The 449,649-nt window shown below is 65.6% G+C and carries 420 protein-coding genes, 10 tRNA genes, 5 pseudogenes and 1 riboswitch (2 of these 436 cut by a window edge); of the genes and pseudogenes, 265 read left to right on the top strand and 170 right to left on the bottom strand.

Features of this window, described 5'->3' with window-relative positions; all coding sequences use genetic code 11:
* The 7 genes from ybeY to ACYQOP_RS25065 form a co-directional block, all read right to left on the bottom strand.
* Nucleotides 1-205, bottom strand: partial view of an rRNA maturation RNase YbeY gene (gene ybeY, locus ACYQOP_RS25095; protein ID WP_461224808.1) — the beginning only. It extends 293 nt beyond the left edge of the window; 205 of the gene's 498 nt are visible here — the first part of the coding sequence; the start codon lies at nucleotides 203-205; the stop codon falls past the left edge of the window.
* Complete coding sequence (locus ACYQOP_RS25090) at nucleotides 205-1,314, bottom strand: PhoH family protein (protein ID WP_207410741.1); 1,110 nt, start codon at nucleotides 1,312-1,314, stop codon at nucleotides 205-207. Before ACYQOP_RS25090 ends, ybeY begins: the two co-directional genes overlap by 1 nt.
* Nucleotides 1,315-1,426: 112 nt before the next feature.
* Nucleotides 1,427-2,767 (bottom strand): tRNA (N6-isopentenyl adenosine(37)-C2)-methylthiotransferase MiaB, encoded by a 1,341-nt coding sequence (gene miaB, locus ACYQOP_RS25085; RefSeq protein ID WP_461224806.1) that lies wholly within the window; start codon nucleotides 2,765-2,767, stop codon nucleotides 1,427-1,429.
* A gap of 124 nt (nucleotides 2,768-2,891) precedes the next feature.
* The gene (locus ACYQOP_RS25080; protein WP_056453936.1) at nucleotides 2,892-3,764 is read right to left on the bottom strand and encodes a lysophospholipid acyltransferase family protein; all 873 of its coding nucleotides are present in this window, start codon (nucleotides 3,762-3,764) and stop codon (nucleotides 2,892-2,894) included.
* 27 nt (nucleotides 3,765-3,791) lie between these two features.
* Nucleotides 3,792-4,313, bottom strand: a complete 522-nt coding sequence (locus ACYQOP_RS25075; protein ID WP_056429952.1) for a GNAT family N-acetyltransferase — start codon at nucleotides 4,311-4,313, stop codon at nucleotides 3,792-3,794.
* The gene (gene tsaB / locus ACYQOP_RS25070; RefSeq protein ID WP_207410780.1) at nucleotides 4,310-4,990 is read right to left on the bottom strand and encodes a tRNA (adenosine(37)-N6)-threonylcarbamoyltransferase complex dimerization subunit type 1 TsaB; all 681 of its coding nucleotides are present in this window, start codon (nucleotides 4,988-4,990) and stop codon (nucleotides 4,310-4,312) included. Before tsaB ends, ACYQOP_RS25075 begins: the two co-directional genes overlap by 4 nt.
* 124 nt (nucleotides 4,991-5,114) lie before the next feature.
* Nucleotides 5,115-5,681, bottom strand: a complete 567-nt coding sequence (locus ACYQOP_RS25065) for a NifU family protein (protein ID WP_461224804.1) — start codon at nucleotides 5,679-5,681, stop codon at nucleotides 5,115-5,117.
* Nucleotides 5,682-5,958: 277 nt separating this feature from the next.
* Between ACYQOP_RS25065 and rplS the strand changes: the two genes are divergently transcribed.
* Nucleotides 5,959-6,414 carry a 50S ribosomal protein L19 gene (gene rplS / locus ACYQOP_RS25060; RefSeq protein WP_018042354.1) on the top strand — a complete coding sequence of 152 codons (456 nt, stop codon included), beginning with the start codon at nucleotides 5,959-5,961 and terminating at the stop codon, nucleotides 6,412-6,414.
* Nucleotides 6,415-6,558: 144 nt separating this feature from the next.
* On the opposite strand, the gene ACYQOP_RS25055 is transcribed toward rplS, so the two are convergent.
* The 3 genes from ACYQOP_RS25055 to leuD form a co-directional block, all read right to left on the bottom strand.
* Nucleotides 6,559-6,813: a hypothetical protein gene (locus ACYQOP_RS25055; protein ID WP_461224802.1), complete on the bottom strand. Its 255-nt coding sequence runs from the start codon at nucleotides 6,811-6,813 to the stop codon at nucleotides 6,559-6,561.
* Between the two features lie 499 nt (nucleotides 6,814-7,312).
* Nucleotides 7,313-8,503 carry a lytic murein transglycosylase gene (locus tag ACYQOP_RS25050; RefSeq protein WP_207410737.1) on the bottom strand — a complete coding sequence of 397 codons (1,191 nt, stop codon included), beginning with the start codon at nucleotides 8,501-8,503 and terminating at the stop codon, nucleotides 7,313-7,315.
* A gap of 80 nt (nucleotides 8,504-8,583) precedes the next feature.
* Entirely contained in the window at nucleotides 8,584-9,186 is a 603-nt protein-coding gene (leuD, locus tag ACYQOP_RS25045) for a 3-isopropylmalate dehydratase small subunit (RefSeq protein ID WP_419951519.1), read from the bottom strand.
* Nucleotides 9,187-9,378: 192 nt separating this feature from the next.
* On the opposite strand from leuD, the gene ACYQOP_RS25040 reads away from it, so the two are divergent.
* Nucleotides 9,379-9,552, top strand: a complete 174-nt coding sequence (locus ACYQOP_RS25040) for a hypothetical protein (RefSeq protein WP_200919143.1) — start codon at nucleotides 9,379-9,381, stop codon at nucleotides 9,550-9,552.
* 15 nt (nucleotides 9,553-9,567) lie between these two features.
* Here ACYQOP_RS25040 and ccrA read toward each other — a convergent pair whose 3' ends face one another.
* Nucleotides 9,568-10,848 carry a crotonyl-CoA carboxylase/reductase gene (gene ccrA, locus ACYQOP_RS25035; protein WP_027172596.1) on the bottom strand — a complete coding sequence of 427 codons (1,281 nt, stop codon included), beginning with the start codon at nucleotides 10,846-10,848 and terminating at the stop codon, nucleotides 9,568-9,570.
* Nucleotides 10,849-11,242: 394 nt separating this feature from the next.
* On the opposite strand from ccrA, the gene ACYQOP_RS25030 reads away from it, so the two are divergent.
* The 3 genes from ACYQOP_RS25030 (at nucleotide 11,243) to ACYQOP_RS25020 (ending at nucleotide 15,397) form a co-directional block, all read left to right on the top strand.
* A complete protein-coding gene (locus tag ACYQOP_RS25030) occupies nucleotides 11,243-13,306 on the top strand; it encodes a protein meaA (RefSeq protein WP_461224800.1) in 2,064 nt (687 codons plus the stop codon).
* 154 nt (nucleotides 13,307-13,460) lie between these two features.
* The gene (locus tag ACYQOP_RS25025) at nucleotides 13,461-14,471 is read left to right on the top strand and encodes an MraY family glycosyltransferase (protein WP_461224798.1); all 1,011 of its coding nucleotides are present in this window, start codon (nucleotides 13,461-13,463) and stop codon (nucleotides 14,469-14,471) included.
* The gene (locus ACYQOP_RS25020; protein ID WP_461224796.1) at nucleotides 14,468-15,397 is read left to right on the top strand and encodes an NAD-dependent epimerase/dehydratase family protein; all 930 of its coding nucleotides are present in this window, start codon (nucleotides 14,468-14,470) and stop codon (nucleotides 15,395-15,397) included. The genes ACYQOP_RS25025 and ACYQOP_RS25020 overlap by 4 nt, the downstream gene beginning before the upstream one ends.
* On the opposite strand, the gene ACYQOP_RS25015 is transcribed toward ACYQOP_RS25020, so the two are convergent.
* The 5 genes and pseudogenes from ACYQOP_RS25015 to ACYQOP_RS24995 form a co-directional block, all read right to left on the bottom strand.
* Nucleotides 15,394-17,361, bottom strand: coding sequence for an SDR family NAD(P)-dependent oxidoreductase (locus ACYQOP_RS25015; protein ID WP_461224794.1), 1,968 nt, complete (start codon nucleotides 17,359-17,361; stop codon nucleotides 15,394-15,396). The two genes, ACYQOP_RS25020 and ACYQOP_RS25015, sit on opposite strands and share 4 nt — an antisense overlap.
* 76 nt (nucleotides 17,362-17,437) lie before the next feature.
* Complete coding sequence (locus ACYQOP_RS25010; RefSeq protein WP_461225470.1) at nucleotides 17,438-18,277, bottom strand: DUF1206 domain-containing protein; 840 nt, start codon at nucleotides 18,275-18,277, stop codon at nucleotides 17,438-17,440.
* Nucleotides 18,278-18,411: 134 nt separating this feature from the next.
* Nucleotides 18,412-18,753 (bottom strand): hypothetical protein, encoded by a 342-nt coding sequence (locus ACYQOP_RS25005; RefSeq protein WP_056429987.1) that lies wholly within the window; start codon nucleotides 18,751-18,753, stop codon nucleotides 18,412-18,414.
* 35 nt (nucleotides 18,754-18,788) lie between these two features.
* A pseudogene (locus ACYQOP_RS25000) lies at nucleotides 18,789-19,354 on the bottom strand (Uma2 family endonuclease).
* 225 nt (nucleotides 19,355-19,579) lie between these two features.
* A complete protein-coding gene (locus ACYQOP_RS24995; RefSeq protein WP_461224792.1) occupies nucleotides 19,580-21,025 on the bottom strand; it encodes a homospermidine synthase in 1,446 nt (481 codons plus the stop codon).
* Nucleotides 21,026-21,353: 328 nt separating this feature from the next.
* Between ACYQOP_RS24995 and ACYQOP_RS24990 the strand changes: the two genes are divergently transcribed.
* Complete coding sequence (locus ACYQOP_RS24990) at nucleotides 21,354-21,521, top strand: hypothetical protein (protein ID WP_200919145.1); 168 nt, start codon at nucleotides 21,354-21,356, stop codon at nucleotides 21,519-21,521.
* A gap of 3 nt (nucleotides 21,522-21,524) precedes the next feature.
* Here ACYQOP_RS24990 and ACYQOP_RS24985 read toward each other — a convergent pair whose 3' ends face one another.
* Together ACYQOP_RS24985 and ACYQOP_RS24980 are read right to left on the bottom strand one after the other, a co-directional pair.
* Nucleotides 21,525-22,070: a GNAT family N-acetyltransferase gene (locus tag ACYQOP_RS24985; protein WP_056429998.1), complete on the bottom strand. Its 546-nt coding sequence runs from the start codon at nucleotides 22,068-22,070 to the stop codon at nucleotides 21,525-21,527.
* Between the two features lie 139 nt (nucleotides 22,071-22,209).
* On the bottom strand, nucleotides 22,210-23,376 hold the full coding sequence (locus ACYQOP_RS24980) for a type III PLP-dependent enzyme (RefSeq protein WP_311275361.1): 1,167 nt from the start codon (nucleotides 23,374-23,376) through the stop codon (nucleotides 22,210-22,212).
* Nucleotides 23,377-24,222: 846 nt separating this feature from the next.
* On the opposite strand from ACYQOP_RS24980, the gene ACYQOP_RS24975 reads away from it, so the two are divergent.
* Nucleotides 24,223-25,791, top strand: a complete 1,569-nt coding sequence (locus ACYQOP_RS24975) for a glucan biosynthesis protein G (protein ID WP_461224789.1) — start codon at nucleotides 24,223-24,225, stop codon at nucleotides 25,789-25,791.
* Nucleotides 25,788-26,276: a GNAT family N-acetyltransferase gene (locus tag ACYQOP_RS24970; RefSeq protein ID WP_461224787.1), complete on the top strand. Its 489-nt coding sequence runs from the start codon at nucleotides 25,788-25,790 to the stop codon at nucleotides 26,274-26,276. Before ACYQOP_RS24975 ends, ACYQOP_RS24970 begins: the two co-directional genes overlap by 4 nt.
* Before the next feature lie 40 nt (nucleotides 26,277-26,316).
* Here the strand turns inward: ACYQOP_RS24970 and ACYQOP_RS24965 are convergent, their stop codons facing one another.
* From ACYQOP_RS24965 to ACYQOP_RS24955, 3 genes are all read right to left on the bottom strand, one after another.
* Nucleotides 26,317-26,556, bottom strand: coding sequence for a hypothetical protein (locus ACYQOP_RS24965; protein ID WP_056430508.1), 240 nt, complete (start codon nucleotides 26,554-26,556; stop codon nucleotides 26,317-26,319).
* Between the two features lie 104 nt (nucleotides 26,557-26,660).
* Complete coding sequence (gene glyS / locus ACYQOP_RS24960; RefSeq protein WP_461224785.1) at nucleotides 26,661-28,838, bottom strand: glycine--tRNA ligase subunit beta; 2,178 nt, start codon at nucleotides 28,836-28,838, stop codon at nucleotides 26,661-26,663.
* Nucleotides 28,839-28,988: 150 nt separating this feature from the next.
* Nucleotides 28,989-29,936, bottom strand: coding sequence for a glycine--tRNA ligase subunit alpha (locus ACYQOP_RS24955; RefSeq protein WP_419951511.1), 948 nt, complete (start codon nucleotides 29,934-29,936; stop codon nucleotides 28,989-28,991).
* Between the two features lie 215 nt (nucleotides 29,937-30,151).
* Between ACYQOP_RS24955 and ACYQOP_RS24950 the strand changes: the two genes are divergently transcribed.
* Complete coding sequence (locus ACYQOP_RS24950) at nucleotides 30,152-30,406, top strand: hypothetical protein (RefSeq protein ID WP_207410723.1); 255 nt, start codon at nucleotides 30,152-30,154, stop codon at nucleotides 30,404-30,406.
* Between the two features lie 4 nt (nucleotides 30,407-30,410).
* On the opposite strand, the gene ACYQOP_RS24945 is transcribed toward ACYQOP_RS24950, so the two are convergent.
* Nucleotides 30,411-31,277, bottom strand: a complete 867-nt coding sequence (locus ACYQOP_RS24945; RefSeq protein WP_461224783.1) for a S49 family peptidase — start codon at nucleotides 31,275-31,277, stop codon at nucleotides 30,411-30,413.
* 200 nt (nucleotides 31,278-31,477) lie between these two features.
* On the opposite strand from ACYQOP_RS24945, the gene ACYQOP_RS24940 reads away from it, so the two are divergent.
* Nucleotides 31,478-31,861, top strand: coding sequence for a hypothetical protein (locus ACYQOP_RS24940; protein WP_082470383.1), 384 nt, complete (start codon nucleotides 31,478-31,480; stop codon nucleotides 31,859-31,861).
* Between the two features lie 62 nt (nucleotides 31,862-31,923).
* Here ACYQOP_RS24940 and ACYQOP_RS24935 read toward each other — a convergent pair whose 3' ends face one another.
* Nucleotides 31,924-32,694, bottom strand: a complete 771-nt coding sequence (locus ACYQOP_RS24935) for a tRNA1(Val) (adenine(37)-N6)-methyltransferase (RefSeq protein WP_461224781.1) — start codon at nucleotides 32,692-32,694, stop codon at nucleotides 31,924-31,926.
* Nucleotides 32,687-32,911, bottom strand: a complete 225-nt coding sequence (locus tag ACYQOP_RS24930; protein WP_207410779.1) for a putative signal transducing protein — start codon at nucleotides 32,909-32,911, stop codon at nucleotides 32,687-32,689. Before ACYQOP_RS24930 ends, ACYQOP_RS24935 begins: the two co-directional genes overlap by 8 nt.
* 206 nt (nucleotides 32,912-33,117) lie before the next feature.
* Between ACYQOP_RS24930 and ACYQOP_RS24925 the strand changes: the two genes are divergently transcribed.
* Nucleotides 33,118-34,140, top strand: a complete 1,023-nt coding sequence (locus ACYQOP_RS24925) for a polyprenyl synthetase family protein (RefSeq protein ID WP_056430030.1) — start codon at nucleotides 33,118-33,120, stop codon at nucleotides 34,138-34,140.
* A 55-nt stretch (nucleotides 34,141-34,195) separates the two neighbouring features.
* On the opposite strand, the gene ACYQOP_RS24920 is transcribed toward ACYQOP_RS24925, so the two are convergent.
* The 3 genes from ACYQOP_RS24920 to ACYQOP_RS24910 all read right to left on the bottom strand — a co-directional run bounded on the left by ACYQOP_RS24920 (nucleotide 34,196) and on the right by ACYQOP_RS24910 (nucleotide 38,796).
* Nucleotides 34,196-35,071, bottom strand: coding sequence for a 4-(cytidine 5'-diphospho)-2-C-methyl-D-erythritol kinase (locus tag ACYQOP_RS24920; RefSeq protein ID WP_461224779.1), 876 nt, complete (start codon nucleotides 35,069-35,071; stop codon nucleotides 34,196-34,198).
* An 89-nt stretch (nucleotides 35,072-35,160) separates the two neighbouring features.
* A complete protein-coding gene (locus tag ACYQOP_RS24915; RefSeq protein WP_056430037.1) occupies nucleotides 35,161-37,017 on the bottom strand; it encodes a tetratricopeptide repeat protein in 1,857 nt (618 codons plus the stop codon).
* 126 nt (nucleotides 37,018-37,143) lie between these two features.
* Nucleotides 37,144-38,796 carry an electron transfer flavoprotein-ubiquinone oxidoreductase gene (locus ACYQOP_RS24910; protein ID WP_056430040.1) on the bottom strand — a complete coding sequence of 551 codons (1,653 nt, stop codon included), beginning with the start codon at nucleotides 38,794-38,796 and terminating at the stop codon, nucleotides 37,144-37,146.
* A 220-nt stretch (nucleotides 38,797-39,016) separates the two neighbouring features.
* Here ACYQOP_RS24910 and ACYQOP_RS24905 point away from each other — a divergent pair, with 220 nt between their 5' ends.
* From ACYQOP_RS24905 to moaB, 3 genes are all read left to right on the top strand, one after another.
* Nucleotides 39,017-39,931 carry a uracil-DNA glycosylase gene (locus tag ACYQOP_RS24905; protein WP_461224777.1) on the top strand — a complete coding sequence of 305 codons (915 nt, stop codon included), beginning with the start codon at nucleotides 39,017-39,019 and terminating at the stop codon, nucleotides 39,929-39,931.
* Between the two features lie 130 nt (nucleotides 39,932-40,061).
* Entirely contained in the window at nucleotides 40,062-40,970 is a 909-nt protein-coding gene (gene ypfJ / locus ACYQOP_RS24900) for a KPN_02809 family neutral zinc metallopeptidase (protein ID WP_056430046.1), read from the top strand.
* A gap of 140 nt (nucleotides 40,971-41,110) precedes the next feature.
* Nucleotides 41,111-41,668: a molybdenum cofactor biosynthesis protein B gene (gene moaB, locus ACYQOP_RS24895; protein WP_461224775.1), complete on the top strand. Its 558-nt coding sequence runs from the start codon at nucleotides 41,111-41,113 to the stop codon at nucleotides 41,666-41,668.
* Here moaB and ACYQOP_RS24890 read toward each other — a convergent pair whose 3' ends face one another.
* Nucleotides 41,669-42,190 carry a hypothetical protein gene (locus ACYQOP_RS24890; protein ID WP_461224773.1) on the bottom strand — a complete coding sequence of 174 codons (522 nt, stop codon included), beginning with the start codon at nucleotides 42,188-42,190 and terminating at the stop codon, nucleotides 41,669-41,671. It abuts the gene before it with no gap.
* A gap of 216 nt (nucleotides 42,191-42,406) precedes the next feature.
* Between ACYQOP_RS24890 and ACYQOP_RS24885 the strand changes: the two genes are divergently transcribed.
* Both ACYQOP_RS24885 and ACYQOP_RS24880 read left to right on the top strand, forming a co-directional pair.
* Nucleotides 42,407-42,742, top strand: coding sequence for a VOC family protein (locus tag ACYQOP_RS24885; RefSeq protein WP_461224771.1), 336 nt, complete (start codon nucleotides 42,407-42,409; stop codon nucleotides 42,740-42,742).
* Nucleotides 42,739-43,872 (top strand): PA0069 family radical SAM protein, encoded by a 1,134-nt coding sequence (locus tag ACYQOP_RS24880; RefSeq protein ID WP_461225468.1) that lies wholly within the window; start codon nucleotides 42,739-42,741, stop codon nucleotides 43,870-43,872. The genes ACYQOP_RS24885 and ACYQOP_RS24880 overlap by 4 nt, the downstream gene beginning before the upstream one ends.
* On the opposite strand, the gene ACYQOP_RS24875 is transcribed toward ACYQOP_RS24880, so the two are convergent.
* The 3 genes from ACYQOP_RS24875 to ACYQOP_RS24865 all read right to left on the bottom strand — a co-directional run bounded on the left by ACYQOP_RS24875 (nucleotide 43,859) and on the right by ACYQOP_RS24865 (nucleotide 46,495).
* A complete protein-coding gene (locus tag ACYQOP_RS24875; protein WP_461224769.1) occupies nucleotides 43,859-44,485 on the bottom strand; it encodes a ribonuclease HII in 627 nt (208 codons plus the stop codon). The genes ACYQOP_RS24880 and ACYQOP_RS24875 overlap by 14 nt on opposite strands.
* A 115-nt stretch (nucleotides 44,486-44,600) precedes the next feature.
* Nucleotides 44,601-45,671: a glycosyltransferase gene (locus tag ACYQOP_RS24870; protein WP_207410709.1), complete on the bottom strand. Its 1,071-nt coding sequence runs from the start codon at nucleotides 45,669-45,671 to the stop codon at nucleotides 44,601-44,603.
* Entirely contained in the window at nucleotides 45,668-46,495 is an 828-nt protein-coding gene (locus ACYQOP_RS24865) for a UDP-2,3-diacylglucosamine diphosphatase (protein WP_056430064.1), read from the bottom strand. Before ACYQOP_RS24865 ends, ACYQOP_RS24870 begins: the two co-directional genes overlap by 4 nt.
* Before the next feature lie 339 nt (nucleotides 46,496-46,834).
* Between ACYQOP_RS24865 and ACYQOP_RS24860 the strand changes: the two genes are divergently transcribed.
* From ACYQOP_RS24860 to ACYQOP_RS24810, 11 genes are all read left to right on the top strand, one after another.
* Nucleotides 46,835-47,008, top strand: a complete 174-nt coding sequence (locus ACYQOP_RS24860; RefSeq protein ID WP_156467843.1) for a hypothetical protein — start codon at nucleotides 46,835-46,837, stop codon at nucleotides 47,006-47,008.
* Between the two features lie 109 nt (nucleotides 47,009-47,117).
* Nucleotides 47,118-48,326, top strand: a complete 1,209-nt coding sequence (locus ACYQOP_RS24855; protein ID WP_461224767.1) for an aminotransferase class V-fold PLP-dependent enzyme — start codon at nucleotides 47,118-47,120, stop codon at nucleotides 48,324-48,326.
* A gap of 108 nt (nucleotides 48,327-48,434) precedes the next feature.
* Nucleotides 48,435-49,379, top strand: coding sequence for a D-2-hydroxyacid dehydrogenase (locus tag ACYQOP_RS24850; protein WP_056430070.1), 945 nt, complete (start codon nucleotides 48,435-48,437; stop codon nucleotides 49,377-49,379).
* A 230-nt stretch (nucleotides 49,380-49,609) separates the two neighbouring features.
* Nucleotides 49,610-50,473, top strand: coding sequence for an NADP-dependent methylenetetrahydromethanopterin/methylenetetrahydrofolate dehydrogenase (locus ACYQOP_RS24845; RefSeq protein ID WP_056430072.1), 864 nt, complete (start codon nucleotides 49,610-49,612; stop codon nucleotides 50,471-50,473).
* A gap of 3 nt (nucleotides 50,474-50,476) precedes the next feature.
* Entirely contained in the window at nucleotides 50,477-51,118 is a 642-nt protein-coding gene (fchA, locus tag ACYQOP_RS24840) for a methenyltetrahydrofolate cyclohydrolase (protein ID WP_056430075.1), read from the top strand.
* A 180-nt stretch (nucleotides 51,119-51,298) separates the two neighbouring features.
* A complete protein-coding gene (locus ACYQOP_RS24835; protein ID WP_056430078.1) occupies nucleotides 51,299-52,477 on the top strand; it encodes a malate--CoA ligase subunit beta in 1,179 nt (392 codons plus the stop codon).
* A 19-nt stretch (nucleotides 52,478-52,496) separates the two neighbouring features.
* A complete protein-coding gene (gene sucD / locus ACYQOP_RS24830) occupies nucleotides 52,497-53,390 on the top strand; it encodes a succinate--CoA ligase subunit alpha (protein ID WP_056430080.1) in 894 nt (297 codons plus the stop codon).
* Between the two features lie 226 nt (nucleotides 53,391-53,616).
* Nucleotides 53,617-56,376, top strand: coding sequence for a phosphoenolpyruvate carboxylase (locus ACYQOP_RS24825; protein WP_461224764.1), 2,760 nt, complete (start codon nucleotides 53,617-53,619; stop codon nucleotides 56,374-56,376).
* 135 nt (nucleotides 56,377-56,511) lie between these two features.
* On the top strand, nucleotides 56,512-57,486 hold the full coding sequence (locus ACYQOP_RS24820; RefSeq protein ID WP_018042403.1) for an HpcH/HpaI aldolase/citrate lyase family protein: 975 nt from the start codon (nucleotides 56,512-56,514) through the stop codon (nucleotides 57,484-57,486).
* A 191-nt stretch (nucleotides 57,487-57,677) separates the two neighbouring features.
* Nucleotides 57,678-58,112: a GlcG/HbpS family heme-binding protein gene (locus ACYQOP_RS24815; protein WP_461224762.1), complete on the top strand. Its 435-nt coding sequence runs from the start codon at nucleotides 57,678-57,680 to the stop codon at nucleotides 58,110-58,112.
* A 111-nt stretch (nucleotides 58,113-58,223) separates the two neighbouring features.
* On the top strand, nucleotides 58,224-58,403 hold the full coding sequence (locus tag ACYQOP_RS24810) for a hypothetical protein (protein WP_056430086.1): 180 nt from the start codon (nucleotides 58,224-58,226) through the stop codon (nucleotides 58,401-58,403).
* A gap of 27 nt (nucleotides 58,404-58,430) precedes the next feature.
* On the opposite strand, the gene ACYQOP_RS24805 is transcribed toward ACYQOP_RS24810, so the two are convergent.
* From ACYQOP_RS24805 to ACYQOP_RS24795, 3 genes are all read right to left on the bottom strand, one after another.
* A complete protein-coding gene (locus ACYQOP_RS24805; protein WP_461224760.1) occupies nucleotides 58,431-58,946 on the bottom strand; it encodes a hypothetical protein in 516 nt (171 codons plus the stop codon).
* Nucleotides 58,947-59,101: 155 nt separating this feature from the next.
* Nucleotides 59,102-59,959, bottom strand: a complete 858-nt coding sequence (locus ACYQOP_RS24800) for a formate/nitrite transporter family protein (RefSeq protein WP_461224758.1) — start codon at nucleotides 59,957-59,959, stop codon at nucleotides 59,102-59,104.
* Between the two features lie 57 nt (nucleotides 59,960-60,016).
* Nucleotides 60,017-60,772 carry a competence/damage-inducible protein A gene (locus ACYQOP_RS24795; RefSeq protein ID WP_461224756.1) on the bottom strand — a complete coding sequence of 252 codons (756 nt, stop codon included), beginning with the start codon at nucleotides 60,770-60,772 and terminating at the stop codon, nucleotides 60,017-60,019.
* A gap of 156 nt (nucleotides 60,773-60,928) precedes the next feature.
* Between ACYQOP_RS24795 and sfsA the strand changes: the two genes are divergently transcribed.
* Nucleotides 60,929-61,654 (top strand): DNA/RNA nuclease SfsA, encoded by a 726-nt coding sequence (sfsA, locus tag ACYQOP_RS24790; protein ID WP_461224754.1) that lies wholly within the window; start codon nucleotides 60,929-60,931, stop codon nucleotides 61,652-61,654.
* Nucleotides 61,655-61,888: 234 nt separating this feature from the next.
* Here the strand turns inward: sfsA and ACYQOP_RS24785 are convergent, their stop codons facing one another.
* The 3 genes from ACYQOP_RS24785 to ACYQOP_RS24775 all read right to left on the bottom strand — a co-directional run bounded on the left by ACYQOP_RS24785 (nucleotide 61,889) and on the right by ACYQOP_RS24775 (nucleotide 64,913).
* Nucleotides 61,889-62,830: a metallophosphoesterase gene (locus ACYQOP_RS24785; protein ID WP_461224752.1), complete on the bottom strand. Its 942-nt coding sequence runs from the start codon at nucleotides 62,828-62,830 to the stop codon at nucleotides 61,889-61,891.
* Between the two features lie 160 nt (nucleotides 62,831-62,990).
* Nucleotides 62,991-63,206, bottom strand: coding sequence for a hypothetical protein (locus ACYQOP_RS24780; RefSeq protein ID WP_056453941.1), 216 nt, complete (start codon nucleotides 63,204-63,206; stop codon nucleotides 62,991-62,993).
* Between the two features lie 321 nt (nucleotides 63,207-63,527).
* Nucleotides 63,528-64,913: an aminotransferase gene (locus tag ACYQOP_RS24775; RefSeq protein ID WP_461224749.1), complete on the bottom strand. Its 1,386-nt coding sequence runs from the start codon at nucleotides 64,911-64,913 to the stop codon at nucleotides 63,528-63,530.
* A gap of 137 nt (nucleotides 64,914-65,050) precedes the next feature.
* Between ACYQOP_RS24775 and ACYQOP_RS24770 the strand changes: the two genes are divergently transcribed.
* The 3 genes from ACYQOP_RS24770 (at nucleotide 65,051) to ACYQOP_RS24760 (ending at nucleotide 66,616) form a co-directional block, all read left to right on the top strand.
* Nucleotides 65,051-65,578, top strand: a complete 528-nt coding sequence (locus ACYQOP_RS24770; RefSeq protein WP_461224747.1) for a hypothetical protein — start codon at nucleotides 65,051-65,053, stop codon at nucleotides 65,576-65,578.
* Nucleotides 65,575-66,348, top strand: coding sequence for an HAD family hydrolase (locus tag ACYQOP_RS24765; RefSeq protein WP_461224745.1), 774 nt, complete (start codon nucleotides 65,575-65,577; stop codon nucleotides 66,346-66,348). Before ACYQOP_RS24770 ends, ACYQOP_RS24765 begins: the two co-directional genes overlap by 4 nt.
* Before the next feature lie 70 nt (nucleotides 66,349-66,418).
* Nucleotides 66,419-66,616 carry an FAD-dependent oxidoreductase gene (locus ACYQOP_RS24760; RefSeq protein ID WP_461224743.1) on the top strand — a complete coding sequence of 66 codons (198 nt, stop codon included), beginning with the start codon at nucleotides 66,419-66,421 and terminating at the stop codon, nucleotides 66,614-66,616.
* Nucleotides 66,617-66,636: 20 nt separating this feature from the next.
* Here ACYQOP_RS24760 and ACYQOP_RS24755 read toward each other — a convergent pair whose 3' ends face one another.
* Nucleotides 66,637-67,116, bottom strand: coding sequence for a MarR family winged helix-turn-helix transcriptional regulator (locus ACYQOP_RS24755; RefSeq protein WP_461225466.1), 480 nt, complete (start codon nucleotides 67,114-67,116; stop codon nucleotides 66,637-66,639).
* Nucleotides 67,117-67,273: 157 nt separating this feature from the next.
* Between ACYQOP_RS24755 and ACYQOP_RS24750 the strand changes: the two genes are divergently transcribed.
* Nucleotides 67,274-68,053: a DUF1499 domain-containing protein gene (locus ACYQOP_RS24750; RefSeq protein WP_461224741.1), complete on the top strand. Its 780-nt coding sequence runs from the start codon at nucleotides 67,274-67,276 to the stop codon at nucleotides 68,051-68,053.
* 4 nt (nucleotides 68,054-68,057) lie between these two features.
* Here ACYQOP_RS24750 and ACYQOP_RS24745 read toward each other — a convergent pair whose 3' ends face one another.
* Nucleotides 68,058-68,993, bottom strand: a complete 936-nt coding sequence (locus ACYQOP_RS24745; protein ID WP_461224739.1) for an MBL fold metallo-hydrolase — start codon at nucleotides 68,991-68,993, stop codon at nucleotides 68,058-68,060.
* An 89-nt stretch (nucleotides 68,994-69,082) separates the two neighbouring features.
* Nucleotides 69,083-69,898, bottom strand: coding sequence for a DUF2865 domain-containing protein (locus ACYQOP_RS24740; RefSeq protein ID WP_461224737.1), 816 nt, complete (start codon nucleotides 69,896-69,898; stop codon nucleotides 69,083-69,085).
* Between the two features lie 515 nt (nucleotides 69,899-70,413).
* Here ACYQOP_RS24740 and ACYQOP_RS24735 point away from each other — a divergent pair.
* From ACYQOP_RS24735 to ACYQOP_RS24725, 3 genes are all read left to right on the top strand, one after another.
* On the top strand, nucleotides 70,414-71,760 hold the full coding sequence (locus ACYQOP_RS24735) for an Nramp family divalent metal transporter (protein WP_461224735.1): 1,347 nt from the start codon (nucleotides 70,414-70,416) through the stop codon (nucleotides 71,758-71,760).
* Nucleotides 71,761-71,938: 178 nt separating this feature from the next.
* Nucleotides 71,939-73,330, top strand: a complete 1,392-nt coding sequence (locus ACYQOP_RS24730; protein ID WP_461224733.1) for a carbohydrate porin — start codon at nucleotides 71,939-71,941, stop codon at nucleotides 73,328-73,330.
* A gap of 518 nt (nucleotides 73,331-73,848) precedes the next feature.
* Nucleotides 73,849-74,025, top strand: a complete 177-nt coding sequence (locus tag ACYQOP_RS24725) for a DUF1328 domain-containing protein (protein ID WP_003599466.1) — start codon at nucleotides 73,849-73,851, stop codon at nucleotides 74,023-74,025.
* 147 nt (nucleotides 74,026-74,172) lie between these two features.
* On the opposite strand, the gene ACYQOP_RS24720 is transcribed toward ACYQOP_RS24725, so the two are convergent.
* The gene (locus ACYQOP_RS24720; protein WP_461224731.1) at nucleotides 74,173-74,409 is read right to left on the bottom strand and encodes a NepR family anti-sigma factor; all 237 of its coding nucleotides are present in this window, start codon (nucleotides 74,407-74,409) and stop codon (nucleotides 74,173-74,175) included.
* 180 nt (nucleotides 74,410-74,589) lie between these two features.
* Here ACYQOP_RS24720 and ACYQOP_RS24715 point away from each other — a divergent pair, with 180 nt between their 5' ends.
* Entirely contained in the window at nucleotides 74,590-75,390 is an 801-nt protein-coding gene (locus ACYQOP_RS24715; RefSeq protein ID WP_056430130.1) for a response regulator, read from the top strand.
* Nucleotides 75,391-75,957: 567 nt separating this feature from the next.
* Here ACYQOP_RS24715 and ACYQOP_RS24710 read toward each other — a convergent pair.
* Entirely contained in the window at nucleotides 75,958-76,104 is a 147-nt protein-coding gene (locus ACYQOP_RS24710; RefSeq protein WP_207410686.1) for a hypothetical protein, read from the bottom strand.
* 250 nt (nucleotides 76,105-76,354) lie between these two features.
* Nucleotides 76,355-76,549 (bottom strand): con-10 family general stress protein, encoded by a 195-nt coding sequence (locus ACYQOP_RS24705; protein ID WP_082470393.1) that lies wholly within the window; start codon nucleotides 76,547-76,549, stop codon nucleotides 76,355-76,357.
* A 326-nt stretch (nucleotides 76,550-76,875) separates the two neighbouring features.
* Between ACYQOP_RS24705 and ACYQOP_RS24700 the strand changes: the two genes are divergently transcribed.
* Entirely contained in the window at nucleotides 76,876-77,319 is a 444-nt protein-coding gene (locus tag ACYQOP_RS24700) for a cyclic nucleotide-binding domain-containing protein (protein ID WP_207410685.1), read from the top strand.
* 10 nt (nucleotides 77,320-77,329) lie between these two features.
* Here ACYQOP_RS24700 and ACYQOP_RS24695 read toward each other — a convergent pair whose 3' ends face one another.
* Entirely contained in the window at nucleotides 77,330-77,773 is a 444-nt protein-coding gene (locus tag ACYQOP_RS24695; RefSeq protein ID WP_461224728.1) for a VOC family protein, read from the bottom strand.
* A 637-nt stretch (nucleotides 77,774-78,410) separates the two neighbouring features.
* Here ACYQOP_RS24695 and ACYQOP_RS24690 point away from each other — a divergent pair.
* From ACYQOP_RS24690 to greA, 7 genes are all read left to right on the top strand, one after another.
* Nucleotides 78,411-79,088 (top strand): L,D-transpeptidase, encoded by a 678-nt coding sequence (locus ACYQOP_RS24690; RefSeq protein WP_056430145.1) that lies wholly within the window; start codon nucleotides 78,411-78,413, stop codon nucleotides 79,086-79,088.
* A 354-nt stretch (nucleotides 79,089-79,442) separates the two neighbouring features.
* Nucleotides 79,443-82,121: a pyruvate, phosphate dikinase gene (gene ppdK / locus ACYQOP_RS24685; protein WP_461224726.1), complete on the top strand. Its 2,679-nt coding sequence runs from the start codon at nucleotides 79,443-79,445 to the stop codon at nucleotides 82,119-82,121.
* 209 nt (nucleotides 82,122-82,330) lie between these two features.
* Nucleotides 82,331-82,588 carry a hypothetical protein gene (locus ACYQOP_RS24680; protein WP_156467845.1) on the top strand — a complete coding sequence of 86 codons (258 nt, stop codon included), beginning with the start codon at nucleotides 82,331-82,333 and terminating at the stop codon, nucleotides 82,586-82,588.
* Nucleotides 82,589-82,811: 223 nt separating this feature from the next.
* Nucleotides 82,812-83,783, top strand: a complete 972-nt coding sequence (locus ACYQOP_RS24675) for a cell wall hydrolase (RefSeq protein WP_461225464.1) — start codon at nucleotides 82,812-82,814, stop codon at nucleotides 83,781-83,783.
* 207 nt (nucleotides 83,784-83,990) lie between these two features.
* Complete coding sequence (locus ACYQOP_RS24670; protein ID WP_056430154.1) at nucleotides 83,991-84,596, top strand: hypothetical protein; 606 nt, start codon at nucleotides 83,991-83,993, stop codon at nucleotides 84,594-84,596.
* A gap of 112 nt (nucleotides 84,597-84,708) precedes the next feature.
* Nucleotides 84,709-85,695: an acrylyl-CoA reductase (NADPH) gene (gene acuI, locus ACYQOP_RS24665; RefSeq protein WP_461224724.1), complete on the top strand. Its 987-nt coding sequence runs from the start codon at nucleotides 84,709-84,711 to the stop codon at nucleotides 85,693-85,695.
* A gap of 42 nt (nucleotides 85,696-85,737) precedes the next feature.
* Nucleotides 85,738-86,199: a transcription elongation factor GreA gene (gene greA / locus ACYQOP_RS24660; RefSeq protein ID WP_419951485.1), complete on the top strand. Its 462-nt coding sequence runs from the start codon at nucleotides 85,738-85,740 to the stop codon at nucleotides 86,197-86,199.
* 1 nt (nucleotide 86,200) lies between these two features.
* On the opposite strand, the gene ACYQOP_RS24655 is transcribed toward greA, so the two are convergent.
* Entirely contained in the window at nucleotides 86,201-87,073 is an 873-nt protein-coding gene (locus ACYQOP_RS24655) for a LysR family transcriptional regulator (protein WP_461224721.1), read from the bottom strand.
* A 144-nt stretch (nucleotides 87,074-87,217) separates the two neighbouring features.
* Here ACYQOP_RS24655 and wrbA point away from each other — a divergent pair, with 144 nt between their 5' ends.
* Nucleotides 87,218-87,817 (top strand): NAD(P)H:quinone oxidoreductase, encoded by a 600-nt coding sequence (gene wrbA / locus ACYQOP_RS24650; protein WP_461224719.1) that lies wholly within the window; start codon nucleotides 87,218-87,220, stop codon nucleotides 87,815-87,817.
* Nucleotides 87,818-88,009: 192 nt separating this feature from the next.
* Here wrbA and ACYQOP_RS24645 read toward each other — a convergent pair whose 3' ends face one another.
* Nucleotides 88,010-89,002, bottom strand: a complete 993-nt coding sequence (locus ACYQOP_RS24645) for an L-threonylcarbamoyladenylate synthase (protein WP_461224717.1) — start codon at nucleotides 89,000-89,002, stop codon at nucleotides 88,010-88,012.
* Between the two features lie 187 nt (nucleotides 89,003-89,189).
* Here ACYQOP_RS24645 and ACYQOP_RS24640 point away from each other — a divergent pair, with 187 nt between their 5' ends.
* From ACYQOP_RS24640 to ACYQOP_RS24615, 6 genes are all read left to right on the top strand, one after another.
* On the top strand, nucleotides 89,190-90,956 hold the full coding sequence (locus ACYQOP_RS24640; protein WP_461224715.1) for an acyl-CoA dehydrogenase: 1,767 nt from the start codon (nucleotides 89,190-89,192) through the stop codon (nucleotides 90,954-90,956).
* A gap of 181 nt (nucleotides 90,957-91,137) precedes the next feature.
* Nucleotides 91,138-91,896, top strand: coding sequence for an enoyl-CoA hydratase-related protein (locus ACYQOP_RS24635; RefSeq protein WP_461224713.1), 759 nt, complete (start codon nucleotides 91,138-91,140; stop codon nucleotides 91,894-91,896).
* A gap of 38 nt (nucleotides 91,897-91,934) precedes the next feature.
* Nucleotides 91,935-92,744, top strand: a complete 810-nt coding sequence (locus ACYQOP_RS24630) for an SDR family NAD(P)-dependent oxidoreductase (RefSeq protein WP_461225462.1) — start codon at nucleotides 91,935-91,937, stop codon at nucleotides 92,742-92,744.
* A gap of 10 nt (nucleotides 92,745-92,754) precedes the next feature.
* On the top strand, nucleotides 92,755-93,621 hold the full coding sequence (locus ACYQOP_RS24625; RefSeq protein WP_461224711.1) for an SDR family oxidoreductase: 867 nt from the start codon (nucleotides 92,755-92,757) through the stop codon (nucleotides 93,619-93,621).
* Nucleotides 93,622-93,631: 10 nt separating this feature from the next.
* The gene (locus ACYQOP_RS24620; RefSeq protein WP_056430177.1) at nucleotides 93,632-94,636 is read left to right on the top strand and encodes a magnesium transporter CorA family protein; all 1,005 of its coding nucleotides are present in this window, start codon (nucleotides 93,632-93,634) and stop codon (nucleotides 94,634-94,636) included.
* An 85-nt stretch (nucleotides 94,637-94,721) separates the two neighbouring features.
* Nucleotides 94,722-95,483: an SOS response-associated peptidase gene (locus ACYQOP_RS24615; protein ID WP_461224709.1), complete on the top strand. Its 762-nt coding sequence runs from the start codon at nucleotides 94,722-94,724 to the stop codon at nucleotides 95,481-95,483.
* A 17-nt stretch (nucleotides 95,484-95,500) separates the two neighbouring features.
* Here the strand turns inward: ACYQOP_RS24615 and ACYQOP_RS24610 are convergent, their stop codons facing one another.
* The 3 genes from ACYQOP_RS24610 to ACYQOP_RS24600 all read right to left on the bottom strand — a co-directional run bounded on the left by ACYQOP_RS24610 (nucleotide 95,501) and on the right by ACYQOP_RS24600 (nucleotide 97,853).
* Nucleotides 95,501-95,656 (bottom strand): hypothetical protein, encoded by a 156-nt coding sequence (locus tag ACYQOP_RS24610; RefSeq protein ID WP_311275329.1) that lies wholly within the window; start codon nucleotides 95,654-95,656, stop codon nucleotides 95,501-95,503.
* A gap of 173 nt (nucleotides 95,657-95,829) precedes the next feature.
* Entirely contained in the window at nucleotides 95,830-97,095 is a 1,266-nt protein-coding gene (locus ACYQOP_RS24605; protein WP_461224707.1) for a class I SAM-dependent RNA methyltransferase, read from the bottom strand.
* A gap of 11 nt (nucleotides 97,096-97,106) precedes the next feature.
* Nucleotides 97,107-97,853 carry a TlyA family RNA methyltransferase gene (locus ACYQOP_RS24600; protein ID WP_461224705.1) on the bottom strand — a complete coding sequence of 249 codons (747 nt, stop codon included), beginning with the start codon at nucleotides 97,851-97,853 and terminating at the stop codon, nucleotides 97,107-97,109.
* Between the two features lie 209 nt (nucleotides 97,854-98,062).
* Between ACYQOP_RS24600 and ACYQOP_RS24595 the strand changes: the two genes are divergently transcribed.
* Nucleotides 98,063-99,610 (top strand): CYTH and CHAD domain-containing protein, encoded by a 1,548-nt coding sequence (locus ACYQOP_RS24595; protein WP_461224703.1) that lies wholly within the window; start codon nucleotides 98,063-98,065, stop codon nucleotides 99,608-99,610.
* A 10-nt stretch (nucleotides 99,611-99,620) separates the two neighbouring features.
* Here ACYQOP_RS24595 and rlmB read toward each other — a convergent pair whose 3' ends face one another.
* Nucleotides 99,621-100,436: a 23S rRNA (guanosine(2251)-2'-O)-methyltransferase RlmB gene (gene rlmB, locus ACYQOP_RS24590; protein ID WP_056430189.1), complete on the bottom strand. Its 816-nt coding sequence runs from the start codon at nucleotides 100,434-100,436 to the stop codon at nucleotides 99,621-99,623.
* 155 nt (nucleotides 100,437-100,591) lie between these two features.
* Between rlmB and ACYQOP_RS24585 the strand changes: the two genes are divergently transcribed.
* A tRNA-Glu gene (locus ACYQOP_RS24585) sits at nucleotides 100,592-100,666 on the top strand.
* Nucleotides 100,667-100,814: 148 nt separating this feature from the next.
* Here ACYQOP_RS24585 and ACYQOP_RS24580 read toward each other — a convergent pair.
* From ACYQOP_RS24580 to ACYQOP_RS24570, 3 genes are all read right to left on the bottom strand, one after another.
* On the bottom strand, nucleotides 100,815-101,039 hold the full coding sequence (locus ACYQOP_RS24580; protein ID WP_056430194.1) for a hypothetical protein: 225 nt from the start codon (nucleotides 101,037-101,039) through the stop codon (nucleotides 100,815-100,817).
* Between the two features lie 212 nt (nucleotides 101,040-101,251).
* On the bottom strand, nucleotides 101,252-102,016 hold the full coding sequence (locus ACYQOP_RS24575) for a sigma-70 family RNA polymerase sigma factor (protein WP_461224701.1): 765 nt from the start codon (nucleotides 102,014-102,016) through the stop codon (nucleotides 101,252-101,254).
* A gap of 257 nt (nucleotides 102,017-102,273) precedes the next feature.
* Nucleotides 102,274-103,665 (bottom strand): aminotransferase-like domain-containing protein, encoded by a 1,392-nt coding sequence (locus ACYQOP_RS24570; RefSeq protein WP_461224699.1) that lies wholly within the window; start codon nucleotides 103,663-103,665, stop codon nucleotides 102,274-102,276.
* 186 nt (nucleotides 103,666-103,851) lie between these two features.
* On the opposite strand from ACYQOP_RS24570, the gene ACYQOP_RS24565 reads away from it, so the two are divergent.
* The 4 genes from ACYQOP_RS24565 (at nucleotide 103,852) to ACYQOP_RS24550 (ending at nucleotide 106,922) form a co-directional block, all read left to right on the top strand.
* Nucleotides 103,852-104,256: a DUF983 domain-containing protein gene (locus tag ACYQOP_RS24565; protein WP_056430199.1), complete on the top strand. Its 405-nt coding sequence runs from the start codon at nucleotides 103,852-103,854 to the stop codon at nucleotides 104,254-104,256.
* Nucleotides 104,257-104,348: 92 nt separating this feature from the next.
* Entirely contained in the window at nucleotides 104,349-105,767 is a 1,419-nt protein-coding gene (locus ACYQOP_RS24560) for a cytochrome ubiquinol oxidase subunit I (protein WP_419951472.1), read from the top strand.
* Nucleotides 105,768-105,777: 10 nt separating this feature from the next.
* On the top strand, nucleotides 105,778-106,785 hold the full coding sequence (gene cydB, locus ACYQOP_RS24555) for a cytochrome d ubiquinol oxidase subunit II (RefSeq protein ID WP_207410659.1): 1,008 nt from the start codon (nucleotides 105,778-105,780) through the stop codon (nucleotides 106,783-106,785).
* Nucleotides 106,785-106,922, top strand: coding sequence for a DUF2474 domain-containing protein (locus ACYQOP_RS24550; protein ID WP_082470398.1), 138 nt, complete (start codon nucleotides 106,785-106,787; stop codon nucleotides 106,920-106,922). The genes cydB and ACYQOP_RS24550 overlap by 1 nt, the downstream gene beginning before the upstream one ends.
* A 61-nt stretch (nucleotides 106,923-106,983) precedes the next feature.
* On the opposite strand, the gene ACYQOP_RS24545 is transcribed toward ACYQOP_RS24550, so the two are convergent.
* Complete coding sequence (locus ACYQOP_RS24545) at nucleotides 106,984-108,210, bottom strand: extracellular catalytic domain type 1 short-chain-length polyhydroxyalkanoate depolymerase (protein ID WP_461224696.1); 1,227 nt, start codon at nucleotides 108,208-108,210, stop codon at nucleotides 106,984-106,986.
* 62 nt (nucleotides 108,211-108,272) lie between these two features.
* Nucleotides 108,273-108,692 (bottom strand): CopG family transcriptional regulator, encoded by a 420-nt coding sequence (locus ACYQOP_RS24540; RefSeq protein WP_461224694.1) that lies wholly within the window; start codon nucleotides 108,690-108,692, stop codon nucleotides 108,273-108,275.
* Between the two features lie 332 nt (nucleotides 108,693-109,024).
* On the opposite strand from ACYQOP_RS24540, the gene ACYQOP_RS24535 reads away from it, so the two are divergent.
* Nucleotides 109,025-109,819 carry a bestrophin-like domain gene (locus ACYQOP_RS24535; RefSeq protein WP_461224692.1) on the top strand — a complete coding sequence of 265 codons (795 nt, stop codon included), beginning with the start codon at nucleotides 109,025-109,027 and terminating at the stop codon, nucleotides 109,817-109,819.
* Nucleotides 109,820-109,869: 50 nt separating this feature from the next.
* Here the strand turns inward: ACYQOP_RS24535 and ACYQOP_RS24530 are convergent, their stop codons facing one another.
* The 3 genes from ACYQOP_RS24530 to ACYQOP_RS24520 form a co-directional block, all read right to left on the bottom strand.
* Nucleotides 109,870-110,067, bottom strand: a complete 198-nt coding sequence (locus ACYQOP_RS24530) for a hypothetical protein (RefSeq protein ID WP_461224690.1) — start codon at nucleotides 110,065-110,067, stop codon at nucleotides 109,870-109,872.
* A gap of 268 nt (nucleotides 110,068-110,335) precedes the next feature.
* Nucleotides 110,336-111,325, bottom strand: a complete 990-nt coding sequence (locus ACYQOP_RS24525; protein WP_461224688.1) for an alpha/beta hydrolase fold domain-containing protein — start codon at nucleotides 111,323-111,325, stop codon at nucleotides 110,336-110,338.
* A 418-nt stretch (nucleotides 111,326-111,743) separates the two neighbouring features.
* Nucleotides 111,744-112,253 (bottom strand): MarR family winged helix-turn-helix transcriptional regulator, encoded by a 510-nt coding sequence (locus tag ACYQOP_RS24520; RefSeq protein WP_461224686.1) that lies wholly within the window; start codon nucleotides 112,251-112,253, stop codon nucleotides 111,744-111,746.
* A 96-nt stretch (nucleotides 112,254-112,349) separates the two neighbouring features.
* Between ACYQOP_RS24520 and ACYQOP_RS24515 the strand changes: the two genes are divergently transcribed.
* Nucleotides 112,350-113,516, top strand: coding sequence for an MFS transporter (locus ACYQOP_RS24515; RefSeq protein ID WP_461224684.1), 1,167 nt, complete (start codon nucleotides 112,350-112,352; stop codon nucleotides 113,514-113,516).
* Nucleotides 113,491-114,482: pseudogene (locus ACYQOP_RS24510) on the top strand (alpha/beta fold hydrolase). The gene ACYQOP_RS24515 and the pseudogene ACYQOP_RS24510 overlap by 26 nt, the downstream one beginning before the upstream one ends.
* A 1-nt stretch (nucleotide 114,483) precedes the next feature.
* Here ACYQOP_RS24510 and ACYQOP_RS24505 read toward each other — a convergent pair.
* From ACYQOP_RS24505 to ACYQOP_RS24480, 6 genes are all read right to left on the bottom strand, one after another.
* A tRNA-Ser gene (locus ACYQOP_RS24505) sits at nucleotides 114,484-114,575 on the bottom strand.
* 12 nt (nucleotides 114,576-114,587) lie between these two features.
* On the bottom strand, nucleotides 114,588-115,418 hold the full coding sequence (locus tag ACYQOP_RS24500; protein WP_461224682.1) for a glycosyltransferase family 2 protein: 831 nt from the start codon (nucleotides 115,416-115,418) through the stop codon (nucleotides 114,588-114,590).
* A gap of 99 nt (nucleotides 115,419-115,517) precedes the next feature.
* Complete coding sequence (locus tag ACYQOP_RS24495) at nucleotides 115,518-117,056, bottom strand: acyl-CoA synthetase (protein ID WP_461224680.1); 1,539 nt, start codon at nucleotides 117,054-117,056, stop codon at nucleotides 115,518-115,520.
* Nucleotides 117,057-117,179: 123 nt separating this feature from the next.
* The gene (locus tag ACYQOP_RS24490; RefSeq protein WP_461224678.1) at nucleotides 117,180-118,562 is read right to left on the bottom strand and encodes a methyl-accepting chemotaxis protein; all 1,383 of its coding nucleotides are present in this window, start codon (nucleotides 118,560-118,562) and stop codon (nucleotides 117,180-117,182) included.
* A 512-nt stretch (nucleotides 118,563-119,074) separates the two neighbouring features.
* Nucleotides 119,075-121,279, bottom strand: a complete 2,205-nt coding sequence (locus ACYQOP_RS24485; RefSeq protein WP_419951959.1) for a sensor histidine kinase — start codon at nucleotides 121,277-121,279, stop codon at nucleotides 119,075-119,077.
* A 65-nt stretch (nucleotides 121,280-121,344) separates the two neighbouring features.
* On the bottom strand, nucleotides 121,345-121,650 hold the full coding sequence (locus ACYQOP_RS24480) for an Rdx family protein (protein WP_056430561.1): 306 nt from the start codon (nucleotides 121,648-121,650) through the stop codon (nucleotides 121,345-121,347).
* 199 nt (nucleotides 121,651-121,849) lie between these two features.
* Between ACYQOP_RS24480 and ACYQOP_RS24475 the strand changes: the two genes are divergently transcribed.
* From ACYQOP_RS24475 to rpmG, 11 genes are all read left to right on the top strand, one after another.
* Nucleotides 121,850-122,503: a LemA family protein gene (locus tag ACYQOP_RS24475; protein ID WP_156467849.1), complete on the top strand. Its 654-nt coding sequence runs from the start codon at nucleotides 121,850-121,852 to the stop codon at nucleotides 122,501-122,503.
* A gap of 7 nt (nucleotides 122,504-122,510) precedes the next feature.
* Nucleotides 122,511-123,299 (top strand): TPM domain-containing protein, encoded by a 789-nt coding sequence (locus ACYQOP_RS24470; RefSeq protein ID WP_461224676.1) that lies wholly within the window; start codon nucleotides 122,511-122,513, stop codon nucleotides 123,297-123,299.
* 1 nt (nucleotide 123,300) lies between these two features.
* On the top strand, nucleotides 123,301-123,912 hold the full coding sequence (locus tag ACYQOP_RS24465; protein ID WP_207410641.1) for a TPM domain-containing protein: 612 nt from the start codon (nucleotides 123,301-123,303) through the stop codon (nucleotides 123,910-123,912).
* A 107-nt stretch (nucleotides 123,913-124,019) separates the two neighbouring features.
* Nucleotides 124,020-126,080 carry a carbon starvation CstA family protein gene (locus ACYQOP_RS24460; RefSeq protein ID WP_461224673.1) on the top strand — a complete coding sequence of 687 codons (2,061 nt, stop codon included), beginning with the start codon at nucleotides 124,020-124,022 and terminating at the stop codon, nucleotides 126,078-126,080.
* 5 nt (nucleotides 126,081-126,085) lie between these two features.
* Nucleotides 126,086-126,310, top strand: coding sequence for a YbdD/YjiX family protein (locus tag ACYQOP_RS24455; RefSeq protein ID WP_461224671.1), 225 nt, complete (start codon nucleotides 126,086-126,088; stop codon nucleotides 126,308-126,310).
* A gap of 249 nt (nucleotides 126,311-126,559) precedes the next feature.
* On the top strand, nucleotides 126,560-127,852 hold the full coding sequence (locus ACYQOP_RS24450) for a YjgN family protein (RefSeq protein WP_461224669.1): 1,293 nt from the start codon (nucleotides 126,560-126,562) through the stop codon (nucleotides 127,850-127,852).
* A complete protein-coding gene (locus tag ACYQOP_RS24445) occupies nucleotides 127,852-128,949 on the top strand; it encodes a M48 family metallopeptidase (RefSeq protein ID WP_461224667.1) in 1,098 nt (365 codons plus the stop codon). The genes ACYQOP_RS24450 and ACYQOP_RS24445 overlap by 1 nt, the downstream gene beginning before the upstream one ends.
* A gap of 159 nt (nucleotides 128,950-129,108) precedes the next feature.
* Nucleotides 129,109-132,336: an efflux RND transporter permease subunit gene (locus ACYQOP_RS24440; protein ID WP_461224665.1), complete on the top strand. Its 3,228-nt coding sequence runs from the start codon at nucleotides 129,109-129,111 to the stop codon at nucleotides 132,334-132,336.
* Nucleotides 132,333-133,664, top strand: a complete 1,332-nt coding sequence (locus ACYQOP_RS24435) for an efflux RND transporter periplasmic adaptor subunit (protein WP_461224663.1) — start codon at nucleotides 132,333-132,335, stop codon at nucleotides 133,662-133,664. The genes ACYQOP_RS24440 and ACYQOP_RS24435 overlap by 4 nt, the downstream gene beginning before the upstream one ends.
* Nucleotides 133,665-133,789: 125 nt before the next feature.
* Nucleotides 133,790-134,971 (top strand): MFS transporter, encoded by a 1,182-nt coding sequence (locus tag ACYQOP_RS24430; RefSeq protein WP_056430246.1) that lies wholly within the window; start codon nucleotides 133,790-133,792, stop codon nucleotides 134,969-134,971.
* Nucleotides 134,972-135,070: 99 nt separating this feature from the next.
* Nucleotides 135,071-135,238 carry a 50S ribosomal protein L33 gene (rpmG, locus tag ACYQOP_RS24425; protein WP_056255359.1) on the top strand — a complete coding sequence of 56 codons (168 nt, stop codon included), beginning with the start codon at nucleotides 135,071-135,073 and terminating at the stop codon, nucleotides 135,236-135,238.
* An 80-nt stretch (nucleotides 135,239-135,318) separates the two neighbouring features.
* Here rpmG and ACYQOP_RS24420 read toward each other — a convergent pair whose 3' ends face one another.
* Both ACYQOP_RS24420 and ACYQOP_RS24415 read right to left on the bottom strand, forming a co-directional pair.
* Complete coding sequence (locus ACYQOP_RS24420) at nucleotides 135,319-135,954, bottom strand: general stress protein (protein ID WP_461224660.1); 636 nt, start codon at nucleotides 135,952-135,954, stop codon at nucleotides 135,319-135,321.
* Between the two features lie 50 nt (nucleotides 135,955-136,004).
* A complete protein-coding gene (locus tag ACYQOP_RS24415; protein WP_056430254.1) occupies nucleotides 136,005-136,391 on the bottom strand; it encodes a hypothetical protein in 387 nt (128 codons plus the stop codon).
* A gap of 396 nt (nucleotides 136,392-136,787) precedes the next feature.
* Here ACYQOP_RS24415 and gor point away from each other — a divergent pair, with 396 nt between their 5' ends.
* From gor to ACYQOP_RS24395, 4 genes are all read left to right on the top strand, one after another.
* The gene (gene gor / locus ACYQOP_RS24410; RefSeq protein WP_461224658.1) at nucleotides 136,788-138,173 is read left to right on the top strand and encodes a glutathione-disulfide reductase; all 1,386 of its coding nucleotides are present in this window, start codon (nucleotides 136,788-136,790) and stop codon (nucleotides 138,171-138,173) included.
* 84 nt (nucleotides 138,174-138,257) lie between these two features.
* Nucleotides 138,258-140,555 carry an FdhF/YdeP family oxidoreductase gene (locus tag ACYQOP_RS24405; RefSeq protein ID WP_461225460.1) on the top strand — a complete coding sequence of 766 codons (2,298 nt, stop codon included), beginning with the start codon at nucleotides 138,258-138,260 and terminating at the stop codon, nucleotides 140,553-140,555.
* A gap of 82 nt (nucleotides 140,556-140,637) precedes the next feature.
* Nucleotides 140,638-140,937 (top strand): RNA polymerase sigma factor region1.1 domain-containing protein, encoded by a 300-nt coding sequence (locus ACYQOP_RS24400; RefSeq protein WP_056430260.1) that lies wholly within the window; start codon nucleotides 140,638-140,640, stop codon nucleotides 140,935-140,937.
* A 228-nt stretch (nucleotides 140,938-141,165) separates the two neighbouring features.
* Entirely contained in the window at nucleotides 141,166-142,566 is a 1,401-nt protein-coding gene (locus tag ACYQOP_RS24395) for a class II 3-deoxy-7-phosphoheptulonate synthase (protein WP_207410630.1), read from the top strand.
* 275 nt (nucleotides 142,567-142,841) lie between these two features.
* Here ACYQOP_RS24395 and ACYQOP_RS24390 read toward each other — a convergent pair whose 3' ends face one another.
* From ACYQOP_RS24390 to rpmI, 12 genes are all read right to left on the bottom strand, one after another.
* Complete coding sequence (locus tag ACYQOP_RS24390) at nucleotides 142,842-143,585, bottom strand: NUDIX hydrolase (protein ID WP_461224655.1); 744 nt, start codon at nucleotides 143,583-143,585, stop codon at nucleotides 142,842-142,844.
* Nucleotides 143,542-144,021, bottom strand: a complete 480-nt coding sequence (locus tag ACYQOP_RS24385; protein ID WP_056430270.1) for a DUF983 domain-containing protein — start codon at nucleotides 144,019-144,021, stop codon at nucleotides 143,542-143,544. The genes ACYQOP_RS24390 and ACYQOP_RS24385 overlap by 44 nt, the downstream gene beginning before the upstream one ends.
* 103 nt (nucleotides 144,022-144,124) lie before the next feature.
* On the bottom strand, nucleotides 144,125-146,437 hold the full coding sequence (gene rnr, locus ACYQOP_RS24380) for a ribonuclease R (protein WP_461224653.1): 2,313 nt from the start codon (nucleotides 146,435-146,437) through the stop codon (nucleotides 144,125-144,127).
* Nucleotides 146,438-146,575: 138 nt separating this feature from the next.
* The gene (locus ACYQOP_RS24375) at nucleotides 146,576-146,902 is read right to left on the bottom strand and encodes a hypothetical protein (RefSeq protein WP_461224651.1); all 327 of its coding nucleotides are present in this window, start codon (nucleotides 146,900-146,902) and stop codon (nucleotides 146,576-146,578) included.
* A 299-nt stretch (nucleotides 146,903-147,201) separates the two neighbouring features.
* On the bottom strand, nucleotides 147,202-147,780 hold the full coding sequence (locus ACYQOP_RS24370; RefSeq protein ID WP_420604571.1) for an NADPH-dependent FMN reductase: 579 nt from the start codon (nucleotides 147,778-147,780) through the stop codon (nucleotides 147,202-147,204).
* 121 nt (nucleotides 147,781-147,901) lie between these two features.
* Complete coding sequence (locus ACYQOP_RS24365; protein ID WP_461224649.1) at nucleotides 147,902-148,738, bottom strand: DUF1186 domain-containing protein; 837 nt, start codon at nucleotides 148,736-148,738, stop codon at nucleotides 147,902-147,904.
* Between the two features lie 38 nt (nucleotides 148,739-148,776).
* Nucleotides 148,777-151,200, bottom strand: coding sequence for a phenylalanine--tRNA ligase subunit beta (pheT, locus tag ACYQOP_RS24360; protein ID WP_461224647.1), 2,424 nt, complete (start codon nucleotides 151,198-151,200; stop codon nucleotides 148,777-148,779).
* A 17-nt stretch (nucleotides 151,201-151,217) separates the two neighbouring features.
* Nucleotides 151,218-151,703 (bottom strand): hypothetical protein, encoded by a 486-nt coding sequence (locus tag ACYQOP_RS24355; protein ID WP_056430285.1) that lies wholly within the window; start codon nucleotides 151,701-151,703, stop codon nucleotides 151,218-151,220.
* Nucleotides 151,703-152,011, bottom strand: a complete 309-nt coding sequence (locus ACYQOP_RS24350; RefSeq protein ID WP_461224645.1) for a hypothetical protein — start codon at nucleotides 152,009-152,011, stop codon at nucleotides 151,703-151,705. Before ACYQOP_RS24350 ends, ACYQOP_RS24355 begins: the two co-directional genes overlap by 1 nt.
* A 22-nt stretch (nucleotides 152,012-152,033) precedes the next feature.
* The gene (gene pheS, locus ACYQOP_RS24345) at nucleotides 152,034-153,116 is read right to left on the bottom strand and encodes a phenylalanine--tRNA ligase subunit alpha (RefSeq protein WP_056430288.1); all 1,083 of its coding nucleotides are present in this window, start codon (nucleotides 153,114-153,116) and stop codon (nucleotides 152,034-152,036) included.
* Between the two features lie 199 nt (nucleotides 153,117-153,315).
* Nucleotides 153,316-153,690, bottom strand: a complete 375-nt coding sequence (rplT, locus tag ACYQOP_RS24340) for a 50S ribosomal protein L20 (RefSeq protein WP_018044556.1) — start codon at nucleotides 153,688-153,690, stop codon at nucleotides 153,316-153,318.
* A gap of 46 nt (nucleotides 153,691-153,736) precedes the next feature.
* Nucleotides 153,737-153,940 (bottom strand): 50S ribosomal protein L35, encoded by a 204-nt coding sequence (gene rpmI, locus ACYQOP_RS24335; protein WP_018044555.1) that lies wholly within the window; start codon nucleotides 153,938-153,940, stop codon nucleotides 153,737-153,739.
* 318 nt (nucleotides 153,941-154,258) lie between these two features.
* On the opposite strand from rpmI, the gene ACYQOP_RS24330 reads away from it, so the two are divergent.
* The 4 genes from ACYQOP_RS24330 (at nucleotide 154,259) to ACYQOP_RS24315 (ending at nucleotide 155,506) form a co-directional block, all read left to right on the top strand.
* Nucleotides 154,259-154,335 (top strand) — tRNA-Asp (locus ACYQOP_RS24330).
* Between the two features lie 57 nt (nucleotides 154,336-154,392).
* A tRNA-Asp gene (locus ACYQOP_RS24325) sits at nucleotides 154,393-154,469 on the top strand.
* Between the two features lie 127 nt (nucleotides 154,470-154,596).
* Nucleotides 154,597-154,812 (top strand): hypothetical protein, encoded by a 216-nt coding sequence (locus tag ACYQOP_RS24320; RefSeq protein ID WP_056430291.1) that lies wholly within the window; start codon nucleotides 154,597-154,599, stop codon nucleotides 154,810-154,812.
* Between the two features lie 178 nt (nucleotides 154,813-154,990).
* Entirely contained in the window at nucleotides 154,991-155,506 is a 516-nt protein-coding gene (locus tag ACYQOP_RS24315) for a CAP domain-containing protein (RefSeq protein ID WP_461224641.1), read from the top strand.
* A 25-nt stretch (nucleotides 155,507-155,531) separates the two neighbouring features.
* Here the strand turns inward: ACYQOP_RS24315 and ACYQOP_RS24310 are convergent, their stop codons facing one another.
* The 7 genes from ACYQOP_RS24310 to ACYQOP_RS24280 all read right to left on the bottom strand — a co-directional run bounded on the left by ACYQOP_RS24310 (nucleotide 155,532) and on the right by ACYQOP_RS24280 (nucleotide 162,673).
* Nucleotides 155,532-155,786, bottom strand: coding sequence for a hypothetical protein (locus tag ACYQOP_RS24310; protein ID WP_207410612.1), 255 nt, complete (start codon nucleotides 155,784-155,786; stop codon nucleotides 155,532-155,534).
* 45 nt (nucleotides 155,787-155,831) lie between these two features.
* Nucleotides 155,832-155,907, bottom strand: a tRNA-Val gene (locus ACYQOP_RS24305).
* Between the two features lie 132 nt (nucleotides 155,908-156,039).
* Complete coding sequence (gene lon / locus ACYQOP_RS24300; protein WP_461224639.1) at nucleotides 156,040-158,469, bottom strand: endopeptidase La; 2,430 nt, start codon at nucleotides 158,467-158,469, stop codon at nucleotides 156,040-156,042.
* 254 nt (nucleotides 158,470-158,723) lie between these two features.
* Nucleotides 158,724-159,995, bottom strand: coding sequence for an ATP-dependent Clp protease ATP-binding subunit ClpX (clpX, locus tag ACYQOP_RS24295; protein WP_019904739.1), 1,272 nt, complete (start codon nucleotides 159,993-159,995; stop codon nucleotides 158,724-158,726).
* 223 nt (nucleotides 159,996-160,218) lie between these two features.
* Nucleotides 160,219-160,845 carry an ATP-dependent Clp protease proteolytic subunit gene (locus ACYQOP_RS24290; protein WP_026176059.1) on the bottom strand — a complete coding sequence of 209 codons (627 nt, stop codon included), beginning with the start codon at nucleotides 160,843-160,845 and terminating at the stop codon, nucleotides 160,219-160,221.
* Nucleotides 160,846-160,976: 131 nt separating this feature from the next.
* On the bottom strand, nucleotides 160,977-162,413 hold the full coding sequence (gene tig / locus ACYQOP_RS24285; RefSeq protein ID WP_056430576.1) for a trigger factor: 1,437 nt from the start codon (nucleotides 162,411-162,413) through the stop codon (nucleotides 160,977-160,979).
* Between the two features lie 175 nt (nucleotides 162,414-162,588).
* Nucleotides 162,589-162,673 (bottom strand) — tRNA-Leu (locus tag ACYQOP_RS24280).
* A gap of 196 nt (nucleotides 162,674-162,869) precedes the next feature.
* On the opposite strand from ACYQOP_RS24280, the gene ACYQOP_RS24275 reads away from it, so the two are divergent.
* On the top strand, nucleotides 162,870-164,399 hold the full coding sequence (locus ACYQOP_RS24275) for a multicopper oxidase family protein (protein ID WP_461224636.1): 1,530 nt from the start codon (nucleotides 162,870-162,872) through the stop codon (nucleotides 164,397-164,399).
* Here the strand turns inward: ACYQOP_RS24275 and ACYQOP_RS24270 are convergent.
* The gene (locus ACYQOP_RS24270) at nucleotides 164,392-165,885 is read right to left on the bottom strand and encodes an NAD(P)H-hydrate dehydratase (protein ID WP_461224635.1); all 1,494 of its coding nucleotides are present in this window, start codon (nucleotides 165,883-165,885) and stop codon (nucleotides 164,392-164,394) included. The two genes, ACYQOP_RS24275 and ACYQOP_RS24270, sit on opposite strands and share 8 nt — an antisense overlap.
* Before the next feature lie 215 nt (nucleotides 165,886-166,100).
* On the opposite strand from ACYQOP_RS24270, the gene ACYQOP_RS24265 reads away from it, so the two are divergent.
* From ACYQOP_RS24265 to ACYQOP_RS24250, 4 genes are all read left to right on the top strand, one after another.
* Nucleotides 166,101-166,439 (top strand): P-II family nitrogen regulator, encoded by a 339-nt coding sequence (locus ACYQOP_RS24265; protein WP_003600526.1) that lies wholly within the window; start codon nucleotides 166,101-166,103, stop codon nucleotides 166,437-166,439.
* Between the two features lie 234 nt (nucleotides 166,440-166,673).
* Nucleotides 166,674-168,086 carry a type I glutamate--ammonia ligase gene (gene glnA / locus ACYQOP_RS24260; RefSeq protein ID WP_207410606.1) on the top strand — a complete coding sequence of 471 codons (1,413 nt, stop codon included), beginning with the start codon at nucleotides 166,674-166,676 and terminating at the stop codon, nucleotides 168,084-168,086.
* Between the two features lie 164 nt (nucleotides 168,087-168,250).
* Nucleotides 168,251-168,904, top strand: a complete 654-nt coding sequence (locus ACYQOP_RS24255) for an RNase A-like domain-containing protein (protein WP_461224632.1) — start codon at nucleotides 168,251-168,253, stop codon at nucleotides 168,902-168,904.
* 1 nt (nucleotide 168,905) lies between these two features.
* Complete coding sequence (locus tag ACYQOP_RS24250) at nucleotides 168,906-169,178, top strand: hypothetical protein (protein ID WP_461224630.1); 273 nt, start codon at nucleotides 168,906-168,908, stop codon at nucleotides 169,176-169,178.
* Nucleotides 169,179-169,380: 202 nt separating this feature from the next.
* On the opposite strand, the gene rocF is transcribed toward ACYQOP_RS24250, so the two are convergent.
* Nucleotides 169,381-170,310 carry an arginase gene (rocF, locus tag ACYQOP_RS24245; RefSeq protein WP_461224628.1) on the bottom strand — a complete coding sequence of 310 codons (930 nt, stop codon included), beginning with the start codon at nucleotides 170,308-170,310 and terminating at the stop codon, nucleotides 169,381-169,383.
* A gap of 72 nt (nucleotides 170,311-170,382) precedes the next feature.
* Entirely contained in the window at nucleotides 170,383-171,450 is a 1,068-nt protein-coding gene (locus tag ACYQOP_RS24240; RefSeq protein WP_461224626.1) for an ornithine cyclodeaminase, read from the bottom strand.
* A 154-nt stretch (nucleotides 171,451-171,604) separates the two neighbouring features.
* Between ACYQOP_RS24240 and ACYQOP_RS24235 the strand changes: the two genes are divergently transcribed.
* Nucleotides 171,605-173,041: an amino acid permease gene (locus ACYQOP_RS24235; RefSeq protein ID WP_461224624.1), complete on the top strand. Its 1,437-nt coding sequence runs from the start codon at nucleotides 171,605-171,607 to the stop codon at nucleotides 173,039-173,041.
* 113 nt (nucleotides 173,042-173,154) lie between these two features.
* Nucleotides 173,155-173,415 (top strand): DUF6894 family protein, encoded by a 261-nt coding sequence (locus ACYQOP_RS24230; RefSeq protein WP_461224622.1) that lies wholly within the window; start codon nucleotides 173,155-173,157, stop codon nucleotides 173,413-173,415.
* Between the two features lie 208 nt (nucleotides 173,416-173,623).
* Here the strand turns inward: ACYQOP_RS24230 and ACYQOP_RS24225 are convergent, their stop codons facing one another.
* Together ACYQOP_RS24225 and ACYQOP_RS24220 are read right to left on the bottom strand one after the other, a co-directional pair.
* A complete protein-coding gene (locus tag ACYQOP_RS24225) occupies nucleotides 173,624-174,400 on the bottom strand; it encodes a serine protease (RefSeq protein ID WP_461225458.1) in 777 nt (258 codons plus the stop codon).
* A 203-nt stretch (nucleotides 174,401-174,603) separates the two neighbouring features.
* On the bottom strand, nucleotides 174,604-174,906 hold the full coding sequence (locus ACYQOP_RS24220; protein ID WP_461224620.1) for a hypothetical protein: 303 nt from the start codon (nucleotides 174,904-174,906) through the stop codon (nucleotides 174,604-174,606).
* A gap of 569 nt (nucleotides 174,907-175,475) precedes the next feature.
* On the opposite strand from ACYQOP_RS24220, the gene ACYQOP_RS24215 reads away from it, so the two are divergent.
* The 19 genes from ACYQOP_RS24215 (at nucleotide 175,476) to ACYQOP_RS24125 (ending at nucleotide 193,137) form a co-directional block, all read left to right on the top strand.
* Nucleotides 175,476-177,356 carry a methanol/ethanol family PQQ-dependent dehydrogenase gene (locus ACYQOP_RS24215; protein WP_056430328.1) on the top strand — a complete coding sequence of 627 codons (1,881 nt, stop codon included), beginning with the start codon at nucleotides 175,476-175,478 and terminating at the stop codon, nucleotides 177,354-177,356.
* Nucleotides 177,357-177,596: 240 nt separating this feature from the next.
* Nucleotides 177,597-178,445 carry a methanol oxidation system protein MoxJ gene (gene moxJ / locus ACYQOP_RS24210; RefSeq protein WP_311274746.1) on the top strand — a complete coding sequence of 283 codons (849 nt, stop codon included), beginning with the start codon at nucleotides 177,597-177,599 and terminating at the stop codon, nucleotides 178,443-178,445.
* An 88-nt stretch (nucleotides 178,446-178,533) separates the two neighbouring features.
* Complete coding sequence (moxG, locus tag ACYQOP_RS24205) at nucleotides 178,534-179,124, top strand: cytochrome c(L), periplasmic (RefSeq protein WP_056430336.1); 591 nt, start codon at nucleotides 178,534-178,536, stop codon at nucleotides 179,122-179,124.
* A 90-nt stretch (nucleotides 179,125-179,214) separates the two neighbouring features.
* Nucleotides 179,215-179,505: a methanol dehydrogenase [cytochrome c] subunit gene (locus ACYQOP_RS24200; protein ID WP_207410594.1), complete on the top strand. Its 291-nt coding sequence runs from the start codon at nucleotides 179,215-179,217 to the stop codon at nucleotides 179,503-179,505.
* Between the two features lie 110 nt (nucleotides 179,506-179,615).
* Complete coding sequence (locus ACYQOP_RS24195) at nucleotides 179,616-180,647, top strand: AAA family ATPase (protein ID WP_461224617.1); 1,032 nt, start codon at nucleotides 179,616-179,618, stop codon at nucleotides 180,645-180,647.
* Complete coding sequence (locus ACYQOP_RS24190) at nucleotides 180,644-181,516, top strand: DUF58 domain-containing protein (RefSeq protein ID WP_461224615.1); 873 nt, start codon at nucleotides 180,644-180,646, stop codon at nucleotides 181,514-181,516. The genes ACYQOP_RS24195 and ACYQOP_RS24190 overlap by 4 nt, the downstream gene beginning before the upstream one ends.
* Before the next feature lie 8 nt (nucleotides 181,517-181,524).
* Nucleotides 181,525-182,445, top strand: a complete 921-nt coding sequence (locus tag ACYQOP_RS24185) for a nonribosomal peptide synthetase MxaA (protein ID WP_461224613.1) — start codon at nucleotides 181,525-181,527, stop codon at nucleotides 182,443-182,445.
* A 57-nt stretch (nucleotides 182,446-182,502) separates the two neighbouring features.
* Nucleotides 182,503-183,543: a vWA domain-containing protein gene (locus tag ACYQOP_RS24180; protein ID WP_461224611.1), complete on the top strand. Its 1,041-nt coding sequence runs from the start codon at nucleotides 182,503-182,505 to the stop codon at nucleotides 183,541-183,543.
* Between the two features lie 194 nt (nucleotides 183,544-183,737).
* A complete protein-coding gene (locus ACYQOP_RS24175) occupies nucleotides 183,738-184,292 on the top strand; it encodes an MxaK protein (RefSeq protein ID WP_461225456.1) in 555 nt (184 codons plus the stop codon).
* Nucleotides 184,289-185,278 carry a vWA domain-containing protein gene (locus ACYQOP_RS24170; protein ID WP_461224609.1) on the top strand — a complete coding sequence of 330 codons (990 nt, stop codon included), beginning with the start codon at nucleotides 184,289-184,291 and terminating at the stop codon, nucleotides 185,276-185,278. The genes ACYQOP_RS24175 and ACYQOP_RS24170 overlap by 4 nt, the downstream gene beginning before the upstream one ends.
* 3 nt (nucleotides 185,279-185,281) lie before the next feature.
* Nucleotides 185,282-185,830, top strand: coding sequence for an SRPBCC family protein (locus tag ACYQOP_RS24165; RefSeq protein ID WP_461224607.1), 549 nt, complete (start codon nucleotides 185,282-185,284; stop codon nucleotides 185,828-185,830).
* Nucleotides 185,827-186,780 (top strand): YncE family protein, encoded by a 954-nt coding sequence (locus ACYQOP_RS24160; RefSeq protein ID WP_461224605.1) that lies wholly within the window; start codon nucleotides 185,827-185,829, stop codon nucleotides 186,778-186,780. The genes ACYQOP_RS24165 and ACYQOP_RS24160 overlap by 4 nt, the downstream gene beginning before the upstream one ends.
* Nucleotides 186,777-187,325, top strand: a complete 549-nt coding sequence (locus ACYQOP_RS24155) for a hypothetical protein (RefSeq protein WP_461224603.1) — start codon at nucleotides 186,777-186,779, stop codon at nucleotides 187,323-187,325. Before ACYQOP_RS24160 ends, ACYQOP_RS24155 begins: the two co-directional genes overlap by 4 nt.
* Nucleotides 187,322-187,957: a response regulator transcription factor gene (locus ACYQOP_RS24150; RefSeq protein WP_207410580.1), complete on the top strand. Its 636-nt coding sequence runs from the start codon at nucleotides 187,322-187,324 to the stop codon at nucleotides 187,955-187,957. The genes ACYQOP_RS24155 and ACYQOP_RS24150 overlap by 4 nt, the downstream gene beginning before the upstream one ends.
* Before the next feature lie 159 nt (nucleotides 187,958-188,116).
* Nucleotides 188,117-189,439 (top strand): SLC13 family permease, encoded by a 1,323-nt coding sequence (locus ACYQOP_RS24145; RefSeq protein WP_461224601.1) that lies wholly within the window; start codon nucleotides 188,117-188,119, stop codon nucleotides 189,437-189,439.
* 156 nt (nucleotides 189,440-189,595) lie between these two features.
* Nucleotides 189,596-189,997 carry a succinate dehydrogenase, cytochrome b556 subunit gene (sdhC, locus tag ACYQOP_RS24140; protein WP_461224599.1) on the top strand — a complete coding sequence of 134 codons (402 nt, stop codon included), beginning with the start codon at nucleotides 189,596-189,598 and terminating at the stop codon, nucleotides 189,995-189,997.
* A gap of 11 nt (nucleotides 189,998-190,008) precedes the next feature.
* A complete protein-coding gene (gene sdhD, locus ACYQOP_RS24135; protein WP_056430368.1) occupies nucleotides 190,009-190,422 on the top strand; it encodes a succinate dehydrogenase, hydrophobic membrane anchor protein in 414 nt (137 codons plus the stop codon).
* Nucleotides 190,423-190,450: 28 nt separating this feature from the next.
* Nucleotides 190,451-192,271, top strand: coding sequence for a succinate dehydrogenase flavoprotein subunit (gene sdhA / locus ACYQOP_RS24130; protein WP_056430371.1), 1,821 nt, complete (start codon nucleotides 190,451-190,453; stop codon nucleotides 192,269-192,271).
* Between the two features lie 62 nt (nucleotides 192,272-192,333).
* The gene (locus tag ACYQOP_RS24125) at nucleotides 192,334-193,137 is read left to right on the top strand and encodes a succinate dehydrogenase iron-sulfur subunit (RefSeq protein ID WP_056430374.1); all 804 of its coding nucleotides are present in this window, start codon (nucleotides 192,334-192,336) and stop codon (nucleotides 193,135-193,137) included.
* 73 nt (nucleotides 193,138-193,210) lie between these two features.
* Here ACYQOP_RS24125 and ACYQOP_RS24120 read toward each other — a convergent pair whose 3' ends face one another.
* Nucleotides 193,211-193,393 carry a hypothetical protein gene (locus tag ACYQOP_RS24120; protein ID WP_056430377.1) on the bottom strand — a complete coding sequence of 61 codons (183 nt, stop codon included), beginning with the start codon at nucleotides 193,391-193,393 and terminating at the stop codon, nucleotides 193,211-193,213.
* A gap of 216 nt (nucleotides 193,394-193,609) precedes the next feature.
* Here ACYQOP_RS24120 and ACYQOP_RS24115 point away from each other — a divergent pair, with 216 nt between their 5' ends.
* From ACYQOP_RS24115 to ACYQOP_RS24050, 14 genes are all read left to right on the top strand, one after another.
* Nucleotides 193,610-194,860: a glycosyltransferase gene (locus ACYQOP_RS24115; RefSeq protein ID WP_461224596.1), complete on the top strand. Its 1,251-nt coding sequence runs from the start codon at nucleotides 193,610-193,612 to the stop codon at nucleotides 194,858-194,860.
* A gap of 311 nt (nucleotides 194,861-195,171) precedes the next feature.
* Nucleotides 195,172-195,531 carry a phasin gene (locus ACYQOP_RS24110; protein WP_461224594.1) on the top strand — a complete coding sequence of 120 codons (360 nt, stop codon included), beginning with the start codon at nucleotides 195,172-195,174 and terminating at the stop codon, nucleotides 195,529-195,531.
* 153 nt (nucleotides 195,532-195,684) lie between these two features.
* Nucleotides 195,685-196,455 carry a hypothetical protein gene (locus tag ACYQOP_RS24105; RefSeq protein ID WP_461224592.1) on the top strand — a complete coding sequence of 257 codons (771 nt, stop codon included), beginning with the start codon at nucleotides 195,685-195,687 and terminating at the stop codon, nucleotides 196,453-196,455.
* A 73-nt stretch (nucleotides 196,456-196,528) separates the two neighbouring features.
* Nucleotides 196,529-197,980 carry a DegQ family serine endoprotease gene (locus ACYQOP_RS24100; protein ID WP_207410569.1) on the top strand — a complete coding sequence of 484 codons (1,452 nt, stop codon included), beginning with the start codon at nucleotides 196,529-196,531 and terminating at the stop codon, nucleotides 197,978-197,980.
* 258 nt (nucleotides 197,981-198,238) lie between these two features.
* Nucleotides 198,239-199,555: a replication-associated recombination protein A gene (locus ACYQOP_RS24095; protein ID WP_461225454.1), complete on the top strand. Its 1,317-nt coding sequence runs from the start codon at nucleotides 198,239-198,241 to the stop codon at nucleotides 199,553-199,555.
* A gap of 50 nt (nucleotides 199,556-199,605) precedes the next feature.
* Nucleotides 199,606-201,108 (top strand): carboxypeptidase M32, encoded by a 1,503-nt coding sequence (locus ACYQOP_RS24090; protein WP_461224590.1) that lies wholly within the window; start codon nucleotides 199,606-199,608, stop codon nucleotides 201,106-201,108.
* Between the two features lie 153 nt (nucleotides 201,109-201,261).
* Nucleotides 201,262-201,819, top strand: coding sequence for a tellurite resistance TerB family protein (locus tag ACYQOP_RS24085; RefSeq protein WP_461224588.1), 558 nt, complete (start codon nucleotides 201,262-201,264; stop codon nucleotides 201,817-201,819).
* 77 nt (nucleotides 201,820-201,896) lie between these two features.
* Nucleotides 201,897-203,144, top strand: a complete 1,248-nt coding sequence (locus tag ACYQOP_RS24080) for an Hsp70 family protein (protein ID WP_461224586.1) — start codon at nucleotides 201,897-201,899, stop codon at nucleotides 203,142-203,144.
* An 86-nt stretch (nucleotides 203,145-203,230) separates the two neighbouring features.
* Nucleotides 203,231-204,649 (top strand): RluA family pseudouridine synthase, encoded by a 1,419-nt coding sequence (locus ACYQOP_RS24075; protein WP_461224584.1) that lies wholly within the window; start codon nucleotides 203,231-203,233, stop codon nucleotides 204,647-204,649.
* A gap of 112 nt (nucleotides 204,650-204,761) precedes the next feature.
* The gene (locus ACYQOP_RS24070) at nucleotides 204,762-205,139 is read left to right on the top strand and encodes a hypothetical protein (RefSeq protein WP_405030573.1); all 378 of its coding nucleotides are present in this window, start codon (nucleotides 204,762-204,764) and stop codon (nucleotides 205,137-205,139) included.
* Between the two features lie 7 nt (nucleotides 205,140-205,146).
* Complete coding sequence (locus ACYQOP_RS24065) at nucleotides 205,147-205,860, top strand: HAD-IA family hydrolase (protein ID WP_207410563.1); 714 nt, start codon at nucleotides 205,147-205,149, stop codon at nucleotides 205,858-205,860.
* Between the two features lie 76 nt (nucleotides 205,861-205,936).
* Nucleotides 205,937-206,725 (top strand): ATP12 family chaperone protein, encoded by a 789-nt coding sequence (locus ACYQOP_RS24060; protein ID WP_461224581.1) that lies wholly within the window; start codon nucleotides 205,937-205,939, stop codon nucleotides 206,723-206,725.
* A gap of 116 nt (nucleotides 206,726-206,841) precedes the next feature.
* Nucleotides 206,842-208,374: an acyl-CoA carboxylase subunit beta gene (locus ACYQOP_RS24055; protein ID WP_056430411.1), complete on the top strand. Its 1,533-nt coding sequence runs from the start codon at nucleotides 206,842-206,844 to the stop codon at nucleotides 208,372-208,374.
* A gap of 749 nt (nucleotides 208,375-209,123) precedes the next feature.
* Nucleotides 209,124-210,305: a calcium-binding protein gene (locus ACYQOP_RS24050; RefSeq protein WP_056430413.1), complete on the top strand. Its 1,182-nt coding sequence runs from the start codon at nucleotides 209,124-209,126 to the stop codon at nucleotides 210,303-210,305.
* A 353-nt stretch (nucleotides 210,306-210,658) separates the two neighbouring features.
* On the opposite strand, the gene ACYQOP_RS24045 is transcribed toward ACYQOP_RS24050, so the two are convergent.
* A complete protein-coding gene (locus ACYQOP_RS24045) occupies nucleotides 210,659-211,507 on the bottom strand; it encodes an FkbM family methyltransferase (RefSeq protein WP_461224579.1) in 849 nt (282 codons plus the stop codon).
* Nucleotides 211,508-211,926: 419 nt separating this feature from the next.
* Here ACYQOP_RS24045 and ACYQOP_RS24040 point away from each other — a divergent pair, with 419 nt between their 5' ends.
* A complete protein-coding gene (locus ACYQOP_RS24040; RefSeq protein WP_461224577.1) occupies nucleotides 211,927-213,273 on the top strand; it encodes an MFS transporter in 1,347 nt (448 codons plus the stop codon).
* A gap of 81 nt (nucleotides 213,274-213,354) precedes the next feature.
* On the opposite strand, the gene ACYQOP_RS24035 is transcribed toward ACYQOP_RS24040, so the two are convergent.
* The gene (locus tag ACYQOP_RS24035; RefSeq protein ID WP_461224575.1) at nucleotides 213,355-213,801 is read right to left on the bottom strand and encodes an SRPBCC family protein; all 447 of its coding nucleotides are present in this window, start codon (nucleotides 213,799-213,801) and stop codon (nucleotides 213,355-213,357) included.
* 263 nt (nucleotides 213,802-214,064) lie between these two features.
* On the opposite strand from ACYQOP_RS24035, the gene ACYQOP_RS24030 reads away from it, so the two are divergent.
* Nucleotides 214,065-214,829: an alpha/beta fold hydrolase gene (locus tag ACYQOP_RS24030; RefSeq protein WP_461224573.1), complete on the top strand. Its 765-nt coding sequence runs from the start codon at nucleotides 214,065-214,067 to the stop codon at nucleotides 214,827-214,829.
* A gap of 6 nt (nucleotides 214,830-214,835) precedes the next feature.
* Here the strand turns inward: ACYQOP_RS24030 and ACYQOP_RS24025 are convergent, their stop codons facing one another.
* The 9 genes from ACYQOP_RS24025 to ACYQOP_RS23985 form a co-directional block, all read right to left on the bottom strand.
* A complete protein-coding gene (locus ACYQOP_RS24025) occupies nucleotides 214,836-215,597 on the bottom strand; it encodes an ABC transporter permease (RefSeq protein WP_207410766.1) in 762 nt (253 codons plus the stop codon).
* A 26-nt stretch (nucleotides 215,598-215,623) separates the two neighbouring features.
* On the bottom strand, nucleotides 215,624-216,550 hold the full coding sequence (locus ACYQOP_RS24020; protein ID WP_461224571.1) for an ABC transporter ATP-binding protein: 927 nt from the start codon (nucleotides 216,548-216,550) through the stop codon (nucleotides 215,624-215,626).
* A gap of 149 nt (nucleotides 216,551-216,699) precedes the next feature.
* Nucleotides 216,700-217,185: a F0F1 ATP synthase subunit B family protein gene (locus ACYQOP_RS24015; protein ID WP_207410765.1), complete on the bottom strand. Its 486-nt coding sequence runs from the start codon at nucleotides 217,183-217,185 to the stop codon at nucleotides 216,700-216,702.
* A gap of 72 nt (nucleotides 217,186-217,257) precedes the next feature.
* Nucleotides 217,258-217,821, bottom strand: coding sequence for a F0F1 ATP synthase subunit B family protein (locus ACYQOP_RS24010; protein ID WP_207410551.1), 564 nt, complete (start codon nucleotides 217,819-217,821; stop codon nucleotides 217,258-217,260).
* Nucleotides 217,822-217,927: 106 nt separating this feature from the next.
* The gene (locus ACYQOP_RS24005) at nucleotides 217,928-218,155 is read right to left on the bottom strand and encodes a F0F1 ATP synthase subunit C (protein ID WP_018044493.1); all 228 of its coding nucleotides are present in this window, start codon (nucleotides 218,153-218,155) and stop codon (nucleotides 217,928-217,930) included.
* Between the two features lie 90 nt (nucleotides 218,156-218,245).
* Nucleotides 218,246-219,001 (bottom strand): F0F1 ATP synthase subunit A, encoded by a 756-nt coding sequence (locus tag ACYQOP_RS24000; RefSeq protein WP_018044492.1) that lies wholly within the window; start codon nucleotides 218,999-219,001, stop codon nucleotides 218,246-218,248.
* A gap of 82 nt (nucleotides 219,002-219,083) precedes the next feature.
* On the bottom strand, nucleotides 219,084-219,479 hold the full coding sequence (locus tag ACYQOP_RS23995; protein ID WP_207410550.1) for an AtpZ/AtpI family protein: 396 nt from the start codon (nucleotides 219,477-219,479) through the stop codon (nucleotides 219,084-219,086).
* Nucleotides 219,480-219,683: 204 nt separating this feature from the next.
* Nucleotides 219,684-220,337 carry a DsbA family protein gene (locus tag ACYQOP_RS23990; protein ID WP_056430592.1) on the bottom strand — a complete coding sequence of 218 codons (654 nt, stop codon included), beginning with the start codon at nucleotides 220,335-220,337 and terminating at the stop codon, nucleotides 219,684-219,686.
* 130 nt (nucleotides 220,338-220,467) lie between these two features.
* Complete coding sequence (locus ACYQOP_RS23985) at nucleotides 220,468-220,959, bottom strand: DUF721 domain-containing protein (protein ID WP_056430444.1); 492 nt, start codon at nucleotides 220,957-220,959, stop codon at nucleotides 220,468-220,470.
* A 121-nt stretch (nucleotides 220,960-221,080) separates the two neighbouring features.
* On the opposite strand from ACYQOP_RS23985, the gene mutY reads away from it, so the two are divergent.
* Complete coding sequence (gene mutY / locus ACYQOP_RS23980) at nucleotides 221,081-222,421, top strand: A/G-specific adenine glycosylase (RefSeq protein WP_461224567.1); 1,341 nt, start codon at nucleotides 221,081-221,083, stop codon at nucleotides 222,419-222,421.
* A 67-nt stretch (nucleotides 222,422-222,488) separates the two neighbouring features.
* On the opposite strand, the gene ACYQOP_RS23975 is transcribed toward mutY, so the two are convergent.
* A complete protein-coding gene (locus ACYQOP_RS23975; protein ID WP_274534496.1) occupies nucleotides 222,489-223,682 on the bottom strand; it encodes a site-specific DNA-methyltransferase in 1,194 nt (397 codons plus the stop codon).
* 644 nt (nucleotides 223,683-224,326) lie between these two features.
* Here ACYQOP_RS23975 and ACYQOP_RS23970 point away from each other — a divergent pair.
* The 6 genes from ACYQOP_RS23970 to ACYQOP_RS23945 all read left to right on the top strand — a co-directional run bounded on the left by ACYQOP_RS23970 (nucleotide 224,327) and on the right by ACYQOP_RS23945 (nucleotide 230,687).
* Complete coding sequence (locus tag ACYQOP_RS23970) at nucleotides 224,327-224,632, top strand: septal ring lytic transglycosylase RlpA family protein (RefSeq protein WP_018044485.1); 306 nt, start codon at nucleotides 224,327-224,329, stop codon at nucleotides 224,630-224,632.
* Nucleotides 224,633-224,845: 213 nt separating this feature from the next.
* Nucleotides 224,846-225,163 carry a polyhydroxyalkanoic acid system family protein gene (locus ACYQOP_RS23965; RefSeq protein ID WP_027172816.1) on the top strand — a complete coding sequence of 106 codons (318 nt, stop codon included), beginning with the start codon at nucleotides 224,846-224,848 and terminating at the stop codon, nucleotides 225,161-225,163.
* A gap of 82 nt (nucleotides 225,164-225,245) precedes the next feature.
* Nucleotides 225,246-225,476, top strand: a complete 231-nt coding sequence (locus ACYQOP_RS23960; protein WP_461224564.1) for a hypothetical protein — start codon at nucleotides 225,246-225,248, stop codon at nucleotides 225,474-225,476.
* 57 nt (nucleotides 225,477-225,533) lie between these two features.
* A complete protein-coding gene (locus ACYQOP_RS23955) occupies nucleotides 225,534-227,348 on the top strand; it encodes an ABC-F family ATP-binding cassette domain-containing protein (protein WP_461224562.1) in 1,815 nt (604 codons plus the stop codon).
* A 936-nt stretch (nucleotides 227,349-228,284) separates the two neighbouring features.
* Complete coding sequence (locus tag ACYQOP_RS23950) at nucleotides 228,285-230,288, top strand: BON domain-containing protein (protein WP_461224560.1); 2,004 nt, start codon at nucleotides 228,285-228,287, stop codon at nucleotides 230,286-230,288.
* Nucleotides 230,289-230,300: 12 nt separating this feature from the next.
* Complete coding sequence (locus tag ACYQOP_RS23945) at nucleotides 230,301-230,687, top strand: hypothetical protein (protein ID WP_461224558.1); 387 nt, start codon at nucleotides 230,301-230,303, stop codon at nucleotides 230,685-230,687.
* A 28-nt stretch (nucleotides 230,688-230,715) separates the two neighbouring features.
* Here ACYQOP_RS23945 and ACYQOP_RS23940 read toward each other — a convergent pair whose 3' ends face one another.
* A complete protein-coding gene (locus tag ACYQOP_RS23940) occupies nucleotides 230,716-233,022 on the bottom strand; it encodes a lytic transglycosylase domain-containing protein (RefSeq protein WP_461224556.1) in 2,307 nt (768 codons plus the stop codon).
* Between the two features lie 185 nt (nucleotides 233,023-233,207).
* Between ACYQOP_RS23940 and dapA the strand changes: the two genes are divergently transcribed.
* Complete coding sequence (gene dapA, locus ACYQOP_RS23935; protein WP_056424428.1) at nucleotides 233,208-234,107, top strand: 4-hydroxy-tetrahydrodipicolinate synthase; 900 nt, start codon at nucleotides 233,208-233,210, stop codon at nucleotides 234,105-234,107.
* Between the two features lie 136 nt (nucleotides 234,108-234,243).
* Nucleotides 234,244-234,717, top strand: coding sequence for an SsrA-binding protein SmpB (smpB, locus tag ACYQOP_RS23930; protein WP_018044478.1), 474 nt, complete (start codon nucleotides 234,244-234,246; stop codon nucleotides 234,715-234,717).
* A gap of 223 nt (nucleotides 234,718-234,940) precedes the next feature.
* Here the strand turns inward: smpB and ACYQOP_RS23925 are convergent, their stop codons facing one another.
* Entirely contained in the window at nucleotides 234,941-235,114 is a 174-nt protein-coding gene (locus ACYQOP_RS23925; protein ID WP_156467672.1) for a hypothetical protein, read from the bottom strand.
* Between the two features lie 213 nt (nucleotides 235,115-235,327).
* Between ACYQOP_RS23925 and ACYQOP_RS23920 the strand changes: the two genes are divergently transcribed.
* A complete protein-coding gene (locus ACYQOP_RS23920) occupies nucleotides 235,328-235,951 on the top strand; it encodes a prephenate dehydrogenase/arogenate dehydrogenase family protein (RefSeq protein ID WP_461224553.1) in 624 nt (207 codons plus the stop codon).
* A 79-nt stretch (nucleotides 235,952-236,030) separates the two neighbouring features.
* On the opposite strand, the gene ACYQOP_RS23915 is transcribed toward ACYQOP_RS23920, so the two are convergent.
* The 4 genes from ACYQOP_RS23915 to rpoZ all read right to left on the bottom strand — a co-directional run bounded on the left by ACYQOP_RS23915 (nucleotide 236,031) and on the right by rpoZ (nucleotide 240,604).
* Nucleotides 236,031-236,729 carry a LabA-like NYN domain-containing protein gene (locus ACYQOP_RS23915; protein ID WP_056423758.1) on the bottom strand — a complete coding sequence of 233 codons (699 nt, stop codon included), beginning with the start codon at nucleotides 236,727-236,729 and terminating at the stop codon, nucleotides 236,031-236,033.
* 352 nt (nucleotides 236,730-237,081) lie between these two features.
* Nucleotides 237,082-237,672, bottom strand: coding sequence for an orotate phosphoribosyltransferase (gene pyrE / locus ACYQOP_RS23910; protein ID WP_056423759.1), 591 nt, complete (start codon nucleotides 237,670-237,672; stop codon nucleotides 237,082-237,084).
* 104 nt (nucleotides 237,673-237,776) lie between these two features.
* On the bottom strand, nucleotides 237,777-240,014 hold the full coding sequence (locus ACYQOP_RS23905) for a RelA/SpoT family protein (RefSeq protein WP_461225452.1): 2,238 nt from the start codon (nucleotides 240,012-240,014) through the stop codon (nucleotides 237,777-237,779).
* 179 nt (nucleotides 240,015-240,193) lie between these two features.
* Nucleotides 240,194-240,604 (bottom strand): DNA-directed RNA polymerase subunit omega, encoded by a 411-nt coding sequence (gene rpoZ / locus ACYQOP_RS23900; RefSeq protein WP_461224550.1) that lies wholly within the window; start codon nucleotides 240,602-240,604, stop codon nucleotides 240,194-240,196.
* A 255-nt stretch (nucleotides 240,605-240,859) separates the two neighbouring features.
* Between rpoZ and ACYQOP_RS23895 the strand changes: the two genes are divergently transcribed.
* The 10 genes from ACYQOP_RS23895 (at nucleotide 240,860) to ACYQOP_RS23850 (ending at nucleotide 250,461) form a co-directional block, all read left to right on the top strand.
* Nucleotides 240,860-241,582 (top strand): carbonic anhydrase, encoded by a 723-nt coding sequence (locus ACYQOP_RS23895; RefSeq protein WP_207410526.1) that lies wholly within the window; start codon nucleotides 240,860-240,862, stop codon nucleotides 241,580-241,582.
* Between the two features lie 241 nt (nucleotides 241,583-241,823).
* Nucleotides 241,824-242,765 (top strand): ACP S-malonyltransferase, encoded by a 942-nt coding sequence (gene fabD, locus ACYQOP_RS23890; RefSeq protein WP_461224548.1) that lies wholly within the window; start codon nucleotides 241,824-241,826, stop codon nucleotides 242,763-242,765.
* A 14-nt stretch (nucleotides 242,766-242,779) separates the two neighbouring features.
* A complete protein-coding gene (gene fabG, locus ACYQOP_RS23885) occupies nucleotides 242,780-243,520 on the top strand; it encodes a 3-oxoacyl-[acyl-carrier-protein] reductase (protein WP_056423767.1) in 741 nt (246 codons plus the stop codon).
* A 292-nt stretch (nucleotides 243,521-243,812) separates the two neighbouring features.
* Nucleotides 243,813-244,049: an acyl carrier protein gene (locus ACYQOP_RS23880; protein WP_018044468.1), complete on the top strand. Its 237-nt coding sequence runs from the start codon at nucleotides 243,813-243,815 to the stop codon at nucleotides 244,047-244,049.
* Nucleotides 244,050-244,142: 93 nt separating this feature from the next.
* The gene (gene fabF / locus ACYQOP_RS23875) at nucleotides 244,143-245,402 is read left to right on the top strand and encodes a beta-ketoacyl-ACP synthase II (RefSeq protein WP_056424431.1); all 1,260 of its coding nucleotides are present in this window, start codon (nucleotides 244,143-244,145) and stop codon (nucleotides 245,400-245,402) included.
* Between the two features lie 627 nt (nucleotides 245,403-246,029).
* Nucleotides 246,030-247,406, top strand: coding sequence for an endolytic transglycosylase MltG (gene mltG / locus ACYQOP_RS23870; protein WP_419952880.1), 1,377 nt, complete (start codon nucleotides 246,030-246,032; stop codon nucleotides 247,404-247,406).
* Nucleotides 247,407-247,564: 158 nt separating this feature from the next.
* Nucleotides 247,565-248,443, top strand: coding sequence for a YicC/YloC family endoribonuclease (locus ACYQOP_RS23865; RefSeq protein WP_461224547.1), 879 nt, complete (start codon nucleotides 247,565-247,567; stop codon nucleotides 248,441-248,443).
* Nucleotides 248,444-248,454: 11 nt separating this feature from the next.
* On the top strand, nucleotides 248,455-249,108 hold the full coding sequence (gene gmk, locus ACYQOP_RS23860; protein WP_056423771.1) for a guanylate kinase: 654 nt from the start codon (nucleotides 248,455-248,457) through the stop codon (nucleotides 249,106-249,108).
* Between the two features lie 13 nt (nucleotides 249,109-249,121).
* On the top strand, nucleotides 249,122-249,511 hold the full coding sequence (locus ACYQOP_RS23855; protein WP_461224546.1) for a glyoxalase superfamily protein: 390 nt from the start codon (nucleotides 249,122-249,124) through the stop codon (nucleotides 249,509-249,511).
* 143 nt (nucleotides 249,512-249,654) lie between these two features.
* On the top strand, nucleotides 249,655-250,461 hold the full coding sequence (locus ACYQOP_RS23850; protein ID WP_461224545.1) for an SDR family NAD(P)-dependent oxidoreductase: 807 nt from the start codon (nucleotides 249,655-249,657) through the stop codon (nucleotides 250,459-250,461).
* 7 nt (nucleotides 250,462-250,468) lie between these two features.
* Here the strand turns inward: ACYQOP_RS23850 and ACYQOP_RS23845 are convergent, their stop codons facing one another.
* The 10 genes from ACYQOP_RS23845 to ACYQOP_RS23800 all read right to left on the bottom strand — a co-directional run bounded on the left by ACYQOP_RS23845 (nucleotide 250,469) and on the right by ACYQOP_RS23800 (nucleotide 259,518).
* Complete coding sequence (locus ACYQOP_RS23845; protein ID WP_461224544.1) at nucleotides 250,469-251,545, bottom strand: lysylphosphatidylglycerol synthase domain-containing protein; 1,077 nt, start codon at nucleotides 251,543-251,545, stop codon at nucleotides 250,469-250,471.
* Between the two features lie 144 nt (nucleotides 251,546-251,689).
* The gene (locus ACYQOP_RS23840; protein WP_244478134.1) at nucleotides 251,690-251,989 is read right to left on the bottom strand and encodes a (2Fe-2S) ferredoxin domain-containing protein; all 300 of its coding nucleotides are present in this window, start codon (nucleotides 251,987-251,989) and stop codon (nucleotides 251,690-251,692) included.
* A gap of 145 nt (nucleotides 251,990-252,134) precedes the next feature.
* Complete coding sequence (gene flbD, locus ACYQOP_RS23835) at nucleotides 252,135-253,499, bottom strand: sigma-54-dependent transcriptional regulator FlbD (RefSeq protein WP_311274711.1); 1,365 nt, start codon at nucleotides 253,497-253,499, stop codon at nucleotides 252,135-252,137.
* Between the two features lie 52 nt (nucleotides 253,500-253,551).
* Nucleotides 253,552-253,896: a flagellar motor switch protein FliN gene (gene fliN, locus ACYQOP_RS23830; RefSeq protein ID WP_056423780.1), complete on the bottom strand. Its 345-nt coding sequence runs from the start codon at nucleotides 253,894-253,896 to the stop codon at nucleotides 253,552-253,554.
* A 45-nt stretch (nucleotides 253,897-253,941) separates the two neighbouring features.
* Nucleotides 253,942-254,535, bottom strand: a complete 594-nt coding sequence (locus ACYQOP_RS23825) for a FliH/SctL family protein (protein ID WP_056423783.1) — start codon at nucleotides 254,533-254,535, stop codon at nucleotides 253,942-253,944.
* Nucleotides 254,532-255,581, bottom strand: a complete 1,050-nt coding sequence (gene fliG, locus ACYQOP_RS23820) for a flagellar motor switch protein FliG (protein ID WP_461224542.1) — start codon at nucleotides 255,579-255,581, stop codon at nucleotides 254,532-254,534. The genes ACYQOP_RS23825 and fliG overlap by 4 nt, the downstream gene beginning before the upstream one ends.
* 55 nt (nucleotides 255,582-255,636) lie before the next feature.
* Nucleotides 255,637-257,250 (bottom strand): flagellar basal-body MS-ring/collar protein FliF, encoded by a 1,614-nt coding sequence (fliF, locus tag ACYQOP_RS23815; protein WP_461224540.1) that lies wholly within the window; start codon nucleotides 257,248-257,250, stop codon nucleotides 255,637-255,639.
* A 249-nt stretch (nucleotides 257,251-257,499) separates the two neighbouring features.
* Nucleotides 257,500-257,775, bottom strand: a complete 276-nt coding sequence (gene sciP, locus ACYQOP_RS23810) for a CtrA inhibitor SciP (RefSeq protein ID WP_018044452.1) — start codon at nucleotides 257,773-257,775, stop codon at nucleotides 257,500-257,502.
* Between the two features lie 104 nt (nucleotides 257,776-257,879).
* Nucleotides 257,880-258,560, bottom strand: a complete 681-nt coding sequence (locus ACYQOP_RS23805; protein ID WP_056423787.1) for a flagellar hook assembly protein FlgD — start codon at nucleotides 258,558-258,560, stop codon at nucleotides 257,880-257,882.
* 10 nt (nucleotides 258,561-258,570) lie between these two features.
* Entirely contained in the window at nucleotides 258,571-259,518 is a 948-nt protein-coding gene (locus tag ACYQOP_RS23800) for a flagellar hook-length control protein FliK (protein WP_461224537.1), read from the bottom strand.
* A 108-nt stretch (nucleotides 259,519-259,626) separates the two neighbouring features.
* Here ACYQOP_RS23800 and ACYQOP_RS23795 point away from each other — a divergent pair, with 108 nt between their 5' ends.
* From ACYQOP_RS23795 to ACYQOP_RS23770, 6 genes are all read left to right on the top strand, one after another.
* A complete protein-coding gene (locus ACYQOP_RS23795) occupies nucleotides 259,627-259,902 on the top strand; it encodes a hypothetical protein (RefSeq protein ID WP_461224535.1) in 276 nt (91 codons plus the stop codon).
* Nucleotides 259,903-260,128: 226 nt separating this feature from the next.
* The gene (locus ACYQOP_RS23790; protein WP_461224533.1) at nucleotides 260,129-260,266 is read left to right on the top strand and encodes a hypothetical protein; all 138 of its coding nucleotides are present in this window, start codon (nucleotides 260,129-260,131) and stop codon (nucleotides 260,264-260,266) included.
* Nucleotides 260,267-260,465: 199 nt separating this feature from the next.
* Nucleotides 260,466-261,623: a tRNA 2-thiouridine(34) synthase MnmA gene (mnmA, locus tag ACYQOP_RS23785; protein WP_056423793.1), complete on the top strand. Its 1,158-nt coding sequence runs from the start codon at nucleotides 260,466-260,468 to the stop codon at nucleotides 261,621-261,623.
* Between the two features lie 55 nt (nucleotides 261,624-261,678).
* Nucleotides 261,679-262,329 carry a class I SAM-dependent methyltransferase gene (locus tag ACYQOP_RS23780; RefSeq protein ID WP_461224531.1) on the top strand — a complete coding sequence of 217 codons (651 nt, stop codon included), beginning with the start codon at nucleotides 261,679-261,681 and terminating at the stop codon, nucleotides 262,327-262,329.
* 22 nt (nucleotides 262,330-262,351) lie between these two features.
* Nucleotides 262,352-263,134 (top strand): TVP38/TMEM64 family protein, encoded by a 783-nt coding sequence (locus ACYQOP_RS23775; protein WP_461224529.1) that lies wholly within the window; start codon nucleotides 262,352-262,354, stop codon nucleotides 263,132-263,134.
* A 193-nt stretch (nucleotides 263,135-263,327) separates the two neighbouring features.
* The gene (locus ACYQOP_RS23770) at nucleotides 263,328-264,812 is read left to right on the top strand and encodes a sensor histidine kinase (RefSeq protein WP_461224527.1); all 1,485 of its coding nucleotides are present in this window, start codon (nucleotides 263,328-263,330) and stop codon (nucleotides 264,810-264,812) included.
* Nucleotides 264,813-264,814: 2 nt separating this feature from the next.
* Here the strand turns inward: ACYQOP_RS23770 and bioB are convergent, their stop codons facing one another.
* The 3 genes from bioB to ACYQOP_RS23755 all read right to left on the bottom strand — a co-directional run bounded on the left by bioB (nucleotide 264,815) and on the right by ACYQOP_RS23755 (nucleotide 267,912).
* Nucleotides 264,815-265,834: a biotin synthase BioB gene (gene bioB, locus ACYQOP_RS23765; RefSeq protein ID WP_461224525.1), complete on the bottom strand. Its 1,020-nt coding sequence runs from the start codon at nucleotides 265,832-265,834 to the stop codon at nucleotides 264,815-264,817.
* A gap of 91 nt (nucleotides 265,835-265,925) precedes the next feature.
* On the bottom strand, nucleotides 265,926-266,918 hold the full coding sequence (locus ACYQOP_RS23760) for a DUF808 domain-containing protein (RefSeq protein WP_461224523.1): 993 nt from the start codon (nucleotides 266,916-266,918) through the stop codon (nucleotides 265,926-265,928).
* 109 nt (nucleotides 266,919-267,027) lie between these two features.
* Complete coding sequence (locus ACYQOP_RS23755; protein WP_461224521.1) at nucleotides 267,028-267,912, bottom strand: fumarylacetoacetate hydrolase family protein; 885 nt, start codon at nucleotides 267,910-267,912, stop codon at nucleotides 267,028-267,030.
* 390 nt (nucleotides 267,913-268,302) lie between these two features.
* On the opposite strand from ACYQOP_RS23755, the gene ACYQOP_RS23750 reads away from it, so the two are divergent.
* Nucleotides 268,303-269,625, top strand: a complete 1,323-nt coding sequence (locus ACYQOP_RS23750) for an OmpP1/FadL family transporter (RefSeq protein ID WP_461224519.1) — start codon at nucleotides 268,303-268,305, stop codon at nucleotides 269,623-269,625.
* 248 nt (nucleotides 269,626-269,873) lie between these two features.
* Here the strand turns inward: ACYQOP_RS23750 and ACYQOP_RS23745 are convergent, their stop codons facing one another.
* Entirely contained in the window at nucleotides 269,874-271,676 is a 1,803-nt protein-coding gene (locus tag ACYQOP_RS23745) for a PHA/PHB synthase family protein (protein ID WP_461224517.1), read from the bottom strand.
* A gap of 114 nt (nucleotides 271,677-271,790) precedes the next feature.
* Between ACYQOP_RS23745 and ACYQOP_RS23740 the strand changes: the two genes are divergently transcribed.
* The 3 genes from ACYQOP_RS23740 to ACYQOP_RS23730 all read left to right on the top strand — a co-directional run bounded on the left by ACYQOP_RS23740 (nucleotide 271,791) and on the right by ACYQOP_RS23730 (nucleotide 273,827).
* Nucleotides 271,791-272,162 carry a hypothetical protein gene (locus ACYQOP_RS23740; protein ID WP_056423807.1) on the top strand — a complete coding sequence of 124 codons (372 nt, stop codon included), beginning with the start codon at nucleotides 271,791-271,793 and terminating at the stop codon, nucleotides 272,160-272,162.
* Between the two features lie 107 nt (nucleotides 272,163-272,269).
* Nucleotides 272,270-273,487: an LL-diaminopimelate aminotransferase gene (locus ACYQOP_RS23735; protein ID WP_461224515.1), complete on the top strand. Its 1,218-nt coding sequence runs from the start codon at nucleotides 272,270-272,272 to the stop codon at nucleotides 273,485-273,487.
* A gap of 127 nt (nucleotides 273,488-273,614) precedes the next feature.
* Complete coding sequence (locus tag ACYQOP_RS23730) at nucleotides 273,615-273,827, top strand: hypothetical protein (protein ID WP_056423810.1); 213 nt, start codon at nucleotides 273,615-273,617, stop codon at nucleotides 273,825-273,827.
* Nucleotides 273,828-273,931: 104 nt separating this feature from the next.
* On the opposite strand, the gene ACYQOP_RS23725 is transcribed toward ACYQOP_RS23730, so the two are convergent.
* Nucleotides 273,932-274,225 carry a hypothetical protein gene (locus ACYQOP_RS23725; protein WP_461224513.1) on the bottom strand — a complete coding sequence of 98 codons (294 nt, stop codon included), beginning with the start codon at nucleotides 274,223-274,225 and terminating at the stop codon, nucleotides 273,932-273,934.
* 223 nt (nucleotides 274,226-274,448) lie between these two features.
* On the opposite strand from ACYQOP_RS23725, the gene ACYQOP_RS23720 reads away from it, so the two are divergent.
* Complete coding sequence (locus tag ACYQOP_RS23720) at nucleotides 274,449-274,769, top strand: hypothetical protein (RefSeq protein WP_461224511.1); 321 nt, start codon at nucleotides 274,449-274,451, stop codon at nucleotides 274,767-274,769.
* Nucleotides 274,770-274,772: 3 nt separating this feature from the next.
* Here the strand turns inward: ACYQOP_RS23720 and ACYQOP_RS23715 are convergent, their stop codons facing one another.
* Complete coding sequence (locus tag ACYQOP_RS23715; protein WP_461224509.1) at nucleotides 274,773-275,162, bottom strand: ribosomal maturation YjgA family protein; 390 nt, start codon at nucleotides 275,160-275,162, stop codon at nucleotides 274,773-274,775.
* Nucleotides 275,163-275,327: 165 nt separating this feature from the next.
* Here ACYQOP_RS23715 and prfB point away from each other — a divergent pair.
* Nucleotides 275,328-276,456, top strand: a protein-coding gene (gene prfB, locus ACYQOP_RS23710) for a peptide chain release factor 2 (RefSeq protein ID WP_156467674.1) whose coding sequence is annotated in 2 segments (ribosomal slippage) — nucleotides 275,328-275,396 and nucleotides 275,398-276,456 — 1,128 coding nt in all. Because the reading frame shifts where the segments join, the coding sequence is not laid out codon by codon here.
* Between the two features lie 27 nt (nucleotides 276,457-276,483).
* On the opposite strand, the gene ACYQOP_RS23705 is transcribed toward prfB, so the two are convergent.
* Both ACYQOP_RS23705 and ACYQOP_RS23700 read right to left on the bottom strand, forming a co-directional pair.
* Nucleotides 276,484-277,755 carry a M23 family metallopeptidase gene (locus ACYQOP_RS23705; protein WP_461224507.1) on the bottom strand — a complete coding sequence of 424 codons (1,272 nt, stop codon included), beginning with the start codon at nucleotides 277,753-277,755 and terminating at the stop codon, nucleotides 276,484-276,486.
* A 104-nt stretch (nucleotides 277,756-277,859) separates the two neighbouring features.
* Nucleotides 277,860-278,327 (bottom strand): peroxiredoxin, encoded by a 468-nt coding sequence (locus ACYQOP_RS23700; protein ID WP_461224505.1) that lies wholly within the window; start codon nucleotides 278,325-278,327, stop codon nucleotides 277,860-277,862.
* A 169-nt stretch (nucleotides 278,328-278,496) separates the two neighbouring features.
* On the opposite strand from ACYQOP_RS23700, the gene ACYQOP_RS23695 reads away from it, so the two are divergent.
* Nucleotides 278,497-281,952 (top strand): YhdP family protein, encoded by a 3,456-nt coding sequence (locus ACYQOP_RS23695; RefSeq protein WP_461224503.1) that lies wholly within the window; start codon nucleotides 278,497-278,499, stop codon nucleotides 281,950-281,952.
* A 367-nt stretch (nucleotides 281,953-282,319) separates the two neighbouring features.
* Here ACYQOP_RS23695 and tyrS read toward each other — a convergent pair whose 3' ends face one another.
* A complete protein-coding gene (gene tyrS / locus ACYQOP_RS23690) occupies nucleotides 282,320-283,609 on the bottom strand; it encodes a tyrosine--tRNA ligase (RefSeq protein WP_419952706.1) in 1,290 nt (429 codons plus the stop codon).
* Nucleotides 283,610-283,732: 123 nt separating this feature from the next.
* On the opposite strand from tyrS, the gene ACYQOP_RS23685 reads away from it, so the two are divergent.
* The 3 genes from ACYQOP_RS23685 to ribB all read left to right on the top strand — a co-directional run bounded on the left by ACYQOP_RS23685 (nucleotide 283,733) and on the right by ribB (nucleotide 287,269).
* Complete coding sequence (locus tag ACYQOP_RS23685) at nucleotides 283,733-284,872, top strand: anhydro-N-acetylmuramic acid kinase (protein WP_419952707.1); 1,140 nt, start codon at nucleotides 283,733-283,735, stop codon at nucleotides 284,870-284,872.
* A 168-nt stretch (nucleotides 284,873-285,040) separates the two neighbouring features.
* Nucleotides 285,041-286,144 (top strand): chorismate synthase, encoded by a 1,104-nt coding sequence (gene aroC, locus ACYQOP_RS23680; RefSeq protein WP_461224500.1) that lies wholly within the window; start codon nucleotides 285,041-285,043, stop codon nucleotides 286,142-286,144.
* 48 nt (nucleotides 286,145-286,192) lie between these two features.
* Complete coding sequence (gene ribB / locus ACYQOP_RS23675) at nucleotides 286,193-287,269, top strand: 3,4-dihydroxy-2-butanone-4-phosphate synthase (protein ID WP_207410470.1); 1,077 nt, start codon at nucleotides 286,193-286,195, stop codon at nucleotides 287,267-287,269.
* A 7-nt stretch (nucleotides 287,270-287,276) separates the two neighbouring features.
* Here ribB and ACYQOP_RS23670 read toward each other — a convergent pair whose 3' ends face one another.
* The gene (locus ACYQOP_RS23670; RefSeq protein WP_461224497.1) at nucleotides 287,277-288,212 is read right to left on the bottom strand and encodes a histone deacetylase family protein; all 936 of its coding nucleotides are present in this window, start codon (nucleotides 288,210-288,212) and stop codon (nucleotides 287,277-287,279) included.
* 184 nt (nucleotides 288,213-288,396) lie between these two features.
* On the opposite strand from ACYQOP_RS23670, the gene ACYQOP_RS23665 reads away from it, so the two are divergent.
* From ACYQOP_RS23665 to ACYQOP_RS23630, 8 genes are all read left to right on the top strand, one after another.
* Complete coding sequence (locus tag ACYQOP_RS23665; protein WP_461224495.1) at nucleotides 288,397-289,080, top strand: L,D-transpeptidase; 684 nt, start codon at nucleotides 288,397-288,399, stop codon at nucleotides 289,078-289,080.
* Nucleotides 289,081-289,284: 204 nt separating this feature from the next.
* Nucleotides 289,285-289,737, top strand: coding sequence for a hypothetical protein (locus tag ACYQOP_RS23660; RefSeq protein WP_461224493.1), 453 nt, complete (start codon nucleotides 289,285-289,287; stop codon nucleotides 289,735-289,737).
* Between the two features lie 319 nt (nucleotides 289,738-290,056).
* Nucleotides 290,057-290,329, top strand: coding sequence for a diguanylate cyclase domain-containing protein (locus ACYQOP_RS23655; RefSeq protein WP_461224491.1), 273 nt, complete (start codon nucleotides 290,057-290,059; stop codon nucleotides 290,327-290,329).
* 111 nt (nucleotides 290,330-290,440) lie between these two features.
* Nucleotides 290,441-292,444: an acetyl-CoA carboxylase biotin carboxylase subunit gene (locus ACYQOP_RS23650; protein WP_461224489.1), complete on the top strand. Its 2,004-nt coding sequence runs from the start codon at nucleotides 290,441-290,443 to the stop codon at nucleotides 292,442-292,444.
* 199 nt (nucleotides 292,445-292,643) lie between these two features.
* On the top strand, nucleotides 292,644-293,075 hold the full coding sequence (locus ACYQOP_RS23645) for a gamma-glutamylcyclotransferase family protein (RefSeq protein WP_056423837.1): 432 nt from the start codon (nucleotides 292,644-292,646) through the stop codon (nucleotides 293,073-293,075).
* A 37-nt stretch (nucleotides 293,076-293,112) separates the two neighbouring features.
* Nucleotides 293,113-293,394, top strand: coding sequence for an acylphosphatase (locus ACYQOP_RS23640; RefSeq protein ID WP_461224487.1), 282 nt, complete (start codon nucleotides 293,113-293,115; stop codon nucleotides 293,392-293,394).
* Nucleotides 293,395-293,563: 169 nt separating this feature from the next.
* Nucleotides 293,564-294,301, top strand: a complete 738-nt coding sequence (locus tag ACYQOP_RS23635; RefSeq protein ID WP_461224485.1) for a DUF599 domain-containing protein — start codon at nucleotides 293,564-293,566, stop codon at nucleotides 294,299-294,301.
* Nucleotides 294,298-294,594, top strand: coding sequence for a DUF3253 domain-containing protein (locus ACYQOP_RS23630; protein WP_461224483.1), 297 nt, complete (start codon nucleotides 294,298-294,300; stop codon nucleotides 294,592-294,594). Before ACYQOP_RS23635 ends, ACYQOP_RS23630 begins: the two co-directional genes overlap by 4 nt.
* 22 nt (nucleotides 294,595-294,616) lie before the next feature.
* On the opposite strand, the gene ACYQOP_RS23625 is transcribed toward ACYQOP_RS23630, so the two are convergent.
* The 3 genes from ACYQOP_RS23625 to epmA are packed head-to-tail and all read right to left on the bottom strand — an operon-like array spanning nucleotide 294,617 to nucleotide 297,632.
* Entirely contained in the window at nucleotides 294,617-295,429 is an 813-nt protein-coding gene (locus ACYQOP_RS23625; RefSeq protein WP_311274690.1) for a YdcF family protein, read from the bottom strand.
* Between the two features lie 47 nt (nucleotides 295,430-295,476).
* On the bottom strand, nucleotides 295,477-296,538 hold the full coding sequence (locus tag ACYQOP_RS23620) for a lysine-2,3-aminomutase-like protein (protein WP_461225449.1): 1,062 nt from the start codon (nucleotides 296,536-296,538) through the stop codon (nucleotides 295,477-295,479).
* Nucleotides 296,539-296,558: 20 nt separating this feature from the next.
* On the bottom strand, nucleotides 296,559-297,632 hold the full coding sequence (epmA, locus tag ACYQOP_RS23615; RefSeq protein ID WP_461224481.1) for an EF-P lysine aminoacylase EpmA: 1,074 nt from the start codon (nucleotides 297,630-297,632) through the stop codon (nucleotides 296,559-296,561).
* A gap of 160 nt (nucleotides 297,633-297,792) precedes the next feature.
* On the opposite strand from epmA, the gene efp reads away from it, so the two are divergent.
* Nucleotides 297,793-298,359 (top strand): elongation factor P, encoded by a 567-nt coding sequence (gene efp / locus ACYQOP_RS23610; protein ID WP_056423850.1) that lies wholly within the window; start codon nucleotides 297,793-297,795, stop codon nucleotides 298,357-298,359.
* 78 nt (nucleotides 298,360-298,437) lie between these two features.
* Here the strand turns inward: efp and ACYQOP_RS23605 are convergent, their stop codons facing one another.
* On the bottom strand, nucleotides 298,438-299,478 hold the full coding sequence (locus ACYQOP_RS23605; protein ID WP_461224479.1) for a DUF1624 domain-containing protein: 1,041 nt from the start codon (nucleotides 299,476-299,478) through the stop codon (nucleotides 298,438-298,440).
* Between the two features lie 483 nt (nucleotides 299,479-299,961).
* Here ACYQOP_RS23605 and ACYQOP_RS23600 point away from each other — a divergent pair, with 483 nt between their 5' ends.
* The 9 genes from ACYQOP_RS23600 to ACYQOP_RS23560 all read left to right on the top strand — a co-directional run bounded on the left by ACYQOP_RS23600 (nucleotide 299,962) and on the right by ACYQOP_RS23560 (nucleotide 306,001).
* A complete protein-coding gene (locus ACYQOP_RS23600) occupies nucleotides 299,962-300,537 on the top strand; it encodes a cold-shock protein (RefSeq protein ID WP_244478141.1) in 576 nt (191 codons plus the stop codon).
* 63 nt (nucleotides 300,538-300,600) lie between these two features.
* Nucleotides 300,601-301,035: a DUF192 domain-containing protein gene (locus ACYQOP_RS23595; protein WP_056424462.1), complete on the top strand. Its 435-nt coding sequence runs from the start codon at nucleotides 300,601-300,603 to the stop codon at nucleotides 301,033-301,035.
* Nucleotides 301,036-301,190: 155 nt separating this feature from the next.
* Nucleotides 301,191-301,652, top strand: coding sequence for a hypothetical protein (locus ACYQOP_RS23590; RefSeq protein WP_461224477.1), 462 nt, complete (start codon nucleotides 301,191-301,193; stop codon nucleotides 301,650-301,652).
* Between the two features lie 69 nt (nucleotides 301,653-301,721).
* Nucleotides 301,722-302,621 (top strand): dienelactone hydrolase family protein, encoded by a 900-nt coding sequence (locus ACYQOP_RS23585; RefSeq protein ID WP_461224475.1) that lies wholly within the window; start codon nucleotides 301,722-301,724, stop codon nucleotides 302,619-302,621.
* A gap of 238 nt (nucleotides 302,622-302,859) precedes the next feature.
* Nucleotides 302,860-303,294, top strand: a complete 435-nt coding sequence (locus ACYQOP_RS23580; RefSeq protein WP_056423856.1) for a response regulator — start codon at nucleotides 302,860-302,862, stop codon at nucleotides 303,292-303,294.
* A 110-nt stretch (nucleotides 303,295-303,404) separates the two neighbouring features.
* Nucleotides 303,405-303,614: a hypothetical protein gene (locus ACYQOP_RS23575; RefSeq protein ID WP_207410452.1), complete on the top strand. Its 210-nt coding sequence runs from the start codon at nucleotides 303,405-303,407 to the stop codon at nucleotides 303,612-303,614.
* A gap of 159 nt (nucleotides 303,615-303,773) precedes the next feature.
* A complete protein-coding gene (locus ACYQOP_RS23570; RefSeq protein WP_419952718.1) occupies nucleotides 303,774-304,958 on the top strand; it encodes an alpha/beta hydrolase in 1,185 nt (394 codons plus the stop codon).
* A 124-nt stretch (nucleotides 304,959-305,082) separates the two neighbouring features.
* On the top strand, nucleotides 305,083-305,694 hold the full coding sequence (locus ACYQOP_RS23565; protein ID WP_207410448.1) for a glutathione S-transferase family protein: 612 nt from the start codon (nucleotides 305,083-305,085) through the stop codon (nucleotides 305,692-305,694).
* A 73-nt stretch (nucleotides 305,695-305,767) separates the two neighbouring features.
* Nucleotides 305,768-306,001, top strand: coding sequence for a hypothetical protein (locus ACYQOP_RS23560; RefSeq protein WP_056423865.1), 234 nt, complete (start codon nucleotides 305,768-305,770; stop codon nucleotides 305,999-306,001).
* 43 nt (nucleotides 306,002-306,044) lie between these two features.
* On the opposite strand, the gene ACYQOP_RS23555 is transcribed toward ACYQOP_RS23560, so the two are convergent.
* Nucleotides 306,045-306,923, bottom strand: coding sequence for a MipA/OmpV family protein (locus tag ACYQOP_RS23555; protein ID WP_461225446.1), 879 nt, complete (start codon nucleotides 306,921-306,923; stop codon nucleotides 306,045-306,047).
* 130 nt (nucleotides 306,924-307,053) lie between these two features.
* The gene (locus ACYQOP_RS23550; RefSeq protein ID WP_056424469.1) at nucleotides 307,054-308,235 is read right to left on the bottom strand and encodes a hypothetical protein; all 1,182 of its coding nucleotides are present in this window, start codon (nucleotides 308,233-308,235) and stop codon (nucleotides 307,054-307,056) included.
* Nucleotides 308,236-308,446: 211 nt separating this feature from the next.
* On the opposite strand from ACYQOP_RS23550, the gene ACYQOP_RS23545 reads away from it, so the two are divergent.
* The 5 genes from ACYQOP_RS23545 (at nucleotide 308,447) to hpnK (ending at nucleotide 314,356) form a co-directional block, all read left to right on the top strand.
* Nucleotides 308,447-309,598, top strand: a complete 1,152-nt coding sequence (locus ACYQOP_RS23545) for an HpnL family protein (RefSeq protein WP_461224471.1) — start codon at nucleotides 308,447-308,449, stop codon at nucleotides 309,596-309,598.
* On the top strand, nucleotides 309,589-310,212 hold the full coding sequence (locus ACYQOP_RS23540; RefSeq protein WP_461224469.1) for an MlaC/ttg2D family ABC transporter substrate-binding protein: 624 nt from the start codon (nucleotides 309,589-309,591) through the stop codon (nucleotides 310,210-310,212). The genes ACYQOP_RS23545 and ACYQOP_RS23540 overlap by 10 nt, the downstream gene beginning before the upstream one ends.
* A gap of 106 nt (nucleotides 310,213-310,318) precedes the next feature.
* Nucleotides 310,319-311,533, top strand: a complete 1,215-nt coding sequence (gene hpnI, locus ACYQOP_RS23535; RefSeq protein WP_311274679.1) for a bacteriohopanetetrol glucosamine biosynthesis glycosyltransferase HpnI — start codon at nucleotides 310,319-310,321, stop codon at nucleotides 311,531-311,533.
* Nucleotides 311,534-311,590: 57 nt separating this feature from the next.
* On the top strand, nucleotides 311,591-313,027 hold the full coding sequence (gene hpnJ / locus ACYQOP_RS23530; protein ID WP_056423872.1) for a hopanoid biosynthesis associated radical SAM protein HpnJ: 1,437 nt from the start codon (nucleotides 311,591-311,593) through the stop codon (nucleotides 313,025-313,027).
* A gap of 489 nt (nucleotides 313,028-313,516) precedes the next feature.
* Nucleotides 313,517-314,356 (top strand): hopanoid biosynthesis-associated protein HpnK, encoded by an 840-nt coding sequence (hpnK, locus tag ACYQOP_RS23525; RefSeq protein WP_461225444.1) that lies wholly within the window; start codon nucleotides 313,517-313,519, stop codon nucleotides 314,354-314,356.
* A gap of 104 nt (nucleotides 314,357-314,460) precedes the next feature.
* Here hpnK and ACYQOP_RS23520 read toward each other — a convergent pair whose 3' ends face one another.
* Nucleotides 314,461-317,127, bottom strand: coding sequence for an MMPL family transporter (locus tag ACYQOP_RS23520; RefSeq protein WP_461224466.1), 2,667 nt, complete (start codon nucleotides 317,125-317,127; stop codon nucleotides 314,461-314,463).
* Between the two features lie 763 nt (nucleotides 317,128-317,890).
* Between ACYQOP_RS23520 and hpnH the strand changes: the two genes are divergently transcribed.
* Nucleotides 317,891-319,054: an adenosyl-hopene transferase HpnH gene (gene hpnH / locus ACYQOP_RS23515; protein ID WP_018044393.1), complete on the top strand. Its 1,164-nt coding sequence runs from the start codon at nucleotides 317,891-317,893 to the stop codon at nucleotides 319,052-319,054.
* A gap of 98 nt (nucleotides 319,055-319,152) precedes the next feature.
* Here hpnH and ACYQOP_RS23510 read toward each other — a convergent pair whose 3' ends face one another.
* The 7 genes from ACYQOP_RS23510 to dxs form a co-directional block, all read right to left on the bottom strand.
* A complete protein-coding gene (locus tag ACYQOP_RS23510) occupies nucleotides 319,153-319,860 on the bottom strand; it encodes a phosphorylase (RefSeq protein WP_311274677.1) in 708 nt (235 codons plus the stop codon).
* 155 nt (nucleotides 319,861-320,015) lie between these two features.
* Entirely contained in the window at nucleotides 320,016-322,013 is a 1,998-nt protein-coding gene (shc, locus tag ACYQOP_RS23505; RefSeq protein ID WP_207410755.1) for a squalene--hopene cyclase, read from the bottom strand.
* Nucleotides 322,014-322,050: 37 nt separating this feature from the next.
* Nucleotides 322,051-323,367, bottom strand: a complete 1,317-nt coding sequence (gene hpnE, locus ACYQOP_RS23500) for a hydroxysqualene dehydroxylase HpnE (RefSeq protein ID WP_461224464.1) — start codon at nucleotides 323,365-323,367, stop codon at nucleotides 322,051-322,053.
* Nucleotides 323,367-324,221 (bottom strand): presqualene diphosphate synthase HpnD, encoded by an 855-nt coding sequence (gene hpnD, locus ACYQOP_RS23495; RefSeq protein ID WP_461224462.1) that lies wholly within the window; start codon nucleotides 324,219-324,221, stop codon nucleotides 323,367-323,369. The genes hpnE and hpnD overlap by 1 nt, the downstream gene beginning before the upstream one ends.
* Nucleotides 324,218-325,132 (bottom strand): squalene synthase HpnC, encoded by a 915-nt coding sequence (gene hpnC / locus ACYQOP_RS23490; RefSeq protein WP_461224460.1) that lies wholly within the window; start codon nucleotides 325,130-325,132, stop codon nucleotides 324,218-324,220. The genes hpnD and hpnC overlap by 4 nt, the downstream gene beginning before the upstream one ends.
* Nucleotides 325,129-326,169, bottom strand: coding sequence for a hopanoid-associated sugar epimerase (gene hpnA, locus ACYQOP_RS23485; protein WP_461224458.1), 1,041 nt, complete (start codon nucleotides 326,167-326,169; stop codon nucleotides 325,129-325,131). Before hpnA ends, hpnC begins: the two co-directional genes overlap by 4 nt.
* A gap of 152 nt (nucleotides 326,170-326,321) precedes the next feature.
* Nucleotides 326,322-328,283 carry a 1-deoxy-D-xylulose-5-phosphate synthase gene (dxs, locus tag ACYQOP_RS23480; RefSeq protein ID WP_461224456.1) on the bottom strand — a complete coding sequence of 654 codons (1,962 nt, stop codon included), beginning with the start codon at nucleotides 328,281-328,283 and terminating at the stop codon, nucleotides 326,322-326,324.
* 377 nt (nucleotides 328,284-328,660) lie between these two features.
* On the opposite strand from dxs, the gene ACYQOP_RS23475 reads away from it, so the two are divergent.
* The 5 genes from ACYQOP_RS23475 (at nucleotide 328,661) to ACYQOP_RS23455 (ending at nucleotide 333,361) form a co-directional block, all read left to right on the top strand.
* Nucleotides 328,661-328,882, top strand: coding sequence for a hypothetical protein (locus tag ACYQOP_RS23475; protein WP_207412137.1), 222 nt, complete (start codon nucleotides 328,661-328,663; stop codon nucleotides 328,880-328,882).
* Nucleotides 328,883-328,962: 80 nt separating this feature from the next.
* Complete coding sequence (locus ACYQOP_RS23470) at nucleotides 328,963-329,814, top strand: DNA/RNA non-specific endonuclease (protein ID WP_461225442.1); 852 nt, start codon at nucleotides 328,963-328,965, stop codon at nucleotides 329,812-329,814.
* A 26-nt stretch (nucleotides 329,815-329,840) separates the two neighbouring features.
* Nucleotides 329,841-330,155, top strand: a complete 315-nt coding sequence (locus ACYQOP_RS23465; RefSeq protein WP_461224454.1) for a hypothetical protein — start codon at nucleotides 329,841-329,843, stop codon at nucleotides 330,153-330,155.
* Nucleotides 330,156-330,463: 308 nt separating this feature from the next.
* Nucleotides 330,464-332,116 (top strand): energy-dependent translational throttle protein EttA, encoded by a 1,653-nt coding sequence (gene ettA, locus ACYQOP_RS23460; RefSeq protein WP_056429151.1) that lies wholly within the window; start codon nucleotides 330,464-330,466, stop codon nucleotides 332,114-332,116.
* Between the two features lie 378 nt (nucleotides 332,117-332,494).
* Entirely contained in the window at nucleotides 332,495-333,361 is an 867-nt protein-coding gene (locus ACYQOP_RS23455) for an outer membrane protein (RefSeq protein WP_056429153.1), read from the top strand.
* Between the two features lie 130 nt (nucleotides 333,362-333,491).
* Here the strand turns inward: ACYQOP_RS23455 and ACYQOP_RS23450 are convergent, their stop codons facing one another.
* The 3 genes from ACYQOP_RS23450 to ACYQOP_RS23440 all read right to left on the bottom strand — a co-directional run bounded on the left by ACYQOP_RS23450 (nucleotide 333,492) and on the right by ACYQOP_RS23440 (nucleotide 336,538).
* Nucleotides 333,492-334,346, bottom strand: a complete 855-nt coding sequence (locus ACYQOP_RS23450; RefSeq protein WP_461224452.1) for a formyltransferase family protein — start codon at nucleotides 334,344-334,346, stop codon at nucleotides 333,492-333,494.
* Nucleotides 334,343-335,113: an SDR family NAD(P)-dependent oxidoreductase gene (locus ACYQOP_RS23445; RefSeq protein WP_461224450.1), complete on the bottom strand. Its 771-nt coding sequence runs from the start codon at nucleotides 335,111-335,113 to the stop codon at nucleotides 334,343-334,345. The genes ACYQOP_RS23450 and ACYQOP_RS23445 overlap by 4 nt, the downstream gene beginning before the upstream one ends.
* 117 nt (nucleotides 335,114-335,230) lie before the next feature.
* Nucleotides 335,231-336,538: a capsule biosynthesis protein gene (locus ACYQOP_RS23440; protein WP_207412133.1), complete on the bottom strand. Its 1,308-nt coding sequence runs from the start codon at nucleotides 336,536-336,538 to the stop codon at nucleotides 335,231-335,233.
* A gap of 274 nt (nucleotides 336,539-336,812) precedes the next feature.
* Between ACYQOP_RS23440 and ACYQOP_RS23435 the strand changes: the two genes are divergently transcribed.
* The 3 genes from ACYQOP_RS23435 (at nucleotide 336,813) to ACYQOP_RS23425 (ending at nucleotide 341,248) form a co-directional block, all read left to right on the top strand.
* Nucleotides 336,813-338,351, top strand: a complete 1,539-nt coding sequence (locus ACYQOP_RS23435) for a capsular polysaccharide export protein, LipB/KpsS family (RefSeq protein WP_461224448.1) — start codon at nucleotides 336,813-336,815, stop codon at nucleotides 338,349-338,351.
* A complete protein-coding gene (locus ACYQOP_RS23430) occupies nucleotides 338,351-339,844 on the top strand; it encodes an LTA synthase family protein (protein WP_461224446.1) in 1,494 nt (497 codons plus the stop codon). The genes ACYQOP_RS23435 and ACYQOP_RS23430 overlap by 1 nt, the downstream gene beginning before the upstream one ends.
* A gap of 234 nt (nucleotides 339,845-340,078) precedes the next feature.
* Complete coding sequence (locus ACYQOP_RS23425; protein ID WP_461224444.1) at nucleotides 340,079-341,248, top strand: polysaccharide biosynthesis/export family protein; 1,170 nt, start codon at nucleotides 340,079-340,081, stop codon at nucleotides 341,246-341,248.
* Nucleotides 341,249-341,424: 176 nt separating this feature from the next.
* Here ACYQOP_RS23425 and ACYQOP_RS23420 read toward each other — a convergent pair whose 3' ends face one another.
* Both ACYQOP_RS23420 and ACYQOP_RS23415 read right to left on the bottom strand, forming a co-directional pair.
* Nucleotides 341,425-342,798, bottom strand: a complete 1,374-nt coding sequence (locus ACYQOP_RS23420) for an aminotransferase class I/II-fold pyridoxal phosphate-dependent enzyme (protein WP_207412130.1) — start codon at nucleotides 342,796-342,798, stop codon at nucleotides 341,425-341,427.
* Between the two features lie 66 nt (nucleotides 342,799-342,864).
* Nucleotides 342,865-350,310: an SDR family NAD(P)-dependent oxidoreductase gene (locus ACYQOP_RS23415; RefSeq protein ID WP_461224442.1), complete on the bottom strand. Its 7,446-nt coding sequence runs from the start codon at nucleotides 350,308-350,310 to the stop codon at nucleotides 342,865-342,867.
* Between the two features lie 703 nt (nucleotides 350,311-351,013).
* On the opposite strand from ACYQOP_RS23415, the gene ACYQOP_RS23410 reads away from it, so the two are divergent.
* The 3 genes and pseudogenes from ACYQOP_RS23410 to ACYQOP_RS23400 all read left to right on the top strand — a co-directional run bounded on the left by ACYQOP_RS23410 (nucleotide 351,014) and on the right by ACYQOP_RS23400 (nucleotide 354,074).
* Nucleotides 351,014-351,088, top strand: a tRNA-Val gene (locus ACYQOP_RS23410).
* Nucleotides 351,089-351,371: 283 nt separating this feature from the next.
* A complete protein-coding gene (locus ACYQOP_RS23405) occupies nucleotides 351,372-352,595 on the top strand; it encodes a DUF1800 domain-containing protein (RefSeq protein ID WP_461224440.1) in 1,224 nt (407 codons plus the stop codon).
* A 244-nt stretch (nucleotides 352,596-352,839) separates the two neighbouring features.
* Nucleotides 352,840-354,074, top strand: a pseudogene (locus ACYQOP_RS23400) (DUF1501 domain-containing protein).
* 37 nt (nucleotides 354,075-354,111) lie between these two features.
* Here the strand turns inward: ACYQOP_RS23400 and ACYQOP_RS23395 are convergent.
* Nucleotides 354,112-354,531, bottom strand: a complete 420-nt coding sequence (locus ACYQOP_RS23395; protein WP_056429175.1) for a PilZ domain-containing protein — start codon at nucleotides 354,529-354,531, stop codon at nucleotides 354,112-354,114.
* A gap of 503 nt (nucleotides 354,532-355,034) precedes the next feature.
* Here ACYQOP_RS23395 and ACYQOP_RS23390 point away from each other — a divergent pair.
* The 5 genes from ACYQOP_RS23390 (at nucleotide 355,035) to ACYQOP_RS23370 (ending at nucleotide 360,167) form a co-directional block, all read left to right on the top strand.
* The gene (locus tag ACYQOP_RS23390) at nucleotides 355,035-356,717 is read left to right on the top strand and encodes a type I secretion system permease/ATPase (RefSeq protein ID WP_246747927.1); all 1,683 of its coding nucleotides are present in this window, start codon (nucleotides 355,035-355,037) and stop codon (nucleotides 356,715-356,717) included.
* Nucleotides 356,717-358,060: an HlyD family type I secretion periplasmic adaptor subunit gene (locus ACYQOP_RS23385; protein ID WP_461224437.1), complete on the top strand. Its 1,344-nt coding sequence runs from the start codon at nucleotides 356,717-356,719 to the stop codon at nucleotides 358,058-358,060. Before ACYQOP_RS23390 ends, ACYQOP_RS23385 begins: the two co-directional genes overlap by 1 nt.
* 232 nt (nucleotides 358,061-358,292) lie before the next feature.
* Nucleotides 358,293-358,418: a type B 50S ribosomal protein L36 gene (ykgO, locus tag ACYQOP_RS23380; protein WP_003601867.1), complete on the top strand. Its 126-nt coding sequence runs from the start codon at nucleotides 358,293-358,295 to the stop codon at nucleotides 358,416-358,418.
* Nucleotides 358,419-358,502: 84 nt separating this feature from the next.
* Nucleotides 358,503-359,147, top strand: a complete 645-nt coding sequence (locus ACYQOP_RS23375; protein WP_461224434.1) for a tetratricopeptide repeat protein — start codon at nucleotides 358,503-358,505, stop codon at nucleotides 359,145-359,147.
* A gap of 6 nt (nucleotides 359,148-359,153) precedes the next feature.
* On the top strand, nucleotides 359,154-360,167 hold the full coding sequence (locus ACYQOP_RS23370; RefSeq protein ID WP_461224432.1) for an alpha/beta fold hydrolase: 1,014 nt from the start codon (nucleotides 359,154-359,156) through the stop codon (nucleotides 360,165-360,167).
* Nucleotides 360,168-360,174: 7 nt separating this feature from the next.
* Here the strand turns inward: ACYQOP_RS23370 and pyk are convergent, their stop codons facing one another.
* Entirely contained in the window at nucleotides 360,175-361,611 is a 1,437-nt protein-coding gene (gene pyk, locus ACYQOP_RS23365) for a pyruvate kinase (protein ID WP_056429184.1), read from the bottom strand.
* Between the two features lie 192 nt (nucleotides 361,612-361,803).
* Between pyk and ACYQOP_RS23360 the strand changes: the two genes are divergently transcribed.
* Together ACYQOP_RS23360 and ACYQOP_RS23355 are read left to right on the top strand one after the other, a co-directional pair.
* Nucleotides 361,804-361,950, top strand: coding sequence for a hypothetical protein (locus tag ACYQOP_RS23360; RefSeq protein ID WP_461224430.1), 147 nt, complete (start codon nucleotides 361,804-361,806; stop codon nucleotides 361,948-361,950).
* 48 nt (nucleotides 361,951-361,998) lie between these two features.
* Nucleotides 361,999-362,768 (top strand): IS5 family transposase gene (locus tag ACYQOP_RS23355; RefSeq protein ID WP_461224428.1). Its coding sequence is split into 2 segments (ribosomal slippage): nucleotides 361,999-362,314 and nucleotides 362,314-362,768, totalling 771 coding nucleotides; the frame shifts between segments, so codons are not numbered across the junction.
* A gap of 231 nt (nucleotides 362,769-362,999) precedes the next feature.
* On the opposite strand, the pseudogene ACYQOP_RS23350 reads toward ACYQOP_RS23355, so the two are convergent.
* A pseudogene (locus ACYQOP_RS23350) lies at nucleotides 363,000-363,240 on the bottom strand (IS3 family transposase); the annotation flags it as partial.
* A 740-nt stretch (nucleotides 363,241-363,980) separates the two neighbouring features.
* On the opposite strand from ACYQOP_RS23350, the gene ACYQOP_RS23345 reads away from it, so the two are divergent.
* The 5 genes from ACYQOP_RS23345 (at nucleotide 363,981) to ACYQOP_RS23325 (ending at nucleotide 371,558) form a co-directional block, all read left to right on the top strand.
* The gene (locus ACYQOP_RS23345; RefSeq protein WP_461224427.1) at nucleotides 363,981-365,045 is read left to right on the top strand and encodes a tetratricopeptide repeat protein; all 1,065 of its coding nucleotides are present in this window, start codon (nucleotides 363,981-363,983) and stop codon (nucleotides 365,043-365,045) included.
* Nucleotides 365,046-365,148: 103 nt separating this feature from the next.
* A complete protein-coding gene (locus ACYQOP_RS23340) occupies nucleotides 365,149-367,176 on the top strand; it encodes a hypothetical protein (protein WP_461224425.1) in 2,028 nt (675 codons plus the stop codon).
* 40 nt (nucleotides 367,177-367,216) lie between these two features.
* On the top strand, nucleotides 367,217-368,755 hold the full coding sequence (locus tag ACYQOP_RS23335) for a DUF1800 domain-containing protein (protein ID WP_461224423.1): 1,539 nt from the start codon (nucleotides 367,217-367,219) through the stop codon (nucleotides 368,753-368,755).
* A gap of 4 nt (nucleotides 368,756-368,759) precedes the next feature.
* Nucleotides 368,760-369,983: a DUF1501 domain-containing protein gene (locus ACYQOP_RS23330; protein ID WP_461224421.1), complete on the top strand. Its 1,224-nt coding sequence runs from the start codon at nucleotides 368,760-368,762 to the stop codon at nucleotides 369,981-369,983.
* A gap of 240 nt (nucleotides 369,984-370,223) precedes the next feature.
* On the top strand, nucleotides 370,224-371,558 hold the full coding sequence (locus tag ACYQOP_RS23325; RefSeq protein WP_461224419.1) for an IS1182 family transposase: 1,335 nt from the start codon (nucleotides 370,224-370,226) through the stop codon (nucleotides 371,556-371,558).
* Nucleotides 371,559-371,650: 92 nt separating this feature from the next.
* On the opposite strand, the pseudogene ACYQOP_RS23320 reads toward ACYQOP_RS23325, so the two are convergent.
* The 3 genes and pseudogenes from ACYQOP_RS23320 to ACYQOP_RS23310 all read right to left on the bottom strand — a co-directional run bounded on the left by ACYQOP_RS23320 (nucleotide 371,651) and on the right by ACYQOP_RS23310 (nucleotide 374,259).
* Nucleotides 371,651-372,302: pseudogene (locus ACYQOP_RS23320) on the bottom strand (helix-turn-helix domain-containing protein).
* Between the two features lie 162 nt (nucleotides 372,303-372,464).
* Nucleotides 372,465-372,881 (bottom strand): DUF1036 domain-containing protein, encoded by a 417-nt coding sequence (locus ACYQOP_RS23315; RefSeq protein ID WP_461224417.1) that lies wholly within the window; start codon nucleotides 372,879-372,881, stop codon nucleotides 372,465-372,467.
* 49 nt (nucleotides 372,882-372,930) lie between these two features.
* On the bottom strand, nucleotides 372,931-374,259 hold the full coding sequence (locus ACYQOP_RS23310; protein ID WP_461224415.1) for a glycerate kinase type-2 family protein: 1,329 nt from the start codon (nucleotides 374,257-374,259) through the stop codon (nucleotides 372,931-372,933).
* Nucleotides 374,260-374,464: 205 nt separating this feature from the next.
* On the opposite strand from ACYQOP_RS23310, the gene ACYQOP_RS23305 reads away from it, so the two are divergent.
* Nucleotides 374,465-375,211, top strand: a complete 747-nt coding sequence (locus tag ACYQOP_RS23305) for an N-formylglutamate amidohydrolase (protein WP_461224413.1) — start codon at nucleotides 374,465-374,467, stop codon at nucleotides 375,209-375,211.
* An 84-nt stretch (nucleotides 375,212-375,295) separates the two neighbouring features.
* Here ACYQOP_RS23305 and ACYQOP_RS23300 read toward each other — a convergent pair whose 3' ends face one another.
* A complete protein-coding gene (locus ACYQOP_RS23300; RefSeq protein WP_056429196.1) occupies nucleotides 375,296-375,568 on the bottom strand; it encodes a hypothetical protein in 273 nt (90 codons plus the stop codon).
* 335 nt (nucleotides 375,569-375,903) lie between these two features.
* Between ACYQOP_RS23300 and ACYQOP_RS23295 the strand changes: the two genes are divergently transcribed.
* Both ACYQOP_RS23295 and ACYQOP_RS23290 read left to right on the top strand, forming a co-directional pair.
* Nucleotides 375,904-376,212, top strand: coding sequence for a DUF1244 domain-containing protein (locus tag ACYQOP_RS23295; RefSeq protein ID WP_056429233.1), 309 nt, complete (start codon nucleotides 375,904-375,906; stop codon nucleotides 376,210-376,212).
* A gap of 82 nt (nucleotides 376,213-376,294) precedes the next feature.
* On the top strand, nucleotides 376,295-376,561 hold the full coding sequence (locus ACYQOP_RS23290; protein WP_018044356.1) for a DUF2312 domain-containing protein: 267 nt from the start codon (nucleotides 376,295-376,297) through the stop codon (nucleotides 376,559-376,561).
* A gap of 227 nt (nucleotides 376,562-376,788) precedes the next feature.
* Here the strand turns inward: ACYQOP_RS23290 and ACYQOP_RS23285 are convergent, their stop codons facing one another.
* From ACYQOP_RS23285 to ACYQOP_RS23270, 4 genes are all read right to left on the bottom strand, one after another.
* The gene (locus ACYQOP_RS23285; protein WP_461224410.1) at nucleotides 376,789-378,129 is read right to left on the bottom strand and encodes a voltage-gated chloride channel family protein; all 1,341 of its coding nucleotides are present in this window, start codon (nucleotides 378,127-378,129) and stop codon (nucleotides 376,789-376,791) included.
* Nucleotides 378,130-378,153: 24 nt separating this feature from the next.
* Nucleotides 378,154-378,224: riboswitch (Fluoride riboswitch) on the bottom strand.
* 122 nt (nucleotides 378,225-378,346) lie between these two features.
* Complete coding sequence (locus ACYQOP_RS23280) at nucleotides 378,347-379,915, bottom strand: DUF882 domain-containing protein (RefSeq protein WP_461224408.1); 1,569 nt, start codon at nucleotides 379,913-379,915, stop codon at nucleotides 378,347-378,349.
* A 188-nt stretch (nucleotides 379,916-380,103) separates the two neighbouring features.
* Complete coding sequence (locus tag ACYQOP_RS23275) at nucleotides 380,104-382,212, bottom strand: L,D-transpeptidase family protein (protein ID WP_461224406.1); 2,109 nt, start codon at nucleotides 382,210-382,212, stop codon at nucleotides 380,104-380,106.
* A 181-nt stretch (nucleotides 382,213-382,393) separates the two neighbouring features.
* Nucleotides 382,394-383,887, bottom strand: coding sequence for a sigma-54-dependent transcriptional regulator (locus ACYQOP_RS23270; RefSeq protein ID WP_461224404.1), 1,494 nt, complete (start codon nucleotides 383,885-383,887; stop codon nucleotides 382,394-382,396).
* A gap of 340 nt (nucleotides 383,888-384,227) precedes the next feature.
* Between ACYQOP_RS23270 and ACYQOP_RS23265 the strand changes: the two genes are divergently transcribed.
* The 11 genes from ACYQOP_RS23265 (at nucleotide 384,228) to ACYQOP_RS23215 (ending at nucleotide 394,199) form a co-directional block, all read left to right on the top strand.
* Entirely contained in the window at nucleotides 384,228-386,069 is a 1,842-nt protein-coding gene (locus tag ACYQOP_RS23265; RefSeq protein ID WP_461225440.1) for a M3 family oligoendopeptidase, read from the top strand.
* 59 nt (nucleotides 386,070-386,128) lie between these two features.
* Nucleotides 386,129-386,353: an AbrB/MazE/SpoVT family DNA-binding domain-containing protein gene (locus tag ACYQOP_RS23260; RefSeq protein WP_056429206.1), complete on the top strand. Its 225-nt coding sequence runs from the start codon at nucleotides 386,129-386,131 to the stop codon at nucleotides 386,351-386,353.
* Nucleotides 386,350-386,736, top strand: a complete 387-nt coding sequence (locus tag ACYQOP_RS23255) for a type II toxin-antitoxin system death-on-curing family toxin (RefSeq protein WP_461224402.1) — start codon at nucleotides 386,350-386,352, stop codon at nucleotides 386,734-386,736. The genes ACYQOP_RS23260 and ACYQOP_RS23255 overlap by 4 nt, the downstream gene beginning before the upstream one ends.
* Nucleotides 386,737-386,843: 107 nt before the next feature.
* Nucleotides 386,844-388,208: an ABC1 kinase family protein gene (locus tag ACYQOP_RS23250; protein ID WP_461224400.1), complete on the top strand. Its 1,365-nt coding sequence runs from the start codon at nucleotides 386,844-386,846 to the stop codon at nucleotides 388,206-388,208.
* A 300-nt stretch (nucleotides 388,209-388,508) separates the two neighbouring features.
* Complete coding sequence (locus ACYQOP_RS23245; RefSeq protein WP_056429210.1) at nucleotides 388,509-388,802, top strand: aa3-type cytochrome c oxidase subunit IV; 294 nt, start codon at nucleotides 388,509-388,511, stop codon at nucleotides 388,800-388,802.
* Nucleotides 388,803-388,896: 94 nt separating this feature from the next.
* Nucleotides 388,897-390,039, top strand: a complete 1,143-nt coding sequence (locus ACYQOP_RS23240) for a Re/Si-specific NAD(P)(+) transhydrogenase subunit alpha (protein WP_207412112.1) — start codon at nucleotides 388,897-388,899, stop codon at nucleotides 390,037-390,039.
* 17 nt (nucleotides 390,040-390,056) lie between these two features.
* Nucleotides 390,057-390,497, top strand: coding sequence for a proton-translocating transhydrogenase family protein (locus tag ACYQOP_RS23235; protein WP_056429213.1), 441 nt, complete (start codon nucleotides 390,057-390,059; stop codon nucleotides 390,495-390,497).
* A 4-nt stretch (nucleotides 390,498-390,501) separates the two neighbouring features.
* Nucleotides 390,502-391,902: an NAD(P)(+) transhydrogenase (Re/Si-specific) subunit beta gene (locus tag ACYQOP_RS23230; RefSeq protein ID WP_056429217.1), complete on the top strand. Its 1,401-nt coding sequence runs from the start codon at nucleotides 390,502-390,504 to the stop codon at nucleotides 391,900-391,902.
* 229 nt (nucleotides 391,903-392,131) lie between these two features.
* Complete coding sequence (gene recJ / locus ACYQOP_RS23225) at nucleotides 392,132-393,871, top strand: single-stranded-DNA-specific exonuclease RecJ (RefSeq protein ID WP_461225438.1); 1,740 nt, start codon at nucleotides 392,132-392,134, stop codon at nucleotides 393,869-393,871.
* An 88-nt stretch (nucleotides 393,872-393,959) separates the two neighbouring features.
* A tRNA-Tyr gene (locus ACYQOP_RS23220) sits at nucleotides 393,960-394,043 on the top strand.
* 82 nt (nucleotides 394,044-394,125) lie between these two features.
* Nucleotides 394,126-394,199, top strand: a tRNA-Gly gene (locus tag ACYQOP_RS23215).
* Between the two features lie 209 nt (nucleotides 394,200-394,408).
* Here ACYQOP_RS23215 and ACYQOP_RS23210 read toward each other — a convergent pair.
* The 5 genes from ACYQOP_RS23210 to ACYQOP_RS23190 all read right to left on the bottom strand — a co-directional run bounded on the left by ACYQOP_RS23210 (nucleotide 394,409) and on the right by ACYQOP_RS23190 (nucleotide 399,760).
* A complete protein-coding gene (locus ACYQOP_RS23210) occupies nucleotides 394,409-395,776 on the bottom strand; it encodes a TAXI family TRAP transporter solute-binding subunit (protein WP_461224396.1) in 1,368 nt (455 codons plus the stop codon).
* 424 nt (nucleotides 395,777-396,200) lie between these two features.
* A complete protein-coding gene (locus ACYQOP_RS23205) occupies nucleotides 396,201-396,404 on the bottom strand; it encodes a CsbD family protein (RefSeq protein ID WP_056429224.1) in 204 nt (67 codons plus the stop codon).
* A gap of 78 nt (nucleotides 396,405-396,482) precedes the next feature.
* Nucleotides 396,483-397,400 carry a PhnA-like protein gene (locus tag ACYQOP_RS23200; RefSeq protein WP_461224394.1) on the bottom strand — a complete coding sequence of 306 codons (918 nt, stop codon included), beginning with the start codon at nucleotides 397,398-397,400 and terminating at the stop codon, nucleotides 396,483-396,485.
* A 90-nt stretch (nucleotides 397,401-397,490) separates the two neighbouring features.
* Nucleotides 397,491-397,967, bottom strand: a complete 477-nt coding sequence (locus ACYQOP_RS23195; RefSeq protein WP_461224392.1) for a CsbD family protein — start codon at nucleotides 397,965-397,967, stop codon at nucleotides 397,491-397,493.
* A 335-nt stretch (nucleotides 397,968-398,302) separates the two neighbouring features.
* Nucleotides 398,303-399,760, bottom strand: a complete 1,458-nt coding sequence (locus tag ACYQOP_RS23190) for a PAS domain S-box protein (RefSeq protein ID WP_419953934.1) — start codon at nucleotides 399,758-399,760, stop codon at nucleotides 398,303-398,305.
* Between the two features lie 689 nt (nucleotides 399,761-400,449).
* On the opposite strand from ACYQOP_RS23190, the gene ACYQOP_RS23185 reads away from it, so the two are divergent.
* The 9 genes from ACYQOP_RS23185 (at nucleotide 400,450) to rplA (ending at nucleotide 406,644) form a co-directional block, all read left to right on the top strand.
* Nucleotides 400,450-401,040 (top strand): RNA polymerase sigma factor, encoded by a 591-nt coding sequence (locus tag ACYQOP_RS23185; protein WP_461224390.1) that lies wholly within the window; start codon nucleotides 400,450-400,452, stop codon nucleotides 401,038-401,040.
* Nucleotides 401,033-401,725, top strand: a complete 693-nt coding sequence (locus tag ACYQOP_RS23180) for an NrsF family protein (RefSeq protein WP_461224389.1) — start codon at nucleotides 401,033-401,035, stop codon at nucleotides 401,723-401,725. The genes ACYQOP_RS23185 and ACYQOP_RS23180 overlap by 8 nt, the downstream gene beginning before the upstream one ends.
* A 413-nt stretch (nucleotides 401,726-402,138) precedes the next feature.
* A complete protein-coding gene (gene tuf, locus ACYQOP_RS23175; protein ID WP_207412100.1) occupies nucleotides 402,139-403,329 on the top strand; it encodes an elongation factor Tu in 1,191 nt (396 codons plus the stop codon).
* Between the two features lie 121 nt (nucleotides 403,330-403,450).
* Entirely contained in the window at nucleotides 403,451-403,993 is a 543-nt protein-coding gene (locus tag ACYQOP_RS23170; RefSeq protein ID WP_419953931.1) for an RNA 2'-phosphotransferase, read from the top strand.
* Between the two features lie 83 nt (nucleotides 403,994-404,076).
* A tRNA-Trp gene (locus tag ACYQOP_RS23165) sits at nucleotides 404,077-404,153 on the top strand.
* 227 nt (nucleotides 404,154-404,380) lie between these two features.
* Nucleotides 404,381-404,683: a preprotein translocase subunit SecE gene (gene secE, locus ACYQOP_RS23160; RefSeq protein ID WP_056429694.1), complete on the top strand. Its 303-nt coding sequence runs from the start codon at nucleotides 404,381-404,383 to the stop codon at nucleotides 404,681-404,683.
* A 67-nt stretch (nucleotides 404,684-404,750) separates the two neighbouring features.
* Nucleotides 404,751-405,284, top strand: coding sequence for a transcription termination/antitermination protein NusG (gene nusG, locus ACYQOP_RS23155; protein ID WP_056429674.1), 534 nt, complete (start codon nucleotides 404,751-404,753; stop codon nucleotides 405,282-405,284).
* A gap of 198 nt (nucleotides 405,285-405,482) precedes the next feature.
* Complete coding sequence (rplK, locus tag ACYQOP_RS23150; protein WP_018044245.1) at nucleotides 405,483-405,932, top strand: 50S ribosomal protein L11; 450 nt, start codon at nucleotides 405,483-405,485, stop codon at nucleotides 405,930-405,932.
* 13 nt (nucleotides 405,933-405,945) lie between these two features.
* Nucleotides 405,946-406,644 (top strand): 50S ribosomal protein L1, encoded by a 699-nt coding sequence (rplA, locus tag ACYQOP_RS23145; RefSeq protein ID WP_056429676.1) that lies wholly within the window; start codon nucleotides 405,946-405,948, stop codon nucleotides 406,642-406,644.
* A 62-nt stretch (nucleotides 406,645-406,706) separates the two neighbouring features.
* On the opposite strand, the gene ACYQOP_RS23140 is transcribed toward rplA, so the two are convergent.
* Nucleotides 406,707-407,864: a YeeE/YedE thiosulfate transporter family protein gene (locus tag ACYQOP_RS23140; protein ID WP_461225436.1), complete on the bottom strand. Its 1,158-nt coding sequence runs from the start codon at nucleotides 407,862-407,864 to the stop codon at nucleotides 406,707-406,709.
* A gap of 62 nt (nucleotides 407,865-407,926) precedes the next feature.
* The gene (locus tag ACYQOP_RS23135; protein WP_461224386.1) at nucleotides 407,927-408,883 is read right to left on the bottom strand and encodes a sulfurtransferase; all 957 of its coding nucleotides are present in this window, start codon (nucleotides 408,881-408,883) and stop codon (nucleotides 407,927-407,929) included.
* A gap of 738 nt (nucleotides 408,884-409,621) precedes the next feature.
* On the opposite strand from ACYQOP_RS23135, the gene ACYQOP_RS23130 reads away from it, so the two are divergent.
* The 38 genes from ACYQOP_RS23130 to rplQ all read left to right on the top strand — a co-directional run bounded on the left by ACYQOP_RS23130 (nucleotide 409,622) and on the right by rplQ (nucleotide 444,242).
* Nucleotides 409,622-410,956 (top strand): aminotransferase-like domain-containing protein, encoded by a 1,335-nt coding sequence (locus ACYQOP_RS23130; protein WP_461224384.1) that lies wholly within the window; start codon nucleotides 409,622-409,624, stop codon nucleotides 410,954-410,956.
* Nucleotides 410,957-411,162: 206 nt separating this feature from the next.
* Nucleotides 411,163-412,791 (top strand): B12-binding domain-containing radical SAM protein, encoded by a 1,629-nt coding sequence (locus ACYQOP_RS23125; RefSeq protein WP_056429685.1) that lies wholly within the window; start codon nucleotides 411,163-411,165, stop codon nucleotides 412,789-412,791.
* 558 nt (nucleotides 412,792-413,349) lie between these two features.
* Nucleotides 413,350-413,880: a 50S ribosomal protein L10 gene (gene rplJ / locus ACYQOP_RS23120; protein WP_056429688.1), complete on the top strand. Its 531-nt coding sequence runs from the start codon at nucleotides 413,350-413,352 to the stop codon at nucleotides 413,878-413,880.
* Nucleotides 413,881-413,937: 57 nt separating this feature from the next.
* Nucleotides 413,938-414,309, top strand: a complete 372-nt coding sequence (gene rplL / locus ACYQOP_RS23115; RefSeq protein ID WP_018044238.1) for a 50S ribosomal protein L7/L12 — start codon at nucleotides 413,938-413,940, stop codon at nucleotides 414,307-414,309.
* 247 nt (nucleotides 414,310-414,556) lie between these two features.
* A complete protein-coding gene (gene rpoB / locus ACYQOP_RS23110) occupies nucleotides 414,557-418,681 on the top strand; it encodes a DNA-directed RNA polymerase subunit beta (RefSeq protein ID WP_056429690.1) in 4,125 nt (1,374 codons plus the stop codon).
* A gap of 179 nt (nucleotides 418,682-418,860) precedes the next feature.
* Nucleotides 418,861-423,069, top strand: coding sequence for a DNA-directed RNA polymerase subunit beta' (gene rpoC, locus ACYQOP_RS23105; RefSeq protein ID WP_056429692.1), 4,209 nt, complete (start codon nucleotides 418,861-418,863; stop codon nucleotides 423,067-423,069).
* Nucleotides 423,070-423,719: 650 nt separating this feature from the next.
* Entirely contained in the window at nucleotides 423,720-424,091 is a 372-nt protein-coding gene (gene rpsL, locus ACYQOP_RS23100; RefSeq protein ID WP_018044234.1) for a 30S ribosomal protein S12, read from the top strand.
* Between the two features lie 99 nt (nucleotides 424,092-424,190).
* Nucleotides 424,191-424,661, top strand: coding sequence for a 30S ribosomal protein S7 (rpsG, locus tag ACYQOP_RS23095; protein WP_018044233.1), 471 nt, complete (start codon nucleotides 424,191-424,193; stop codon nucleotides 424,659-424,661).
* 30 nt (nucleotides 424,662-424,691) lie between these two features.
* Nucleotides 424,692-426,767 (top strand): elongation factor G, encoded by a 2,076-nt coding sequence (gene fusA, locus ACYQOP_RS23090; protein ID WP_018044232.1) that lies wholly within the window; start codon nucleotides 424,692-424,694, stop codon nucleotides 426,765-426,767.
* Between the two features lie 63 nt (nucleotides 426,768-426,830).
* Nucleotides 426,831-428,021, top strand: coding sequence for an elongation factor Tu (gene tuf, locus ACYQOP_RS23085; RefSeq protein WP_207412100.1), 1,191 nt, complete (start codon nucleotides 426,831-426,833; stop codon nucleotides 428,019-428,021).
* An 85-nt stretch (nucleotides 428,022-428,106) separates the two neighbouring features.
* Nucleotides 428,107-428,415, top strand: coding sequence for a 30S ribosomal protein S10 (rpsJ, locus tag ACYQOP_RS23080; protein WP_018044230.1), 309 nt, complete (start codon nucleotides 428,107-428,109; stop codon nucleotides 428,413-428,415).
* Between the two features lie 50 nt (nucleotides 428,416-428,465).
* Nucleotides 428,466-429,209 carry a 50S ribosomal protein L3 gene (gene rplC, locus ACYQOP_RS23075; protein ID WP_018044229.1) on the top strand — a complete coding sequence of 248 codons (744 nt, stop codon included), beginning with the start codon at nucleotides 428,466-428,468 and terminating at the stop codon, nucleotides 429,207-429,209.
* Nucleotides 429,209-429,829, top strand: coding sequence for a 50S ribosomal protein L4 (gene rplD, locus ACYQOP_RS23070; protein WP_027172970.1), 621 nt, complete (start codon nucleotides 429,209-429,211; stop codon nucleotides 429,827-429,829). The genes rplC and rplD overlap by 1 nt, the downstream gene beginning before the upstream one ends.
* On the top strand, nucleotides 429,826-430,122 hold the full coding sequence (locus tag ACYQOP_RS23065) for a 50S ribosomal protein L23 (RefSeq protein ID WP_018044227.1): 297 nt from the start codon (nucleotides 429,826-429,828) through the stop codon (nucleotides 430,120-430,122). The genes rplD and ACYQOP_RS23065 overlap by 4 nt, the downstream gene beginning before the upstream one ends.
* Nucleotides 430,123-430,147: 25 nt before the next feature.
* On the top strand, nucleotides 430,148-430,984 hold the full coding sequence (gene rplB / locus ACYQOP_RS23060; RefSeq protein ID WP_056427361.1) for a 50S ribosomal protein L2: 837 nt from the start codon (nucleotides 430,148-430,150) through the stop codon (nucleotides 430,982-430,984).
* 5 nt (nucleotides 430,985-430,989) lie between these two features.
* Entirely contained in the window at nucleotides 430,990-431,268 is a 279-nt protein-coding gene (gene rpsS, locus ACYQOP_RS23055) for a 30S ribosomal protein S19 (RefSeq protein WP_018044225.1), read from the top strand.
* 1 nt (nucleotide 431,269) lies between these two features.
* A complete protein-coding gene (rplV, locus tag ACYQOP_RS23050) occupies nucleotides 431,270-431,656 on the top strand; it encodes a 50S ribosomal protein L22 (protein WP_018044224.1) in 387 nt (128 codons plus the stop codon).
* Between the two features lie 10 nt (nucleotides 431,657-431,666).
* Nucleotides 431,667-432,407, top strand: coding sequence for a 30S ribosomal protein S3 (rpsC, locus tag ACYQOP_RS23045; protein ID WP_227435880.1), 741 nt, complete (start codon nucleotides 431,667-431,669; stop codon nucleotides 432,405-432,407).
* Between the two features lie 49 nt (nucleotides 432,408-432,456).
* Nucleotides 432,457-432,870: a 50S ribosomal protein L16 gene (gene rplP / locus ACYQOP_RS23040; protein WP_056251136.1), complete on the top strand. Its 414-nt coding sequence runs from the start codon at nucleotides 432,457-432,459 to the stop codon at nucleotides 432,868-432,870.
* A 12-nt stretch (nucleotides 432,871-432,882) separates the two neighbouring features.
* Complete coding sequence (rpmC, locus tag ACYQOP_RS23035; RefSeq protein WP_018044221.1) at nucleotides 432,883-433,098, top strand: 50S ribosomal protein L29; 216 nt, start codon at nucleotides 432,883-432,885, stop codon at nucleotides 433,096-433,098.
* Between the two features lie 10 nt (nucleotides 433,099-433,108).
* Complete coding sequence (gene rpsQ, locus ACYQOP_RS23030; RefSeq protein WP_056427364.1) at nucleotides 433,109-433,375, top strand: 30S ribosomal protein S17; 267 nt, start codon at nucleotides 433,109-433,111, stop codon at nucleotides 433,373-433,375.
* Between the two features lie 538 nt (nucleotides 433,376-433,913).
* The gene (gene rplN, locus ACYQOP_RS23025) at nucleotides 433,914-434,282 is read left to right on the top strand and encodes a 50S ribosomal protein L14 (RefSeq protein WP_018044219.1); all 369 of its coding nucleotides are present in this window, start codon (nucleotides 433,914-433,916) and stop codon (nucleotides 434,280-434,282) included.
* Nucleotides 434,282-434,599: a 50S ribosomal protein L24 gene (gene rplX / locus ACYQOP_RS23020; protein WP_018044218.1), complete on the top strand. Its 318-nt coding sequence runs from the start codon at nucleotides 434,282-434,284 to the stop codon at nucleotides 434,597-434,599. The genes rplN and rplX overlap by 1 nt, the downstream gene beginning before the upstream one ends.
* Nucleotides 434,592-435,158 (top strand): 50S ribosomal protein L5, encoded by a 567-nt coding sequence (gene rplE, locus ACYQOP_RS23015; protein WP_056427367.1) that lies wholly within the window; start codon nucleotides 434,592-434,594, stop codon nucleotides 435,156-435,158. The genes rplX and rplE overlap by 8 nt, the downstream gene beginning before the upstream one ends.
* A 39-nt stretch (nucleotides 435,159-435,197) precedes the next feature.
* Nucleotides 435,198-435,503, top strand: coding sequence for a 30S ribosomal protein S14 (rpsN, locus tag ACYQOP_RS23010; protein ID WP_207412099.1), 306 nt, complete (start codon nucleotides 435,198-435,200; stop codon nucleotides 435,501-435,503).
* Nucleotides 435,504-435,515: 12 nt separating this feature from the next.
* A complete protein-coding gene (rpsH, locus tag ACYQOP_RS23005; RefSeq protein WP_056427374.1) occupies nucleotides 435,516-435,911 on the top strand; it encodes a 30S ribosomal protein S8 in 396 nt (131 codons plus the stop codon).
* Between the two features lie 22 nt (nucleotides 435,912-435,933).
* Nucleotides 435,934-436,467, top strand: a complete 534-nt coding sequence (gene rplF / locus ACYQOP_RS23000) for a 50S ribosomal protein L6 (RefSeq protein ID WP_056427377.1) — start codon at nucleotides 435,934-435,936, stop codon at nucleotides 436,465-436,467.
* A 12-nt stretch (nucleotides 436,468-436,479) separates the two neighbouring features.
* Nucleotides 436,480-436,842 (top strand): 50S ribosomal protein L18, encoded by a 363-nt coding sequence (rplR, locus tag ACYQOP_RS22995; RefSeq protein ID WP_018044213.1) that lies wholly within the window; start codon nucleotides 436,480-436,482, stop codon nucleotides 436,840-436,842.
* A gap of 93 nt (nucleotides 436,843-436,935) precedes the next feature.
* Nucleotides 436,936-437,523: a 30S ribosomal protein S5 gene (gene rpsE / locus ACYQOP_RS22990; protein ID WP_018044212.1), complete on the top strand. Its 588-nt coding sequence runs from the start codon at nucleotides 436,936-436,938 to the stop codon at nucleotides 437,521-437,523.
* A 12-nt stretch (nucleotides 437,524-437,535) separates the two neighbouring features.
* Nucleotides 437,536-437,727 (top strand): 50S ribosomal protein L30, encoded by a 192-nt coding sequence (rpmD, locus tag ACYQOP_RS22985; protein WP_018044211.1) that lies wholly within the window; start codon nucleotides 437,536-437,538, stop codon nucleotides 437,725-437,727.
* An 11-nt stretch (nucleotides 437,728-437,738) separates the two neighbouring features.
* Entirely contained in the window at nucleotides 437,739-438,236 is a 498-nt protein-coding gene (gene rplO / locus ACYQOP_RS22980; RefSeq protein ID WP_207412098.1) for a 50S ribosomal protein L15, read from the top strand.
* A 149-nt stretch (nucleotides 438,237-438,385) separates the two neighbouring features.
* A complete protein-coding gene (secY, locus tag ACYQOP_RS22975) occupies nucleotides 438,386-439,723 on the top strand; it encodes a preprotein translocase subunit SecY (RefSeq protein WP_461224373.1) in 1,338 nt (445 codons plus the stop codon).
* A 117-nt stretch (nucleotides 439,724-439,840) separates the two neighbouring features.
* Nucleotides 439,841-440,443: an adenylate kinase gene (locus ACYQOP_RS22970; RefSeq protein ID WP_461225434.1), complete on the top strand. Its 603-nt coding sequence runs from the start codon at nucleotides 439,841-439,843 to the stop codon at nucleotides 440,441-440,443.
* Nucleotides 440,444-440,653: 210 nt separating this feature from the next.
* Nucleotides 440,654-441,022 (top strand): 30S ribosomal protein S13, encoded by a 369-nt coding sequence (gene rpsM / locus ACYQOP_RS22965; protein WP_018044207.1) that lies wholly within the window; start codon nucleotides 440,654-440,656, stop codon nucleotides 441,020-441,022.
* A 171-nt stretch (nucleotides 441,023-441,193) separates the two neighbouring features.
* A complete protein-coding gene (gene rpsK / locus ACYQOP_RS22960) occupies nucleotides 441,194-441,583 on the top strand; it encodes a 30S ribosomal protein S11 (protein WP_018044206.1) in 390 nt (129 codons plus the stop codon).
* 44 nt (nucleotides 441,584-441,627) lie between these two features.
* Nucleotides 441,628-442,503 carry an MBL fold metallo-hydrolase gene (locus ACYQOP_RS22955; RefSeq protein ID WP_311276717.1) on the top strand — a complete coding sequence of 292 codons (876 nt, stop codon included), beginning with the start codon at nucleotides 441,628-441,630 and terminating at the stop codon, nucleotides 442,501-442,503.
* Nucleotides 442,504-442,604: 101 nt separating this feature from the next.
* Nucleotides 442,605-443,642, top strand: coding sequence for a DNA-directed RNA polymerase subunit alpha (locus ACYQOP_RS22950; protein WP_200919091.1), 1,038 nt, complete (start codon nucleotides 442,605-442,607; stop codon nucleotides 443,640-443,642).
* Between the two features lie 189 nt (nucleotides 443,643-443,831).
* Nucleotides 443,832-444,242 (top strand): 50S ribosomal protein L17, encoded by a 411-nt coding sequence (gene rplQ / locus ACYQOP_RS22945; RefSeq protein WP_018044203.1) that lies wholly within the window; start codon nucleotides 443,832-443,834, stop codon nucleotides 444,240-444,242.
* 135 nt (nucleotides 444,243-444,377) lie between these two features.
* On the opposite strand, the gene ACYQOP_RS22940 is transcribed toward rplQ, so the two are convergent.
* The 4 genes from ACYQOP_RS22940 to ACYQOP_RS22925 all read right to left on the bottom strand — a co-directional run.
* Complete coding sequence (locus ACYQOP_RS22940; RefSeq protein ID WP_461224369.1) at nucleotides 444,378-446,243, bottom strand: response regulator; 1,866 nt, start codon at nucleotides 446,241-446,243, stop codon at nucleotides 444,378-444,380.
* Nucleotides 446,244-446,245: 2 nt separating this feature from the next.
* Nucleotides 446,246-447,982 carry a response regulator gene (locus ACYQOP_RS22935; RefSeq protein WP_461224367.1) on the bottom strand — a complete coding sequence of 579 codons (1,737 nt, stop codon included), beginning with the start codon at nucleotides 447,980-447,982 and terminating at the stop codon, nucleotides 446,246-446,248.
* Nucleotides 447,979-449,052 (bottom strand): chemotaxis-specific protein-glutamate methyltransferase CheB, encoded by a 1,074-nt coding sequence (gene cheB, locus ACYQOP_RS22930; protein WP_056427695.1) that lies wholly within the window; start codon nucleotides 449,050-449,052, stop codon nucleotides 447,979-447,981. The genes ACYQOP_RS22935 and cheB overlap by 4 nt, the downstream gene beginning before the upstream one ends.
* Nucleotides 449,053-449,117: 65 nt before the next feature.
* Nucleotides 449,118-449,649 carry the final stretch of a hybrid sensor histidine kinase/response regulator gene (locus tag ACYQOP_RS22925; protein ID WP_461224365.1) on the bottom strand. Its footprint extends 1,763 nt past the window's final position, so 532 of the gene's 2,295 nt are visible here — the last part of the coding sequence; the start codon falls outside the window, past its right edge — the gene reads right to left on this strand; the stop codon is at nucleotides 449,118-449,120.

Here is a 449,649-nt window from a genome sequence, read left to right as displayed (position 1 = left end):
GCCAGGTCCGGTTGAGGTCCTGGACCACCTCATCCGTGGTCAGCAGCACGCTCACCTCGATCGGATGGGCCGGCGTATCGGGCGCGATGGCAAGTCCTGCCTCTACCGCCCGGATGACGAAAGCCTCGAGGTCCGGCACCACGGTTTCCCAACGTGGGTCCTCCACGGCGACGTCGATCTCGGATTCGATCTCAGACCCCGGCATCACGAAAGCGGCCTGCGGCGGGACATGGGCGAGCGGTCCGCATCGCCCTCGCCATGGGCAGCCGTCTCGTAGGCGGTGACGATGCGGCGAACGAGGTCATGGCGCACCACGTCGACGTCCCGGAAGGTCACCCGGCCGATCCCCTCGACACCATCGAGGATGTTCACGGCCTCGACGAGCCCGGATTTCTGGCCGGGCGGGAGATCGACCTGACTCGGGTCTCCGGTGATGATCATCCGCGAGTTCTCGCCGAGACGGGTGAGAAACATCTTCATCTGCATCGAGGTGGTGTTCTGCGCCTCGTCGAGCAGGACCACGGCGTTGGTCAGGGTCCGCCCGCGCATGAACGCCAGCGGCGCGATCTCGATGACGCCGGTCTGCAGGCTGCGGTCCACGTGCCGCGCCTCCATGAAATCGTAGAGCGCGTCGTAGATCGGACGCAGGTAGGGGTCGACTTTCTCGCGCATGTCGCCGGGCAGGAAGCCGAGACGCTCGCCGGCCTCGACGGCGGGGCGCGACAGGATCAGCCGTTCCACATGGCCCTGTTCCAGCAGGGACACCGCGTAGCCCACCGCGAGCCAGGTCTTGCCGGTGCCGGCGGGGCCTTCAGCGAAGACGAGCTCATGGTTGCGAAGAAGCTTGATATAGGTGTCCTGGGCCGCGTTCCTGGCCCGCACGGCGCCGCGCTTGCGCGTGGCGATCTGGTCGAAATGCGGGCGATCCGGCTCGGCGCTCACCTCCGCGGAGGGGAAGAGGTTGCCCTGAAGCGTCGTCTCCTGGATCGCGCCGTCGACATCGCCGAGGGTGAGGGCGGTGCCGCTGGCCTTCACACGCGCATAGAGCCGTTCGAACACCTTGCGCGCCTTCTCGGCGGCATCCGGCGGTCCCTTCACCACGAGGTGGTTGCCCAGAGCCGTGGCAGTGACGGCCAGACGCCGTTCGATATGGGCGACGTTCTGGTCGTATTGACCGAAAACGAGGCTGGCGAGCCGGTTGTCATCGAAGGTCAGGGAGACGTCTACCGTCTCCACGATCTCTCCCACTCGCGCCGCCGGACCACGCCCACGAAGGGGCGCTCCCCGTCCACTCAGACCGTCAGATGCCGGCACGCAGAGGCTCCTTGCTGTGAGTATCGCTGAGCGTCACGAATGGGGTCGGGACGGCATGACGCGGCCATCCCATGTCCCGGGATGGAAATGCGGTTGCGTGGCGTCAGCGTCGTCAAGCGGCCGCCGCCTCGTCGGTAACGGCTTCGCCGAACAGGCTGTTCGAGCCGGCCCGGACTACCCGCACGGGCACGACCGTGCCGATGGTGGCGGCCGGAGCGTCGAATTGGACGGGCAGGAGATGCGGTGTCTTGCCGGCGACCTGCCCCGGATGACGTCCGGCCTTCTCCACCAGCACCTCGACGACATGGCCCACGGCGGACGCGTTGAAGGCGTGGCGCTGGTCATCGAGCAAGGCCTGGAGTGCTGCGAGGCGCTCGGACTTCACGGCCTCGGGCACGGCGTCCTCGCGCTCGGCGGCCGGCGTACCGGGGCGCGGGCTGTACTTGAACGAATAGGCCGACGCGAAGCCGATCTCGGCCACGAGGCGCATCGTCTCGTCGAACTCCACGTCGGTCTCGCCGGGGAACCCGACGATGAAGTCGGAGGACAGGGCGATATCCGGGCGCACCCGGCGCACGCGCTCGATGAGCCGGCGATAGGCATCGCCCGTATGCTTGCGGTTCATCGCCTGCAGCACGCGGGTGGAGCCCGACTGAACCGGCAGGTGCAAGTAAGGCATCAGCGGGGCGATTTCCCCATGCGCCCGGATCAGATCGTCAGCCATGTCGTTGGGGTGGCTCGTGGTGTAGCGCAGGCGCAGGAGGCCCGGTATCGCTTCGAGCGCGCGCATCACCGCGGGAAGCGTCACCGATGCGCCATCGGCGCCGACCCCGTGATAGGCGTTGACGTTCTGCCCAATCAGCGTGATCTCGCGAGCACCGCCCCGAACGAGTTTCTGCGCCTCATCCAGGATCGCCTCCACCGAGCGCGAGACCTCGGCCCCGCGCGTATAGGGAACGACGCAGAAGGCGCAGAACTTGTCGCAGCCTTCCTGCACGGTCAGGAACGAGGAGACCGCAGCCGTCCGCCTGATGGGCAGGTGGTCGAACTTGTCCTCGACGGGAAACTCCGTGTCGACGACACGCGCCGAGCCGGAACGAGCCAGAAGATCGGGCAGACGATGATAGTTCTGCGGGCCCACGACCACATCGACGGCGGGTGAACGCGCCAGGATCTCCTTGCCTTCAGCCTGTGCGACGCAGCCCGCGACCACGATCCGTGTGTCCAGCCCAGCCCCGGCACGAGCCGATTTCAGAACGCGCAGTCGGCCGAGTTCGGAATAGACCTTGTCGGCGGCCTTCTCGCGAATGTGGCAGGTATTGAGGATGACGACATCCGCGTCCTCGACGCTTTCCGTGGCGGCATAGCCCTGGCTACCGAGCAGGTCGGACATGCGACCCGCATCGTAGGCATTCATCTGACAGCCGTAGGATTTGACGTAGGCTTTCTTCAACGCGACCGTTCCAGCACCGGATAGACCTCGGGCGTCGCTCGGACGCCCCCTGCTGCCGGCGGTGCTAGCACGTTTCACCCGGCCCGTCGCTTCCTTGCGACATTACGAACACGGCCGAAGGGGTTCAGGCGGCGACATTCGAGGAGGGGAGCGTTGCGATGAGGGGCTCCGCGACGGGCAGCGCCACCGCCACGCCCTCCCACCGGCCCGTTACGGATGCCTGCATCGCCCTGCGCACCGAGGCTTCGGCCATGGCGGTGGCGCGCTTGCGGTCGGTGCCGGCCTCGAAGGCGATGGGATCGCCCCAGACGACATGAACGTCAATCGGCCCCTCCCGAAGGAACACCGCAAGATGCGGCGCCAGCTCCATGTCGCCGTACCAGGCGATGCCCGGCCGCTCGGACCGGATCACGGGCAGGCCGTTGCGGCGCGGATAGGTGAGGGCGAGCGGCTGGAGCCGAACACGGTCGCGGGTGCCGCCCTCGGAATCGATGGCGGCGCGGGCGGCTCCCACGAGGGACGAGCGGAACGGCAGCAGACGTGTCCCGTCACCCGTTGTACCTTCGGCGAAGAGGACGATGAGATCGCCATCGGTCAACCGGCTCGCCACCGTGGCGTTGACGCTGGCTGTCGCGGCACGGCGCGCTCTGTCGATGAAGACGGTGCGCTGGAGCCGGGCCAGGGTTCCCACGACGGGCCACCCGGAAATCTCCGATTTCGCCACGAAGGAGAGCGGCCGCAGGGATCCGAGGACGAGGATATCGAGCCAGGAGATGTGGTTGGACAGGACGAGGGCCGGCTCCCCCAGGGCAGGGGGCGTGCCGCTCTGGGTCACCCTCACGGAGAACAGCGCCAGGAAGATCCGGTGGAAGTAGGTCGGCGCATGGGCAGCGATCCGTCCGCGCCCGAATCTCAAGCTGAGGAGATGCGGACCGACCAGCACCCCGAAGGCCAGGACGCAGACGAGAAGCCGAAGGGCGGTGCCGAGACGCGTCATCGTCCGACGTCGATCAAGAAGCGCGGATCACGACAGGGTCGCCGTCATGGTGAAGGCGGTGGCGCGAGTGCCATCGGCGCGGGTGTAATACCCCGTGCGCTCGCCGACGCGCTGGAAGCCGTGCCGAGCATAGAGCTTCAATGCGGCCGCATTGCCCTCGTCCACTTCGAGATGGACATGTCGCACGCCGTTCAGCGCGAGATGTCCAAGATGCTCGCGTACGAGCTTGTGGCTCAGGCCACCGCCCCGTGCGGCAGGTGCCAGGACGACGGTGAGGATCTCGGCTTCGTCGGCGACGCGGCGCGAAAGGATGAAGCCCTGGATCGTGCCGGCGCGCCAGAGCGCGTGAGCCTCGGTGGAGCGCTCGCACAGCATCCGCTCGAATTCATGGGCATCCCAGGGCCGCGCGAAGGAGGTGGCGTGCAGGCGGGCAAGGGTGGAGGCGGAGGAAGAATCACGCAGAGGCGTCACGTAGGGCTCGCCGCCCCAGGCGTCCCACCAGGCCAGCCACCAATCGAGAGCCCAAAGCGGAGAGACGGGACGAATCATCGACGGGCCAGCCTCGCGTGATCCTGGGGAGTGGCGTCCGGTCCACGCAGGTAGAGCGGACGCGCCATGGCTTGGGCAGGGTCGGCCAGCATGCCGAGGGAGGCGATCCAGGCAATCTGCGGCGGGCCAGCATCACTGATAGATGCCGCGACGCCACGGGATCTCAGCAGGCTGCTCAGTGCGGGCGCGCCGGATCCAACCAGGGTGACGGGGCTACGCCCGACGTGATCGGCCGCTTCCTCGATCCGCAGGAGGCTTGGGGGCACGACGATGCCTTCCGCCATGTTCATGGCCTGAAAATACACCGAGCCGTGCCGGGCATCGATCGCTGCGGCAATCAGGCCCTGGCCGTTGGTGGCGAGCAAGGGCGCTAGGAGCGCGGACAATGTCGTGACGCCGACCACCGGGACCTGTGTCGCGAGGCCGACGGCGCGAGCGGCCGACAAGCCGACGCGAAGGCCGGTATAGCTCCCTGGACCGACGGTGACCGCGACCCGGTCGAGGCTCTCGAACCCGCCTTCGACACGCGCCATCACGCGTTCCAGCATGGGAAGCAACGCTTCGGCATGGCCACGGGCCAAGGTCATGGATTCTTCGGCGAGGAGATCGTCGGAGAGATCCGTCGCGATGCAGACGGAGCAGGCGTCCAGCGCCGTGTCGATAGCCAGGATACGCAACGTCACTCCAGATCGGGATGCCCGTCGGGCGCACGAGTTTACGATGAAAAAGGCCGCCCCGTCAGTGCGGGACGGCCCTTGGAAGCAACGAAGGACGCAGGGTGTTGCGCGCTTGCGACGGCAATCAGACCGCCTGGACCTCGCGCACTTCGGGAAGGAAGTGCTTGAACAGGTTCTGCACCCCATGCCGGAGCGTGGCGGTGGAGGAAGGGCAGCCGGAACAGGCACCCTTCATTTCGAGATAGACCACGCCCTCCTTGAAGCCACGGAACGTGATGTCGCCGCCATCGCTGGCAACCGCAGGGCGCACGCGGGTCTCGAGCAGGTCCTTAATGGTGACGACGGTGTCGTGATCCGCCGCATCGTAGAATTCCTCGGCATCGTCGCTACCGAGAACGACGCCCTCTGCCAGGACCGGGGCGCCCGACTGGAAATGCTCCATGATCGCACCGAGGATCGCCGGCTTCACCTGCGGCCAGCCGTGCTCGTTCTCGATCTTGGTCACGGAGATGAAGTCGTGGCCGAAATAAACGCCGGCGACGCCGGGTACGTCGAAGAGGCGCTGGGCCAGCGGCGAGCAAGCAGCGGCTTCGGCATCCCGAGCCTCGAAGGTCGATTCGGGAAGTACCACGCGCCCCGGCAGAAACTTCAGGGTGGCGGGATTAGGAGTAGCTTCGGTCTGGATGAACATGGCTGTGTCGTATCCTCGTCCGCTGCGCCGGTTCAAGGCCGGCCGGGAAGGGCGCAAGGAACGCCCCGCGCTTACCTATCCATGTGGACCGTATGCGGGATTTTCTCAACCTGCACGCACCGGGCGGTGGACAGGCCCGTTCGTGTTCTTCGACGGGGATGTCGACAAGCGCCGATGCTTCCTGTATGGCCCGCGGCAACTCAAAACAGGATGCCGAAATCCTGACGCACGCATTCCCCTCCTGGGATCGCGGGCGCGCACCGGCAGGAACTTGACCATGAACATCATCCAGCAGCTCGAGCAGGAGCAGATTGCTGCGCTCGGCAAGACGATTCCCGACTTCCAGCCCGGCGACACGGTGACCGTGAACGTGAAGGTGAAGGAAGGCGAGCGTACCCGCGTGCAGGCCTATGAAGGCGTATGCATCGCGCGCTCCGGTGGCGGCCTCAACGAGAGCTTCACCGTCCGCAAGATTTCCTACGGCGAGGGCGTCGAGCGCGTCTTCCCGGTCTATTCGCCGATGATCGATTCGATCGCCGTCGTGCGTCGCGGTAAGGTGCGTCGCGCCAAGCTGTACTACCTGCGCGACCGTCGCGGTAAGTCCGCCCGTATCGTCGAGCGCGCCGACCGCCCCGCCGAGAAGGCCGCCAAGGCCGATGCCTCGAAGGCCAACAAGGACGCCCGCAAGGCCGAGAAGGCCGCGAAGTCCGCTGCCAAGACCGCAGCCGAATAAGCTGTACGGCAAGCCTCGTTAGAATTGCGAAAGGCCGGGCATTGCCCGGCCTTTTTCGTTGGCGGATGGGCGCCGCACCGGCATCCATCCAAAGCAGTCTCGCATCCCGAGACATGCTCGCCCCCCCATCCTCGACTGCAACAACTACGAGGACGGATTGGCCGGCACGAGGATCATCTCCATCCGACCACCACGGGGGAAGGGGATCATTTTCATTTGCTGCTTCGGCGCAGGGCTCAATATACGCGACGGCTCATAGCGCTGGCCGATCGCATGGGTCGCGTCGATATCCTGGTGACGCTGTTGAACGCCGCGCTTCCCCGCAATCTGGGCAACTGCCGCCGAGGAAGCCGTCGCGAGAATGAGCACCGTGGCAATTGCTACATTTTTATACAGCATGATTTTCCTTAGTGCATGTTTCAGCTACATAAGGGTCAACGGACGGCCACCAATGCCTAATCCTGCGCCAATCAGCCCAGTCCGTGAACAGGGTGCGGCGTCACACGAGCCAAGAGGAAAGGCCTGACATTGTGTTCGGAGGCACGGATTGACCTCCTGACGCGATCCGAACGTGGTCTTGCCAAGGCAATATGAAGAAGGCCATCAGCAAGATGGCGGCACATAGCAAAATAAATAGAGATTTCACTTCTGAAATAGATCTCGATAAGTATCGATAGATATCTGCATCATCTTACAAAAGCGACCAGGCCGCTTGGGTCCAAGTGATGAGAGGATATCTTCGGAACCATTCCCTCAGGCCGGAGCCCCGGCCGTCATAGCCCGAGGCAGCGGCCGGCGCCGCCTCGGAGGACGGGTCAGCTTCATCAGCGTCCCGGAAAGGGCGGATTGGAGGTCGGGTCGGCTGATCGAATGAAGACGTGCCGACCCCTTCACACCACTATCCCCGACGCAGGGCCTCGAGCACCTTTCCACCCGGTCGCCCGGTCTGCGGCATGCCGAGCTTGCGCTCGATGGCCTTGATCGCGTCGCGGGTCTTGGCGCCGACTTTACCGTCCGGCTCGCCGACATCGTAGCCCTGGGCCGCCAATCTGGTCTGAAGATCGCGGCGCTCGGCGCGCGACAGGGGCGGATCATCGGTAGGCCATTCCGCCTGGACACCGGAGCGGCCGCGCAGGCGGTCGGACAGCACCGCGATGGCCAGGCCGTATGATTCGGCGGCGTTGTAGGAATAGAGCGCGTCGAAATTCCGGGTAACCAGGAAGGCCGGGCCGTTGATGCCGGCCGGGAGCAGGATGCCAGCGGGGCCGTCGCCGGAAAGCGGGCGTCCGTCGATCCGGGTGACACCCATGGAGGCCCAATGCGCCACGGCGTGCTTGTTCTTGCGCCCGGCGGCCCCGGCATTGAAGCCCTTCGGCACACGCACCTCGTAGCCCCATGGTTGGCCGTTCGACCATTTGGCCACGCGCAGGAAGTTGGCGGTGGAGGCCACCGCGTCGGGCACCGAATCCACGAGATCACGGCGCCCGTCGCCGTCGCCATCGACGGCGAGGCGCTGGTAGGTGGTGGGCATGAACTGGGTCTGGCCAAAGGCGCCGGCCCATGACCCCGTAAGGCGGGACGGGTCGATGTCGCCGCGCTCGATGATCTTCAGGGTCGCCATCAGCTCGCCCTTGAAGAAGCCCGCGCGGCGGTGGTTCGAGCAGATCAGAGTGGCAAAGGACTGAACCAGCGGCATCTTACCGAGGTTCTTGCCGAAATTCGATTCGACGCCCCAGACGGCGGCGATGGTGTAGCGGTCTACGCCATAGCGCGCCTCCGCATTGGCGAGGGCCTGGCCATGCTGCTTCATCGCCGCTTTGCCGTCGTCCACCCGCTCCTCGTCGACGAGGGCGGCCATGTAGTCCCAGATCGGCGTCTTGAATTCGGGCTGCGCCTGGGAGAGTTCGATGACCTTGTCGTCGAAGGCGATGCCGTCGGTCGCCGCGCGGAACGTCTGGGCCGAAATCCCTTGCGCCGCCGCCTCGCCCTGGAGGGAGGCGAGGCAGGAGCGGAAGTCGGCCTTGGCCGGAACGGACGCTGCCGCACTCGCGAGGCAGAGGAGGGCAGTCAGCTTCGCGCGCGACGTCATGGGCAGTCTCCCGGCGGTTTTCGGCGTTTCCCGACCTTTAAGCCGCGCGCATGGTAAACGAACCGTGATGATGTCGGCGCTCAGGCAAATCCGCGCGCGGCGAGCTTCTCCTCGTAGGCGTCGATCTTCGGCGCGCGCTTGAGGGTCAGGCCGATCTCGTCGAGCCCGTTGAGCAGGCTTTCTTTGCGCCCGGCATCAATGTCGAAATGCAGCGTGCCGCCATCAGGCCCCTTGATGGTCTGGCTCTCGAGATCGATCGTCAACGTGGCGTTGGAGCCGCGCTCGGCATCGTCGAACAGCTTCTCCAGATCCTCCGGCGAGACGATGATGGCGAGGATGCCGTTCTTGGCGCAGTTGTTGAAGAAGATATCGGCGAAGCTCGTGGAGATGATGCAGCGGATACCGAAATCGGCGAGCGCCCAGGGCGCGTGCTCCCGCGACGAGCCGCAGCCGAAATTGTCGCCGGCTACCAGCACTTTGGCATTACGGTAAGCCGGCTGGTTGAGGACGAAATCCGGGTTCTCGGAGCCATCGTCGTTGTAGCGCATCTCGGAGAACAGGCCCTTGCCGAGCCCGGTGCGCTTGATCGTCTTGAGATACTGCTTCGGGATGATCCGGTCGGTATCGACATTGGTGATGCGCATCGGCGCGGCAACGCCGGTGAGGGTGGTGAACTTTTCCATGATGCTTCGCCGTTCGTGAACCGGCCCGTCGCCCGCGCCTCTCCCGCGCTCGGGAGAAGAAGGGCAATCACCGGATGATCCTGTTTCCTTTCCTTACCAGTCGCCTTGGCATCTCGAAAGCAGGCGGTGCCATCTCGTAGCCGTCACGCAACTTGGCTATGCTTATCGTCGACGGACAACCGGGGCGACGCGATGAACGAGACGAGCAATCAGTTCAAGAAGGCGCCCAAGCGCAAAAAGGAAAAGGCCCGGAGCGTTTCCGTGTCACCGGAAATGCGCCAGGCCTATGCCGATCTCATCAAGGAGCGCGAAGAACGCGAGGCTTATGCCCAGCACCTGCCGGCCGAGGGCGGCGGCAAGCGCTGAGCACCATCCTCGATCTCAGCGCTTCGGGCCGGCCTCGATCACGTCTTCCAGCGTGCGGAGCCCAGCGCGGGGAGCGTTGACGAGACAGGCCATGTTGCCGGGCGGGTGCTGGTTCTTCCACATCTTCGTGTGCGCCTGGGGGATCTTATCCCACGGGAACACCTCGCTCATGCAGGGGTCGATGCGCTGGTCCAGCACGAACTGGTTGGCGGCCGAAGCCTGCTTCAGATGCGCGAAGTGCGAACCCTGAATACGCTTCTGGCGCATCCAGACGTAACGGGCATCGAAGGTGATGTTGAAGCCGGTGGTACCGGCGCAGAACACCACCATGCCGCCACGCTTCACGACGAGCGCGGAGACCGGGAAGGTCGCCTCACCGGGATGCTCGAAGACGATGTCGACATCGTTGCCCTTGCCGGTGATGTCCCAGATCGCCTTGCCGAACTTGCGCGCTTCCTTGGTCCAGGCGTGGAATTCCGGCGAGTTCACCTTGGGCAGCTGGCCCCAGCAATCGAAGTCCTTGCGGTTGATGACGCCCTTGGCGCCGAGGCTCATCACGTAGTCGCGCTTCGACTCGTCCGAGATGACCGCGATGGCGTTCGCACCGGAGGCGGCGCAGAGCTGGACACCGAACACGCCGAGACCGCCCGAGGCGCCCCAGATCAGCACGTTCTGGCCCGGCTTCACCGTGTGCGGAGCGTGGCCGAACAGCATCCGGTAGGCGGTGGCGAGGGTCAGCGTGTAGCAGGCACCTTCTTCCCAGGTGAGGTGCTGCGGCCGCTTCATCAGCTGGCGCGACTGGACCCGGCAGAACTGCGCGAACGAGCCGTCCGGCGTCTCGTAGCCCCAGATCCGCTGTGAAGGCGAGAACATCGGGTCACCGCCGTTACACTCCTCGTCGTCGCCGTCGTCGCGGTTACAATGCACGATGACTTCGTCGCCGACCTTCCAGCGCTTCACCTTGGCGCCCACGGCCCAGACGATGCCCGAGGCATCCGAACCGGCGATGTGGTAGTCGGCCTTGTGCACGTCGAAGGGAGAGATCGGCTCGCCGAGTCCGGCCCAGACACCATTGTAGTTGATGCCGGCCGCCATGACGTAGACCAGGACTTCGTCGTCGCCGATCTCCCAGGTCGGCACCACCTCGACCTGCATCGACTCCTCCGGCGGGCCATGGCGCTCGCGCCGGATCGCCCAGGCATACATCTTCGCCGGAACATGGCCGAGGGGCGGAATTTCACCCAGCTCGTAGAGGTCCTTGCCCTCGGTCGTATTCAAGGCAGCACTCGCCGACATCTTGGCTCTCCCATTATTCTTTCTGTGCGACCCTATATCCACGAACCTGGACTGCTCCAAGGCCCCCTAAAAGGCCAGGATCGGGTGCTGCGTCCTCGAGTGCGTGCGCTGACCCGTCGCCTATTGATGTATTCATAATAAAGTCTTTGATGCAGAACGGCTCGTTTTCGATATTCCGCATCGAGGTCAAGGATTTACAGGAAGCTCACCTCAGTTGCCGGACAAAGCGCTCTTCAATTCGCTTGATCCTGTCGTCTAGAATTTTTCGAAGCATTCTGGGCCGTCGACCGCCAAGTTGGACCATCGGCCAGATGACGTATGGCCGAGGCTTGGTTAGGGTGCCGCACAATAAGCGTGAGATCGCGCAGCCTTGGAATCGAGTGGAGTCAGTGGAATGAGCGCGAGTGCGACCGTCGCCGAGGTCAAGCGCGACAAGCCATGGATCATCCGGACGTATGCCGGCCATTCCAACGCCAAGGAATCGAACGAACTCTATCGAGGCAATCTGGCGAAGGGGCAGACCGGACTGTCGGTCGCCTTCGATCTGCCGACGCAGACCGGCTACGATCCCGACCACGAATTGGCACGCGGCGAGGTCGGCAAGGTCGGTGTCTCGATCGCACATCTCGGCGACATGCGGACTCTGTTCGATCAGATTCCGCTGCAGCAGATGAACACCTCGATGACGATCAACGCCACGGCACCGTGGCTGTTGTCGCTTTACCTCGCGGTCGCCGAGGAACAGGGCGCGCCGCTCAGCGGCCTCCAAGGTACGACGCAGAACGACATCATCAAGGAATACCTGTCGCGCGGCACCTACGTGTTCCCGCCGGCTCCATCCCTTCGCCTGACCAAGGACGTGATCCTGTTCACGACCAAGGAGGTGCCGAAGTGGAACCCGATGAACGTGTGTTCCTACCACCTGCAGGAGGCCGGGGCGACGCCGGTGCAGGAGCTCTCCTACGCGCTGGCCATCGCCATCGCGGTGCTCGACACGGTGCGCGACGACCCCGATTTCGACGAGGCGAGCTTCGCCGACGTGTTCAGCCGCATTTCCTTCTTCGTGAATGCCGGCATGCGGTTCGTCACCGAGATCTGCAAGATGCGGGCGTTCTCCGAACTCTGGGACGAGATCGCCCAGGAGCGCTACGGCATCACCGACCCGAAGAAGCGCATTTTTCGCTATGGCGTTCAGGTCAACAGCCTCGGACTGACGGAACAGCAGCCCGAGAACAACGTCCACCGCATCCTGATCGAGATGCTGGCCGTCACCCTGTCGAAACGCGCCCGCGCCCGTGCGGTGCAGTTGCCGGCCTGGAACGAGGCTCTGGGCCTGCCGCGCCCCTGGGACCAGCAATGGTCCATGCGGATGCAGCAGATCCTCGCCTTCGAGACCGACCTCCTCGAGTACGAGGACATCTTCGACGGTTCGAAGGTCATCGACGCCAAGGTCGAAGCTCTGAAGGAGGAGACCCGCAAGGCCCTCGAAGAGATCGGCGGCATCGGCGGCGCGGTGGCGGCGGTCGAGACTGGGGCACTGAAGCGCGCCCTCGTGGAATCCAACGCCAAGCGCATCTCGGCCATCGAGGCAGGCGATCAGGTCGTCGTCGGCGTCAACAAGTTTCAGGCCGGCGAGCCTTCGCCTCTCACGGCCGGGGAGGGCGCCATCTTTACGGTCTCCGAGACGGTGGAGATGGAAGCAGAGCAGCGCATCCGCGACTGGCGGGCCAAGCGCGACGGCAAGGCCGTCGAGAAGGCCCTCGACGAGCTCGAGGCCGCGGCGCGTTCGGGCGCCAACATCATGCCGGTCTCGATCGCGGCGGCGAAGGCCGGCGTCACCACCGGCGAATGGGGCACGCGCCTGCGCCAGGTCTTCGGTGAATACCGAGCCCCCACCGGCGTCAGCCTCGAGACGATCTCCTCGGGTGCGGCCGAGGACGCCAAGCTCCTCATCGCCGATCTCGGGGAGCGCCTGGGCGAGACGCCCAAGCTCGTCGTCGGCAAGCCCGGTCTCGACGGCCATTCGAATGGCGCCGAGCAGATCGCGCTCCGCGCCCGCGACGTCGGATTCGACGTGACCTATGACGGCATCCGCCAGACCCCGGCCGAGATCGTGGCGAAAGCCAAGGAGACCGGCGCCCATGTGGTCGGACTGTCGATCCTGTCCGGCAGCCACGTCCCACTGGTGCGCGACGTAAAGGCGAAGATGCGGGAGGCGGGCCTCGACCACGTCCCCCTCGTCGTCGGCGGGATCATCTCGCCGGACGACGAACTCGTCCTCAAGAATATGGGCGTCACGGCGGTCTACACGCCGAAGGACTACATCCTCGACACGATCATGGTCGGCATTGCCAAGGTGGTGGGCCGCGCCCTCGACAAGCGCGCCGCCGAGAAGGCGGATGCCGCAGCCGGAATCGGCGGATCCTCCGTCAGGGAGGGCGGCGAAAAGGTGTTCTGACGCTTCTACGTACCTTCCTCCCTCTTCGGGGGAAGGTGCCTATGCAACCGGCTCGGAGAGGCGGCCTCTCCGAAAGGTGCACTCTCCCCGCCAGCGGCAAAAACGGGTAGGCACTCCGCACGATCTCGCGACATCAGCGGACCCTCACACGACAATGCCTTTCGCGCCGCTCGTCGCCATACCGCTGGCCGCCTGCCTCAGCGCGGTCCTGATCGTGCTGCTCAAACCGATCCTTCAACGCTATGCGCTCGCCCGGCCGAACGCGCGGTCGAGCCACAGCGTGCCGACCCCCCAAGGGGCCGGTATCGCGATCGTCCTCGCCATCCTGGCGACCGGTGGGCTCCTGGCATCCCTGATGCAGCCTATGCCAGCGACGATGGAGGCGCTGGTCCTCGCTCATGCGACGCTGCTCCTCGCCATCGTGGGTGCTGTCGACGATATCAGGCCACTGCCGGCCACGTTGAGACTCGGTCTTCAGACTCTTGCGGTGACCGGCCTCGTCCTGTCGGTGGAGGGACGGCTCCTACCCGAGATTCCGCTCATTGCTGAGCGCGCGCTCGCCGTCCTGGCCGGCGTATGGTTCGTGAATCTGACGAACTTCATGGACGGGCTCGACTGGATGACGGTCTCGGCCATGGTGCCAGTCTCGGCCGCGCTGATGCTCGCCGGACTCGGCGGGGAATTACCGCCGCTGCCGACCCTCGTGGCCGCGTCCCTTCTCGGTGCGCTGATCGGCTTTGCACCCTTCAATCGCCCGGTGGCCCGCCTTTTCCTGGGGGATGTCGGCTCCCTGCCGATCGGCCTTCTGGTGGCGTGGCTGCTCTACCGCCTCGGCCTTCAGGACGGTCTGGCGGCAGCCATCCTTCTTCCGCTCTACTACATCGCCGATTCCACTCTGACGCTGCTGCGCCGCGCAGCCAAGGGCGAGCCGGTCTGGAAGGCGCATCGCAGCCATTACTACCAGCGCGCCACCTCGAACGGCTTCACGGTGACGGAAGTGGTCGGGCGGGTCTTCGTCCTCAACACTGCGCTGGCGGTCCTGGCGGGCGCCACCTTGCTTTGGCCGTCGCGGCTTGTCACGCTCGCGGCCCTTGCTGCAGGCGCGGCCCTGGTCGCCGCGACGCTGCGTCGGTTCTCGACCTTGCGAGAAGGAATCGCCGCTTGAGCGGAAACGTCATCGCGCTGACCGGTGCCACCGGCTTCATCGGCCGTCACCTGCTGCGCTCGCTCGCGAATCAGGGTTACCGGGTCCGGGTGCTGCTGCGACGCCCAGTGGAGTTGCCGCCCGGCGCCAGCGGCGCCGTGGTGGGCGACCTGAGCCGGCCCATGAACATGGCGGCGGCCCTTTCCGGCGTCGACGCCATCGTCCATTCCGCCGGCCTCGCCCATGCCATGTCCGGCACGCCGGAGGACGATTACCGCTCTTCGAACATCGAGGCGACGCGACGTCTCGCCGAAGCAGCGGCCAAGGCGCGGGTCGGGCGCTTCGTCTTCCTCTCATCGATCAGGGCGCAGACCGGCATCAGCGCGGCCGGAACCGTGACCGAAGACAACCATCCATATCCCACCGACGCCTATGGCCGCTCGAAACTCGCCGCCGAGGAAGCCTTGGCCGAGATCGGGATCGACTGGGTCGCCCTGCGCCCTGTCCTCGTCTATGGCGCTGGGGTGAAAGGCAACATGGCCGCGCTCCTGCGGCTCGCGCGAACGCCCTATCCCCTCCCACTCGCGAGCCTGACGGGGCGTCGGTCCCTGATTTCGGTGGAGAACCTCTCGGCAGCCATCGTCACGGTGCTTCGTCACGAAGGACCGCTTGGCCGGGCGCTGGTGGCGGCAGAGCCGGACGCCTTGACCTTGCCCGGCATGATCGCGGCCTTACGGGCCGGCCTCGACCGCCGCGCCGGTCTCGTACCCTGTCCGCCGAGCCTGTTCGGCCTCGCCTGCCGGATGACGGGTCGGCGGGAGATCTTCGAGCGCCTTTCGGGCGACCTCGTGGCGCACTCCAAGGGCCTGTCTGCGTTGGGTTGGTCCCCGCAATCGACCTCATTCCAGGGGCTTACAGCCCTGGCCCGCACGGAGGGTGCAGCCTAGGCGGGGATGGTCATTGGCGCAGGTTGTGACACGGGAACCGCTTTCGGCCGGTTGCGGTAATCCGGGATAGCGGTTTCGAACACCAGATCGGCGGCAGCCCTGTCGTGTGTGGCGACCGCCTGTTTCAGCGCGGCGATCCAACCCTCCAGCACGGTACGGTCGGCAAAGACGGGCTTGGCCGCCATGACGCCGTCGATCCCGTCGAGGGCGACACGCGGCTCCTCGCGGGCGAACAGGATCTCGTTCAAACGCTCCCCCGGCCGCGAGCCGGTGAAGACCACCTCGATGTCTTCGCCGGGCTCGAAACCAGCGAGCCGGATCATCCGCTCGGCGAGATCGAGAATGCGCACGGGCTGACCCATCTTCAAAACGTAGACTGCAGCCCGCTGGTCGGATTCGGGGGCGGTCAGAGACAGGCAGCGTCCCTCGCGGTCGCCATGCGAGGCTGCGGTCAGAACGAGGTCGGCGGCCTCGCGCACGGTCATGAAGTAGCGCACCATTTCCGAATCGGTGACCGTGACCGGGCCGCCTCGGGCGATCTGCGCCTTGAACACTGGCACCACCGAACCGACCGAGCCGAGCACGTTGCCGAACCGCACCGCGATCAGACGAGTCGGCTTCCCCTGCGACGCGGTCGCTTGCTCGGCATCGAGCGCCTGGGCCACCATCTCGGCGAAGCGCTTGGTGACGCCGAGTTGGGAGACGGGCTCGATCGCCTTGTCGGTGGAAATCATCACCATGGCGCGCGCACGAGCCGCTACCGTCGCATCCGCGACGTTGATGGAACCCAGGACGTTGGTCTTGATGCCCTCCGACCAGTCCCGCTCTAGATACGGCACCTGCTTCAGGGCTGCGGCGTGGAACACGTAATCCGGTCGGAAACCGGCGAAGACCTCGTGCAGACGTTCACGGTCGCGAATATCGCAGAGTGCACCGGTGACGTCGGCCGCTGCGATGGCGGGCTGGCTCAGGATGCCGTGTAGAGCAGGCTCTGAATTCTCCACGACAAGGACGGATGCTGCGCCGAAGGCCACGGCCCGGGCGACGATCTCGGAGCCGATGGAACCCCCGCCACCCGTGACGATGACGCGCGTCCCATTGAGGAAACGCTCGAGGCGCGGCCGGTCGATGGAGACGGTGGGTCGCAAGAGGAGATCCTCGATCTCCAGGGGCGCCAGTTCGGCATCGCGCATGCCCTCGCCGAGACTGGTGACCCGCGACAGCGGAAGGCCGAGTCGACGGGCGCGGGCGATCAAGTCGTCGGGCTCCGCCTCCGGTGTCAGGGCATTGGGAACGGCGACGAGGCGGCGTACCGGGGTACCCTCATTGGCCAGGTTAGCGACGACTCGCTCAAGGTCGGAGAAGGCCCCCAGGATGGGGACGCCGCGCATGATCTGGCCGGTCTCGTTTGCGCGTGGCGCAAGGATGCCCTTGGGGGACAGGCGCCGCACCGAGCCCGCTTCGATGGCGCGAAGCAGAAGTTCGATATCCCTGCCACGCCCGAGCAGCAGCGTCGGGGTCGTGGCGCTGCGAGCCTGGCTCTGCCGCGAACGCGTGTATTTCAGGTAGCGGAAGGCGAGCCGGGTGCCCCCCAACAGGAAGATCTGCAGCACCCAGTACAGGGCAATGGCGATCTTTCCGAAAAAGTAGAATCCATACATGTCCGCCGAAACGAGCACGTAGTCGACGACGAGGAGCGTGAGGGCGAGGACGCTCGCCGCCTTGACGATTCCGGCGAGGTCGGGGAGCGAGGCGAAGCGCCACTTTGTCCGGTAGAGCTTGAACCGACCGTAGACCAGCGCGGCGAAAGCCACGAACGGGGGCAGCAGAAGTGGAAGCGCGTCGAGGCGTTCGGCGAGCAACTCACCGTTGAAGCGGAAAACGAAGGTGAGTGTCACGGCTAGGACGGTCGCCACGCAATCGTGGACCACCATCACCGCTGTCTTGTAGATGCGCTGCTGCATGGGCTCCGGGCCGGCCGCGGTATCGGCGACGGAACGCCCCTCTGTCAACGCACCCCACGAACCACGGGGCTACACATCAGTTCAGATTGCGCACGGCACGCAGGACGGCATCGTCGGTTTCGTCGAGATCCGGTGCGTCGATGTGGCGGTACCAGGCTTGGATCAGGCCATACACGCCAAAGGCGAGATGCCCGGCGGCGACGATGCCAAGAAGGACGGAACCGTAGGGCTGAGCTCGCAAGGCGGAGAAAGCGCCCGCCAAACCCTTCACCTCCGAGGAGGCTTGGTACCACGCGGCGACCAGCACGAAGCCGCCGATGATCACGAACGCGACCCCACGCGCAGCGTAACCGAACTGACCCAACGGCTTGACCCATCGGCAATGGGCCTCGTCGAGAGAGAGCCGGTCGGTGACATCGCCCTTCCCGGCCTTCACCAGGAAGGCGATCCCTCCACCGATGATGCCAACGCCGATGAGGCCGACAAGCCATGGGCCGAATGGCTTGGCCAGCAGCCACGCGGTCCAATCCTGCAATCCTCCGCCGCCGCTGGCGCGTCTGCCGAGGCCGAGGGCAAGACTGGCCGCCGTGATGCCGAGGCCGACAGCCACGATGCCGCTGCCGAAATGCGCCAGCCGAACGACGAGCCCCTTCGCCGAGGTGCCGTGGCGGTCGGCGTCGGTGACGGATTCGACGAACCTCCAGGCGGCGAAACAAAACAGTCCCAGCGCTATGAGCCCGACGAGGATGGCCCCGAACGGTCCGAGGAAGACCCACCGGATCGCACTCTCGCTATCGCCCGCCCGACCGCCCTGGCCCAGAGCGGCGAGAAGCGCCAGCCCGCCGACGATGCAATATACGATGCCTCTCGCACCGAACCCCATGCGGGCGAGACGCTCGATCGTATTGCGGCCCATTCGCTTCACGAGGAGACTTTCACGATGACCTTTGGCGGAGACGAGCGGACGGACCGCGTTACCTCCAACGCCGTTCGGGCTCGGACCGCTCCGGCATGATCGTCATTTCTTTGCCGGCGCGAGACCGGAGCCTCCTAGTCGCCGGCGCGTGTCGCTTTGCCGGCGAGCGCGACGTAGAAGCCGAGGCCATCGCCCGCCGGAAGTGTCTGAAGTCGATCGACGATGCCCTTGCGCTTCGCGTCCAGCAACAGCCTGCCGACGGGCTGGAACAGGGTCTCTCCACCGCCTTCCGGCGGGGGATCGAAGCGGATCGCCACAGTCTTGCCTTTGCCGAAGCGGCTGCGCTCCAGCATGTCGTTCAAGGATGCTTCGGCCGTCGGACGGTTCGTCCCACGCAGGTCGAGAACGGATTCCGCATCGGTGACTCCCAGAGAACCGCGCAGCTTGTCGGCGTAGAAATCTTCAAAGTGGGGCAAGGGCGGGACCTGACGCGGCGAGGGCGATGGGAGGCTCAGAGGGGCAGTCCGGTATAGAGGGCGCCCACCGGAACGGCGCCACCGAGTTCGGGAAGGTCGAGGCTGTCGTCACGGTAAAGGGCCTCGACCGTCCAGCTCCCCGCCTCGGTCCGGCTCCAGGCCTCGACCCTGACCTCGTCCTGCGAAACGATGAGGAAGGTCCGCAGGCTCGGCACAGAGCGGTAGAAACGGTCTTGCGGCCACGAACGAGACTCATCGTACTCAGGGACAGGACCTCGGCCACCAGCAAAGGGGCGCTGGTATATCCATCCTGACCCAGTGGGCCGCAGGTCACGACGATGTCGGGGATCGGCGCGAAATCATCCATCGCTGCGCTGAGCACGCCGAGGCCGGGAAGCGCGTTGCAGCCCCGGCGTTCCGCGAGCTCGTCGAGGCGCCTGCCGAGATTCATCACAATGCGCTGGTGGCGCGAGGTGGGCGGCGACATCAGCAGGGCTATGCCGTCGATCAGTTCCCAGCGTTCCTCGTCGGGCCGGGGCTCGGCCCAGAGGCGGAACTCGGCGACGGTCATGCGGGTATCGCGGCGCGCGGCGACGGCCATGGCGGGGGCTCCCGATCGGATACGGGATGGTAGCATCCCGCCGAAACCCTGCAACATCCGTGCAGAGCAAGCCGCTATGCAGTCGTGATCGGGCGGGATCCCGGGCTCCACAGCGCGGCCTGGGAAAAGACGTGGCGTTGGTCCTCGCCCATCATGGTCTGGCCCTTGGCGCCAAGCAGAGGGCACGGAGCGCGGGGAGGACGATCCCGCGCTCCGTTCGTCCATTCAGCTCTGAACGAGGACGTTCCGGAACTGCCAGGGGTCGCTCTCGTCGATGTTCTCGGGGAACAGGCCGGGGCGCCCGCTCAGCGGGGTCCAGTCGGTGTACACGCCGACGACGGGACCGAGATACGGCATCTGGACTTCGAGGCAGCGGCGGAAATCCATCTCGTCGGCCTCGACGATGCCGGCTTCGGGGTTCTCCAGCGCCCAGACCATGCCCGCGAGCACCGCCGAGGTGACCTGAAGGCCGGTGGCGTTCTGGTACGGCGCGATCCGACGGGTCTCCTCGATGGAGAGCTGCGAACCGAACCAATAGGCGTTCTTCTCGTGGCCGTAGAGAAGCACGCCGAGTTCGTCGATCCCATCGACGATTTCGTTCTCGTCGAGGATGTGGTGCTTTTCCTGCACCTCCGCAGCCTTGCCAAACATCTCGTGGAGCGAGAGCACGGCGTCGTTGCAGGGGTGGTAGGCGTAGTGACAGGTCGGGCGGTAGGCAGCGCGCTCGCCCTCCATCACGGTGTAATAGTCGGAGATCGAAACCGCCTCGTTATGCGTCACGAGGAAGCCGAACTGGCTCTGGGCCGTCGGCGTCCACGAGCGCACGCGCGTGTCGGCACCGGGCTGGAGAAGGTAGATCGCGCAGCGCGAGCCTTTCTCCTGATCACGGGCATTGTCCGGGCGCCAGGTCTCGTGGGTTCCCCAGCCGAGTTCGGCCGGCTGGTTGCCCTCGGAAACGAAGCCTTCCACCGACCAGGTGTTGACGAAGACGCCCATGGGCTTCGGGCCCTTGGCGCGCTGGGTGTCGCGCTCGGCGATATGAATGCCCTTGACGCCGACCTCGCGCATGAGGGCGGCCCACTGGTCACGGGTCTTCGGCTCGGGCGTGGTCAGGCCGAGATCGGACGCGACGTTGAGGAGTCCCTGCTTCACGAACCACGAGACCATGCCCGGATTGGCGCCACAGCACGAGACGGCGGTGGTGCCACCAGGGCTCGCGGCGCGCGCGTCGAGGATGTCCTGGCGCAGGGCGTAGTTGGTGCGGTCGCCCTGGCCCTTGGACTTGTCGAAATAGAAGCCGGGCCAGGGCTCGGCGACGGTGTCGATGTAGAAGGCGCCGAGTTCACGGCACAATTCCATGATGGCGCGGGAATAGGTGTCCACGGACACGTTCACGCAGAAGCCCTGGCCGCCGCCCTCGGTGAGGAGGGGCGTGAGGATCTCGCGGTAATTGTCCTTGGTCAGCGCCACCTGCTCGAAGCGGAGGCCATGCTGATCGGCCAGGGCCTTATGCGCATCGGAGGGCTCGACGACGGTGAAGCGCGCCTTGTCGTACTCGAAATGACGCTCGATGAGCGGAAGGGTCCCGCGGCCGATCGAGCCGAAGCCGATCATCACGATGGGACCGCTGATGCGGCCGTGGACGGGCCAGGAGGTGGCGGCTTCGGTCATGCGGGCAATCCTTCTTCTCGGCCCCGCTCGAACTCACGAGCGAGGCACGTCCTTAGTCGGCGGAAATGACGGTCAGGCGACGGGCTAGTGGCCGGTTGAGGGCGTGCGGTCAACCACATCGCCGGCTTCAGCCTCGTGGACCACGAGTGGTCCACGAGGGAAGATCATTAACATGAAGTTACGTCGACGCATGATTCAGACGCGGGTCGCCTTCCCGTTGGGCACCGTTGCGAATGATCCGCGACACGCCGATATTGCAATGCAACAAACACGACATCGACACACCTACGGGACGGGAAACGCCAGAACGCCACATCACGGAGTTCCGATGTTATCCTTGTTTATCGCCAATACCCCCGCGCCGGCCGAAGAGCCGATCGATCGCGATCCTGGCGTCATCACCCTCGCGGCGGCTCTGATCCGTGCCGTTCGCCGCCAGCACGATGCAGCCTTCCGCCGCCGCTGCGAGCAGGCGACGACCACGACTGCCGTCTAGCGCTCACGCCGCCTGTCGTCGTGAATCCAATCCCTCCGGACAGGCAGCCTCATCCAGGATGCCTGAAGCGGAGAGGATGCCGGTCGCGCCGTCGAGCGCGCCCCTGCGCAGGTTGACCCCGAGCAACCGCGTCCTTTCGAACGGGCCCGGCATGGACAACCCACTCATGAGATCACCGGAAAAACCGAAGCGGGCGTAATACGGCGCATCGCCGACGAGGACGATGGCGCCGTGACCGAGGGCGCGTGCCCTACCGATCGAGGCCCACATCAAAGTGCTGCCGAGGCCATGGCCCTGGAGCGAGGGATCGACCGCGAGCGGCCCCAGAAGCAAGGCAGGCCGTCCACGTCCCGCTTCCACATGCCAGAGACGGACGGTGCCGACGATCCGGCCATTCAGTTCCGCGGTCAGTGACAATCCGTGAGCGGGAAGGCGCCCCTCGCGCAGCCGCTCGGACGTCTTGAGGAATCGCGCCGGGCCGAAGCAAGTATCGAGCAATTGCTCCCGAGCCGAAACATCGGTCGGCCGTTCGTCACGAATCTCGATCAAGGCCGTGCCCTTTCCCAGTCCTGGCTGGTCAACCCATCTGATGTGACGGCGCGGATCCCGCACCAGTCACATGCGATGGAACCGTCCTCGCCCGCTGCCGGGCGGCGGTTAAGCCGCCCGAGCTCCGATTATATGGCGGTCAGATGACGTATTGCTGAAGGGGGGGGAAGCCGTTGAACGCCACCGCCGCGTAGGTGGTGGTGTAGGCTCCGGCCCCTTCGATCAGCACCTTGTCGCCGATGGAAAGCGAGACGGGGAGCGGGTAGGGCACCTTCTCGTAGAGGACGTCGGCTGAATCACAGGTCGGTCCCGCGAGCACGCAGGGGGCCATGCGGTCCTCGTCATGCTCCGTCCGGATCGCGTAACGGATCGACTCGTCCATGGTTTCGGCCAGGCCGCCGAACTTTCCGATATCGAGATAGACCCAGCGGATCTCGTCCTCGGCATCGGACTTCTTCGAGACCAGGATCACCTCGGCTTCGATCATGCCGGCATTGCCGACCATGCCGCGACCGGGCTCGATGATCGTCTCCGGCAGCTGGTTGCCGAAATGCTTGGTGAGGGCGCGGAAGATCGCATCGCCGTAGGATTCCACGCCAGGCACCGCCTTCAGGTACTTGGTGGGGAAGCCGCCGCCGAGATTGACCATGGACAGGGTGATGCCCCGGTCGGCGCATTCACGGAAGATCGTGGAGGCCGAAGCGAGCGCCCCGTCCCAGGCTTCGGTGTTGCCCTGCTGCGAACCCACATGGAACGACACGCCGTAAGCATGCAGGCCCTGGCGGCAGGCATGCTCCAGAACATCGACGGCCATCTCCGGCACGCAGCCGAACTTGCGTGACAGGGGCCATTCGGCGCCAGCACCGTCGCAGAGAATGCGGCAGAACACCTGCACCGAGCCGAGTTCGACCTCGGCGGCCTCGGCAGCACGGGCGATCTTCTCGACCTCGACCTGACAATCGACGGCGAACAGGCGAACGCCGAGCTTGAGCGCACGGGTGATGCAGCGCTCTTTCTTGATGGTGTTGCCGAATGAGATCCGGTCGGCGGTGGCACCGCTGGCCAGAGCCATCTCCACCTCGACCACAGAGGCCGTGTCGAAGCAGGAGCCCATCTCGGCAAGCAGACGCAAGACTTCCGGCGCCGGATTCGCCTTCACGGCATAGAAGACGCGGGTATCGGGCAGCGCGCGGGCGAAGGCGGTGAAGTTGTCGCGCACGACATCGAGGTCGAGCACCATCACCGGGCCTTCGTCCTGGCCCATGTCACGGCGAGCGCGCAGAAAATCGCGGATACGATCGGTCATGGTCGTTCCAACCCACAGGTTCGCGAGCGCCCGTTCGTGGGGCGCGCTATCGAAATCTGGACGGCCATGAGCCGTCCGGCGTCTGGGGGCGACGCGACGCGATACGCGACGTGCTTTGGAGACACGTCGTCGACCGCGGGCGCATCAGCACCCGGAAGCTGCCGTGGATTGGAAGGGAGATCCCCACCGCACGCCGGGCAAAGAGAAACAAGCCTCTTCGGTGCCGGCCTTTGGAGGGCCGACGAGACCAAAAAAGCCCGTTCGTCGTTGCTTTAAGCTGCGTCCCCCGTGGAGAGCGGGGTTCGCCGGTTTCGCCTCCGGCTGCCGGTTGTTGTCGGGGTCCGGTGTTGCCACCTGGATGCCGGCCGGAGGGAATCCACCCTGTCGACCATCGATCCTTTAAGACCCCTGGCGGCTGTCCGGCAGTTGGCCGGATGCCCACCAACCGACACGCGGCCACAGGCACGTGCGAAATTGGGCAAGGCGCATATACGTTCGATGCGTCTCCGCGACAAGGAAAAACCGGTTTTCTCTCACCCGAAACCCGACCTTACCGCCTCAATGTGACCCAAAAAGCGCACCCGGGTCGGTAGGCCCTTTCCAAGGCGTCACGAACGGGTCATTGAGCAGGCGGTTTTCATGCTGATCGAACCAGTCCGATCCACCGCCTCATCCCGAGGTGCCAGAGCGTAGCGGAGGCCTCGAGGCAGGGCTCCATCACGCATTGCGACCTCTGGGAGGCTCCTAGGAGGCCCGCTCAGATGGGCACCTCGGGGTGAGGTGGGCTGGATGGGACCGTGCGGGGAAGCCCGATCGTCCCTCACCACCGACCAGAGCCGCAGGACCATGACCGAGCCCACCCGCCGCGCGCTTCTCACCGGTATCGCCGCCCTGTCCGTCGCCGGCACCGCGTCGACGGCGCAGGAGGGGCGCGCACCCAAATCCTTCGATTTCGAGGAGGTGGAGCGCCGCGCCGAGGAGCTCGCCAAGGTCGCTTACGATGCGCGGGTACCGCCCCTTCCGGCTCCCATCGCAAAGCTCGATTACGACGCCTGGCGTGACATTCGTTTCAAGCCCGACAAGGCCTTTCTCGGCGGAGAGAACAGCCCGTTCCGGCTGCAGCTCTTCCATGTCGGCTTTCTCTATAACCGGCCCGTCACCGTGAACCTCGTGCGTCGCGGCATCGCGACGCCGATCGCCTATCAGTCGAGCCTGTTCGACATGGGACGGACGAAGCTCGACAAGCCGCTGCCGGTCGATCTCGGCTTCGCTGGTCTCCGCTTCCACAGCTACCTCAACAAGCCGAACCTGCTAGACGAACTCATCGTGTTTCTCGGCGCCAGCTATTACCGCTTCCTTGGGCGCGATCAGCTGTATGGCCTATCCGCCCGTGGGCTCGCCCTCAACGTCGAGGGGGAGGGCGCTCCGGAGGAATTCCCGGTCTTCCGCGAATTCTGGGTGACGATGCCTGAGACCAACGCCGATTCGCTGCTGATTCATGCCCTTCTCGATAGCCCCTCGGTGACGGGTGCCTTCGCCTTCACGGTAAAGCCGGGCGACGAGACCAGCGTCGCCGTTCGCTCGACGCTTTTCCCGCGGGTCGCGCTCCCATCGGTGGGCGTCGCACCGCTCACCTCGATGTTCTTCATCGGCGAGAACGACCGGCACCATTCCGACGATTACCGGCCCGAGCTCCACGATTCCGATGGTCTTCAGATCGCGGCCGGATCGGGCGAATGGCTCTGGCGCCCCCTGGACAATCCGAAGGTGCGTCGCATCTCGTCCTTCGTCGATCGCGATCCGAAGGGGTTCGGACTGATGCAGCGGGACCGCGCCTTCGAATCCTACCAAGACCTCGAAGCCTCCTATGGTCGGAGGCCGAGCTACTTCGTCGAACCCGAGGGTGACTGGGGCGAGGGCGCCGTGACCTTGATGGAACTGCCGACCGACACCGAGGTCAACGATAACATCGTCGCCTATTGGCGTCCGAAGCAGCCTTATCCGGCCGGCGAACCGGTCCGCATGTCGTACCGCGTGCGCGCCAGGAGTTCGAACACCAGACTGCATCCGGGCGGATATGTGGCCAATACCTTCTTGGCCGCCACAAGCGCCAGCGGTGCCGCCAAGGGGGAGGAGGCGAAAGGGACGCTGAGCCGCCGCTTCCTCATCGATTTCGCCGGCGGCGAGCTGCCCTATTATCTCTCGGACCCGAGTAAGGTGGAGGTGGTAGCCGGAGCTTCACAGGGACGGATCACCGCCACTTCGCTCACTCCGAACCCGCATATCGGAGGATTGCGGGCAGCAATCGACATCACCCTCGACGCGGCGGACCAATCCACCGATCTCCGCGCCTTCCTGCGCGCCAGCGCTCGAGCATTGTCGGAAACCTGGGTCTATCCCTGGACCACAGCGTGAGCGCCCAAGCCCATAAACGGCATACGGTCACTCCGGTCACCATCCGTCCGGCGACATTGGGCGACCTCGACGCCCTGGTCGCCCTGGAACACGCGGCGTTTTCGGGAGACCGGGCGGAACGGCGGGCGATCCGCCATGCCATCGGCTCTCCGTCGATGTCGTTGCTGGTCGCTCTGGATGCCGAAGACCGCTCGATCCTGGTGGCGGCGGCCACGCTGGAGCGCCGCAAGGGAAGCCGCAGTTGCAGGCTCTCCTCCATCGCGGTGTCTCCCGCACGGGCGGGTCAGGGCCTTGGCGGCATCATGCTCGATGCCGCGGAAGACGACGCACGAGCGCATGGATGCACGAAGCTGCGACTCGAAGTGAGAGCCGATAACGGTGCCGGCATCCGACTCTACGAGCGCCACGGCTACGTGCGCTTCGCTGTCCTCGAAGAGTACTACGAGGACAGCATGGAAGCCTGGCGCTACGAGAAGCCTCTGTAGGCCGTTGCCCCCCCGGTATCGGGGAGGGAGCGGAAAGGGCTTAGTCGCAGTTCTCGCGGGTAACGGTCTTGCGGTCACCGACTTCGTTCTCGCGGGTGACTGACTTCACGCGGCAGCCGTCACGGGTCTCGCGCGTCTCCACGGTACGGGACTCAGATTCCGGCCGCTCGACGATGACGCGCTCGGGCGACTCGCGCTCGATGATCGTGGTCTGGGCCTGAACCGCCGAAACCCCGAAGAGCGTCAGCAGGGCAGCAGTGGCAAGCATAGAATGACGCATGGCAATCTCCTTCAAAACCATGCGCCCAACGGCGATGCGAGCTAGACCGTTCCCATTTCGCACCCCGACCTGCCAAATTCTCCTGTTGCAGGTAGGGTCGCGCACTATCCTTCTATCTTCGAGAAGTCTGCGACCTCCCGGGTCGCCGCCCGCAAGGCGTTGAGCAAGGCGAGGCGATTCTCACGCAGGGCCGGATCGTCGGCATTGACGATGACCTTCTCGAAGAAAGCATCAACGGGCGCGCGCAGGATCGACAAAGCGTGCATGGCCCCGGAGAAATCCTCGGCCGCCACGGCCGCCGACGCGGCTTCCCGGGCGGTCACCAGCGCCTCGGACAGAGCCTGCTCCTCCGGCTCGCCGGAGGCGGCGATGGCGACGCGGTCGGGCTCGGCCTCGTAGCTGCGCCCGTCCTTCTTCTCCTCGATCCGCAGGATGTTGGCCGCGCGCTTGTAGCCGGCGAGCAGGTTCCTACCGTCATCGGTCTCGAGGAACTTGCCCAGCGCCTCGACCCGACGCACGACCATCAGGAGGTCGTCCTGGCCGGGCAGGGCGAAGACGGCGTCGATCAGGTCGTGGCGGGCGCCTTGGTCGCGAAGATAGACCTTCAGGCGGTCGGCGAAGAAGTTGAGGAGATCGCCAGGCATGGGGTTGTCGAGGCTGCCGTGGTTCTCCAGCGCGGCCATATCGTGCTCGTCATTCCCCGAAAGAGATATGACGACGACGTGACGGTTCTTCTGAACATAAAAGGCGTCCTCCAGCACATCCTCTCGGAGGTTCAGACGTAATCCATTCTCAAGAATCAGCCGGACCACGCCAAGGGCTGCCCTACGAAGCGCGTAGGGATCCTTGCTGCCGGTGGGCCTTTCATCAATGGACCAGAAACCCGCAAGGGTGTCGAACTTATCGGCCAGGGCCACGGCGATCGAAACAGGATCGGTCGGTACTCGGTCGGATGGACCGACGGGCTTGTAATGCTCTTCCACCGCCGCGCAGACACTCGGATGTTCGCCTTGAAGCGCCGCATACTTGCGGCCCATGAGGCCCTGAAGCTCGGGAAACTCTCCAACCATCTCGGTCACGAGATCGGCCTTCGCAAGTTGAGCGCCGCGACTGGCGAGTTGTACATCCGCGCCGATATTGGGTGCTATCCCGCGCGCCAGCGACGCGATACGCGCCACCCGCTCACCCTGAGTCCCCAGCTTCTCGTGGAAGACGATGCTGTCGAGCTTCGGCAGACGGTCTTCCAGACTGATCGCCTTGTCGGTCTCCCAGAAGAACTTCGCGTCCGAGAGGCGGGCACGCACCACGCGCTCGTTGCCGCCGGTGATCGCGAGGCCGCCATCGCTGGCGATCAGGTTCGAGACCAGGATGAAGGCGGGAGCCAGCGTGTCGGTGCCCGTTTCACGCAGCACGAAGCACTTCTGGTTGGCGCGGATGGTGGCACGGATCGCCTCTGCCGGGATGTCGAGGAAGCTCGGATCGAAGGTGCCGAGCAGCACGACGGGCCATTCGACCAGGCCGGCGACCTCGTCGAGCAGGCCCTCGTCTTCCACGAGTTCGAGACCGCGCGCGAAGGCCAGGTCACGCGCATCGTGCAGGATGATGTCCTTGCGCCGATCCGGGTCGAGCACGACCTTGGCGCGCTCCAGCGCCTGGATGTAATCGTCGAACCGCCGCACCTCGATGGCCTCGGGCGCGAGGAACCGGTGTCCGTAGGTGGTGGTGCCGGCGGTGATTCCGTCCACCGAGAACGGTACGGTCTCGGGCGTCTCGGTCTCGGGGCCGAAGGTCGCCACGATGGATTGCAGCGGCCGCACCCAGCGCAGGCTCCCCGGCTGGGAAGACGCTGCGCCCCAGCGCATGGATTTCGGCCAGGGGAAGCTCTTGATGATGGCGGGCAGGATCTCGGCCAGCACGTCGAGCGTCTCGCGGCCGGCCCGCTCGATCACGGCGACATAGAATTCGCCCTTTTTCGGATCGGTGACGATGGTCGCCTGATCGAGACTCGCGAGACCGGCGCTCTTGAGAAATCCCTGAATTGCTCCGTCCGGCGCGCCGACGCGGGGCCCTTTGCGTTCCTCGCGGACGTCCTTCCCGCGTGGCGGGAGGCCTGCCACATGCAACGCCAGTCGGCGCGGGGTCGAGAAGGCCTTCGCTCCCTCGTAGAGGAAGCCGCGTTCCACCAATGCGTCGGTGACGAGCTTCTTCAGATCTTCCGCGGCACGCCGCTGCATGCGGGCAGGAATCTCTTCGGAGCGCAGTTCGAGGAGAAGATCAGGCATGGGGAGCGGGCGTCCGAGATGTTGTTCCAGGATGTCGTCGGCGCCAAGGGCGCGCCCGACGATCATCATGCGAAGGTAAGAGAATGACCGGGCATGTCACGAAGACGATGCCGGGCGCCTGAAGTCGTGCAAGGGCAGCAGTGCCGCGACTCAACCCGCTCCGCCGCCCGCCGTCTTCAGCCAGGCGGCCCCGCAGGCCTTGGCCAGTTCGCGCACGCGCAGGATATAGCTCTGGCGCTCGGTCACCGAGATGACGCCGCGAGCGTCGAGCAGATTGAAGACGTGGCTCGCCTTGATGCATTGGTCGTAGGCAGGCTGGACCATCCGGTGGGTTCCCGAATCTTCCGCCGGCGCGCCCGCATCCAGATAGGTGCGGCAGGCCTTCTCCGCGTCGGTGAACTGGCGGAACAACATCGCGGTATCCGCCGCCTCGAAATTGTGGCGCGAGTATTCCTGCTCGGCCTGGAGAAAGACATCACCGTAGGTGACCTTCTCGTCGCCCGCACCGCCATTGAAATTGAGGTCGTAGACGTTCTCGACGCCCTGCACATACATGGCCAGCCGCTCGAGCCCGTAGGTCAGTTCACCCGCCACCGGAGCGCATTCCACACCGGCGACCTGCTGGAAATAGGTGAACTGGCTCACCTCCATGCCGTCGCACCAGCACTCCCAGCCGAGGCCCCAGGCGCCCAATGTCGGGCTCTCCCAATCGTCCTCGACGAAGCGGATGTCGTGCAGCTTCAGGTCGACACCAATGGCGTCGAGGGAGGCGAGGTAGAGCTCCTGCAGGTTCGGCGGGTTGGGCTTCAGGATGACCTGGAACTGGTAATAATGCTGCAGCCGGTTGGGGTTCTCGCCGTAGCGCCCGTCCTTCGGCCGGCGGGACGGCTGGACATAGGCCGCCTTCCAAGGCTTCGGCCCGAGGGCGCGCAGGGTCGTCGCCGGATGAAACGTGCCGGCGCCCACCTCCATGTCGTAGGGCTGGAGGATCACGCAGCCCTGCGCCGCCCAGAAATTCTGCAGGGTGAGAATCAAGCCCTGGAAGGAGGTCTTGGGGGCAAGATCGACAGCGCTCGGCAGGGCTTGTGCGCTCGACATGGCTAGCTTCCGGTAAGCGGGAAAGCGGCCAGCGTTTAAGAGGCGTGCCCGCGCTGTCAAGCCGAAGCCCCGCACCCACGCGGGTGCGCGGCGGCACACATTTCCGCCACGATTGCCATTACGTCCGGAACTGTCTCGCTTGATCTAAGTTCTTAGCACAAATCAAGGGATCAGCCCGGTCGCAACCGACCGGCGAACATTGCGGAAACCGGACCATGCGCAAGTCGTTCACTGTCTTCGCGGCTCTCATTGCAGCTTCCCTGACCGCAACGCCCTTCGTCATGGGGGCATCGAATGCGCTGGCCACCACGGACAAGACCGATCTCGTCGCCATGCCCGCTCTGGTGACGCCGATCGAAGTCGCTAGCGTGCCGGCTCCTGCTTTGCCCGAGACCTGCACCCGCAAAGTGCGCGTGGTGTATTCCGGCTACGGCGCGCCGTCCTCGGCCTGCACCATCGCGACTCGCTGAGACCTCACAACCCGTAGCGAGCCCAGGCCGCCCGCTCTTCGACCGCCGCGAGGGCGTCGGCGGCAAGGCCGTCGACGACCGTGGAGCCCGGAACGGCCCGGCGCAGGAGCCTGCTCACGAACGAACCCTGCTTCTCGGCCACGACTTTCAGCACGACGTCGTCCCCGAACCGCGCCCGCAACGTCGAGCGGGCATCACCCAGGCCATCGATGAGGCCCAACGGCAGCGCCTGCCGCCCCGTCCAGACCGCGCCGGTGAACAGGTTGTCGCCGCTAGCGCGAACCGCGGGACGCCTCTCGGACACGAGCGTGGTGAACAGATCCTGTACATCCGCCTGGATCGCCTTCAAGCGGACGATGTCCTCCGGGTTCTCCGGGCGAAACGGGTCCAGCATCGCCTTGGCTTCGCCCTGAGTATGGACCCGGCGTTCGATGCCGATCCGTTCGATGAGCTTGTCGAAGCCGAACCCCGCCGAGACCACCCCAATCGAACCGATCAACGATGTCGGATCGGCGATGATCTCGTCCGCCGCGCAGGCGATCATGTAGCCGCCGGACGCAGCGACATCCTCCACGAAGGCGTAGACGGGCACTTTCTTCTCGATCGACAGCGCGCGGATGCGGCGGTGGATGAGATGGGACTGGGCCGGTGATCCTCCGGGCGAGTTGATGACCAGCGCCACCGCCGAGATGCCGGTCATTCCAAATCCGCTCTCAAGGCTCGAGGCCACGGTGGCCATGGAAAGGCCGGACCGCAACGGCGAGACGGCACCGATGACGCCGCTGAGACGGATGACCGCCACGGTCGGTTTGCGGCCACGCCACGCCTTGGGGAGGATCGGGTGGAGGAAGCGTGGCAGGGGAAGGGACATCAGTCTCGTCTCGCTGGAAAGTTCTGGGCCGCTCGGATCGGGGAACGAGCGACATCTCCCCACCCGGCAACAGTCACGAAATGGAGATGACCGAACCGATTTACAGGCTTCGCCGTTCTTCTCTGCCGGGGTTGCAGCACGGTGCCGCAGCGCGGAGGCCACCGGGCGACGCCCGGACAAGAGGAGGGAGACAGAGCATCATGCGTATCGCAACGTGGATGGTCGTTCTGATGGGGGTATTGGGCGGGGCCTATGGTTCCTTGAACCAGGCGCGCGCCGCTCCACTGCCCGTCACCGCCGTCGAGGGAGCTGCCGCAACGCCGCTTGTGGCGCAGGCCCATTGGCACCGTCACCGCTGGCATCGCCGCCATTACTGGCATCGTCGTCACGTCTGGCACCGGCCGCATTACGGCTACAGGCGGCATTATTGGCGGCCACATTTCTACCGCCCGGTCTACGGCTACCACCGTCCCGCCTATGGATGGCGCCGGCCCTACTGGCATCGCCGTCATCACTGGCATCGTCACCACTGGCACCGCCGGCATTGGCATCACCGCCACCACCATTGGCGCCGGTTCTACTGACGCTTCAGCGAACGTGCCGTATCGTCTGGCGGCGGGGGCCTATGCCCTCGCCGTCGCCTTGTTCAAGCCGGCCAGGGCTGCCCACGATGGATAGCGTCGGCCTCCGACGTGATCACGCCGTCCTCGCCATGCAGGACGAGCGGCGGCGCCAGGGAAAAAGGCGCGCGGCTTCCCTTGATGCCCGTGATCAGAACACGAATCGCGGGCCGCCCGGCTCGCGCATGGACCGGTCGAACCATGATCCCTCCGAAGCGCCTCCTCATGGCGGCGAGGCAGTCGGGGAGGGCATCGGCGCGATGGATCAGGCCAAGCGTCCCTCCGGGCTTCAGCACATCGAGGCAGGCCTTCAGCCAGGGTTCGAGCCCGCCCTCCGCGAAGGTATGGGCCGAGGCTTTCCCCGCGACGGGCGATGGCCTGTGACGCTCCACCTCGAAGAAGGGAGGGTTGGTGAGCACGATGTCGGCCATCTCGGGTCCGAGCCCGGCCGCCCGGCGGGCTTCGACCGAGAAGACGTCCGCGGCGATGACGACTGCCCGACCCTGAAGTCCGTTCTCCTCGATATTCCTGCGGGCGAGACGAGCGAGGTCCGCGTCTCTCTCCACCAGGACGATCCTGGCGCTCGGTTCCTCTAGCGCCGCCGCGAGACCCACCGCTCCGCTTGCCGCACCGACATCGACGATCGTGGAATCCGACTTCGGTCGCACCAACCGGCTCAGTAATGCCGCATCCGTACCCGCGCGGTGGGCGCCTCGCGGCGGCTGATACAGACGAAGACGTCCGCCGAGCCAGAGATTCGGCCCAGGCTCCGCCTGCTCGTCACCCGGTTCACGCATCGCGCAGTTCGTGCGCGAGGCCGGCATCCTCCAGCAGACGGCGCGCTTCGGTCGCATGGTCGTCGGGCACGAGAAGCCTTCGTGCGAAAGCGCCGATCGAACCTTCCAGCAGGCTCATGTGGATGTCTGCGACGAGGACCGGAATCTCCGCCCCCTGGAGGAGCGACTCGGCAAAGCCCATCAGGACGATGTCGTTGCTCCGGATGAGTTCTCTCATGCGTCCACCCGCCCCATCGGCGGCTCCCTGCCGCCACCCTTTGTATACAGCGAGAAACGCGGGATGTTGCAGCGCCTCGGCGCGCATGCGAAGGGGTGCCCGCGTGGATGTTGGTCACGGGAGATAGCCCGGCCGAGCGGATCGGTCCGAGCGGCTGGTGCGCCGCCGGGATCTGCCTGGTGTGAAAAGCTCGGGAGGCATCGAGTTTGGGTGTCGTCGTTTCCTTCGATGAGGGCCGCTCCGATCCGGAGTCGAGCCTGAACGATCTTGTGGCCCTGGTCGCCAAGGGGATGGAGCGCGTGAACGCGACCATCCTGTCGCGAACCGGATCCGATGTCGCGATGATTCCGGAGGTGGCCAACCATCTCATCGCGTCCGGGGGCAAGCGCCTTCGTCCTATCCTCACCCTCGCAACCGCCGATCTCTGCGGCTACGGGGCCGGGGAGGGGGCGGTGAAGCTCGCAGCCAGCGTCGAGTTCATGCACACCGCGACCCTGCTCCACGACGACGTGGTGGACGAAAGCGACATGCGGCGCGGCCGCGTCGCGGCGCGGATCAAGTGGGGCAACGAGGCGAGCGTGCTCGTCGGTGATTTCCTGCTCGGCCAGGCCTTCCGCATGATGGTGGAAGTCGGCTCTCTACGTGCTCTCGACATCCTCTCGGCCGCCGCGACCGTCATCGCCGAGGGCGAGGTGATGCAGCTCACCGCCGCCAAAAACACCGAGACCTCGGAGGACGAGTATCTCGCCGTCATCCGCGCGAAGACGGCGGAATTGTTCGCCGCCGCCTGCGAGGTCGGCCCGGTGATCGCCGACCGCCCAAGGGCGGAGCAGGCGGCGTGCCGCTCCTACGGCATGAATCTCGGGATCGCCTTCCAGTTGATCGACGACGTGCTCGATTACGGCGGCACCAGTGCTTCGATGGGCAAGAATGTCGGCGACGATTTCCGCGAGGGGAAGATCACCCTGCCAATCGTCCTTGCTTTCCGACGGGGCAGCGAGGAGGAGCGCACCTTCTGGCGTCGCACACTCCAGGACGGTCAGGTCGAAGAGTCCGATCTCGACACGGCGCTCGCCATCCTGCGGAAACATCGGGCTCTCGAAGACACGATCGACCGCGCTCGGCATTACGGCGCCATCGCCCGTGACGCCCTGGCGCTGTTCCCCAACGGGCCGATGAAATCGGCCCTGCTTCAGGTGGTGGATTTCTGCATCGCCCGGGCTCACTGAGCCGAAAGCGGCCAGCCGATCACGGCTCGTCACACGAGCCGTGCAGGGAAGGCCGTCACCGCAGCAAAGCGGCTCGGACCCACCAGGATGGCTGCATCGCGCGGATGGCGGCAGCCGCCCGAACCGCATCGGATCGGGTGGCGAACAAGCCGAACACCGTAGCACCGGAGCCGGACATGCGGGCGAGCCGGCATCCCGGCCGGTCGCGCAGGGCCGTGAGCGTATCTGCGATGACGGGGGCGACCGTGAGCGCCGGCGCCTCGAGATCGTTACGAGCCGGCGTCACCGCCGCCAGGATCTCGCCGAAGCCGAGACCTCGCGCGAGGAGCGGGTGGGCCTCGCCAGCGTGGCGCTGCCCCACCGTCAGCCCCAGCGCCTTGAAGACCGGTGCGGTGGCGACCGGCACGCCGGGATTGATCAGTACGGCCGGCAAAGGCGCGAAACCCAGCGCCGGTCCGACATCCTCTCCGGCACCCCTCATCATCCGACCGCGCGGATCGAGGCAGACGGGAACGTCCGCCCCAGTGGCGCGGGCGGCCTCGACAATGGCGGGGTGATCGAGGGGAAGGTCGTTGAGTCGCGCCAACAACCGCAGGGCGGCGGCGGCATCCGACGATCCACCACCGATCCCGGCCGCCACGGGCAGACGCTTGATGAGGTGGAAGCCACCGATACGAAGCCCTGGGATGGCCTTGGCCAGTCCTGTGGCGGCACGGATCACGAGGTTGTCGCCGAGGGGACCGGCCGGTCCGGCGGTGGGCCCGGACACATCCAGGGTGAGGCCGGCCCCGGGCACCAGTCTCAGCGTATCCCCCGATCCGGTAAAGGCCACGAGGCTGTCGAGCTCGTGGTAGCCGTCTCCCTCACGACGGCCAAGGACGTGAAGGGTCAGGTTGATCTTCGCCGGAGCGCGGGTGACGAGGATGGGCAAGGCTTGCTCTGTCGGAGAGGGGCGGATCTGTCGACCGCGGGAATGCGTGGCCGGTCTGGCCCCGCGATCCCCCGCCCGTCAAGCCGGTGTCAGCCGCCGGTCTTCTTGTCGGCCGCGCCGGGGGGCTCGCTCGGGGCCGGAGCGCCCTTCGGCAGATCGGGATTCACCTTCTCCGCCTCGGGAGGATTCTCGGCGGTGGCAGCGGGCTTTTCGAGTTCCGGCAGGCCGTCCTTGAGCTTCGCATTGATCTTCACGAGATCGTCCGGCTCCGGGTTCAGGTCCTTGGCGTGCTGCCACTGGAACTTGCCTTCGAGCCTCCGGCCCGAGCGCCAGTACGCATCGCCCAGATGGTCGTTGATCGTGGGGTCGCCGGGCTTGAGCTCGATGGCCTTCTCCAGCTCGCGCACGGCATCGTCGTAGCGCCCGAGGCGGAAATAGGCCCAGCCGAGGCTGTCGATGATCATGCCGTCGCGCGGGCTCGCATCGACGGCCTGCTTCAGCATGGTGAAGGCCTCGTCGATATTCATGTTCTGGTCGACCCAGGAATAGGCGAGGTAGTTGAGCACCTGCGCCCGCGCCGCCGGCTGGTTCGGCGGGACCAGTTCCAGGGCCTTCTTGAGGTCGGCCTCGGCCTTGGGCCATTGCTTGGCCCGCTCGTAGGCGGTGCCGCGGAAGTAGAAGGTCGTCCAGTAATTGGACGCCGGCTGCTTGCCGATGAGCTCGATGGCGCGGCTGTAGGTGGCCGCCGCCTCTTCGTACTTCTTGCGCGAGCGCTGGACGTTGCCGAGGGCGGTCACGACGTCGATGCTGTCGGGATGCTCCTTCATGGCGGCGTCGAGGAGTTGGGTCGCCTCCTCGCCCTTGCCCATCTGCTCCAGATTGAGGCCGATCTGGATATCGGCGTTGAGCTTCAGCGGCGAAGATGCCGGCATCTGCGCATAAGCATCGTTGGCGCGCTCGGTCTGCTTCATCCGGTCGAGCGTGTCGGCGAGGGTCAGGCGGGCGAGGGCGTGTTCGGGGGCGAGATAGAGGGCGAGGCGCAGATAGACCACGGCGGGCAACTCGTCGCCTTGGGTCGATCCGGCCGAGCCGAGCCCGTAGAGTACCTCGCCGGCGCCCTCCTGAGCGGTGTTGACGAGGCGGGTCAGGGGCTTGCCGGCCTTCAGCTTGTCGAGGGCGTCGCGCACGATCGGGTGGCGCGGCAGCAATTGATCGAAGGCGGTATAGGCCTGGATGGCGAGGTCCGTGCGGCCGGCCTGCGCTTCGAACCGGGCATAGGCATCGACGATGCGCAGGGTATTCTGGTCGGCGTCGTAGGCGGCCTTGAGCCGGCGCTCCGCTTCCGCCTGATCGCCGACGAGGTTGGCGATCAACCCGGCATGGAAGTCGCGGAAAGTGTTGTAAGAGCGCTCGCCCTTCAGCTTGTTCACCACTTCGAGGGCGCGCTTGCCATCATTGGCACCGGCATAGGCCCAGGCGGTCAGGAGAGTGCTGGTGAGATCGGCTGCAGCACCCCGTCCGCTGCGGGCGAAGTTCTGACGGGCCTGCGCGAACTGGCCGGCCTTGATCTGCCGAACCCCGAGGCTGAGCTGGGCGAGGCCGTTCGATCCATCGCGGGCGGTGAGGCGCTCGGCCGCGCGGAATGCGTCTGGCAGTGCTCCGTCCGCGAGAAGCGACACGAAGGCGCGCTCGAGCAGTTCCGCATTGCGCGGGTCCGCTTTCACGGCCTCGCGGTAGAAGCTTGCGGCGGCGGAGGTGTCCTTGGACGCGCCAGCAATATAGGCGGACAGGAAGTTGCCCTCCAGCGACTCGGCCGGCTCGTACTCCGTCACCGGAGCCGATTCCCGGGGCTGGGCGGCCAGGGCCGTGACCGACGTCGCCACGGAGGCGGCGAGGCACAGGGCGAGAGCCGAGAGGGTCCGGCGGGTCGCGGCGTTTCCGTTCATGGGCACCAGTCGCGTTTGTAGCGCATCGTCCGTCAGGGACCGATGCCGATCGGGCGGGGACACTGAACTCTTCCCGCCATCCTCGCAAGGCGAAAGGATGGCGGGCACTTAGGGTCCGGTGCGTCCTCACATGTTGGGATAGTTCGGCCCGCCCGGCCCCTCCGGCGTCACCCAATTGATGTTCTGGTTGGGGTCCTTGATATCGCAGGTCTTGCAGTGGACGCAGTTCTGCGCGTTGATCTGGTAGCGCACGCCATTGCCCTCCTGCACCCATTCGTAGACGCCCGCCGGGCAGTACCGCGCCGAGGGGCCGCCATAGACGTCGTGCTCCGAGGACTTCTGGAGCGCCGCGTCCTTGACGTTGAGATGCGGCGGCTGGTCCTCTTCGTGATTGGTGTTCGAAAGATAGACCGAGGAGAGCCGGTCGAAGGTCAATTTGCCGTCGGGCTTCGGATAGACGATCGGTGTCACCTCCGAGATCGGCTTCGTGGCGAGGTGATCGGGCTTGCCGTGTTTGAGTGTGCCGAAGGGCGAGGCGTCGAGGATCGTCTGCGACCACATGTCGAGGCCGCCGAGGCCTACGCCGACGAGCGTGCCGTATTTCGACCAGAGCGGCTTGACGTTGCGCACGCGCTTGAGGTCGCGGCCAATGTCGCTGTCGCGCCAGCCCGTCTCGTAATCGGTGAGTTCGTCGCCTTGCCGGCCGGCGGTGAGGGCGGCCGCGATGGCCTCGGCCGCCTGCATGCCGGAGAGCACGGCGTTGTGCGAACCCTTGATGCGCGGGACGTTGACGAAGCCGGCCGAGCAGCCGACGAGGCAGCCGCCGGGGAAGACGAGCTTCGGCACCGATTGCCAGCCGCCTTCCATGATCGCGCGGGCACCGTATCCGATGCGCTTGGCGCCCTCGAACACGTCGCGGATCATCGGGTGGGTCTTGAAGCGCTGGAACTCCTCGAACGGCGACAGGGTCGGGTTCTCGTAATTCAGATGCGTGACGAAGCCGACCGAGAGCAGGTGATCGTCGAAATGATAGAGCCAGGAGCCGCCGCCGGTCTTGTTCGAAAGCGGCCAGCCCATGGTGTGGCGCACGAGACCCGGCTCGAACGTCTCTGGCTTCAGCTGCCAGAGTTCCTTGACGCCGAGGCCATACTTCTGGTGATCGCTGTCCCGGTTGAGCTGGAAGCGGTCGATCAGCGTCTTGGTGAGCGAGCCGCGCGCGCCCTCGCCGAAGATCGTGTACTTGCCGCGCAGCTCCATACCGCGGGTGTAGTCGTCCCGCGGTTCGCCGGACCTGCCGATGCCGAGATCCCCGGTGGCCACGCCGATGACGGTACCGGCATCGTCGTAGAGCACTTCCGAGGCCGGGAAGCCTGGATAGATCTCGACGCCGAGTTCCTCGGCCTTGGCGCCGAGATACTTCGTCATGTTCGAGAGCGAGCCGACGAAATTACCGTGGTTCGACATGAATTTCGGGAAAGCGAAGTTCGGCAAGGCGATGCCGCTGTTCTTGGTGAGGAACAGGAACTCGTCACGCTCGACCTCGGTCTTGAGCGGCCGGGCCTCGTCCTGACGCCAATCGGGGAGCAGTCGGTCGAGCCCGAGCGGATCGATCACGGCGCCGGACAGGATATGCGCACCGACCTCGGACCCCTTCTCGACGACGACGACGGTGAGATCGGCGGCGATCTGCTTGAGGCGGATCGCGGCGGCAAGGCCAGCGGGCCCCGCACCGACGATCACAACGTCGAAATCCATACCCTCGCGCTCGGGCAACGCCATCCTATAAACTCCTCCTGCCGCGCGACCCGAAACCGATCGAGACCAGCCGTCGAATGCGCGATGTTATGATTGCGAACACTCTCAACCCATTCCAAGCTGGGAACGCAAGCCTGCGGATGGTCTCAGCTTTGTTCTGGCCGTCCCGCAGCCATGCAGACGATGGTAGATCCCGCCCCGCGAAGTGTTGTCCACAGGCTCCGCAAGAGCCACATCGAGAACCATGAGCCAAGGCCCCGACCACCAGCGCGACGTGATCGCTGAACTGGACTTCCATGTGGAATCCGGCGTCGATCTTTGTCTCGACGAACGCCCGCACGATCGCTTCTCCGAAACCGACGATCCCGCGCCCTGGCGCCCGGCGACGATACAGCGCGGATCGCCATCCCCCGTATCGTCGCAGCGGGCCGAGCTGTCTGGCGAGGGGCCGCAGGCCGATCCGGTGCCGCCTCGCCGCGAGTTGCCGGCGCGAGGGCAGGCGCCGTCGGCCCCGCCGGCTCGGACCTATGGACAATCCGCGGCAGCGAAACCCGGAGAGGCTGCGGGCGACGCTCGGGCGCGGGCTCGCGACGTCGCCTCCCTCGAAGAGCTTGAGGCACTGCTCGCCACATTCGATGGTTGCCCCCTCAAATTCACCGCCAAGAATCTCGTCTTCGCCGACGGAAACCCGGCGTCGAAACTCATGTTTATCGGTGAGGCCCCGGGAGCGGACGAGGACCGCGTCGGCAAGCCGTTCATGGGCCGCTCGGGTCAACTGCTCGACCGGATGATGGCGGCGATCGGTCTCGACCGGACGAAAGCTTACGTCACCAACATCGTGCCATGGCGACCACCGGGAAACCGCAACCCGACACCACAGGAGGTGTCGATCTGCAAACCCTTCATCGAACGCCAGATCGAACTCGCCGACCCGGACATCATCGTCTGCCTCGGCAGTCCGGCGACACAGGCGATCACCGGCACGAAAGACGGTATCCTGAAGGCGCGAGGACGGTTCTATCCCTATCGGGTGGGTGACCGGGAGGTGAAGGCTCTGGCGACCCTCCACCCGGCCTATCTCCTACGCCAGCCACTCCAAAAACGTCTCGCGTGGCGGGATTTTCGCCTGCTGAGGGCAACCCTCGACGGCAAAGCGTAGGGCGAAAGCCGGGGTGGAAGCGGAACCGTATCTTTCACCGCGGGATTAGTTCGGGCACACGGGACCGAAGACAGTGATGCGCGTGGCGACCGGGTTCCGGTAGGGCTACGCCACGAAGGGTGACGAGATCATGCGCTGGGAAGATTTCCGCTCTTCGGACAACGTCGAAGACCGCCGTGGCGAGGGCGGTGGAGGCGGCGGAGGCTTTCCGGGTGGCGGTGCCGGCGGGCTCGGCATCGGCACCATCGTCATCCTCTGCATCATCGGCTGGGTCACAGGCATCAATCCCGCGATCCTGATCGGTGGCGCCGAGCAGATGAGCGGCGGCGGACAACCGCGCCAGGAGCGTGTCGATCCGCAGACCCAGGCCCAGCGCAAGACAAAGCCGGCGGACGAGAGCGGACGTTTCGCGGCTGCGATCCTCGGTAATACCGAGGACGTCTGGAAGGAAATTCTCCCGAACCAGACCGGCAAGCAGTACCGCCCAACCGGCATGGTGCTTTACACCGGAGGCACGCGCAGCGGCTGTGGATCGGCGCAGGCCGCGATGGGGCCGTTCTATTGTCCGCTCGATAAGAAGGTCTACCTCGACACGTCGTTCTTCAAGGAAATGGAGCAGAAGTTCGGGGTCAAAGGCGATTTCGCCTATGCTTATGTGATCGCTCACGAAGTCGGCCACCACGTGCAGGACGAACTGGGCATTCTGGGCAAGGTCCAGGGTCGCCAGCAGGCGGCATCCAGCAAGGTCGAGTCTAACCAATTGTCGGTACGCGTGGAGTTGATGGCCGATTGCCTCGCCGGCGTCTGGGCCAAGAACTCAAACGACAAGTATAACTCCTTGGAGCCCGGTGACATCGAGGAAGCCATGCAGGCAGCCAGTGCCATCGGCGACGATAAGCTCCAGAAGCAGTCGCAGGGCTACGCCGTGCCGGATTCCTTCACGCACGGCTCGTCGGACCAGCGGATGCGGTGGTTCATGACAGGCTACAAGAGCGGCCAGACCAAGTCCTGCGATACGTTCCGCGCGGCGCGGAACTGAGGCGGCAGCTGCGACAAGAGCCGGGCACGGTATCGTGTCCGCCCCGGGGAGCGGCCGAGGACGCTCATATGTCGGGATCGACCATCGGGCCCATTCACGGGTAGAACGAAGCGTTATCGCCGAGCCGAGAGCAGCCAGCCATGGTCGCCGCAGACAAGACCCGTAGCTTCATCCCGCTTTCCATCGCGGTGCTGACCGTCTCCGACACACGTGTCGCCGAAGACGACCGCTCCGGCGACACGCTGTGTGAGCGACTCGTCGCGGCCGGCCACAGCCTCGCTGGCAGAGCCATCGTGCCCGACGAAGTAGCTGCGATCCGGGCACAAGTGGAATCCTGGACGCAGGATCCGTCGGTCGACGTCGTGATCACCACCGGCGGCACCGGTTTTACTGGACGCGACGTGACGCCGGAAGCGATCGAGCCGCTATTTGAGAAACGGATGGACGGCTTCTCGGCGGTCTTCCATCGTATCTCCTACGACAAAATTGGGACCTCCACTCTCCAGTCGCGGGCCACGGCAGGACTCGCGAACGCCACCTTCGTCTTCGTCCTGCCTGGTTCGCCGGGCGCCTGCCGCGACGCTTGGGACGGCATTCTCTCGGCCCAGCTCGACTATCGGCACCGGCCCTGCAACTTCGTCGAGATCATGCCACGCCTGGACGAACACCTTCGACGCGGCGCTTCGATCCCGGTCTGATCACCCTCGGTTGAGTCGCACATTCACCCGTCGCGGATGCAGGCGGGTCGAGAAGACGCCGCTTGCGATCAGGCGGTCGCGGCGCACGAGGTCCCCGGCGCGGGGCGCACGGACACCGATCACGGACTCACCCTGCGCCGCAAGACGCGACGGCAGCCCGGCATGCGGTCGGCGCAATCGCCCGAGGACCATTTCCGGCCGCGCCGTGCCGATGAACCGATCGATCGTGCGGATCCAGCCCTCGGCCGGAACGTCGCCTGCTTCGAGGCAGAGGACCCACTCCCGCCGCGCGGCCTTCGCGCCAGCCGACCAAGGGGGCGTACCACCCGAACGGACCACGAAGGTCGCGCCGGTTGCCTCGGCGACGGCATCGATCGCTGCGCTATGGGTTGGGGCGATGATCACCGCATCGCCGACGAGCCCGGCAGCAACGCCCTCGACGAGAGCCCCCAGGGTGTCGGCGAGCTGGTCGACCGCCAAGGGGTCGGCCGGCCTCGCCACATGGATCAGAGCCGAAATCATGCGCGCGCATAGCGTATTTTCAGCGTGGGAAAAGCCATGTGGCCACGAAAGCTCCGCAAGAAACCGTTCCGGGGCGTCATAAGCCGGCGATTGCATGAAATAAGGGCAGCGCTACCCGTCTTGTTCCTGATATGTTCGGCTCGCAAGGGCGGGGGGCGAAAGCGAAGGCTGGATTCGCTGTATGGTCTTGGCTTCAGGGTGAATTGGGGGTCACGGATGCGACAGGATGGTAAGATCGATTATCTCGAATTGCCGGGCGGCGATCTCGACCAAGTGAAAGCGTTCTACGGGACGGCTTTCGGGTGGAGCTTCGTCGATTACGGCCCTCGCTATGCCGCCTTCGAACAGGGCCTCGATGGCGGTTTCGATGCCGATGCACCGAGAGCGATGCCGTTGCCCGTGCTCTACGCCGAGGATCTCGAAGGCATGCAGGCCCGCATCGAGGCGGCAGGTGGCACGATCGTAGCGCCGATCTTCACCTTTCCCGGCGGCCGTCGCTTTCATTTCACGGACCCGGCCGGGACGGAACTCGCAGCGTGGTCCGAGCGGTGAAGGATGGTGGCGGCGAATGCGATGACCCATTCGCCGTCCCCGCTCGGCGGCTTGCGGGAAGCACCTTCCCCACAAGCGCACGCAAGGGACGTGGGGCGACGGCCAACCCCAGCGGTCGCTACGAGCCGGCGCGGCGCGAGACGTTCGACGACGGCTGGGCTTCGGATGACGCGGTCCGGCGCCTGCCGACGGAAGATCTTCCCGAGCGCGCACGCAGCATCCTGACACGGAATACTTCGCCGGACCTGCCGTTCGATCGCTCGATCAATCCCTATCGCGGCTGCGAGCACGGTTGCGTCTACTGCTTCGCCCGGCCCAACCATGCCTATGTGGGCCTTTCGCCGGGCATCGATTTCGAAACGAAGCTGTTCCACAAGGCGAACGCGGCCGAGTTGCTGGAGCGGGAGCTCTCGGTGCAGGGCTACGTGCCGGAGACGATCGCCCTCGGGACGGCAACGGACCCGTACCAACCCATCGAACGCGACCACGGCATCACCCGCGCTGTGCTCGGCGTGCTGGCGCGTTTCCGCCATCCCGTCGGTATCGTCACCAAATCGAATCTCGTCGCCCGCGATATCGATATTCTGGCGCCGATGGCCGAACTCGGACTCGTCAAAGTGGCGATGTCGGTGACCACTCTCGACCCGGTCCTCGCCCGGCGCATGGAGCCACGCGCCCCCCATCCGGCTCGGCGCCTCGATGCGATCCGCCAGCTGAGCCGCGCCGGCATCCCGGTCATGGTGATGATGGCACCGGTCATTCCGTCGCTGAACGACCATGAGATCGAGGCGGTGTTGGAGCGGGCGCGGGAATGCGGTGCCGTCGAGGCGCGGCATGTCCTTCTGCGGCTGCCTCTCGAACTCGACGACCTCGTGAACGATTGGTTCGCCGAACATTATCCTGGACGCCAGCGCCATGTGATGTCGCTCGTGCGAGAGGCCCGCGGCGGCAAAGCCTATGATGCGACTTTCGGCCGGCGAATGACCGGCAGCGGCGCCTATGCCGACCTCATCGCCCAACGCATGCGGCTCGCAAAGCAGCGAATCGGCTATGCAGATTCACGCATCACCCTGCGCACGGATCTCTTCGACCGCACGGTCTCCATTGGGGCTCAGCTCAGCCTGTTGTGACTGCCGCAGGTGATGAAGCAAAACGCTTGGTGAAGCTCACCCGGTGATGCGCCGAACGGCCCATTCTCTCCAGGCCGGCAAGGTGGGAAGCGGTCCCGTATCCGACATTTCGATCCCAGGCATAGGCCGGATGACGGGTGGCTAGGGCCCGCATGAGATCGTCCCGCAGGGTCTTGGCGACGATGGACGCCGCGGCGATCTGCGGTACGAGCCGGTCGCCACCGATCACCGCCCGGCACGGAAGAGCAAGACCGGGAATGCTGTCGCGGCCATCGACGGCCACGGGCGCATCCAGCCCGAGTTTCTCGACGGCTCTCTTCATGGCGTCGAGGGTCGCGGCGCGGACGTTGATCCGGTCCACGAGCGCGCGCGAGCCGGCGGCGACCGCGACCTCGGCACGTTCCCTGATCAGCGGAGTCAGGCGCTCCCGCGTCGCCCGGTCGAGCTTCTTGCTATCATCGAGGCAGGCGAGCACTGAGGCCGGGAACACGGCCGGATCGAACCACACCGCCGCCACGACCACGGGGCCGGATAGGGCGCCTCGCCCGACCTCGTCACAACCGATGAGAGCGGGGAGGGTGCGGGCGACGGAATCGGTGAACGGTCTGGGCATCAGGCCATCTGCCTACACCCGCCCCGTCCGACGGTCACGGGATGGACGGGCAGAAACGTGTGGGAGGCCGATCACCCCTACCAGCAGGATCGTGGAGACATCCCTCGCCGCCGGGTTACACGGCCGGTGCGGCACGGAACGATCGGCGCCGGGGGACGGGAAGGCCGGTGCCGTGCGCCAACGAGATGTTGGTGAAGAACTGGCGCGCGCTCTCGCTCCACGTGTAGCGCAGGGCTTCCGCACGGCAGCGTTCACGAGGAATTGACAGAGCGGCGAGCGCGGCCTCTCTCAGGTCGGGCCCGAGAATTCCGGCGCCGGTGCCACCGATGACGTCGAGTGGTCCGGTCACCGGATAGGCCGCCACCGGTACGCCACAGGCCAGGGCTTCGAGCAGCACGATGCCGAACGTGTCGGTCAGGCTCGGGAACACGAAGACGTCCGCCGCCGCATAGATCCGGGCGAGCGCCGCCCCGGTGAGGGTGCCGAGGAAGCACGCCTGCGGATACAGGCCGGCGAGACGCGCCCTGTCCGGTCCGTCTCCCACCACAACCTTCGTGCCCGGCAGGTCGAGATCGAGGAAGGCCGCGACGTTCTTCTCCACCGCCAGCCGGCCGACGAAAAGAAAGAACGGTCCGGGCAACCCGACCAGGGCATCCGGCAGGACGTCATCCGGCCCAGCGGGGCGAAAGAGGTCGGTATCGACTCCCCGCGTCCAGCGCATCAGGTTACCGAACCCACGGGAGGCGAGGTCACGCTCGAGGGATGGGGTCGATACCATCGTACCGCTCGCCGCGCCGTGGAAACGCCGCAGCCAGGCGTAGCTCCAACTCTCCGGAACGGGCGCGCGGGCGGCGAGATATTCGGGAAAGCGCGTGTGGTAGCTCGTGGTGAACGGGCGGCCATGCGAGAGGCAATAGCGGCGGGTCGCGTAACCGACGGTCCCCTCGGTCGCCACATGCACATGGGTCGGCGCAAGATCGGCCCAGAGGCGTGCGACCTTACCTTTCGTGGCGTAGGAAAGCCGTATCTCGGGATATCCCGGAAGCGGCACCGAAGCGAAATCCTGATGGGTCAGGAACACCGTCTCGAACCCGAGCTCGCGGCCGGCGCTCGCCATGTTCTCGAGCGAACGGACCACCCCGTTGACCTGCGGGTGCCAAGCATCGGTGGCGATCAGCAGCCTCACGCGACCGCCCTTGCCGGATTCGAGAGGACCGCGCCTCGTTCCGCCTCTTCGGCGGCAGCGCGTGCCCGCAGTACGCTCGGGTAATGCAGCACCTCCATGGTGCCATCGTAATGCTCGACGATGGCGGTGCAGGATTCCACCCAATCCCCGGTGTTCAGATAGGTCAGCCCGGCGATCTGGCGGTGAGCGGCATGGTGGATATGTCCGCAGATGACGCCGTCGGCGCCCACGCGCTTCGCCTCCGCGCTCAAAAGCTCCTCGAACTTTCCGATGAAATTGACGGCGTTCTTCACCTTCAGCTTCGCCCAGGCCGAGAGTGACCAGTAGGCGAGGCCGAGGCGGCGCCGGATCGTGTTCAGATGCGTGTTGATGAAGAGCGCGAACGTGTAGGCTCCGTCGCCCAGGAAGGCGATCCATTTGGCATGCCGAACGACCATGTCGAACTGGTCGCCGTGGATGACGAGGTAGCGCTTGCCGTCTGCCGCGACGTGGATCCGGTCGTCCACGACCTCGATCCCACCGAACGTCATGCCGAGATAATCTCTCAGGAATTCGTCGTGGTTGCCGGGGATGTAGATCAACGTCGAGCCTTTGCGCACTTTGCGCAACAGCTTCTGCACCACGTCGTTGTGGCTCTGCGGCCAGAACCAGCCCGATTTGAGCTGCCAGCCGTCGACGATATCGCCGACGAGGTAGATCTCATCGGCGTCGTAATCCCGCAGGAATTCCAGCAGTAACCCTGCCTGACAGCCCTTCGTGCCCAGATGCATATCGGACAGGAAGAGCGTCCTCACGCGGATCGTCTTCTCTGTATCTTCGCCCACGACCCACTCCGAATGGCTTCGGTGCGTTGAGCCAAACCGGATTCCCGTATCAGTTTGATGACGCGACCTCTGCTCGCTTCGCAGCGGACCCCTTTCAAGCAAGGCGCAGAGATGCTGCGTTGCGCCACAAATTTTTTGAGTGGCGACGAAGTTTTTTGCATTTTCCTTCGACCGCGAACCTCGGCATAGTCAGGTCCAAGGTGACCCACCGGATCGCGCTGGAAAGCGTGTGTCCGGAGCCCGCACGAGGCAAAATCAAGGTCGCCGACGAGGTGAGAAACGACGTCCACGGCCATGGGAGTGTGCGAACACCGCGCGCCCCGGCCAACGGAGAGAGGCTTGATTCAGTCGAAGGCGGTTGCGTCGAGCATTCCGGATCTCGCGGGCATCGAAGATGCCTCGGGGCTGGCCTCACGCCACCCGTCGATTGACGCGGACCATGCCATCGCATCCGGCCGGAAAAACGTGAGCCGGGCGTTCGGCAACGTTGTCGTATCCTCATCCAAAGCTTAGGAACCGCACTGGCGTCGACCCAAGCCGGATCGCGACCTTAGACCACCGTATTCGAACCCAGCGTCGTGCGCTGCGTGCACGCGAACCAAAGAAGAACCGGAGACACAACATGGCGGCAACGAGACGACCGGGTCGGAATCATCTGTTCGTTCCGGGCCCGACGAACATTCCTGACCGCGTTCAGCGGGCGATGATCGTCCCCTCGGAAGATCACCGTTCGGTCGACTTCCCGACGCTGACCAAGCCCCTGTTCGAAGAGACCAAGGCGGTCTTCGGCTCCACCGAAGGCACCATCTTCCTGTTCCCCGCGTCCGGCACCGGCATCTGGGAATCCGCGCTGACGAACACGCTGCACCGTGGCGACAAGGTTCTGACCTCGCGCTTCGGCCAGTTCAGCCACCTCTGGATCGACATGGCCCAGCGCCTCGGCCTGAACGTGATCGTTCAGGAAGAAGAGTGGGGCACGGGTGCGAACCCGCAGCGGATCGAGGAGGCGCTGCGCGCCGACACGAACCACGAGATCAAGGCCGTCATGACGGTCCATAACGAGACCGCCACCGGCGTCACCAGCGACATCGGTGCCGTGCGTAAGGCGATCGATGCGGCCGGCCACCCGGCGCTTCTCTTCGTCGATGGCGTGTCCTCGATCGGCTCGCTGCCGTTCTACGCCGACGAGTGGAAGGTCGATTGCGCCATTGCGGGCTCGCAGAAGGGCCTGATGCTCCCCGCCGGTCTCGGCGTGATCTGCGTCAGCCAGAAGGCCTTGAAGGCTGCCGAGTCGTCGTCGGGTCCGAACGACCGCCTCGCGCATGTCTATTTCGACTGGGCCGACCACCAGAAGCAGAACGGCGCCGGCTACTTCCCCTACACGCCCGCTTTGCCGCTTCTCTACGGCCTGCGCGAGGCACTCGCCTGCCTGCGGGAAGAAGGTCTGGAGAACGTCTACCATCGCCATGCCGTGCTCGGCGAGGCGACCCGCCAGGCCGTGGCGGCATGGGGTCTCAAGACCTGCGCCAAGGAAGCCAAGTGGAACTCGGACACGGTCACCGCGATCCTCGTCCCCGAGGGCATCGATGCCGCCGCGATCATCAAGCACGCCTTCGTGCGCTACAACCTCGCCCTCGGCGCTGGTCTGAGCCAGGTGGCCGGCAAGGTGTTCCGTATCGGCCACGTGGGTGACCTGAACGAGCTCTCGCTCCTCGGCGCCATCGCGGGCGCGGAAATGGCCATGCTCGACAACGGCGTGAAGGTGCAGCCGGGCTCCGGCGTCGCCGCCGCCTCCAGCTACCTGCGCGAAAACCCGCTCGCGAAGTCCTGATCACCGTGATTTCCCGGGGCCGGCCTCTCGCCGGCCTCGGGGCATCGTCTATAGAAGTGTGTATCGCGTAACGTCGCGCTTGGCGCGGAACGTCGCTTGAGGGTTCCAATGGCGCACAAAATCGTCTTCCTCGACCGTGAATCCCTCGATGCCAAGGTGCGTGAATTCAATTTCCCGCATGAATATACCGAATACGAGTCGACCTGGACGCCGGAAGAGATCGTCGAGCGCCTGAAGGGTGCCGAGATCGCGCTGATCAACAAGGTGCCGATGCGCGCCGACACGTTGAAGCAGCTGCCCGATCTCAAGCTCATCGCTGTCGCCGCCACTGGTACCGACGTCGTCGACAAGAAGGCCGCCAAGGAACTCGGCATCACTGTCGTCAACATCCGCAATTACGCTTTCAACACCGTCCCCGAGCACGTGATCGGCCTGATGTTCGCCCTGCGGCGCGCCATCGTGCCCTATGCGAATTCAGTGCGCCGGGGCGATTGGGCGAAGTCCACCCAGTTCTGCTACTTCGATTATCCGATCCACGACATCGCCGGCTCGACGCTGGGCATCGTCGGCTACGGGGCTCTGGGCAAGTCGATCGCCAAGCGCGCGGAAGCGCTCGGCATGAAGGTCATTGCCTACGATGTGTTCCCGCAGGAAGGCCTCGTGGATTTCGAGACGATCCTGACCGAATCCGACGTTATCACCCTGCATGCGCCGCTGACGCCGGAGACCCGGAACATGATCGGCGCCGAGCAGCTGGCCAAGATGAAGAAGCACGCCATCCTGATCAACACGGCGCGTGGCGGCCTCGTCGACGAGGAAGCTCTCGCCGAGGCGCTCAAGGCCGGAACGATCGGTGGCGCCGGATTCGACGTGGTGATGACCGAGCCGCCCAAGAACGGCAACATCCTGTGCGAGCTCGACCTGCCGAACCTCATCGTCACGCCGCACGTGGCCTGGGCGAGCAAGGAAGCGATGCAGATCCTGGCCGACCAGCTCGTGGATAATGTCGAGGCCTATGTTGCGGGCAAACCGCAGAACGTGGTCGAAGGCTGAACGCGACGACGGGTCGGCTCCCCGGAGCCGTAATCATTCGGGGGTCGCAAGGCGATACCCCGGACACCATGAATGCGGACGCCGATCGAGTCCGCACCGAGGGCGAGCCGGAATTACGGTCTCGCCGGCGGCGCCCCACGACGATGGGGACGGTCCATCGCGCGATCTGACGAGACGCGCCAATGACAACGATACGTCAGCCGCGCAGCGACGCGGGCAGAGGAAACGACATGACCAAGAAGCTGCTGTTCCAATTCGATACCGATACCGTTCCGAGCGTGTTCGACGTGGTCGTCGGCTACGATGGTGGCGCCGATCGCATCACCGGTTACGGCAACGTGACGCCCGACAATGTCGGCGCCTTGGTGGACGGGACCATCTACACCCGCGGCGGTTCCGAGAAGAAGTCCACGGCGATCTTCGTGGGCGGCGGCAGCATGGCGGCTGGCGAGGCCGTGTTCGAGGCGGTGAAGAAGCGCTTCTTCGGCCCCTTCCGCGTTTCGATCATGCTCGATTCGAACGGCTCGAACACCACGGCCGCCGCAGGCGTCGCTCTGGTTCAGAAGGCTGCCGGCTCGCTTCAGGGCAAGAAGGCCGTCGTTCTGGCCGGCACCGGTCCGGTGGGCATGCGCTCGGCCGCACTCCTGGCTCAGGAAGGCGCCACCGTGGTTCTCTGCGGTCGCTCTCTCGATAAGGCTCAGGCTGCCGCCGATTCGATCAACAAGCGCTTCAAGGTCCAGATCAGCGCCGCCGCCACGCCGGACGCCGCGTCTCGCGCCGCCATCGTCAAGGGCCAGAACCTGGTCTTCTCCGCCGGCGCCATCGGCCTCGAGCTTCTGGCCGAAGCCGATTGGAAGGACGAGGCCAGCATCGAGTTCATCGCCGATTACAACGCCCAGCCGCCCCTCGGTTTCGGCGGCATCGACGCCATGGACAAGGGCAAGGAGCGCCACGGCAAGAAGGTGTTCGGCGCCCTCGGCATCGGCGGATTGAAGCTGAAGCTTCACCGCGCCTGCGTCGGCCAGCTCTTCGACAGCGCCGAGAAGGTCTTCGACGCCGAGGAGATCTACGCCCTCGCCAAGACGATGGCCTGACCCATGAGCGAGAAGACCTCACCTGCCAACGAAACCATCCAGAGCTTCCTCGACGGGCTGGCAAGCTCGGCTCCGACTCCCGGAGGCGGCGGAGCCGCCGCCATCTCCGGTGCCATGGGTGCCGCGCTTCTCAGCATGGTGTGCAACCTCACCATCGGGAAGAAGAAATACGTCGAGGTCGAGGGCGAGCTGAAGGAGATCCTCGGCAAATCGGAGGCGCTCCGGGCCGAACTCACCGGCATGATCGCCGATGACGTCGAGGCTTTCGATGCCGTGATGGGGGCCTACGGCTTGCCCAAGGGCACCGACGAGGAGAAGGCGGCTCGCGCCGCAAGGATCCAGGAGGCCCTCAAGGTCGCCACCGACGTGCCGCTCGCCTGCTGCCGCGCCTGCCGCGAGGTCATCGACCTAGCCGAGGCCGTGGCTGAGAAAGGCAATCTCAACGTCATCTCCGATGCGGGGGTCGCGGTTCTCTCCGCTCATGCCGGCCTGCGCAGCGCCGCGCTCAACGTCTATGTCAACGCAAAGGGTCTGGACGATCGCGGATTTGCCGACGAGCGCCTGAAGCAACTCGAAGAATTGCTCGGGCCGGCAGGACCACTGAACGAAAAGATCTACGAGGTCGTAAAGGCCAAGGTGAACTAAGATCAACGACAGGCCGGCGAGAACAAACTCAGCCGGCCTTTTTGTCTACAAAATACATTCCAGCCGCCATTAAAGGCGGAGTGAACGAGAATGTAAAAAAATATTACAGCAGAAGCTCTTTCCGTGAAGTGAAATTTACGAGAGTGTCTGTCCCAGGGAAAAACGCCGAGGAGAACGCACATGGACGTGCATGAGTATCAAGCCAAGGAGCTGCTCGCCGGATTCGGCGTTGCGGTTCCGAAGGGCGCGGTGGCCTTCAGCCCCGACCAGGCAGTCTACGCCGCCACCGAACTCGGCGGCTCGTTCTGGGCGGTGAAGGCACAGATCCATGCCGGTGCGCGCGGCAAGGCCGGCGGTATCAAGCTGTGCCGGACCTACAACGAGGTCCGCGACGCGGCCAAGGATCTCCTCGGCAAGCGCCTCGTGACGCTCCAGACCGGCCCCGAGGGTAAGCCGGTTCAGCGCGTCTATATCGAGACCGCCGATCCGTTCGAGCGCGAACTTTATCTCGGTTACGTCCTCGACCGTAAGGCCGAGCGCGTCCGCGTCATCGCCTCGCAGCGCGGCGGCATGGATATCGAAGAGATCGCCGCCAACGAGCCCGAAGCCCTGATCCAGGTCGTGGTCGAGCCGGCCGTCGGTCTGCAGCAGTTCCAGGCCCGCGAGATCGCGTTCCAGCTCGGCCTGAACATCAAGCAGGTCTCGGCGGCCGTGAAGACGATCATGAACGCCTACCGGGCATTCCGCGATTGCGACGGCACCATGCTGGAGATCAACCCTCTCGTCGTCACCAAGGACGACCGCGTCCTGGCGCTCGACGCCAAGATGTCCTTCGACGACAACGCCATGTTCCGCCGGCGCAACATCGCCGACATGCACGATCCCTCGCAGGGCGATCCGCGTGAGGCCCAGGCCGCCGAGCACAACCTCAGCTATATCGGCCTCGAGGGCGAAATCGGCTGCATCGTCAACGGCGCCGGCCTCGCCATGGCGACCATGGACATGATCAAGCATGCGGGCGGCGAGCCGGCCAACTTCCTCGATGTCGGCGGCGGCGCCAGCCCCGACCGCGTGGCCACGGCCTTCCGCCTCGTTCTCTCGGACCGCAACGTCAAGGCGATCCTGGTGAACATCTTCGCCGGCATCAACCGCTGCGACTGGGTCGCCCAGGGCGTGATCCAGGCGGCGAAGGAAGTGAAGATCGACGTGCCGCTCATCGTCCGGCTCGCCGGCACGAATGTCGAGGCGGGCAAGAAGATCCTGGCCGAGAGCGGTCTCGACCTCATTACCGCCGACAGCCTGTCGGACGCCGCCACCAAGGCCGTCGCCGCCTGCGACGCCGCCAAGCGCAGCCACTGAGACGAGGGGAGGATACGTCATGAGCATTCTGATCGACGAGAAGACCCCGATCATCGTCCAGGGCATCACCGGCGATAAGGGTACATTCCACGCCAAGGAGATGTTGGATTACGGTTCCAACGTCGTCGGTGGCGTCACCCCGGGCAAGGGCGGCAAGACCCATCTCGGCGTGCCGGTGTTCAACACCGTCAAGGAGGCCGTAGAGGCCACTGGAGCCACAACCTCGATCACCTTCGTCGCCCCGCCCTTCGCGGCCGATGCCATCATGGAAGGGGCCGATGCAGGCCTGGCGCTGATCTGCTCGATCACCGACGGCATCCCGGCGCAGGACATGATGCGGGTGAAGCGGTATCTGCGCCGCTACCCCAAGGACAAGCGCACCATGGTGGTGGGCCCGAACTGCGCCGGCATCATCTCGCCGGGCAAGTCGATGCTCGGCATCATGCCCGGCCACATCTACCTCAAGGGCAATGTCGGCGTGATCTCGCGCTCCGGCACCCTCGGCTACGAGGCCGCCGCTCAGATGAAGGAGCGGGGCATCGGCATCACCACCTCGGTGGGTATCGGCGGTGACCCGATCAACGGCTCGTCCTTCCTCGACCATCTCGCCCTGTTCGAGCAGGACCCCGAGACCAAGGCCGTGCTGATGATCGGCGAGATCGGCGGTCCGCAGGAGGCCGAGGCCTCGGCCTGGATCAAGGAGAACATGACGAAGCCCGTCATCGGCTTCGTCGCCGGCCTCACCGCCCCGAAGGGTCGCCGCATGGGCCATGCCGGCGCGATCATCTCCGCCACCGGCGACAGCGCCGCCGAAAAGGCCGAGATCATGCGCTCCTACGGCCTGACCGTCGCCCCGAGCCCCGGCGATTTTGGTTCGACGGTCGAACAGGTGATGCGCAAGATCGCGGCGTGAGCCGACGAACCCTCCCCCTCAGCGGGGGAGGGTGGTGACTGAGCGAGCGGAAGTGAGGGGCAGCGCCGCCACTTCCGGTAGAGCGTTGCTCGCCTCGCCCAACCCGCTAGACCACCCCCTTGATCGCTCCGGCGCTGCGTTCCATGCTGCCGAAGCGGCTGCTCTTCACCGTTGCCCGCACGATGTCGGCGGCCATCGGCTCAACTCTGTTCGAGGTGGCCATCCGATGACCGATACTCTCCACGCCCCGGTCGGATCGCTCGACCACCCCTTCGCGCCGCCGGTCATCACCGGCACCTCGTCGAAGGAAGCGCTCGACATACTCTTCCACGCCCTGCTCGAAGTCGCCCGCCGCCACGAGCCGGAACTCGAAGCCGTCCTCCTCGGCACGGCCAACATCTCGGATTTCTCGCCAGAGCTTCTTGCCCGCGCGCTTCAGGTCCAGGGCATCTGGTTCCAGCTCCTCTCCATCGCCGAGCAGAATGCCGCCATGCGCCGGCGTCGCCATGTGGAGCGCAGCAAGGGGCGGGCGGAACTCTCCGGCAGCTTCAGCGCGGTCCTAGCGGATGCGGTCAAGAACGGCATAAAGGCGCCCGAGATCCACGCCCTCCTGAAGGACCTGCGCATTCGGCCGACCATCACGGCGCACCCCACGGAGGGAAAGCGCGTGACGGTGCTGGAGAAATTCCGCCGCATCTATCTCGTCCTGCGCGAGCTCGAACTGCCGCGCTGGACCGAGCGTGAGCGCAACGGCCTGATGAACGAGCTTCGGGACCAGATCGAGCTCGTCTGGATGACCGGCGAACTCCATTTGGAGAAGGCCACCGTCGAGCGCGAGGTGGCCTGGGGCCTGCACTTCTTCGACGAGACCCTGTTCGAGATGCTGCCGGAAGTCCTTTACTCGCTGGAGGAATCGCTGGCCGAGTATTACCCGGACGAGAAGTTCGAGGTGCCGGCCTTCTTCCAGTTCGGCTCCTGGATCGGCGGCGACCGCGACGGCAACCCCTACGTCACCTCGTCGGTGACGCGCGCCACACTTCAACGCAACGCGCTCGCCTCCCTTCGGCGCTATCGCGATGGCGTCACCGCACTCGGCCGCACTCTCTCCCTCACCGAGCGCTCGCTCCCCGTGCCGGCATCGTTCAAGTCGGAACTCGCCCAGTTGCTCACCGAAAGCGGCGACGGGCGCGCCATCGCCAGCCGCAACCCCGGCGAGGCCTATCGCCAGTTCCTCACCTGCATCCTGCGCAAGATCGAGGCGACGATCGCGCGCAACAAAGGCTTACGCTCGACCGGCCCGGATTATCCCAGCGCCGATGGGCTCATCAACGACCTGCGCCACCTCGAGGCCGGGCTCGCCGACGCCAATTGCCCGTCGCTGGCCACAGACCTCGTGCGCCCGGTGCGCCGCATGGTGGAAATCTTCCGATTCTCCACGGTGCGCCTCGACCTGCGTGAGAACACCACGCGCACCACGAAGACCCTGCACGCGCTCTGGCACCAGGCCAACGGCCAGAACAAGACGCCGCCCGCCCTCGATTCGGCGGAGTGGAAGAACTGGCTGCTGGCCGAGCTGGCGAGGCCTATGCACGGCGAGCGCTCGTTCGAGAGCCTGCCCGACGACGCCCGCGAGACGCTGGAGACTTTCGCCCTGGTCGGCGAGATGCGCGAGCAGCTCGACCGCGAGGCCTTCGGCTCCTTCATCCTGTCGATGACCCGTTCGGTCCCCGACATCCTCGGTGCGTATCTCCTCGCCAAGGAAGCCGGCAACTTCCTCGATGCCACCGGCACCGAGATCTGCTGCCTGCCGATCGTGCCACTGTTCGAGACCATCGACGATCTCCGCGCCGCGCCCTCGATCATGAAAGAGCTGTTCTCGATCCCGGTGGTCCGCCGCTCCACGCGCTGGCAGGGCGGCGTGCAGGAGGTGATGATCGGCTACTCGGATTCGAACAAGGATGGCGGCTTCGTCGCCTCGAATTGGGAACTCTACAAGGCGCAGGACAAGCTGACCCAACTCGGCAAGTCGTCCGGTGTGCCGATAGCGTTCTTCCACGGCCGCGGCGGTTCAGTGAGCCGAGGCGGTGCGCCGACGGCACGAGCCATCGCCGCCCAGCCGCCGGGCTCGATCAACGGGCGTTTCCGCACCACGGAACAGGGCGAAGTCGTCTCGTTCAAATACGCCAACCGGGGCACGGCGGCCTACCAGATGGAGCTTCTCGCGTCGTCGGTGTTCGACCACGCGCTGAAATCCGAGCGGGAAGCCATCAAGGTCCCGCGCAACGAGTTCGACGACTCGCTGGAAGCCCTGTCCGGCGCGTCGCGCGCGGCCTACGTCAACCTGATCCAGCATCCCGACCTCGTGACCTATTTCCAGGCCGCAAGCCCGCTGGACGAGATCGCGCTCCTTAATATCGGCTCACGCCCCGCGCGGCGGTTCGGCGCCCGGTCCCTGGCGGATCTGCGCGCGATCCCATGGGTCTTCGCATGGTCGCAGAACCGGCACGTCATCACTGGCTGGTACGGTGTCGGGTCCGGCCTGAAGAGCTTCCTCGACGTGCGTGGCGCGCAGGGCGAGGAACAGCTGAAGCGGCTTTTCGCCGAATCGAAGCCGTTCCGCCTCATCCTCGACGAGGTCGAGAAGACGCTGCTGATGGTCGATCTCGAGATCGCCCGCGACTATGCCGGTCTCGTAGCCGACGAGAAGGCTCGCGCCAGCATCTTCCCGCTGATCCAGGCCGAGTATGAGTTGACCCGCGAGATGGCGCTTCGCGTCAGCGGCGGCACCGAGCTCGCGGAACGCTTCCCCCTGTTCCGAGATCGCCTCAACGGCCGCCTGCCCACGATCAACCAGGTCAGCCGCGAACAGGTGGAGCTGCTTCGCCGCTTCCGCGCGGAAGAGGATGAGGACAAGCGCGAGGCGGTGAAATCCGCCCTGCTGCTCTCGATCAACTGCATCGCCGTCGGCTTCGGTGCGACGGGCTGACGGTTTTGTAAGGATACCGAGGGCCGGGCACGGCCCTGGGACAGGCGCGAAAGCGTATCCCGACCGGTATGGTGGACCGCGTTTTGCGGTCTCTCACCAACGACCAGAACACGAACCCAGAGGAAGGATTCCCCAATGAGCTTTACCCTGATCCAGCAGGCCACCCCGCGCCTGCACCGCTCGGAACTCGCCGTTCCCGGCTCCAACCCGACCTTCATGGAGAAGTCCGCTTCCTCCAAGGCCGACGTGATCTTCCTCGACCTCGAAGACGCCGTCGCCCCCGATGACAAGGAGCAGGCCCGCAAGAACATCATCCAGGCGCTCAACGACCTGGATTGGGGCACCAAGACCATGATGATCCGCATCAACGGTCTCGACACCCACTACATGTACCGCGACGTGGTCGACATCGTCGAAGCCTGTCCGCGCCTCGACATGATCCTGATCCCCAAGGTCGGCGTGCCGGCCGACGTCTACGCCATCGACGTGCTGACGACCCAGATCGAGCAGGCCAAGAAGCGCGAGAAGAAGATCGGCTTCGAGGTGCTGATCGAGACCGCTCTGGGCATGGCCAACGTGGAGGCGATCGCCACGTCGTCGAAGCGCCTGGAAGCCATGTCCTTCGGTGTCGCCGACTACGCCGCCTCGACCCGCGCCCGTTCCACCGTCATCGGCGGCGTCAACAAGGACTTCTCGGTGCTCACCGACAAGGACGAGGCCGGCAATCGCGAGACCCATTGGCAGGATCCCTGGCTGTTCGCCCAGAACCGCATGCTGATCGCCTGCCGCGCCTACGGCCTGCGTCCGATCGACGGCCCGTTCGGCGACTTCTCCGATCCGGATGGCTACACCTCCGCCGCGCGCCGCTGCGCCGCTCTCGGCTTCGAAGGCAAGTGGGCGATCCACCCCTCGCAGATCGATCTCGCCAACGAAGTGTTCACCCCCTCGGAAGCCGAAGTCACCAAGGCCCGCCGCATCCTCGAAGCCATGGAAGAGGCCGCCAAGGCCGGCAAGGGCGCCGTGTCGCTGGACGGCCGCCTCATCGACATCGCCTCGATCCGCATGGCCGAGGCACTGATCGAGAAGGCCAACGCGATGTCGGCCAGCTGATCGGGTCGCTTCGTAGACATCGCTAAGCAGGACGGCCGCTTCCGAAAGGGGCGGCCGTCCTCGCTTTAGGCCCGAAATGTCCTATCGTCCGCAGCGTATCGCCGGGAGAACAGGCGCCGGGGCTACGTCTTCCCCCTTGGGCAGGACAGCCAAACGGCTCCGATCTCGTCGATCGACAGGGAGAAACCACCATGCATGTGACCATCGAAGACGCTCACAAGGCCATCGAGGCCGCCCGCGCCAAGGCGGTGGAGCTCGACACCCAGATGTGTATCGCAGTCGTCGATTCCGGCGGCAACCTGAAGGCGTTCTACCGGATGGACGGGGCCTGGGTCGGCTCCATCGACATCGCCCAGAAGAAGGCCAAGACCTCGGTTTTCTTCGGCATGATGACCGGTCAGATCGGCCAGTTGTCACAGCCCGGCGGCCCGCTCTTCGGCATCGAGCATTCCAATGAAGGCCTGGTCACCTTCCCCGGCGGCATCCCGATCGTCGACAAGGACGGCGAGATGTCCGGCGCCATTGGCGTCAGCGGTTCGAGCGTCGAAAACGACCACGCGGTGGCTCTGGCCGGCGCCAGCGCCGTCGGCGCGACCGAGCTGCCCGCCCACCCCTGGCGGACCTGAACCGGCGAAACCGACGACGCGCATCGGGTGCAGCGCACGCGATGAATACCGTCGGTTAAGCATGCGCGCCCTATCACGGTCGCATCACCCCGAGCCGTGACAGGAGCGCCGATGACCCGGGACCAACTCGCCGCCGAACTGAAGCGCATGGCCAATGCGCAGGTCGCCGACATCGAGCGTGCGGTCAAGGACGGCCACCGGACCATCGCCCTCAACGAACTGGCGGATCTGAACCGCCAGTTGAAGGCCTTGGCCGCAGCCGTGAAGGCCCGGCCCGTCGTACGGGCCTGACACGATGGCGTCGGACGCGAGACCGCTTCAGTAGCGCGGATCGCGTCCACGTCCCTCCAAGGGCGGCTCTTCGGACAGTCGCTCCTCGCCGGCGAGCCCCTCCGCAGGGGGCTCGCCGCCGACGTAACCACCCTGATCCGGACGAGCCTCGTCGGCAAAGGGAACTTCCCGAGGTGGAATCGGAGGCCGCCGGTAAGGCCTCGGCTCACCGTATCCACCCTCCGGCTCGCGCTCCGGTCTGAAGCGGTCCGGGTGCTCCTCGCAAATCGTCACCCGCTTGATGATTTCCTCTCCCTCCGGCGTGATCCGGCGTCGGATGACGGTCCGGCACGGCTCCGCGAGGCGAGACGGTTCGCGCCCGGGGCGGTAATCCTCGACAGGGGGAGGGGGTAGCCGTTCTCTGGAGAACTCTCGAGGCGATCCATAGGGCTCTGGGAAATCGGCGGCGAGCGCAGGGACGCTGCAGAGCGCCAGGGCCAGGAGGCCGCTGAAGATAGGCGGCCTACGGCGCGTAGCGACGGACAGGAACGGGTTTGCAGCCACGGAACGTCTCCGGAGAGATGACCGCCCCCGCCATGGGTATGCGGCACAGGATCATCCTGCAGCCGAGCCGCTGAACCAGAGCAGACGCCACCACTCGGAAAGTATTCATCTGGACGCGCGCCGCGATGGCGCCAACGACCGGCTTGCCTCGACGCTCAACTTTCGCCGTCGGCGGCTTTCTGCTTCTCCACCTCGGGCGCGACCTGCCCGAAGTTGAGGACGGCGACCAGGGCGGTCCCGCCGAACACGTTGCCGAGAAGAGTCGGAATGAAGAAGCGCGAGACGTAATCGCCCATCGAGGCATGGCCGCTGAAGACGAGATAGAACGTGTCGATGGATCCGGCCACGATATGGGCGAGGCCGCACATCGACACGAGCCAGGTCATCAGGATGACGATGAACGGCGCCGCCGGGCCGGTGGCAGGCAGCATCCACACCATCAGGGCGATGAGCCAGCCCGCGAACACAGCCTTGATCAGAGTCGTCCAGAACGCCGACTCGATCGTATGGTGGCTGATCGCGGCGAAGGCGGTGTGGATCTCGGATGCGAACGCATCCGAATAGGCGAGGACCGCGGCGATGGCAGCGGTGGCGACCATGTTGCCGGCCAGAACGATGCTCCACAAGCGCAGGACGCGCATGAGGGTGGCGACGCTCCGGTCATGGAGCAGAGGCAGAATCGGCGTCAGCGTGTTTTCGGTGAAGAGTTGCTGGCGGCCAAGGACGACGATGAGGAAACCGGTCGCGTATCCCATGCTGGTGATGAGTCCGGCCCATTGAGCCTCCGGGAGATGAGCCTTCAGCACGCCGGGGACGATGAGCGAGAAGCCCATGGTCAATCCTGCGGCGAAAGCCGAGAGGAACAGCGCCCCGCCCGTGCGCCGAAGCTCCTCGTCACCCTCCCGGCGGATCACCTCGTGTAGGATGAAGGCGTCGGGCCGCAGGCCTTCCGCTACGGATTCCTCCCGCTCGACCGCCTCATCCCGCGTGGAGCCTTCGTCTCGCTGCCCCATTCGAGGGACCTCCTGAAAACGGGCTCTATTCCCGCCTTCGACAAGGAAGCCATGGACTCAGGCGACGGTTCCGTCCTTGAGCCGGGCGACGAGGGAATGGACATCTGCCTTCGCCCTCGCCACCGCTTCGGCATCTTTTCCGCGCACCACGATGCGATTGGCGAATCCCTGCTGCGTCATCGACGGATAGGAGCCGATGGATACGCTGTCATGGACCTTGGCGATCTCGGCCAGGGCCGAAGCGTAATTGCCTTCGGGCAGTTTGCCGGCCTCGATCGTCTCCGACAGCACGCGCGCGCCGGTCTCGAGGGTAGGGCCGATCTCGTCGAGCATGGCCTGCATGATCGCCGGCACGCCGGCCATGACGAAGACGTTTCCGATGCGAAAGCCCGGCGCCTTCGAAATCGGGTTGGCGATGAGATCGGCACCCGCCGGAATGCGCGCCATGCGTAGCCGGGCCTCGTTGAGATCTTCCGGCTTGTGGCGCTCCAGCAGCATTGCCTTCGCGCGCGGATCGACATCGATGGTCACGCCGAAGGCGGCGGCCACGCAATCGGCGGTGATGTCGTCATGGGTCGGGCCGATCCCGCCGGTGGTGAAGAGGTAGGTGTAGCGGGTCCGAAGGGCATTGACCGCCTCGACGATCTCTTCCGCCTCGTCCGGGACGATACGGACCTGCCGCAGGTCGATGCCGACGGCCGTACAATAGTCGGCAATGGTGCCGATATTCCGGTCTTTGGTGCGGCCGGACAGGATCTCGTCGCCGATCACCAGAATGGCGGCGGTGATGGTAGGGGAAGTGGGGGAAGTCATCGTGGTCCGTGGCGAGCGCGAGGCGGTGATACCCCTGACCTAGCGCGACGATGCCGAACTGACCATGGCGGGCTCCCTGGCCTGCGTCGGCGCCAGCTGATAGGCGCACGGCGTCGTAGCCGTTTCGCGTACCATTCCCGTCAGGAGTTCCTGTCGATGAGATTCCCCGGTCCGCTGATCGAGGGCCGGCTGGTCCGCCGTTACAAGCGTTTTCTCGCCGATATCGAAGTGGCGGATGGCAGCCTCCTCACGGCGCATTGCGCCAATCCCGGCGCGATGCTCGGCCTCAACCAACCCGGTTCGCGCGTCCTCCTTTCGGCTTCGACAAACCCGGCGCGTAAGCTCGGCTTTTCGTGGGAACTGGTGGAAGCCGACTTGCCCGGCGGCCTGCAATGGGTCGGCATCAATACGATGCGTCCGAACGCGCTGGTCGCGGAGGCCTTCGCCGAAGGTCGCCTCGCACCACTTACGGAATACGCTTCCCTGCGCCCCGAGGTGCGTTACGGACGCGCCAGCCGGGTCGATTTCTTGGCGACCGGGGAGGGCGTGCCACCCTGTCATGTGGAGGTGAAGAACTGCCACCTCCTGCGCCAACCGGGCCTCGCCGAATTTCCCGACTGCGTGGCCGCCCGCAGCGCGCGGCATATGGTCGATCTCACGGAGGTCGTCGCTCAGGGCGGGCGCGCGATGCTGATCGTCGTGGTGCAGATGCAGGCAGACCGGTTCGATGTGGCCCGCGATCTCGATCCGGCCTTCGACCGTGCCTTCACCGCTGCCATGGCGGGCGGAGTCGAAATCCATGCCTATCGCTGCCGGATCGACCCGACCGAGGTCACCATCGCGGAAGCGATTCCCGTGATTTCGCGGCTATCCGGCGGGTGATCGATCGGCGCGTCGGTGGGTCGCGCGATTTCATGGGGCCATCGGCGGATTTCGTGCCATGCTCCCAGCCCTACGACCCAAGGAGACGATGATGGCGACTGAGAAACCACGCGGTGGCCGCGAAGCGAAGAAGCCGAAGAAGCCCGTCGTCAAGACGATCGCCGCTGCCCCCTCCACCAAGGGCACCGTAAGCATCGGCGCCAAGAAGTAGGACCCACAGCCCCGTCAGGCCGGCTATACGCCGCCTGGCGTGGCTTTCGGGCCGGGATCTGGCAAGGTTCGGCCAAGTTCGAGAAGTACGATTTCCGGCGGCACCCCGATACGGATCGGGACGCGGCTCACGCCGAACCCGCCGGACACGATCATGTGTCGTCCCTCATCGACCACATGGCCGTAGGAAAGGTCCTTGCCACGCACGAAGGGTACGAGCGGCGAGGCACCGAAAAAACGGATCTGGCCACCATGGGTATGGCCGGCCAGGGTCAGGGAGACACGCTCGGGTACACGGGGGAAGATGTAGGGCTCGTGCGCCATCAGGATGACCGGCGCATCGTCCGTGACCTGAGCCAGCGTGCCGGGGAGATCGTCCCGTCCTCGGCGATCGCCGCGCAGTAGGAACGGCTCCTGGTCCCCGAGCCCTGCAATCCAGAACGGATAGCCATCCTTCTCCAGCCGTAGAGCATTGTTCTCCATGACCGGGATGCCGCGAGCTTCCAGCACGCGCTGAGATTCGACCGGCCCACGCCGCGTCGTTTGGACGATTGTGTCGTCCCACCAATCGTGATTTCCAAGAATAGCGTAAACGCCGAGCTGCGCCCGCAGGCCGTCGACGACGCGGGCGAACTCGACCAGCGGTACCTTGCGTGTCGTCACGCTGGGACCGGATGGATAATCGCCGAGCAGCAAGATGAGATCGGGTTCGAGCCGGTTCGTCGCATCGACGATCTCGGCGATCCGGTCGAGTGGCATGGTCGGCTCACCGACATGGAAATCGGAGAGGACAGCGACTTTCAGGCTCAACCCATGCGTCCAGCCAGGCAGAACCGGAGCGTATCGCGTCACGACGAGACGGTGGCGCGGCTCGATCACGAAGCCATAGGCGCCCGCCGAGGCCACCAGGGCCGTGCTCGCACCGATCCCGGTAAGGAGCTGCCGTCTTGTCGGCAGAATCAGCATGTCATCGTCCCCAGCGGCAGAGCCGATGCGGATCCATCGTCCCGGGGCGACTACACATCCAGGGCAGCCAAGTTCCGATGGTTCGACGTCGGCGACCAAGCCCGTGAAGGCTTGGTCGCAATGTTTGGCCGGACGGCGTTCGTCTTAAGAAGGATTGGCCTCAGACGAGGGGTGCATCCTCGTGCTGGAAGCGGGAGAGCTGCCGACGAGCGGCAATCTTCCGGGCCGCCTCTTTGGCAGCGGATGCCGAGACGTGAACCGCTGCGGCGAGGGCGGGTAGTGCCACGGGGCGGAAACCTTCGCGATCGGTTACCAGACCGGACGCACGGGGCGTCGACGAAATGGCTGCGCGCTGGTTCTGTTCGGGGCGGGACATGGGAACGGGTCCTGTTTCACGGTGTCGGAACGCCACCAGATCCTCGTTTGTCTGGTTGGCGATCACGCCGGTCTCTCGGGTACCCTCAAGAGGTTCGACCCGGACCGACGCTGTGCGGCACGAGATCCATATGCGGCGAAGGATCATGAACGGGAGCTTAAGGCTAGCCAGAGATGAGCAGGATAGAGTTGTCCAACATCGTCGCTGAGTGACTTTCGACACAGTCAAGGAATAGTGGAAATATAAAAAATTCAATTCCGCAGTGCAATCTAATCTCGCTCGCACTGCGAAAGATCTAGACTTTTCTGTGGCGAAGCCGCCCTAAACCACGGGCCTCAGACCTTCCGACGCGATCCAGGCCTCGGTTCGATCCAGGGCACGGGCGAGGCGGTCGAACAATGTGTCGATCTCCTCGTGCGAGATGACCAGGGGAGGGCAGACCGCGACCCGGTCACCGGCGAGGAATCTCACGATAAGGCCCTCGGCCTGCGCGAACGCGACGCAGCGGGCCGCGACTCCGGCCTTCGGCTCGTACTGACGCTTGGATGCCTTGTCGGCGACGATCTCCAGCCCACCGATGAGACCGATCCCTCGCGCTTCTCCGACGATGGGGTGGTCGGCCAAGGCCGAGAGCCGGGCCTGGAAATGAGGGGCCTTCTCGGCAACGCCTTCGACGATGCGGTCGCGTTTGTAGATTTCGATGGTCTTCAGCGCGACGGCGCAGGCGACGGGGTGACCGGAATAGGTGGTGCCATGGCCGAACGTGCCGAGCTTGGCGCTCTGCGTCACCAGCGCCTTGTAGAGCGGCTCGTCGATGCTGATGCCGCCGAGCGGCATGTAGCCCGAGGTCACCGCCTTGGCGAAAGACAGGCTGTCGGGGCGCATTCCCAGGGCTTCGGAACCGAACCAGGTGCCGAGCCGGCCGAAGCCGCAGATCACCTCGTCGGCGATGAAGCGCACGACGTAGCGGTCGAGCACGGCCTGGATCTTGGTGAAATAACCGGCGGGCGGGGCGATGGCGCCCCCCGCTCCCATCACCGGCTCGGCCACGAAGGCCGCGACGGTATCCGGCCCCTCGCGCAGGATCAGGGCTTCGAGTTCGTCGGCGAGGCGCTGCGAGAACGCCTCCTCGGTCTCACCGGCCTCGGCGAAACGATAGTGGTGCGGGCATCCCACATGCAGGAAGCCCGGCAGCGGCAGGTCCCAATCGGCATGGTTGGCGGTGAGGCCGGTCATGGAGGCGGTGGCGACCGTGACGCCGTGGTAGCCCTTGATCCGCGAGATGATCTTCTTCTTAGCCGGGCGGCCGAGGGCGTTGTTGAGATACCAGGTCAGCTTCACCTGGGTGTCGTTGGCCTCCGACCCGGACGAGGTGAAGAAGATCTTCGAGGTCGGGATCGGCATCAACTCCTTGAGCGTCTCCGCGAGCTCGATCGCCGGATCGTGGCTACGGCCCGAGAACAGATGGGTGAAGGGCAGGCGCGACATCTGCTCGCTCGCCGCTTCCACCAATTCCTCGTTCGAATAGCCGAGCGCCGTGCACCAGAGTCCGGCCATGCCTTCGAGATAGGGCCGACCGTCGCTGTCATAGACCCAGACACCGTGGCCGCGCTCCAGCACCAGCGGGCCGGTCTCGCGAAAGGTGGAAAGGTTGGTGTAGGGATGGATCAGCGTTTCGACGTCGCGGGTCGCGAGGTTCGAGAGCATGGGCCTGCCGTTACCTGTGGAAGCGGGCCGGTTCGGCCCCGTGTTCATGCGATGCCACACTAGCGACCCGGACCGTCGGTAGAAACCCGTCCGCACAACGCATCGCCGCCCCGTCTTTTGCACCGATTGTCCCGCGCATGCTCGATCCCGCTACTTTCGTGGCCCATCCGGCGCCAGGCCGCGTTTGCGGAACCTGCACCCTGTGCTGCAAGGTCTACGATGTTCCCGCCGTGGAGAGCGTCGCCGGCCAATGGTGCCGGCACACCAAGCAGGGCAGGGGCTGCGCCATCCATCCGACGCGGCCGGACCATTGCCGCGCCTTCCATTGCCTCTGGATGACCGAAGCCTGGCTCGGCGCCGAGTGGAAGCCGGAGAAGGCCAAGATGGTGCTGGCGCTCGATCCGGTGACGAAGAACATGAACGTACAGGTCGATCCCGGCCAACCGAACGCGTGGCGGCGCGAGCCGTATTACGGGCAGCTGCGGCGCTGGGCCGCCGCATCGCTGGCGCAGGACCGCCTCGTCCTCGTCCATCTCAACAAATCCACCACCGTCATCCTGCCGGACCGTGACGTAGCCTTGGGGGTGTTCGAGCCCGGCGACAGGATCGTGCGGCGAGATCGCGCCGGAACCTTCGACGTCGAGAAGGTGGGAGCCAGCGCGTGAGCGCGACGCGTCCACGCCGTCTCGCCGGCATCCTGTTCGACAAGGACGGCACGCTCATCGATTTCGACCGGACCTGGGGGCCAGCGGCCCATGCGGTCATGGATTGCCTGTCCGGGGGCGACCGTACCCGCTTGGAAGACCTGATGGCGGTGAGCCATTACATCGAGGAGGAGCGACGCTTCCTGCCGACCTCGCCCCTCATCGCCGGCTCGTCCGCCGCCTATGGGCCGCTTTGGGCGAAAGTTCTCGGCCGGCCTGCCGGACCTGATCTCTATGGAGAGATGGACCGGCTGTTTCGCCGCGAAGGGCTGGCGCATCTATGCCCGATCGGTGATCCGGCCGGGATGGCACGCTATCTCGTCGGTGCCGGCTACGCGCTCGGCATCGCCACCAACGATGCCGAAGCCTCGGCGCGGGCGCAGGCTGATGCCCTCGGCCTCACACCCCATCTCTCCTACGTCGCGGGCTACGATTCCGGGCATGGGTCCAAGCCGGAACCCGGCATGGTCAGCGCCTTCGCCGCGCAACTCGGCGTCGCCCCGTGCCGCATCGCCATGATCGGCGATTCGCCTTACGACCTCGTCGCCGGGCGCGCGGCCGGTGCCGTGACCGTCGCCGTTCTGAGCGGGCCCATGGGGGAGGCAGCCCGCGAGATCATGACGCCGCTCGCCGACCATGTGGTCGCCTCGATCCGCGATCTCGCCGACTTGCTCGCCAGGATCGCCGATCAGGAACGAGCGAGTGCAGACGGGTCGCAACCTGAACGGTAAGTGAGGCCTTCACCGATCCGGCCGTCCCGGATGGAAGGGGAATATTTACCCGGAAACGTCACATCTGCCCATGTCGCTTCCCGACGACAGGCCTGGCCTATCCGGCGACTTCGGCGAAGGCGGCAGGACGCTGTCTTTCGCCGGAGATTTCACCAGCCTGAAGACCGGCTGGGTCGAGGGGGCGATCGAAGCGGGCCTGCAAGCGGCCCGGCAGATCGACCCGCTGGTCCAGGCGGAAGGCCGCCCGGTGATCCGTCAGAGGCTCTGACGGAGGGACACCGAAGTAACTCAGCCGCTGGAATCGGCGCGGGCGACGTCGCGCCATTTCAACACGAGCTGCTCGAAAGCCGCGATATCGTCCGGAGGCAGCGTCCCGAGGGTACGGGCGACATAGGCTTTCTGCGCGGAAATCCCACGGGCTGCGATCTCCGTACCCGCCGGGGTAAGGTGGAGCGCATGCGAGCGCCGGTCACCCGGGATGGCGTGGCGCTCGACGAAACCGGCCTGGACGAGGCGGTCGATCAGGCCCGAGACATTGCCCTTGGTGACGTAGAGCCGCGCGGCGAGATCCTGCTGTGTCAGCCCCTCGCGTTCGGTGAGGGTCGAGAGGACGTCGAATTGCGGAATGGAGAGCCCGAGGCCGCGCAGCTCGGTCGCCATCGCGGCGGTCACCCTCCGGTTGAGGCGGATGAAGCGGAACCAGACCCGCAGCGGGTCGTCCGATCGAGCATCGGTCACGGGATTTTCGGTCGCTGCGGTAAAGTTCATGTCGACGCCGCTATAGCAGAAGCAGGCGGCATCGAAAGCACGACGTAACTCGCGGGTGGCGTCGCCATGCGAGGCCCGGTAAAGCTCATCGCTCAGGCGCGCGGGCACGACCTCCCTGCGGCGCGGCGATCTCCCGGACAGCGATTTCATCCGTATCATGCGTCGTTCGCTTATCGAGGAGCCCATCACCCGCGCCGGTCCGCTCTCGCGCGGCACGGCGATCCTGTCGGTCCTCGTCACCCTGTTCGCCCTCGTTCTGGTGCGTGATCCGCGGGCGGAAGAAGGGCCCGCGCTGGTCACGCTCGGGTCCGGCCTATTCCTGGCGGTCCTGGCAATCGGCTTTGCCCTCTTCGCCTTCGTCCGGGTGTGGCGCGAGGGTGCGCGCGGTTTGGGCGGAGCGATCGCGGGTCTCTTCCTCGCGGTGATACTCCTCGGATATCCGGGCTTCGTCGGGCTGCGCAGCCTGCGCCTTCCCGCCATCACCGACGTCACCACCGATACCGAGAACCCACCGGCCTTCTCGCGCTCGCATGCCGCCTTCGCCGCCCGCGAAGGGCATTACCCTCCCGATCCCGGGCCGGAAGCGCGAATGGCACAGCGCGCCACCTATCTGCAGGTCGCCCCACTTACCCTCGACCTCGACGCCAACGCCGCGTTCGAGCTGGCTCGCAAAGCAGCGGTGAACCGTAAATGGCAGATCGTCGAGGCGATCCGCCCCGGTGGCAGGATCGGCAATGGCCGGATCGAGGCCGTGACGCGCGGCCTCATCCTCAACCTTGCCAGCGACATCACGGTGAGAGTGCGGCCGCGGGCGGACGGAGCCCGGATCGACGTGCGCTCGGCGTCCCGCATCGGCGACCGCGATTTCGGCGCCAATGCCGACACCATCCGGGCCTATCTCGACGAGGTCGCGAACCTCGCCATCGCCGTCAAGTGAGTGGTCAGGCCGGCGCGTAGACGCCCTCCAGCCTAGCCGGACCATCGGTGACGATGAGCCCGCGCTCAACCAGGTCTTCCAGATGAGCGAAGACGGATAAAGCCGCGGCGCCCTGCAGGGCCGGGCTCAGGCCCTGATAGATCGTGCCGACGATGGAGCGGATGTCGCGGTCGCCCGCCTCGATCCGGCTGCGGATCGCATTTTCGCGCTGGCGCCGATGGGCGGCGAGGCCCCGGACGAAGCGCCGCGGATCGCGGACCGGACCGCCATGGCCGGGCCAATAGATCGTCTCGTCACGTCCGCGCAACGCCTCGAGCGACGCCATGTAGGCACGCATCGATCCATCGGGTGGCGCTACGATGGTGGTCGACCACGCCATGACGTGGTCGCCCGAGAACAAGGTCGCTTCCTCCGGCAGAGCGAAGGCGAGATGGTTCATGGTGTGGCCGGGCGTTTCGACCGCCTGAAGCGTCCAGCCCGGACCCTCGAGCGTATCGCCTTCTCCCATCTGACGGTCGGGTCGGTGGTTCCGGTCGGCGCTGGCGTCGAGATGCGGAAACTCGCCCTCCGCCAGATCCCTCGCGGCGCGATGGGGCCCGCAACCGACGATGGGCGCACCCGTCTCCGCTTGCAGCAGGCGCGCGCCGGGGGAGTGGTCGCGATGGGTATGGGTGACGACGATGGCAGTGAGCCGCTCCCCGGCGATGGAGGCGATCAGAGCCGCTACGTGACCGGAATCGGCCGGACCTGGATCGATGATCGCGACCTCGCCCCGTCCGACGATGTAGCTGCAGGTGCCGCTGGACGTGAACGGGCTGGCATTGGGACAGATCCGCCGGCGTACCAACGGCGAGAGGCTCACCGTCTCGCCGTTTGCCGGCGCGGCGCCGTCGAAACGCGGATCCGTTCCTGCCTCGCCGTCGTCACTGGTCTTGGTCATGCGGCACCCGGAACGATCACACTCTCGTCCGGCCCTACGCCATAGCGGACCGAGCCACAACGCACCCCGAGCCGTGCCCGAGGCCGGTCTCAGCGTGTGAAAGGCGAGGACACCACGACGCGGACGTCGGCGAAGCCCTCCGCGCGTTCCGGTCTTCGCTGGACTTCACCGAAGCCGCCTATCCCAGCCGTGGTACCCATCTGGGCCACCCGGACGCGCGGCGCGCCGTCAAACGCCCGCCCGGCCTGCCGAGTATCCCCATCGGAGGCGCGGGCATCCGCCTCGCGCCGGACGACGTCGATCTTGCGGCCGATCAGGCGACGCTCATGGCGGGACAGGATGCCCGCCTCGCGGAAATCCACCATCGTGAAGCCACCAGGCCGCGTGGAGACCACCACACGGGCGCTCGATGGGGTTGCGACCACGTCGCCCACCTGCGCAGTCAGATCGCGTTCGATCGGCAGCGGCGTCGCCGCCACGCCTTCGAGCTGGCAGGAGCATTGGTCGACGAGCTTCCTGCGGTAGAGAAGGGCGACCTTGAGAACTCGGTAGGGCTGCCCGTCGAGGCTGACGGCCCGGTCCAGTTCGTTCTGCCGGGCGCCGAGCGTGTAGAGGCTGGTTGCCGCGTTGGGGCAGGCCGCCGCACAGGCTGCCTCGTGAAGAGGAATGTCGGCGCGCGAGGCCAGTCGCCCGAGCGGAAACAGGTAGCCGTCGCAAGCCCGGACGCAGACCGTACGGGCCCCGAGCGCCGAGGCGACCAGGCCAGCCGATGACGAGCGGCTCTTCCGATCAGCGGATGGCCGGTCGATGCGCACCATGCGAGGCGTGTGACGAGGCGGGGCGGGCCTCGTGATACGGTTGGTATCGGGCAGGGACGCATAACGCGGACGCGCCGGGCGCGGCACGGGAACGGGTTCCGGCCGGAACCTTACGGCCGGTCCGCGGAAGATGTCCTCGAAGAAGCTGAAGATACCCCCCCTGCTCGGAGGCCCGAACGAGGCTCGATCCGGCGACGACACCGCCGATGCCGAGGATCAAGCCCGCCATAAGAGGGCCGACGACTCGCTGACGCGGCGCAATGGCCGTCCTCGCGACATGTGGGTATGCGACCCGCATCGCTTCCTCATCCTTCAGTAACCATCCGGTAGGACGTGCGTCCTGCCTAGGCTGGAGGAGAAGGGCTTCGCAACGGGGCAGACCACCGAGCCGCATGAAACCTTTGGTTGAGTTGACACCTCCCGGGTCGCGAAAAGACGTCCCGCGGCACGGCGTTTTGGAGCACGCCATGAACACACGCTGCCACACCGGTGGAGACGGAGACGCCCCTGTATCTTAGCCTTTGTTTTCCATTATAGCCGATGCTATATGCCCCGCAGGGTGCAGTGCGGCATTCGTGATTCGGCTCATCGGAAAACGCGGTATGGACAGGCTCAACGAGGATCGGGCGTGGCGCTTCAGCCGCGACACGCAGGAACAGCCGAGCCTCGGTCGCATGAACGGCAGCGTACCGGTTCTCACGAACGGGAGCTGGCTGCGACGCCTGATGGCCTTTCTCGGCCCCGGCTACATGATCTCCGTCGGCTACATGGATCCGGGAAATTGGGCCACCGACATCGCGGGCGGTTCGCAGTTCGGCTACACGCTTTTGGCCGTCATCCTGATCTCGAACTTGATGGCGATCGTACTGCAGGCCCTCTCGGCCCGTCTCGGCATCGCCACCGGCCGCGACCTCGCCCAGGCCTGCCGTGATCATTATCCACGGCCCGTCAGCTTCGTCCTATGGATCGCCTGCGAAGCCGCCATCGTCGCCTGCGACCTGGCCGAGGTCATCGGCACTGCCATCGCCCTCAAGCTGCTGTTCGGCATTCCTCTCGTCATCGGCGCGATCATCACCGCCCTGGACGTCTTTCTGATCCTACTCCTTATGCGTCGCGGGTTTCGCGCGCTCGAAGCGTTCGTCATCGCGCTGCTACTGGTGATCTTCGTATGCTTCGGCATACAGATCGCCCTGGCCGCGCCTCCGGTCCAGGCGGTGCTCGCGGGCTTCATCCCCTCGTCGCAGATCGTCACCAATCCGGCCGCGCTCTACATCGCCATCGGCATCATCGGCGCGACCGTGATGCCACATAATCTCTACCTGCACTCGTCCATCGTACAGACGCGAGCCTATCCACGTACCGAGGAGGGGCGTCGCGGCGCCCTGAGGTTCGCGGTCACGGATTCGACCATCGCGCTGATGCTGGCGCTCTTCGTCAATGCCGCGATCCTGATCATGGCCGCCTCGGTGTTTCATGCCACCGGGCGAACCGACGTGCAGGAGATCGAGCAGGCTTATGAGCTGCTGTCGCCGTTGCTGGGGGCCGGCATCGCCTCCACCTTGTTCGCCGTGGCGCTGCTCGCTTCGGGGCTCAACTCCACCGTCACCGCGACGCTGGCCGGCCAGATCATCATGGAAGGCTTCCTGCGCCTGCGGATTCCCGATTGGGCCCGCCGCCTGATCACGCGCGGCATCGCTATCGTGCCGGTCGTGATCGTGACGGGACTCTACGGGGAAGAGGGTACGGCCCGGTTGCTGGTGCTGAGCCAGGTCGTTCTGTCGATGCAATTGCCCTTCGCCGTCATCCCCCTGGTCCGCTTCGTATCGGACAAGCAGAAGATGGGTGCGCTCGTCATTCCCGCTTGGCTGAAAATCCTCGCCTGGGTGATCGCCGCGATCATCGTGGTTTTGAACATCAAGCTTCTGGTGGATACCGTCAGCGGCGCCTGAACCAAATCAGTCATCTCCGGTCTTCTTGAGCGAAGGGCGGAGTACAGCGTTTCCGACCGTTACCGACCGGGCCGCCCAGCGGACCCGGACGCAAAAACTTCATCTTACAACATAGCATAGGCTATACTATCGAGGTCAGGCGTCGATGATCAGCAGAAGGGCTCTTCGGAGGTGGCGGGTGGGATTGGTGGGCGCTTTCGCCGTGAACCTCGCTTACCCGATCGCCTCGCCCGCCTGGTCGGAACCCTCGGCGACAGGAGCCCTAGACGATCGCCCGGCGCAGTCCGCCGCTCTGGAGGACGACCGACCGCCCTCGATCCAATCCTCACTCGGTACATTCGGCGATCCCGGCGGGTTCCGCCGAATGCTGGCGCCGCGCGGCATCACCTACAACCTGCTTTATACGAACGAGGTTCTGGGCAACGTCAGCGGCGGGGTGAGGCAAGGGCCGATCCATGCCGGCAAGTTCGAAGCGGCGATCAGCGTCGATCTCGACCGGTTTGCCGGTTGGAGGGGCTGGAGCGCGTTCGCCAACGTCTTCCAGATCCACGACACGGGCGGCCTGCGTGATCGCAGCTTTCATCGCCTGATCACGGTGAGCAATATCGAAGCCTATCCCTCGACACGCCTTTCAGAACTCTGGCTGGAGCATGCCTCGGAGGACCAGCGCTTCAACTTTCGGATGGGGCAACTCGTGGCGGATGGCGAGTTCTTCGCCTCCGACACCGGAAAAATCTTCCTGAGCAACGATTGGCCGACCATCACCGGAGCGAACCTCCCGAGTGGCGGCCCTGCCTATCCCCTATCGACTCCCGGACTTCGGCTGCGCTGGACGCCCAATGCCTTAATGAGCGGGCTTATTGCGGTGTTCAACGGCGACCCCGGCGATCAGGCCAGCGTCAACCGGACCGGATTGAATTTTCGGCTGAACGATCCGCCGCTGCTGATGGGCGAGATCCAGCTTCGCGCAGTACCCGGCCCGAGCGGGCTCACTAGGAGCCTGAAGCTCGGAGGATATCAGCATTTCGGGCGTTTCGACGATTACCGCTACGACCGGAGCGGGCTTTCCCTGGCGAGCATCCATAGCAGCGGATCACCGCGCCGACATAGTGGAACGAGTGGCGCCTATGCGGTGATCGACGCGCAACTCTACCGACCGGAGGGCGCTGATCAGGCCGACGGCGTGGCCGTTTATGCCCGCCTATCCGGCAGCCCGTCGGACCGGAACCTCATCGGCCTTTGGGCGGATGGCGGCATCGTTTTCTCGGGGATAGTGCCCGGCCGGCCGGAAGACGCCTTCGGCCTCAGCTTCATCTACGCGCGTATCGGCGACCATGCCCAGCGCTACGATCGGGATCGATTGTCGTTCGACACCGACTTCCACCCGGTCCGCAGCTACGAAGCCTCGATCGAACTGACGTATCAAGCAGTGGTGGTGCCCGGTTGGACGATCCAACCGGATATCCAGGTCGTCATCAATCCCGGCGGGGGTATCGCAGACCCCACGCGCCCGAACCAGCGGGTCAAAGGTGGCGTGGTGCTCGGACTACGCTCCACACTCACCTATTGAGCGCACTGTATCAGCGCCGATCGTTGCGACGGACGCGGACCGGTACGGGCTGGGGAGCAGGCGACCCATTTTCGATCGCCTCTACGACTCCGCGAGCGGCCGCAGCGACCGCATCGAGAAGGCGTCGTGCAAGGGATGCGGCCAGCGACTCTCTCATCAGAATGTATCCGTGTTCGGGAACAGGTGACGAACGCTACATCGGACACCGGGTTCCACATCAGCGTCAACCACTATGTGGGTCGTCACTCCCGAAACCGACAAGAGTCTCGCCGATATGACGCATGCGAGCATTACGCTGGGCAACGGATCGTCTCGGCGCAATCCGGGCCAGGACGATGTTCGGATATTTTCCAGGGTGCGTCGGCGTGTCTGTCTGCGCTTCCGCGACCCGCTGGTTTCGCCTCGGTAACCAATCGTGACCGCTTTGTGTCAAAGTCAGGAACCGGTCGGATAACTTGGCGTTATTGATGTCATGAGGTCGCGGCACAGGTCGCACCAGCTTCACAAGGATCGAGACCATGCTTGGTTGGGCTGTAACATTTCTCGTCGTGGCCCTCGTGGCCGCTCTGCTTGGTTTTGGTGGTATTGCCGGCACCGCGATGGAAGCCGCAAAGCTCGTCTTCTTTGTCGCTATCGTTCTGTTCGCCATCTCGGCCGTCATTGGCCTGATGCGCGGCCGCTCGCCGACACTCTGACGATTGGACGTGTCGGTGCAGTCAGACCGACAACCCAGACACCAAGAAAGCCGCCGGATCGCTTCGGCGGCTTTTCTACAGAGCGAAGACAGTCACACACTCCACCCGTGCCGGTGCACACTTTAGCGCTGAGGCAGGTGAGTTAGATTATTTCTCATCGAAGGGCTGACCGGAGGCATCGTCCATCCGGGCGATGAGATCTCGAAAGCGATCCGGAACGGGTTGCTGGACAATCGTGTCGTACATGGCCCGCAGATGCATGCCGATTCGTTTCTGGGTGAGGTCACTCAGGCTGTGAGTTTCGGGGCTATGTAGTTTCGGCTCACGTGCTAGCTCCAATCGCGTCTCCGCCAGGGAGATGCGGACCGTTTCGTCCTCGTCCATTCGGTTATCCCCTTGATGCCACGCGGTGGCATCGCCGCGATTGTTTTGCGGCTTGACATAAGTCATGGCTGCACCTGCAACGCAGCGCGATACAAACGGTTCCGGGCTCGCGGAACACAGCCCATCGAACCGCGTTATGGCGGTGGCGACCATAAAGAACGGCAGTGCCAAGGGGATCTAATGTCGACAGCTCAACTCGTCGTGCAACATCTGCCGTATCTGCGCCGCTACGCGCGGGCACTGACCGGCAGCCAGGTCGCCGGCGATGCCTATGTGGCCGCCACGCTGGAAACGCTCGTCAACGAGCCGGACACGCTCGGACGCAGCACCAACGTCAAGGCGGACCTTTTCCGAGTCTACACCCGCATCTGGAATTCCCTCTCGGTCAACGGCCAGAGCGATCAGGTTCAGCATGATCTACCGGCTGAAGTTCGGCTGGGGCAGATCACCCCGCTGCCGCGCCAGGCGTTCCTGCTGTCGTGCCTCGAAGGCTTCTCCGAAGAGGACGCTGCGGTAATCCTCGAAGTCGACGTGACACAGGTGCGTGACCTCGTCGACGAAGCGGGACGCGAACTGGCGGCCGACATGGCCACGGAAATCCTCATCATCGAGGACGAGCCGCTCATTGCCATGGACCTGGAAGCCCTGGTCGAAGGGCTCGGCCACAACGTGATCGGCGTCGCCCGGACACGGACCGAAGCGATCAAGATCGCATCAGAGGGATCGCGTCCTGGTTTGATCCTCGCGGACATTCAGCTTGCCGATGGCTCTTCGGGGCTGGACGCGGTGAACGATCTGTTGAAGACGTTCGAGGTGCCGGTGATCTTCATCACCGCCTATCCCGAGCGCTTCCTCACCGGCGAGCGGCCCGAGCCCGCCTTCCTGATCGCCAAGCCGTTCCAGCCCGCCAACGTTTCGGCGGTGATCAGCCAAGCCCTGTTCTTCCAGCAGAGCGCCCGTCGCCGCGAGAAGACCGCCTGATCGTCCGACAGTCACAGACATCACCGGTGAATCAGAAAGCCCCGATCCTCGATCGGGGCTTTTCCGTTTTCGCTCGGTCAACCGATCAATAAAAACGGGCCGGACGAATGTCCGACCCGTGAAAAGTTTCCGGCCAATGCACAAGGGGAATGCGGGGGGAGGACCAGGCGGCCGGGTGATTTGGTAACGAACGTGATGCAACAGGGTTCCAAAAAATGCGGCTTCGGCCATTTTGGCCACGCGCGTGGTTTTTCCGCCACGCGCCTTAACGGGAGGTACCCTGGTCCCGGAAAAATGTTTGCAACAACGAGCCCGTCGTTTACTGGCCGTAAAGTTTTTAGACCAGTCAAGGAACTCGCGACGATCAGGTCGCGTTGTCCAGCATCCTGTCAAGCTCCGCTTGGAGATTACGACAATGCTTCGGTCTGGATTGATCCTGAGTGTCGGTGGACCGGCTGCCCTCCTGACGATGCTTGTCTTGCCGGTCGTTCAGCGCGAAGCAGACCGCTGGTCGCATCCCGCTGCGACGAGCCAGCAGGCCCCCGCGAGCTTGACGCCGGCCATCATTCACTCACCGGCGCAGATCGGTGGAAGCGACATCGCCGTGCTCCGTGTGACGACGGCGGTCTCGAATGAGCGCAGGGCACCGGCGTTCTCGTCGGACCAGGATACCGTCTCGACGGAAAAGCCCGTGCTGAAGCCTCGCAGAACCATGAGGGATGGCTGTGAGGGAGCAATCAGCTCTTTGGCCGGCCCGGAAGCACGCCGCATGATCCCAGGCCGCTGCATCGCATAAGCGACAGACCGACACTGAACTTCGAGACCCGCAAGCCCTTCGTTGATGACGGAGGGCTTTTTACTGTTGCGCCTAAAACGGCGGACGAACTCGATATTCGGTCGCCTCAAACAAGAAAGGCGCGCACCGAATCTCGGTACGCGCCTTGTCTCTTCCAACAAATGGAATTTAGTCTTCGCCGGACCGGCCGGGTGTGGTCGACTGACCGCCCTTGCGTCCCGCGGACGAAGCAAGCTCGCGATCCTGAGAAAACGATCGCTTTTCCGCCGGAACACTCCGTCCACCTTTGCTCGCGATCTCGCGTTGCCGCTCCAGATCCATCGATGCAAAACCTCGCTTTGAGGTAGAATTTCCTGATGCCATCAGCGCCTCCTCAGCATGTGGTTCTCGAAGATGACAACCTTCGCCAATATCGATGGTTCCTCGGCCAACCTTGCTGAAGACAAATGCCTGCCGCCATTTAATCCATGCCGGCTGGTCATTGCGAGAGAGCGCCTGGATACCGCGACAACCCGCCTCAGATGCAACGAATCATCGACGGTGACGTATGTCCGCGCGCGAGGCCGCCCCTCTTCGCCGTGAGAATGCGCGGGGCTGGACAATGCCTGGGCAAACCGCATGGATGCGCGGGATGAAGGCGCCCATCGGTCGGCGTCTTCCAGCGGAGCGCTCAGAATGGTCGTTTCATCATGACCCTCGACACCGAGGTCTCGTCACTCCGACAGGTGCCGCTCTTTCGCGGGGTAGAACCGTCCCGCCTGAAGCTTCTGGCTTTCACCAGTGAGCGGGTACATTTCGAAGCGGGGCAACAGCTCTTCGCCCGCGGCGATGTGGCGGATGCCGCTTATCTCATTCTCGACGGTTCAGCCGCCGTCACCATCGACGGGCCGTTCGGCCCATTCCGGCTCGCCCTTCTCGGGTCGAACGCGTTGGTCGGCGAAATGGGCATCCTGGCCGACCAGCCGCGCTCTGCCACCGTGCAGGCCGACACAGCGATCACCGCCTTGCGGATCGACAGGACGGTGTTCCTCGAATTGCTGGCTCAGTTTCCGCAAATCAGCATCGCGGTAATGCGTGAACTCGCCCTGCGTCTCGAACATACGAACCAGCAGCTGGCGGAACGGCGCAGCTGAGGCGGCACCGTCAATCCGTCGGATAGGTGATGAATTCCATCAACGAACCATCGGGGTCGCGAAAATAAACGCTGATCCCCGTACCGGCGGCGCCATTGCGCTCGATAGGACCGAGTTCGACCGGGACGCCCTGCGCCGCGAGATGCGTGAGCGCGTCGTCGATGGACCCTGACCACCGAAAGCAAAGATCACTGCCGCCCGGCATCACCGGGCGTTCGGCCAGCGGAGTCGGCGACAGGCCGGGGCCGTGGACGTTCAATTGAACGCCGCCGAACCGATAGGCGAAGCCCTTCCCGCGAGAGATCACCTCCGCGCCCAGCACGTCGCGATAGAACGCAGTCGAGCGCTCCCAATCGGAGACGTGGATGACGCAATGGTCGAGATGAATCGCCGGCGCGAGGTCGGCGAGGGGCTCGTCGACCTCGGTCGTGGTGAAGGTTTGCGTATCGGCCATCGCATCGTCTCGGTTTCCGGCGGCCCTGCCGCATCGGGGTCGAGCATGCCCCGCCCGGCCCGGCGGAGCAACGCAGCTTGCCTCAGCGCATCGACCGAACTCAACCTGAGATAAGTTATCGAGCTCGAGAAGGGCAACTCAACCGGGAACACCACTCCGTGGGATGGGAGCCCTAACCGAAAGTTCGGCTTCAGGCCGCACTGGAGATTACGATGCTTCACGTCCGCATGTACGGCGCCCCAGAGATCATCGTTCGTCAAGATATCAACGCAAGGTGAAGATGGGACAGCGGCCCAGCCTTCGACATTCCGTAGTTCCGCAGCCTCACCTTCGGTGCCGGGCCGATAGCGATGGGATCAGCCTGACGGTCGATGTCGCGAAAGACCCGAACCTGCGGGCCGAGCTCGGAACGACATTCCCAGTAGTCAGGCCTTCCTGCCCGCAAACCGCTTAAGACGATCGAGCGGGACGGAAAACGGCTCGGCGTCAGCGCGCCGAACGATCAAGATAAGCTGAGCCAGACGAGCTGAATCCGCGAGCACTGCCTCTCGTAAAGCGGAGATGGCGGGCATGTTCCCTCCCGCTGCGACGTGAAAGACACAACATCGTCGGCCATCGGACGGTAGTCATGAGGGCAATGATCCGCCCGACGACCACTTTCGTGGAGCCCTCGATGCATATCCGCCGTGTCCTTCTCAGCCTGCTCGTCATCGCTCCATTGGCCGCATGCAATTCTCGTGGGCCCATGACCGTGGCGCAGGATGATGAGGCCGCCTGGTATACGGGTTCGATGCCGGATAAGCCCTACGACGTGCCGCTGGTGGATACGTCGCGGCTCGATCCGAAATATCGTCGGCAGGTCGTTCGCTATACCGGGGCGGAAAAGCCGGGCACCATCGTCGTCGACATCGACAACCGCCAGCTCGCCCTGGTGCAGGAGGACGGCACGGCCCAGCAATACGGCATCGGCGTCGGAAAGCTCGGCTTCTCTTGGAAAGGCGAAGCGAAGGTCGGACGAAAGGGCGTGTGGCCGGATTGGAGCCCCACCACCACGATGGTCTCCCTCAACCCCGACCTGCCAAGAACCCGCAAGGGCGGGGTGGACAATCCGCTGGGGGCCCGCGCCCTCTATCTCTACCAGAACAATCGGGACATCCTGTTCCGCATCCATGGCACCAACGAACCCTGGAGCATCGGTGAGCAGATGTCCTCCGGCTGCGTTCGCATGTTGAACGAGGACATCGTCGATCTGTTCGAGCGCGTCCCCGTCGGCACGCGGGTGCTGGTCAAGCGCAACGGAAAATATCGCGCCTGAATGCCAAGCCAAGCCGTCGGCATGGCGGGTTCGACCCGCGTTCCTGGAGTTTTGGAATGCGGGTTGAGGCGAATGACGGGTGATGTTCACCGGGTCATTCGATGATGCCAACCGATCCCTTCGGGTTGCGTCAGCGAGCAGCCAAGAGCCGACAAATCGGCGAATCAGAATCCTGCTCGTCGACCATAGGAATGAAGAAGTCTTAACCCTGTGTCATGACCGCATGACAAATCCCGCTGCCCGTTACGCGTGATGACCGCCTAAGGGCCGTTCATCTTGCATTGCAGCATGCAATGGTTCAACGGGGCATCTAGGGGTATGACATCCCCGATTGTTGCAAGCGGATCATTGGCGATGGCGAAGTGGGTCTACTCGTTCGGCGACGGCAAGGCGGAGGGTCAATCCTCCATGCGCAACCTCCTCGGAGGCAAGGGCGCAAACCTCGCCGAGATGTCCAATCTCGGTCTCCCAGTGCCTCCGGGTTTCACCATCACGACTGAAGTCTGCACCTGGTATTACGACAACGATCGTCAGTACCCTGCGGAACTGAAGGCCGAGGTCCAGGCCGCGCTCGATGCTGTCGGAGCTCTAACCGGCCGCGGCTTCGGTGACCCGAAGAACCCGCTTCTCGTCTCGGTCCGCTCCGGTGCTCGCGCTTCCATGCCGGGCATGATGGACACGGTGCTGAATCTCGGCCTGAACGACACCACCGTAGAGGCGCTGGCCGAAGGCTCCGGCGATCCGCGCTTCGCCTACGATTCCTACCGCCGCTTCATCACCATGTACTCGAACGTGGTGCTCGATGTGGAGCACCACGCCTTCGAAGAGGCGCTGGAGCATTACAAGGAGACCAAGGGCTTCAGCCTCGATACCGAACTCGGTGCCGAGGACTGGAAGCACATGATCGGTCTCTACAAGAAGATCGTCCGCGACGAGCACGGCGCCGACTTCCCGCAGGGTGCCGAAGACCAGCTCTGGGGCGCCATCGGCGCGGTGTTCAGCTCGTGGATGATCCCGCGCGCCAAGAAGTACCGCGAGCTCAACAACATCCCCGAGAGCTGGGGCACGGCTGTCAACGTCCAGGCCATGGTGTTCGGCAATATGGGCGACACCTCGGCTACGGGCGTCGCCTTCACCCGCAACCCCTCCACCGGCGAGCGCGCGCTCTACGGCGAGTTCCTCATCAACGCCCAGGGCGAAGACGTGGTGGCGGGCATCCGCACCCCGCAGGACATCACCGAGAAGGCACGGATCGAGGCCAAGTCCGACAAGCCGTCGATGGAGCGGGCGATGCCCGAATCCTATGCCGAGCTGGTACGGATCTATGGGCTGCTCGAGACCCATTACCGCGACATGCAGGACATGGAGTTCACCATCGAGAGCGGAAAGCTCTGGATGCTCCAGACCCGCAACGGCAAGCGCACCGCCAAGGCGGCCCTGCGCATCGCCGTGGATCTCGCCGCCGAAGGCCTGATCACCGAGGAGGAGGCGATTGGCCGGGTCGAGCCCGCCGCCCTCGACCAGCTGCTCCACCCCACCATCGACCCGAAAGCCGAGCGCAAGATCATCGCGTCCGGCCTGCCTGCATCGCCCGGCGCGGCCACCGGCGAGATCGTGTTCAATTCCGAGGATGCCGAGGCCGCCCGCAAGGCCGAGCGCAAGTGTATTCTCGTGCGGATCGAGACGAGCCCCGAGGACATCCACGGGATGCACGCCTCCGAGGGTATCCTCACCACGCGCGGCGGCATGACCTCGCACGCCGCCGTGGTCGCCCGCGGCATGGGCAAGCCCTGCGTCTCGGGCGTCGGCACGATCCGCGTCGATTACAAGGCCGGCACCCTCACGGTGGCGGGCACGACGCTGAAGGCCGGCGACAAGATCACCATCGACGGCTCCACCGGCCAGGTCCTCCTCGGCGAAGTGAAGATGCTGGAGCCGTCGCTCTCCGGTGAATTCGCGACCCTGATGGGCTGGGCCGACAAGGTCCGCACCATGAAGGTGCGCACCAATGCCGACACGCCCACCGATGCCCGCGCCGCCCGCAACTTCGGGGCCGAGGGTATCGGCCTGTGCCGTACCGAGCACATGTTCTTCGAAGGGGACCGCATCGTCGCCGTTCGCGAGATGATCCTCGCCGACGACGTCGAAGGCCGCCGTTCGGCCCTGGCAAAGATCCTGCCCTATCAGCGCCAGGATTTCGTCGAGCTGTTCACGATCATGTCGGGCCTGCCGGTGACGATCCGCCTGCTCGATCCGCCGCTGCACGAGTTCCTGCCGCATACCGATGCGGAAGTTCAGGATGTGGCCAAGAGCACCGGCGTGTCCGAGGAGAAGCTCCGCCGCCGGATGACCGAGCTGCACGAGTTCAACCCGATGCTCGGCTTCCGTGGCTGCCGCCTCGCCATCGCCTTCCCGGAGATCGCGGAGATGCAGGCCCGCGCCATCTTCGAGGCCGCCGTCCAGGCCGCCAAGGAGACGGATGCCCCCGTCACCGCCGAGATCATGGTTCCGCTGGTCTTCACCCAGATGGAGTTCGACATCGTCAAGGCGCGCATCGACGCCATGGCGAAGGCCGTCACAGAGGAGACCGGCGCGACGCTGTCCTATCAGGTTGGCACCATGATCGAGTTGCCGCGTGCGGCCCTTCGCGCCGGGGACATCGCCAAGACCGCCGAGTTCTTCTCCTTCGGCACCAACGACCTGACACAGACCGCCCTCGGCATCTCACGCGATGATGCCGCGACGTTCCTCGGGGCCTATACCCAGAAGGGCATCCTGTCCGCCGATCCCTTCATCTCGATCGATCAGGAAGGCGTGGGCGAACTCGTTCGCATCGGCGTCGAGCGGGGCAGGGCGGTCCGTCCCGACATCAAGCTCGGCATCTGCGGCGAGCATGGCGGCGATCCGGCCTCGATCCATTTCTGCCAGGAGGTCGGGCTCGATTACGTCTCCTGCTCGCCCTATCGCGTGCCGATCGCGCGCCTTGCTGCGGCCCAGGCAGCCCTCGCGACGCGGGACAAGACTCGCGGCTGAGTGCCGGTCCTTCAGGACAGGAAGACCTGAAAGGGCGGCCGATGGCCGCCCTTTTTCGTCGCGCTGCGCCAGGAGAAATGTCGTTGAATAAATCTCCGAATACCCCTTGAACCGATGTCGCTTCGGCACGTTGAGTGCTAGTGCCAGACCAAAGCGCGACGACGCTCCCGGCTGGGTGGGATGGCTTTGAACGCGCGGGAACGCCGACCATGAGCGACTCGAGCCAACCCCCTGTTTTTCTCTCTGAAACCTCGCACGCCGTGCCGGTACCGCGGGTCGTCCAGCAGGCCTATTTCTGGGTCGTCTCGGCGCTCGGCGGCCTTGCGACCATCGCCCTTCTCGTCTTCGCGGTCGCGACCCAAAGCAATACTGATGCAGAGCGCATCGCCGAAACCAAGGGACGCTCCAGCATCAATGCTCTCGTAGGTGCCCTAGCGGTCACACACGGCCGGCCCGGAAGCCTTTAAGAGACGTGCTGCAGGTTTTCGTGGGGGCCGATCAAGGTCTTCGCGGCACGTGATCCCGCGCGTCTTCTTAAGACACTCGCAACCATAACGCCCGATAGTTTGGATCGTACCTTCTGCTCCCCCATGCGCGGCGACAGTGAGGTCAGGTCCTTAACCGGGTTGTTTGGTCGTGAGTACGAAACGCGTTCGCCGCCCTAGCCAACGGCCCTGGTTTCGCGCCTCGATGGTGCCCTGGACCCTCGCCCTCGGCTTCGTCGTCTCCTTCACGGCAAGCGCCGGAACCGACCCTTCCGCCTCCGGTCTGACGGGACAGGGCGTGGCCAGGATCGCCCTGCGGCTCCCCCACGATACGCCGGGAATCCGCCGCCGTGTCGATGCGAAGGCGACGGAGCGGCTCTACCCGAACCACGAGGCAGGCACCGGCCAGATTGGGAGAGCGCCCGTCGTCAACGTAAACCTTTCGGGCAGCGATGCGGGAATGCTGGTTCCCGGCTCCGCGATCTGGTCGCCAGACCTGGAGCCGAATTCCGGCTTCACCCTCCCGCAGGAAGCGGCCAGCGACGACGAAGGCGATGAGCCCTCGGACGGTGCTACACCCGCCATCCCGCGCGCCGTCGCCCTGTCGTCGACGACACCGGCCCCGGCTGATGCCACGCCCATCGAAGTCGCGGCGGCGAGCCTGATGATCCCCGGCTTCTCGCCAAGGAAAGACTTTGCACCGGGCATCGCCGACGCCACCCCCGAGGACGCCCGGCATCGCTATGCCGACCTGATCGGCCCCGATTCCATCGATCGGGAACAGCGCTGCCTCGCCGAGGCTGTTTATTTCGAAGCCCGGAGCGAGCCCGAGGACGGTCAGGCCGCCGTGGCCCAAGTGGTTCTGAACCGCGTCAAGAGCGGCCTCTACCCGTCGAATGTCTGCGGTGTCGTCTACCAGAACCGGCATCGCTATATGGGCTGCCAGTTCTCCTTCGCTTGCGAAGGCAAATCGCTGCGCATCACCGACGGCCCGTCCTGGCAGAGCGCCAGCCGCATCGCCAGCGCGGTCATCGAAGGGCGGACCTATCTCAGCGAGGTCGGTGGCGCCACGCATTATCACGCCGATTACGTAAAGCCGGGCTGGTCGAGGCGCCTGAAAAAGATGGACGTGATCGGCCGCCACATCTTCTACCAGCTCAAGCGCGGTCAGACCTGAATCCGGTTTAACGCCCCGTGAATCGACATCGCACGCTTTACTTAAGCAGAGTGAAAATTGCGTAGTCTTAAGCCAGGGTTAATTTTACCCTGATCTGCAATACAGCTTGCTCCGAGCGCAACTTGACCGCCTCTAATGCGTCGAGGGGTGCGTGCCGTCATGGGCCGCACGCCAACCACATCGCGTTTTAGAGTCGAGGATTTCATCATGACCGCGCCGGTCGCCCATTTCACGCTGTCCGCCTTCGCCCTTGCCGGCGCCTTGCTCGGTACCTCGATTCTCGCGACATCGGCCCAGGCCGGAGGCTGTGGCGGCGCCGAATGCTACCGTCACGTCACTACGCCGCCCGTCTACGACACCGTCTCCGAGCGCGTTCTCGTCCGCCCGGCGCGGACCGTCTACCGCTCCATTCCCCCGGTGTTCGAGACTGTCGCCGAACAGGTCCAGCTCTCCCCGGGCGGCCGCGTCTGGCAGACACGCCGGGACGCGTACGGCCAGATGATCGGCTGCTGGGTCGACGTTCCGCCGCGCTTCGCAACGCGCCATCGCCGGATCCTGGCTCAGCCCGGCCAGACGATCCCCGAGACGATCCCTGCGGAATATGCCAGCGTCCAGCGCACCGTCCTGGTCTCGCGCGGCCGGTCGGGCTGGGTGCCCGCTCATGGTGGCGGCTATCGGAGCGGCTATGCTGGCTCCCCCCGCGCTCCTCTGATCGGCTCCATTCCCGACGCGTTCGGCATCACCGGTGCGAGTTCGGCCGATGTCGGCGTCGGCCTCGGCTTCTCCACCGGCAGCATTTACGACGGATATTGATCTGATCCGACGCGACGTCGTCTCGGCCTCGGGCGTCTCACCGCCCGGGGCCGTCTTGATTCAGGGCGCCCTCGACACAGGTCACCGTCGAGGCGTGAGGAGACCGGCGGATATGGCGACGTTCAAGGCGTGGGTGATCGAAAAGGGCGAAGCGGGACAGAATCTCCGCTTCACGGATTTCGACGAAGCAGATCTCATGGACGGCGACGTCACCGTGCGGGTCACGCGTTCGACCCTCAACTACAAGGACGGATTGGCCATGACCGGCCGTTCGCCCGTCGTGCGACGTTTCCCGATGATCCCCGGCATCGACTTTTCCGGCATCGTGGAGACTTCGGACCATCCCGACTACAAGCCCGGCGACGCCGTGGTGCTCACCGGCTGGGGCGTCGGCGAGAGCCATCTCGGCGCCTATGCCGAGCGAGCGCGGGTGAAGGGCGACTGGCTCGTGCCGTTGCCGGATGGGCTGAAGCCCGAAGAGGCGATGGCGGTGGGGACCGCCGGCTATACCGCCATGCTCTGCGTCATGGCCCTCGATTCCCACGGCCTCACCCCTGCCGACGGCCCCGCCATCGTTACGGGTGCGTCCGGCGGTGTCGGATCAGTCGCCGTGGCGCTGCTAGCCAAGGCTGGATGGCGTGTCATCGCCGTGACTGGTCGTTCGGGCGAGGCGGATTACCTGACGTCGCTGGGCGCTGCCGAGATCATGGACCGGAGCGAGCTCGCGAATCCCGGAAAGCCTCTGGCGAAAGAGCGCTGGGCAGCGGGCATCGATGCCGTCGGCTCGACGACGCTCGCCAATCTCCTCGCGTCCACCAAGGCCGACGGTGCTATCGCGGCCTGCGGCCTCGCCGGAGGCATGGACCTGCCGACCTCGGTGGCACCCTTTATCCTGCGCGGCGTGACGCTGTTCGGCATCAACAGTGTCACCACCCCGTTGCCGAAGCGCAGGGAAGCCTGGGCGCGGATCGCGCGGGACCTCGACCGAAGCCTCCTCGCCAGAATGACGAGCACAGTGCCACTCTCGGAGGTGGGGACGCTCGCAGAGGAAATCCTCGAGGGGCGGACGCGTGGCCGCACCGTCGTCACCATCGGGTGACCCGGAGCGGAACCGTTATGATTGCGGAGCATTGCCGTTTTCATGAGCAGTGCATTTGTCAAAGAGCGTGAAGGCGGAGAAGCGTTCGAGGATCTTCCCGATCGCCCCATCTCGCCCCACACCAATTTCGTCACCCCCCAGGGTCTCGCCCAGATGGAAGCCGAAGTGGCTCGGCTGCAGTCGGAATTTTCCGCTCTGACGCCTGGCGCCAAGGCCGATGAGGCCCGCGTCACCCGTGAACTGGCCTATTGGACCGCGCGTCTCGGCTCGGCCGAACTCGTCGAGCCGATGGATGGTGAGACGGTCCATTTCGGGTCGACGGTCTCGATCCTGAAAGAGGACGGTACCAAGCAGAAGTTCCGCATCGTTGGCGAAGACGAGGCGGATCCGACCAAGGGCTCGATTTCCTATGTTTCGCCGATGGCGAAGGCTCTGACGGGGAAAAGCGTGGGCGATACCGTCGAGGTGAATGGCCACGAGATCGAAATCGAAGCCATTGGCTGAACTACGAATCGGTCCCTTCGATCAATGGCCGCATCGCCGCGATTTCGGTGGCGATGACATCCATGAGCGCTCTGACCCGTGGAGCATGACGCAGTTCGGCGTGGGTCAGAACCCAGAGCGAGGTCGCGAGTTCGGGTTCGTTCTCTGAAAGGCGGAACAGGTTTGGACGAGTATCCGCCTCCCAGCGCGGTAGCGGTCCGATACCGCACCCGGCCTCGATCGCCTCACGCAGGCCCAGCACCGTGTTGATCGAAATGGCGACGTTTCCCGCCGCGATGCGGGATTTCGCGAAGGCGGCGAATCGGCCGCCTGCCACGGCAGCCCTCGGATAGACCCATGGACTGTCGGCCATAGCGCGACCCACGTAATCCTGTGTCCCGTAGATGGCCCAGTTGCTGGTCGCTAAGCGTCGTCCGACAAGGTTGGGCGGTGGTCGATCACTAGCTCGGATCGCCACATCGGCATCCTTGCAGAGATTGAGGGATTCCTCGGCCAGAACGAGTTCGAGGCGGATACGCGGGTAGCGTCGTCGAAACCCCTCGAAGATCGGCATGAGGACTCCGGTTGCGAGGCCCGCCGGTGCGGTGATGCGCACATCACCGGCAGGCTCCGACGATTGGCCCGCGAGTTCACGGTTGAACTGCGCGACAGTGTCATCCATCCGATAGGCGGCGAGGATCATGGCGCGACCCGCCTCAGTGGGAACGTAGCCCGACCGGTGCCGCTCGAAGAGCCGTGCCCGGATCGACGACTCGATGGCAGAGAGGCGGCGGAACGCGGTCGAATGATTGATGCCGAGATGATCGGCGGCACGGGTCAGGCCACCCTGCTCGGCGATCGCGCGCACAAGGCGGAAACCGTCCCAATCGGCCACGCAGCACCCCATCGAACCGTTGCGACCTTGCATTGACGCAAGACGAATTTTGCAAAGTAGGGCATTTCCGCAAGGCCCGTCCTCACCGATATCGGCCATTGCACAAAGCTGCGTTGCGGCGTTTTTCGATCTGGAGTGAGAATGATGACGAAGGTTCTGGTCCTCTATTATTCGTCCTGGGGACATGTGGAGCAGATGGCGAACGCCGTCGCTGAGGGTGCCCGCGAAGCCGGGGCCGATGTCAGCGTGAAGCGTGTCCCGGAACTCGTTCCCGACGAGGTCGCCAAGCAGTTCCACTACAAGCTCGACCAGCAGGCCCCCATCGCCACCGTGGACGAACTGGCCGATTATGATGCGATCATCTTCGGTACGCCCACACGCTACGGCAACATGGCTGCCCAGATGAAGCAGTTCATCGATCAGACCGGCGGCCTCTGGGCGCAGGGTAAGCTGGTCGGCAAGGTCGGCTCGGTCTTCACATCCACGGCGTCACAGCATGGCGGCCAGGAGACGACACTCACCAGCTTCCACACCGTGCTCCTGCACCACGGCATGGTCATCGTGGGATTGCCCTATTCTTTCCCCGGCCAGAACGGTGTCGAGCAGGTGAAGGGGGGCACGCCCTATGGTGCCTCGACGATCGCCGATGGCGACGGAAGCCGTCAGCCGAGCGGTGTCGAACTCGATGGTGCCCGGTACCAGGGCAAGCATGTCGCCGGCATCGCCGCCAAGCTCGCCGTCTGAACGACGTCGGGTCAAGAACGAGCCTCGCACATGGTGCGAGGCTCGTTTGGTCATTCACCAATTGCACGCAAGAAAAAAGGCTCGGACGAATCCGAGCCTTGAAAGGGAGAAGGTCATTTGGGGGCTGAACTGACCTTCGTAATCGTTGAACGCCTTCGCGCCGACTCGGTTCCCTGAAACCGAAAAATAATTTCAGCGGGGCGCCGCCGCCCGGCGTAGCCTGTCATTGATCGCCTCGCCGAGGCCCGTCCGGGGGATCGGAGCGACCGCGATGGTCCCGGTGCCGGCGGCGTCCAGATGGCGTAGAGCGGAGAAAAGCGTGGACGCTGCCTCTTCGAGACTGCCAGTCTCACTGAGGTTGAGGCGCGCTTTCGCTGCGTCCGTACCGGGCGGTACATCTCGCCCGAACAGCAGAACCGCCTCATCCGGCTCGATCCGCAACGCGTCAAGTCGCACGGCCGCCCGAGGGGCGTAATGCGAAGCGAGGAGACCGGGGCCGATCGGTGCCTCGCCAGGATGGTCTCCGGTATCGAGGGCAAAGCCCAACACGGCTTCCGCCACCTCCCGCGTCACACCGCCGGGGCGGAGCAGGCGTGCCCGACCGTTGAGACAAGCGATGACGGTGGATTCCAGGCCGACCGAGGTGCTCCCGCCATCGAGGATCGCGGCGATACGACCGTCGAGATCGGCGAGGACATGCTCGGCTCGCGTCGGGCTCACACGTCCCGACCGGTTGGCAGAGGGCGCCACCACCGGTCGCCCGACCTTCTCCAGAAGGGAGAGGGCGACGGGGCTGGCCGGGACGCGCAGGGCGACGCTGGGAAGACCGGCGCGGCCGAGGTCACTGACCGTCCCCCCCGGGGCGACCGGAACGACGAGGGTCAGCGGTCCCGGCCAGAACGCGGCCGCGAGACGCAGGGCGATCTCGTCGAAGAGGCCTTCGCGACGGGCCGCGTCGAGACCTGGCACATGGGCGATCAAGGGGTTGAAGCTCGGGCGATTCTTCGCCGTGTAGATCCGCGCCACGGCATCGGAGTCGGTGGCGTCGGCGCCGAGCCCGTAGACGGTCTCCGTGGGAAAGGCGACCAGAGCGCCCCCGCGAAGGAGATTCGCGGATCGCTCAATTCCAGCCTCGTCGATACCGAGCATCAAGGTCTGGCCGGGGATTGACGCGAGATCGTTCATATCTAAACTATCTCCTGCCCGGATGACGTGCGGCGTCGTGCGGTGTCCCGCTCCAGCGACTGCCTATCCCCGCGATGCGGTCTTGCCTATGCCTATCGGCGAACGACGTGACCGACCTGTCGCCGGGTCGGCTCGCGCGCCAAACACAGGGTGAAGCGTCGCTCGAGACGACGCGGGAGATACGTCCATGAGCTATCGCACGCCGGTTGCCGAGATCAGCTTTGCCTTGCGCTATGTCGCTCGGCTCGATGCCGCCATCGCCTCGGGCGCCCATGGCGACCTGACGTTGGAGGATGCGGACGCGATCCTGCAAGAGGCCGGCCGGGTGGCCGACGCCGTGATAGCGCCCCTCAACCCCATCGGGGATCGTCAGGGCGCGCGTATCGAGAACGGTGCCGTGACCACGTCGCCGGGCTGGCCCGACGCGTATCGCACCTGGATCGAGGGCGGTTGGAACGGCCTGAGCGCCGAACCCGAATATGGCGGCCAAGGGCTTCCACTGCTCCTCAACGCCGCCTGCAGCGAGATGTGGAATGCCGGCAGCATCAGCTTCGCGCTGTGCCCGCTCCTGACGGCCGGCGGGATCGAAGCGCTGTCGAAACACGGTTCCGTGGACCTGAAGGGGCGCTATCTCGAAAAACTCGTCTCCGGCGAGTGGACCGCCACGATGAACCTCACCGAGCCCCAGGCGGGTTCGGACCTGTCCCTCCTGCGCAGCCGCGCCGAGCCGGCGGGGGACGGGAGCTACCGCATCGTCGGGTCGAAGATCTACATCACGTATGGCGAGCACGACATGGCGGACAACATCGTCCATCTCGTCCTCGCCCGGCTGAAGGACGCCCCGGCCGGAACGCGCGGCATCTCCCTGTTCCTGGTGCCGAAGATCCTTCCCGACGGCAGCCACAACGACCTGCGCTGCTCGGGGCTGGAACATAAGCTCGGCATCCATGGCTCGCCGACCTGCTCGATGGCTTTCGGCGATAACGGCGGCGCCACGGGCTGGCTGATCGGTGAGGAGAATCGTGGCCTCGCCTGCATGTTCACGATGATGAATTCGGCCCGGCTCAATGTCGGGCTGCAGGGGGTGGGCGTCGCCGAACGGTCGTACCAGCAGGCGTTGACCTATGCCCGCGACCGGCGCCAGGGCAAGGCGGCGGGCTCGTCCGATCCCGTCAGCCCCATCGTCGAGCATCCCGACGTGCAGCGGATGCTGCTGACGATGAAAGCCTATACGGCGGCCGCCCGCGGCATCTGCTACCTCACGGCCGAAGCCCTCGACGCCGCGCGCGGCCCCGAAGGCAAGCAAGCGAACGACCGGGCATCATTGCTGACCCCCGTGGCCAAAGCCTTCTCCACCGACATCGCCAACGAGGTCACGTCTCTGAGCGTCCAGGTCCATGGCGGCATGGGCTTCGTCGAGGAGACGGGTGCGGCCCAGCACATGCGCGACGCACGCATCCTGGCGATCTACGAGGGCACCAACGGCATCCAGGCCATCGACCTCGTGGCGCGCAAGCTGCCGCTGAATGGCGGGGCCACCGTGCGGGCGCAGCTGGCCTCCATGCGTCGCGTGGCGGAGGCGGTCCAGAAGGATGCGACACCCGCTTTCGGCCATCTCGGTCCGCGCCTGCGTGCCGGGATCGAAAGCCTCGACCGGGCGACGAGTTTCCTGCTGAAGGCCCTGGCCTCGAACCGTCCCGAGGAAGCCCAGGCCGGAGCGACGCCGTATCTGCGCCTGTTCGGCCTCGCACAAGGCGCGACCTGCCTCGCCCTTGCGGCGCTCGCCTCGAATGCCGCCCTCAAGACTGGCGAGACCGATCCCGCCCACGGCGCCCGCATCGCCCTGGCGCGGTTCTTCGCCGAGAACCTGCTCCCGGCGGCGGGCGGATTGGAACAGAGCGTCGTCGATGGTGGCGGGTTCACGCAGGACGGTATGCTGGCTTTGGCGGGATGAGTACGAAGACCCTCCCCCCTCTGCGGGGGAGGGTGCCTGCGGAGCAGGCGGGAGAGGGGACGACCTCTCCGGACGGCGCGCTCCACTCTCCCGACCCGCATTCGCGGGCCACCCTCTCCCGCAGAGGGGAGAGGGACTAGCGGCCAGACGGGAGAGGGATCGCCGGAAAGCGAGGACACACATGACCGAGCACATCGCGATCCATGACACACCGGACGGCGTCCGCCTGATCCGTCTCGACCGGCCGGACAAGAAGAACGCGCTCACCGGCGCGATGTACGATGCCATGCGGGACGCGCTCGCGCAGGCGGATTCATCGGAGAGCATCGGCGCCATCGTTTTCGCCGGGGCGCCGGGCGCGTTCAGCGCCGGCAACGACCTCGCCGATTTCGTCGCGGGGGCGCGACGGCCTTTCACGGAAGCACCCGCCCTGCATTTCATCCGGCAGCTCGCCCGGACCGCCACGCCGATGGTAGCGGCGGTGGACGGGATCGCGGTGGGGATCGGCACGACGCTGACGCTGCATTGCGACCTCGTTTATGCCAGCCCTGCGGCGCGGTTCCGGATGCCGTTCGTAGAACTCGGCCTCGTGCCGGAGGCGGCCTCGTCCTATCTGCTTCCGCGACGGGTCGGGCTCCTGAAGGCCACCGAACTCCTGCTGTTGTCACAGCCCCTCGATGCCGACGAGGCTCGGAGGCTGGGTCTCGTCAACGATGTCGTCGCATCCGACCTTCTGGAGGATCACGCCATGGCCCAGGCCGCCCGCCTCGCCGGATTGCCACGGGGGGCGGTCGCGGCGACCCGCAAGCTCATCCGTGGCGACCAGGCCGACGTCGAGGCCACATTGGAAGCCGAGGCCGTGGCCTTCGAAGAACGCTTGCGAGCGCCCGAGGCGCAGGAAGCCTTCGCGCGCTTCCTCGGGAAAACGAATGCACCGTGAGCAGGAATGCGCCCGACCTGAGCAACGCGATCTGCCTCGTGGCCGGGGCTTCGCGCGGCGTCGGACGGGGCCTTGCACGTGGATTGGGCGAAGCCGGCGCCACGGTGATCGTCACGGCACGATCGAGCGAGACGGGGCCTCGCACCGAGGGTAGGCCGGAGACGATCGAGGATACGGCCCGTGCGGTCGATGCCGCAGGCGGCCACGGCCATCATTACATCTGCGACCATACCAGCGAGCGGGAGGTGGATCGCCTCGTCCAATGGGCTTTGCGCCGCTTCGGGCGGATCGATGTCGCGGTCTCCAGCGTCTGGGGCGGCAATGAGGGTTTCGACGGCGAGCGCTACGCCGATGGAGTAGAATGGGGCACCCCGTTCTGGCGACGCTCCGTGGAGCCGATCTCGTCCTTCTTCGAAACCGGCCCATTACCGGCCCTGCTCCTGGCGCGTGCGGTCGCACCCGCCATGGTCTCTGCGAAACGGGGGCTGATCGCGTTCGCCTCGTTCGATACGCAGCCCGGCTATCTGGGCGACGTGTTCTACGACCTCGCCAAGGCGACGACGAACCGTCTCGCTTATGCCTGCGCCCAGGACCTCGCACCCTATCGCGTGACGGTGCTGGGGCTCTCGCCGGGTTTCGTCGGCACGGAGCGAGCCCGCGACAACGGCCATGCCGACCGGGCAACCGAAAGCCCGCTCTATGCCGGCCGTGCCCTGGCGGCCCTGGCCGCCGATCCCATCGTCCATGCCCGTACCGGGCACATCCTCCATGCAGGCGATCTCGCCGCTGAATACGGCTTCACCGATCTAGACGGCACGCAGCCGCCGCGCTTTCAAATTGGACCATGAGGAAACGGGCATGACGGATTTGAACTCCCTGGCGGGAAAGACCCTGTTCATCACCGGGGCCTCGCGCGGCATCGGCCTCGCCATCGGCCTGCGCGCCGCGCGCGACGGCGCCAACGTCGCCATCGCCGCGAAGACGGAGACGCCGCATCCCAAGCTCGAAGGCACCATCCATACGGCGGCGGCGGCCATCGAGGCGGCAGGCGGTCGGGCCCTGCCGCTCCTCGTCGACGTGCGCGACGAGGCCAGTGTCGCCGCAGCGATCGCGCGGACGGCAGAAACCTTCGGGGGGATCGATATCGTCGTGAACAATGCGAGCGCGATTTCGCTCACCCGTACGCCGCAGACGGAGATGAAGCGCTTCGATCTGATGCACCAGATCAACACCCGCGGCACCTACATGGTCTCGAAATACGCGATCCCCCACCTGGAGAAGGCAGAGAACCCGCACATCCTGATGCTGTCGCCGCCCCTCGACATGGCGGAGAAGTGGTTCGCGCCGCATCTCGCCTACACGATGGCGAAGTTCGGCATGTCGCTCTGCGTACTCGGCCTCGCCGGCGAATTGCGTCGCCAGGGCATCGCCGTGAACGCCCTTTGGCCTCGCACAACCATCGCGACGGCTGCCGTACGAAATCTCCTCGGCGGCGAGGCGCTGATCCAGGCGAGCCGCAAACCGGAGATCATGGCGGATGCCGCCCGTGCGCTGTTTCTCAAGCCTTCCCGCGAGGTCACCGGCCGCTTCCTCATCGACGACAGCTTCCTCGCCGAGCAAGGTGTCACGGACTTCACACAATACCGCGTCACACCCGGTATACCCCTTGCGCCGGACTTCTTCGTGCCGGATGCGAACACACCGCCTTCCGGGGCCCTCGCCTGAGACGTAACGCGTGATTTTCATCCATCAGCCGATCGCCGGCCCCGGGCACATCCTGCTCGATCGCCGTCCCCTCGAACTGCAGGACCCCATTCCCGACGAGACCGTCTGGCTCGACATGATCCGCCCGACGCGGGAGGAAGACCTCAAGGTCGAGGCCTTCATGGGCATCTCGGTGCCGACCCGCGAGGAGATGAAGGACATCGAGCCCTCCGAACTCCTCTATGTGGAGGACGGGGCGCGTTACATGACGGGGCGCGTGCTGAGCAAGGTCAGCGACGCGGACGAACCGGGGCTCGCCGGCATTACCTTCATCCTGCGCGGCAACCGCCTCGTCACGGTGCGCTACGAGGAGCCGCAGGCCTTCCGCATGTACACCCAGCGGGCCGGCCGCTCGACCGGCAACGGGCCCTCCGCCGCTCCGTCGGGCGAGACGATCCTCGCCGGGCTGATCGAGACCGTGATCGACCGAGCGGCGGACGTGCTTCAGCTCCAGGGCGAGCGGATCGACCGGCTCTCGGGCAAGATCTTCGAGGAGAAAGAGGACCCATCGGCCCGCAACACCGCCCTGCAGGACACGCTCCGGGCACTCGGACGCCTGGGTGATCTGATCTCGAAGCAGCGCGAGAGCCTGGTCTCCATGGAGCGCATTCTGCTGTCGCTTTCGGCGACCTACCGCACCACCAAGGCGCCGCGAGAGTTGCGCGAAGACGTCCGCTCGACCCTGCGCGATCTGCAGTCGCTGGAGGAGCACGCGACCTTCCTCTCGTCCAAAATCCAGTTCCTGCTGGACGCGACGCTGGGCCTCGTCAATCTCGAGCAGAACAACATCATCAAGCTGTTTTCGGTGATGGCGGTGGTGTTCATGCCGCCGACGCTGATCGCCTCGATCTACGGCATGAACTTCAAGGCGATGCCGGAGCTCGACTGGAACTTCGGCTATCCCATGGCCGTGGTGATGATGGTGGTGGCCGCTGTACTGCCGTACGTATTCTTTCGCTGGAAGAAATGGCTGTAGGGCAGGATGGATCTCATGCGTCCCTGGAGCGTCGGCACCGCTCATCGGGCTCGTCCTGCACTGGACGGCTGGCGAAGGTAAGCACATGTGCGGCCGCTTCCTCATCCAACAGGATCCGAACGTCTTCCGGGCGTTCTACGGCTATGCCGAGCAGCCGAACTTCCCGCCGCGCTACAACGTGGCGCCGACACAGCCGGTGCCGATCGTGTTGGCGGAACGCCGAGAACGGCACTTCCGGCTTGTACGCTGGGGCTTCCTGCCGAGCTGGCTGAAAGACCCGAAGGGCTTTCCGCTCATCATCAACGCGCGCGTCGAGACGGTGCTGGAGAAGGCGACGTTCCGCGGGGCTATCCGCCACCGCCGCTGCGTCTTCCTCTCTGATGGATTCTACGAATGGCGCCGGGAGGGAACCGGCAAGACCATGACGCGGACGCCCTACATGATCCGTCGGGCGGACGGGGCGCCGATGGCTTTCGCGGGCGTGTGGGAGAACTGGCTCGGGGCCGACGGGTCCGAGATCGACACCGCCGCCATCGTCACCACGGGCGCCAACGGCACCATGGCGGCGGTCCATGACCGTATGCCCGCCATCTTGTCGCCCGATGCCATCGAGCCCTGGCTCGACCATCTCGGCACAGGACCGGAAGAGGCGGCCGCGCTGTGCCGGCCATGCCCCGACGAGTGGCTAACCCTCGATCCGGTCAGTGCGCGGGTCAATGACGCCCGCAATGAGGGCGCGGACCTCGCCGTCCCGGTCGGTCGTGCCGGACCGGCCCCGATCGCGAACATTCCACCGAAAGACCGCCCGCGATCCAGCGATGAGGATGCTCAAGGAACCCTGTTCTGATCGGGACCCGAGAATGCTCAGTTCCGGGGAGCGGAAGAGGCGCGCTCTTCGGCACCATTGCGGTAGTCGCTATAGACATCGAGCAGGGCCCAACCAGCGGTCAGGAGGGAGAAACCGGCAATGGCCGTGACGAGGGCTGCGGAAACCAGCATCTTTGCGGTGAAGACGTCCACGACGAAGAATCCTGAATGGGGTGAGGTTTGGCTCCCGCTAACGTGGCGATGAGAGCCCCCGCCGACCATGGGATTCTGAGCGAGGCTGCCATGACCTCACAGCCCCCTGCCATGTGCCGCAGCGCACTGCGCCTTGGGATCGAGGTGGCCGACCGCCCATCGGTGACCGGTTCTTACCTCAGCGACGGCCTGCGCTTGGCGACATCCTTCCGGAACACGCCCACCATTTCGAGATGGCTCGAATATTTGAACTGGTCGACAGGAACGACCCGTTCGAGTCGATAGCCCCCCTCGATCAGGGTCGCGGCGTCGCGCGCGAACGAGCCGATGTCGCACGCGACCCCGATGACCAGGGGGATTTTCGCCTCCGCGATGCGTTTGGCCTGGGCCTGCGCGCCGGCGCGCGGCGGATCGAACACCACGGCATCGTAGGTTTCGAGTTCGATAGGGAGAAGTGGCCGGCGGAAAAGGTCGCGCGTTTCGCTCGTGATCCGGCGCAGACCGGGTGTCGACCGAAACGCCCGGTCGAGGCTGGCGATCGCCGCGGCCTCACCCTCTACAGCATGGACATCCCGTGTACGGGCCATGGCGAGAGTGAACGGGCCGGCCCCGGCGAACAGATCGACGACGCGCTTCACACGCTTGTCCAGGGCCGCGACCACGAGTTCGGCGAGCATGGCCTCGCCGGCCTCCGTCGCCTGCAGGAATCCTCCCGGCGGAGGCACGAGGCGGGCCCCGCTGGTGGTGATCGCGGGCGCGCGACGCTCCACCACGATATCGCCGTGAAGGGACAGGCGCGCGAGGTCGAGTTCGCCCGCCAGCCGCACCAGCGTGGCGCGCAGGCCTTCACTAACCGGGCCATGGCCGCGCAGGTCGACATCGAGGCCGGCTTCGGTGGCCGTGAAGGCGACGTCGAGGGGTTTGCGCCCATGACCGAGGGGAGCACTCAGTGCCCGCGCGACGGCGGGCGCACGGTGCAGCTGCTCGACCGTGATCGGGCAATGATCGATCGCCACGAGGGCGTGGCTGCGCGCCTCCATCAACCCGGCGACGCCCTTGCCGTCGCTCTCGCGCACATGGAGGGTGAGCCGGCGGCGGCCCGATCCATGCGCATCGCGGGTCGGCTCGCACGGAACCTCGATTCCGGCCTGAGCCAGGCCCTGCGCGAGGTTGCCCCGCTTCCAGGCGGCGTAGGGCTCGGGCGCCAGATGCTGGACCGCGCAACCGCCGCAGGTTCCGAAATAGCCGCAGAACGGGTCGATCCGGTCCGGGGAGGGAGTCTCGACTGCGACGAGCGAGACCCGCGTCCCATCGCGGCGAACCGAGACGCGCTCGCCGGGCAGGGCATAGGGCACGATGGTGCCATCCGTCGCCATGCCATCCCCGCGCTGTCCGAGACGCGCGATCTCGAGGGTGGAAAGGTTCGATTGTTCGGTCATGGTCCTATCCGTCATGGGCGCACCTGAGAGCGTGCCCCGATGAGGAACTCGCGATTGCCGTCGCCACCGGCGACGGGGGAGGGGATGAGGCCGAGGACCGACAGGCCGAGATCGGCGACGAGGTTCGTCACCTCCTCGCAGACCGCCTGGTGGACGGCCTCGTCGCGCACGATGCCGCCACGCCCGACCCGGTCGCGCCCCGCCTCGAATTGAGGTTTGATCAAGGCGGCCAATGCCGCGCCCGGTGCCATGAGCGGCACGATTGCGGGCAGGACAAGGCGAAGGGCAATGAAGCTCACATCGATCGCCACGAGGGACGGCGCAAGCGGAATCGTGATCGCATCGAGACCGCGCACGTCCTGGCCCTCGAGACTGGTCACGCGCGGATCGCCGCGGAGAGAGGCGTGGAGCTGATCCCGGCCGACATCGACCGCATAGACGTGCCGAGCGCCCGCCCGCAGCAGCGCATCGGTGAATCCTCCCGTGGAAGCGCCGACATCGAGACAGATAAGGTCCGCCGGATCGAACCCGAACGCGTCCAGCGCAGCCTGCAGCTTCAGCCCTCCGCGCGAGACGAAGGGATGGGGAGCGCTCGCCACGATACGCGCCCACCGGTCGATCCTGTCCGAGGCACGGGTGACGGGACGGTCGTCTGCGGTGACGAGACCCGCCTCAATCGCCGCCTGGGCCTTCGCCCGACTCTCGAAATGGCCATTCTCGACCAGGAGCCGATCGGCCCTTACCCGGTCTACCGTCATCGAACCCTTACGATCCCGTGCCTATGATCCTGCGCGCCGGACCGAAGCCCGATTCATCGGGCCATCCCGCCTCAGCTACGGGATTTCTCACGTTTGTCCATCCGGCAGCGGCATAGCGCGCTTGCGCGGCCCGGGAAGCACGGGGATGATCCACAACCGGTCCTCGGGCGTTGGCACTCGTCACACCGGACCAGAGAACAGGACGACCGATGGTTACCCCGAGGGAAATCGAGCTGAAGTTGGATTGCGGCGCCGCCGAATTGCTGGAACTGGCGCGCCACCCGCTCCTCGCCGTCGAGGGGCCGACCGACCCGGAATTCCTCTCCGCCACCTATTACGACACGGCCGAGCGGGCGCTCCACCGCCAGGGAATAACCCTGCGGGTGCGGAGGCACGGGGAGCGCCATGTCCAGACGGTGAAGGCCGCCTCGTCGGCGGCCGGCTTGTTCGACCGGTCGGAATGGGAATGGGCCGTGGACGGCCCGACCCCGGACCTGTCGCTCATCGACGATACACCGGTCCCGGACGTGCTCGGCAGCGCGTCCGCGCCCGACCTCAATGCCGTCGTCACCACCGTGATCGAGCGCAGCACCCGCGCCGTGGCCCATGGAACCTCGCGCATCTCGGCGACCCTCGACCAAGGCAGGGTCGAGACGCCGGACGGGGACGCTCCCATCTGGGAGCTCGAACTCGAACTGATCGAGGGCGATCCGGCCGACCTGTTCTCCCTCGCCCAAACCCTTGCAGAGACGGTGCCGCTGCGCCTCGGCGTCCTGTCGAAGAGCGAGCGTGGTTTCAGGATCCTCAGCGGCACGTTGCGCCGGCCGAGCAAGGCCGGATCGGTCAAGCTGAGCCCGGACGGGTCGGCGGCGGAGGCGTTCCGTGCCATCGCCATCGCCTGCCTCACCCATCTGCGGCTCAACGAGGATGTCTTCCTCAAGACGCGCGACCCGGAGGGTCTGCATCAGATCCGCGTCGCCCTGCGACGCCTTCGCTCGGCCTTCACCCTGTTCAAGCCGATCCTCGCGAGCGATCCCGCCGCGACCCATCTGCGCCAGGAGATCAAGCGCGTCACCGAGCCGTTCGGGCATGCCCGCAACCTCGACGTCTTCCTCAGCGAGACCCTGGCCGGCGAGATGACCCGCAGGCCGGACGAAGCGGGGCTCGACGATCTACGAATCCGCCTCGAAGCCGAACGCGACCGCGCCTACGGGACCGTGTTCGCGATCCTCGAATCGCAAGCCTGGCGCAGCCTGATTCTCGACCTCTCCGCCTGGATCGAAACCGGGCCGTGGCGGGGCGACGGGAAGCGGGAGCCGGTCTCGGCCCGCGACCATGCCGAAGCGACGCTCGACAAGGCCCGCCGGCGTATCCGCAAACGCGGCCGGCATCTCCATCGCATCGATGCGGAAGCCCGCCACGAGGTCCGCATCGAAGCCAAGAAGCTGCGCTACGGTGCCGAGTTCTTCGCCTCGCTCTACGCGGAGAAGTCAGCGCAGAAGCGTCACAAGGCCTTCGTCGCGGCCCTCTCGGACCTGCAGGATCACCTCGGCGCGCTGAACGACCTCGCCACCGCACACTCCGTACTGGCGAGCTTGGCCGACACCGGAAACGGTGAGACGGCCGGCGTCGACGGGCGGGCGCTGTTCGCCGCCGGCCTCACCGCCGCCGACGGAGAGGCCCGCACGGGCCAACTGCTCAAGGCGGCGGAGAAGGCGCACGAGGCGCTTCTCGATGTGAAGCCGTTCTGGCGCTGAGACCGAAGCGTCAGCCGCCGCGAACGCTCAGGGCATAGAGCGTGATCGCGGCGGCGTTCGATACGTTGATGCTGCGGATTTCGCCGCTGAACGGAATACGGGCCAGGACGTCGCAATTGTCCCGCGTGCGCTGGCGCAGGCCTTTGCCCTCGGCTCCGAGCACGATCACCGCCGGCCGTTTCGGCCCGACGGAATCGAGGGTGGCCTCTCCCTCCGAATCGAGACCGATGCGGGTGAAGCCGCGCTTGCCGAGATCGATGAGCGCATCCGACAGGTTGCGTACGATCACGAGCGGCACGTGTTCGAGCCCGCCCGAGGCGGATTTCGCCAGCACACCCGTGGCGGTGGGCGAGTGCCGCGCCGTGGTGATGATGCCCGCGACGCCGAAGGCGGCGGCGGTGCGGACGATGGCGCCGACATTATGCGGGTCGGTGATCTGGTCGAGTGCCAACAGCAGCGCATCGTCCGGCAGGTCGTCGAGATCCGGGCCGGGGAGGGGATCGGCTTCCAGATAGAGGCCCTGATGCACGGCATCGGGCCCGAGCAAGGCGTTGATGGCGTTGGGGCGCACGAGTTCGGCGTCGATCCTGAGCTGACCCAGCTCCTCGGTCAGGCGCGCCAAGGCGTTCTCGGTGGCGAGAAGCCGATGCAGGCCACGGCCCTCATTCGCCAACGCCTGCGACACCGGGTGCCATCCATAGAGCACGACGTGATCGCCGCTGACACCGCGGGGCCCGGAAGAGGGCGGCCCATGCCGAAACCGGTCGCGCTGGCCGCCCGGCCGGCTGGTGCGGGGCCCGCCCGGCCCATCGCGTCGCGTATTCATGGTGTTATCCACTGCCTGAAGGCACGACAGAGACGCCGCGCGGGTGCTGAGAAGCGACAAAGCGACCGCCATGCCGTTCGTCAAGCGTGAAACACCGCGAAACACCGGTTGCCCTGCCGGGGGAAGCCGCCTATAGAACCCTCGCTCTCGAGCAAGCGCCCTTCGTCTATCGGTTAGGACGTCAGCCTTTCACGCTGAAAAGGCGGGTTCGATTCCCGCAGGGCGCGCCAACACATCGAGATGCTCAGCCATGTCGACGACTTGTTGGCGCGACAGCTTTCTGGCTTCCACATTCATGCAGAGTCCGGACGTCGGCAAAACCCCGTCCCGATGCATATCCTGATGGCCGCGAGAGTTGGCCGAACAGGATCGCCAGTCTCAGATCAGTTCGAGCTCGCGTGAGACATCGGTGAGGTAAAAGGCGATCCGGCGCGCGGCTTCTGGATCGTGGCAGGTCACGGTGAAGCCGACGCTGAGCACGTTCCCCTTGTAGAAGGCGAGCAGGGACTCGGCCTTCAGGGCGACCTCCCGCTCCGTGAACGCGACGAGGCTGCGGCGTCCATCGGGTGCGAAGATATCGACGCGATACGGTGCTGTTGTCATCGGCTATCCTTCGACCGTTATCGTGAAACGGCGAATGGAACGGAACGTCGATCCCGCCAGAAAGTATCCGTCACTCTCGGCGACTATGTTCGAGGTCAGTCGCCGTTCATGTCAGCTCTGCCGTCAAGACAACCTACCTCTCGTGCGCGGCTCTGTCCCACAACCGGTCCTCAGACCGGTCGCGGTTAACTACGCATCCCGTCCCGCTGCATTCAGGCGCCGAGACCGATCTGTACCGCCGCGGGTTCGAGACTGTCGCTGGCGATCTGGCCCATGGGCGTCTTCTGGTGCACGTCCATTCCGAGAGATCCCACCAGTGACGACCGTGCGCGGCTCACCCGGCTCTTCATGGTACCGACCTGACAGCCGATGAGCTCAGCGGCGGCCTCGTATGTCATGCCCTGGGCCGCGACGAGGATCAGGGCCTCCCGCTGCGACGGCGGCAATTTGCCGAGATGCTGCCAGACCCGCTTGAGGTCGCTGCTCGCCTCCTGGGCTGCCGGCGCGGCGACCTGTGCGGCCATGGCCCCATCCGCGTCCTCGACCTCCCGCTTCCGCTTGCGGCACTCCGTATAGAAATGGTTACGCAGGATGGTGCAGAGCCAGGCCATCAGGTTGCTGCCGGGCTCGAACCGGTGCCGGTTCTGCCATGCTCTCAGGAGCGTCTCCTGTACGAGGTCGTCCGCCGTCGCCGCGTTGATGGCCAGCGACAGGGCGAAGGCCCTCAGACCCGGCAGCGCGGTGAGTAGATCGGCGCTGAAGGCAGCGTAAGCCGCGGCGTCACGCCCCGTAGAAGCCTGGGTGAGGCGCGCAACCAGATCCAACAGGGCCGGCGGCTGCTCCTCGGCGAGAATGCAGGCGTAGAACGCCCTCAGTTCGGCACCGAGATGGACCCGCGCCGCGTCCGGTATCTTTGCCCCGGCAGGACGCTCCGAGGGCTGAGCCTCAGAGCCATGCGCTTGCCTCGAAGCCGTCATTCCCAGATCGCGAGCGCCCATCCATTCCCCCTTTGCCCATGCTATGCCCCATGCGCTGGGCGCATTTGGCAATGCCTGCGGGATGTTTTGGCAAAGGAAAGCTGAACGTTGGCTAAAGGAGTTCTAAACTGAGCGACAAAACCACGCTGTCTCACCGCTTCGGGGATCGATGAGACGCCCATTCTCGGCCCTGGGCATCAAGGAGTAGCGCGGGCGGGAATGCCCGAACGCCCCGACCGATGCTTGCATGACTCGTCTCAGACAATGCTCGTGATGGCACCGGGCGGATGCGCCAACAGGTTCGCCAGAAGGCTGAGACCGTAGCGCAAAGCCTCGCCATCGGGGGCGGCCCCGAGGGAAACGCGGATCGCATCGGGTGCCGGGCCGACCGCGAAGGCATCACTCAGAATCACGGACAACCCGAGCTGGCGGGCATGAGCGCCGAATTCTCCGCGTTGCCAGGGTGGCGGCAATGGCAGCCAGAGGTGATGCCCGCAGGGATGGGCATAGACAACGAGGCCCCGCAGGGCCTCCCGCGCCACGGCCTGACGATGTCCATTCTCGTGCCGGATGGCAGCGACGATGGAATCGAGATCCCCATTGGCGATCCAATGGGAAGCGAGGGCGGCGGCGAGCGGCGAGGCCATCATGCTGATGGCGCGTAGCTCGGCGGCGAGGCGAACCGCTTCGTTCGTGCCGGGTACGGCGACATAAGCGATGCGCAGACCCGGGCTGACGCATTTAGACAGGGTCGCGATATGCCAGGTGATGTCGCCCGCGAATGACGCGAAGGGAGCCGGGGCATCGGGTGGTAGGGCGCCATAGGCGTCATCCTCGATGATCGCGACACCGTGGGTTCGGGCGATCTCGGCGATCCTTTCGCGTCGATGCGTCGGGATCGTTGCGGTGGTCGGGTTGTCGAGGGTCGGCACCAGATAGAGGGCGCGCGGACGGTGGAGACGACAGCATTCGAGGAACGCGTCCGGGAGGATACCCTCGCCATCGGCTGACACGGGAAGCAGACGAGCCCCACGCCGCTCGGCCGCCATGCGGAGCCCCGGATAGGTCAGGATCGGGACGCAGAGGGCATCGCCGGGTTTCAGCACCACGGTGAGGATCGCGGCGAGCGACGCCTGCGCACCGCCGGCGACGATGACACGCTGGACCGGCACCGGCCCCAGACGGCGACCGAGCCAATCCGCCCCGGCGGCGCGATCCGCGAGGTTTCCGGCACTGTCCTGGTACTGCATCCGGTCGAGGAACCCCGCCGACGCGGAAAGCCGCGACAGACCGCTCTCCATACGCTCCGCGAGCCGGGCCGCCGCCGGCTGGGGCGGCATGTTCATACTGAAATCGACGCTGCCGGACGGGTCGGCGGTCGCGGCCTTCGCCAGCGACGGCGAGGCGGCGCGAATGAAGCTTCCCCGCCCGGCGGACGCATCGATCAGGCCCGTCCGCCGCGCTTCGTTGAAGGCCCGCGTGACAGTGGTGAGATCGACGTTGAGATGTTTGGCCAAGCTGCGCTGAGGCGGCAACCGCGTCCCCGGAGGAAGCCGTCCCGAGCGAATATCCTCTGCCAGGATTCTGACGATGGCCAAATATTTCGGCCCCTCCTCGTCCCGTATCGTTGGATTCCACGCCTCCATCATTGCCTCTCGCGACACAGTTTTGTATGCATACACGCAGCATACATAGTTAGGCGACTCATACGAGTTCCGTGACGATATGTCCGGTTTATAGGATGTTTGTATGGATATCTAGACCATACAATCAGCTTCGCTGATCCGCATCTCCGCCGCTCGTCAGGATGGCACCGCGAAACAAGGACATCGAGAATGCACAGGACGACAGATCAATCGCTCCTCTCCGTGGGCCTTCGCTGCCGTTGCCCCCGTTGCGGCGAGGGACGGCTCTTCGATGGCTTCATCACCCTGAAGCCGAACTGCGAAGCCTGCGGACTCGATTACGGTTTTGCCGACCCGGCGGACGGGCCGGCTTTCTTCATCATGATGTCGATGGCATTCCCCGTCACGGCTTTCGGCATCTGGCTGGAACTCTCCTACGATCCCCCGCTCTGGATCCATGCGGTGGTCACGCTGCCGCTGCTTCTCCTGGCCTGCGTTCCGATCATCCGCCCTCTCAAGGGTCTCTTCATCGCGAGCCAATACATCAACAAAGCCGAGGAAGGACGCTTCGCCGTCCGGGTCGCGCCAAAAGCGGAGCCGGGGACCGGCCGTTGAGCGTGATGACGCAATGGGGCAGGGTTGGTCCCGCAGACTGAGCTGCCGAGTCGTTTCCTGCCCGTTCCCAGCAACCATTCAGGTTGATCGACATGCTGTCGGACTTTGACGCTCTCCTCCTGGCGAGGATCCAATTCGGATTCACGGTGGCGTTCCACATCGTGTTCCCCGCCTTTTCCATCGGACTCGCGAGTTACCTCGCGGTTCTGGAGGGGCTCTGGCTGGCGACCGGGCGGCAGGTCTTCCTCGATCTGTTCAAGTACTGGATCAAGATTTTCGCCATCGCCTTCGCCATGGGCGTCGTGTCCGGTCTGGTCATGTCCTACCAGTTCGGCACGAACTGGTCGGTCTTCTCGGACAAGACGGGACCGGTGCTCGGACCGCTGATGGCCTACGAGGTGCTCTCCGCCTTCTTCCTCGAAGCCGGGTTCCTCGGCGTGATGCTGTTCGGCATGTCCAAGGTCGGGCCGAAACTGCATTTCTTCGCGACCCTCATGGTGGCGATCGGGACCTTCTTCTCGGCCTTCTGGATCCTGTCGGTGAATTCCTGGATGCACACGCCGCAAGGCTACGGCATCAACGCCGCCGGGCAGTTCGTGCCGGAGGATTGGTGGGCGATCGTCTTCAACCCCTCCTTCCCGTACCGCCTCGTGCACATGGTGCTGGCCGCCTACCTGACGACGTCCCTCGTCGTCGGCGCGGTGGGAGCCTGGCACCTGTTGCGCGACCGGTACAATCTCGGCGCGCGCACGATGTTCTCGATGGCGATGTGGATGGCCGCCATCGTCGCGCCGCTCCAGATCCTGGCGGGCGACGCTCACGGGCTGAACACCCTGGAGCATCAGCCCGCCAAGGTCATGGCGATGGAAGGGCATTTCGAGAGCCATCCGGACGGCGCTCCCCTCATCCTGTTCGGACTGCCGAACCAAGAAGCGGGCCGGGTCGACTACGAGGTCTCGATCCCCAAACTGTCCTCGCTGATCCTGAAACACGGATTGAACGAGCCGTTGAAGGGCCTCGACACCGTGGACCGCAAGAACTGGCCGCCGGTTCCGGTGGTGTTCTGGTCCTTCCGGGTCATGATCGGCCTTGGAATGCTGATGCTGCTTCTCGGCGTCTGCAGCCTGTTCGCGCGGTACAGGAAGGCCCTCTACGATTGGAAGCCTCTGCACCGCTTCGCCGTCGCCATGGGGCCGGCAGGTTTCGTCGCCGTCTTAGCCGGTTGGATCACCACCGAGGTGGGGCGGCAGCCCTTCACGGTCTACGGCCTGCTTCGAACGGCCGAATCCGCCTCGCCCCTGTCGGCGCCGGCGGTCGGCTCCTCGCTCGTCGCGTTCGTACTGATCTATTTCGCGGTCTTCGGGATGGGGATCCTCTACATCCTGCACCTGATGGCGAAATCCCCGCATCTCGGCGAGCACGGGATCGAGCCCGGAACACCGATCCGCACCGCCGGCATCACCCCAGCGACTTCGGTCAATCCCGACCGCTCCCTCCAGCCGGCCGAGTGAGGACATCACCATGCTCGCGAGCATCGATCTGACCGTCGTCTGGGCCTTCATCATCGCCTTCGCGGTCTTCGCGTACATCGTCATGGACGGGTTCGACCTGGGCCTCGGCATCCTGTTCCCGGCCTTCAAGCCGGGGCAGGAGCGCGACACCGCCATGAACTCCGTCGCTCCGGTCTGGGACGGCAACGAGACTTGGCTGGTCCTCGGCGGGGGAGGCCTGTTCGCTGCCTTTCCGCTCGCCTACGCGGTCATCATGCCGGCCCTCTATGCGCCGATCATCGCCATGCTGCTCGGTCTGATCTTTCGCGGCGTCGCCTTCGAGTTCCGGTGGCGCGACCCCCGGCACCGGGCCCTGTGGGACGTCGCCTTCACCGGCGGATCGGTGGTGGCGACCTTCGCCCAGGGCATCGCCCTCGGGGCTCTGTTACAGGGTATCAAAGTCGAGGGCAGGGCCTATGCCGGCGGATGGTGGGATTGGCTGTCGCCCTTCAGCATCCTCGTCGGCCTCGGTCTCGTCTGCGGCTATGCGCTCCTGGGGGCGACCTGGCTCGTCATGCGCACGGAAGGGTCGCTGCAGGAACGCGCCCGCACGCTTTCGCTCTGGCTCGGCGCGGCGACCATCGCCTCCGTTGCGGCTGTCAGCGCCGCCACGCCGTTCCTGAAAGGCCAGTATTGGGAGCGCTGGTTCTCGATGCCGAACGTCCTGCTCACGGCGCAGGTGCCGATCCTCGTGGTCCTGGCCTCGTTCCTGTTCTTCCATCTCCTCAGAAAAGGTGCCGAGACGGCACCGTTCCTCCTGTCCCTCGGCCTGTTCCTGCTGTCTTTCGCCGGTCTCGGGATCAGCATCTTCCCGGACATCGTGCCGGGGCGCATCACGATCTGGGAGGCGGCATCCCCGCATGCCAGTCAGGTCTTCCTCCTCGCCGGCGCGTCGATACTGATCCCCATCATCCTGGCCTATACGGCCTACTCGTACTGGGTCTTTCGCGGGAAGGTCGACGCATCGGGGTACCATTGATGGTCGATGGCTCGTCCCCCGGAGGTCCGCCCCCGCTGTGGCGGCGGCTCCTCTGGTTCGCGGCGATCTGGGCGGCGAGCATCGTCGCCCTCGGCATCGTCGCATTCGGCCTGCGCACCTGGCTGAAGGCGGGCTAGGGCGGGAAACCCGACCCTCAGTACGCTGCCTGAGGGTCAGTGACGTGAGACGGGGTGCGGATCATGACGGGCTCTTGGTGTGCGTCATGAAGAACCGCACCATCTCCCGGCTGGCATCGGGCCCGCGTGGATCGGTGTAGCTTCCGTCCCTGCTTCCACCCGACCAGGCATGGCCGGCACCATGCAGCGCCCAATGCTCGAGCATCGGCCGTCCGGCATCATCCGCCCGGACGGTACGGGTGAAGGCCATCCCCTCCGTGGATTCACCCTGGTTCACGGTTTGGGAGAGCGCCGCGTTTGGCATGGCGAGAGCAAAGACCTGCTCGCCGTTGATTGGCTTCACCGTCTTGTCCGCATCCCCGTGGAAGACGATGGTGGGTATGCCCGGGCCGTCCTTCCGCGCCTTGACGGTGCCGCCGCCATTCATGGCCGCGAATGCGCCGGGCATGTCGGTGGCTGCTCCGCACGGCAACCCGGAATGGACGCCGACGGCTGCAAACACATCCGGATATGTCGCGGCCATGATCGCGGCCGCCGCCCCGCCGGCCGACAGGCCAGCCGCATAGACCCGGTTCGGATCGGCCGAGAACTCCCTCACCACCTCCAGCGCAATCCCGGAGATCAGGGACGGTTCGCCGCTTCCGCGTTGCTGGTCGCCGGCATTGAACCAGTTCCAGCACTTCTGCATGTTGGCCGATTGCGGCTGGCCGGGATACGCTACGACGAAGGTCTGCTCCTCGGCCAAAGCGTTCATGCGGGTCCCCAGAGCGAAATCGTCCGGGTTCTGGGTGCATCCGTGCAGCATGATCACGACCGGAAGCGCTTGGCCCTCGTAGCCGCTCGGGACATACACCTTGTAGGTCCGGCTGCCCGCCGCGTTGGCGAAACTCCGCTCCTCGAACCGCGCTCCTGCCGGAACCTCGACCGTCGCCCCGCGGGAGGATCTCGTTCCACCTCCGATATCGGGCATGCCTTTCCCGAAATCGGGCATATCGCCCATCTTCGGAAAGCGCTCGCGCAGGGCTCGGATCGTCTCGGCGAGGCCGGGGCGTGCAGAGGCTTGGCCCGCCGAGTGCGCCGCATGGTCGGTGGCAGTTGGGCCGGCGGCGGGGGCCGTCCAGGCGCCGCCGTGGAAAGCGGGCGCCACCATGTCGATGGTCTCGCCGGCCACCTCGTCGCTCGCCGGCGGTACGGATTGTCCCTGCAGCAGGGCCATCGCCTCGCTCAGTTGTCCGGCACGGGTGAGACGGGTCACCTCGGCCATGTCGATCTTGGGATAAGCTTTCATCATCATGATCCTGGCGGCGTTGGGGCTGTGGAACGACGATCCACGCGAGTCTCTGCGAGGGGTCAGGCGATACGGTCGGCCAAAGCCGCCTTGACGTCGGGACTTGCCTGGAAGGCACCGAGAACCTGCACGGAGGCGATGGCCTGTCGGGCCAGTTCGGGAGTCACATCGAACGCGATGCTCGCGAGGCCGAGCACCTGAATATGCAACGGGGAGCCCGCATCCCGCGCGGCTTCGAGGTCGCGGGCGGTATAGTGCGACAGGCCGAGGCTGAGCTGCTTACGGGCGACCGATTGCTTCACCGCATCGCCCTGACGTTCGAGCTGATTGCGCACCGCCGTCCGGATGAAATCGGCACGGTTGGCATAGAATCCATCCCGAACCAGTAGGTCGATCTGCCCGAGATCGACGAAGCCGAGATTGAGGGTCAGCTTCTCGCTGTCCGGCACTTTCGGGCGTACCTCACGAACTCGATCCACCATACCGACCATCCCATAACCATCCCATTGGATGGTCTACAGATGGCTATCGATGAGATCGGTGCAAGGCCCTTGGCTTCGTCTCCTGTCGTCCGACCCTCGCATCGACGATGTGTCGACAGGCTGACGCAACGATGCCGCATCGCCTCATGGCCACTGCCACGATGAGAACGTGAGCGTCCTGTGAGGTTGATGTTCCGAAATCCGGCGGATGAAGGATGGCCCCGCGCCATCCGAGCCGGTCGTGCCAGAGCCCATCACGGACAGGCGCGAACGCCGCATATCCCTTCGCCGGCGGCTGCTTTATCGAAGGCCGCGCCAACCGACCCGGACCCATGCCGATGCTCACGTTCTGGCTCGATCAGCCGATCTGGTTGATTTTCGGAAGTCTCGCCTGTCTCGTCCTGGCCTGGTGCCTGATGCTGATCACCCTGACGAACACCAAGCGGACGCGTCCCTTCATCGTCGGTGTCTCGACCGGCATCGCTCCTGCCTTCGTCGGCGTGGTCTCGGTCCTGCTGTCGCTCCTGATTGGCTTTGTCGCCAACGATGCCTGGGAGCGTCAGCGCCAGGCGTCCCGCGTCGTACAGACGGAGAGCGCCCAGGCGCGTGCCGTCTACAATCTGAGCCGATCCGTATCCAAGGACCTGCCGGACTTCCGCATCCTGCTCGCGGATTACATCGAGTCGATCGTCGACGAGGAATGGCCCGCCATGGCGAAAGGCGGAAAGGCGTCGTCACGAGCCGACCACGCCTTCGGCAAACTGCTTCAGGCGGTGGTGGCGCCGAATTTCGACGTAGTCGTCGGGAAAGCCAACCATTCGGCCCTCCTCGCAGCGGTGCTCAACCTGCAGACCGCGCGCAGCGAAAGGCTCGCCCTGAGCGAGATGGAGGGCGACGACAGCAAATGGGTGACCCTATTCGCTCTCTCGGCTCTCGCCCTTCTGGTCATCGCCGCCATTCATGTGGAGCGACCGTCGTCTCAGGCCGCTTCCCTGAGCATCTTCGGCTCCGCGCTGGTGATCACCCTGGGGGTGATCGCCATGCACGAACGTCCGTTCGATGGCCCGCTCGCCCTCGGCCCGAGCTTGTTGGATCAAGTCCGCACGCTCGTCGTAGCCGCCGGCTGAGAGCGACGCTTCGCGCCATATGCGCGGATCCCAGCCGGTCTGCCGTCGGGCTACCGCAGGGTGGGAGACTCCCCGGGCTGAAGAGCGCGCTGTTCATCCGCGTCGCTGACGGCGTTGAGGCGCTCGAGATGCTCGAAAACGTGCTCGAAGGCTTGCGTGACAGCCTGCTCGAAGGAACCGTCGCCCTTGCCCTGGGCGTCTTTCAGCGCGGCCAGGAGAGCCTTGTGTTTCTCGGTGTCGCTCGACATCGCCATCTCCGAGGCCGGGCGGAATGCCGGCTCGAAGGGGCAAGCACGAGGTCGGTGTCGGGTTCCCATTCGGTCGGGGCTGCCGGCGAGGCCATGAACTCGTCCGTCAGATTGTCACCGATGATGGTCGGTTTGCGCAGACCCATCCAAGATGGATCGTGCGGTCAAAAGACCGCGCAGGCCTCGCCCCCCACGACGGGGGAGGGCGAGGCGTCCATCGACGGAGACCGCCTCCGCGAAAAACTATAGTCCGAGGACGGGAAGGCGGTCAGAGGTCCGACTTCGGGTCGGCTTTGCCACCGCCTCCGGGGATGGGTCCCCCGAGCGTCGCCTTGAACCATGCGACGACCCGATCGATCACCGGCTGCTGAAACCAAGTGAGGTCGCCATGGCCCGCTCCTTCGACCAGCACATAGTCCGCCTTGCCGCCCCTTGCCCGCAGGCCTTCGAACAATTGCTTGCTCTGCACCGGCGAGACGAGCCTGTCGGCGGTTCCGTGCATGATCAGGAAGGGCGGTTCGTCGCCGCCGAGATGACCCATGGGACTTGCGGCCAGCGCCCTGTCGGAATCGGCTGAAATCGAAGCACCGGGAAAGTCACGAAAAGCCGGCCCGTTGACGAGAAGCGCCTCCGTCACAGCAGGCGATTGGTGCATGAGTTGGACCGCCGGCGAAAATCCCTCACCGATATTGAGGAGGTTCGAGATTCCGTAGAGGGTGACGGCCGCTTGCACATCCGACGGCTGATCGAGATGATCGCCCTTGTCGAAGGCTTTCTCTCCACCGGTGACGCCCACCATCTGGGAGAGATAGCCGCCGGCGGAATCACCGAGGACGCCGATCCGGGTCGGGTCTATGCCATACTCGGCCGCGTGAGCCCGCAGGTAACGTACGGCGGCCTTGCCGTCCTCCACCAGCGCCGGGAACCTGTCGGGGACGACACGATACTCGGCGGCGGCAACGACGAAGCCGGCCGCGGCCAGAGCCGAGCGCAGCTCGAAGTATTTCTCATGATCAGCCGAGGTGAAACCACCGCCCGGGAAATACACGATCGCAGGCTTCTTGTCTTTGGTGCGCGGCACGAGCAGCGACATGCGCAATTGCCGGATCGCACGCATCGAACGGATCTGGGAATAGATCACACCACTGATCTGATCGACCTGGCTCCGGTTTCCTTCCACCCGAACGACCTGAGCCCCCTCGGAATAACCTGGCAGCTGCGCGTCGCCTGCCGAGGCCTGCTGGGTAAGAACACTCACAGCGATGACGCCTCCCAAACTAAGGGCCTGGATCATTCTCATGTGATGCGCCTTTGTCGGTTGCGGTGCGACCCTTCTACACCACGAACCGGCAAGGACATGTGTCAGCGCCATAGCCTCAGCGGTGCAGCCGAACGGAAGCGATAGAAGGCCCGTCATCCGTCGCAAGTCGCTCAGGAAGCACGCCGACATGTTCGAAATATCCGAGATCCAGCGAGGTAATGAGATCGCGCCATGCGGCCTTCGCTCGCGGCTGAACGCTCGATCCGGCAACGCCGGTCACGATGCCGGCTTAGCTGAGACGGGGAAGAGCGACGGAGGGGAAATCGACGGCATTCGGAAACCGAACGGTCGTGTACGTCGCCGGCTTGGCCAAGATGGCGGGCCACGCCCGATGATGATGAGCACTACGTCTACGCTATAGCCCTCTAACGCCGTCCGCGTGCTGCTGCGATCGGATCAATTTGCCGAGGAGCGCGGCAAGCTGACCTCGCTCCTGCTCATCCAGACCACTGACGATGCTCTGCTGATTTGCGATGTGAGCCTCTACCGCGCGATCGATCAACGCCAGACCATCGGCCGTCAGCGCCACCAACGTTCCCCGTTTATCCGCCGGGTTGGGCCTCCGCTCGACCAGTCCGCCATTCTCGAGCCGATCGAGGCGATTGGTCATGCTTCCAGATGAAATCATCGCCGCCTCATAGAGCGCGGTGGGCGTGAGCGCATACGGTGTGCCGCTGCGCCGGAGCGTCGCAAGCACGTCGAACTCGCCGGGTTGCAGGCCAAATTCCGCAAATAGCGGATTGAGCCGATCCCGCGAGATCTGCAGCGCTGCTTCACCCAGCCGTCCCAGCAGCACCATCGGCCCGATATCGAGATCGGGCCGTTCGCGGGCCCATTGTTCCGCAGCCATTGCAGCCCTGTCCATTCCGCGCCCCTATCTTGACGTCGAGATACATATCTCTATGTAGAGATAATATTGAACGCGGCGACCCTGACAAGGTCATATTGCTCGGAGACCATCATGCGGGAAACATCAGGTCGTATGCTGTTTCCGGCCGCAATCCTGCTCGTCGGCATCAATCTGCGCCCGGCACTGGCCTCGGTCGGCGCACTGCTCGACGCGATCCAGCGCGACACGGGCCTTGGCGACATCGGCGCGAGTCTGCTGACCACGTTCCCGGTTTTATTGATGGGCATCTGCCTGCTGGGAACGGCATGGCTGCGCGGATGGATGGGAGAGCGGGCAGGCATCGCCTCTGGTGTCCTGCTCATTCTCCTCGCCTGCCTGGGCCGCTGGGTGTGGCCGCAGGAGGCAGCTTTGGTGTTGACCGCCATCGTTGGCGGCGTCGGCATCGCCATCGTTCAGTCGCTGATGCCGGGCGCCATCCGCCGTCGAGCGGGACCACGGAGCGGGCGCCTGATGGGCTTTTACTCCACCGCGATCATGGGTGGAGCGTTGATGTCAAGCATGGCGGGCGCCTGGATCACGCGGGCATTGGGCTGGCCGACCGCGCTGGGCATTTGGGCATTGCCTGCCCTCCTCGGGCTGTGCGTCTGGCTTCTGGTACCGCGGGGACCGCAAGAGAGAATAGGATCAGTGCAACGCAGCCCGGTGCACCATGCGCCACGCGCCTGGCTGTTGATGCTGTTCTTCGGCTTCGGCACGGGTGCCTATACGCTCGTCCTCGCCTGGCTGCCGCCCTTCTACACCCAGCTCGGCTGGTCCGAGCAGGCGGCCGGCGCGATGCTTGGAGCCGTCACGCTGTCTGAGGTGGTCGCAGGCATTACCGTCTCGCTTTGGGTTGATCGATCGCCAGATCGTCGCGCGGTGTTGTTCACCGCGATTGCCGCGCTGCTGACGGGAATGCTCTGCCTCTGCGTGGCGCCACTGCAGCTCGCATGGGCGGCGGCGCTGCTGGCGGGGCTCGGCATTGGCGCGCTCTTCCCGCTCTCGCTGATCGTCGCGATGGATCATGGCGACGATGCCGAACAGGCAAGCGCGCTCGCCGGCTTCGTGCAGGGTGGGGGCTATGTCCTCGCCGCCGCGCTGCCGCTGGTCGCCGGACTGCTGCGTCAGCATCTGGCGGACCTCACCCCCGCCTGGTGGCTGATGGCGGGACTGTGCCTCGCGCTCGCGCTCATCGCCGCGCGCTTTCGCCCCGGTGACCGTCTCTTCCTCCGCCTCTGACGACAGGAGTCTTACAAAGGCTTTTTACGACACGGCTAGCCGCACCAATTATTTCATCGAATTCGGCGCTGGCCGCCCTATCGTCCTTCTGCATGGCATCAGTAATTCAGGCCGCGCATGGGGACCACAGATCGCTCCGCTGGTCGAGGCAGGCTATCGGGTGATCGTGCCCGATCATGCCGGGCATGGCGCGTCGGGCAAGCTGACGACGCCCATAGGCGTCGCCGCGCTCGCGGGCGATATCGAAGCACTGCTCGCTCATCTGAATATAGGGCCTGTCGATCTGGTTGGCCTCCACTGGGGGGCATGATCGCGCTGGAGCTTGCGCTCCGAGACCCGGAACGTATCGGCCGACTGGTCGTGGCGAACAGCTTCGACAAGACAAGCACGCCCGTCTTCCACGCGCTGGCGGAAGGCTGGGCGACGATTTTCGAGCGCCCCGGTGGTCCGGTTCAACAGTTGGAACAAAGCTGGCCGTCGCTTGTCTCTCCCGCGTTCCAGACGACACCGGAGGGTTTGCGGACCTATCAAGTCTGGCATGACATAGCGGCGACGGCCGATGGCGCCTCGCTCGCCCATGTTGCGCGCGGCATCGGCGCGTTCGACGTCACCGAACGCATCGCCTCGTTCGCCATGCCGACGCTTTTCATCGCAGGCAACCTCGATGGGATGTCCCCGCCCGAGACCAGCCATCGCATGGCCGAGCGCGCGCCACAGGGCCGCTACGCCGGAATCGACGGCGCCGCACACATCTCCAACGTCGATTCAGCGGATCGGTTTTCAGCCCGACTGCTGGATTTTCTGGGTGAAGGGACGGAGAGGCCCGATATACCCGGATCAAATGGACAGAAGAATCTGCGGCGCGGGTGGATGGCGCCTGCCCCCACGGACTGCGTCCAAGCAGAGACCCGCGGTGGTTGTGTATCGACCGCGCAGAATGGCGCACCATGGCGTAGAAGCGGCTAAATGGCGGAGACGGAGGGATTCGAACCCTCGATACCCCTTTCGGGGTATGCTCATTTAGCAAACGAGTGCCTTCAGCCGCTCGGCCACGTCTCCGTAGGGGTGGCTCTAGAATTTCGCGTCGGACGGGTCAACCCGCTTCGCTGGCTCGATAGGCGCCAATGGGGTGGAAATCCGTGCGTTGCGGCGTTCATAATGCTTGGCGACCCTCAGATGGCGGGAGATCGCGTAGTTCGCGGCGGTGAGGAAGCCGTAGACGCCGCGGACGAAATGGCGCCGTCCGATATAGGCTTTGAGGAAATTGAGCGGCAGCTCCACGAAGATCCGCCAGGTCGGGATGGTGACGCCGCGGGTTTCGAGATCCCGCGCCTGCTGGTCGGAATAGCGGTTGAGCTTGTCGAGCTGGTCACCGAGCGAGCGGACGGAGAAGTGGTGGATGACCCCCTTCACGCGTCCGACGCTGGCGCCGGGATCGAGTTCCACCCGGTCGTGGACGGGGGAGGGTGAGTAGCGGCCCCTGTCCTTGCGATAGAGGCGGACGGGATGCAGGGCATAGGCCCAGGGATGGGGCTTCGTCTCACCGGGGAAGATCTCCGCGATGGCGATGCGATAGGCCGGATGGGCGGGCTCGCCGGCGGCGAACAGGGCGCGGATGGCGTCGGACAGGTCCGGCGGCACCACCTCGTCCGCATCGAGGTTAAGCAGCCAGTCGTGACAGCAGACGGTCTCGGCGAAGCGCTTCTGCGGGCCGTAGCCGGACCAGGCGTTGTGGATCACCCGCGCACCAAGGGAGGCCGCCAGGGCCTGCGTTCCATCGGTGGAGCCGGAATCGACCACGACGAGGTCGTCAGTCAGGTCGCGGACCGCGCGGATGGTCGCGCCGATCCGGTCGGCTTCGTTGAAGGCGATGAGGAAGATCGAGAGCGGCGGCGCGGACATGGGGAGGGCTCTACGGCATCGGCCCGGCTGGCCGATACTGTTTTCTCGACAGTGTCGTCATGGATCGAGGATCGTCGCCCCGGGCCGGCGGCGTCGTGCTCAGGCCGCGACCGGCTGGTCGCCCAGCCGCTTGCGTTGGACCTTCCCGTTGGCGGTACGGGGCAGCGCCTCCACGAACCGGATCTCGCGCGGGCATTTGTAGGCCGCCAGTCTCTCGGCGCACCAGGCCAGGATCGACGGTCCGTCCGCCTCCGCCCCAGGCTTAAGAACGACGAAAGCGGCGATGACCTTCAGGTCGGCCCGGACGGCGAGCTCGGCGACGCCGACTTCGGCCACGGAGGGATGCAAGCCGACCACGCCCTCGACCTCGTTGGGAGAGACCCGGTAGCCGAGAGCGTTCATCAGATCGTCGTTGCGCCCGTGGAACCAGAGGTAGCCGTCCTCGTCCAAGCTCGCGAGATCGCCGCCGGCGAACCATTCGCCGCGCAGAACCGAGGCTTCTTCGTCGGGCCGGTTCCAGTAGCCGAGCATCAAGCCCGGCTCCGTGCGGTGGATGGCCAGAAGCCCGGTCTCGCCTTTGGGCAAAGGCTCGCTCGGCCCGTCCACGGGCAGGATCGCCACGCGGCGCCCGGGCTGGGGCATGCCGGGAGAACCGGGCTTCACCGGAATGGTGGGACCGCTGGAGATGTAGGTGGAGATTTCACTCATGCCGAGCGCTTCGTAGAGCGGCTTACCGGTCCGCCGCGTCCAGGCCTCCAGCAAGTCGGCGGGCAGGGCCTCGCCAGCGGTGCAGCCGTGGCGCAGCCGGGACAGATCGCAGGAATCGAGATCGGCATATTTCAGGATCTGTCGGTAGACGCTCGGCACGGCGGCAAACAGCGTCGCACCGTGGCGGGCGATGAGACTGGGCCAGATGGCAGGATCACGGGGCCCATCGTAGAGCACGCTCGTGGCGCCGCAGGACCAGGGATCGGTGATCCCGACGCCCAGCGTGTAGGTCCAGTTCATGGTGCCGGCATGCAGCATGACGTCGGCCTCCGTCAGCCCCAGCCAATGCGCATGCATCGGACGTCGCCCCCAGATCGCCCGATGGGCGTGGAGCACGCCTTTCGGCCGGCTGGTGGTGCCGGAGGTGTAGACCAGGGTCGCCGGATCGTCCGCCGCGGTGTCGGCATACTCCGCCACCGGCTCGGCACGCTTCATCGCGGCGATCTCGGAGGGGCCGAGGACGATGCGGCCCTCGGCCTCCGCCGCGTCGATACGGTGGCCCGCCCCGGTCACCACGACGGCCGCACCGGAATTCTCCATAAGGAAAGCGGCCTCCGCCGGCGTCAGCTGGGGCGAGGAGGGGAGGGCCACGAGCCCGGCGGCGAGCGCGCCGAAATACACGAGGACGTAATCCGCCTCGTTGCCGATCCGGATCATCACCCGGTCGCCGCGTGTGAGGCCGAGGGAGAGAAAGCCGGCGGCAATGCCGCGCACGGCCCGGTCCGCCTCGGCGAAGGTGAGGCGCAGCGTCTCGCCTTCCGCGCCCGCCATGACGAGCGCCGTCTTGCCTCCCCGCAGGCGCGCATTGTCCGCGAGGCAGTGGCGGGCGGCATTGAAACGGGCCGGCAGGGAGGCGTCCGGGTGGATCATTCGAAAGGTTCGGGCTCTCTCGTGGCGATGCGCTCAAGCCATGACGAAACCTGCGGCCGGCAACAAGAGCCAGCCGCAGGATGTCGATGGGTTTGCCTGAGCGTCATCCGCGATGAGCGGCGATTACGCAGCCTTGGTGTCTAGCAACTCGTTGGCGGCGGCGAGCATCGACTTCATGGCAGCGGAAGCGGCCTGATAAGCAGGCGTCCCCACGTCCCAATTGTTCGCGGCGACGGCATCGATCATCTTCTTCGCTTCTTCGAGAGCGGTCTTCTCGGCATCGGCAAGACGGGCCAGCGCCGGGTGATCGCGCAACGGGCCGTTCCGCAACTCTGTGCAGACGCTGTGGTTCGCGATACCCAGCATCGTCGCTTCGGTGGACGCGGCCGGAGCGAGCCCGACCAGGATGCGGGCCAGCTTGCGCTTCCACATGCCCACATCCGCCGGCAGGCAGACCAGGCCATGAGCGCTGACGCGGCCGCTTTCCGCAGCCAAAGCGGTGCGGCCGAAGCTTTCCGCCTTCACGAGGCGGGTGGTGATCTTGTCGATCTCCTCGTGGGTCTTCGCGGCCTTACCGGCAATGTTCTGGACGCTGGTGGAGATTTCCGCGGTGGCAGAGCGCTGCTGCGAGAGCATGTGCGAGATCGCCTGATTCAGGTCGCTCGCCTGCGAGATCCGCTCGTTGGTCTGCTCGACCCGCGTCTCCAATTGCTCGACGATCGCCCGGCCGGAGGTGACGGCGGTCCGACTCTCGCCGACGGCCACCGAGATGGCTCCCATTTCGGCCGTGAGGGTGCTGAGCAGGCCACGGATTTCACCCGTCGACTTGGCGGTCTGGGCAGAGAGAGACTTGACCTCGGCGGCGACCACCGAGAATCCGCGTCCGGCTTCACCCGCACGCGCGGCCTCGATCGTGGCGTTCAGCGCGAGCAGATTGGTCTGAGCGGAAATCGACGCGATGGCGGTCGCCATTACTTCGATCTGAGCGATGGCTCGCTCTAGCACCACGACGCGCTCTGAAATGAGCGAGGTACGGGCTTCGATCTCCTGCATGGCGGATTTCGCCTCGCGCCCGTCGCCGATGCAGGCGCTCATGGCGGTCAGCGCGTCCTGGGCAACGGTGACGACCGTGTCGGACGTCTGAGAGACCTCGGCGATGGACGCCGCCAATTCCTCCGTGGCGCCGGCGATCGTCTGCGTGGCGCTCGCCACCTCACCGACATCATAGGTCATCCAGCCGATATTGATGGCGGCCTCCGAGGCTTCCTTCGCCATGGACGCGATGGAGGACAGGCTGCGCTGCTTATCGTCATCGCCATGGCTGCGAAGGCGCTCGAGGGCGGATTTGAGCTTACCGTCGGGCAGGTCGACGGCGCTCAAACCCTGGCTCGACATCAATGCTTCGACGGCCGCGCTCAGACGAACCTCATCGGCCTCGATCTGCTGGGCAACGGCAGGCACCGCAGTCGTGTCGGAGGCGGGACGCTTGCGGGAGAAGCCAATCATAAAACTACAACCCTGAGATATCGATAGGGCAATGTAATAAACTCTATTGTTTAATAGTGCCTTAGCATACCCGCTCTCCGCGACCGCCGGAACGCGAGAATGGTCGGCTTCCGTGAGCCGAACGCCAGTCGTCAATGGTAACCAAGCGGCTGGATTCTAATATTTTCTTCTTTCGAACAGTATCCGACCTGCTCCTCAAAAAACAGAATTACCAATCAAACCGCTGGTTCTTCTCCAGTATCACGCGTAGACGAAAATTGGCTGGCGCATACTCCAACCATGTATGTCGTCTCGCCATAAGAATTGATGTCGCGGCGGCACCGAACAAGAAACATACTTATAGTTGAATTCAATTTCGCCCAGTGTCGCACATGGGAGAGTAACTTTTTTGCGAAGTTCGCGCGCTCGACGTGAGCGACTGCATCGGATCGAAGGGCGAGCCACGATGGGGCGTCGTCCTCACGCACATGTTCGGGCGAGCGCGCATGACGACTTGTTCTAGGCGCGAGCGATCAGGCCGAATGAGGGAGAAGCGGTGCGGGTCGCAGCGGGACGAGGCCGGCCTTGCGCTCGAGCAAGGTCGGCGGCGGTACGGGCGCCTCGATCGAGCAGACAACACCGGTGGGCTCGAACAGGAGCTGAACCTCGCCGGCAAGCTCGCGCGCCAGACTACGCTCGATGAGGCGGGAACCGAAGCCGGTGCGTGTCGGCTGCGTCACGGGCGGTCCGCCGTTTTCGCTCCAGCGCAGAAGGAGGCGGGTCTCCGCCTCTTTCACGACGGACCAGGTGATTTTCACAGTCCCACCCTCCTGCGAGAGCGAGCCGTATTTGACCGCGTTGGTGCCGAGTTCATGCAGCGCCATGGCGATGGAGAGCGCAAGTCGCGGCGGCAGGCGCAGTTGCGGCCCGGACACGATGAAGCGGGATTGTCCCGCCCCGGTGGAATCGAGGGGAGCGATGGCATCCGCCACCACGTTGCCGAGTTCCGCACCCTCCCAGCTTTCGCGGGTGAGCACATCGTGCACCCGGGCGAGGGCGAGCAGCCTCGCCTCGAACGCGGCTTTTGCCGCCGCCGCCTCCACCGTGTCGAGGCCGCGCAGGGATTGCATGGCGATGGACTGGACGGTCGCGAGCGTGTTCTTCACACGGTGGTTGAGTTCGTGGATGAGGAGCAGGAGATGCTCCTCCGCCCGCTTGGCGTCGGTGATGTCGACGTTGCAGCCGGTATAGCCGAGGAAGGCCCCGGTATCGTCGAGGCGTGGCACGCCTTCGCAACGCAGCCAGCGTACCTCGCCGTCGCGATCCACCACCCGGACCTCCGCCCTCACGGGAAGACGCTCGGCAAAGGCCTCGGAGAACTTGGACGTGAACGCCGTCTGGTCGTCCGGATGGACGATCGTCTGCCACCCGCCGGCCGCCAGCGCGCTGGCGGGTTTTCCGAACAGATGGTCGAAATGCAGGTTGGCGAAGCTGATCTCGCCAAGCTCGTCGGTCATCCAGATCAATGCGGGGGCCGAATCCGCCATGTGCCGGAACCGCGCCTCGCTCTCGCGCAGGGCCGAGAGCCCGCGCTCCGTCTCGGCGAGCGCCGTATCGCGCTCTTCGCTGCGCGTGCGGAGGCGCAGGGATGCGTCCGCCAGAACGTCGCCGAGGCGGCGGATCTCGTGGATCGGCGAGGTGATGCGCGGAATCGCTTCGCCACGGGCGAGCGCCGGGCCGGACGCCACGAGCCGGCGCAATGGCTGCGAAACCTTCGACCAGAGATTGATGGCGAGGATCGACGACGTCGCCAGGACGAGGAGGCCGAAGCCGGTAAAGGCCCAGATCCATCCGCGCAGCCGCGCGTCCACGAGCGCCTTCGGAATCACGGCGCTCACCGTCCACCCGGTGAGGCGCGAGCGCGCCTCGACGACCGTGACGGGGCGCATGTTGAAATCCTTGCCCTCCCAGACTCCCGGCGTGTCGGTCTGGCGCTGGCGAAGAGTCGCCAGGCGCGGCCGCCCGACGATGGAGGCCGGGTCGGGAATACGGGCGAGGGCGATCCCATCCCGGTCCGAGACCCCCGTCATCCAGCCCTGGACGTATTCCCGGCTCAGGATGCCCTGCAGCCGGTTCACCGGCGCGAGAAAGCTCAGCAGGTAGACGACCTCGCCCTCGTTCTGCACCGGGACGGCGATGGCGTAGGTCGCCCGATCGGGCATGCTGCCCGACAGGATGCCGGAGATCATGGCCCGCTGCGTTCCGGATGTCAGCTCACGGTCGAAGGGCAAGGCGGTCTTCGGCAATGGGGCCCCGCGCGGGACCGACGTATTGACCAGTTGCTGCCCGTCCGGTTGGCGCAGGAGGATGTCGAGCCCGACGGTTTCGCGAACGAGGCGTGCCTGGGCGTCGAAATTCTCGAACTCCGCATCCTTCAGGCGGGGCGACGTCGCCAAGGTCTGCAGCACGGAGACGAGCCCCGCCGTATCGCGGTCGATGGACAGGGCGATGCCGCGAACGTTCTCGCGGGCGTCCTGCTCGAACCGTGCCCGCTCTGTTCCGGCATAGCGAAACAGCAGGATCGCGGTGAACAGAAGCCCGGGCCCGATCAGCGCCACGACGAGGGCGATCAGGTAGACCTGGGTCGAGAAGCCTCGATCCCGGATGCGTGCGAACAGCCGGCCCGGCGCCGTGCCCTGCCACCCACCGGTTCTCGTCCGTTCGAAAGCAGGTTCCATGTCGCCCTTGGACTCGGCGCTCTTCGGCTCTTGGTTCTTGATCTTGGCTTTCCCCGTCTCGGCGTTCATGGCCTATCGATGTGACCGAGATCCCGGCTCGGCGCCAGCCGATCGCGGACGCGCTGCTTCAAGGTCTTCACGTCGGGAAATCCCCCGTCCCGCGTTCGGTCCCAGATCGTCTCCGACCCGCAGACGATGATGAAGACGCCGCCTGTCCCCGGCACGAGGGCGACTTCGCCGACCTCGTCGCGGAAAGTGGAAAGAAGCTCCTGCGCCATCCAGCCGGCACGCAGGAGCCACTGGCACTGCGTGCAGTAGGTGATGGAAACCCTCGGTTTTTCGACCCGGGGGGTAGGTGGCAGTTCATCCATGGCCGGCACAGCGACCCATGCACGCTGCCTTGTCAACCTGCCCCCGTGGGAGTTCGACCTTGGGATGTGCGTGGAGTTTCGTCGCGGACGCATCGCGATCCGGCCTTTCACCGGCGGTATCACGCCCTATCTCAACATGCGTCGCCGGGCGGCAGGGGCGTGGACGCGCCATGCCGCGCCCGTCCACGAGGAGCCCCCGATGTTGTCAGTTCTGCGTCCCGACGCCACCGCGACCTTCGCGCCTTCGCCTCGACCCTCGGTGTTTCGCCGCATGCGGTCCGCGCTCGTCGCCGTCGCCCTGGCCACGACCCTCTCGGGCTGCGGCGCGATCAACCGGGTGCCCACGCTGGAGGAGAGCGCGAAATCCTCGTGGAGCGAGGTACAGAATCAGTACCAGCGCCGTGCCGACCTAATCCCGAATCTCGTGGAGACGGTGAAGGGCTACGCGCAGCAGGAGAAGGATGTCCTCGTCGGCGTCACGGAAGCCCGCGCCAAGGCCTCCAGCGTGAAGGTCGATGCCTCGACAGTGTCCGATCCCCAGAAGTTCAAGGAATTCCAGGACGCGCAGAATCAGCTCTCCGGCGCCCTCGGGCGGCTCCTCGTCACCGTGGAGCGCTATCCCGATCTGAAGTCGAACCAGAACTTCCTCGCGCTGCAGTCGCAGCTCGAAGGCACGGAGAACCGGATCGCCGTCGCGCGCCGCGACTATATCGGCGCCGTCCAGGCCTACAACACGGAGGTCCGCACGATCCCCGGCCGCTGGATCGCCGCATGGTTCTATCCGGAATCGAAGCCGATGGAGACGTTCACGGCGACGCCCAATTCGGACAAGCCTCCGTCCGTGAAGTTCTAGCGCGGTGATGAGGGCGGCGTTTCTTCGAGGGCGCGCGCTCGCGCCGGTCCTGGCGTTCGTCCTCGTCGTCCTGGCGGGGATGGTGCTGCTGGCGCGCGGCGAGGCTCTGGCCGCGGAGCCGACCTTCCCGTCCCTCAGCGGTCGCGTCGTGGATGCGGCCGGGATCCTCAAGCCGGACGAGATATCGGCGCTGGAAGCACAGCTGAAGGCCTACGAGGAGAAGACCTCCGATCAGGTCGTCGTCGCGACGGTGCCGAACCTGCAAGGGCTGACGATCGAGGATTACGGCAACCGGCTGTTCCGCTCCTGGGCCATCGGGCAGTCCAAGACCAACAACGGCGCACTTCTGCTGGTAGCGCCAAACGACCGTAAGGTGAGGATCGAGGTCGGCTACGGCCTCGAAGGGGCGCTGACCGACGCCTTGTCGAAGGTCATCATCACCACTTCCATCACGCCCCGCTTCAAGACGGGCGATTACGGCGGCGGCATCAAGGCCGGAATCGATGCCATGCTGTCGATCCTCAGCGGCGATGCCGAGGAATGGCAGCGCAGGGGCAAGGTACGCAGCGACGAGGCCGAGCCGTCCCATGTCATCGGCTTCATCATCCTGTTCCTGCTGATCCTGTTCGTCGTCTACCGGATGAATCGCGGTCGCCCGGGTGGCGGCTTCATCATCCTTCCCGGGCGATCGTCCGGCGGCTGGAGCGGTGGCGTCTCGGGCGGCTTCGGTGATGGCGGCGGCTTCTCGGGCGGAGGTGGCTCATCGGGAGGAGGCGGCGCCTCCGGGGATTGGTAGGATGCTGAGCGACACCGACAGGACGCGGATCGCCGGAGCGATCGCCAAGGCCGAATCGACGACATCGGCGGAGATCGTCGTTCTCGTCGCCGCCCGCGCCGGGCTGTACCGGTCCGCAGCCCTCGTACCGGCGCTGGCCCTCGGGCTCGCGGTGCCCTGGCCGCTGATCCTGTTCACGCCGTGGAGTGCGGCGTCGATCGCCCTGACGCAGGCTGCGGTCGTCCTCCTGGCGCTTGCCGCAGCCTCCCATCCGCGAACCCGTCTCGGCCTCGTTCCCCGCTCGATCCGGCGGGCGCGGGCCCATGAGGCGGCGACGAGGGAATTCGCCGCGCGCGGGTTGGCCGGGACGCGCGGGCGAACGGGCATCCTCATTTATCTCGCCGTCGCCGAGGGGCATGCGGAGATCGTCGCCGATACGGGCATCGCCTCGCGCATCTCTCCGGCGGCGTGGTCGTCGGCGATCGACTCGCTTCTGGCCTCGCTCCGACGGCGCGAGGCGACGGAGGGCCTCGTCACAGCCGTCGAGTCCATCGGCGCCATCCTCGAGCGACACCTGCCGCGCCGGCCGGGTGATATCGACGAGTTGCCGAACCGGGTGATCGTCACGGACTGACAGCGTCCGCGTCTTTGTATTTTTCTCCTCTGGCCCCGAAAGAATTTTTGAGCCAGAAGAGCCTTGACGATCCGCCATCAAGGACGGGTCGCGGGAGCGAGACGTCGATGAGTGCGATACAGAAGCACGGGCCATGGGCCCTTGTCGGTGCGTTGGGCGCGGCAGCCCTGGCGATTGTCGCCACCAGCCGTGGCGAATCGATCAACGCCTTGTGGATCGTCGTGGCCGCGGTCTGCGTCTACCTCATCTCCTACCGGTACTACTCGCTCTACATCTCCGAGAAGGTGATGCGCCTCGACCCGGCGCGCGAGACACCCGCTCACCGTCACAATGACGGGCTCGACTACGTTCCCACCAACAAGACCGTCCTGTTCGGTCACCATTTCGCGGCGATCGCAGGCGCGGGTCCCCTCGTCGGCCCGGTCCTGGCCGCGCAGATGGGCTACCTGCCCGGCATGCTCTGGATCCTGGCCGGCGTCGTGCTCGCGGGCGCGGTCCAGGACTTCATGATCCTGTTCATCTCCATGCGGCGCGACGGGCGCTCCCTCGGTGAACTGATCCGGGCCGAACTCGGCGTGATCCCCGGCGTGATCGCGCTGTTCGGCACCTTCATGATCATGGTGATCCTGCTCGCCGTCCTGGCGATGATCGTGGTCAAGGCGCTGGCCGAGAGCCCCTGGGGCACCTTTACCGTCGCGGCCACGATCCCGATCGCCATCCTGATGGGCCTCTATGCCCGCTTCGTCCGGCCGGGCAAGATCGGTGAGGTCTCGATCCTCGGCTTCATCCTGCTCATGGCCGCCATCATCGGCGGCGGCCAGATCAACGAACACCCGGTCTGGGGCCCGGCCTTCACCTTCACCGGCACCCAGCTGACCTGGATGCTGATCGGCTACGGCTTCATCGCCTCGATCCTGCCGGTCTGGCTCCTGCTCGCCCCGCGCGACTATCTCTCGACCTTCCTCAAGATCGGCACCATCATCGGCCTGGCGCTCGGCATCGTCGTCGTCGCCCCGCACCTCCAGATGCCGGCCATGACGAAGTTCGTGGACGGCACCGGCCCGGTCTGGGCAGGCTCCCTGTTCCCGTTCCTCTTCATCACCATCGCGTGCGGCGCAGTCTCCGGCTTCCATGCGCTGATCTCGTCGGGAACGACGCCGAAGCTCCTCGACAACGAGATGGACACCCGCTTCATCGGCTATGGCGGCATGCTGATGGAGAGCTTCGTCGCGATCATGGCGCTGGTCGCCGCGAGCGTGATCGATCCGGGTATCTACTTCACCATGAATTCGCCCGGCGCCCTGCTCGGCACCTCCGCCGAGACGGCGGCGGCCGCGGTGACCAATCTCGGCTTCCCGATCACACCCGAAGTGATCACCCAGACCGCCAAGGATGTTGGCGAGCACTCGATCATCTCGCGCACCGGCGGCGCTCCGACCCTCGCCGTCGGCATGGCCCACATCATCTCGTCGGCCATCGGCGGCAAGACGATGATGGCCTTCTGGTACCATTTCGCGATCCTGTTCGAGGCCCTCTTCATCCTCACCGCCGTCGATGCCGGCACGCGTGCGGGACGCTTCATGCTGCAGGATCTGCTCGGCCTGATCTCGCCGACCTTCAAGGACACCACGGCCTGGGCACCCAGCATCCTGGCCACGGCACTTTGCGTCTCGGCCTGGGGCTACTTCCTCTACCAGGGCGTCACCGACCCGCTCGGCGGCATTTACACCCTGTGGCCGCTCTTCGGCATCTCGAACCAGATGCTGGCGGCCGTGGCGCTGACGCTGGCCACCGTGGTGATCTTCAAGATGAAGCGTGAGCGCTACGCCTTCGTCACGATCATCCCCACCGTCTGGCTGCTGATCTGCACCCTCAATGCGGGCTGGCAGAAGATCTTCTCGGCCGACCCCAAGATCGGCTTCCTGTCCCATGCCGACCGGTTCTCGTCGGCGATCGCCGAGGGCAAGGTGCTGGGTCCGGCCAAGAACATGGCCGACATGCACAAGATCGTCTTCAACGACCGGATCGACGCGGCACTCGCCGTGATGTTCGTCGGCCTCGTCGTCGCCATCGCCGCCTTCGGCATCATGGCTTGCGTCAAGGCCTATCGCGCCGAGCGCTGGACGGCCCTCGAAAGCGGCGGCCCCACCGCCGTCCCGGCGGAGTAACCGATATGGCGCTGTCGTCGACGGAACTGCGGGATCGGCTGAAGACCTTCTCGAAATGCGTCTGCGACGGCGCCCGCCTGATGGTGGGGCAGGGCGACTACGAGGCCTATGCCGCCCATATTCGCCGGACCCATACCGATCAGGAGCCGATGAGCGAGCGGGAATTCTACCGAAACAGGGAGAATGCCCGGTTCGGTGTGGGTAACCGGAATGGATTCCGCTGCTGCTGATCCAGTCTATCGCCTTCGGTGACGACCCCTTCGGCGAGACAGATCATCCTCTCTATCGCGATCATGCGACGAAGACGTTTCGGGCTCCGGTCTCGGAATGCAAATTCCAAGACCGGAGCGAAGCTTTTTAACGACGTCGGCAGCCCCATACTTCATCGGCGCAAGTGCATGCCGATCTAAAGTCGTATCGGCGGGTGGCCTCATCTGGGACGATACGCTTATATGTCGCCTCCCGAGAGAGGAGGTCTCATGTCGCAGCCGCCAATGACCGAGACGCGATCCGGGATGGACCGCTCCGGCGCGATCACCTTCGACAGGACACTCAAGAGCCTCACCGGCATCGCCGTCCGTGGCTTCCTCCTGTCCCTCGTCACCTTCGGCATCTACCGGTTCTGGTACGTCACCGAATTGCGGCGCTACTTCTGGAACCGGACCGTCGTCGACGGCAGCCCGGCCGAGTATTCCGGGACCGGCAAGGAACTGTTCCTCGGCTTCCTCGTCGCCATCGCCATCCTGATCCCCGTCTATGTCCTGATCTTCGTCGCGACGATCTCGGCGCCCTGGCTCGCGGCCTTCGGCAGCGTCCTGTCCTTCCTCATCCTCTTCGTCCTAGGCCAATTCGCGGTCTATCGCGGCCGGCGCTACCGGGCCTCACGCACCCTGTGGCGCGGCATCCGCCTCGGCCAGGACGGATCGGCGATCACCTATGCGCTGATGGCCATCGGCTGGTCGCTGCTGACGCTTCTGACCCTCGGCCTCGCCTTCCCCTTCATGCGTGCGAGCCTGGAGCGGTACCGGATCAATCACACCCTCATCGGGTCGAGCCGGATGGAATCCACCGCGCGCGGGCGCTCGCTGCTGCTTCCCTGGCTGGCCTTCTACGTGGTGGTGCTCCTTCCCATCGCCGCCGCGCTGATCGCCTTCCTCGTGGCTACCGATTTCAACATTCCCGACGACCTGTTCGTCCCCAAAGAGGGGGGCAAGCCCGGCGAGACGGAGTTCAACAGCGATTATGAGGGCACGCCCATCGCCACGTTCGGGGTGCTCTTCCTCAGCACGCTCGGCATCACGTTTCCCCTCGGGCTCCTGCTCATCCCCTTCTACCGGGCGCGGGAGACGCGGCTCTTCATGAACGCGGCCAGCCTCGGCTCCGTGCGCCTTTCGTCCACCCTGAAGGCCCGCCAGTTCTACTGGCCCTATTTCGTCTACCTCCTCTCCGTGATCGGCTTCGTCCTGATCCTCGGCCTCGTCATCGGCGGCGGCGGTCTGCTCCTGCAGACCCAGGGCATGGAGAGCGGAGCCCATTGGGCGCTCCTGTTCGGCATGGTGTTCGGCTATCTCGGCGGCGCGCTGTTCTTCGCGGTGCTCTATGTCCGGGTCATCACGGCGCGGCTCTGGGCGGCGGTCGCCACCACCACGGTGGTCGAGAATGCCGGCGGCCTCGATGCTGTGCTCGCGTCGAGCCGGCGGGTGGGCAGCGGCCTCAACGAGGGCCTCGCCGACGCGCTCGATGTCGGCGGCGCGCTCGAAGTGGGGTTCTAGTGCCGGCACAAGTGGTCCACGGCACGTACTACGATGGCCTGAGCGCCAAGGCCCATCCGGTGACCCTGGTCCTCGAGGACCGGCTGGAGATCACCGGGCAGGACCTACGCCTCGCCTGGACACTCGCCGACCTCGCGGCCGGCGACACGGCCGCCCCGCTCATGCGGGTCGGCCCGGCGGGACGTGCCGAGCGGGTCGAGTTCACCGACGAGGCCCTGGCCGCCGCGCTGAAGGATCGCTGTCCGGACCTGTACCGATCCGACCCCTCCGCCTCGGGCGGTCGCCTGCGCCTCGTCCTGTGGTCGATCGCGGCCGGGATCTCGGTGATCGGTCTGGCGATCTACGGCGTCCCGGCCATCGCGGTGCGTCTGGCGCCCGTCGTCCCGGCAGCGATCGAAGCGCGGCTCGGCGGGGCGGTGGACGGGCAGATCGGCAAGATTCTCGGCGACCCGCCGGTCTGCGACGATGCCCCGGCGCGAGCCGTCCTCGACCGCTTGATCGAGCGGATGACGGCGGATGGCGGCCTGCCGGTCGATCCGGCGATCACGGTCAGGCGACACGCCATCGCCAACGCCGTGACCCTTCCCGGCGGGCGGGTCGTCGTGCTGTCGGACCTCATCGACCAGTCCCTCACGCCCGACGAATTCGCCGGCGTGCTGGCTCACGAATTCGGCCATGTCGCCGCGCGCGACCCCATGCGGGCTCTGCTGGCGGCGAGCGGAAGCTCGTTCCTCCTCAGTCTCGTGCTAGGCGACCTGACCGGCTCCACGATCCTCGTCGCGGTAGGCCAAGCCGCCATCTCGGCCGGCTATTCCCGCGAGGCCGAGAACGCGGCGGATACCTATTCGGTGAAGGTCATGCGCCGGTCGGGCGGGGATGCCACGGCGCTGGCGACGATCCTCGAACGCATCGCCAAGGACGACGAGAAGGCCGAGTTCGCGAGCCTGCTCCGCAGCCATCCCTTCACGAAGGAGCGCGCCAACCGCATCCGCGCGATAGCGGGCACGGAAACGGTCGGCCGGCGCATTCTCGACGAGACCGCATGGGCGACGCTCAAGGGCATCTGCCGCAACGTGCCGGCCAAACCCGCGAAATAGGCGCGGTCCTGGGCGGAGCGTATTCGCGCACCGGTTACATCCGGAAACAAATATCCTGTCCCGGTCCGCCGATTGCGTCGCGGCGTCACGTCTACAGATGACCTCGTGGCGTGCGACGAACGTGGTACACCAGCCCGAACAGGTTTGCGCGGATACCGTATGGGCCTCGTCCAGTATGCTCTGAAGTTTCGCATCACGATCTACGTGCTCGCCGTGCTGATGATGCTTGGCGGCGCGGCCTCGGTGATCGTGGCACCAAAGGACGTGCTGCCCACCGTGGACATCCCGGTGGTCGTGGTGGTGTGGACCTATACGGGCCTTTCGACCTCCGAGATGGAGCGTCGCATCACGACCTATGCGGAGTTCTCGCTCTCGAACAACGTCAACAACATCGCTCGGATGGAATCGACGACACTGCAGGGCACGGCGATCCAGAAGGTCTATTTCGACCAATCGGTGAGCATCGATCTCGCCATCGCCCAGACCGTCTCGGCGATGAATTCGATCCGTTCGACCATGCCGCCGGGCGTGCAGCCGCCCATCGTCCTGCGGTTCTCGGCCTCCTCCGTCCCGGTGATCCAGCTTTCGCTCTCCTCCACCAGCGAGAGCCTGACCAAGGTCTACGATTACGCGCAGTACCGCATCCGCCAGCGCCTGACTCAGGTGCCGGGCTCGACGCTGCCCTCGCCCTTCGGCGGCACGCCGCGCCAGATCATGGTCGATCTCGACCTTCAGGCCCTGCGCGCTCTGGGCCTGACGGCGCTCGACGTCACCAACGCCATGACGGCGCAGAATCTCACGGTGCCCTCCGGTCTCGCCAAGATCGGCGAGCAGCAATACCCGATCCAGCTCAACGCCACGCCGGACGCCATCGAAGCGCTCAACCAGGTGCCGATCCGAGTGGTCGGCGGACAGCCTGTGCTGGTGCGCGACGTCGCCAATGTCCGCGACGGCGGCCCGCCGCAGGTGAACATCGTGCGGGCCGACGGCCTGAACTCGGTGCTGATGCGCATCTTCAAGAACGGCACCGCCTCGACCCTCGACGTCGTCAACAACGTGAAGAAGGCCCTGCCGGACATCCGCGCCGCCGCACCGGAGGGAATGGCGCTACGCGAATTGTTCGATCAATCGGTCTTCGTCTCCGCCGCCATCGAGGGCGTGATCCACGAGGCAGTCATCGCCGCCGCGCTGACCGGCCTGACGATCCTGCTGTTCCTCGGCTCATGGCGCTCCACCATCGTGGTGCTCGTCTCGATCCCGCTCTCGATCCTGACCTCGCTCGCAATCCTCACGGCGTTGGGCGAGACCATCAACGTCATGACGCTGGGCGGGCTCGCCTTGGCGGTGGGCATCCTCGTCGACGACGCAACGGTGGCCATCGAGAACACCTACCGGCTGTTCGAGGAGGGCGAGCCGTTCCGCAAATCCGTGGTGGAGGGGGCGGCCGGCATCGCCAAACCCGCGCTGATCTCGACCCTCTCGATCTGCGCCGCCTTCGTCTCGGTCTTCGCCCTCACAGACACGCCGAAATATCTGTTCACGCCCCAGGCGCTCGCCGTCGTCTTCGCGATGCTGACCTCCTACGTCCTGTCGCGGACCCTGGTGCCGGTCCTGATCGACGTGCTCGTGGCGCGGGAATACGAGGAGCATCACGGCAAGGGCGGGCAGGCTCCGCAGCGGGGCCGCGTCGCCCGCGCGCTGGGCTGGGCATTCGGGCCGCTCTTCCGCCTCGCGGGCTGGTTCCGCCAGGGATTCGAAGCCCGGTTCGCCCGCTTCCACCGCAGCTATCTCGGCCTGCTCCACGTGGTCCTGCGCCGCCGCGTCGTCACCCTCGCCACCGTGGCGGTGATCTTCGCGGGCACGGCAGGCCTGTTCGGCTTCGTCGGCCAGGATTACTTCCCGCAGGTCGAATCGAGCCAGATGACGCTGCATCTGCGCACCCGGCCGGGCATGCGCATCGAGACGGCGGTGCAGACCTTCGCCGAAGTCCAGGCCGTCGTCCGGGAGGTCATCCCCGAGGGCGAGATCGACCAGGTTCTCGACAATCTCGGCCTGCCTGCGAACAACTACAATTTCGCCTTCTCGGACGGGTCGTTCGTCGCCAACAACGACGGGCAGATGCTCATCAACCTGAAAGAAGGCCACGGCTCGGTCGCCGGCTACACCAAGCGCCTGCGCGAGGTGCTGCGCGAGCGCTTCCCCGACCTGATCGTTTATTTCCAGCCGTCCGACATCATCACGCAGATCCTCAATTTCGGAACGCTGGCGCAGATCGACATCCAGGTCTCGGGCCGCAACACCGCCAAGGACCTCGCCGCCGCGCAGAACATCGTCCGTCGCCTCAAGGAGACGCGCGGGGCGGTGGACGTCCACCTCCACCAGATCGTCGGCACGCCGCAATTCTTCGTAGACGTGGACCGGCGCCTCGCCTCCGAGCTCGGCCTCACCGAGCAGCAGATCGCGCAGGGCCTCAACGTCTCCCTGTCGGGGTCCTTCCAGGTGACACCGAACTTCTGGACCGACCCGAAGACCGGCATCCCCTACCAACTCTGGGTGCAGACCCCGGAATACCGCAACGACAGCCTCACGGCGATCCAGAACACCCCGCTCCTCGTCAGCGGCAATTCCGATGCGCCCGGCGTGCTGACGCTGCTGTCGAGCGTCTCGACCATGCGCCGCGAGGGATCGCAGACGGTGATCAACCACGTCAACACGCAGCCGACCTTCAATATCTACGCGGCGGTGCAGGATTCCGATCTCGGTTCGGTGGCGAAAGACATCCGCCGAATCGTCGAGGAGGAACAGAAGGCCCTGCCGGCCCCCGACAAGATCACCGTGCGCGGGCAGATCGAGAACATGCAATCGGCCTTCTTCCGCATGGGAATCGGCCTCTCCATCGCCCTGGTGGCGGTCTACTTGCTGATGGCGGTGAACTTCCAGTCTTGGGGCGACCCGCTCGTGGTGCTGGCGGCGCTCCCGCTCGCCTTCTGCGGAATCGTGGCCAGCCTGTTCATCACCGGCACGACCTTCTCGATCCCGTCGCTGTTCGGGGCGATCATGTCGGTGGGTATCGCATCCGCCAATTCCATCCTCCTCGTCACCTTCGCCAAGGAGCACCGGGAGGCCACCGGCTGCAGCGCCACCGAAGCCGCGCTCCTGGCGGGCGAGACCCGGCTGCGGCCGGTGCTGATGACGGCAGGCGCGATGTTCCTCGGGTTGATCCCGATGGCCCTTGGGACGGGGGAGGGCGGCGAACAGAACGCGGCCCTTGCCCGCGCCGTGATGGGCGGCATCGCCATCGGCACGCCATCGACCTTGCTCTTCGTGCCCTTCCTCTACACCCTCCTCAGGCGGGGCGAGGTCAAGCCGCTTCAGGATTACGCATGAGCGGGAACAGCCCTGGTGACGCGATCGATGAGAAGACCGGCACGGTGACGGCTCATGAATCGGGGCGAGGCCCGGCAGAGATCCCGCCGCCGCCGGGGAAGGGGCCGTTCCTCGTCGCCGGGCTCATTGCCGTCGGCCTGCTCGGCTGGGGCGGGTACGGCCATTGGCAGAAGGCCGCCGCGGCCGAGGAGACGCAGCGCAAGGCGAGGGATTTCGTGCCGAAACTGCGGACCATCGCGGTGGAGCGGGCCGACCAGCCCATCGACATCACCCTGCCCGGACAGACCGACGCCTTCGCCAGGGCGTCCCTCTTCGCCCGTGCCACGGGCTACATCGCAGAGCGCAGGGTCGATATCGGCACGCGGGTCAAGCAGGGCGACATCCTCATCCGCATCGCCGCCCCCGATCTCGACCAGCAGCTGGCGCAGGCCCAGGCGCAGGTCGGCCAACTCGAAGCCCAGCTGCTCCAGGCCAGGGCCATGGTCGATCAGGCGAAGGCCAACGTGAATCTCGCCACCGCCACCAACAGCCGCACCTCGACCCTCGCGGTGCAGGGCTGGGCCTCGAAGCAGAACGCGGACAATTCCCAGGCCAGCGTCCTGAGCCAGGGCGCGAGCCTCGCCTCGGCGGAAGCAGGGGTGAAAGTGGCCGAGGCCAACATCAAGGCGCAGCGCGCCACCGTGGATCGCCTGAAGGCACTGACCGGCTTCAAAGACGTGATCGCCCCCTTCGATGGTGTCGTGACCGCCCGCAGCGTCGATGTCGGCGATCTCGTCCAGGCGGACGGCACCGGCACCGCCCTGCTATCCATGGATCGGGACGACGTCCTGCGCGTGGTCGTCAACGTGCCCCAGAATCTCGCCGTCGGGGTGAGTCCGGGCGTCGCCGCGACGATCAAGGTGCCGCAGATCCCGGACCGGACCTTCTCCGGCAAGGTCGAGCGCAGCTCTGTCGCCCTGCTGACCTCGTCCCGAACCCTGACCACGCAGGTGGACGTTCCCAACCGCGACGGCAGCCTGCGGCCCGGCCTCTACGTCTACGTGACGCTGAAGGTGCCGCGGACGGCGAGGAACACGGTCATCCCGGCCGAAGGCCTCGTCTTCAATCAGCGCGGCACCCAGGTCGCGATCTCCCGCGACGACGGCACGGTGGAATGGCGCGGCGTCCATATCCAGCGTGATCTCGGCACCACCATCGAGATCGACCAGGGATTGGACGGGGGCGAGCAGATCGTCCTGAGCCCGCCCGTCGACCTGCGCGATGGGCAGAGGATGGAGCGCCAGGCACCGAGGCAGGAGGGAAAGCCCCTGAAATCGGCGGCGCGATAGCACCGGCTGGCCCGGGGGCGCAGCCCAGCCCAGCCGTCCGGCAGGTTCCGTGGAAGGGGGATGATGGCGTAGAGCCTCACCGTTCGGTGCGCCCGCTCGCGCCTCCCCCGGAACGCCCCACGATCATGCTCGACCGCCCCGCCTCGGACACTCTCGATCGCGCTCATGTGGCGGCGATGAGCGCCGCGATCACCTGTGTCGCGGTGGTCGGCATCGGCCTCAGCCTGTCGATCCCGCTCCTCTCCCTCGAGATGGAGCGCATGGGCGTGTCGAGCACGGTCATCGGCATCAATACGGCCCTGGCGGGTCTCGCCAGCATCGTCACCGTACCGTTCGTGCCGCGTCTGGCGGCCCGAATCGGCGTCGTACGGCTTCTCATTCTCGCGATCTTCATCGGCGCGGCCTCCCTCATCGGGTTCAAGCTGCTCCACGATATCCGCTGGTGGTTCCCGCTCCGCTTCGTCTTCTCGGCGACGCTGGGCGTGCTCTTCGTCCTGTCCGAGTTCTGGATCAACGAGGTCGCGCCCCCGGCCCGGCGCGGCCTCGTCATGGGCATCTACGCGACGGTCCTGGCCCTCGGCTTCGCGGTGGGTCCGACGCTCCTCGTCCTCATCGGCACACAGGGCTACGCGCCGTATTGTGCGGGCGCCGCCCTGTTCCTGCTCGGCACCGTGCCCATCGCTCTGGCGCGCGGTCTCTCCCCCGAGATCGAAGGGTCCGGTAGTCGCGGTGTGCTCGGCTATGTCCGGCTGGCCCCCGCCGCCATCTTCGCGGCCCTCGTCTACGGTGCCGTCGAGACTGGGGGATTCGCCATCCTGCCGCTTTACGGCCTGCGGATCGGGCTCGACGCAGAGAGCGCCGCCGGGCTCGTCAGCATGCTCGCTCTCGGCCACGTCCTGTTCCAGATCCCCTTCGGCCTCCTGGCCGACCGGTTCGACCGTCGCCGCCTCCTCCTCGCCTCGGCCCTGGGTGGCGCCATCGGCGCGGCTTTGATCCCGGCGGCGTCGGCATCCCCTTTCTGGCTCGCCATCCTGCTGCTGATCTGGGGTGGCCTGACCGGCACGCTCTACACGGTCGGCCTGGCCCATCTGGGGGCCAGCGTGCGCGGGGCCGAACTCGCCGGCGCGAATGCCGCCTTCCTGATCTTCTACAATGTCGGCCTGATGGTGGGGCCTCCGATCATCGGCGGCGGCATGGACCTGATGCCCCCTCAGGGCTTCGCCCATGCCATGTGCGGCGTGCTCGTCGCCTATGCCGGCCTCGTCCTGTGGCGGCTTCGGAAAACCGCCTCGGCCTTGACGAAGTGAGCCCGATGAGGCAATGACCGCGCGGAATTCAGCCGGTCCGTGCCGGCCATTTTGCGTTTCGCTCAAGCGGAATGCCGCCACCTTCAGGAGCACCGCGCCATGGCCAAGGCCGTCACCGTCAAGATCAAGCTCATCTCGACCGCCGATACGGGCTACTTCTACGTCACGAAGAAGAATTCCCGGACGCAGACCGAGAAGCTGTCCATGAAGAAGTACGACCCCGTCGTGCGCAAGCATGTCGACTTCAAAGAAACCAAGATCAAGTAAGCTTCGTCTCCCCTTCGAGACGGCATGAAAAAGCCGCCCTTTCGGGGCGGCTTTTTCCGTTCGTGGATGGGTCGTCTCGGTTAGAGCGAGGCGGTGGGGTAGGAGCGCACGCCGGTACGGTTGCCCGGGACCGTGGTGGCCTCGGACGGCGTGGCGCTCGGCGCGGTCCAGCCTTCGGCCTTCCAACCCTCTGCGCGCTCGGTCACGTTCACCGAGCCGTGCTCCTCGAGAACGTCCATCACCAGCGACGCGCGGGCATCGTCGGCCTTGACGGTCACGAGGGTACCGCCGCGACGCACGCCTTCGCTGTAGGTATGCGCATCGGCTTCGCTCAGACCGGCGCCAGTCAAGCCGCCGACGAGACCGCCGGCCGCGGCACCGATGCCGGCACCGGCGAGCGTCGTCACGAGCCAGCCGGCGGCCACGACGGGACCGACACCGGGGATCGCCAGCAGGCCGAGGCCCGTCAGGAGGCCGGCCGCGCCGCCGAGGAGCGTACCGACACCGGCGCCCGTCCCGGCACTGGTCGACGCCGTCTCGGCGGTGTTGGTGCGGGTATGATCGCCGGTCGCTACACGTCCGGCATGCCGGTCATTCTCGTTGCTGCTGACGATGCTGATGTCGCTGTGGCTGATGCCCGAAGCTTCGAGCTTGGCGACGGCCTTGCTGGCATCGTCATAGGAATCGTAGAGTGCGGTAATGGTCTGGTTTGCCATGGGATCGTTCCTCTCACTGTATCGACAAGTCTGCGACGTCCGAGATGTCGCTACTGAGCAGCGACATTGCCCTTGAAGTCGACGCCGACGGTGACAGGCTTCCCGTTGAGCGTTGCCGCCCCGCGCCAGATGCCCTTGTCGTCCTTCTTGAGTTCCTTGACGTCCTTGTAGCCAGCCTGTTCGAGGCGGCTCCGGGTCTGGCCCTCGGTGAAGCTGTTCGCGCCTTCTTCCAGCTTGGCGTTGGTCGCCGCCTGGGTGGTGGCGGGGTTCTTCGCATCGGGCTTGTCGGTGTTCGGGCGCGTCACGGATTCTTGGCCGCCGGACTTGGCGCTGGTCTCGGCATCCGTGGCGGGCTTGCCGGTCACGGTGGTCTGAGCATAGGCCGTGCCCGAGCCTAGAAGTGCCACAAACGCGAGTGTAGCCAGCTGATGTCGCATGTTATTCTCCCTCGATCGGACCTATTCAATCCGGAAGGAAGCGAAAGCGTTCCGTCGAGATGTCGCAACGCATCATCTCGAAGCGTGGCTTTATCTCGAAGGGAAATTGATTTTTCTATTCGCCCTCTCCCGCACCTGTCCATTTCGTTGGCTAGATTATTGTTCCATGAAATTACGACAGCACCTTCGCTTGCTCGGGGAGAAGCTGTCACCAGTCCCTGGATGGCCGATCTCGACCGGCCCGATCCATGCCCTCAGTGACGAACCGAAGCGGCAGCGTTGAATTTCGCCGCGCGGCGATGACGGGCATCGTGTTCCTGCGATAGAGCGGACAGAACCAGCCCCGCGTTCCGCCAGGATCGCCGAACCTGCATCCGTCGCTGTGAGGAGCCTGCCATGACCGACGAATTCGACGTCGATCTGTTCGTCATCGGTGGTGGCTCGGGGGGTGTGCGCGCAGCACGCATCGCCGCCGGCTACGGCGCCAGGGTGAGTCTTGCCGAAGAGTACCGGATCGGCGGCACCTGCGTGATCCGCGGCTGCGTCCCGAAAAAGCTGATGGTCTATGCCGGGCGCTTCGCCGACGAGTTCGAGGACGCGGCCGGTTTCGGCTGGTCGGTGGGTGAGCCGCATTTCGATTGGAGCGTGCTGAAAGCGCGCCGGGACGCCGAGGTCTCGCGCCTCGAATCTATCTACGACACCAACCTCGAACGGATGAACGTCACCATCATCCCCGAACGGGCCGTCATCGAGGACGCGCATGCGATCCGCCTCGTCGGCTCGGGTCGCCGCGTGCGGGCGAAGTACATCCTCGTGGCGGTGGGCGCGTATCCGGTGAAGGTGCCGGTCATTCCCGGCGGCGATCTCGGCATCACCTCCAACGAGGTCTTCGAACTCGAGACCCTGCCGAAGCGGATCCTGGTCATCGGGGGTGGCTATATCGCGGTGGAGTTCGCCAGCGTGTTCGCGCATCTCGGCTCGCGCACGACCCTGCTGCACCGGGGCGACCGCCTGCTGCGCGGGTTCGACGACGAGGTCCGCGACGCTCTCGGCCTCGCTTATGAGAAGCGCCTGGATCTCCGGCTCAACCAGACCGTGGAGCGCCTCGAACGGGGTGAGGGCGGCATTGCCGCGACCCTCGGAGACGGCAGCGTTCTCGAGGTCGATCAGGTCCTCGTCGCCACCGGGCGCAGGCCGGCGGTCACCGGCCTCGGCCTGGAGGCCGTGGGGATCGAGACCGACGAGAGCGGCGCGATCCCGGTGGACGCCTTCTCGCAGACATGCGTGCCCTCGATCTACGCGGTGGGCGACGTCACCAACCGCGCCGCCCTGACGCCCATCGCCATCCGCGAGGGCCATGCCTTCGCCGATACGGTGTTCGGCGGCAGGCCGTGGGAGGTGAACCACGAACTCATCGCCACCGCCGTGTTCTCGACGCCCGAGATCGGCACCGTCGGCCTCACCGAGGAGCAGGCGCGCGAGCGGTTCGAGACTATCGATGTCTACAAGTCGAGCTTCCGCCCGATGAAGGCGACGCTGTCCGGCAGCGCCGAGCGTGTTCTGATGAAGATCATCGTGGATTGCGCCAGCGACCGGGTGCTCGGCGTCCATATCGTCGGCCACGATGCCGGCGAGATCATCCAGGCCGTCGCCATCGCCGTGACGATGGGAGCGACGAAGGCCGATTTCGACAGGACCATCGCGGTTCATCCCACGGCCGGAGAAGAACTCGTCACCATGCGGGTGCCCGCCGTGACCAAGCGGCCGGAAGGAGTGGGTTAGAGCCGCACCCCGGAACAGGCACTCGGCGCTGCCGTTGGGCTCTGAACCGATTCATCGGCAAAGGCCCAGCGAATGACCGACAAGATGGCGGAGCCGAAGATCGAGGCCTATGACGGGCCGGCCGGCGGCTGGGGCTCGGCGCAATCCCTCACCGAAATTCTTCTGCGGGAAGAGATTCCCGTCTCCGGCGCGGCGCTGCTGATGAAGCAGAACAAGCCGGACGGCTTCATGTGCGTGTCCTGCGCCTGGGCCAAGCCCGCCAAGCCGCTGACGTTCGAATATTGCGAGAACGGCGCGAAGGCGACGGCCTGGGAGCAGACCGCCAAGCGCTGCGGACCCGACTTCTTCGCCAAGCACACGGTGACGGAACTCCGCGGCTGGACGGATTACGCCCTGGAGGAGCAGGGCCGGCTCACGCATCCGATGCGCTACGACGCGACGAGCGATCGTTACGTACCGGTCTCCTGGGACGAGGCGACGGCGGCGATCGGCCGGGAATTGCGCGCCCTCGATCCGAAATCGGTGGTGTTCTACACGTCGGGCCGCGCCTCGCTGGAGACGTCCTACATCTACGGGCTCTTCGCCCGGATGTACGGCAACAACAACCTGCCCGACTCGTCCAACATGTGCCACGAGCCGACCTCCGTCGGGCTGAAGGCATCGATCGGCGTCCCCGTGGGGACGGTGGTGCTGGATGATTTCGAGACGACCGACCTGATCCTGTTCTTCGGCCAGAATGTCGGCTCGAACGCGCCCCGTATGCTGCACCAGTTGCAGGAGGCGCGGAAACGCCGGGTTCCGATCATCACCTTCAACCCGCTGCGCGAGCGCGGATTGGAGCGGTTCACCAACCCGCAATCGGTGGTCGAGATGGCGACGGGCCATGCCACCGAAATCTCGACCCAGTACCATCAGGTCAAGGCCGGCGGCGATCTCGCGGCGATCACCGGGATGTGCAAGGCGCTCATCGCAGCCGACCGAGAGGCGCTGAGCGTCGGGCGCCCCGGCATCCTCGACCGGAGCTTCATCGACGAACACACCCATGGGTTCGACGCCTTCGCGGCCTATTGCGAGTCACAGGATTGGGCAACCCTCGAAGGCCGGTCGGGTCTGACCCGCGCCGCCATCGAGGCGGCGGCCACCGTCTATGCCCGCGCGCGTGCCGTCATCGCCGTCTACGGCATGGGATTGACCCAGCATCGCAAGGGCACGGAATCCGTGCAGATGCTCGTGAATCTCCTCCTCCTGCGCGGGAATATCGGGCGGAAGGGCGCCGGGCCCTCTCCGGTTCGGGGCCATTCCAACGTTCAGGGCCAACGCACGGTGGGGATCACCGAGAAGCCGGAACTCGCCCCGTTGGACATGCTGAAGGAGCAATACGGTTTCGAGCCGCCGCGCGAGAAGGGCCTCAACACGGTGGAGGCCTGCGAGGGCATCGTCTCCGGGGAGGTGAAGGCCTTCGTCAGCCTCGGCGGCAACTTCGTTCGCGCGGTGCCCGAGACGGTGCGGATGGAAGAGGCATGGCCGGGCATGCGCCTCACCGTGCAGATCTCGACCAAGCTCAACCGCTCGCACCTCATCAACGGCGAGGTCGCCTATATCCTGCCCTGTCTCGGCCGGATCGAGATCGACACCCAGGCGAGCGGTCCGCAGGCGGTCTCGATGGAGAGCTCGACCTCGTGCTTCCACGGTTCGCGGGGCAAGACCAATCCGGTGAGCGATCAGGTCCGCTCCGAGCCGTGGATCGTCGCCGAGATCGCCAAGGCGACCCTGGAGCCGAATCCAAACGTTCCCTGGGACGCATGGGTCGGTGACTATTCCCGCATTCGCGGGGCCATGGAGACGACTTACCCCTCGGTGTTCCACAATCTCGAAGGCCGGATGTTCGAGCCGGGCGGCATCCACAAGCCCCTGGCCGCCCGCGAACGCCGATGGGAGACGGAGACGGGCAAGGCCAATTTCACGGTTCCCGAGGGGATCGAGGCCGATCCCGACATGCCGCTGCGAAGTGCCGAGGCCCTCGACCTCATCACGTTGCGCTCGAACGACCAGTTCAACACCACCGTCTACGGCTACGACGACCGGTTCCGCGGCGTGAAGGGCACCCGGATGGTGTTGTTCATGAATGCCGCCGATATCGCCCGGCTCGGCTTCGCCGATGCCGAGATCGTCGATGTGACGACGGTCGCCGACGATAGGGTCCGTTCGGTGAAGGGGCTTCGCATCGTCGCCTACAACATCCCACCTGGGAATTGCGCGGGCTACTACCCGGAGCTCAATCCGCTCATCCCGCTCTGGCACCATGACGAGCAATCGAAGACGCCGGCCGCCAAGGCGATCCCGGTGACCATTGCCCGCTCGGCCTCGACCCTCCAGGGTTGAGGTCGTCGCGTCCTCCGGCGCCCGGAGGTCGGTGATATAACGCTCACTTGTTTCGAGCGGCTTCCGCGCTCCATAACGGGACATGGCACAGAACGACGACGCGCATGACCGGCGCCAGGCGATCATCGACCGAATGCTGGAACAGGCGCTGTTTCCGGACGTCGAGCGTCGCCTGCCGAGCCACGATGCCCTGCCGGAGGATATGCGCGAGACGGTGGACCGTCTTCTCGCCAAGGCCGAAGCGCAGCGTGCGCGCCGCCTGACCTACGAGGATCTGGAGGAGGCCCTGCCTCCGCGCGACGTGACGGCCGAGGATCTCGAAGCGATCTTCTGGATCCTGTCGGAGCATGGCATCGCCGTAGAGGACGGGGAGGGCGAGTAGCAACTCCCTCTCCGGGCATCCCGCCGAGCGCGCGGCGTCTTGAGTCGACGACGGCCAATCTCCATCTCCTGGGTCGACCTTGGCCTTATCGGGCGGGACACTCTCGCGACCGGCGGAACCGGCCGGTGCGTATCCCTCGCTTCTCTACGAGAACCGCTCTATAAGCCCCGCTCTTCGCGAGGGATTCCCCTTTCGTGAAGCCGGCCGAGAGGTGGACGGGAGATCATCATGGGCGAGCGTTGGACATCGAAGAGCGGTTGGACGCCGACATCTTGGCGCAACCTGCCGATCCAGCAGGTACCGGCCTATCCGGATGCCGCTGCGCTCCAGACGGTCGAGACCCAGCTCGCCAGCTTTCCGCCCCTCGTTTTTGCAGGTGAGGCGCGCAAGCTGAAATCCGCGCTGGCCCGCGTCTCCACCGGGGAAGCCTTCCTGCTGCAGGGCGGCGATTGCGCAGAGAGCTTCGACGAGCATTCGGCCGACAACATCCGCGATTTCTTCCGCGTCTTCCTACAGATGGCGCTGGTGCTCACCTTCGCGGGCGGATCGCCGGTCGTGAAGGTCGGGCGCATCGCCGGACAGTTCGCCAAGCCGCGCTCCTCGCCCACCGAGACGATGGATGGCGTGAGCCTGCCGAGCTACCGGGGCGACATCGTCAACGGCATCACCTTCACGGAGGAGGCGCGAATCCCCGATCCGCGCCGGCAGTTGGAGGCGTACCGCCAGTCGGCGGCGACGCTCAACCTGCTGCGCGCCTTCGCCACCGGCGGCTACGCCAATCTCGAGAACGCGCATCGCTGGATGCTCGGCTTCGTCAAGGACAGCCCGCAATCCTCACGCTACCAGGATGTGGCGGAGCGGATGAGCGACGCCCTCGACTTCATGCGCGCCATCGGCATCAACCCCGAGACGCATCAGGAGGTCCGCACCACGGATTTCTTCACGAGCCACGAAGCGCTGCTCCTCGGCTATGAAGAGGCGCTGACCCGCGTCGATTCCACGAGCGGCGACTGGTACGCCACGTCGGGCCACATGCTCTGGGTCGGCGACCGTACCCGCCAGGCCGACCATGCGCATATCGAGTATGCGCGCGGGATCAAGAACCCGATCGGGCTGAAATGCGGGCCATCGATGACCTCGGAAGGGCTGATCAAGCTGATCGACCAGCTCAACCCGGAGAACGAAGCCGGCCGTCTGACCCTGATCTGCCGCTTCGGCGCGGACAAGGTCGGCGAGCATCTGCCTGGGCTGATCCGCACGGTGGAGCGTGAGGGCCGCAAAGTCGTGTGGGTCTGCGATCCGATGCACGGCAACACCATCGCGGCCGGCCGTTACAAGACGCGTCCGTTCGAGCGGGTGATGACGGAGATCGAAGGCTTCTTCGGCGTCCACCGGGCGGAGCAGACCATCGCCGGCGGCATCCATCTCGAGATGACCGGCAAGAACGTGACGGAATGCACCGGCGGCGCCCGCGCGCTGACGGCCGACGACCTGCAGGATCGCTACCACACCTATTGCGATCCCCGCCTCAATGCGGAGCAGGCGTTGGAAGTCGCGTTCCTCACGGCCGAACTGGTGAAGCGCGAGCGCGCCGAGATTGTCCGCCCGCGCCTCGACGCCGCCGAGTAGCTGCTGCTCGTATCGGGCAACGAAAAAGCCCTCTCCCCGTCCGGGGAAGAGGGCTTTTTCATTTCATGCCCGCCGATGAGCCGGCTCTTTGGCCTCGGCGGCACGTCCCGTTTCAGTTCCGCTCAGTGCAGCCAGGACGTGAAGAAGTAGATCAGCAAAATGATCGGCAATGGGATACCGATCAACCACAACAATCCGCCTTTCAGCATCGTCATACTCCAGCTACATCATCGTTCGATCAACGGAATGTGAGCGGATACGGTTCCTGCGGCCGTCTACAGAACCTCCCTGACATGCTTGCCGCTCCGCTCGTAGAAGAACGGGATCGGCAGGTAAGGCGCGAACCCACCGGCGATCTGCAGCTCCAATTCGTCGAGGACGACGCGGGTGATCCGCGGCAGGTCGAGGTTGCGCGCCTCGGCGAAGCTGACCCATGCGAGCTCCACTAGTTCGGATGTCGGCGTGACGATCCCCGGCTGCTCGGCCGCCACGGCTTTCCGGTCGATGGTGAAGAAGCGGGTGTCGAACCGGCGCGGTCGGCCGGGGGGCGTAATCGCGCGCGCCACCAGGTGGAGCGATTCGAGGTCCGGCAGGATTCCGAACTCCTTGAAGGCCGACCAGCTTCCCTCCGGCGCGGTGTCGGGCGGTCCGTATTCCTTGGTGCCCAGGAAAAGTCCGGTCTCCTCGGAGGTCTCGCGGATCGCCGCCAGTGCGAGCGCCCGCCCGAGGGAATGCGAGGCGCGCGGCACGCGCTTGGCCAGGGCATCTTCCGCGCGCGTCGAGAGGGCACCGGCCACGCTCATGCGGCGATCTCCGGGCTCGATCCTCCCGCCGGGGAAGACGAACTTGCCGGGCATGAAGGCCAGGCCGTCATGGCGCTTACCCATCAGGAATTTGGACTGGCGCGCCGTGCGGTCGATGATGATGAGGGTGGCCGCGTTGCGCGGCCGTAGGGTGGCCGGGCGCCGTCGAGGCTCAGAGGCGGCCGAGGCCGGGGGTAGGATTGTCGCTTGGTCCAAGCTGAACCTCCTCGGATCGCGCAATTGCCACGCTTGTCCCCGTCGGTAGCGTGGCAAAGCCCCCCATGCCAAGGGCGTACTGCAATCCGACCACCGCGCCCTTCACCGGCTGCAGCAGGGCAAGCGCCGATCCGAGGGTCACGATCGGCCAGAACGAGAGCTGAAACCACAACGGTACGTCGTAATTCGTCTCGAGTTCGAGAATGAAATAACCGACGATATGGCCGATGATGAAGATCACCACGTAGGGCGGAAGGTCGTCGGCGCGGTGGTGGTGGAATTCGAGCCCGCACGCGTCGCAGGAAGGACGGACCTTCAGGAACTTGCCGAAGAGCTTGCCCTCGCCGCAATGCGGGCAGCGGCACAGGAAGCCGCGCGCCATCGACTTGACGAGGCCGACACGCTCTCCGGGCAGGGTCTCGACGCTCTCGGTCATGGCGATCTACCTTCCGCTTCGGATGTCCAACGCCGCAACCTCATCGCCGAGGTTGGGGCTGGGAAGACCAGTTCCGACGAGGCCCGATCCTACACCAGCCGCCCTAGCGGCGCGACCCGCGGTGGCGCGACCCGGTGTTGCGGATGCCGGCGGGCCTGCCGGGCGGGCCGGCCTTGTGGAAGCTCGGCGAGCGCGGAGTTCTCGTCCCCCCGGCTCCCGGCCTCGTCTGGCCTTCGGAGAGCAATTCGAAGCGCAGCGCTCCGGCCACGGCCGCCGCCTCCACCAGCCTCACCTCCACCCGGTCGCCGAGGCGATGAGTCTCGCCGCTGCGCGAGCCGACCAGGGCATGGCGCGCCTCGTCGTGGTGGTAGAAATCGTCGCCGATGGTGGAGATCGGTACGAAGCCGTCGGCACCGGTCTCGTCGAGCTTGATGAACAGCCCGGCGCGGGTGACGCCCGAGATCTGGCCGGTGAAGGTGGCACCGACCCTGTCGGCGAGATGATGCGCGATGAGCCGATCGATAGTCTCGCGCTCGGCCGCCATGGCGCGACGCTCGGCGGCCGAGATCTGCTCGCCGATCTGGTCGAGAGCGCCCACCGTCACGTCGGAGGACAAGCCGTCCGACCCCAGCCGGCATGCGGCGATCAGCGCCCGGTGGACGATGAGATCGGCATAGCGCCGGATCGGCGAGGTGAAATGGGCGTAGCGCCTGAGATTCAGGCCGAAATGCCCGAGATTCTGCGCGGCATAGACGGCTTGCGCCTGCGAGCGCAGCACGACCTCGTTGATGAAGATCGCGTGCTCGGTCTCGGCCACGGAGCCGAGGATCCGGTTGAACAGGGCGGGGCGCAGGGCACCCTCCTTGGGGATCTTGATGCCGATGGAGGCGAGAACCTCGCCGAGCGCGCGCATCTTCTCCAGGGCCGGCTCGTCATGGACGCGGTAGATCAGCGGCTGCTTGGCCTGTTCCAGGGTCTCGGCGGCGGCCACGTTGGCCTGGATCATGAACTCCTCGATGAGCCGGTGTGCGTCGAGGCGGGCCGGCACCACGACCCGGTCCACGGCCCCGTCCGGCGTCAGCAGCACCTTCCGCTCGGGCAGGTCGAGGGCGAGGGGGCCGCGTGCCTCGCGCGCCGCCGTCAGGGCCGCGTAGGCGGCCCAGAGCGGGCGCAGGATCGGCTCCAGCAGCGGCGCGGTCGTCTCGTCGGTGAATCCGTCGATGGCCGCCTGCCCCTGGGCGTAGGACAGTTTGGCGCGCGAGCGCATCATGACCCGGTGGAAGCTGTGGCGCTTCTTCACGCCGTCGGGGCCGATCACCATGCGCACCGCGATGGCCGGCCGATCCTCCTTCTCCCTCAGCGAGCAAAGGTCGTTGGAGATGCGCTCCGGCAGCATCGGCACGACGCGGTCCGGGAAATAGACCGAGTTGCCGCGCAACAGCGCCTCGCGGTCGAGGGCCGAGCCTGGGCGGACATAGGCGGCCACATCGGCGATGGCGACGGTGACGACGAAGCCGCCCTGATTGGCCTCGTCCGGGTCCGGCACCGCCATCACGGCGTCGTCATGGTCCTTGGCGTCGGGGGGGTCGATGGTCAGGAGAGGCTCGGCGCGCCAATCCTCACGGCCCTTCATCCCCACCGGCTCCACCGCGTCGGCCTCGGCCAGAGTGTCGGCGGCGAAGACGTGGGGGATGTGGTGGAGATGCAGCGCGATCAGGCTCACGGCACGCTCCGAGCCGAGCGACCCGAGGCGTTCGGTCACGCGCCCACGCGGCAGTCCGAACCGGCTCTCGCTGACGAGGCTGACGCTGACGAGGTCGCCGTCCCGCGCCTCGCCTTCCTCACCGGCCGGGATCGCGATCTCGCGTCCCTGCGCCCGCTTCTCAACGGGCACGATGCGACCGCCATCGGGGCCGGAGCGGTAGACGCCGATCACCTCCGCCTTGTTCTTGCCGATCACCTTGATGACACGGCCGGAATAGCGCCCGCTCTCGCCGGGAATGAGTTCGACGCGCAGAAGGGCGCGGTCCCCGATACCGGGGGCTGCGCGGCCCGGCTTCTTGCCGCTGCGCGGTGAGGAGACCAGGATCTTCGGAGGCGGGCCCTTCGCATGGTCCCATTCCACGGGAACGGCAAAGAAATCGCCGTCGCGATCCCGCGACTTGATATCGGCCAGCGTCACCGGCGGCAGCCGGCCGGGCGGCACCAGCCCGGCGCGCCCGCGCTCGATCTCCCCTTCCTCCTCGATCTCCTTGAGGATGCGCTTCAAGCCGATGCGATCGGCACCCTTGATGTTGAACGCCGCGGCGATCTCGCGCTTGCCGACCTTCTCGGTCGCCTGCGCGATGAAGGCGAGAATCTGCTCGCGGGAGGGAAGGGCGCTCTGCCCGGGGTTGGGATTGATGCGTCTGGCCAAATGTCTCTGGGCTCGAACTCGTATAACGCGCCGCTCATGTCTTGGCGGCGAGAGGTCGAAAGGCCTCAGGCTCGGGCCTTTCCACATCCGTTAACATGGGACCGCGCGACGCCGGGGGCAATGTTCTTCCGATGTTCATCAACCGGTGGACGCGGAACCGACGATCCGCTCCACCCCGGCATCGATGTCGAAACCCGGATCGGTGATGTCGGCGAGGCTGAACGGGCAGGCGACCGGCAGCGTGAACGAGACCCGGGTCTCCGAGGCGCGAAAATCGGGGGCCTCCGCCTCGCGGACGGCCAAGGTCCAGATCCCGTCGATCTTCAACCCCGCCACTGCCGATGGGTCCGAGGCGATCACGGCATGGGCGCGCCTCGCCTCGTCACGCCAGCGAAGGCTCGCCGCGTCGTCGGAGATCAGCGCCGCCTTCACGAGGTCGGCGAGAAGGGTCTGAAGAATCGTCATCTTTGCTGCGGCCTCCGGCATCATGGAGGGTCAACGCGCAAGACCCGCGCCGGGCCTCGCATCGGCGGGTTCCCGGCACGGAGCACCACCCTCAGAGCCTGTTTGAGTCGCTTTTCCAACGCTCTACCTCATCCTGAGGTGCCGCGTAGCGGCCTCGAAGGAGGCTTCCAGACATCGCGCGCCGACTGGTGGGCTCCCTCAAAGCCCGCTGACGCGGGCAGCTCAGGATGAGGCGATCTGCTGGGATGATCGACCCTGGCATCAGCATCCACCGAGACATGCGATCAAACAGACCTCAGTCAGTAGGGCGTGCCCTTGGCGCGCTGCGCCTTCAGGGCTTCGGCGTGCCAGACGAGTTCGTCGAGGAACCGCTTGGCGGCCTTGCCCAGCCATTCCTCCTGCGGCACGCCCTCTTCGTCGAGTGCCTTGTGGATGCGGGGGATCGGCAGCAGCGACGCGATGCTCGGTGCGCCGAGCTCGGCCATCATCGCCCGGAGCTGCATCGCCGCCCGTACGCCGCCATATTGGCCGGCCGAGTAACAGACGATGGCGGAGGGCCGCCAGAAATACTCTTCGAGGAAGTGATCCAGCGTGTTCGAGAGGGCCGGCGGGATCGAGTGATTGTACTCGGCCGAGACGACCACGAACGCATCCGACCGGCGGTAGAGCGTGGCGAGGTCCTCGAGCACCGGAGGCGCCTCGCCCTTGGGATATTCCTTGTACATCTTGTCGAGGAGCGGCAGCTTCAACTCGGCCGGGTCCACCAGTGGAGCCTCGATGCCGCGTTCCCGCAGGCGCGCCACGAGGAAGCGCGCCGCGCGCAAGCCCTGGCGTTCGCTGCGGACGGAACCGAGGATGACGGGGATCACGAGGGACATGGCGCTGCTCCGGCAAAGATGAACGCGGGTTCGCTCATCGTACCGCCGTTGGCGAATGCTGTCGCGTCCGTGCGTCTGGAAGCGCCGGATCTTTACGGTCCGGGCCGATCCTGGCTCTTCGTCAGGCGGCGTTGAGGCAGCACTTCTTGTACTTCTTCCCACTTCCGCACGGGCAGGGATCGTTGCGGCCGATCTTCACCGGATTGCGGATTGGAAGGCCCGCCCCCTCGGCGGTCCAGGCCAAGGCCCCGATGGGATCGTCGAACGTGCCGTAGTTCTGTCCGTCGAACCGCTGCATGTCGTTCGGCTTCGCGGTCGCCCGGCGAAGGGTGGTGTGAAACCACCCCGCATCGCTGAACTCGTCACTCAGGCGGCCGTCGGCCCTGGCGGCCGTGCTCCGCAGGGCCAGGTCGGCGTAGCCGAGGAGCGCGATGGTCTCCTCCCAGCCGACCCAGGCCACGTCGCCCTCGACGGCGGCGCGCTTGTCGTCGAAGCGGACGAGGAGATCGTGGGTCTGGGTCCGGTCGATCCGTCCGGTCTGGGTCAGGTAGGCGAGGGCGGCGAAGACCTCGTTGCGGGCAAAGCCATCCACCGTCGAATCGAGCAGCAGCGCATGCATCGGCGCGACATCGCCGTCGAACAGGCTGGTGAGCACCTTCGCCATGGTGGTGGTCAGCGCATCGCCGAGGAGGGCGTCGAGCCCGTCGGAATCCTCGCGCCGCAGGATGGTGAGAAGCGGGGCGAAGGCCCGCGTCTCGCCGACCGCCGCCAGGATGTGTACTCCCCAGAACAGCAGGTTGCCCTGCGCCTCGTCGAGCTCCTTGCCGTCTGCCGCCAAAGCGAGAACGGCGAGGACCGGTTCGGCGATGTCGGCCGGGCTCGCCAGGGCCTGAAGCATCGCCTCCTTCGGCATATGCTTGGCGGCCGACAAGACGTCGATCAGTTCCTGGTTCGCCATGTGATCGGCTTCCTTGTCTGAGGTTCCAAGAGCCGGCCTCAGCCTCTCAAAGTCGCGCCGGTCTTGCGGGCGACCTCGGCGACGATCTTGGCCGTCACGGCCTCGATCTCCGCATCGGTGAGGGTCCGCTCCACCGGTTGGAGCCGCACCGCGATGGCGACGGATTTCGAGCCGTCGGGAATGCCCGTCCCCTCGTAGATGTCGAAGACGTCGATCCCGGCGATGAGCTTGCGCTCGGCAGCTTGCGCCGCCTTCACAACGTCGCCCGCCGCAACGTCGCGCCCGACGACGAAGGCGAAGTCGCGCGAGATCGCCTGGAAGTCGGAGAGGGCAAGGGCGGGCTTCACCTTGGTGGGGCGGTATTTCGGCAGGGGGATCGTATCCAGCGTGATTTCGAAGGCCACGAGCGTGCCCTTCAGGTCCAGAGCCTTCATCACACGGGGATGGATCTCGCCGAAATAGCCGATTGGGTTCTTCGGCCCGAACTGCATCGTGCCGGAGCGTCCGGGATGAAGCCAGGCGGGGCCACCCGCCACGATCTGGAGACCGCCGGTCGGCACGCCGAGGGCGGTGAGGAGGGCCAAGGCGTCGGCCTTGGCCTCGAATGCATCGACGGTGGCGGCGGCCCCCGCCCAATGGCGGCCGGCGCCGTCGTGGCGTGCCGTTCCCCGGCGAATGGCCGTGGCGCGGATCGACTGGCCTTCGGGCTGGTCGGTCTCGAAGCACTGCCCGACCTCGAACAGGGCGACGTCGCCATAGCCGCGGTCGGCGTTGCGCTGGGCCGCCCGGAGCAGGCCCGGAACGAGGCTCGGGCGCATGTCCGAGAGATCGGCGGCGATGGGGTTGGCCAGCGCCAGATCCGCCTTGCCGCCGCCGAACAGGACGGCGTCGTCATGCGGGATGAACGACCACGTCACCGCCTCCACGAGGCCGCGCGTGGCCAGTGCCCGCTTGGCAAGACGCGTGCGCTTCTGCAGGGGCGTCAGCGTCGCCTTGGCGATGGCGGCATCGCCACGGGTCAGCGGCTTCGGCTCGATCCGGTCGAGGCCGGCGATGCGAATGATCTCCTCCACGAGATCGGCCTTGCCTTCCACATCCGGGCGCCAGGACGGGGTGAGAACCTTCACCCGGTCGCCCGAGCCGGCCACGTGGAACCCGAGGGTCTCCAACGTCACCTTCATCTCGGCGCGGGACAGTTCGATCCCGGCGAGCCGGCGCGTCTCGGTCCAGGGGAAATCGATGACACGTTCCATCTCGGGCAAGTCACCGGCGATCACCGCCTCGCTCGCCGTGCCGCCGCAGACCTCGACGACCATGCCGGTGGCGAGGTCGAGCCCCGGCAGGGCGAAAACGGGGTCGACGCCACGCTCGAAGCGGTAGCGGGCATCGGTGATGATGCCGAGGCGCCGGCCGCTCTGAGCGATGTTCACCGGGTCCCACAGGGCGGATTCGATGATGACGTCCACGGTGGCGTCGTCGCAGCCAGAGGCCTCGCCACCGATGATGCCGCCGATGGATTCGGGGCCGTTCTCGTCGGCGATGACGACGATGCCGTCATCGAGCGCATAGGTCTTGTCGTCGAGCGCCTTCAGGCTCTCGCCGTCGCGGGCGCGACGGACCGTGAGAGCGCCCTTCACCTTGGCCGCGTCGAAGACGTGGAGCGGGCGTCCACGATCGAAGGTCAGGTAATTGGTGATGTCGACAAGCGCATTGATCGGGCGAAGGCCGATGGCGCGCAGGCGGGCCTGCATCCAGTCGGGGGAGGGTCCGTTCTTCACGCCGCGCACGAGGCGCAGGGCGAAATACGGGCACAATCCCTTGTCCGCGGGCTCGAAATCGAGGGCGACCGGCACGGGGCACTCGCCCTCGCCACGCACAGGCGGCATCGGCTCGCGCTTCAACACGCCGATGCCGGCAGCCGAAAGATCGCGGGCGATGCCGTGGATGGAGGTACAATCCGGGCGGTTCGGGGTGAGGTTGATCTCGATGACCGGATCGTCGAGCCCGGCATAGAGCGCGTAGGCCTGGCCGGTCGGGGCGTCCGCCGGCAGATCGAGGATGCCGCTGGATTCCTCGCCGAGGCCGAGTTCGGCGCCCGAGCACAGCATGCCGAGGCTCTCGACGCCCCGGATGTTGCCAACCGCCAAGGTCTTGTCGAGACCGGGCACGTAGGTGCCGGGGGGCGCGAACACCGTCTTCATCCCGGCGCGCGCATTCGGCGCTCCGCAGACGACCTGCACGGGCTGCCCGTCGCAGGCATCCACGGTGCAGACACGCAAACGGTCGGCATTGGGGTGCTGTTCGGCCGTGAGCACATGGGCGACGACAAAAGGCGCGAGCGCCGCCGCCTTGTCCTCGATGCCTTCGACTTCGAGACCGATCCGCGTCAACGTCTCGGAGATGTTCTCCAGAGACGAGTCGGTGTCGAGGTGCTCCTTGAGCCAGGAGAGGGTGAATTTCATGAGTTCGTCTCTTCGGCTCAGAGGGGCCGGGTTCTGGCGATCAGGAGAACCGCAAGCTTCTTGCGGTCGAGCGTCGTAAGAGATTCGATCAACGTCACGGTCTGTTCCGCAAGCTCGATGTAGCGCAACGTCTCGTCATGACGAACCTTCAGAGTAGGCGGCGAATAGTCGGCGGCGTTTCGAGCTTCCTGCAAACTCAAGAAGTTATTGCCGATATCGGTAACGGTCGGTCCGATCAGGTTCGCATCCCGGCTGTTGAGACGCTTCTTTGCCGTTCCATGATCGAGCAGGCGGTAGATCGGTTCGACGATGTCGTTCTCCTGGGTCCACCCGATCAATTCACTCGCGCAAATGAAGCAGAGAGCGTGAAAGACAGAATAGTAGGCCCCGCTGACCGCCCGGCGCATCGCCGCTTTGCGCAGGTTCACCCGGCCGCGCGTGTCCGCGAGCGTGCGGGATGTTTCCAGGAGATCGTAGACGAGTGGATTTCCGAGCCTCGGCATCAATGCCGGTCCGGCAGTGGTTCCGATGGGTCGTCGCCGAGCACTTCGTCATCCGGATAATCGTAGCGGATGTACGGAAATCGCTCCTCCCCCTTGTCGAGCAGCCGTTTCCGTAGAGCCGACAGAGCCCTGGTCGAAGCGTCTCCGCTGGTCACCCCTGCCTTCGGCCTGAAATGCGCCGTCACATGAAGCGAGGGCTCACCGTCGAAGTCGGGAGCCGGACGAACATCGGCGCTCTCGAACCCGTGCGGTCCGAGCGTTTCCCGCAGCACCTCGTTGGCGACCTGTCGGATCTCCTGCTCGGTCATGCGCGATCCCTCCCTCGGCATCCTAACTCGTCAGCCCGGCCACCAGGCTCGGGATGTCCAGCGGGCGGAAGCCGTAATGCTCCAGCCAGCGCACATCCGCCTCGAAGAACGGGCGCAGATCGGGCGTGCCGTATTTGAGCATGGCGATCCGGTCGATGCCCATGCCGAAGGCGAAGCCCTGGACGAAGTCCGGGTCGTAGCCGCAATTCCGGAGCACGTTCGGATGGACCATGCCGCAGCCGAGGATTTCGAGCCAGTCGGTGCCCTCGCCGAAGCGGATCTCGCCGCCTTTGCGCGAACACTGGATATCGACCTCGGCCGACGGCTCGGTGAAGGGGAAGAAGGACGGCCGGAAGCGCATCTTCACCGCATCGACCTCGAAGAAGGTGCGGCAGAACTCCTCCAGCACCCATTTCAGGTTGGCGATGGTGGCGCTCTTGTCGATCACCAGCCCCTCCACCTGATGGAACATCGGCGTATGGGTCTGGTCGGAATCGTGCCGGTAGGTACGGCCGGGGCAGATCACGCGGATCGGCGGCTCCTGGGACCGCATGGTGCGGATCTGGACCGGCGACGTATGGGTGCGCAGCACCTTGCGCTGGCCGTTGCGGTCGGGCGCCAGAAAGAACGTGTCGTGCATTTCGCGCGCCGGATGGCCGGGCGGGAAGTTGAGAGCGGTGAAGTTGTAGTCGTCGGTCTCGATGTCCGGGCCTTCGGCCACCGAGAAGCCCATATCGGCGAAGATCGCGGTGATCTCGTCCATGACCTGGCTGATCGGATGGATGCGCCCACGCGCTTCCGGCGCCTCACGCACCGGCAGGGTGACGTCGATCCGCTCCGCCGCGAGGCGGGCTTCGAGGGCGGCCTCTGTGAGCGCCTCGCGCCGCGTGGCGATGGCGCCCTGCACCCTGTCACGCAGGCCGTTGATGAGCGGACCGCGCTCCTTGCGCTCCTCCGGCGTCATGCTGCCGAGGGTCTTCAGCAGGTCGGAGATCGAGCCCTTCTTGCCGAGCGCAGCGACGCGCACGGCATCGAGGGAGGCCTCGTCGGATGCGCTCCCGACCTGTCCGAGCAGATCGCCTTCGAGGGTTTCGAGATCGGTCATCGGTTCAAACCACCGGTTGGCATCTGGCCTTCGGATCGTGTGCGGCCCCCGCGAGCGGTTTTGCGGGTAAGCGCCGCCAATGCAAGCGCGCCTGCCGACGATCCTTTGCAAAAGACGAAGGCGCGGCACCTCTCGGCCCGCGCCTTTCGCATCGACGAATGAGAGGGCGTGTGAACGCGCCTCAGGCAGCCTTCACGAATCAGGCAGCCTTGGCGAGGTCCGGAAGAGCGGCCTTGGCCTTCTCCACAACGACCGCGAAGCTGGCCGGCTCGTGAATGGCGAGCTCGGACAGAGCCTTGCGGTCCACCTCGATGCCGGACTTCGCGAGACCGTTGATGAAGCGCGAATAGGTCAGGCCGTGCTCGCGGACAGCGGCGTTGAGGCGCTGGATCCAGAGAGCGCGGAACGTGCGCTTCTTGTTCTTACGATCGCGGTAGGCATACTGCATGCCCTTCTCGACCGCCTGCTTGGCGATCCGGATCGTATTCTTGCGCCGGCCGTAATAGCCACGGGCGGCCTTGAGGACTTTCTTGTGCTTTGCGTGACTGGTCACGCCGCGCTTGACGCGGGCCATGGGTTCTCTCCTGGATTACGAAAACAGTATCGGCTGCGGCGAAGGATTACCGGCTGTTGGGCAGGAAATACTTCTTCACGTTGGCAGCATCGCCCTCGAACAGGGTGGTGGTGCCGCGCAGGTTGCGGATCTGCTTCGTCGTCCGCTTGATCATTCCGTGGCGCTTGCCGGCCTGGGCATACATGACCTTGCCGGTGCCGGTGATCTTGAAGCGCTTCTTCGCGCCCGACTTGGTTTTCAGCTTGGGCATTTGGCTCTCCTGAACGCGCATGCCCTCCGACCCTGGGACAGGGCGAAGGCGTGCGCTCGGTTGATGCTTCTGATGGAGCAGCACGAACCGCCACGGCAGCCCTATCGGCCGGGCGGTTCAACGCGAGGGGGCGTATGACAGAAAAGAGACGTGGTTTCAATGGCACCGCCACTCGTCGGGCCGTCGCCTTTCGCCCCCGAGCGCTCGGCAAAGCGACCGCCGTCGGATTTTCCATGGAAATGCTGCGTCCGGTTGCTTGACAGGCCGGGGTGCGGAAACTAGACCCCCGACACCGCCGGAAACGGGGCGGGACGCCGTGCGGGCGTAGCTCAGTTGGTTAGAGTGCCGGCCTGTCACGCCGGAGGTCGCGGGTTCGAGTCCCGTCGCCCGCGCCACGTCCATCATCGGCCTGCATCATGCGGGACGATCCGAATGCCCGGCTACCCAGATACGCGGGCGTAGCTTAGTTGGTTAGAGTGCCGGCCTGTCACGCCGGAGGTCGCGGGTTCGAGTCCCGTCGCCCGCGCCATTCTCAAGAATTCACGCAGCCGATGATGCAGCCTTCAAACGGGTTGCTTTGCGTGATGCCCTCGACATGGGGCATTCGTGCACTAGCCTTTGCCCGAGCGCGACTCGCGAAACGGGCTGTCCGAACCATGGCGGGCTTCTTCTTCCTGTACTTCACCGCCTGCATGGCGAATGCACCGGATACCTGCGAATCGAAGCGTCTTCCGCTCGACGTCGTCGATGCGCGAGGATGCATCCGCGTAGCACAGCCGCAGCTGGCGCGATGGGTCGACACCCATCCCGATTACCGCATCACCGCGTGGCGCTGCGGTTCGCCGCCCCGCGATCTCGGTACGCGGATCTGACGCGAATCGGCACCGCATCACGTTACCATTAAGCTCACCCGCAAGAGCACGATGGCGTGGCGGATCGGACACACCGGCCCGTGCCGCGATCCCGTTCGCGCCGCCGCCGCGATTTCGCCCCATCGCACCGGGATGGCGAAGCCGACGACATGGCAGCGCAGCGAACCGGCACCGAGCGATGATGGCTTTCCCCCTTTCACCCATTCTGTCGCGGCTGGGCGGCATCGTCCTCTTGGGGAGCCTGTTGGCGGTGGGCGGCTGCGGCGGGCCGACGATCCTGCCCGAGGCCGACAACCTCACGAGCCCGGTGATTCTCGACGAGGGTGCCGCCGCCGCCGCGATCTCCCGCTACAGGGCGTCGCACGGGCTCGGCCCGGTGGTGCTGGATTCGAGCCTGATCCGGGCTGCGTCCTACCAGGCGGAATCCAATGCCCGGGCCGGCAAGCTCAGCCACGAGATCGGCGGTACCTTCGATTCGCGCATGGCGCGGGCGGGGTTCGGCCGCTCCTTCGCCGCCGAGAACCTCAGCGCCGGTTCGAATACGTTCGACGAGGTGCTGGCACGCTGGAAAGCCTCATCCGAGCACAACAAGAACATGCTGATGCCTCAGCTGAAGCGAATCGGCATCGCCCGCGTCGATGCGCCGGGTACGCGCTACAAGCGCTTCTGGGCCTTGGTCCTCGCCGGAAACTGAGGCGCATACGTCCTCGCCGCGCGGCTCAATCCGTAAGTTGATCCGACTCGGTCAACCCGTCCTGGATGCTGCGAATGATCGTGCGCATCTCGGGGATCATCGCGATGGCCCTGGCGATCCGCAACGCCTCCTCGCGGGTCATGAGGCCGGTTGCCTCTCGCTTCTCGGGCTCGTCGGAGAAGTAGGTCCAGGCGACGGCCGCTCCGTCCGCATCCTCGACGCAGAAACTCTCGACTTTCTCGACGACGAGCCAGGGGGTGGGGAAGCCGCGCGCGGTCATCGCTCGTCTCTGTTGCCGGGAAGGATAGGGGGAGGGGCAGCGGGATGGTGGGCGGTGACGGGCTCGAACCGCCGACCCTCTCCGTGTAAAGGAGACGCTCTACCAACTGAGCTAACCGCCCGGTGCGCGCCGCATCGTTAATCCAAGCATCGTCGGGATGGCAACCCTCCTCGGCACGAGGCCGGTGGAGGACCATACGAAAAGGCCCCGGGGAAACCCCGGGGCCTTTCCATTTTTCACCCGCGGATGACGCTCAGTGAGCGATCACCGTGGTCGGCTCGTCCTCGCCGACCACCGGGCGGCGGGCGACAGGGAGCGGCTCTTCCCACTCGATGCGCTCCGGCACCCTCACGAGGGCGTGCTGAAGCACCTGGTCCATCCGGGAGACCGGGATGATCTCCATCCCGTTCTTCACGCTGTCGGGCACCTCGGCGATGTCCTTGGCGTTCTCCTCGGGGATGAGGACCGTCTTGATGCCGCCGCGCAAGGCAGCGAGCAGCTTCTCCTTCAGACCGCCGATGGGCAGGATGCGGCCACGCAGGGTGACCTCTCCGGTCATCGCCACATCCTTCCTCACCGGGATGCCGGTGAGGGTCGAGATGATGGCGGTGGCCATGCCGATACCGGCCGACGGACCGTCCTTCGGGGTCGCCCCTTCCGGAACGTGAACGTGGATGTCGCGACGCTCGAACAGCGGCGGCTCGATGCCGAAGTCGAGGGCCCGGGAGCGGACATAGCTCGCCGCCGCCGAGATCGACTCCTTCATCACGTCACGCAGGTTGCCGGTGACCGTCATCTTGCCCTTGCCGGGCATCATGACGCCTTCGATCGTCAGCAACTCGCCGCCGACCTCGGTCCAGGCGAGACCCGTCACCACGCCGACCTGATCCTCCTCGTCGATCTCGCCGTAGCGGAACTTCGGCGCGCCGAGGAAGACCGGCAAGTTCTTCTCGGTGACAGCAACGGCCTTCACCTTGGTGATGAGGATCTCCTTCACCGCCTTGCGGATCAGGTTCGAGATCTCGCGCTCCAGGTTACGCACGCCCGCTTCCCGCGTGTAACGGCGGATGAGCATGAGGACGCCGGAATCGTCGATCTCCCATTCCTTGGCCGTGAGGCCGTGCTTCTTCACGGCACCCGGGATCAGGTGCTTGCGGGCGATCTGAAGCTTCTCTTCCTCGGTGTAGCCGGCGATGCGGATCACCTCCATGCGGTCCATCAGGGGCGCAGGGATGTTGAGCGTATTCGCCGTCGTCACGAACATCACGTCCGAGAGATCGTAATCGACCTCCAGGTAGTGATCGTTGAACGTGCCGTTCTGCTCCGGGTCGAGCACCTCGAGGAGAGCCGCGGACGGATCGCCGCGGAAATCCTGGCCCATCTTGTCGATCTCATCGAGCAGGATGAGCGGGTTCGAGGTCTTGGCCTTGCGCATCGACTGCACGATCTTGCCGGGCATCGAACCGATATAGGTCCGGCGGTGACCGCGGATCTCGGCCTCGTCACGCACACCACCCAGCGACATCCGGACGAATTCGCGACCGGTCGCCTTGGCGATGGACTTGCCGAGCGAGGTCTTGCCGACGCCGGGAGGACCGACGAGGCACAGGATCGGACCGGTGAGCTTGTTCGCGCGCTGCTGCACGGCGAGATACTCGACGATGCGCTCCTTGACCTTTTCCAGACCGAAATGGTCCTGGTCGAGCATGACCTGGGCGCCCAGCAGATCCTTCTTGATCCGCGACCGCTTCGACCACGGGATGCCGAGCATCCAATCGAGGTAGTTGCGCACGACCGTGGCCTCGGCCGACATCGGCGACATCTGGCGAAGCTTCTTCAGCTCGGCCATCGCCTTCTCACGGGCTTCCTTCGAGAACTTGGTCTTCTCGATCTTCTCTTCGATTTCGGCGAGCTCGTCCTTGCCGTCCTCGGAATCGCCCAGTTCCTTCTGGATCGCCTTCATCTGCTCATTGAGGTAGTACTCGCGCTGGGTCTTCTCCATCTGCCGCTTCACGCGGGTCCGGATGCGCTTTTCCACCTGCAGCACGGAGATCTCGCTCTCCATCAGCGACAGGACGCGCTCGAGGCGCTCCGCCACCGTGGGGATTTCGAGGATCGCCTGCTTGTCGGCGATCTTGACGGCGAGATGCGAGCCGACGGTATCGGCGAGCTTCGACGGCTCGTCGATCTGAGTGACCGCGGAGACGACCTCGGGCGAGATCTTCTTGTTGAGCTTCACGTAGTTCTCGAACTCGGAGATGACCGAGCGGGCGAGAGCCTCTGCCTCGACGGGATCGCCGAGCTCATCCGTCAGCGTCTCGACATCGGCCTCGTAGAAGGAATCCGACTTGTTGAAGTTCGTGATCTTGGCGCGGCCCGCGCCTTCGACGAGCACCTTCACGGTACCGTCGGGCAGCTTCAGGAGCTGAAGGACGCTGGCGAGCGTGCCGATCTTGTAGATCGCATCGGTCGACGGATCGTCGTCGCTGGCATTGATCTGGGTGGCCAGCAGGATGTGGCGGTCGGTGCGGACGGCCTCTTCGAGGGCGCGGATCGACTTCTCGCGGCCGACGAAGAGCGGCACGATCATGTGCGGGAAGACGACGATGTCACGCAGGGGCAGAACGGCGTAGGAGCCCGTCGAACCCGGGACGACCGGCTGGCGAGATTTCGATTGGGTCATGTCGGACTTCCTCTTGATGGATTCCGGGCTCTAGCTCCTCGAAATGAGCAAGGATCCTGCCACGGACCGACCAGTCCGCATCGCGGGGTCGGAAGCATCGCTGAACTGTGAGGCTGGAGGCGGGACACCGCACCTCAGAAGGTGAGCGTGCGGCCATCGCCGTCTGACACTTCAGATGGAAGCCGGGGAGAGCTTTTTCAAGAATTCTCCCCGGACCGTTTCGGCGGCTAAGTCTCTGCCGCCGCTTTACGCCCTCAGGCGCTGACGCTCGCGGGAACGTCCTTGTTGCGGTCGCCATGGATGTAGAGCGGGCGCGACTTGCCCTCGACCACCTCGGGACCGATCACCACCTGCTCCACCGAATCGAGGCCGGGCAGGTCGTACATCGTCTCGAGCAGGATCGTCTCCAGGATCGAGCGCAGGCCGCGGGCGCCGGTCTTCCGCTCGATGGCCTTGCGGGCCACCATGGAGAGCGCCTCTTCCTGGAAGGTCAGGTCGACATTCTCCATCTCGAACAGGCGCTGGTACTGCTTCACCAGGGCGTTCTTCGGCTCCTGCAGGATGCGCTTGAGGGCGACCTCATCGAGGTCCTCCAGCGTCGCAAGCACGGGCAGACGGCCGACGAACTCGGGGATCAGGCCGAACTTCAGCAGATCCTCGGGCTCGACATTGCGGAAGATTTCGCCGGTGCGGCGGTCGTCCGGGGCCTGCACGGTCGCGCCGAAGCCGATCGAGGTGCCCTTGCCGCGCGCCGAGATGATCCGCTCCAGCCCGGCGAACGCGCCGCCGCAGATGAAGAGGATGTTAGTGGTGTCGACCTGCAGGAATTCCTGCTGCGGGTGCTTGCGACCGCCCTGCGGGGGCACGGAGGCGACGGTGCCTTCCATGATCTTCAGGAGGGCCTGCTGCACGCCTTCACCCGACACGTCGCGGGTGATCGACGGGTTGTCGGACTTCCGCGAGATCTTGTCGATCTCGTCGATGTAGACGATGCCGCGCTGCGCCCGCTCGACGTTGTAATCCGACGCCTGGAGCAGCTTCAGGATGATGTTCTCGACATCCTCGCCGACATAGCCGGCTTCGGTCAGCGTCGTCGCGTCGGCCATGGTGAAGGGCACGTCGAGGATGCGGGCGAGGGTCTGCGCGAGCAGAGTCTTGCCCGAACCGGTCGGCCCGATCAGCATGATGTTGGACTTCGCCAGCTCGACGTCGTTGTGCTTCGAGGCGTGGGCGAGGCGCTTGTAATGGTTGTGGACCGCGACGGAGAGAACCTTCTTCGCGAAATCCTGGCCGATGACGTAATCGTCCAGGACGCGGCGGATCTCCTTCGGCGTGGGCACGCCGTCGCGCGATTTCACCAGCGAGGACTTCGATTCCTCACGGATGATGTCCATGCACAGTTCGACACACTCGTCGCAGATGAACACCGTCGGGCCCGCGATCAGCTTGCGGACCTCGTGCTGGCTCTTGCCGCAAAACGAGCAGTACAGCGTGCTCTTCGAGTCGTTGCCGCCAGTCTTGCTCATATCGGTCTCCGTTCGCGGGTGCGACGCCAGCCCCGGGGCGCACGCGCATCTTCTAAGATCTAAGGGCGCCCGCCTAAAGAAACAGTCACCTGCGCGCTTTCTGCCGGTAGGTCAGACTCGCGATGCAAGCATGCTGCCGCGACGGGATCAAGGCAAAGCCGCATTGGCGGCCCGCCTCTAAAGGACGCGCCGGGGCCGCCATGCGGCCACGGCGCGGTCGAGATCAGGCTGCGGCCGGCTCGGGACGCTTCTGGATCACTTCGTCGATCAGGCCGAATTCCTTGGCCGCGTCGGCGGTCATGAAATTGTCGCGCTCGAGCGCCTGGACGATGGTGTCGTAGTCGCGACCGGTATGCTTCACGTAGATCTCGTTGAGGCGCTTCTTCAGCGCTTCGATCTCGCGGGCATGGATCAGGATGTCCGTGGCCTGGCCCTGGAACCCGCCGGACGGCTGGTGGACCATGATTCGGGCGTTCGGCAGGGCGAAGCGGTGGCCGGGCTCACCGGCGGTGAGCAGCAGCGATCCCATCGAGGCGGCCTGGCCGACGCAGAGGGTCGTCACCGGGCAGCGGATGAACTGCATCGTGTCGTAGATCGACAGGCCCGACGTCACCACGCCACCGGGCGAATTGATGTAGAAGGAAATTTCCTTCTTCGGGTTTTCGGCTTCGAGGAACAGCAGCTGCGCGACGATCAGCGAAGCGCCGTAATCTTCGACCGGGCCGGTGAGGAAGATGATCCGCTCACGCAGCAGGCGGGAATAGATGTCGAACGCACGCTCGCCGCGGCTCGACTGCTCGACCACCATGGGAACGAGTGCGCTGTTATAATAGTCGACCGGATCTCTCATCATTCTCGTGCCCCAGGCTTCAAGGGGTCCGGCCGCGCGAATGGCGCGCGAGCCGGACGTGTCAGCGAACTACGGCGGCGGTGAACGCCGCCTTTACATCCAAGCCCGCCGCCCTTTTCGGAGCCTCGAGCTCAATCGGCCTTTGCGACGGCCGGGAGATCGTCGCCCGAAGGAGCCTGGGATTTGTCCGTCTCCGACTCCGTCGATCCGGCGCTGGCCGCATCGGCGTCCTCATCTGCGAACAAAGCATCCTTCGAAACAGGCTCTTCGACCAGCTTCACCTGGGCGAGGACATGGTCGACGACCTTCTCCTCGAACAGGGGTGCGCGAAGCTCGGCCAGGGCCTGTGCGTTCTTCCGGTAGAAGTCCCAGACCTGCTGCTCCTGCCCGGGATACTGCCGGACACGGGCGATCAGGGCCTGGTTCACCTCGTCGTCACTGACCTTGATATCGGCGGTCTCGCCCACCTGCGCAAGCACCAAGCCGAGACGGACGCGCCGCTCGGCGATCTTGCGGTACTCGGCCGTGGCCTTTTCCTCGGTGGTTCCCTCGTCCTCGAAGGTCTTGCCGCGGGTCTTCAGGTCCTGCTCGACCTGGGCCCACACGGCAGCGAATTCCTGGTGGACGAGGCTCGGGGGCAGGTCGAAAGCGTACTTGCCGTCGAGGGCGTCGAGGAGCTCCTTCTTGAGCTTGCGGCGCGACTGGGCCTCGAAATCACCACCGAGGGCGCCGGCGACGGCTTCCTTCAGCTTCTCCAGCGATTCCATGCCGAAGCCCTTGGCGAGCTCGTCGTCGATCTTGGTCTCGCCCGGAGCCTGGATCGCCGTGACGGTCACGTCGAACTCGGCATCCTTGCCGGCGAGGTGCTCGGCACCGTAGGCCTCGGGGAAGGTCGACTTCACCACCAGCGACTGGCCGACCTTGGCGCCGACCAGCTGGTCTTCGAAGCCGGGGATGAACGAGCCCGAGCCGAGCTCCAGATCCACGCCTTCGCCCTTGCCGCCGTCGAACTCGACGCCGTCGATCTTGCCGACGAAATCGATGGTGACGCGGTCGCCCGTGGCGGCCTCGGCACCCTCGTCCTTCGGGGTGAAGGCGCGGTTCGAGGAGGCCATGCGGTTGATTGCCTCGTCCACCTCTTCGTCGCTCGGCTTGGCGACCTGCTTCGTCAGGGTGACGTCGGACAGGTCGACGAGCTCGAAGCTCGGCAGGACTTCGAGGGCGACGTTGAAGGACAGGTCGTCCTTGGCCTCGAGCGCCCGGTCGACGATGGAAGCCTCGCCGGGGAATTCGATCTTCGGCTCGAGGGCGAGCTTGAGGTTGTTGTCGGTGACGATCTTCTGGTTGGCCTCGTTGACCGCGTTCTGCAGCACGTCGGCCATCACCGAGCGGCCGTAGAGCTTGCGCAGATGGGCCACCGGCACCTTGCCGGGGCGGAAGCCCTTGATCTGGGCCTTGTCCTTGAGGGTGGACAGCTCGGTCGTCAGGCGCTCTTCGAGCTCCTTGGCGGCCAGAAGCACCTGGAACTCGCGCTTCAGACCCTGGGAGAGTGTCTCGGTCACCTGCATCGTCGTCTTCCCGCTGTCGTCCGTGTGATCGGTCAAAAAATCTCGAATGGCGCCGCCGTCGAGGGCGGGACACCACAGGCGGCGTTTGACGAAGCGCGCCCGACCGGAGGCCGACTCCGAGAGGCAGAGCGGGCCGGCCATCGCTGTGAGCCAATCCGTTCCCGACGGCGGAGGCTGGTGCGGGCGGAGGGGCTCGAACCCCCACGTCTTGCGACACTGGAACCTAAATCCAGCGCGTCTACCAGTTCCGCCACGCCCGCAAGCGCCAACGCCCGGCGCGCCTTTTCAGCCGCCAGAGCGCGGTCCTATAGCATGCGCGCGCAAGTCCGCAGCAAAAAAATAAGACCTCGCCCATCAGGGGCGTGGCGGCGGTTGGCGCCGCGCGGGACCGCCGTCTACAAGCGGGCGAAAGCGCCGGATGCGCCTGAGCATCCCTTCATTCCCGTCCGAGGTGACATGCCGAGTTCCGACCTGAAGAATGACCACCCGCCCTCGGAGACCGGTGGCCTGTCCCGCCGTTCGCTGATCGGCCGGGCGGCGGCCCTCGGCCTTGCCGGACCGGCTTTCATCGCGGGCGCGGGGGCGCAAACCGGATCGGGCAAGGCTACCCCAAAGGCAGCGCCCGTGCCGGCCAAGCCGGCCGAGACCAAGCCAGCCGAGACCAAGCCGGCCGAGCCGTTGCCCGAACCGCGCGCGCTCATCGCCGGACCGGGCACGAACCGCCTGAAACCCGAGCCGGCCGCCGAGACGCCGATCTGGACCTTCGACGGCAAAGCGAGCCTTCCCGTCATCCGGGCGAAACTCGGCGACACCGTCCGCCTGCGCGTCGAAAACAAGACGGACAAGCCGCTCTCCCTCCACTGGCACGGGGTCCGCAACCAGAACGCCATGGACGGCGTCGGCGGCGTGACCCAGCCGCCGATCGCTCCGGGTGCGGACTTCACTTACTCCTTCGTCCCGCCGGATGCGGGCACGTTCCTGATCCGGCCCCTCGTCGTGGGCGGTTCGAGCGAACCGTCGGGGCGGGGCCTTGCCGGCGCGTTGATCGTCGAGGAGACCTCGCCGCCCTCGCTCGACCAGGATCTCGCGCTGCTGATGCAGGATTGGCGGCTGGAGGAGAACGGCGCGCTGATGCCGTTCGGGCAGGCGGCTTTCGCCGCGGCCTCCGGGCGCCTCGGCAATCTCGTCACGATCAACGGTAAGCCGGTTCCCGAAGCGGTGGAGGTTCGCCCGGGATCGCGGATCCGCCTGCGGCTCGGCAATGTCTGCAACGCGCGCGGAACCCGCATCCGGTTCGAGGGCGCCAAGGTCTACGTGGTGGCGGTGGACGGCCAGCCCACCGACACGTTCGAGCCCCTGCGCGCGACGCTGCCCTTCCCCCCCGGCACCCGCTACGACCTGATGCTCGACATGCCGGCGGAGGCCGGCGCCAGCGTCACGGTCAATGCCCTGGTGGGCAACGGCCTCGTCCTGGCGACACTCACCGCCAAGGGCCAGCCGGTGACGGAGAAGCGTCCGCCGATCGCACCGGTGGGCGAGAACAAGCTCCTGCCCGCCGAGGTCAAGCTCCAGAACGCAATCCGCCGCGACATCGCGATCACCGGCGGCGCCAAGCTGGACAAGGACAAGCCCAACGCCGAACCGGCCTATTCCGGTGATCCGAACCGGGTCTGGGCGATCAACGGGATCACGGGCGCCTCCGGCACCGCTCCCTCCTTCACAGTGAAGCGCGGCCAGGTGGTGGTCCTGGCGATCCGAAACGACACCGCCTTCCCGCAGGCCCTGCACGTCCACGGCCACGCCTTCCGGCTGCTTCACCCGCTGGACGACGGCTGGGAGCCCTATTGGCTCGACACGTTCCAGCTGCTCGAAAGCCGCACGGCCCGGATCGCCTTCAAGGCGGACAATCCCGGCCGCTGGGTCATCGGCTCCACGGTGCTGGAGCGGTTCGACACCGGATTGTGGACGAGCTTCGAGGTCACTTGACCAGGCCGGCGAGAACCCGCGGCATCATCTCCGGCAGGTCCTCGGCGATGAGCCCCGGCCCGTGTCGCAAACCGGCATCGCCATGGAGCCAGACCGCCGCGCAGGCGGCCTCGAAGGCCGGCATGCCCTGCGCCAGTAGGCCGGCGACGAAGCCGCCGAGGACATCGCCGGAACCGGCGGTGCCGAGATGGGGCGTGGCGTGGTCGTTGATCGCGGCGCGTCCGTCGGGCGCGGCGATGATGGTATCGGCGCCCTTCAACACCACCACCGCCCCGGCGACAGACGCCGCCCTCAGCGCCCGTTCGAGCTTGCTCGCCTTCGGGTCGACGGCGTCCGTATCGGCGAAGAGGCGGCCGAACTCACCGGAATGCGGGGTCAGCACTGCCTGCCCCCCGCCATCCGCGATGATGCTCGCCAATTGGTCGACCTGACCCTTGAAGCTCGTGAGCGCGTCGGCGTCGAGGACGAGGCTTCGCCCGACGCCGGCCGCCACGGCGACACGCTCGCGGGTCGCCTCGCCGCTCCCCATGCCGGGGCCGGCGAGGATGACGTTGAGGCGCTCGTCCACGAGGAGATCGTCGAGGTCGTCGGCGGTCTCGCATGGCGTCAGCATGATCGCGGTGAGATGCGCGGCGTTCTCGGCCATGGCGGCGGTGGGGGAGGCCACGGTGACGAGGCCGGCCCCGACCCGCAACGCCGCCCGTGCCGCGAGGCGGATCGCCCCGGTCTTGAAGGCGGGCCCGGACAGGGCGAGGACATGCCCCCTCGTGTATTTGTGACTCACGGCGTCGAGCCTCGGAAAATCAGAGTCCCAGAGACCCGGCCCGTTGCGCCAAACCCTCGGAGTGCCGGCCAGTCCTTCCTGGATGGCGGCATCGCCGATGCCGATATCGGCCACATGGAGATGGCCGCAATGGTCGCGGCCCGGCTGCAGCAGGTGGCCCGGCTTCAACGCGACGAAAGTCACCGTCTCGCGCGCCCTGAGCGCCACCCCGCGTAGAGCGCCCGTATCGCCGTCGATCCCGCTCGGAATGTCGACGGCGAGGACCGGAACGTCTGTCGCGGCGACCCGCTCGACCATGGCCTTCGCCGCGCCGTCGAGGTCGCGGGACAGGCCCGCCCCGAACAGGGCATCGATGACGAGGGCGGCCCCCACCGGATCGGCCTCGGATAGGACGGGCCCCTCCCAGTCAGCGGCGGCCAACGCGGCGTCGCCCGTCAGGCTCTCCACCGGCGCGGTGCAGACGAGATCGACCGCATAGCCGCTGCGTTCGAGGAGGCGGGCGGCAGTGAGACCGTCCCCACCATTGTTGCCGGGTCCGCAGAGGACGAGGATGCGGGAGGGCGCGGCGACCATCGCGGCGGCCCTCTGGGCCACGGCGGCGCCCGCCCGGCGCATCAGCTCGATCCCCGGAACGCCCGCCGCTATGGCGGCGGCGTCCATTCTCCGCATCGCTTCGACGGTGATCAGACGGTGTGGGGGCATTCGAAACTTCGCCTTGTCCATGTTGTCCATGCCTGCGCACCGCTCATGCCGCGCCGTTATTTCAGGCGCAAAGCGGGCTTGGCTGAAACGATTTGCATTCGTTGCCTACCGAATGGGCAATTTAACGCCTGTCTCGGGGAAAACGGCGTGGCGAAGGCCGTGCCGCGATGGTAGGAAAAGGGCCCGGAGCAGCATTCAGGTCAGGCCCGTTCGGCATGAAGAAGATCGAAGCGATCATCAAGCCATTCAAGCTGGACGAGGTGAAGGAGGCCCTTCAAGAGGTCGGCCTTCAGGGCATCACCGTGATCGAAGCCAAGGGGTTCGGCCGGCAGAAGGGCCATACCGAGCTCTATCGCGGCGCCGAATACGTGGTCGATTTCCTGCCCAAGGTGAAGCTCGAGATCGTCCTCTCCGACGCCCTGGTCGAAGGTGCCGTGGAAGCCATCCGCAAGTCGGCCCAGACCGGACGCATCGGCGACGGCAAGATCTTCGTCTCGACCATCGAGGAAGCGATCCGCATCCGCACCGGCGAGACCGGCACCGACGCGATCTAGCGCCCGCTTCCGGCGGATGTTCCGGCATGGCTTCGGCCGGCCGGCGGCGGCGGTCGAACGGAACGATGGGGCGAAGGCGCCGGCCTGTTACAATCCGGCCAAGCGCGGCTCTAGCCTCGCGCCGCCCTAGAAGCTAAGTCCCTCGCGCACGCCCCTTCCCAATCCGCGGCACGCCACCGCGTGGTGCGGCAAAACCACGGCCGAGACAGGCTGAGCCTCGAAGGAGACACAGGGATGGCAAAGACCGCCGATCAGGTCCTCAAGGAAATCAAGGACAACGACGTCAAGTACGTCGATTTCCGCTTCACCGATCCCCGGGGCAAGTGGCAGCACGTCACGTTCGACGTGTCCCTCGTCGATGAGGAAATCTTCGCCGAAGGCACGATGTTCGACGGCTCGTCGATCGCCGGCTGGAAGGCGATCAACGAATCCGACATGCTGCTGATGCCCGACCCGGCGACGGCCTGCATGGACCCGTTCTTCTCGGCCTCCACCATGTCGATCGTCTGCGACGTGCTCGAGCCCTCGTCCGGCCTGCCGTATTCGCGCGATCCGCGCAGCACCGCCAAGCTCGCCGAGGCGTTCCTCAAGTCCACCGGCATCGGTGACACGATCTATGTCGGCCCCGAGGCCGAGTTCTTCGTGTTCGACGACGTGAAGTTCGGCTCCGACCCGTACCATACCGGCTTCCAGCTCGATTCGGTCGAACTGCCCACCAACGGATTCACCGATTACGAGGGCGGCAACCTCGGCCACCGCGTCGCCACCAAGGGCGGCTACTTCCCGGTGCCGCCGCAGGATTCGGCGCAGGACATGCGCGGCGAAATGCTGGCCGCCATGCAGTCCATGGGCGTCAAGGTCGAGAAGCACCACCACGAGGTCGCCTCGGCCCAGCACGAGCTCGGCATGAAGTTCGACACGCTGACCCTACTCGCCGACCACATGCAGATCTATAAGTACGCGATTCACAACGTGGCCCAGAGCTACGGCAAGACCGCGACCTTCATGCCCAAGCCCGTCTACGGCGACAACGGCTCGGGCATGCACGTGCACCAGTCGATCTGGAAGGACGGCAAGCCGATCTTCGCCGGCGACAAGTATGCCGATCTCAGCCAGGAATGCCTCTGGTACATCGGCGGCATCATCAAGCACGCCAAGGCGCTGAACGCCTTCACCAACCCGTCCACCAACTCCTACAAGCGTCTGGTGCCCGGCTACGAGGCCCCCGTGCTGCTGGCCTACTCGGCCCGCAACCGCTCGGCCTCCTGTCGTATCCCGTGGACGACGAACCCGAAGGCCAAGCGCGTCGAGGTCCGGTTCCCCGATCCGATGGCGAACCCCTACCTCGCCTTCTCGGCCCTGCTGATGGCCGGCCTCGACGGCATCATCAACAAGATCGATCCGGGCCCGGCCATGGACAAGGATCTCTACGACCTGCCCCCGCGCGAGTTGAAGAAGATCCCCACCGTCTGCGGCAGCCTGCGTGAAGCCCTCACGAACCTCGACCGCGACCGCGCCTTCCTCAAGGCCGGCGGCGTGTTCTCGGACGACCAGATCGACTCCTTCATCGAACTGAAGATGACGGAAGTGATGCGCTACGAGATGACCCCGCATCCGGTCGAGTTCACGATGTACTACTCGCTCTGAGAGCGGGCCGGCCGGGCGGCTCGCCCGGCCTTTCGGACAATGCGCGACGCCGGGGCCTCGAAAGGGGCTCCGGCGTTTCGCGTTTCACCCCCCCCGATTTCGTAACTGATATTATGCTATTATTCCTTTATAGGTATAATAGCTTGATCAAGGGGGTGAATCCGATGTCGTCGAGCGCAACGGCCCTTCTGCGGGCGAGATGGCTGATCACGTCGTGCCGTGTTCAGGTCGCGTTTCAGCGGTTGCGTCTGTCGCTCCGTGCGTACCATGCCGATCAACCCCGCGTGCCGGCCGGACATCCGGACGGCGGCCAATGGACGGACGGCGGTGCGGGCGACGGATATGATTCCGGTGACGATGCGCGGATCGTCCACGTCTCGGATGACCTCAACCGTCGGTACACGGTCGTGCTCTCCGAAGAAGAGGTGCGCGGCGGCCATACGCTTCGCGAGCATGTCGGTAAGACGGACGCGCAGATGATGCAGCGCGTCCAGTCCAGCAAAAGGAGATTTCTGTTCGTAGACTATGGCCTCAGGCGAGATGGCACGTTCGAGTCTGTGGAGACCGCAAACGATCTCATCAACCGCACCTTGAAACAGAACGCCTCCGAAGTTGATGACGTCGCAACCGGGAAAAAGGCCAATGCATTCCTAAAGTCCCGATTTGGATACAAAACTAGTCGGGAAGCCTACACGGCGGGGCAGCTTGAGCCGTACATGCGTACGACTTACGGTGTCGGAATCTTTATCCTTCACGATCCGGGCAACCCCCGCGGGTACCGCATCCATACCGCCTATCCGCGCAACGACGGAGATTGACATGCGAGCGTCCCCGGAATTCCTGAAGTTCGGCCGTTGGTTCATGCAGGACATCGGTGGCGGCGCGCCGACGCTCGACGAGATGTACGATTTCGTTCTCAACCTCTTCCGCGGCGAGGAGCGCGTCCGGTTGCGGCAGTTCATCGACCGCGCCCTCCGCGAGGCGTCCGACGAGACGTTGAAGGGATTGTGGAAGGAGACGGACGCCGACATCTACTTCCCCACCGCGCAGGATCTGCGCGCATTCCTGACCGGCGCCCGCGACCGGCTCTGAACGCCGTTTCGTGCCCCTTGCGCGACGCCGATCCGAATCGGCCGCCGATATTCACCCATCTGGCGGGCACCTCGGGTCCCCTCTCCTTCCAGGAGAGGGAGCCCGTCGCGCCTCATGTCGAACCCCTGTTGGATAGAGCGAGTAGCCCACAAGGGAGGGGGACGCGCTTCGTCTGAAGGAGCAGACGGGTGAACCCCGTCGGTCAAAAACTCCGCGTCGGGCGGTCGAGGACGCTGCGTCCCATCAGGCTGGCGGCGAGATCCGTCATCAGGATGGCGGTGCGGCCGCGCTCGTCGAGGAACGGGTTGAGCTCGACGAGGTCGAGGCTGCGGACGAGCCCGCTATCGTGCAGCATCTCCATGGCGAGATGCGCCTCGCGGAAGGTGGCGCCGCCCGGAACCGTGGTGCCGACGCCCGGCGCGATGCCGGGATCGAGAAAATCCACGTCGAGGCTCACATGCAGCCATCCGCCGGCGGCGGCCACCCGTTCGAGGAAGGCCTTCAGCAGGATGCCGATGCCGAACTCGTCGATGGCGCGCATGTCGTGCACCGTGATCCCAGCCTCGCGGATCGTCTGCCGCTCCGCTGGATCGACGCTGCGCAGGCCGATCATGCAGACGTTGTGCGGTTTCACCGGCGCGACGGGCGGCGGCAGGTAGGGGGCGAACCCCTTGAGACCGATCGCATAGGCCATCGGCACGCCGTGGAGATTGCCGCTCGTCGTCGTCTCCAGGGTGTGGAGATCGGGATGCGCGTCGAGCCAGAGCACATGCAACTCGCTTCCCTCTTCGGCCGCCCGCCGGCTCATGCCCGAGACCGTACCGGCCGAGAGGCTGTGATCGCCGCCGAGGAAAATCGGCAGGCCCTCGCCCCCGGCCCGATAGGCGGCCTCGCTGAGCGCCGACGTCCAGCGCGCGAAGTCGGAGAGGTTGGTCACGCTCGGATTGGGATGGGCGACGGCCTCGCCGGGGGGAGGGGCGATGTTCCCGCGATCCTCCACCACCAGGCCGAGGGAGGTGAGGGCGCCGCCCAAACCGGCGGCCCGGTAAGCGCTCGGGCCCATGTCGCAGCCCAGCCGGCTCGTGCCCTCCTGGACCGGCACGCCGATGAGGATGCAGCGTTTCTCGTCCATGGGTTCATTCTCCGATCCGCCGACACCATAGGGGCCGCGCACGACAGCCGTGAGGCACGGGTCGGCGGATCGTCATGGCGCCGCAGGATCGGGACCAGCCCGGCCCTCCGCCCGAAGCAGCATCCCGAACAGGTCGCGGGGATCGTCCGGGTCCGCCAGCAGGTCGAGATCCGCGAAGAAGCCGGTGCCGGCCAGCACCGAGCGCAGGTATCGCAGGGCGGAGAAATCCTCGACCGCGAAACCGACGGAATCGAACAGCGTGATCTGCCTGTCGTCCCTCCGCCCCGGCACCTCGCCGGCGATCACCCGCCAGAGTTCGGTGACGGGGTGATCGGCCGGCAATTGCTGGATCTCGCCTTCGAGCCGGGTCTGGGGCGCGTATTCGACGACGATGTCCGAACGGCGAAGGATGTCGGGGTGGAGCTCGGTCTTGCCGGGGCAATCCCCGCCGACGGCGTTGATGTGGATGCCGGGGCCGACGAGGTTGTCGGTGAGGATGGTGGCGCATTGCTTGTCGGCCGTCGCCGTGGTGACGATGTCGGCGCCTTCCACCGCCCCGGCGGTGCTCGAACAGATCGCGATCCTGAAGCCGAACCCCGCGAGGTTGCGCCGGCACTTGGCGCTGGCGGCCGGGTCGATGTCGTAGAGGCGCAGGGAATCGATGCCGATGAGGGCCTTGAAGGCCAGCGCCTGGAACTCGGCCTGGGCGCCGTTCCCGATGATCGCCATGGTCCGCGCCCCTTTCGGGGCGAGGTATTTCGCCGCGACCGCCGACATGGCGGCGGTGCGCAGAGCCGTGAGGATCGTCATCTCGGTGAGCAGCATCGGATAGCCGTTGCCGACATCGGCCAGCACGCCGAAGGCGGCCACGGTCTGGCGCCCGCTGCGGGCGTTCTTCGGGTGACCGTTGACGTATTTGAAGCCGTAGGTGGTGCCGTCGCTGGTCGGCATCAGTTCGATCACCCCGTCCGCGCTGTGGGAGGCCAGGCGCGGCTGCTTGTCGAACAGGTGCCAGCGCCGGAAATCTTCCTCGATCGTGGCGGCCAATTCCCGCAGGAACCGCTCGACGCCGATCGCGAGGACGAGCCTCATCATGTTGTCGACGCTGACGAAGGGAACGACATTCAGTTTGTCCGCCATGACGCCTCGTCTCCCGGACCGATACCGAATCGATCATAGGCAGGATGCGCGCCCGCGCGAGGCGGCATAGCCCTTGCTGCGATGGGAGAGGGCGAAATGGGCAGGGCAACATGATCGGCACCTCTCGTCCTGGTCGCTATGAGGTCGCGTCGCGATGTGGTCGTTGATCGGATCGGACGGGGGACCAAGCGACTGGCGCCGGTCGGCACTGCGGCGGAAACCCGTATCCCCCGCGACGCAGGGTGCCGATGCCGGAGCCCGGCCCCTCGAACGCTCCATCGGCCTGTTCCGCCTCGTCATGCTCGGGGTCGGCGCCACGGTCGGCACCGGCATTTTCGTGATCCTGAGCGCGGCGGTGCCCGAGGCAGGACCCGCCATCCTGGTCTCGTTCCTGCTGGCCGCCGTCACGGCGGGTCTCACGGCGCTCTGCTACGCGGAGCTGGCCTCGGCGCTGCCGCTCTCGGGCTCGTCCTATTCCTATGCTTACGCCACCCTCGGGGAACTCGCGGCCTTCCTCGTCGGGGCCTGCCTTCTTCTCGAATACGCGGTCTCCGCCTCGGCCATCGCCGTCGGATGGGGCCAGTATCTCAACGAGGTCTTCGGTGCGCTCATCGGCTGGACCATGCCGGATTCCATCAGCCAGCCCCCCGGCCGGGGCGGCTACGTCAACCTGCCGGCCATCGTCCTCATCGGCCTGTGCACCCTGCTGCTCCTGCGCGGCACCGCCGAATCCACTGCGATCAACGCGGTCCTCGTGGTCCTGAAGCTCGCCGTGCTGGTGTTCTTCGCCGTCGTCGCCCTCACGGCGTTCGAGCCTGCGAACCTCACGCCCTTCGCTCCCCTCGGCTGGGCCGGGATCGGCACTGCTGCCTCGACGATCTTCTTCTCCTATATCGGCCTCGATACGATCTCGACGGCGAGCGAGGAGGTGCGCGACCCGGCGCGCACGCTGCCCCTGGGTATCCTCCTCTCCCTGGTCATCGTCACCGCGATCTACCTCCTCGTCGCCCTCGCGGGGATCGGAGCCCAACCCTGGACGCACTTTGCCGGGCAGGATGCCGGGCTGGCGGTGATCCTCAGAAACGTCACCGGAACGGCCTGGCCGGCCCTCGTCCTGTCGATCGGGGCGGTCATCTCCATCTTCTCCGTGACCCTGGTGACGATGTATGGCCAGACCCGTATCCTCTTCGCCATGAGCCGGGACGGGCTGCTGCCGACGCTGTTCCAGCGCGTGGACCGGCACAGCCGGAGCCCGAACGCCAATACGCTGGCGGTGGGATTCTTCGTCGCCTCGCTGGCGGCGCTCGTTCCCCTCGACGTGCTCGCCAACCTCACCAGCATGGGCACCCTCGTGGCCTTCACGGCGGTTTCCCTCAGCGTGATCATCCTGCGCCGGCGACGCCCCGACTTGCCGCGAGGATTTCGCGTGCCGCTCTACCCATTCGTCCCCCTCGCGAGCCTCGCCTGCTGCCTGATGCTCATCGCGGCGCTGCCACGGGACACCTACCTGCTCTTCGCGATCTGGATCGGTGTCGCGCTGGTGATCTACACCGCCTATTCGCAGCGTCATTCGCGATTGGCTCGGGGCTGAAGCACCTGCGGAAAGACCGGTTCCGCCCTGCAAGACGGGCCAGCGGGACTTGCGCCGCCGCGCCTCGGTTTCCAGCTGATATCGGCTGTTCCTCAAGCCGATCGAGTGCTGCGATGCCCCGCTTCTTCTTTCACACCCATATCGGCCGGGAGGTCATCGCCGATCCCACCGGCACCGAATTGCGGGATGCCGACCATGCCTGGGAGGTCGCCCGCGACACGATTCAGGCGACGATGAGCGAGGCGGAGGCCCAGGCCCGCCTGATGGGGGCGGTGCTGGTGGTCACCGACGAAGCCGGCGAAACGGTTCTCGAATTCCCGTTCTCCGAGGTTGTCACCCTCGCGCCGGAAGAGCCGGGCCCCACCGTGCATTGAGTGCCGGCTTGATTGGATGCTCATGCCGGAGCCGATCATCCCAGCAGACCACCTCATCCTGAGGTGCCCGCGACAGCGGGCCTCGAAGGAGCCCTCCAGCGGTCGCGCGATCCCTGGAAGCCTCCTTCGAGGCCGCTGTGCGGCACCTCAGGATGAGGTGAAGCCCTGGAAAAACGACGGAAACAAGCCGTGAGACGCCCCCCGCGCCTCACCGGGTCTTCGGGGCCTCGCTTTCCACTGCCACGGCCTGCCGGATCGCCGCCAGAAGGGCGCCTTCGAAGAGCAGGGCGGAACCGTAATGGAAGTCGAGGTCGAAGGGGCGGCGCGAATTCATGGAGAGCGAGGCGCTCTGCATCGCCACGAGACGGCCCGACAGGCCGAACAGGCCGGAGCCCGAGCCGCCGAACCCATCGTTGCAATTGTGCCGGGCGCGGCGGATGTCGTCCTCCGTCGGCGGATCGATCTGGTGGATCGCGCAGGTCTCGGTGCTGCTCGGCCCGCGATAATTCTCGTGCCCGCCGGGTGAGACCATCACCACGGGAATCTCCGCGACGCCCGTTGCCAGAGACGGCGCCTCGGGGACCGGCTGCGGCGGCGCGCCGACCACCGCCTCCGTGAGGTCGAGCAAGGCCCAATCGTCGGTGATGTGCAGGGCCTTGGCGTCGGGCGCCGCGCCGAGACGCAGGCTCGCCGGCACGAAGCCGTAATTCCGCCCGCCGATCTGGAAGAAGCAATCCTCCACCTCCCGCGTCACCTCCATGCGGCGGTTGCGGAAATTGTGTGCGTTCATCACCACGAGGCGTGACGACCCGACGAGCCAGGCCGCCGCCGCCTTCTGCGGGATACCGTCCGGCCGGCGATGGCAGAACAGGACGCCCGCGCCGGGATAGCGGGTGATGTCGGCCCCCGTCAGATCGCGGCGCCCGTCATGCGGATACAGGGCGGCCATGCGCCCTTCCTCCGCCGAGGCCGCCCCCGACACCATGATTGCGAGCCCGGCCAGCGCCCATCTCCGCAGCGGGCGGGACCGGCCATCGTGCCTCCGGCGGATCGAGCTTTCGGCTGCGACAGGAATCATCTGTGATGTGAACCGATGCTGATGCTGCGCCATCGCCGCTCGATCCGGGGAGGAGGGCGGTTCGGAAGGTCGTCGGCCTCGCGCACGAGGCAGGGCCCCGCGGGGACCGCCTATTCCGGCGGGTCCTTCTTCACGGACACGCACATCTTCACCGCCGATTCCAGTTTGATCTCGCCCGGATTGCCGATATTCGCGGTCTCTTCCAGGCAGCGGATGAAGTAATTCTTGTCGAGCTCGGCGTTCAGGCTGGAGAAGGCCTTGCCCATGCGGGTGGCGAAATCGATCTTCTCGTCCGTGGAGGCGCGGGGCCAGCGCGATACCTTGTCATCCATGGTCAACCGTGCCGCATCGGCAATCGACGGCAGGACAATCAGGCAAATCACGAGCGCAGTTGTTTTTCTGATCATCGGCATGTCTCGTTTTTGTTTCCTACCCACCATCAGTTTAGCGCTGGTCGGCAACGAGTAAAGCACAGGCTCACCGGCACAGGACGCTTTTCCTGCTGCGACACTGTGCATAAACCTTGCGCATCGCGACCGCGCATCGTCCGCCTCCCGTGCCTCTGCGCCACCGAACACCGGACCGCTCCGTGAGGCCGATGACGGCCAACCTGCAGCGCAAGTGCTTCGACCCATACGGCAAGTGCTTCGACCGAAAGGGAAAGACCGGCCGTTCACCTATGTCGTTCTTCCGCAAGTCTTGGCCAGAATCGCCCTCCAGACTGGGATAAAAGCATGGAACAAGTTGCCAAATCATCCTGTAAAAAAAGGTTGAAGTGGCTAAAGACATCAGGCAAAGCAAATGATTATATAGCTAGCCGATGGATCAGTAATAAGTCTTTTATAAGAGCGGCCAGCGTCAGGTTATTCTTATAAATACGTTCATAATATCGATCGACTGACTGTTTGCTGAACCGGCGAAAGCAATGGCTGCGGCCGATCCCCTGGGGTCGAGCACGCGGCAGAAGGGCAGGAGACGCAGAATGAACAGGTTACTGAATTCAGTCTCGGTGCTGGCCGTCTTGGCCCTGGCACCGATCGGATTGTCAGGGATCGCTCACGCCAACGACAAGCTCATCGATCTGTCGAACAGCGATGAAAACTGGGTGATGCCGGGCAAGAACTACGACTCGGACAATTACAGCAAGCTCAAGCAGATCAACACGACGAACGTGAAGGACCTCAAGGTCTCCTGGTCGTTCTCGACCGGCCTGCTCAACGGCCACGAGGGCGCGCCCGTTGTCGTCGACAACAAGATGTATATCCACACCTCCTTCCCGAACAACACCTTTGCTCTCGCCCTCGACGATCCGGGCAAGATCCTGTGGCAGGACAAGCCCAAGCAGAACCCGGCCGCCCGCGCCGTCGCCTGCTGCGATCTCGTCAATCGCGGTCTCGCCTACTGGCCCGGCGACGGAAAGACCCCGGCGCTGATCCTCAAGACCCTGCTCGACGGCAACGTCATGGCGCTCAACGCCGAGACCGGCGAGACGGTGTGGAAGGTCGAGAATTCCGACATCAAGGTCGGCTCCACGCTGACGATCGCCCCCTACGTGGTGAAGGACAAGGTCATCATCGGCTCCTCGGGCGCCGAGCTCGGCGTGCGCGGCTACCTCACCGCCTACGACGTGAAGACCGGTTCCCAGGTCTGGCGCGCCTACGCGACCGGCCCGGACAAGGACCTGCTGCTCGCCTCCGACTTCAACATCAAGAACCCCCATTACGGCCAGAAGAACCTCGGCACTTCCACCTGGGAGGGCGATGCCTGGAAGATCGGCGGCGGCACCAACTGGGGCTGGTACGCCTACGATCCCGGCACCAACCTGATCTACTTCGGCACCGGCAACCCGGCGCCGTGGAACGAGACCATGCGTCCCGGCGACAACAAGTGGACGATGACCATCTTCGGCCGCGACGCCGATACGGGTGAGGCCAAGTTCGGCTACCAGAAGACCCCGCACGACGAGTGGGATTACGCCGGCGTCAACGTGATGATGCTGTCGAACCAGAAGGACAAGGACGGCAAGGACCGCAAGCTCCTGACCCATCCGGACCGGAACGGCATCGTCTACACGCTCGACCGGACGGACGGCTCGCTCGTCTCGGCCAACAAGATCGACGACACCGTCAACGTGTTCAAGTCGGTCGACCTGAAGACCGGCCAGCCGGTGCGCGATCCCGAATACGGCACCCGCATGGACCACCTCGCCAAGGACATCTGTCCCTCGGCGATGGGCTACCACAACCAGGGCCACGATTCCTACGATCCCGAGCGCAAGCTCTTCTTCATGGGCATCAACCACATCTGCATGGATTGGGAGCCCTTCATGCTTCCCTACCGTGCCGGTCAGTTCTTCGTCGGCGCCACTCTGAACATGTATCCCGGCCCGAAGGGCGATCGCCAGAACTACGAAGGTCTGGGCCAGATCAAGGGCTACAACGCCATCACCGGCGAGTTCAAATGGGAGAAGATGGAGCGCTTCGCCGTGTGGGGCGGAACGACGGCGACCGCCGGCGGTCTCGTGTTCTACGGAACGCTGGACGGCTACATCAAGGCGCGCAACTCGGACAACGGAGACCTTCTCTGGAAGTTCAAGATGCCGTCGGGCGCCATCGGCTACCCGATTACCTACAGCCACAAGGGTGATCAGTACGTCGCCATCTACTACGGCGTCGGCGGCTGGCCGGGTGTCGGCCTCGTGTTCGACCTTCAGGACCCGACTGCCGGCCTCGGCGCGGTGGGCGCGTTCAAGAAGCTCGCCAACTACACCCAGATGGGCGGCGGCGTGATGGTGTTCTCGCTGAACGGCAAGGGTCCGTACGACGATCCGAGCATCGGCGAGTACCAGACCGCAGCCAAGTAACGGCTGCATCGGGAAACGAGCGCGTCCCTCTCCGCCTTGTGGGGAGAGGTTAGGAGTGGGGGTGGTTGGGTGACCCGCAGGCTGCAGAGGCCAGCGGAGCCACCCCCACCTCCAACTCCTCCCCACAATCTCGACGGATCTCGGGCAGGCCCGAGATCCGCTGCGGAGGAGAGCGGCGCTCCGTTCGCAGCGCCTCGATCCCAAAGAATCCGACCCATAAAAAACAACGGAAACGCTCTCATGTCCTTCGCCAAAGGATGCCTGTCCGTCGCGGCTCTCCTCGCCCTCGGCAGTGCCGCGTTCGCGCAGGCCGATACGAAATCCGCGCCCGACGACACCGTGCTCCGGGTCTGCGCGGCCAACCAGCCGCCGCTCTCGATGAAGGACGGCTCCGGGCTCGAGAACCGCATCGTCTCCGCCGTCGCCGAGGCCATGGGGCGCAAGGCGCAGTTCGTCTGGTCCGACAAGGCGGCGATCTACCTCGTGCGCGACAGCCTCGACAAGAAGCTGTGCGACGTGGTGGTCGGCCTCGACAGCGACGACCCGCGCGTGCTGACCACGAAGCCCTATTACCGCAGCGGCTACGTCTTCATCACCCGCGCCGACCGGGACCTCGACATCAAGTCCTGGTCCGATCCGCGCCTGAAGACCATCGACCACATGGTCGTCGGTTTCGGCACGCCGGGCGAGGCAATGCTGAAGGATATCGGCCGCTACGAGGAGGACATGGCCTACCTCTACTCCCTGGTGAACTTCCGCGCGGCCCGCAACACCTACACGCAGATCGATCCGGCCCGGATGGTCAGCGAAGTCGTCGCGAACAAGGCCGACGTGGCCGTGGCCTTCGCGCCGGACGTCGCCCGCTACGTCAAGGATTCGAGCCAGCCCCTGCGCATGAATCCGGTGCCGGACGATACGGTGCGCAGCGACGGCCAGAAGGTGCCGCAGAGCTTCGACCAGTCCATGGGCGTCCGCCGCGACGACCAAGCCCTCAAGACGGCCCTCGACGCCGCGATCGCCAAGGCTCGCCCGCAGATCGAGGCGATCCTCCGCCAGGACGGCGTGCCCGTCACCCCCGTTTCCAACTGATCCTCCGAACCCTGTCCCGCGTCGCCGGTGCGCTGAGCACCGGTACGCCCACCTCGGCCGCAAGTCCGGGGATAAACAGAGCAAATTGATGCGTCACACGAACCGTGTCCTCGCCGCCCTTCTCGGGCTCGGCCTCGCCTCCGCCGGTCTGGCGGCCCTGGCCCAGCCCTCCGCGGGCCCCTCGACGGGGATCACCTTCCGCAACACCGTGACCGGCGAAGAATTGAACGTCTCGGAAGGCAAGGAAGGCGGGCGCGACACTCCCGCCGTCAAGGAGTTCTTCCAGACCGGCAAGAACCTCTACATCGATGACAAGTCCTGCCTGCGTAACGGCGAGTCGCTGTTCGCGACCTCGTGCTCCGGCTGTCACGGGCACCTCGCCGAAGGCAAGCTCGGTCCCGGCCTCAACGACAATTACTGGACCTATCCGTCCAACACCGAGGATACCGGCCTGTTCGCCACCATCTTCGGCGGCGCCAACGGCATGATGGGTCCGCACAACGAGAACCTGACGCCCGACGAGATGCTGCAGACGATCGCCTGGATCCGGCACCTCTATACCGGTCCGGTCAAGGACGCCGTCTGGCTCAACGACGAGCAGAAGAAGAAATACACGCCCTACAAGCAGGGCGAGACCTTCCCCAAGGACGCTCCGGGCCAGTGCCCACCGCTGGAGTAGCAGTCTTGGGAAGTCACGTCGCGCGAGGATGCCTCGCGCGGTGAGCGAGAAGCGGCGAACGCCGTAACAATCAAACCAGAGGAAACGACCATGCGGACACTCATCACGGCTCTCGCAATCGGTGCGGGCGCGCTGCTCGCCGTTCCCGCGCTCGCCTATGACGGCACCAAGTGCAAGGCCCCCGGCGATTGCTGGCAGCCCAAGCCCGGCTTCCCCGAGAAGATCGCCGGCACGAAATACGACCCGAAGCACGATCCGAAAGAGCTGAACAAGCAGGCCGATTCGATCAAGCAGATGGAAGAGCGCAACAAGAAGCGCATCGAAGCCGCCAAGAAGACCGGCAAGTTCGAATACGACGTCACCAAGATTTCCTCCAACTGACGTCGTCGCCGCCCATCGCTTTGGGCGGCCATCACGGTGACCGCGATCCCCTCAGGCGCCTGGACCGCTCCGTCCGGGGATCGCGGCCGCTGTCCTCAAAGGCAAACCCCATGAACGACATCCGCTCCGGCGACGCGATGCTCACCGATTGGCGCGAGGCGGCCGGCCGTTTCGAGCGCGCGGTCCGCGGCGCCGTGGTGGGCCAGGACCGGGCGATCCGGCTTCTCACCATCGCTCTCTTCGCCCGGGGCCACGTGCTGCTGGAAGGCGATGTCGGCGTTGGCAAGACCACCCTGCTGCGCGCCGTGGCGCGGGCGCTCGGCGGCGCCTACGAGCGCATCGAGGGCACGGTGGACATGATGCCGTCAGACCTCATCTATCACACCTACCTCGCCGATGACGGCCGCCCGCGCGTGGAGCCGGGGCCGGTGCTGCGGCAATCCGAAGACCTCTCGATCTTCTTCTTCAACGAGATCAACCGCGCGCGTCCGCAGGTCCATTCGCTCCTGCTCCGCCTCATGGCCGAGCGGAGTCTGACCGCGTTCAACCGCGAATACCGTTTCCCCAACCTCCAGGTCTTCGCCGACCGCAACCGCGTCGAGCGCGAAGAAACCTTCGAACTCCCGGCCGCCGCCCGCGACCGCTTCCTGATGGAGATCGGGCTCGAAGCCCCGCGCGATGCCGAGGCGCGCCGCGCCCTCGTCTTCGATCCGCGCTTCCACGACACCGATGCCCTCATCGCGGGAATCGACGGCGGCGTCCTCGATCACGCCGCCATGGCCGGGATCGGCGCGGCGATCCAGCACGGCATCCAGGCGAGCCCGGCCATCGAGGCCTACGTAGTCGGCCTGTGGGAAGCCCTGGTCCGCCCGCACGAGGCCGGCATCCGCCTGCCCGGCATCGACATGTCGGCGCTGATCCTGGGCGGGGCCTCGCCGCGCGGCGTCGCCTTCCTCGTCCGCGCCGCCCGCGTCCGCGCCTGGCTGGAGGGCCGCGACTGGCTCGTGCCCGAGGACATCCGGGCGATCTTCCCCGAAGTGATGGCCCACCGCGTCTTCCTCGAGCCGATCTACGAGATGCGCCGCAGCACCATCGTGCCGGAACTCTGCCGCGCCGTGTTCGACACCGTGCCCGCCCCGTGACGGCGCCCGAGAGAACGCCCCAGGAGCCGACGCCGGACATCGTCTATCGCCCGCGCGGCCGCGTTCCCGGCACGATGGCCGGTGCCCATCGCGGCCGCGATGCCGGCGGTCTCGGCACCTTCCGCGACCAGGTGCCGTTCCTGCGCATGCCGGATGCCCGCCGCATCGACGTCCGCGCGACCCTGCGCGACCCGTTCGAAGGCACCTATGTCCGGCGGTTCGAGAGCCGCACGGCGCTCGAAGTCTGGGCGCTGGTCGACCTCTCCGCCTCCATGCGCTTCTCCGGCGAGGCGGACCGGATGGGGCTCGTCTCGTCCTTCTGCGGCTGCCTCGCCGCCTCGGCCACGCGCATCGGCGACGCTTTCGGCCTGATCGGCTGCGATGCCGCCCTGCGGGAGGACGTGTTCCTGCCCGCGAGCCGTCGCCGCAGCATTGCCGGCGACGTGGTCTCCCGGCTGACGGACGCCGCCTGTACCGGCGACCGCGCGGACGGGATGGGGCAGGCGGCCCGCCGCCTCGTCGGCCGTCCCAAGATCGTGTTCCTGGTCTCCGATTTCCGCTGGCCGGAGGCACTCATAGCCGAGACCTTCGCGAGCCTGTCGCGCCACGACCTCGTGCCCGTCGTCCTGGCCGATTCCGCCGAGGAAGACGATCTGCCCGAATGGGGCCTGATGGAACTCGACGATCTCGAAGGTGCGGGCCGTCGCGTGGTCTTCATGCGCCCGAGCCTGCGCCGCCGCTGGATCGCGCGCGAGGCGGAACGGGCGGAGACCCTGCGCTGGATCGCCTCCACCTATGGCCGACCGCCTTTCCGCCTCGCGGGCCGCTTCGACCCGGACGCGGTCAGCCGCCACCTCCTGGCGAGTTGAGGCATCCCATGCGCCGCCTCGCCCCGCTCCTGTTCCTGCTCTGCTCGTCGCTCGCCGCCCAGTCCCAGGTGCGGACCGTCGAGGTGCGCACGCCGCGCCCGTTCGGCTACTTCCTCGGCGATCTCGTCCGCGCCCAGGTGGATATCGTGGTGGAGCCGGGCTTTGCCCTGCAGGCCGCCTCGCTGCCCCAGCCCGGCGCGATTACCTATTGGCTCTACCTTCGCACCGTCGCGGTCACGCAGGCATCCGTGGGCGGCGGCAGTCGGGTGCGCCTCGATCTCACCTATCAGAACTTCTACGCCGCCCTCGATGCCCGCGCCCTGGAGATCCCCGGCTTCGTCGTCACCTTCGTGAGCGAGACGGACACGGGCGCGACCACGGCCAAGGCCCAGGTTCCGCCGTGGTCGTTCAACATCTCGCCCCTGCGCGAGGTCCAGCCGCCGGCTCAGGAAGACCCGAGGAACTACCTGCGTCCGGACGGGCGGGTCGCCTCCCTCGACACGCAACCCCTCGTCGTCGGAAGCGCCGGCTTCATGGCCATGGCCCTGCTGGCCTTCGCAGGCCTCGCCTGGGACCGGACATGGTGGCCCTTCGCCAAGCGCGAAGGACGCGCCTTTGCCGCGTGCCTCCGCCACCTGCGCGTCCTCCCCGGACGCGAGGACGACGAGGCGGCCTACGAGACCGCCCTTCTCGCGCTTCACCGGGCGCTGGACGAGACCGACGGGCGCCGGGTCCTGGCCGACGACCTGCCGGCCTTCCTCATCCGCCATCCCGCCTATGCGCGGGAACGGGCCGGCCTCGCCGCCTTCCTCGACGCGTCGCGTCACAGCTTCTTCGGACCCGGTCCGGCCGCCGCCATGCAGCGTCTGCCCTTGGCCGACATCGTCGCCCTGACCCGAAAACTCACCGCCATCGAGCGGGAATCATGAACGAGCCGAAAACCCGTCCGATGGCGGTCGAAGCATGGGTCTGATGGCGGTGGTGTCATGCGCCTGATGGCGGATTTTCCGTGGGTCTTGTGGCTGCTGCCTTTGGCGCTGCTGCCGCTCGCCGCGTCGAGCCAGCGGGTCACCCCGCTGTCGAGCATCGCGGCCAGCCCCGTCGACGGCCTGTCGCGCCTCATTGGCTGGAGCCTGCGCGCGGCCGGAATCCTCGCCATCGGCAGCCTCGTCGTCGCCCTGTCCGGCCCCTATCGCCAGGGCGAGACCATCACCCGGACCGGCATCGGGGCCCAGGTCTCGATCCTGGTCGATCGCTCGGGAAGCATGAACGAGACCTTCGCTGGATTGCAGCCCTCCGGTGCCGAGGAATCGAAGGCGGCGGCCTCGCGCCGGCTGCTCGGCGAGTTCGTCGGCAGCCGCGCCCATGACCAGTTCGCCGTCTCGGCCTTCTCCACGGCCCCCATGCTGGTGGTGCCGATGACCGACCGGCACGAGGCGGTCCGCGCGGCCATCGCCGCCATCGACCGGCCGGGTCTCGACTACACCAACGTGGCGCGCGGCCTCGGCATGGCACTCTCACAGTTCGGCGCCAGTACCGCCAACGTCTCGCGCGCCCTGCTCATCGTCTCCGACGGCGCTGCGGTGATCGATCCCCGTGTACAGGGGACGTTGCGCGCCGAATTCTCGCGTATTCGTCCGAACCTCTACTGGCTTTTCCTGCGGACGAAGGGCTCGCCCTCCATCTCCGACCGGCCATCGGGCGAGGACACCCCTCAGGCCGCGCCCGAACGTCATCTCGATCTGTTCTTCAAAAGCCTCGGCATCCCCTACCGCGCCTTCGAGGCCGAGGGCGCCGAGGCGGTGGCCGATGCCATCGGCCAGATCGAGCGCCTTGAGCGCGACCCGATCCCCTATATCGAGCAGCGGCCGCGCCGCGACCTCGCGGGATGGGCCTATGGAATCAGCCTGTTAGGCTTGATTCTGCTCGTCGCGGCCAAGCTCGCCGAGGCGGATCTCAGCTTGCGCCGGCCGGTGGTTTCCGCCTCCGCCGCGCCGGCTCCCCAGCCGCAGAGGCTCGCCGCATGAAGGCGCTTGTGAAACCAATATCGCCGCAGCGCGCCAACCCTCCCCCCTCTGCGGGGGAGGGTGGTCGCGGAGCGACCGGGAGAGGGGGCGACCTCTCCGGACAACGCGCTCCCCTCTCCCGACCCTCGCTGACGCGAGGGCCACCCTCTCCCGCAGAGGGGGGAGGGGGAGCCGGTGCCGGACTGGGCGACGCCCTGCGCCGCGCCCGCCCGCACCTCCTCCTCGCCCTGCCGATCCTCCTGCTTCTCGTGGCCCTCGGCTTCGGCGCGGCGGCCTGGCGGGCAGCGCGCGACAATGCTGCGATCGCGGCTCTGGTGGCTGGCAGGGACGTTCCCGTTTCCCTCGACGCCCCGGGACAGCTCCTGCTGGCGCGAGTGCAGCATCTCGCCCGCCGCGGCGTGACCGAGGAGATCGAGCCGCTGATCGAATCCCTCGACCGCCGGGGGGAGACCGACCTCTCCGCGCGCGCCCGTTATGCGCTCGGCAATGCCCGCCTGCGCCAGGCCTTCGGCCATCTGGAACGGAGCAACCTCGATCCGGCCGGACCGCTCATCACCTTGGCCCGTCAGGATTATCGGCGCGCGCTCCAGGGCCGGCCGGACCTGTGGGACGCCAAGTTCAACCTCGACGTGGCCTCGCGCCTGCTCCGCGACTTTCCCGAATTCGATCGCAAGACCGGCGACGAGCTGAAGGCCGAACCGAAGAAGATCTGGACCGAGATCCCCGGCCAGCCGCGGGGCGAGCCATGAGAGCGCCCGGCCTCGTCCGGCGAAACCTGCGCGACCGGCGGTTCCAACTCCTGGCCGCCGCACTGGCGCTCGTGGGGCTGACCTTTGTGGCTCGCCCCCTGCCGCTGACCCGCAACGGCGTCGAGATTCTGGCGGTCCTCGACATCACCGGCAGCATGAACGTCCGCGATTACGTCGGGGCGGACGGCAAACCGCAGAGCCGTCTGGAGACGGCGAAGGCGGCCTTACGCGAACTCGTCACCTCGCTGCCCTGCGGGTCGCGGGTGGCACTGGGTCTGTTCACCGAGCGCCGGCCGTTCCTGCTGTTCACCCCCATCGAAGTCTGCGCCGATTTCGCACCCTTGGACGGTGCGCTGGGCGCCCTGGATTGGCGCATGGCCTGGGAAGGCGACAGCCGCATCTCGGCCGGGCTGTTCCGCTCGGTGGAAATGGCGGCCAGTCTCGGCACCGACCTCGTCTTCATCACCGATGGCCACGAAGCGCCGCCCCTGCCCAGCACCGGCGGCCCCACCTTCGACGGCAAGCCGGGCGCCGTGCGCGGCCTCATCGTCGGAGCGGGCGCCTACGCCCTGTCGCCGATCCCGCGCTACAACGATCGCGGCCGCGAGACCGGATTCTATGGCTCGGGCGACGTCCAGCAGGAGAACCGGTTCGGCCCGCCCCCCGCCGATGCCGAGAGCCGCGAGGGCTACAACCCGCGCAACGCCCCCTTCGGCGCTGCGGCGGCCTCCGGCACCGAGCATCTCTCCTCGGTGCGGGAGCCCTACCTCAAGACCCTCGCTCAGGCGACGGGCCTGACCTACGCCCATCTCGACGGCCCTGCCGGGGTCGGCCCCGCGCTGGTCCGCGCGGCGACCCCGCGCCCGCTCCCGGGCAGCCTCGACCTGCGCCCCGTCTTCGGCGGGATCGCCCTCGCGCTGATCCTCGCCGTCTTCGCCGCCCCTCTGTTCGGGGCCGGCCGTTTTGTCCTGGTAAAAAAGGTCTGATCGATGCGTTTTGCCCTGCCGTCCGCGTTCCTCGCTCCCCTGGCAGCCACCGCCTTCCTCGCAACCACGGCTCTCGCGCACGGCCCGACGCCGCAGAAGGTGGATCAGTCCATCGCCATCGCGACAAAGCCCGATGCCGTCTGGGCCGTGGTCGGCGATTTCGCCGGCATCTCGAACTGGCATCCGGACGTAGCGAAAAGCGTCGGCACCGGCGGCAACGCCTCGGGTCGTCGCACGCTGACCCTGAAGAACGGCGGCACCCTCGATGAAGGCCTCGACGAGTGGGACGCGGCCAAGCGCAGCTATTCCTACCGCCTCGGCGATGCCGACCTGAAGGCGCTGCCGGTCTCGTCCTACTCGGCGACGATCACCGTCTCGCCGGATGGCGAGGGCTCGAAGGTCGAGTGGCTCGGCCGCTTCTATCGCGGCGACACCGGCAACGAGCCGCCGGAGGAGCTCAGCGATGCCGCCGGCAAGGATGCGATGAACCTCTATTTCAGCAACGGGCTCAAGGGTCTGAAAGCGCGCCTGGAGGGCAAGACGGCGCGATGAATCCTTTGCGCCCGATGCTCCTTGCCGGTCTCGTTCTGACGCTCTCCAACCCTCGGGTGGAGGCCGGGCCCGTCTATGTGGCGAGCCAGGGAGCCGGGACGCTGAGCCGCATCGAGGCCGGGGCCACCACGGTCGCGGCCACCATCGCGGTGGGGCAGGGGATCGCGCAGGTGGCGGCCGGACCGAACGGCCGCCTCTACCTGAGTCAACCGGACCACGCGGGGATCGACGTGGTCGACGGGCGAACCCGTGTGGTCCTGCGGCGCCTGCCGTTTCCCGGACAGGCCTTCGGCATCGCCGCCTCGGCGGATGGCGAGAGCCTCTTCGTCGGCGACTGGGCCGGGGGACGGGTGGTCCGGCTCTCCGCATCGACCGGCGCCGTCGAGGGCGACTGCCCCGTGGGCAAGGACCCGGCCGGCCTCGTCCTCGACCGCAAGGGCCGGCTCTACGTGGCCGACCGCGAGAGCCGGCAGGTGAGTGTGATCGATACCGCGCGCATGGAGCGGGTGGCGACGGTGCCGGTCGGCGAGGGACCGTTCGCCCTCGGGCTGAGCCCCGGCGAAGACAGGCTCTACGTGGGCAATGTGCGCAGCGGCGACCTCAGCGTCGTCGACACGGGCGGCTTGACGGTGACGACCACCGTGAAGATCGGCGGGATGCCCTACGGCGTCGCGACCAGCGAGGATGGCAGCCTCGTCCTCGTCACCAACCAGCAGGCGGGCACCGTAGCGGTGCTCGACTCGGTCAGCCTCGGACTCAAGGCGACGATCCCGGTTGGGCGCTACCCCGAAGGGATCGCCGTCGATGGGGCCTTCGCCTATGTGGCGAACTGGTTCTCGGATTCGGTCTCGGTCATCGATCTGAAATCGTTGAAGGAAACCGCCCGCATCCCCGTGGCGGAGGGGCCCCGCAGCCTCGCCGTCGGCGCGAACCCGGAGGCGGTGCGATGAAACGGGTCACACGCGCGATCCTGTGCCTCCCCCTCGCCCTCACGGCCTGCGACAAGGGTGACGAGGCCGGCGGCGAGGCCGCGAGCACCGAGGATCAGGCCCTCGTCGCCACGAAATCCGACGCCGACGTTCCGACCTGGCTCTCGCATACGGACCCGACCGAGCCGGCCCGGTGGCTCGCGAGCCGCGAGATCGGGAGGCCCGCCGCGGAGGTGGGCTCGCAGACCGAGCATCTACGCCACAGCCTCGCTCGCGCCAAGGAGGTCTTCATCGAGGACCCGCGCATGATGGCCAACCGTATCGTCCAGCTCGGCGAGATGCTGGCCGAGGCGGGAAAGCCCGAACCCTATGCCGATCTTCTCGACGGGCTGGAGGAGGTCGCCGCCGCCACCCACCGCAAGCAGCTCTTCGGCGAGATGTGCCAGCACTATTACAACACCCGCCAGCAGGGAGCCGACCGGGCGACGACGCTGGCGAGGCTGAAGGAGCGTTACTCGCTCCAGGGTGAGGGACGAGCCCCCCGTGAACGGGAGAACCGGCAATGACGGCCGTCCTCGTCGTGGACGATCATCCCGTGGTCCTGCGCGGCTTCCGGCGCCTCATGGAGGATGCGGGCGTCGAGACGATCCATGAGGCCACGGACATCATGTCCGCGTATCGGATCTTCCACCGCCTGCGCCCGCAGATGGTAGTCGCCGACCTGAGTTTGCAGGGCGAGGGATTGTCCGGCCTCTCGCTGATCCGGCGCATCCATAATCTCGCGCGTGACACACGGATCCTCGCCTTCAGCATGCACAACGACCCGATCATCGTCTCGCGCGCCCTGGAGAGCGGCGCCATCGGCTACGTCTTCAAGGATGTTCGGACAGCGGAATTCCTCAAGGCCTTCGAAGCGGTACGCGCCGGGCGTAGCTACCTCGATCACGACCTCGCGGTAGAGATCGCGGTGTTGCAGGCCGGAGCCCGCCGCTCGCCCCTGGCGGATCTGAGCAGTCGCGAGCGCGAAATCCTTTCGCTCCTCAGCCGCGGCACCTCGTATCAAAGCATCGCCGACGCGCTATCTATCAAGTACCGAACGGTTCTCAACACCTGCTCCGCCATGCGTCAGAAGCTCGGTGTCAGCACGCTGGCAGACCTCATTCGTATCGCGGTAGATCAGGAAAATCGATTGCGCTGAACATTGGTCTGAGACCCATGCAGCGTGACGATCCTTCGCCTATGGCGAAGGATCGGTCAGCGATATCCGAATTGCGAACCACTCCAATTCGAGAGCACTGTCCCCTCCGACGATACCGGGCAACCGCTTTTCACAGCCCGAGCGGAGCGTTCCCGGCAGATGCAGGCGGCGACCACCCTGACAGGCGATTGGACGATGGTCGTCACCGCGCTGTTGCTCGCCGTCTGCATGGGTCTGTGGGCAAGTGGCATCGTGGCCGAAGTGGTAACGGCGATGATGTTCTTCGCCGCAGCCATGCTTTTCAAGCTCGCTCCCGCAGCGACGGTCTTTTCTGGCTTCTCATCATCCGCTTTCTGGCTCGTTCTGAGCGGGATGGTAGTCGGTCTCGCGATCACCCGGACAGGCCTTGGCACTCGCTTGGCGCGAAGCCTCGCGGGCCGGCTGACCGGATCCTATACCGGCTTTGTAGCGGTCATCGTCACCCTGTCGTTTGCCCTTGCCTTCGTAATGCCCTCCAATCTCGGGCGCATCGCCCTGTTGATCCCGGTGGTTCTGGCCCTTTGTGATGCATTCGGCCTGGAGCCTGGCCGCCCCGGGCGAAACGGCGCGGTCCTCGCCGTAGCCCTGGCGACACCATTGCTCTCAGCGGCGATCCTCCCCGCCAACGTCCCCAACCTGGTCATGGCTGGCACGGCGGAGACCCAATACGGCCTGCATGTCGGCTACCTGCCCTATCTGCTGCTCCACGCGCCGATCCTCGCCGGTGTGAAGGGGATCCTTCTGGTGGCTGTCATCGTGCGCCTTTTTCCAGACCGGATGAGCCCAGCCACCATCGGTATCGGCGAGACAGGACCGGCTTTTTCCGCGCCGGAAGTGCGATTGACGATTATCCTGGCACTGACGCTGGGTTTCTGGGTGACGGACAGCCTGCACCATATCGCCCCGGCCTGGATCGGGCTGATCGCAGCAGTGATCTGCCTCCTGCCGCGCGTCGGCGTCCTTCCGGCGGAAGCCTTTGGCGCGGTGAACCTGAGAACCTGCTTCTACGTGGCCGCTCTCCTCGGGCTGGTCGCCGTGATCAATGAGACGGGTCTCGGCGCCCGGCTAGGCCATGTCCTACTTGCCGTAGCTCCGTTGAAACACGGAGCATCGGCGCAGAATTTCGGCGTGCTGACGATCATTGCGGCGCTCTTTGCCATCGTCGTCACAGCCAACGGCGCTCCCGCCCTCTACACAGCCTTGGCCGGTGAGATGTCCCGCGCGAGCGGTCTGGACCTCGCGAGCGTGGTGATGATCCAGGTCGTCGGATACTCGACCCTGTTCCTTCCCTACCAGGCTCCGCCCATCGTGATGGCAATGGATCTCGGCCGGGTACCGCTCCGATCGGCGACCATTCTGACACTCGTAGTCGGTCTGTCGTCACTGCTCATTGTAACGCCGCTCGACTACCTCTGGTGGCGTATCCTCGTCCAGATTCCATGAGGACGAGCCGAATGACGATCATGTGAGTGTGTCACACCGCAATGCACATCTAACCGGCTTGCGCATTGGCGCATGGCCCTTACCCCTTTAGAGACGGTCCAATCTGAGCAGCATACCTGCTGACATTGGCCCCAAAGCGCCGAGGACTTTCGCAGAATGGCCCCCACCGTCAGACCCACGGTCGCGCAGCCGCTCTCGCCCCATCTCCAGATCTACCGCTGGACCTGGACCATGGCGATGTCGGTGTTCCATCGCGTCACCGGTACCGCTCTCTACGGCGGAACCGCCCTGGTAGCGATTTGGCTTGTCGCACTTGCCTCCGGCTCGGCTGCGTACGGCTGGGTCGCTTGGTTCTTCGGCTCCATCATCGGGAAGCTGGTCCTCTTTGCCTACACCTGGATCCTGATGCACCACATGCTCGGTGGCCTGCGCCATTTCATCTGGGATTTTGGCTACGGCTTCGACCGTGAGCAGCGGTTGGGTCTGGCTCGCGCGACCCTCATCGGCTCCGTGATCCTGACCGTCCTGATCTGGGCGCTCGCCCTCGTCCTGCGCTGAGGAGCGACTCCATGGTAGACAACCGTCAGAACACGAACGTGACCATGCGTACCCCGCGTGCGCGGGTGAAGGGTCTCGGCGCCTCCGGCCACGGCGCAGGGCATTTTTGGCAGCAGCGACTGACCGCCGCCACCAACGCGCCTTTGATGCTCGGCTTTGTCGTCATCGTCGCAATGATGGCCAATCGGCCTTACCCCGAGGCGGTCGCGCTGATGTCGCACCCGCTCGTTGCACTCGTTCTCATCCTCGCCGTGATCTCGGTCACGCTCCACATGAGGATCGGCATGCAGGTCATCATCGAGGATTACGTCCACGACAAGGGACTGAAATTCCTGAGCCTGTTCGCCAACAACGCCTATGCGGTCGTCGTCGCCGTTGCCTGCCTCTACGCGATCCTCCGCGTGAGCCTCGGCAAGCTCGTCTGACCCGCCCACGAACCCGAAGGATCTGCGCATGGCCACCAACGGAACCAGCGGCAACGGCGCGCCCGCCTATTCCATCATCGACCACACCTTCGACGTGGTGATCGTCGGCGCCGGCGGGGCCGGTCTTCGCGCCACGGTGGGCTGCTCTCAGGCTGGTCTCCGCACGGCCTGCATCTCGAAGGTTTTCCCGACCCGCTCGCATACCGTGGCGGCGCAGGGGGGAATCTCTGCCTCCCTTGGTAATATGGGCGCGGACGATTGGCGCTGGCACATGTACGACACCGTGAAGGGGTCGGACTGGCTCGGCGATCAGGATGCCATCGAGTACCTGGTGCGTAATGCGCCCGCCGCCGTCTATGAACTGGAGCATTGGGGCGTCCCCTTCTCCCGCACCGAGGAAGGCAAAATCTATCAGCGCCCCTTCGGCGGCATGACCACCGATTACGGCAAAGGCACCGCACAGCGCACCTGCGCGGCGGCCGACCGCACCGGCCACGCCATGCTCCATACGCTTTATGGACAGGCGGTGAAGAACCACACCAACTTCTTCATCGAGTACTTTGCCCTCGACCTCATCATGGACGAGGAGGGCCGTTGCCTCGGCGTCATCGCCATCGATCAGGCCTCGGGTGAAATCCACCGTTTCCGTGCCCAGATGACCATCCTGGCCACCGGCGGCTACGGACGCTCTTATTTCTCGGCAACCTCGGCCCATACCTGTACGGGTGACGGCAACGCGATGGTGCTACGCGCCGGCCTTCCATTGCAGGACATGGAATTCGTCCAGTTCCATCCTACCGGTATCTATGGCGCCGGCTGCCTCATCACCGAGGGTGCCCGCGGTGAGGGCGGCTACCTGACCAATTCCGAGGGCGAGCGCTTCATGGAGCGCTATGCTCCAAGCGCGAAGGACCTCGCCTCGCGCGACGTGGTCTCACGCTCGATGACCATGGAGATCCGGGCCGGGCGCGGCGTCGGTAAGTCAAACGACCACATATATCTCCATCTCGACCATCTCGACCCGGCGATTCTGCACCAGCGCCTGCCGGGCATCTCAGAATCCGCCAAAATCTTCGCAGGCGTCGACGTCACCAAGGAGCCGATCCCGGTCCTGCCGACCGTACATTACAACATGGGCGGCATCCCGACGAACTATCACGGCGAGGTACTGACCCTGAAGAACGGCAACCCCGACACGGTGGTGCCGGGCCTGATGGCGTTGGGTGAAGCTGCCTGCGTCTCCGTGCACGGCGCCAACCGTCTCGGCTCGAACTCCCTCATCGACTTGGTGGTGTTCGGCCGCGCAGCCGGCCTACGCTGCGCCGAGATCGTCGAGCCGGGCCGTCGCCAGATGGATCTGCCTAAGGATTCGGCCGACAAGGCGCTCGGCCGCCTCGACCGCTTCCGTTATGCTGATGGCGGCACGCCGACAGCGGAACTGCGCGCCGAGATGCAGAAGACCATGCAGAACAATTGCGCGGTCTTCCGCACCGGCGAGGTTCTGGAAGAAGGCAAGGCTCTGATCCATAAGGTCTGGCAAGGCGAAGCCGACATCAAGATCACCGATCGCTCGCTGATCTGGAACACCGACCTGCTCGAGACGCTCGAGTTCGATAATCTGATCGGTCAGGCCGTCGTCACCATGGAATCGGCTGCCAACCGCAAGGAAAGCCGCGGCGCCCATGCTCGCGAGGACTATCCCGATCGTGACGACAAGGAATGGATGAAGCACACGCTGTCTTGGCTAGACGACAAATCTCAGCAGGTGAACATCGATTACCGTCCGGTCCACACCTACACCATGTCTAACGAGATCCAATACATCGAGCCGAAGGCTCGCGTTTACTAGGAAAGCGGCTGCGGTCGCTCCCGACGATGGTACTCACGAGACGGATTTAGGCACGCCGAACCATGGCCCAATTCAACCTACCCAAGAACTCCCGGATTACCGAGGGCAAGACTTGGCCTCGGCCGACCGGGGGCAACAACCTTCAGGAATTCCGGATCTACCGCTGGAATCCGGATGACGGCGCCAACCCGCGCGTCGACGTCTATCAAGTCGACCGCGACGATTGCGGGCCGATGGTTCTCGACGCCCTCCTGTGGATCAAGGCCAAGGTCGATTCGACGTTGGTGTTCCGCCGCTCCTGCCGTGAGGGTATCTGCGGCTCCTGCGCTATGAATATCGAGGGTCAGAACGCGCTCGCCTGCACCATGGGCATCGACGAATGCCAGGAGCATGCGAAGGGTAAGAAGACCGGCGCAGTGCGGATCTACCCGCTCCCGCACATGCCGGTCCTCAAGGATCTGGTACCCGACCTGACCAACTTTTTTGCTCAGCATGCCTCGGTCGAGCCCTGGCTCCAAACCGAGACACCGGCCCCCGAAGGTGAGTGGAAGCAGACCCCGGAGGACCGTGCCCAACTCGATGGTCTCTACGAGTGTATCCTGTGCGCTTGCTGCACCACGTCCTGCCCAAGTTACTGGTGGAACGGCGACCGCTTCCTGGGTCCTGCTGCGCTTCTACAGGCCTATCGCTGGCTCATCGACAGCCGTGACGAGAACACCGGCGAGCGTCTCGACGCTCTTCACGACCCGTTCCGGCTTTATCGCTGCCATACGATCATGAATTGTGCCAATGCCTGCCCGAAAAGCCTCAATCCCGCAAAGGCCATCGCTGAGATCAAAAAGATGATGGTGTCGCGCGAAATCTGATACCTGAGCCCACGACACCGAACCGCTACCAAAGCCGAGATGCCCAACATCTCGGCTTTGGTTATTCGTAGCCCTATTTCGTGATTTTTACCGAGACCGGATCGCTTGAAGGAAAGGTCTCCTCCAACGCTTCATCGAGTCGTTCGCTCATCTCATCCTGGTTATTACCGGGATTCGTCTTGTCACCGCCGCGCGCCGGGTCAACGCGAGGTTTCTCGTCGGCATCGGACGTGGCTTTTGGCTTCGGGTCGGACATCAGCGTCTCCTGGTGCTTGCCCGGTCATCACCGGGGTTGCGCATTCACCTCGACCAACGCGGATGGGACGACGCCCGATCCCTTTCATCGCTGGCGGTACGGCGGCTCGTCTCTGCGACGGTGGCGTTTACCGGACATGAGTCGATCGTCGCTACCCTGGCCATACCGGCCGGAGCTTCATGGAATCCTCGAGCTGGCCGAGGGATCGGGCGCGCCATGCATATCGTGATCCTCGCCGAGTTCGCCGTAGCGAGTGGCGGTGCTGAGAAAGTGGCGGTCGAATCTGCGCACGGCCTCGCTAAGGCGGGGATCGACATTACCTACATCCAAGCCATCGACGGCGCGGTGGATCCGTTACTCGATCATCCGAACATCCGGCACATTACCCTCGGTAACGCAGACATCTGGAGTCGCCCCCCTATGGAGGCGGCCTTGTCTGGCCTTTGGAATTGGCAATCCGCCACACGCCTGCGCTCCATACTAGGCAGCCTCCCAAGGCCAGCAGACGTTATCCACCTGCATCAATGGACCCGGAGCCTTTCACCCAGCGTGTTCCCTGTCTTATTCGACAGCGGCGTCCCCGTGGCGGTGACGTTGCACGATTACTTTCTTTCCTGCCCCAACGGCGTCTATTACCGGTTCGATCAGGATCGCCCATGTGGACTGAGGCCACTCTCAAAGTCCTGTGTCGTAGCGCCTTGCGATCCGAGGAGCCGCTTTCACAAGGCCATCCGGGTAGGGCGAAGCGTCGTTCAAAGCCGTGCCTTGCGACGGCGCCATCTCGATCTGGTCCATGTCTGCGATGCCAGCCTCCGCCGCGCTGACGATCTGCAAGGCTCGTTCTCCGTGACGCATCATCGGGTCGACAATCCCGTCCGGGTGGAAAGGGGAGTACGGGCCAACCCGGCTGGGGCGGCAGCCATTGCCTATGTAGGTCGCCTGACGCGCGAGAAAGGCGCGGACCTCGTCGCCGAGGCAGCACGCGATGCCGGCATGCCGGCCCTCTTCATCGGAACTGGACCATTAGAGGCGGAACTGAGCGTGCAGCCGCATGTGGAAATGCTGGGATGGCGCTCTCCCGACGAGGTATGGACCATCCTTGCTCAACGTGCGCGTGCCGTGGCCGCGCCGTCCCGGTGGTACGAGACGGGACCTCTCACCGTCTACGAGGCTTTGGCGACCGGGCTTCCTGTCATCGCGTCAGACCGCTCCGGTGCCGCCGAGAAAGTCGTCAACGGCGTTACCGGTTATGTAGTCGCACCGGAGCGGACAACGCTCGCGGCGGCTTTCCGAAATCTCGACGCGATGACAGCGGAGACGCTCGGGCGTTCCGCTCACGCTAGATATTGGAACGCGCCGATGTCGATCGACGCCCATGCCGATGCACTTGTCCGCCTCTATCGAAGGATCACCCGAAACGTATCGCCTGCAACGCCCGATGTCTTAGAAACACCAAGTCATCGATAGCTGCAGAAAACCTGTGCGTCAGCTCCCACGTGAGACCCATCGAAAAGGATCATCCTCGAGCCCAACATGCTCAACACAGCCGCCAATGAATCGTTACTGCGGACGTCATATTTCACAATTCCTAACTTGCTGGCCTACATTGCATGCTCAGATCCTTCGGCATCCCGCTAATTTGAATCCAACACCGGGATGGCACTGCTACTGGTGGGCTCCCGCTAAACGCCCCATCTTGACTTCCATATTGCACCGCAACATATCGATAGTGCGGCGCGTCATCCCGTGTCGCCACCGCTCATTCAGAGAGGAACGACATGAACGCGCCAACCTACGAGATTCCTGCCGAGCTTCGCGACTTCGCAGAGAAGAGCGTCAGTCAGGCCCGGACTGCCGTGAGCAGTCTGCTCGGCACGGTGGTCAAATCCGCCGAACAGCTTCAGACATCGTCCAACACGGTGCATGAGACGATCCAGTCCGTGATCGCCAAGGGCCTTGACCAAGTCCAGGCGAATGCAAGCTCGACGTTCGACTTCGCTCAAAAGCTGGTGCGTACCCGCGACGTGAAGGAAGCGTTCGAGTTGCAGAGCGCGTTCCTGCACAGCCAGATTGCCACGATTCAGACCCAGGCCAAGGATCTCGGCGCCCTGGCGCAGAAAGCGACCAAAGGCGCCTGAATTTGCCTCGATGCGCGGACTGGCCGATTGCCGGTTCGCGCGCAAACCGGAGAAGCGGTATGATGTCGGCGCAGTAAATGCGGTCCAACTAGAGTTCCGGCATGAACCGCGGAGGGCGCCGACCGGTACCTGGCGATGCATGTCCGACGATGGATGAAGGGGACGCGAATCATGGCAATACGCCGACCAGCACGCTCCGTAGAGCGCCCCAAAAGCAAAGCCAATCGATCGACCCAGCCTGCCAATGCGGACGCCGCTCCGACGACAGCCGAAGCGCCGGATATCGTAACGAAGTCGCTCGAGGTGGCTCCGACCTATCAATCGTCGAGTATCGATTCTGCCTTGGTCGGGGCATCTCTGCCTGACGGCTCTACCCCGGTCATCGCGCCCCTGTTGGAGACCGTGTCTTCAGATGCTTTGACGGCCGGACAGTCTGTGACGGAGCTCCATTCCGGCATAGCAGAGACGCTCGCGGAGGATGGGGCATCCGAAGTCCACGCGCCTGCCGCCGTAAACGTATCCAACGCCGCGCAAGATGATGCGCCAGGACATGCCGGCGATGGCGAGGCGCGAACGGAGCACGAGGCGGAACTCGCATCTCTCCTGCCTGCCGAGATTGAGAGTGCGATCGCCTCGGCGAAAGATCTTGCCGCTCAGTCGCCAACCATTGAGGCCCCCTCGGCATTGAAGGAAATAACCGCCGCCAACGATACGCTGGCGACCTATGTCCGCAACGAGAGCATTGCCACTCTTGCGCATTGGCGTGCCTTATCGGCGGCAAAGAACCCCGCTGATGCTCTCCGTCTCCAAGTGAATGAAATGCAACGTGCAGCCGACGCCTCTCTCAGCTGCATTGCGAGTCTTGCCCGCCGCGCGGGCCGCATCGCCGACACGCTTCGACGCCCCGGACACCCCTCGCGCTGACGCCCCGGCGCGTCTAGATATCTCGGATTCCGCAGCGGCTCCGCTGTCTGCGCCTACCATCCGGGAGATCGCGATGATTCATCGGCCGCTGCTCGCCTGCCTCGTCACGGCGTCCATCGTCGTCTCGCCAAACGCTCAAGCGCAGATGATGAAGACGCCGGAAACGCACGTTCCGGCCAAGATCGTTCCCGGCTCGAAGGGCGAAGTCCATCTTTCTTTCGCGCCGGTGGTGAAGCGAGCCGCTCCCTCGGTGGTCAATGTCTACGCGTCGCATGTGGAGCAACGGGGCACGTCGCGAAGCGCCATGGACGAGTTCATGCGCCGGTTCTTCGGCGAGCAAGGCTCTGGTCGTGGCCCGGGCCTGCCGGGCGAGCGGGCACAGAAATCCTTGGGGTCCGGCGTCATCGTGGATGAATCTGGGCTCGTCATCACCAACAACCACGTCATCGATAACATGAATGAGGTTCGTGTCTCGCTCTCCGACCGAAGGGAGTTCGAGGCGAGTATCGTCTTGCGCGATCCCCGCACTGACCTTGCCGTCATCAAGATCAAGAGCCCTGTTGGCGGACTCGTGCCGATGCCGATGGGAGATTCCGAGGCGCTGGAGGTCGGCGACTTCGTGATGGCGATCGGTAACCCGTTCGGCGTCGGCCAGACAGTGACGCAGGGCATCGTCTCGGCCGTGGCGCGTACCCAGGTCGGGTCTTCGGACTACCAATTCTTCATTCAGACCGATGCGGCGATCAACCCGGGCAATTCCGGCGGCGCTCTCGTTGACCTGCAAGGGCAGCTCGTCGGCATCAATACGGCGATCTACTCACAATCCGGTGGAAGCCACGGCATCGGCTTTGCCATCCCCACAAGCATGGTTCGCGCCGTGGTCGAGACAGCCAAGGGTGGTGCCACGACGGTACGCCGCCCGTGGCTTGGCGCGCGCGTGCAGAACGTGACACCGGACATCGCCGAGAGCATGGGCCTCGACCATCCGACCGGAGTCTTGGTGGCGAGCCTGCAGCCGAAAAGCCCGGCCGAAGAGGCCGGCCTGAAGCGCGGTGACCTGATCCTCACGGTGGACGACAAAGTCGTCGATGATCCGGAAGCCTTTGGTTACCGCTTTGCCCTGAAGGGAATCAGCGGAAGTGCCAAGTTCGGCATCCTGCGCGGCACCTCCCGCTCCACGATTTCGGTCAAACTCGCCTCGGCTCCGGAGACACGACCACGCGAGGCGGTGAAGCTGCGCACTCGCTCGCCCATGTTCGGCGCCACCCTGGTCAACACTTCGCCGGCCGTCGCGGAAGAATTGCAGAAGGATTTCGCCACCGAGGGAGTGGCGGTCTCGTCCGTAGAGGAAGGGTCCATCGCTGCTCGCAACGGACTCCAGGTCGGAGACGTGGTCGTGGCGATCAACGGAGCCCCAGTGACCGCCACGAAAGATCTCGAGCGCCTGATCCGGACCAATCCCGGCATTTGGGAGATTACGATTAATCGCGGCGGCACAGTGTTGACCTCGGTGTTCGGAGGCTAGAGGCCTCATTCAGTCCACGCAGCCGGTATCCTCCGGCACCGGGCTCCGGAGGCGTGCCCTGGCGAATTAAACGTTGGTCATAGGCGGCCAGGATCGCGTGTGATTCGCTGGATCCCCATATGAGGAAGACGTGCCAGGCGCCGAGCCGATCTTTGCTCGGCATCCTAACTGCAAGGCAGGGCGGCAAGTCCACCGAAACGCGGGGACGAGGTCATTTGCAGATTGCGGGATGGCGCAGCCCGCGTCTTCTATGCGTCGATGTCCGATCTCTTCGCCTCCGCCGGTCTGCAGAACGATGCGCCTCGCCCGCTTGCGGACCGTTTTCGTCCGCGCTCCCTCGCCGAGGTGGTGGGACAAGAGCACCTCACCGGACCGGACGGATCGCTGACCCGGCTCCTGAACGGCAAATCCTTCGGCTCACTGGTATTCTGGGGGCCGCCGGGTACCGGCAAGACCACGGTGGCCCGCCTTCTGGCCCACAAGACTGACCTCAAGTTCGAACAGATCTCGGCGATCTTTTCCGGCATCGCCGATCTGAAAAAGGTCTTCGAGGCGGCGCGCCAGCGCAGGGCGATGGGTCAGGGGACGTTGCTCTTCGTGGATGAGATCCACCGCTTCAATCGGGCTCAGCTCGACGCTTTCCTTCCCGTGATGGAAGACGGAACCGTAACGCTCGTTGGCGCCACTACCGAAAACCCTTCCTTCGAGCTCAACGCCGCGCTTCTCTCGCGCGCCCGCGTCCTGCTGTTCCGCTCGCTCGACGACGTCGCCATTGCCAAGCTACTGGTCCGGGCAGAGGAACTGACGGGGCGTTCGCTGCCTTTGGACGAAGACGCGCGCGGCGTCCTCGTCCGCATGGCCGACGGTGACGGACGGGCCTGCCTCACCCTGGCGGAAGAGGTCTGGCGCTCTGCCAAGCGAGACGAGATCTTCGACGCTGTCACCTTGCAGGAGATCGTCCAGCGCCGGGCGCCGATCTACGACAAGAGCCAGGAGGGACACTACAACCTCATCAGCGCACTGCATAAGACTGTGCGTGGTTCCGACCCCGATGCGGCGCTCTATTATCTCTGCCGCATGCTCGACGGAGGGGAGGACAGGCTTTTCATCGCAAGGCGCCTCGTGCGCATGGCCGTGGAGGATATCGGCCTCGCCGACCCCCAGGCCCTCGTCGTCGCCACTGCCGCTAAGGACGCATTCGATTTCCTTGGCTCGCCGGAAGGGGAATTGGCGCTCGCCCAGATCACCGTCTACCTCGCCTGCGCGCCGAAATCGAACGCGGTCTACAATGCCTACAAGGCGGCGACGCGGGTGGCTAAGGAGCACGGCTCACTGCCGCCGCCCCGGACCATCCTCAACGGCTCCACCAAGCTGATGCGCAAGATCGGCTATGGCGAGGGCTACCGCTACGACCATGATGAGCCGGATGCGTTCTCGGGCCAGGATTATTGGCCCGAGGCGCTCGGTCGCCAGTATTTCTATGAGCCCACCGACCGTGGCATGGAGACCCGCTACGGCGACCGCCTCGCCCATTGGGAGGCCTTGCGAAAGCAACGTCGTGATGAGGAACGCTGACCGCGACGTCCAGTGTTAGGGCGGCGCTCTGTCAAGCAGGAAGGCCAACCATGACCACGAATGCCTATCAGAGCCTCGCCAGCCGCTTCGCTCGCATCGGGGCCATCGACGATGCGGCCGGCATCCTGGGCTGGGACGCCCAGACATTCATGCCGGACGGCGCCGCAGAGGGTCGGGCAGAACAGCTTGCGCAGTTGCGGGTCATCGCCCACGAGATTCTCACCGCCGCCGAGACCGGCGACCTGATTGCGGAGGCCTCAGACGACGAGACCGGCCTCGGGACGTGGGAGCGCGCTAATCTGCGCGAGATGCGACGAGCCTATCATCATGCGTCCGCCGTGCCGGGCGATCTCGTCGCCGCGAGCTCCAAAGCTTCGTCCCACTCCGAAATGGTATGGCGGGAAGCGCGGGCAGGATCCGATTTCGCGATGCTGGCACCTCATCTGGCCGAGACCCTGCGGCTGCAGCGGGAGGTTGGGGAGGCAAAGGGCGCGGCCCTGGGGCTTGCTCCCTACGATGCCCTCCTCGACGGTTACGATCCCGGCATGCGCCAGGCGGCGATTGATCCGCTCTTCGCCGAGCTTCGCGCGATCCTGCCGGGATTGATTGAAGTGATCCGCGATCGTCAGGCTTCGCTACCGGCACCGATCCCGCTTCCCGGGCCGTTTCCGGTGGAGGCGCAGAAGGCCCTGGGATTGACGCTGATGCGCGCCGCCGGGTTCGACTTTCAACGCGGACGGCTGGATATCAGCCTGCATCCATTCTGCGGCGGCGCCACCAACGATGTGCGCATCACCACGCGCTACGACGAGACCGATGCCACCCGCGCCCTGATGGGCGTGCTGCACGAGACCGGCCACGCGCTCTACGAGCAGGGTCGGCCGGCCACATGGCTCCACCAGCCCGTGGGGAACGCCCGGGGGATGAGCCTGCATGAAAGCCAGTCGCTGCTGATCGAGATGCAGGCCTGCCGCTCAGCCGAGTTCTGCGCTTACCTGGCACCTCGGCTGCGCGAGGCGTTCGGCGGGCAGGGAAGCGCCTGGGATGCCGACAACTTGCACCGCCTCTACACACGAGTTGAGCCGGGCCTGATCCGAGTCGATGCCGACGAAGTGACCTATCCGGCTCACATCCTCCTCCGCTACGATCTCGAAACCGCGATGATCGCCGGTGATCTCGCAATCACCGATCTGCCGGGCGCATTCAATGAAGGCATGCGCTCGCTACTTGGTCTCGCGGTACCGAGCGACCGGCTCGGCTGCCTGCAGGACATCCACTGGCCCGGGGGCAGTTTCGGATATTTCCCGACTTATACCCTAGGCGCCATGGCGGCGGCGCAGTTCTTCCGCGCTGCTTGTGAGGACCTGCCCGGAATCCCAGCCGATCTGGCCGAGGGCGATTTTACCGCCATGCGCGGCTGGCTCGGAGAGAACGTGCACGGACGCGGCAGTTTCCTGGAGACGGACGAGTTGCTCGTTGCCACCACCGGCAAGCCCCTGGGCGCAGAAGATTACATGCGCCACCTGCGCCACCGCTATCTCGGGGAAGGCTGAACGCTCGCATCGGTTGGTTGCGAATCGGTTGCTGCGTGGCGATCCTTCGCGGGGTCGGACGTCCCCCGGGGTTTGCCGCTGCCGCCATGGCGCTATGCTCACAGCCGAAACAATCGTCCGAGCCGGATCGGATCCGGGGAAAGGTTCGCTTGAATGGTCGTCATCGTCGCAGCGATCGGGATCGTGGGTGCCGTCCTGTTCTGGATCATCCGCGCACATGGCACCGCGACGGCGCTGAGGGAGGTCAATCGTGACACGAAGGGCCTTCAGCGTCGGGCGAAATCGACCCTGGAGGACATCATCGGCACACCGCTGAAGCGAGTGCGGGACGTCAGGCTCGCGGCGGTGATCCTGATGATCCAATTGGTGCGCACGGGTAGCCCCGTCACCGCCGCCGAGAAGACCAAGATCCTGGAATTCATGGATTCTCCGCTCCAGATCGATACGATCTCGGCCACGTTCGAGCGAGCGTGGACCTACACCCAGGCACGACGACCGTTCTCCCTCGTGGCAGACGAAATGCTGCCCCTGCTGCGGGACAACCTGACCGCGGCCGAGCGTCTGCATTTCATCGACATGCTTTCACAGGTCGCCAACGCCCATTCCGCCGCCAGCGAGTTGCAGCGAGAGGCGATCGTGCGGCTCAAGCGGCGGCTCACGGGTGGGAGCCCTGCGCTGAAGGCGAGCCGGGCCGGCGATTTCAAGCGCTGAGACCGGTGGACCGGGACGGGCCCAGCCTGTAGGTCGACGGCCCCCCATTCCAGCGGACCAGCGTCCGGAGATCCTACATGGCGGCCTGTGGCCTCGATTTCGGCACGTCCAACACCACGCTCGGCCTTGTCACCGAGGGACGGCCCGCCCTGCTGCGACTGGAGGGCGACCACGTGACAATTCCCAGCGCGATCTTTTTCCCGCCGGGTGGGACGCCCCTCGTCGGCCGCGCGGCCATGGCGGAGTACGTCGAGGGCACGCCGGGCCGGCTGATGCGCAGCCTGAAGTCAGTGCTCGGATCCTCGCTACTCGAGGAGACGACGCCAGTCGGGCGTGAGCGAATCCGCTTCCGCGACGTCATCGCCCGCTACCTCTCCGCTGTGAAGACGCGCGCCGAGGCGCAGGCGGGAACGGGCATCGATACCGTGGTCCACGGCCGCCCGGTCCACTTCGTCGATGGCGACCCGGAGGGCGACGCCCGCGCGGAGGATGCCCTGCGCGAGATCGCCCAGAGCATCGGCTTCCGCTACGTCTCGTTCCAATACGAGCCCATCGCGGCGGCGCTCGATTACGAGCAGCAGGTGACGGGGGAGGAGATCGCGCTCATCGCTGATATCGGCGGCGGCACCTCGGATTTCTCCATCGTCCGGCTCTCACCGGAGCGCCATACCAAGGTCGACCGGTCCGGCGACATCCTCGCAAATGACGGCGTACGCATCGGCGGTACCGATTTCGACCGGCGGCTCAGCCTCGGCACGGTAATGCCGCTCTTCGGCCTCGGCAGCCCGATGAACCGAGGCGACCTCGACGTGCCGAGCGGGTATTTTCACGACCTCGCCACCTGGTCGAGCATCAACCGGCTCTACAATGCCAAGACCCTCCGCGAGATCGAGGAGGTCCGCCGCGACGCGCGCCGGCCGGACCTGATCGCTCGGCTCTACACCGTGGTGGAAGCCGAACGCGGGCATTCCCTGGCGATGGAAGTCGAGGGCGCCAAGATCGCTGCCTCGGATGCCGGCCAGGGCGGCGTCGCGCTCGGCTGGGTCGAGCCGGGTCTCGCCGCCAACCTCGACCATGCCGGCCTCGTGGCGCAGACGGAAGAGCTCTCTCGGCGAATCGCCGAGAGGATCGGGCGCTGCCTGAATCAGGCGGGCTTGCCGGCCGAGGGCATCGACGCCCTGTTCCTGACCGGCGGGTCCACGGGCCTGCCGCATGTCCGTGCCGCATTGGTGGCGGGCGTCCCGAATGCCAGAGTTGTGGACGGTGATACGTTCGGCTCCGTCGGGACCGGGCTGACCATTGAGGCGGGCCGCCGCGCCGCCTGAACTGCGGTTCATGCAACGTCGCGTTCTCGAAGCGCCCCATCCTCGAAGCGCTTTGCCCAGAGGGGCGAGGGTGTTACGAGCACGCGATGACCACCAGACCACCATCACGCGGCAATGCCGGACGTAAAGGTTCCGGCGCCGGCAAAGGCAGGCCGCCCGGCAGCGGCGGCAAGCCTTACCGTCCCGGCAAGCCCGGCGCGTTCCGCAGGCCCGACCGCGAAGGCACCGGCCCGCGCACCAGCGCCCTCGATGCTGCCCATCGCGCGGCGCAGTTGCGCGGCGAGGCCGACAAGCGCGCGCCCTGGCGCCCCGGCGATGCCCCGGAGACGCCGTCCGATGACGAAATCCCGGTGGCCCGTGCGCCTCGGACGCGGGCGCCCCGCAATGAGGTCGTGGAGAAATCGTTGGACGCGCCGCGTCCGCGCCGCGCTGGCGCCAAGTCCCCGGAACCAGTGGTCGAAGGACCGACCCGGCGCGAACAGCGCGCCGCCGCCTCCGCGACTTTGGCCTCCGGCGTACAGACACTGATCGTCGAGGAAGACGAAGCCGAAATGCGGATCGACCGCTTCCTCACGACGCGTTTCCCGCAGCTACCCTTCACCCGTGTTCAAAGCATCGTCCGCAAGGGTGAGCTGCGTGTGGACGGTAAGCGCGCCAAGCCGAACGACCGGCTCTTGCCGGGCATGAGCGTGCGCGTGCCGCCCCTCAAGCTCGACCCGGTGGCGGAACGACCGCGCAGTGTTGCGCGTGACGCCACCGATGCCGACTTCCTGCGCTCGCTGATCCTCTACGAGGATGCGGACATGATGGTGCTGAACAAGCCCTTTGGCCTCGCGGTCCAGGGCGGCTCCGGCACCGTGCGCCACGTGGACGGGCTGCTGGAGGCCCTGACCGGACCGGACGGGCAGAAGCCGCGCCTCGTCCACCGCCTCGACAAAGACACCGCCGGTTGCCTCATCGTCGCCAAGACACGCCTGGCGGCGGCGACCCTCGCCAAGAGCTTCCGCTCGCGGTCGGCCCGCAAGGTCTATTGGGCACTTACCGCGGGAGTCCCGCGCGTGCCCCAAGGCCGGATCTCGACCTATCTCGCCAAGGAGGAAGCCCCCGACGGCGATGCCCGAATGCGGGTAGCCCAGCACGGCGACGACGGCGCAGCCCACGCGCTCACCTACTACGCGATGGTCGACAACGCGGCGCAGAAGCTGTCCTGGCTCTCGCTGAAGCCCGTAACTGGGCGTACGCACCAGCTCCGAGCCCATGCCGCGCATATCGGCCACCCCATCGTCGGTGATCCGAAATATTTCAGCGTCGAGAACTGGGCGTTGCCGGGAGGCATCCAGAACCGGCTGCATCTCCTCGCACGTCGCATCGTCATCCCGCATCCGCGCACGCTGAAGCCGGTGGACGTCACGGCGCCCCTGCCACCGCATATGGCGCAGAGCTGGAACCTTCTGGGCTTCGACGCCTCGCGCTACGATCCCATCGTCGAGGCGCCGGAAGCGTGATCCGCTTTGGCCGCATCGGCGGAAAGCGTCCACGTATGCGCCTTGGCAATTGGGCGCCATGCCTTATCCTTGTGGTCGACCACACCCGTCGTTGCAGCGAGAAACAATGCCGATGACGTTCGCGACCATGGCCAGCACCGCCTTGATCGGCCTGTTCGTGTGCTTCGGATCAGCGTCGCTGACCGCCGAGGCTGCCGCGCAGGCGGCGGGTCCACAACAGACCCCGCCAAGTCCCGCGGTAAAAGCGGTTCCCGCTCCGGCAACGCAGAACCCAGCTCCGCCACCTCCCGCCGTCGGCCGCCATGGATCACAGGCGCGGGCGGGCGAACGCAGGCGGCGGTCCTATGCCAGTTGCAACCGGCTTTCGCACGCGCGCGGCCTGCGCGGCGGGGTCCGGCGGCGCTTTCTGATCCGCTGCAAGCTCGGCTACGAACGCCAGAAGCCAGGCCAAGCAGCGGCGCAACAACTGCAGCCAGGGCGTCAGCCGTAATGCGGCCATGCAGGACTCTTCCGTGAAGCTCGTCGTCTTCGACGTTGACGGTACGCTGGTTGATAGCCAGCACCTCATCGTTGCGGCCCAAGGCATGGCCTTCGCCGAGCACGGCATCGTTCCACCCTCGCGATCAGTCTCCCTTTCCGTTGTCGGCCTTTCACTGCCGCAGGCCTTCCGGCGTCTCGTAGGCGAGGATGGGCCTGTGGAAGGCCTGTCCGAGAGCTACAAGCGGGCCTTCAATACCTTGCGCCTGGATCCGGCCTATGAAGAGCCACTGTTCCCCGGAATGGGCGATCTGATCGAACGTCTGCATGCCCGAGACGATCTGCGCCTCGGACTCGCCACGGGGAAATCCCGGCGCGGTGTCGATCGGCTCGTAGAAAGCCATGGCTGGGGCGACGTCTTCGCCACCATCCAGACTGCCGACGACGCGCCATCGAAGCCCGACCCGGCGATGCTGCATCAGGCCATGGCCGCGGTTGGAGCACCGCCAGAGACGACAGTGATGATCGGAGACACCACCTACGACATGGATATGGCGGTGAGTGCCGGCGCGGCCGCCATTGGTGTCGCCTGGGGCTACCATCCGCCGGGAGCGCTGCTTGGCGCTGGGGCAGTGACCGTGGTCGAAACCGCTTCCGCGCTGGCAGATCTGTTCACGGGCGGCCTTCGGACGGTCACCGTAGACATGACGATTGCGGATCTTACCCGCGAGTAAAGTTCGCAACAGCCATTCAGTATCGCGCCGGCTTCCTGCTCGCAGGCTGCGAGACGATGCGCTAGAACCTCTCGCCATGAGTACAGACGATCCTGCCGATTGGCTTGGCGACGCCCCTCCGGTGCACGATCCGCACAAGGCCGTGCGCGAGCAAACCCGCCCCGCATTGCCGAAGCGGTTCTACAAAGTGGCCGGCCTCGCGGGTAGCGAGGAGGGATTTCGCCTGATTCTCGACGGGCGATCTGCCAATACACCGGCCCGTAATCCGCTGACCTTGCCGACCCGCTCACTCGGCGACGCTATCGCCGCAGAATGGGCAGCGCAGGCCGAGTTCATCGACCCCTCGACCATGCCGCTGACTCGCCTCGCCAACACCGCCATCGACGGGGTCGCTCCCCGCCGTGACGCGGTGATCGATGATCTCTCGGCCTATGCAGGGACGGATCTCGTCGCCTACCGCGCCGGAGACCCGGAACGTCTCGTGGCCGATCAAGCCCGTGCCTGGAACCCCGTGATCGACTGGGCGCACGAGACCCTGGGCGTACGCCTGATCCTCAGCGAAGGCGTGATGCATGTCACCCAGCCGGAGACGTCGGTGAACGCACTTCGCGCTGCAATCGCGGCCGTCGAAGGGCCTTTCCGGCTGGCCGCGCTCCACACGATGACGACCTTGACTGGCTCTCTCCTGATCGCCCTCGCCACGCTGCATGGACGTCTCACTCCGATGGAGGCCTGGGCGGCGGCGCATGTGGACGAGGCCTATCAGGCCAGCGTCTGGGGTAGCGATGCCGAAGCTGAGGCTCGGCATGCCCTGCGGAAGGCTGAATTCGAGGCCGCAGCGACGCTGGCAACCCTGGCTCGTTAAATTCATTTTCGCTGCCTTTCCCCCGTGCTAAGGCGCTTTTGAAGTATACCGCCAAGCCATGCTGTCGGACACGGCACGGCTTCACCCCCACGAACCCATCTCAAGGCTCACCACGCATGAAGGATATTCTCGAGAAGCTGGAAGAGCGGCGCGCTCAAGCCCGTCTCGGCGGCGGCGAAAACCGCGTCGTGGCCCAGCACAAGCGCGGCAAACTGACGGCACGAGAGCGTATCGAACTCCTCCTCGACCATGGGTCGTTCGAGGAATTCGACATGTTCGTGCAGCATCGCTCGACCGATTTCGGGATGGAGAAGCAGAAGATTCCCGGTGACGGCGTGGTCACCGGCTGGGGCACCATCAACGGCCGCACCGTGTTCCTCTTCTCCAAGGACTTCACCGTCTTCGGCGGCTCGCTCTCCGAGACGCATGCCGCCAAGATCGTCAAGGTCCAAGATATGGCGCTGAAGATGCGCGCCCCGATCATCGGCATTTTCGATGCCGGCGGCGCCCGCATCCAGGAAGGCGTCGCCGCTTTGGGCGGCTACGGCGAGGTGTTCCGCCGCAACGTCGCCGCTTCCGGCGTCATTCCGCAGATCTCCGTCATCATGGGCCCCTGCGCGGGCGGCGACGTCTACTCGCCCGCCATGACCGACTTCATCTTCATGGTCCGTGACACGAGCTACATGTTCGTCACGGGCCCGGACGTGGTGAAGACCGTGACCAACGAGGTCGTCACGGCCGAGGAGCTCGGCGGTGCCAAGGTCCACACCACCAAGTCCTCCATCGCCGACGGGTCGTTCGAGAACGACGTGGAGGCGATCCTTCAGATCCGCCGCTTGCTCGACTTCCTGCCCGCCAACAACATCGACGGCGTGCCGGAGATCGAAAGCTTCGACGACCCGCTCCGGCTCGATAAGTCCCTCGATACCCTGATTCCGGACAACCCGAACAAGCCCTACGACATGGGCGAGTTGATCCGCCGGGTGGCCGACGAAGGCGACTTCTTCGAAATCCAGTCGACTTATGCGCGCAACATCATCACCGGGTTCGGCCGCATCGAGGGCCGCACCGTCGGTTTCGTCGCCAACCAGCCGATGGTGCTGGCCGGCGTGCTCGATTCGGATGCCTCCCGCAAAGCCGCGCGCTTCGTACGCTTCTGCGATGCGTTCTCGATCCCGATCGTCACCTTCGTCGATGTCCCCGGCTTCCTACCCGGCACCGCGCAGGAATATGGCGGTCTCATCAAGCACGGCGCCAAACTCCTCTTCGCCTACAGCCAAGCCACGGTGCCGCTGGTGACCATCATCACCCGCAAAGCCTTCGGCGGTGCCTACGACGTAATGGCCTCCAAGCACGTGGGTGCCGACATCAACTACGCTTGGCCGACCGCGCAGATCGCAGTCATGGGCGCCAAGGGCGCGGTGGAGATCATTTTCCGCAGCGAGATCGGCGATACCGACAAGATCGCGGCACGAACCAGCGAATACGAGGACCGCTTCCTCTCGCCCTTCGTCGCCGCCGAGCGCGGCTATATCGACGAGGTGATCATGCCCCACTCGACGCGTAAACGCATCGCCCGGGCGCTCGGCATGCTCCGCACCAAGGAGATGGAGCAGCCCTGGAAGAAGCACGACAACATCCCGCTCTGAGCGGTGGTAGGCTTCCCACCGGGGAAGCCTATTCCCAGTGGCCCACCGCGAAGTGGATGGTGGGCCATGACATGGGGTGCGGGAGCCGCGATGACGTCTTCGGCCATCCCAATCTCGACCCCATCGTCAGGTGCCGCGGCACCTGACGATGAGAAAGGCTCCAGCCGGACCTGAGCGAACGAAAGAGTTCCTCAAGACCCACATACGCGGGGCACATCTGGATGAGGTGGTTCGATGGGATGGGCGAACGTGCTCAGCCGACCGGCCGCTCGAAGTTCCCTCCGTCCGGTCCGGGTGATCTGACAGCCGTCCCGGAAAGCCGCCATACCTACCAAAGGCTCGGCACTCTCACCCATATCGCGATTGTTCCCGGATGCCGCCAGGATGATCCGACGCAGGAGGGACAGATCGAGAGCCTGCGCCGATGGTTCGCGGCTTGCGCCGGCAAGGGCCGGCTAACAGCTCGCTGGGTTGGGTTGGACCGGAATCTCCGCTTTTGAGCTTCCCCAACGCCCCATCGTGGCAAGACAAACAGTACCTTTTCTTTCAAGGGCATTGTCAGCACTGCCGTGAACAAACCCGCAAATCGCTATCACCGGTTACCGGCTCATCAATACAGAAATAAACCGCTCCAACGATTATTGCCTTAAAAACAACCTGCCTCTCTTTTTTCAGTTGCAACCTCAAATTTGACCGCTACGCTCAACCTAGTGATCGAGATCCTTATTGGATAGATTCTAGGATTCGCCATGCCGACCATTAAAATCACGGTAGGTACAGGTTACAATGATGACGATTCCATCACTGTATTTCCTCCGCAACGGTATGACGACGATCCGGAAGCAGATATTTATGTCCGCTCCGTCGGGGTCGATGAGCGACTCGTGATTCGCGATAGCGATGGAGACGGGACAACGTTATTCTACTTTTCTGAAGATCGCTTGTCGCACCATGCTACGGCGTTTTCGGGAGGCTACGATTTCAACTTCTCCGACCGCCTTGGAAAAACGACACTCGAGGGCGGAAATTTCGCCGATGTCCTGACCGGTGGATCCGGCTCGGACAGTCTTCTTGGAGGGCTCGGAGACGACACGCTCAACGGTCGTCGCGGCAACGACGTGCTGGAAGGAGGCGCTGGCGCTGACATCTTGAACGGCAGCTTGGGAACCGACACGGCGAGCTACGAGCATTCCTCCGCGGGAGTCACCGTCAACCTGAGCACGGGCGTGAATCGAGGTGGCGATGCCGAAGGCGACGTCTTGATCAGTATCTCCAAGATCAATGGCAGCACCCATGGAGACCATCTCACGGGCAACGCCGCCGCCAACACTTTGATCGGCAACGGAGGAAACGACTCTCTTTACGGCCTAGGTGGCAATGACCGCCTCGTCGTTTCCGAGGATCCCGTCATCATCGACGGAGGCACCGGGAAAGACGTACTGATTGTCACGGGCGTTATCGAACTCACAAACAGCAACTTCAATAGTATCGAAAGGACCTACGTTCGGAACGGCGGTGATGTGTCGTTCGAGTTCGTAACGCAAGGTCAAACCATCGTATCTCAGACGACTTTGGAAAATAGCACTATCATCTATGGCACCCAGGGCAATGATTGGATCTTGTCCGGCGACGGCAACGACAGTATCACTGGCGGCGCCGGCAACGATAAGTTGTTTGCAGGTTCGGGCGAAACCATTTTCGGCTATACGGACAGTAATTTCGGCCGAGACAACATTTATAAATTCGAAGTCGATATCGATCGCCTTAATGTAACACTCATCGCGAAAAACTTCAGTGACATTAAAATTAAAGCGATCAACGGCGGGCAGGATACGCAAGTTACGTTTGCTGGGATTGCAGACCCTGCGCAGAAAATCATCTTGCACGATGTCGTGGCATCGAGCCTGACGGACGGTAGTTTTATTATCTAGCTGTTCCCACACGGCAACTTTACTGAAAGCATCAGCATGCGCCTGACAGGCAGGCATTGCCTCTTGCTACGAGTGCATTCCGGCGACGCAGTCGCCGGATCCTCGAGAGAGGCGCATTTTTACAATGGCCTTGGGGTACTGTACTCAAGCGGCGGTGTCGGTCGCGCCCCCTGAAGACGCCCTTATCGCTCGTGAGGCCATGTGGGGTATTCTGGCGGCAGGGTAGGTGGCTGGCGCTGAGCGGTCGATCGTGAGCGCAAAACTCCGTTTGGCCAAGCGTGGCAGTGTTTGTCCGTCGCCACCCTGACCGCGCGGTGAGCCAGCTCGAGCCATTCGAGTGGGCGACAATCGCTTCAGGCGCCTCTCAGCTCAAAGATCAGGTTCAGCCGCGTGCGGGCGATCTGGCGATAGCCGCGCGATTCGAGCAGGCCGACGAGGTTGATCTGCCATTGCGCCGTGCCATCCTCGATGAGGAGCAGGCGAGGGTGCAGGGAGACCGGCGCCTCACGAAAGAACGGCTCCAGGATCAGGTCCTCGGCCCCCTCCACGTCGAGCTTGATCGCATCGATCCGGGTGATGCCTTCGCCCTGGGCAAGGCCCAGAAGGGTGACTGCAGGCACTCGGATCTGTGCACCTTCGTTGGTGCCGACAATCTTCAGACTCGATTCGCCCCGGTTGCGCGGATCGACGAACAAGGTCAGTTCACCAGCCTTATCGGCCACCGCGCAAGCCACGGCCTTCACCGTGCCGAACGGGTTCTGGGCAATATTGTAGGTGAGCCGATCGAAGATGTCGGGTTGAGGTTCCACGGCTAGGATCCGCGCGCGGGGACCGGCGAAGGCGGCCACGGACAAGGCGTAGGCGCCGATATTGGCCCCGATATCGAGGAAGGTGCAGCCGGGCTCCAGCCGTGACGCCAGAAGCGCACGTTCTTCGGGATCGAAGAATTGCGGCGTGAACAGCACCTTCTTCTCACAATTGTTGTTGTAGGGGTGCAGCCGCATCCGTGCGCCAAGACGCTCCACGTCGAGGGGCTGACCCTGCAGCATTGTGATCGCGAGTCGCCTCAGCAGGAAGCCGAGACGCCGCCCCGCCCAGCTTTTGCCCGAGAGGTTCACCGTGCGCTTGGTGATGCGTGCCACAAGCCCCTTGGGCGCGTGGGTGCCGAAGGGCGGGATGCCGGAAGAATGCGTATCGGTCATTGCGCCGGGTGATGCCAGCCCGGCAGCCTGACGGCAAGCTTCTCCTGTCGTCCAGCACCGCCCCTGAAGCCTGCATAATCCGACGCCATGCCCACAAACGGCGCACGTCCCCGATTATCGACTGCGCAAACGGTTATCGGGGAGGCATCCTCCGCAGGACTGGCGCCTTCATGAAAAGGGTAGGGGAACAATGCAGCCCCAGGGAAAGCCGCAGTGACGGGCGGCCTTACGGAATCGCTTAGAGCTGGCACATACCATGCAGATGGCTTCAGGTGGGCAACGGCGCCTGCGAGAGACGCCTTCGATGACGGGCGGCTCGTGCTCACTGTGGCGTGAGCGACCAATCTCTCCCCACCCCGTTCATGGGGGCCACTCGCGAGGAGTGCCGGGAGATATCCGATCGCCTGGAGCCTCTCCGCATGCAGTCCCAAAAAGCGACCCGAATCGATCTCTTCAGTTTGGCCACGCCCCAGATGCGTGCCTTCCACATCACCTGGCTCGCCTTCTTCGTCTGCTTCTTCGCTTGGTTTGCCGTCGCTCCGCTGATGCCGGTCATCAAGGGTGAGTTCAAGCTGACCAACGATCAGGTCTACAATATCAACATTGCCGCAGTCGGTATCACCATCCTGGTTCGCCTCCTCATAGGTCCCATGTGTGACCGATTCGGGCCGCGCCTGACCTACACGGGTCTGCTGACCCTCGGTGCGATTCCGGTGATCGGCATCGCCTTCGCCAATTCCTATGAGAGCTTCCTGTTCTTTCGCCTCGCCATCGGCGCCATTGGGGCGAGTTTCGTCATCACGCAGTTTCATACCTCGGTCATGTTCGCACCGAACGTGGTCGGTACGGCCAACGCCACGGTCGGCGGCTGGGGCAATGCCGGCGGTGGTGTCACCCAGAGCGTGATGCCGCTGATTCTGGCGGCCCTCGTCAGCATCGGCGTCGAGAAGACGATGGGCTGGCGCCTGTCGATGATCGTGCCCGGCGTCATGATGCTGGTCGTGGCATTCCTGTATTACCGCTTCACGCAGGACACGCCCGAGGGCAACATCACCGAGCTTCGTGCGCGCGGCGTTTCGGTTGACGCCGGCAAGAAGGGCGGCTGGGCCGTCTTCAAACAGGCGATGGCGAACTATCGCGTTTGGATGCTCGCGATTACCTACGGCGCCTGTTTCGGCGTCGAGATCTTCATCCATGCGGTAGCGGCGACGTATTATGTCGAACGATTCAGCCTCGACCTGACCCAGGCCGGAATGGCGGCCGGCAGCTTTGGACTTCTCGCTCTCTTCGCCCGTGCGCTCGGCGGCATCGCGTCGGACCGGGTCGCACGTAAGAAAGGCCTCGACGGCCGCACCCTGCTCTTGTTCGTGCTGATGGTCGGCGAGGGTCTCGGCCTTCTCGCTTTCGCCTATGCGGGGTCGGTCGCGCTCGCCGTCATCGCCATGCTCGCCTTCGGTCTGTTCACCCACATGGCCTGCGGCGCGACCTATGCCCTCGTACCGTTCATCGATCGCAAGGCGCTGGGCGGTGTCGCCGGCATCATCGGCGCGGGTGGAAATGTCGGCGCCGTGGCGGCTGGATTCCTGCTCAAGGGGGTCGGCAACCTGCCCGGCGCGCTGTTCATCCTCGGCATCGCCGTGCTGATCTCGTCGCTCTGCGCAATCTCCGTGCGCTTCTCGCTCACCCATAAGGAAAACGAGCAGAAGCTGTACGACGAAGCGGTCGCCCAACGCGCCGTCGCCAGCGGCCAGCCCGCCTTCGCCTAGATCGCTCATCACATCCGCAACAAGGGGAGCAGCGACGCTAGTCGTTGCCCCCTTGTCGGCTTTAGACCCCGCGGCGCTCGTTTAGGCCAGCGAGGCGTGAAGCTTCTCGAAGCGGTCGCGCCAATGCAATCGATAGGCGTTGCGTACGTCCACGCTGACGATCCGGCGGTGCGTTAATGTGATCTCCGTGGCTTTGTCACCCACCGACAGAAGATCGACCTGCACGATAGTCTCGCCGATGCGCAGCATCTCGTTCGGCCCGTCATAAGTCCAGGTCTGATGCAGGTAATGCCCGCGTCGGATCTCTTCAAAATGACCGGTAACCGCGTGAAGCGCGCCCGCCTCATCCCGTCCACGCAGCAGGAATGTCCCCCCGACCCGTGGGTCGATCTCCACATGTTCCGCCACGGTTCCAACCGGCGCCATCCAGCCTCGCGCGAGCAATGGGTCCGTCCAGGCTCGGAAGACGTCCGGCTGCGGGGCGCGCACCACGTGTTTGAGAACGACGACGGGAACGATCTGAATCATGGGCCGTCCATATCCTGAAAGATCGAGCCGCATGGCACGCCCTGAATCGTTTAGCTGGGGCGGCCAGATCGTTCTTCGCCCCGCAAGTTCCGTGCGGCAAGGGGAGGAAGATGGTTGGAGCACGATGAGGACAAGGGAAAGGCCGTCCTGTCACCCCTCTGATCACTCGCGCCTTGCCTCAATGCCGCTCAAGGACGATTTTGGCGACCGATAGGCATGGCCCTCGGGCCGCCATCGACCTTCCGACAGGAGCATGCAGCGCGATGCAGATGTTCGATTCCGACGGGACCACCATCGCCTATATCGACGAGCCGGCGAAGGGAGGCAGCGGTGATCCGATCGTGCTGATCCACGGCTTCGCCTCCAACCATTCCGTGAATTGGGTCAATACACTCTGGGTGAAGAGCCTGTCCGAGGCGGGGCGCCGGGTCGTCGCTCTCGACAATCGCGGCCATGGCGAGAGCGAGAAGCTCTACGCGCCGGAAGCCTATGGCTCCGACATCATGGCGCAGGATACAAGGCGGCTCCTCGACCATCTCGGTATCGAGCGCGCCGACATAATGGGTTATTCCATGGGCGCGCGGATCTCGGCCTATCTCGCACTCGACAACCCGGAGCGGGTGCGTTCGGTGCTTTTAGGGGGCCTCGGCCTGCATCTGGTGGAGGGAAAGGGCTTGCCGAATGGCATCGCCGAGGCTCTGGAGGCTCCGGCTGGCGAAAAGGCGCCCAATCTCACGGCTGCTGCCTTCCGTACCTTCGCCGAACAGACCAAAAGCGACCTTCGGGCGCTCGCCGCCTGTATGCGCGGCTCACGCCAGACCTTGTCACGGGAGGAAGTCTCTCAGATCGAGGCTCCCACTCTTGTCACGGTGGGCACCCTCGATACTGTAGCGGGCTCGGCCCCGGCTTTGGCGGCACTCATGCCTCATGCGAAGAGCCTGGAACTTCCCAACCGCGATCACAGCACGGCTGTCGGCGACAAGCTGCACCGGCAGGGCGTTCTGGCCTTCCTCGACGAGCGGCCGTGACGGCGATCAGCTTTTCAGCCGATAGCCGGTGCGGAAGATCCACGTGACGCTGGCAAGGCAAAGGGCGAGGAAGATCAACGTCATCGCGAGGCTGATCTCCACCCCGACATCGGACGTGCCGAAGAAGCTCCAGCGGAAGCCGCTGATGAGATAGACCACCGGGTTCACGAGACTCACCGTCCGCCAGAAGGGCGGCAGCATCTCGATGGAATAGAAGCTGCCGCCGAGGAAGGTGAGTGGCGTGACGATGAGAAGCGGCACCAGTTGCAGCTTCTCGAACCCATCTGCCCATAATCCGATCAAAAAACCGAACAGGCTGAACGTGGTCGCGGTCAGCAGGAGAAACGCTACCATCCAAAGCGGATGCTCGATCCTCAACGGTACGAACAGGGCCGCCGTCGCCAAGATGATGAGGCCGATCAGGATCGACTTCGAAGCCGCGGCCCCGACATAGCCGAGCACGATCTCCAACGGCGAGACCGGTGCCGACAGGATCTCGTAGATCGTCCCGGCAAAGCGCGGGAAGTAGATGCCGAAGGATGCGTTGGCGATGCTCTGCGTCAGCAACGAGAGCATGATCAGGCCTGGCACGATGAAGGCGCCATAGGCGACTCCATCCACGGAAGCCATGCGTGCACCGATCGCTGCGCCGAAGACCACGAAATACAGAGAGGTTGCGATGACCGGAGCAACGATACTCTGAAGGCCCGTGCGCCAGAAACGCGCCATTTCGAAGAGGTAGATGGCGCGGATCGCCGGCCAATTCATCGCAAGCGGATTCATCGGGGCGACCTTCATGCCTGCTCCCTCACGAGATCGACGAAGATGTCTTCGAGGGAACTTTGGCTCGTGGAGAGATCGCGAAATGGGATTCCCGCCGCAGCGAGGTCGGTGAGCAAAGTCGTGATGCCGGTGCGCTCGCCCTTGGTATCGTAGGTGTAGACGAGCTCCTGACCATCCGCCGATAGCGCGAGGCCGTGTGGGGCCAATTCGACCGGCAGGGCAGGGAGCGGAGCCTGCAATTGCAGAGTCAGCCGCTTTTTGCCGAGCTTGCGCATCAGCTCGGCCTTCTCCTCGACCAAGATGATCTGCCCTTTTCGGATCACGCCGACTCGGTCGGCCATCTCTTCGGCCTCGTCGATGTAATGCGTCGTGAGAATGATGGTGACGCCTTGGTCACGCAGCTTCCGCACCAAGCGCCACATATCCTGACGCAGTTCCACGTCTACGCCTGCGGTCGGCTCGTCCAGGAACAGGATACGCGGCTCGTGGCTGAGGGCCTTGGCGATGAGTACGCGCCGCTTCATGCCACCGGACAGCGTCATGATGCGGCTGTCCTTCTTGTCCCATAACGACAGGTCACGCAGCACCCGCTCGATATGACCAGGGTCGGCCTTCAAACCGAACAGTCCCCGGCTGAAATTCGTTGTCGCCCAAACCGTCTCGAACGCGTCCGTAGTGAGTTCCTGCGGCACGAGGCCGATGGCTCTTCGCGCATTACGGTAGTCTTTTGCGATGTCGTGGCCGTCCACCGTAACGGTGCCGCCGCTTGCCCGGACGAGTCCGCAGACGATGCTGATCAGTGTCGTCTTACCGGCGCCGTTGGGGCCGAGCAGGGCGAAGATTTTACCCCTAGCGATATCGAGGTTGATGTCCTTCAGGGCATGGAGACCCGATGCGTAGACTTTGGACAAGCCCGCGATGGAGATGATAGGCGGCATCGAATCTCCGTGGATTATTTTTCTTCGGAGCGACTAACGGCGCTGCCATACCATGGAGATGGGTGCTGCGGACGAGTGTGAAGCGGCACGCCGGAGAACAAAAAAGCCGCCTTGCGGCGGCTTTCTCCGAACGTCGATGGAGGTAACACTCAGGCCTGAAGGCGCCCCTTAACCTCGTCCAGGCTGGAGCGGACGAGCGATAGAGCCGCATCGCCCCGGAGGCGCTCCCGCAGGATCACCTCGGACACCTTTACGGCAGCATCGGCGGCGGCGGCGCGGACCTGCGCGGTCGCCTGAACCTCGGCCTGGGCAATCTTGGTCTCGGCCGACTTGGTGCGGCGAGCAATGAACTCGTTCAGACGGGCGTGGCCCTCGTCGGCGATGCGCTGGGCCTCTTCGCGGGCTCCGGCGACAATCGCTTCGGCTTCGGACTCAGCCTGGCTGCGGCGCTTCTTGTAGTCGGCCAGCACCGTGGCGGCCTCCTCGCGCAGACGGCGGGCCTCGTCGAGTTCGGAGCGAACGCGGCGGCCGCGGGTGTCGAGGGCCTTGGTGATCTGAGCGAAGCCGCCGACCTTCCACACGACGCCCATGAACAGGACGAAGGCGACGGCGACCCAGAACTCGGCATCCAACAACATTCTCGTCGTCCTATTTCGTTGGCGTCCGGCAGGGCAGGGCCGGACCGGTCACGTCTGCTGCAGGCGCACTCAGTGCGGGATGGCGACGCGGTTCAATGCGGTATCGAGGCTGGCCTGGTCGGGAGCCGTCCCGGTGAGGCGCTCGACAATGGCGGAGGCCGTTTCGCCGGCGATGGAGCGAACGCTGCCCATGGCTTCGGCGGTGCGGGTGCGAATCGTGGCTTCGGAGGCGGCGATCCTGTCGTTGAGCTCGGCCTCGAGCGTCTTGCGACGGGCTTCAGCCTCGGAGCTCAAGGCAGCGCGGGTCTCGGTGGCGATGGTGCGGGCCTTCGCCTGGGCATCGGCCAGCGACTTCTCGTAGGCGGCTCCGGCTGCCTCGGCCTCGGACTTCATGCGCTGGGCCTCGTCGAGATCGGACGAGAGGCGCGTGGCACGGTCGTGCAGGATCGCCTGGATGCGGGGCAGGGCCACCTTGTCCATCAGGTAATAGAGCAGGCCGAAGGCCAGTGCGAGCCAGATCAGCTGCGAGAGAAAAGTATGGCTCTCGAAGGGCGGAAAGCCGCCGCCATGTTCGGACGCGGGCGATGCCATGATGCCTTCATGGGTTGCGGTCGGATGGGCCGGCTGAGCCATGACGTCCTTCGCTCAAAGTAAGTTCGTGAATGAGGACCGGGCGCGCGTCCAGAAGAATGGGGCGCCCGGTCCGGGTCTGCTGTCGGGTCGACGAACGTCGTCTGACTTAGACGGCGAACAGGAGGAGCAGCGCGACGAGCAGCGAGAAGATGCCGAGCGCTTCCGTCAGCGCGAAGCCGAGGAGCAGGTTGCCGCGCTGGCCGTCAGCGGCCGACGGGTTGCGAAGGGCACCGGCGTAGAACTGGCCGAAGAGATTGCCGAGGCCGATGGCGGCACCCGCCATTCCGAGGCAGGCGAGGCCGGCACCGATGTACTTAGCGGCTAAGGGATCCATCAAATTGCTCCTGGTGTCGGTTCGTTCGTTGCGTGGAGAGAAATCCGGCCGCAACCGCGGACCGGGGACGGAAGGGGATACCGCCGGGGCCTAGTGGCCGGGGTGGAGGGCGTCGCTGAGGTAGATCGAGGCGAGCGTCGCGAAGACGTAGGCCTGCAGACCGGCGACGAGGAACTCGAGGGCCGTCACCGCGACGCTGAGAGCCAGCGGCAGCGGCGAGATCGCACCCCAGGCACCCGCGGCGAGAAGCGCCGGCACGAAGCCCGCGAAGATCTTGAGGGCGATGTGGCCGGCGAGCACGTTGGCGAAGAGACGCACCGCGAGGCTGATCGGCCGCGAGACGAAGGAGACGATCTCGATGGCGACGATCATCGGCATCAGCCAGCCCGGCACACCCGAGGGCACGAACACCTTCAGGAACTTCGTGCCGTGGGCCATGAAGCCGTAGACGATGACGGTGGTGATCACGAGGAGCGCCAGCGCGAAAGTCACGATGATGTGGCTTGTCACGGCGAACGCATAGGGGATCATGCCGAACATGTTCAGAACGAGGACGAACATGAACAGGGAGAAGATCAGCGGCATGAACCGCTCGGACCCGTGCCCGGCCGACTGACGGAGGGTCGAGCCGATGAACTCGTAGAACACCTCGGCCACGGACTGCATCCGGCCCGGCACCACCGAGCGCTGCGCCGTCGCCACGATCGTGATCAGCGCGATGATCCCGACAGCGGCGAACATGTACAGCGCCGACTGGGTGAACGCGATTTCCTGATTGCCGATATGACCGAAGGATACGAGCGGCTTGAGCTCGAACTGGTGGATCGGATCCATCTTTACGGCCATTGCCGCTACCGTCCTTCTGTCCACGAGCGGGCGAGATGCCCGCTTTGCCTCAGGACCGCTCGAAAGCGGCAAAATTCGCCGATCAGGACCGTTCCCGATCCTGGTTCTTGTCGACCGCGTTTTTCGCGGCCGGCCTCGAGAGCGAGCCCGAGACACGCATGACGTTATAGACGCCGGTTGCGAAGCCCAGCATGAGCAGAACGATCAGACCCCAGGGCTTCGTCCCCAGAAACTGATCGCACAACCAGCCGAGAATGCCTCCGGCGAGGACACCGGCGATGAACTCCGTGGAGAGTCGCATCGCCAGGCCCAAGGATGACGCCCCGTTGGAGCCACCGGCACCCGACGAGGGGCGAGAAGGAGCGGCGGGCCGCTTCTCCTCGATCCGCTTCTCGAGATGCTTCAGTCTCGCCGAGAGATCCTCGTCCGGCTTCTGCCGTCCATCTCCATTCCCATCCCCTGCGTCGTTACCGCTCACGGCGAAAACTCACATTGGCGAGAGTGGAGGGAACCGGCCTGAAAACCCCGTCAAGCGCGGCGCACCATAGTTTCGCCTATCTTGAGTGTCAAGGCGCGCCGAATAGGCCTTAAGTTCCTGTAAAATATAGACAAACAGGCCCTCGCGATGATCCTGAACGATGCGCCCCATGCATGAAGGACAATCGGAGGCCAAGCTTCGGTCTCAGGCACCCAGAATCGGCTTGATGACCTTCTCCATCCCGTCGATCGTCATCTCGCCCTTGAAGCGCTCGCCGTTGATGAAAAAGGTCGGCGTCGAGTCGACTTTGAAGGTGTCCAGCCCCTTCTGCTTCACCGCGTTCACGGCAGCGTAGAGCTTCTGATCCTTGAGACAGGTCTCGAATTTCTCCTTCGAGAATCCGGCTTGCCGCAACATCTGCTCCAAGGCATCCACCGGCGATTGCGGCTTCTGCACGTAGGCCCAGCCCTGCTGCTGGTCGAACAGCAGATCGGTGATGGGATAGTATTTCGCGTCGCCGTCGCAGCGGGCCAGCATGAAGGCCGCGGTCGCCAGAGGATCGAGCGGAAACTCTCGCAGCGTGAAACGGACCTTGCCGGTGTCGACGTAGCGCTCCTTCAAAGCCGGCCAAGTGTTCTTGTGAAACGCGGCACAGTGCGAGCAGGTCATCGAGGCATATTCGATGATCGTGACCTTGGCGTCCTTCGGCCCCAGCCACACGTCGCCGAGGGGGCCGGGCTCCATCAGGGAAGCGAGGTTCGCATCCTGGGCGAAGGCATCGAGGGTCAGCCGGGGCAGGAGCGCGGCCGCGCCGATGGCCATGCCGGTGAGTTTCAAAGTGTCGCGACGGGTGATCATGATGTCGACGGGCTCCGCTCGAAGATCCGATCCATGCGGCTTGCGGTAGAGACCTGCGAACAATCTGACAAGACGGGACCTGCGGTCCCGCTTCCATGCGCCGCGACACGGATGGTGTCGGAAGTGAGATTCAGCGAGATTGCGGTGGTGAGGAAGCCACGATCGCCACGCCGAGCCTATCGAGGGCGTCACGCAACGCGTCGTCGCCGATGGACGACACGGCCAGGGCGACTTCCCCGCGCTTCACCGGATCGAGGGGCGGCACGACCCGCTTGCGAACGGCTTGATGAACGCGCCCCTGCTTGAGGACGAGCTTGCCGATGCAGGCCCAGCCATAATGGGCGTTGATGCGCTGGATCACCACGGGAGCCAGATGCTGCAATTCCAGGGCGAAGACGCCTTCCACGCGCACCACGAGCGTGCCTGGATCCGGCCGGCCCTGCTCCTCCCGCTTGGCACGGCGCGGCCATTCGAGCTTCGAAGGCTGACAGAAGCGGGCGAGGCGCTCGCCGACGATATCGGGCCAGGCTGCGAGGATATCGGTGGAGGCGAACCCCTGCGCGGCGAAAGCCGGTCCGATACAGGTCTCGATCAGCTCGGCGAGGGGTTTGATGCGGGCCATGAGCTCCGAGAGTTTCCGATGCGGGCGGACGCCGCATGATAGCCCGAACGGCGTCGGCTTTCGAATGCTTTGATCGTTCGCCGCCACCCTGTATGGACGGGCGCCCAACACGCCGGATCTCATGTCGCGGGATTTCATGTCACCGGACTTCACGGCAGCGACCGGTTCTTCTGTTGGAGGCCCGCAGGCCGCCGATCTCCTTTCATGGTACGACCGGCATCGCCGCGTCCTCCCTTGGCGCGCCCTGCCGGGGGAAGCTCCGGACCCCTATCGGGTCTGGCTGTCCGAGGTGATGCTGCAACAGACCACGATCGCGGCGGTCAAACCGTACTTCCTGCGCTTTCTCGAACGCTTCCCCTCCGTGGAGGCCCTCGCGGCGGCGCCGGAGGAGAGCGTCATGTCGGCTTGGGCCGGCCTCGGCTATTACTCCCGCGCCCGCAACCTCCATGCCTGCGCCAAGGCGGTCACGGAAGCCGGCGCCTTCCCCGATACGCTCGACGGCTTGCGCAAGCTGCCCGGGATCGGCGCCTATACGGCCGGCGCCATCGCGGCCATCGCCTTCGACAGGCAGGAAGCGGCAGTGGACGGCAACGTCGAGCGGGTGGTGACCCGGCTCTTCGCAATCGAGACGCCGATCCCCGCCGCGCGTCCCGAGATCCGACGGCTGACGCAGAGCCTCGTCCCGGCGCAGCGGCCCGGTGACTTCGCCCAGAGCCTGATGGATCTCGGTTCGACCATCTGCACGCCGAAGCGACCGGCCTGCGCCCTCTGCCCCTGGATGGCCCCCTGCGAGGCCCGCACCCTGGGGCTGCAGGAAACATTTCCGCGCAAGATCAAGAAAACCAAGGGCGTCGAGCGCTATGGCGCCGCCTTCGTGGCGATCCGTAGCGGCGACGAGGCCGTATTACTGCGGACCCGCCCCCCCGAGGGGCTGCTCGGTGCCATGGCGGAGCCTCCGACCAGCGCATGGGAGAGCGGTTACGACGTCGCCCAAGCCCTGCTCGACGCTCCGTTGGACGCGCGATGGAAGCGGCTGCCGGGCGTGGTGCGCCACGTCTTCACGCATTTCCCGTTGGGACTGACCGTCTTCGTCGCCCGCGTCGGCCTCGCCACGAAGGCACCGGCCGGCATGCGCTTCACGCCCAGACGCGACCTCGAGGAGGAACCGTTGCCCGGCGTCATGAAAAAGGTGCTGGCCCATGCGTTCGATCCGAAGCCCGAGGCCGTGAAGCGCGGACGGCCGAAGGCCATGCGGGCGGTCCAGGACACGCCACTCTTCGCAGAAGTCGAGGCTCCGCCGCCCGAGCCGCGCCCGAGCTTTCGCCCAGTGCCCAAGCCGGTGCCGCGCGCGGTGGCAAAGCCGCCGATCGAGGACGGGGAGGGGTTTTTCAACGAGCCGGAGGAATCGCCCCCGCCTGTGGCGCCGCGCAAGCGCGGCAGGCCGAAAACGCGTCCTCGATAGGACAAGCGCGAACCCTCACCCTGCGGGAGAAGCCGGCTCGCGTCCGATCCTCTCACCGTTGAGAGAACTAGGCGGCCGACCCCATCGCGGCCCGCATCCGGCCCCGGAACACGTCGATCAGAACCAGTTTTCCGTCACGCTTGGCGTGCCAGAAATCCCACCCATTGCAGGAGGGGAAGCCCTGGACGAGGGCGCCGATCTTGTGGATCGAGCCCATGGCCGGCCCGACCATCAACGTCCCGTCGGGACGTACCACGGCTTCGTGGCGACCGCGCGCATCGGTGAGGATCTCACCCGCGCGGATATGGCCGGCCTCGATCACGCTGAGGAAGGCGACGCGTGGCTCGGCCCGCTTGGTCGGGGCGACGAGGAGGGCGGCCTTGGACAGCGGCTCCACGGCGTCGATCCGGGCGCGGGCCGCCTCGGCATAGACCGTCTCCCGCTCGATGCCAATGAAGCGCCGGCCGAGCCGCTTGGCGACGGCCCCGGTGGTACCCGTGCCGAAGAACGGGTCGAGCACCACGTCGCCGGCATTCGTCGCCGAGAGCAGGGTCCGGGCGAGCAGGGCTTCGGGCTTCTGGGTCGGGTGGACCTTCTGGCCATCGGCGCCTTTCAGGCGCTCGTCGCCGGTGCAGAGCGGGATGAACCAGTCCGAACGCATCTGGACGTCGTCGTTACCGCCCTTCAGCGCCTCGTAATGGAAGGTGTAGCCCTTCGATTCCGCCGAGCGGGAGGCCCAGATCAGGGTTTCGTGGGCATTGGTGAAGCGCTTGCCGCGGAAATTCGGCATCGGGTTGGCTTTCCGCCAGACGATGTCGTTGAGGATCCAGAACCCGAGGTCCTGAAGCACCGAACCGACGCGAAAAATGTTGTGGTAGGAGCCGATGACCCAGAGGGTCGCGTTCGGCTTCATCACCCGGCGGGCAGCAGTGAGCCAGGCACGGGTGAACTCGTCATAGGCAGCGAAGCTCGAGAACTGGTCCCAGGCGTCGTCGACGGCGTCGACCCGGCTCTGGTCGGGCCGCAACAGCGAGCCGTCCCCGAGTTGGAGATTGTAGGGCGGGTCGGCAAAGACACAGTCGACGCTTGCCGCCGGAAGGGCGTTCATGGCGGCGATGCAATCCCCGACGAGGATTTCGTCGAGAGGGAGACGCTGGGCGGCGGGTACGAGACCCATCCGCGGCGCCGACACGAGTCGCCCGGTACGCGAGACACTTTTCCGGGCGACGGTGTCGGCAACCGCGGTACGCAGGGAAGCCATGGCAAACACCGGTTACGCGACTGACCGGCAGACCATGGGGCCGTTAACGTAAAGGGCAGGTTGCCGGGGTGTAGACAATGCGTCTCGATTTGGGGCTGCAGATTTTGCCTACCCGCTCCAATACTGACGAATTTCCATCTCTTGCTTAATAAATTTAACTATCTGTTCACCATGAAATCACGGTCGAACGTATATCAACCAGCCGATCTGGAGTTCGACTTGGAACTTCGTCCGAGCCCGTCGCGGATGCTTTCAGCCCACGCGCACCCCATCGGCAGCCATTCCCGTATCGTCAGGGTCACGGGCGACGCGCGCCTCCCATGCACCGCACGCCGGGTTACGGCGATGTCTCGCCATCAATGTGGCGGGCAGTGACGGCGTTGGAGAACGGGACCAGACCTGTCAACGACCGCCTCCATCCGCTCTCAATATAGAATTTCAGCGCACGCCCGATTTGCAATATCTTTAGATTTTATTCACACATCCTGAGACCACCGAAGGCTAATGGAGGCAGGCCTTGCCACATTCTACTGATCTCATTTCAGCCTTCATTGGCTCTATGTTCCGCAGCCTCTGCAACAACAAAGGGAATGCGGATGAATATGAAGCCTGTTCGTTGGACCGCTGCCGCTATTGGAACCGCCATGTCTCTCGCCGCACTCAGTGCACCGGCCGCAGCCCAATCCGGCGCGGCCTCCTGGTACGGCAGCGGTCGCAAGACCGCGAATGGCGAGCGCTTCAATCCGAACGGGATGACCGCCGCCCATCGCAGCCTGCCGTTCGGCACCCGTGTCCGGGTCGAGAACAAGCGCAACGGCCGCTCGGTGGTGGTGCGCATCAACGATCGCGGGCCCTTCGTGCGCGGCCGGATCATCGATCTCGCCAAAGGCTCTGCCCGAGCGCTCGGCATGGGCGGCACGACCTACGTCTCGCTCAAGGTCGTGAACTGACGCGGAACCCGTGACGTCATGGGCATGCCAGAGGATGGCGGTGCCGGGTCGCGACGACGTGTGGCATGCCTCATCCTCCTGATGCCGCATGGTGATTCCGCGAAAGGCGGGTTTCACTGCCGCGCTTGATCAACTAAGGGGCCGGTTGCCGTTGCATGGATGGCGATCGGCCCCATCTTGACGGCTGGATGCGTGTTTGAGGATGGTTCCCCCATGGCAAAGCCCCTGATCGTCGAGATTCCCCACGAGATCGGTCCCGTCGAGGCGAAACGGCGGATCTCGAGCGGGCTGGACAAGGCGAAGGCGGCCTGCGCCAAGGCCGGAATCAATGTCGAACACATGACCTGGACAGACGACCGTCTGAACTTCGCCATGTCCGCCATGGGCCAGAAGGTGGACGGCGAGGTCGACGTCCTTCCGGAGACGGTCCGTATCGAAGTGCGCCTGCCGATGCTGCTGGCCCTGTTCGCCGAGCGGATGAAGAAGATCATCGGCAAGGAAGGCAACCAGCTCCTGATCAAGAAGGGCTGAGGAGCGCCATCGGGGGAACGGCAACGGGCACTCGCCCGTTTCCAGCCCTCTCCCGAAACTTCGCGAGCAGGTGGCGCCGCCCATGTCGAATCCAGGCCCGATAGATCCCGCGCCCATCCCGGAAGCTCCGGTTCCCGATACGCCCTACGAGGCCCCCCAGACGCCGCCGCCGGCTCCAGGGCCGGATATCCCCGCGTCGACGCCGGCCGAGGCGCCCACCGAGAGCCCGACGGAGATCCCCGTGATCGATCCGAGCCCCGCTCCCGTGTCGCCCGGTCCGTCGCCAACCGGCCCGGCTAACCCGACGATGTAGCCTCACAGGCAAAACCGCATTTGTTCGGGAGCGGCTGCGCTGCCATAAGCCCGCATCATGGCTGCTCCCCCGCTTCTCACCCTCCAGAACGTCGCGCTCACTTTCGGCGGCACTCCGCTGATCGAACAGGCCGACCTTGCGATATCCCCCGGTGAACGGACTTGCCTCGTCGGCCGCAACGGCTCGGGCAAGTCGACGCTGATGAAGATTGCCTGTGGGCTCATCGAGCCCGACAAGGGCGTGCGCTTCGTCCAGCCCGGCACCACGATCCGCTACCTTGCGCAGGAGCCGGATTTCTCGGGGTTCACCACCACCCTCGATTTTGTCGAGCACGGTCTCACCCATGGCGACGACGCCTACCGCGCCCGCTACCTGCTGGAGAGCCTGGGCCTGACCGGCGCCGAGAACCCGGCGAGCCTGTCGGGCGGGGAGGGGCGGCGCGTGGCCCTGGCGCAGGCACTGGCACCCGAGCCCGACATCCTGCTGCTCGACGAGCCTACCAACCATCTCGACCTGCCGGCCATCGAATGGCTCGAAGCGGAATTGAAGTCCGTGCGCGGCGCACTCGTTCTCATCAGCCACGACAGACGCTTCCTCTCGGCCCTGTCGAAGACCACCGTCTGGCTCGATCGCGGCATCACGAGGCGGATCGAGCAGGGCTTTTCCACCTTCGAGACCTGGCGCGACGCCTTCTTCGAGGAAGAGGAGCGCGACCGGCACAAGCTCGATCGCAAGATCGCCGACGAGGAGCATTGGCTGCGCTACGGCGTCACGGCGCGCCGCAAGCGCAACGTCCGGCGGCTCGGCAACCTCCACGCCCTGCGCAAGGACCGCCGGGAGGACCGCCGCCCCGTCGGCACCGCGACGATGACCTCGACCGAAGCGGAGAGTTCCGGCGCCCTGGTGATCGAGGCCAAGAACGCCGCCAAGGCCTATGGTGAGCGCCGCATCGTCGACGATCTCTCGATCCGGGTGATGCGTGGCGACCGGCTCGGCATCGTCGGCGCCAACGGCGCCGGCAAGACCACCCTCATCAACCTGCTCACGGGACAATCTGCACCGGATTCCGGCACCGTCGCCTTGGGCACGAACCTCAAGATGATGCTCCTCGACCAGGCCCGGGCTGTGCTGGACCCGTCGATGACGGTCACCGAGGTGCTCACCGGCGGTAGCGGTGACAGCGTGGTCGTCGGCGGCGTGAGCCGTCACGTCATCGGCTACCTCAAGGACTTCCTGTTCGCCCCGGAACAGGCCCGGACCCCGGTGAGGGTGCTCTCCGGCGGCGAGCGCAACCGCCTTCTCATCGCCCGAGCCCTGGCCCAGCCCGCCAACCTCCTGGTCCTCGACGAGCCCACCAACGACCTCGATCTCGAGACCCTCGACCTCCTGCAGGAGATGCTGTCCGATTATTCCGGCACGCTGATCCTGGTGAGCCACGACCGTGACTTCCTCGACCGCGTCGTCGGCAGCGTCCTCGTCAGCGAGGGGGAGGGGCGCTGGGTCGAGTATGCCGGCGGCTATACCGACATGGTGACGCAGCGCGGCCAGGGCGTCGAGGCGCGCAAAAGCGCCACCGCGCCTCGCCCCGACGGCAAGGTGAAGCCGGGCCGCCTCGTCAGCACGTCCGCGCCTCCGGCACCCAAGACGAAGATGGGGTTCAAGGACCAGCACGAGCTGAAGACCCTGCCGGAGCGAATCGCGAAGCTGCAGACCGAGATCGCCAAGATCCGCACCGTCCTCGCCGACCCGCAGCTCTACAGCCGCAATCCGGCCCTGTTCCAGAAGGCCTCGGCGACCCTCGCGGCGGCGGAGGCCGACCTCTCGGCGGCCGAGGACCGCTGGCTGGAGCTGGAGATGCAGCGGGAAGGGTGAGGCGGGCCGCCCTTCGCACCGGACGCCCGGCAGAGCGTGTCGGCTCGGGCTCCCCCGCTCGGTGACGCGCCCCCCTCGACCGGGGGAAGCCGGGGGGACCCTTTACGACCCCGAACTGTCCGCATTGAGGAAGGGGACGAGAATCCCGGTCCCTCCGCCAGGGTCATGGCACCTCACGGAGGGGCGAGAACGCTCCTGCCGAGACAGAGGGCACGGAGCGTTCACGAGACCTTCGCCCCCGATGGGACGCCATAGATCGCCGAGGCTTCCCGATCGCGGTCCCATGGCCGAGACCGTTCTCCGCCACATGAAACTTCTTGATAAAATTCCTATTCCATGCCTATATCCCCACACCTGCCGCCCAGCGAAGGGGGCCTGTCCGGTGACCGACCGGGCGGGCCGAAAGGGGCGGCGGGGCGGTGCCTGCGTCGGTGGTTTCGGTCACCATCGCCCCGGGCGGCGGCTCGATAGTCTGTTGGCTCGGATGGGGGCGCGGTAGGTCGGGAGTTAAATGCCCCGGCACCGACCCCGTTCTGGGCTGCCATGACGAGGTTTGCGGCCCCTCCAATACGAGAGGGCGTGCGGGGCAAAGTCCGTTCGAACAGCCGGGCTGGGATGCAACACGACCACCTCAGGCGCGACGCAACGCGAGGACCGCTGGAGACACCGCGACGCAAAACAGGCCCCGGCGGGAACGCCGGAGCCTGACGGGACGCCGGGGGACCGGCAAACTTATTATAGCGCTCAATGGGTTCCGCGGCGTCCCGCGTCCCCTGTTTGGGGCTTCTTCTGGGCCATGCCCCCGGCGCTTGTCCGCGCGCGGGGGTGAAGGCATGTGGACAAGGAAAGAGGCGGCGATCGATGGGAATGAGCCTGCGGCGTCTTCAAGATGCCGCGAAGCGGGTGTCTGGTGGCGGCCGATCCCCGAGGTTCGCATTGACCGCCCTCCCGTCCCCCCCCTTGCTCAAGAAATTCGGCTGGGCCGTCGGCCTGCCCGGACTGGCGCTCATCGTCGGCGTCGCGACGCCGTTCCTCGCCACCCGCGCGGAGCGGCGGCTCGACGACAACGCCGAGGCTGTCGTACGTGCGACGGCCGAGACGGGGTTGGAGCCCTGGCTGCGCCTGACGGTACGGGGCCGTGACCTCATCGCCACCGGGGAGGCGCCCGACGAGGCCGGGCGCGTCGCGGCCCTCGACAGGCTCAAGCGCCTGCCTGGCCTGCGCCACGTGGTCGGGCGTATCGGGATCGTCGAGGATGCCTCGCCCTTCGTCTGGACGGCGACACGCACCAGCCCGGAACGGATCGAACTGACCGGCAACCGGCCTGTCGAGATCGGTCCGAGTGCCCTTGCCGCGAAGCTCGCCCCGGAGCTTCCCTCCGAGACCAGGATCATCGATCAGGCGAAAGCCGCGCGCGGGGCACCGCCGGACTTTTCCGCCGCCTCTGCCTTCGCGCTCGAACAGCTGAAGCCGCTGGCTCCGGGCGCCAGCGCCACCATCGCCGACACCACCGTGTCGCTCAGCGGCGAGGCATCGACGGTGGCAGATTACGAGGCCGTCAGACAGGCCTTGGCCCATCCTCCGACCGGCTTCACCATGGGCAAGGTCGACATCCGGCCGGCAGCGACCCCCGATTTCCGGTTTGCGGTGACCCGCGAGCGCGGCGGCAACCTCGTCCTTTCGGGTAATGTTGTCTCAGAGACGGCCCGCGAGGAGATCCGCGCCATGGCGGACGACGCCGCCGATGGCGCCACGGTGGACGACCGGATGCAGACCGCCCGTGGTCTTGCGGATGGGATCGATCCGACCACGCTCGGCCGCTTCGCCTTCCAGCTTTCGTCCCTGTTGCAGGACGGCAGCGTTACCTATTCCGACTCGCGCCTGTCGGTCTCAGGAACCGCCCTCGACGGGCAGGCCATCGGCGAGATCGACGCGCTTTTGCGCGACGGGCGACCGTCCGGCACCAGGGCTGGGCCTGTCGATCTCGCCGCCATGCCGCTCTCGCCCTATCGCTTCATGGTCCGGCGTGAGAGCGATGCGGTGACGCTGACGGGACATCTTCCCGACGGCGCTACGCGCGACCGTATCCTGGCGACGCTGCGACCGCGCTTCTTCCGCGAACGCATCGTCGACAAAAGCCGCATCGCGGAGGGCGCGCCGGCCAATCTCACCGGCGCCATCGAGGCCGGCATCAGCGCGCTGTCCGTGCTCGCCACGGGCGAAATCCGCATCTCGGACAGGACTCTCGCGCTCTCCGGGAATAGCCTCTACCGCGAGAGTGCCGGACGCTTCGAAATGGACCTCTCCCGGCGGATGCCGGCCGGTTGGCAGGGGCAGGCCGAGGTCAAGCCGCCAGCCAGCGAGACCATGGAGGATAAGGCCTGCCGGGGCTCGTTCGACCGCGCGATCGAGGGGCGCCGCCTGCTCTTCGCCCCCGGCAGCGTCACCCTGAAGGCGGAGTTCTATCCGACCCTCGACGCGGTGGCTTCAGCTGCGAAAGCCTGCACCGGCCTGCGCATCGAGGTGACGGGGCATGTCGACCCGGCCGGTGCCGCGGGCGCACCGAAACCCGCCCTCGATGCGGGAGTGGATAACACTTCTTCCGTCGATTCGGGGAAGGCTCGGGACGCCGACAAGGCCTCGAAGCCGGTGGTCGCGAAGACCGACAAGCCCCCGGTGAAGCCCGCCGATCCCAAACCGGCTCCGGCGAAGGACGGCAAGGACAAGGCGACCGGCGACAAGGCGGCGAAGGATGCCAAGGCGGAGGCCCCGAAAGAGGCGAAACCGGCGGAGCCGGAACCCGACATGGCTCGACAGCGAGCTCTTGTGATCGTCGAGTATCTGCTCCAAGCCGGCATCCCGGCGGACAGGATCGTCGCCGCGCCCGCTGGTCGCGCCAATGCCACCGGGCAGGGCGTCGGCCTCGCCCTGCGCTCCTGAGAGATCGTCCCGATGCTTCTGCTGTTGACGATTCTCTGGCCCGCGCTGGCCGCCAGCCTCGCGCTGGGCACCGCCATCGGATGGCACTTCGGACCGCCACGCGACCGGCTTTCGACCGCCATCGGGCTCGGACTCGGATTTGGGGCCGTTGCGCTCGCTGGGCTCGCTTTCAGCGGGCTCGTACCGGGCCGTCCGGGCTTCTGGGTGGAGAGCGCGGCGCTGAACCTGACGGCCTACTTCCTCGGCGCCGGAACCGGAGCACTGGCGAGACTGACGCGTCCACCGCCGCCGAGGGCGCCGGGCCTCGACGGTGTCCGCCGCTCCCCCGACCGCCTCGCTCCATCACCGAGACCGGCTTCCAGTGCCGAGCGGAGGCTTCGAGGAAAAGTTTCGGGATGAGGTGGCCGGGGGAGGATAAACCCTCCGCTCACCGCGCCCCGCGCTGAAGGTCCCCCTCGATCAGCAAGGCGCTCTTGCCTTCCAGCCGGCTGCGATAGACCTGCAAATTCTCCATCACGCGCTGGACGTAGTTGCGGGTCTCGGTGAAGGGGATGCGCTCGACCCAGTCGATGGGATCGACCCCGGTCCGGCGCGGATCGCCATAGGCGTCGATCCACTTCTTCACGTTGCCACCACCGGCATTGTAGGAGGCGAAGGCGAGGATGTAGGAGCCGCGCCAATCCTCCATCAGCTCACCGAGATGGGCCTGGCCGAGGCGGGCATTGTAGGCGGGATCGCTGGTGAGGCGGTCCTGGTCGTAGGAGGCGCTGACCCGTCGCGCCGTGCGCTGGGCGGTGGCCGGCATCATCTGCATCAACCCACGGGCGCCGACGCTCGACTGGGCGCGGGGATCGAACTGGCTTTCCTGGCGGGCGATGGCGAAGACCATGGCCTTCTCCACCAGGGGAACGGCGGCGGAGGCCTCGTAATCGGGGATGCCGATGGTCGGGTAGGCATGGGCGTCGAGGGGCAGCCCACGCTGCACCGCGAGCTTACCCACCGCCACGAGGGCTCGGGAATTCCGCACCTCCACGGCGAGGTTGCCGAGCGCGCTGAGCTCGGCCGGGTTGGTCAGGCGATTCGCCGTGTCGATGTAGAGCGGCAGCGCCAGATCCTTCAGCGAAGCCGCCTCCAGCATCCGCAGCGCCCGCGTGGTCAGGCGGTTGTCGAACGCGGCCGCGGCAGCGGGTTCGAGATCGGGGACGACGCGGAGCGGCAGGCTCGCCTGCCCGAGCTTCGCCCGCGCGAGCTGCCCGTAATAGGCGATCGGCTGAAGCGCCGCGCGCTCGTAGAAGGTCTTGGCCAGCCCGGCTTCGCCTGCCGCCTCGGCCGCGCGGCCCTGCCAATAGGCCACGCGGGCCAGCGAGATCGGCGTCTCGGCAATGGTCGCGGCCTTGGCGAAATGGTTGGTGGCCTTGGCCGGATCGTCGAGGAAGCGCAGGGCGATCCAGCCGGCATGGAACTCGGCCTCGATCCGCTTCTCCACGGTACGGCCGCTATGGCCGGCGGCGACCTCGTAGGCGAGGCTCGGATTGCCGATGTCGATGAGCTTGCGGGCGACGATCCGGCGCTCGACCCACCATTCGTCGCCATCCACCAGGACATCGCCGTTGGTGGGGGCGGTGGCGAGGATAGCTGCGGCTTCCACCGCCTTGTCGGCCCGGCGCAGGTATTGCGCCCGCGACAGGATGTAGGACGGATCGCTGCGGAGCGACGGCGGCACGGCGTTGAGCGCGGAGGCGGCCGACGAGCTCTTGTCCTCCACGGCCCGGCGGGCGCGGACCAGACTGGCGTAGCCGCCGCCGGCATAGGAGGCGGCCCGGCCGGCCGTCTCGTAATCCTCCTTCAGGAGGGCGCGCTCCATGCGGAAGCGGTGATCGACGCGGGTGAGGACACTCGGAAAGGCATCCATCACCTTGGTCTCGAGGGCGCGCCCGAAGGTTTCCGAGCGCCACAGCTCGCGGACCAGGGAGGCGGCGTCCTCGTCGAGGGAATCGGCCCGGAAGGCGAGGGCGAGGGCGAACTTGCCGGGAGCGCTCGACGGACGCGTTCCGGCGAAGAAGGCCCGCACGGTCGCCGGGTTCTTGCGCTCGGTGAGAAGCGCCTCCTCGGCACGGCGGCGCAGGAGCGGACCCGCCGGCCATTCCGGGTTCGTCCGGGTGAAGGAGACAGTGCGCTCGAAACCGATTCCGGAGCCGGCGCGGATTGCCACCCATTCGAGCAGAGCGAGGGCCGCCGGATCGGTGAAACCGTCGCGCAGGCGGTCGCCTTCGGAGACCTTGCCGCGCCGATAGGCGTCGATGGCCTGGCGCAGAGCGGGGAGGTCGACATCCGGCGCGACCTGCGCCGCGCGGGCGGGGTCGGGCACTTCCGGTACGGGCGCGGCCGGCGTCATGGCGGCGTCGGGAAGCGGGAAGGCGATCGGCGCTTCCGGATCGGCGGAGGCATAGGCCTTGGCGGCGGCGGGCAGGGCCTTGCTCGCCACGGTCTCGGCGCTGCGGTCATCCAGCTTCAGCGCATCGGCGGCGACCGCCTCGGTCTCCGCGGCCTTGCTGTCCGGCACCATGACGGAGGGGGCGACGGCGTCGCTCGACGGGCGGGTGGTGACATCCTCCCCCTGGGCCGCGGCGGCCGGGAAGATCGTGTTCGGCACGACCAGCATCGTCGTCCCCGCCAAGGCAAGGGCGAGGGAAACGGGGAGGGCGGCACGATGCGAGCGTGTCCAGAACGCCATGGTTCTTCAAGTCCCGTCAGATGCGGACATGCCTAAGCTGTCCCGGAGGGCATTAAGAAGTCATTAACCGCGCCGACAGAGCGTTTGCGCGCGTGCCGGCAAGGCCCTATGTCTGCCCGTCCGCGAGAGCGGTGATGCGGCCGGCACACCGGCCCACCGAAAAATCGACGGCCGGGAACGCCAGGATGACCGACACCACGACACAGCGCCTCAGGGGCGCCATGACCGCGCTCGCCACTCCGTTTCGCGATGGCGCCTTCGACGAGGACGCCTTTCGCAAATTCGTGAACTGGCAGATCGAGCAGGGCATCCATGGCCTCGTGCCCGTGGGCACCACCGGCGAGACGCCTACCCTGAGCCATGACGAGCACGACCGTGTCGTGGCTGCCTGCATCGCCGAGACCGCCGGCCGGGTACCGGTCATCGCGGGCGCGGGCTCGAACTCCACGGCCGAGGCCGTCGACCGGGCCGTCAACGCGGAGAAGGCCGGTGCCGACGCAGTGCTCGTCGTGACGCCCTACTACAACAAGCCGACGCAGGCCGGGCTCTACGCGCATTTCAAGGCCGTCAACGACGCCATCGGTATTCCGATCATCATCTACAATATTCCCCCACGTTCCGTGGTCGACATGAGCGTCGAAACCATGGCGCGGCTGTATGAGCTCAAGAACATCGCCGGCGTGAAGGACGCCACGGCCAAGCTCGACCGTGTCAGCCTGCAACGCCAAGCCATGGGTGAAGACTTCATCCAGCTTTCGGGCGAAGATGCGACGGCGCTCGGATTCAATGCTCAGGGCGGCGTCGGCTGCATCTCGGTGGTCTCCAACGTGGCGCCGCGCCTCTGCGCCAAGCTTCAGGAAGCGACCCTGTCCGGCGATTACGCCACGGCCCTGCGGATCCAGGACCAATTGTTGCCGCTGCATGTGGGGCTGTTCGCGGAATCGAACCCGTCACCGGTGAAATACGGTCTCTCGCGGCTGGGCCATATGAGCGACGAGGTGCGCCTCCCGCTCCTCACGGTCAGCGATGCCACGAAGGCGATCGTCGATTCCGCCCTACGCCATGCCGGGCTGATCGACGGCTGAGCCCCCTCGCAGGCGAAACCCCGGCGAACCATATCAGTGTCGATCGGCCGCGTCGCGCGGCCGGCGACGGCATCAGCTTCCTTCCAGACAAGGGGCATCGGCTCGGATAGGCCGATGCACCAGAACCGACGATGTGATGGCTCCCAAACCGCAAGACACCCGCCGCGTCGTCGCCGACAACCGCGCCGCCCGCTTCCATTACGAAATCTCCGACGTCCTCGAGGCGGGCATCGCCCTGACCGGGACGGAGGTCAAATCTCTGCGCAAGGGCAAGGCGGCCATCGGCGAGGCCTATGCCGGTCCGTCGGGTGACGAGCTGTTCCTGTTCAACGCCTACATCCCGGAATATCTCGAAGCCAACCGCTTCAACCATGAGACCAAGCGTCCGCGCCGGCTGCTGCTCCACCGCAAACAGATCAACAAGCTCATCGGCGCCACGAAGCGCGAGGGCTACACGGTGGTGCCGCTGAAGATCTACTTCAACGAGCAGGGCCGCGCGAAGATCGAACTCGGCCTCGGCCGGGGCAAGAAGCTCCACGACAAGCGCGAGAGCGCCAAGGAGCGGGACTGGGAGCGCGACCGCGCCCGGATCATGCGCGACAAGGGCTGATCGGCGAACGCTCCGTTGACGGGCGATGCCCGTCCTGCCAAGACACCGCCCATGACGACGAACCCGATCCTTTCCGGATTGTATTACGCGCCGCTCCCTTAGCGGCGAGGTGCTCTGTCACGTCTCAACCGCCCCGGTCGTCGGCGGTTGACCCTCTTCCAAGCACCGCTGGCCCCTCGGCTCCATAGAGGTCAGTTCCGTGTCTTTGGTTACGTCCCCTCCATCACGCATCACCGTCGGGATCATCGGATTCGGCGCGTTCGGCCAGCTGATCGCCCAACATCTCGGGCGGTATTTCGCGCTGCGCGCCTACGATCCCGCCCTGCCGCACGCCGACGATATTCAGGCATCTCGCGGGCAGCACGGGTCCCTTCTCCTGGAAGGCAACGGCGTTCACACATCTCGCGGGATGCGCGGGTCCCCTCTCCTGGAAGGAGAGGGACAGGGTGAGGTGTGTGACCTTTTCGGAGGTGGACCACACCTCACCCCAGCCCTCTCCTTCCAAGAGAGGGAGCCCGGCGCGCCTCATGTCGAACCCGCTTGGGAAGGGAGAACGGCCGGCGACCAGATATGTGAATCCAGTACGCAGAAAGGGGCGAGGAAAGCCGGGGTGCGGCTCGGCTCGCTCGCCGAAGTGGCTTCCTGTCCCGTGGTCGTGCTGGCTGCTCCAGTCTCCAAGCTCGCCGAGGTGGTCTCCGCCATCGGACCTCACCTGCGGCCGGGCGCACTCGTCCTCGATGTCGCCTCGGTGAAGATGGTCGCCGCGCAGATCATGGCGGAAGGGTTGCCCGATCACGTCGGGATCGTCGCCACGCATCCGCTCTTCGGCCCGCAAAGCGCGCGCTCCGGCCTGAAGGGGCTGAAGATCGCCGTATGTCCGATCCGGGGGCGGGGAGGCCTGCGCGCCGCGGCCTTCCTACGGAAGCATCTCGGCCTCGATGTCATCCTCACGGATCCCGAGGCACATGACCGGGCAGCCGCCTCGGTTCAGGGCCTGACGCATCTCATCGCCAAGGTCTTCGTCGAGATGGAGCCGCTCCCGACCCGGATGACGACGAAGAGCTTCGACCTGCTGATGCAGGCGGTGGGCATGGTCAGGAACGATGCCCCGGAAGTCTTCGACGCGATCGAGCGCGCGAACCCCTACGCGGCGGATGTGCGCCGCCGGTTCTTCGCGCATGCATCACGGCTGGAGCGTGAACTCTCGGAGCCTCGCTCCAACGCCATGGGGTGAACCGGCAATCGCGGCTTCGGGCATCCGCATACCGGGGGGAGGGAGGCGGGACGCAGACTTCCCCCGGTCGAGTGAACGTCTACTGCTCGCTAACGTCGTCGCCCTGACGGATACCGTAGCGGGTCTCCAGTCCGGGATTGGCGCGGGCGACCGGCCGCTCGGCCACGTCGCGCGTCATGTCCCGTGGAGCCTCCCGCGGCACGTCCCGAGGATTGCGGGCCAGGCCCTCACCCTGGGTCCGGACGCCGCGCTCGCCCGGATCGCGACCGACGCGGGGAATGAGGTGGACGAGGTCGACGAACTCGTCGGCCTGTCGGCGAAGGTCGTCGGCGATCATGGCCGGCTGTGTCTGGATCGTCGAGACGACGGTGACCCGGACCCCGCGGCGCTGCATCGCCTCCACCAGGGAGCGGAAATCGCCATCGCCCGAGAACAGGACCATATGATCGATGCGGGGCGCGAGTTCGAGGGCATCGATGGCGAGTTCGATGTCCATATTGCCTTTGATCTTGCGACGACCGGCGGAATCGGTGAATTCCTTAGCCGGTTTGGTCACAACCCGATAACCGTTATAATCGAGCCAATCGATCAGCGGGCGGATCGATGAATATTCCTGGTCTTCGACCATGGCTGTGTAGTAAAAAGCCCGGATCAAATTGTCGCGAGCTTGAAATTCCTTAAGCAGACGGCGATAATCGATATCGAAGCCAAGCGCCTTCGTTGCCGCGTAAAGATTCGCTCCGTCGATAAACAGAGCACTGCGCTGTTGTGCGCTCATTGAAAGATCCATTTTCTCATCAGAATTTTCAGACGTAAGATGTTGCAGTCCTAATAATTCGTCACATTTGACTGATCATTCGCCGCCCGATGCCTTGACAACCCAAGGTTGATAACGGACAGAACGTTAGAATTAATAATAAATTCTAAGAACCGGTCGAATGCCACAGGCAACGGCCAAGCCTCTCCTTTGTTATTGTCGGATTGACATACCTGTCAACCACGATTGGTATACAATCACCTGAAATTGAGGATAAAACCAGGTTCTGCCGAGAATATTTGCCGGTCTACAACTGTTGCGCCCAATTGCGCATCAGTTCATCGACCACATTCAGTTTTAGCCTTGCTTAAGATTAGGCGGGAGGCATCACCCGGCTACCCGGCTTGACGGCAGGCAGCGCGGCAAGTTCCGGCGGCAAGGCATCGGCAGCATAAGCCGGAATGTCGAGAGTGACCAGGGTAACGAGCGGCAGGCCGATTTCGCCGCGCCCGCCCGAACGGTCGATGAGGCAGGCCGCGCCGATGACCTCCCCGGGCTCGCTTTGGAGCGATGCGAGGCATTCGCGGGCGGAAAGCCCCGTCGTCACGATATCCTCGACGATCACGGCGCGTTGGCCGGCCGGAATGCTGAAGCCGCGACGAAGGCTGAAGGGCCCGCCGGGATCACGTTCGACGAAGATGGCGCGTGCTCCGAGATGACGCGCCGTCTCGTATCCCGGAACGATCCCGCCGATCGCCGGGGACACGACGATGTCGATCGGGCCGAAGCGGGCGACGATGACCTCCGCCAGGGCCTTGCACAGGCGCTCGGTCCGGACCGGATCGGAGAAGATCGCCATCTTCTGCAGGAAGACGCCGGAATGGAGCCCGGAACTGAGCACGAAATGTCCTTCGAGCAGAGCCCCTGCATCGCGGAATTCCGCGAGCACCGCGTCTGGCGTCATGAGAAACGTGTTCCTTGGATAGCGAGTGAGGGCCGCGTTTGTGGCAGCGCGGGCCACCTGGCGCAAGGCGCGCGCCGACGACGCGCCCAGAGGGGTACGGACGCTCAGCCGTTGACGCGGTCGACCCTGCTCACGGTGCGCTTACCGCGCAGCTCGGCGACGATGGCGTTGAGGTGCTTCAGGTCCCAGACCGAAAGATCGATCACGATCTCGGTGAAGTCCTGGGTGCGTCGCTTCATCGAGACATTGTCGATATTGCCGTCGTGGTCGGCGATGACCTGCGCGATCTGGGCCAGAACGCCGGGCTCGTTGATCGATTGCAGGGCGAGGCGCGCGGGAAAACGTTCGCTCCCCCCCGCCTCGACATCCCAGCGTACATCGAGCCAACGCGCGGGTTCGTTGTCGAAATCCGCGAGCGCCGCCGACTGGATCGGATAGATCGTGACCCCGACACCGGGGGTGAGGATACCGACGATGCGGTCCCCCGGCACCGCGCCGCCATTCGGCGCGAAGCTCACCGGCAGGTCGTTGTCGAGCCCGCGGATCGGGATGGCGTCCGGCCGGCCCATATCGGCGGTGCCCTCGGGGAAGGTGAGCCGCATGGCCTGCCCCTTGGCGAGGCTGAGGCGACCGGCGCCCCCGTCCATCGGCTGCTGTAGGGCTGCCGGCGCCGTCCGGCGCTCGTCCTTGTGGTCGGGATAGACCGCGCGGACCACGTCGCCCGAGAACATCTCGCCCCTGCCCACCGCAGCGAACACGTCTTCGGTGCTCTGCCGGGCGAGGCGAGGAAGCGCCCCGCGCAGCTTGTCCTCGGAGAAGTTCTTGGCCGCCCGCTCGAACGCACGGTCGAGGATCTGGCGGCCGAGACCGGCATATTGGCGGCGCACGGCCGAGCGGGTCGCGCGCCGGATCGCGGCGCGGGCCTTGCCGGTGACCACGAGGGATTCCCAGGCGGCCGGAGGCGATTGCCCGTCGGCCCGGGCGATCTCGACCTCGTCGCCGTTGACGAGCTCGATCAGCAGCGGCGCCATGCGGCCGTTGATCTTGGCCCCCACCGCCGTGTTGCCCACGTCGGTATGGACCGCATAGGCGAAATCGATCGGCGTCGCGCCGCGTGGCAAAGCGATGAGGCGCCCCTTCGGCGTGAAGCAGAACACCTGGTCCTGAAACAGTTCGAGCTTGGTGTGTTCGAGGAATTCCTCCGGGCTGTCGCCCTCGGCCAGGAGCTCGATGGTCCGCCGCAGCCATTGATAGGCGCCGCTTTCCGTGGCGAGGCGCGGATGGACGCTGCCGATCTCGTCTTTTCCGCCGGATTCCTTGTAATGGGCATGCGCGGCGATGCCGTATTCGGCGATCTCGTCCATGGCCGCGGTGCGGATCTGCAGCTCGACGCGCTGGCTCTTCGGCCCGATCACGGTGGTGTGGATCGAGCGGTAATCGTTCTGTTTCGGGGTGGAGATGTAGTCCTTGTAGCGACCCGGCACCATCGGCCAGGTGGTGTGCACGACACCCAGCGCCCCGTAACATTCGGACAGGGATTCCACGATGATGCGGAAGCCGAAGATGTCCGAGAGCTGCTCGAAGGCGACGGATTTACGCTCCATCTTGGCGGAAATGGAGAAGGGCCGCTTCTGCCGCCCGGTGACGACGGCGTTGATGCCCTGGGCCGCGAGCTTGGCGGTCAGGTCCCGTTCGATACTCTCGACCAGTCGTTCGGATTTCACGGCGAGGTCGGCGAGCCGCTGGGTGATCGTCGCGTAGATCTCGGGCTTGAGGTTGCGCAGCGCGAGGTCTTCGAGCTCTTCGCGCAGTTCCTGCATACCCATGCGTCCGGCCAGCGGCGCGTAGATATCCAGCGTCTCCTGGGCGATCCGCTCACGCTTCTCCGGCTTCATGTGATGAAGCGTGCGCATGTTGTGCAGGCGGTCGGCGAGCTTGACCAGCAGCACGCGCACGTCCGCCGCGACGGCCAGCAGCAGCTTGCGGAAGTTCTCGCCCTGCGCCGCACGTTTCGAGACGAGGTCCAGGCGCTTGAGCTTGGTCAGCCCGTCCACCAGGGCGCCGATCTCCGGGCTGAAGATCTCGCTGATCTCGTCGAGGGTGGCTGCCGTGTCCTCGACCGTATCGTGCAGCACGGCGGCGACGATGGTGGCGTCATCGAGCCGGAGATCGGTGAGGATCGCGGCGACTTCCAGCGGATGGGCGAAGAACGGATCGCCAGAGGCCCGCTTCTGCGTCCCATGGGCCCGCATGGCATAAACATAGGCGCGGTTGAGAAGGGCCTCGTTGGTGGCGGGGTTGTAACGCCTCACCCGCTCGACGAGCTCGTACTGGCGCATCATCCGCCGCAACACCCTTCACTCATCGTCACTGCCCGCCTCTGTCTCATGTTGTCCCGCATCGCGGCCGGGCACGCCAGACCCATGGCGCCGCATGACACCGGTTTCTCGCCCCGAAAAACGAAAAACCCGGCGCTGGGCCGGGTCTTCGCGGGATCGTCAGTAATAAACGTGTCGTCCGATCACTCGGCCTCTTCTTCCGTCTCGGTCGGAGGAGCGAGGTTCTCGAGACCGCGCAGAAGATCTTCTTCGCTCATCCGGTCGAACTGGACGGCGCCGTCATCGCTGGACGATTGCGGCGCGACGGCGGCGGCAGCCGGCGAGCTCGACAGCAGCGGCACCGTCTCGGCCTCGGGCTCATCCACCTCGACGTATTTCTGCATCGAATGGATCAGCTGTTCCTTGAGGTCGTCGGCGGTGATGGTCTCATCGCCGATTTCGCGCAGGGCGCAGACGGGGTTCTTGTCGCGGTCGCGGTCGATCGTGAGCGGCGCCCCGGCGGCCAACAGGCGGGCGCGGTGGCTCGCGAGCAGGACGAGCTCGAAACGGTTCTCGACCTTGTCGATGCAGTCTTCAACGGTGACGCGAGCCATGCGCAGCGGCTCCTTCCATAGGACCGGGAATAGTATGATTGAACGCGCCTCTTACACCGCCTCGCGTGGCGCAACAAGCGCGACCGTAATATTGCACCCGACGCCGCCACGGGCAGCACGTTCGGGACCGGCGTTCCATTCCCTCTAAGAGCCGCTGCTTATCGCCCGGGCGACAGCGCCCTGCCCCCCGGTTATGCGTGGCACGGTTAAGCTCGTGCGAGCCTTCGCATGGGAATTGAAGAGGGCCCAAACCTCATGACGAAGACGCTCAGCCGCCGCGGCCTGTTCAGCTGTGCCTGCCATCTCGGCGCAGCGGCCTTCGCCGCCACCGCCATGCCGAATCTCGGTCTGGCGGCCAGCCCGTCCACCAAGAAGACGGACCTGACGGCGGATCAGGCGCTGGAGCTGATGAAGGAGGGCAACCGGCTCTACAAGACCGACAGCCCCGTCCGCGCGGTGCAAGGGCGTGAGCGCCGGATCGAGATCGCCCTCGGCCAGACCCCGTTCTGCGTGCTGGTGAGCTGTTCCGATTCCCGCGTCTCCCCGGAGATCCTGTTCGGGCGCGGTCTCGGCGAACTCTTCATCGTCCGCAATGCCGGCAACACCGCCGACACCGCCGCCCTCGGATCGGTGGAATACGCCGTCTCCCAGCTCGGCGTGCCGCTCATCCTGGTCATGGGGCATAGCCGCTGCGGCGCTGTTCAGGCCGCGGCGGATGTGGTCGAGAACAATACCGTCTATCCGGGCTCCATCGGCCGGATGATCGAACCGATCGTTCCGGCGGTGCTCTCGGTGCGCGGCAAGCCCGGCGATTTCCTGGAGAATTGCGTGCGCGCCAATGTCGACCGCGTGGTGAACCGCATGCGCACCGCCTCGGAGCCGGCGCTGCTCGATCCGTTGAAGGCGGGCAAGCTGCGCATCGTCGGCGCATCCTACAGCCTCGACACCGGCACGGTGGATTTCTTCAACGAGGCCTGAGACGGACCTATCGGCAGCCGCCGTACGCCGACCACCGGACGCCCGCGTTTCGGTGATGGGCGTCCGGCGGTGGCAGAGCCAGAGAGCAAGCGCGGCATTCTCATCGACATCGTGGTCTCGATACCGGTCGAGACCGGTATTCGTCCGTCGCTTCGTCTCCGCTCGTGTTGACACTTGCTGCACACGGTGCGACTGCGCCGCCCTTTCCCGTGCGACGACGTGGCAAAGGATTTCGACGAACATGGCGCGCGCATTCATCTTTCCCGGCCAGGGCAGTCAGGCCGTCGGCATGGGCCGGCCCCTGGCGGAATCCTTCCCCCAGGCGAAAGCCGTCTTCGATGAGGTGGACGAGGCCCTGGGCCAGTCCCTCTCGACGCTGATGTTCGAGGGACCGACGGAGGAACTGACCCTCACCGCCAACGCGCAGCCAGCCCTGATGGCGGCGAGCCTCGCGGTCGTGCGCGTGCTCCAGGCGACACGCGGCCTCGATCTCGTTCGCGACGTGGCGGCGGTAGCCGGCCACTCGCTCGGCGAATACACGGCGCTCGCCGCCGCCGGAACGTTCACGATCTCCGATACCGCCCGGCTCCTGCGCATTCGCGGCGAGGCGATGCAGGGCGCGGTCGCACCGGGGGCGGGGGCCATGGCCGCCCTGATCGGCGCCGATGCCGAGCTGGCCCTGTCCATCGCCTCGGAAGCCGCCGAAGGAGATGTCTGCGACGTCGCCAACGACAACGGCGCCGGGCAGGTGGTGCTCTCGGGCGGGAAGGCCGCGGTGGAGCGCGCGGTGGCGATTGCCCAGGCGCGCGGCATCAAGCGTGCGGTGATGCTCAACGTCTCCGCCCCGTTCCATTGCTCGATGATGTCGCCGGCTGCCGAGGCCATGCAGGATGCCCTGACCCGCGTGGCCATGAAGGCACCCCTGGTCCCGGTCTATTCCAACGTGCTGGCCTCGCCGGTCGTCGAGCCCGCCGCCATCCGGCAGGCCCTCGTCGCGCAGGTGACCGGCACCGTGCGCTGGCGCGAATGCGTCGAGGCCATGGCGGCCGCCGGCATCGACCAGTTCTACGAGATCGGCAGTGGCAAGGTGCTCACCGGCCTCGTCAAGCGGATCGCTTCCGGCTCCACCGCGACTCCCGTCGGCACGCCCGACGACGTCGCCGCCTTCCCGACGCTCAGCTGACAACAGGATTGCCCATGTTCGACCTGACCGGCCGCAAGGCCCTCGTCACCGGCGCGACCGGCGGCCTCGGCGGCGCCATCGCCAAGGCGCTCCACGCGCAGGGTGCCATCGTCGCCATTTCCGGCACCCGCCCCGAGGCGCTGGAAGCCCTGTCCGCCGAACTCGGCGGCGAGCGCGTCCACCTCGTGCCCGGCAACCTGTCGGACAAGGATGCCGTCGAGGCCCTGGTGCCGGCGGCCGAGGCCGCGATGGGCGGCCTCGACATCCTCGTCAACAATGCCGGCATCACCCGCGACAACCTCATGCTGCGGATGAAGGACGACGAGTGGGATGCGGTGATCGCCGTGAACCTCACCGCGGCGTTCCGGCTCTCTCGGGCGGCGGTGAAAGGCATGATGAAGCGGCGGAACGGCCGTATCATCAATGTGGGGTCCGTCGTGGGCGCCACCGGCAATCCCGGCCAGGTGAACTATGCCGCCGCCAAGGCCGGCCTCGTCGGCATGACCAAGGCCCTGGCCGCCGAGGTCGCCACCCGCAACCTCACCGTCAACTGCATCGCGCCGGGCTTCATCACCTCGCCGATGACGGATGTGCTCAACGAGAAGCAACGTGAGGGAATTCTCACCCGCGTGCCCATGAACCGCCTGGGCACCGGGGACGAGATCGGCGCGGCAGCCGTCTATCTCGCCTCCGCCGAGGCCGGCTATGTCACCGGCCAGACCTTGCACGTGAATGGCGGCATGGCGATGTATTGAGGCGTCTTTTATTGCCTTGACGCAGAGCACTTTGCTGCACTGCACACGAAAAATAAGTGTTCCTTCGCTCGAAAGAGCCACAGCGATGAACGGTTTGTGAACCGCCCCTCGCCAGCACGAAAACCCTGTGCTACCACCCCGGCTGCCGTGCGAGGGGGGTTGACGGTTCTGCGTGTTGCGGGTTCTCAAGGCCACGCGCGATCGGACACCGGCCGCCTTCAAAATCCTCACAAGCGGGATGGCGGCCACGGCGCCTTCACCATCACGATCGAATAGCTAAGGACCAAGAACGATGAGCGATATCGCTGAGCGCGTGAAGAAGATCGTTGTCGAGCACCTCGGCGTTGAGCCGGAAAAGGTAGTCGAGGGCGCAAACTTCATCGATGATCTCGGCGCCGACAGCCTCGACACCGTCGAGCTCGTGATGGCGTTCGAGGAAGAGTTCAACGTCGAGATCCCCGACGATGCCGCCGAGACCATTCAGACGGTCGGCGACGCCGTGAAGTTCCTCGAGAAGAACTCCGCCTAAGCGCGAGGGGCAAAAGGCGCATCGACAAGCGGGGCTCGATCGCCCCGCGCGCCGTTTGGAATGATGATGACGGGACCGGTTCGGGATAACGCGATGCGTCGGGTTGTGGTGACGGGCTTAGGCATGGTGACGCCGCTGGGAAGCGACGTCGAGACCACCTGGAGCCGGTTGATCGCGGGAGATAGCGGAGCGTCGCAGGTGACAGCCTTCGACGTGTCCGATCTCGCCTGCCGCATCGCCTGTTCGGTCCCGTTCGGAGACGGCAGCGACGGCACCTTCAATCCCGACCGGTGGATGGAGGCGAAGGAGCAGCGCAAGGTCGATCCGTTCATCGTCTACGCCATGGCCGCCGCCGGCCAGGCGCTCGATGATGCCGGATGGCATCCGAAGTCCCACGAGGATCAATGCGCCACCGGCGTGATGATCGGCTCCGGCATCGGCGGGATCGGGGGTATCTACGACGCCTCCGTGACCCTGCACGACAAGGGGCCCCGGCGGATCTCGCCGTTCTTCATTCCCGGTCGCATCATCAACCTCGCCTCGGGCCAGGTTTCGATCGCGCACGGGCTCAAGGGGCCGAATCACGCGGTGGTTACCGCCTGTTCCACCGGCGCCCATGCCATCGGCGACGCGGCCCGGCTGATCCAGTTCGGCGATGCCGACGTCATGGTGGCGGGTGGTGCCGAATCTCCGGTGAACCGCCTCGCGCTTGCGGGCTTCGCCGCCTGCCGCGCCCTCTCCACAGGTTTCAACGACCAGCCAACCAAGGCTTCGCGCCCCTATGACAAGGACCGCGACGGCTTCGTCATGGGCGAAGGCGCCGGCGTGGTGGTGTTGGAGGAATACGAGCACGCCAAGGCGCGCGGCGCTCGGATCTATGCCGAGGTGGTCGGCTACGGCCTCACGGGCGACGCCTACCACATCACGTCGCCGGCCCCGGACGGCGACGGCGCCTTCCGCTGCATGAGCGCCGCCGTGAAACGCGCCGGCATCTCGGCTGGCGACATCGACTACATCAACGCGCACGGCACCTCGACGCCGATGGGCGACGAGCTCGAACTCAAGGCCGTCGAGCGCCTGCTCGGCGACAACGCGGCCAAGGCCGCCATGTCCTCCACCAAATCGGCGGTGGGGCATCTCTTGGGCGCGGCTGGCGCCATCGAGGCGATCTTCTCGATCCTCACCATCCGCGACGGCGTGATGCCGCCGACGCTGAACCTCGACACACCGTCGGTGGAAACGGCCATCGACCTCGTGCCGCATGAAGCCAAGCGCAAGCAGGTGGATGTCGTGCTGTCGAATTCTTTTGGATTTGGCGGGACGAATGCGTCGCTGGTGATGCGGCGGGTCTGACGGCAGAATGCTGTCACCGGCGAGATGGACGGCGGCCCCAGTAAGGGCCAACGCAGCTTGACCCGTTGGTCCCCAGCCGAAAGTCCTGTTTTCCATCGATAGCGACATTCGTCGGAAACGGACGGCAAAGCCGAAACCAGTCGCCCATAGGCGAAAGTTTACTTCTGCATGGTGGCTTTCTTTATTACGCGCGCTGTAGATCAGCGGTGATGCATCCTCCTCGCTCCACCTGCTCCCTAACCTCGTCATCTCGCTCACGGCGAAGATCCTGATCGCCCCAGCCTCGTATCGCCTGCTCGAGCGGCAGGCGGGGGCCTTCCTCGAACGCCTCGTGAGGTTCACGCCAAAGGGCTGTTGGCAACGGGGGCGGGGCCGTGACGATGGAGCGGTAATACGCCTTTTTGCCACAAAACCGGTTCACTCCGTCTCGTATAAGCCGGCCGCCCGGGTGTAGTCAGGTTTGACGCACGGAACCTGTGGCCTCCATCCGGGAGGTCCACCCATGCACCGGCACCTCATTGCCTGAGACTCGTGGCACGCATGGCCCCTGTCGGACATGACAACACGACGACCGCATCGTCGGGCCGAGAAGAGGTTGGCGAGAGGCGAGGCCCGAACAGGATGTCCATGTTCTTCCGCAAGCGCAAAAATCCGGACCCGGCGCCGTTTCCGGTCCCCTCCGAAGAGCCGGCACAGCTGAACCGCGCGTCCCCGCGCAGCCCCAGCGAGGCGATCAAGCCCACGGCCGCGCCGCCCCCGCCGGACCGTCCGGTGCGCGAGCGCGGCGGGTTGCTCAGCACGATCAGCGGCCTGCTCACCGCCGCCGTCATCCTGGCCATCGCGGCGATGATCGGCGTGACGCTGTTCGACCGGCAGATCCGCGAGCCCGGCCCGCTCGCCGCCGACAAGGTCGTGGTCATCCCGCCGCGCAGCGGCACCTCCGAGATCGCCGAGGCTCTGAGCCGGGAGGGCGTCATCAGCCACACCGCCTTGTTCGAATGGGCCTCCCGCTTCTCCGGCAAGGCGCTGAAGGCCGGCGAGTACACGTTCAAGGCCCATGCCAGCATCGGCGACACGATCGAAACCCTGTCCACCGGCCGGCAGGTGCAGCACGCCATCACCTTCCCCGAGGGGCTGACCTCCGAACAGATCGTGGTGCGTCTCAACGAGAACGACATCCTCACCGGCGACATCAACGAGATCCCGCCCGAGGGCTCGCTCCTGCCCGACACCTACAAGTTCGAGCGCGGCGCCACCCGTCAGCAGATCGTCAACCTGATGCGCGCCAAGCAGCGCGAGGTGCTCAACCAGATCTGGCTGCGCCGCTCGGCCGAGATCCCGGTGAAGACCCCGGCCGAGATGGTGACCCTGGCCTCCATCGTCGAGAAGGAGACCGGCCGGGCCGACGAGCGCCCTCGCGTCGCCGGGGTGTTCGTGAACCGCCTCAACAAGCGGATGAAGCTGCAATCGGACCCCACCATCGTGTACGGTCTGGTAGGCGGACGCGGCACGCTCGGCCGTGGCATCCAGCGCTCGGAGATCGACCGGGCCACGCCCTACAACACCTACGTCATCGAGGGTTTGCCGCCGGGGCCGATCGCGAATCCGGGCCGCGCCGCGCTCGAAGCCGTCGCCAACCCGTCGCGCACCAAGGACCTCTACTTCGTCGCCGACGGCACCGGCGGCCACGCCTTCGCCGACAGCCTGGAGGGCCATTCCCGCAACGTCGCCCGCTGGCGCCAGGTGGAGCGCGCCCGCAAGGAGGTACCCACCGACGCCGCCCCCGTGGACAAGGCCGATCCTCCGGCCGATCCGTCGAGCGTGCCGGGCCGAGCCTCCGCCTACGCGCCGGAGGGCACGAACTTCGCTGGCGGCGCCCCGGACCCGTCGGCCCCGCGGCCGAAAGCCTTCGACGCGTCGGAAGGCACCAAGCTCGACCCGCTTCGGAACAAGACCTTCGACCTCAACTCGGCCAAAAGCGTCCCGGCGCTGAAGCCGCAATAGGGCGCTGCCGTCGCTTTCCCCCCGCTTGTGGGGAGGAATAGGAGGTGGGGTTGGTGCCGCTGGCCTCCGCTGCCTGATGGTCGCCCAACCACCCCCACTCTCGATCCCTCCCCGCAAGGGGGAGGGAGGTTCGCACGACCGACTAAAGTTCAGACATCATGATCCTCTCCAGCATGACGGGCTTTGCCCGCACCACCGGCACCACCGGCCCGGTGCAATGGGCCTGGGAGGTCCGCAGCGTGAACGGGCGCGGGCTCGACGTGCGCCTGCGCGTGCCCAACGGCCTGGAGGCGGTGGGCGAGGTTGCCCGTACCGCCCTGCAGAAGACCCTGACGCGGGGCCAGTGCCAGCTCTCGCTCAACCTCACCCGGCCCGAGGCCAAGGCGCGGGTGCGGATCAACGAAACCCTGCTGGCCGAGCTCGCCGCCGCCACGGCGCGCGTGCCGCGCCCGGAAGGGCTCGCCCCGGCCTCCCTCGACGGATTGCTCGGCATCCGCGGCGTCATCGAATCCGACGAAGAGCCGGCGGTGGAATCGGACAGCCTCGCCCATGACCTCGCCGAGGGCGTGGTCCGGCTCGTGGCCGACCTCGTGGAAGCGCGCCGCGCCGAGGGGCGCCAGCTGCGCGCCATCATTGAGGGGCAGCTCGTCGCCATGTCCCGCCTCCGCCAGGCCGCCGAGGTCTGCCCCGGCCGCCAGCCCGAGGCGGTGAAGGCGCGCCTGTCCGCGAGCATCGCCGCCCTGACGGAGGCCGGCGGGCTCGATCCCGACCGTCTGCACCAGGAGGCCGTCCTCATCGCCGCGAAAGCCGACGTGCGCGAAGAACTCGACCGTCTGAGCGCCCATCTCGACAGTGTCGGCGAGTTGCTGGCCAAGGGCGGCGCCATCGGCCGCAAGCTCGATTTCCTGGCCCAGGAGCTCGGCCGCGAGGCGAATACCCTCTGCGCGAAGGCCGGAGACATCGCGTTGTCGCGGATCGGACTCGACTTGAAGGCCGTGGTGGAGCAATTCCGCGAACAGGTTCAGAACGTCGAGTAGGTTTTTCGGACATGCAGGCCACGACGATCGGGCGGCGCGGGTTCATCCTCATCCTGTCCTCGCCCTCGGGAGCGGGGAAGACCACGCTGACGCGCGCGGTCGCCAGCGACCCGAAATGGGGGCTCGATCTCTCGATTTCGGTGACGACGCGACAGCGCCGGCCCTCCGAGATCGACGGCAAGCACTACAATTTCATCGACCGTGAGGCCTTCGACGCCCTGCGCGGCGCCGACAACCTGCTCGAATGGGCCGAGGTCCACGGCAATTTCTACGGCACGCCGCGCCGCCCGGTGGAGAAGGTGCTCGGCGCCGGCCGGGACATGATCTTCGACATCGATTACCAGGGCACGCGGCAGGTGCGGGCGAAGCTCGCGGACGACGTGGTGACGGTGTTCATACTACCGCCGAGCCTCGCCGAGTTGCGACACCGCCTCGAACGCCGAGCCGAGGATTCGCCCGAGACCATCGAGAAGCGCCTCGCCAATTCCCGCGTCGAGATCCAGCGCTGGAACGAGTACGATTACGTCCTCGTCAACGACGACCTGAACGACGCCTTCGCAAAGCTCCAGGGAATCCTCGTCGCCGAGCGCCTCAAGCGCGCCCGCAACACCGGCCTGTCGGATTTCGTCGACGGGCTTCTGGCCGAGCCCGACAGGATCGCCTGAGGAGCCGAGCCCGATGTCGACACCCGACCGGACCATCCGCTTCGACCAGACCTGCCCGATCCTGCGCATCTTCGACGAGGCGAAGGCGCGCGAGTTCTATGTCGACTTCCTCGGCTTCGGCCTCGATTGGGAGCATCGCTTCAGCGACGACTTTCCGCTCTACGCCCAGGTCTCGCGCGCCGGTCTCATCCTGCATCTCAGCGGCCATCACGGCGATGCGACGCCGGGCTCCACGACCTTCGTGCGGATGGCGGGCATTCACGCCTTCCAGGCGGAACTCAGCGCTCGGAACTACGTCCATGCCAAGCCGGGCATCGAGAACCTGCCCTGGGGGCTGGTGATGACGGTGACCGACCCTTTCGGCAACACCCTGCGTTTCTGCGAAGATCCTGCGGAGCCGTAGGTCACCGCGGTCGCCGGACGCTCGCCCGATCCGTCACAGTCGCGCAGCCCGGAACACCCCCGGCCCGGTCAGGGTTGGCCCGCACATGACCGGCCGGAAAACGTGTCGCCCCGGTCGGACCCACGCGGCCAGCGGAGCGAGCAATGGATTTCGGGATCGAGGGACGGGTCGCCGTCGTCACCGGGGGCGATTCCGGCATCGGCTACGCCACGGCCGAGCTGCTCCTGAAGGAGGGAGCAAAGGTCATCCTCAGCGATAAGGTCGCGGAGGCCTTGGAGAAAGCGGCCACCGCACTGTCCGGCCTCGGTACCATTGTGGCGGTGGTCGCCGATCTGACACAGCGGGCCGATGTCGAAGCGCTGGCGATCAAGGCGCGCGAGGCCTTCGGTGCGGCCCCGACCATCCTGGTGAATGCCGCCGGCATCACCGGGGCTACGGGCGACTTCCTCGACCTGACCGACGAGGATTGGCTGGAGACGATCCAGACCGACCTGATGGCGGCGGTGCGGGTGACACGCGCTTTCATCCCCAGCATGCGCGAGGCCGGGTGGGGGCGGATCGTCCTGTTCGCCTCCGAAGACGCGGTGCAGCCCTATGTCGAGGAACTGCCCTATTGCGCGGCGAAGGCCGGAATCCTCAGCCTCGCCAAGGGTCTCTCCAAGGCCTACGGGCCGGAAGGCGTTCTGGTGAACACCGTCTCCCCTGCCTTCATCGCCACACCGATGACCGACGCTATGATGAAGAAGCGCGCCGAGGAGAAGGGGACCTCCTTCGATGAGGCGATCGCGAGCTTCCTCGACGAGGGGCGCCCCGGCATGGTGGCCAAGCGCCGGGGACGGGCGGAGGAGGTGGCGGCGGCCGTGGCCTTCCTTTGCTCCGAACAGGCGAGCTTCGTCACCGGCGCCAATCTGCGCGTCGATGGCGGATCGGTCGCGACGATCTCGACCTGAAAAGGGTTCAGCCGCGCGGCGGGAGGATCGTGGCGCGGCGGGCCTCGAGGGTCTGCCACAGGATCAGGGAGGGCAGGCCGAGCACCACGTCCGGCACGCGCTTGGCAAGCGACAGGGCGATGGCGGTGCCGGGGTCGATGCCGAACAGGCCGCCAACCAGAACGAACCCGCCTTCCTGAACCCCTAATCCGCTGGGCACCGGGAAGGCCGCCGATTTGATGGCCTGGCTCAAGGCCTCGATGATGATGACTTCGGCGAGGCCCACGCCCTCCACGCCCATACAGGTCAGCGCGATCCAGATCTCAGTGGCACCGAGCATCCAGGCGAGGAGGTGCAGGACGACGCCTTGGAACAGCAGGAGCCAGCGCTTCGGGGCCCAGACCGTATCGAGAGCGCCATGCACGCCCGCATCGGCAGGCACCGAGCCGGGGACGGCCTCTTCCTGGTCGCGCAGGAAGCGACGGGCGAGCTCGGCGATGCGGCGCTCGACACCCCGGATGAGCGGACTGCGCTGAAAGACGAAGAAGGCTGTGAGCACGATGGCGGTGACGCCGAGCGCCCGCAGGGCCCAAGCCGCGAGGGACGCGGCGGACTCGCCTTCCATCTGCATCAGTAGCGCGACGCCGATGAGCACGAAGAGGGCCTGCGTGCCGACTTGGATCAGCATGTCCACCAGGATCGAGGCCGCGGCGAGTTTGCCCGGGACCCCCCAGAAGGTGAGGAGGCGCCCGCCGACGACGTCACCGCCGACGGAGGCCACCGGAAGGAGCACGTTGATCCCGTCCCGCACGAAACGGAGGATGAGGAACGCTCCCGCCTCGGCGGTGGCCGCGAGCCGGTGCAGCACCCGCTCCCAGGCAAGACCGCAGAGCGACAGGATGACGACGCGCATCAGCACGATGCCGGCGAGCCCGACGATCCCGATCCGCCCGAAGGCATCCGTCACCGAGGCGATATCGTGGGTCGCCACCAGCCAGATCGCCAGGACGAGGCCGAGTACCGTCCCCAGGACGGGCAGGTATCGCAGGACGTGCCTCACGGCGCCCGTACGGGCGGGAGGAGGCGCCACGACCCGGCGCGTCACCGGTACAACTCTGTGGAATGGACGAGCGCCAAGGGCGACGATCCTCTTCTGCTCGGCGGGCACCGCATCCGGCGCAAAGCCTGCCACCCAAATTGATCCCGGATCCGCCCTAAAGCGGCATTGGGGCCGAAATCGGAGATCGCTTCATTCGGACCGGCGGGCGGGCGGATAGACCGTATCGAGGGCCTGCTCGGCATTACCCTCGGGATCAATCAGCACAATGCGGTTGCGCGAGAGGCTGAAGGAGGTCGCCACCGCCACGAACCGCTTCGGGCAGGGGCCGAGGCAGCCCGTGGACACCACGCGGGTCATCCCGCCGAGGCCGCGCCTTTTCGCCTCCCGCTTGAGCCGCCCCCGGATCTCGTCCTTCTTCAGGCCGACGCGCTTGGTGCATTTCGCGCAGACCAGGACAATGTCGGAATAACCCGACTTCGCCGTCCGCACGGTTGTGTCCTTGTCGTGCTTTGCCAAATCCGGGTGCCCGTTCCACATCCGGCGCGCCGAGGGGAGTGGGCGCCGCCGCCGCCACACCTAACCATGGGGGGGAGGGGCGGCAACGGGGCGTGTCGCCTCGCCGGCTCCGCGCCGTTCAGCCGTAGGCCGCCACGGCCCGGACACTGCCGGGCTCGGCGACGCTGATGCCGGCATCGACATATTCATTGAGTTTGTTGCGCAGGGTGCGGATCGAGATGCCGAGAATCTTGGCGGCATGGGTACGGTTGCCGAGGCAATGGTCGAGCGTGTCGAGGATCAGCTCGCATTCCACCTGAGCCACCGTCCGCCCCACGAGGCCACGGGTGGCGGCCTCGGCGACCTGGGCGGCGCGTTCCACCGGCCCGGCAGAACGGGCGAAGGATTCGCCCTCCGGGGTGGAGATCGCGTCGGCGTCGATCTCCGGGCCCGTCGCCAGCAGGACCGCCCTGTGGAGGGTGTTCTCGAGTTCGCGCACGTTCCCGCGCCACGGATTCTCACGAATGATCGCCTGCGCCTCGCGGCTCAGGACACGGACCGGCACGCCGTTCACCTCGGCGTATTTCTTGGCGAAGTGGGAGGCCAGCTCGAGGATGTCGGCCGGGCGCTCGCGCAGCGGCGGCAGGCGCAGGTGCACGACGTTGAGGCGGTAGAACAGATCCTCGCGGAACGTGCCCTTGCGGACCTCGTCGATGAGGTTGCGGTTGGAGGTGGCGAGCACCCGGATATCGACCTTCACGGGGGCCGTGCCGCCGACCCGATCGATCACCCGCTCCTGCAGCGCGCGCAGCAGTTTCGATTGCAGGCGGACATCCATCTCGGAGATTTCGTCGAGCAGCAGCGTGCCGCCATTGGCTTCCTCGAACCGGCCGATCCGGCGGGCGACGGCGCCGGTGAAGGCGCCCTTCTCGTGGCCGAACAGTTCGGATTCGAGCAGAGCTTCCGGGATCGCGGCGCAGTTGACCGAGACGAAGGGCCGGCTCGAACGGGCCGACTTCATATGGACGTGCCGGGCGAGCACCTCCTTACCGGTGCCGCTCTCGCCGGTGATCAGCACCGAGGCTTCCGACCGCGCGACCTGCTCGGCGAGCTTCACCACCCGCTCCATGGAGGCGTCGCGCCAGACGAAGGCGCGTCCGTCCTCGGAGACCGCCTGCAGCACGGCGGCGATCAATTCCGGATCGGGCGGCAGGGGGATGTATTCGCGGGCACCCGCCTGGATCGCGGCCACGGCCGCCTTGGCATCGGTGGCGACGCCGCAGGCGACCACCGGGGTGCGGATGCGCTCGTCGGCGAGCGCGGTCACGAGTTCGCGGATCGGCTGGCCCACATCGATCATGACGAGGTCGGCGCCCTTGGCGCGCAGCACGGCGAGACCCTGCGCCACCCCGTCCGCATGGGTCACGGCCGCGCCGCGACTCATGGCGATCTTCGAGGCGGTGACGAGTTCGCCGCTCAAGCGTCCGATGATGAGGAGCCGCATGGTCTAGTATCCTGTGTCGGTAGAGCCTCGCGCAGCAGCGCGGCGGGCGGGATCAGTGGTCACTCTTGATGATCTCGGTCATCGTCACGCCGAGGCGCTCCTCCACGAGGACGACCTCCCCGCGCGCGACGAGGCGGTTGTTGACGAAGATGTCGATGGCCTCGCCGACCTTGCGGTCGAGTTCGAGCACCGCGCCGGGCTGCAGCCGCAGCAGGTCGCCGATGGGCATGCGGGACGACCCCAGCACGGCGGAGACCATGACCGGGACATCGAAGACCTGTTCGAGATCGGCGGCGCTCTTCGGGGTGGTGGGCGCCTCACGAATCGATTCGGAGCCGAGCCCGTCGAAGGACGCGTCGCCGCCATTGAGAAGCGGCAGGCTGAAATCGTCGGCCATCAGGATCTTTCAAAGTCGCGCGTTACAGGGGGGGTCGTCGACGGATCAGGATTCGAGAGGATGGCCGATGGCTTCGAGCACGGCGGCCTCGATACGGGCACGGTCACGCACCACCCCGCCATCGGCCCATTCCATGCGGGCATCGCCGGGGGCGAGGTCGGGCTCCCCGAGGACGATCAGACGCCCTTCGAAGCCGCGCTCGCGGGCGAGGCTCTTCACCAGCGCCTCGACTTCGTCCACCAGTCTGTCGTTCACGCGCACGACGAGATGCGGCACGCCGCGCAGGTGCTGCAGGGCGGCCCGCGCCGCGTCGCCGATCGCCGCCAGCGGATGGGCATCGAGGGCATCGCCGGCGATACGACGCGCCAGGGATACGGCGAAGGCCATGGCCTCCTCCTCGCGGGCCGCGTCCCGCGAATCCGCCTGGCCGATGAGGCCGGCGGCGGCGAGGCCGACGCGGGTGAGGGCATCCGCCATGCGAGCCTGGGCCTGGGCCTCGGCCTGGGCGCGCCCTTCCTGGACACCCCTCGCATGGGCCTGCGCCACGGCCTCGGCCAGCGCCGCCGCCTCCTTCGGCGAGACAGTCGCGCCCTCGCGCGGCCGGAAGTCGGTGTCGAACAGGAACCGGCGGGCGTTCAATAGACCAGCTCCTCTTCGCCACTGGACTTGGCGATCATGATCTCACCCTTCTCGGCCAGTTCCTTTGCGAGCTCGGTCATCTTGGCTTGCGCCTCATCGACGTCCTTGAGCCGAATCGGCCCCAGCGAGCCCATCTCGTCGTTGATGTTCTTGGCCGCGCGGGTAGACATGTTCTTGAGGAAGAAGTTGCGCACGCGCTCGTCGGCGCCCTTGAGCGCGCGGCACAGGGTATCGGTGTCGACCTTGCGCAACAGCGTCTGCACGCTGCCCGCATCGAGCTTCAGCAGATCCTCAAAGGTGAACATGAGCTGGCGGATCTTCTTGGCCGAGCCGCGATTGGCCTGGTCCAGGGCCGCGAGGAACCGACCCTCGGTCTGGCGGTCGAAAGCGTTGAACACGTCCGCCATCAGTTCATGGGCGTCGCGCCGCGTGGTCTGCGCGATGGTCGAGACGAACTCGACGCGCAAGGTCTCCTCGATATGGCGCAGGGCTTCCTTCTGCACGGTCTCCATCCGCAGCATGCGGTTGAGGACGTCGATGGCGAAATCCTCGGGCAGGATCGTCAGGACCTTGGCGGCGTAATCCGGCCGCACCTTCGACAGCACGACGGACACCGTCTGCGGGTATTCGTTACGCAGGAACGAGGCGAGGATCTCGGGGTCGATCTGCGTCAGGCTCGCCCAGACCCGCTTGCCCGAAGCGCCCTTGATTTCCGCCATGATCGCCGAGACCTGCTCGGTGGGAAAGATCTTGAGAAGCAGCGATTCGGTGCGCTCGTAGTTCGAGGTGATGCCGCCGCCCGAGGAGAGCCGCGAGACGAAATCCACGATCAGCCTCTCGACGGTCTCCGCCTCCAATGATCCGAGCTGGACCATGGCGTGCGAGACCATCTTGACCTCTTCCTCGTCGAGCATCTGCCAGATCGGCGCGCCCTCCGTCTCGCCGAGGAGCAGGAGGAGCGCAGCCGCGCGCTGGGCGCCGGTCATGGCGTTCAAGCCCGCCTTGCCGATTTCCTGATCCGGGATGACGCTCAACCCCGAGGACATGCCTCACTCCTCTTCACCGTTGTGGCTGCCGTTTCGAAGACCATCGCCCACCCGCTCAACTGTCGTGGATCCAGTTGCGCAGGACCTCTACCGTCTCGCTCGGACTGCCGCGGACCATGTCCACCACCCGTTGGACGGTCTCCGCCTGGACCTTGCCGTTCAGCTGCGCGAAGTCGACGAGGCGGGCGGTGGGGTTGTCGCGTGCCACCAGGACCTGGTCGGGGCCCGGCTCGCCGCCGGCCAGTGCCGGACCCGCCATCAGGATGGCCTGGGCGGGCTCCGAGGCGAGGACGCGGCGTAGAAGGGGACGGACCACGGCCATCAGCACGATCACGGTCAGGATCAGAAGCACGGAGAGTTCGACCATCCGCATGACGTCTTCCTTGGACGGCGCCAGGAACGACTGGATCAGCGACGGCTCGGTGAACTCGACGGGAGCGGGCGTCTCGGCGAAACGTAGGTTGACCACTTCGACCTGGTCACCCCGGTCCTTGTCGTACCCGATGGCGGTGCGGACCAGGGTGGCGATCCGCTCGATGTCGTTGGCGGGGCGCGGCTGATAGACAGGCCGGCCATCGGCCCCCGGCACGTAGGCGCCGTCGACGAGGACCGCCACGGACAGGCGCTTCAGACGTCCGCCTTCCTCGACCACCGTCTTGGTGACGCGGGAGATCTCATAATTCGTGGTCTCCTCGTCCTTCTTCGTGGAATCCTTCGAGTTGGGATTCGGTGTCGGCTGGTTGGCGCCCGGCAATTCGTTGCCGACCGTCACGGCGCCCTCTGTCCCCCCGGTGAGCGCGCTTTCGCTGCGGGTCTGGGTCGAACGGATGACTTTGCTCTCTGGATCGAAGGTCTCCGAACGGCTCTCTATGCGGTTCCGGTCGAGCTCCGCGGTGACCTGCACCCGCGAGCGACCCGCGCCGACGATACCGGCCACGATCTCCTCGATCTGGGACCGGAGGCGGCGCTCGAGGCCGACCTGCTTCTCCTCCATGCCGGCGCCGGTCTCGGCCTCAGCACCCCGTGCCCCGTCCGCCAGCAGGCGGCCGCGCTCGTCGACGATGGAGATCCGCTCCGGCTTCAGGCCTTCCACCGCCGAAGCGGCGAGGTGACGGATGGCGCGGACCTGGGACGGGTCCATGTCACCGACGAGCTTGAGCACGATGGCGGCGCTCGGCAATTCGCGGTCGCGCTCGAACAGGCGGCGCTCCGGTATGACGAGGTGCACGCGCGCGGCCTGGACCCGGCCGATGGCCCGGATCGAGCGTGCGAGCTCGCCCTCGAGCGCGCGCAAATGATTGACGTTCTGAACGAAATTGGTCGACGAGAACGCATCGCCCTTGTCGAAGATCTCGTAGCCGACGCCGGAAGCGCTGGGCAAACCCTTGCCGGCGAGGTCCATCCGCAGGCGCGGCAGGTCGGCCCGAGGCGCCATGATGGTCTGGCCGGCATCGCCCCGTGTTTCGTATTTGATGCCGCGCGCATCGAGGTCGCGGATCACGGCGCCCGAATCCTGCATCGACAGGTCGGCGAAGAGGACACCCATATCGGGCTTCGAGACGCGTAGGATGACGAAGGCGAAGAAGCCGATCAACGTCAGCGTCACGGCCGCCATGGCCGCGAGCCGTGCCGGTCCCAACTTCGTCACCAGTTCGAGAACCGACTTCACGACGCGACGCACCCACCCGAATCGGAGCGACGGAAGAGCCGCGCTCACTCGGCAAAATTTGCCCAGGCCGTGGTTAGCGTTCGGTTAACGATTGTCTTAACGAATGAGAAAAGGGTGTGGCTCGGTCCTGCCGCGGCGGTCCCTATAACGAAAGAACCGCGCCCTTGAGGGGGCGCGGTTCTTTCGTGGATCGACGGTGGTCCGAGGCATTGTCTCGGCATCCGGAGCGGACGCCGAACTCCATTGACCTCAGTGGCGGTAATGCTGGATGCGGGTGGTGCGCAATCCGGCGAGACCGTGCTGGTCGATGGAGAACTGCCAGCTCAGGAATTCCTCGGTGGTGAGGGTATAGCGCTGGCAGGCTTCCTCGAGACTGAGAAGTCCGCCACGTACGGCTGCGACGACTTCCGCCTTCCGGCGGATAACCCACCGTCTGGTCGTGGTCGGCGGAAGATCGGCAATGGTCAACGGACTGCCATCTGGCCCGATGACGTATTTGACTCTCGGGCGGCTTGGTTCGGTCATGATACGCTCTACAACTCGACTGACCTGTCGAGCCAGGAAGGTACTTGCGCCCGCTTAAGATATGTTGAAGCGGATCGATTGCATCTGATTCGTTTTTCCCATGATCATGTGGACAACCCGGCTCCGATGTTCTGAACGCTCGATATCGGCAGCCGCGAATTGCCAATCAGCAGCACCGGTTCTGTACCGCTGAGATCGACGCCATCGACTTTTCCGGCAACCTGCGTATCGACGCTAACCTGTGCACCAGTGGCGTCGAACGCATCGATCTTGATCGAGTAGCTGCCGTTGGCGGAGGTGAAACCCGATGTGGATCGCCCGTCCCAGGCGAAAGTCTGCGCACCCGCGGTCAGCGCCTTCGACTGTGTCGCCACCACGTTGCCCTTGGCATCGCTGATCGTCATCGTCGCCTGTTTGGCGGCCCGCGCCGGGGTCAGCGTCCAGACCGCCGAACCATCCTTCAGGTTGGCGACCCGCCCGTCCGCCGTCACGCTCTGACCGATGAAGCCGGTCGCTGCTGCGGCGCTGGACGCCTTCGCATTGTTGAGGATCGAGTCCAACCGGTCGTTCGACTTCAGCTGCTGCTCGACGCCGGCATATTGCACGAGTTGCTGCGTGAACTGGTTGGTGTCCAGCGGGTCCATCGGGTTCTGGTTCTTGAGCTGTGTCGTCAGCAGGGTCAGGAACTGCTGGAAATTACCGGCGATCTCCTGCGAAGCGCCGGTGGCGGTATTCGGGTTCGTGATGGAGGAGCTGCTCGAAGCTCCGGTGATGCCCGATGTCATGGCAGTGTCCTCAGATTCGGATGTCGAGACCGCCGAGACCGCGCAGCATTCGCAGCGGCACGGCGTCGTTGGGAAGGCGTTGTTCTTTCAGGTCGGCACCGCCATTGCCGGAACGGCCGTCGCGGCTGCCCCCGCCATCCCGCTCGGCGCCATTGCCCCCGGTGGAGCCGGTGTCGCTGCGCAGGGACAGGTTGATGCCGACATCCCCTGAGTCGAAACCGGCCTGTGACAGGGCCTGTTGCAGGTTGCCGACATCGCGTTGCAGCAGGGCCAGGGTCTCCGGCCGATCGACCGTGAGATGCGCAGTGACCGTGCCGTTGTCCTTGTCGATGTCGAGATTCACGTCGATCCGTCCGAGATCCTTGGGATCGAGGCTGATTTCGAAACGGTTGGACCCGGCCAACGACCGCAGCCCGATGGTCATCGCCACCGCGCCGAGGGGGACCGGCACAGCTTGGGCCTGGGGGAGGAGGCTGGCGGGTTCTGGTGCGGGCGCGGGAAGCGGGGCCGCCGGCGCAAGGCCGAACGGCGTGGCTGGGGCTGAAGCGAGATCGCCGGGGGCCGTCGCCGAACCGGAAGCGAACTCGTCGAAAGCCTTGACCGATATGGTCTCGCGCTCGGAGGAGGCCGAGCGGTCGGTTCCGAGTGCGGGGAGGGCGGCAGGGCGACCGTCGGCGGCTTTCGCAGCGCCTATGCCGTGTGAAACGATTTCCCCGGTGTTCGGAGGGGGCGCGGCACCGGCCTGTGTCGCCATCGCGGGGGCGTTCGCCGCGGGCGGAAGCGCGACGGATTCGGGCGGAGCGAAGGCGAGAGTCATCATGCCGGTCGCATCGGGCACCATACCGTCCGCTGGGACCGCCACGTCCTCGCTCGGCTCTTCCGCCGTCGTGACCGGGTTGGCCTCCGCAGCCTCGGAAACGATGGCCTGAATCGGAGCGGTCGCGGCCGCCTGTACCATTGTCGAGGGAGGCAAGGTCGAGGAAGGCAAGGTCGAGGAAGGCAAGGCACTTCCGGTCTGAACCCGGGAGGCGGACAGACGACCGTTTCCCGCAATGGGCAGCAAGGCTTGACCCGGCGGAGCGTCCGGGACCTGCCCCTGCCGAGCCTGCACGGGCGAAGGTTCGGCGCCGTCGATGACTGGCAAGCCTGCCTTGCCGCCTTGCTGCGGCATTTGAGCTGGCTCGGCGACAACATTGGTCCGTTGCTCGCTCAGCCACGGGAAACCGCCAAGGCCGGCCTCGCTCGGCGGCGTCGCCGGATCTTCGTCCTCTCGGGCTCGCGGCAGTCCTGTCTCGGCCGCATCCGCCATCTGTCCTGCGGCACTGTCTGTCGAAGGCGGTGACGACGGGATCGTAGCCTTTGCCGACCGGACCAGATCCGAGATCGGCAGGGCGGATTGCGCGATCGCCGAACCCAGCGACGCCGTAGCGACAGGTTTGGCTGCTCCACCGTCGCGGGTCGCCGCCTTCGGCTCTGCCGCTCCGCTTGAGACCGGTATCGCGCCCGAGCTTGGCCCTTCGACCGGGATGCTGAAACGTTCGAGGCCATCGGAAGCGGCCGAAAGAGGCATGGCAGGACGCGCGGCGACCGCGCTCGCCAACCGCACGCCCTTTTCTCCGCTGATCGACGTGGTGGCCATGGGGCGTCATCTCCTCGCCCCCACCGCGCAAACTTCGAGCCACGGCCCACGCGCCGCAACCCGTTGATTTAACAGCAACATTTTTCCCAGCCTTTTGAATCTTATCGATGCTACCCGGCGAAATCGTCCCCGTCCCGGCAGGATTTGCCGGGTTCGGTGCTCCGGTATGCGAGCCCCGCCTCGCGCGTGCCTGGAAGTTCGACCTCAGGATCGCTATAGACTCCGCATATGCGGGCGCTGCGGCCTGCCGGCGAACCCGTGACGTGATGAACTCCCTCGACCTCCCCAAGGCCCCGCACGAGACACGTGTCGTCGTCGCCATGTCCGGCGGCGTGGATTCCTCCGTGGTGGCAGGCCTTCTCAGCCAACAGGGCTACGATGTCGTTGGGATCACGCTGCAGCTCTACGACCATGGGGCGGCGGTCCATCGCAAGGGTGCCTGCTGCGCGGGCCAGGACATCCACGATGCGCGCCGGGTCGCCGAGACGCTCGGCATCCCGCACTACGTCCTCGATTACGAGGACCGCTTCCGGGAATCGGTGATCGACCGTTTCGCCGAGAGCTATCTGGCCGGCGAGACGCCGATCCCCTGCGTCGAGTGCAACCGCTCGATCAAGTTCCGCGATCTTCTGGCCACCGCCCGCGACCTCGATGCCGACGTGCTGGCGACCGGCCATTACGTGGCCAGTCGCCCCCTCGAAGCCGGCGGGCGCGGCCTCTACCGCGCCCTGGATCCGGCCCGCGACCAGAGCTACTTCCTCTACGCCACCACAGCCGAGCAGCTCGATTTCCTACGTTTCCCCCTGGGCGAAATGCCGAAGGACGAGACCCGTCGCCTCGCCCGTGAACTCGGCCTCGCCATTGCCGAGAAGGCCGACAGCCAGGACATCTGCTTCGTGCCTCAGGGGCGCTACGCCGACGTCATCGCCAAGCTGCGGCCGGATGCGGCGCGCGCCGGCGACATCGTCGATCTCGAAGGCCGCGTGCTCGGCCAGCATGAGGGCATCATCCATTACACGATCGGGCAGCGGAAGGGCCTTCGCCTCGCCGTCGGAGAGCCACTCTACGTGATCCGCCTGGAGCCGGGTTCCGCCCGCGTGGTGGTGGGTCCGCGTTCCGCCCTGGCCACCAGCCGCATCCGGCTCGACGACTTGAACTGGCTCGGCGGCATGCCCCCCGGCGGGGTCGTCGACATGCCGGTGGCCGTGCGGGTCCGCTCGACCCGGGAGCCACGCGCCGCGCATCTGACGGTCGATCGGGACGGGGCGGCTGCCGAGGTCGTTCTGGCCACACCGGAAGACGGCGTCTCTCCGGGCCAGGCCTGCGTCATTTATGCCGATGACGGCCCACGCTCACGTGTGCTCGGCGGCGGCACCATTCGTCGCATTGACGCGTTGGCAGCCGGAGCGGCGCAAGCCGCCTGACGCCGACCCGCAGACCCAAGCCAAAACCTTCCCATCCGCAGGATCTAGAGACGATATGCTGAGCGAGCCGCAGGCCGGTCCGAGCACGGCCCTGATGCGCAAGGCCTATGCCCGTTGGGCACCGGTCTACGACGTCGTCTACGACAAGCTGACCGAGCCTGCCGCGCGCGATGCAGTGATGGCCGCCACCGCCTGCGGGCCGCGCGTCCTGGAGGCCGGCGTCGGCACCGGCTTATCGCTCGGTTATTATCCGGCGGGCAGTTTCGTCTGCGGCGTCGATCTCTCCGAAGACATGCTGAAGCGCGCCCGCGCCAAGGTACTCCGCCGCCGGCTCACCCATGTCCGCGGTCTTCAAGTGATGGATGTGTGCCGTCTCGGCTATGCCGATGCCAGCTTCGATGCCGTGGTCGCGCAGTTCCTGATCACCCTGGTGCCCGACCCGGAGGCCGCGTTGTCGGAATTCCTCCGGGTGGTGCGGCCGGGCGGAGAGATCGTGCTCGCCAACCATTTCGGCCAGACCAAGGGGGCCGTGGCCAAGGTCGAGGAAATCGTGGCGCCGCTCTGCACCAAGATCGGCTGGTCCTCGGCGTTCAAATCGACCCGGATCGAGGCCTGGGCTCAGCGCAACGGCGTCGAGTTCATCGGCGTCTCGCCGACCTTTCCCGGTGGTTTCTTCAAGATCCTGAGGATGCGGAAGGCCGGCTGATCCGGCGCGGCGAAGCGGGGACATGACACGCAACTCGAGCGGCGCGCTCCGACGCGCCATGCGGTGGCTGCCCGTCCTCGCCCTGGTGGCCCTGTCGCTGGGTGTGCTCGTCTCCGGAGCGCCGCATCTCTTCAGCCTCGATCGCCTGGTGTCCTATCGCGCAGCGCTCATGGAGGCGGTGGCCGAGGACCGGTTGCGGTCGATCGGGATCGCCTGCCTCGTCTATATCGGCTGCGTGATCGTGTCCGTGCCCGCCTCGCTGGTGCTGACCATCCTGTCGGGCTTTCTGTTCGGGACGACCACCGGGGCGGGGATCGCCCTCGTCTCGGCGACGACCGGGGCGGCGATCGTCTTCTCCATCGGCCGTGGTCCGATGTCGGAATTTCTCGTCACCCGCGCCGGACCGCGCCTCGGACGTCTGGCCGCCGGTTTTCGCGACGACGCGTTCGGCTACATCCTCGTCCTGCGGCTCCTGCCGATCTTTCCGTTCTGGATGACCAACCTCGCCCCGGCGGCCTTCGGCGTATCCCTGCGTACCTTCGTGCTCGCCACGTTTCTTGGCCTGGCCCCCGGCGCCTTCGTCTATGCGGCGGCCGGAGCGGCGATCGAGGACGTCATCGCGGCCAACGAAGCCGCCAAAGCGGCCTGCCTGGAGAGCGGCGCCGTCGCGTGCGACGAGGCCCTGTCCCTGCGGTCGCTGGTCACCGTCAAGACAGCCGCGGGCCTCGGCGGGATCGCCGCCTTCGCGCTCCTCTCCATCGTGTTGAGACGCCGCTTCGCCCGCAGACGCGCGGGTCCGTCCTAGCCCCTCACGCCAGAACCCCATTGCGGGGGTACTCGACGGGGCCGCGCGCGAAGCGTAACCGTCATGCAAACAACAAGATCGACATGTGTCGTTCGACGCCGAGGGAACGGAGTGTCGGTGCTGGCCCGGTGCCGCGCCGGGGCAACCGGGACGAGCAAAGAAACCCGGGAGCAGGGATGATCGGGACCCCGTGATGGACGCGACGCCACGCGCCGACATGGAATCACCTGTCCCCGTCGCAGCGGAGGCTCGGGCGGGGATCGGCCGACATCTCGGCCTGTCGGGCCGGCTGTTCCTCGTGACCATCGCCTTCGTCGCCCTCGTCGAAATCCTGATCTACGTGCCCACCGTCGCGAATTATCGGCGCATGTGGCTGTCGGACCGGATCGCCGCCGCGCAGATCGCCGCTCTGGTCCTCGATGCCTCGCCGGATCAGCATGTCTCGGATGAACTGGCCCGGCATCTTCTGAAGGGTGTCGGCGCCAGCGCCATCGCGGTTCGCGGCGACGGCACACGCCGCCTGCTCGCGGTGGACGCCGTGCCGTCGGAGGTCACCGGCCATGTCGATCTGCGCTCGCATGACTGGATCACCTCCATCGGGGGGGCATGGCGGACCGTTTTCTCCGAGAATCAGGGTCCGATCCGGGTCATTGGCCATGGGCGGGACGGGTTCGACCTCGTGGAGATCCTGCTCGACGAGGCGCCCCTGCGCGAGGCGCTGATCGACTTCGCCGATCGTCTGCTGCTCTCGTCGCTGGCGATCGCCGCCACGGTGGCCGGCCTCGTCTTTCTGATGCTGCAGCGGATCATCGTGCGCCCGGTTCGGCGCCTCGCCCGCAACATCACGGAATTCGCGGACGATCCCCAGGGGAGCGACCGCATCATCACGCCCTCGCGCAGGACCGACGAGATCGGCCACGCTGAGGTGGCCCTCGCCCGTATGGAGACGGCGCTCGCGGGCGAGCTACGCCAGAAGCGCCGCCTCGCCGAGCTTGGCCTGTCGGTGAGCAAGATCAACCACGAACTGCGCAATCTCCTCACCACCGCCCAGCTCCTCGGAGACCGCCTCGAGGCGGTGTCCGACCCGGCGGTGGAGCGTATCGCCCCCCGCCTCCTCGCCACGCTCGGCCGGGCGATCCGTTTCTGTGAGGAGACCTTGGCCTATGGTCGGGCGACCGAGGCAATGCCGCAGCGGCGCACAATCCAGCTCGCACCGCTGCTGGCCGAACTGTCCGATCTGGCGAGGCTCGACGACGCGTCACGCGTGACGATCCGCGTCGTATGCGAGCCGGATATCGAGGTGGAGATCGATCCGGACCAGTTCTCGCGGGCGCTCACCAACATCGTGCGCAACGCCGTGCAGGCCATGGGCGCCGAGAAAGCCGGAGCGCCCGATCCGGTCATCGAGATCGAGGCCAGCCGCCACGGTAAGCCGGGTTCGGGAAACCTGACCGTCGTCGTCTCGGATAACGGACCCGGGCTTCCCGAACGGGCGCGAGCGAACCTGTTCGCGCCCTTCGAGGGGTCGATGCGCGCGGGGGGGACGGGGCTCGGCCTGCCGATCGCCGCCGAGTTGATCCAGCTTCAGGGCGGGCGTCTAACCCTCGATCAGACGCAGGAAGGCGAGGGCGCCCGCTTCCGGATCGTGATCCCGGACCGCGCGCCGATTTCGCTCTGAGCTTATTCCGCCGCCGCCAGGGTCAGGCCCGGCACGGTGATGCCGATGTCGCGAAGCAGTTCCGCATCGGCGTCGGTCTCGTTATTGGCCGTGGTGAGAAGACGCTCACCGTAGAAGATCGAGTTCGCGCCGGCGAGGAAGCATAGGATCTGCGCTTCGCGGGTGAGCCCCTTGCGGCCGGCGCTGAGACGCACACGCGCCTTCGGCATGACGATGCGGGCGGTGGCGCACATCCGGACGAGATCGAGCGGGTCCACGGGCGGACGGTCCTCGAGAGGTGTCCCCTCGACGGCCACCAGGGCGTTGATCGGAACGCTCTCGGGATGGGGGGCGTGGTTGGCGAGCACCTGGAGCATCGCCGCGCGGTCCTTCACGCCCTCGCCCATGCCGACGATGCCGCCGCAGCAAACGCCGATCCCGGCATCGCGCACGTTCTGAAGGGTGTTGAGGCGATCCTCGTAGGTCCGCGTCGAGATGATGTCGCCGTAGAAATCCGGGCCGGTATCGAGGTTGTGGTTGTAGGAGGTCAGCCCGGCCTCGGCGAGGCGGCCCGCCTGGGACGGGGTGAGCATGCCGAGCGTGACGCAGGCTTCCATTCCAAGGCCGCGGACACCGCGCACCATGGAGAGGACCGCATCGAATTCCGGCCCGTCCTTGGGCTGGCGCCAGGCGGCACCCATGCAGAAACGATGGGCGCCAGCGGCTTTCGCGGCGGCGGCCTCCTGCAGCACCTTGTCCACCGCCATCAGGCGCTCACGCGGCAGGCCGGTGCCCTTGTGATGCGCCGATTGCGAACAATAGGCGCAATCCTCGGGACAGGCGCCGGTCTTGATCGACAGCAGGGCGGCGCGCTGGATATCGGCCGGGTCGTTATGCGCGCGGTGGACCTGAGCCGCCCGGAACACGAGGTCGAGGAGCGGCAGGTCGTGGATCGTCTGGATCTCCGCCACGGTCCAATCGTGCCGGATCGCAGGGATCTCGGTGGCGGGGAAGGGGGAGAGGGGGGCCACGGTGTCAGTCATGGCCCCATGAGGCGAATCTTCGCCGGAAAATCAAGCCGGGCCGGCCGCATGCCCCGATGCATTTGGCTTCAGGCCGGCCAGGATCGCCCCCTCACGCCGTCTTGCCGCGCAATCCCGACAGGCCCGACCAGAGCGGCGCGATGAGGTAACTCGTGATCGGAATCAGCGCAGCCCCGACCACGAGGCCCACGATGCCGGAGCCGATGGCGGTGACGATCCATTCGACGACGGGTCCGACCGGCGGCACCATCTTCGCGCTGCCAGCAGCGGCTTCGTGGATCACGTGGGCGACCTGGGGCAGGCCGTAACCTTCGAGACCATGGACGAGGATGCCGCCGCCGACCCAGATCATCGCGGCTGTGCCGATGATGGCCAGAAGCTGCAGGAAGACCGGCATGCCCTTGACAAGGGCACGGCCGAAGCCGCGGATCGCGCTGCCGAACACGGACGCCGAATTGTTCTTCGCCATCGCGACCCCGGCATCGTCCGCCTTCACGATGAGCGCGACGCCGCCATAGACGAAGACCGTGATGCCGATGGCGACGACCGCGAGCACGATCGCCTTCGTCCAGATGCTGCCTTCCGGAAGAGAGGCCAGGGAGATCGCCATGATCTCCGCCGACAGGATGAAATCCGTCTTGATCGCGCTGGAGACCTTACGCGCTTCCAGAGCCGCGCCGTCGCCGGCATCGGCGTCGAGCTTGGCCTCATGCGCATGCGCCTTGTGCGGGAACAGCGCCTCGTAGACCTTCTCGGTGCCCTCGTAGCAGAGGTAGGCCCCGCCGAGCATGAGCAGCGGGGTGATGGCCCAGGGAGCGAAGGCCTGCAGCAGCAGGGCCGCCGGCAGCAGGAACAGCATCTTGTTGCGCAGCGAACCGATGGCGATCTTGCCCACGATCGGCAATTCGCGCTCGGCCGCGAAGCCCACGACGTAGCGCGGCGTCACGGCGGCGTCGTCGATGACGACGCCTGCCGCCTTCGCACCGGCCTTGGCGGCTTGCCCGGCGACGTCGTCGAGGGAAGCGGCCGCGACCTTGGCGAGCCCCGCGATGTCGTCGAGGAGGGCGATCAGTCCGATGCTCAAGGTTAGGTCCTTCCAACTGCCATGGGCCGGGCCGCGCGACGCAGGTTACCGGCCAAGCTGCCTCTAGCAGAGGAGACGAGCGAGCGGGGATTTCGATCCCCGCCCCGTTTCAATGAGTCGGTTCGCCGGCCGCGACCTTCGCGGTCCAATCGTCGAAGGCGACGATTTCCTGCCGCTGCTCACCGAGGCCGGTGATGCCGAGGGTCATCACGTCCCCGCTCTTGAGGAAACGCGGAGGCTTGCGCGCCATGCCGACGCCGGGGGGCGTTCCCGTGGTGATCACGTCGCCCGGCTCCAGCATCATGAAATGCGAGAGATAGGCGACGATCTGGGCGACGTCGAAGATCATCCTCGATGTCGACCCCGTCTGCATCCGCTCGCCATTCACGTCGAGCCAGATGTCGAGGGCCGCCGGGTCGGGGATCTCGTCCAGCGTCACCAGCCAGGGCCCGAGGGGGCCGAAAGTCGGGCAGCCCTTGCCCTTGCTCCATGTCCCGCCGCGATCGAACTGGTACTCCCGCTCGGAGACGTCGTTGCAGAGGCAGAGGCCGGCCACATAGGACAAAGCCTCGTTGGCATGGACGTAGGATGCACGTGCGCCGATGACGATGGCGAGCTCCGCCTCCCAATCCGTCTTGGCCGACCCTTTCGGCAGAATGACCCGGTCGTTGGGACCGGAGATGCAGGACGGCGCCTTGTTGAAGACGATCGGCTCGGCCGGGATATCCGCGCCGATCTCCGCCGCGTGATCGGTATAGTTCAGCCCGATGGCGATGAAGTTGCGCGTTCCGCCGACACAAGGACCGAGGCGTGTCTCCGGCGACAGGAGCGGCAAGGTTTCGGGATCGACGGACCGCAGCCGCTCCAGCGACGTCGTCGCGAGGGCGGAACCGGAAATATCGCGCAGGACACCGGACAGATCCCGCAATCCGCCCTGAGCATCGATCAGACCCGGCTTCTCGTCGCCCACATCACCATGACGCACCAGTTTCATCGGCTCTCACTCCCCTTCGATCGATGGACTGGCACTGAGATCGGTCCCACCACCGTCCCTGGCAAGGTGTCGAGGCCGGCCAGGCGCATGTTGCATAATTCATACACTGCTCGGGAAACCCGCCGGAATACGCATTTTCTTGCATGAAAGCCGATGCGTAAATCCGACAGTTTAGATGTGAACCATCTACCGCGATGCTTTTCGGTGACACAGGCCGATGATGTCATCGAATGCATCCTCAAAGTAAATCTCAGATTAGGAAACGATTAACACCTCAACTAACATGGATTGCATAGACCGGCCAAGAACGGCACTCTTCTGCTCAAGATGCGGGCCGGGGATCACTCCACGGTAAATCCGAGCATCGTAAGCAAGGGTCGGGAAGAGGACATGGCCATGACGATTCGCAACGCGGCTCTGGCGGGAATTTCTACCGCGCTCCTGACCCTGACGGCGGGGGGAGCCCTGGCCGGCGCGTTCGGTATCCGCGAACAGAGCACCCTTGCCCAAGGTCAGGCTTTCGCCGGTGCGGCATCCGGCTCCGGAGGCGTCTCGTCGATGTTCTGGAACCCGGCGACGATCACCATGAATCCCGGCTGGGTCAGCGAGCAGAATCTCAGCTTCATCAACCTCTCCTCCAAGATCACCCCGACCGACGGCACCTCGCCGTTATTCGCGCCACTGGGCGGCAGCGGCGATATCGGCCAGGGAGCCGTGATCCCGGCCGGTGCCACCTCCTATCAGCTGACCGACAGGCTCTGGATCGGCATCCAGACCGGCGCTCCGTTCGGCCTCGTGACCAAGCCCCGCGATGACTGGGCCGGTGAAGTCTATGGACGGTCGAGCCGAATCTTCTCGCTTTCGTTCAACCCGACCATCGGCTTCAAGGTCAACGAGTGGCTCTCGATCGCCGCCGGGCCGAACATCGAGTATTTCCGGCTGACCCTTCGCCAAGCCTTCCCGCTCTCGTTCAGCCCGCTCATCGCCCCCAACGCGTCGCTCAAGGGAGAATCCTGGGGCGTGGGCTTCACGGCGGGCGTGCTCATCACCCCCTGGGCCGGGACGGCGTTGGGCGTCGGCTATCGCTCCTCCGTGCATCACGACATCGAAGGCGCCTTCCTATTGCCGGGGCCGGCGGCCCTCCTGAGCCAGCAGGTGACCGCCAACCTCAACACCCCGGAAAAGCTGAGCGTCGGCCTGACCCAGGCCGTCAGCCCGGTCGCCCGTGTCAATCTCGGTTTCGAGTGGGACAATTGGTCGAGGCTCGGCGATGTCGGCATCGTCGGCCGCACCACCGGCGGCATCGCGACCACGCTGCCACTGAACTACAAGGACGGCTACACCTATTCCGTCGGCGGCGAGTACGATTGGTCGCCGGCCCTGACCGTCCGGGGCGGTCTCGCCTATGAGCAATCGCCCATCGATTTCTCGAACCGCTCGGTGCGGCTGCCCGACAGCGACCGCTTCAACGTCTCGCTCGGTGGCAGCTATCGCTGGAGCGAGAAGCTGACCCTGAACATCGCCTATTCCCACCTCTTCCTCGTGGGCGATTCGAAGCTCCTGGCCGGGCCGGGCCGCGACTACAACTTCCGCGACATCCCCTTCGCGGCCGATACCAGCGGCAGCGCGGACATCGTTTCGGTGGGCTTCCGCTACGTCTTCGGAACGCCTGCCGCTCCGATCGCTCCTGCGCCGCTGGTGCGGAAGTTCTGAGGGTCCTCGACCGGAACACCGCGGCTTTGAGGAGATCTTCCCCCCTCGACCTCATCCTGAGGTGCAGCGATAGCCGCCCCGAAGGAGCCCTCCAGACACCGTTGCGCGAACTGGAGGGCTCCCTCGAAGCCTACGCTCCGTCACCTCAGAATGAGGTGACGGGGATTCGAAAAAAGGCAGTCGAACACCTGTCAGCCGGCCGCACGAGCCACCGACGGTCGCGTTCTCGACTCGGCCATTCGATCCGATCACGCCTTCATGCGGACATAGGTCCCGGGCGCCGGCCCGAGGGAGGCGAGGCCTCCTTCTCCCGGAATCCGGGCAGGCACGCGGGCGGGCGCCTGCTTTTCCAGCCATTCGAACCAATAGGGCCACCACGACCCCTTGTGCTCGGTCGCCGCCGAGATCCAATCCTCCAGGCGTCCCTTGGCCACCCCGCCGGTCCAGTACCCGTATTTCGGCTTGGAAGGCGGGTTGACTACGCCAGCGATATGACCGGACCCGGCCAGGACGTAGTCGACCGGCCCGCCGAACTTCGACGACCCTTCGAACACCGAGATGGCGGGGGCGATGTGATCCTCGCGGGTGGCGAGGTTGAAGATCGGCACCTTCACCTTCTTCAGGTCGAGACGCACGTTCCCGAGGATCATGCGGCCTTGAGCGAGGGTGTTATCGAGGTAGCAATTGCGCAGGTAAAAGGAATGGTTGGCCGCCGGCATCCGCGTGGCGTCCGCGTTCCAGTAGAGAAGGTCGAAGGCCGAGGGTGTCTGTCCCTTCACGTAGTTGTTGACCACGTAGGACCAGATCAGGTCGTTCGGGCGCAGCATGTTGAAGGCGGCCGCCATGCCGGAGCCTTCGAGGTAGCCGCGCTTCTTCATGCGGGCTTCGATGCCGCGAATCTGCTCCTCGTCGGCGAAGACCTTCAGATCGCCGGCATGGGTGAAATCCACCTGCGTCGTCAGGAAGGTGGCGCTCTTGATCCGCTTGTTGCCGGTGGCCGCCTGCATGGCCAGGGTCACCGCCAGCAGAGTGCCGCCGACGCAATATCCCGCCGCCGCGACCTCGCTCTCACCGGTGGCGACACCGATCGCGTCGATGGCCGCCTCGATGCCCTCGCGCATGTAGCTCTCGAAATCCTTGTCGGCATGGCGCTCGTCGGGGTTCACCCACGAGATGCAGAAGACCGTGAGGCCCTGCGACACCATCCAGCCGATCAGGCTTTTCGACGGGTTGAGATCGAGGATGTAGAACTTGTTGATCCAGGGCGGCACGATCAGGAACGGGCGCTTCAGCACCGTCTCTGTGGTCGGCGAATACTGGATGAGTTCCATCAGATCGTTGCGGAACACCACCTCGCCGGGGGACACGGCGACGTTGACGCCGACCTCGAACCCGGACGGATCGGTCTGGCGGACGCGCAGCTGACCTTTGCCAGCCTCGATATCCTCCGCGAGCATCTTCATGCCGCGCACGAGATTGGCGCCGTTCTCCTGCAGCGTGTGCCGAATCAGTTCGGGATTGGTCATCACGAAATTCGAGGGCGAGAGCGCGCCGACGATCTGCCGGAGGTAGAACTGCGCCTTGTGCCGCGTATGCTCGTCGATCCCGTCGGCCTCGTCGACGAGTTCTTCCGCCCAGCGGGAGGTGATGAGGTAGCTCTGCTTGATGAAGTCGAAGATCGGGTTGGTGGACCATTCCGCATGTTTGAAGCGGTTGTCCTTCGCCTCGGGCAAAGCCACGGGCGGGGCCTCCTCGCCCTGGAGTCGATGCCAGGTCGAGCCCCACAGGGTAATGAACGCGTCGCTGAGCTTCTTCTGGGCTTCGAGGGACTTCTGCGGATCGACCATCCAACGCTCGGCGACGGTGCCGAGGGTCTTGACGACGTCGTTGACCTCTTCCGGGGGCTTGGCCAGTTCGGGGTCGAGCGGGTCGGCTTGGCTGATCGGCTTCATGTAGGCGCCGGCCGTCCGGGTGAACTCCTCGATCAGCAACGTCGCGTTGCGGGACAAGGCGTCGATATCGGGAAGCGGTGTCGTCCTGTCGGTCGTCACGCGTGGATTTCCCCTCTATTCCGTGGGACGGCCCGGCCGAACCGTCCTCGTTCTCGACAAATTAACGCGGCACCTCGACTTTCCGCCAGGGCGCGGCTTACGTTTCAGGTCATTATGTCAGAGCCTTCATCACGGAATCACAGGCGGTGCGGCTTTGCTCCGCGCTTCGCCCTCGTCCTCGGCGGACTTCTCGCCGCAGGAGGATGCTCCGGCGACCTCAACGCCATGCGCGGCGCCTATACGCTCGCCGGCGGAGGGCCGAAAGATGTGAAGGCGCCCGACTTCGTGGTGCAGTCCCGCAAGACCGACGCCGATTACCTGCCCGTCGGCGTCGCAGCACCCGCCAGACCCATCAGCGCCCGCACCGCCGAGGGGACCAAGAGTCTGGAGAACGATCTGATGGGCGCTCGTGGGCGTAACGAGGCCAAGGGCCGCGCCGCCGAGAGCGCCGCCCGCGCCACCGGCCAGATCCAGCCTGCACAATAACGGTCGGCTCCGGGCCGCCGAAATGGTAGACAGGCCGACCACGTCAGAGTGATGACAGTTTTGAACGCGCGAATCATGCGATTCGCGCATCGGACCCCGTGAAGCCCATGACCGATTTTCACCGCATCAAGCGCCTGCCCCCCTACGTGTTCGAGCAGGTCAACCGGATCAAGGCCCAGGCGCGCGCCAATGGCGCCGACATCATCGATCTCGGCATGGGCAATCCCGATCTCGACGCCCCGCGTCATGTCATCGCCAAGCTGGTGGAGACGGCGGGCAAGCCGCGCACGGACCGCTACTCGTCCTCGAAGGGCATCGCCGGTCTGCGCCGCGCCCAGGCGAATTATTACAAGCGCCGCTTCGGCGTGAGCCTGAACCCCGACACGCAGGTGGTGGCGACGCTCGGCTCGAAGGAGGGCTTCGCCAACATGGCGCAGGCGATCACCGCGCCGGGCGACGTCGTGCTGGTGCCGAATCCGAGCTACCCGATCCACGCCTTCGGCTTCCTGATGGCGGGCGGCGTGATCCGCTCCGTGCCGGCCGAGCCGACCCCGGCCTTCTTCCCGGCCGTGGAAAAGGCCATGCAGCACTCGATCCCGAAGCCGGTGGCGATCGTGGTCTGCTACCCTTCGAACCCCACAGCCTACGTCGCGAGCCTCGATTTCTACCGGGACCTCGTCGCCTTCGCCAAGCGCCACGAGATCATCATCCTGTCGGACCTCGCCTATGCGGAGGTCTATTTCGACGGCGAGCCGCCACCCTCCGTTCTGGAAGTGCCGGGCGCGATCGACTGCACGGTGGAATTCACCTCGCTCTCGAAGACCTTCTCCATGGCCGGCTGGCGCATGGGCTTCGCTGTCGGCAACGAGCGCTTGCTCGCGGCGCTGACCCGCGTGAAATCCTACCTCGATTACGGTGCCTTCACGCCGATCCAGGTCGCGGCGACGGCTGCCCTGAACGGGCCGGAAGATTGCATCGTCGAGATGCGCGGGATCTACAAGAAGCGCCGGGACGCGCTGATCGAGTCGTTCGACAAGACCGGCTGGAAGATCCCGAGCCCGTCGGCGTCGATGTTCGCCTGGGTGCCGATTCCGGAAAAGTATCAGAGCCTCGGCAGCCTGGAATTCTCCAAGCTGCTTCTCGAGAAGTCGGACGTCGCGGTGGCGCCGGGTATCGGTTTCGGCGAACACGGCGACAATTACGTCCGTATCGCGCTGGTCGAGAACGAGCAGCGCATCCGTCAGGCGGCCCGCAATATTCGCCGTTTCTTCGAGACGTCCGACCGCACGCTGCACAACGTCGTGCCGTTGACCAAAGCGGGCTGACGCATCGGAGACGATGTTGCGGGGAGGAGACAGGTCGCGCCAAAGCGGCCGGTGACCCTCTCATGTGCTTGTCACATGCCGTCCCGGTGAGCAGGGTCGCGGAATGTCGCCTGCCACCGAGGATCGTATGCGCGGATTGACCCTGACCGTCGCGCTGCTGCTGGCCGGATCGGCCGGTGCTTGCGCGCCGAACCCGATCGTCGCGCGTGACCCCGTTCCCGCGCCCGAGCCGGGCCTGAGCTATGTCTGCGATTCTCGGCCCTTCGTCCTGAATGCGGTCGTCAGCAATTGCGAACCAGTTCATCGCGAGCCGCAGGTCGTGCTTCGTTCCAAGGGCTGATCCGCCCGGACGGAGCACCCTTTCATGAAAAAGGCCGGAGCATCGCTCCGGCCTTTTCCTTTCAGAGGGCGATCAGCCCACTCCTAAAACGGTCGGACCTTGCCTCAGCGGGCGGCCGGCGCCGGGCTCACGGGGCGCGGTGCCGCGCTCGGATCGTTGGTCGTCATACCGGGAGTGGCCGGCACGGCATTGCCCGGTGCCATGCGGGCACCCGGTGCGGTCGCGGTTCCGGTGGTCGCCGGGCCGGCCTCGAGGCTGTCCCCCTTGCCCACGACACCCGACTTCGAACCGGCGGCGTTGGTGCCGTGGCTCTCGGGCATGCCGGTCTGTGCGAAGGCGGCACCGGACAGGGCAACGACAAGGGTGGCAGCGGCGGCAGAAATCTTGATGGCGGTCACGTTGGGCTCCTTGTTGGATGCGCTTGAAGATCGCGCTTGGGAGGTCAACGCGGCGCGTCCGGCTCGGTTGCCCCAGGGATCGGACGCCCATCCCGAGCCCGGAGGGCGGACGTGAAAAAGTTGCGGCTTGGCGCGCCAATGACACGGACAGGCAACCTCTCCTGAGTCATGGTAGGAGCAAGAGCGGCCGCGGCCGCATGTGAACACCGCGACGGAGCGACCCGTGCAGCATCTCTCGACATTCGCCGCCGCCGGCCTGATCGGCCTCGGCCTGTCCGTCGCCACCGGCGCGGTCGCCCAGACCTTCTATACGGCCTCGCATGGCCCCTACATCCTGCCGACGGACCGGGCGACGGGCCGTCCCGTCCCTGACGATGCGCGTGCGATTCCCGTGCCCAGCGTCATGAATGGCGGCGGGTTCGGCCTCAGCGGCAACAGCTATTTCGAGGATTCGCCGACGGAAGGTCCGCTGAACGGACGCAAGCGGCCGCACGAATTCGTCCTGGCCCCGGCGCGCGTCGCGCCCCCCGCCTACGGGCGCTGACCTCTATTCCCCATCCGCCCGCGATCTGACCAGACGATCCACGAGGGCCGACGCCGCGAGGCCCGCCGCATAGGCGACGAGGTTCCAGGGCGAGAAGATCCGTCCGAGCAAAAGAGCACCGGCGAGCGTCAGCCTGAAAGCGTCGAGCGCTGGCGTATGGATGAGGCGGGAGAGTTCGACCAAGAGGGCGATCGTCCCGGCAAAGATAAGAATGGCCCTCGTGCGCCGGCCCGGCAGCAGCACCGCGACCAGGCAATAGACCATAGCGCCCCATAGGGCTGAGCCGCCGTATTTTACGATCCCCGAGGGCAGTCCGACAGGGACGAAGCGGAGGGTCAATCCCGCGCCGATGACGGCCAGGCCAGCCGCGAGATAGAGCGCGCGTGTCCGCATGCGGGCGGTGGGTCTGGAAGCTATGTGTGGCGCCATGCGTTCGCAGCGTCTCGGATCGTGACGGATAAGGAAGACGGGCGCCGCCGTTTACACCGGGCAGGCGTCTCGGTATCACCCGCGCTCACACGCCGAGCCCCATACCTTCACCACGAGCCGAAACACCAGATGCGCGCCGAGATCGAACAACTCTCGGATGCCGCCAAGCAGTCGATCGGACTGCTGAGGAGGCATCTTTGACTGGGATACCGTCGAGAAACGACTCGCGGAGCTGAATGCGGCTTCCGAGAACCCCGACCTCTGGAACGATGCGGAGGCGGCGCAGAAGGTCATGCGTGAACGCGGCGCCCTCGAAGAGGCCGTGGCTGCGATCAGGAAACTCGCGCAGGATCTGGACGATGCCGTCACGCTGATCGAGCTCGGCGAGATGGAAGGCGACCAGGACACCATTCTCGAGGGCGAGAATGGCGTTCGCGCCGTCGAGAAGGAGGCTGCGCGCCGCCAAATCGAGACTCTCCTGTCCGGCGAAGCCGACGGGCTCGACACCTATGTCGAGGTCCATGCCGGAGCCGGTGGCACCGAGAGCCAGGACTGGGCGAACATGCTCCAGCGCATGTACGGCCGCTGGGCCGAGCGCCGGAAGTACAAGGTCGACATCGTCGAATGGTCGGATGGCGACGAGGCCGGGATCAAGGGCGCCACGCTCATGGTCAAGGGCCACAACGCCTATGGCTGGCTCAAGACGGAATCCGGCGTTCACCGCCTCGTTCGGATCTCGCCCTACGATTCCAGCGCGCGCCGGCATACCAGCTTCGCCAGCGTCCGGGTCTATCCGGTGATCGATGACCGCATCGTCATCGAGATCAAGGAATCGGATTGCCGCATCGACACCTATCGCTCGTCGGGCGCCGGTGGCCAGCACGTGAACACCACCGATTCGGCCGTGCGCATCACCCACAACCCGACCGGGATCGTGGTGGCGTGCCAGCAGGAGCGGTCCCAGCACAAGAACCGGGCCACCGCCTGGAACATGCTGCGCGCCCGGATGTACGAGGCCGAGCTCAAGAAACGCGAAGAGAAGGCCAACGCCGAGAACGCGGCCAAGACCGATATCGGTTGGGGCCACCAGATCCGGTCCTACGTGCTGCAGCCGTATCAGCTGGTGAAGGACCTGCGCACGGGCACCCAGTCCACCGATCCCGACGAGGTACTGGACGGCGCGCTCGATCCTTTCATGGAAGCGTCGCTGGCCCAGCGCGTCTATGGCGGAGCCGGCGAGGTCGAGGACATCGACTGATCCTCGCTTGCCTTCAGATGTGCGCTCCTAGCGGGCGGCGAGGAACTGCGCGTCCGATCCGCTGAGGACGCGCAGGAAACGCAGCGGGTCCACGGGCTCGCCGTCGATTCTCGTCTCGTAATGCAGGTGGCTTCCCGTCGAGCGTCCGGTGGAGCCGACGCGGCCGATGGCGGCTTCGGCCTCGACCCATTCTCCGGGCCCGACCGAGACCGACGAGAGATGGGCGTAGCGGGTGACGAGCCCGTTGCCGTGGTCGAGTTCGACCATGTTGCCATAGCCGCCGCTGTAATCTGCGACCGTCACCCGGCCGGCCGCCGTCGCGCGCGCGCTTTCCCCGAACTCGGCCTTCATGTCGAGGCCGGTATGCAGGGCGAGCCCGCGCGTGAACGGATCGAGACGCGGTCCGAAACCGCTCGACAGGCTGTACTTGCCGGTCAGGGGCTGCCGGACGGGGAGGGCGGATGCGATGCGGCGCAGGCGGTCTTCCTCGCCGAGAGCCCGCTGAACCTGTCCGACCGCGATGCCGAACGGATCGGCAGAGAGCGGCACGAGCGGCCCGCCAATGCCCGCCTCGCGCTGGCGCTCGAAACGCTGCGGGTCGAGGCCGGCCCGGAACACGATGTCGCGCAGGCGCTGGGACCCACGGATCGCGCGCACGCCCAACCCGTCCAGGGTTCGGATCTGGTCCGCTCCCAGTCGATCGAGGCGCTGGTCGAGCGCCGCCAGAACCTGCTCGCTCTTCCGCAGGGATTGGCGGCCGGGCTGTCCGTCAGTGTCGCGCGAGCGCAGTTCGAGTGCATCCGGAGTGGGAAACGGCTTCGGCACCGACTTGGGCAATGGCGCAGCAAACGACTTAGCAACGGGATCGGCCACCGGACCGGCATAGCCGAGGGCCCCGGTCTCGACTGGATCGTCGACGCCGATCTGGTCGGCGGCAATGATTGGGCGTTGCGCCTCGCCGGCGAGAAGCGCGAGCTGGGCCTGACGCTTCTCCAGCACGGCCTGACGTTGCGAGAGATCGGCGATGCGCGCGGCGATGCCCTCACGCGTCGCCAGATGCTCCATCGTCGCCCGGTCGAGCTGAAGCCTGAGGGCTCCGATCCGCTCCTCGTACCCGTATTGGAGGGCGGTCTGCTGGGACACGAACCGGGCCAGCACCTCGTCGTGGAACACCAAGTACCACGTGGCGCCCCCGGCCCAGAGCGTGGCGATCGCCAGCCCGCAAGCCAAAGCCGGCACGAGGCGCCGCCCGGCTTTCGGCAAGCGCAACCCTCCGGCGATAGGTGACGACAGGCGCATACGGGCAACCCCAATCCAACTCGCGCCATTGGAGGGGATCAGGGTTAAAGAAGCGCAAAATCGCGCGTCAGGGGATTAGCCATGATGCCGGAGGGGGACAGCTTTCAGGCGAGGGCGCGCGCGGCGGCCAGGACCTCGTCGGCATGGCCGGGAACTTTCACCTTCGGCCAGATCCGCGCGATGCGGCCCTGCGCGTCGATCAGCACCGTGGTGCGCTCGACGCCCATATATTTACGGCCGTACATGCTCTTCTCGACCCACACGCCGTAGGCTTCGAGCATCGCCTTGCTCTCGTCTGAGGCGAGCGGAAAGGTCAGATCGTATTTGGCCCGGAACTTGTCATGGCTCTTCACCGAATCGGGTGAAACGCCCACCACGACGGCACCGGCTTCCGCAAAGGCGTCGCCAAGAGCGTTGAACCCCTGCGCCTCCAGGGTGCACCCGCTGGTATCGTCCTTGGGGTAGAAATAGAGTACGACCTTGCGACCCAAGAGCGCATCGAGACTGATCTCCGCGCCGCCCGCTCCGGGCAACGTGAAGGCGGGAGCGTGATCTCCGGTGTCGAGAGACATGATGCCTTCCTTTCGGCCGATTGATAGTGTGCCACAAGAGGCGTTGATCGAGGGGTGCACGTAACCCCTCGGCTGAGGACCGAAAGATTGCCGGGTCAAGGCAACCCCGAATCCCGGACACCCGCTCGATAGCGTGAGCGGCCCGTCCGATCCAGCGGCTCAAGGATCGATGAACCAGGACACGGCCACAGGTTTGCGACGGGGCAGATCGCGCCGCCGGCGGCGCCCGCTGCTATGGTGCTCGGTCGTGCTCGTGGTCGCCCTGACGCTCGCCGTTACCGGCGCGTTCTGGCGTCTGACCAACGGTCCCCTGCGCATCGACGGCATGTCCGAACGCGTGGCCTCGGCCATCGCGGGCAGCATCGGCCCTGGCTGGCGGGTGGACCTGCGCGACAGCACCGTCGAGCTCGATTCCGAGAATTCCCTGGCGCTTCAGGTCGCCGGCCTCGACATCCACAACCCGGACGGCGCCCTTGTGCTGCGCGCTCCCATGGCGGTGGTGAGCCTAGATACCTGGGGTCTGCTGCGCCTCGCCGTCCAGCCGAGGGCCATCGAGTTCCGCGATCTGCAGATGACGGCCCTGGTCCACCGCGACGGGTCCATCGCCTTCGCCGGTTCCGATCCGGCCCATGCCGCGGCGGAGCCTCATACGCTGCCCAGCGTGGATAGTGCCCGAGGAACCTCGTCGCCGATCTCGGCCGCCATCGCTTCGATCTTCGGCATCGTCCTCGATCCGGCCGGCGTGGTCGGAGCCCTCGACCGGGCGCGGATCACGAACGGTCGCCTGACGCTGATCGACGACGACGCCCGCCAGCGCGGGGTGTTCGAGCATGTGAACGGTCTGTTCCGGCGCGACGCGGTGCGGGACTCCCGCGTGTTCGAGCTGCGCATCGACGGCCCTCACGGGGAATGGCGCTTCGGCGGTGACCTGCACGAGGGCGGCGAAGGAAAGCGCAACGGCATCATCACCCTGGACGATCTGCCGGTCACCGATCTCCTCCTCCTCTCGGGGCAATCGAAACTGCCGATCGAGACCGACCTGAAGGTCTCGGCCAAAGCGGAAGTAGGCCTCGACCAGGGCCGGATCGAAACCCTAAAAGCGACGGTCAAGACCAGCGATGGCAATTTCCTCATTGAGGAAAAGGACTTCAACCCGGTCACCATCGAGAGCCTGACCGCCTCGGTCAGTTGGGACGAGGCCAAGCGGGTCCTGAACCTCGACAGCATCGATTATCTCGGAGCCGGCAACGCGGTGCATCTCGCCGGCGTCTGGACCGCGAGCCCGGTGGGGGGCCCCACGGCCTGGACCCTGGCCCTCGCGGGCAAGGATGCGATCCTGCGCGGTGCCGCCAGGACCGACAAGCCGGTCAAGCTCGACGCCCTCTCGGCCCATGTCACGGGACGGGATGGCGGCATGTCCATCGACGAGTTCACCGTGGCGGGAGCCGGTGGAGCCACCGGCCGGGTCACCGGTACGGTGGACACCAGCGCTGACGAGGGCGGCCTCACCCTGAAGATCAATGCGGCCCATACCGATGGGCGCATGGCCCTGCGCCTGTGGCCGGAGCATATCGCTCCGCCCGCCCGCGAGTATCTGGTGGACAACCTCCAGGGCGGCCTCGTGGACAAGGTCGACATCACCGTGGACATGAGCGGCAGTGAGCTTGCCGCCGCGACGCGTGGCGAGCCGATGCCGGACAGCGCCATCCATATCGATTTCGCCGTCTCCAACGCCACGCTGGCGGTGAGCGAGGGCGCTCCCCCCCTGAGCCGCGGCCGTGTGACGGGGACCATCACCGGCCTGACCACGAACATCCGCGGCGTCACCGCCGACATCAAGATGCCGGACGACCGGACGCTCTACATCACGGACGGCTCGTTCGTGATCCCGAAGATCACGCCGGACACCGTCACCGCCCAGATCGGCCTCAAGCTCGGCGGCGGCGCGGACGCCCTCGTCGCTTTGCTCCAGACCAAGATGTTCAAGAACCTCACCGGGGTCGAGATCGACCCGGCTTCGGTCAAGGGCAATGCCGATCTGCGCATCGACTTCCCGCTCAACCTCAAGCGCATCCCCGAATTGCCGGACCTTCCCGTGAGCCTCACCGGAACCCTGAACGACCTCGCCGTCGAGAAGGCCTTCGGTAAGGAGAAGCTGGAGAACGGCCGCTTCGCCGTTACCTACGAACGGGGCGGTTTCACCCTGAAGGGCGACGGCCGGGTCCTCGGCTCGCCGCTCACCCTCGACCTGCGCCAACCGAAGGCGGGCGCACCGGGCGAGGTCAACGCGACGCTCCTCGTCGACGAAGCCCTGCGGGCGAGGCGAGGCCTGCCGGTGGCCCCGCAACTCGCCGGGCCGATCCCGCTAAAGATCAATCTCGCGATCGGAAAGGGGAGCCCGGCGCGCTCGCCCATCCGCATGGAAGCGGATCTGTCCCGAGCCTCCATCGATGGCCTGATTCCGGGCTTCGTCAAACCGGCCGGCAAGCCGGGGCGCGTCAGCTTCGTCATGACAGAGGTCAGCCCGGGCGGGGCCATGGACCTGCGCGACATCGTCCTCGATGCCGGCAGCGCCAGCGCGCGCGGCACGGCGGCGATCAATGGCGATGGGCAATTCGACCGGGCCGACCTTTCGAGCTTCAAGCTCTCGCCCGGCGACGACATGCGCATTCAGATCGACCGCAGCGGCAACCTCTACAAGGTGGGCGTGAAAGGGGCCGTGGCCGATGCGCGGCCCTTCATGAAGTCGCTTGGAGGACCCGAGGGCAAGGCCGGCAAGGAAAGCGGCCGGGACCAGTCCAAGGAGATCGAGGCCGATATCAGCTTAGGCATCATCACCGGTTTCAACGGCGAGGCGCTGACCGGCGCCAGCGCGAAGCTCTCGATGAAGGGCAAGGATTTCCGCTCGGGTCGCCTGCAAGGCCGCTTCAACGGAGCCGGCTTCTCGGCGGTGGTGTCCCGCTCGGGGCGCAGCGATCCCTCGATCAACATCGAGACCACCGATGCCGGGGCGACCCTGCGTTTCGTCGATATCTACAAGCGCATGTATGGCGGGCGCCTCGTCCTCGGCAGCACCCTCGGAGACGGGCCGCAGACCGGCGTGGTCCAGATCCGCGATTTCATGCTGCGCAACGAGCCGGCCCTGTCGAGCATCATGGCGCAGGGCCCGGCGACCAGCGAAGTCGTCGATGCCAAGGGCCGCAAGCAGATCATCCAGAATGCCGGCAACGACGTGAACTTCGACCGCCTGCGGGCAAACTTCACCCGCACCGGCAGCCGCGTCGACTTCACCGACGCCGCCATCTCCAACGCGGCGATGGGCTTCACCATGAGCGGCTATCTCGACACGGCCAAGGAACGCGCCGACATCAACGGCACCTTCGTTCCGCTCTACGGGCTAAACAACGTCGTCTCGCGCCTGCCGCTGTTCGGACAGCTTCTCGGCGGCGGGAACAACGAGGGCCTGTTCGCCCTGAATTTCCGGGTCTCGGGCCGCCTGTCCAAGCCGGATGTGAGTGTGAACCCGCTTTCAGCCCTGGCTCCCGGAATCCTGCGTCGGCTGTTCAGCGCCGGAGGCAATGACGGCTTTCCCGGCGCGACCTCCGCCGGAGAGACCGAACGCTGAGGTAGCCGGCCACGTCCTCCCTCTGCGGGCTACGGGATTTATACAACTGCTTTTAGGCAGACCGCGTCCCTCTCCCCCTTGTAGGGAGAGGTTAGGAGTGGGGGTGGCTCCGCCAGCCTCCGCAGCAGCGGGAGGGGCACCCGACCACCCCACCTCCAACTCCTCCCCACAAGGCGGAGGAGGGCAGGGTGGCGCATCCCGCGAACTATGTGAATGCTCTAGCGCCGCCGGCGGGAGAGGGGGCGATCTCTCCGAACAACGTGCTCCCCTCATCCGACCCGCTTCGCGGGCCACCTTCCCCCGCAGAGGGGGGAAGGAGATGCGCCACACTTTCGAAAGCCCCGATCGAGGTTCTACCCCCGTCGCCTCACTCGATCCGGAGAAGCACGTGCTTCTTGCGGCCGAAGGAAAGCTTCACCACGCCGTCCTGGCCGAGATCGGCCATGTTCAGCACTGCCTTCTCGTCGGTGATCTGGACGTCGTTGACGCGCAATCCGCCGCTCTTGATCTGGCGCCGCGCCTCGCTGGTGGAGGGGACGAGCTTGGCGTGGTCGGGACCGAAGGCCGAGAGCACGCCGAGACCAGCTTCCAAAACGGAGCGGGCGACGGTGACGCTCGGCAGGTCCTGCGCCACGGCGCCTTCCACGAAGGTCTTGCGGGCGGTCTCGGTCGCAGCGTCGGCTGCCTCGCGCCCGTGCATGAGCGCCGTCGCCTCGGTGGCCAGCACCTTCTTGGCCTCATTGATCTCGGCGCCCTGGAGCGCCTGAAGCCGGGCGATCTCGTCCATCGGCAGCAGGGTGAACAGCTTGAGGAACCGAGCCACGTCGGCATCCTCGGTGTTGCGCCAGAACTGCCAGTAATCGTAGGGGCTCAACATCCCGGCATCGAGCCAGACCGCTCCGGCCGCCGTCTTACCCATCTTCGCGCCGGACGCCGTGGTAAGCAGCGGACAGGTCAGGCCGTAGAGCTGCGGCGTGCCCATGCGGCGGCCGAGATCGATGCCGTTGACGATGTTCCCCCACTGGTCCGATCCGCCCATCTGCAGGATGCAGCCGTAGCGGCGGTTCAGCTCCACGAAATCGTAGGATTGCAGGATCATGTAGTTGAATTCGAGGAACGACAGTTCCTGATCGCGCTCCAGGCGCATCCGCACGCTGTCCATCGACATCATGCGGTTGACCGAGAAGTGACGCCCAATATCGCGCAGCATCTCGATGTAGTTGAGCTTGGTCAGCCACTCGGCGTTGTCGACCATGGTCGCGCCGTTGCCGCCGCCCCCGAAGGTCAGGAACCGCGAAAAGGTCTTCTGGATCCCGGCCTTGTTCTCCTCGATCTGCTCCAGCGTGAGGATTTTCCGCGACTCGTCCCGCCCGGACGGGTCGCCGACGCGGGTCGTGCCGCCGCCCATCAGGGTGATCGGCGTGCCTCCGGTCTTCTGCAGCCAGTGCAGCATCATGATCGACAGCAAATGCCCCACATGCAGCGAGGCGGCCGTGCAATCGTAGCCGACATAGGTCGTCAGGCGGCCTTCCAGGGCCGCCGCGTCGATCCCGGCGAGGTCCGATCCCTGGTGGATGTAGCCGCGCTCGGACAGAACCCGCAGGAAGTCGGATTTCGGCGCGAAGGTCTCAGGCTGGTTCGGCGTAGCGGTGGACATGCGGGGTTCCGGATTCGACGGGTCGCGGCGCGGGACAGAAGAAACGCCAGCGTGATAGCAGTAGGTCAAGTGATGCGCGGCTCTTAGCAGGGCTCACCGCGGAAGGCACGGGGCGTAAACGGCATGACCATGATGCGGGCGATCGGCCTGATGAGCGGCACCTCCCTCGACGGCGTCGACGTGGCGCTGATCGAGACCGACGGCGAGGACGTGAAGGTGGTCCGCAGCCATAACGGTTACCTCGAGCCGCTCGGCCCCACCGGCTATCGCGGCTATACCGACGAGGATCGTGAGCTGCTTCGCCGGGCACTGTCCGATTCCGAAGCCGTGGTCGCGCGCGAGGACCGGCCCGGCTGCCTCGCGGAGGCGGAGGCCTTCGTCACCGCGGCCCATGCGGAGGCAGTGGAAGCCTTCCTTGCGGATAACGGCCTCAGCGCTGCGGATATCGACGTCATCGGCTTCCACGGGCAGACCGTGGTCCATAGGCCCGACCAGCGCATGAGCGTGCAGATCGGCGACGGCGCCGCACTCAGCCGCCGTCTCGGCATCCCGGTCGTGTCGGACATGCGCCATGCCGATATCGCCGCGGGAGGGCAGGGGGCGCCTTTGGTGCCGGTCTTTCACAAGGCGCTCGCCAAGGCGGCGGGCTATGACGGCGCGCTCGGCATCCTCAACATTGGCGGGGTCGCCAATGCCACGCTCATCGCCTCCAACGGCGACGTCATCGCCTTCGATACCGGACCCGGCAACGCCCTCATCGACGACTGGATGCGCGAGCGCACCGGCCGGCCCCTGGACGATGGCGGGCGCACGGCGGCGCGGGGACGGCCGGACGAGCCGCTCCTCGCCTGGCTCCTGACCCATCCGTTCTTCTTCCGCCGGCCGCCGAAATCGCTGGACCGCAACTGGTTCTCGCACAAGCTCGCCGGCCAGCTCTCCACGGAAGACGGCGCGGCGACGCTCACCGCCTTCACCGCTCGGTCCGTCGCCCGGGCCCTCGACCACGCGCCGGAAATCCCGACGCGCTGGATCGTCGCCGGCGGCGGCGCCCGCAACGGCGAGCTGGTGCGGCTCCTGAACTACCACCTGCGCGCCGAGATCACGACGGCGGACGCCATCGGCTGGTCCTCGGCCTATCTCGAAGCCCAGGCCTTCGCGCATCTCGCCGTGCGCTCGCTGAAGGGCCTGCCGATCACCTTCCCGTCGACGACGGGTGTGCGGGAGGCGATGACCGGCGGGGTGCTGGCGCGGCCGGAGGCATGATACCAAGTCTCACTGAACCCGACCCATAGGTCGGGTTCAGTGAGGTCCGGCGGATGACCGCCGCCGCGCCGTCGCGCGGGCAGAGCTCGATGAGTCAGGCTCAGCGAGGTCTGGCATGAGCCCGGCGCTTTGCTCTCGGCCACATCCCGCGCTAGAGCGTCTCCCACCATGTCGCACAACACTTTCGGCCATCTCTTCCGCGTGACCACCTTCGGCGAGAGCCACGGGGTGGCCCTCGGCTGCGTGGTGGACGGGTGCCCGCCGGGGATTCCCATCGAGGCGGCGGACATCCAGGCGGAGCTCGACCGGCGCAAGCCCGGCCAGTCGCGCTTCACGACCCAGCGCCGGGAGCCGGACCAAGTCCGCATCCTGTCGGGCGTCTTCGCCGACGACCGCACCGGCGGCGTCCAGCTGACCACCGGCACGCCAATCGCCCTGGAGATCGAGAACACCGACCAGCGCTCGAAGGATTACTCCGAGATCCGCGACAGCTATCGGCCGGGTCATGCCGACTACGCCTACGACGCCAAATACGGCATCCGCGATTATCGCGGGGGCGGTCGCTCCTCGGCCCGTGAGACCGCCGCCCGCGTGGCGGCCGGGGCCATCGCGCGGCGGGTCCTGCCGGCCGGCATCGTCATCCGGGCCGCCCTGGTGCAGATGGGACCGCATGCGGTCGATCGGTCGCGGTGGGATTGGGACGAGGTGGCGCGCAACCCGTTCTTCTGCCCCGATGCCGAGACGGCCAAATTCTACGAAGAGTATCTCGACGGTATCCGCAAGGACGGCTCGTCCATCGGCGCCGTCATCGAAGTCGTCGCCGAAGGCGTGCCGCCCGGCCTCGGCGCCCCGATCTACGGCAAGCTCGACGCGGATCTCGCCGCCGCGATGATGTCGATAAACGCGGTAAAGGGCGTCGAGATCGGCGACGGCTTCGCCTCGGCGGCTTTGCGCGGTGAGGAGAATGCCGACGAGATGCGCTCGGGCAATGCCGGCGCTCCGACCTTCCTCGCCAACCATGCCGGCGGCGTGCTCGGTGGCATCTCCACCGGCCAGCCGCTGATCTGCCGCTTCGCGGTCAAACCGACCTCCTCCATCCTGACGCCGCGCATGAGCGTGACAACCAACAACCGCGACGTCGATCTCGTCACCAAGGGGCGCCACGACCCCTGCGTCGGTATTCGCGCCGTCCCCGTCGCCGAGGCGATGATGGCGTGCGTGCTGGCGGATCACTATCTGCGTCACCGGGGGCAGGTCGGGACGCGGGGGTGACCCGGCGCGCCGCAGCCCATCCGCCCAGCGAATTCCAAGAGATATCCCGTGCCCCATACCCACGTCACGCAGGCCATCGAGGCCTATGCCCGCGGCGAGATCGTCGTCGTCACCGATGACGACGATCGCGAGAACGAGGGCGACCTCGTCGTCGCGGCCTCGCTCTGCACGCCGGAGAAGATGGCCTTCATCGTCCGCAACACCTGCGGCATCGTCTGCGCGCCTCTCACCCGCGCCGAAGCGCGGCGCCTGCGGCTCGACCCGATGGTCGCCTCCAACGATGCGCCCCTGGGCACCGCCTTCACCGTCACGGTGGATGTGAAGCACGGGCTCACCACTGGCATCTCGGCCGAGCAGCGCTGCAACACGGTGCGGGCGCTCGCCAACGGCAATATGGGCGAATCCGATTTCGTCCGCCCCGGCCACGTCTTCCCGCTCATCGCCAAGGACGGCGGCGTTCTCATGCGCTCCGGTCACACGGAGGCGGCGGTGGACCTCTGCAAGCTCGCCGGGCTGCCGCCGGTGGGCGTCATCTGCGAACTGGCCAACGATGACGGCACGGTGATGAAGGGACCGCAGATCACGGCCTTCTCGGAACTGCACAACCTCAAGCGCGTGTCGGTGGCCGACCTCATCGCCTACCGGCAGGCGCGCGAGAAGCTGGTCGAGCGCGTCGGGACCTTCCCGGTGAAATCGGAATTCGGCGAGCTCACCGGCTTCGCCTACACGACCCCGTTCGAGACGGTGCAGCAATTCGCCTTCGTCCAGGGCGATATCGGCGACGGACAGGATGTGCTGGTGCGCCTGCATCGCTCCAACGTGGTGGCCGACGTGATCGGCGGCGGCAAGTCGATCGACTGCGTCCTGCGCCGTTTCGCCAAGGAGGGACGCGGCGTCCTCGTCTATCTGCGCGACGGCACCGCCGGAGTGCCACTCTCCTCCTATGCGGAAGAAGGAGCGGAAGCCCAGCGCGTGCGGCAATGGCGCGAGGTCGGTCTGGGCGCCCAGATCCTGCGCGACCTCGGCATCGTCTCGATCCGCAACCTCTCGACTTCGTCCCGCTCCTATGTCGGCCTGTCGGGCTTCGGCATCGACCTGTTGGGCGAGGTGCCGCTGGAAGGGTGAGTCCTCCTCACCGTCCCATCAGCGCATCCATATGGGCGGTGACCGAGCGGGCGAGACCGTCCAGGCTGTAGCCGCCCTCCAAGACCGAGACGATCCGGCCGCCGGCATGCTTATCGGCGATCTCCATGAGCTTCCGGGTGGCCCAGCCGAAATCGGCCTCGTCGAGTTCGACGCTGGCCAGCGGATCGAGGCGGTGGGCGTCGAAGCCTGCCGAGATCACGATCAGGTCGGGGGCGAAAACGGAGAGGCGGGAAAGAACCCCCTTCTCGAACTTCTCGCGGAAAATCCCGCTGTCGTCGCCGGCCCGTAACGGCACGTTGACGATGGTGTCGTGGGTGCCACGCTCACCCACCGCGCCCGTGCCGGGAAACAGCGGCATCTCATGGGTCGAGGCATACATCACCGCCGCATCGTCCCAGAAGATGTCCTGCGAGCCGTTGCCGTGATGGACATCCCAATCCACCAAGGCGACCCGGCTGGCTCCGTGCCGTTCCCGGGCGTGACGGACGGCGATGGCAGCGGAGTTGAACAGGCAGAAGCCCATCGCCTGCATGCGCTCGGCATGGTGGCCCGGCGGCCGCATGGCGACGAAGGCGTTCGAACAGGCGCCGCTCATCACCGCATCCACGGCATGGACCGCGCCGCCGACACCGCGCAGGGCCGCATCGAGGGTGCCGGGGGACATCAGGGTATCCGAATCGATCTGGACATAGCCCGACCGCGGGGAGGCCGCGATGATCGCCCCCACATAGGGAACAGGATGGGCGAGAGCGACGGTTTCCGTCTCAGCGCGGGGCGCCGATTCGCGAAGCAGACCGGAGAACCGCTCCTTCTCCAGGGCCGCCTCCACGGCGCGGATCCGGTCCGATCGTTCCGGGTGCCCCTCGGGCATCTGGTGATCCAGCGCGGAGGGGTGGCTTACGTACAGGGTCGTCACGCTCATCCCTCCGAACGATCCTCGTCGTTCCACCCGACCCGATTGTGCTCTACGCACAACATACGATGCAAATGCGCCACGGTTCAGGGTAGCGAGATTACGCGCCGATCAGTCTGCGAGTTAGATGGCGACATAATCCATCAACCACATTCTTCGAAGCCCCCCGGCTTCGAGACAGGCTCACTCTCACATGTCGCCCACGACCCGGTCGCCCATCCCCTCCCGTCACGGCGTCCTGCGTCGCTCACTCGGCGCCGCGACGATCCTGTCCGCCCTCGCTCTCGGCTCCTGCAACACGCAGACGGCGACAGCCCCGCTCAGCCCGCCCACCGCGCATACGGCCCTGGCCCAGCCCCCGACGCTGACCGGTGAGGCCCGTGACAAGGAATGGCTGAAACAGGCGCCGCAGGGCAATGTCGATCCCAAGATCGCCCGCACCACCGTCGACTACAAGACGAACGAGCCCGCGGGCACCGTCATCGTCGTGACGAAGGAGCGCCGGCTCTATTACGTGCTGCCGGACGGCAAGGCCGTGCGCTATCCCGTGGCCGTGGGCCATGCCGGCATGGCCTGGGCCGGGACCGCCAATGTCGACCGCAAGGGCGAGTGGCCGGATTGGAACCCGCCGCCCGAGATGATCGCCCGCCGCCCGGAACTGCCCAAGCGCCTCGAGGGCGGCCCCACCAGCCCCATCGGGGCCCGCGCGCTCTACCTCGCCGAAGGCAAGAAGGACACGCTGTTCCGCATCCACGGCACCAACGAGCCGGAGAAGATCGGCCAGGCCGTGTCGTCGGGCTGCATCCGCATGCTCAACGCGGACGTGGTCGATCTCTACGAGCGCGTGCCGATCGGCGCGAAAGTGGTGGTGCGCTGAGGCGAAGATGGGAACCGGCTCCGTCGCCGAGGCGGCGGAGCCGGGCTCCAAAGATACGATTCGGAAAGGCTCATTCGTGAGCAGCCTTTAACCTGAACGTTGATTCAGATTTGGCCGTTAACTTCTTGAACGGGTGCCTTCTGCATAGTCATCGACATGCAGAAACACAGACCGGCGCAAATAAAGCCGGGGAGGCACCAACCAATGATCAACCATTCGCTTCAGCTCTTCTGTAACCGTGTCGTCGCCGCCGGCCGCATCACCGCCGCCGACGTTCAGGTCCTCGGTCGCGATATCCTCCCGGACGGCATCTCGCATGCGGACGAGGCCGACATGCTCATCGCCCTCGACCGGGCCGTGCCGCAGAGCGACATGTCCTATGCCGATCTTGTGAGCGCCGCAGTGGTGAACTTCGCCGTCTGGGGCGAGCGTCCCACCGGCTACGTCGATGTCGAGATCGCCCGCTGGCTCGTCGGCTCCCTGCGCAGCGATGCCGGCCCTACACCGCTTGCCGCCCGCATCGCTTTCGAGATCGTTCGCGAGGCCGAGACGAGCCACGAAATCCTCGTCGCCTTCGCCATCGGCTCCGCTCACCGTCGTCTCCATGTCGAGGAAGCGACCTCGGTATCGCCGGTCGAGCTGCTGGACGCGGCCTGAATCCGAGCGAGTTCGGATCGCGTTCGCCGGACTGGCCAGTGAACGATGGCGAATAGACGGGGCCTGGAGACACACTCAACCACTACCGGTCTTGGTTCAAAACTTCAGATTTTCCAGAAATCGCAAAAATTCGGATCTACAACGATCAATACACATAAATTGAAACTACGACGCAATATCATTGCTGTCACGCCATCATATCAATAAAATAACCAGTAATCACAGGTATTTTTAGAATAAATATTTATTACACCACTCATATACGCGGATTTAGTTCGCCGAACACTTTCTGCAGCAGTTGAACAGCGTCGATAGATCGTTGACCGAGAAGGCTGAAGACACCCTGGTGTCGGTCACACCGGATTCACTGGCGCTTCCTCATCCGGGCCTCGGCGACGGGCAATGCGTCACGGTCAGCATCGGCCTGTCCCTCGACGTCGGAAATGGTGACGAGTCGGGCTTCCTCGCCCTGGTCCGGCAGGCCGATGATGCGCTCTACCGGGCCAAGGAAGAAGGACGCAATCGCTACGCCGCCCCTTGGATACCATCGACCATGATTTTGAATACACAGCCGGTTTGGCGCAGCGTATGAACAATCCTTCATTGGTCCAGCTTTGCGAAGCCGCACAACTGCTTTAACGGGAACGAGCTTGAGCGCGACGGCGCTCGTGACCTTTCCCGCTTCACCCGAGTGCCTGGACAGATGTTCGAGAAAATCCTGATTGCGAACCGCGGCGAGATTGCGTGCCGCATCATCAAGACCGCTCGCAGGATGGGTATCAAGACGGTCGCCGTCTATTCCGATGCCGACCGGGACGCGGTTCATGTGGCGATGGCGGACGAGGCGGTGCATATCGGCCCCGCTCCGGCCGCGCAGTCCTACCTGATCATCGACAAGATCATCGAGGCCTGCAAACAGACGGGCGCGCAGGCGGTCCATCCGGGCTATGGCTTCCTGTCCGAGCGCGAGGCGTTCCCGCGCGCGCTGGCCGAGGCCGGCATCGTCTTCATCGGCCCCAATCCCGGCGCCATCGCCGCCATGGGCGACAAGATCGAATCGAAGAAGGCGGCCTCGGCTGCCAACGTCTCCACCGTGCCGGGCTTCCTCGGCGTCATCGAGAGCCCCGAACACGCCGTCACCATCGCGGACGAGATCGGCTATCCGGTGATGATCAAGGCTTCCGCCGGCGGTGGCGGCAAGGGCATGCGCATCGCCTATTCGTCGGACGAGGTCGCGGAGGGTTTCGCCCGCGCCAAGTCCGAGGCCGCCTCGTCCTTCGGCGACGACCGCGTGTTCGTGGAGAAGTTCATCACCGATCCGCGCCACATCGAGATCCAGGTGATCGGCGACAAGCACGGCAACGTCATCTATCTCGGCGAGCGTGAATGCTCGATCCAGCGCCGCAACCAGAAGGTCATCGAGGAGGCGCCGTCGCCGCTTCTCGACGAGGCGACCCGGAAGAAGATGGGCGAGCAAGCCGTGGCCTTGGCCAAGGCCGTCTCCTACGATTCGGCCGGTACCGTCGAGTTCGTCGCCGGCCAGGACAAGTCGTTCTACTTCCTCGAGATGAACACCCGTCTCCAGGTGGAGCATCCCGTCACCGAGATGATCACCGGCCTCGACCTCGTCGAGCTGATGATCCGTTCGGCCTATGGCGAGGCGCTGCCACTGAGCCAGGACCAGGTGAAGCTCAACGGCTGGGCCGTGGAGAGCCGCGTCTACGCCGAGGACCCGACACGCAACTTCCTGCCCTCCATTGGCCGCCTCACCACCTACCAGCCGCCGGAGGAAGGCCCGTTCGGCAATGCCATCGTGCGTAACGATACCGGCGTGGAGGAGGGCGGCGAGATCGCGATCCACTACGATCCGATGATCGCCAAGCTGGTGACCTGGGCGCCCACCCGCGCCGAGGCCATCGAATCGCAGGGACAGGCGCTGGACGCCTTCGCCATCGACGGCATCCGCCACAACATCCCGTTCCTGTCGGCCCTCATGGCGCATCCGCGCTGGCGCTCGGGCAACATCTCCACCGGCTTCATCGCCGAGGAATTCCCCGAAGGCTTCGTCGCCCCCGAGCCCGAGGGCGAGGTCGCCCAACGCATGGCGGCGGCTGCCGCCGCCATCGACCACAAGCTCAACACCCGCAAGCGCGGCATCTCGGGCCAGATGCGCGACCCGGCCCTGCTCCATTTCGAGCGCGACCGCATCGTGATCCTGGCCGGCCAATCCTACCCGGTCACGGTGGACGATCTCGGCGAGCATCTCGTCGTCACCGCCGAAGACGGCCGGACCTGGACGGTGGAGAGCGACTGGCGTCCGGGTGAGCCGGTCTGGTCGGGAGAGATCAACGGCACCCGCGTGGCCATCCAGGTGCGCGCCCTTCTCAACGGCGTCGCGCTCCAGCATGCGGGCGCGGCGGCCGAGGCGCGGGTCTTCACCCGGCGCGAAGCCGAACTCGCCGCCTTGATGCCGATCAAGGAGAATGCCGGGTCCGGCAAGCAGGTGCTCTGCCCGATGCCCGGCCTGGTGAAGGCGATCCTGGTGAAGGAAGGCCAGGAAGTGAAGAACGGCGAACCCCTCGCCATCGTCGAGGCGATGAAGATGGAGAACGTGCTCCGCGCCGAGCGCGACGCCACCATCTCCAAGATCGAAGCGAAGGAGGGCGACAGCCTCGCGGTCGACGCGGTCATCATGGAATTCGCCTGATCGCATAGCGATTAAAGGTGCGGGGTAGCCGATCACGGCCTCCTCGCTCCCTCGCTGAACGCCAGGCGCAATCTCGAAGCGAGGGGGATCGACAGCCCCCCTCATTCACCGGGACCCCACGAATGGGCCCTCCTGGGCGGGTCCGACCGTCGAATCGGGCCCGGCAGGCGCTCGTCATCCCCTTCCGGCCAGCCGATCCATGCCCCTGTACTTCTCCTACGGCGCCAACATGGATGCCGCCGCGATGGCAATGCGCTGCCCCGGCTCGACTTCCCTCGGCACCGCCCGCCTGAACCGGCACCGCTTCATCATCATGCGAGAGGGCTATGCCTCGGTGGTGCGCGACCCGACATCCACCGTCTGGGGCGTCCTCTGGGATCTGGCCTTGGCCGACGTGCCGGCCCTCGACCGCTACGAGGGCGTCGCCGGGCGGCTCTACACCAAAGCCTACCAGCCGGTGACCACATCGACCGGCGTGAAACGGGCCTTGATCTATCTCGGCTGCAGCGCCGTTCCGGGGGTTCCGCGACCGGACTACCTGCAACCGGTGCTGGCCGCGGCCGAAGCCGCCGCTTTCCCGGCGCCTTACCTCGCCGAGATGCGCCGCTGGCTGCGGGCAGGACGCGGCTGAGGATCGCAGACAGGGTTGGATGCGAGGAGGTTTATTCTTGGCTACGATCAGAACCGTCGATGTCGTCATCCGTGGCCGGGTGCAAGGTGTCGGCTACCGGTACTGGACCTCGCGCGAAGCGGAGCGTCGCGGCCTCGACGGCCATGTTCGCAACCGTTCGGATGGCGGTGTGGAAGCGACCTTCAGCGGTCCCGCCGATGCGGTCGCCGCCATGCTCGATGCCTGCAAGCTGGGGCCCGCCGGTGCCGTCGTGTCCTCGGTGGAGGAGGTGGACTCCGCCAATCCCCCCGATGCGGGATTTCGCATCCTGCGAACGTGATCTCTCCGTGCCGACGGGCACGATAACGGGTTTCTCTTATCCTTCATCGTCAGAGATTCGTTTCCCACGGATCGGGCCGATGACCTATGGTCCGCGCCGCAGGCGGAACGGCGCCGGACCGGTGAGACCGGGTTCCGGTCGGCCATAGGCCGGGAAGCGATCAGAACCCATGCAGCAGCCGTTCACCTTCGCGGATTTCTCGCCGCTCGACATTGCCGGCCTTCTCTATTTCGTCGCCGCCTGGGCTGGCTATGGGATCGCGGTGGCGCGGATGCGCGGGCGGCGCACGAGCCTGAGCCAGATCATGAACCGCCAGCGGGAGGAATGGTCGCGGCAGCTCATCGTCCGCGACAACCGGGTGGTCGACACCACGATCAACGCGTCCCTCCAGAACGGGACGGCTTTCTTCGCCTCCACGTCCCTCATTGCGCTCGGCGGGGTGCTGACCCTGTCTCGCTCCGGTGACGATGTACTCACGCTGTTCGGCGCGCTGCCCTTCGGCGCCATCGCCACGCGCGTCACCTGGGAGGTCAAGGTGGCGGGCCTCGCCGTCGTCTTCGTCTATGCGTTCTTCAAATTCGCCTGGGCTTACCGTCTGTTCAATTACGGTGCGATCCTCATCGGCGCGGTGCCGCCCAAGGGCGCTGGCGCAGCGCAACGCGACATGGACCGCGCCGCCCGCCGGGCCGCCGCCATGAACATCGCCGCCGGGACCCATTTCGCAAAGGGACAGCGTGCCTTCCTGTTCGCGCTGGCCTATCTCGGCTGGTTCGTGAACGCCTGGTTTCTCATCCTCGCCACCACGGGCGTCATCTGTGTCATGTGGCGACGGCAATTCACCTCCGATATCCGCGCCATCCTCCTCAACGAGGACGACGAGGCCACCCTGCAGGACACCGAGTCATGAGCACAGAGCGCAGATCCGTGAGCGAGGAGGAGATCGGCGAATCGATCCTCCGCCTCGTTTCAGAGCGGGGAGAAGGCAAGACCGTCTGCCCATCGGAGGTGGCGCGCCACCTCGGCGGGCCGCATCCGGACGGCTGGAGCCCGCTGATGCAGCCGGTTCGCCGGATGGCCGTGCGCCTTACCAAGGAGGGCCGCATCGCCATCCTGCGCAAGGGGAAGCCCGTCGCCGACCCCGACGATTTTCGCGGGATCTATCGTCTCGGAATGCCCGTCCCGGCTACCGGCGAAGCCTGAACCTTCTTCGTCGAGAAAAAGATCAGTCGGCCTTCGTCCGCGGCGCCGGCAGCATCGCGTCGGTATAGCCGGCGAGCCGGTAGACGACCAAGCCGATCCATTCCTTGACCACGAGGTCGAGGACCAGCAGCCCGTCGGAGGCGAAGCTCTTCAGCTTCCACGCGTCGCTCCATCCCACCGTGCGGTAATCGACCGGATAGGCCGTCACGTCGAAACCGGCCTGGCGAAAGCAGCCGATGGCGCGTGGCATGTGCCAGGCGGAGGTGACGAGCAGCCAGCGTTCACCCGCCACCGGCTTGACGAGATCGGCCGAGAAACGCGCGTTCTCGTGGGTGTTGCGCGAGCGGTCTTCCAGGATCAGCCGCGTGCGCGGCAGCCCGAGCGTGTCGGCGAAGCGGCTGACGATCTCGGCCTCCGACGTCCCGTCGGTGCCGAGCAATCCGCTGCCCCCGGAGAAGAGCAGCCGCGCCTCCGGGTAGCGGCGCGCGAGATCCGCGAAGGCGATCTGGCGCTCGCCGGCATCGTTCACCGAGAGCTGGCCGCGCGCCAACGTCGTCTGGGTCTCAACGGCGCCACCGAGCACGATCACGCCCTTGATCGGTGCCCCATCCTCCGCGAAGCGCGGGAAACGGTTTTCGAGGGGCAGGGTGATCCAGGCAGAGAGGGGCAGGAGGCCGCCGAGGAAGAGCCCGGCGAAGCCGAGGAGGGCCAGACCGCGCCCGAGGCGCGGCGTCCAGCCGCCGAACATCAGGACGCAGCCGAGGAGCCCGATCAGGATGAAGAAGTTCGAGGGCGTGATGACGAAATAGATCAGTTTCGAGAGCGGAAAGAACATGTCTGGACCCTGAAGCCTCGTCTCAGTCGGGCGCGTCCGCGCGCGGGTCAGTCTCGGTCCGGCCTGTCCGCATCCGGCGGGTAGGGATGCTCCAGCCCGTGAGGGTCGGTGACACGCCAGCCGGACCTGTCGCTTGCGAGATAGGACGGCCCCACCGGCACCTTGCCGTGGCCGCCGGGAATATCGAGCACGTAGAGCGGTTGGGCGAGGCCGGACAGGCGCCCGCGCAGGCGTCCCATGAGGTTGCGACCCGCCGCCAATCCGGTGCGCAGGTGCCCGGTGCCGGGCGCGAGATCGCCATGATGAAGATAGTAGGGCTTCACCCGGTTCTCGACGAAGCTTCGCATCAGGCTCGCGAGGGTCTCGGGGTCGTCGTTGACCCCGGCGAGCAGCACCGACTGGCTCACCATCGGGATGCCGGCATCGACGAGACGGGCGATGGCGCCTTTCGCGGCCGGCGTGAATTCGCGCGGATGATTGGCGTGGAGCGCGACATAGACCGCACCGCCGAAGCGCTTCAGGGCAGCGACGAGATCGTCGTCCACGCGGGCGGGCTCGACAACCGGCACACGGGTATGGATGCGCAGGACCTTGACGTGCGGGATGACGGCGAGGGCCTCGGCGATCTGCCCGAGCCGGCGGGCCGAGAGCGCGAACGGGTCGCCCCCGGTGAGGATCACCTCCCAGATGTCGGGCCAGTCGGCGATGTATGCGAAAGCGGCGGCGAGTTCGTCCTCGCTCAGGGTGCCGAGCCCGTCCGGCCCCACCATCTCGCGGCGGAAGCAGAAGCGGCAATAGACCGGGCAGATATGCAGGGGCTTCAGCAGCACCCGGTCGGGATAGCGGTGGACGAGGCCCGGAAGCGGCGAATGCGCGGCATCGCCGATCGGGTCCGAATCCTCCTCCGGACGTGTCTCCAGTTCCTCCGCGCGGGGCAGGAACTGGCGGGCGATGGGATCGGCGGGATCGGTCGGGTCGATCAGTTCGGCCATGTCGGGCGTCACCGAGACCGCGTATCGCGCCGCCACCGCTTCGAGCGCGGAAAGATCGGACGGAGCGACGAGCCCGGCTTCGACGAGCTGCGCGGGGTTGCGAAGGGAGCGGGGCAGGGAACGGGGAAGCGGCCTGTTCACGCTCCTTCCCCCATTTCCAACGCTGTCTCCGCGACCGGAGTCCAGATCACGTCGTCGATGCGCGGCGCGCCGACCGCGAGCATGACTAGCCTGTCGAGGCCCAGCGCGATGCCGCTCGCCTCCGGCATGATGGCCAGGGCCGAGAGGAAATCCTCGTCGATCGGGTAGGTCTCGCCGTAGATGCGCGCCTTCTCCGCCATCTCGATCTCGAAGCGCCTCCGCTGCTCGTGCGGGTCGGTGAGTTCGCCGAAGGCGTTGGCGAGTTCCACGCCGCATGCGTAGAGCTCGAACCTCTCCGCTACGCGGGGGTCGTGGGCGCTGGGACGGGCCAGGGCCGCCTCGCTCACGGGATATTCGTAGAGCAGGGTCGGCCGTCCGTCGCCGAGCTTCGGCTCGATGAGGGCGACGAGGACGCGGCTGAACAGGTCGGCCCAGGAATCGTCGGCCGCCACCCGCAGGCCGCATGCGACCACGCCGGCAGCGAGGCCGTCCCTGTCGGTGCCCCCGCCAGGCTCGATCGTCGCCAGGAGGTCGATGTCGGCATGGCGCTCGAACGCCTCGGCGAGCGTGAGACGCTCGAAATCCGCGAAGGGATCGGATTCCCTTCCCCGAAAGCGGAGGGAGCGCGTCTTAGCCTCGTCGGCCGCCAAGGCCAGAATGTCGGCGCAGTCACGCATCAGCACCTCGTAATCCTGCCCCGCCCGGTACCATTCCAGCATGGTGAATTCCGGATGGTGCAGGGGACCGCGCTCACGGTTGCGGAAGACCCGCGCCAGGCTGAACAGGCGCGTCTCACCCGCGGCCAACAGCTTCTTGCAGGCGAATTCCGGCGAGGTGTGGAGATAGAGCGGGGAGGCGGCACCGTCATGGCCGATGGCGGAGGTGGCGAAGGCCGAGAGATGGGCCTCGTTGCCCGGCGAGACCTGGAGGGCGGCGGCTTCGACCTCGACGAAGTCGCGGGCCGCGAAATGCCCGCGCAGAGCAGCGACGATACGGTTTCGCGCGAGCAGGGCCGGGCGGCGATCGGCATGCCGATGCGGCGCCCACCACGGAGACGGTGAGCCGCTCACGCCGGTTCTCCCCCTAGCCGGCGCACCATTTGCGGGCACAGGCGCCGGGCTGCTGGCAACACGACGCAGGATAGGATAGTGGCGGGGCACAGATGTCGCTCCCGTGGGCCGAATCCACGCCGGGGCGTCGTATATATTGTCTCGAACAGGATCTGACCCCGTGAAGGTGATCGCCTCTACGCTCCGCAAGGGCAACGTCGTCGACAAGGACGGCAAGCTCTACGTCATCTTGACGGTGGAGAACATCCATCCCGGCAAGGGCACCCCCGTCACGCAGCTCGACATGCGCCGCATCACCGATGGGGTGAAGGTGTCCGAGCGCTACCGCACCACCGAGTCGGTAGAGCGTGCCTTCGTGGAGGATCGCGAGCACACCTTCCTGTACGAGGATGGCGAGGGCTACCACTTCATGAACCCTGAGAACTACGATCAGGTCGCGGTTCCCAAGGACGTGATCGGCAGCGCGGCGCCCTACCTTCAGGAGGGCATGAAGGTGATGCTGGCCCTGCACAACGACGTGCCGCTCACGGTCGAACTGCCGCAGCGCGTCACCCTCGAGATCACCGAGACCGAACCGGCGATGAAGGGGCAGACGGCCTCGTCTTCCTACAAGCCGGCGATCCTGTCGAACGGAGTGCGCACCGCCGTCCCGCCGCATGTGGCGGTCGGCACCCGTGTGGTCATCCTGACGGAAGACGGTTCCTACGTGGAACGCGCCAAGGATTGAGACCCGCCGGTTCGAGGCTCGGACTTCGAGGCTCGGGCATCGATCTCCCGCGGGAGACCGATGCCGGCCTGATCCGCCTCAGGGCGACGGCGCCGGCCCTTCGGCGGCGTCGTAACAGGACTGAGACAGAGCCTGGGCCTTCGCCCGCTCTTCGACGCTGAATCCCCGCCCCGTGATCGCCCAGAGATTCTCTCGCTGGAGGGCATCGGCGACACAGCGCGCCGCCACCCGGCATGTCTGCGCGGAACCTCCGGTCGTCTCGCACTGGACCCGGTAATCCTGACGGAACGCCGCGAGACCTGCCTTCGGATGAGGGCCGGTCACCGTCACGACGCCCGTGAGCAGGGCGAGCAGCACCGGCTGATGCACGAGATACACGGCGAGGCTGTGGCGCCCGGCCAAAGCCAGCCCGCGCGAGGCGAGCGATCCCGGCCGCCACGTCGCCCATTTCGTGCGCAGGAAAGCCGGCAGACCGAGCCGCGCCGCTACCAGCCCCAAGAGAACCAGGCCGAACCAGGGAAACAGCGGCACGTAATCGTTGGTCCGCGGCGGAACCATGCCGAGGCCGAGGAAGCTCAGCATGGGGTCGTCGAAGACCGCGAGGTGATAATCCGGGTTCGCCATCACGGCCGGCGTCGCCAGAACGACGATCCCCACCACCAGTGCAACGGCCGGCGACACCCGCAGGAATGGCACGGCGAGCACGCTCGACACGGCGATGCAATGCAGGATGCCGAAGAAGATGAAGCTATCCGGAAACGCGTAGACCGTTGCGGCCGTGATGAGGAGGGCGGCGATGCCGATCCGTGCGAGCCGCAGGAGGAACGCGCGGGGTCGGAGACCGTCCCGGTTCATCAGGACGAGGCCGATCCCGACCAGAACGAGGAACGTGCCCGCGATGAGGTGCGCCGCGACCTTGCACAACGGGGCCAGAGCGTAGTTCTCGGGCGTGAGCGCGAGGTGCCCGAGGTCCCAGGTGGTGTGGTAGACGGCCATCGCCAGCAGAGCGCCGCCCCGCGCGACATCGAGACTATCGAACCGCCGCGGCGTTCCACCGAGTTCTTCGGAGGCCGGCGATGCGGAGGACGCAGCGACAGGTCTCGCCGTGGAGGCACTCATGCGAACGGCCTCGCCGGCTTGAACCGTTCGGAGTGGCGCAACGAGCCCGCGCTGGGCGGACGTCCGATCTCGGACGATACGATCTGAGTCATGCGCGTTGGCTATCGCCGGTGGCGAGGCGGATGCAAGGGCCCAGCATCGCCCAGTGTGACCGGCGCTCCGCGTGAAGCGTCGAAAACCGTCCAAGTCACGAACGAGAAGCGGCGGGTCGCGGGCGGATAGGCCGTATCCGGATTTTTCGGCGGCAGCCGCTGAGTCACCGTTGCGGGCGAGAAAGGCGCCGCGCCGCCCGTTGCCCGGTTCCTTGTTGCTCTCATGCCAATATGATGAAGAATGTCTCAATCGCCGCAGTCGATGTCCGCCAAACGGGCTTCCGCCGAGTCATGACTTTGTTAATCTATGGTGCGGATCGCGTCGCGTGATTCGGTGTGGGTTGCTTACATGTCCGACGATTTCGAATCAGGCTCGCACGGCCAGCGCGCGATGGGTGAATCGACCGGTGGACGTGGCACCGACCTCGGCGACGGAGAGGTGCAGCGCCCCCTCGACCTCATCGAGGTTTCGGGGCGCATCAAATGGTTCGATGTGTCGAAGGGCTTCGGCTTCATCCTTCCCGATGACGGCTCGGCCGACGTCTTGGTTCACATCACGTGCCTGCGCCGCGACGGATTCTCGGCCGCCAGCGAGGGCGCGCGCATCGTGGTGGAAGCCACCGAGCGGCCACGCGGATGGCAGGCCTTCCGGGTGATATCCCTCGATCAGTCGACGGCGATCCACCCGTCCGAACTCCCGATGCCCCGCACCCATGTGAGCGTCACGGCGACGAGCGGGCTCGAGACGGCCGTGGTGAAGTGGTTCAACCGGTTGCGCGGTTTCGGCTTTCTCAGCCGGGGGGACGGCTCCCCCGACATCTTCGTCCATATGGAGACGTTGCGTCGCTACGGCATCGCCGAACTGAAGCCCGGCGAAACCGTTCTCGTGCGCTACGGCGACGGCTCGAAGGGTAAGATGGCAGCCGAAGTCCGGCTTCTGGACGGCGCGCTGCCCGCCTCCCATTGACGGAATGACCACGTGACACCAATCCAAGACGTTCGCAGGTCCGCGCCCTTGCGCGCGCTCCTGATCCTGATCACGATTCTCGCTGGTCTCGGCCTCGCCAATGCTCAGGATTCGGCCGCGCAGGAGCCCCTTGCGATCACGGGCAAGAGCGGCAGGCACAGCTTCTCCGTCGAGGTGATGCGCGACGACGAATCGCGCTCGCGCGGCCTGATGTTCCGCCGCGCGATGGCGCCTGAGCACGGGATGCTCTTCGACTTCCAGAAGGTCGAGCGCGTCGCGATGTGGATGAAGAACACCTACCTGCCCCTCGACATGCTCTTCATCCGCCCGGATGGAAGCATTGCTCGGATCGCGACCAATACCGAGCCGCTTTCGACCAAGGTCATTCCGTCGGGAGAGCCAGTGGTTGCCGTTCTCGAACTCAATGCCGGTGTCACGGCTAAGCTCGGAATCAAGGCGGGTGACCAAGTCGACCACACGATGTTCCCATCGCGCTGACCAGAGCGAAACGAGGATCGTCATGGCACTACCCCGCGAACACAGCGTGAACAAGCATCTTGACGGCCGCCTCGTTTCTGACCAATGTTCCCATATTGTTCCAAAGGCGAGCGAACCTGAGACATCGGGTTCCTCGACGATGACAGGGGAACGCGATGCTCGACGTTCAAGCTTACGGCGATGAAACGATCCTGTTCGAGAATGCCGATTGGCGCGTGATCGCGGACGGTCTCGAACATCGCGGGACCGGGTATTTAATCGCCCGCGAGAGCTTGGGCCGGCGCTCCGAGTCCGGCCTGTGGGAATGGCCGCTGCATCTGGCGGAGAAGAGCTGGTGCTCGCTGCGTCCGTTCCGCGACGCGTTTCAGGCGGCTGCCGATCTCTTCAACGTCGAGCGCGACGAGGCGTTGTCGCAATCCTTCGTCACCGGTTTTGGCCTCAGGATGGGGCAGGGCGGACAGGGCGGCACCGAAGGCTTCACGAAACTGGCGGAACTGGTACGTCCGAAATCCCTCGCTCGGCGGAGACCCACCGCATCCGAGGGCCGGCCCGTTCCCCACCGCAACGTCGCGGGGCGGAAGGAAGAGAAGGATACGGCGCGCGTCGCCCTGTCCTGACGTGACCTCCCTCCGCGACGCCCTAGTTTCCTGAAAGGCGTCGAGGGGCGCCGTGCAGGAGGTCAATCCATGGACGAGCGCGTGACGGACAAGGACGATCGGAGCAAGGGACTGGGCGGCCTCGATGGGCTCGTCGTTCCCCCCCTCTCGCGCCGGGGCTTCGTGATGACGAGCCTGATCGCCGGGTTCACCCTGGCCGAGGCGAATGCGCAGGCTCAGGCCGTTACGACCGATTCCAATGGTCTCGTCGCCGGCGAGGTGAAGATCCCCGCGACCGACGGGCCGATGCCGGGTTATCGGGCGATGCCCGAGGGAGCGGGCCTGTTTCCCCTCGTCCTCGTCATCGAAGAGATTTTCGGGGTTCACGAATATATCAAGGACGTGTGCCGCCGCCTGGCCAAGGCCGGCTATTGCGCCGTGGCGCCCGAGCTCTACGCAAGGCAGGGCGATCTCTCGACTATGACGGATGTGAAGGCGATCGTTCGCGACGTCATCCTGAAGACGCCCGATGCCGAGTGGATCGCGGATCTCGATGCGGCAGCGTCCTGGGCCGTTGCCGATTCGAAGGCCGATCCCGAGCGGATCGGCACGATGGGATGGTGCCGGGGCGGTCGCGGGGCATGGCTCTACGCGGCGCATCGGCGCGATCTGAAAGCCGCGGTGGCCTGGTACGGCCCACTCGGCGGCGACCGTACGAGCCTGCAGCCGAAAACGGCAGGGGACGTCGCAGCGGACATCCGCGCACCGCTTCTGGCACTCTATGGCGGCGCCGATACCGGCATTCCCATCGCCAGCGTCGAGGAGGCCCGCGACCGAGCGAATGCTGCGGGGCGGAGTGTCGAGCTCGTCGTCTTCCCCGACGCACCGCACGGGTTCCATGCCGATTACCGGCCGAGCTATCGCAAGGACAGTGCGGAGCAGGGCTGGGCACGCGCGCTGGCGTTCCTCAAAAGCCACGGGGTCGGCTAAATCGTACCCTCATCGACCAACGCGACGATCGACCGAATCGGAGCGTTCGGGCACCTCCCACAGGAGCGTTCCCTCTGTTACAATGGAGAAACCGCCGCTCTGATCATGATTTCAGGGATGGATGCATGTCGGAAATCACGATCCGAGCGCCGGTTCGACACATTGACGGGTAGGACTACATAGCGTTGCTGGGATAACGGCTAGAGCGGCTGTCAAGCCTGAAGAGCGTTCCGGACCCATGAGTGCTGCGAATCCATCAGGCGAGAGACCCATCATCCTCGTCGTCGAGGACGAGCCGGATGAGCGCTACCTCGCGGCCGCACTCCTGGAAGAGACCGGGTTCAGCGTCATCGAGGCGGAAACCGCCGAACGCGCCCTCGCCATCCTGAACGAGAAGGACGGCGCTGTGAGCGTCGTCTTCTCCGATGTGCGAACCCCTGGCCCCATCGGCGGCTTCGAACTCGCGCGGATCATCGGAGTCACCTGGCCGCGGGTACGCGTGCTTCTCACATCCGGTGATGCGGGCGACCAGCCCAGTGACCTGCGGATTTCCGCGACTTTCATCCCGAAACCATGGCGGGCATCCGACATCCTCGCTTGGGTCGAGGAGGCGGCGGGCCGTGCTCCCGCGCAAGGTGCGGGTATAGACGTGATCGGTGGCACCGCTCCCTGACGGGCCACCGGGCCGTTCTAAAAATATCATAGATCATAGGGAAACTTGACGGGCTCCAACCGTTGGTTGGTTCAGTCCCCCGTCGATCAGTGACGGGCCATGGGTTTCCAATGACCAGCGCCGCCAATACCAACATGGCCAATATCAGCCGCCCCGGGCATTCCTATACGGTCTTCTCGGAGGCGCGGATGATGCAGAAAGTCGGCGAGGATCTACGCTCCCTTTACGGTGATATGATCGATCGTTCCGCGCCCGACGAACTGCTTCGTCTGGCGGCGCTGATCGATGAAAGGCGCAATGAAACCGAGGCCGGGCGCTAGCATCGTTCGCCCCTGCCGCGATCGGGACGACGTGATCGGTGCGGCCCGAATGACGCACGGCCGCTGAGACTTGGCGCAAGACTTGGATCGCCGCCCCATCGATGTCCTAAAACCTGATATGTCGAACGGACCCTTCCGGATCGATCTGACGAGCCCGTCATGCGTTTGAAAGCCTGCCTCGTTCTCGGCGCTTTGCTGGTCGCTGCGCCGTTATGCGAACCGGCCTTCGCCGCGACGCCCCCCAACCAGCCTGCCGACGGCCCCGGCGGTGTGGGAAACCGCTCCCTCTCGATCGTGAAGCGGGCGCTGGGACGGCCGAGTGCCGCGACCTTCGTCTTCTACTCAGCTGGTGCCGCGCCTGCGGAGGGACGGCCCGTCGTGGTGTTCCTCCACGCCTGGGGGGCCCCGAACCCGCAGCCCTACGGTGCCTGGATCGATCACCTCGCCCGCGCCGGATATCTCGTGCTGTTTCCGCGCTTTCAGGAGGTCAACCGCACGCGGCCGGCTGACGCCACGGGCAATGCCGAGAAACTCGTGAAGGCCGCCCTCGCGGAACTCGAATCCGATCCCGACGCCAAACCGGATCCGAAGCGGGTTGCACTGATCGGCCACCTCGCGGGGGCTCCGATCGCCGCCAACCTCGCCGCCGATGCCGACAGCACCGGCTTGCCCGTGCCGCGCCTCGTCTTCGCCATCATGCCGGGGGGGATCGCCAGCGACGCCAAATCCAGGGGCGTCGTGCTGCGCGACCTGTCGAAGATCCCATCCGAGACGCTCGTCATCACCGTCATCGGCGACCGCGATGCCCGCGCGGCGGATCTCGCCGCCAAACGGCTCCTGCGTGAGGCGAGCGGCGTCGCGCCCGAGCGCAAGCTCTTCATCCGCGCGCTCTCCGACGACCACGGCTTTCCCTCGCTGACGGCGACCTTGACCTCGCCGGGTGCCGTGGACACGGCCTATGATGGGGGAGCCATCAAGCTTCCTCCGGAGCCGCCGAAGGATCCGAAGCAGCCGCCGACACCGTTCAAATGGTCGGCCGACATGTCGCTGACCGGCGAGCAGACGACACTGCTCGCGCAACTGAACAATTCTCGGGCAGATAGCCTCGATTACCTCGCCTATTGGAAGACGTTCGATCTGGCCGCCGCAGCGGCGTTCGGCGGCGACGCCACCACCCTCAAGGCCAATCCGCGGCTCAGCGACATGGAACGCTGGAGCGACGGCTGGCCGGTGAAGCGTCTGGTCGTGGAGACGCCCCGTGCTGCTCCGGCGGCCGCGCATGCGCCGGCTCCGACGCCTGCGGCGGCCACGCAACCCAAGCCCAAGCCGGTGCGACGTCCCTGATCCATCACACCCGAGATGAGTCAGGGTTCAGGCGCGGGGCACCGGGGCTTGTCATCCCGGTAGCTTTTCGCAAACAGCAGGCCGGCACGGTCTTGTGCTTGCGCAACGAGCTCTACAGGTCACGATGAAGCTGTTCCACTCGCACTTCTCTCCCTTCGCGCGGAAGGTCATGGCCTGTGCCCACGTGCTGGGCATCGTCGACCGTATCGAGCTGCTACCGAGCGCGGCCCATCCGGTGAAGCGCGACGGCACCATCCTGACCCATCATCCGCTGGCACAGGTTCCGACCCTGCTTGACGACGAGGGCCACGCATTGGCCGACAGCAGGGTCATCTGCGAGTATCTCGACACCCAAGCCGGGGGAGGGCTGTTCCCCTCGGCCGGTCCCGCGAGATGGACGGCGCTCAACGACCAATCCATCGCCGACGGCATTCTCGATGCGGCCCTGCTGATCCGCTACGAACTCACGGCACGCGACGCCTCCGAACGCTCCAGCACCTGGATGGACAGTCAGGAGGCCAAGATCCGGAGCTCGCTCGCGTCCCTCGACGCAGGGGCGGAACGCCTCGTCGGCCGAGTCGATATCGGAACGATCAGCCTGGGCTGCGCCCTCGGATATCTCGACCTGCGCTTTGCCGAACTCGGCTGGACGCGGGACCATAGGGATCTGGCGGCATGGTTCGCGGGCTTTGCCGAACATCCCGCGATGGTGGCGACGAAACCACCGGCGGCCTGAACCGGCACCGCTTCAGCCGCCAGACTGGCGCGCGCCTTGCAAAGTTCGCCTCCGGTTCTCCGGAGGTCGCGCCATGCCCGATTTCGTTGCCGCCTTGATCACCGCCGCGGTTTTCTGCGCGGGGCTGATCCTGCTCAATGCCCTGACGCGCTGGGCGATCCAGACACAAATCGCGCCGGCGGATCTCGCCGAGAACGGAATGCTGCAATACGGGCTCGCTCTCGCCCTCGCCGGATTCACGTGGCGGCGGGCGCTCGTCGCGCAGGCCGTCCCGAACGGGGGTGGCCAAGCCCATATCGTCGGGTGAAACGGCGGCTCGGACAGGCGCTCGCTACCTCAGGCCTTGGTCTCTAGAACCAGGGCTGCGTGGTGAAACTGTAATTCACCTTCATGCCAAAGGTGTATTGGTTCTGCGATCCGAACTGGCGGCGCACCAACGGGCTCTCGGCGGATGAGCCGACGATCCGGTTATAGCCAACGTACCCAGTGGCGGCCCATCGCTCGTCGAACGTATAGGTCACCGCTCCCAATCCGCCAACGGTGACGTAGCTGTCGGGCTGGAACGGCGTCAGCGTCCCGTTGAGCGCTGCCTCGAACGGTTTGACGCCGAAATAGCGCCTGGCGAAGCTGGCATCGCCAAAGTTGAAGCGCGGGCCCACCGAGACCTGCCAGCGGTCGAAGGGCTGGATCACGTCGGCGCCGAGCGAGCCGACGAAGCCGTGATGCCCGAAGATCCCATGGCGCAGTTCGGCCCGGGCGCGCAGCCATTGCGTGGGGTAATACTCGACGAAGACACCCGGCTCGATGGCGAACTGGGCATCGCGGAGACCGAACAGGTCACGCCGGTTGTCGCCGTAATAGCGGCCGGGCACGTACTCCGCCGTCAGCCCGGCATTGAAGAGCGGCGAATCGTAGAGCGAGAAGCTGATCCCGTCATCCGGCGACGAGAACCGGCGTGGCGTACCGGCCTTGGCGATGCTGATCGATGGGTAGCCGATGGCGGTATACTCGTTCGACCCCGGAAAACTCGGCGTCGCCTGCACCGTCGCCGTCACCGTCACGACCCAGAGATTCTGGTCCAAGGCGAGGAACGTCGGCGGCCTCTGCAACTCCATGAGATCCGCGGCTCCGGCGCCGCTCGCCACGATGAGCGAGCCGGCGAGGGCCAGCGCCGGCATGGCGGCAAGGCTCGTCCTTTGGGCAGGGCGCGAGGATGGGTTGAGAAGCATCGTGTCCATGACGGAGATCATAGACACAATTCCCTAACGCATCACGACAAAGCCGACGCGACGATAGACCTATGTTGGCACCGACAAAAAATCGCTCCGGCGCGACAAGCGCACCGAAGCGATTCTCAGATTAGAAGTAGGACTTCAACGCACCGCGGCGACGCACGTCGAGGGTGGCGCAGTGGAACGAGCCACCGAAGGGCCCATAGGACAGGAACGGCGCCGGGATCGGATCGAAGCCCCAATCCTTCAGTGCCTTGATCAAGGTCGGCTGGCTTGCATCGACGACGATCTTCTTTTCGTCGATGGCCAGCACATTGATCGACGTCCAGGGCGAGCACATCGAAATCTTGCTCATGAAGCCCTCGACCGGGTCGGGGCGGGGCGCGATGAGCACGTCCCACTTCTTGAGCACGGCGGGCAGCTTCTCGACGTCGATATAGTCCGGGTTCACCAGCACCTTGCCCGGGGCCAGCGGCATGAAGGACGAGTCGATATGCATCGGCTGCGGGCAACGGCTCTCGATCTCGTGGACGCGGAAGCCCGAGCCGAGGTGGCGGCGCAGCCACTCGATCCCCATCAGGTTCGTCACGTTGGAGCGGGTGACGAAGAGGTCGCGGCCGCAGCGGACGAAATCGGCCGCGTCGAAGACCGGCTCGAACTCGTTCACGGTGAACTGCATCGGCTCGCCGGCCTTCAGGTTCGGCACGCGGTAATCGTAATTGTAGAGTTCGTCCGTCAGCTGCGGCCGAGGCGCCGAGGTCCAACGCGCGCCGTTGCGAAAATATTCCTTGAACAGCGAGCGGTAAGCGTCGCCCTCGAAATAGCGCGACCGCCAGCACATCGGGCTCTCGATGATCTCGTCGCCGATGACCAGGTAGGGGTCGCGCGGGCAGGCAACGCAGAAGCCACGGGAGGACCAGCGCGGGGCGTTGTACTTGCGCGAGAAATCCACCGTGTCGGGCCGACGCACCTTCACGCCCTCGCCGGCGAGGATCGAGATGAAGTTGTCGAGCTCGGCCTGGGCGAGCTTCTTCATGAACTTCGGATACCGGAAGCCCGCGGCGAACCGGTAGAACGGCTGCGCTGCGCGCGGCAGGTTGAAGATCACCGTGAGGTGGTGGGAAGGAATGGTCGCACCGTCGAGGCTGCCGACGATCACCTCTTCCAGAGGGTCCCACTCGTTCCATGCCATGACCGGCGATTTCGGGGCTGGCGTCCCGCGATAGGCTGCCGAATTGGCGTCGTAGGTATCGATCTGCGCGTCGGCGAGCACGGCATCCTGAGCCGTGGTGAAAGCTTCGCGGTCCATCATTCGTCCCTTGGTCGTGCCTTTGCGCGGCTGTTTCTTCGAGGCAGAAGCCTCAGCGCCGCTTTGGCTCGCACTGTGTCTATCGGGTGATAGACAACGAAATCCAAAGCTGCAACTTCCGATGAGGCCAACGTTTTCCGGAAGGCTTTTCGTCCGGGTCGTCGGTGAAATTCTCTAAAAAATCGTCCGCGCCGACGGTCGAAGGGGGATCATGAAGCGTCTGACGACATTGGCCCTCATCGTCGGCCTCTGCACAGTTGCAGGACTGTTCTTGTCATCGGGTCTCGATGACGTCGCCGCGGCAGTGGTGAGTGCCGGTTGGGGCGCTGCCATCGTCGTGCTGGCCCGTGCCGTCGCCGTCGGCTGGGCCGGCCTCGGCTGGTTCACGGTTTTCCCGCGGGACGACCGTCCGAGCCTGTGGAACTGCATTTCGCTGCGTTTCGTGCGGGAGGGCATCAACACGCTCCTCCCCGTGGCCACCGTCGGCGGCGACTTCGTCGGAGCGCGGCTGTTGACGCAGCGCGGCCTCTCCGGAGGGCTCGCCGGCGCCAGCATGTTCGTGGACCTGATGACCCAGGCGGTTACCCAGTTCCTCTTCACGGTCGGCGGCGTCGCCCTGCTCGCCTGGCTGCATGGCGATGGCCCCGTGGTGCGCACCGTCGCCGGCGGTCTCGCCATCGCGGCCCCGGCTCTCGGCGCCTTCTTCCTGATCCAGCGCCGCAGCGGGCACCGCATCATCCAGGCCCTGCTGAGCCGCTTTGCCGCCGCCCGTGAATGGCGCGCGCTCGGCGCGGTCGATGTTCTGTTCGATAGCCTGCGCCGACTTTATTCCTCGCCCAAGCGGGTCGTGGGCGCCATGGGCGTGCACATGATCGGCTGGATCATCGGCGCCGCCGAAGTTTATGTGGCGCTGCATTTCATGGGTTATCCGGTGACGGTCGCCGAGGCCATCGTCATCGAAAGCCTGGCCCAGGCGGTTCGCGGTGCCGCCTTCGCCGTGCCGGGGGCGCTCGGTGCCCAGGAAGGCGGCCTCATCGCCCTCTGCGCGATCTTCGGCATCCCCGCCGAAGCCGCCCTCGCGCTCTCCCTGGTGAAGCGTCTGGCCGATCTCATGGTCGGTGTGCCCGGCCTCGTCGCGTGGCACTTCATGGAAGGCAAGACGGTCGCACCGGACGTGGAAGATCGGACGTTTCGGGACCAGAGGTCCGTGGAGCAGAACGCGCCGAAAGTCGGAGGCGACATTGCCCGGGCGGTGAGCCTGGATTCCATGCCCGTGTCGCGGGTGCCCGCCAATTCCGCGGGAAACCACATCGTGTCGCGCTCGATGGAGAGCGAGATGGAGACGCTGCGGAAATGCGCGTGAGCAGATTCGCATCGGGGCTGGTGGCCTCGACCCTTCTCGTAGCGACCCTCCTGTCGGTCGGGCCCGCCCGTGCGGCGGAGGATGCGGCGGTGCAGACCGTACGCGGCCTTTATTCCAGCTTCGAGGGCGCCCTCAAGGCGCCCGAAGCCGACGTGAAGAGCAGGGCCCTGGTCATCGGCCCGGTGCTCGACCAGAGCATGGATTTCGCCACCATGGCGCGGGTCGCCGTGGGCGCGAAATGGAAAGGCTTCACCCCCGAGCAGCAGGGCGCGCTGACGGAAGCCTTCAAACAGTATTTCACCGCGACCTATGCCACCCGCCTGTCGCAGGCCGCCGGCGGCAAGTTCGACATCAAGCCCGAGAGTGAAGCGCGCGGCCAGAACCGCGTGGTCCAGACCGAGGTCGCCAATTCGGAGGGCGACGCCTCGCAGGTCGACTACCTCGTGGGTTCGAGCAACCGCATCCAGGACGTCTATCTCAACGGCAATGTCAGCGAGATCGCCGCCATGCGCGGCAGCTTCGCCGATCCGCTGAAGGCGGGCGGGGCGGAAAGCCTGCTGAAATTCCTTCGTGATCGGACCACGGCGATGCTCGCCGCCAAACCAAAGCCTTAGACGCAGGCCAGACGCCCCTCGTCGGGCCTGGCCGGACGAACCCGCCCGTGTCGCCTTCCAGACCTTGCGGCACCTTCAACCAAACCGTGACCGAGCTTCGCCCATCATGGACCTCACCTTGACGGATCTGCCTTCGGCGAACCTGAGCTGGCTCTCGCTCCTGTTCCAGTTCATGGCCCTGGCCGGCTGTGTCTACGGGCTGACGGCTGCCTTCCTGGCGAGCCGCTACGCACGCCGCCCCGTTCCGGTCCTGGCGGCGAACGCCGCACGCCCATCGGTAACCATCCTGAAGCCGCTCTGCGGCATGGAGCCCAATCTCTACGAGAACCTCGAGACCTTCTGCCGCCAGGACTACGCCGGCCCGATGCAGGTCGTCTTCGGCGTGCAGAACGCCACCGATCCGGCGATCGCCGTGGTGCGCCGCCTCGCCGAAACCTATCCCGACCTGAAGCTCGACCTCGTCATCGATGCGCGCCAGCACGGCTCGAACCGCAAGGTCTCTAACCTCATCAACATGTCGGCGCTGATCGCCCACGAGGTGATCGTGCTAGCGGACAGCGACATGGTGGCAAAGCCCGATTATCTGGAGCGGATCGTTGCCGAGCTGGCTCAGCCCGGCGTCAACGGCGTCACCTGCCTCTACCATGGCGTACCGGCGAACCGCGGCGTCTGGGCTCATCTCTCGGCGCTCGCCATCGACGTCCAGTTCCTGCCCAATGTCGTGATGGGCACCTCGCTCGGCCTGGCCAAGCCCTGCTTCGGCTCCACCATCGCCTTCACCACCAAGGCGCTCGCCGAGATGGGGGGCTTCGAGGCCTTCCGCGACGATCTCGCCGACGATTACGCGGTGGGCGAAGCCCTGCGCGCCAAGGGCGGTCTCGTGGCGATCCCGACCTTCACGATCGGGCATACCTGCGTCGACACCGATCTCGCCGGCCTGTGGAAGCACGAGTTGCGCTGGAACCGGACCATCCGCAACGTCGATCCGGCCGGGTATGCCGGCTCCATCGTCACCCATGCCTTCCCGCTGGCGCTCATCGGCGCCCTGATTCCGGGAGCCGACACGAGCGGACTCGTGGTGGCGGCCCTGGCGCTCGCCTGCCGCATCATCCTCTGCGTCCGCCTGGAGCGCGCCTTCGGTCTCGCTCCGCACCCCTACTGGCTGTTGCCGATTCGCGACATCCTCTCCTTCATGAACTTCTCCTGGAGCTTCGTGTCGGGGGCGGTGACATGGAAAGGTCACGATTATCGGGTGGTTGCGGACGGTACGCTGATCCCGGAGCGCAGCCTCGGCCACGATGCCGGCGCATCCCCGCTCTGACTCTCGCTTCGCTCTGAACCCGCCCCATTCCCGTCCCTCGCTGAGGCCTTGAACCCCATGCGCACGCTCTTCCTCCAGGCCCCCACCTTCGATGGTTTCGATGGCGGAGCGGGCTCTCGCTACCAGGCCAAGCGCGAGATCAAGTCGTTCTGGTACCCGACCTGGCTCGCCCAGCCGGCCGCCCTCGTGCCGAACTCGAAGCTGATCGACGCCCCCCCGCACAACATCAAGCTCGCTGAGATCGTGGCCCAGGCCAACGATTTCGACCTCGTGGTGCTGCATACCTCGGTGCCGTCCTTCAAGTCCGACGTAAAGACCGTCGAGGCTCTCAAGGCCGCTAACCCCAAGCTCATCGCAGGGCTCATCGGCGCCAAGGTCGCGGTCGACGCGGCGGGTGCCATGGCCCAGGCCCCGTGTATCGATTTCTGTGCCCGCAACGAGTTCGACTTCACCGTCAAGGAAGTCGCCGACGGCACGCCGATGTCCGAGATCAAGGGCCTGTCCTACCGGGACGCCAATGGAGTCGTAGTCCATAACGAGGACCGCGAAATCATGACGGACATGGACCAGCTGCCCTTCGTCACCTCGGTCTACAAGCGCGACCTCCAGATGGAGAAGTACTTCATCGGGTACCTCAAGCACCCCTACATCTCGTTCTATTCAGGCCGTGGCTGCAAGAGCCGCTGCACCTTCTGCCTCTGGCCGCAGACCGTGGGTGGCCACACCTACCGCACCCGTTCGGTCGCGCATGTGATCGAAGAGATCAAGTACTGCCTGAAGGAGTTCCCGCAGACGAAGGAGTTCTTCTTCGACGACGACACCTTCACCGACAATCTCCCGCGCGCCGAGGAGATCGCCCGCGAACTCGGCAAGCTCGGCGTGACCTGGTCGTGCAATGCCAAGGCGAACGTGCCCCGCGAGACCCTGAAGGTGCTCAAGGAGAACGGCCTTCGCCTGCTCCTCGTCGGCTACGAGTCCGGCAACCAGAAGATCTTGAACAACATCAAGAAGGGCATGCGCGTCGAGGTGGCCGAGAAGTTCACCAAGGATTGCCACGACCTCGGCATCGCCATCCACGGCACCTTCATCGTCGGCCTGCCGGGCGAAACCCGCGAGACGATCCAGGAGACGATCGCCTTCGCCAAGCGCATCAACCCGCACACGATCCAGGCCTCGCTGGCCGCCCCTTACCCGGGCACCTTCCTCTACAAGCAGGCCGTGGAGAACGGCTGGCTCGACGTGGAGAATGCCGAGCTCGTCGACGAGAACGGCGTACAGATCGCCCCGCTGCACTACCCGCACCTGTCGCATTCCGAGATCTTCGCGGCGGTCGAGGAATTCTACCGGAAGTTCTACTTCCGCGCCCCGAAGATCGCCTCCATTGTCTCCGAGATGGTGCGCTCGCCCGACATGATGAAGCGCCGCCTGCGCGAGGGTGTGGAATTCTACCGCTTCCTCAAGGAGCGTCAGACCGGCACGTCAAAAGCCGCCTGATCCTCAGGTCGCCCAACCTTCATCGTACGTCACTACCAGCGGCCGGGCTCATCGCCCGGCCGTTCTTGTTTCAGGCGCCCACCGGGTGGTGGTCAGGGCTCGCAAAGCCGGTTCCAACCCCACTCCGCCTGCTCTAGATCCTTGGCGCGGCGCTCGTACGGGCGCGGTCAACGACGAAAGGGTTCGCCTTCCTGCTGTTTGGGCAGCCTCGAACGTTCTCCGGTTCCGACCTTCGGGCAGTCTGGATCGGGCTCTGCAGGCCACGGGCGTTCGCCCGTTCCCACAGCGACGGAGGCTGGCCGGCGGCGGGAGGGATGCGTTGTCCGATCGGATGCCGAAGGGCACCCTTGAGCTCGTGAACTTGCACCTACTTCAAGCCCTCTCTGGCGGGAAAGGCGGCGCGACTCTGGACCACGGCCGCGATGCTTTCGCCGGCGTATCGCCCGACCACCCGAACGACGAGGACCATCGAGCATGACCAAGGCCGCCATGAAACGCCTGATCGTCACCGCCGACGATTTCGGCCTGAGCCGGGAAGTGAACGAGGCTGTCGAGCAGGCCCATCGCGAGGGCATCCTCACCGCTGCCAGCCTGATGGTCTCGGCACCGGCGGCGGCCGACGCGGTGGCCCGCGCCCGGCGCCTTCCCTCCCTTCGCGTCGGACTGCACCTCGTCATGGTCGAGGCCTGGCCGACGCTTCCCCCGGCCGAACTGCCCGACCTCGTGGATGCGGACGGGCTGATCCGACGCGACATGGGTCGCCTCGGCCTCGACCTCGCGGTGAAACCTTCGGCACGGCGGCAGCTTTCAGCGGAAATCACAGCGCAGTTCGAAGCTTACAGAGCCACTGGGCTGCCCCTCGACCACGTCAACGCCCACAAGCATTTCCATGTGCATCCGCTCATCGCCGGGCGCGTCCTGGCCATCGGCCGGGGATACGGCATGCGGGCGATCCGGGTGCCGCGCGAGCCCCGCGCCGTGCTACGCGCCGCAGAGCCCGGTGCGACGCCGAAGCCGGCCCTCGACATCGCCCCCTGGGCCGGGCTCCTCGCGGTTCGCGCCCGCCAGGCCGGCTTGCTGATCCCCGACCGCACTCTGGGCCTGGCATGGTCCGGCGCGATGACGCCGCAGCGTGTGGCGGGGCTCCTGCGGCACCTGCCGGATGGGTTGACCGAGCTGTATACCCATCCCGCCACGCGCGGCGGCTTCCCCGGCGAGGCGCCGGGCTACGCCTATGCGGCAGAGCGCGACGCCCTGATCTCGCCGGAGGCAATCGACGCGATCAGGCAGGTCGGTGCGGTCAGAGGCGGCTTCTCGGATTTCCTGTAGCCGTCCGATCGCCGGAACGGGCACGAAAAAGGCCGCCGTCGCTTCACGCGACGGCGGCCTTTTCATTGGCGACCTGGAGAAATCCGAGGATCGGCAGTCCCGGCCTATTTGGCCGAGACCGGCTCCGGCCTCGGGGCTTTCATGCCGGCCATGGCCTCGTCGCCTTCGGGACGGTTCGGGTCAGGCTGCTCCGGCGGGGGACCGAGGAAGGCGGGAACCACGAAGAAGGCGGCGACAAGGGTGAAGAACAGAGACAGGGCCAGGAGCTTGCCCATGCTGGCCGTGCCGGGATGGCTCGACAGGACGAGCGAACCGAAGGCCGTGCCGGTGGTGAGCGCCGAGAAGAAGATCGCGCGCGTCAGGCTGGAGGCCAGCATGTCGGTGACACCCGCCCTCCAGGCGATGACGTAGTAGATGTGGAAGGCGACACCCACCGCCAACATCAGCGGCAGGGCGATGATGTTGGCGAAGTTCAGCGGCATGCCGACCACGTGCAGCGCCATCAGCGTCCACAAGGTCGCCAGCACCAGCGGACCGAGCGTCATCGCCACGTCCCAGGGCTTACGCAGCGCCACCGACAGAATGATGAAGATGGCCACCAGGGCCGTCAGCGCCGCCTGAACGAAGGCGCCGAGGATGGTGTAGCTCGACGAGGTCGTGGCGACGGGAGCACCGGTGGCGTGGGGTGCGACCGACTGCACCTCCTTGGCGAAGCGGCGCAGAACCACGTTGTCGTTGGCATCCCCGCTCGGATGCACCTCGATCCGTGCCCGACCGTCCGAGGCGATCCACTCGGCCTTCAGCTTCGGCGGGATGTTGTCGAGGGTGACCTTCTCTGGAGCCAGCAGGCTCCGAAGGCGGACCAGCAGGGTCTTCAGGTCGGTGGTGACGGCGACGTTCGCCGCCTCCCGAATCTGCGGGGTCGCGGTCGAGAGTGCGTCGAGAGTGCCGGACAGGGAGCCCGCGGCCTTCGCGCCACCGGCATTGCCCGTCGCGATCCCCTTCAGGGCAGCGGCAGCCTCCTTCAACGCCTTGACCGTATCCGCATCAGTCGGCGGCGGCGGCTTGCGGACGGGATTGAGGATCGGTCCGAGGAGCTCGGCCGTCTCCGCGATGGTCGCGAGCTTCTGGTCCTGGTCCGGCGGCACGAAGGTATCGATGTCGATGACCTTCGCGACGGAGGGGAGGGCCTTCAGCTTGGCGGCGAGTTCGGGCACCGCCGCGACCGAAGGCGCGATCACGTCGATGAGGTTCGGGCTCGTCTCGGGATCCTTGATCAGGTCGAGATAGGTCGAGATCGATTCGACCTTGGTGCTGCGCAGGTGCATCGGGTTCGAGTCGAACGGCAGCTTGAACAGGAGCGGGATGCCCGCCACCGTGATCACGCCGACGATGATGAGCACCAGCTTGCGGTTCCGGATGATCCAGGGATCGACGCCCGACAGCCAGGTCGTCTCCACCGCCCGCGCTTCACCCTTGGGCTTGAAGACGGCGATGAGGGCGGGGAGCAGGGTCAGCGAGAACAGATACGCCACGATCATGCCGACGCCGGCGATGAGACCGAGCTCGGACACGCCGCGGAAGGCGGTTGGCAGGAAGGCGAAGAAGCCCGCCAGGAGCGAGATGGCAGCGAGGCTCAGAGACCAGCCGACCCCGCGCGCCGCGGCGCGGATCGCGCTCGACAGGTCGGGCTGCTCGAACCGGTCGGCCCTGTAGCGTACGGCGAACTGGATGCCGAAATCGATCCCCAACCCCACGAACAGGGCCGTGAACGCCACCGAGATCGGGTTCAGCTCGCCCACCATGAGGAGGCCGAGGGCGGTGGTGACGATGAGACCCGCGAAGGTGGTGATGATCACCGCCGTGACCAGGGACGGCGAGCGCAGGGCCAGCCACAGGAACAGCACGATCGCCGCGACGGTGACGCCGTTATTGAGGAGCGCGTCGTCCGAGAGCGTGGCGAACTCGTCATCCGCCACGGCCACCGGGCCGGTGAGGCGCATGCGCGGATTGTCGGCCGCATCGAGGCCGCCGAGGATGTTGATCTTCAGGTCGGTGGCAAGGCCACGAATGAGCTTCGTCGCGTCCGCGCCGGGCTGGAGCGCGGCATAATCCAGCTTCGGCTGGATCATGATGAACTTGCGCAGCTCCGTGCTCTGGGCCTTGCCGCCGGAGAGGAGCAATTGCCAGGACAGACGTGCGGGCTCGCCGGCCAGCACCTTACGCAGGACCTCGTCGATCCGCGTCATCGGACCGTCCAGGTCTTCGAGCTTGGCATCGCCGCTCTTGATGCCCTTGGCCCCGAGGCCGAGCACCCGCATGACGCCGCGCAGGGTCGGGTCGGCCGCGAGCGGACCGAGGAGCCCCTGCTGCTGGACGAGTTGCTCCATGGTCTTGGTCAGCTCCTCCTGCGGCATCAGCAGGAAGCCGTTCTTGTCGTAGAAGGGCCCGCCATCCGGGCGGTACACCGTCTCGATCTGTTCGGGATGGTCGAGCAGCGCCTTGGCGAGGGAGGCGGCCGCCTCCTCGGCGACCTCGGGCGTCTTGCCGTCGATCACCGCCACGAGCGTTCCGGTCCGTTGGGGGAACGCCTTCTCGTAATTGATCTCGTCCTGCCGCCAGGGCACGTCCTTATCGATCAGACGCTCGACATCGGTGTTGATCCGGAACAGATGCGCGCCGAGCGCTGCGCTTCCGATGGTGAGAATCGCCACGAGAGTGATGACGAGCCAGCGCCTGTGGACGGAAAACGCGACGAGACGTTCGATCACAAGTATCCTGCCTGCCTAGCGACGCGGTCGCCCGAATGAGTCCGCCGGTCCCCGCGGATGCGTGGGACGGCCGGCACGTTCGACGTGGAACCGGTCTTGGTCCGGATGTCGGTTACCATCTGTCGGCGCGATCCACGAGTCCCTGGCCACGAGTCCCTGCCAAAGGCTCCTGACAAGGATCGTGAAAGAAATTCCTTTGAGAACCGCCGCGACGCGCCGCTTCTCGCAGATGGGTCGTGCCGACGAGATATCCAATCTCGACCGCGCTCATACCAGTGGGAGCACCTCGCGGTCGACCGTTTCCGTAGTCATCCGCAGGTAGAAATGCAACGAGACAGGGTTATCGGGCCCGGTTCAAGGGATGAGGTGCGTCCGCGCACTGCGGATGAGCTTCGCTGCGGCGCAAGGCGAAACCCTAGCTAGGACATGCCCGGGGCGCCGCTTGGCAGAGTGATGCCGATGACGTGATCACGGCCCGGCGCAGTTCAGGCATACCCTGACCGACTAGGAAAAAGCACCGTGCTTTGGGATAAGGTCCGTCATCATGGCGCGACGGACGTCATCCTGGACCAATGTGCCACGCTCTACCTGTGGCTGGCACGCTCTACCTGTGGCTGGATTGTCCCAGGATCGCTCAAACACGTCCCGTCCGCCCACCAAGGCGTCCCCATCGACCGTGGTTCTAACCTAGTTCGCTGGAATTCCGCCGCTTTTCACGGTAATGCACCCGATCATATCGGGGCCAAAAATAAGGAGCCGCGTCTTGGGTATTCCCCTCCGTTACGTCGCGAAGATTGGCGGCTACATTCTTAAGCAGCACCTCACCGGTCGCAAGCGCTACCCGCTCGTGATGATGATGGAGCCGCTGTTCCGCTGCAATCTCGCCTGCGCCGGCTGTGGAAAAATCGATTACCCGGACGAGATCCTGAACAAGCGCCTGCCCGTGGCCGACGCCCTGGAATCCGTGCGCGAGTGCGGCGCACCCATGGTCGTGATCGCCGGTGGCGAGCCGCTGCTCCACAAGGACCTGCCGCAGATCGTCGAGGGCATCATCGCGCAGAAGAAATTCGCGATCGTCTGCACGAACGCGCTGCTGCTCGAGAAGAAGATCAAGGACTACAAGCCCAGCCCGTACTTCACCTGGTCGATCCATCTCGATGGCGACAAGGAGATGCACGACCAGTCGGTGTGCCAGCGCGGCGTTTACGACAAGGCTGTCTCCGCCATCGCCAAGGCGAAGGAGATGGGCTTCCGCGTCACCATCAACTGCACCTTCTTCAACAATTCCTCGGCCGACAAGATCGCCGACTTCTTCGACACCGTGACGAAGCTCGGCATCGACGGCATCACCGTCTCGCCCGGCTATGCCTACGAGCGCGCGCCCGACCAGCAGCACTTCCTGAACCGCAAGGCCACGAAGGACCTGTTCCGCGGCGTGTTCCGGCACGGCAAGGAGAAGGGCCGCCAGAACTGGACCTTCCAGCAGTCGGGTCTGTTCCTCGACTTCCTGGCCGGTAACCAGACCTACCATTGCACCCCGTGGGGCAACCCGACCCGCACCGTGTTCGGCTGGCAGAAGCCCTGCTACCTGCTCGGCGAGGGCTACGCCGCCACCTTCAAGGAGCTGATGGAGGAGACGGACTGGGATTCCTACGGCACAGGCAATTACGAGAAGTGCGCCGATTGCATGGTCCATTCCGGATATGAGGCCTCCTCGGTGGTCGATTCCGTGAAGAAGCCCTGGAAGCCACTGATCCACGCCATCCGTGGGATCAAGACCGAGGGCGAGATGGCTCCCGAGGTCAGCCTCGAGAACCAGCGCCCGGCCGAGTTCGTGTTCTCGCGCAACGTGGCGCAGAAGCTGTCCGAGATCAAAGCTTCGGGCGTCGACACCAAGCGTGAGGCCCGCAACCGCACGGCGGCCTGACGCCACGAGGAAGCCGTTCTTGCGTCAATAAAAAGCCCCGCGATGCAGCAGCATCGCGGGGCTTTTCGTTCATTGTACTGATTGGATACGGCGGGCAGCTACCGTGCGGCATCACCGGCAGAGCGTCGTGCGCCGGGCTCATCGAAGTCCGGCACGAGGCCAGGACGGCAGCAAGCCAGAGCGGCGAAGGCTCTTCCAGAATCCCTGGCCAAACGGATCAGAGCCGGCATATGGGTCGGGTTTCGACCGAGGGCGGTCAGAACGGCGATGATGTCGGGGTCGCCGTTCGGCTTCAGTGCCGTCGTGACGAAGGCGGGCAGAGCGCGCTCGGCCGGGTCACAGACCACGCGGATCGCGGCGAACGGGATGCCGTGGCGAGCCGCGAAATCCGCCGCCACATGGGATTCCATATCGACCGCCGCCGCCCCGGTAAGGGCATGCAGTTCGGCCTTCGCGGCCACGCTCACGACCGCTGCGTCGACCCCGGCGAGGTCCACCGAGTGCGTCGTCAGATCGGCTCTCGACAGGGCGGAGTGAATCGCGTCGCGCAGGGCGGCGTCGGTCTCGCGGCGTCCCGTTTCATCGGCAATGCCGGTGGCGATCACCACGTCGCCTGGGACCAGCGACGGATCGAGCCCTCCCGCGATGCCGAAGCTGATCACGGCACGACATCCGGGCTCCCGGCGAAGGGCGAGCAGCGCACGAAGGCGCTCCGGAGATCCACCCGCTCCCACGGCCTCGATTCCAGGGCCGGCGGCAAGCCGAGCCTCCTTGGAGAGTCCGGTGACGACGAGGATGGGGAGCATGGGATTTCCAGCCAGCACTCCCTCCCCCTCTGCGGGGGAGGGGGGCCCCCGCGTCAGCGAGGGTCGGGAGAGGGGAGCGACGTTTCCGGAGAGGCCCCCCTCCCGCATGCTTCGCAGGCACTCTCTCCCACAGAGGGGAGAGGGTCGAGGAGAGCCTACATCCCGTAGGCGACAGACCGCGTGTTGCTACGCTTGAGGTTGCGGTAGCGCGCCATGGCCCAGAGCGGGAAGAATTTCGGGTAGCCATGGTAGCGCAGGTAGAACACCCGCGGGAACCCGGTCGCCGTATAGCGCTCCTCCGACCAGAACCCGTCCGCGCCCTGCGTCCGTGTCAGGTAGTTGATGCCGCGCGTCACCGCCGGATCGTCGGCCTCGCCCGCCGCCATCAGGGCGAGGAGAGCCCAGGCGGTCTGGGATGCGGTGGAATAGCCGGGCTCGAAGGCCGGATCGATCTTGTACGACGAGGCATCCTCGCCCCAGCCGCCATCGGGGTTCTGGATGCGGATCAACCAGGACACCGACTTGCGGATCTCTGGCGAGGCCGAATCGACGCCGGCGGCATTGAGCGCGCAGAGCACCGACCAGGTGCCATAGATGAAGTTCATCCCCCAGCGCCCGTACCAGGAGCCATCCTCCTCTTGATCGTCGAGGAGGTATTTCACGCCGCGATCGAGGGCCTTCGAGGTCTCCCGGGTCTCGCCGAGCTGCGACAGCATCGAGACGACGCGGGCCGTGACGTCGGCGGTCGGCGGGTCGAGGAGGGCACCGTGATCCGAGAACGGAATGTTGTTGAGGTAATGGTGGTTGTTGTCGGCGTCGAACGCCGCCCAGCCGCCGTCGCTCGATTGCAGGCCCTCGACCCATTCCCGCGCGCGGGCGATGGAGACGGCATAATCCGGTACGTCGGCAACGAGACCGTGCTGGCGCATCGCCCGATCCATCGCCATCACCACCACGGCGGTGTCGTCGAGATCGGGGAAATGCGGGTTGGCATATTGGAACGCCCAGCCGCCGGGGCGGACATTGGGACGGCCGGCCGCCCAGTCGCCCTTGATGTCGAGCACCTGGAGCGGACGCAGCCAATCGAGCCCGCGCCGGGCCTGGTGCTCGGCATCGGGGCCGCCGGCTTCGAGCAGGGCGTGACCGGCCAAGGCCGTATCCCAGACCGGCGAGAGGCAGGGCTGGACATAGGCCTCGTGCTCCTTGACGACGACCAGCTTCTCGACCGCCTCGCAGGCGATCAGCACCTGCGGGTGATCGGCCGGATAGCCGAGCACTTCGTACATGAGCACGGTGTTGACCATGGCCGGGAAGATGGCGCCGAGGCCGTCCTCGCCGTTGAGGCGCTCGCTCGTCCAGGCCACGGCCTTGTCGATGCCGCGCTGGCGGCGCTTCTTCGGGAAGTAATCCTGCGTGACCTGCAGTAGCCGGTCGATGGCGCCGAAGATCGGCGTCCAGGGCCAAGTCGCATGCGGGCTGCCGGGCCAGGAGCGCACATGCTCCGGCGGCGTCACGAACAATTCGGGAATGCCGAGACCGAGCGGGTTCTTGGCAAGGGGCTTCTTCGCCTGCAGCACCAGCAGGGGCACGATCACGCAGCGTGCCCAATAGGAGATCTTGTCGAGGTGGAAGGGAAACCACTTCGGCAGATGCATGATCTCGACGGGCATCACCGGCACGGCGCGCCAGGGCACCTCGCCGAACAGAGCCAGCAGGAACCGGGTGAACACGTTGGAATTGGCGGCACCGCCACGCGACAGGATCGCCTCGCGGGCGCGACGCATGTGGGGCGCCTCGATCGAGTCGCCGACGAATTTCAGTGCGTAATAGGCTTTCACACTGGCGCTCATGTCGAACGGCCCGTCATGGACCAACGACCACCCGCCATGCTTTCCTTGCGTTCGGCGCAGGTAATTGCCGATCTTGGCCATCAGGTCGGGCGGAATGGTCGTCGCCCGGAACTGGTGGAACATGATGTATTCGGAGGGGATCGTGGCATCCGCTTCGAGTTCGAAACAGAGATGCCCGTCCGCATGGACGAGATTCGTCAGGGCCTGCGTCGCCCGCATGACTCCATGCTCGACGTCGTCCAGGGAAATCTCCTGGGTCTTGGGACGCTGGAGCGTCTCGACCTTCTTGAATGCCTCTCGCATCATCCTCGCCTCAGTGCCGCCTGACGCGGCCCCTTCCTCACGCCGCGCCGCGCGTCACAGCTTCACGGCGCGCAGGCGCGCCTTTAAGGAGCGCTTGCGCGGCCGTCGTTCCCGAACGGATCGCTCCCTCTATCGTCGATGGCAGGCCGGTCGCGGTCCAGTCGCCCGCTAGGACGAGATTGTCGTGGGCCGTCACGGCACTCGCGCGCCGCGCAGCCTCTTCGGGCGTCGCCGCGAAGGTCGCCCGTTTCTCCTTTACGATCTGCCAGCTTGGCAGTTCCGGTGCAAGTCCGGTCAAAGTCGAGATCTCGGCCCAGATCTGCTTCGCCAAGTCTTCCCGCGGCATATCCAGCAGGCGGTCGGCACCGCTGATGGTGACCGACAGTCGATCCGGATAGGCGAATAGCCATTCCGTCAGACCGTTCACCACACCGAGCAATAACGGCGAGCCCTGTGGAGGAAGGATCGCGAAATGAGCATTGACGATGGAGCGGTAGGATTGCGGAGCCGAAAGTCCTGGGATCAGGTCGGTCGCGACCCAGGGAGGCAGGGCCAGCACCACCGAATCATCGGGACCGAGCGTCACCGATTCGTCGTTGAACAACAGGGTATCGACCCGACCCGCATCGGCGCCGAGGCCGCGCAGGCGACGGCCGAAACGCATCTCGGCGCCGTGCCTGGCCAGATAGGCCAAAGCGGGATCCACGAAGGCGACCGAGAGGCCGCCGACAGCAATGAGCGGCCGGCAGGCGGCGCCGCCCGCGCCCAGGGTTTCGCGCAGGATCGTGGCGGCGAGCCCGACATCGCTTTCCTGCGGGTCGGTGTTCAGGGCGGCGAGCAGCACCGGATGCCAGAGGCGCTCGTAGAGCGGCCCGGAACATTCCATGCGCTCGCCGATCGTGCCCGCACGGCCGGGGGCCTTGCCCGAGGCGGCCCGGAGGATGCTCAGGGGCGCGAGGTAATCCATGGCGCGGCTACCGGGCACGCGGCGCGAGGCCTGCAGCACCCACCACGGCAAACGGCCAGCATTCGGCCGCAGGGTCCAGCGTTCACCGGTCTTCAGGTCGGCGAAGGGAAACTCGGCCTCGTCCGGCCCAGTCAGGGCATCGGCGGGGGCATCGACCAGCTTCAGGAAGTCGAGGGACGAGCGGTTGCCCGACAGCAGCAGGTGGTTGCCGTTGTCGATGGTCAGGCCCAGCGTCGAATCATAGTAGGAGCGGCAGCGCCCGCCCGCCTGCTTGGCGGCCTCGTGCACGATGACGCGGCGCCCCTGCTCGGCGAGCGACACGGCGGCCGAAAGGCCCGCGAGCCCCGCGCCGACGACGTGAACCGTTCCGGTCTGTTGTCCCGTCATCACAGGATCCCGTGACGAAGCGCGACGCCCAGCAGGGCGAGCTTCGAGGGTTTCACGCGCGCGCGGGGCATGGCCCAGCCGCGCTTCAGCACCGCGTCGAGATAGAGCCGGTAGGCCGCCGCCATCAGGCGAGGGGCCTTCGTCTCCTTGCGCGGATTGCGGTCGATGATCGTCCAGGTGTCGCGGTAATGGGCTTCCGCCTCCCTCGCCACGGCGATGCAGACCTCGCCGATGCGGGGATGGGCGATGGCGGCCTGGGGAGTCGGATCGGTAAGGCCGATGGCGGCGAGCTTCTCGCGCGGCAGGTAAAGACGGCCGCGCTCGGCATCCTCGTCGATGTCGCGCAGGATGTTGGTGAGCTGCAGCGCGCGGCCCTCGTGATGGGCGAGGCGGATGCCATCAGCCTCGGGCAGGCCGAAGATGCGCACGGACAGCCGCCCGACCGCGCTGGCGACCCGGTCGCAATAGAGATCGAGGGTCGCCTCGTCGGGAGCGACGATGTCCTCGAACGCATCCATCGCCATGCCGTCGATGACCGCCTGGAAATCCTCGCGCAGCAATCCGTAGCGGCGGATGGGTATCACGAGGTCGCGCACGCGCGGAGCCGGGTTTCCGGCATAAAGAGCATCGATATCGGCGCGCCAGCGGTCGAGTTCGGCCGCGCGGACGGGCGCCGGCCCACCATCGTCGGCGACGTCGTCCACCGAACGGCAGAAGGCGTAGACCGCGTACATCGCCTCCCGGCGATCCTTCGGCAGCAGCCGCATGGCGGTGTAGAACGAGGACCCGGCGGCCGGCAGGGCGGCGTCCTGCGCCATCGCGGGTTCCTGGGCGGGTGATGCGGTGGCGCTCATGACTGCGCTCCCTGGCTCGCGACGCGCGTGGACTGTCGGCGCAGGATGCGCGAACGGAACGGACGCCGCGCGAGGGTCGAGGCGATTCCGCCCAGCGCCGTCAGGGCAAAGCCTGCCTTGCCGTGATGGACCTTCTCGGAGAGCGGGTCGCGCGTGAGCAGCCCCTTCGTGAGCACCACGGCGAGACGGTGGATCGCCGCGATCTCGAGGCTCAGGCGCAGGTCGTCGATCAGATCGGGCAGCACCGCGCCCTCGTCGAGGAGGACCATGGTCCGCTCGGCGAGTTCACGGATGACCGCACGCAGGGCAGGGGAGGCCTTGTCGGCGGCGAGCGCTTCCACGGAGACGCCGTGGCGCTCCAGCACGTCCCGCGGCAGGTAGACCCGGTCGTTGCGGCGATAATCCTTCGCGCAATCCTGCAGATGGTTGATGATCTGGAGCGCTGCGCAGATCGCGTCCGACGGCCCCCAGACCACGGCCGGGTCCTCGCCATGCACGTCGAGGACGAAGCGGCCCACGGGCATGGCCGAGAGACGGCAATAGGCGATGAGGTCGTCCCAATCCTCATATCGGTTCTTCCGCGCGTCGAGGCGGAAGGCGTCGAGGAGTTCGAGGGCATGCGTCGCCGGAAGGCCGCGCGCGGCGAGTTCCCGCTTCAGCGGCTCCGCCTCGCGGTCGGAGGGCCCCTTGCCGGTCAGGGCATCGGCGAGTTCGTCGAGAAGCTCGACCTTGCGCTCGGGCGACAGCTCGGCATGGTCGGCGACGTCGTCGCCCGCACGCACGAAATCGTAGAAAGCCAGGATCGCGCCGCGATTCTTCGGGTGGATCAGGTGGGAGGCGACGGGAAAGTTCTCGTCCTTGTGCCCCTTGCCCGAACGCGCTTCCGTCGCGCTGTCGAGGGTTGCGGTCACTTCAGATACCCCGATGTGCGGAACCAGCCGAGGGCGTCCGACAGACCCTCGCGGTAGGGCCGCGCGGAATAGCCGAGTTCGGCCCGTGCCTTGGCATCGGTGAAGAACATGCGGTAGCGCGACATCTTGATGCCGTCGATGGTCGCGAAGGGCGTCTTGCCGGTGATCCGGGCCATCTGTTCGGAGATGAACGCGATCGGGTAGACCACGGCGCGCGGCAGGTTGATGGTCGGCGCCTTGCGGCCGACCATGCCGGCGATGTCGGCGAGCATCTGCGACAGAAGCACGTTCTCGCCGCCCAGGATGTAGCGCTCGCCGGTGCGGCCATGGCGCAGGGCCAGGAGATGGCCGTAGGCCACGTCGTCCACATGGGCGAGGTTGAGGCCGGTATCGACGAAGGCGGGCATCCGTCCGAGGGCCGCCTCGACGATGATCCGCCCGGTGGGGGTCGGCTTGACGTCGCGGGGGCCGATGGGCGTCGACGGGTTGACGATGACCACAGGCAGGCCGTTACGCGCCGCCATCTCCTCGACCACGCGCTCGGAGACGACCTTGCTGCGCTTGTAGGCGCCGATGGCCGTGCCGGGGGTGAGAGGACGCGTTTCGTCGGCGGGCGTGCCGTCGTCATGCGGCTTGATGGTGGCGACGCTGGATGTGTAGACGATCCGCTCGATCCCCGCCCTCAGCGCCTCCTCCATGAGGATGATGGCGCCGTCGCGATTGGTGCGGACGATCTCTTCCGGGTCTGGCGCCCAAAGCCGGTAATCGGCGGCGGCGTGGACGAGGTAGCGCTGGCCAGCGAGAGCGGCGGCGACCGACGCGCGATCGCGCATGTCGCCCTCGACGATCTCGACATCGTTCCAGACGAGGTTGGTGCGCGGGGAGGAGGCCCGCACCATGATCCGCACGGAGAAGCCGGCCTTGCGGAACACGTCCACGAGGGCGGCACCGAGGAACCCACTCGCTCCGGTGATGAGAACCGGGCCGGCTTCGTAACGGTTCTCGTCGAACCTGCCGGAGGAGGTGGCCTCTGTCATTTCTCTCGTAGGGTCAGGAGATTGCACAGGAAGACGCGCCGATGCGAACCGGCATTATGCCCGGTCTTTTCTCATCGATAGGCGAGGCGAACAAGCGCAGCGCGGCCACACACGGAGACTTCCGTGCGCGGCCACACGCCAGGGGCCGGAGGTCAGGCGAGACGCAGACGTCCGGCCTTCTGCTCGGGCAGGGTGGCCTGAACGGTGCGGACGATGCTGTCCGCGTCGAGGCCGGCCTCGGCGTACATGGTGTCGGGGCTGTTGTGGTCCTGGTAGGTGTCCGGCAGTGTCAGCGTCCGCACCCGTACCCGGCCCGCATCGAGCGCGCCCTTCTCCGACAGGAGATGCAGCACCATAGCCCCGAAACCGCCCACCGACCCCTCTTCCAGGGTGATCAGAACCTCGTGGCTCGCCGCCAGATCCAGGATCATCGCCTCGTCGAGCGGCTTGGCGAAGCGCGCATCCGCCACCGTCACGGCGATCCCCGCCGTCTCGAGCAGGTCGGCCGCCTTCAAGGCTTCGCCCAGACGCGTGCCCAGGCTCAGCAGCGCCACCCGCGCGCCCTCGGGACGCCGCACGATCCGGCCCTTGCCGATCGGCAGCGGCACGCCGCGCTCGGGCAGGTCGACACCGACCCCCTCGCCGCGCGGATAGCGCAGCGCGATCGGGCCGCTGTCATGGGCATGCTGGGTCGCCACCATGTGGACCAGCTCGGCCTCGTCGGAGGCCGCCATCACCGTCATGTTCGGCAGGCAACAGAGATAGGCGAGATCGAACGCGCCCGCATGGGTCGCCCCGTCCGCACCCACCAGACCCGCCCGGTCGAGGCAGAACCGCACGGGCAGGTTCTGCAAAGCCACATCGTGCACGACCTGATCGTAGGCCCGCTGCAGGAAGGTCGAGTAGATCGCCACGAACGGCTTGTAGCCCTCCGTCGCCAGACCGCCCGCGAACGTCACCGCATGCTGCTCGGCGATGCCCACATCGAAGGTCCGGTCCGGATGCGCCTTGCCGAACAGGTCGATCCCGGTGCCGCCCGGCATCGCCGCGGTGATCGCCACCACCTTGTCGTCGGCATCCGCCGCCTTGATCAGGCTCTCGCCGAAGACCCGCGTATAGGCCGGCGCGTTCGGCTTGGCCTTGGCCTGCACGCCCGACAGGACGTCGAACTTCACCACGCCATGATAGCGGTCGGCACTGGCCTCGGCCGGGGCGTAGCCCTTGCCCTTCTGGGTCACGACATGGAGCAGGATCGGGCCCTGGTCCGAGTCGCGCACGTTCTTCAGGATCGGCAGGAGATGGTCGAGGTTGTGCCCGTCGACGGGGCCGACATAGTGGAAGCCCATCTCCTCGAACATCGTGCCGCCGCCCACCACCAGCGAGCGGGCATATTCCTCCGCCGCCGCGGCGCGCTGGTAGATCGCCTTCGGCAGCAGCTTGCCGAGCTGCTTGGCCGTCTCGCGCAGGCCGCGATAGGTCCCGCCCGAAGCGAGCCGGGCGAAATAGGCCGACATCGCCCCCACCGGCGGGGCGATCGACATGTCGTTGTCGTTCAGGATCACGATCAGCCGCGAATGCAGCGCGCCGGCATTGTTCATCGCCTCGTAGGCCATGCCCGCCGACATCGAGCCGTCGCCGATCACCGCCACCATGTTGCGGCGCTTCGGAGCGGGGTGGCCCTTGGCCTTGGCCGTCGACTCGTCGAGATCGCGGCCCACCGCCATGCCGAGCGCCGCCGAGATCGAGGTCGAGGAATGCGCCGCCCCGAACGGGTCGTAGACACTCTCCGACCGCTTGGTGAAGCCCGACAGCCCGCCCGGCTGGCGCAGCGTCCGGATCCGGTCCCGCCGCCCCGTCAGGATCTTGTGCGGGTAGGCCTGGTGCCCGACATCCCACACGATCCGGTCGTCGGGCGTGTCGAACACGTGATGCAGCGCCACCGTCAGCTCGACCACGCCGAGCCCCGACCCGAGGTGACCGCCCGTCACCGACACCGCGTCGATCATCTCCAAACGCACAGCGTCCGCCACCGCCTGAAGCTGGCTCTCGGGAAGCGCGCGAAGAGCAGACGTCTCGTCAAGCCCGTCGAGGATCGAGGTTTCTATCCGTGACAATGGCTCACTCACTTCTTTGAATCAGGTAACCGATCGACAGCGCGCCCCACCTGCCGCTATCGGCTTCGGGCGAGACATCCGTCGATCCTGGCTTTGGCGACTTTCATGCAGCGTGGCCGCCGTGACCAACGCGCATTATAACGCTACCGTCGGTCAATGCCACGTCGCCATATCGAGTCTTCTGGCCATGCCCCACGCATTTGGTGCCTGGAACGGCCGAAGGAGGTAAGGATTTGTGGCTGATCGATCAATGTCGAAGATTGACTTTTCGCACGGCGATGACTTCACGGCGAGCCCGAATGACCTGTTGTCGACCCCTGTCCGCGATGGTGCTCTTGGGCCTTTCTGCCTGTGTGACGCTTTGTCCTGAACCATCGGTGGCGTCTCCCCGATCCCGCCAGGGCTTCTGGGACGGCGTCCCGGCGCCGGTCTTCGAATTCAAGCTCCCATGCGACAGGCTCGATGGGTGCAGCCATCCCGGCGCGTCGCAGCAGCCCGACCGGCGGGTCCACCCCTTCGAGGGAACGCTCGGCCGGCCCTGTGGCTATCGCTGGCGTCCGACCCCCTCCGGCACGCGCAAGGTCCGGGTCTGCTATTGAGGGTCATCCTCCCTGAAGCCGCCTCGCCGAGGGTACGCCTCAGGTGGCTGCCACATGCGGCGGCGTTCCTGTTCGTCGGAATGTTGGTTTCGGCGGAGGAGAGCCGGGCAGGCGTCGCCTGCCCCTCCCTGTTCGCTCGCGGGCAGGTACCGGTGATCGTCAACCGCAAGCTCGCCGCGGAGACAACGAGCCTCTGCTACGAGGCTTTCGCGGTGCTGCATTCGGGCGTGTCGCGCACCCCCGTCTACGCCTCCGAACATCTGACGCGGGCGAGCGTCGCTGCGGCGCGCATCGTCGATCGGACCGATTCCTTCCACGAGGAAGACCGACTGCCGGTGGCTAGCCGCGCCCGGCTCGACGATTATGTCCGTAGTGGCTTCGACCGGGGCCATATGGCGCCTGCCGGGGACATGCCGAGTGAGTCGGCGCAAGCCGAATCCTTCACCCTGGCCAATGTGGTGCCCCAGGACCGTGCCCTGAACCGGGGCCTGTGGGCTGCGATCGAGGAGAGCGTCCGACGCCTCGCCATGGCGCGGGGGCAGCTCTTCGTCGTCACCGGGACGATCTATGCGGGCACGAGCATCGACTCTCTCGACGGGCGTGTCCTGGTGCCGACGTCACTGTTCAAGGCGGTGTACGATCCGGCCCGCGGCGAGGCGGCGGCTTATCTCGTGCCGAACCGCGCCGATGCGGACTGGCGGTCGATCCCGCTCGGCGAGTTGACGACGCTCTCGGGGATCGACGTCTTTCCCGGGCTCGTCGCTTCCATGATGGACCTGCCCGAACCGCGCACCTATTCCCGGGGCGACACGGCGGGTGGGCGACCGAAAGGGCGCACGCGCGATGAGCCGAGCTTCGAGGAATGGGCCCTTGCAACTCTCGAGCGGATCGCGCGGCGTGTGCTTCGCGAGTTTCTAAAGTCGATCTTCTGAACGCTCGAACGAGACGAGAGGCGGATATGACGAAGCCGGATGAGACGAGGGCGGCGGAGACCGGAGCGCCCACGATGAGGGCGGAACCTGACGCCTTCACGCCCTTCGCGGATGACGCCACGGTCGAGACCGTCGGGGGCCTCTCGGTGGAGAACGGCACCCTGGCGATCGCCATTCACGGCAGCCTCGACCTCTCACGGGACAAAGTGGGGCTGGAACGGGCGCGCAGGCTCAGAACCATCGCAGAGGCGATCGTCGCCGTGCTCGAAGCGGCCGACCTGCCGGACGAGGTGGCGCGAACGGCCTCGAACACGCGCAAAGTCGAGAACCCTTTCGCGTGAGCCGCTTCGGCGCAGCTTCGACCCTGCGCAGAAAGGGCTCTTCCGCTCCCCTAGCGGACCATACCCGTTCTTGCCGCTGACCCGCCGCCCTGGTAGGTCCAACCATTGTCCGACGCGGTGCGGTTTCAAGGATGGCACGACGCTGTTCGATGCCACCGCACGTGGGACGGACCGGGCAGACCAGAGCAACGCGCGCCGCCCTCATGGCGCGCGACCTCGGCGGCGAGCCCCATTCACGCCATTTCCGGCGGCCGATCAAGCGCCCAAGCGCCGCGCCGCCCAGCAATAGTCAAGGATACCGGACGCTCATGGCGCGCGAATTCATCTACCACATGAAGGGTCTGACCAAGACCTATACCGGCGGCAAGAAGATCCTCGATAACGTCAACCTGTCGTTCTATCCGGACGCCAAGATCGGCGTGCTCGGCATCAACGGCTCGGGCAAGTCGACCCTGCTCAAGATCATGGCCGGCATCGACACGGAATGGACCGGCGAGGGCTTCGTCGCCCAGGGCGCCCGCGTCGGCTACCTGCCGCAGGAGCCGCAGCTCGATCCCAACAAGTCGGTGCGCGAGAACGTGATGGAGGGCGTCGCCGAGAAGCAGGCGCTGCTCGACCGCTACAACGAACTCGCGATGAACTATTCCGAGGAGACGGCGGACGAGATGACCGCCCTCCAGGACCAGATCGAAGCCAAGGATCTGTGGGAACTCGACTCGAAGGTCGATCAGGCCATGGAGGCCCTCGGCTGCCCCAGCGACGAGCAGCCGGTCGCCACCCTGTCGGGCGGCGAGCGCCGTCGCGTGGCGCTCTGCAAGCTGCTGCTCTGGGAGCCGGAACTGCTCCTCCTCGACGAGCCCACCAACCATCTCGACGCCGAGACGGTGAACTGGCTCGAAGGCCACCTGAAGCAATATCCCGGCGCGATCCTGATCGTGACCCACGATCGCTACTTCCTCGACAACGTCACCGGCTGGATCCTCGAACTCGACCGTACCCGCGGCTACCCCTACGAGGGCAACTACTCGGCCTGGCTGATTCAGAAGCAGAAGCGCCTCGCCCAGGAAGGCCGTGAGGACATGGCGCGCCAGCGCGCCATCAATCGCGAGCAGGAATGGATCTCGGCCTCGCCCAAGGCCCGCCAGTCGAAGTCGAAGGCCCGCATCACCCGCTACGAGGAGCTCGTGGCGAAGTCTCAGGACAAGATCGACGCTTCGGCCCAGATCGTCATCCCGATCGACGAGCGGCTCGGCAACAACGTCATCGAGTTCGAGCACCTCAACAAGGCGTTCGGCGACCGCCTGCTGATCGAGGACCTGTCGTTCAAGCTGCCGCCCGGCGGCATCGTCGGCGTCATCGGGCCGAACGGCGCCGGCAAGACCACCTTGTTCAAGATGATCACCGGCCAGGAGAAGCCCGATGGCGGCACCATCTCCGTCGGCGAGACCGTGCATCTCGGCTATGTCGACCAGTCGCGCGACGCCCTCGATCCCGGCGCCACGGTCTGGCAGGAAGTCTCGGGCGGCAACGACATCATCTATTTCAACAAGCGCGAGATCAATTCCCGCGCCTATTGCGCGGCCTTCGCCTTCAAGGGCTCCGACCAGCAGAAGAAGGTCGGCACACTGTCGGGCGGTGAGCGCAACCGCGTGCACCTGGCCCGCACGCTGAAGGGCGGCGCCAACGTGCTGCTGCTCGACGAGCCCACCAACGATCTCGACATGGAGACCCTGCGGGCACTGGAAGAGGCGCTGGAGGATTATGCCGGCTGCGCCGTCATCATCAGCCACGATCGCTGGTTCCTGAACCGCATCGCGACCCACATCCTCGCCTTCGAGGGCGAGAGCCATGTGGAATGGTTCGAGGGCAACTTCTCGGATTACGAAGAGGACAAGAAGCGTCGCCTCGGCGCCGATTCCCTCATGCCGAAGAAGATCAAGTACAAGAAGTTTTCGCGCTGACGACGCGGCCCGGTCCAAGACCGGGCCGTTTTCGTATGGCCCGGCGGGAGACCAAGGCAACGATGCCGCACCTGATCGATCGGGTAGCGGCATTGTTCTTGCCAAGCCCTGCAGAACTCCACCCGGTATTCACCTAAGACCGGCACGATGTCGGCAGGAGGCTCAGCGTTGAAGCAAAGATGATCGAAACGTTACCGATCTCGATGTCTTCGGCTTTTCGCCCCGTCGAACGAAATTCCTAAAGGCGCCGCCTCCGTATCGATGGAGATCGGCCGACGACGCTCGTTTCTACGTTAGGGTGTGGCTCGCGGGTCATAGGCGAGCCGCGGGAGAGGGGCTAATTTGACCTCAAGGTCAGCCCCCACGGACATCCTCATCATGATCGCGAAGCTTCTTCTCGCCGGCACCGCCTCCGTTCTTCTGGCCGGCGCCGCTTCGGCCGCGGATCTTCCGCGCCGCGCCGCTCCCCCGCCGGTCTTCTCGCCCGTCCCGGTCTTCACCTGGACCGGCTTCTATCTCGGCACCCACAGCTCCTACGCCTGGAGCGACGATCAGACGATCCGCACCACCGGCAACGAATTCAACACGCGCGAGAACGTGCGTCTGGACCGCCGCCCCGGCACGTTCCGTTCCGAGCAGGACGGTATCGGCAATGTCGGCGGCGGCATCGGCTACAACTATCAGCTGACCCCCGGTTCGGGCTTCGTCCTCGGCGTCAACGCCGACGTGACCTGGACCGACATCAGCAAGAGCTACGCCTATTTCGGCCCCAGCAGCACGGTTGGAGGCCCCCTCAATCCCGCTAACCTGCGCCAGCGCCTCGACTATCTCGGCACCGTCCAGGGCCGCATCGGCTACGCCTTCGACACGGTCCTCGTCTACGGCACCGGCGGCTTCGCCTACGGCAACGTCAATTACGGCGCCAACTTCTTCAACGGCGCCGGCGCTCTGGCCTATGCCGGCCGCTACAACGACATGGAGACCGGCTACGCTTATGGCGGCGGCATCGAGTGGGCGATCCCCACCGACAGCTTCCTCAACCGTTTCAACTTCATCGGCAGCTTCATCGGCGCCAGCGCCATCACGCTGAAGGCCGAGTACCTGCATTACGACCTCGGCAGCCGCAACGTGCTGGTGAACAACACCGGCCTCGGCGCTCCCTCCACCGGTTCCTACACCTCGCGCTTCAGCACCGAGGGCAACCTCATCAAGGCCGGCTTCAACTACAAGTTCGGCGGCCTCTGAGGTTCGACTCTGCCGGAGCGGTCTTCGCTTCGGCAGTAAAACGACAGCGAAAGCCCTCAAACGGCCCGGTCCCCAGGACCGGGCCGTTTTCTCATGATATCAATCCGGCTGCTCCGGCCGGTGGGCGCATTCAAGTCGTCGCGTGCACGCTCAACGCGGCTCGCAGATCGGCGCCATCGACGAGCTTTCGGTTCTGTCTCGCGAGACCCGCCAGCAGCGCCCGGTCCGGGAACGGGCAGTAGGGCAGGGCCTCCGCCACCATGCCTTCGCCTAGGATACCTGCGGCGAGATCGTCGAGCACCCCATCGAGGAGGACGCGCCCCCTCTCGTGCAGCAGGATCGCCGCGCGGGTGGCGGTGGTGCCGGACGGAAAGTCCGATGCTTCCTGGGCGAGGATCGCCCCCGCGTCGATTGCTGGCGTCAAGCGATGGATCGTGACGCCGAAGCCGGGAACCTCCTCTGCCAGCGCGTGGATCGTCGGCACCGGCCCACGATGGCGCGGCAGCAGGCCAGGATGGACGTTGATTCCTCCAAGCGGCGCCAATGCCAGGGTCGCGGCGGAAAAGATCTGGTCGAAATGGAACGCGACGATGAGGTCCGGCACATGGGCGTCGAAGGCCTGAGTCACATCCGACCCGTTGACGTCATCGATGCGCAGGGTCGAAATACCGAGCGTCCGGCACAATGCCTTGAGCGGCGTCGCAGTGGCCACATGTCCAGCCCCCGTCAAGCGCCGCAGCATTCCCGATGCCGGAGCCAGCAGATCGGGCAGGCCGAAATTCACCGCGAGATAGGGCAGGAATGCCGGGCCGGACCGGGCGAGGTGGCGCCGGACCTGGCCGGTGAGACCACCCGAGTTCGGACGCTCCGCATTCGACAGCCCGACAAAGGCGATGTCGCCGGCATGGTCCTGCACGAACTGGCGGGCGGCACGGGCATTCGGCAACGCTTCGAGCACGAACAATGCGATGCGCGGGCGCGTCATCGCTTGCTACGCCCGACCTTGAACCGGAAACCGCGCATGGAGCGGCGTCGCAGGCTCTCCGGCAGCAAGGCCGATCCGCGTGCCAGGGAGGCGAGGGGCTCGGGGAAGGCGATGATGTCGAGGTCGCGGGCGAGGCCGCGCGCGATGCGGACAGCCGCCTCCTCGGCACTCATCTCCATCGGACGCCAGCCCTCGTAATCCCCACCCATGGTGGTTTTCACGTAACCGGGAGTCACCACGTTCATCCGGACGCCACGCGGACCGAGCTTGGCGCGCAGCGCCAATCCGTGGGCGAGCAAAGCCGCCTTGGTACCACTATAGGCCGGTGCGTCGGGCAAGGGCGCGAAGGCCGCGAGAGACGAGATCAGGGCGATCTGGCCGCTCCCGCGCGCCAGCATCAGGGTCACGCAGGGTAGGGCGACATTCAGTGCGCCGTTGAGATTGACGTCGACGGTCTCGAACGCCATCGCCTCGGTCTCGATATCCCCACCGGGATGGCCGCCGTTGATGCCGGCGTTGACGATGACGAGATCGAGGGGCGTCACCGCGTGCGTCTCGCGTAGCCATTCGCCCACGGCCTGCCTGTCGCGCACGTCGAGGGACCGGGTCGCCACGGTTGCGCCGAGGTCGCGGCACGTGGCGGCGACGGTATTCAGCCTGTCGATGCCACGCGCATTCAGAACGAGATGCGTGCCGGGCGCGGCGTAATGCCGGGCCAGAGCCGCGCCGATACCGCTCGACGCACCAGTGATGAGAATGACGGGCATGAGGCCTGTTCTAGAGCATCACCCTGGCAAGCGGGAACCCGTTCTCGGACAAGATGATGCCGTACCGATATCGGGGCGCACCGTCTCCGGAATGGGTCGAAGCCCGGCGGCGCTCGGTCAGTAGACCGGCGCGAGTTCCGGCGTCGTCGTCGTGCGCTCGCGAATCACCCTTGCGGCGGCCAGGGCCGGTGCAGGCAGACGGGCTTCGAGGCGCGAGACGCTCCCCGCCACGGCTCGGTCGATCGACGGACGGGAGAAGAATCCGCCATTCACCTGGGTCCGATGCAAGACGACCCGACGAAAATCCGCGACCAGCTGCATGTCGGGAGCTTCCGGCTTCGTCCAGAAGGTATCGAGCCCACCCTGATGCGTGAGGCCGGGTATGTTGTAGATCGCATCACCCGCGGCGACCGTCGGACGGCCGAGCTCCAGGGACAGCATCCCCACCGTGCTGTTCACCAGGACGACGCCTCGGCTGCCGGCGATGAGGTTCGGCAGGTCGCCGCCATCGATGAAATCGAGCCGGTCTTCCACGCCATGACGCCGGGCGGAGTTCCTGGCGTGTTTGCGCCAATTGACCAGCCCGCTGTCGAGGGGGTGGAGCTTGATCAGAAGGCGCGCAGCGGTGTTGGCATGGGCGGCAAAGGACGCGATGGCTCGGTCCATGAACCCTTCGACCCCCAGAAAAGGCGAGTGGATGCGAATCTGGTAATCGCTGTCGAGCTGCAATGGCAGCAGGAAATACTCGTGCTTGCGCGCCAGATAGATCTCATTGAGTTCCCGCGCCTGGCGGCGTGTACTGGCCCGGCCGGCGAACTTCTTGATCCAACCGACATATTCCGCCGCGATATGAATCGGCCGGTGGCTGCGGAAATGCGGGAAGAAATAGGGAAAGCCGATATTGGCGACGTTGTAGGCCACATCCCACAGGCTACGCCGGGCCATGTCGCCGCTCGCCGGCATAGCGCGGCCGGCCAGCGGCAGGCGGCGGGCGATGGCGCGGATCTCGTCGGGACAGCGAGGCAACGAGGAATGGCCGTTCACACCGCCGAGTTCGCACGTGACCCAGTTCGGCCGCAGATAGCCTTCCTCGAACACGTGGATACGAACGCCGAGGGGGCTTGCGGCCTCTCGCGCCGCGACGTGATAGGGCCGACAATCGCCGAACAGCACGATATCGGTCACGCCGTGCTCGACGATATAACCGGCGATATAGGCATCCCAGCCGTCGCGAGGGCCGCGATAATTGTCGGAGCCGAGGCGCCAGAACAGCCAGTCGCCCGATGAAAAGTTGATACGTCGAACCCGATGGCCGCGCTTGAGGAGCGCTTGGCCGAGATCCGCAAAGAAGGGCGACGCGATCCCCTGCAGAAACAGGAAGGTCGCTGGCCTCTCGCGTGTCGTGTCTACGCGTGTCGGCAACATGCGAAAGTGCTTGCTCCTGCGCCCGGCGAGGGCGTGTCGAATGGGCACGTGAGAGCCCTGATCGCACGGATGGTGCATTGCGGCAATTGGGTAGCACGGGGTCCTTAACGGAATTCCTGGCCGCGTGATGTGTCTGCAACATGACGCGCTGGCGACGCCTTTGAGATCCCGAACTCGAACGCTCCGATTGCCCGTTCTCTCACGAGATCGGATCGCGTGACGGCACGGATCGTCGTATGCCTGCGGCCCCGCATAACCGGATCCGCCATAACCGTTGCCAGACCTCTCGCCACCTTTCCCCCCGGCCGCCTCGTCGGTGCCCCGGCCTCTGCTTGCCACGAGCCGGCCGATTCGGGCTCTGCGAGCCGAGATCGAATCCGTGACCGGTCTCGCCTTCGCTCAAGCCTGGGCTCCGGGCGCCATCGGGGTGATATGGGGACGGCGCGGGCTTGCCGGGCGGTGCCTGCAAATGGCGGGTCGCCGGCTCCTCACCGTCGAACCGGGGCCTCTGCTCAGTCCCTACGATTCTCCCGAAAGGGGTCTGTCCAGCCTGCGCTTCACCCTTGACGGAGTTCCGTTCGGTGGCGAGGCCGGGATCCACGCGTTCGACCCTTGGACTCGGCAGCCGATCACCCTCGGCGAATGCCGCGATCGGGTGGCCTGGCTGGAGCGCCGGTTCCGCGACAACGAGAGCCTCACCGTCCTCGTCGGCATCTCGCGCTGGAAGCGGCCGGCCCTCGATGTCTTCGTCGGCGGACCGGCGGGTAAGCCTGTTTACGCCATGAATGCCGAGGAGGCGGTGGCGAAGGCGAGGAGCAGGGGACAAGCCGGAAAGGCCCGCATCCTCGCCTGGGCGACGCGGATGCCGGCACATTTGCCGTCGCTCTGCGCGGAGCACGGTATTCCCCTGGCCCGGATCGAGGACGGATTCCTGCGGTCGGTGGGGCTTGGAGCGAGCCTGCAGCCGGGCGCTTCTATCGTCGTGGATGACAGCGGCATCTATTACGACCCCCGCACCGAAAGCCGCCTCGCTCGCATCCTGAGGAACGAGGATTTCTCGCCCGAGCTCGTGGTCAGGGCCTCGCTCCTGCGCCGGCTCGTGGTGGAACGGCGCCTGACGAAATACAATGTCGGGCTCGCCGGAGATGCATCGGGTTGGCCCGAGGATCGGCGCATCGTGCTGGTGCCGGGGCAGGTCGAGGACGATGCCTCGGTGCGCCACGGCTCACCGCATGTCCGCTCGAATCTCGAACTCCTGCGCGCGGCCCGCAGCCGTAATCCGGGGGCATTCCTACTCTATAAACCGCATCCCGACGTGGAGGCCGGCTTCCGGCCGGGCGCGATCCCGGAGGCCGAGGTTCTGGCCCTGGCCGACAGGATCGTGGCGGGGCTCTCCATCGTCGACCTCCTCGACCGGGCGCACCATGTGGAGACAATGACCTCGCTTGCCGGATTCGAGGCGCTGATCCGAGGCTTGAGCGTGGCGGTCCATGGCCGGCCCTTCTATGCCGGCTGGGGGCTCACCGAGGATCTCGCACCGGGCGCCGACAGGGGGCGGCGGCTCGCCCTCGACGAACTCGTCGCAGGAGCGCTTCTCGTCTACCCGCTCTATCTCGATCCCGTGGCGATGAAGCCGTGCACGCCCGAGCAACTCCTCGAGCGGCTGAGCCAGAGCCGAGAGGCCGCTGCCCCCTCGAAGCTCGCCCTCAGTCGCAGGGCACAGACCGTCATGCGCCTACGCTACGCTGTTCTGAACCCCATCGTCCGCCTGATCCGGGCGCGACGGGGGATCGGGCGAGGCGGCGACAAGTGATGACTCTGCTCGCCGCTCTCACCTTGGCGTTGATCGGCTCCCTCGCCATCGAGGCGTGGGATGGTGCGGGCCGGCGGCCCATCGGCAGACGCCCCAGCGAGCTGGCCGTACGACTTGGCGGCTATGCGCTCCTGACGATATTCTGGTTCTGCTTCTCCTGGCGCCCCTGGCTCGCGGCCTTTTCCTGCCTGCTCACCGTCGCGATCCTGGTCGTGGTCAGCCGGTTGAAGCAGGCGGTGATCGGCGAGCCGCTGGTCTTCAGCGATTTCGCCCTGTTGCGCCAGGTGCCTCGCCATCCGGACCTCTATTATACGAGACCGATCACCGACCCGCGCATGGCTGTACCCCTCGGGGCAAGCCTCGCCGTCGTCGCCCTGTGGTACTGGATCGAGCCCAGCGCGCTGCCTGAAGAGCCGAGCGTCGCCGTCGTCTCGCTTATCGGTCTGCCCTGCCTCCTGGTCGGATTGGCCTCCGGCCTCGCCACAGGAATGGCGGCGCCATGGCTCGCGACCCGGTTTCCCCGACCCGATCTCGACGCGGATTGCGCCCGCTACGGGCTGCCGGCCACGATCATCGCCTATACCCTGCGCTGGACCAGCGACGTGCCGGAGCCCGAACCGGACGATACCGCTGTGCCCGGACCGGCCGCTCCGGCACCGCTCATTGTCGTCGTCCAGCTCGAATCCTTCGTCGATCCGGCCCGGCTCGGCGGTCCGAATCTGCCATTGATGGAGACGATCCGCCACCGTGCCTCGCGCTATGGCCGGCTGACGGTCCAGGCCCACGGTGCCTACACGATGCGGACGGAGCACGCCCTCCTCACCGGACGAGAACCGGAAAGCCTCGGGTTCGGGCGCTACGATCCCTATCTCAGCGGCGGTGGCGACGAGCCGACGAGCCTTGCCCGGCTTGCATCGGGGGCAGGGTACGCCACCGTGTTCGTGCATCCCTTCCACCGCGACTTCTTCCAGCGCGCCGAGGTGATGCGGCGGTTCGGTTTCACCCGGCTGGTGATGGAGGATGATTTCATCGGGGCCGCGAGAATCGGGCCCTATATCGCCGATGAGGCCGTCGCGGCCCGCATCCTGGCGGAGGTCGATGCGGTGCAAGAGCCCGTCTTCGTTTTCGCCGTGACCATGGAGAACCATGGGCCGTGGAAACCCGGGCGGCTCGACGGCATCACCGAGCCGCTGGACCAGTATCTCCACCACGTGGCCCATACAGGCCGGGCCGTCGAGACCTTGATCGAAGGTCTGGAAAGGCGCGATGCGATCCTGTGCGTCTATGGCGATCACGCCCCATCCCTGCCGACCTGCACGCCCGGCTTCGGCGATACAGCTACCGATTACGCGATCTTCGGCTTCGGAGCGTTCAGGGAAACGCCGCAGCGCATCGATATGAGCGCCGACGGACTCGGTCGTTTCCTCCGGTTCCGCATCGGGGAGCGCTCGGCAGACGAGGCCGGATCGGCTATCGCCTCACCATCGTACTGACACGAACGTGACCGACGCGAGACCGCGCATCGGCTCGACCATGCGATAGTAGAGCGATCGTTAAACGATCGAAGAGTTTTGACGCTATGAATGGTGGACCGTTCGAAAGGTCCGCTCTCGCACAGGCCCACGTGGCCAGCCAGCGAGACCGGAGATGACGGACGGTGCGTATCCGCCGACCCGACACGTGATCTGACAAGGCACTCGTCGCGGGGGCGGGTCTAGGAGAGTTCGATGTTTCCCAAAGCCACCCTGGCCATTGCCATCGCCGTCACGGTGTCCGGCTGCAACGCCTTCCTGCCCGCCGCCGGTCCGTCGACCTCGGCCGTGGTGGACGGCGCGGATCAGACGACGAGCGAGGGGACCTTCGCCCGCTACGAGTTCATCGACGTGAACGCCGCGGTGGTGGAGGCCTTGCGCGGACGCCCCCTCGACAGCCTGCTCTCCTCGTTCGGGGATGGACGCATGCCCTCGGAAGCGGTGATCGGCATTGGCGACGCCGTGGCCGTCTCGGTGTTCGAAGCCGGATCGGGTGGCCTCTATTCCGGACCGCTCACGGTCAACTCGATGTCCGCCGGCTCGAAGGCGGCGCAATTGCCCGAGCAGGTCGTCTCGCGCGATGGCGCGATCTCGGTCCCCTATGCCGGCCGGATCAAGGTCGCGGGGCGCCGCGCCCAGGACGTCCAGTCGCTGATCGAGACCGAGCTCGCCGGCAAGGCGATCCAGCCTCAGGTGATCGTCACCGTAAGCCGCCCGGTCTCGCAATCCGTCACGGTAGGCGGCGAGGCGGTGGGCGGTGCCCGCGTTCCGCTCGGCACCCAGGGCGATCGCATCCTCGACGTCATCGCTACCGCCGGTGGTGTGAAAGCCCCGGTCAGCGAAACCTTCGTGCGTCTGTCGCGCAACGGCAGGACGGCAACGGTGCCGCTGACGACGGTGGTGTCGAACCCCAAAGAGAACATCTACCTGCGCCCCAACGACAACCTCACCCTGGTGCGCGATCCCCAGACCTTCCTGGCCATCGGAGCACTGGGCACCTCCAACGAGATTCCGTTCCAGGCCGAGGGCATCACCCTAGCGCAGGCGCTGGCCAAGGCGCGCGGCCAGAGCGACGCCGATGCCGACCCCACCGGCACGTTCCTGTTCCGCTTCGAGCCGGCGCCGGTGGTCCGTCGCCTGAAGCCCGGAAGCCCGCTCCTCGGCACGCCGCTCGTCCCCGTGGTCTATCGGTTCGACATGCGCGACCCCAACAGCCTGTTCCTCACCCAGGCCTTCCGCATGCGCAACCGCGATATGGTCTACGTCTCGAACGCGCCGTTCACCGAGATCAAGAAGGTTCTCTCAGTCTTCGCCGCCGCGTCCCAGCCGATCACGACCGGCGTCCGCGTTGGCGGTGCCTTCTGAAGGGGAAGGCCTGTAATCGCGGATCGGCGGATCGCTCGACCGTTACGGGCGGCCCCCCGCGAAGCGGCGGCCCCGGCTTCGGGGTCGCGCCATCCGGCCGATGGTGCCGGCCTCAGGATCACACCCGTCGCGGGCGATGCCGCGCCGTCTGCACGGCGGAGCCGGGCAGGGTGCTCTCAGGGCTTGCCGCGCTTGGCCATCAGCTGCTCGATGAGGGAGCCGCCCTTCTCGATCTCCGCGAGTTCCTCGGCCACGGCCGTCACTGTCTCGCGGATCTGCTCCGGCGTGTGTTCGGAGGTGATGAAGAAGCGCAGGCGCGAAGAGCGCTCGGGCACCGCCGGATGGATGATCGGCTGCACGTTGATGCCGCGCTTGTACAGGCGGTCCGACAAGGTGACCGATTTCAGCGAATCGCCGACAATGACGGGAATCACGGCGAGGCCGAGGCTCGTTCCGGTATCGAGCCCATGCTTCTTGGCGCATGACAGGAACAGGTGGCCGTTCTGGCGCAGTCGCTCGACCCGGTGCGGCTCGGCCTGCATCAGGGCAAGGGACGCCTCGGCGGCGGCGGCCAGCGGCGGGGACAGGCCGACGCTGTAGATGAAGCCCCCGGCCGTGCATTTCAGGTACTCGATTAGGGCCGCCGGGCCGGCGATGTAGCCGCCGCAGGACGACAGGGTCTTCGAGAGCGTGCCCATCCAGATATCGACGAGGCGCGGATCCACGTCGCAATGCTCGGCGAGCCCGGTTCCCGTACGGCCGAGGACGCCGAGCCCGTGGGCATCGTCCACCATCAGCCAGGCATCGTAGCGCTGTTTCAGGGCGACGAGGCCGGCGAGGTCCGGCGCATCCCCGTCCATGCTGTAGAGGCCTTCGACCACGATCAGTGCGCGGCGATGCTCGTGGCGCGTGGCGCCGAGCAGGGTCTCCAGGGCGTTGAGATCGTTATGGGCGAAGGAGCGACGCTGGGCTCCCGAGAGCTGGGCCCCGGTGACGATGCTGTTATGGCTCAGCGCATCGTGGAAGATCACGTCGCCGGGTTCCAGCAAGGCGCCGATCGTGGTGACGTTGGTGGCGTGGCCGCTCACCATCACGACGCAGGCTTCGGTCTCGTAATGATCGGCCAGCGCCTGTTCGAGGCGGATATGACCGGGGCGCTCGCCGGCAACGATCCGGCTCGCGGAGGCCGAGGTGCCGAACTCGTCGATGGCCCTGCGCGCCGCCTCGCTGACGTCGGGATGTCCGTTGAGCCCGAGATAATCGTAGGACGAGAAATTGACGAAGCCCTTGCCGGCGATACGCGTCGTGGCGCCCGCCCTGGTCTCGTGGACCCGGAAGAACGGGTTGCCGAGGCCGATCAGGTCGGCGGCCGAGCGCTGTAGCCGCAACTCGCGGTAGCCCGGCAGGGTCTCGAATTTCTGCACCGATGCGTCCGTGGCCTTCGCCTCGGGGCGGGGCGGGGCCTGCCGGTTGGCATTGCGGCCGAGCCGGTTGGTGACGAAGCCCGCGAGCGCCGCGCGGCCGCCGTCGGGGCGGGCTGGATTACTCATGCGTGTTGAATCTTCCGATTGACCGATGCCGCCGAACGCGACCGGCCTTTCGGCCGGCCGCGCGGATCATGGCAGAATTTCTTTGATCTGGAGACTGTTCTGCTCGACGAGCTCGTGGAACGGCTCGAGTGTGCGGACATCCACGCCTTCGCTGGCATGGCGCTGGGCGAGGCTCATCACCGCCGCCGAGGCCTCGTCGACCGGCGCCGCCACGGACTGGATCAGCGTTTCTGCCAGTTCGACGACGGTCAGGCCCGAGGAGATACCCGAAGGCGGCGCGTCGAGGGCGAAGCGCTCCTGCAGGCTGGCGCCCAGTTCCACACCCATCAGCGAGTCGAGGCCGATCTCGGAGAGGTGGCGGACACGGCTGATATCGTCCTTGGGCAGACGCAGGATGCGGGCAATGTCCTCAACGATGGCATCGGACACGGTCTTGCGCACCGCATCGAGGTCCAGGCTCTTGAGCAAACCACCGATATCGATGGCGGTCACGGTGCCGGATTCCGCCTGCTGGTCGGAACCGAGATCGCCGTAGCTCGGCGAGCGCATGGTCGCGAGACGCTCGCGCGCCTTGCCCCAATGCATCGAGGCAATGGCCAGGACAGCATCGTCGGGTGACGAGCCTTGCCCTTCCAGGGCCTCGGCCATGAGGTCGAGGGAGCGGCGGGCATCCATCGGCGTCACGCCGACGCGGCCGGCCAGGGTCTCCATCACCGCGCGGTTGCGCGCCAGTACGCCGACATCGCCGATCGCGCCCCAGGCGACCGCGAGGGCGGGCAGTCCCAGCGCCTTGCGACGGCGGGCAAGCCCCTCCATGAAACCGTTGGCGGCGACGTAGGCACCCTGTCCCGGATTGCCGATGAAGGTCGTGGCCGAGGAGAACAGCACGAAGTAGTCGAGCTGCCGCTCGCGGGTGGCTGCATCCAGATGCTCGGCGCCGACGACCTTCGGGCGGATGACCGCGTCGAGGGCAGCCGCGTCGAGATTGGCGATGAGGCCATCCTGGAGCACCATCGCCCCATGGATCACGCCCGCGAGCCTGCGGCCGTCGCCCTCGACCTCGGCAAGGAGATCGTCCACCGCCTCGCGACTGGTGATGTCGCAGGCCATCGCCGCGACGCTGACGCCGCGGACAGCCAGATCGGCCACCACCTGCTTGGCCTCAGGGCTCGAGGCGCCCTTTCGGCCGACCAGAACCAGGTGACGGGCTCCCCGGTCGGCAAGCCACCGGGCCGCCTCGATGCCGAAGCCGCCAAGCCCTCCGGTGATGAGGTGGACGCCTTCCGACGAGACCCGGAAATCGGACTTGCGCTCGACCACGATGCTGCCCGGCTTCGGCGGGGCGATGACGATTTTCCCCACATGCCCGGATTGCTGCATCAGTCGGAACGCGTCCGAGACCTCGTCGGCGGTGAAGGGCTGGAACGGCAGGGGCTTGAGACCGCCTTCCGTGAACAGGGCCATCACCTCTCGGAACAGACGCGCCCCGTCCTCGCCCTGGTGCTGGAGCACCTGATCGAGATCGACGCCGAAATAGGAGAGGTTCCGGCGGAACGGGCGCAGGCCGATATGGGTGTTGGCGACATAGTCGCGCTTGCCCAGCTCGATGAAGCGACCGAACGGCTTCAGGCAGTTCAGGCTGCGTTCCATCGCTTCGCCGAACAGGCTGTTCACCACGATGCCGACCCCGTCGCCCGTGATGCGGCGGACTTCGTCGACGAAGGCGAGGGAGCGGGAATCGAGGACGTGCTCGGCCCCGAGAGCCTTCACCAGCGCACGCTTCTCGCGCGACCCGGCGGTGGCGATGACGCGGGCTCCCTTCAGCTTGGCGATCTGCAGGGCGGCGAGCCCGACGCCACCGGCACCACCATGGACCAGCACCCATTCGCCGCGTCGCAGCCGGGCGCAGCTGACGAGGCTATAATAAGCGGTGAGGAAGGCGACCGGCACGGTCGCCGCCGCCTGCGGGTCGAGGCCAGGCGGGCTCGGCGCCACCACGAGCTCAGGCACCACGATATGGGTCGAGAAGCCCGATTGCGCGAAGGCGACGACAGGGTCGCCCACCTTGAAGGCGGCGACACCCTTGCCGACCGAGACGACGCGACCGGCGACTTCGAGGCCGAGACGCGGACCGGCGAAGCCATCCTCCAGGATCTCCTCCGGGAGCATCGACAGGGCCCAGAGCACGTCGCGGAAGTTGAGGCCCGTGGCCTCCACGGCGATCTCGACCTCGCCGCGTCCGGGCGTGCGCCGCTCGGCCGGTCCCCAACGCATGTCGTTGAGGCCGCCGGTGACGCTGCGTTCCAGCTGCGCGGCTGGAGCCGCTACGGCATCGGAGGCGGGACGGCGTGAAAGCTGCCCCGGCGCGAACCGGATCACGCGGGTGGCGTCCGCGTCGAGGATGATCTCCGTCTCGGTGGTGCCGGACAGGATCACGTCACGCAGGCGCTCGGATGCCTGCTTGCTCGTCATCGCCGCGGTGAGATCGATGCGGCGAATGTCGAGGGTGGCGACCTCGTTGGCGAGGGTGCGGGTGAAGGCCCAGAGGCCCGCTTCCACCGCTCCGTCGGCGTCTCCGTCATGACGCGTCGCGCCCGGACAGATGACCCAGAGGCGGGTCTGACGGGTCCCGAGATGTTCGACGCAGCGCTTGAGACCGAGGCAGCGTTCGCGCAACCGGTCGGCGGCGTCGCCCTTGGTGTCGAAGGCTCCGGCGAGGAACACCACCGTATCGGGGGTCTCGCGTTCGAGTTCGAGCAGCGATTGCTCGGAATCGAGGATGATAGAGACATGGACACCGGCGGCGACGAGGAGCGTCGCCAGCGACGAGGCGGTTTCCGCCGCGAAGGAATCCTGCGACCCGATGATGAAGGTGAAGGTCTGGCCGGTGGAGGCCTTTGCCCGTACCGGTGCCTCGGCGAGGAAGAGAAGATCGTCGCCATTGGCCGAGACCGCCCGGTCGACGGCGACGCGGACGAGACCGGTATCGCTGAGCGAACGCTGCCAGCCGGTGATGTCGTCGAGGCGTCCCAGGGGCATCCCGTCCAGACTCTCGAACCAATCGGGCAGCAGACCGAAGACGAGGTCGCGGAAGAGCGAAGCGCCCGGCTCCACCGCCAGCAGGAACCCACCCGTGGCGAGGGCGTCGGCGATCTTGCCGAGAAGGCCGCGCTCGGTCCGGTGCAGGACGTTGCTTGCCAGGATCGCGTCGAAGCCGCCTTCCGTCAGGTCGGCTTCGTCCTCGATCACGGTGACGCCGCGCGGCAGGGCGAGGCGGGCGCGTTCGGCGAGGCGGCGATCGGTCTCGAACACCGTAAGGTGCGCGGCGATTCCATCGGCGATGGCGGCCGCCTGGGCCGAGAGCGGCCCGAACCCGAGCTGAAGCAGGCGCAGGGACCGGTCCGTCGGAAGGTCGGTGCGGGCGCCGTCGAGAATACCGGCGATCACATCCGAGGATGCGCGGGCGCTGGCGCTGCGCAGGACGAAGGCGTCGAGAGCGTTCTGCGACAGGGTGGGCTGGCTCGCGAGATCACCGTCGAGGAGGCGGGAGACGACGGCGCCGAGATCCGCCGTGAGCACCAGTTCGGCGGACAGTTCGGGATGGTCGGCCGCGATCCAACGCATGATCTCGTCGGGGGCGGGCAGGGTCACGTCCTTGCGCAGAGTCCAACGCGTTCCGTCGAGGGTGGCGAGCCCGCTGCTCTCGAGGGCGTAGAGGGCGTTCAGCAGCCAGGGCCGCATCGATTCCGGCACACGATCGTCGATGGCGACGGTGCCTGAGCGCTGCAGCCCTTCGGCCATGCGGTAGGCGAGGGAGGTGGCCCAGCCTTCGAGGAGAAGATGGCCCGGCGAGAGTGCAGCATCGGCGGGCGCGAGAGCCGCCTTGATGCCCGGACGGACCGCATCGGCGATGCGGGCGCGGCGATCGAGGGGGATCGCGGTCGGCTCCGTGGCGAGTTCCGACCTCTGCGCGATGGCGTAGGCGGCGAGATCCTGGCCGGACTTGGCGCGCAAGGCCTGGAACCGGCCTTCCCGCAGGGTCGCGATGACGTCGCCGGCCTCATCCACCAGGGTGAAGTCAGCGAGAATGCTACGCTCGTTGCAGCGCCGCGTGCGGATCATCGCCCGGGCGATGACGGCACCGGGCCGGATCAGCCGGATCTCGCCGAAACGCACCGGCACATAGGCCTTGGTCGATCCCTCGCCCAACAGGTCGGCGAAGAGCAGGATCAGGCCGTGGAAACAGGCATCGAGCCGCGCCGGCACGAGGCCGAAGCGCGGATCCGGCTCCGCCGGCTTGAGTTCGGAGACGATCACGGTCTCGTCCACACGGGCACTGAGGGCCACTTGGCGGAAGCTCGGCCCGAAATCGAGACCTGAGGCGGCTGCGAGACGATAGAGAGCCTCGCCCTCGACGGCGTTCTCGGCCTGGATGACAATGTCCTGCCGGGGACGCGCCGCGAAGGTGCCGTCCACGATCTTGGCGGAGGCGTGCAACTGCCAGCCCGCCTGGGTCAGCCGAGGCCGGCTGAGGATCTGGATCTGGTTGGCGCTGCCCGAGAGCCGCACGGCGACTTCGCGGAGGGCGTCCTCACCGAAGACCATCGGCGACTGGATTTCGAACTCGGCGAGGACGACGTCGTCGCTGCGCATCGCCTCGCGGGCGACGCCCAAAGCCATCTCGATGAAGGCCGCACCGGGCAGGATCGCCTGGCCGTCGATACGGTGATCATCGAGTTCCGGCACCGTGGCGATGTCGAGATGGCCGTTCCACTCGAGGCCGTCGGCCGAAAGGCGCGATCCGTAGAGCGGATGATAGGCGCGGGCCGTCGCGGCGCCCACGCCTTCCGAGGTCTCCGACAGCCGGAACGGCCGACGCTGCCAGGGATAGGTCGGAAGCGCGACATCGCCCTTCGGGTTCTCGCCGAAGACCGCCGCCTCGTCGACGGCGGCACCGTGGACAAGGGCCGAGGCCAGGGCGCGGGCGAAGGGGTCACTGCCAACGGGTTTGTTGGTGAGGACGCCGACCGTTGCGTTCTCGATGCCGAGGGGCTCGATGCAATCGCCGATATGCGGCAGCAGGGTCGCCCTTGGGCCGACCTCGACGAAGATGCGGGCGCCCTTGCGGGTCGCTTCCTGGACAGCCTCGCAGAAGCGCACCGGCTCGCGGATGTTGCGCCACCAATAGCCGGCGTCGAACTCCCCGCCCTGCAGCACTGCCCCGGTCACGGTGGAGACCATGGGGATCGTGCCGGGATGCGGCTTCAATCCTGCGAGATCGCGCAGCAGCGGCTTCTCGGTCGGGTTCATCAACCGGCCGTGGAAGGGGTAGGCGAGGTCGAGCTTGCGACCACGGCGGCGCTTGCGCGCCAGCGCCTTCATGGCCGCGTCGATATCGGCGACCGGGCCCGCCACGGTGACGGCCTTCGGGCTGTTATAGGCGGCGATGTCGAGGCTCGGATAATCCTCGAGGAAGATCTCGATTTCCTCCACGGGTGCCAGCAGCACCGCCATGGTGCCGAGGCCGCGCGTCGTCTCCTGATGCTGGCTGCGGTAGAAGATGACCTTCACCGCCTGTTCCAGGCTCAGGATGCCAGCTCCCTCGGCCGCCGCGATCTCACCCACGCTGTGCCCGAGCACGTAGGACGGGACGAGACCGGCGGCCTTCAGGGCCGTGGTCGAAGCGCTGGAAATAGCGAAGATCAGTGGCTGCGAGACCCGCGTGAGGACCATGCGCTCGGCCAGATCCTCGGCGAACAGGGCTTCCTTCAGCGACCAGCCCGAGATCTCGGCGAACAGGACGTCGATCCGGTCGAAGGCCGACCGGTAGATGGCGTTGCGGTCATAGGCCTCCCGGCCCATCCCCACCCATTGGCTGCCATTGCCGGAATAGACGAACGCGATCTCGGCGCTACGGTCGACGGCGGTGCCGACCCGGGCGATGTCGGTCTCCTCGGCATCGGCGACCGCGCGCAACGTGGCGGGCAGGTCTGCGTTCATGGGCATGGCGAGGCGGGTCGACAGTCGCTCGCGGCGATGAGCGGCGGCGGCGGCGATCCGCACGGTCTCGGCGGAATCTGCGCGTTCGAACCGATCGGCGTAGTCGAGAGCGAGTTCGTTCAGCGCGGCGCGGCTCTGGGCAGAGAGGAGTAGCAATTCTGGCCCGCGCCCGGCATCGCTCGCGGCGGAGGCCGGCGCGCCGTCGGTGAGGACGATGTGGGCGTTGGTGCCGCCGAAGCCGAAGGAGTTGACGCCGGCGAAACGCTCACCCCGGCCACGCGGGATCGCCAGCGGCGCGGTGACCACCGAGAGATTGAGCTTGGTGAAGGGAATGTCGGGATTGAGAACGGTCGCATGCAGCGAAGGCGGCAGCAGATCGTGCTCGAGGGCGAGACTTGCCTTCAGAAGACCGGCGAGGCCCGAGACCGGCTCGGTATGTCCGATATTGCTCTTGATCGAGCCGATCGGCAGCGGCTCCTTGCGGGGCCGGCCGATCTTCCCGCCGATGGCGCCGGCCTCGATCGGGTCACCCACCGCCGTGCCGGTGCCGTGCGCTTCCACGAAGGCGACCGCATCGAAATCGATCTCGGCCTCGCGATAAACCTGTTCGAGCAGCGCACCCTGTGCGTAGCCGGAAGGCAGGGAGATGCCGGTGGTCCGGCCGTCGGAATTCACGCCGCTCGCCGCAATGACGCCACGCACGGTATCGCCGTCGCGCGAAGCGGCCCGCGCCGATTTCAGGACGAGAACGACGCCGCCCTCGGACCGGACATAGCCATCGGCATTGGCCGAGAAGGCTTGGCACAGCCCGGTCCGCGACAGCATCTGCGCGTTGGAAAAGCAGATGAAGTTGAAGGGGCTGGCGAGCAGGTTCACGCCCGCCACGACCGCGGTGTCGATCCGGCCACTGGCGATCGCCGCGACGGCGGCATCGAGCGCTACGAGCGAAGAGGAGCAAGCGGTATCGACGGTGAAGCTCGGCCCCTTCAGGTCGTAGATGTAGGAAATCCGGTTGGACAGGATCGAGAGCGTGTTGCCGGTCGCCGCATAGGCATCACCCGAAGAGGTATCGAGGACGCGCAGGTTTCCGTAGTCAAGGGACGAGGCGCCGACGAACACCCCGATCTGCGACCCCGCCACGGCGGAGGGACGCAGGCCCGCATCCTCCAGGGCCTCCCAGGTCAGTTCGAGGAGGAGCCGCTGCTGCGGGTCCATCTGCTCGGCTTCGCGGGGCGAAATGCCGAAGACGCCGGGATCGAACGACCAGATGTCGTCCAAGACGCCCGCCGACCATGTGTAACTCTTACCGCGCTCCTGCGCGCGTGGATGGCCGAACCGCTCCAACGACCAGCGATCGTCAGGGATACGCCCGACGGCGCAGCGGCCCTCGCTCAGAAGCTGCCACAGGCCATCGACGCTTGCAGCGCCGGGCAACCGGCACGAACGGCCGACGATCGCTATGTCTGTACGCTTGATCACGTTCGGTTCGCACACGCTCTTGATCGAGGACATCGCCGTCTCGCACCTGCAGCGGACAACCGACGTGAGGATGCATAATATGCAGCCGGAACCGTGTCCAACCCATGGCAGCTTTGCTGCAGCAGAGAGACAGGGGGGATTTCGAGATACGGATAGTTTCACGGGCTGATAAAAATCACACAGTCATGATTACGGCAGCATTCAATATAGGCCGCTACTTCAACGGCACGTCTGAAACTGTACAAACCTATCCCGCATCGGCATAATATAAAACATTATTAACGCACCGCGCCATCGGTTTCCAGAATTATTATTGTATTACTACAATAAAAAAATCGACACTTAGTAACAAACGTGACTTAATTTACATAACTCAACAATCTATGCATCGGAAAATCCCCAATGCTAATGCGCCCGTCATATTTGTGATACTATAGTAAAAGGTGATTTATAGCATATTCTTCGACTATCATGAAGGTGTCGATTTTTCATTTTTCTTATTGATAATGCCTGGAGTAAAAATCCACTTACGCTCCGTCACGATATTCATTCAAGCACCTCTATGCTGCACCGCAACATAAATGCCTCACCTAGAGCTCGATGGGATAGGGTGGTCCCATCGAAGAAAACGCGACCCGGATCAAAGGAACGCCTGCTTTCCGCGAAAAGGCCCTTGACGCCCGTTCCAGCCGAAAGCTATACGCCGCTCCTCGCTGCAGCGGAAACGCTTCAGCCGGGGCGCGTAGCTCAGCGGGAGAGCACTACCTTGACATGGTAGGGGTCACAGGTTCGATCCCTGTCGCGCCCACCATTTCCCTTCGGGTGAGATGGACGAGAGAACAAAAGCCCCGGAAACGGGGCTTTTTCTCGTTCTGGCAGCCCCTCCGTCGTGAACGCACGGCTTGCTCGTACGGCGAGGCTTTCGTGTCCATCGCGCCCTAGGCAGCGAATGGCGGTTGTCTCATGCCAGCCACTGTCACGCTTGCGTGAGCCGCCGTCCCGGTCACAGAACCGCCTCAGACAAAGAGTGTAAGGCGAGCGCTTTCATTCGGCGCCGGGCATCTCGGCCACCGTGCCGGATGCCGGAGATCACGATGAGCCGAAACTTGGCATTCTCGAATGCGGTCGGACGGTTCGGCCTCGGATGCAGCGCCATCGATCTGCGCGCCCTCGACGATCCGCGCGGCTACGTTCGCGCACAGCTCGACATGTCGGTGACGGCGCCCGAAGCCAAACTGATGTCAACGACCGATCAGCTGCAGGCAATGATGCATCGTCGTCAGCTTGCGAAGCAGCGCCGCGAAGCGATGGCGGATGCGGACGGTGCCAAGGTCAAGCCAGGCAGCAATATGCAAGATGGTGCCATGGCGATGGCACCCGGCACAGAGCCATCAATGGGTGGCGGCATGATGGAGAACGACTCCCAGGCCAAGGCCACGCAGGGGTCGATCATGAAGAGCGCCGATGAGCTGATCATATGGCTCAGACTGGCGGCGACCGAGGCACCACTGCACGAGCGGCTGTTTCTACACTGGACCAATCACTTCACCATCGGGGCTGGGAAGGGGAAATCCAGCCTTACGGCGGGTTCGTTCCAGCGCGAAGCCATTCGGCCATTCATTCTCGGCCGCTTTCACGACATGGCCAAGGCGGCGATCCTGCACGCCTCCATGCTCTATTATCTCGACAACGCATCCTCGATCGGCCCCGATTCCAAGGTCGGGCGCATCAAGAAATCCGGCCTCAACGAGAATCTCGGACGCGAGGTGCTCGAACTCCACACACTGGGCGTCGATGGCGGCTACAGTCAGGCCGACGTCACGGCATTGGCCTCCGTCCTCACGGGCTGGACCGTGGATATCAGCCCAAGATCCGAGACTTTTGGCGAGGTGGTGTTCCGTGAACGCCAGCACCAGCCTGGGCCGAAGACCATCCTCGGTAAGCGTTACGCGGAAGCGGGAGCGGAGGAGTTTCCCGCGGTCCTAGCCGACCTCGTGCGCCACCCATCCACGGCACGCTACGTGACGCGACGGATGGCGCGTGCGTTCGTATCGGAAAAGGCGTCGGACTCTCTTCAGAAGAATCTCGCCAAGGTCTTTCAGGACAGCGACGGCGACCTAAAGGCCGTGACCGCCGCGCTGATCCAAAACGACGAGGCCTGGACCGCCGCTCCCGTGAAGCTCCGCTCGCCGATCGAGTTCCTCGCCGCGACCGGTCGCCTCCTCGGACAAGCGCCGGTTAGACCATCGCCGAAAGCCTCGCTTCTCGCGATGGGCCAGCCGTTCCTGGCCGCCCCGTCACCCAAGGGATGGGCCTAGGAAGACGATGCCTGGGCGACCTCGGATGGCATCAAGAGCCGGATCGACTGGGCGCAGCAATGCGCGACGTTCAACGCGAACCATATCGATATCCGCAAACTCGTGGACGACCGGATCGGCAGCTATTTCTCGGACGAGACCCGGCGCGTGATCAGGCAGGGCGAAAGCCCCGAACAGGCATTGGCCCTGCTGATGCTCAGTCCGGAATTCCAGCGGCGCTAGCCGGTCGAGAGGCGATGACCCCATGAACCCTCAGGAACACGCCCACCTGCCGACGCGCCGCAACCTGCTGCTCGGCGCCGGCGCCCTCTTCGCCTGGCCCTATGTGCCCAAGGTCTGGGCCGCGTCCGGCCGCGACCCGCGCTTCCTAGTGGTGGTGCTGCGCGGTGGGCTCGACGCCTGTCGGCGGTGATGCCGGTGGGCGATCCGCAATTCGCTTCGATCCGCTCCGGCTTCAAGCTGTCACCGACGCACACGCCCTTCCGGCTCGATCCGCTGTTCTCGCTCAATCCGGCCATGCCGAACCTGGCCGATCTCTATGCCAAGCGCGAGGCCACGCTGTTCCATGCCGTCGCTACCCCCTACCGCGCCCGCTCGCATTTCGACGCGCAGGAGGTCCTCGAGAACGGGATGACGCGCTCCAGTTCCGGCGTCGATACCGGTTGGCTCAATCGCGCACTGTCCCTCGTTCCCAAGGCCAAGGGCATCGAGTTGCGGCCGGCCAAGGCTCTCTCCGTCAGCGCGACGACACCGCTGATCCTGCGTGGTCCGGCCCAGGTCGAGACATGGCAGCCGCAGACTCTTCCCTACGCCTCGGCCGATACGCTGATGCGGCTTCAAGCGCTCTACGACGACAAGGACCAGGCCCTGGCAAATGCCCTGCGCGAGGGTGTGCAGGTCGACGATTTCATCGCCTCGGATCCGAGCATGGCGGCGATGGGCAAGCAGCCGTTGAGGGGCCCCAACAGCTTCGCCTCGGCCGCCCGCGCTGCGGCCTCGCTCATGGCGCCCGTCACCGGCCCCCGCATCGCCGTGATGAACTTCGACGGTTGGGACACACACTCGTCCCAGGGCCCCTATGAGGGGCGTCTCGCCAGGAACCTGGCCTCCCTCAATGCCGGAATAGCGGCGATCAAGGAGGGACTCGGCGCCTCCTGGGCACAGACCTCCGTTCTGATCGTCACGGAATTCGGGCGCACCGTGCATATGAACGGCTCCTCCGGCACCGATCACGGAACGGCGACGGTGGACTTCCTCGTCGGAGGCGCGGTGGCAGGGGGACGGGTGATCGCCGATTGGCCGAGCCTGAAGGAAAGCGCCCTGTTCGAAGGTCGCGACCTCGCGCCGACGACGGATCTGCGCGCCGTGATGAAGGGCCTGCTGATCGATCAGTTCGGGTTCGAGGAGAAGGTCCTGTCGGAAAAGATCTTCCCCGGCAGCGAGAAGGCCCCCGGCATGAGGGATCTGCTTCGGGCCTGACATGCGCGAGGCGCAGAGACTACGCCATCGGCCCTCGTCAAAAGATGGAGGGGGTCCGTCTGCGCGAAGGGATGCCGACGCCGCCCGGTTCATCGACGTTTGGGGGCGCCTCTACGGCGATCTCCACGGCCGGGGGCAGCTGCGCGACCTGTTTGGCGCGAGACGGCGCCACCTTCCCGACGCGCTCGATCCTGACGCCGACATAGTCGCCCCGCCTCCAGGCGAGCTTCACCATGCAGACGAAGTCACGGCCGATGATGCGGAGCAGAAAGGAAGGCGGCAAAGCTTGGTAGGACGGGATGCCGAGCTTGGCACCGGATTTGGAGACGTCCTTCACGGTGCAGGGGATTTCGCTGCCGTCCGGAAGGCGGATATTAGCGATCCAGTTGGTTGAGTTCCGGTCCTCGCGCCGCGGCACCGGATCCTGCGACTCGCCCGTCTCTTTGTCCGACCGCACTTAAGACGCTCCGGCGTTTCGCCATTACTCGCATCGGCATAAGCCGAGAACGTTTACGGACATCTACTGGCAATCGGAATTTCTCGCGGTGCTTGGCGGCCGATACGCGAGGTCGCGCGATCCGAAGCATAAGGCATCGCGGACATCATCGTCGCCGGATCGGCCCAGATGCGAGGGGACTTCGCCGGTCAATAGATGCACCTGATCACCCCCACGAAGGCTGGATTGGACCATCATAGGCGCTGCTGGAGAAGCGCCCGCCGGACGCAGGCGGTCATAATCCAACCGCACGGGCATGTTTTCGAGTTCTCGAATTCACACTTTTCTTCTAAGAGGAAGAGAGTGTCCGACCGCCGTTCGCAAACGGTATCGCAGACTTTCCTACGAACTAAGCTTGACAATCGAACGTGACGGCGGGGGCGGCAGTGGCTAAGGGGCGGGAATCGGCCGAGATCATTTCGGCGTTGGCAAGTTGCCGGACAGCGTTCATCGGCGTCGCGGTGATGAGCGGTTTGGTCAACATTTTATATCTGACCGGATCGTTCTTCATGCTCGAAGTCTACGACCGCGTCATTCCGAGCCGCAGCGTGCCGACACTGGTCGGCTTGGTGATCCTCGCCCTCGTCCTCTACGGATTTCAAGGCATTCTGGAGACGATCCGCTCGCGTATCCTTGCACGCGTCGGCGCGTCTCTGGACGAAGCCCTCAGCGCGCGGGTGTTCGACATCGTCGTACGGGCTCCCCTGAAGGGTGCCACCCCGGGCGACGGGCTGCTGCCCCTGCGCGATCTCGACCAGTTGCGTGCCTTCCTCGGCGGCACGGGCCCCTCGGCCTTCTTCGATCTGCCGTGGATGCCGATCTACGTCTTCATCTGCTTCCTCTTCCACCCCCTCATCGGCGTCGCCGCACTCGTGGGCGCGGCGGTCCTGGCCGTCCTCGCCCTGACCACGGATCGCTCGACGCGTGGGCCCTCGCAGACCGCCACCGCCCACGGCATGCGCCGCAACGGATTGGCAGAAGCCGGCCGCCGCAATGCCGAGGTGCTCGCCGCCATGGGAATGCAGGGACGTTTCGCCGATCGCTGGGGTGGTGCCAACCGCGACTACATGCAGTCGCAGATGAACGTCTCGGACGTCGCCAGCGGTTTCGGTGCGGGCTCGAAAGTGTTCCGCATGGCGCTGCAATCGGGTGTGCTCGCCCTCGGTGCATGGCTCGTCATCAACAATCTGGCTTCGGCCGGCGTCATCATCGCCTCGTCGATCCTCGTCGCCCGTGCCCTGGCTCCCGCGGAACTCGCCATTGCCAATTGGAAGGGATTCGTTCAGGCGCGCCAGAGCTGGGCGCGGCTCTCGGAGCTGTTCGCGCGCCTGCCCGCCGCCGAACAGCCCCACGCGCTGCCCGCTCCGTCGCAGAGTCTCGTCGCCGAGAACGTCACCCTCGCACCGCCCGGCACCCAGCGCATCGTCGTCCAGGATGTCAGCCTTTCGCTGCAGCGCGGACAGGGGCTCGGAATCATCGGCCCGAGCGCGTCGGGTAAGTCCAGCCTCGTCCGCGCCATCGTCGGCGTCTGGCCTCCCGTTCGCGGCAAAGTCAGGATCGACGGCGCGGCCATCGACCAATGGTCCAGCGCCGATCTCGGACCGCATATCGGCTTCCTGCCGCAGGAAGTGGAGCTGTTCGCGGGCACCATCGCCGAGAACATCGCGCGGTTCGATCCCAACGCACAATCGGGCGCCGTCATCGCGGCGGCCAAATCGGCGGGAATCCACGAGATGATCCTGCGCCTCACGGAAGGCTACGACACCCGGATCGGGGAGGGCGGCGCCGGCCTGTCGGCGGGTCAGCGCCAGCGTGTCGGCCTGGCGAGGGCGCTTTATGGCGACCCCTTCCTCGTGGTGCTGGATGAACCCAACTCGAATCTCGACGGGGAGGGCGAGAATGCCCTGACCCAGGCCATCGTCGGTGTGCGGCAGCGCGGCGGCATCTGCATCGTCGTGGCGCACCGCCCCAGCGCCCTGGCGGCCGTCGACATGATCCTGATGATGGCCGACGGGCGGGCCCAGGCCTTCGGCCCCAAGGACGAGGTGCTCAAGCGCGTCCTCCGGTCGACCCCGGCTCCCGCCGCCGAGCCCGTCGCCGCACAACGAACCGGCGCGAACGTCGCCACCCTGCAGGAGAGCGCGTGATGGCCATCGCACTGTCGCCCGTCGGACTTCCCGCCGCCCAGGTCCGCCCCACGGCCAACGGGTCCATCCGCCGCCACCTTGCCGTCGCCATCGGTGTCGGCGCCGTCCTCGTCGTCGGCATCGGGGGCTGGGCCACCTTCACGATGATCTCGGGAGCGGTGATCGCTCCGGGGCAGCTCATGGTCGAATCGGATGTGAAGAAGGTCCAGCATCCCACCGGCGGCGTCGTCGGTGAGTTGCGGGTGAAGGAGGGCGCACGGGTCAAGGCCGGCGACATCCTGATCCGCCTCGACGAGACCCAGACCCGCGCCAATCTCGACATCATCCTGAAGGCGCTCGACGAATTCGCGGCCCGCCGCGCCCGCGACGAGGCGGAGCGTGACGGCGCATCCGAGATCACCTTCCCGGCGGATCTCCTGGCCCGCAAGGCCAAGGATCCGTCCGTCGCGCATCTGGTGGACAGCGAAACCCGCCTGTTCCACGCCAGGGTCGCCGGCCGCGAGGGCCAGAAGGCGCAGTTGCGCGAGCGCGTCTCCCAGCTCGGCGAAGAGATCAAGGGCCTCACCGAACAGGCCGCCGCCAAGGAGCGGGAAACGGCGCTGATCGGGACCGAGCTGAAGGGCGTGCGCGAGCTCTACGGCAAGAACCTCGTGCCGCTCTCGCGCGTCACGGCGCTCGAACGCGACGGCGCCCGGCTGCAGGGCGAGCGCGGGCAGCTCATCGCCTCCACCGCATCGGCCAAGGGAAAGATCACCGAGATCGAACTGCAGATCTTCCAGATCGATCAGGACATGCGCACCGAGACCGGAAAGGAACTCGCGGAGATTCGCGGCCGCTGGTCGGAATATGTCGAGAAGCGCATCGCCGCGGAGGATCAGCTCAAGCGCATCGACATGCGCTCGCCTCAGAACGGCACGGTCCACCAGCTGACCGTGCACACGATCGGCGGCCTCGTGGTTCCCAGCGAGCCGGCGATGCTGATCGTGCCCGACGCCGACAAGCTCATCGTCGAAGTAAAGATTCAGCCGCAGGACATCGACAACGTCCGCGTGGACCAGCGGGCGGTCCTGCGCTTCCCGGCCTTCAACCAGCGGGTGACGCCCGAGATCGACGGGATCGTGAGCCGGGTTTCCGCCGACGTCTCGCAGGACCCGAAGAGCGGCATGACCTACTACACCGCGCGCATCCGCATGACGGAGGATCAGGTGGAGCGCCTCGGCAAGGTCCAGCTCGTGCCCGGCATGCCTGTGGAAGCGTTCATGCAACTTGGGGACCGCTCGGTCATCTCCTACCTGACGAAGCCTCTGACGGACCAGATCGCCAAGGCTTGGCGCGAGCGTTGACGGCTCCGAGAGGCGAAGCATGGAGACCCCGACCATGCGTCGGGGCGAGAGTTTTAAGAATCCGCATCATGGGCAGGTCGGTTGCATCTTGCCTTCAGGCGCTCAAGCCTGATATGGCAACCGCCTTTCCGCGATGCGTGAACTGCCATCGCCGAGGACGCCTTACCGAGGTGCCTCGTTCCCGAGACCCTATGGACAGGCGGCGGGCTCAAACCCGGCCGACGTGAGACCGATGAAGATTCGCAACTCCCTCAAGTCCCTCCGTGGCCGTCACCGCGACAACCAGCTCGTGCGCCGTAAGGGCCGCGTCTACGTCATCAACAAGACGCAGAAGCGCTTCAAGGCCCGCCAGGGCTGAGGCTGCGGGCTGCCCGGCAATTCGGGGCAGCCGCGTCAAGCCAGCCTGTTGACGGCGGCGTGAAGGGCGAGGAAGCTCGCTCTCATGACGCTGTCCCGGTACCTCGGCATTCTTTTCAACGCTGCGCTCCTGAGCGCCGCGTTTTTTTCGTTCGGGGCATCGTCCGCCGACGCTCTACCTCAAGCGAGTCAGGGCCGGGAGACCGGACAGGTCAAGGAAACCGAGAAGGATGCACCCAGGAAGGTGCAGGCGCCGAGCCTCGAAGATCTCTATGCGAGGCTGAAGGCGTCCGAGGACGATGCCGAGGCCAAGGGTATCTCCCGCCTGATCGAGCAGCGTCTCGGGCGCTCCGGCAGCGCCACGGCGGATCTCCTCACCGAACGTGCCCGCCAGGCGATGTCGGGCCGCGATTATGCCCTCGCCGTCGAGTTGATGGACCGCGCCACCACCCTTGAGCCGCAATGGGCGGAGGGCTGGAACCGCCGGGCCACGGTGTTCTGGCTGCTCACCGACCAGACCAATGCCGTGGCCGATCTGCAGCGGACGCTGGTGCTGGAACCACGACATTACGAGGCCTGGGCGGCACTGGGCCGGATCTACCTATCGATGGATGACAAGCGCCGTGCCCTCGACGCTTTCAGGCGCGCCTCTGCCATCTATCCGCGCATGGAGAAGCTCCAGAGCGCCATCGACCGGCTTGTCCCCGAGATCGACGGACGGGACCTGTAACCGGACATGGTTCTTCTGCACTGGCTCGGCCTGATCGCGGGCGCGATGCTCGGATTGATCGTCAGCGTGCTCGCGGCCGGCGCTCTCGTGACCTTGATCGTCACCCTGCGGGTCGGCACCAAGTTCCCGCCGCTCGGCCCTTCCATGGAAGTGGCGGGCGGACGGCTCGCGACGATCCAGGCCGGTCCGAATCCTTCCTCCAGGGGAACCATCGTGGTCCTGCATGGGGCTTCGGCCAATGCAGCCGATCCGATGGAAGGTGTCGGCCGCAGGCTCGCAGAGAGCGGTTTTCGCGTCATCGCCTTCGACAGGCCGGGATACGGCTGGAGCGACCGCCTCGGCGACCGCGATATGGCGAGTCCGGCGGCACAGGGACACGCCATCGCGCAGGCTATCGAAGGTATCGGGACCGGCCGCGTGATCCTGATGGGGCATTCCTGGGCCGGTGCGCTGGCCACCGCCATTGCCCTCGACCATCCGGAGGTCGTGTCCGGCCTCGTGCTGGTGGCGCCGGTGGCGATGCCGTTTCCCGCCATGGCGCCTCTGCCATGGTATTACCGCCTCGCGTTGAAGCCCCCGGTCGCTTGGCTGCTCAGCCGCACCGTCACGACACCGCTCGGCCTCTATTATCTCGAACGCGCAGGGCGTGCGGCCTTCCGGCCGCAGGAAATTCCCGGAGATTATCTCGACCGAAGCCGCTCAGCCCTGGTGCTACGCCCCGCGACGATGCTGGCGAATCTCGAAGACCTGATCGGCCTACCCGCAGCCTTGGCGGCCCAGGCTCCGCGATACGGTACGATCGCCGTGCCGACGGTGATCGTCTCCGGCGATGCGGATGCCGCCGTTCCGGCGACGCGCCATGCGGAGCCTTTGGCCAGGACTATCCCCGGCGCGCGCCTCGTTATGCTGCCAGGCATCGGCCACATGGTGCCCTATATGGCGACGGATGCGCTCGTGGATGCCATTGAGCGCCTCGCCGCCGAGATCGGCGCGACGGAAACTGAACCCGTCGCGCCCTGACAGTCGATCAGGCTCTCGCGGCGTGATCGCGGGTGACGAAGGCGATCCGCACCAGGTTGGTAGCGCCCGGGGTCCCGAACGGCACGCCCGCCACGACGATGACCCGGTCACCGATTTCGGCGAAGCGTTCGCGAACGGCGAATTTCGCCGCGCGGAAGGCCATGTCGTCCACGTCGCTCGCATCGTTGGTGACGATCGGGTGCGTGCCCCAGCACATGGCCAGCCGCCGGGCGGTCTCGCGCTTCGGCGTGAGGGCGATGATCGTGGCGTTGGGCCGCGAGCGGGCGAGACGCAGGGCCGTCGATCCCGAATGCGTCCAGGCCATGATGGCGGTGAGGCCGAGAGCACCGACCATTTGATGCGCCGCCGCCGCGATGGCGTCCGACGCGGTGGCATCGGGCTCGGAGCGCTGCGCCGTCAGGATCGTCCAGTAGAGCGCGTCGCGCTCCACCTGCTCGGCGATACGGCTCATCATCGAGATCGCCTCGATCGGGAAGGCGCCGGAGGCGCTCTCCGCCGACAGCATCACCGCATCCGCGCCCTCGTAGACTGCCGTCGCCACGTCCGAGACCTCGGCGCGGGTGGGGACCGGCGCGGTGATCATCGATTCCAGCATCTGGGTCGCGACCACGACGGGCTTGCCCAGACGCCGCGCACCACGCGTGATCCGCTTCTGCACGCCGGGCACCTGCTCGAGCGGCATCTCCACGCCGAGATCACCACGCGCCACCATGATGCCGTCGGAGATCTCGATGATCTCGTCGAGACGGGTCAGCGCCTGTGGCTTCTCGATCTTGGCCATGACCAGCGCGCGGCCGGCGGCGACCTTCTTCACCTCGGCCACGTCCTCGGGGCGCTGGACGAAGGAGACCGCGATCCAGTCCGCGCCGGCATTGAGGCCGGCCTCGAGATCGCCGCGGTCCTTTTCGGTCATCGCCGCAACCGGGATCACCGTGTCGGGCAAGGACACGCCCTTGCGGTTGGAAATCCTGCCGCCGATGACGACCTCGGTCACCGCGCGTCCCTCGGAGACTTCGGTCACGACGAGGCGCAGCTTACCGTCATCAATGATGACGACGTGGCCGGGCTCGAGCGCGGACAGAATCTCGGGGTGAGGAAGGTAGACGCGATGGATGTCGCCCGGCGTCGGATCCGAATCGAGCACGAAGGAGGCCCCGTTCTCGAGGATCGCGCTGCCCTCGGCGAAGGCGGCGACCCGCAGCTTCGGGCCCTGGAGATCCACCAGGACGGCGATGGGCCGGCGCAACTCGCGCTCGATGGTGCGGATCACCTCGATCTTCTCGGGCAATTTCTCGCGCGGAAGGTGGCTCATGTTGAGCCGGAACACATCCGCACCGGCGCGGAACAGTTTCTCGATCATCTCCGGCGTATCGGAAGCCGGACCGAGGGTGGCGATGATCTTCGTGCGGCGCGAGCGTTTCACTCCGGTCTCCCATTTTCTTATGATTCCGCCCGTCGTGACCGACCGGACGAATGGAGGGCGAGCGGTCACAAGCACCGGGGCGGGTCGCGCGTCAAGGTTCCGCACCTTCACCCCAGGGCTTCGACCTCGGGTTAGCGGCGGTTTACGGGGATGCTGACTCTGTTAGGGGAGCGCCGATTTGAAGCCCCCCGCATGAACCTCAAGACGCTGGACGGCCTGCCGCCGTCGCGCCTGAAGACGCTTTTCGATAATTCTGAGGCGATCAAGGACCGGCAGGTCTTCTGCCAAGTGGCTCATCTGCTACCGGAAGGGATGCTCCTAGGGCCTGTCGTCGCCTGAACAGATTGGCTGGGCTTGCGTTTTCGTCGCTCTGATGGAGGAGGGACGATGCTGAGCGACGCGCAATGGGCTGATCTGGAGCCTCTGGTTGAAGCCTGCCGGCCCAAGGCCAAAACGCCTCCGCAGGATCTGCAGCGTACGCTTTCGGGCATCCTTTGGCGGCATCAGAACGGGGCCAAGTGGCGGGCCATTCCCGAGGAATTGGGACCCTGGTGGCGGGCCGCCCAGATATTCATCCGCTGGTCGCGTGCCGGCGTCTGGGAGCGGCTTCTTCACCTCGTACAGGAACGCGGCGTCCAACTCGGCATGGTGTTCCTCGACGGCACGAACGTGCGGGCGCACCAAAAGGCGGCGGGAGCCGCCAAAAAGGGGGATCTGCGGCCGAGCGAGACGCTCGTGAAGCTCTTGGCCGCTCGCGTGGCGGCTATGGCACCAAGGCTTGCGTGATCGCCGACGGGCGGGGCCGCGCCATCGCCTTCCGGCTGGCGCCCGGTCAGGCCCATGAACTACCTCACGCTGTTCCCCTGCTCGACCAACTGCCGGGGGTGCCCAAATGGGTCATGGGGGACCGCGGCTACACCAGCCATGTCTTTCGCGAGCACATCTGGGGTATGGGCGCTCGGCCTGCGATCCCGCCTCAGCGCCACGAAGCGCCCGTGGCCTGCCCGGATTGGATCTACAACAACCGCAATCAGGTCGAGCGCCTCTGGGCCAGGCTCAAAGAGTGGCGCGCCATCGCCACCCGCTACGAGAAGACCGCCGTCAGCTTCATAGGCGTCCTCTTCCTCGCAGCCGCCCTCGCTTGGCTCAAGCGATGACACGCCCTAGTGGTATGCGGTACGATCTGCGATTGCGAGGATTACGAACTGATCGTGGAGTGGGGCGAGGCCCACTTGCCGATCCTGCGAAACCATCCGCCCTACCATCACGGCGCGCCGGGCAGTCACTGGCTTACCCTCCGGATGAACCGGATCGATAAGCATTTAACTGGTTCGGTTTTCCAAGAGGCTATTCGGTTTGGGTCAGGCGGCCAAGGCTTGGATCTCGGTTTAGGCATAGTAGCGCGCTTCGGCCTTGGCGGGAGGGATAGTCCCGATAGGTTCTAGCCGGTGGCGGGTGCCGAACCAGTCGACCCATTTGACGGTGTCAAATTAAAGGGCCTCGTAGCTCCGCCACGGGCTACGGCGATGGATCACCTCGGCCTTGAACAAGGCGGTTGATCGTCTCGGCGAGGACATTGTCGTTGCTGCAGCCCACGCTTCCAAAGGACGGCTCGATGCCGCTCTCAGCCCGGGGCTGCCGGAAGAACCAGCCCGTATGCATCGCGGTGCTCGTCGATGAACGCGTTCCTTGTTAAAAGGGGTGGTCGAGCTCGGCAAACGTAAAATACCCCGACGCCTTCCGAAGGATCTCACTGCGCAGTCCTTCGGTTCGTTGGCTCGGCGCAGTTCGCGTTCTCGCGCTCCAGTCCCCTTAATCCGCTCGCGTTCGCCCATATTCGAGCAGCCCTCAAGGTCCTTGTCCCGTTCGGACTCCCGGATCATGTTCCGAAGCGTCGCGCCCCAAGCAGCCGATCCTGGCCGCACTCGAGTTGATCGCCGCCCGTTGCGAGACATGCTCGACTTGATAGTCCAACACCATCCGTACCGCTCGGGCACCGACCTCAGGAGAACACGGTGGGGTTCAGTAGTGGTAAACAGTACCTTTTCATGGCAAAAACCCAACCGTACCAAGGCCAAAGTTCAATTTAGCCCACAGGAACCAGGTCAGCCGCCGCAATGGCACAAGGGCCTACCAAGCCAATTGCAGACGTGATAGCTGGGCAAAGGCGCAATGGGAGAATGTAACAAAAGGCCGCAGCGATTCAGCACAACCCCCGAATTTCGTTAATCCAGGGCCGAGATTAAGTATAGATATGCTAAAAGCATGAATATACTAGATTATCACTTGATACAAAAATGCTATACGAGGATCAAATCTTTTAATTATATCAATCGTAACAATGGACGGAGACGACCAGCGAGGACCGAATGTCATCAGATGACCCAATGACTACCTTGATTTTCGACGGTAAAGACGTGAGAATATTGCACTCGCTAGTAAGTGGCAGCAAAGATACGCTCATTATAACATTTACCCCATTGGTTCATAAAGATTTTGACCCACCTGTAGGTTTTGGACAAGCGTTTTTTGCAAAGCGTGGCTATGATTGTTTGTGCTTCATCAGTGAGCGACCTCATTGGTGGCAAGTATCTGAAATCTTCGACGCCTTATCCCATGCTGTCAAGATATCAAGCCAATACAAGCAAGTTGTTTGCTACGGATCGAGCATGGGCGCCTACGGCGCTTTGATGTTTTCAGGTGCTTTATCTGCGACAGAAATTATTGCAGCCGCACCTCAATTCTCCATCGATCCAGCGAAAGTTGAATTTGAGCGGCGCTGGGTACACCACGCAACCAAGCTTAAATTCATTTATGACGACATGAACGCATCAATTTCCCATAACGCGAAAAAGTTCATCATCTACGACTTTAATTCTATCGATCGAAAACATGTTGATCTGATTCATACGACAAACGTCGTGCGGGTTGGGTTACCACTCGTAGGGCATGCTCCGCTTGCATCGCTTGCCCATCTAGATTTGCTTAAAGGAACTATTTTAGATATTATTGATGGAACTTTTGTCGCCAAAGACCTCCTTATAGACATTAGGGACCGCCGCCGCCAAAATCCGGATTATTGGTCTGAATTGGCACAGGCTCTATATAGCAAACGTCGATATCAGGGGGCTCTTGCTGCGTCTCAGCGTGCGATTGCGTTGGCGCCGGACATTATTAAGCCTAGATTGAGATTGGCCCAGACGCATATGCAGCTTGGGGATATTGAAATGGGACTGTCAGAGATTGAAAGTGCGGTCGCACTTCGCCCGCGACATGCTGGTGCGAGGAAGTCCCACCTGATTATCTTGACAAAAGCCATCCGCGTGCTGCGCAATAAACCAGACACGCTACAAATACTTCGAGCCCGTTACGAGTCTAGAATTGCGAAAGATCCCGAAATTCATATCCTATTCTCAACTCACGCGATGGTATAAGATGGTTTTTAGATAGGTCAGCAAAAATAAGTACATGCATTAATCCCGAGCGAACAGAAAATTAGACGAGTTTTGAATAATCCTCGAACGAAGGAGAGATACGTTGACACCCGAAAATTTCATTAAGGATTTCAGGTTGGTCCTAGCCGGGCATTCGAAAAGAAGCCCGAAGCTTGACGAACTGAAAATTCTACAGTCCGCTGGTTTTAAACTGATGGAATTAACTGACGACAGATCCGATACGCAGTCTTCGGTGCTGGAAGCGATGTGTCAGATTTGTCTCAATCTACACGACCACGAAGCCCTTGTCTCGCTCTTCGAAAGGGCACTCGCAAAAGATATAAAGTTCCGTCCCCTCCATTTTAATTTGCTTGCGAAAGCATGTGAAGATGTAATGAAAGCAAAAGGCGGGGACCCGTCTCTGAAGGAAAGACTGAATAACGTTCGGTACGCAATTTTACATAGCGGTAGGAAGCTCAGTCCGACAATGATTTTTCGCCTTTCCTCAGCGGGCGAGCCGGCAGATAAAATTACGGAGCAGCTTCAAAATATACCTAACGCAGAGAGGACGTCGGCGCAGCAGGTGCTTCTCGCAGAAACGCTAATCGAGAAGTGCGATAGTGGCAAAGGAGATGCCGAAGCTTTCGTTCAGGCGCTGACTTTCGTCGATGAAAATCTAGAATCCCTTGAACTGGAAGGTGAGCGACACCGACTCCTAACTTGGCTGGCAATACTTCTGTCTGCAAAATATCTGTTCCTGGCTATCAATGGGCAACCGGATGGTGAGATAGGTATTGTTTTGCGCAAGCTACGCAATCTAGACGATAGCCTCCGCCAGCCTTTAGCAGTAGTTCGCCAATCTATGCAGCAGCTCGCAATGAAAAGCGAGCAAGCAAAATTTCGATACCTTAGATCAGTAATTAACATCGAAGCCGTCTGGCGCTATGAATACGCCGAAGGTCGGGAGTTTCGTGCATTTGTATTCAACGAAGTTCTTGACGCCTTGAGTGCAGGCCAAACTTATGGCATAAATCCGAACTCAATTGCTTTACGACTATTCCGTTGCATGGGTCAATGTGAAGATTTTTGGGTTTCTGAGAGCTATCGGAAGGAAACCCTGACTCGGTATTTCAATGTAATTGACAAAATCGAGGAGCCTCGTCGTTCTGTCATCAAAGGCATATGCCATCTTGCGCTCGACGAGCAGCATGAGGCAGAAATTTTGTTCGCACAGCGTCGCGGGAGCGAGTACGATACGATCTTCAATGGTTCGGGACACGTCACATTTATTCCGTCGAAGAAGGCCGACGAATATCTTGATGGGCCGTCGGCTGATCTCCGTTATTCAGCCGAAGCGTCAAGTTTTAGATTTGTAAAGCCTTTGAGCTACGAACCAAGCACTCTGACTGTTGTCGCTTGCGCTGACCCGCGCTACTTAAAGAAGTATTATTCAAGTTACACGGAAAGTTTGTTTCAAAAAGACAGAAGCGCTCGCGCTCACTTCCACCTACTTGGCGACGTAGAATCTGTAGATGAAGACTTGATGGGTCTCATAATGGCAAATGATCGTGTATCACTATCAACCGAAGACCCGCCGGTTAAAGCACCTTATTATTACGCTACGGCCCGGTTCCTTCGAGTACCCTTGTTCATGCAGGCCGCTGGCGGGGATGTGCTTCTGACGGACATGGACATCAAATTTTCAGAGTCTCCTTCTGAAATTAGGCTACGCTGGCAGTTGACGGGAACAATTGGGTTGCGGCTCTATGACAAGATTCGCTCGTTTCGTTCCCAGCAATTCATCACGCTTCGCCCTCCCCGTATGGAGACTTGGGGCACGCTTAACGCCTCCTGTCTCTATTTCGGCCGTGGAGATGACGCCACCGCATTCGCAGAAAGTCTATCACAGATCTCACATCTGTTTTTAGCCAGCTTCCAAGACAGTGCAAATTCAAATTGGTGGATCGATCAGAATATCATATTTGCAACGCTGCGCGTATCTAAAATACGGGCTCCTTCGCTAAGGATCTTTAATCTGCTCGATGTCGGCATCCCTTTCGGGATGTTCCGCCTGAACGAGAAGTCGTCCCTGCCGGCATATGGTCATCATCCCGCCATGCCTCGTATATAAGCGCACAGGACGGTGACCATGAGCCTCGGTCATCAGTTTTGTGAACGCCGAACGGCTTGAGGTCCAGGCCGTTCAAATGGTAATTAATACGCCAATGGAAACGCCGCATCCCTTTCTCGTTGCAACCGGACGCTTCGGTCTCGGCATGCGAACCGCATCTGGGAGGGTCGGCAAGGATCCAAGGGGCGAAATCGAAGCCTCGCTATCCTCTCCAGCGCTTCCTGATTACGGTCGGGACCTAAAAAGTTCGGTGGAACAGCTTCAGACAATGCAGCGGCGGCGCAGTGCCGTCGCCGCAATTATAGCAGACAAAGTCTCGGCTAGTCGGAAGGATGATGGCAATAATCATACGATGTCGTCCAGGGAGCCGCCCTTGGAAACAATGGGGTCGCCGACGATGGGCGGCTCCCAAGGGCTGGACGGGTCCAATGGAATGAGGCCTAGTTCCAGTGCACGCGAAATCACCGCCTCGGGGGTACCCAGAACGGTTCCACGCTCCAACGAACTCGACGCTTGGCTCTTATCGACCCTAGAAAATCCAGCTCCTTTTAAGGAACGACTCGCTCTCTACTGGAGCAATCATTTCACGGTTTCCGCCGTCAAGGCTAAGGTCGGGCTTACAGTTGGTCCCTATCAGCGCGAGGCGATTAGACCTCATGTCTTGGGCTCATTCCAAGCCCTCCTGTTGGCAGCGATCACCCATCCCGCGATGCTCTTTTATCTCGATAATGATATTTCGATTGGTCCGAACTCGGATATTGGGAAAAGGAAGCGATCAGGACTGAACGAAAATCTCGCGCGAGAAGTCCTCGAGCTTCATACTCTCGGAACGCAAGGCGGATACACTCAGGCCGATGTCACTGCCTTCGCCGCCGTCTTGACGGGATGGCAGGTCGAGCTCAGGCTAGACAATGAGCACTGCGGCCGTACTTTCTTCGATCCACGCCGACACGAGCCTGGGGCAAAGCGCCTTCTCGGTAAGACGTATCCGGACATCGGCGAAGGGCAACTGCTTGCGGTTGTCCGTGATCTCGCAGCAAACCCTGCAACCGCTCGCCATGTAGCGACACGTTTTGCTGGAGCCTTTGTATCGTCACCGCCACCTTTTGCTCTAGTGGAATCCCTCGAGCGCAGTTTTCTTTCAACTGATGGGGATTTGACTGCACTGGCCTTAACGCTGGTGCGCAGTGACGCTGCGTGGTCTATTCCATTGCGGAAGCTCCGGCCGCCGATCGAATTCATGGCTGCAACGACGAACCTTCTTGGCGTAGTTCCCCGTCGCCCCCGACCTGATCTCACCTTGGTCGCCATGGGGCAGCCGTTCCTTACCGCTCCCTCCCCAAAAGGTTGGCCCGAGGATGATGATGGCTGGGCGACTTCAGATGGCATTAAGACTCGCCTCGATTGGACTCAGGAAGTCGCTTCGCGCCATGCAAAAGATGTGGATATCAAGTCGCTCGTCAACGACACGTTGATCGCTCTTCTTAGCGACGAAACGCGCACGGAAATCATGCGAGCTGAGACCCGAGAGCAGGCCCTGACGATACTTCTAATGAGCCCCGATTTTCAGAGGAGATAAGTCAATGTCCGGAGCTCTGACGAACCGGCGCCGCCTGCTCCAGCTCACCGGCGCGACGCTTTTTGCCTCGCCCTTTATTCCAAAGGCATGGGCAGCCGGTGCTGATGAGAGGCGGTTGTTGGTTGTCATCCTGCGGGGAGGCCTTGATGGCCTAGGAGCGGTGATGCCAATCGGCGATCCAAACTTTGCTACTCTGCGCTCGGATTTCCAGAGTCCTAGGCTCTCGGTATCACCAAAACTGGATGGGATGTTCAGTCTTAATCCAGCACTGACAAATCTCGCGCGCATGTACGACAAGAAGCAAGCGCTGGTGTTTCACGCTATTGCCACTCCTTACCGTGCACGCTCGCATTTCGATGCACAGGAAGTCCTTGAAAATGGTATGCCCAAATCGGGAACTGGCGTCGATACTGGATGGCTCAACCGTGCACTAGCTGAGATGCATGTCGTCAAGGGCGCTCAGATCAAGCCACGCCCTGGACTTGCGATCGCTGCTACAGCGCCGCTCATCTTAAGGGGCAAGGCCCCTGTTGAGAGTTGGCAGCCGCAAATACTTAATTATGCCGAGAAGGATACTGTAGAACGTCTGATGGCCCTATACGATGCTCGCGACAGGACCTTAAGCCGAGCTCTGCGCGAGGGTGCCCGCGTCGATGCCTTTCTAAGTGACATTCCTGCCATGCGCGAGGGGACTAAGAATGCTGCTTCCGTAGGTGGATTTTCCGAAGCTGCTAGGGCGGCGGCCCGCTTGATGGCAGCCCCCGAAGGGCCGAGGATCGCCGTGATGAACTTTGACGGTTGGGACACTCATATGATGGAATCGCCCTACGAAGGGCGCCTAGCCAAGAATCTGGCAGCCCTCGATCAAGGCATTGCAGCCCTGGAACAATCTCTTGGCACTGCTTGGGCGAGTACGACAGTACTGATAGTAACCGAGTTTGGGCGAACCGTGTACGTCAATGGTTCGCGCGGGACGGATCACGGCAATGGCGGTGTCGCGCTGCTCGTCGGCGGTCAGGTAAATGGAGGACGAGTAATCGCTGATTGGCCTGGTCTTTCTGAGAAAAATTTACTTGATGCACGTGATTTGATGCCAACAATTGATTTACGAAGTATATTGAAGGGAATCTTAGTGGCCCAGCTTGATCTGAACGATAATCAGTTAAGCAATATAGTTTTTCCTGGCAGTGGGCACATAAGACCAATGAAAGATCTAATTAAGGCGTGACGAATCATAAAATGGTATGCAAATTGATATTTTCGGTGAGGATTAGCACTTAGTTGGGCTGATGTTCGGCAATGAAATATTGGCTTGTCCGATTCGGCGGCCGAGATCCGAAGTAATTGCATCGTCGGCGGTGTGACGATGGCAGGTAACCTTGCTCTCTGGTCTGCACTCGTTTTGAAGCTAGGAGCCCGTCCGAGTAATGCTCTCGACGGCGTGGTCAGTGGGTGATTCACTTGGCCGATGGCCAAGGTGTTTCGCGCGTGGGATGTTGATCAGGGTTGGCTTTTGCCGCCCTCGCTGCACGAGTTCGTGCCGCCCGGGCACATGGCACACTTCGTACGCGACACAGTGCGGGAAGCGCTCGACCTCTCGGCCATCCTCGACACCTACCGCGAGGAGCGCGGCTACCCGCCCTACCATCCGGGTATGATGGTGGCGCTCCTTCTCTACGGCTACAGCCGGAGCCTGTACTCGTCGCGTCAACTCGCCAGGGCCTGCGAGGAGCGGGTCGACGTCATGGCGGTGACCGGGCTGAACCGGCCGGACTTTCGCACCATCGCCGACTTCCGCAAGCGCCACCTCGTGGCCTTGTCCGACCTGTTCGTGCAGGTGCTGCGCCTGTGCCGGGCGGCTGGTTTGGTCCAGTTCGCCCACGTCGCGGTGGACGGCACCAAGGTGAAGGCCAACGCCTCCCGCCACAAGGCGATGAGCTACGGACGCATGAAGACAGCCGAGCCGGCGCTGGCCGCCGAGGTCGATGCCTGGCTGGAGCAGGCGCGTGCGGCGGACGCGGCCGAGGATGAGGCGCAAGGCGCGACCCGGCGTGGGGACGAGACGCCGGACTGGATGGCCGACAAGCAGCGACGGCTGGAGACGATCCGCGCCGCCAAGGCCGCGCTGGAGGCGGAAGCGGTCGCTCCGCCCGACCCCGAGGACGAGAGCGGGCCGGGCGCGTCCTCGGGTATGCGCTGGCATGGTCGGCCCCTGCGCGGTGAGAACGGCGGTCCGCCAGATCGGGCGCAGCGCAACTTCACCGACCCAGACAGCCGGATCCTGCCCGCGCGCGACGGGTTCGTACAGGGCTACAACGGCCAGATCGCCGTCGATGCCGGGCATCAGATCATCGTGGCGCACCGCCTCGTAACGAACGCCGCCGATGCCCGCGCCCTCGTGCCGCTCATCGATGACATTCGCGCTCATCTCGGGCGCAAGCCCTGCGAGGTCTCGGGCGATGCAGGCTTTGCCAACGAGGCGAACCTGGCCGCGCTGAAGGAGCGGCGGATCACCGCTTATCTGGCTCCGGGTCGGGCGCGTCACGGCGAGGCGGATGCGTCCGGGCGTCGAAAGCTGACGAAGACGCCCCTGATGCGCGCGATGGCCGCGCGGCTGAAGCGAGCGGGCCGCCGAAGCCGCTACCGCCTCAGGAAGCAGGTCGTCGAGCCGGTGTTCGGGCAGATCAAGCAGGCCAGAGGCTTCCGCCAGTTCCTGCTCCGCGGGCTCGTTCAGGTCCGGGGCGAATGGGCGATGATCTGCACCGCCCACAACCTCCTGAAGCTGGCCAAGGCCGGGCACTGAGCCCAAAGCCCACGGTAACCCCCGTCCGGATCTCGACGATGAGCCTCCCACCCGAACTCGTTACGCGGACGGGCTCCCAGAGCCGTGCCCGCTCAGCTTGGCGAATAGGCATCATATCGAGCGTCGGTGAAATAGTTGCGGCATTCGTGCGGTCGGAAGGCGGCGAACTCGTTCTCAATGGCGATTGTCGAGTCGTCAGCGATTCGCGCTGCGGCGGCCCGAAGGAGGGCTTTCATTTTGGCTAAGGCCTGCTCGATGGGGTTAGAATCTGGACTATAGGGCAGGAGGTATAGTATCCGTCCGCATACCACCTAGATGGCCTTGCGCACCCCGGCGACTTTGTGGGCGTTCAGGCAGCTTTCACATCCGGCCGCTCCTGCTCGGCCGCGTAGACAACCTCTTTTTACAGGTTATTCTATGCCGGGCGAAGAGGCTTGACAGGCTACTCGTGCTTGCTCGGACGCTGCGGTCCCGGAGCCTGTTGCAGAGTTCCCGCAGGAAGGAGAGCGGGTGTTCTTCGTAGGTCCGAAGGCCTAAGGCATCCTGTACTTCCAGTCGCCGCAAGTTAAGGTCGCCGCCCATCGGCTTGGGCGCGATCCGTCCCTCCCGCCGAAAACGCTCCTGCCAGCGGATCGCATTGGTAACTCCGACGCCGAAGTGTTCGGTAGCCTGAGGCTGCGATGCGCCTGCTTCAATCGCGGCTGCGACACGCTTACGCAAATCGACCGAAAGCGCTGAAGGCACGGCTTTTGACCCTCATAAGCCCGTCCAGTGAATCACACACGAGCCAGACCGCTTACCCCAAACAATGCAACCCGTCAGGGTACAGCTCTAGCAAAAGCTAAGATTTGATGACGAATTTATTGTGCTCCAGGCCAGCGTGATTAGAGATAAGAGGTTGCCTTGCTATTGCCCCGCACTTGGTGGTTGGCTCGGATCCGTGAGCTGGATCGTCCAGCTTTTCTGCTCGCCGGTATCGACCTCATAGAAGCCGTTGCGATCGAACCCGCGGGCAAGGCAATCCTCGACGCCGTGGATCGTGAACTCGGCGTCCTTGGTGCACATCAACGAGCGACCGTTCCATTCTCCGCCGCGAGTATAGTCCACGGCGAACACGTAATAGAATCTCGAGGCGAGCGCCCCACGCAGCAGGGTCTCGCAGCCCTTGGGGGCCACGTCCCACCAGCCTTCCGTCACCCACCCCTGGCCGTCGCGATATCCCAGCGCGATGCCGACCTTGCTCCCGGTTTGGTTGCACATACGGAGGTCCGCCTGGGCCGGCAAGGGCCGGGCGACGAGGCTGGCAAGAACGAGGCCGGCCAAGACCGCCCCTCGCCCGCCAATGGGGGAGGGGCGGCGACAGCTCACGTCGTCAACCGACGAGAATGATACGGCAATCATTGACATTGGTGCGTGTGGGACCCGGTTGAACGAGGTCGCCGATCGTGGCGAAGAACTTCGTCGAATCATTGTCCGCCAGCATGGCAGCCGGGTCGAGGCCGGCGGCGCGGGCGCGCTCCAGCGTGGTCGGGTCGACAAGCCCGCCGGCTGGATCGGTGGCCGCGCCACGTCCGCCATCGGTCCCGTCGGTATCGGCGGCGATGCCGAGGATGCCGGATTCGCCATCGAGGCCGATCGCGAGGGCGAGAGCGTATTCCTGGTTCGGGCCTCCATGGCCCTCGCCGACGATGGTCACGGTGAGTTCGCCGCCAGAGATGATCGCCACCTTGCGGCCGGCCGCCTTCATCTCCTTGGCGAGGGCGGCGTGTTCCGCCGCGACCTCACGGGCTTCTCCCTCCACGTCGGGGCCGAGCATCACGACCTCGTAGCCGGCGCGCTTCGCGGCCTCCGCCGCCGCATCCAGGGCGTCGATGGGACGGGCGATGATGCGGTATTCGGCGCGGGCGAAGGAGGGGTCGCCCGCCTTCGGCGTCTCGTTGGCCGGGTCGTTGAGGAGCGCCTTGGCGGTCTCCGGCAGGGGAATGTTGCGGCGCTCGCAGATCTCGCGCGCGTCGGCGAGCGTCGAGGGGTCGGGCACGGTCGGGCCCGAGGCGATCACCGCCGGATCGTCATGCGGCACGTCGGAAATCGCCAGCGTCAGGATCGAGCGCGCGTTGCGGGCCATCATGGCCAGCCGGCCGCCCTTGATCCGGGACAGGTGCTTGCGCACCGCGTTGATCTCGTTGATCGGCGCGCCGGAACGCAGGAGCGCCTTGGTGATCGCCTGTTTCTCGCCGAGAGTGAGGTCGCCGGCCGGCGCGATCCAATTCGCCGATCCGCCGCCCGAAAGCAGCACGAGCACATCGTCCTCCGGTCCGGCATCGGCGGCGATCTTCAGGGCGTCGATGGTGGCATCGATGCCGGCCTGGTCCGGCACCGGATGTCCGGCCTCGACCATTCGGATCATCGGGGCTTCTTCGCCGTAGCCGTGGCGCGCTACCGCCAGACCGACGATGCGGCTCTCGTCGACGCCGTGCTGCTCCCGGTAGAACCGGCTCGCGACCGCGGCCATGCTTCCGCCGGCCTTGCCGGCACCGAGGATGATCAGCCGACCCGTGCCGGGGGCGGGCAGATGCGGCACCAGGCAGCGGGAGGGATGCGCGGCGGCGATCGCCTCGTCGAGGAAGCCGAGAAGCAGGCCGCGAGCGGCGTCGTGGGACGAAGGGGAGGGAGCGGGCGAAGTGTGTGAAGGCGCGGTCATGGCGTGTCCGTGTCTCATCAAGGTCCGATCGCGCGGGCCGGATTGCTTGTCCGCCGGATTATTGCCGTGGCGGCGCGATCGCCTATACGTGCTGTGCCCGAGCCCTGCCGCCTCGGCAAGCGTGCGATGACCCGACCGGCGGCGTGTTTCATGCCTGAAGAGGGGGATTTCCTCCCGATCGGCCCCGAAGGACCGTGCCCGCCTCATGTTTCCGCCGCATCCCGTCGAGACGATTCCCGGCGATCCCGCCTCGGGACTCCTCCTTATCTGCGAGCATGCCTCGAATCACGTTCCGGAGGATCTGGCGCAGCTCGGGGTGCCCGAGCGGGAATTCGCGCGCCACATCGCCTACGATATCGGCGCGGCCGAGGTCACCCGGCGCCTCGCGGCGCATCTCGGCGTGCCGGCCATCCTCACGCGGTTCTCACGCCTGGTCATCGATCCCAACCGGGGGCGGGAGGACCCGACGCTGGTCATGCGTCTGTCGGACGGCGCCGTGGTGCCGGGCAATGCCAGGATCGACGAAGCCGGAAAGGAGGAGCGCATCCGGCGCTTCTATGTGCCCTTCGACGAAGCAGTGGATACGGCCGTCGCGCAGGCCACGGAGGTAGGCGTGCCGCCCTCCATCGTCACGATGCACAGTTTCACGGCCTCATGGCGCGGCACCATGCGGCCCTGGCATGTGGGCATCCTGTGGGACAGGGACGACCGCATGAGCGCGCCCCTCATCGCCGGGCTGCGCGCCGACCCGGCCGGGCTGACGGTGGGCGACAACGAGCCTTATGGCGGCGGCCTGCCGGGCGACACGATCGATCGCCACGCCATCGCACGCGGCCTTCCCAACGCCCTCGTGGAGATCCGACAGGATCTCATCGCCCTGGAGCCGGGCCAGATCGAATGGGCGGCGCGTTTCGCCAAGCTCCTCCGACCGCTGATGCCGAAAGCCGGCTGACCGTCATTTAGTGATAAACAGAGAGCACATACGAAAGCGGCGGGGCTCAGGCCCCGCCGCTTTCGTCATTCCGTCAGCCTCTGTTTAGCGGGGGCCGCCCGAGGTGCGGCCGTACTGCCAGACCGGGAAGCTGTTCTGCTCGGCGTTGCCTTCCTGGGCGGAATCGACGCTGCGGCGGCTGACGACCGACCCGGTGGTCAAGTCGTCATCGGCGACGACCTGACGGCCTGCACTGCCGGGAGCCGCATAGGCCGAGATACCGGCGGGCGCATTATAGCTCTGAGCGAGAGCAGGCGAAGCAACGACGCCGAGGCTCAAAGCAACAGCGGCGACGGCGGAAGCGAGACGAGTGTTCATGACTAGATCCTATTGAATGTCGCGGTCTCCGTCAGAGGGCGGTGGGCCGTGAGTTCTTGTGTAGCCCCGATGTAGGACGAACCCCGCCGCAACGTCGTGCGGTTTGGCACCTTCATGCGCGAGACGCCGTGCGAGCGGTAATTTGAGGCTTTGCGATGCGTCAGACGCAAGAGAGCGAAGAGAAATGTCCGACGCCTCCCGCATTCTCGCGGGAGGTCGTGCGCGCAGGAACGCCGGGATCACCATGCGCCCGAAAACGGGACCGCGCGTCAGCGATGGTATATCCTCGCGCGAAAGCGGTGACCGCCCGCGAGCCGAAGGACGAGGAAACAGCCATGACCGAAATCGACACCGCCACGCAGACCGAATTGGAAGCCGCGGTGTTCCGCCGCCTCGTGGCGCATCTGCAGACGCGCAGCGACGTCCAGAATATCGACCTCATGAACATGGCCGGCTTCTGCCGCAACTGCCTGTCGAACTGGATGAAGGACGCCGCCGACGAGCGCGGCCTGGGCCTCAGCAAGGACGAGACTCGCGAGCGCGTCTACGGAATGCCCTACGAGGAATGGAAGCGGCTGAACCAGGCCGAGGCCACGCCCGAGCAACAGTCGGCCTTCTCGAAGGCGCAAGCCGAGCCGCACTAAGCTTCCGGTAAGCGTGATCGCTTAACCAGCCTCCTCCGGCGCATCCCACCCGATGCGCGTCAGATCAGGAATTGAGACGCTCATGGCCGCTTCCGCCGCACCCGCCGTCGATGCCTCCTCGGTTGCCGCCGACCAGCTCAAGAGCTTCATCGAGCGCATCGAGCGCCTGGAGGAGGAAAAGGCCGGCCTCGCCGGCGATATCAAGGACGTCTATGCCGAAGCCAAAGGCACCGGTTTCGACGTGAAGGCCCTGCGCAAGATCATCTCCCTGCGCAAGAAGGACCATGCCGAGCGGCAGGAGGAAGAAGCCATCCTGGAGCTCTACATGCAGGCCCTCGGCATGGTGTAGCCCGACATCGCGCGGCGCTCCATCGAGGCCGAAGGCGGCCGTCTTCCCCTGACCGACTGGGCGGAAGACGGGTCGAGCTGATGCTGACCGTGCTCACGCCACGTCGCACTGAGCCCGGCGGGCTCGCCTCCGCGCGGCGGCACGGACAGGCGTGCGACACGGCAGACCCACTTCGTCACGACACGAGCCGAGGACCGGGCGGGAGGTGCTCGGTGCCTCCCGCCGCTTCAGAGCCGGGTCCGTTCGCCGCGCAGGGTGGCCCCGGCCTCGACGGCCCCACCCTTGGAGACGGCGATGCGCTGCGACAGGTAGATGCCGCGATGGCCCGAACAGGCATAGGCGGTGAAACACGCGACCGCGATGGCGACGCCGTGTGTCGCCCCGAACAGTTCGATCCCCATCAGCGTACAGGCAAGGGGGGTGTTAGCCGCTCCCGCGAAAACCGCCACGAAACCGAGAGCCGCCATCAGGTCGAGGGGTGCCCCCATCAGGCCACCCAGCGCATTGCCGAGGGCGGCGCCGATGAAGAAGAGTGGTGTGACTTCCCCACCCTTGAAGCCCGAGGCCAGAGTGACGACGGTGAAGAGGATCTTCCAGGCCCAGGACCAGGGATGGACCTCCGGCCCGAAGAAGCTCGCGATGCTCAGGCCTCCCGGATCCGGCGCCGTGACGCCGAGGCCGAGATAGTCACGGGTGCCCAGCGCATAGACGAGGCCGATCACGGCCATTCCACCCAGGACGGGGCGCAGGGGTCCGTAGGGAATCAAGCGCTTCAGCCAGCCGCCGAGGAGGTGGTTGGCTTCCGCGAAGACGAGCGCCACGAGCCCGAAGGCGATGCCGGCGACCGCCGCCTTGGCCAGCAGGCTCGGATCGAGGGCGATCGGGCCGGTCACGTCCGCGAGATAGGCGATGCGAAAGAGGGAATGATGGATGCCCCAGGCCTGGCAGGCCCAATCGCCGATGACAGACGCCAGCAGGCAGGGAATGAGCGCGCCATATTCCACCCGGCCGATCGCCAGGACTTCAAGAGCGAAGACGGCTCCGGCGATAGGGGTGCCGAACACCGCCCCGAACCCTGCGGCCACGCCTGCCATAAGCACGATGCGGGTGGCCGCCGGATCGAGCTTCGCCAGCCGCCCGATGCCGCTGGCGAGGCTGCCGCCGAGTTGCACCGCCGTACCCTCCCGCCCGGCCGAGCCGCCGAAGAGGTGTGTGACCACGGTGCCGAGAAAGATCAGCGGTGCCATGCGCAGGGGAACGCCGCCCCCGGGCTCATGAATCTGATCGACGATGAGGTTGTTGCCGCCCTCCACGCTGCGCCCGACACGGTGGTAGAGCAGGCCGATGGCGAAGCCCCCGACAGGCAGCAGGAACAGCAGCCATGGATGCGAGAACCGGGCTTTCGTCGCGACGTCGAGACTCCAGAGAAACGCTGCGCAAAGCGTACCGACGACGGCCGCCAGCGGCACGAGGATCACCGCCCAGCGTGCGAACGCCACGACCCAAGCCGCGCATCGCCTCGTGGCGCGCTTGAGCCCGGCAATCCGATCTTTGAGGAAGGCGAGCATGGCTCCACCGTCTTGCTGAATGGCAAAAGGGTAGGAATCATCAGCCCTTGTGGCGGTTCGGCTTACGCCCGGCAGAATCCATTGCCAGGGCCTTCGTGTCCCGTGGCCGGCAGCGCGTCAAGCCGGGGCGGCTCCCCGTACCCAACGATGCGCAGCCCATCACCGCCGCCCCGGTTTCGGCATCGACGCTGGTGGGCGACCCTCGCCGTCGCGACGTTCAGCGACCGGCAGCCACAGCGCGGGTGGACGATCCGGTGAAGCGCGCGGCGGTGAGGTCGTCGCCGGGGCTACGTCCCGAGAAACGGCTGCGCACGCCGCTTTCCGCCTGAGCGACGAAGCCGGCCGGCGCGGCATCGGTGCGAGCACGCGACGGGGCGACATGAACGGGCGAGGCGCGGCTAGCCGGCGCGGTCGAAGCTGCGGCCACCTCGAACAAGGCGCGCAATTGCGTCTTCGCGTCGGCATCGGCCGGCACGGGCCGGGCCAGGCGGGCGGGTGCGGCAGGAACGGTCGGCGTCGCGGCCATCCCGGTGGGGCCGAGGCTCGCCACCTGGATGGAAGGCCGCGGCGGCGGCAGAGGCATGGTGAGCGCAGCGGTGACGGCGGCGAGTTCCGAGGGCCGGCGTGGCGGCAGCGGCACGTCGATCAGGCTCGATTCTGCATCGGCGGCAGCGGTCGGTTTGGCGACCTCCTGGGTGAGGAGGCTCTGCGCATCGCGTTCGTCACGGCGCAGAAGAGCACCTTTGAGGGCATCGGACGCGGCCGGGGCGGCGTAAGCCAGAGCCTCGCGCGTGCCGGACTGGTCGTCCGGATCGGCGCTGGCCACGAGAACGGTGGGCTTTGCCCGAGCCCGCGCCGGAGCTTCGGGCGGCGGCGCAGGGGTCTTGGAGCCGCCACCGAAGAGGCTGGCGAAGAAGCCCTTGATGCTCGGGCCGTCATCCTCCTCCACCGTCGCGACCTGGGTCACGCCGAGCACGGTGCCGCCACGGGCCAGCACCTCGGCACGGGCAAGCTCGTAGCCCGGCAGAGGCCGGTTGTCGGCGGGCAGGTGCACGGTCTTGCCGTCGGGGAACAGGCGCGCCAGCTGGTCATGGCTCATGCGCGGCCAGGAACGGACCGACCCGACATCGAGATGGACGAAGGGAGAGCCGGCATGGGGATACCAGCCGACACCGCCGCGCTGCATCCGCATGCCCACCGCGCGAAGCTGGTCGATGGAGACATCCGGCAGGTAGAAATCCATCGCCTTGCCGAGCATGTGCTGGCTGAACTCGGCCACGGCGCGCGACCGGCGGCGCAGCATGGCGTTGGTGCCCGGTGACCGATAGGCCGAGACCACGGTGATCGGCTCCTGCGAGCCTACCGACCGGTAGGCCTCCCACACCGTGTCGAACAGGCGCGGGTCCATCTTGGTGGGCTCGTCCATGCGCCAGTCGCGCAGCATCCAGTTGAGCTGTTCCAGCGCGGCCCGGTCGTAGCGCCCGTCACGTTTGAACGTGATCGTGGCGCTCTCTTTCGTATGGGTATGGTAGATCGAGAGGGTGCGGGTATCGCCATTGGCGACCGCATCCTGCGTCCCCCGCGTGCCCGCGCCGAGCGCCAGGGCGATGCCCGACGCCACGATGATCGCACGGCGTAGGCGAGGATGGGAACAGGCGTTGCGGAGATAGACGAGCAGGCGCGAGGCAGGCTGGGTGGATCGATCGGCCGGCTGGGCCTCTTCTCGTAGCGAACTGCCCACGATCGTCCTCACCTCTGCCAGACCGCGCGTTGTCGCGCGGATCATGGTGAACGCAAGGTTGCCGAAAACCGTAAATGGACGGTTATCGGGTCCTCAGCCATTCGCCGGTCTCCAAAACGGCTAGGTTTGAACCGTGGCGAAATCGTGCCGGCGCGCCGGCACGATCACGACGCCGCAAGAGCGGCATCACACATTCTGGCTCGCGTGACATTCACGCAACAAGAGGAGGCGCGCTACCACCAGCCGCGGGAGACCGGGGCCGGGGCAGGGGCTGGGGGGGCTCCCCATGGATCGACGCCTGCGGCTTCGGCGGACCGGGAGGCGCGGACGGGAGCGGCTCCGGCTGACACGGCGGGGCGGGACACCGTACGGCGAGCCTCTGTCGACGGCGCACTCGCACCCGGTGCCAATGGCGCCGGTCGCGCCGCGACCTTGGCCGGAGGCTTTGCGGGTGCCTTGGTCGGAGCTTTGGCGACGAGCAGGCTTCCCGGCGCGAGGCCGAGCGCGATCTTCATACGCGCGTCGTGGCCGTAGAGATCGGAATAGGTGCGCAAAGCCCCGTGATCGTCCGCCGCGAGGGTGAAATACGCGAGATGGACCGGCAGCTTCTCCGGCAGGCGGATGGTGCGCTCGCCCTTGCCGATGAGCTTCTTCAAGCGCTCGCTCGACCAGGCTTCAGGAAGCACCGAATCGGCGAAACGGAAGGGATCGTCCACGCGCACGCAGCCATGGCTCATCGCCCGCTGGGAGGCGGAGAACAGTGAGCGGTTGGGGGTGTCGTGCAGGTAGACGGCATGGTTGTTGGGAAACAGGAACTTGATGAAGCCGAGCGCATTCCGCTCGCCCGGCGGCTGGCGCACGGAGATGTTGCCGTTGCGATAAACGACCTCGTAGCCGCGACGAGCCGCGTAATTCGGGTCGCGGGCCAGGGCGGGCAGGAACTCGTTCTTCAGGATCGAGGGCGGCACGTTCCAGGATGGGTTGACGACGGCGTATTCCATCATCCCCGAAAAGACCGGCGTTGGCGTCTCGGTCTTACCGACGATGACGCGGGTCTCGTCGCGCACCGACCCATTGCGGATCACGCGCAGGCGAAATTCGGGAATGTTGACCAGTACGTAGTCGCGTCCGAGGTCGCTCGGCAGCCAGCGCCAGCGCTCCATGTTGACGAGAACCGTCGATTCCTCGTCGCTCGCGCGTGCAGACGGCTCGGACCGGCCGAGGGCGGCGACGGTCTGTTGCGTCAGCGTACCGGTGGCCGGCAGACCACGGCCCCGCTGAAACTTCGCCACCGCGGCGGACACGGCCCCGTCGAACGCATCTGGCTCGCCCGACGCGGCGTCGAGGGTACCGGCGGTGCGGGTCGGCAGACCGAAATGCCTGCGCAGGGCAGGGACACGGGGATCGTGCATCCCAACCTTCAGGACTGGTCCGGCGGGAATCGACACGGGCGACGTCGCCATGGGCGCGCCGTGAAGATTGCGCAGGCTGGCGAGCCGGGCTTTCAGGGCGAGGTAGCCGGCCTGCGCCGGGTTGTAGCCCTGCAGCGCGGCACCGGCCTGCGGGCCGGCGCTGGCGACGCGCGCCAGAACCGCATCCGCTCCGGGAATGTCGAGGGTGGGCGTGATCAGGCGCGAGACGGCGGCCAGATTGACGCGCGCGCCGCGCGCATCCTTGGCGTAGAGCACGATGGCGGCCGAGAGTTTCAGCTCGATCTCGGCGGTCTGGGCCTCGGTCAGTCCCTGCGTGCCGATGACCGGTACCGGATAGGCCTGAACGTTGAGACCATCCTCGGCCGCGAGGGCGAGCCGCGACGTGGCGGCCTTGGCGGCAGCCGTGAAGGCTCCATCGACCACCCAGACCGGCTTGAAGGCGCCGAGCCCGTAGAAGGCCTGCATCGCCTCCCGGTCCTTCGTGCTCAGGCGGGCGAGAAGCGGGGCCGGATCGGCGAGACGAGCGGCCAGGGCCGCCCCCATCGGATCGGTCGGCACCGGAGCGGCGGCCACCGCGGCGGCGGGCTCGGAGCCCGTTTCAGCCTTCGAGGGTGAATCCTCGACGCTTCTGGTCTCCGACGCGCCTTCCCGGGTGGCATCGGACGGGACTTGCGCGGAATCTCCCGCCACGGCGGCCTCTGCCGGGTTGGGGGAGGGGGATACGGGCGAGGAGATCGCCCCGGTCGCCGCCGTATCGCCCTGTCCCTGATCGGATGAGACCGAGGGCGTGGCGGCGCTCTGCACCACGGACGGAGTCTGGTCGAGCCGAGGCTCGGCCCTTGCCGCGTAGCCGACACAACCGACCATGAGGGCGGCCAGTGCGACGGAGGCGGAGCGCGAAGCGCCCATGATGAAACTCCCGGGACCGGCCGTATCGGCCGTGTTTGCGGTCAAACAATCGCTGCTTGCGCAACCGCTTGCAACGGCGCGCGGGCAACAGTGGAGGCTTGCCGGGATCTCCCGGCCCGAAACGCAGTGCCTTGACGCACATCCCGGCCAGACGGGCCGCGACGGAAACGCTGCCCCAGTCTCAGGCGGCGGCTTCGTCGCTCTTCTCGTCGTCGTCGAGACCGAGATCCTTCAGCTTGCGATAGAGCGTCGACCGGCCGATGCCGAGGCGCCTCGACACTTCCGACATGCGGCCCCGGTAATATTGCAGAGCGTAGCGGATGATCTCCGCCTCCAGCTCGTCCATCGGCTTCATCTCGCCGGTCTCCTCGGTGACGAGGGTCATCGCATGGGGGTCGCGGACTTCGACGCGGACGATTTCGCGCACCGGCTCGGGCATGCCGGCCTGAACCATGGGCTGGACCGGGGCGGCCGGAATGCGCACGTCGAACCCTTCCACCTGCGCGGCGATCTGCGGGAACTCGGACACGGTGAGCTCGTCGCTATCGGCGAGCACCACGGCGCGGAACAGGGCGTTCTCGAGCTGGCGGACATTGCCGGGCCACCCGTAGCGGCAGAGCAGCGACATGGCCTCCGGCGTGATCGCACGGACGCGCTTTCCTTCCTCGGCCGCGAAGCGCGCACAGAACGAGCGCACCAGGTCCGGGATGTCCTCGCGGCGCGCCCGGAGCGGAGGCAGGGTCATCGGGAAAACGTTGAGGCGGTAATACAGGTCCTCGCGGAAGCGACCCTGCTTGACGAGGTCGAGGAGCGAACGGTTCGTGGCCGAGATCAGCCGGATGTCGATCCGAACGCTGCGCTTGGCGCCCACCGGATCGACTTCGCCCTCCTGCAGCGCGCGCAGGAGCTTCACCTGGGCATCGAGCGGCAACTCGCCGATCTCGTCGAGGAACAGCGTTCCGCCCGAGGCTTCGACGAACTTGCCCATATGACGCTCGGTCGCGCCCGTGAACGCGCCCTTCTCGTGCCCGAACAGGGTCGATTCCACGAGATTGTCGGGGATCGCCCCGCAATTGACCGTGACGAAAGCCTTGCCGCGCCGATCGCCCGACCCCTGGATCGCACGGGCCAGAACTTCCTTGCCGACGCCGGACTCGCCCTCGATGAGGACCGGGATGTTGGACTTAGCCGAACGCTCGGCCAGCCGGATCACACGCTCCATGTCGGGACTGCGCGAGGACAGGTCCTTGAAGGTGAGCGAGCCGGAGGCGCGGCGCCGCATGCGACGCACCTCTTCTTCCAGCCGATCGACCTTGAGCGCGTTCTTGATCGACACCTGAAGCCGCTCGGCACCGGCCGGCTTCACCACGAAATCGGTGGCGCCGGCCCGCATGGCGTTGACGACGGCGTCGATGGAGCCGTTGGACGTCTGGACGATGACGGGCGTGTCGAGGCCCGATTGGCGCATCTGGGCCATGACGGCGAGACCGTCGAGCCCGCCTGGCATCACCAGATCGAGGAGCACGACGTCGATAGGCTCGCCGGACCGCAACACGGACAGCCCGTCCTCACCGCTCTCGGCGACCTTCACTTCGAAACCGAGGCGACGCACCATCGCTTCGGCGAGCCGGCGCTGGACGGGATCGTCGTCGACGATGAGGACCGTTGTCGACATGCGGAAAGCCTCGACCGTGTGCTGTGAAAGGTGATCGCCCCCAGGATATCGCCCTGCGAACCAGCCACCGGTGTTTCGTTTCGATCCGTAGGGTGAGCGAAGAGCGTAAAGCTGTGCTTAACGACGATCCCACTTTCTTTCCTGATGGTCCACTCCCCGGGCGGGTTGGGCCGGCGGAGGCTCTGCCGGAGATTCGTTGCGGCGGAATGCACCGACTCGGTTGATCACGCGGCCCTGGCGCTCGATATCAACCCCGACGGCGCGGGAACGCCGCTTCAGGATCAAAGTCACCATGTCGAGCCGAGCCGTCGTTCATGCCAGCCTGCCCAGCGCCGCCCGGATGCCGGCCGGCCAACGATCGGAAGGGACCAACGTCGCGAGGGCTGCCGCTCTTGCTCTCGACCTCGGCTCGCTTCCCGAATGGGATCTGAGCGACCTCTATTCCGGAATCGATTCGCCGGACTTCCGTAGCGACATCGCGCGGGCGGAGCACGAATGCAGTGACTTCTCGGAGCGGTGGAGCGGCGTCATCGCCGAGATCGCCGCGGGGCCCGATGCGTCCTCGCGGCTCGCCGAGGCGGTAGCCGCCTATGAGGCGATCGAGGACCGCCTCGGCCGCCTGATGTCATTCGCCGGCCTCGTCTATTCGGGCGACACCACGGACGAGCGGCGCCAGAAGTTCTACGGTGACACTCAGGAACGCCTGACCACGGCCTCGGGCCACCTCCTGTTCTTCGCCCTGGAGATCAACCGCGTCGACGACACCCTGATGGACGCCGCCATGGCGGAAGGCCCCCTGGCGCATTACCGCCCCTGGGTCGAGGATCTGCGCCGCGAGAAGCCGTTCCAACTCGACGACCGCACCGAGAAGCTGTTTCTCGAGAAGTCGGTGACCGGACGTTCTGCCTGGAACCGGCTGTTCGATGGCACGATCGCGTCCCTGCGCTTCCCCCTCCAGGGCGAGATGCTCACCCTGGAGCCGACGCTCAACAAGCTGCAGGACCCGGACGGGGCGGTGCGGAAGGAAGCGGCCGTGGCCCTGGGCGACGTGTTCCGCGCCAATCTGCGGACCTTCGCCCTCATCACCAACACCCTGGCCAAGGACAAGGAGATTTCCGACCGCTGGCGCGGGTTCAAGGATGTGGCCGACGACCGCCACTTGTCGAACCGGGTCGAACCCGAGGTGGTGGCGGCCATGGTGGACGCCGTGCAGGCCGCCTATCCACGCCTCTCGCACCGCTATTACAAGCTGAAGGCGAAGTGGTTCGGCGTCGACGTCCTGCCCTATTGGGACCGCAACGCACCGCTGCCGCGAGTGGAGCAGCGCACGATTCCCTGGGCCGAAGCGCGCGACATGGTGCTCGACGCCTACGGGGCCTTCTCACCGCGCATGGCGGACATCGCCAAGACCTTCTTCGACCGCCGCTGGATCGATGCGCCGACACGTCCGGGCAAGGCACCGGGCGCGTTCGCTCATCCCACCGTGCCCTCGGCGCATCCCTATGTGCTGGTGAATTACCAGGGCAAGCCGCGGGACGTGATGACCCTCGCGCACGAACTCGGCCACGGGGTGCATCAGGTTCTGGCCTCGCGCAACGGGGCGCTGATGGCACCGACGCCGCTGACGCTGGCCGAGACCGCGAGCGTGTTCGGCGAGATGCTGACGTTCCGGCGCCTGCTCGCCTCCACGACCGACACGGTCCAGCGCAGGGCCATGCTGGCGGCCAAGGTCGAGGACATGATCAACACGGTCGTGCGCCAGATCGCGTTCTATCTCTTCGAGCGGAAGGTCCATCTCGCCCGCGCCGAGGGAGAACTCACGGCCGAGCAGATCAACGGCCTCTGGATGTCGGTGCAGGCCGAGAGCTTCGGCCCGGCGATCTCGCTCGATGCCGGCTACGAGCCGTTCTGGGCGTATATTCCGCACTTCATCCACTCGCCGTTCTACGTCTACGCCTACGCATTCGGCGATTGCCTCGTGAACTCGCTCTATGGCGTCTACGCCAAGGCGGAGGAAGGCTTCGTCGACCGCTACTTCGCGCTGCTCTCCGCCGGTGGGTCGAAGCCCTACGGTGAGCTCCTGGCCCCCTTCGGCCTCAACGCCAGCGACCCCGCCTTCTGGCAGATCGGCCTCAACATGATCGAGGGGATGATCGTCGAGTTGGAAGCGATGGAGGGATAGGAGCCTTTGCGCTGCGGTCTTTCCGTTGTACAGAACGTACAACGGAAAGACGAATTGCCATGAAGCTCGAGGTAAAAAAGATCGGAAATTCCACTGGGCTCATCCTGCCACGGGAATTGATCACCAAGCTCAATCTGCGGCAGGGCCAGTGGCTCCACATCACCGAGATGCCCGATGGTGGAGTGCGGCTGACCCCCTACGATCCTGATTTCGACAAGGCGATGGCGATCGTCGACGACATCATGGAGGAGTATAAGGATACCTTGCGGGCGCTGGCGCAGTGACCGAGCCCCGTTGGCTGACCTCTGAAGAGGTCAAAGTCGCCCACGAGCGCCAGCTCGTCCGGTTTGGTGGTCCTCCTGGTCTCAGAGACGAGAACGCACTCGAATCCGCTTTGGCGCGGCCTGTGAATCGCTGGCGGTACGAAGACGGCGATTTAGCGTTACTGGCTGCGGCCTATGCATTCGGTCTCGCGCGCAATCATGCCTTCATCGATGGCAACAAGCGCATCGCCTTCGTGGCGATGACATTGTTCCTACGGCTCAACCACGTTGCTTTCCGCCCGGATCAGGCCGAGGCGACTCGAATGATTTTCGGTCTCGCCGCGAGCGAGATCGACGAGGACGGCCTCACGCGCTGGATCCGCGACAACTGGCCAACGACGTAGCCCCTTCCGCGACGCAAGTTCCGCGACCCATGGGCCCATGGCCCTGGTACCCTTCGGGAAGGAGCCTATCTCGTGGTGACACTCCTTCGTCGCGCAGAATGGATTCGATGGCCGATCACGACAACGAAGCCAACCGCTTCTCGGCGCGCGCCAGCCGCTATGCCCGGGTGGGTGCGAATGTGGGCGGCGTCGCCGCGCGCATGGCCGGCGCCAAATTCTTCGGTAAGGGCGAGACCCCGACCAACGCGGCGGCGTTGGCGCAGGCCCTCGGCGGGCTGAAGGGTCCGATCATGAAGGTGGCGCAGCTGCTCGCCACCGTGCCGGATCTGCTGCCACCGGAATACGCGACCGAGCTACAGAAACTGCAATCCGACGCGCCGCCCATGGGAGCGGCCTTCGTCAAGCGCCGGATGTTGGCCGAGCTCGGACCCGATTGGCAGAAAAGGTTCGGTTCCTTCGATCTCAGGCCCGCCGCCGCCGCCTCCCTCGGCCAGGTCCATCGCGCGACCGGCCTGGATGGGACACCCTTCGCCTGCAAGCTTCAGTATCCCGACATGCAATCGGCCGTGGAGGCCGATCTGAAGCAGTTGGAAATCGCCTTCGCCCTCCATCGCCGCCTCAGCTCGTGGCTCGATACCCGCGAGATTGCCAAGGAGATCGGCGCCCGAGTCAGGGAGGAACTTGATTACGAGCGCGAGGCGAAACATGCCGCCCTCTACGGGGCGGTATTGCAGGATATCGCGGATGTGAGGGTGCCGGCGATCCACACGGATCTTTCGACGAAGCGCCTCCTCACCCTGGGCTGGCTCGAGGGGGACAGGATCCTCGACTTCACCGAGGAGCCGATCGAGATCCGCAACCGCCTCGCGCAGGCGATGTTCAAGGCGTGGTGGCACCCTTTCAGCCGAGCCGCCGTCATCCATGGCGACCCGCATCTCGGCAATTATACTGTGTTCTCGGAGGACGGTGAGGCGCGCGGCATCAATCTTCTGGATTACGGCTGCGTTCGCATCTTCCACCCCCGATTCGTGGGTGGGGTGGTCGATCTCTATCGCGGTCTTCTCGAAGACGACAACGCCCGGATCGTCCACGCCTACGAGGTCTGGGGGTTCAAGAACCTCACCAAGGAGCTGATCGAGATCCTTAACATCTGGGCGCGGTTCATCTACGGCCCAATTCTGGAGGACCGCACGAGGACCGTGGCCGATGGGGTCAAGCCCGGAGAATACGGGCGGCGGCAGGCCTTCGAGGTGCACCAAGCCCTGAAGCAGCGCGGCCCCGTGACGGTGCCACAGGAATTCGTCTTCATGGACCGGGCGGCGGTGGGGCTCGGCGCAGTGTTCCTGCACCTGCGTTCGGAGCTGAATTACCATCGGCTATTCGAGGCCGAGATCGAGCGCTTCTCTCTCGAGACCCTGACCGAGCGGCAGGGCACGGCCCTGATGGCGGCAGGCCTTCCGCTTCCGGTCTAGGTAGATCGCGAAGCGGCTTTCAGCGAACCCGCCTTCGAACACCGGCGATCCGTCGAAGACCGGGCGGGTCCGCTTCGGCCCGTTCCCACGAGTCATGTTCGCCACCGGGAAGCACCGAAGGGCGGGCACGACCGCCTGCGGGTAAGCTCGCCCATGACAGGCGGGGATGAACTGTCATTCCATTGGATAAATCCCGCTTCCCATATTTTCGCCAGTCGGTATCTCGATTGCGAGCGATCGAGGCTTGCGCTAAATCCGCTTGGAACCAATCAAGATGATGACCAAGGGGACGAGCGCAAGATGGCTGATGCGAAGAGCGTGACCGGCGTGCATTACAGCCCGGCGATGGACGAGAAGACCCACGAACAGACCTATCGCGGCTTTGTCCGGTTTGTGGAAATCGGCACGGGCGTGGTGATCTGCTGGGTGCTCGCCCTGGCCGTGGGCGGTATTCACGAGGCCTGGCTCACCGCCATCTTCGGTGTTCTCCTGTCGGGAGCCGCCGGCGCCGTGGGTGCATTCGTACCCAGCATCGGCTGGAAGGCACCGTTCGCGGTGGCGCTCCTGCTGGCGCTGTACCTCTTCTTCGCGTGACGTAGCCCAGGATCGCTGGTATACCAGCGATCCGCGGCTCTATATTCCTGCTAAGCCGCGGCAATCGAGCATGATTGCCGAAGGAGGTCTTTGAATGCGCATCGCTGTCCTGACAGAGTCGGATCCCGCTGAGCCGCGGGTGGCGGCGGTGCCCGATACGATCAAGAAATTCAGAGGACTCGGCGTCGACGTCACGGTCCAGTCCGGCGCGGGCCTGAAGGCCGGTGTTCCGGACGCGGAATACGAAGCGGTGGGCGCCAGCATCGCCGCCACGGCCGAGGAGACGGCGAAGGACGCCGATCTCGTCCTGAAGGTCAGGCGTCCCAGCGAGGACGAGCTGAAGCTTCTGAAGAGCGGCGCCACCGTCGTCGCCATCATGGATCCCTACGGGAACGAGACCGCGCTGCAGGCCATGGCGGATGCCGGCATCAGCGCTTTCTCGATGGAGCTGATGCCCCGCATCACCCGCGCCCAGGTGATGGACGTCCTGTCCTCCCAAGCCAATCTCGCGGGCTACCGCGCCGTGGTCGATGGCGCCGCCGAGTACGGGCGCGCCATGCCGATGATGATGACCGCCGCCGGCACTGTGCCGGCCGCCCGCGTCTTCGTCATGGGTGTCGGTGTCGCCGGTCTCCAGGCCATCGCCACCGCGAGGCGCATGGGAGCGGTAGTGACGGCCACGGATGTGCGGCCCGCCACCAAGGAACAGGTCGAATCCCTCGGGGCCAAGTTCGTGGCCGTGGAGGACGACGAGTTCAAGCAGGCCGAGACGTCCGGTGGCTATGCCAAGGAAATGTCTGCCGAATACCAGAAGAAGCAGGCCGAGCTCGTGGCGACGCATATCGCCAAGCAGGACATCGTCATCACGACGGCGCTGATCCCCGGTCGGCCGGCCCCGAAGCTCGTGTCGGAATCCATGGTCGCGTCCATGAAGCCGGGTTCGGTGCTCATCGACCTCGCCGTCGAGCGCGGCGGCAACGTCGCCGGTGCCGAGGCGGGCGAGATCGTCACCACCGAGAACGGCGTCAAGATCGTGGGCCACGTGAACGTCGCCGGCCGCCTCGCGGCCACGGCGTCCAGCCTCTACGCCAGAAACCTGTTCGCGTTCGTCGAGACACTGATCGACAAGGAAGCCAAGGCCCTCGCCATCAAATGGGATGACGAGCTCGTGAAGGCGACGAACCTCACCCGGGACGGACAGGTAGTCCACCCCGCCTTCCAGCCCAAAGCAGCCTGATCCCGGCGGAGAGACAGATGGCCACCCTTCCCCCCGAACAGGCCGCCGAGCAGGCACGCGCCGCCGCTGCCGCCGCCCGCGCCTCCGCCGACCAGGCGCAGAGCATCGCCGACAGCCTCAGCCAAGGCCTCAGCCATGGCATCTCCGTCGTCACCCATGGCGCGGTCGATCCCACCGTCTTCCAGCTCGCGATCTTCGTGCTCGCGATCTTCGTCGGCTACTACGTGGTGTGGTCGGTGACCCCGGCGCTCCACACCCCCCTGATGTCGGTCACCAACGCGATCTCCTCGGTCATCATCGTCGGCGCGCTGCTGGCGGCGGGCGTACCGTTGATCGAGAAGGGAACCGGCTGGGCTCGCTTCTTCGGCTTCGTGGGCATCGTGCTCGCCAGCGTCAACATCTTCGGCGGGTTCCTGGTCACACAGCGCATGCTCGCCATGTACAAGAAGAAGGCTTGAGACGATGTCCCAGAACGTCTCCGCCCTTCTCTACATCGTCTCCGGCGTCCTGTTCATCATGGCGCTGCGGGGGCTCTCGCACCCGACCACGTCGCGGCAGGGTAACCTGTACGGCATGGTCGGCATGGGCCTCGCGGTCCTGACCACCCTGGTCGGCCATCCGCCGGCCGGATTCGGCGCCTGGATCATCGTCCTCCTCGGCCTCGCCATCGGCGGCGGCGCGGGCGCGGTGATCGCCAAGCGGGTGCCGATGACCGCCATGCCTCAGCTCGTGGCCGCCTTCCACTCCCTCGTGGGTCTCGCCGCCGTGGCGGGAGCGGCCGGCACGCTCTACGCTCCGCAGGCAGTCGGCATCCTCGAGAACGGCCATATCCATAAGGAATCGCTGTTCGAGATGGCACTCGGCGTCGCCATCGGGGCGATCACCTTCACCGGTTCGGTCATCGCCTTCGCCAAGCTCGACGGACGCATGTCCGGCAAGCCGATCATGCTACCGCAGCGGCACGCGATCAACATCGCCCTGGGCATCGCCCTGGTCGGCCTGATCGCCGTGTTCATCGGCACCGAGAGCAAGGCGATCTTCTGGCTGATCGTGGTGCTGTCCTTCGTGCTCGGCGGACTGCTGATCATCCCGATCGGCGGCGCGGACATGCCCGTCGTCGTGTCGATGCTCAATTCCTATTCGGGTTGGGCGGCGGCCGGCATCGGCTTCACCCTGGGCAACCTCGCGCTCATCATCACCGGCGCCCTCGTCGGCTCCTCCGGTGCGATCCTGTCCTACATCATGTGCAAGGCGATGAACCGCTCGTTCATCTCCGTGATCCTCGGCGGCTTCGGCGGCGACGCCGCTGCGGCCGGTGCGGGTGGCGCTGTCGAGACGCGCCCCGTGAAGCAGGGATCGGCCGACGATGCGGCCTACATCATGAAGAATGCCGAGCGCGTCATCATCGTCCCCGGCTACGGCATGGCGGTGGCGCAGGCCCAGCACTCGCTCCGCGAGATGGTGGACCTGCTCAAGAAGGAAGGCGTCGACGTGAAATACGCCATCCACCCGGTCGCCGGACGCATGCCCGGGCACATGAACGTGCTGCTGGCGGAAGCCAATGTGCCCTACGACGAGGTCCACGAGCTCGAGGACATCAACGGCGACTTCCCCCAGGCGGACGTGGCCTTCGTCATCGGCGCCAACGACGTCACCAACCCGGCCGCCAAGACCGACAAGACCTCGCCGATCTACGGCATGCCGATCCTCGACGTGGAGAAGGCCAAGACGGTCCTCTTCATCAAGCGCGGAATGGGCTCCGGCTATGCCGGCGTGGAGAACGAGGTCTTCTTCCGCGACAACACCATGATGCTCTTCGGCGACGCCAAGAAGGTCGTGGACTCGATCGTCAAGAACCTTTGAGCGACGTGGGGCGGCACTCCGCCCCGTCAGTCTCGCCTGCGAAGGGTCGGCGCCATGCGCCGGCCCTTTTCTCGTCTGGGTAAGAGCGAGTTCCAGTCTTGCCCCACGCGTCACCGCGAAGCCGGCAGCGCAGTAGCGCCGGATAGCCCCGGCCGGGTAGACTGATTGCGTGTCAGCCGCCTCAGCCCTCGCCCCAACCCGCGCCTTCCTCGGCGTCACCCGCTCCATCATGGGGCGGCCCTGGCGTGACCGCTGCGGCGAGGCGGCCGCCCAGGCCTATGCCGCGACGATGGTTCAGGCCCATGGCCTGCCCGACCTTCTCGCCCGTGTCCTCGCCTCCCGTGGCGTCCGGCCCGACGAAGCGGAGGCCTATCTCCAGCCGCGACTACGCGACCTGATGCCGGACCCGTCCCGCCTGGTGGACATGGAAGGCGCGGCCGAACGGCTCGCCCGTGCGGTCGAAAGCCACGAGCATGTGGCGGTGTTCGGCGATTACGATGTCGATGGCGCGGCGAGCGCGGCGCTGATCGCCGGCTACCTACGTTCTCTCGGCCTGACGGTGGACATCCACATTCCGGACCGCATCACGGAAGGGTACGGCCCCAACGTGGCAGCGGTCACGTCGCTGGCGGAGGGCGGGGCAAAGCTCCTCGTCTGCGTCGATTGCGGCACGAGCGGCCACGAGCCCCTCGCAGCCGCGGCCGAGCTCGGCCTCGATGTGATCGTCCTCGATCATCACGGCGCACCGGAGGTCCTGCCCTCGGTGCGCGCCTTGGTGAACCCGAACCGGCTCGACGACATTTCGGGCTTCGGCCACCTCTGCGCGGCAGGTGTCGTCTTCCTCACCCTCGTAGCGCTCAACCGCCGCCTGAGGCGGGGAGGGAGGGAAGATCTGCCCGATCTCGCCGAATCCCTGGATCTGGTGGCGCTGGCGACGGTGGCCGACGTGGTGCCACTGACCGGCCTCAACCGCGCCTTCGTCGTCCAGGGACTGAAAGTGATGCGCGGCCGGGGCCGGATCGGCCTCGCCGCCCTGTTCGATGCGGCATCCTTGAGCGAGCCGCCGGAATCCTGGCATCTCGGATATCTCCTCGGTCCGCGCATCAATGCCGGCGGGCGCATAGGCCATGCGGGGCTCGGTGCCGCCCTTCTCACCAGCACCGATCAGGCCGAGGCGAACCGTATCGCCACCGAACTCGATCTCCTCAACCGCGAACGCCAGGGCATCGAGGCGCAGGCCGTTCTCGAAGCCGAGGCCGAGATGGATCGCGCCCTGACCCTGGATCCGGACAAGCCGGTCCTGGTGACCGCCTCCGCCACTTGGCATCCGGGCGTGGTCGGCCTCGTGGCGGCCCGCCTGAAGGAACGTTTCGGCCGACCGGCTTTCGCGTTCGCCCTACGGCCGGACGGGACGGCGACGGGGTCGGGCCGCTCCGTAGCCGGGGTCGATCTCGGATTTGCGGTGCGGGAGGCAGTGAATGCAGGCCTTCTCGTCAAGGGCGGCGGGCACGCCATGGCGGCTGGCGCAACGCTGCCGGGCCACGATCCCAGGCTCTTCGGCGAGTTTCTCGCCACCGCCCTCGCAGCAGCGGTGGCTGAGGCGAGGGCGGTGGAAGCGCTCCTCATCGACGGTACGGTGAGCGCGGGCGGTGCGACGGCGGAGGTGGTTCGCCTCGTCCAGCGCGCCGGGCCGTTCGGTGCCGGGGCGCCGGAGCCCGTCTTCGCCCTGTCGCATCACCGCCTCGTCGATGCGGGCATCGTCGGCAACGGCCATGTGCGCGCGCGCTTCAGGAGCCGGGATGGCCAGGCCATCGGCGCCATTGCCTTTCGTTCCGCGCAGGGGCCGTTGGGGCAGGCGCTCCTCGGCGGGATCGGGCAGGAATTCCACGTGGCCGGCACCCTCGCCATCGATACCTGGCGCGGCGGCGAGCGGGTGCAATTGCGCATCGGTGATCTCGCCACACCCTGAACTTTGCGCGCCCGCATGCGCAGGATGTGTTGACACCCGCGCAAGCCCTCACCATAAGGGCCCGCGCGCTGCCGAAAGGCGGTGGTTTGGGGGAATGTCCCGAGCGGCAAAGGGGGCGGACTGTAAATCCGCTGCGTAAGCTTCGTAGGTTCGAGTCCTACTTCCCCCACCAATCCATACCGACACGCTGGCAGCACGGCCGATGAAGGGATCACCTTCTCAAGACCGCGTCTCCATGCTATCGGGCGCCATATGCGGGTGTAGCTCAATGGTAGAGCAGCAGCCTTCCAAGCTGAATACCCGGGTTCGATTCCCGGTACCCGCTCCACTTTCTTCCCCGACCGATGCGAACGACGTTGCCGGGTGAGGCCGTCCTTCCCTCTCGGTGAACATGCAGGTGACGCCCCCGGCGCGGCGCCCCTCTTCCTCCTCGACCAGCATGAATAAGCAGCGCCTCAGGCCGGTCGAGCAGGCGGGCCCCACTGTCTGCCCTCATCAATCCGCCGCGACCGTTTCCGAGTTTGTTGTGCGCCCGGCCTATCCGGGAGAGTCGGGGGCGTAATGTCCGGCTGCGATCGTGCGTTTGACCGTGGACCGCGCGGCATCGATGGCGATGGCGGCGGCCGAGAGGGTCTTCGCCTCCGTCGGACGCTCCAGGGCGTGCTTGGCGATATCCCCGGCGAGATCGTCGATCTCACGGGCGAGGCCTTCGAGGCGCGTCGGGTCGGCGATGCCCTGCGCCTCCTGGCGGATCTGCAGGAGGCGGTCGGTGGCCTCCTCGATCCGTTCCCGGCGCAACCGCGACAGACGCTGTCCGATCCAGGCCAACGCCGAGCCGATACCGCCACCGAGGAAAGCGACGAGATAGATCCAGGTCTCGTAGCGTTCGATGAAGCCTTGCTGTTCGCGCTCGTAGAAATCGACGGCGCCCGGGTGGATCGGTAGCCGCGCGCTCGTCGCGCCGGCCGTGCTGTCGTAGCTCGGCGCCTGCATGTAGTCGGCGGCGGCGGTGACGTTGGCCATGCCGCTGCGCAGCTCGAACAAATGCTGGGTCACGTCTGCCGCGACAGGGCGGGACAGGCCGGCCCGCGCCATCAGGCGATAGGACGCTCCCACCGTGTGGACATCCTCGGCCGGAACTTTGGGACTGCCGCCGAACGTCTCGGCCGGCATGGTGACCGACTGCAGCCGCGGCATCCGTGCGACGATGGCATCGGCGTTCTCGACGGTCACGAAAGCGACCTTTCGCGTCTTGCTGGCCGCCTGAACGATGCCGACGATCCGCTGTGCCGTGGGCGCGGTCGGGGAAATGACCGAAACCACGGCATCGACCCGCTTTTTGGCGAATGCCGCCGGAAGCTCGGCTTCGGTCATCTCCACGAGGGCAACGTGGCGCGGCGGCAGCGGTCCGTCCGGGTCCTTGTCGAGCAGCGTCAGGCCATAATGCCCGACCATCGCCTTGATCAACGCCTGGTCGGCGTCGCGATGCGCGAGGATCGCGAGACGCTTCCGGTCGAGTTCGGGGAAACTCGTCAATCCGGATGGCTCGGGAGACGCGATGATCATGGCCTGATCGCGGAGGATCGCCAGGGTCAGAGCATTATCAGGCAGATCGACATCGGGGCGGACCACGGCGAGATCGGCGCGACCCTCCTGTAGGGCGGCGGCACTGTCCCTGACATCGTCGAGGGCGATGACCTTGAGACGGATCTCCTTGTGCCGCCGGGCAAGAGCATCGGCATAGGCCTGGATCAGCGCCGGCTCGGTCCCGTCCTTCGGCGCGACCGCGATGGTAAGGACCGTCGCCCGCGAGATCCAGTAGGCCGTGGCGGCTCCCAGGCCGAGCAGCACGGCCAGGAGGAGGAAGACGAATTCACGGCGAATGATGCGGCCGGCGAATTTCATGTCTCGGCACTCCGCTCGCCGCTTTGCCGGACGGCACGCTGCATCATGCCACGCCGGAGGGCAGGGCGTGGGGATCGTGCCGGCGGGATCACGCGAGACCGAGGTGGAGCGATGTCAGCGGGGCCGACGCGGCTGTGTGGTGGCCCGGCCGCTGAGACGGCGGGTGATATAGGCGATGATCTTCGGAAGCACGAAAACGGTCAGGAGTTTACGGAGGATCGAGACTTTCCGGAATGAGGGGGATCGGCGCTCGAGACCGGCAGCAAACCTGGTGTGAGACCGAGGGGCTGGTGACCGCTGCCTGCACGGAGGACCGACGAGACACGTTCTTTGACAGTGCGGCAGGCGGCGCGAACCCAATCGGCTCCGCCGAAATATCCGCATGCGCGTGGAGGCAGAGCGGCGCTCTGCCTCGCTTGCCAGTTCAGCGCTTGCCGGTGACCGTGTCGACCACCGAGGCGACGCCGTCCTTGGCCTCGCCGACGGTGCGCTGGGCCTCGCCCTTGAGTTCCTGGGCCTTGCCCTCGGCGACCAGCGTGTCGTTGCCCGTGACCTTGCCGGCCGCCTGCTTGACGTTGCCGGCGGCTTCGTTGGCGAGGCCCTTCAGCTTGTCCGTGGTGCTGCTCATGGGGATGCTCCTTCGGTTCGGGAATGAGGATCGTAGGGGGAGGTCCGGCCGGTCGCGGGTGACCGGCCGGGGAGTGGCTCAGGCGCGGCGGGCGCCGTAGCTGTCGGCGAGGGTGTGGAGCTTCGGGGCGCCGAGGCGGCCGCCGAAGAAGCCGGCGAGCGCGCCGAGGATCAGGGCGAGCGCGCCGTAGAAGGCGCCCTGGGTGGCGGCGGACTTGGCGGCGACGGCGGCAGCCTCAGCCTTCTGCTTGGCGGTGGCGACGGTCTCTTCGTACTGCTTGCGGTAGTCCTGGATCTGCGTCTTGGCCTGGTCGACCGGGATGCCCTGGGCCTTGGCCAACGCGTCGGCGGCACGGTTCTCGGCCTGGGCCTTCTGGCTCGGATCACCCGTGAACAGGGCGCGGATCGCGGCGACGGCGGCGTCCTTGGCGGCCTGCGGGTCCTGGCCGGCGGCCTGGTTGCGGACGCTCTGCTCGATACCGTCGAGCGGGTTGGTGATCTTCGACAGCGACGGGGCGGCGGCCTGGGCCGCGGTCTGCACGGTGCCGCCGACCAGCGAGCCGGCTCCGCCCAGCGTGCTGGTCACGCCGGAGAAGGCTCCGCCGATGAGGCCACCGGCCGCCGAGGTGAGGAGGTAGAGCACCACGAGGGTGGTCACCGCCCAGGAGACGAGGCCGTGCAGGCCGGCGGCGCCCGTGACGGGCTTGCCCGATAGACGCCCGGCGATGAAGCCGCCCGCCAGAGCCGCCACGATGCCCGAGACGATGAACCAGACGCCGGCGCTGAGCGACAGGGTCGAGGCGGCCGGGTTGTCGGCGGCCACCGGTCCGACGCTGGACAAGCCGATGCCGACGCCGACCATGTTGAGGATGACCTGGGTCACCAGGGCGGTGACGGCGCCGGCGAAGATCGCGCCCCACGACACCTGGTTCAGCAGGACGGTGCGGGTGTCGGCGGCGGCGATCGGCGATGCCGGAATGTTGGCGGAAGAAGACACGTGACAAAGCTCCGAGGTCGTCGGCAAACCGAAGGATTCGGTCGTCCGAGCGGGGAAGGACGAAGGGGAAAGTCTAGGGATGGCGGGAGCTTAGTCGCGCCCGTGGACGAGGAGGCCGATTCCGTAGCCGAGGAGGCCGGCGGCCAGCAGGGCGGCCACGGGATGTTCGGCAACCCGATAGGTCATCTCCCGACCACCCCGGCGCAGGTTGTTGCCAAGGTTGTGGTAGGCATCTTCGGCGTCATCGTAGGCCTCGCGTGCGGCATTGCGCACGGAGCGTTCGGCACGCTCATAGGTTTCGCCGGCGGCGTCCTGAGCCTCACGCACACGGGCCTTGATCTCACCCCCGTCTGGACCGGCAACGTCGTCGATGGCGTTGCGGGTGGTACTGGCAGCCTCGACGATCGCGTCTTTGGCTTGGCCGTAAAGGTTCTCGGCCTCGCCTTGGACTTCGCGTGCACGGCCCTCGACGGAATTTCGGTTCGAACCGGTCAGATCGCCGACAGCCCCCTGGATCTTCCCACCGAGTTCCTCGGCGGCTCCAGTGATCCGATTGGTATCGACCATGGTATTCCCCCTGTTTACGTACTCATTCGATAGGATCGCGCTGGTATTACCCAGAATACGCCAGACCGAAGATTTCGCTTCGGACAACCGTCCAGATCAGAGAAGTTTCCGCTGATTTTTCATTAGTCGGCGATCTTTACGTCACCGAACATTTCGATGACGACGTATTTGATCGATGCATTTGTAGTATGCGCCTCTGCTGCAGATTTAGTCTCGTTCAGATATCCATTGGATGTTCTTGGCGCGCGCACCTGCATGCCTTGCAGTTCGACATCTTAACTGGCGCGCATCACCCGCCAATCAATGGTTAATTTGTACTGGTAGAGGGATTTTATTTAACCGGTTGATCCGGCCGGAAACCCATTGTTCCGTCCCCAGACGATGGCTTCGGAACGCTTGTGCACGCCGAGCTTGCGGTAGAGGGCGGCGGCGTGGTTGCGCACGGTGTTTCGGGACAGGGTCAGGCGCTTGGCGATGGCATCGTCACCGAGCCCGGAGCAGATGAGATCGAGGATCTGCCGCTCGCGCACCGTCATGTTCGGTGCGATCGCATCCATGTGATCGCCTCCCGGCCCGCGCAGGTTGGCGAGTTTGTCGATGAGCCCGCGACTGAACCAGGACGTATCGGCCATGACGGTCTCGATGGCCTCGAACAGGTCACGCTCGCCGCGCTTGCGCTCCGTGATGTCCTGCAGGACGAGGAGTGCGTAGACATCGTCCCCGATCTCGACTCGTTCGGCCGAGACGAGGCAATCGAGGCTGGTTCCGTCCTGGTGGCAGAGGCAGACTTCAAGGCCGATGACGTAGCCGGTCAGAGCCACCGCGCTCTCGAATTTCTCGCGGGCCGCCTCGTGAACCCAGAGCCCGAGTTCCGCGGGCGAACGCCCGGCGACCGTATCGCTGGCATGGCCGAAGACCCGGCTGAAGGCCTCGTTCACCCCCGTGATCGTGAAACCGTCCGCCCGTGCCAGCACGGTTGGCACGGGGGTCAGGCGGAATGCCTTGGCGAAACGCTCCTCGCTCTGGCGCAAAGCCATCTCGGCCTTCCGGCGCAATTCGAGGTCGGCGAAGGTGAAGAGCATGCAGGCTTCTTCGCCGAGCTCCATCGGCTGGCCGGCGACGATGACGTGACGCTCGCCCCCGTCGGGCAGATCGAGACAGGCCTCCATCTGCGGGATGGTGCCACCCTCGTTCAGGCGCGAGATGGCCAGGTCCCGGTTGCGGGCGCCCGCCAGCACATCGACCTCGTAGACGCTGCGGCCGATGACGGCATCCCGGGTGTAGCCCGTCATCTCGAGGAACCCGAGATTGACCTTCACGTGGCGCAGGTCGGAGAGCCGGCAGATCACGGCAGGGGCCGGATTCGCGTTGAAGGTCTTCTCGAAGCGATCCTCGGCCTCGAACTGGTCCGAGACGTCCTTCAGGATGAGGGCGAGGCAACTCGGATTGCCCTCCCGATCCGTGGCCACGAGACTGCGGAGGGAATGGACGAAGGTCACGTCCGGCTTGTCGGTCCGGGTCACCTCGACGATCACGTCGTGGAACGTCTCGCCGGATACGACGCGCTCGATCGGATATTGATTGGGGGTGCGATTGTTGCGGTAGCGCAGGGCGAAACGCTCGCGATAGGCATCGACCGTTTCCCCGAGCACGTCCATGGATTCCACGCCATGCATCGCCAGGGCAGCCTCGTTGGCATAGGCGATGGTCTGATCCGGCTCGACCAGGATCACCCCCTCGCTGAGGCCGGCGATGATCTGCCGGAGTTCGTACCTGTCGACGCCAAGTGTCACCGTCGCTCCCACCGCTCCCCGATCCGGGCCACAGCCCCGCCTTCAACAGATGCATGCGTAAGCAGTTCCAGGGTAAAGCGTCGAAACACTGGTATATCTCGCTGAACTCAGCCCTCTTGATTTCGGTGCGCCCATTCATGATGACGATTGGCGAACTTAAATATTCATTATCTGATGAAACAGGACCCGTTCTTTACCTTGAGAAGTTACGCTCTGAACATCGAGACAAATCAATTTACAAATAAAGATTCGACCTAAAAAGAAACCGAGGAACAACGCGCCCTATTCATTCATCGCTCGAAAGTTTTTGGTGTGGGCACGCGGAAGCAAGAGGCGGAAAGTCCCGCGTTCCAACGGGGGTAGCATCGTCACGGAGCGAGCCTGCGTGTCCCCGGCCCGCGACCATCGCTGCCCCTGACGTAACCGGGAGCGTGTGATCGCCGAAATCCGTCTCAGAGCCGCCGTCGAACCTGAGTTGCGATAAGGGGACCGTTCCACATGAGCACGCTTGCCCGCGCTCCAGCCGTCGCGGCGGAATGCCGTTGCCACGATCTCGATGGCGGAGGGCGGTGTGGCCAAGTCCCCGGCAGCGAATTAGAGTCTTGGCGATGAGCCTGGCGCAGGCGGCATATTCGGGCCGCTTCTCCGTCCTACCGGCTCGGTCCGAAGCCCCCGGAAGCATCGCGTCCATGCCCGCCCGATCGACGCCATCGTCCGGCGAGGCGTCACTGGCAGCTGCGATGCAGGCGGCTCAGAACGGCGATGCCGTCGCCTATCGCCAATTCCTGCGAGACTGCGTGCCCGTCATCTCCGCGATGGCGAGGGCCAAGGGCGTGCAGGGGCCGAGCCTCGACGATGTGGTCCAGGACACTCTGCTGACGATCCACCGGGCGCGGGCAAGCTACGACCCGTCCAGGCCCTTTCTCCCGTGGCTCCGCGCGATCGCCCATCGGCGCGCCATCGACGCCATGCGGTACGACAGCCGTCGGCCACGAGAGGTCCACGATCCGATCGCCTACGAGACACGCGCCGATGATGGGCCCCCGCCCGGGCACGATCTTGAAATCCGAGCCCGGCGTCGGGCCGTGACCGAGGCCGTCGCCCATCTTCCCCCGGGGCAGCGCGAGGCGATCGAACACATCGCCCTGCGCGAGCTGTCCCTCGAGGAGGCGTCAGTTCTCACCGGGCGGACCAAGACGGCGCTGAAAGTCAATTTCCATCGGGCTCTGAAAGCCCTGCGTGCCGCTCTCTCATCCAGCAAGGAGGGCTCGGATGTCTGATCCCGCCAGCCACGAACGTCTCGTCGAGGAGCTGGCCCGGTCGCTCGCGCCGGTCCGCCCGCTGCCGGGGCCGGGATGGCGGGCCGTCGCCTGGTTCTCCGCCGTGCTCGCCCTGGCCATCCTCCTGCTGCCCCTGTCCGACGCCGCCGGCCTGCAACTGCGCCTCGGCGTTCCGGATCTTCGCTATGCCGCGCTCGGGGCGATGTTGACCAGCATGGCCGCAGCCTTCGCGGCCTTCCAGAGCAGCGTGCCGGGCCGCAGCCGGGCCTGGGCTCTTCTACCGATTCCGCCTCTGGTTGTGTGGCTCGGCGTCAGCGGGCTCGGTTGCCTGCGGGCCTGGCTCGCTCCGGCTTCGAACCTCGCCGAAACTGGAGAGATGCGCGGCTGCTTCGTCTTCCTGATGGGCGTCTCTCTGCCGCTCTCAATCCTGCTCGTCACGATGTTGCGCCGGGCCTGCCCCTTGAACCCGAGCCTCACGGCGGCTCTCGGAGGCTTGGCCGTCGCGGCGGCGGCAGCGGCGCTTCTGGTACCGTTCCATCCCCACGACGCCACCGCGACGGATCTGGCGGTGCACCTCGTGGCCGTTTTCATCGTGGTCGGCCTCAACGGACTCCTCGGCGGCCGCATCCTCGAAGGCGCACCCCGCCGACGCCCGGCCGCCACGGCGTCGGAGGCCGATCCGTAGGCGGGCCGGCGCGGCGCTTCCGATCGAGCGGGGCCCCGCGGCGGCCGTTTTAGGTGGCCGTGATCGTGCCGCGCTAACGTCCTTCGACCGGCCCCTCCGTCCGCCGGCGACACGCATGACCGTGCCATCTCCCTCGGCGCATATCTTCACGCCGACCGACAGTCTCGTCGTTCCCATCTTAAACGAGCGTGCGGCCGGTGCCGTCGTTCGCGGAACGGTATGACTCCGCATCCGAGGTCGAGGCCGGACAGCGAATGGACGACCAAGCCGCAGGCTCGATTCGGCCTCCACAGTCATCATCCCTTGATCATCTGACGCCAAGCCTCTATCCGGGCGGCGTCTTTCGCCCGGCTCGACACCTCGAGCGCCGCCCTGGGCGACCGCTCATGTGACTTTGTCTTAGGAATGTGACGATGGCCAAAGAGAAATTTGCCCGCACCAAGCCGCACTGCAACATTGGCACGATTGGTCACGTCGACCACGGCAAGACGTCGCTGACGGCTGCGATCACGAAGGTCCTGGCGGAGTCGGGTGGCGCGACGTTTACGGCCTACGACCAGATCGACAAGGCCCCCGAGGAGAAGGCGCGCGGCATCACGATCTCGACGGCTCACGTCGAGTACGAGACGGCCAACCGTCACTACGCCCACGTCGATTGCCCCGGCCACGCCGATTACGTGAAGAACATGATCACGGGTGCCGCCCAGATGGACGGCGCGATCCTGGTCGTGTCGGCCGCCGACGGCCCGATGCCCCAGACCCGCGAGCACATCCTGCTGGCCCGTCAGGTCGGCGTGCCGGCGCTGGTGGTGTTCCTCAACAAGGTCGACCTCGTCGACGACGAGGAGCTCCTCGAGCTCGTCGAGATGGAGGTGCGCGAGCTCCTCTCCAAGTACGACTTCCCCGGCGACGACATCCCGATCACCAAGGGTTCGGCCAAGGTGGCTCTCGACAACGGCGACAAGGCCGTCGGCCATGACGCCGTGCTGGCCCTGATGGCCTCGGTGGACGCCTACATCCCACAGCCGGAGCGTCCGATCGACAAGCCGTTCCTGATGCCGATCGAGGACGTGTTCTCGATCTCGGGCCGCGGCACCGTGGTGACGGGTCGCGTCGAGCGCGGCATCGTCAAGGTCGGCGAGACCGTGGAGATCGTCGGCATCCGCGACACCCAGACCACCACGGTCACGGGCGTCGAGATGTTCCGCAAGCTGCTCGACCAGGGCCAGGCCGGCGACAATGTCGGCGTGCTCCTGCGCGGCACCAAGCGTGAGGACGTCGAGCGCGGCCAGGTCGTGTGCAAGCCCGGCTCGGTCAAGCCCCACACCAAGTTCAAGGCCGAGGCCTACATCCTCACCAAGGAGGAGGGCGGTCGCCACACCCCGTTCTTCACCAACTACCGGCCCCAGTTCTACTTCCGCACCACCGACGTGACCGGTGTCTGCGAACTGCCCGAGGGCACCGAGATGGTGATGCCCGGTGACAGCGTCACCATGGACGTCACCCTCATCGTCCCCGTCGCCATGGAAGAGAAGCTCCGCTTCGCCATCCGTGAAGGCGGACGCACCGTCGGCGCAGGCGTCGTCGCAGCCATCAACGACTGAGAATGCGGAGAGCCGCGCCGTTTCGGCGACGCGGCTCGCCCCACCTGTAATGTTCGAAAGAGCCGGCTTCGCGCCGGCTCTTTTGTTTTGAGCGAACGCCACCGGGAAACAGGAGCCCGTCGTGAGCAAGGAAACCAGCAAGTTTCTCAGCTACGTGCTGCGGCATGCCCCGGATGCGATCGGGATCACCCTGGATCGTCAGGGGTGGGTCGACATCGACACCCTGCTTGCGGCCGCCCTCCGATCCGGGACAGCCATCGATCGCGTTACCCTCGACGAGATCGTCGCCACGAGTGACAAGAAACGCTTCACCCTGTCGCCGGACGGTTCGCGGATTAGGGCGGCCCAGGGGCATTCCGTCGAGGTGACCCTGGATCTCGCTCCCTGTAAACCGCCGCCCATCCTGTTCCATGGCACCGCGATCCATGCGGTTCCGGCCATCCTGGCCGACGGCCTCAGGCCCGGCGCGAGGAACCACGTCCATCTCTCCTCCGAGGCGGAAACCGCCCGCCGCGTCGGCCGGCGGCACGGGAAACCAGCCGTCCTCACCGTCGCGGCGCAGAGCATGTGGCAGGCCGGCACGCATTTCTACCGTGCGGACAACGGTGTCTGGCTCGTCGGGCATGTGCCGCCAGCCTATCTTGGCCGGTTCGAGGAGCCGTGACAGCTGTACCATCGCAATTTCGGCGGCGGCACGCCTTGGGCTCTTGCGCCGGCGGAAATGATCGGGCATTGAGCGTCCCGCGTAGGAGTGTAGCTCAACTGGTCAGAGCGCCGGTCTCCAAAACCGGAGGTTGCGGGTTCGAGTCCCTCCACTCCTGCCAGTGTTATCCTTAAGCGCAATGCCGGATCGGCCTCCCGTCGGGAATGTCGAACCGGAGCGTGTCTCCGGCTTTCTGTCGACATGTCCGCGACGGTCGACAAGACCCGGGACTTGCGCTAGAGCGTTCGCATTCCGAGATCGGTAAATGTGTTCGGTGCGGGCTTCGACCAGAGCCTCCGCACCGGTCCGCTTTCCGGTCAGGGCCGATTTTCCCTGTTGTTGGCATCAATGGCATCGAACGAAGCAACGAAGAAGGCGGATCTGGCGCGCACTCCGCAGCGCGGCGCCGCCACGCCGACGCCGCCTCGGGGCACTCCGCCCGTGCGGCCCGCGCCCAAGCGCGTCGGCCCGGCCGAGTTCCTGTCCCAGGTGCGCGACGAGGGCCGCAAGGTCACGTGGCCGAGCCGCAAGGAGACCACCGTGACGACGATCATGGTGTTCATCATGGTGGTGGCGGCGAGCATCTTCTTCACCGTCGTGGACCAGGCACTGCGCTACATCGTGACCCTGATCCTCGGGGTCGGCGCCTAGAACAACTGAGTCTTCCTGGGCGCGTCGTCGCGACCGGGCAGGCCGACGTCAGGATTTGGTGAGAACCGTGTCGAAACGCTGGTACATCGTCCACGCCTACTCGAATTTCGAGAACAAGGTCGCGCAGTCCATCAAGGATCAGGCGGCGCAGCGCGGGCTGATGGAGCTTTTCGACGAGGTCATGGTTCCGACCGAGAAGGTCGTCGAGGTTCGCCGCGGCCGCAAGGTCGATGCCGAGCGCAAGTTCTTCCCGGGCTACGTCCTGGTGAAATGCGATCTCACCGACGAAGTCTACCACCTCATCAAGAACACCCCGAAGGTCACGGGCTTCCTCGGCGCCGACAAGTCGAAGCCGGTGCCGATTCCCGATTCCGAGGCGGAGCGTATCAAGGGGCAGGTCGCCGAGGGCGTCGATCGTCCCAAGCCTTCGATCTCCTTCGAGATCGGCGAGACCGTCCGCGTCTCCGACGGTCCCTTCGCATCCTTCAACGGCACCGTCGAGGAAATCGACGAGAGCCGTTCGCGCCTCAAGGTCGCCGTGTCGATCTTCGGTCGCGCCACTCCGGTGGAACTCGAATACGCTCAGGTCGAGAAGGTCTGATCGTCAGGCGAATGACGAAACGCGGATGGCGAAGGTAGGCAAAGCCTCCTCGTCGTCCGTGATTCGCGTTCGTCATAACCCGCGGGAGGTCCGCCCGGTTTGCCGCCGGGATCCACGGATCGCACCGCGACCTGCAACCGCTCGTATCGTTCGTGCTCGAGGCAGCCGGGCGACGGGCTACATTTGGGAGCAGTCCCTATGGCAAAGAAGATCACGGGCTACGTGAAGCTTCAGGTTCCGGCCGGCGCCGCGAACCCGTCGCCGCCCATCGGTCCCGCGCTCGGTCAGCGCGGCCTCAACATCATGGAATTCTGCAAGGCCTTCAACGCGAAGACCTCTCAGATCGAGAAGGGCACGCCGATCCCGGTCGTCATCACGGCGTATCAGGACCGCTCCTTCACCTTCGAGATGAAGCAGCCGCCGGTCACCTTCTTCCTGAAGAAGGCTGCCGGTCTGAAGATCGGCAAGAAGCCGGCTTCCGGCTCCAAGACTCCGGGCAAGGGCCCGACGGTGGGCAAGGTCACCGAAGCTCAGCTTCGCGAGATCGCCGAGAAGAAGATGCCCGACCTGAACTGCGACTCGGTTGACGCCGCCGTCGCCATGATCCGTGGCTCCGCGCGGGCCATGGGCCTCGACGTCGTCGCTTAAGGGGGAGGGCACAATGGCACATGAAGGCAAGCGCATCCGCGCCGCCCGCGAGGGCATCGACGCGCTCAAGCTCTACCCGATCGCCGAGGCGATCGCCCTGGTGAAGCAGAAGGCCAGCGCCAAGTTCGACGAGACCGTTGAGATCTCGATGAACCTCGGCGTCGACCCGCGCCACGCCGACCAGATGGTCCGCGGCGTCTGCAACCTGCCGAACGGCTCCGGCCGTACCGTGCGGGTGGCGGTGTTCGCCCGCGGCGCCAAGGCCGACGAGGCCAAGGCCGCCGGTGCCGACATCGTCGGCGCAGAGGACCTGCTCGAGATCGTCCAGAGCGGCAAGATCGAGTTCGACCGCTGCATCGCGACCCCGGACCTGATGCCGCTCGTCGGTCGTCTCGGCAAGGTGCTCGGCCCGCGCGGCCTGATGCCGAACCCGAAGGTCGGCACCGTCACCATGGACGTGAAGTCCGCGGTCGCCGGCGCCAAGGGCGGTTCGGTGGAGTTCCGCGTCGAGAAGGCTGGCATCGTCCATGCCGGCATCGGCAAGGTCTCCTTCGACGAGACCAAGCTCGTCGAGAACATCAAGGCGTTCGCCGACGCGGTGGCCAAGGCCAAGCCGGCCGGCGCCAAGGGCACCTACATCCAGCGCATCGCCGTCACGTCGTCGATGGGCCCCGGTGTGAAGGTCGAGCCGTCGACCGTGCTGACCGCCTGATCGGTAGTCACCTCACGAAAATAGGAAACGCCCGGCTGTCATGGCCGGGCGTTTTCTTTTGTCTAAGCGAGAAGCTTCAGACGCCTGCCAGCGAGGAGCGTCGCGGTGAGGCCGGCGAACATCGCCGCGCCGAAGACCCATCCGGATGCGGCGCCTGCCATGATTCCCGATAGCAACGTTCCGACGCTGCAGCCGAGACCGGTCATGGCGCCCCAGCCGAGGAGAAGGCCGCCGACGAGACCGCGCACGGCCTGGCCCTGCGTCGGCAGGGCGGGGCGGAACTCCCCCGCCGCCAGAGCGGCGGCCAGGGACGCCGCGACGAGCCCCGCGATGAATACCCCGTTCGGCGTCAGGATTGCATCGCGGATGGCGGTGGCGCAGCCACGAAACCCGTCGAGCCCTTCGAGGCGCGCGGGCAGGAGATCGAGCCCGGCAGCGGCCTGCCTCGCCCGTCCGCCAATCTCGGCGGTGACGCCGAGGGGGCCGACCCTGAGATACGCCAAGGTTCCGAGAGCGCCGACAGCGAGTCCGCCGAGCCAGGTCGGCCAACGCTCGACGAAGACGGCACGCAGCGGCGCGACGCGCCTCGATGGCGCCGCATCGGCGGGCGGCAGCCACCGCAGGAGAGGCACCGCGAGAGCCGCCAGGACCGCGAGAGTGAGGACGAGGCTGCCGGCATAGCCGAGATGCCGGGGCAGCCAGATGACGGGCGCCTCCGAAATGCTGGCGAGATAGAGCGTGTTCCAGGTGAGAAAGCCGAGGACGAAGCCCAGGGCTGTTCCGACCAGGGCGAACGGTGCCGTGGGAGATCCCTCGCCGAGGCGGTAGAGATGAGCGCCGATGCAAGAGCCTGAGATCGCCATGCCTGCTCCAAAGGCGGCACCGGCAAGGGCGAGGATCGGCCCGACGGGACCGATATGGGCGTCGGGCGGCAACCGCGCCCCACTCGGATCGGGCAGCCATGCCCCCAGCACGACAGCATAGCCGACCGTGCCGGCGGCGAGCGCGGCGAGGATGCCGAGGGCGCCGCGCGGGTCTCGCCGGTCGATCAGATCGCGCCACAGGCAGAAGAAGCAGAAGCGCGAGCGCTGGAGCACGAAGCCGAAAAGGGCTCCGAATGTCAGCGAGAGCGCGAGCCGGCTGCTGCCGGGATCGCCGGAGAGATTCAAGGCGGCGGCCAGGATACCCGCACCGATCAGGGCCGCTGACGTGACCCGCAACGGCACGGGGGAACGCCCGGTCGAAGGACCGGGCGCTGGAGGTTCGGATATCGGCGAGGCCGTCACTTGCCCGACCACACCGTCCCGGCGAGGTTCACCACCGGCACGCCGACGGCGTTTCCGTATTCCGTCCAGGAACCGTCGTAATTCCGCACGGGGTAGCCGAGGACGCGGCTGAGCACGAACCAGGAATGGCTCGAGCGCTCGCCGATGCGGCAGGAGGTGATGACCGGCTTGGACCCATCGATCCCCACATCGGCGTAGAGCTTCTTCAGCTCCGGCACGGATTTCAGGGTGCCGTCCGGGTTCACGGCCTTGGCCCAGGGCACGTTCACCGAACCGGGGATATGGCCTGCCCGGATCGCGAGTTCCTGCACGCCTGCCGGCGCGATGAGCTTGCCCGAGAACTCATCCGGCGAGCGGATATCGAGGATCGTCTCGTCCCGCTCCTTGCGCGCCACGGCGAGCACGTCCGCGAGACGGGCGCGCTGGCCCGTCGAGACCGGCGTGACGGGGAAGGCCGAGGCGGCCACGTCGGGGCTGCGGGTATCGAGCTGCCGCTTCTCGGCCTCCCATTTCTTGCGGCCACCATCGAGCAGCTTCACGTTGTCGACGAGACCGTACTGCGCGAACACCCAAGCCCCCCAAGCGGCGAACCAGTTGTTGTTGTCGCCGTAGAGGATCACCGTGGTGTCGCGGTCGATGCCGAGACGCCGGATCAGGGCGGCGAACTTGTCCGGTCCCGCGATGTCGCGGCTCACCGTCTCCACGAGATCCGTGTGCCAGAGGACGTTCTGCGCATTGGGTATGTGGCCGCGCTCGTACACGCCCGGCTCCACGCTGACCTCGACGATCCGCAGCTTCGGCGAGCTTAGGTTGGCCTCGAGCCACTCGGTGGATACGAGAGGGTTGGTTTGAGCCTGTTTCTGTTCGGCGGCATGCGCCGCCACATGCCCGATCGTCGGCAACGCCAAGGCGGCCAGCGCGATACGAGCGGCAAGAAGGGTTCTGAAGGACACGGGCGCGCTCCGGCGAGGATAAGGTCGTCGCGTCGCGGTGGGCTGTGCTCGGCCGTCGACCGTGCCGCCCGGGTCGTATCGTCGACCACGGGCCATGCCCCGAAACTTGACAATATGATGGTGCTTCCGATCGCCAGCAGAATCAATACAATGGTTTTTCAAATATTTGCGTGATGTTGGAATATAGGTTCCAATGCGAGCCTAAAAAGACAGGGATTATCTTCGCCATTGAACCGTCCGTGAAAGCCGATGAATCCGATGACGGCGGCTACCCGGAACCGGGTCCGAGATACCCTGCAGCGCCGGAGCCCTGAGCGTGGATAATTCCTCGCTGGGTAGCCCGAGGGCTTTGCGGCCCGTCCGCACGAGCCCGCTCCCGGATTCCGACGCTGTCTTCAGGTTCATGCACGCCAGAACGGTTTCGCGGCTTCCAGGCGCAAAGCCACGGGATCGAGATCGAGTTCTCTAACTTGCTCCGAGGTCAATTCTCGAATTGTACGCCTCCCGGTGAAGCGCCTGAGCCAGATTGATAGGATCCCGAGGGGCCCAGGTGAAAGTTGCCTCTGTGCTTGGTCGGAAGAGGTCCTTAGGCTAGGAAGGAAAGCGACCTTCGGATCGGGACTTAGGATCGGCCCTAGAGTATCGCGGTTCGGCATTTCGATGGGGCTCCATTCGCTCGCAACTCGTCATTGATCCGAATTTGAATCGAATCAATCAATACATTGCACTCGGAGCAATATGAGCTTGGCCGACTACCGGATGATTTCGGACGGGATCGCTGCGGATATCGCGCAGGGGCGCATGGCCCCGGGAAGCCGGATGCCGACGCAACGGCAATTCGCATACGAGCGTGGGATCGCCGTCTCTACCGCCAGTCGAGTCTATGCGGAGCTCACGCGGCGCGGGCTCGTCACCGGAGAAGTCGGCCGCGGCACGTTCATCCGCAACGCGGAGCCGGACGCGGAAGGCGAACGAGAGGCGGAAGGCGGCCTCGTCAATCTCGAACACGTCTTCTCCATCCTGCCCCATCAAGCGGCGGATCTCGCCGCCAGCCTCAAGCCTCTTCTCGATCCAGCTCGGATTGAGGCCACGTTCCCACCCGTCAGGCCGGGTGCGGCCGGGCCGGCGCGAGCCAAGGCGGCCGGTTTCTTCGCGCGGGGAGGGTGGTCGGCCGATCCCGAAACCGTCCTCTTCACCGGGACGGGACGTCAGGGCATCGCTGCGGCCATGGCGGCGCTGGCCCAACCCGGCGACCGGATCGGGGTGGAGGCCATGACCTATCCCATCGTCAAAGGCCTCGCGCACCGCCTCGGTATCGAGCTCGTCGCCCTACCGATGGATACGGAGGGGGTGACCCCCGATGCCATCGAGCGAGCCCATAGGGAGAAGCCCCTGCGGGCCCTCTATCTGCAGCCCGTCCTGCAAAGCCCCCTCGGCCAGAGCATGAGCGCGGAACGGCGGCGCGCCGTAGCGTCGGCCCTCCACCGGCACGACCTCCTCTGTATCGAGGATTCCGTCTACGGCTTCCTGTGTGACGAGGAACCCTTGGCGGCCCTGGCACCGGACCGCGTGATCCTCATCGACAGCCTGTCGAAACGGCTGGCTCCCGGCCTGAGCCTGGGCTTCGTCGCGGCGCCCTCCGGTTTGGTGCAGCGGCTCGGCGCCGCGATCCGCACCGGAGCCTGGACGGCGAGCGGCCTTCCCCTGGCGATGGCGCTCCACCTCATCGACGACGGAACCGCGAGGCGGATCGAGACCGCCAAGCGGGCGGACGCGACCGCGCGCCAGCATGCCGCCAGGGAAGCGTTGGCGGGCCTCGACGTGCGGGGTGACCCGAGAGCCTTCCACCTCTGGCTCTCGTTGCCCTCCCATTGGAGCGCCGAACGCTATGCGGCTGCCGCGGCGCGCAACGGTGTCGCGGTATCCCCCGCCAGCGCCTTCGCCGTCGGGACCTCGACGCCGGAGAATGGGGTGCGCCTCGCCCTCGGCTCGCCACCTTTCGCGCGTCTGGACAGCGCTCTACGGACATTGCGGCGCCTCGTCCTCGATGGTGACGAGGCCGTGGTGGAATAGGCTCTCCGGGCCATTCGAAGCTTACCGGCCGATGCCGGACAGTCGCATCGCACGCTTGAATCGGCGCGACCCGTTCGAGGCTGCGTCAAACGCGCGCGAACGTCACGGCTCCGGCTTGGGCACGATCAAAACCCGCCCTGGAAAGGGCAAAGAAATCAACATGCGAGGGTGACGCCTTCGCACCTGTCTGTGCTAGGTATGCCGCCATGCGATGCACCCTCTCCGTCACCTCGAAACGACGCATCCTGTGCGTCTTTCCCGCATACACGCCGTCCTTCGGGACTTTCGCCCACGCCTACCCGTTAATGGGCGGGGTAAAGGCGTTCATGCCGCCTCAGGGCCTGCTCCTCATCGCGGCTTACATGCCGGAGGAATGGGAGTACCGGTTCATCGACGAGAACATCAAACGGGCCGGGCCGGACGATTTCGCCTGGGCCGATGCGGTGTTCGTATCGGGCATGCACATCCAGGCACCCCAGATCCGGGACATCTACGCTCGGGCGCATGCGGCCGGTAAGGTGACGGCGCTCGGCGGCCCTTCGGTCTCCGGATCGCCCGAGCAATATCCCGAGTTCGACTATCTCCATATCGGCGAGATCGGCGACGCCACCGACGAACTCGTGTCGATCCTCGACCGCGACGTGTCGATCCCGGCGAGCCAGGTTCGCCTCGAAACCAAGGAGCGTCTGCCGCTCTCCGATTTCCCAGCGCCGGCCTACGAGGCCGCTCCCCTCAAGCGCTACCTCATCGGCTCCCTGCAATTCTCGTCCGGCTGCCCCTATCGCTGCGAGTTCTGCGATATCCCGCAGCTCTACGGCCGTCAGCCCCGCCTGAAGACTCCCGAGCAGATGCTCGGCGAGCTCGATGCGATCATCTCCCAGCCGGGCCATCCAGCCGTCGTGTACTTCGTCGATGACAATTTCATCGGCAACCGCAAGGCGACGAAGGACATGCTGCCCCACCTCGTGGAGTGGCAGAAGAAGAACCATTACCCGCTTCAGTTCGCCTGCGAGGCGACCCTGAACATGGCCAAGCAGCCTGACATCCTCGAGCTGATGCGGCAGGCGAACTTCATGACCGTCTTCGTCGGCATCGAGACGCCGGAAGAGGACGCGCTGGCGGGCATCGACAAGAAGCACAACGCCGCCGTGCCGATGTACGAGGCCATCGAGACTCTCAACAGCTTCGGCCTCGAAGTGACCTCGGGCATCATCCTCGGCCTCGACACCGAAACGGACGGCTCGGAACAGAAGCTCATCGACTTCGTCGATAAGTCGGCGGTGCCGGTGCTGACGATGAACCTGCTGCAGGCCCTGCCGAAGACACCGCTCTGGGACCGGCTGACCCGCGAGGGACGTCTCACCCATGACGCGGCGCTGGAATCCAACGTCCTGTTCAAGCGTCCGCACGATGATGTGGTGGCGAGCTGGCGCCGGGCCATCGCCCATGCCTACGAGCCGGAGAACCTGTTCGCGCGCTTCCGCTATCAGGTGGAGCGGACCTATCCGCATCGGATCAAGACGCCGACCAGGGGCAAGCTCACGCGGACCAATCTCCGTCGCGGTCTCGTGCTCGGTTTCAACATCGCCCTGCGCGTCGGCATCCTGTCCGATTACCGCGGCGTGTTCTGGCGCGCGGCCGGCCATGCCTTGAAGCGCGGACAGATCGAGGCGGTCTTCAACATGGGCTTCGTCGCCCACCACCTGATCCGCTTCACCCGCGAAGCCCTGCGCGGCGAACACAACGCATCGTTCTACGCGGCCAAGGCCGAGCAGAAGCTGGAGAATGCCCGGACGCCCTGGTGGCAGGCCGCGCGTAAGTTCCTGCCGACATAGGGACTTCCGCCGCGCTCGAAGATGCTCCCGCCGAACAGGCGGGAGAAAATCCCGTCAACCAAAATCGTACATGCGAAGCGGATTTCTTCACTTCGGGCACTTGGCAGGGCGCTTGCTAGGGCCTATAGACCCCGCTCCACGTATTTCACACTTTGAAAGGATTCGACCAATCGGTCGATATCCGACATGCGAATTCGCCTGGGCAACCAGGCGATAATGGCCGGAAGGCTTTAAGGGGCGAGCAGCTCCTTCAAGCCTCGTCCGGCCATGTCCTGTCCGAGACTGCAGGCGCCGGGCAACCGGCTTAATTCCCCAGCCTGCACAGACGGGGAAGACCGAATTCAACACCCTATCGGCACCGCGATTCGCGGCGCAGGCAGGTATCGGTTTGAACCATCTCGCCCGTGCCGTCCACCGTTCCGGAGGATGTCAGGGGACAGGGCCGTGAAGCGTCGTCCAGGACGTTCCGGCTTCTCGCTGAGCCGAGTTCCGTTCCGGGCGGCATGTGCAACCGGCGGACCCTCCTCGAGGGGGACCCGCCAACCGGAGAGAGCCCCAGTGGACAGGACAGCCAAAGCTGATCTCGTCTCGACGCTCAACGGCGTGTTTGCGAACACGTCCGTCGTCGTCGTGGCCCACTACAAGGGCCTCACGGTCGCCGAGATGCAGAAGCTGCGCGCGCAGATGAAGCAGGCCGGTGCCACCGTGAAGGTCACCAAGAACCGCATCGCCAACATCGCTCTCGATGGCACGGACGTCGCCTCCATCAAGCCCCTCCTGAAGGGCCCGACCCTGCTCGCTTATTCGAGCGATCCGGTCGCGGCTGCCAAGGTTGCGGTGGACTTCGCCAAGGGTAACGACAAGCTCGTGATCCTCGGCGGCGCCATGGGAACGACAGCTCTGAACCCGGACGGTGTGAAGGCGCTTGCGTCGCTCCCCTCCCTCGACGAACTGCGCGGCAAGATCGTGGGCCTCATCCAGGCTCCCGCGACCAAGATCGCCCAGGTCGTCAGCGCACCGGCTGCCAAGCTGGCTCGCGTGTTCGGAGCCTATGCCACCAAGGACGCGGCTCAGGACGAAGCGGCCTGAGGCCGCATCGCCCTTCCCTCATCACCCGTTCAAACCGACATCTAAAGGAATATTACCATGGCTGATCTTGCCAAGCTCGTCGACGACCTGTCCTCGCTGACCGTTCTCGAAGCCGCCGACCTCGCCAAGCTCCTCGAAGAGAAGTGGGGCGTCTCCGCCGCCGCTGCCGTCGCCGTTGCCGGCCCGGCCGCCGGCCCGGCCGCCGTCGTCGAGGAGCAGACCGAGTTCACGGTTCTCCTGACCGCCGCTGGCGACAAGAAGATCGAGGTCATCAAGGAGGTCCGCGCGATCACCGGCCTCGGCCTCAAGGAAGCCAAGGACCTCGTCGAGGGCGCTCCGAAGGCTGTCAAGGAGTCCGTCAACAAGGAAGAGGCCGAGAAGCTCAAGGCCCAGCTCGAGAAGGCCGGCGCCAAGGTCGAGCTCAAGTAAGTTGCCGATGGGCCAAATCAGGCCCGTCACTTCCGGTCGGTCCCATCGGGGCCGGCCGGCACCGACGCCCGCGGGTCTCCGACCCGTGGGCTAAGGTCGCTTCAAGCGACCGGGCGGTCCTGGAACGGACCGGCGGCATTCATTTCGGGTGGGCTTCGTCCGGCGGGACAGGTTCATCGCCTGGTCGCGGGAGGCATAAAGCCTTCCCCGGGCACCCGGTACGCGGGACGTAGGAGCGAGGTCACCCATGGCCAACACGCTGGTCGGTCGCAAGCGCATTCGCAAGTTTTTCGGCAAGATCAAGGAAGTCGCCGAGATGCCGAACCTCATCGAGGTTCAGAAGGCGTCCTACGACCAGTTCCTGATGATGGACGAGCCGGAAGGCGGACGGGGCGACGAAGGCCTGCAGACCGTTTTCAAGTCGGTCTTCCCGATCTCCGACTTCTCGGCGACAGCCCTCCTCGAATTCGTGAAATACACGTTCGAGCAGCCGAAATACGACGTCGACGAGTGTCGCCAGCGTGGCATCACCTTCGCGGCTCCGCTCAAGGTGACGCTGCGCCTCATCGTGTTCGATGTGGACCCGGATACCGGTGCCAAGTCCGTCAAGGACATCAAGGAGCAGGACGTCTACATGGGCGACATGCCCCTGATGACGGAGAACGGCACCTTCATCGTCAACGGCACCGAGCGCGTCATCGTCAGCCAGATGCACCGCTCGCCGGGCGTGTTCTTCGACCACGACAAGGGCAAGACCCATTCCTCGGGCAAGCTGCTCTTCGCCGCGCGCATCATTCCCTATCGCGGCTCGTGGCTCGATGTGGAGTTCGACGCCAAGGACATCGTGCATGTGCGTATCGACCGTAAGCGCAAGCTTCCGGCGACGTCGCTGCTGTTCGCCCTCGGCCTCGACGGCGAGGAAATCCTCTCCACCTTCTACAACCGCGTCATCTACGATCGCGACGGCGCCGAATGGCGCGTGCCGTTCGATGCCGACCGTCTGAAGGGCTTCAAGGCCTCCGTCGATCTCGTCGACGCCGATTCAGGCGAAGTCGTCCTCGAAGCCGGCAAGAAGCTCAACGCCCGCAACGCCCGCCAGATCAGCGAGCGCGGCGTCCAGTTCCTGAAGGCCACCGACGAAGACCTGATCGGCCAGTACATCGCAGAAGATCTGGTCAACGCGAAGACCGGCGAGATCTGGGCCGAGGCCGGCGACGAAATCTCCGACAAGCTCCTCAAGAGCCTGGAAGAGGTCGGCGTTTCCGAGCTCCCCGTCCTCGACATCGACCACGTCAATGTCGGTCCCTACATCCGCAACACCCTGGCCGTGGACAAGAACTCGTCCCGCGAAGGCGCGCTGTTCGACATCTACCGCGTCATGCGTCCCGGCGAGCCGCCGACGCTCGACACCGCCGAGGCGATGTTCCACTCGCTGTTCTTCGATTCCGAGCGTTACGACCTCTCGGCCGTCGGCCGCGTGAAGATGAACATGCGCCTCGACCTCGATGCCGAGGATACCGTGCGCACCCTGCGCCGCGAGGACATGCTCGCGGTCGTCAAGGCGCTGGTGGACCTGCGCGACGGCAAGGGCGAGATCGACGACATCGATCACCTCGGCAACCGCCGTGTGCGTTCGGTGGGCGAGCTCATGGAGAACCAGTACCGCCTGGGTCTTCTCCGCATGGAGCGCGCCATCAAGGAGCGTATGTCCTCCGTCGATATCGACACGGTGATGCCGCAGGATCTCATCAACGCGAAGCCGGCAGCGGCCGCGGTGCGTGAGTTCTTCGGCTCGTCGCAGCTGTCGCAGTTCATGGATCAGACCAATCCGCTCTCGGAAGTGACGCATAAGCGTCGCCTCTCGGCGCTTGGCCCGGGCGGTCTCACCCGTGAGCGCGCCGGCTTCGAGGTGCGCGACGTGCACCCGACCCATTACGGCCGTATCTGCCCGATCGAGACCCCGGAAGGCCCGAATATCGGTCTCATCAACTCGCTCGCCACCTTCGCGCGGGTGAACAAGTACGGCTTCATCGAGACCCCGTTCCGTCGCGTGAAGGACGGCGTGGTGACGAAGGAGGTCTCCTACCTCTCGGCCATGGAAGAGGCGAAGTACTACGTCGCCCAGGCCAACGCCCAGATGGACGAGAGCTTCAAGCTGACGGAAGACCTCGTGGTCTGCCGTCGGGCCGGCGACGTCATCGTCGTGCCGCCAGACCGCGTCGACCTCATGGACGTGTCGCCGAAGCAGCTCGTCTCGGTAGCTGCCGCACTCATCCCGTTCCTCGAGAACGACGATGCGAACCGCGCTTTGATGGGCTCGAACATGCAGCGCCAGGCGGTGCCGCTGGTCCGCGCCGACGCGCCGTTCGTCGGCACCGGCATGGAAGCCGTGGTCGCCCGCGATTCGGGTGCCGCCATCGCGGCGCGCCGCTCCGGCATCGTCGATCAGGTCGATGCGACCCGTATCGTCATCCGCGCCACCGAAGAGGCCGATGCCAACAAGCCTGGCGTCGACATCTACCGCCTGCAGAAGTTCCAGCGCTCCAACCAGTCGACCTGCATCACGCAGAAGCCGCTGGTCCGCGTGGGCGAGCAGGTCAAGAAGGGCGAGATCATCGCCGATGGTCCGTCGACGGAGTTCGGCGAGCTGGCACTCGGCCGGAACGTGCTCGTCGCGTTCATGCCGTGGAACGGCTACAACTTCGAGGACTCGATCCTGCTCTCCGAGCGGATCGTGAAGGATGACGTGTTCACCTCGATCCATATCGAGGAGTTCGAGGTGATGGCCCGAGACACCAAGCTCGGTCCGGAGGAAATCACCCGCGACATCCCCAACGTCTCGGAGGAGGCGCTGAAGAACCTCGACGAAGCCGGCATCGTCTATATCGGCGCCGAGGTCCATGCGGGCGACATCCTGTGCGGCAAGATCACCCCGAAGGGCGAGAGCCCGATGACGCCGGAGGAGAAGCTCCTCCGCGCCATCTTCGGCGAGAAGGCCTCCGACGTGCGCGACACCTCGCTCCGGGTTCCCCCGGGCGTGACCGGCACGATCGTCGAAGTCCGGGTGTTCAACCGCCACGGCGTCGACAAGGACGAGCGCGCCCAGGCCATCGAGCGCGAAGAGATCGAGCGTCTCGCCAAGGATCGTGACGACGAGCAAGCGATCCTCGACCGCAACACCTACGCCCGTCTCGCCGGCGTCCTGATCGGCCAGTCGCCGATCGCGGGTCCGAAGGGTTTCAAGAAGGAGACCACGCTCAGCCGTGAGCTCCTGAACGAGTACCCGCGCTCGCAATGGTGGCAGTTCGCCGTCGTCGACGACCGTCTCATGACCGAGATGGAAGCGATGCAGAAGCAGTACGACGAGTCGAAGAAGCGCCTCGAGCAGCGCTTCCTCGACAAGGTCGAGAAGCTCCAGCGCGGCGACGAGTTGCCCCCCGGCGTGATGAAGATGGTCAAGGTCTTCGTTGCGGTGAAGCGCAAGATCCAGCCGGGCGACAAGATGGCCGGCCGTCACGGCAACAAGGGTGTCGTGTCACGGATCGTGCCGATCGAGGACATGCCGTTCCTCGAAGACGGAACGCATGCCGACATCGTGCTCAACCCGCTCGGCGTGCCGTCGCGCATGAACGTCGGTCAGATCCTGGAGACCCATCTGGGCTGGGCTGCCGCCGGTCTCGGCCGCAAGGTCGGGCTCGCCGTGGACGCCTACCTCCGCAGCAACGACATCGCGCCCCTCAAGGCGGAGATGGAGGCGATCTACTCGCCGTCCGAGCTCGAAGGTCTGTCGGACGAGGACATGGCGGAGGCAGCCAACAACGTACGCCGCGGCGTGCCGATGGCTACTCCCGTGTTCAACGGCGCCAAGGAAGCCGACATCGAGACGATGCTGGAGATGGCCGGGCTCGACCGCTCGGCGCAGTCGACGCTCTATGACGGGCGTACGGGTGAGCCTTTCGACCGCAAGGTGACGATGGGCTACATCTACATGCTGAAGCTCCACCACCTCGTGGACGACAAGATCCACGCTCGGTCGATCGGTCCGTACTCCCTCGTCACCCAGCAGCCGCTGGGCGGTAAGGCGCAGTTCGGCGGCCAGCGCTTCGGCGAGATGGAGGTCTGGGCTCTGGAGGCCTACGGCGCGGCTTACACGCTGCAGGAGATGCTCACGGTGAAGTCGGACGATGTCGCCGGCCGCACCAAGGTCTACGAGGCCATCGTCCGTGGCGACGATACCTTCGAGGCCGGTATCCCCGAGTCCTTCAACGTGCTCGTCAAGGAAATGCGTTCGCTCGGCCTCAACGTGGAGCTCACCTCCTCCAAGAAGCTCGCGAACGACCAGCTCGACCCGCCCGCCGAGGCAGCCGAGTAAGACCCACGATACGCTCCCGCGCCGGCTCACCGTGAGCCGGCGCGGTTCGAGCGGGGAGGGGAAGCGCCTCTCGACGGACGAAGGCCAGCGGCGACCCGGCCGGTCGCAGCGCCTCATCGATTTCAGCACGTGGTCATCCCCTCGGCGGAGGGTGCAGCCCGTCAGCTCAGGAGCAGATCATGAACCAAGAGGTCATGAATCTTTTCAACCAGCAGGCTCAGCCTCAGAGCTTCGACCAGATCAAGATTTCGATCTCCTCACCCGAAAAGATCCTTTCGTGGTCCTTCGGCGAGATCAAGAAGCCCGAGACGATCAACTACCGTACGTTCAAGCCCGAGCGTGACGGCTTGTTCTGCGCGCGCATCTTTGGACCCATCAAGGATTACGAGTGCTTGTGCGGCAAGTACAAGCGCATGAAGTACAAGGGCGTCATCTGTGAGAAGTGCGGCGTCGAGGTCACCCTCGCGCGCGTCCGGCGTGACCGCATGGGCCATATCGAGCTGGCCGCGCCCGTCGCCCATATCTGGTTCCTGAAGTCACTGCCGAGCCGCATCGGCCTGCTGCTCGACATGGCGCTCAAGGACCTCGAGCGCATCCTCTACTTCGAATCCTACTGCGTCATCGAGCCGGGCCTCACCCCCCTCAAGGAGCGTCAGCTCCTCTCCGAGGAAGAGTACCTGCGCGCCCAGGAAGAGTACGGCGAGGACAGCTTCACCGCCATGATCGGCGCCGAGGCCATCCGGCGCATCCTGCAGGAGCTCGACCTCGACGGAATCGCGAACTCGCTCCGCGAGGAAATCGCCACCACGACCTCCGAACTGAAGCCCAAGAAGCTTCTCAAGCGCCTGAAGATCATTGAGGCCTTCCAGATGTCGGGCAACAAGCCCGAATGGATGATCCTTACCGTCGTTCCGGTGATCCCGCCGGACCTGCGCCCGCTCGTCCCCCTGGACGGCGGCCGCTTCGCCACGTCCGATCTCAACGACCTCTACCGTCGCGTCATCAACCGTAACAACCGCCTGAAGCGGCTGATCGAACTGCGCGCGCCCGACATCATCATCCGCAACGAGAAGCGCATGCTTCAGGAGGCGGTGGACGCGCTGTTCGACAACGGCCGTCGCGGTCGCGTCATCACGGGTGCCAATAAGCGTCCGCTGAAGTCGCTCGCCGACATGCTCAAGGGCAAGCAGGGCCGCTTCCGCCAGAACCTGCTCGGCAAGCGCGTCGACTATTCCGGTCGTTCGGTCATCGTGGTGGGCCCTGAGCTCAAGCTGCACCAGTGTGGCCTGCCGAAGAAGATGGCTTTGGAGCTGTTCAAGCCCTTCATCTACGCGCGCCTCGACGCCAAGGGTTTCTCGGCCACCGTCAAGCAGGCCAAGAAGCTCGTCGAAAAGGAGAAGCCGGAGGTCTGGGATATCCTCGACGAGGTGATCCGCGAGCACCCGGTGATGCTCAACCGCGCGCCGACGCTTCACCGCCTCGGCATCCAGGCGTTCGAGCCCAAGCTGATCGAAGGTAAGGCGATCCAGCTTCACCCGCTCGTCTGCGCGGCCTTCAACGCCGACTTCGACGGCGACCAGATGGCCGTCCACGTCCCGCTCTCGCTGGAAGCCCAGCTCGAAGCGCGCGTGCTGATGATGTCGACCAACAACATCCTGCACCCGGCCAATGGTCAGCCGATCATCGTGCCGTCGCAGGATATCGTGCTCGGCCTGTACTACCTGTCGATCGTCGCCGAGGGCGCCATCGGCGCCTTCGACCCGACCAACAAGAAGAACCCGATGCAGGGTGTCTTCGGCACCATCGGCGAGCTCGAGCACGCACTCGCGGCCAACACCGTGAAGCTGCACTCGAAGATCCGCTGGCGGTGGAACGGCATCGGCCCCGATGGCGAGCCGCTGACCCAGACCTACGACACGACACCCGGCCGCGTGATCCTGTCCACGGCCCTGCCGCTGCACAAGAAGGTCCCCTACGACGTCGTCAACAAGCTGATGACGAAGAAGGAGATCTCGGCGATGATCGACACCGTCTACCGCCACTGCGGTCAGAAGGAGTCGGTGATCTTCTGTGATCGCATCATGGCGCTCGGCTTCAACCACGCGTTCAAGGCTGGCATCTCGTTCGGGAAGGACGACATGGTCGTGCCGGACAACAAGTGGCCGATCGTGGACGACACCCGCGCGCTGGTGAAGGACTACGAGCAGCAGTACAATGACGGCCTGATCACTCAGGGCGAGAAGTACAACAAGGTGGTGGATGCCTGGGCCAAGTGCTCGGACAAGCTCGCCGCCGAGATGATGCTGCGCATCTCCACCGTGCAGAAGGACGAGAACGGCGCCGACAAGCAGATCAACTCGATCTACATGATGAGCCATTCCGGTGCCCGTGGTTCGCCGGCGCAGATGAAGCAGCTCGCCGCGATGCGTGGACTCATGGCCAAGCCCTCGGGCGAGATCATCGAGACCCCGATCATCTCGAACTTCAAGGAAGGCCTGGACGTTCTCGAGTACTTCAACTCGACGCACGGAGCCCGTAAGGGCCTCGCCGACACCGCCTTGAAGACCGCGAATTCCGGTTACCTGACCCGCCGCCTCGTCGACGTGGCACAGGACGCCGTCATTCGTGAGGTCGATTGCGGCACCACCAACGGCATCAAGATGCGCGCCATCGTCGATGCCGGCCAGGTCGTGGCTCCGCTCTCGATCCGCATCCTCGGCCGCGCCACGGCCGAAGATCTCGTGGCGCAGGACGGTACGGTCATCGTCAAGACCAACGAGACGATCGAGGAGAAGCACCTGCCCGCCATCCAGGCGGCCGGTATCCAGGAGGTGAAGATCCGCTCGGTGCTGGTCTGCGCCACCAAGAGCGGCGTCTGCGCCACCTGCTACGGACGCGATCTCGCCCGTGGAACGCCCGTCAACATGGGCGAAGCTGTCGGCGTCATCGCGGCGCAGTCCATCGGCGAGCCGGGCACCCAGCTCACCATGCGTACCTTCCACATCGGCGGTGCGGCGCAGATCGCGGATTCGTCCTTCATCGAGTCGAGCTTCGAAGGCACGATCAAGATCCGCAACCGTGCCCTCGCCCGCAACACCGATGGCGATCTCATCGCCACCGGTCGTAACGTGGCTGTGGTCATCGTCGGAACCGATGGAGCGGAACGCGCGGTCCACCGCCTGCAATACGGCGCACGTCTGCGGGTCGACGAGGGCGACAAGGTCAAGCGTGGCCAGCGCATCGCCGAATGGGACCCCTATACCCGTCCGATCATCACCGAGACCGACGGTATCGTGGCCTACGAGGATCTGATCGACGGCCAGTCGATCACCGAGACCACCGACGAATCGACCGGCATCGCCAAGCGCGTCGTCATCGACTGGCGTGGTACGGCCCGCACGGCAGACCTCAAGCCGGCCATGCTGGTCCTCGACCAGGACGGCAAGCCGATGAAGCTGCCGCGCGGCTCGGACGCCCGCTACTTCCTCCCGGTCGACGCCATCATCGGCTACGACCCGGGCGGAACGGTGAAGGCAGGCGACATCCTCGCTCGTGTCTCCACCGACTCGGCCAAGACCCGCGACATCACCGGCGGTCTGCCGCGGGTGGCGGAGCTGTTCGAGGCCCGTCGTCCGAAGGACGCGGCGATCATTGCGGAGAAGTCGGGCACGATTCAGTTCGGGCGCGACTACAAGAACAAGCGTCGCCTGACGCTGACTCCGCATGACGGTTCGGATGCGGTCGAGTACCTGATCCCGAAGGGCAAGCACATCCACCTTCAGGACGGCGACGTCGTGGAGCTCGGCGACTACATCGTCGACGGCAACCCGGCGCCGCACGACATCCTGGCGATCAAGGGCGTGGAGGAACTCGCTGCCTACCTCGTCAACGAGATCCAGGAGGTCTACCGGCTCCAGGGCGTGTCCATCAACGACAAGCACATCGAGGTGATCGTACGTCAGATGCTGCAGAAGGTGGAGATCACCGATGGCGGCGATTCGGAGATCCTGACGGGCGACCAGATCGACCGGACGGAACTCGCGGACATCAACGAGAAGCTGCTCGCCGAGAATAAGAAGCCCGTCGTGGGTGTGCCGGTGTTGCTCGGCATCACCAAGGCGTCCCTGCAGACGAAGTCGTTCATCTCGGCGGCCTCGTTCCAGGAAACCACCCGCGTGCTCACCGAGGCGGCCGTCAACGGCAAGATCGACCATCTCGAGGGTCTGAAGGAGAACGTCATCGTCGGCTCGCTCATTCCGGCCGGTACGGGCTCCATGGCAGCCGACATCCGCGCCGTCGCGCGGCGTCGCGATGCCATGATCCTTCAGCAGAAGGCCGCCGAGAGTGGCGCCCAGCCCCTCAGCGAGCTGCCGCCGGCCGCTGAGTGATCTCCGCGTAGCCTTCAAACGAGACAAGGGGCGGCCAGCGATGGCCGCCCCTTCTTATTTCGCAACACCGCCTTCGGACCGGAGAAAGCTCCCCGGTACCGGCCGCACCTCAACGAATCGCAGCATCTGTGCGGCCTCATCCGACAGCCCGCCAGGACCCATCCACCGCACGTGAACCGCCATTCAGGACTCCGCCAAGCTGATCGGCAGGTTGATCCGAGACCGTGACACCGCCCTAGATCGCCTCGTCCTGGCGCAGAACTCCAAAGCCATATAATAATCGGGCGTTAACCGCCGGTCAGACCAAACTTTATCGCGCTTCGGGATTGACGTTCCGCCGTCCCCCGCATAGAAGCACGCCACTCCGGCACAACAGCAGGACATAGCGAGTCGCGGCCCTCGGGCCGAAAGACAATCGCTAATCCGGTTCCGGCACTCACATCGACTGACGTCCTTGTCAGATCAGTAGGTACGAGCGCGTCGTAAGGCGTGATCCTCTGCCGAACACGCGCCACGGGTCCTCACCGATCCATGGCGCATATTCGTTTTGCGGATCTTCTTATCGAGATCCGCGACAGCTCGGAAACGGGCTGCATCGTGAAGCCGAACATGGGATCGCGCCTAAGCGGTCCGAATGAAGAGGGCAGAGTATGCCGACGATCAACCAGCTGATCGCTCAGCCGCGTAAAGCGCAGAAGAGCCGCAACAAGGTGCCGGCGCTCGACGCTTGCCCGCAGAAGCGTGGCGTTTGCACCCGCGTCTACACGACGACGCCGAAGAAGCCGAACTCGGCTCTCCGTAAGGTCGCCAAGGTCCGTCTGACCAACGGTTTCGAAGTCATCGGGTACATCCCCGGTGAAGGTCACAACCTTCAAGAGCACTCCGTGGTCATGATCCGCGGCGGCCGCGTGAAGGATCTTCCCGGCGTTCGCTACCACATCCTGCGCGGCGTGCTCGACACGCAGGGCGTCAAGGGTCGTAAGCAGCGCCGCTCCAAGTACGGCGCCAAGCGTCCGAAGTAAGAATTTCGCTCATCCCGTAAGGATGTCGCCGACCTCGAAGAGGTTCAGGCGGCCTGCGCGGGGTGGTTTCAAGACCTTGATTTATAGACGGAGCGAGCGATGTCCCGCCGCCATTCTGCTGAAAAGCGTGAGATCATCCCGGACGCCAAGTACGGCGACATCGTGCTCACCAAGTTCATGAATTCCATCATGTACGAGGGCAAGAAGTCGATCGCCGAGGGCATCGTGTACGGCGCTTTCGACATCGTCGAGAACCGCGCCCGTGCGAACCCGATCGAGGTGTTCCGCGCTGCTCTCGAGAACGTCGCTCCGGCGATCGAAGTGCGGTCCCGTCGCGTCGGCGGCGCGACCTACCAGGTCCCCGTCGAAGTCCGTACCGAGCGTCGTCAGGCTCTGGCGATCCGTTGGCTCATCCAGGCCGCCCGTGGCCGCAACGACCGCACCATGGTCGAGCGCCTCTCGGCCGAACTCCTCGATGCCGCGAATAACCGTGGCAACGCGGTCAAGAAGCGGGAAGACACGCACCGGATGGCTGAAGCCAACCGCGCCTTCTCGCACTACCGCTGGTAAGCGGCCCCGGACCCTTTCAGGAGCAATCCGATGCCCCGCACGCATGCGATCGAGGACTACCGTAATTTCGGCATCATGGCTCACATTGATGCTGGAAAAACCACGACCACTGAGCGGATCCTCTACTACACCGGCAAGTCCCATAAGATCGGCGAAGTCCATGACGGCGCCGCGACGATGGATTGGATGACGCAGGAGCAGGAGCGTGGCATCACGATCACCTCCGCTGCGACCACCTGCTTCTGGCGCGACAAGCGCCTGAACATCATCGACACCCCCGGCCACGTGGACTTCACCATCGAAGTGGAGCGCTCGCTGCGCGTCCTCGACGGCGCCGTTTGCGTGCTCGACGGCAACCAGGGCGTCGAGCCCCAGACAGAGACCGTCTGGCGCCAGGCTGACAAGTACGACGTTCCGCGCGTCGTGTTCGTCAACAAGATGGACAAGATCGGCGCCGACTTCTTCAAATGCGTCGCCGACATCATCGACCGCGTCGCCGGCAAGCCCGTTTGCCTGCAGCTTCCGATCGGCGCCGAGACGACCTTCAAGGGCGTCATCGACCTGATCAAGATGAAGGCCATCGTCTGGACGTCCGAGAAGCTCGGCGCCGATTTCTCGGAGACCGAGATCCCGGCCGACCTCGCCGATCAGGCTGCCGAATACCGGATCAAGCTCGTCGAAGCCTGCGTCGAGATGGACGACGATGCCATGTCGGCCTATCTCGACGGTGTCGAGCCGGATGCCGAGACGATGCATCGCCTCGTGCGCACCGCTGTCCAGCGCCGCGCCTTCCACCCCGTGCTCTGCGGTTCGGCCTTCAAGAACAAGGGCGTTCAGCCCCTGCTCGACGCCGTCGTCGACTACCTGCCGTCTCCCGCCGATCGCGGCGAGATCAAGGGCCTCGACTTCAAGACCGAAGAAGAGACCGTTCGTCATCCGTCCGACAGCGATCCTTTCTCGATGCTGGCGTTCAAGATCATGGACGACCCGCATGTCGGCACGATCACGTTCTGCCGTGTCTATTCGGGCAAGGTCGAGTCTGGCGCCAACGTCATCAACTCGTCGCGCGACAAGAAGGAGCGTGTCGGCCGCATGCTTCTCATGCACGCCAACAACCGCGAAGACGTGAAGGAAGCCTTCACCGGCGACATCGTGGCTCTGGCTGGTCTCAAGGAAACTCGTACCGGCGATACGCTGTGCGACCCGAAGGACGCCGTCATCCTCGAGAAGATGGAGTTCCCCGAGCCCGTCATCGAGATCGCGGTGGAGCCGAAGTCCAAGGCCGATCAGGAGAAGCTGGGCATCGCTCTTGCCAAGCTCGCTGCTGAGGATCCGTCCTTCCGCGTTTCCACGGACCAGGAATCGGGCCAGACCATCCTTCGCGGGATGGGCGAGCTCCACCTCGACATCAAGGTCGACATCCTGCGCCGTACCTACATGGTCGACGCGAACATCGGCCAGCCGCAGGTGGCGTATCGTGAGAAGCTCACGAAGCGCACCGAGATCGACTACACCCACAAGAAGCAGACCGGCGGTACCGGTCAGTTCGCTCGGGTCAAGTTCGTGGTCGAGCCGAACGAGCCGGGTAAGGGCTTCGAGTTCTCCTCGAAGATCATCGGCGGCACGGTGCCCAAGGAATACATCCCGGGCGTCGAAAAGGGTCTCAACTCGGTGCTCGGCGCCGGCATCCTCGCCGGCTTCCCGGTCGTGGACATCAAGGTCGAGCTGATCGACGGCGCCTATCACGATGTCGACTCGTCGGCTCTGGCCTTCGAAATCGCCTCTCGTGCGGCGCTACGTGAAGCTCTCCAGAAGGGCGGATCGGTCCTGCTCGAGCCGGTCATGAAGGTCGAGGTCGTCTCGCCGGAAGAGTATACCGGTTCGGTGATCGGCGATCTGAATTCCCGCCGTGGCCAGATCCAGGGCCAGGACATGCGCGGCAATGCGAACGTCATCAACGCGATGGTGCCGCTCGCCAACATGTTCGGCTACGTGAACCAGCTGCGCTCCTTCTCCCAGGGCCGCGCGAACTTCACGATGCAGTTTGACCATTACGAAGAGGTGCCGCGCGGCGAGGCCGAGAAGGTCGTCGCGAAGTACGCTTAAGGCTTCCCGCCTTTTCCGGACCGCAGCAGCATCACCTGAAACACTGAGATTACGGAGGCTACGATGGCCAAAGAGAAATTTGCCCGCACCAAGCCGCACTGCAACATTGGCACGATTGGTCACGTCGACCACGGCAAGACGTCGCTGACGGCTGCGATCACGAAGGTCCTGGCGGAGTCGGGTGGCGCGACGTTCACGGCCTACGACCAGATCGACAAGGCCCCCGAGGAGAAGGCGCGCGGCATCACGATCTCGACGGCTCACGTCGAGTACGAGACGGCCAACCGTCACTACGCCCACGTCGATTGCCCCGGCCACGCCGATTACGTGAAGAACATGATCACGGGTGCCGCGCAGATGGACGGCGCGATCCTGGTCGTGTCGGCCGCCGACGGCCCGATGCCCCAGACCCGCGAGCACATCCTGCTGGCCCGTCAGGTCGGCGTGCCGGCGCTGGTGGTGTTCCTCAACAAGGTCGACCTCGTCGACGACGAGGAGCTCCTCGAGCTCGTCGAGATGGAGGTGCGCGAGCTCCTCTCCAAGTACGACTTCCCCGGCGACGACATCCCGATCACCAAGGGTTCGGCCAAGGTGGCTCTCGACAACGGCGACAAGGCCGTCGGCCATGACGCCGTGCTGGCCCTGATGGCCTCGGTGGACGCCTACATCCCGCAGCCGGAGCGTCCGATCGACAAGCCGTTCCTGATGCCGATCGAGGACGTGTTCTCGATCTCGGGCCGCGGCACCGTGGTGACGGGTCGCGTCGAGCGCGGCATCGTCAAGGTCGGCGAGACCGTGGAGATCGTCGGCATCCGCGACACCCAGACCACCACGGTCACGGGCGTCGAGATGTTCCGCAAGCTGCTCGACCAGGGCCAGGCCGGCGACAATGTCGGCGTGCTCCTGCGCGGCACCAAGCGTGAGGACGTCGAGCGCGGCCAGGTCGTGTGCAAGCCCGGCTCGGTCAAGCCCCACACCAAGTTCAAGGCCGAAGCCTACATCCTCACCAAGGAGGAGGGCGGTCGCCACACCCCGTTCTTCACCAACTACCGGCCCCAGTTCTACTTCCGCACCACCGACGTGACCGGTGTCTGCGAACTGCCCGAGGGCACCGAGATGGTGATGCCCGGTGACAGCGTCACCATGGACGTCACCCTCATCGTCCCCGTCGCCATGGAAGAGAAGCTCCGCTTCGCCATCCGTGAAGGCGGACGCACCGTCGGCGCAGGCGTCGTCGCAGCCATCAACGATTAAGTTCGGTACGCTCAGTCTGCTGGGATCGACAGAGGGGCGGGTCCTCGCGCCCGCCCCTTATTAAGTCCCGCCAAGGTTTCAGGTCATGAACGGTCAGAATATCCGCATTCGCCTCAAGGCGTTCGATCATCGCATCCTCGATGCCTCGACCCGCGAGATCGTGTCGACGGCCAAGCGCACCGGCGCGACCATTCGTGGTCCGATCCCGCTGCCGACGCATATCGAGAAGTTCACCGTCAACCGCTCGCCGCACATCGACAAGAAGTCGCGCGAGCAGTTCGAGATGCGCACCCACAAGCGCGTCCTCGATATCGTCGATCCGACGCCGCAGACCGTGGACGCGCTGATGAAGCTCGACCTCGCCGCCGGCGTGGACGTGGAGATCAAGCTCTAAGTCCCGCGGGGATTTAGAGCTTACCGTAGAATCGCGCGAGGGAGACACCTATGCGCTCAGGCGTCATTGCACAGAAGGTCGGCATGACCCGCATCTTTACGGATGCTGGCGAACATGTCCCCGTGACAGTGCTTAAAATCGATCAATGTCAGGTGGTAGCCCACCGTACCGTCGAGAAGAATGGCTACGTCGCCCTTCAGGTCGGCGTTGGCAAGGCCAAGGTGAAGAACGTGTCGGCTGCCGAGCGCGGCCGGTTCGCGGTCGCCAAGGTCGAGCCCAAGCAGAAGCTCGCCGAGTTCCGCGTGTCCGAGGACGCGTTGATCCCGGTCGGCGCCGAGATCACCGCCGATCACTTCATCCCCGGCCAGTTCGTCGACGTGACGGGCACGACCACGGGTAAGGGCTTCGCCGGCGGTATGAAGCGCTGGAACTTCGGTGGTCTGCGCGCCACCCACGGCGTGTCCATCTCGCACCGTTCGATCGGTTCGACCGGTGGCCGCCAGGATCCGGGCAAGACCTTCAAGAACAAGAAGATGCCCGGTCACATGGGCGTCGACCGGGTCACGACCCAGAACCTGCGCGTCGTGCGCACGGATCCCGAGCGTGGCCTCATCCTCGTCGAAGGCGCCGTCCCCGGTGTCGCCGGCGGCTGGATCCAGATCCGCGACGCGGTGAAGCGCAAGCTCCCCGCCGACGTGCCGCAGCCCGGCAAGTTCCGTGAGAACGGTTCTTCCGCTGCTCCCGCCACCGAAGCTCCGGCTCCCGAGGCTCCCGCTTCCGAGGAGAACGCGTGATGAAGCTCGATATCACCACTCTCGACGGCGACGGCGCCGGGTCAATCGACCTGGACGAGACCATCTTCGGTCTCGAGCCCCGCGCCGACCTTCTCCAGCGCATGGTGCGCTGGCAGCTCGCCAAGCGTCAGGCCGGCACCCATGCGGTCAAGAACCGCTCGGACGTCAACCGGACGCGCAAGAAGCTGTACAAGCAGAAGGGCACCGGTAACGCTCGTCACGGCGCTGCCTCCGCTCCGCAGTTCCGCGGCGGTGGACGTGCCTTCGGCCCGGTCGTGCGCAGCCATGCCCATGACCTTCCGAAGAAGGTGCGTGCCCTCGCTCTTCGCCACGCCCTCTCGGCGAAGGTGAAGGCAGAGACCCTGATCATCGTGGACGACGTGACGCTCGCCGACGGCAAGACCAGGAACCTGGTCGAGCGTTTCGAGAAGATGGGCCTGTCCAGCGCACTGATCATCAGCGGTGCTGAGGTCGACGTGAACTTCGGTCGCGCCGCCCGCAACATCCCGCAGATCGATGTCCTGCCGGTCCAGGGCATCAACGTCTACGACATCCTGCGTCGCGACAAGCTCGTGCTGACGCGCGCAGCGATCGATGCGCTGGAGGCGCGATTCAAATGAGTGCCGATCCGCGCCACTACGACATCATCGTCTCCCCGGTCATCACCGAGAAGGCGACGAACCTCACCGAACAGAACAAGGTCGTCTTCCGGGTCTCCCCGAAGGCTACCAAGCCGCAGATCAAAGAGGCGGTCGAGAAGCTGTTCGACGTCAAGGTCACGGGCGTGAACACGCTCGTCACCAAGGGCAAGAAGAAGATTTTCCGCGGGCTTCGCGGACAGCGTTCGGACGTGAAGAAAGCGATCGTGACCCTTGCCGAGGGTGAAACGATCGACGTCACGACCGGGCTCTGACACGAAAAGCGTTAGGATCAAGCCGATGGCCTTGAAGACATTCAAACCGGTCACGCCGAGCCTTCGCCAGCTCGTGCTCGTCGACCGCCGTGAGCTCTACAAGGGCAAGCCGGTCAAGAAGCTCACCGAGGGCAAGTCGTCCTCGGGCGGACGCAACAACCTCGGTCGCATCACCGTCCGCTTCCGCGGTGGTGGTCACAAGCGCACCTTGCGCAACGTCGATTTCAAGCGGCGTGAGCAGCTCGGCGTCGCTGCGACGGTGGAGCGGATCGAGTACGATCCCAACCGTACGGCGTTCATCGCGCTCATCACCTATCCGGACGGCGTGCAGAGCTACATCCTGGCTCCCCAGCGTCTGTCGCCGGGCGACACGGTGATCGCGGCCGAACAGGTCGACGTGAAGCCGGGCAATGCCGGACCGGTCGGCAACATGCCGGTGGGGACGATCGTCCACAACATCGAGCTGAAGATCGGCAAGGGCGGCGCGATTGCCCGTTCCGCCGGCAACTACGCTCAGATCGTCGGGCGCGACCAGGGCTATGTCACGCTGCGCCTGAATTCGGGTGAGCAGCGCCTCGTTCACGGTCAGTGCTTCGCCAGCATCGGTGCGGTATCGAACCCGGACCACATGAACATCTCGCTCGGCAAAGCCGGTCGCAACCGCTGGCTCGGCAAGCGCCCGCACGTTCGCGGCGTTGCCATGAACCCGGTCGATCACCCGCACGGCGGTGGTGAGGGTCGTACCTCGGGCGGCCGTAATCCGGTCACGCCCTGGGGCGTGCCCACCAAGGGAAAGAAGACCCGCTCCAACAAGCGGACCGATGTCTTCATTCTCGCCAGCCGTCACAACCGCAAGAAGTAACCCTCATGGCACGCTCGCTCTGGAAGGGGCCGTTCATCGACGGCTACCTCCTCAAGAAGGCTGAGACCGCTCGCGGATCCAGCCGCAACGAAGTCATCAAGATCTGGAGCCGTCGCTCCACGATCCTGCCGCAGTTCGTCGGGCTCACCTTCGGTGTGCACAACGGACAGAAGCATATCCCGGTCTATGTGTCCGAGGAGATGGTCGGTCATAAGTTCGGCGAGTTCTCGCCGACCCGTACCTTCCACGGCCACGCAGCCGACAAGAAGGCGAAGAGGCGCTGAGATGGGCAAGCAAGCCACCCCCCGCGCGCTCCCCGAGAACGAAGCGAAGGCCGTCGCGCGCATGCTGCGCGTGAGCCCTCAGAAGCTCAATCTCGTTGCGCAACTCATCCGCGGTAAGAAGGTCGAGTCGGCTTTGGCCGACCTGGAATTCTCCCGCAAGCGGATCGCCCGCGAGGTCAAGAAGTGCCTCGAAAGCGCCATCGCCAATGCCGAGAACAATCATGACCTTGATGTCGACGATCTCGTCGTCTCCGAGGCCTTCGTCGGCAAGGCACTCGTGCTCAAGCGTTTCCATGCTCGTGCACGTGGCCGCGGCGCCCGCATCCTGAAGCCCTTCGCGAACCTCACCATCGTGGTGCGCGAAGTCCCGACCGCCGAAGCGGCGTGAGGAGGACCTGATGGGCCAGAAAGTCAATCCGATCGGTCTTCGGCTCGGTATCAACCGGACCTGGGACTCCCGCTGGTTCGCCCAGAAGGGTGAATACGCGAAGCTCATGCACGAGGACGTCGCCATCCGCGCCGCCCTCATGAAGCAGCTGAAGCAGGCTGCCGTTTCCAAGATCGTCATCGAGCGTCCGCACCGGAAGTGCCGCGTCACCATTCACTCGGGTCGTCCCGGCGTGGTGATCGGCAAGAAGGGCGCGGATATCGAGAAGCTGCGCAAGCTCGTCGGCACCCTGACCAAGGCCGACGTGACGATCAACATCGTCGAGGTGCGCAAGCCCGAGATCGATGCCACCCTGGTGGCCGATTCGATCGCCCAGCAGCTCGAGCGCCGTGTTGCCTTCCGTCGTGCCATGAAGCGCGCCGTGCAGTCGGCCATGCGTCTCGGTGCCGAAGGCATCCGGATCAATTGCTCGGGTCGTCTCGGCGGCGCTGAGATCGCCCGTCAGGAATGGTACCGCGAAGGTCGCGTCCCGCTGCATACCCTGCGCGCGGATGTCGATTACGGCGTGGCGACCGCCTTCACGACCTACGGGACGTGCGGAATCAAGGTGTGGGTGTTCAAGGGCGAAATCCTCGAGCACGACCCGATGGCGCAGGACAAGCGCGCTCAGGAAGAAGGCGGCCGTTCGGGCGGACGTCGCGAGCGCGATGGCGAGGGTGGCCGCGAGCGCGGCCGGCGCGACCACGCTTAAAGCGTGATCGCGTACGCCCGTTAGCCATAGAAGGTGTTGAGAGGCTGCCATGTTGCAACCCAAGAAGACCAGGTTTCGTAAGCAGTTCAAGGGTCGCATCCACGGTGCGGCCAAGGGCGGCTTCGACCTCAATTTCGGGACCTTCGGCCTCAAGGCCGTGGAGCCCGAGCGCGTCACCGCACGTCAGATCGAGGCGGCCCGCCGCGCGATCACCCGTGAGATGAAGCGTCAGGGCCGTGTCTGGATCCGGATCTTCCCGGACGTCCCGGTCACGGCAAAGCCCACCGAAGTCCGCATGGGCTCCGGTAAGGGTGCACCCGAGTTCTGGGCTGCCCGCGTGCATCCCGGACGTATCATGTTCGAAGTCGACGGCGTCGCCGAGGACATCGCCAAAGAGGCTCTCCGCCTCGGTGCGGCGAAGCTCCCAATCCGCACGCGCGTCGTTCAGCGCATCGCTGACTAAGGGGAGGGGATCATGAAGTCGTCACAGAGACAGTCGGATCTGGCCGCCCTGTCGCCCGATCAGCTGAACGATGAGCTGCTGAACCTGAAGAAGGAGCAGTTCAACCTGCGCTTCCAGGGCGCCACCGGCCAGCTCGAGAACGTCGCCCGCGTCCGTGAGGTCCGTCGCGATATCGCCCGCGTTCGCACTCTCCAGCGTCAGAAGACGCTGAAGTCCGCGCAGGCCTGAGGAGTACACCATGCCGAAGCGCGTATTGCAGGGCGTCGTCGTCAGCGACAAGGGCGAGAAGACCATCGTCGTGAAGGTGGAGCGTCGCTTCACCCATCCGGTGATGAAGAAGACCGTCCGTCGTTCGAAGAACTACCACGCCCACGACGAGACGAACGTCGCCAAGGTCGGCCAGACCGTGTCGATCGAAGAGTGCCGTCCGTTCTCGAAGACCAAGACCTGGAAGCTCATCGAAGGTGGCGCTGCCACCGTGGAATCACCTTCCGCCGAAGCGTGAGACCGATGCTGTGTCGTTAAAGCGGGCGCAGTTTCTGCGCCCGCTTTTTTGCGTCTTATGTCGACTCGCGAAGAACGCGCGACTCATCGAGGCGCATGGGCCTCTGTCGGTCGCACCGCACGGCCGATGAAGCGTGCTCGAAACATTCGACTTCGACCGCGAACACCTGTTCAGTTCCGCCGCGCGTTCGGTTCCACCATTCAACGCGTACCACCGACGGTGCCTGTCAGGATGGCTGTCGGCCTCGGAGACGGCCGCTCGAGCACTTTCATGAAGACCCGGCCTGGATTGCTGTCTGCAGCGCAGCTGCGCGTCTTTTCTCTTGCGCAGCGCTTCCCTCTCTAGTATTAGGCCGTCCTTCGCGACATGCAAAAGGGTGTTCGCACCCTGGACCGCGGTGACCGCGCCGGCGTTGAGAAACGCCGAATGCGCGGTCCTTCTATATGAGCCGGGGACATCAGATCCCCATCAGACGTCGTCCGCCGGACAATACCGTCCGTGTGCGGAAACCCGTCTGAAACAAGGAAAGGTCACTCTCGTGATCCAGATGCAGACGAATCTGGACGTCGCCGACAATTCTGGTGCGCGTCGCGTGATGTGCATCAAGGTTCTCGGCGGGTCGAAGCGCAAGTATGCCGGTGTCGGCGATATCATCGTCGTCTCGGTGAAGGAGGCCATTCCCCGCGGCCGCGTGAAGAAGGGCGACGTCATGAAGGCCGTCGTCGTTCGCACCGCCAAGGAAGTGAAGCGCGCTGACGGATCCGTGATCCGGTTCGACAAGAACGCCGCTGTCCTGATCAACAATCAGAAAGAGCCGATCGGCACCCGTATCTTCGGACCCGTGCCGCGCGAGTTGCGCGCCCGGAACCACATGAAGATCATCTCGCTCGCTCCGGAGGTGCTGTGATGGCTGCCAAGGTCAAGAAGGGCGACAAGGTCGTCATTCTCACCGGTCGCGACAAAGGTCGCTCCGGCGAGGTCATCCAGGTGATGCCGAAGGAAGACCGTGCGCTCGTGCGCGGGGTCAATCTGGTCAAGAAGCACCAGAAGCAGACGCAGAACCAGGAAGGCGGCATCATCTCCAAGGAAGCCGCGATTCATCTGTCCAACATCGCGATCGCCGACCCGAAAGACGGTCAGCCGACGCGCGTTGGTTTCCGCATTCTCGACGACGGCCGCAAGGTCCGGTTCGCCAAGCGCTCGGGGGATCTGATCGATGGCTGAGAAGAACAACGACGCGTACACCCCTCGTCTGCGCAAGCACTACGATGAGGTCGTCCGCCAGAAGCTGATCGAAGAGTTCGGCTACAAGAACCCCATGCAGGTTCCGGTCATCGAGAAGATCGTGATCAACATGGGCGTCGGCGAGTCCACCGCCGATTCCAAGAAGGCCTCCATCGCCGCCGGCGACCTTGCACTGATCGCCGGCCAGAAGCCGGTCATCACCAAGGCCCGTAAGGCCATCGCGACCTTCAAGGTCCGCGAAGGCATGCCGATCGGCTGCAAGGTCACCCTGCGCAAGCACCGGATGTACGAATTCATGGACCGCCTGATCACCATCGCGCTTCCGCGCGTTCGTGACTTCCGCGGCCTGAACCCCCGTTCGTTCGACGGCAACGGCAATTACGCGTTGGGCCTCAAGGAGCACCTGGTGTTCCCGGAGATCTCCTACGACAAGGCCGATGCCACCTGGGGCATGGACATCGTGATCCAGACATCGGCCCGTACCGATGCCGAGGCACGTGCGCTCCTCTCGCAATTCCGATTCCCGTTCCGGCAGTAAGTGCTGAAAAGCGCTTAGACGCGGACACTGGAGAGAGACATGGCAAAGAAAAGCTCAGTCGAGAAGAATAATCACCGCAAGGAACTGGTGAAGCGGTTCGCCGCCAAGCGTAAGGCCCTCCTTGCGACCGCCAATAACGAAAGCCTCGAGATGGAGGAGCGCTTCGAAGCTCGCCTCAAGCTCGCGGAACTGCCCCGCAACTCGTCGGCGACCCGTATCCGCAATCGTTGCGGCATGACGGGACGTCCCCGCGCCTTCTACCGCAAGATGGGCATCTCGCGTGTGGCGCTTCGGGAACTTGGCAACCGGGGTCTCATTCCCGGTCTGGTCAAGTCGAGCTGGTAAGGAGCAGGCACCATGGTCAACGATCCCGTGGGTGATATGCTCACCCGCATCCGCAACGGCCAGATGCGCCGCCGCAACGTCGTTCAGACGCCCGGCTCGCGTCTCCGTGCAAGCGTTCTCGACGTCCTCAAGGCTGAGGGCTACATCCGCGATTACGCAACGACCGATTTCGGCAACGGCCGTACCGAGTTCTCGATCGAGCTCAAGTACTATGACGGCCAGCCCGTCATCCGCTCGATCCAGCGCGTTTCGAAGCCCGGCCGCCGCGTCTATTCGGCCGTGAGCGAACTTCCCCGCGTCGCCGACGGCCTCGGCGTCACCATCGTGTCCACCCCGCAGGGCGTCATGGCCGACCACGAGGCGCGTGAGCGCAACGTTGGCGGCGAAGTGCTCTGCAAGGTGTTCTGATCTCGGACTTGGAGGAAAGGCTATGTCTCGCGTAGGCAAGAAGCCCGTTCCCGTCCCGTCCGGTGTGACGGCCACGGTGACCGGTCAAACGGTGAAGATGAAGGGCTCCAAGGGCGAGCTCCAGTATATCGTCCCCAACGTGGTGGACGTGAAGTTCGAGGACGGCGCCGTCTCGGTGCTGCCCAAGAACCAGACCAAGGAGGCCCGCTCGCTGTGGGGCACCTCCCGGGCCCAGGTGGCGAACCTCGTCGAGGGCGTCTCCAAGGGTTTCGAGAAGAAGCTCGAGATCACCGGCGTCGGCTATCGTGCCGCCATGGCCGGCAAGGCCCTCAAGCTCTCCCTCGGCTACAGCCACGACATCGAGTACGAGATCCCCGTCGGGATCACGATCGCGGTGCCCAAGCCCACCGAGATCGTCATCTCCGGCATCGACCGGCAGGTGGTGGGACAGGTGGCAGCCGAGATTCGCGACTATCGTGGTCCCGAGCCCTACAAGGGCAAGGGCGTGCGGTACGCGGGTGAGTTCATCTTCCGCAAGGAAGGCAAGAAGAAGTAAGGGCCGGCCATCATGTCACGCAAAATCGATGCACTCGACCGCCGCAAGGCGCGTGTGCGCCGCGCGCTGCGGGCGGCGGCGAATGGACGGCCCCGGCTTTCGGTGTTCCGTTCCTCCAAGCAGATCTACGTCCAGGTCATCGACGACGCCGAGGGCAAGACCCTCGCCGCCGCCTCGACCCTCGACAAGGATCTCCGCTCGGGCCTGAAGACCGGTGCCGATACGGCAGCGGCCGCGGCCGTCGGCAAGCTCGTCGCCGAGCGCGCCAAGGCCGCTGGAGTCACCAAGGTGATCTTCGACCGTTCGGGCTACATCTATCACGGGCGCGTCAAGGCGCTCGCCGACGCCGCCCGTGAGGGTGGCCTCGAGTTCTAAAACCAGGCGGGGAGGGGCGGCGCAGGCCGTCCCTCGGACAAGCTATCAAGCGAGCGGGCTCCGCCGCCCGCGTCAGTGAGACAGGATTCAAACATGGCACGTGAACGGGAAGGTGGGGGCCGCGGCCGCCGCGATGAGCGCGAGGAGCGCGACAGCGAATTCGTGGACAAGCTCGTCCACATCAACCGCGTCGCCAAGGTGGTGAAGGGTGGTCGTCGCTTCGGCTTCGCTGCTCTCGTCGTCGTCGGCGACCAGAAGGGTCGCGTCGGCTTCGGCCACGGTAAGGCGCGCGAAGTGCCTGAGGCGATCCGCAAGGCAACGGAAGCTGCCAAGCGCGGTCTCGTCCGCGTCGCTCTGCGCGAAGGTCGTACCCTTCACCACGACGTCTACGGACGTCACGGTGCGGGTAAGGTCATCCTCCGCGCTGCGCCGCAGGGTACCGGCATCATCGCCGGCGGTCCGATGCGCGCCGTCTTCGAGACGCTGGGCATGCAGGACGTCGTGGCGAAGTCGCTCGGTTCGTCGAACCCCTACAACCTCGTCCGCGCCACCTTCGAGGCGCTGAAGAACGAGGACAGCCCGCGCGCCGTCGCGGCCCGTCGGGGTCTCAAGGTGTCGACGCTTCAGGCTCGCCGTCGCGATGCCGATCCGTCGGACCTGTCCGAAGCCGCAGTCGCTTAAGGGGAGGGTGCAATGGCAACAAAGACTCTCCGCGTCGAGCAGATCGGCTCGCCGATCCGCCGCGAGGGCGACCAGCGTGCGACGCTGATCGGCCTTAAGCTCAACAAGCTGCACCGGGTCGCTACGCTGGAGGATACCCCCTCCGTGCGCGGCATGATCCGCAAGGTGCATCACCTCGTGCGCGTCCTCGACGACGCGGCCTGAGGGAGGGCATCATGAAACTGAACGAAATCCACGATAACGACGGCGCAACCAAGAACCGGATGCGCGTCGGCCGGGGCATCGGCTCCGGCAAGGGCAAGACCGCTGGTCGCGGCGTCAAGGGTCAGAAGGCCCGTACCGGCGTCTCGATCAAGGGCTTCGAGGGCGGTCAGATGCCGCTTCACCGTCGCCTGCCCAAGCGCGGCTTCAACAACCTGTACTCCACGGATCTGAACGAGGTGAACCTCGGACGCGTCCAGCAGGCTGTCGATGCCGGCCGTCTCGATGCTTCCGCCGTGGTCACGGTGGAGACCCTCATCGCCGCCGGCATCATCGCCCGTCCCCGTGACGGCGTGAAGCTGCTCGGTGTCGGCGAACTGACCGCGAAGCTCTCCTTCGAGGTCACCCGCGCTTCGAAGTCGGCCGTCGAGGCTGTCGAGAAGATCGGCGGTTCGGTGAACGTCGCTTACGGTGCCGGCATCTCCACCCGCGGCAAGCCGTCCGCGGAGTAAGTCTTCCGACGCCGCTGTTGCGTAGCGTCGGAGCAGACTTTAAGTCGAAGCTCTGAGCGGCGGCCCGTGCGACCTGCGCGTGGCCGCCGTTTCAGTTTGTTCGGGGGTCCTTCAATCCCCCATCTGGATCGATCTCAGGAACCGGTGCCATGGCCTCAGCCGCCGAGCAGCTTGCCGCGAACCTCAATTTCGGGGCCATCGCCAAGGCCGACGAGCTCAAGAAGCGGATCTGGTTCACGCTGGGTGCGCTCGTCGTGTTCCGGCTCGGCACCTACATCCCGATTCCCGGCATCGACCCCGAGCAATTCGCGCGGAACTTCCAGCAGCAGGCCGGTGGCGTGCTCGGCTTGTTCAACATGTTCTCCGGCGGTGCCGTCGAGCGCATGGCGATCTTTGCGCTCAACATCATGCCGTACATCTCGGCCTCCATCATCATTCAGCTTCTCACCTCGGTGATCCCGAGCCTCGAATCGCTGAAGAAAGAGGGTGAGTCCGGCCGGAAGGTCATCAACCAATATACCCGCTACCTCACGGTCGTGCTGGCACTGGTTCAGAGCTGGGGCATTGCCTTCGGCTTGCAGAGTTCGAGCGCCGCGATCGATCCGGGACCGTTCTTCATCCTGTCCACGGTGATCACGCTCACGGGCGGAACGCTGTTTCTGATGTGGATCGGCGAGCAGATCACATCACGCGGCATCGGTAACGGGTCGTCGCTCATCATCTTCGCCGGCATCGTCGCGCATCTGCCCACCGCCATCGTGGGAGCTCTCGAGCTAAGCCGGACAGGCGCGCTGTCGGCGGCCGTCATCCTCGGCGTCGGCTTTGCCGCCATCGCCCTCGTCTACTTCATCGTGTTCATGGAGCGGGCTCAGCGCCGGCTCCTGATCAACTACCCCAAGCGCCAGGTTGGTAACCGCATGTACGAGGGTCAGACCTCGTTCCTGCCGCTGAAGCTGAACACGGCCGGCGTGATCCCGCCAATCTTCGCCTCGTCGCTGCTGCTGCTTCCCGCCACGGTGGCGAGCTTCTCGGCCAATAACGGCGGCACCGGCGTGCTGGCGACGATCACCACCTATCTCGGCCATGGTCGGCCGGTCTACATGGTTCTCTACGCGGCGCTGATCATCTTCTTCGCGTTCTTCTACACGGCGGTGGTCTTCAACCCGCAGGAGACGGCGGACAATCTGAAGAAGCAGGGCGGCTTCATTCCCGGCATTCGTCCGGGTGAGCGCACGGCGACGTTCATCGACAAGGTTCTGACGCGCATCACGTTGATCGGCGCTCTGTATTTGACCTTTGTCTGCCTTGTGCCGGAGATCCTGGCCTCCTACGCATCGGCGAGCCTCGGGTTCGGCGGTACCTCGCTCCTCATCGTCGTTTCCGTGACGATGGATACGGTGGCGCAGGTCCACGGCCATCTGATGGCCCACCAGTATGAGGGCCTCGTGAAGAAGGCAAAGCTGCGCGGCGCCACGCGCCGTCGCTGAAGCCGGCTCGACGAGCTCGATCGATCGGGGCGATGCCGGTCCAGGCATCGCCTCTCTACGCCCATGATGCCCGAACCATAACGCCCGATGCGGCCACCGGACGAGGACAACGACGCTATGCGGATCATTCTGCTCGGACCACCTGGAGCCGGTAAGGGAACCCAGTCGGCCCGAATCGTCGAGCGTTTCGGCATTCCGCAGCTTTCCACGGGCGACATGCTGCGCGCGGCGGTAGCTGCCGGCACTCCTGTCGGTCTCGAAGCGAAGTCGATCATGGAGAGCGGTGGCCTGGTCCCGGATTCCGTGGTGGTGGGGATCGTCGCCGACCGGATCGAAGAGGCCGATGCGCATCCGGGCTTCATTCTCGACGGTTTCCCCCGCACTGTTGAGCAGGCAGCTGCCCTCGACAGGATGCTGGCCGACAAGAACCTGTCCCTCGATGCCGTGATCGAATTCGCGGTGAACGAGGAAATCCTGGTGGGCCGCATTGCCAAGCGGGCCGCCGAGACTGCTGCTCGTGGAGAGCCGGTGCGCAAGGACGACACCCCCGACGTGTTCAAGACGCGCCTCGCCGCCTTCCGGGCACAGACCGCGCCGCTGTCGGCTTATTATTCGAGCCTCGGCATGCTCCGGACCATCGACGGGATGAATCCGGTCGATGATGTCACCAGCGATGTGATGGCCGTGCTCGAACCGTTGGCCAGCGCGACCGCCTCCTGAATTTACCGTCCGATGGACGTTGACAAGATCGGCGGCCCGCGCTAGCAGGCCGTTATTCGTCCATACGCAATGGGTCTGGAGTGTCTCGGTTCAAGAGACGCTGCGGGCCGATTTGTCGTTATGGGCGGCGCGCAGGGGCCGGCCTCCACCGGACGCGCGTGACACAGCAGGGCCGGACCGCAGCGTCCGAGCGCCCGATGGAGTGAGACCTTGGCCCGTATCGCAGGCGTCAACATCCCGACCAACAAGCGCGTCGTCATCGCGCTCCAGTATATTCACGGCATCGGCGCGAAGAAGGCCGAAGAGATCACCGGCAAGGTCGGCATTCCCGCCGAGCGCCGCGTGAACCAGCTGACCGACGCCGAAGTGCTGTCGATCCGCGAGACGATCGACCGCGATTACATCGTCGAGGGCGATCTGCGCCGCGAAGTGTCGATGAACATCAAGCGCCTGATGGATCTCGGCTGCTACCGCGGCCTCCGTCACCGCCGCAATCTGCCCGTCCGCGGTCAGCGTACGCATACCAATGCGCGCACCCGCAAGGGCAAGTCGAAGCCGATCGCCGGCAAGAAGAAGTAATTTTTCGAGATTGGGAGGCATTGCTTCGCTCTGCCTCCCTTCTATCGCGTCGGGTGGCCCGCTATCGGCAGCCCGTATGGCGGCACGGTCATCCAGAGCCGCGCTGCCAGCACCGCAAAAATCCCGAGCGCCTGGAATGACGGGCGCGCCTGAAGGACGAGACGAGAGACAATGGCTAAGGAAGCAACCCGCATTCGCCGCCGCGAACGCAAGAACATCGTGTCGGGCGTGGCCCATGTGAACGCTTCGTTCAACAACACGATGATCACCATCACCGACGCGCAGGGCAACACCATCTCCTGGTCGTCTGCTGGCGCCATGGGCTTCAAGGGTTCGCGTAAGTCGACCCCTTACGCCGCCCAGGTCGCTGCCGAAGACGCCGCCCGCAAGGCTTCCGAGCACGGCATGCGTACGCTCGAGGTCGAGGTGTCCGGTCCCGGTTCGGGCCGTGAATCCGCTCTTCGCGCTCTGCAGGCCGCCGGCTTCACCGTCACCTCGATCCGCGACGTGACGTCGATCCCGCATAACGGCTGCCGTCCGCGCAAGCGTCGTCGCGTCTAAGACGATTCGTCGATCTGCCCTTGGGTTTGAAAGCGGAGAAGCGTGTGTCCGATGCCGTGAAGGCGCTCCCCGGCGTGTTGCGCTGGAGCCTTGGCGATCTGACCGTCACCGTTCTGAATGACGGTTACCTTCAAGGCTCCCTCGATCTCGTCACCGGGATCGGGGCGGACGAGGCCGGCTCGCTTCAGGCGGCCGGCTTTCGCGCGCAGGCCCCTCGGATTACGCTGAACGCCTATCTGATCGAAGCGCCCGGTCGGAAGCCGATCCTCATCGATTCGGGGATGGGCCATTTCGGTGGCGATACGCTCGGTCGGGTCCCCGCGGCGCTTGCCGCAACGGGTGTCCGCCCGGACGATATCGAGACGGTGCTGCTCACGCATCTTCACCCCGACCATGCCGGTGGCTTGATCCATGAGGATGGGTCGGCCGCCTATGCCAATGCGGAACTCGTCCTTCATCAGGCCGAAGCCGCTCATTGGCTGGCGGACGATGCGATCTCGCGGGCTCCCGAGGGGGCCCGCCCGTATTTCGAGAACGCCCAGAAGGCGGTGGCGCCGTATTCCGGTCGCGTGCGGACGATGACCGGCGGTGAGGTCCTTCCGGGCATCACGGCGGTCGCCCTGCCGGGGCATACGCCGGGCCATACGGGTTTTCGTATCGTGTCGGGCTCGGCATCGCTTCTGATGTGGGCCGACATCATCCATCTGCCGGCGATCCAGTTCAAACGTCCGGAGGCCACGATGGTCTTCGACGTCGATCCGGACGAGGCGAGGGCGGTGCGCGAGCGGATGCTGGACGAAGTCTCGAGCGAGAGAACCTTCGTCACCGGTGGACATCTGGAGTTTCCGGCGCTGGGCTACGTGGCGCGGGATGGAGGGGCTTACAGCTTCGTCCCGGAACTTTGGGTCGCGGCCCACTAACCGCCCGCCGCTTCGCGGGCACATGTTTTTCGAGACCGAGCCGTGCAAGGCGATGCGCGGGAAGGGCTCAGGGACCGACCACGTCAGTGGCTCGTGTCGGAATTGCGAGAGGTAGGACCGTGGTCATACAGAAGAACTGGCAAGAGCTCATCAAGCCGAACAAGCTCCAGGTTTCGACCGGGCACGACCCCAAGCGGGTCGCCACCGTCGTCGCCGAGCCCCTCGAGCGCGGCTTCGGCACCACCCTCGGCAACTCCCTTCGCCGGGTTCTGCTGTCGTCGCTCCAGGGCGCGGCCGTGACCTCGGTCCAGATCGACGGCGTTCTCCACGAATTCTCGTCGATCCCCGGCGTGCGTGAGGACGTGACCGACATCGTCCTCAACATCAAGACCATCGCGATCCGGTCTCAGACGGAAGCCCCCAAGCGCCTGACGCTGCGCAAGACCGGCCCAGGCACCGTGACTGCCGGCGATATCGCCGCCGTTGGCGACATCCAGATCCTCAATCCCGACCTCGTCATCTGCACCCTTGATGACGGCGCCGAGATCCGGATGGAATTCACCGTCGCCACCGGCAAGGGCTACGTCCCGGCCGAGCGCAACCGTCCGGAGGATGCCCCCATCGGCCTCATCCCGGTCGATGCGCTGTTCTCTCCCGTCACCAAGGTGTCCTACCGCATCGAGACCACCCGCGAGGGCCAGGATCTCGACAAGGACAAGCTGACGATGACGATCGAGACCAATGGCGCCGTGTCGCCGGAAGATGCGCTGGCTTACGCCGCTCGCATCATCCAGGACCAGCTCCAGGTGTTCGTGAACTTCGAGGAGCCCCGCAAGGAAGAGGCGCAGCCGCTCGCGCCGCAGCTCCCCTTCAACCCGGCCCTGCTCAAGAAGGTCGACGAACTCGAACTGTCGGTGCGTTCGGCGAACTGCCTGAAGAACGACAACATCGTCTATATCGGCGACCTCATCCAGAAGTCGGAGGGCGAGATGCTGCGCACCCCGAATTTCGGCCGCAAGTCGCTGAACGAGATCAAGGAAGTTCTGGCCGCGATGGGTCTCCATCTCGGTATGGACATCCCCGGCTGGCCGCCGGAGAACATCGAAGACCTCGCCAAGCGCTTCGAAGAGCACTACTAGCCGACATACGACGTCATTCCGGGGCTGCGCAGCAGAGCCCGGAATGACGCGGCGAATGAGGCGGGCCGGGTTCGGCAAGCTTCCCAGCAAACAGAATCCCGCCGCGGGGTCATGCGGAATGAACAGCCCCGATCATGGGGCGCTCGGCCGTACCGTGGCACGGCGGCCAGTCAAACAAGGAACAGCCAAATGCGTCATGGATTTCGCGGTCGTCGCTTCAACCGCACCACTGAACACCGCAAGGCGATGTTCGCCAACATGTCCGCCGCGCTGATCAAGCACGAGCAGATCATCACGACGCTTCCGAAGGCCAAGGATCTGCGTCCGGTCATCGAAAAGCTGATCACGCTGGGCAAGATCGACAGCCTGCATACGCGCCGCCTCGCCATGTCGCAGATCCGCGACGAGGCCATGGTCCGCAAGCTCTTCGCCGTCCTCGGCCCGCGCTACAATGCGCGTCCGGGCGGCTACTGCCGCATCATGAAGGCCGGCTTCCGTTACGGCGACAATGCTCCGCTCGCCGTGATCGAGTTCGTGGATCGCGATGTCGATGCCCGCGGCCTGGATTCGGGTCCGTCGCAGGTCTCCGACGCGGCGTAAGCCTCAGCTTCACCCATCAGACGACGAAAAGGCGGCCGAGAGGCCGCCTTTTTTCATGATCCCTACGGGATGGAGGTGTCGGTGCCTGGCCCCCGATGACCCACAGCGGGTCTCGGGGGAGGGGACGTGTTGATCTCACGCGTCTGCGACGAGCATCCCGGAGACCAGTGCCGCCAGGTCGGCCGAATCGAAGGGTTTACGCAGGACAGGCAGATCGTCGGGGATCGGGATCGCCTCCGCATGTCCGGTGACGATGAGGATGGGAACGTCGGACCAGCGCCGCCTTACGATTTCCGCGAGTTCGACACCCGTCATCCCCGGCATGGCGAGATCCGCCACGATGAGATCGAACGAGGCGCGCTCCAGCAAGGCGACCGCCGCCGCCCCGTCGGCCGCCTCGGTCTCGGTGTAACCGAACGTGCTGAGGAAGGACGCGGTGACGTGGCGGACCTCGGCATCGTCGTCCACCACGAGAATGCGCGCCGGGCTCGCGGCCCCCATGGCCGTCACGGCGGCGCGCTGGGTCTTTTCCTCGGCCGCCTCCGCACGGGGGAGGAACAGATCGACCCTCGTGCCCTTGCCCACGTCGCTGGTGATGCGGAGCTTGCCCTGCGACTGCTGGGTCAGCCCGAACACCATCGCGAGGCCGAGCCCAGTGCCCTGTCCGATCGACTTGGTGGTGAAAAACGGTTCGCAGACCCGCGCCAGGATCTCGGGTGGGATACCCATCCCCGTATCGCTGATCGCCACGGTCACGTAGTCGCCCGCCGCCAAGTCGGGGTCGTCGGTCACTCGCGCCGCGCCCGTGGCGATGGAGATCGTTCCCCCCTCCGGCATGGCGTCACGCGCGTTGATGCAGAGGTTGAGGATGGCGAGTTCCAGCTGATCGGGATCGACGATGGCCGCCGGATGCACGGCGTCGAGATCGGTCGTCACCGTGACGAGACCGCCTAGGCTGCCCTTGAGCAATACGTCCATTCCGGCGACCAGGGCATTCACGTCGACCGAGCGAGGGCGCAGGTCACGCGCGCGGCTGAAGCTGAGGAGCCGCTTCGTCAGGGACGCGCCGCGTTGCGCAGCCTGTGCCGCGTTGGTGACGAGGCGCTGGACCCTTGGCTGGTCGACGATCTTGGGGCCCACGAGTTCGAGGCTGCCGAGGATCGCCGTGAGGAGATTGTTGAAGTCATGCGCGATCCCGCCGGCGAGGGTGCCGAGCGCCTGCATCTTGTCCGACTGGCGCAGCCGTGCCTCGAGATTCTTCTGTTCGGTGACGTCCCGTTCGATCGTCGCCAGATGGGTGATGGCGCCGGCGGCACCGCGAATCGGCACGCGGGTGACATGGCTCCACCGCTCCGCCCCGACCGGGCCTTCGGCGGACACGGTCTCTGAAATGCTACCGCTCGCGATGGCGGCGCGGTCGGCGTCACGCGTGGTACTCTCGCCGCTGGGCGTGCCTTCGATCTCGTCCCTGGTGCGTCCGAGGCATTCGGCGACGGTGTGGCCGAGCCGGCTGGCCTTCCGCGCGTTGAGACGAATGAACCGTCCCTCCACGTCCTTGAAGGCGATGGCGTCTTCCGCATTGTCGAGGAGCCCGAGCAGGAGGGCGCGCTCGGTGGCGAGGTCGCGGGCGAGGCTGTGCCGTACGAAGGCCTGGCGGACGGTGGAGCGCAGCAGGACGGGATCCCACGGCTTCGTGACGTAGCCGGTGATGCCTCCCCGGTTGAGCGCCGCGATGACGGCGCTCATATCGGCATAGCCGGTGAGGAGGATCGCCTGTGCGTCGTGGAAGCCCCGTGCCTCGGCCAGCATGGCGTCGCCGGTAATGCCCGGCATCCGCTGGTCGGACAGGATCACGGCGATGTCCGGGCTCGCCCGGAGGATGTCGAGCGCTTCCGACGGCTTCGTCGTGGTGATGACGGTGTAGTCGTCCTCGAACAGGTCTTCGAGGGCAATCAGGATGTCCGGCTCGTCATCGACGGCGAGAATCGTGCCTTTGGCCATGTCTACGCTGCCTGCCGCGGAATGCCGATCACGAAACAGGCTCCCCCCCCTTCGGCCGTCTCCACGCTAAGCGAGCCGCTATGCGCTTGAACCACGCTATACGCAATCGCAAGACCTAGCCCCGTGCCCGAACCGACGGGTTTCGTCGTGAAGAAGGGCTCGAATATCTTTTCCCGCAGGGTTTCGGGAATACCGGGCCCGGTATCGCTGATGCGGATCACGTCCGTCTCGGGCAATTCCTGGGTGACGATGGAGATGGTGCCGGATTCCGGCATGGCATCGGCGGCATTGCCGAGGATGTTCATGACGACCTGATTGAGGAGGGCGGGGGTGCAATGGATCTCGGGTCTGCCCGAGAAGTCGCGTTCGACGGTAATTCGTGTCCCGAGCTTGTGCTGGATCAGTGCCAGCACCGTCTCGATCGAATCGGGTACGTTGACGAGGGTGCGCTCACCTTCGTCGAGCCGCGAGAACTTGCGCAGGTTCAGGACGAGATCCTGGATGCGCGTGAGGCCCAGGCGCATGGAGCCGACACGGTCGCGGCACTTGGCGAGCGACCGGTGCGACGCGAGTTCCGCCTCGGAATCCGCGATCTCGCCGAGCAGGCGCTCGACCGTGCCCTGATGCGCGAGGATGAAGGCGAGGGGATTGTTGATCTCATGGGCGATGCCCGCCACGAGCTCGCCGAGGGACGCCATCTTGGCGGCCTGGACCAGCTTGGCCTGGGCATCCGTGAGCTTGCGGTTGGCGGTGGCGAGATCCTGGTTGGCCTGTTCGAGGGCACCCGCCAGGGCGGCACGCGCCTCGGCCGCCTCGGCCTCGGCACGCGCGCGTTCGAGGGCGCGCTCGCGAGCGCCGAACTCGCCGGCGATGCGGCGGTCGTCTTCTTCCAGAAGCTTGCGCCGGACCAGGCCCCTGACGCGAATGACGAGGACTTCGCCATCGGCTTTCGAGACCACGTCGTCGGCCCCTGCAGCGTAGGCTTCCACCAGGAAATCCTTGGCCGGCGCGCTGCCGGCGATGCCGACGAGGTGGAACGTCGGCGCTCCCGCCTCCCGCGCCTCGATCCCGGCCGCCCGGCGGCGGTCGATGGCCCTGCATAGGGCGAGGCCGTCATAGGCGGGGCCGAGGAGATCGATGGTCACGCAATCGAAGGCTGCATCGGCCTCGTCGAGGGCGGCGAGGGCGGAATCGTGGGTGGCGGCGGTACGGACCTCGTGGCCCTCATGCGCCAGGAGGCCGGCGAGGAAGGTGCGGTAGGTCGCACTGCCATCGACCACCAGAACGCGTCCGCGCCGAAACGCCGACACGCCGGGCCCGTCGCCGGGGGCGCTACCGCCATGACGCTCGCGCAGGAGGGCACGGATGCGCAGGATCAGGATGTCCCGGTCGGCGGATTTCGCCACATAGGCATCGGCACCACTCTCCAGCCCCTGGCGTTCACCGTCGCGGGCGCCCGTGAGCATCAGCAGGGGGAGAGCGCGGGTACGGAGCGACAGGCGCAGCTGACGGGTGAACTCGTCGCCGTTCATTCCCGGCAGGTGGTGGTCGGCCACGACGAGGTCGGGCAGGCGGGTGTTGAGATGGTCGAGGGCCATTTCGGCCGTGGGACAGCGCTCCACCGAGAAGCCGTGGCTCTCCAGGAGCAGCCGCAGTTCCAGCGCCTGCGTCTCGGAATCCTCCACCAGAAGGATGCGAGGCCGGGGTGCAACCTCGTCGGGTATGCCGGTTCCGCTCATGCGAAGGGGTCCGCCGCGGCGAGGCCCGGGAGAGCGAGCCGGACGAGATGGGGCGCGACCCGGTCGAGCGGGAGGATCGCGGAGGCTCCTGAAAGGCGGATCGCCGCCGCCGGCATGCCGAACACCACGGCGGTGCTCTCGTGCTCGGCAACGGTCTGGGCGCCGGCCTGGCGCATGGCCAGAAGGCCCGTGGCGCCATCCTCGCCCATGCCGGTGAGGAGCACGCCGATGCCGCGCGCGCCGGCATGGCGGGCCACCGAAGCGAACATGACGGTGGCGGCCGGGCGTTGGCCGCCGACGGGCGCGGCATCCAGGAGACGGAGGTTTCCGCCGGGCGCCCATTCGAGGTGCCTGTCGCCCGGTGCCACGTAGACATGGCCCGGCTCGGCCCGCTCGCCATCGGCGGCGAGCCTCACCGGCAGGGAGACGACGCCGTTCAGCCAGGAAGCGAAGCCCTCCATGAAGGCCGCCCCCATATGCTGGACCACGAGGATCGGGAGCGGAAACCCATCAGGCAACCCGCCGATGACGCGGGCGAGGGCGGGTGGGCCGCCGGTGGAGGCGGCGATGGCCAGAACGCTTGCGGCGTCCGAGGCGGCCGGGGGCGCGGCGAAGTCCGACGGCGACAGTGCGGCCGCCCGGCGTCCGGCCCATTCCGAGCCGATCGGCCGGCGACGGATCACCGGCACCTCGGCCATGATGCGCAGCTGCGTGCAGATCTCGGTGGAAACGGCGTCGTAGCCGGCATTGGTCGTCGCGACCGGCTTTTCGACCACGGAGAGCGCACCGGCGCGTAGCGCGTTCATGGAGATGCGCAGGGAGGAATCCTCAACCGAATCGGCGATGACCACGATCGGCGTCGGCCGCTCGGCCATGATCCGGCGCGTGGTCTCCAGCCCGTCGATGCCGGGGAGGCGGATATCCATCGAGATGACGTCGGGGCGGGCAGTGGAGAGTGCCGCGAGCGCCTCTTCGCCGGAGGCGACCGCCGCCACCACTTCCAGGCGCGGATCGCGGCCGACGATGTGGCGCAACAGCTCCCGCACCACGAGGGAATCCTCCACCAGCATCACGCGCAGGCGGGCGCCCTTTCTCGCAATCTGAGACGCCTCGACGGATCTCTGTTCGGTGTCACTCACAACAATTGCCCGATCGTATCGAGAAGCTGGCGCTGGTCGAACGTCTGTTTCGTCAGATAAGCATCCGCGCCGAGACCGAGCCCCCGTGCGACATCGTCGGCATCCCCCCGCGAGGTCATCAGGATGAGGGGAAGGCGGGCGAAAGACTCGTCCGCCCGCAGGGCTTTCAGCAGGCCGAACCCGTCGAGGCGCGGCATCTCCACATCGGCCACGACGAGATCCACATGCTCGATCCCGGCGCGGAGGCGGTCGAGCGCATCCTGCCCGTCGACGCAGACGACGACGCGGTAGCCCGCCGATTCCAGAATACCCTTCTCCAAGGTTCGCGTGGTGATGGAATCGTCAACGACCAGGATCGTCGAACGTCGCGGGAGCGCGGCTGTTCCGGTGCGGTCTTCAACAGGCTCGGGCGCAGCGTGATTTGTTTCAGTCGCACGCGCCGCGAGGCCGTCGGGATCGAGGACGAGAACCGGCGTATCGCCGCCCAGGACGACGGTGCCCGAGATCAGGCGCGGATCCGCGCCGATG

This window comes from Methylobacterium sp. CM6247 (assembly GCF_054817925.1).
Note: the sequence above shows the minus strand (reverse complement) of the source record. Positions and strands in the feature narration are given on the sequence as shown.

What these genes read in the sequence shown, in the direction of transcription:
- ACYQOP_RS25080 (WP_056453936.1), bottom strand. Translation starts at nt 3,764, where the DNA reads ATGACGCGTCTCGGCACCGCCCTTCGGCTTCTCGTCTGCGTCCTGGCC.
- ACYQOP_RS25075 (WP_056429952.1), bottom strand. Translation starts at nt 4,313, where the DNA reads ATGATTCGTCCCGTCTCTCCGCTTTGGGCTCTCGATTGGTGGCTGGCC.
- ACYQOP_RS25065 (WP_461224804.1), bottom strand. Translation starts at nt 5,681, where the DNA reads ATGTTCATCCAGACCGAAGCTACTCCTAATCCCGCCACCCTGAAGTTT.
- rplS (WP_018042354.1), top strand. Translation starts at nt 5,959, where the DNA reads ATGAACATCATCCAGCAGCTCGAGCAGGAGCAGATTGCTGCGCTCGGC.
- ACYQOP_RS25055 (WP_461224802.1), bottom strand. Translation starts at nt 6,813, where the DNA reads ATGCTGTATAAAAATGTAGCAATTGCCACGGTGCTCATTCTCGCGACG.
- ACYQOP_RS25050 (WP_207410737.1), bottom strand. Translation starts at nt 8,503, where the DNA reads ATGACGTCGCGCGCGAAGCTGACTGCCCTCCTCTGCCTCGCGAGTGCG.
- leuD (WP_419951519.1), bottom strand. Translation starts at nt 9,186, where the DNA reads ATGGAAAAGTTCACCACCCTCACCGGCGTTGCCGCGCCGATGCGCATC.
- ACYQOP_RS25040 (WP_200919143.1), top strand. Translation starts at nt 9,379, where the DNA reads ATGAACGAGACGAGCAATCAGTTCAAGAAGGCGCCCAAGCGCAAAAAG.
- ccrA (WP_027172596.1), bottom strand. Translation starts at nt 10,848, where the DNA reads ATGTCGGCGAGTGCTGCCTTGAATACGACCGAGGGCAAGGACCTCTAC.
- ACYQOP_RS25030 (WP_461224800.1), top strand. Translation starts at nt 11,243, where the DNA reads ATGAGCGCGAGTGCGACCGTCGCCGAGGTCAAGCGCGACAAGCCATGG.
- ACYQOP_RS25025 (WP_461224798.1), top strand. Translation starts at nt 13,461, where the DNA reads ATGCCTTTCGCGCCGCTCGTCGCCATACCGCTGGCCGCCTGCCTCAGC.
- ACYQOP_RS25015 (WP_461224794.1), bottom strand. Translation starts at nt 17,361, where the DNA reads ATGCAGCAGCGCATCTACAAGACAGCGGTGATGGTGGTCCACGATTGC.
- ACYQOP_RS25010 (WP_461225470.1), bottom strand. Translation starts at nt 18,277, where the DNA reads ATGGGCCGCAATACGATCGAGCGTCTCGCCCGCATGGGGTTCGGTGCG.
- ACYQOP_RS24995 (WP_461224792.1), bottom strand. Translation starts at nt 21,025, where the DNA reads ATGACCGAAGCCGCCACCTCCTGGCCCGTCCACGGCCGCATCAGCGGT.
- ACYQOP_RS24990 (WP_200919145.1), top strand. Translation starts at nt 21,354, where the DNA reads ATGTTATCCTTGTTTATCGCCAATACCCCCGCGCCGGCCGAAGAGCCG.
- ACYQOP_RS24980 (WP_311275361.1), bottom strand. Translation starts at nt 23,376, where the DNA reads ATGACCGATCGTATCCGCGATTTTCTGCGCGCTCGCCGTGACATGGGC.
- ACYQOP_RS24975 (WP_461224789.1), top strand. Translation starts at nt 24,223, where the DNA reads ATGACCGAGCCCACCCGCCGCGCGCTTCTCACCGGTATCGCCGCCCTG.
- ACYQOP_RS24965 (WP_056430508.1), bottom strand. Translation starts at nt 26,556, where the DNA reads ATGCGTCATTCTATGCTTGCCACTGCTGCCCTGCTGACGCTCTTCGGG.
- glyS (WP_461224785.1), bottom strand. Translation starts at nt 28,838, where the DNA reads ATGCCTGATCTTCTCCTCGAACTGCGCTCCGAAGAGATTCCTGCCCGC.
- ACYQOP_RS24955 (WP_419951511.1), bottom strand. Translation starts at nt 29,936, where the DNA reads ATGTCGAGCGCACAAGCCCTGCCGAGCGCTGTCGATCTTGCCCCCAAG.
- ACYQOP_RS24950 (WP_207410723.1), top strand. Translation starts at nt 30,152, where the DNA reads ATGCGCAAGTCGTTCACTGTCTTCGCGGCTCTCATTGCAGCTTCCCTG.
- ACYQOP_RS24945 (WP_461224783.1), bottom strand. Translation starts at nt 31,277, where the DNA reads ATGTCCCTTCCCCTGCCACGCTTCCTCCACCCGATCCTCCCCAAGGCG.
- ACYQOP_RS24940 (WP_082470383.1), top strand. Translation starts at nt 31,478, where the DNA reads ATGCGTATCGCAACGTGGATGGTCGTTCTGATGGGGGTATTGGGCGGG.
- ACYQOP_RS24935 (WP_461224781.1), bottom strand. Translation starts at nt 32,694, where the DNA reads ATGCGTGAACCGGGTGACGAGCAGGCGGAGCCTGGGCCGAATCTCTGG.
- ACYQOP_RS24930 (WP_207410779.1), bottom strand. Translation starts at nt 32,911, where the DNA reads ATGAGAGAACTCATCCGGAGCAACGACATCGTCCTGATGGGCTTTGCC.
- ACYQOP_RS24915 (WP_056430037.1), bottom strand. Translation starts at nt 37,017, where the DNA reads ATGAACGGAAACGCCGCGACCCGCCGGACCCTCTCGGCTCTCGCCCTG.
- ACYQOP_RS24910 (WP_056430040.1), bottom strand. Translation starts at nt 38,796, where the DNA reads ATGGCGTTGCCCGAGCGCGAGGGTATGGATTTCGACGTTGTGATCGTC.
- ACYQOP_RS24905 (WP_461224777.1), top strand. Translation starts at nt 39,017, where the DNA reads ATGAGCCAAGGCCCCGACCACCAGCGCGACGTGATCGCTGAACTGGAC.
- ypfJ (WP_056430046.1), top strand. Translation starts at nt 40,062, where the DNA reads ATGCGCTGGGAAGATTTCCGCTCTTCGGACAACGTCGAAGACCGCCGT.
- moaB (WP_461224775.1), top strand. Translation starts at nt 41,111, where the DNA reads ATGGTCGCCGCAGACAAGACCCGTAGCTTCATCCCGCTTTCCATCGCG.
- ACYQOP_RS24890 (WP_461224773.1), bottom strand. Translation starts at nt 42,190, where the DNA reads ATGATTTCGGCTCTGATCCATGTGGCGAGGCCGGCCGACCCCTTGGCG.
- ACYQOP_RS24885 (WP_461224771.1), top strand. Translation starts at nt 42,407, where the DNA reads ATGCGACAGGATGGTAAGATCGATTATCTCGAATTGCCGGGCGGCGAT.
- ACYQOP_RS24875 (WP_461224769.1), bottom strand. Translation starts at nt 44,485, where the DNA reads ATGCCCAGACCGTTCACCGATTCCGTCGCCCGCACCCTCCCCGCTCTC.
- ACYQOP_RS24855 (WP_461224767.1), top strand. Translation starts at nt 47,118, where the DNA reads ATGGCGGCAACGAGACGACCGGGTCGGAATCATCTGTTCGTTCCGGGC.
- ACYQOP_RS24850 (WP_056430070.1), top strand. Translation starts at nt 48,435, where the DNA reads ATGGCGCACAAAATCGTCTTCCTCGACCGTGAATCCCTCGATGCCAAG.
- ACYQOP_RS24845 (WP_056430072.1), top strand. Translation starts at nt 49,610, where the DNA reads ATGACCAAGAAGCTGCTGTTCCAATTCGATACCGATACCGTTCCGAGC.
- fchA (WP_056430075.1), top strand. Translation starts at nt 50,477, where the DNA reads ATGAGCGAGAAGACCTCACCTGCCAACGAAACCATCCAGAGCTTCCTC.
- ACYQOP_RS24835 (WP_056430078.1), top strand. Translation starts at nt 51,299, where the DNA reads ATGGACGTGCATGAGTATCAAGCCAAGGAGCTGCTCGCCGGATTCGGC.
- sucD (WP_056430080.1), top strand. Translation starts at nt 52,497, where the DNA reads ATGAGCATTCTGATCGACGAGAAGACCCCGATCATCGTCCAGGGCATC.
- ACYQOP_RS24825 (WP_461224764.1), top strand. Translation starts at nt 53,617, where the DNA reads ATGACCGATACTCTCCACGCCCCGGTCGGATCGCTCGACCACCCCTTC.
- ACYQOP_RS24820 (WP_018042403.1), top strand. Translation starts at nt 56,512, where the DNA reads ATGAGCTTTACCCTGATCCAGCAGGCCACCCCGCGCCTGCACCGCTCG.
- ACYQOP_RS24815 (WP_461224762.1), top strand. Translation starts at nt 57,678, where the DNA reads ATGCATGTGACCATCGAAGACGCTCACAAGGCCATCGAGGCCGCCCGC.
- ACYQOP_RS24810 (WP_056430086.1), top strand. Translation starts at nt 58,224, where the DNA reads ATGACCCGGGACCAACTCGCCGCCGAACTGAAGCGCATGGCCAATGCG.
- ACYQOP_RS24800 (WP_461224758.1), bottom strand. Translation starts at nt 59,959, where the DNA reads ATGGGGCAGCGAGACGAAGGCTCCACGCGGGATGAGGCGGTCGAGCGG.
- ACYQOP_RS24795 (WP_461224756.1), bottom strand. Translation starts at nt 60,772, where the DNA reads ATGACTTCCCCCACTTCCCCTACCATCACCGCCGCCATTCTGGTGATC.
- sfsA (WP_461224754.1), top strand. Translation starts at nt 60,929, where the DNA reads ATGAGATTCCCCGGTCCGCTGATCGAGGGCCGGCTGGTCCGCCGTTAC.
- ACYQOP_RS24785 (WP_461224752.1), bottom strand. Translation starts at nt 62,830, where the DNA reads ATGCTGATTCTGCCGACAAGACGGCAGCTCCTTACCGGGATCGGTGCG.
- ACYQOP_RS24780 (WP_056453941.1), bottom strand. Translation starts at nt 63,206, where the DNA reads ATGTCCCGCCCCGAACAGAACCAGCGCGCAGCCATTTCGTCGACGCCC.
- ACYQOP_RS24775 (WP_461224749.1), bottom strand. Translation starts at nt 64,913, where the DNA reads ATGCTCTCGAACCTCGCGACCCGCGACGTCGAAACGCTGATCCATCCC.
- ACYQOP_RS24770 (WP_461224747.1), top strand. Translation starts at nt 65,051, where the DNA reads ATGCTCGATCCCGCTACTTTCGTGGCCCATCCGGCGCCAGGCCGCGTT.
- ACYQOP_RS24760 (WP_461224743.1), top strand. Translation starts at nt 66,419, where the DNA reads ATGTCGCTTCCCGACGACAGGCCTGGCCTATCCGGCGACTTCGGCGAA.
- ACYQOP_RS24755 (WP_461225466.1), bottom strand. Translation starts at nt 67,116, where the DNA reads ATGAACTTTACCGCAGCGACCGAAAATCCCGTGACCGATGCTCGATCG.
- ACYQOP_RS24750 (WP_461224741.1), top strand. Translation starts at nt 67,274, where the DNA reads ATGCGTCGTTCGCTTATCGAGGAGCCCATCACCCGCGCCGGTCCGCTC.
- ACYQOP_RS24745 (WP_461224739.1), bottom strand. Translation starts at nt 68,993, where the DNA reads ATGACCAAGACCAGTGACGACGGCGAGGCAGGAACGGATCCGCGTTTC.
- ACYQOP_RS24735 (WP_461224735.1), top strand. Translation starts at nt 70,414, where the DNA reads ATGGACAGGCTCAACGAGGATCGGGCGTGGCGCTTCAGCCGCGACACG.
- ACYQOP_RS24725 (WP_003599466.1), top strand. Translation starts at nt 73,849, where the DNA reads ATGCTTGGTTGGGCTGTAACATTTCTCGTCGTGGCCCTCGTGGCCGCT.
- ACYQOP_RS24720 (WP_461224731.1), bottom strand. Translation starts at nt 74,409, where the DNA reads ATGGACGAGGACGAAACGGTCCGCATCTCCCTGGCGGAGACGCGATTG.
- ACYQOP_RS24715 (WP_056430130.1), top strand. Translation starts at nt 74,590, where the DNA reads ATGTCGACAGCTCAACTCGTCGTGCAACATCTGCCGTATCTGCGCCGC.
- ACYQOP_RS24710 (WP_207410686.1), bottom strand. Translation starts at nt 76,104, where the DNA reads ATGGTTCTGCGAGGCTTCAGCACGGGCTTTTCCGTCGAGACGGTATCC.
- ACYQOP_RS24705 (WP_082470393.1), bottom strand. Translation starts at nt 76,549, where the DNA reads ATGGCATCAGGAAATTCTACCTCAAAGCGAGGTTTTGCATCGATGGAT.
- ACYQOP_RS24700 (WP_207410685.1), top strand. Translation starts at nt 76,876, where the DNA reads ATGACCCTCGACACCGAGGTCTCGTCACTCCGACAGGTGCCGCTCTTT.
- ACYQOP_RS24695 (WP_461224728.1), bottom strand. Translation starts at nt 77,773, where the DNA reads ATGGCCGATACGCAAACCTTCACCACGACCGAGGTCGACGAGCCCCTC.
- ACYQOP_RS24690 (WP_056430145.1), top strand. Translation starts at nt 78,411, where the DNA reads ATGATCCGCCCGACGACCACTTTCGTGGAGCCCTCGATGCATATCCGC.
- ppdK (WP_461224726.1), top strand. Translation starts at nt 79,443, where the DNA reads ATGGCGAAGTGGGTCTACTCGTTCGGCGACGGCAAGGCGGAGGGTCAA.
- ACYQOP_RS24680 (WP_156467845.1), top strand. Translation starts at nt 82,331, where the DNA reads ATGAGCGACTCGAGCCAACCCCCTGTTTTTCTCTCTGAAACCTCGCAC.
- ACYQOP_RS24675 (WP_461225464.1), top strand. Translation starts at nt 82,812, where the DNA reads ATGGTGCCCTGGACCCTCGCCCTCGGCTTCGTCGTCTCCTTCACGGCA.
- ACYQOP_RS24670 (WP_056430154.1), top strand. Translation starts at nt 83,991, where the DNA reads ATGACCGCGCCGGTCGCCCATTTCACGCTGTCCGCCTTCGCCCTTGCC.
- acuI (WP_461224724.1), top strand. Translation starts at nt 84,709, where the DNA reads ATGGCGACGTTCAAGGCGTGGGTGATCGAAAAGGGCGAAGCGGGACAG.
- greA (WP_419951485.1), top strand. Translation starts at nt 85,738, where the DNA reads ATGAGCAGTGCATTTGTCAAAGAGCGTGAAGGCGGAGAAGCGTTCGAG.
- wrbA (WP_461224719.1), top strand. Translation starts at nt 87,218, where the DNA reads ATGACGAAGGTTCTGGTCCTCTATTATTCGTCCTGGGGACATGTGGAG.
- ACYQOP_RS24645 (WP_461224717.1), bottom strand. Translation starts at nt 89,002, where the DNA reads ATGAACGATCTCGCGTCAATCCCCGGCCAGACCTTGATGCTCGGTATC.
- ACYQOP_RS24640 (WP_461224715.1), top strand. Translation starts at nt 89,190, where the DNA reads ATGAGCTATCGCACGCCGGTTGCCGAGATCAGCTTTGCCTTGCGCTAT.
- ACYQOP_RS24635 (WP_461224713.1), top strand. Translation starts at nt 91,138, where the DNA reads ATGACCGAGCACATCGCGATCCATGACACACCGGACGGCGTCCGCCTG.
- ACYQOP_RS24625 (WP_461224711.1), top strand. Translation starts at nt 92,755, where the DNA reads ATGACGGATTTGAACTCCCTGGCGGGAAAGACCCTGTTCATCACCGGG.
- ACYQOP_RS24615 (WP_461224709.1), top strand. Translation starts at nt 94,722, where the DNA reads ATGTGCGGCCGCTTCCTCATCCAACAGGATCCGAACGTCTTCCGGGCG.
- ACYQOP_RS24605 (WP_461224707.1), bottom strand. Translation starts at nt 97,095, where the DNA reads ATGACCGAACAATCGAACCTTTCCACCCTCGAGATCGCGCGTCTCGGA.
- ACYQOP_RS24600 (WP_461224705.1), bottom strand. Translation starts at nt 97,853, where the DNA reads ATGACGGTAGACCGGGTAAGGGCCGATCGGCTCCTGGTCGAGAATGGC.
- ACYQOP_RS24595 (WP_461224703.1), top strand. Translation starts at nt 98,063, where the DNA reads ATGGTTACCCCGAGGGAAATCGAGCTGAAGTTGGATTGCGGCGCCGCC.
- rlmB (WP_056430189.1), bottom strand. Translation starts at nt 100,436, where the DNA reads ATGAATACGCGACGCGATGGGCCGGGCGGGCCCCGCACCAGCCGGCCG.
- ACYQOP_RS24580 (WP_056430194.1), bottom strand. Translation starts at nt 101,039, where the DNA reads ATGACAACAGCACCGTATCGCGTCGATATCTTCGCACCCGATGGACGC.
- ACYQOP_RS24575 (WP_461224701.1), bottom strand. Translation starts at nt 102,016, where the DNA reads ATGACGGCTTCGAGGCAAGCGCATGGCTCTGAGGCTCAGCCCTCGGAG.
- ACYQOP_RS24570 (WP_461224699.1), bottom strand. Translation starts at nt 103,665, where the DNA reads ATGATGGAGGCGTGGAATCCAACGATACGGGACGAGGAGGGGCCGAAA.
- ACYQOP_RS24565 (WP_056430199.1), top strand. Translation starts at nt 103,852, where the DNA reads ATGCACAGGACGACAGATCAATCGCTCCTCTCCGTGGGCCTTCGCTGC.
- ACYQOP_RS24560 (WP_419951472.1), top strand. Translation starts at nt 104,349, where the DNA reads ATGCTGTCGGACTTTGACGCTCTCCTCCTGGCGAGGATCCAATTCGGA.
- cydB (WP_207410659.1), top strand. Translation starts at nt 105,778, where the DNA reads ATGCTCGCGAGCATCGATCTGACCGTCGTCTGGGCCTTCATCATCGCC.
- ACYQOP_RS24550 (WP_082470398.1), top strand. Translation starts at nt 106,785, where the DNA reads ATGGTCGATGGCTCGTCCCCCGGAGGTCCGCCCCCGCTGTGGCGGCGG.
- ACYQOP_RS24545 (WP_461224696.1), bottom strand. Translation starts at nt 108,210, where the DNA reads ATGAAAGCTTATCCCAAGATCGACATGGCCGAGGTGACCCGTCTCACC.
- ACYQOP_RS24540 (WP_461224694.1), bottom strand. Translation starts at nt 108,692, where the DNA reads ATGGTGGATCGAGTTCGTGAGGTACGCCCGAAAGTGCCGGACAGCGAG.
- ACYQOP_RS24535 (WP_461224692.1), top strand. Translation starts at nt 109,025, where the DNA reads ATGCCGATGCTCACGTTCTGGCTCGATCAGCCGATCTGGTTGATTTTC.
- ACYQOP_RS24530 (WP_461224690.1), bottom strand. Translation starts at nt 110,067, where the DNA reads ATGTCGAGCGACACCGAGAAACACAAGGCTCTCCTGGCCGCGCTGAAA.
- ACYQOP_RS24520 (WP_461224686.1), bottom strand. Translation starts at nt 112,253, where the DNA reads ATGGACAGGGCTGCAATGGCTGCGGAACAATGGGCCCGCGAACGGCCC.
- ACYQOP_RS24515 (WP_461224684.1), top strand. Translation starts at nt 112,350, where the DNA reads ATGCGGGAAACATCAGGTCGTATGCTGTTTCCGGCCGCAATCCTGCTC.
- ACYQOP_RS24500 (WP_461224682.1), bottom strand. Translation starts at nt 115,418, where the DNA reads ATGTCCGCGCCGCCGCTCTCGATCTTCCTCATCGCCTTCAACGAAGCC.
- ACYQOP_RS24495 (WP_461224680.1), bottom strand. Translation starts at nt 117,056, where the DNA reads ATGATCCACCCGGACGCCTCCCTGCCGGCCCGTTTCAATGCCGCCCGC.
- ACYQOP_RS24490 (WP_461224678.1), bottom strand. Translation starts at nt 118,562, where the DNA reads ATGATTGGCTTCTCCCGCAAGCGTCCCGCCTCCGACACGACTGCGGTG.
- ACYQOP_RS24485 (WP_419951959.1), bottom strand. Translation starts at nt 121,279, where the DNA reads ATGGAACCTGCTTTCGAACGGACGAGAACCGGTGGGTGGCAGGGCACG.
- ACYQOP_RS24480 (WP_056430561.1), bottom strand. Translation starts at nt 121,650, where the DNA reads ATGGATGAACTGCCACCTACCCCCCGGGTCGAAAAACCGAGGGTTTCC.
- ACYQOP_RS24475 (WP_156467849.1), top strand. Translation starts at nt 121,850, where the DNA reads ATGTTGTCAGTTCTGCGTCCCGACGCCACCGCGACCTTCGCGCCTTCG.
- ACYQOP_RS24470 (WP_461224676.1), top strand. Translation starts at nt 122,511, where the DNA reads ATGAGGGCGGCGTTTCTTCGAGGGCGCGCGCTCGCGCCGGTCCTGGCG.
- ACYQOP_RS24465 (WP_207410641.1), top strand. Translation starts at nt 123,301, where the DNA reads ATGCTGAGCGACACCGACAGGACGCGGATCGCCGGAGCGATCGCCAAG.
- ACYQOP_RS24460 (WP_461224673.1), top strand. Translation starts at nt 124,020, where the DNA reads ATGAGTGCGATACAGAAGCACGGGCCATGGGCCCTTGTCGGTGCGTTG.
- ACYQOP_RS24455 (WP_461224671.1), top strand. Translation starts at nt 126,086, where the DNA reads ATGGCGCTGTCGTCGACGGAACTGCGGGATCGGCTGAAGACCTTCTCG.
- ACYQOP_RS24450 (WP_461224669.1), top strand. Translation starts at nt 126,560, where the DNA reads ATGTCGCAGCCGCCAATGACCGAGACGCGATCCGGGATGGACCGCTCC.
- ACYQOP_RS24440 (WP_461224665.1), top strand. Translation starts at nt 129,109, where the DNA reads ATGGGCCTCGTCCAGTATGCTCTGAAGTTTCGCATCACGATCTACGTG.
- ACYQOP_RS24435 (WP_461224663.1), top strand. Translation starts at nt 132,333, where the DNA reads ATGAGCGGGAACAGCCCTGGTGACGCGATCGATGAGAAGACCGGCACG.
- ACYQOP_RS24430 (WP_056430246.1), top strand. Translation starts at nt 133,790, where the DNA reads ATGCTCGACCGCCCCGCCTCGGACACTCTCGATCGCGCTCATGTGGCG.
- rpmG (WP_056255359.1), top strand. Translation starts at nt 135,071, where the DNA reads ATGGCCAAGGCCGTCACCGTCAAGATCAAGCTCATCTCGACCGCCGAT.
- ACYQOP_RS24420 (WP_461224660.1), bottom strand. Translation starts at nt 135,954, where the DNA reads ATGGCAAACCAGACCATTACCGCACTCTACGATTCCTATGACGATGCC.
- ACYQOP_RS24415 (WP_056430254.1), bottom strand. Translation starts at nt 136,391, where the DNA reads ATGCGACATCAGCTGGCTACACTCGCGTTTGTGGCACTTCTAGGCTCG.
- gor (WP_461224658.1), top strand. Translation starts at nt 136,788, where the DNA reads ATGACCGACGAATTCGACGTCGATCTGTTCGTCATCGGTGGTGGCTCG.
- ACYQOP_RS24405 (WP_461225460.1), top strand. Translation starts at nt 138,258, where the DNA reads ATGGCGGAGCCGAAGATCGAGGCCTATGACGGGCCGGCCGGCGGCTGG.
- ACYQOP_RS24400 (WP_056430260.1), top strand. Translation starts at nt 140,638, where the DNA reads ATGGCACAGAACGACGACGCGCATGACCGGCGCCAGGCGATCATCGAC.
- ACYQOP_RS24395 (WP_207410630.1), top strand. Translation starts at nt 141,166, where the DNA reads ATGGGCGAGCGTTGGACATCGAAGAGCGGTTGGACGCCGACATCTTGG.
- ACYQOP_RS24385 (WP_056430270.1), bottom strand. Translation starts at nt 144,021, where the DNA reads ATGACCGAGAGCGTCGAGACCCTGCCCGGAGAGCGTGTCGGCCTCGTC.
- ACYQOP_RS24375 (WP_461224651.1), bottom strand. Translation starts at nt 146,902, where the DNA reads ATGACGATTCTTCAGACCCTTCTCGCCGACCTCGTGAAGGCGGCGCTG.
- ACYQOP_RS24370 (WP_420604571.1), bottom strand. Translation starts at nt 147,780, where the DNA reads ATGTCCCTCGTGATCCCCGTCATCCTCGGTTCCGTCCGCAGCGAACGC.
- ACYQOP_RS24365 (WP_461224649.1), bottom strand. Translation starts at nt 148,738, where the DNA reads ATGGCGAACCAGGAACTGATCGACGTCTTGTCGGCCGCCAAGCATATG.
- pheT (WP_461224647.1), bottom strand. Translation starts at nt 151,200, where the DNA reads ATGAAATTCACCCTCTCCTGGCTCAAGGAGCACCTCGACACCGACTCG.
- ACYQOP_RS24355 (WP_056430285.1), bottom strand. Translation starts at nt 151,703, where the DNA reads ATGCCGAGGCTCGGAAATCCACTCGTCTACGATCTCCTGGAAACATCC.
- ACYQOP_RS24350 (WP_461224645.1), bottom strand. Translation starts at nt 152,011, where the DNA reads ATGACCGAGCAGGAGATCCGACAGGTCGCCAACGAGGTGCTGCGGGAA.
- pheS (WP_056430288.1), bottom strand. Translation starts at nt 153,116, where the DNA reads ATGACCGATCTCGAAACCCTCGAAGGCGATCTGCTCGGACAGGTCGGG.
- rplT (WP_018044556.1), bottom strand. Translation starts at nt 153,690, where the DNA reads ATGGCCCGCGTCAAGCGCGGCGTGACCAGTCACGCAAAGCACAAGAAA.
- rpmI (WP_018044555.1), bottom strand. Translation starts at nt 153,940, where the DNA reads ATGCCCAAGCTGAAAACCAAGTCGGGCGCGAAGAAGCGCTTCAAGATC.
- ACYQOP_RS24320 (WP_056430291.1), top strand. Translation starts at nt 154,597, where the DNA reads ATGGCGGGCTTCTTCTTCCTGTACTTCACCGCCTGCATGGCGAATGCA.
- ACYQOP_RS24315 (WP_461224641.1), top strand. Translation starts at nt 154,991, where the DNA reads ATGATGGCTTTCCCCCTTTCACCCATTCTGTCGCGGCTGGGCGGCATC.
- ACYQOP_RS24310 (WP_207410612.1), bottom strand. Translation starts at nt 155,786, where the DNA reads ATGACCGCGCGCGGCTTCCCCACCCCCTGGCTCGTCGTCGAGAAAGTC.
- lon (WP_461224639.1), bottom strand. Translation starts at nt 158,469, where the DNA reads ATGACCCAATCGAAATCTCGCCAGCCGGTCGTCCCGGGTTCGACGGGC.
- clpX (WP_019904739.1), bottom strand. Translation starts at nt 159,995, where the DNA reads ATGAGCAAGACTGGCGGCAACGACTCGAAGAGCACGCTGTACTGCTCG.
- ACYQOP_RS24290 (WP_026176059.1), bottom strand. Translation starts at nt 160,845, where the DNA reads ATGAGAGATCCGGTCGACTATTATAACAGCGCACTCGTTCCCATGGTG.
- tig (WP_056430576.1), bottom strand. Translation starts at nt 162,413, where the DNA reads ATGCAGGTGACCGAGACACTCTCCCAGGGTCTGAAGCGCGAGTTCCAG.
- ACYQOP_RS24275 (WP_461224636.1), top strand. Translation starts at nt 162,870, where the DNA reads ATGCCGAGTTCCGACCTGAAGAATGACCACCCGCCCTCGGAGACCGGT.
- ACYQOP_RS24270 (WP_461224635.1), bottom strand. Translation starts at nt 165,885, where the DNA reads ATGCCCCCACACCGTCTGATCACCGTCGAAGCGATGCGGAGAATGGAC.
- ACYQOP_RS24265 (WP_003600526.1), top strand. Translation starts at nt 166,101, where the DNA reads ATGAAGAAGATCGAAGCGATCATCAAGCCATTCAAGCTGGACGAGGTG.
- glnA (WP_207410606.1), top strand. Translation starts at nt 166,674, where the DNA reads ATGGCAAAGACCGCCGATCAGGTCCTCAAGGAAATCAAGGACAACGAC.
- ACYQOP_RS24255 (WP_461224632.1), top strand. Translation starts at nt 168,251, where the DNA reads ATGTCGTCGAGCGCAACGGCCCTTCTGCGGGCGAGATGGCTGATCACG.
- ACYQOP_RS24250 (WP_461224630.1), top strand. Translation starts at nt 168,906, where the DNA reads ATGCGAGCGTCCCCGGAATTCCTGAAGTTCGGCCGTTGGTTCATGCAG.
- rocF (WP_461224628.1), bottom strand. Translation starts at nt 170,310, where the DNA reads ATGGACGAGAAACGCTGCATCCTCATCGGCGTGCCGGTCCAGGAGGGC.
- ACYQOP_RS24240 (WP_461224626.1), bottom strand. Translation starts at nt 171,450, where the DNA reads ATGGCGGACAAACTGAATGTCGTTCCCTTCGTCAGCGTCGACAACATG.
- ACYQOP_RS24235 (WP_461224624.1), top strand. Translation starts at nt 171,605, where the DNA reads ATGTGGTCGTTGATCGGATCGGACGGGGGACCAAGCGACTGGCGCCGG.
- ACYQOP_RS24230 (WP_461224622.1), top strand. Translation starts at nt 173,155, where the DNA reads ATGCCCCGCTTCTTCTTTCACACCCATATCGGCCGGGAGGTCATCGCC.
- ACYQOP_RS24225 (WP_461225458.1), bottom strand. Translation starts at nt 174,400, where the DNA reads ATGGTGTCGGGGGCGGCCTCGGCGGAGGAAGGGCGCATGGCCGCCCTG.
- ACYQOP_RS24220 (WP_461224620.1), bottom strand. Translation starts at nt 174,906, where the DNA reads ATGCCGATGATCAGAAAAACAACTGCGCTCGTGATTTGCCTGATTGTC.
- ACYQOP_RS24215 (WP_056430328.1), top strand. Translation starts at nt 175,476, where the DNA reads ATGAACAGGTTACTGAATTCAGTCTCGGTGCTGGCCGTCTTGGCCCTG.
- moxJ (WP_311274746.1), top strand. Translation starts at nt 177,597, where the DNA reads ATGTCCTTCGCCAAAGGATGCCTGTCCGTCGCGGCTCTCCTCGCCCTC.
- moxG (WP_056430336.1), top strand. Translation starts at nt 178,534, where the DNA reads ATGCGTCACACGAACCGTGTCCTCGCCGCCCTTCTCGGGCTCGGCCTC.
- ACYQOP_RS24200 (WP_207410594.1), top strand. Translation starts at nt 179,215, where the DNA reads ATGCGGACACTCATCACGGCTCTCGCAATCGGTGCGGGCGCGCTGCTC.
- ACYQOP_RS24195 (WP_461224617.1), top strand. Translation starts at nt 179,616, where the DNA reads ATGAACGACATCCGCTCCGGCGACGCGATGCTCACCGATTGGCGCGAG.
- ACYQOP_RS24185 (WP_461224613.1), top strand. Translation starts at nt 181,525, where the DNA reads ATGCGCCGCCTCGCCCCGCTCCTGTTCCTGCTCTGCTCGTCGCTCGCC.
- ACYQOP_RS24180 (WP_461224611.1), top strand. Translation starts at nt 182,503, where the DNA reads ATGCGCCTGATGGCGGATTTTCCGTGGGTCTTGTGGCTGCTGCCTTTG.
- ACYQOP_RS24170 (WP_461224609.1), top strand. Translation starts at nt 184,289, where the DNA reads ATGAGAGCGCCCGGCCTCGTCCGGCGAAACCTGCGCGACCGGCGGTTC.
- ACYQOP_RS24165 (WP_461224607.1), top strand. Translation starts at nt 185,282, where the DNA reads ATGCGTTTTGCCCTGCCGTCCGCGTTCCTCGCTCCCCTGGCAGCCACC.
- ACYQOP_RS24160 (WP_461224605.1), top strand. Translation starts at nt 185,827, where the DNA reads ATGAATCCTTTGCGCCCGATGCTCCTTGCCGGTCTCGTTCTGACGCTC.
- ACYQOP_RS24155 (WP_461224603.1), top strand. Translation starts at nt 186,777, where the DNA reads ATGAAACGGGTCACACGCGCGATCCTGTGCCTCCCCCTCGCCCTCACG.
- ACYQOP_RS24150 (WP_207410580.1), top strand. Translation starts at nt 187,322, where the DNA reads ATGACGGCCGTCCTCGTCGTGGACGATCATCCCGTGGTCCTGCGCGGC.
- ACYQOP_RS24145 (WP_461224601.1), top strand. Translation starts at nt 188,117, where the DNA reads ATGCAGGCGGCGACCACCCTGACAGGCGATTGGACGATGGTCGTCACC.
- sdhC (WP_461224599.1), top strand. Translation starts at nt 189,596, where the DNA reads ATGGCCCCCACCGTCAGACCCACGGTCGCGCAGCCGCTCTCGCCCCAT.
- sdhD (WP_056430368.1), top strand. Translation starts at nt 190,009, where the DNA reads ATGGTAGACAACCGTCAGAACACGAACGTGACCATGCGTACCCCGCGT.
- sdhA (WP_056430371.1), top strand. Translation starts at nt 190,451, where the DNA reads ATGGCCACCAACGGAACCAGCGGCAACGGCGCGCCCGCCTATTCCATC.
- ACYQOP_RS24125 (WP_056430374.1), top strand. Translation starts at nt 192,334, where the DNA reads ATGGCCCAATTCAACCTACCCAAGAACTCCCGGATTACCGAGGGCAAG.
- ACYQOP_RS24120 (WP_056430377.1), bottom strand. Translation starts at nt 193,393, where the DNA reads ATGTCCGACCCGAAGCCAAAAGCCACGTCCGATGCCGACGAGAAACCT.
- ACYQOP_RS24115 (WP_461224596.1), top strand. Translation starts at nt 193,610, where the DNA reads ATGCATATCGTGATCCTCGCCGAGTTCGCCGTAGCGAGTGGCGGTGCT.
- ACYQOP_RS24110 (WP_461224594.1), top strand. Translation starts at nt 195,172, where the DNA reads ATGAACGCGCCAACCTACGAGATTCCTGCCGAGCTTCGCGACTTCGCA.
- ACYQOP_RS24105 (WP_461224592.1), top strand. Translation starts at nt 195,685, where the DNA reads ATGAAGGGGACGCGAATCATGGCAATACGCCGACCAGCACGCTCCGTA.
- ACYQOP_RS24100 (WP_207410569.1), top strand. Translation starts at nt 196,529, where the DNA reads ATGATTCATCGGCCGCTGCTCGCCTGCCTCGTCACGGCGTCCATCGTC.
- ACYQOP_RS24095 (WP_461225454.1), top strand. Translation starts at nt 198,239, where the DNA reads ATGTCCGATCTCTTCGCCTCCGCCGGTCTGCAGAACGATGCGCCTCGC.
- ACYQOP_RS24090 (WP_461224590.1), top strand. Translation starts at nt 199,606, where the DNA reads ATGACCACGAATGCCTATCAGAGCCTCGCCAGCCGCTTCGCTCGCATC.
- ACYQOP_RS24085 (WP_461224588.1), top strand. Translation starts at nt 201,262, where the DNA reads ATGGTCGTCATCGTCGCAGCGATCGGGATCGTGGGTGCCGTCCTGTTC.
- ACYQOP_RS24080 (WP_461224586.1), top strand. Translation starts at nt 201,897, where the DNA reads ATGGCGGCCTGTGGCCTCGATTTCGGCACGTCCAACACCACGCTCGGC.
- ACYQOP_RS24075 (WP_461224584.1), top strand. Translation starts at nt 203,231, where the DNA reads ATGACCACCAGACCACCATCACGCGGCAATGCCGGACGTAAAGGTTCC.
- ACYQOP_RS24070 (WP_405030573.1), top strand. Translation starts at nt 204,762, where the DNA reads ATGACGTTCGCGACCATGGCCAGCACCGCCTTGATCGGCCTGTTCGTG.
- ACYQOP_RS24065 (WP_207410563.1), top strand. Translation starts at nt 205,147, where the DNA reads ATGCAGGACTCTTCCGTGAAGCTCGTCGTCTTCGACGTTGACGGTACG.
- ACYQOP_RS24060 (WP_461224581.1), top strand. Translation starts at nt 205,937, where the DNA reads ATGAGTACAGACGATCCTGCCGATTGGCTTGGCGACGCCCCTCCGGTG.
- ACYQOP_RS24055 (WP_056430411.1), top strand. Translation starts at nt 206,842, where the DNA reads ATGAAGGATATTCTCGAGAAGCTGGAAGAGCGGCGCGCTCAAGCCCGT.
- ACYQOP_RS24050 (WP_056430413.1), top strand. Translation starts at nt 209,124, where the DNA reads ATGCCGACCATTAAAATCACGGTAGGTACAGGTTACAATGATGACGAT.
- ACYQOP_RS24045 (WP_461224579.1), bottom strand. Translation starts at nt 211,507, where the DNA reads ATGACCGATACGCATTCTTCCGGCATCCCGCCCTTCGGCACCCACGCG.
- ACYQOP_RS24040 (WP_461224577.1), top strand. Translation starts at nt 211,927, where the DNA reads ATGCAGTCCCAAAAAGCGACCCGAATCGATCTCTTCAGTTTGGCCACG.
- ACYQOP_RS24035 (WP_461224575.1), bottom strand. Translation starts at nt 213,801, where the DNA reads ATGATTCAGATCGTTCCCGTCGTCGTTCTCAAACACGTGGTGCGCGCC.
- ACYQOP_RS24030 (WP_461224573.1), top strand. Translation starts at nt 214,065, where the DNA reads ATGCAGATGTTCGATTCCGACGGGACCACCATCGCCTATATCGACGAG.
- ACYQOP_RS24025 (WP_207410766.1), bottom strand. Translation starts at nt 215,597, where the DNA reads ATGAATTGGCCGGCGATCCGCGCCATCTACCTCTTCGAAATGGCGCGT.
- ACYQOP_RS24020 (WP_461224571.1), bottom strand. Translation starts at nt 216,550, where the DNA reads ATGCCGCCTATCATCTCCATCGCGGGCTTGTCCAAAGTCTACGCATCG.
- ACYQOP_RS24010 (WP_207410551.1), bottom strand. Translation starts at nt 217,821, where the DNA reads ATGGCTCAGCCGGCCCATCCGACCGCAACCCATGAAGGCATCATGGCA.
- ACYQOP_RS24005 (WP_018044493.1), bottom strand. Translation starts at nt 218,155, where the DNA reads ATGGATCCCTTAGCCGCTAAGTACATCGGTGCCGGCCTCGCCTGCCTC.
- ACYQOP_RS24000 (WP_018044492.1), bottom strand. Translation starts at nt 219,001, where the DNA reads ATGGCCGTAAAGATGGATCCGATCCACCAGTTCGAGCTCAAGCCGCTC.
- ACYQOP_RS23990 (WP_056430592.1), bottom strand. Translation starts at nt 220,337, where the DNA reads ATGATCACCCGTCGCGACACTTTGAAACTCACCGGCATGGCCATCGGC.
- ACYQOP_RS23985 (WP_056430444.1), bottom strand. Translation starts at nt 220,959, where the DNA reads ATGGCCCGCATCAAACCCCTCGCCGAGCTGATCGAGACCTGTATCGGA.
- mutY (WP_461224567.1), top strand. Translation starts at nt 221,081, where the DNA reads ATGTCGCGGGATTTCATGTCACCGGACTTCACGGCAGCGACCGGTTCT.
- ACYQOP_RS23975 (WP_274534496.1), bottom strand. Translation starts at nt 223,682, where the DNA reads ATGGCTTCCCTGCGTACCGCGGTTGCCGACACCGTCGCCCGGAAAAGT.
- ACYQOP_RS23970 (WP_018044485.1), top strand. Translation starts at nt 224,327, where the DNA reads ATGTCTCTCGCCGCACTCAGTGCACCGGCCGCAGCCCAATCCGGCGCG.
- ACYQOP_RS23965 (WP_027172816.1), top strand. Translation starts at nt 224,846, where the DNA reads ATGGCAAAGCCCCTGATCGTCGAGATTCCCCACGAGATCGGTCCCGTC.
- ACYQOP_RS23960 (WP_461224564.1), top strand. Translation starts at nt 225,246, where the DNA reads ATGTCGAATCCAGGCCCGATAGATCCCGCGCCCATCCCGGAAGCTCCG.
- ACYQOP_RS23955 (WP_461224562.1), top strand. Translation starts at nt 225,534, where the DNA reads ATGGCTGCTCCCCCGCTTCTCACCCTCCAGAACGTCGCGCTCACTTTC.
- ACYQOP_RS23945 (WP_461224558.1), top strand. Translation starts at nt 230,301, where the DNA reads ATGCTTCTGCTGTTGACGATTCTCTGGCCCGCGCTGGCCGCCAGCCTC.
- ACYQOP_RS23940 (WP_461224556.1), bottom strand. Translation starts at nt 233,022, where the DNA reads ATGGCGTTCTGGACACGCTCGCATCGTGCCGCCCTCCCCGTTTCCCTC.
- dapA (WP_056424428.1), top strand. Translation starts at nt 233,208, where the DNA reads ATGACCGACACCACGACACAGCGCCTCAGGGGCGCCATGACCGCGCTC.
- smpB (WP_018044478.1), top strand. Translation starts at nt 234,244, where the DNA reads ATGGCTCCCAAACCGCAAGACACCCGCCGCGTCGTCGCCGACAACCGC.
- ACYQOP_RS23915 (WP_056423758.1), bottom strand. Translation starts at nt 236,729, where the DNA reads ATGAGCGCACAACAGCGCAGTGCTCTGTTTATCGACGGAGCGAATCTT.
- pyrE (WP_056423759.1), bottom strand. Translation starts at nt 237,672, where the DNA reads ATGACGCCAGACGCGGTGCTCGCGGAATTCCGCGATGCAGGGGCTCTG.
- ACYQOP_RS23905 (WP_461225452.1), bottom strand. Translation starts at nt 240,014, where the DNA reads ATGATGCGCCAGTACGAGCTCGTCGAGCGGGTGAGGCGTTACAACCCC.
- rpoZ (WP_461224550.1), bottom strand. Translation starts at nt 240,604, where the DNA reads ATGGCTCGCGTCACCGTTGAAGACTGCATCGACAAGGTCGAGAACCGT.
- ACYQOP_RS23895 (WP_207410526.1), top strand. Translation starts at nt 240,860, where the DNA reads ATGACGAAGACGCTCAGCCGCCGCGGCCTGTTCAGCTGTGCCTGCCAT.
- fabD (WP_461224548.1), top strand. Translation starts at nt 241,824, where the DNA reads ATGGCGCGCGCATTCATCTTTCCCGGCCAGGGCAGTCAGGCCGTCGGC.
- fabG (WP_056423767.1), top strand. Translation starts at nt 242,780, where the DNA reads ATGTTCGACCTGACCGGCCGCAAGGCCCTCGTCACCGGCGCGACCGGC.
- ACYQOP_RS23880 (WP_018044468.1), top strand. Translation starts at nt 243,813, where the DNA reads ATGAGCGATATCGCTGAGCGCGTGAAGAAGATCGTTGTCGAGCACCTC.
- fabF (WP_056424431.1), top strand. Translation starts at nt 244,143, where the DNA reads ATGCGTCGGGTTGTGGTGACGGGCTTAGGCATGGTGACGCCGCTGGGA.
- mltG (WP_419952880.1), top strand. Translation starts at nt 246,030, where the DNA reads ATGTTCTTCCGCAAGCGCAAAAATCCGGACCCGGCGCCGTTTCCGGTC.
- ACYQOP_RS23865 (WP_461224547.1), top strand. Translation starts at nt 247,565, where the DNA reads ATGATCCTCTCCAGCATGACGGGCTTTGCCCGCACCACCGGCACCACC.
- gmk (WP_056423771.1), top strand. Translation starts at nt 248,455, where the DNA reads ATGCAGGCCACGACGATCGGGCGGCGCGGGTTCATCCTCATCCTGTCC.
- ACYQOP_RS23855 (WP_461224546.1), top strand. Translation starts at nt 249,122, where the DNA reads ATGTCGACACCCGACCGGACCATCCGCTTCGACCAGACCTGCCCGATC.
- ACYQOP_RS23850 (WP_461224545.1), top strand. Translation starts at nt 249,655, where the DNA reads ATGGATTTCGGGATCGAGGGACGGGTCGCCGTCGTCACCGGGGGCGAT.
- flbD (WP_311274711.1), bottom strand. Translation starts at nt 253,499, where the DNA reads ATGCGGCTCCTCATCATCGGACGCTTGAGCGGCGAACTCGTCACCGCC.
- fliN (WP_056423780.1), bottom strand. Translation starts at nt 253,896, where the DNA reads ATGGCCGACGATTTCAGCCTGCCGCTTCTCAATGGCGGCGACGCGTCC.
- fliG (WP_461224542.1), bottom strand. Translation starts at nt 255,581, where the DNA reads ATGTCCTCGGGGTTGAGCGTCATCCCGGATCAGGAAATCGGCAAGGCG.
- sciP (WP_018044452.1), bottom strand. Translation starts at nt 257,775, where the DNA reads ATGACCGAACCAAGCCGCCCGAGAGTCAAATACGTCATCGGGCCAGAT.
- ACYQOP_RS23805 (WP_056423787.1), bottom strand. Translation starts at nt 258,560, where the DNA reads ATGACATCGGGCATCACCGGAGCTTCGAGCAGCTCCTCCATCACGAAC.
- ACYQOP_RS23800 (WP_461224537.1), bottom strand. Translation starts at nt 259,518, where the DNA reads ATGGTACAGGCGGCCGCGACCGCTCCGATTCAGGCCATCGTTTCCGAG.
- ACYQOP_RS23790 (WP_461224533.1), top strand. Translation starts at nt 260,129, where the DNA reads ATGGCAGGACGCGCGGCGACCGCGCTCGCCAACCGCACGCCCTTTTCT.
- mnmA (WP_056423793.1), top strand. Translation starts at nt 260,466, where the DNA reads ATGAACTCCCTCGACCTCCCCAAGGCCCCGCACGAGACACGTGTCGTC.
- ACYQOP_RS23780 (WP_461224531.1), top strand. Translation starts at nt 261,679, where the DNA reads ATGCTGAGCGAGCCGCAGGCCGGTCCGAGCACGGCCCTGATGCGCAAG.
- ACYQOP_RS23775 (WP_461224529.1), top strand. Translation starts at nt 262,352, where the DNA reads ATGACACGCAACTCGAGCGGCGCGCTCCGACGCGCCATGCGGTGGCTG.
- ACYQOP_RS23770 (WP_461224527.1), top strand. Translation starts at nt 263,328, where the DNA reads ATGGACGCGACGCCACGCGCCGACATGGAATCACCTGTCCCCGTCGCA.
- bioB (WP_461224525.1), bottom strand. Translation starts at nt 265,834, where the DNA reads ATGACTGACACCGTGGCCCCCCTCTCCCCCTTCCCCGCCACCGAGATC.
- ACYQOP_RS23755 (WP_461224521.1), bottom strand. Translation starts at nt 267,912, where the DNA reads ATGAAACTGGTGCGTCATGGTGATGTGGGCGACGAGAAGCCGGGTCTG.
- ACYQOP_RS23750 (WP_461224519.1), top strand. Translation starts at nt 268,303, where the DNA reads ATGGCCATGACGATTCGCAACGCGGCTCTGGCGGGAATTTCTACCGCG.
- ACYQOP_RS23740 (WP_056423807.1), top strand. Translation starts at nt 271,791, where the DNA reads ATGTCAGAGCCTTCATCACGGAATCACAGGCGGTGCGGCTTTGCTCCG.
- ACYQOP_RS23735 (WP_461224515.1), top strand. Translation starts at nt 272,270, where the DNA reads ATGACCGATTTTCACCGCATCAAGCGCCTGCCCCCCTACGTGTTCGAG.
- ACYQOP_RS23730 (WP_056423810.1), top strand. Translation starts at nt 273,615, where the DNA reads ATGCGCGGATTGACCCTGACCGTCGCGCTGCTGCTGGCCGGATCGGCC.
- ACYQOP_RS23715 (WP_461224509.1), bottom strand. Translation starts at nt 275,162, where the DNA reads ATGCGGACACGCGCGCTCTATCTCGCGGCTGGCCTGGCCGTCATCGGC.
- ACYQOP_RS23705 (WP_461224507.1), bottom strand. Translation starts at nt 277,755, where the DNA reads ATGCGCCTGTCGTCACCTATCGCCGGAGGGTTGCGCTTGCCGAAAGCC.
- ACYQOP_RS23700 (WP_461224505.1), bottom strand. Translation starts at nt 278,327, where the DNA reads ATGTCTCTCGACACCGGAGATCACGCTCCCGCCTTCACGTTGCCCGGA.
- ACYQOP_RS23695 (WP_461224503.1), top strand. Translation starts at nt 278,497, where the DNA reads ATGAACCAGGACACGGCCACAGGTTTGCGACGGGGCAGATCGCGCCGC.
- tyrS (WP_419952706.1), bottom strand. Translation starts at nt 283,609, where the DNA reads ATGTCCACCGCTACGCCGAACCAGCCTGAGACCTTCGCGCCGAAATCC.
- ACYQOP_RS23685 (WP_419952707.1), top strand. Translation starts at nt 283,733, where the DNA reads ATGACCATGATGCGGGCGATCGGCCTGATGAGCGGCACCTCCCTCGAC.
- aroC (WP_461224500.1), top strand. Translation starts at nt 285,041, where the DNA reads ATGTCGCACAACACTTTCGGCCATCTCTTCCGCGTGACCACCTTCGGC.
- ACYQOP_RS23670 (WP_461224497.1), bottom strand. Translation starts at nt 288,212, where the DNA reads ATGAGCGTGACGACCCTGTACGTAAGCCACCCCTCCGCGCTGGATCAC.
- ACYQOP_RS23665 (WP_461224495.1), top strand. Translation starts at nt 288,397, where the DNA reads ATGTCGCCCACGACCCGGTCGCCCATCCCCTCCCGTCACGGCGTCCTG.
- ACYQOP_RS23660 (WP_461224493.1), top strand. Translation starts at nt 289,285, where the DNA reads ATGATCAACCATTCGCTTCAGCTCTTCTGTAACCGTGTCGTCGCCGCC.
- ACYQOP_RS23650 (WP_461224489.1), top strand. Translation starts at nt 290,441, where the DNA reads ATGTTCGAGAAAATCCTGATTGCGAACCGCGGCGAGATTGCGTGCCGC.
- ACYQOP_RS23645 (WP_056423837.1), top strand. Translation starts at nt 292,644, where the DNA reads ATGCCCCTGTACTTCTCCTACGGCGCCAACATGGATGCCGCCGCGATG.
- ACYQOP_RS23635 (WP_461224485.1), top strand. Translation starts at nt 293,564, where the DNA reads ATGCAGCAGCCGTTCACCTTCGCGGATTTCTCGCCGCTCGACATTGCC.
- ACYQOP_RS23630 (WP_461224483.1), top strand. Translation starts at nt 294,298, where the DNA reads ATGAGCACAGAGCGCAGATCCGTGAGCGAGGAGGAGATCGGCGAATCG.
- ACYQOP_RS23625 (WP_311274690.1), bottom strand. Translation starts at nt 295,429, where the DNA reads ATGTTCTTTCCGCTCTCGAAACTGATCTATTTCGTCATCACGCCCTCG.
- ACYQOP_RS23605 (WP_461224479.1), bottom strand. Translation starts at nt 299,478, where the DNA reads ATGAGTGCCTCCACGGCGAGACCTGTCGCTGCGTCCTCCGCATCGCCG.
- ACYQOP_RS23600 (WP_244478141.1), top strand. Translation starts at nt 299,962, where the DNA reads ATGGGTGAATCGACCGGTGGACGTGGCACCGACCTCGGCGACGGAGAG.
- ACYQOP_RS23590 (WP_461224477.1), top strand. Translation starts at nt 301,191, where the DNA reads ATGCTCGACGTTCAAGCTTACGGCGATGAAACGATCCTGTTCGAGAAT.
- ACYQOP_RS23585 (WP_461224475.1), top strand. Translation starts at nt 301,722, where the DNA reads ATGGACGAGCGCGTGACGGACAAGGACGATCGGAGCAAGGGACTGGGC.
- ACYQOP_RS23580 (WP_056423856.1), top strand. Translation starts at nt 302,860, where the DNA reads ATGAGTGCTGCGAATCCATCAGGCGAGAGACCCATCATCCTCGTCGTC.
- ACYQOP_RS23575 (WP_207410452.1), top strand. Translation starts at nt 303,405, where the DNA reads ATGACCAGCGCCGCCAATACCAACATGGCCAATATCAGCCGCCCCGGG.
- ACYQOP_RS23570 (WP_419952718.1), top strand. Translation starts at nt 303,774, where the DNA reads ATGCGTTTGAAAGCCTGCCTCGTTCTCGGCGCTTTGCTGGTCGCTGCG.
- ACYQOP_RS23565 (WP_207410448.1), top strand. Translation starts at nt 305,083, where the DNA reads ATGAAGCTGTTCCACTCGCACTTCTCTCCCTTCGCGCGGAAGGTCATG.
- ACYQOP_RS23560 (WP_056423865.1), top strand. Translation starts at nt 305,768, where the DNA reads ATGCCCGATTTCGTTGCCGCCTTGATCACCGCCGCGGTTTTCTGCGCG.
- ACYQOP_RS23555 (WP_461225446.1), bottom strand. Translation starts at nt 306,923, where the DNA reads ATGCTTCTCAACCCATCCTCGCGCCCTGCCCAAAGGACGAGCCTTGCC.
- ACYQOP_RS23550 (WP_056424469.1), bottom strand. Translation starts at nt 308,235, where the DNA reads ATGGACCGCGAAGCTTTCACCACGGCTCAGGATGCCGTGCTCGCCGAC.
- ACYQOP_RS23545 (WP_461224471.1), top strand. Translation starts at nt 308,447, where the DNA reads ATGAAGCGTCTGACGACATTGGCCCTCATCGTCGGCCTCTGCACAGTT.
- ACYQOP_RS23540 (WP_461224469.1), top strand. Translation starts at nt 309,589, where the DNA reads ATGCGCGTGAGCAGATTCGCATCGGGGCTGGTGGCCTCGACCCTTCTC.
- hpnI (WP_311274679.1), top strand. Translation starts at nt 310,319, where the DNA reads ATGGACCTCACCTTGACGGATCTGCCTTCGGCGAACCTGAGCTGGCTC.
- hpnJ (WP_056423872.1), top strand. Translation starts at nt 311,591, where the DNA reads ATGCGCACGCTCTTCCTCCAGGCCCCCACCTTCGATGGTTTCGATGGC.
- hpnK (WP_461225444.1), top strand. Translation starts at nt 313,517, where the DNA reads ATGAAACGCCTGATCGTCACCGCCGACGATTTCGGCCTGAGCCGGGAA.
- ACYQOP_RS23510 (WP_311274677.1), bottom strand. Translation starts at nt 319,860, where the DNA reads ATGCTCCCCATCCTCGTCGTCACCGGACTCTCCAAGGAGGCTCGGCTT.
- shc (WP_207410755.1), bottom strand. Translation starts at nt 322,013, where the DNA reads ATGCGAGAGGCATTCAAGAAGGTCGAGACGCTCCAGCGTCCCAAGACC.
- hpnE (WP_461224464.1), bottom strand. Translation starts at nt 323,367, where the DNA reads ATGACGGGACAACAGACCGGAACGGTTCACGTCGTCGGCGCGGGGCTC.
- hpnD (WP_461224462.1), bottom strand. Translation starts at nt 324,221, where the DNA reads ATGAGCGCCACCGCATCACCCGCCCAGGAACCCGCGATGGCGCAGGAC.
- hpnA (WP_461224458.1), bottom strand. Translation starts at nt 326,169, where the DNA reads ATGACAGAGGCCACCTCCTCCGGCAGGTTCGACGAGAACCGTTACGAA.
- ACYQOP_RS23470 (WP_461225442.1), top strand. Translation starts at nt 328,963, where the DNA reads ATGTTGGTTTCGGCGGAGGAGAGCCGGGCAGGCGTCGCCTGCCCCTCC.
- ACYQOP_RS23465 (WP_461224454.1), top strand. Translation starts at nt 329,841, where the DNA reads ATGACGAAGCCGGATGAGACGAGGGCGGCGGAGACCGGAGCGCCCACG.
- ettA (WP_056429151.1), top strand. Translation starts at nt 330,464, where the DNA reads ATGGCGCGCGAATTCATCTACCACATGAAGGGTCTGACCAAGACCTAT.
- ACYQOP_RS23455 (WP_056429153.1), top strand. Translation starts at nt 332,495, where the DNA reads ATGATCGCGAAGCTTCTTCTCGCCGGCACCGCCTCCGTTCTTCTGGCC.
- ACYQOP_RS23450 (WP_461224452.1), bottom strand. Translation starts at nt 334,346, where the DNA reads ATGACGCGCCCGCGCATCGCATTGTTCGTGCTCGAAGCGTTGCCGAAT.
- ACYQOP_RS23445 (WP_461224450.1), bottom strand. Translation starts at nt 335,113, where the DNA reads ATGCCCGTCATTCTCATCACTGGTGCGTCGAGCGGTATCGGCGCGGCT.
- ACYQOP_RS23440 (WP_207412133.1), bottom strand. Translation starts at nt 336,538, where the DNA reads ATGTTGCCGACACGCGTAGACACGACACGCGAGAGGCCAGCGACCTTC.
- ACYQOP_RS23430 (WP_461224446.1), top strand. Translation starts at nt 338,351, where the DNA reads ATGACTCTGCTCGCCGCTCTCACCTTGGCGTTGATCGGCTCCCTCGCC.
- ACYQOP_RS23425 (WP_461224444.1), top strand. Translation starts at nt 340,079, where the DNA reads ATGTTTCCCAAAGCCACCCTGGCCATTGCCATCGCCGTCACGGTGTCC.
- ACYQOP_RS23420 (WP_207412130.1), bottom strand. Translation starts at nt 342,798, where the DNA reads ATGAGTAATCCAGCCCGCCCCGACGGCGGCCGCGCGGCGCTCGCGGGC.
- ACYQOP_RS23415 (WP_461224442.1), bottom strand. Translation starts at nt 350,310, where the DNA reads ATGTCCTCGATCAAGAGCGTGTGCGAACCGAACGTGATCAAGCGTACA.
- ACYQOP_RS23405 (WP_461224440.1), top strand. Translation starts at nt 351,372, where the DNA reads ATGAGCCGAAACTTGGCATTCTCGAATGCGGTCGGACGGTTCGGCCTC.
- ACYQOP_RS23390 (WP_246747927.1), top strand. Translation starts at nt 355,035, where the DNA reads ATGAGCGGTTTGGTCAACATTTTATATCTGACCGGATCGTTCTTCATG.
- ACYQOP_RS23385 (WP_461224437.1), top strand. Translation starts at nt 356,717, where the DNA reads ATGGCCATCGCACTGTCGCCCGTCGGACTTCCCGCCGCCCAGGTCCGC.
- ykgO (WP_003601867.1), top strand. Translation starts at nt 358,293, where the DNA reads ATGAAGATTCGCAACTCCCTCAAGTCCCTCCGTGGCCGTCACCGCGAC.
- ACYQOP_RS23375 (WP_461224434.1), top strand. Translation starts at nt 358,503, where the DNA reads ATGACGCTGTCCCGGTACCTCGGCATTCTTTTCAACGCTGCGCTCCTG.
- ACYQOP_RS23370 (WP_461224432.1), top strand. Translation starts at nt 359,154, where the DNA reads ATGGTTCTTCTGCACTGGCTCGGCCTGATCGCGGGCGCGATGCTCGGA.
- ACYQOP_RS23360 (WP_461224430.1), top strand. Translation starts at nt 361,804, where the DNA reads ATGAACCTCAAGACGCTGGACGGCCTGCCGCCGTCGCGCCTGAAGACG.
- ACYQOP_RS23345 (WP_461224427.1), top strand. Translation starts at nt 363,981, where the DNA reads ATGTCATCAGATGACCCAATGACTACCTTGATTTTCGACGGTAAAGAC.
- ACYQOP_RS23330 (WP_461224421.1), top strand. Translation starts at nt 368,760, where the DNA reads ATGTCCGGAGCTCTGACGAACCGGCGCCGCCTGCTCCAGCTCACCGGC.
- ACYQOP_RS23325 (WP_461224419.1), top strand. Translation starts at nt 370,224, where the DNA reads ATGGCCAAGGTGTTTCGCGCGTGGGATGTTGATCAGGGTTGGCTTTTG.
- ACYQOP_RS23310 (WP_461224415.1), bottom strand. Translation starts at nt 374,259, where the DNA reads ATGACCGCGCCTTCACACACTTCGCCCGCTCCCTCCCCTTCGTCCCAC.
- ACYQOP_RS23305 (WP_461224413.1), top strand. Translation starts at nt 374,465, where the DNA reads ATGTTTCCGCCGCATCCCGTCGAGACGATTCCCGGCGATCCCGCCTCG.
- ACYQOP_RS23300 (WP_056429196.1), bottom strand. Translation starts at nt 375,568, where the DNA reads ATGAACACTCGTCTCGCTTCCGCCGTCGCCGCTGTTGCTTTGAGCCTC.
- ACYQOP_RS23295 (WP_056429233.1), top strand. Translation starts at nt 375,904, where the DNA reads ATGACCGAAATCGACACCGCCACGCAGACCGAATTGGAAGCCGCGGTG.
- ACYQOP_RS23290 (WP_018044356.1), top strand. Translation starts at nt 376,295, where the DNA reads ATGGCCGCTTCCGCCGCACCCGCCGTCGATGCCTCCTCGGTTGCCGCC.
- ACYQOP_RS23285 (WP_461224410.1), bottom strand. Translation starts at nt 378,129, where the DNA reads ATGCTCGCCTTCCTCAAAGATCGGATTGCCGGGCTCAAGCGCGCCACG.
- ACYQOP_RS23280 (WP_461224408.1), bottom strand. Translation starts at nt 379,915, where the DNA reads ATGATCCGCGCGACAACGCGCGGTCTGGCAGAGGTGAGGACGATCGTG.
- ACYQOP_RS23275 (WP_461224406.1), bottom strand. Translation starts at nt 382,212, where the DNA reads ATGGGCGCTTCGCGCTCCGCCTCCGTCGCACTGGCCGCCCTCATGGTC.
- ACYQOP_RS23270 (WP_461224404.1), bottom strand. Translation starts at nt 383,887, where the DNA reads ATGTCGACAACGGTCCTCATCGTCGACGACGATCCCGTCCAGCGCCGG.
- ACYQOP_RS23265 (WP_461225440.1), top strand. Translation starts at nt 384,228, where the DNA reads ATGCCGGCCGGCCAACGATCGGAAGGGACCAACGTCGCGAGGGCTGCC.
- ACYQOP_RS23260 (WP_056429206.1), top strand. Translation starts at nt 386,129, where the DNA reads ATGAAGCTCGAGGTAAAAAAGATCGGAAATTCCACTGGGCTCATCCTG.
- ACYQOP_RS23250 (WP_461224400.1), top strand. Translation starts at nt 386,844, where the DNA reads ATGGCCGATCACGACAACGAAGCCAACCGCTTCTCGGCGCGCGCCAGC.
- ACYQOP_RS23245 (WP_056429210.1), top strand. Translation starts at nt 388,509, where the DNA reads ATGGCTGATGCGAAGAGCGTGACCGGCGTGCATTACAGCCCGGCGATG.
- ACYQOP_RS23240 (WP_207412112.1), top strand. Translation starts at nt 388,897, where the DNA reads ATGCGCATCGCTGTCCTGACAGAGTCGGATCCCGCTGAGCCGCGGGTG.
- ACYQOP_RS23235 (WP_056429213.1), top strand. Translation starts at nt 390,057, where the DNA reads ATGGCCACCCTTCCCCCCGAACAGGCCGCCGAGCAGGCACGCGCCGCC.
- ACYQOP_RS23230 (WP_056429217.1), top strand. Translation starts at nt 390,502, where the DNA reads ATGTCCCAGAACGTCTCCGCCCTTCTCTACATCGTCTCCGGCGTCCTG.
- recJ (WP_461225438.1), top strand. Translation starts at nt 392,132, where the DNA reads ATGGGGCGGCCCTGGCGTGACCGCTGCGGCGAGGCGGCCGCCCAGGCC.
- ACYQOP_RS23210 (WP_461224396.1), bottom strand. Translation starts at nt 395,776, where the DNA reads ATGAAATTCGCCGGCCGCATCATTCGCCGTGAATTCGTCTTCCTCCTC.
- ACYQOP_RS23205 (WP_056429224.1), bottom strand. Translation starts at nt 396,404, where the DNA reads ATGAGCAGCACCACGGACAAGCTGAAGGGCCTCGCCAACGAAGCCGCC.
- ACYQOP_RS23195 (WP_461224392.1), bottom strand. Translation starts at nt 397,967, where the DNA reads ATGGTCGATACCAATCGGATCACTGGAGCCGCCGAGGAACTCGGTGGG.
- ACYQOP_RS23185 (WP_461224390.1), top strand. Translation starts at nt 400,450, where the DNA reads ATGCCCGCCCGATCGACGCCATCGTCCGGCGAGGCGTCACTGGCAGCT.
- ACYQOP_RS23180 (WP_461224389.1), top strand. Translation starts at nt 401,033, where the DNA reads ATGTCTGATCCCGCCAGCCACGAACGTCTCGTCGAGGAGCTGGCCCGG.
- tuf (WP_207412100.1), top strand. Translation starts at nt 402,139, where the DNA reads ATGGCCAAAGAGAAATTTGCCCGCACCAAGCCGCACTGCAACATTGGC.
- secE (WP_056429694.1), top strand. Translation starts at nt 404,381, where the DNA reads ATGGCATCGAACGAAGCAACGAAGAAGGCGGATCTGGCGCGCACTCCG.
- rplK (WP_018044245.1), top strand. Translation starts at nt 405,483, where the DNA reads ATGGCAAAGAAGATCACGGGCTACGTGAAGCTTCAGGTTCCGGCCGGC.
- rplA (WP_056429676.1), top strand. Translation starts at nt 405,946, where the DNA reads ATGGCACATGAAGGCAAGCGCATCCGCGCCGCCCGCGAGGGCATCGAC.
- ACYQOP_RS23130 (WP_461224384.1), top strand. Translation starts at nt 409,622, where the DNA reads ATGAGCTTGGCCGACTACCGGATGATTTCGGACGGGATCGCTGCGGAT.
- ACYQOP_RS23125 (WP_056429685.1), top strand. Translation starts at nt 411,163, where the DNA reads ATGCGATGCACCCTCTCCGTCACCTCGAAACGACGCATCCTGTGCGTC.
- rplL (WP_018044238.1), top strand. Translation starts at nt 413,938, where the DNA reads ATGGCTGATCTTGCCAAGCTCGTCGACGACCTGTCCTCGCTGACCGTT.
- rpoB (WP_056429690.1), top strand. Translation starts at nt 414,557, where the DNA reads ATGGCCAACACGCTGGTCGGTCGCAAGCGCATTCGCAAGTTTTTCGGC.
- rpoC (WP_056429692.1), top strand. Translation starts at nt 418,861, where the DNA reads ATGAACCAAGAGGTCATGAATCTTTTCAACCAGCAGGCTCAGCCTCAG.
- rpsL (WP_018044234.1), top strand. Translation starts at nt 423,720, where the DNA reads ATGCCGACGATCAACCAGCTGATCGCTCAGCCGCGTAAAGCGCAGAAG.
- rpsG (WP_018044233.1), top strand. Translation starts at nt 424,191, where the DNA reads ATGTCCCGCCGCCATTCTGCTGAAAAGCGTGAGATCATCCCGGACGCC.
- fusA (WP_018044232.1), top strand. Translation starts at nt 424,692, where the DNA reads ATGCCCCGCACGCATGCGATCGAGGACTACCGTAATTTCGGCATCATG.
- tuf (WP_207412100.1), top strand. Translation starts at nt 426,831, where the DNA reads ATGGCCAAAGAGAAATTTGCCCGCACCAAGCCGCACTGCAACATTGGC.
- rpsJ (WP_018044230.1), top strand. Translation starts at nt 428,107, where the DNA reads ATGAACGGTCAGAATATCCGCATTCGCCTCAAGGCGTTCGATCATCGC.
- rplC (WP_018044229.1), top strand. Translation starts at nt 428,466, where the DNA reads ATGCGCTCAGGCGTCATTGCACAGAAGGTCGGCATGACCCGCATCTTT.
- rplD (WP_027172970.1), top strand. Translation starts at nt 429,209, where the DNA reads ATGAAGCTCGATATCACCACTCTCGACGGCGACGGCGCCGGGTCAATC.
- ACYQOP_RS23065 (WP_018044227.1), top strand. Translation starts at nt 429,826, where the DNA reads ATGAGTGCCGATCCGCGCCACTACGACATCATCGTCTCCCCGGTCATC.
- rplB (WP_056427361.1), top strand. Translation starts at nt 430,148, where the DNA reads ATGGCCTTGAAGACATTCAAACCGGTCACGCCGAGCCTTCGCCAGCTC.
- rpsS (WP_018044225.1), top strand. Translation starts at nt 430,990, where the DNA reads ATGGCACGCTCGCTCTGGAAGGGGCCGTTCATCGACGGCTACCTCCTC.
- rplV (WP_018044224.1), top strand. Translation starts at nt 431,270, where the DNA reads ATGGGCAAGCAAGCCACCCCCCGCGCGCTCCCCGAGAACGAAGCGAAG.
- rpsC (WP_227435880.1), top strand. Translation starts at nt 431,667, where the DNA reads ATGGGCCAGAAAGTCAATCCGATCGGTCTTCGGCTCGGTATCAACCGG.
- rplP (WP_056251136.1), top strand. Translation starts at nt 432,457, where the DNA reads ATGTTGCAACCCAAGAAGACCAGGTTTCGTAAGCAGTTCAAGGGTCGC.
- rpmC (WP_018044221.1), top strand. Translation starts at nt 432,883, where the DNA reads ATGAAGTCGTCACAGAGACAGTCGGATCTGGCCGCCCTGTCGCCCGAT.
- rpsQ (WP_056427364.1), top strand. Translation starts at nt 433,109, where the DNA reads ATGCCGAAGCGCGTATTGCAGGGCGTCGTCGTCAGCGACAAGGGCGAG.
- rplX (WP_018044218.1), top strand. Translation starts at nt 434,282, where the DNA reads ATGGCTGCCAAGGTCAAGAAGGGCGACAAGGTCGTCATTCTCACCGGT.
- rplE (WP_056427367.1), top strand. Translation starts at nt 434,592, where the DNA reads ATGGCTGAGAAGAACAACGACGCGTACACCCCTCGTCTGCGCAAGCAC.
- rpsN (WP_207412099.1), top strand. Translation starts at nt 435,198, where the DNA reads ATGGCAAAGAAAAGCTCAGTCGAGAAGAATAATCACCGCAAGGAACTG.
- rpsH (WP_056427374.1), top strand. Translation starts at nt 435,516, where the DNA reads ATGGTCAACGATCCCGTGGGTGATATGCTCACCCGCATCCGCAACGGC.
- rplF (WP_056427377.1), top strand. Translation starts at nt 435,934, where the DNA reads ATGTCTCGCGTAGGCAAGAAGCCCGTTCCCGTCCCGTCCGGTGTGACG.
- rplR (WP_018044213.1), top strand. Translation starts at nt 436,480, where the DNA reads ATGTCACGCAAAATCGATGCACTCGACCGCCGCAAGGCGCGTGTGCGC.
- rpsE (WP_018044212.1), top strand. Translation starts at nt 436,936, where the DNA reads ATGGCACGTGAACGGGAAGGTGGGGGCCGCGGCCGCCGCGATGAGCGC.
- rpmD (WP_018044211.1), top strand. Translation starts at nt 437,536, where the DNA reads ATGGCAACAAAGACTCTCCGCGTCGAGCAGATCGGCTCGCCGATCCGC.
- rplO (WP_207412098.1), top strand. Translation starts at nt 437,739, where the DNA reads ATGAAACTGAACGAAATCCACGATAACGACGGCGCAACCAAGAACCGG.
- secY (WP_461224373.1), top strand. Translation starts at nt 438,386, where the DNA reads ATGGCCTCAGCCGCCGAGCAGCTTGCCGCGAACCTCAATTTCGGGGCC.
- ACYQOP_RS22970 (WP_461225434.1), top strand. Translation starts at nt 439,841, where the DNA reads ATGCGGATCATTCTGCTCGGACCACCTGGAGCCGGTAAGGGAACCCAG.
- rpsK (WP_018044206.1), top strand. Translation starts at nt 441,194, where the DNA reads ATGGCTAAGGAAGCAACCCGCATTCGCCGCCGCGAACGCAAGAACATC.
- rplQ (WP_018044203.1), top strand. Translation starts at nt 443,832, where the DNA reads ATGCGTCATGGATTTCGCGGTCGTCGCTTCAACCGCACCACTGAACAC.
- ACYQOP_RS22940 (WP_461224369.1), bottom strand. Translation starts at nt 446,243, where the DNA reads ATGGCCAAAGGCACGATTCTCGCCGTCGATGACGAGCCGGACATCCTG.
- ACYQOP_RS22935 (WP_461224367.1), bottom strand. Translation starts at nt 447,982, where the DNA reads ATGAGCGGAACCGGCATACCCGACGAGGTTGCACCCCGGCCTCGCATC.
- cheB (WP_056427695.1), bottom strand. Translation starts at nt 449,052, where the DNA reads ATGCTGGTGGAGGATTCCCTCGTGGTGCGGGAGCTGTTGCGCCACATC.